At 73.2% G+C, this 456,891-nt stretch carries 381 protein-coding genes, 1 tRNA gene, 9 pseudogenes and 1 riboswitch (2 of these 392 only partly in view); of the genes and pseudogenes, 175 read left to right on the top strand and 216 right to left on the bottom strand.

Going from position 1 to position 456,891, the window contains the following annotated elements; translation table 11 throughout:
- From FGW37_RS28750 to FGW37_RS28635, 24 genes are all read right to left on the bottom strand, one after another.
- Positions 1-530: the 5' end (the start) of a TolB family protein gene (locus FGW37_RS28750; RefSeq protein ID WP_179083735.1), read on the bottom strand. 787 nt of this gene lie to the left of the window's left edge; only the first 530 of its 1,317 coding nucleotides appear in the window; the start codon lies at positions 528-530; the stop codon falls past the left edge of the window.
- A 118-nt stretch (positions 531-648) separates the two neighbouring features.
- Positions 649-2,097, bottom strand: a complete 1,449-nt coding sequence (locus tag FGW37_RS28745) for a DUF6519 domain-containing protein (protein WP_179083734.1) — start codon at positions 2,095-2,097, stop codon at positions 649-651.
- Between the two features lie 50 nt (positions 2,098-2,147).
- On the bottom strand, positions 2,148-4,373 hold the full coding sequence (locus FGW37_RS28740; protein WP_179083733.1) for a hypothetical protein: 2,226 nt from the start codon (positions 4,371-4,373) through the stop codon (positions 2,148-2,150).
- A complete protein-coding gene (locus tag FGW37_RS28735; RefSeq protein ID WP_179083732.1) occupies positions 4,370-7,699 on the bottom strand; it encodes a putative baseplate assembly protein in 3,330 nt (1,109 codons plus the stop codon). The genes FGW37_RS28740 and FGW37_RS28735 overlap by 4 nt, the downstream gene beginning before the upstream one ends.
- Entirely contained in the window at positions 7,696-10,644 is a 2,949-nt protein-coding gene (locus FGW37_RS28730; RefSeq protein ID WP_179083731.1) for a putative baseplate assembly protein, read from the bottom strand. The genes FGW37_RS28735 and FGW37_RS28730 overlap by 4 nt, the downstream gene beginning before the upstream one ends.
- On the bottom strand, positions 10,641-11,003 hold the full coding sequence (locus tag FGW37_RS28725) for a GPW/gp25 family protein (protein WP_179083730.1): 363 nt from the start codon (positions 11,001-11,003) through the stop codon (positions 10,641-10,643). Before FGW37_RS28725 ends, FGW37_RS28730 begins: the two co-directional genes overlap by 4 nt.
- 7 nt (positions 11,004-11,010) lie before the next feature.
- Entirely contained in the window at positions 11,011-11,352 is a 342-nt protein-coding gene (locus FGW37_RS28720; RefSeq protein WP_179083729.1) for a hypothetical protein, read from the bottom strand.
- Positions 11,353-11,361: 9 nt separating this feature from the next.
- Entirely contained in the window at positions 11,362-11,895 is a 534-nt protein-coding gene (locus FGW37_RS28715) for a phage baseplate assembly protein V (protein ID WP_179083728.1), read from the bottom strand.
- Positions 11,892-13,013, bottom strand: coding sequence for a hypothetical protein (locus tag FGW37_RS28710; protein WP_179083727.1), 1,122 nt, complete (start codon positions 13,011-13,013; stop codon positions 11,892-11,894). Before FGW37_RS28710 ends, FGW37_RS28715 begins: the two co-directional genes overlap by 4 nt.
- Positions 13,010-13,336, bottom strand: coding sequence for a LysM domain-containing protein (locus FGW37_RS28705; RefSeq protein ID WP_179083726.1), 327 nt, complete (start codon positions 13,334-13,336; stop codon positions 13,010-13,012). The genes FGW37_RS28710 and FGW37_RS28705 overlap by 4 nt, the downstream gene beginning before the upstream one ends.
- A gap of 24 nt (positions 13,337-13,360) precedes the next feature.
- Positions 13,361-14,002 carry a hypothetical protein gene (locus FGW37_RS28700; protein WP_179083725.1) on the bottom strand — a complete coding sequence of 214 codons (642 nt, stop codon included), beginning with the start codon at positions 14,000-14,002 and terminating at the stop codon, positions 13,361-13,363.
- Positions 13,999-14,355, bottom strand: a complete 357-nt coding sequence (locus FGW37_RS28695; protein ID WP_179083724.1) for a hypothetical protein — start codon at positions 14,353-14,355, stop codon at positions 13,999-14,001. The genes FGW37_RS28700 and FGW37_RS28695 overlap by 4 nt, the downstream gene beginning before the upstream one ends.
- Positions 14,352-16,415, bottom strand: a complete 2,064-nt coding sequence (locus tag FGW37_RS33525; RefSeq protein WP_179083723.1) for an ATP-binding protein — start codon at positions 16,413-16,415, stop codon at positions 14,352-14,354. The genes FGW37_RS28695 and FGW37_RS33525 overlap by 4 nt, the downstream gene beginning before the upstream one ends.
- Positions 16,412-17,611: a Pvc16 family protein gene (locus tag FGW37_RS28685; RefSeq protein ID WP_179083722.1), complete on the bottom strand. Its 1,200-nt coding sequence runs from the start codon at positions 17,609-17,611 to the stop codon at positions 16,412-16,414. Before FGW37_RS28685 ends, FGW37_RS33525 begins: the two co-directional genes overlap by 4 nt.
- Complete coding sequence (locus FGW37_RS28680) at positions 17,608-18,594, bottom strand: hypothetical protein (protein ID WP_179083721.1); 987 nt, start codon at positions 18,592-18,594, stop codon at positions 17,608-17,610. Before FGW37_RS28680 ends, FGW37_RS28685 begins: the two co-directional genes overlap by 4 nt.
- On the bottom strand, positions 18,591-19,313 hold the full coding sequence (locus FGW37_RS28675) for a hypothetical protein (RefSeq protein ID WP_179083720.1): 723 nt from the start codon (positions 19,311-19,313) through the stop codon (positions 18,591-18,593). Before FGW37_RS28675 ends, FGW37_RS28680 begins: the two co-directional genes overlap by 4 nt.
- 7 nt (positions 19,314-19,320) lie before the next feature.
- Positions 19,321-19,845, bottom strand: coding sequence for a phage tail protein (locus tag FGW37_RS28670; RefSeq protein ID WP_179083719.1), 525 nt, complete (start codon positions 19,843-19,845; stop codon positions 19,321-19,323).
- Positions 19,846-19,898: 53 nt separating this feature from the next.
- Positions 19,899-21,584: a phage tail sheath family protein gene (locus FGW37_RS28665; protein WP_179083718.1), complete on the bottom strand. Its 1,686-nt coding sequence runs from the start codon at positions 21,582-21,584 to the stop codon at positions 19,899-19,901.
- A gap of 174 nt (positions 21,585-21,758) precedes the next feature.
- The gene (locus tag FGW37_RS28660; RefSeq protein WP_179083717.1) at positions 21,759-22,472 is read right to left on the bottom strand and encodes a hypothetical protein; all 714 of its coding nucleotides are present in this window, start codon (positions 22,470-22,472) and stop codon (positions 21,759-21,761) included.
- Positions 22,469-23,005 (bottom strand): RNA polymerase sigma factor, encoded by a 537-nt coding sequence (locus FGW37_RS28655; RefSeq protein WP_179083716.1) that lies wholly within the window; start codon positions 23,003-23,005, stop codon positions 22,469-22,471. The genes FGW37_RS28660 and FGW37_RS28655 overlap by 4 nt, the downstream gene beginning before the upstream one ends.
- Positions 23,006-23,046: 41 nt before the next feature.
- Positions 23,047-23,235: a hypothetical protein gene (locus FGW37_RS28650; protein WP_058043006.1), complete on the bottom strand. Its 189-nt coding sequence runs from the start codon at positions 23,233-23,235 to the stop codon at positions 23,047-23,049.
- Between the two features lie 236 nt (positions 23,236-23,471).
- A complete protein-coding gene (locus FGW37_RS28645) occupies positions 23,472-24,998 on the bottom strand; it encodes an alpha/beta hydrolase (protein WP_179083715.1) in 1,527 nt (508 codons plus the stop codon).
- A 105-nt stretch (positions 24,999-25,103) separates the two neighbouring features.
- On the bottom strand, positions 25,104-25,502 hold the full coding sequence (locus FGW37_RS28640) for a VOC family protein (protein WP_179083714.1): 399 nt from the start codon (positions 25,500-25,502) through the stop codon (positions 25,104-25,106).
- 75 nt (positions 25,503-25,577) lie between these two features.
- Entirely contained in the window at positions 25,578-26,033 is a 456-nt protein-coding gene (locus FGW37_RS28635) for an Lrp/AsnC family transcriptional regulator (RefSeq protein ID WP_179083713.1), read from the bottom strand.
- A 139-nt stretch (positions 26,034-26,172) separates the two neighbouring features.
- Here FGW37_RS28635 and FGW37_RS28630 point away from each other — a divergent pair, with 139 nt between their 5' ends.
- From FGW37_RS28630 to FGW37_RS28620, 3 genes are all read left to right on the top strand, one after another.
- The gene (locus FGW37_RS28630) at positions 26,173-27,192 is read left to right on the top strand and encodes an asparaginase (RefSeq protein ID WP_179083712.1); all 1,020 of its coding nucleotides are present in this window, start codon (positions 26,173-26,175) and stop codon (positions 27,190-27,192) included.
- Between the two features lie 85 nt (positions 27,193-27,277).
- Positions 27,278-28,714, top strand: coding sequence for an aspartate ammonia-lyase (aspA, locus tag FGW37_RS28625; protein ID WP_179083711.1), 1,437 nt, complete (start codon positions 27,278-27,280; stop codon positions 28,712-28,714).
- A 79-nt stretch (positions 28,715-28,793) separates the two neighbouring features.
- The gene (locus FGW37_RS28620; protein WP_179083710.1) at positions 28,794-30,209 is read left to right on the top strand and encodes an NAD-dependent malic enzyme; all 1,416 of its coding nucleotides are present in this window, start codon (positions 28,794-28,796) and stop codon (positions 30,207-30,209) included.
- A gap of 74 nt (positions 30,210-30,283) precedes the next feature.
- Here FGW37_RS28620 and FGW37_RS28615 read toward each other — a convergent pair whose 3' ends face one another.
- The 3 genes from FGW37_RS28615 to FGW37_RS28605 all read right to left on the bottom strand — a co-directional run bounded on the left by FGW37_RS28615 (position 30,284) and on the right by FGW37_RS28605 (position 35,214).
- On the bottom strand, positions 30,284-32,161 hold the full coding sequence (locus FGW37_RS28615; RefSeq protein ID WP_179083709.1) for an ABC transporter ATP-binding protein: 1,878 nt from the start codon (positions 32,159-32,161) through the stop codon (positions 30,284-30,286).
- A gap of 101 nt (positions 32,162-32,262) precedes the next feature.
- Positions 32,263-33,672, bottom strand: a complete 1,410-nt coding sequence (locus FGW37_RS28610) for an NADP-dependent succinic semialdehyde dehydrogenase (protein ID WP_179083708.1) — start codon at positions 33,670-33,672, stop codon at positions 32,263-32,265.
- Between the two features lie 189 nt (positions 33,673-33,861).
- On the bottom strand, positions 33,862-35,214 hold the full coding sequence (locus FGW37_RS28605; protein ID WP_179083707.1) for an MFS transporter: 1,353 nt from the start codon (positions 35,212-35,214) through the stop codon (positions 33,862-33,864).
- Between the two features lie 615 nt (positions 35,215-35,829).
- Here FGW37_RS28605 and FGW37_RS28600 point away from each other — a divergent pair.
- The gene (locus FGW37_RS28600; RefSeq protein ID WP_179083706.1) at positions 35,830-36,198 is read left to right on the top strand and encodes a hypothetical protein; all 369 of its coding nucleotides are present in this window, start codon (positions 35,830-35,832) and stop codon (positions 36,196-36,198) included.
- A 78-nt stretch (positions 36,199-36,276) separates the two neighbouring features.
- Positions 36,277-37,005 (top strand): DedA family protein, encoded by a 729-nt coding sequence (locus FGW37_RS28595; RefSeq protein ID WP_179083705.1) that lies wholly within the window; start codon positions 36,277-36,279, stop codon positions 37,003-37,005.
- Here the strand turns inward: FGW37_RS28595 and cynR are convergent.
- The 4 genes from cynR to FGW37_RS28575 form a co-directional block, all read right to left on the bottom strand.
- Positions 36,953-37,852: a transcriptional regulator CynR gene (cynR, locus tag FGW37_RS28590; protein WP_179083704.1), complete on the bottom strand. Its 900-nt coding sequence runs from the start codon at positions 37,850-37,852 to the stop codon at positions 36,953-36,955. The genes FGW37_RS28595 and cynR overlap by 53 nt on opposite strands.
- A gap of 111 nt (positions 37,853-37,963) precedes the next feature.
- The gene (locus FGW37_RS28585; protein ID WP_179083703.1) at positions 37,964-38,443 is read right to left on the bottom strand and encodes an NUDIX hydrolase; all 480 of its coding nucleotides are present in this window, start codon (positions 38,441-38,443) and stop codon (positions 37,964-37,966) included.
- A 73-nt stretch (positions 38,444-38,516) separates the two neighbouring features.
- Complete coding sequence (locus FGW37_RS28580) at positions 38,517-39,122, bottom strand: hypothetical protein (protein ID WP_179083702.1); 606 nt, start codon at positions 39,120-39,122, stop codon at positions 38,517-38,519.
- 69 nt (positions 39,123-39,191) lie between these two features.
- Entirely contained in the window at positions 39,192-39,989 is a 798-nt protein-coding gene (locus tag FGW37_RS28575; RefSeq protein ID WP_179083701.1) for a glutamate racemase, read from the bottom strand.
- Positions 39,990-40,123: 134 nt separating this feature from the next.
- Between FGW37_RS28575 and FGW37_RS28570 the strand changes: the two genes are divergently transcribed.
- On the top strand, positions 40,124-41,293 hold the full coding sequence (locus tag FGW37_RS28570; RefSeq protein WP_179083700.1) for a glycosyltransferase: 1,170 nt from the start codon (positions 40,124-40,126) through the stop codon (positions 41,291-41,293).
- A 12-nt stretch (positions 41,294-41,305) separates the two neighbouring features.
- Here FGW37_RS28570 and FGW37_RS28565 read toward each other — a convergent pair whose 3' ends face one another.
- From FGW37_RS28565 to FGW37_RS28550, 4 genes are all read right to left on the bottom strand, one after another.
- Positions 41,306-42,625 (bottom strand): TerD family protein, encoded by a 1,320-nt coding sequence (locus FGW37_RS28565; protein ID WP_179083699.1) that lies wholly within the window; start codon positions 42,623-42,625, stop codon positions 41,306-41,308.
- Positions 42,626-42,705: 80 nt separating this feature from the next.
- Positions 42,706-44,295, bottom strand: coding sequence for a DUF6777 domain-containing protein (locus FGW37_RS28560; protein ID WP_179083698.1), 1,590 nt, complete (start codon positions 44,293-44,295; stop codon positions 42,706-42,708).
- Between the two features lie 116 nt (positions 44,296-44,411).
- On the bottom strand, positions 44,412-45,992 hold the full coding sequence (locus tag FGW37_RS28555) for a serine/threonine-protein kinase (RefSeq protein WP_281394907.1): 1,581 nt from the start codon (positions 45,990-45,992) through the stop codon (positions 44,412-44,414).
- 114 nt (positions 45,993-46,106) lie between these two features.
- Entirely contained in the window at positions 46,107-46,871 is a 765-nt protein-coding gene (locus FGW37_RS28550; RefSeq protein WP_179083697.1) for a DUF72 domain-containing protein, read from the bottom strand.
- A 110-nt stretch (positions 46,872-46,981) separates the two neighbouring features.
- Here FGW37_RS28550 and FGW37_RS28545 point away from each other — a divergent pair, with 110 nt between their 5' ends.
- From FGW37_RS28545 to FGW37_RS28535, 3 genes and pseudogenes are all read left to right on the top strand, one after another.
- The gene (locus FGW37_RS28545; RefSeq protein WP_179083696.1) at positions 46,982-47,407 is read left to right on the top strand and encodes an HIT family protein; all 426 of its coding nucleotides are present in this window, start codon (positions 46,982-46,984) and stop codon (positions 47,405-47,407) included.
- A 95-nt stretch (positions 47,408-47,502) separates the two neighbouring features.
- A pseudogene (locus FGW37_RS28540) lies at positions 47,503-48,141 on the top strand (phosphoribosyltransferase); the annotation flags it as partial.
- 20 nt (positions 48,142-48,161) lie between these two features.
- The gene (locus tag FGW37_RS28535; RefSeq protein ID WP_179083694.1) at positions 48,162-48,437 is read left to right on the top strand and encodes a DUF1876 domain-containing protein; all 276 of its coding nucleotides are present in this window, start codon (positions 48,162-48,164) and stop codon (positions 48,435-48,437) included.
- Positions 48,438-48,459: 22 nt separating this feature from the next.
- Here the strand turns inward: FGW37_RS28535 and FGW37_RS28530 are convergent, their stop codons facing one another.
- From FGW37_RS28530 to FGW37_RS28520, 3 genes are all read right to left on the bottom strand, one after another.
- Positions 48,460-48,930: a cytidine/deoxycytidylate deaminase family protein gene (locus FGW37_RS28530; RefSeq protein WP_179083693.1), complete on the bottom strand. Its 471-nt coding sequence runs from the start codon at positions 48,928-48,930 to the stop codon at positions 48,460-48,462.
- A 48-nt stretch (positions 48,931-48,978) separates the two neighbouring features.
- Positions 48,979-50,307 carry an erythromycin esterase family protein gene (locus tag FGW37_RS28525; RefSeq protein ID WP_179083692.1) on the bottom strand — a complete coding sequence of 443 codons (1,329 nt, stop codon included), beginning with the start codon at positions 50,305-50,307 and terminating at the stop codon, positions 48,979-48,981.
- A 121-nt stretch (positions 50,308-50,428) separates the two neighbouring features.
- Positions 50,429-51,796 carry a radical SAM protein gene (locus tag FGW37_RS28520; protein ID WP_179083691.1) on the bottom strand — a complete coding sequence of 456 codons (1,368 nt, stop codon included), beginning with the start codon at positions 51,794-51,796 and terminating at the stop codon, positions 50,429-50,431.
- 368 nt (positions 51,797-52,164) lie between these two features.
- On the opposite strand from FGW37_RS28520, the gene FGW37_RS28515 reads away from it, so the two are divergent.
- Complete coding sequence (locus FGW37_RS28515) at positions 52,165-53,589, top strand: amino acid permease (RefSeq protein WP_179083690.1); 1,425 nt, start codon at positions 52,165-52,167, stop codon at positions 53,587-53,589.
- A gap of 771 nt (positions 53,590-54,360) precedes the next feature.
- Here FGW37_RS28515 and FGW37_RS28510 read toward each other — a convergent pair.
- Positions 54,361-56,019: an APC family permease gene (locus tag FGW37_RS28510; RefSeq protein ID WP_179083689.1), complete on the bottom strand. Its 1,659-nt coding sequence runs from the start codon at positions 56,017-56,019 to the stop codon at positions 54,361-54,363.
- A gap of 985 nt (positions 56,020-57,004) precedes the next feature.
- Here FGW37_RS28510 and FGW37_RS28505 point away from each other — a divergent pair.
- Together FGW37_RS28505 and FGW37_RS28500 are read left to right on the top strand one after the other, a co-directional pair.
- Positions 57,005-57,412, top strand: a complete 408-nt coding sequence (locus FGW37_RS28505; RefSeq protein ID WP_179083688.1) for a P-loop NTPase family protein — start codon at positions 57,005-57,007, stop codon at positions 57,410-57,412.
- The gene (locus tag FGW37_RS28500) at positions 57,400-58,017 is read left to right on the top strand and encodes a hypothetical protein (RefSeq protein ID WP_179083687.1); all 618 of its coding nucleotides are present in this window, start codon (positions 57,400-57,402) and stop codon (positions 58,015-58,017) included. Before FGW37_RS28505 ends, FGW37_RS28500 begins: the two co-directional genes overlap by 13 nt.
- Before the next feature lie 325 nt (positions 58,018-58,342).
- Here FGW37_RS28500 and FGW37_RS28495 read toward each other — a convergent pair whose 3' ends face one another.
- The 3 genes and pseudogenes from FGW37_RS28495 to FGW37_RS34235 all read right to left on the bottom strand — a co-directional run.
- A complete protein-coding gene (locus FGW37_RS28495) occupies positions 58,343-58,546 on the bottom strand; it encodes a hypothetical protein (protein ID WP_179083686.1) in 204 nt (67 codons plus the stop codon).
- Between the two features lie 12 nt (positions 58,547-58,558).
- On the bottom strand, positions 58,559-59,497 hold the full coding sequence (locus FGW37_RS28490; RefSeq protein WP_179083685.1) for a CAP domain-containing protein: 939 nt from the start codon (positions 59,495-59,497) through the stop codon (positions 58,559-58,561).
- A 391-nt stretch (positions 59,498-59,888) separates the two neighbouring features.
- Positions 59,889-60,151 (bottom strand): annotated as a pseudogene (locus FGW37_RS34235) (ISAzo13 family transposase); the annotation flags it as partial.
- Between the two features lie 107 nt (positions 60,152-60,258).
- On the opposite strand from FGW37_RS34235, the gene FGW37_RS28480 reads away from it, so the two are divergent.
- From FGW37_RS28480 to FGW37_RS28460, 5 genes are all read left to right on the top strand, one after another.
- Positions 60,259-60,534 carry a peptidoglycan-binding domain-containing protein gene (locus FGW37_RS28480; RefSeq protein ID WP_179083684.1) on the top strand — a complete coding sequence of 92 codons (276 nt, stop codon included), beginning with the start codon at positions 60,259-60,261 and terminating at the stop codon, positions 60,532-60,534.
- A gap of 776 nt (positions 60,535-61,310) precedes the next feature.
- Positions 61,311-61,655, top strand: a complete 345-nt coding sequence (locus FGW37_RS28475; protein WP_179083683.1) for a hypothetical protein — start codon at positions 61,311-61,313, stop codon at positions 61,653-61,655.
- 209 nt (positions 61,656-61,864) lie between these two features.
- A complete protein-coding gene (locus tag FGW37_RS28470; RefSeq protein WP_179083682.1) occupies positions 61,865-62,398 on the top strand; it encodes a S8 family serine peptidase in 534 nt (177 codons plus the stop codon).
- A gap of 263 nt (positions 62,399-62,661) precedes the next feature.
- Complete coding sequence (locus FGW37_RS28465; RefSeq protein WP_179083681.1) at positions 62,662-63,018, top strand: hypothetical protein; 357 nt, start codon at positions 62,662-62,664, stop codon at positions 63,016-63,018.
- A 195-nt stretch (positions 63,019-63,213) separates the two neighbouring features.
- Entirely contained in the window at positions 63,214-63,825 is a 612-nt protein-coding gene (locus FGW37_RS28460) for a hypothetical protein (protein WP_179083680.1), read from the top strand.
- A 330-nt stretch (positions 63,826-64,155) separates the two neighbouring features.
- On the opposite strand, the pseudogene FGW37_RS34230 reads toward FGW37_RS28460, so the two are convergent.
- Together FGW37_RS34230 and FGW37_RS28450 are read right to left on the bottom strand one after the other, a co-directional pair.
- Positions 64,156-64,452, bottom strand: a pseudogene (locus tag FGW37_RS34230) (transposase); the annotation flags it as partial.
- A 298-nt stretch (positions 64,453-64,750) separates the two neighbouring features.
- Positions 64,751-65,218: an anthrone oxygenase family protein gene (locus tag FGW37_RS28450; RefSeq protein ID WP_246430610.1), complete on the bottom strand. Its 468-nt coding sequence runs from the start codon at positions 65,216-65,218 to the stop codon at positions 64,751-64,753.
- 331 nt (positions 65,219-65,549) lie between these two features.
- Here FGW37_RS28450 and FGW37_RS28445 point away from each other — a divergent pair, with 331 nt between their 5' ends.
- Positions 65,550-65,771, top strand: a complete 222-nt coding sequence (locus FGW37_RS28445) for a hypothetical protein (protein ID WP_179083678.1) — start codon at positions 65,550-65,552, stop codon at positions 65,769-65,771.
- A 315-nt stretch (positions 65,772-66,086) separates the two neighbouring features.
- Here the strand turns inward: FGW37_RS28445 and FGW37_RS28440 are convergent, their stop codons facing one another.
- From FGW37_RS28440 to FGW37_RS28430, 3 genes are all read right to left on the bottom strand, one after another.
- On the bottom strand, positions 66,087-66,407 hold the full coding sequence (locus tag FGW37_RS28440; protein ID WP_179083677.1) for a hypothetical protein: 321 nt from the start codon (positions 66,405-66,407) through the stop codon (positions 66,087-66,089).
- A gap of 230 nt (positions 66,408-66,637) precedes the next feature.
- Positions 66,638-67,438, bottom strand: a complete 801-nt coding sequence (locus FGW37_RS28435; protein ID WP_179083676.1) for a GNAT family N-acetyltransferase — start codon at positions 67,436-67,438, stop codon at positions 66,638-66,640.
- A 110-nt stretch (positions 67,439-67,548) separates the two neighbouring features.
- Positions 67,549-69,078 (bottom strand): amino acid permease, encoded by a 1,530-nt coding sequence (locus FGW37_RS28430; protein WP_179083675.1) that lies wholly within the window; start codon positions 69,076-69,078, stop codon positions 67,549-67,551.
- A 645-nt stretch (positions 69,079-69,723) separates the two neighbouring features.
- On the opposite strand from FGW37_RS28430, the gene gndA reads away from it, so the two are divergent.
- The 5 genes from gndA (at position 69,724) to FGW37_RS28405 (ending at position 76,195) form a co-directional block, all read left to right on the top strand.
- Complete coding sequence (gene gndA, locus FGW37_RS28425; protein WP_179083674.1) at positions 69,724-71,184, top strand: NADP-dependent phosphogluconate dehydrogenase; 1,461 nt, start codon at positions 69,724-69,726, stop codon at positions 71,182-71,184.
- Between the two features lie 245 nt (positions 71,185-71,429).
- On the top strand, positions 71,430-71,927 hold the full coding sequence (locus tag FGW37_RS28420; protein ID WP_179083673.1) for a DUF6643 family protein: 498 nt from the start codon (positions 71,430-71,432) through the stop codon (positions 71,925-71,927).
- Positions 71,928-72,065: 138 nt separating this feature from the next.
- A complete protein-coding gene (locus tag FGW37_RS28415; protein ID WP_179083672.1) occupies positions 72,066-72,899 on the top strand; it encodes an MOSC domain-containing protein in 834 nt (277 codons plus the stop codon).
- Positions 72,900-73,011: 112 nt separating this feature from the next.
- The gene (locus FGW37_RS28410) at positions 73,012-73,659 is read left to right on the top strand and encodes an Rv1733c family protein (RefSeq protein WP_425506604.1); all 648 of its coding nucleotides are present in this window, start codon (positions 73,012-73,014) and stop codon (positions 73,657-73,659) included.
- A gap of 106 nt (positions 73,660-73,765) precedes the next feature.
- On the top strand, positions 73,766-76,195 hold the full coding sequence (locus FGW37_RS28405) for a right-handed parallel beta-helix repeat-containing protein (protein ID WP_179083670.1): 2,430 nt from the start codon (positions 73,766-73,768) through the stop codon (positions 76,193-76,195).
- Here the strand turns inward: FGW37_RS28405 and FGW37_RS28400 are convergent.
- Positions 76,165-78,411 carry a hypothetical protein gene (locus FGW37_RS28400; RefSeq protein ID WP_246430869.1) on the bottom strand — a complete coding sequence of 749 codons (2,247 nt, stop codon included), beginning with the start codon at positions 78,409-78,411 and terminating at the stop codon, positions 76,165-76,167. The genes FGW37_RS28405 and FGW37_RS28400 overlap by 31 nt on opposite strands.
- A gap of 340 nt (positions 78,412-78,751) precedes the next feature.
- Between FGW37_RS28400 and FGW37_RS28395 the strand changes: the two genes are divergently transcribed.
- Both FGW37_RS28395 and FGW37_RS28390 read left to right on the top strand, forming a co-directional pair.
- The gene (locus FGW37_RS28395) at positions 78,752-79,612 is read left to right on the top strand and encodes a DeoR/GlpR family DNA-binding transcription regulator (protein ID WP_179083668.1); all 861 of its coding nucleotides are present in this window, start codon (positions 78,752-78,754) and stop codon (positions 79,610-79,612) included.
- A gap of 45 nt (positions 79,613-79,657) precedes the next feature.
- Positions 79,658-80,152, top strand: coding sequence for an SRPBCC family protein (locus FGW37_RS28390; protein ID WP_179083667.1), 495 nt, complete (start codon positions 79,658-79,660; stop codon positions 80,150-80,152).
- A 53-nt stretch (positions 80,153-80,205) separates the two neighbouring features.
- Here the strand turns inward: FGW37_RS28390 and cds1 are convergent, their stop codons facing one another.
- Positions 80,206-81,369 (bottom strand): L-cysteine desulfhydrase Cds1, encoded by a 1,164-nt coding sequence (gene cds1 / locus FGW37_RS28385; protein ID WP_179084955.1) that lies wholly within the window; start codon positions 81,367-81,369, stop codon positions 80,206-80,208.
- 144 nt (positions 81,370-81,513) lie between these two features.
- Here cds1 and FGW37_RS28380 point away from each other — a divergent pair, with 144 nt between their 5' ends.
- Together FGW37_RS28380 and FGW37_RS28375 are read left to right on the top strand one after the other, a co-directional pair.
- Positions 81,514-81,846, top strand: a complete 333-nt coding sequence (locus tag FGW37_RS28380) for a hypothetical protein (protein WP_179083666.1) — start codon at positions 81,514-81,516, stop codon at positions 81,844-81,846.
- A gap of 197 nt (positions 81,847-82,043) precedes the next feature.
- On the top strand, positions 82,044-82,622 hold the full coding sequence (locus tag FGW37_RS28375; RefSeq protein WP_179083665.1) for an ATP-binding protein: 579 nt from the start codon (positions 82,044-82,046) through the stop codon (positions 82,620-82,622).
- Between the two features lie 38 nt (positions 82,623-82,660).
- On the opposite strand, the gene FGW37_RS28370 is transcribed toward FGW37_RS28375, so the two are convergent.
- Positions 82,661-82,855 carry a hypothetical protein gene (locus tag FGW37_RS28370; RefSeq protein WP_179083664.1) on the bottom strand — a complete coding sequence of 65 codons (195 nt, stop codon included), beginning with the start codon at positions 82,853-82,855 and terminating at the stop codon, positions 82,661-82,663.
- A 327-nt stretch (positions 82,856-83,182) separates the two neighbouring features.
- A complete protein-coding gene (locus tag FGW37_RS28365) occupies positions 83,183-84,403 on the bottom strand; it encodes an ROK family protein (protein ID WP_179083663.1) in 1,221 nt (406 codons plus the stop codon).
- Positions 84,404-84,420: 17 nt separating this feature from the next.
- Between FGW37_RS28365 and FGW37_RS28360 the strand changes: the two genes are divergently transcribed.
- Positions 84,421-85,641 (top strand): MFS transporter, encoded by a 1,221-nt coding sequence (locus tag FGW37_RS28360; RefSeq protein WP_179083662.1) that lies wholly within the window; start codon positions 84,421-84,423, stop codon positions 85,639-85,641.
- A 77-nt stretch (positions 85,642-85,718) separates the two neighbouring features.
- Positions 85,719-86,618: a DUF2797 domain-containing protein gene (locus FGW37_RS28355; RefSeq protein WP_179083661.1), complete on the top strand. Its 900-nt coding sequence runs from the start codon at positions 85,719-85,721 to the stop codon at positions 86,616-86,618.
- Positions 86,619-86,716: 98 nt separating this feature from the next.
- On the opposite strand, the pseudogene FGW37_RS28350 reads toward FGW37_RS28355, so the two are convergent.
- Positions 86,717-86,965 (bottom strand): annotated as a pseudogene (locus FGW37_RS28350) (response regulator); the annotation flags it as partial.
- 70 nt (positions 86,966-87,035) lie between these two features.
- Positions 87,036-88,265 carry a geranylgeranyl reductase family protein gene (locus FGW37_RS28345; RefSeq protein ID WP_343067201.1) on the bottom strand — a complete coding sequence of 410 codons (1,230 nt, stop codon included), beginning with the start codon at positions 88,263-88,265 and terminating at the stop codon, positions 87,036-87,038.
- A gap of 176 nt (positions 88,266-88,441) precedes the next feature.
- On the opposite strand from FGW37_RS28345, the gene FGW37_RS28340 reads away from it, so the two are divergent.
- Positions 88,442-89,839, top strand: coding sequence for a dipeptidase (locus tag FGW37_RS28340; protein ID WP_179083659.1), 1,398 nt, complete (start codon positions 88,442-88,444; stop codon positions 89,837-89,839).
- A 222-nt stretch (positions 89,840-90,061) separates the two neighbouring features.
- Here the strand turns inward: FGW37_RS28340 and FGW37_RS28335 are convergent, their stop codons facing one another.
- The gene (locus tag FGW37_RS28335) at positions 90,062-91,099 is read right to left on the bottom strand and encodes an NUDIX hydrolase (protein WP_179083658.1); all 1,038 of its coding nucleotides are present in this window, start codon (positions 91,097-91,099) and stop codon (positions 90,062-90,064) included.
- Positions 91,100-91,306: 207 nt separating this feature from the next.
- The gene (locus FGW37_RS28330; protein ID WP_179083657.1) at positions 91,307-92,278 is read right to left on the bottom strand and encodes an ROK family protein; all 972 of its coding nucleotides are present in this window, start codon (positions 92,276-92,278) and stop codon (positions 91,307-91,309) included.
- Between the two features lie 188 nt (positions 92,279-92,466).
- Here FGW37_RS28330 and FGW37_RS28325 point away from each other — a divergent pair, with 188 nt between their 5' ends.
- Positions 92,467-93,456: a LacI family DNA-binding transcriptional regulator gene (locus tag FGW37_RS28325; protein WP_179084954.1), complete on the top strand. Its 990-nt coding sequence runs from the start codon at positions 92,467-92,469 to the stop codon at positions 93,454-93,456.
- A gap of 15 nt (positions 93,457-93,471) precedes the next feature.
- On the opposite strand, the gene FGW37_RS28320 is transcribed toward FGW37_RS28325, so the two are convergent.
- The 5 genes from FGW37_RS28320 to FGW37_RS28300 all read right to left on the bottom strand — a co-directional run bounded on the left by FGW37_RS28320 (position 93,472) and on the right by FGW37_RS28300 (position 98,038).
- On the bottom strand, positions 93,472-94,746 hold the full coding sequence (locus FGW37_RS28320; protein ID WP_179083656.1) for a DUF6986 family protein: 1,275 nt from the start codon (positions 94,744-94,746) through the stop codon (positions 93,472-93,474).
- A gap of 201 nt (positions 94,747-94,947) precedes the next feature.
- Entirely contained in the window at positions 94,948-95,910 is a 963-nt protein-coding gene (locus FGW37_RS28315; RefSeq protein WP_179083655.1) for an electron transfer flavoprotein subunit alpha/FixB family protein, read from the bottom strand.
- A 57-nt stretch (positions 95,911-95,967) separates the two neighbouring features.
- Positions 95,968-96,756, bottom strand: a complete 789-nt coding sequence (locus FGW37_RS28310; protein WP_058042856.1) for an electron transfer flavoprotein subunit beta/FixA family protein — start codon at positions 96,754-96,756, stop codon at positions 95,968-95,970.
- Between the two features lie 188 nt (positions 96,757-96,944).
- Positions 96,945-97,448, bottom strand: coding sequence for a flavin reductase family protein (locus FGW37_RS28305; RefSeq protein WP_179084953.1), 504 nt, complete (start codon positions 97,446-97,448; stop codon positions 96,945-96,947).
- Between the two features lie 215 nt (positions 97,449-97,663).
- Positions 97,664-98,038 (bottom strand): TlpA family protein disulfide reductase, encoded by a 375-nt coding sequence (locus FGW37_RS28300; protein WP_179083654.1) that lies wholly within the window; start codon positions 98,036-98,038, stop codon positions 97,664-97,666.
- A 304-nt stretch (positions 98,039-98,342) separates the two neighbouring features.
- Here FGW37_RS28300 and FGW37_RS28295 point away from each other — a divergent pair, with 304 nt between their 5' ends.
- Positions 98,343-99,074, top strand: a complete 732-nt coding sequence (locus FGW37_RS28295) for a lysophospholipid acyltransferase family protein (protein ID WP_179083653.1) — start codon at positions 98,343-98,345, stop codon at positions 99,072-99,074.
- Positions 99,075-99,168: 94 nt separating this feature from the next.
- Here the strand turns inward: FGW37_RS28295 and FGW37_RS28290 are convergent, their stop codons facing one another.
- Genes FGW37_RS28290 through FGW37_RS28280 form a run of 3 tightly spaced genes read right to left on the bottom strand, consistent with a single transcriptional unit; the run spans position 99,169 to position 102,430 of the window.
- Complete coding sequence (locus FGW37_RS28290) at positions 99,169-100,269, bottom strand: threonine aldolase family protein (RefSeq protein ID WP_179083652.1); 1,101 nt, start codon at positions 100,267-100,269, stop codon at positions 99,169-99,171.
- Positions 100,248-101,009 (bottom strand): SDR family NAD(P)-dependent oxidoreductase, encoded by a 762-nt coding sequence (locus tag FGW37_RS28285; protein ID WP_179083651.1) that lies wholly within the window; start codon positions 101,007-101,009, stop codon positions 100,248-100,250. The genes FGW37_RS28290 and FGW37_RS28285 overlap by 22 nt, the downstream gene beginning before the upstream one ends.
- Before the next feature lie 23 nt (positions 101,010-101,032).
- Positions 101,033-102,430 carry a DUF6421 family protein gene (locus FGW37_RS28280; protein ID WP_179083650.1) on the bottom strand — a complete coding sequence of 466 codons (1,398 nt, stop codon included), beginning with the start codon at positions 102,428-102,430 and terminating at the stop codon, positions 101,033-101,035.
- A gap of 377 nt (positions 102,431-102,807) precedes the next feature.
- On the opposite strand from FGW37_RS28280, the gene FGW37_RS28275 reads away from it, so the two are divergent.
- Genes FGW37_RS28275 through FGW37_RS28265 form a run of 3 tightly spaced genes read left to right on the top strand, consistent with a single transcriptional unit; the run spans position 102,808 to position 105,439 of the window.
- The gene (locus FGW37_RS28275) at positions 102,808-103,758 is read left to right on the top strand and encodes an ABC transporter substrate-binding protein (RefSeq protein ID WP_179083649.1); all 951 of its coding nucleotides are present in this window, start codon (positions 102,808-102,810) and stop codon (positions 103,756-103,758) included.
- A gap of 44 nt (positions 103,759-103,802) precedes the next feature.
- Positions 103,803-104,672: an amino acid ABC transporter permease gene (locus tag FGW37_RS28270; RefSeq protein WP_246430868.1), complete on the top strand. Its 870-nt coding sequence runs from the start codon at positions 103,803-103,805 to the stop codon at positions 104,670-104,672.
- Positions 104,669-105,439: an amino acid ABC transporter ATP-binding protein gene (locus FGW37_RS28265; RefSeq protein ID WP_179083647.1), complete on the top strand. Its 771-nt coding sequence runs from the start codon at positions 104,669-104,671 to the stop codon at positions 105,437-105,439. Before FGW37_RS28270 ends, FGW37_RS28265 begins: the two co-directional genes overlap by 4 nt.
- Positions 105,440-105,497: 58 nt before the next feature.
- Here the strand turns inward: FGW37_RS28265 and FGW37_RS28260 are convergent, their stop codons facing one another.
- The gene (locus FGW37_RS28260; protein WP_179083646.1) at positions 105,498-106,040 is read right to left on the bottom strand and encodes a GNAT family N-acetyltransferase; all 543 of its coding nucleotides are present in this window, start codon (positions 106,038-106,040) and stop codon (positions 105,498-105,500) included.
- Positions 106,041-106,264: 224 nt separating this feature from the next.
- Between FGW37_RS28260 and FGW37_RS28255 the strand changes: the two genes are divergently transcribed.
- The 3 genes from FGW37_RS28255 (at position 106,265) to FGW37_RS28245 (ending at position 108,633) form a co-directional block, all read left to right on the top strand.
- The gene (locus FGW37_RS28255; protein WP_179083645.1) at positions 106,265-106,855 is read left to right on the top strand and encodes a DUF5134 domain-containing protein; all 591 of its coding nucleotides are present in this window, start codon (positions 106,265-106,267) and stop codon (positions 106,853-106,855) included.
- Positions 106,856-106,933: 78 nt separating this feature from the next.
- The gene (locus FGW37_RS28250; protein WP_179083644.1) at positions 106,934-107,884 is read left to right on the top strand and encodes a M56 family metallopeptidase; all 951 of its coding nucleotides are present in this window, start codon (positions 106,934-106,936) and stop codon (positions 107,882-107,884) included.
- A gap of 47 nt (positions 107,885-107,931) precedes the next feature.
- Complete coding sequence (locus FGW37_RS28245) at positions 107,932-108,633, top strand: phosphatase PAP2 family protein (RefSeq protein WP_179083643.1); 702 nt, start codon at positions 107,932-107,934, stop codon at positions 108,631-108,633.
- A gap of 43 nt (positions 108,634-108,676) precedes the next feature.
- Here FGW37_RS28245 and FGW37_RS28240 read toward each other — a convergent pair whose 3' ends face one another.
- On the bottom strand, positions 108,677-109,213 hold the full coding sequence (locus tag FGW37_RS28240) for a hypothetical protein (RefSeq protein WP_179083642.1): 537 nt from the start codon (positions 109,211-109,213) through the stop codon (positions 108,677-108,679).
- A 401-nt stretch (positions 109,214-109,614) separates the two neighbouring features.
- On the opposite strand from FGW37_RS28240, the gene FGW37_RS28235 reads away from it, so the two are divergent.
- The 3 genes from FGW37_RS28235 (at position 109,615) to FGW37_RS28225 (ending at position 112,558) form a co-directional block, all read left to right on the top strand.
- Complete coding sequence (locus FGW37_RS28235; protein ID WP_179083641.1) at positions 109,615-110,310, top strand: HAD family hydrolase; 696 nt, start codon at positions 109,615-109,617, stop codon at positions 110,308-110,310.
- Between the two features lie 149 nt (positions 110,311-110,459).
- Positions 110,460-111,077, top strand: coding sequence for a TetR/AcrR family transcriptional regulator (locus FGW37_RS28230; protein WP_179083640.1), 618 nt, complete (start codon positions 110,460-110,462; stop codon positions 111,075-111,077).
- A 119-nt stretch (positions 111,078-111,196) separates the two neighbouring features.
- A complete protein-coding gene (locus tag FGW37_RS28225; protein ID WP_179083639.1) occupies positions 111,197-112,558 on the top strand; it encodes an FAD-dependent oxidoreductase in 1,362 nt (453 codons plus the stop codon).
- 25 nt (positions 112,559-112,583) lie between these two features.
- On the opposite strand, the gene FGW37_RS28220 is transcribed toward FGW37_RS28225, so the two are convergent.
- A complete protein-coding gene (locus FGW37_RS28220; protein WP_246430608.1) occupies positions 112,584-112,949 on the bottom strand; it encodes an ArsR/SmtB family transcription factor in 366 nt (121 codons plus the stop codon).
- Positions 112,950-113,134: 185 nt separating this feature from the next.
- On the opposite strand from FGW37_RS28220, the gene FGW37_RS28215 reads away from it, so the two are divergent.
- The 4 genes from FGW37_RS28215 (at position 113,135) to FGW37_RS28200 (ending at position 117,330) form a co-directional block, all read left to right on the top strand.
- Positions 113,135-114,229 (top strand): NADH:flavin oxidoreductase/NADH oxidase, encoded by a 1,095-nt coding sequence (locus FGW37_RS28215; protein WP_179083638.1) that lies wholly within the window; start codon positions 113,135-113,137, stop codon positions 114,227-114,229.
- 213 nt (positions 114,230-114,442) lie between these two features.
- Positions 114,443-115,120, top strand: coding sequence for a uracil-DNA glycosylase (locus FGW37_RS28210; protein WP_179083637.1), 678 nt, complete (start codon positions 114,443-114,445; stop codon positions 115,118-115,120).
- 79 nt (positions 115,121-115,199) lie between these two features.
- Positions 115,200-116,282, top strand: coding sequence for an N-acetylglucosamine kinase (locus tag FGW37_RS28205; protein ID WP_179083636.1), 1,083 nt, complete (start codon positions 115,200-115,202; stop codon positions 116,280-116,282).
- A gap of 106 nt (positions 116,283-116,388) precedes the next feature.
- Positions 116,389-117,330, top strand: coding sequence for a sirohydrochlorin chelatase family protein (locus FGW37_RS28200; protein ID WP_179083635.1), 942 nt, complete (start codon positions 116,389-116,391; stop codon positions 117,328-117,330).
- Between the two features lie 183 nt (positions 117,331-117,513).
- Here the strand turns inward: FGW37_RS28200 and FGW37_RS28195 are convergent, their stop codons facing one another.
- The 3 genes from FGW37_RS28195 to FGW37_RS28185 all read right to left on the bottom strand — a co-directional run bounded on the left by FGW37_RS28195 (position 117,514) and on the right by FGW37_RS28185 (position 120,027).
- Complete coding sequence (locus FGW37_RS28195) at positions 117,514-118,650, bottom strand: lactonase family protein (RefSeq protein WP_179083634.1); 1,137 nt, start codon at positions 118,648-118,650, stop codon at positions 117,514-117,516.
- A 64-nt stretch (positions 118,651-118,714) separates the two neighbouring features.
- On the bottom strand, positions 118,715-119,023 hold the full coding sequence (locus FGW37_RS28190) for a DUF2180 family protein (protein ID WP_179083633.1): 309 nt from the start codon (positions 119,021-119,023) through the stop codon (positions 118,715-118,717).
- A gap of 56 nt (positions 119,024-119,079) precedes the next feature.
- Positions 119,080-120,027: a LysR family transcriptional regulator gene (locus FGW37_RS28185; protein ID WP_179083632.1), complete on the bottom strand. Its 948-nt coding sequence runs from the start codon at positions 120,025-120,027 to the stop codon at positions 119,080-119,082.
- A 362-nt stretch (positions 120,028-120,389) separates the two neighbouring features.
- On the opposite strand from FGW37_RS28185, the gene FGW37_RS28180 reads away from it, so the two are divergent.
- The 10 genes from FGW37_RS28180 to FGW37_RS28135 all read left to right on the top strand — a co-directional run bounded on the left by FGW37_RS28180 (position 120,390) and on the right by FGW37_RS28135 (position 129,627).
- A complete protein-coding gene (locus FGW37_RS28180) occupies positions 120,390-121,310 on the top strand; it encodes a diiron oxygenase (RefSeq protein ID WP_179083631.1) in 921 nt (306 codons plus the stop codon).
- On the top strand, positions 121,307-122,140 hold the full coding sequence (locus FGW37_RS28175; protein WP_179083630.1) for an aminoacyl--tRNA ligase-related protein: 834 nt from the start codon (positions 121,307-121,309) through the stop codon (positions 122,138-122,140). Before FGW37_RS28180 ends, FGW37_RS28175 begins: the two co-directional genes overlap by 4 nt.
- 56 nt (positions 122,141-122,196) lie before the next feature.
- Complete coding sequence (locus FGW37_RS28170) at positions 122,197-122,577, top strand: holo-ACP synthase (protein WP_179083629.1); 381 nt, start codon at positions 122,197-122,199, stop codon at positions 122,575-122,577.
- Positions 122,549-122,788, top strand: a complete 240-nt coding sequence (locus FGW37_RS28165; protein WP_179083628.1) for a phosphopantetheine-binding protein — start codon at positions 122,549-122,551, stop codon at positions 122,786-122,788. Before FGW37_RS28170 ends, FGW37_RS28165 begins: the two co-directional genes overlap by 29 nt.
- Entirely contained in the window at positions 122,788-123,258 is a 471-nt protein-coding gene (locus FGW37_RS28160; protein ID WP_179083627.1) for a MaoC family dehydratase, read from the top strand. Before FGW37_RS28165 ends, FGW37_RS28160 begins: the two co-directional genes overlap by 1 nt.
- A 29-nt stretch (positions 123,259-123,287) precedes the next feature.
- On the top strand, positions 123,288-124,106 hold the full coding sequence (locus FGW37_RS28155) for an SAM-dependent methyltransferase (protein ID WP_179083626.1): 819 nt from the start codon (positions 123,288-123,290) through the stop codon (positions 124,104-124,106).
- Positions 124,107-124,212: 106 nt separating this feature from the next.
- Positions 124,213-125,670 carry a catalase gene (locus FGW37_RS28150; protein WP_179083625.1) on the top strand — a complete coding sequence of 486 codons (1,458 nt, stop codon included), beginning with the start codon at positions 124,213-124,215 and terminating at the stop codon, positions 125,668-125,670.
- A gap of 28 nt (positions 125,671-125,698) precedes the next feature.
- Complete coding sequence (locus FGW37_RS28145; RefSeq protein ID WP_179083624.1) at positions 125,699-126,481, top strand: MBL fold metallo-hydrolase; 783 nt, start codon at positions 125,699-125,701, stop codon at positions 126,479-126,481.
- Between the two features lie 103 nt (positions 126,482-126,584).
- Positions 126,585-127,868, top strand: a complete 1,284-nt coding sequence (locus FGW37_RS28140; RefSeq protein ID WP_179083623.1) for a CynX/NimT family MFS transporter — start codon at positions 126,585-126,587, stop codon at positions 127,866-127,868.
- 268 nt (positions 127,869-128,136) lie between these two features.
- A complete protein-coding gene (locus FGW37_RS28135) occupies positions 128,137-129,627 on the top strand; it encodes an FUSC family protein (RefSeq protein ID WP_246430607.1) in 1,491 nt (496 codons plus the stop codon).
- Here FGW37_RS28135 and FGW37_RS28130 read toward each other — a convergent pair.
- From FGW37_RS28130 to FGW37_RS28110, 5 genes are all read right to left on the bottom strand, one after another.
- Positions 129,607-131,067, bottom strand: coding sequence for an MATE family efflux transporter (locus FGW37_RS28130; protein WP_179083622.1), 1,461 nt, complete (start codon positions 131,065-131,067; stop codon positions 129,607-129,609). The genes FGW37_RS28135 and FGW37_RS28130 overlap by 21 nt on opposite strands.
- 8 nt (positions 131,068-131,075) lie before the next feature.
- On the bottom strand, positions 131,076-132,101 hold the full coding sequence (locus tag FGW37_RS28125; RefSeq protein WP_179083621.1) for a cysteine synthase family protein: 1,026 nt from the start codon (positions 132,099-132,101) through the stop codon (positions 131,076-131,078).
- Between the two features lie 32 nt (positions 132,102-132,133).
- On the bottom strand, positions 132,134-133,522 hold the full coding sequence (locus tag FGW37_RS28120; RefSeq protein ID WP_179083620.1) for an alanine racemase: 1,389 nt from the start codon (positions 133,520-133,522) through the stop codon (positions 132,134-132,136).
- Positions 133,513-134,538 carry an ornithine cyclodeaminase family protein gene (locus FGW37_RS28115; RefSeq protein ID WP_179083619.1) on the bottom strand — a complete coding sequence of 342 codons (1,026 nt, stop codon included), beginning with the start codon at positions 134,536-134,538 and terminating at the stop codon, positions 133,513-133,515. The genes FGW37_RS28120 and FGW37_RS28115 overlap by 10 nt, the downstream gene beginning before the upstream one ends.
- An 80-nt stretch (positions 134,539-134,618) precedes the next feature.
- Positions 134,619-135,611 (bottom strand): TauD/TfdA family dioxygenase, encoded by a 993-nt coding sequence (locus tag FGW37_RS28110; RefSeq protein WP_179083618.1) that lies wholly within the window; start codon positions 135,609-135,611, stop codon positions 134,619-134,621.
- Positions 135,612-135,965: 354 nt separating this feature from the next.
- Here FGW37_RS28110 and FGW37_RS28105 point away from each other — a divergent pair, with 354 nt between their 5' ends.
- The 6 genes from FGW37_RS28105 (at position 135,966) to FGW37_RS28080 (ending at position 142,798) form a co-directional block, all read left to right on the top strand.
- Positions 135,966-137,519, top strand: a complete 1,554-nt coding sequence (locus FGW37_RS28105; protein WP_179083617.1) for an ABC transporter substrate-binding protein — start codon at positions 135,966-135,968, stop codon at positions 137,517-137,519.
- Positions 137,504-138,523 (top strand): ABC transporter permease, encoded by a 1,020-nt coding sequence (locus FGW37_RS28100; RefSeq protein WP_425506667.1) that lies wholly within the window; start codon positions 137,504-137,506, stop codon positions 138,521-138,523. The genes FGW37_RS28105 and FGW37_RS28100 overlap by 16 nt, the downstream gene beginning before the upstream one ends.
- Positions 138,520-139,365 (top strand): ABC transporter permease, encoded by an 846-nt coding sequence (locus tag FGW37_RS28095; protein WP_179083616.1) that lies wholly within the window; start codon positions 138,520-138,522, stop codon positions 139,363-139,365. Before FGW37_RS28100 ends, FGW37_RS28095 begins: the two co-directional genes overlap by 4 nt.
- A 209-nt stretch (positions 139,366-139,574) precedes the next feature.
- Entirely contained in the window at positions 139,575-141,179 is a 1,605-nt protein-coding gene (locus FGW37_RS28090; RefSeq protein WP_179083615.1) for an ABC transporter ATP-binding protein, read from the top strand.
- 77 nt (positions 141,180-141,256) lie between these two features.
- A complete protein-coding gene (locus tag FGW37_RS28085; RefSeq protein ID WP_058042820.1) occupies positions 141,257-141,739 on the top strand; it encodes an Lrp/AsnC family transcriptional regulator in 483 nt (160 codons plus the stop codon).
- A gap of 138 nt (positions 141,740-141,877) precedes the next feature.
- Positions 141,878-142,798, top strand: coding sequence for a D-alanyl-D-alanine carboxypeptidase family protein (locus FGW37_RS28080; protein ID WP_179083614.1), 921 nt, complete (start codon positions 141,878-141,880; stop codon positions 142,796-142,798).
- A gap of 81 nt (positions 142,799-142,879) precedes the next feature.
- Here the strand turns inward: FGW37_RS28080 and FGW37_RS28075 are convergent, their stop codons facing one another.
- Positions 142,880-143,311, bottom strand: coding sequence for a secondary thiamine-phosphate synthase enzyme YjbQ (locus FGW37_RS28075; protein ID WP_179083613.1), 432 nt, complete (start codon positions 143,309-143,311; stop codon positions 142,880-142,882).
- 93 nt (positions 143,312-143,404) lie between these two features.
- Between FGW37_RS28075 and FGW37_RS28070 the strand changes: the two genes are divergently transcribed.
- The 5 genes from FGW37_RS28070 (at position 143,405) to FGW37_RS28050 (ending at position 148,776) form a co-directional block, all read left to right on the top strand.
- A complete protein-coding gene (locus FGW37_RS28070; protein ID WP_179083612.1) occupies positions 143,405-144,499 on the top strand; it encodes an NAD(P)-binding domain-containing protein in 1,095 nt (364 codons plus the stop codon).
- 33 nt (positions 144,500-144,532) lie between these two features.
- Positions 144,533-145,330, top strand: a complete 798-nt coding sequence (locus tag FGW37_RS28065; protein WP_179083611.1) for a (Fe-S)-binding protein — start codon at positions 144,533-144,535, stop codon at positions 145,328-145,330.
- Entirely contained in the window at positions 145,327-146,814 is a 1,488-nt protein-coding gene (locus FGW37_RS28060) for a lactate utilization protein B (RefSeq protein ID WP_179083610.1), read from the top strand. The genes FGW37_RS28065 and FGW37_RS28060 overlap by 4 nt, the downstream gene beginning before the upstream one ends.
- A complete protein-coding gene (locus tag FGW37_RS28055; RefSeq protein WP_179083609.1) occupies positions 146,811-147,479 on the top strand; it encodes a LutC/YkgG family protein in 669 nt (222 codons plus the stop codon). The genes FGW37_RS28060 and FGW37_RS28055 overlap by 4 nt, the downstream gene beginning before the upstream one ends.
- A 100-nt stretch (positions 147,480-147,579) precedes the next feature.
- The gene (locus FGW37_RS28050) at positions 147,580-148,776 is read left to right on the top strand and encodes a CaiB/BaiF CoA transferase family protein (protein ID WP_246430606.1); all 1,197 of its coding nucleotides are present in this window, start codon (positions 147,580-147,582) and stop codon (positions 148,774-148,776) included.
- Here the strand turns inward: FGW37_RS28050 and FGW37_RS28045 are convergent.
- A complete protein-coding gene (locus tag FGW37_RS28045; RefSeq protein WP_179083607.1) occupies positions 148,758-150,119 on the bottom strand; it encodes an MFS transporter in 1,362 nt (453 codons plus the stop codon). The genes FGW37_RS28050 and FGW37_RS28045 overlap by 19 nt on opposite strands.
- A 65-nt stretch (positions 150,120-150,184) precedes the next feature.
- Positions 150,185-152,011 carry an ABC transporter ATP-binding protein gene (locus FGW37_RS28040; protein WP_179083606.1) on the bottom strand — a complete coding sequence of 609 codons (1,827 nt, stop codon included), beginning with the start codon at positions 152,009-152,011 and terminating at the stop codon, positions 150,185-150,187.
- Between the two features lie 126 nt (positions 152,012-152,137).
- Here FGW37_RS28040 and FGW37_RS28035 point away from each other — a divergent pair, with 126 nt between their 5' ends.
- Positions 152,138-152,578: a MarR family winged helix-turn-helix transcriptional regulator gene (locus tag FGW37_RS28035; protein WP_179083605.1), complete on the top strand. Its 441-nt coding sequence runs from the start codon at positions 152,138-152,140 to the stop codon at positions 152,576-152,578.
- 32 nt (positions 152,579-152,610) lie between these two features.
- Here FGW37_RS28035 and FGW37_RS28030 read toward each other — a convergent pair whose 3' ends face one another.
- A complete protein-coding gene (locus tag FGW37_RS28030; RefSeq protein WP_179083604.1) occupies positions 152,611-154,227 on the bottom strand; it encodes a peptide-N4-asparagine amidase in 1,617 nt (538 codons plus the stop codon).
- Between the two features lie 149 nt (positions 154,228-154,376).
- On the opposite strand from FGW37_RS28030, the gene FGW37_RS28025 reads away from it, so the two are divergent.
- Both FGW37_RS28025 and FGW37_RS28020 read left to right on the top strand, forming a co-directional pair.
- Positions 154,377-156,200 (top strand): ABC transporter transmembrane domain-containing protein, encoded by a 1,824-nt coding sequence (locus FGW37_RS28025; RefSeq protein ID WP_179083603.1) that lies wholly within the window; start codon positions 154,377-154,379, stop codon positions 156,198-156,200.
- Positions 156,197-157,978: an ABC transporter ATP-binding protein gene (locus FGW37_RS28020; RefSeq protein WP_179083602.1), complete on the top strand. Its 1,782-nt coding sequence runs from the start codon at positions 156,197-156,199 to the stop codon at positions 157,976-157,978. Before FGW37_RS28025 ends, FGW37_RS28020 begins: the two co-directional genes overlap by 4 nt.
- A 38-nt stretch (positions 157,979-158,016) precedes the next feature.
- Here the strand turns inward: FGW37_RS28020 and FGW37_RS28015 are convergent, their stop codons facing one another.
- Complete coding sequence (locus tag FGW37_RS28015; protein ID WP_179083601.1) at positions 158,017-158,808, bottom strand: metal-dependent hydrolase; 792 nt, start codon at positions 158,806-158,808, stop codon at positions 158,017-158,019.
- 134 nt (positions 158,809-158,942) lie between these two features.
- On the opposite strand from FGW37_RS28015, the gene FGW37_RS28010 reads away from it, so the two are divergent.
- Together FGW37_RS28010 and FGW37_RS28005 are read left to right on the top strand one after the other, a co-directional pair.
- Complete coding sequence (locus tag FGW37_RS28010; protein ID WP_179083600.1) at positions 158,943-161,456, top strand: DEAD/DEAH box helicase; 2,514 nt, start codon at positions 158,943-158,945, stop codon at positions 161,454-161,456.
- A gap of 49 nt (positions 161,457-161,505) precedes the next feature.
- Positions 161,506-162,369 carry an acyl-CoA thioesterase gene (locus tag FGW37_RS28005; RefSeq protein WP_179083599.1) on the top strand — a complete coding sequence of 288 codons (864 nt, stop codon included), beginning with the start codon at positions 161,506-161,508 and terminating at the stop codon, positions 162,367-162,369.
- A gap of 27 nt (positions 162,370-162,396) precedes the next feature.
- Here the strand turns inward: FGW37_RS28005 and FGW37_RS28000 are convergent, their stop codons facing one another.
- Positions 162,397-163,380: a DUF6397 family protein gene (locus FGW37_RS28000; protein ID WP_246430605.1), complete on the bottom strand. Its 984-nt coding sequence runs from the start codon at positions 163,378-163,380 to the stop codon at positions 162,397-162,399.
- A gap of 137 nt (positions 163,381-163,517) precedes the next feature.
- Entirely contained in the window at positions 163,518-163,904 is a 387-nt protein-coding gene (locus FGW37_RS27995) for a roadblock/LC7 domain-containing protein (protein WP_179083598.1), read from the bottom strand.
- Positions 163,905-164,029: 125 nt separating this feature from the next.
- Here FGW37_RS27995 and FGW37_RS27990 point away from each other — a divergent pair, with 125 nt between their 5' ends.
- Positions 164,030-164,683, top strand: a complete 654-nt coding sequence (locus FGW37_RS27990) for a class I SAM-dependent methyltransferase (protein WP_179083597.1) — start codon at positions 164,030-164,032, stop codon at positions 164,681-164,683.
- Between the two features lie 98 nt (positions 164,684-164,781).
- Here the strand turns inward: FGW37_RS27990 and FGW37_RS27985 are convergent, their stop codons facing one another.
- Complete coding sequence (locus tag FGW37_RS27985; RefSeq protein ID WP_179083596.1) at positions 164,782-165,552, bottom strand: alpha/beta fold hydrolase; 771 nt, start codon at positions 165,550-165,552, stop codon at positions 164,782-164,784.
- Between the two features lie 101 nt (positions 165,553-165,653).
- Between FGW37_RS27985 and FGW37_RS27980 the strand changes: the two genes are divergently transcribed.
- Positions 165,654-166,181 carry a PadR family transcriptional regulator gene (locus tag FGW37_RS27980; protein ID WP_179083595.1) on the top strand — a complete coding sequence of 176 codons (528 nt, stop codon included), beginning with the start codon at positions 165,654-165,656 and terminating at the stop codon, positions 166,179-166,181.
- On the opposite strand, the gene FGW37_RS27975 is transcribed toward FGW37_RS27980, so the two are convergent.
- Complete coding sequence (locus tag FGW37_RS27975) at positions 166,164-167,078, bottom strand: oxygenase MpaB family protein (RefSeq protein ID WP_179083594.1); 915 nt, start codon at positions 167,076-167,078, stop codon at positions 166,164-166,166. The genes FGW37_RS27980 and FGW37_RS27975 overlap by 18 nt on opposite strands.
- A gap of 125 nt (positions 167,079-167,203) precedes the next feature.
- On the opposite strand from FGW37_RS27975, the gene FGW37_RS27970 reads away from it, so the two are divergent.
- From FGW37_RS27970 to FGW37_RS27955, 4 genes are all read left to right on the top strand, one after another.
- Entirely contained in the window at positions 167,204-167,467 is a 264-nt protein-coding gene (locus FGW37_RS27970; RefSeq protein WP_246430867.1) for a hypothetical protein, read from the top strand.
- Positions 167,468-167,672: 205 nt separating this feature from the next.
- Positions 167,673-168,569 carry an alkaline phosphatase family protein gene (locus FGW37_RS27965; RefSeq protein ID WP_484600428.1) on the top strand — a complete coding sequence of 299 codons (897 nt, stop codon included), beginning with the start codon at positions 167,673-167,675 and terminating at the stop codon, positions 168,567-168,569.
- 2 nt (positions 168,570-168,571) lie between these two features.
- Positions 168,572-169,858 carry an MFS transporter gene (locus tag FGW37_RS27960; protein ID WP_179083592.1) on the top strand — a complete coding sequence of 429 codons (1,287 nt, stop codon included), beginning with the start codon at positions 168,572-168,574 and terminating at the stop codon, positions 169,856-169,858.
- An 18-nt stretch (positions 169,859-169,876) separates the two neighbouring features.
- The gene (locus FGW37_RS27955) at positions 169,877-170,893 is read left to right on the top strand and encodes a TolB family protein (protein ID WP_179083591.1); all 1,017 of its coding nucleotides are present in this window, start codon (positions 169,877-169,879) and stop codon (positions 170,891-170,893) included.
- Positions 170,894-170,910: 17 nt separating this feature from the next.
- Here FGW37_RS27955 and FGW37_RS27950 read toward each other — a convergent pair whose 3' ends face one another.
- Together FGW37_RS27950 and FGW37_RS27945 are read right to left on the bottom strand one after the other, a co-directional pair.
- Positions 170,911-171,093 carry a hypothetical protein gene (locus tag FGW37_RS27950; RefSeq protein ID WP_168097070.1) on the bottom strand — a complete coding sequence of 61 codons (183 nt, stop codon included), beginning with the start codon at positions 171,091-171,093 and terminating at the stop codon, positions 170,911-170,913.
- Between the two features lie 67 nt (positions 171,094-171,160).
- Positions 171,161-172,195: a fatty acid desaturase family protein gene (locus FGW37_RS27945; protein ID WP_179083590.1), complete on the bottom strand. Its 1,035-nt coding sequence runs from the start codon at positions 172,193-172,195 to the stop codon at positions 171,161-171,163.
- A 251-nt stretch (positions 172,196-172,446) separates the two neighbouring features.
- On the opposite strand from FGW37_RS27945, the gene FGW37_RS27940 reads away from it, so the two are divergent.
- From FGW37_RS27940 to FGW37_RS27930, 3 genes are all read left to right on the top strand, one after another.
- Entirely contained in the window at positions 172,447-175,317 is a 2,871-nt protein-coding gene (locus FGW37_RS27940) for a DEAD/DEAH box helicase (protein ID WP_246430604.1), read from the top strand.
- Positions 175,314-176,594 (top strand): SWIM zinc finger family protein, encoded by a 1,281-nt coding sequence (locus FGW37_RS27935; RefSeq protein ID WP_179083588.1) that lies wholly within the window; start codon positions 175,314-175,316, stop codon positions 176,592-176,594. The genes FGW37_RS27940 and FGW37_RS27935 overlap by 4 nt, the downstream gene beginning before the upstream one ends.
- 123 nt (positions 176,595-176,717) lie before the next feature.
- The gene (locus FGW37_RS27930) at positions 176,718-177,605 is read left to right on the top strand and encodes a YceI family protein (protein ID WP_179083587.1); all 888 of its coding nucleotides are present in this window, start codon (positions 176,718-176,720) and stop codon (positions 177,603-177,605) included.
- 34 nt (positions 177,606-177,639) lie between these two features.
- Here the strand turns inward: FGW37_RS27930 and FGW37_RS27925 are convergent, their stop codons facing one another.
- On the bottom strand, positions 177,640-178,065 hold the full coding sequence (locus FGW37_RS27925; protein ID WP_179083586.1) for a hypothetical protein: 426 nt from the start codon (positions 178,063-178,065) through the stop codon (positions 177,640-177,642).
- Between the two features lie 92 nt (positions 178,066-178,157).
- On the bottom strand, positions 178,158-179,042 hold the full coding sequence (locus FGW37_RS27920; protein WP_179083585.1) for a phosphatidylinositol-specific phospholipase C/glycerophosphodiester phosphodiesterase family protein: 885 nt from the start codon (positions 179,040-179,042) through the stop codon (positions 178,158-178,160).
- Positions 179,043-179,304: 262 nt separating this feature from the next.
- Between FGW37_RS27920 and FGW37_RS27915 the strand changes: the two genes are divergently transcribed.
- The 3 genes from FGW37_RS27915 (at position 179,305) to FGW37_RS27905 (ending at position 183,583) form a co-directional block, all read left to right on the top strand.
- Positions 179,305-180,525 (top strand): phosphodiester glycosidase family protein, encoded by a 1,221-nt coding sequence (locus tag FGW37_RS27915; RefSeq protein ID WP_179083584.1) that lies wholly within the window; start codon positions 179,305-179,307, stop codon positions 180,523-180,525.
- Positions 180,526-180,659: 134 nt separating this feature from the next.
- Entirely contained in the window at positions 180,660-182,072 is a 1,413-nt protein-coding gene (locus FGW37_RS27910) for a family 2B encapsulin nanocompartment shell protein (RefSeq protein WP_179083583.1), read from the top strand.
- Between the two features lie 104 nt (positions 182,073-182,176).
- Positions 182,177-183,583, top strand: a complete 1,407-nt coding sequence (locus FGW37_RS27905) for a family 2B encapsulin nanocompartment shell protein (RefSeq protein ID WP_179083582.1) — start codon at positions 182,177-182,179, stop codon at positions 183,581-183,583.
- A 94-nt stretch (positions 183,584-183,677) separates the two neighbouring features.
- Here FGW37_RS27905 and FGW37_RS27900 read toward each other — a convergent pair whose 3' ends face one another.
- On the bottom strand, positions 183,678-183,872 hold the full coding sequence (locus FGW37_RS27900; RefSeq protein ID WP_179083581.1) for a hypothetical protein: 195 nt from the start codon (positions 183,870-183,872) through the stop codon (positions 183,678-183,680).
- Positions 183,873-184,026: 154 nt separating this feature from the next.
- On the opposite strand from FGW37_RS27900, the gene lysX reads away from it, so the two are divergent.
- Together lysX and FGW37_RS27890 are read left to right on the top strand one after the other, a co-directional pair.
- Complete coding sequence (lysX, locus tag FGW37_RS27895; protein ID WP_179083580.1) at positions 184,027-187,386, top strand: bifunctional lysylphosphatidylglycerol synthetase/lysine--tRNA ligase LysX; 3,360 nt, start codon at positions 184,027-184,029, stop codon at positions 187,384-187,386.
- A gap of 87 nt (positions 187,387-187,473) precedes the next feature.
- Positions 187,474-188,415 (top strand): DMT family transporter, encoded by a 942-nt coding sequence (locus FGW37_RS27890; protein WP_179083579.1) that lies wholly within the window; start codon positions 187,474-187,476, stop codon positions 188,413-188,415.
- A 32-nt stretch (positions 188,416-188,447) separates the two neighbouring features.
- Here FGW37_RS27890 and FGW37_RS27885 read toward each other — a convergent pair whose 3' ends face one another.
- From FGW37_RS27885 to FGW37_RS27860, 6 genes are all read right to left on the bottom strand, one after another.
- Positions 188,448-189,119, bottom strand: coding sequence for an ABC transporter ATP-binding protein (locus tag FGW37_RS27885; RefSeq protein WP_179083578.1), 672 nt, complete (start codon positions 189,117-189,119; stop codon positions 188,448-188,450).
- The gene (locus tag FGW37_RS27880; protein WP_179083577.1) at positions 189,107-190,102 is read right to left on the bottom strand and encodes an ABC transporter ATP-binding protein; all 996 of its coding nucleotides are present in this window, start codon (positions 190,100-190,102) and stop codon (positions 189,107-189,109) included. The genes FGW37_RS27885 and FGW37_RS27880 overlap by 13 nt, the downstream gene beginning before the upstream one ends.
- On the bottom strand, positions 190,054-190,881 hold the full coding sequence (locus FGW37_RS27875) for an ABC transporter permease (protein WP_179083576.1): 828 nt from the start codon (positions 190,879-190,881) through the stop codon (positions 190,054-190,056). Before FGW37_RS27875 ends, FGW37_RS27880 begins: the two co-directional genes overlap by 49 nt.
- Positions 190,874-191,839, bottom strand: a complete 966-nt coding sequence (locus FGW37_RS27870) for an ABC transporter permease (RefSeq protein ID WP_179083575.1) — start codon at positions 191,837-191,839, stop codon at positions 190,874-190,876. The genes FGW37_RS27875 and FGW37_RS27870 overlap by 8 nt, the downstream gene beginning before the upstream one ends.
- A 32-nt stretch (positions 191,840-191,871) precedes the next feature.
- A complete protein-coding gene (locus FGW37_RS27865) occupies positions 191,872-193,467 on the bottom strand; it encodes an ABC transporter substrate-binding protein (RefSeq protein ID WP_179083574.1) in 1,596 nt (531 codons plus the stop codon).
- Positions 193,468-193,534: 67 nt separating this feature from the next.
- A complete protein-coding gene (locus FGW37_RS27860) occupies positions 193,535-194,587 on the bottom strand; it encodes a LacI family DNA-binding transcriptional regulator (RefSeq protein ID WP_179083573.1) in 1,053 nt (350 codons plus the stop codon).
- A gap of 152 nt (positions 194,588-194,739) precedes the next feature.
- Here FGW37_RS27860 and FGW37_RS27855 point away from each other — a divergent pair, with 152 nt between their 5' ends.
- The 6 genes from FGW37_RS27855 (at position 194,740) to FGW37_RS27830 (ending at position 204,426) form a co-directional block, all read left to right on the top strand.
- A complete protein-coding gene (locus tag FGW37_RS27855) occupies positions 194,740-196,047 on the top strand; it encodes an ABC transporter substrate-binding protein (RefSeq protein WP_179083572.1) in 1,308 nt (435 codons plus the stop codon).
- Positions 196,044-196,979 carry a carbohydrate ABC transporter permease gene (locus FGW37_RS27850; RefSeq protein WP_246430865.1) on the top strand — a complete coding sequence of 312 codons (936 nt, stop codon included), beginning with the start codon at positions 196,044-196,046 and terminating at the stop codon, positions 196,977-196,979. Before FGW37_RS27855 ends, FGW37_RS27850 begins: the two co-directional genes overlap by 4 nt.
- Entirely contained in the window at positions 196,976-197,806 is an 831-nt protein-coding gene (locus FGW37_RS27845) for a carbohydrate ABC transporter permease (protein ID WP_179083571.1), read from the top strand. The genes FGW37_RS27850 and FGW37_RS27845 overlap by 4 nt, the downstream gene beginning before the upstream one ends.
- Before the next feature lie 70 nt (positions 197,807-197,876).
- Positions 197,877-199,175 (top strand): glycoside hydrolase 5 family protein, encoded by a 1,299-nt coding sequence (locus FGW37_RS27840; protein ID WP_179083570.1) that lies wholly within the window; start codon positions 197,877-197,879, stop codon positions 199,173-199,175.
- A gap of 120 nt (positions 199,176-199,295) precedes the next feature.
- Positions 199,296-201,389: an endo-beta-N-acetylglucosaminidase gene (locus tag FGW37_RS27835; protein ID WP_246430603.1), complete on the top strand. Its 2,094-nt coding sequence runs from the start codon at positions 199,296-199,298 to the stop codon at positions 201,387-201,389.
- Positions 201,390-201,402: 13 nt separating this feature from the next.
- Complete coding sequence (locus FGW37_RS27830; protein ID WP_179083568.1) at positions 201,403-204,426, top strand: alpha-mannosidase; 3,024 nt, start codon at positions 201,403-201,405, stop codon at positions 204,424-204,426.
- Here FGW37_RS27830 and FGW37_RS27825 read toward each other — a convergent pair.
- Complete coding sequence (locus FGW37_RS27825; RefSeq protein ID WP_179083567.1) at positions 204,403-205,518, bottom strand: alpha/beta hydrolase; 1,116 nt, start codon at positions 205,516-205,518, stop codon at positions 204,403-204,405. The genes FGW37_RS27830 and FGW37_RS27825 overlap by 24 nt on opposite strands.
- A 49-nt stretch (positions 205,519-205,567) precedes the next feature.
- On the opposite strand from FGW37_RS27825, the gene FGW37_RS27820 reads away from it, so the two are divergent.
- The 3 genes from FGW37_RS27820 to FGW37_RS27810 all read left to right on the top strand — a co-directional run bounded on the left by FGW37_RS27820 (position 205,568) and on the right by FGW37_RS27810 (position 209,817).
- Positions 205,568-206,128: a DUF1697 domain-containing protein gene (locus FGW37_RS27820; protein WP_179083566.1), complete on the top strand. Its 561-nt coding sequence runs from the start codon at positions 205,568-205,570 to the stop codon at positions 206,126-206,128.
- Between the two features lie 84 nt (positions 206,129-206,212).
- On the top strand, positions 206,213-208,948 hold the full coding sequence (locus FGW37_RS27815; protein ID WP_179083565.1) for an alpha/beta fold hydrolase: 2,736 nt from the start codon (positions 206,213-206,215) through the stop codon (positions 208,946-208,948).
- A 5-nt stretch (positions 208,949-208,953) separates the two neighbouring features.
- Positions 208,954-209,817, top strand: a complete 864-nt coding sequence (locus FGW37_RS27810) for an ABC transporter permease (protein ID WP_425506666.1) — start codon at positions 208,954-208,956, stop codon at positions 209,815-209,817.
- A 294-nt stretch (positions 209,818-210,111) separates the two neighbouring features.
- Here the strand turns inward: FGW37_RS27810 and FGW37_RS27805 are convergent, their stop codons facing one another.
- Positions 210,112-211,011 (bottom strand): SDR family oxidoreductase, encoded by a 900-nt coding sequence (locus tag FGW37_RS27805; RefSeq protein ID WP_179083564.1) that lies wholly within the window; start codon positions 211,009-211,011, stop codon positions 210,112-210,114.
- Positions 211,008-211,820: an SDR family oxidoreductase gene (locus FGW37_RS27800; RefSeq protein ID WP_179083563.1), complete on the bottom strand. Its 813-nt coding sequence runs from the start codon at positions 211,818-211,820 to the stop codon at positions 211,008-211,010. The genes FGW37_RS27805 and FGW37_RS27800 overlap by 4 nt, the downstream gene beginning before the upstream one ends.
- 88 nt (positions 211,821-211,908) lie before the next feature.
- Here FGW37_RS27800 and FGW37_RS27795 point away from each other — a divergent pair, with 88 nt between their 5' ends.
- The 4 genes from FGW37_RS27795 to FGW37_RS27780 are packed head-to-tail and all read left to right on the top strand — an operon-like array spanning position 211,909 to position 215,382.
- Positions 211,909-212,694 carry an enoyl-CoA hydratase family protein gene (locus tag FGW37_RS27795; protein ID WP_179083562.1) on the top strand — a complete coding sequence of 262 codons (786 nt, stop codon included), beginning with the start codon at positions 211,909-211,911 and terminating at the stop codon, positions 212,692-212,694.
- 14 nt (positions 212,695-212,708) lie between these two features.
- On the top strand, positions 212,709-213,557 hold the full coding sequence (locus tag FGW37_RS27790) for a CoA transferase subunit A (protein ID WP_179084946.1): 849 nt from the start codon (positions 212,709-212,711) through the stop codon (positions 213,555-213,557).
- On the top strand, positions 213,554-214,327 hold the full coding sequence (locus FGW37_RS27785; RefSeq protein WP_179083561.1) for a CoA-transferase subunit beta: 774 nt from the start codon (positions 213,554-213,556) through the stop codon (positions 214,325-214,327). Before FGW37_RS27790 ends, FGW37_RS27785 begins: the two co-directional genes overlap by 4 nt.
- Positions 214,324-215,382 carry an NAD(P)H-dependent flavin oxidoreductase gene (locus tag FGW37_RS27780; RefSeq protein WP_179083560.1) on the top strand — a complete coding sequence of 353 codons (1,059 nt, stop codon included), beginning with the start codon at positions 214,324-214,326 and terminating at the stop codon, positions 215,380-215,382. Before FGW37_RS27785 ends, FGW37_RS27780 begins: the two co-directional genes overlap by 4 nt.
- A 3-nt stretch (positions 215,383-215,385) precedes the next feature.
- On the opposite strand, the gene FGW37_RS27775 is transcribed toward FGW37_RS27780, so the two are convergent.
- The 3 genes from FGW37_RS27775 to FGW37_RS27765 are packed head-to-tail and all read right to left on the bottom strand — an operon-like array spanning position 215,386 to position 218,006.
- Positions 215,386-216,543 (bottom strand): acetyl-CoA C-acetyltransferase, encoded by a 1,158-nt coding sequence (locus tag FGW37_RS27775; RefSeq protein ID WP_179083559.1) that lies wholly within the window; start codon positions 216,541-216,543, stop codon positions 215,386-215,388.
- 18 nt (positions 216,544-216,561) lie between these two features.
- A complete protein-coding gene (locus FGW37_RS27770; RefSeq protein ID WP_179083558.1) occupies positions 216,562-217,176 on the bottom strand; it encodes a TetR/AcrR family transcriptional regulator in 615 nt (204 codons plus the stop codon).
- 14 nt (positions 217,177-217,190) lie between these two features.
- Positions 217,191-218,006, bottom strand: a complete 816-nt coding sequence (locus FGW37_RS27765) for an SDR family oxidoreductase (RefSeq protein WP_179083557.1) — start codon at positions 218,004-218,006, stop codon at positions 217,191-217,193.
- Between the two features lie 45 nt (positions 218,007-218,051).
- Here FGW37_RS27765 and FGW37_RS27760 point away from each other — a divergent pair, with 45 nt between their 5' ends.
- From FGW37_RS27760 to FGW37_RS27730, 7 genes are all read left to right on the top strand, one after another.
- Entirely contained in the window at positions 218,052-218,945 is an 894-nt protein-coding gene (locus FGW37_RS27760) for an enoyl-CoA hydratase (RefSeq protein WP_179083556.1), read from the top strand.
- Positions 218,945-220,105, top strand: a complete 1,161-nt coding sequence (locus FGW37_RS27755; RefSeq protein ID WP_179083555.1) for an acyl-CoA dehydrogenase family protein — start codon at positions 218,945-218,947, stop codon at positions 220,103-220,105. Before FGW37_RS27760 ends, FGW37_RS27755 begins: the two co-directional genes overlap by 1 nt.
- 64 nt (positions 220,106-220,169) lie before the next feature.
- Positions 220,170-221,192: an acyl-CoA dehydrogenase family protein gene (locus FGW37_RS27750; RefSeq protein ID WP_179083554.1), complete on the top strand. Its 1,023-nt coding sequence runs from the start codon at positions 220,170-220,172 to the stop codon at positions 221,190-221,192.
- A gap of 21 nt (positions 221,193-221,213) precedes the next feature.
- Positions 221,214-222,827 carry an FUSC family protein gene (locus tag FGW37_RS27745; protein ID WP_179083553.1) on the top strand — a complete coding sequence of 538 codons (1,614 nt, stop codon included), beginning with the start codon at positions 221,214-221,216 and terminating at the stop codon, positions 222,825-222,827.
- Between the two features lie 71 nt (positions 222,828-222,898).
- Positions 222,899-223,405: a MarR family winged helix-turn-helix transcriptional regulator gene (locus FGW37_RS27740; protein ID WP_058042761.1), complete on the top strand. Its 507-nt coding sequence runs from the start codon at positions 222,899-222,901 to the stop codon at positions 223,403-223,405.
- Positions 223,406-223,560: 155 nt separating this feature from the next.
- On the top strand, positions 223,561-225,828 hold the full coding sequence (locus FGW37_RS27735; protein ID WP_179083552.1) for a heavy metal translocating P-type ATPase: 2,268 nt from the start codon (positions 223,561-223,563) through the stop codon (positions 225,826-225,828).
- A gap of 131 nt (positions 225,829-225,959) precedes the next feature.
- Positions 225,960-226,709 (top strand): polysaccharide deacetylase family protein, encoded by a 750-nt coding sequence (locus tag FGW37_RS27730; RefSeq protein ID WP_179083551.1) that lies wholly within the window; start codon positions 225,960-225,962, stop codon positions 226,707-226,709.
- Positions 226,710-226,779: 70 nt separating this feature from the next.
- Here the strand turns inward: FGW37_RS27730 and FGW37_RS27725 are convergent, their stop codons facing one another.
- From FGW37_RS27725 to FGW37_RS27700, 6 genes are all read right to left on the bottom strand, one after another.
- The gene (locus FGW37_RS27725) at positions 226,780-227,334 is read right to left on the bottom strand and encodes a hypothetical protein (RefSeq protein WP_179083550.1); all 555 of its coding nucleotides are present in this window, start codon (positions 227,332-227,334) and stop codon (positions 226,780-226,782) included.
- Positions 227,331-228,824, bottom strand: a complete 1,494-nt coding sequence (locus FGW37_RS27720; RefSeq protein ID WP_425506600.1) for an ATP-binding protein — start codon at positions 228,822-228,824, stop codon at positions 227,331-227,333. Before FGW37_RS27720 ends, FGW37_RS27725 begins: the two co-directional genes overlap by 4 nt.
- A gap of 17 nt (positions 228,825-228,841) precedes the next feature.
- Positions 228,842-229,540, bottom strand: coding sequence for a response regulator transcription factor (locus FGW37_RS27715; RefSeq protein WP_058042757.1), 699 nt, complete (start codon positions 229,538-229,540; stop codon positions 228,842-228,844).
- Positions 229,541-229,745: 205 nt separating this feature from the next.
- On the bottom strand, positions 229,746-229,961 hold the full coding sequence (locus FGW37_RS27710) for a dodecin (protein ID WP_179083549.1): 216 nt from the start codon (positions 229,959-229,961) through the stop codon (positions 229,746-229,748).
- A 90-nt stretch (positions 229,962-230,051) separates the two neighbouring features.
- Positions 230,052-230,294, bottom strand: a complete 243-nt coding sequence (locus FGW37_RS27705) for a hypothetical protein (RefSeq protein ID WP_179083548.1) — start codon at positions 230,292-230,294, stop codon at positions 230,052-230,054.
- 141 nt (positions 230,295-230,435) lie between these two features.
- The gene (locus tag FGW37_RS27700; protein ID WP_179083547.1) at positions 230,436-231,224 is read right to left on the bottom strand and encodes a PaaX family transcriptional regulator C-terminal domain-containing protein; all 789 of its coding nucleotides are present in this window, start codon (positions 231,222-231,224) and stop codon (positions 230,436-230,438) included.
- A 110-nt stretch (positions 231,225-231,334) separates the two neighbouring features.
- Between FGW37_RS27700 and FGW37_RS27695 the strand changes: the two genes are divergently transcribed.
- The 4 genes from FGW37_RS27695 (at position 231,335) to FGW37_RS27680 (ending at position 235,584) form a co-directional block, all read left to right on the top strand.
- Positions 231,335-232,981: an acyl-CoA dehydrogenase family protein gene (locus FGW37_RS27695; protein WP_179083546.1), complete on the top strand. Its 1,647-nt coding sequence runs from the start codon at positions 231,335-231,337 to the stop codon at positions 232,979-232,981.
- A complete protein-coding gene (locus FGW37_RS27690; RefSeq protein ID WP_246430601.1) occupies positions 232,978-233,784 on the top strand; it encodes a crotonase/enoyl-CoA hydratase family protein in 807 nt (268 codons plus the stop codon). The genes FGW37_RS27695 and FGW37_RS27690 overlap by 4 nt, the downstream gene beginning before the upstream one ends.
- Positions 233,785-233,936: 152 nt before the next feature.
- Positions 233,937-234,743, top strand: coding sequence for a hypothetical protein (locus FGW37_RS27685; protein ID WP_179083545.1), 807 nt, complete (start codon positions 233,937-233,939; stop codon positions 234,741-234,743).
- Positions 234,744-234,828: 85 nt separating this feature from the next.
- Complete coding sequence (locus FGW37_RS27680; RefSeq protein ID WP_179083544.1) at positions 234,829-235,584, top strand: bestrophin-like domain; 756 nt, start codon at positions 234,829-234,831, stop codon at positions 235,582-235,584.
- Here the strand turns inward: FGW37_RS27680 and FGW37_RS27675 are convergent.
- Positions 235,562-236,863 carry a cytochrome P450 gene (locus FGW37_RS27675; protein WP_246430600.1) on the bottom strand — a complete coding sequence of 434 codons (1,302 nt, stop codon included), beginning with the start codon at positions 236,861-236,863 and terminating at the stop codon, positions 235,562-235,564. The two genes, FGW37_RS27680 and FGW37_RS27675, sit on opposite strands and share 23 nt — an antisense overlap.
- A gap of 95 nt (positions 236,864-236,958) precedes the next feature.
- Between FGW37_RS27675 and egtA the strand changes: the two genes are divergently transcribed.
- From egtA to FGW37_RS27650, 5 genes and pseudogenes are all read left to right on the top strand, one after another.
- Positions 236,959-238,296: an ergothioneine biosynthesis glutamate--cysteine ligase EgtA gene (egtA, locus tag FGW37_RS27670; RefSeq protein ID WP_179083543.1), complete on the top strand. Its 1,338-nt coding sequence runs from the start codon at positions 236,959-236,961 to the stop codon at positions 238,294-238,296.
- On the top strand, positions 238,293-239,618 hold the full coding sequence (gene egtB / locus FGW37_RS27665; protein WP_179083542.1) for an ergothioneine biosynthesis protein EgtB: 1,326 nt from the start codon (positions 238,293-238,295) through the stop codon (positions 239,616-239,618). The genes egtA and egtB overlap by 4 nt, the downstream gene beginning before the upstream one ends.
- Positions 239,618-240,373: an ergothioneine biosynthesis protein EgtC gene (egtC, locus tag FGW37_RS27660; protein ID WP_179083541.1), complete on the top strand. Its 756-nt coding sequence runs from the start codon at positions 239,618-239,620 to the stop codon at positions 240,371-240,373. Before egtB ends, egtC begins: the two co-directional genes overlap by 1 nt.
- Positions 240,370-241,338: an L-histidine N(alpha)-methyltransferase gene (gene egtD / locus FGW37_RS27655; protein WP_179083540.1), complete on the top strand. Its 969-nt coding sequence runs from the start codon at positions 240,370-240,372 to the stop codon at positions 241,336-241,338. The genes egtC and egtD overlap by 4 nt, the downstream gene beginning before the upstream one ends.
- 35 nt (positions 241,339-241,373) lie before the next feature.
- Positions 241,374-241,547, top strand: a pseudogene (locus tag FGW37_RS27650) (universal stress protein); the annotation flags it as partial.
- A gap of 24 nt (positions 241,548-241,571) precedes the next feature.
- Here FGW37_RS27650 and FGW37_RS27645 read toward each other — a convergent pair.
- Positions 241,572-242,894, bottom strand: a complete 1,323-nt coding sequence (locus FGW37_RS27645; RefSeq protein ID WP_179083539.1) for an NAD(P)/FAD-dependent oxidoreductase — start codon at positions 242,892-242,894, stop codon at positions 241,572-241,574.
- 300 nt (positions 242,895-243,194) lie between these two features.
- Between FGW37_RS27645 and FGW37_RS27640 the strand changes: the two genes are divergently transcribed.
- Positions 243,195-243,893, top strand: coding sequence for a PAS domain-containing protein (locus FGW37_RS27640; protein WP_179083538.1), 699 nt, complete (start codon positions 243,195-243,197; stop codon positions 243,891-243,893).
- On the opposite strand, the gene FGW37_RS27635 is transcribed toward FGW37_RS27640, so the two are convergent.
- Positions 243,824-244,546, bottom strand: coding sequence for a (2Fe-2S)-binding protein (locus tag FGW37_RS27635; protein WP_179083537.1), 723 nt, complete (start codon positions 244,544-244,546; stop codon positions 243,824-243,826). The genes FGW37_RS27640 and FGW37_RS27635 overlap by 70 nt on opposite strands.
- A gap of 207 nt (positions 244,547-244,753) precedes the next feature.
- Here FGW37_RS27635 and FGW37_RS27630 point away from each other — a divergent pair, with 207 nt between their 5' ends.
- Together FGW37_RS27630 and FGW37_RS27625 are read left to right on the top strand one after the other, a co-directional pair.
- Positions 244,754-247,081 carry a GH92 family glycosyl hydrolase gene (locus FGW37_RS27630; RefSeq protein ID WP_179083536.1) on the top strand — a complete coding sequence of 776 codons (2,328 nt, stop codon included), beginning with the start codon at positions 244,754-244,756 and terminating at the stop codon, positions 247,079-247,081.
- Positions 247,082-247,180: 99 nt separating this feature from the next.
- The gene (locus FGW37_RS27625) at positions 247,181-248,623 is read left to right on the top strand and encodes an amino acid permease (protein WP_179083535.1); all 1,443 of its coding nucleotides are present in this window, start codon (positions 247,181-247,183) and stop codon (positions 248,621-248,623) included.
- Positions 248,624-248,633: 10 nt separating this feature from the next.
- Here FGW37_RS27625 and FGW37_RS27620 read toward each other — a convergent pair whose 3' ends face one another.
- From FGW37_RS27620 to FGW37_RS27605, 4 genes are all read right to left on the bottom strand, one after another.
- Positions 248,634-249,497: an Fpg/Nei family DNA glycosylase gene (locus FGW37_RS27620; protein ID WP_179083534.1), complete on the bottom strand. Its 864-nt coding sequence runs from the start codon at positions 249,495-249,497 to the stop codon at positions 248,634-248,636.
- A gap of 418 nt (positions 249,498-249,915) precedes the next feature.
- The gene (locus FGW37_RS27615) at positions 249,916-251,073 is read right to left on the bottom strand and encodes an FAD-dependent monooxygenase (protein ID WP_179083533.1); all 1,158 of its coding nucleotides are present in this window, start codon (positions 251,071-251,073) and stop codon (positions 249,916-249,918) included.
- Positions 251,074-251,275: 202 nt separating this feature from the next.
- A complete protein-coding gene (locus FGW37_RS27610) occupies positions 251,276-251,983 on the bottom strand; it encodes a response regulator transcription factor (protein ID WP_179083532.1) in 708 nt (235 codons plus the stop codon).
- Positions 251,980-253,218: a sensor histidine kinase gene (locus FGW37_RS27605; protein WP_179083531.1), complete on the bottom strand. Its 1,239-nt coding sequence runs from the start codon at positions 253,216-253,218 to the stop codon at positions 251,980-251,982. The genes FGW37_RS27610 and FGW37_RS27605 overlap by 4 nt, the downstream gene beginning before the upstream one ends.
- A gap of 159 nt (positions 253,219-253,377) precedes the next feature.
- On the opposite strand from FGW37_RS27605, the gene FGW37_RS27600 reads away from it, so the two are divergent.
- Entirely contained in the window at positions 253,378-253,716 is a 339-nt protein-coding gene (locus tag FGW37_RS27600; RefSeq protein WP_179083530.1) for a DUF4190 domain-containing protein, read from the top strand.
- Positions 253,650-254,207, top strand: a pseudogene (locus tag FGW37_RS34225) (alpha/beta hydrolase); the annotation flags it as partial. The gene FGW37_RS27600 and the pseudogene FGW37_RS34225, both read left to right, overlap by 67 nt.
- 123 nt (positions 254,208-254,330) lie before the next feature.
- Here the strand turns inward: FGW37_RS34225 and uvrA are convergent.
- The gene (gene uvrA / locus FGW37_RS27590; protein WP_179083529.1) at positions 254,331-256,739 is read right to left on the bottom strand and encodes an excinuclease ABC subunit UvrA; all 2,409 of its coding nucleotides are present in this window, start codon (positions 256,737-256,739) and stop codon (positions 254,331-254,333) included.
- A 227-nt stretch (positions 256,740-256,966) separates the two neighbouring features.
- Here uvrA and FGW37_RS27585 point away from each other — a divergent pair, with 227 nt between their 5' ends.
- Positions 256,967-257,521: a TetR/AcrR family transcriptional regulator C-terminal domain-containing protein gene (locus FGW37_RS27585; RefSeq protein WP_246430599.1), complete on the top strand. Its 555-nt coding sequence runs from the start codon at positions 256,967-256,969 to the stop codon at positions 257,519-257,521.
- Positions 257,522-258,645: 1,124 nt separating this feature from the next.
- Here the strand turns inward: FGW37_RS27585 and FGW37_RS27580 are convergent.
- Positions 258,646-258,912 carry a hypothetical protein gene (locus FGW37_RS27580; RefSeq protein WP_179083528.1) on the bottom strand — a complete coding sequence of 89 codons (267 nt, stop codon included), beginning with the start codon at positions 258,910-258,912 and terminating at the stop codon, positions 258,646-258,648.
- Between the two features lie 381 nt (positions 258,913-259,293).
- Here FGW37_RS27580 and FGW37_RS27575 point away from each other — a divergent pair, with 381 nt between their 5' ends.
- On the top strand, positions 259,294-259,482 hold the full coding sequence (locus FGW37_RS27575; protein WP_179083527.1) for a hypothetical protein: 189 nt from the start codon (positions 259,294-259,296) through the stop codon (positions 259,480-259,482).
- Positions 259,483-259,494: 12 nt separating this feature from the next.
- Here FGW37_RS27575 and FGW37_RS27570 read toward each other — a convergent pair whose 3' ends face one another.
- The 10 genes and pseudogenes from FGW37_RS27570 to FGW37_RS27525 all read right to left on the bottom strand — a co-directional run bounded on the left by FGW37_RS27570 (position 259,495) and on the right by FGW37_RS27525 (position 272,233).
- Positions 259,495-261,009 carry an ABC transporter ATP-binding protein gene (locus FGW37_RS27570; protein WP_246430598.1) on the bottom strand — a complete coding sequence of 505 codons (1,515 nt, stop codon included), beginning with the start codon at positions 261,007-261,009 and terminating at the stop codon, positions 259,495-259,497.
- Between the two features lie 62 nt (positions 261,010-261,071).
- Positions 261,072-261,920, bottom strand: a complete 849-nt coding sequence (locus tag FGW37_RS27565; RefSeq protein ID WP_179083525.1) for an ABC transporter permease subunit — start codon at positions 261,918-261,920, stop codon at positions 261,072-261,074.
- Positions 261,917-262,861 carry an ABC transporter permease gene (locus FGW37_RS27560; protein ID WP_425506599.1) on the bottom strand — a complete coding sequence of 315 codons (945 nt, stop codon included), beginning with the start codon at positions 262,859-262,861 and terminating at the stop codon, positions 261,917-261,919. The genes FGW37_RS27565 and FGW37_RS27560 overlap by 4 nt, the downstream gene beginning before the upstream one ends.
- On the bottom strand, positions 262,858-264,435 hold the full coding sequence (locus FGW37_RS27555) for an ABC transporter substrate-binding protein (protein WP_179083523.1): 1,578 nt from the start codon (positions 264,433-264,435) through the stop codon (positions 262,858-262,860). The genes FGW37_RS27560 and FGW37_RS27555 overlap by 4 nt, the downstream gene beginning before the upstream one ends.
- Positions 264,436-264,925: 490 nt before the next feature.
- Positions 264,926-265,705 (bottom strand): class I SAM-dependent DNA methyltransferase, encoded by a 780-nt coding sequence (locus FGW37_RS27550; RefSeq protein ID WP_179083522.1) that lies wholly within the window; start codon positions 265,703-265,705, stop codon positions 264,926-264,928.
- A gap of 10 nt (positions 265,706-265,715) precedes the next feature.
- On the bottom strand, positions 265,716-266,963 hold the full coding sequence (locus FGW37_RS27545) for an MFS transporter (RefSeq protein WP_179083521.1): 1,248 nt from the start codon (positions 266,961-266,963) through the stop codon (positions 265,716-265,718).
- A complete protein-coding gene (locus FGW37_RS27540) occupies positions 266,960-268,096 on the bottom strand; it encodes a dipeptide epimerase (protein ID WP_179083520.1) in 1,137 nt (378 codons plus the stop codon). The genes FGW37_RS27545 and FGW37_RS27540 overlap by 4 nt, the downstream gene beginning before the upstream one ends.
- 518 nt (positions 268,097-268,614) lie before the next feature.
- A pseudogene (locus FGW37_RS27535) lies at positions 268,615-269,673 on the bottom strand (PLP-dependent cysteine synthase family protein); the annotation flags it as partial.
- A 482-nt stretch (positions 269,674-270,155) separates the two neighbouring features.
- Positions 270,156-270,980: pseudogene (locus FGW37_RS27530) on the bottom strand (Rossmann-like domain-containing protein); the annotation flags it as partial.
- On the bottom strand, positions 270,977-272,233 hold the full coding sequence (locus tag FGW37_RS27525) for an ATP-grasp domain-containing protein (protein ID WP_179083519.1): 1,257 nt from the start codon (positions 272,231-272,233) through the stop codon (positions 270,977-270,979). The pseudogene FGW37_RS27530 and the gene FGW37_RS27525, both read right to left, overlap by 4 nt.
- A 225-nt stretch (positions 272,234-272,458) precedes the next feature.
- Here FGW37_RS27525 and FGW37_RS27520 point away from each other — a divergent pair, with 225 nt between their 5' ends.
- From FGW37_RS27520 to FGW37_RS27505, 4 genes are all read left to right on the top strand, one after another.
- Entirely contained in the window at positions 272,459-273,970 is a 1,512-nt protein-coding gene (locus tag FGW37_RS27520) for an alpha/beta hydrolase (RefSeq protein WP_179083518.1), read from the top strand.
- Between the two features lie 111 nt (positions 273,971-274,081).
- Positions 274,082-275,287, top strand: a complete 1,206-nt coding sequence (locus FGW37_RS27515) for an MFS transporter (RefSeq protein ID WP_179083517.1) — start codon at positions 274,082-274,084, stop codon at positions 275,285-275,287.
- Between the two features lie 266 nt (positions 275,288-275,553).
- On the top strand, positions 275,554-277,128 hold the full coding sequence (locus FGW37_RS27510; RefSeq protein WP_179083516.1) for an APC family permease: 1,575 nt from the start codon (positions 275,554-275,556) through the stop codon (positions 277,126-277,128).
- Between the two features lie 11 nt (positions 277,129-277,139).
- Positions 277,140-277,742, top strand: a complete 603-nt coding sequence (locus FGW37_RS27505; protein ID WP_179083515.1) for a YIP1 family protein — start codon at positions 277,140-277,142, stop codon at positions 277,740-277,742.
- 201 nt (positions 277,743-277,943) lie between these two features.
- Here the strand turns inward: FGW37_RS27505 and FGW37_RS27500 are convergent, their stop codons facing one another.
- The 4 genes from FGW37_RS27500 to FGW37_RS27485 all read right to left on the bottom strand — a co-directional run bounded on the left by FGW37_RS27500 (position 277,944) and on the right by FGW37_RS27485 (position 281,691).
- Positions 277,944-279,164 (bottom strand): cytochrome P450 family protein, encoded by a 1,221-nt coding sequence (locus FGW37_RS27500; protein WP_179083514.1) that lies wholly within the window; start codon positions 279,162-279,164, stop codon positions 277,944-277,946.
- A 166-nt stretch (positions 279,165-279,330) separates the two neighbouring features.
- Positions 279,331-280,542 carry an MAB_1171c family putative transporter gene (locus FGW37_RS27495; RefSeq protein ID WP_179083513.1) on the bottom strand — a complete coding sequence of 404 codons (1,212 nt, stop codon included), beginning with the start codon at positions 280,540-280,542 and terminating at the stop codon, positions 279,331-279,333.
- Complete coding sequence (locus tag FGW37_RS27490) at positions 280,535-281,212, bottom strand: hypothetical protein (RefSeq protein WP_179083512.1); 678 nt, start codon at positions 281,210-281,212, stop codon at positions 280,535-280,537. The genes FGW37_RS27495 and FGW37_RS27490 overlap by 8 nt, the downstream gene beginning before the upstream one ends.
- Positions 281,209-281,691, bottom strand: a complete 483-nt coding sequence (locus FGW37_RS27485; RefSeq protein ID WP_058042726.1) for a helix-turn-helix domain-containing protein — start codon at positions 281,689-281,691, stop codon at positions 281,209-281,211. The genes FGW37_RS27490 and FGW37_RS27485 overlap by 4 nt, the downstream gene beginning before the upstream one ends.
- A 376-nt stretch (positions 281,692-282,067) precedes the next feature.
- Between FGW37_RS27485 and FGW37_RS27480 the strand changes: the two genes are divergently transcribed.
- Positions 282,068-283,318 carry a hypothetical protein gene (locus tag FGW37_RS27480; protein WP_179083511.1) on the top strand — a complete coding sequence of 417 codons (1,251 nt, stop codon included), beginning with the start codon at positions 282,068-282,070 and terminating at the stop codon, positions 283,316-283,318.
- Positions 283,315-283,839 (top strand): hypothetical protein, encoded by a 525-nt coding sequence (locus FGW37_RS27475; protein WP_179083510.1) that lies wholly within the window; start codon positions 283,315-283,317, stop codon positions 283,837-283,839. The genes FGW37_RS27480 and FGW37_RS27475 overlap by 4 nt, the downstream gene beginning before the upstream one ends.
- A 23-nt stretch (positions 283,840-283,862) precedes the next feature.
- On the opposite strand, the gene FGW37_RS27470 is transcribed toward FGW37_RS27475, so the two are convergent.
- On the bottom strand, positions 283,863-286,265 hold the full coding sequence (locus FGW37_RS27470; RefSeq protein WP_246430597.1) for a tetratricopeptide repeat protein: 2,403 nt from the start codon (positions 286,263-286,265) through the stop codon (positions 283,863-283,865).
- Positions 286,266-286,437: 172 nt separating this feature from the next.
- On the opposite strand from FGW37_RS27470, the gene FGW37_RS27465 reads away from it, so the two are divergent.
- Both FGW37_RS27465 and FGW37_RS27460 read left to right on the top strand, forming a co-directional pair.
- The gene (locus tag FGW37_RS27465; RefSeq protein ID WP_179083509.1) at positions 286,438-289,692 is read left to right on the top strand and encodes an AfsR/SARP family transcriptional regulator; all 3,255 of its coding nucleotides are present in this window, start codon (positions 286,438-286,440) and stop codon (positions 289,690-289,692) included.
- A 445-nt stretch (positions 289,693-290,137) separates the two neighbouring features.
- A complete protein-coding gene (locus FGW37_RS27460) occupies positions 290,138-291,130 on the top strand; it encodes a trypsin-like serine peptidase (RefSeq protein WP_179083508.1) in 993 nt (330 codons plus the stop codon).
- Positions 291,131-291,188: 58 nt separating this feature from the next.
- Here FGW37_RS27460 and FGW37_RS27455 read toward each other — a convergent pair whose 3' ends face one another.
- The 3 genes from FGW37_RS27455 to legP all read right to left on the bottom strand — a co-directional run bounded on the left by FGW37_RS27455 (position 291,189) and on the right by legP (position 294,121).
- Positions 291,189-291,959 carry a hypothetical protein gene (locus FGW37_RS27455; protein ID WP_179083507.1) on the bottom strand — a complete coding sequence of 257 codons (771 nt, stop codon included), beginning with the start codon at positions 291,957-291,959 and terminating at the stop codon, positions 291,189-291,191.
- Positions 291,959-293,239 carry a VWA domain-containing protein gene (locus tag FGW37_RS27450; protein WP_179083506.1) on the bottom strand — a complete coding sequence of 427 codons (1,281 nt, stop codon included), beginning with the start codon at positions 293,237-293,239 and terminating at the stop codon, positions 291,959-291,961. The genes FGW37_RS27455 and FGW37_RS27450 overlap by 1 nt, the downstream gene beginning before the upstream one ends.
- 63 nt (positions 293,240-293,302) lie before the next feature.
- The gene (legP, locus tag FGW37_RS27445) at positions 293,303-294,121 is read right to left on the bottom strand and encodes a Dot/Icm T4SS effector Zinc-dependent metalloprotease LegP (protein WP_179083505.1); all 819 of its coding nucleotides are present in this window, start codon (positions 294,119-294,121) and stop codon (positions 293,303-293,305) included.
- An 85-nt stretch (positions 294,122-294,206) separates the two neighbouring features.
- Here legP and FGW37_RS27440 point away from each other — a divergent pair, with 85 nt between their 5' ends.
- Entirely contained in the window at positions 294,207-294,557 is a 351-nt protein-coding gene (locus FGW37_RS27440) for a YbaY family lipoprotein (RefSeq protein ID WP_179083504.1), read from the top strand.
- On the opposite strand, the gene FGW37_RS27435 is transcribed toward FGW37_RS27440, so the two are convergent.
- The 7 genes from FGW37_RS27435 to cobN form a co-directional block, all read right to left on the bottom strand.
- Entirely contained in the window at positions 294,543-295,214 is a 672-nt protein-coding gene (locus FGW37_RS27435; RefSeq protein ID WP_246430596.1) for a restriction endonuclease, read from the bottom strand. The genes FGW37_RS27440 and FGW37_RS27435 overlap by 15 nt on opposite strands.
- Positions 295,211-295,411, bottom strand: coding sequence for a hypothetical protein (locus FGW37_RS33505; protein ID WP_246430595.1), 201 nt, complete (start codon positions 295,409-295,411; stop codon positions 295,211-295,213). The genes FGW37_RS27435 and FGW37_RS33505 overlap by 4 nt, the downstream gene beginning before the upstream one ends.
- Positions 295,411-296,256, bottom strand: a complete 846-nt coding sequence (locus FGW37_RS27430) for a hypothetical protein (RefSeq protein ID WP_179083502.1) — start codon at positions 296,254-296,256, stop codon at positions 295,411-295,413. The genes FGW37_RS33505 and FGW37_RS27430 overlap by 1 nt, the downstream gene beginning before the upstream one ends.
- The gene (locus tag FGW37_RS27425) at positions 296,253-298,349 is read right to left on the bottom strand and encodes a hypothetical protein (protein WP_179083501.1); all 2,097 of its coding nucleotides are present in this window, start codon (positions 298,347-298,349) and stop codon (positions 296,253-296,255) included. Before FGW37_RS27425 ends, FGW37_RS27430 begins: the two co-directional genes overlap by 4 nt.
- Positions 298,349-299,200: a hypothetical protein gene (locus tag FGW37_RS27420; RefSeq protein ID WP_179083500.1), complete on the bottom strand. Its 852-nt coding sequence runs from the start codon at positions 299,198-299,200 to the stop codon at positions 298,349-298,351. The genes FGW37_RS27425 and FGW37_RS27420 overlap by 1 nt, the downstream gene beginning before the upstream one ends.
- Before the next feature lie 132 nt (positions 299,201-299,332).
- Positions 299,333-300,037 carry a Crp/Fnr family transcriptional regulator gene (locus FGW37_RS27415; protein ID WP_179083499.1) on the bottom strand — a complete coding sequence of 235 codons (705 nt, stop codon included), beginning with the start codon at positions 300,035-300,037 and terminating at the stop codon, positions 299,333-299,335.
- Positions 300,038-300,094: 57 nt separating this feature from the next.
- Positions 300,095-303,715: a cobaltochelatase subunit CobN gene (gene cobN, locus FGW37_RS27410; RefSeq protein WP_179083498.1), complete on the bottom strand. Its 3,621-nt coding sequence runs from the start codon at positions 303,713-303,715 to the stop codon at positions 300,095-300,097.
- Between the two features lie 112 nt (positions 303,716-303,827).
- A riboswitch (cobalamin riboswitch) is annotated at positions 303,828-303,901 on the bottom strand.
- Between the two features lie 185 nt (positions 303,902-304,086).
- Between cobN and FGW37_RS27405 the strand changes: the two genes are divergently transcribed.
- The 3 genes from FGW37_RS27405 to FGW37_RS27395 all read left to right on the top strand — a co-directional run bounded on the left by FGW37_RS27405 (position 304,087) and on the right by FGW37_RS27395 (position 307,735).
- Entirely contained in the window at positions 304,087-305,514 is a 1,428-nt protein-coding gene (locus tag FGW37_RS27405; RefSeq protein ID WP_246430594.1) for a cobalamin biosynthesis protein CobG, read from the top strand.
- Between the two features lie 71 nt (positions 305,515-305,585).
- Positions 305,586-306,212 carry a precorrin-8X methylmutase gene (locus FGW37_RS27400; RefSeq protein ID WP_179083496.1) on the top strand — a complete coding sequence of 209 codons (627 nt, stop codon included), beginning with the start codon at positions 305,586-305,588 and terminating at the stop codon, positions 306,210-306,212.
- Positions 306,209-307,735: a precorrin-2 C(20)-methyltransferase gene (locus FGW37_RS27395; RefSeq protein WP_179083495.1), complete on the top strand. Its 1,527-nt coding sequence runs from the start codon at positions 306,209-306,211 to the stop codon at positions 307,733-307,735. Before FGW37_RS27400 ends, FGW37_RS27395 begins: the two co-directional genes overlap by 4 nt.
- 371 nt (positions 307,736-308,106) lie before the next feature.
- Here the strand turns inward: FGW37_RS27395 and FGW37_RS27390 are convergent, their stop codons facing one another.
- Positions 308,107-308,868: a cobalt-precorrin-6A reductase gene (locus FGW37_RS27390; protein ID WP_246430593.1), complete on the bottom strand. Its 762-nt coding sequence runs from the start codon at positions 308,866-308,868 to the stop codon at positions 308,107-308,109.
- Positions 308,869-308,985: 117 nt separating this feature from the next.
- Between FGW37_RS27390 and FGW37_RS27385 the strand changes: the two genes are divergently transcribed.
- The gene (locus tag FGW37_RS27385) at positions 308,986-310,197 is read left to right on the top strand and encodes a cobalt-precorrin-5B (C(1))-methyltransferase (RefSeq protein WP_179083493.1); all 1,212 of its coding nucleotides are present in this window, start codon (positions 308,986-308,988) and stop codon (positions 310,195-310,197) included.
- On the opposite strand, the gene FGW37_RS27380 is transcribed toward FGW37_RS27385, so the two are convergent.
- The 5 genes from FGW37_RS27380 to FGW37_RS27360 all read right to left on the bottom strand — a co-directional run bounded on the left by FGW37_RS27380 (position 310,194) and on the right by FGW37_RS27360 (position 316,200).
- Positions 310,194-311,420, bottom strand: a complete 1,227-nt coding sequence (locus FGW37_RS27380) for a serine hydrolase domain-containing protein (RefSeq protein ID WP_179083492.1) — start codon at positions 311,418-311,420, stop codon at positions 310,194-310,196. The two genes, FGW37_RS27385 and FGW37_RS27380, sit on opposite strands and share 4 nt — an antisense overlap.
- Before the next feature lie 75 nt (positions 311,421-311,495).
- Positions 311,496-312,263, bottom strand: a complete 768-nt coding sequence (gene cobM / locus FGW37_RS27375; RefSeq protein WP_179083491.1) for a precorrin-4 C(11)-methyltransferase — start codon at positions 312,261-312,263, stop codon at positions 311,496-311,498.
- Positions 312,264-312,395: 132 nt separating this feature from the next.
- Positions 312,396-313,703, bottom strand: coding sequence for a precorrin-6y C5,15-methyltransferase (decarboxylating) subunit CbiE (gene cbiE, locus FGW37_RS27370; protein WP_179083490.1), 1,308 nt, complete (start codon positions 313,701-313,703; stop codon positions 312,396-312,398).
- Between the two features lie 304 nt (positions 313,704-314,007).
- On the bottom strand, positions 314,008-314,700 hold the full coding sequence (locus tag FGW37_RS27365; RefSeq protein ID WP_179083489.1) for a PhzF family phenazine biosynthesis protein: 693 nt from the start codon (positions 314,698-314,700) through the stop codon (positions 314,008-314,010).
- A gap of 6 nt (positions 314,701-314,706) precedes the next feature.
- Positions 314,707-316,200, bottom strand: coding sequence for an SDR family NAD(P)-dependent oxidoreductase (locus FGW37_RS27360; protein WP_179083488.1), 1,494 nt, complete (start codon positions 316,198-316,200; stop codon positions 314,707-314,709).
- 255 nt (positions 316,201-316,455) lie between these two features.
- Between FGW37_RS27360 and FGW37_RS27355 the strand changes: the two genes are divergently transcribed.
- Both FGW37_RS27355 and FGW37_RS27350 read left to right on the top strand, forming a co-directional pair.
- Positions 316,456-316,698, top strand: a complete 243-nt coding sequence (locus tag FGW37_RS27355; RefSeq protein WP_179083487.1) for a chaplin — start codon at positions 316,456-316,458, stop codon at positions 316,696-316,698.
- Between the two features lie 94 nt (positions 316,699-316,792).
- Positions 316,793-316,960, top strand: coding sequence for a hypothetical protein (locus FGW37_RS27350; RefSeq protein WP_179083486.1), 168 nt, complete (start codon positions 316,793-316,795; stop codon positions 316,958-316,960).
- Positions 316,961-317,024: 64 nt separating this feature from the next.
- On the opposite strand, the gene FGW37_RS27345 is transcribed toward FGW37_RS27350, so the two are convergent.
- A complete protein-coding gene (locus tag FGW37_RS27345; protein WP_179083485.1) occupies positions 317,025-317,831 on the bottom strand; it encodes a SigB/SigF/SigG family RNA polymerase sigma factor in 807 nt (268 codons plus the stop codon).
- 384 nt (positions 317,832-318,215) lie between these two features.
- Between FGW37_RS27345 and FGW37_RS27340 the strand changes: the two genes are divergently transcribed.
- From FGW37_RS27340 to FGW37_RS27305, 7 genes and pseudogenes are all read left to right on the top strand, one after another.
- Positions 318,216-320,612: a phosphoketolase family protein gene (locus FGW37_RS27340; RefSeq protein WP_179083484.1), complete on the top strand. Its 2,397-nt coding sequence runs from the start codon at positions 318,216-318,218 to the stop codon at positions 320,610-320,612.
- A gap of 129 nt (positions 320,613-320,741) precedes the next feature.
- Positions 320,742-321,743: a LacI family DNA-binding transcriptional regulator gene (locus FGW37_RS27335; RefSeq protein WP_179083483.1), complete on the top strand. Its 1,002-nt coding sequence runs from the start codon at positions 320,742-320,744 to the stop codon at positions 321,741-321,743.
- Between the two features lie 28 nt (positions 321,744-321,771).
- Positions 321,772-323,340, top strand: coding sequence for a sugar ABC transporter ATP-binding protein (locus FGW37_RS27330; RefSeq protein WP_179083482.1), 1,569 nt, complete (start codon positions 321,772-321,774; stop codon positions 323,338-323,340).
- A pseudogene (locus FGW37_RS33500) lies at positions 323,330-325,224 on the top strand (ABC transporter permease/substrate-binding protein). The gene FGW37_RS27330 and the pseudogene FGW37_RS33500 overlap by 11 nt, the downstream one beginning before the upstream one ends.
- 64 nt (positions 325,225-325,288) lie before the next feature.
- A complete protein-coding gene (locus tag FGW37_RS27315; RefSeq protein WP_179084940.1) occupies positions 325,289-326,209 on the top strand; it encodes a ribokinase in 921 nt (306 codons plus the stop codon).
- Positions 326,210-326,378: 169 nt separating this feature from the next.
- Positions 326,379-326,843, top strand: a complete 465-nt coding sequence (locus tag FGW37_RS27310) for a hypothetical protein (protein ID WP_179083479.1) — start codon at positions 326,379-326,381, stop codon at positions 326,841-326,843.
- Between the two features lie 55 nt (positions 326,844-326,898).
- Positions 326,899-328,176, top strand: a complete 1,278-nt coding sequence (locus tag FGW37_RS27305) for a cytochrome P450 family protein (protein ID WP_179083478.1) — start codon at positions 326,899-326,901, stop codon at positions 328,174-328,176.
- On the opposite strand, the gene FGW37_RS27300 is transcribed toward FGW37_RS27305, so the two are convergent.
- The 7 genes from FGW37_RS27300 to FGW37_RS27270 all read right to left on the bottom strand — a co-directional run bounded on the left by FGW37_RS27300 (position 328,130) and on the right by FGW37_RS27270 (position 337,456).
- Positions 328,130-330,238 (bottom strand): SpoIIE family protein phosphatase, encoded by a 2,109-nt coding sequence (locus FGW37_RS27300; RefSeq protein ID WP_179083477.1) that lies wholly within the window; start codon positions 330,236-330,238, stop codon positions 328,130-328,132. The genes FGW37_RS27305 and FGW37_RS27300 overlap by 47 nt on opposite strands.
- Before the next feature lie 221 nt (positions 330,239-330,459).
- A complete protein-coding gene (locus FGW37_RS27295; RefSeq protein WP_179083476.1) occupies positions 330,460-331,035 on the bottom strand; it encodes an ATP-binding protein in 576 nt (191 codons plus the stop codon).
- 320 nt (positions 331,036-331,355) lie between these two features.
- The gene (locus FGW37_RS27290; protein ID WP_179083475.1) at positions 331,356-332,006 is read right to left on the bottom strand and encodes a DUF4360 domain-containing protein; all 651 of its coding nucleotides are present in this window, start codon (positions 332,004-332,006) and stop codon (positions 331,356-331,358) included.
- Positions 332,007-332,665: 659 nt separating this feature from the next.
- The gene (locus FGW37_RS27285; RefSeq protein WP_179083474.1) at positions 332,666-334,747 is read right to left on the bottom strand and encodes an ABC transporter ATP-binding protein; all 2,082 of its coding nucleotides are present in this window, start codon (positions 334,745-334,747) and stop codon (positions 332,666-332,668) included.
- Positions 334,748-335,264: 517 nt separating this feature from the next.
- A complete protein-coding gene (locus FGW37_RS27280; protein WP_179083473.1) occupies positions 335,265-336,206 on the bottom strand; it encodes a D-alanyl-D-alanine carboxypeptidase family protein in 942 nt (313 codons plus the stop codon).
- Positions 336,207-336,442: 236 nt separating this feature from the next.
- On the bottom strand, positions 336,443-337,210 hold the full coding sequence (locus FGW37_RS27275) for a CbtA family protein (protein WP_179083472.1): 768 nt from the start codon (positions 337,208-337,210) through the stop codon (positions 336,443-336,445).
- Between the two features lie 21 nt (positions 337,211-337,231).
- Positions 337,232-337,456 (bottom strand): CbtB domain-containing protein, encoded by a 225-nt coding sequence (locus FGW37_RS27270; RefSeq protein ID WP_179083471.1) that lies wholly within the window; start codon positions 337,454-337,456, stop codon positions 337,232-337,234.
- A gap of 284 nt (positions 337,457-337,740) precedes the next feature.
- Here FGW37_RS27270 and FGW37_RS27265 point away from each other — a divergent pair, with 284 nt between their 5' ends.
- The 3 genes from FGW37_RS27265 to fes all read left to right on the top strand — a co-directional run bounded on the left by FGW37_RS27265 (position 337,741) and on the right by fes (position 341,947).
- The gene (locus FGW37_RS27265) at positions 337,741-338,349 is read left to right on the top strand and encodes a histidine phosphatase family protein (protein WP_179083470.1); all 609 of its coding nucleotides are present in this window, start codon (positions 337,741-337,743) and stop codon (positions 338,347-338,349) included.
- Positions 338,350-338,363: 14 nt separating this feature from the next.
- On the top strand, positions 338,364-340,559 hold the full coding sequence (gene fhuB / locus FGW37_RS27260) for a Fe(3+)-hydroxamate ABC transporter permease FhuB (protein ID WP_425506598.1): 2,196 nt from the start codon (positions 338,364-338,366) through the stop codon (positions 340,557-340,559).
- Positions 340,560-340,714: 155 nt separating this feature from the next.
- Positions 340,715-341,947 (top strand): enterochelin esterase, encoded by a 1,233-nt coding sequence (fes, locus tag FGW37_RS27255; protein ID WP_179083469.1) that lies wholly within the window; start codon positions 340,715-340,717, stop codon positions 341,945-341,947.
- 118 nt (positions 341,948-342,065) lie between these two features.
- On the opposite strand, the gene FGW37_RS27250 is transcribed toward fes, so the two are convergent.
- From FGW37_RS27250 to FGW37_RS27240, 3 genes are read right to left on the bottom strand one after another with little or no spacing between them, the layout of a single operon-like run.
- Positions 342,066-343,496, bottom strand: a complete 1,431-nt coding sequence (locus tag FGW37_RS27250; RefSeq protein WP_179083468.1) for a DHA2 family efflux MFS transporter permease subunit — start codon at positions 343,494-343,496, stop codon at positions 342,066-342,068.
- 5 nt (positions 343,497-343,501) lie between these two features.
- The gene (locus FGW37_RS27245; protein WP_179083467.1) at positions 343,502-343,705 is read right to left on the bottom strand and encodes an MbtH family protein; all 204 of its coding nucleotides are present in this window, start codon (positions 343,703-343,705) and stop codon (positions 343,502-343,504) included.
- Positions 343,706-343,709: 4 nt separating this feature from the next.
- Positions 343,710-350,957, bottom strand: coding sequence for an amino acid adenylation domain-containing protein (locus tag FGW37_RS27240; protein WP_179083466.1), 7,248 nt, complete (start codon positions 350,955-350,957; stop codon positions 343,710-343,712).
- A gap of 142 nt (positions 350,958-351,099) precedes the next feature.
- Between FGW37_RS27240 and FGW37_RS27235 the strand changes: the two genes are divergently transcribed.
- Positions 351,100-352,233, top strand: coding sequence for a M20 family metallopeptidase (locus tag FGW37_RS27235; protein WP_179083465.1), 1,134 nt, complete (start codon positions 351,100-351,102; stop codon positions 352,231-352,233).
- A gap of 86 nt (positions 352,234-352,319) precedes the next feature.
- On the opposite strand, the gene FGW37_RS27230 is transcribed toward FGW37_RS27235, so the two are convergent.
- On the bottom strand, positions 352,320-353,321 hold the full coding sequence (locus FGW37_RS27230; RefSeq protein WP_179083464.1) for an ABC transporter substrate-binding protein: 1,002 nt from the start codon (positions 353,319-353,321) through the stop codon (positions 352,320-352,322).
- A 174-nt stretch (positions 353,322-353,495) separates the two neighbouring features.
- On the opposite strand from FGW37_RS27230, the gene FGW37_RS27225 reads away from it, so the two are divergent.
- A complete protein-coding gene (locus tag FGW37_RS27225; protein WP_179083463.1) occupies positions 353,496-354,323 on the top strand; it encodes an ABC transporter ATP-binding protein in 828 nt (275 codons plus the stop codon).
- Positions 354,324-354,334: 11 nt separating this feature from the next.
- Here FGW37_RS27225 and FGW37_RS27220 read toward each other — a convergent pair whose 3' ends face one another.
- The 9 genes from FGW37_RS27220 to FGW37_RS27180 all read right to left on the bottom strand — a co-directional run bounded on the left by FGW37_RS27220 (position 354,335) and on the right by FGW37_RS27180 (position 361,971).
- Positions 354,335-355,486 carry a serine hydrolase domain-containing protein gene (locus FGW37_RS27220; protein WP_179083462.1) on the bottom strand — a complete coding sequence of 384 codons (1,152 nt, stop codon included), beginning with the start codon at positions 355,484-355,486 and terminating at the stop codon, positions 354,335-354,337.
- Positions 355,483-356,031 carry a cupin domain-containing protein gene (locus FGW37_RS27215; protein ID WP_179083461.1) on the bottom strand — a complete coding sequence of 183 codons (549 nt, stop codon included), beginning with the start codon at positions 356,029-356,031 and terminating at the stop codon, positions 355,483-355,485. The genes FGW37_RS27220 and FGW37_RS27215 overlap by 4 nt, the downstream gene beginning before the upstream one ends.
- Before the next feature lie 132 nt (positions 356,032-356,163).
- Positions 356,164-356,802, bottom strand: a complete 639-nt coding sequence (locus FGW37_RS27210; protein ID WP_179083460.1) for a hypothetical protein — start codon at positions 356,800-356,802, stop codon at positions 356,164-356,166.
- Positions 356,802-357,497, bottom strand: coding sequence for an RNA polymerase sigma factor (locus tag FGW37_RS27205; protein WP_179083459.1), 696 nt, complete (start codon positions 357,495-357,497; stop codon positions 356,802-356,804). Before FGW37_RS27205 ends, FGW37_RS27210 begins: the two co-directional genes overlap by 1 nt.
- A 148-nt stretch (positions 357,498-357,645) precedes the next feature.
- Positions 357,646-358,845 (bottom strand): hypothetical protein, encoded by a 1,200-nt coding sequence (locus tag FGW37_RS27200; protein WP_179083458.1) that lies wholly within the window; start codon positions 358,843-358,845, stop codon positions 357,646-357,648.
- Between the two features lie 74 nt (positions 358,846-358,919).
- A complete protein-coding gene (locus FGW37_RS27195) occupies positions 358,920-359,306 on the bottom strand; it encodes a GntR family transcriptional regulator (protein WP_179083457.1) in 387 nt (128 codons plus the stop codon).
- 48 nt (positions 359,307-359,354) lie between these two features.
- A complete protein-coding gene (locus FGW37_RS27190) occupies positions 359,355-360,353 on the bottom strand; it encodes an ABC transporter permease subunit (protein ID WP_179083456.1) in 999 nt (332 codons plus the stop codon).
- Positions 360,350-361,324, bottom strand: coding sequence for an ABC transporter ATP-binding protein (locus FGW37_RS27185; protein WP_179083455.1), 975 nt, complete (start codon positions 361,322-361,324; stop codon positions 360,350-360,352). The genes FGW37_RS27190 and FGW37_RS27185 overlap by 4 nt, the downstream gene beginning before the upstream one ends.
- A 116-nt stretch (positions 361,325-361,440) precedes the next feature.
- A complete protein-coding gene (locus FGW37_RS27180; protein WP_179083454.1) occupies positions 361,441-361,971 on the bottom strand; it encodes a CGNR zinc finger domain-containing protein in 531 nt (176 codons plus the stop codon).
- Positions 361,972-362,092: 121 nt separating this feature from the next.
- Between FGW37_RS27180 and FGW37_RS27175 the strand changes: the two genes are divergently transcribed.
- The 3 genes from FGW37_RS27175 (at position 362,093) to FGW37_RS27165 (ending at position 363,935) form a co-directional block, all read left to right on the top strand.
- Positions 362,093-362,815 carry an AzlC family ABC transporter permease gene (locus FGW37_RS27175; RefSeq protein ID WP_179083453.1) on the top strand — a complete coding sequence of 241 codons (723 nt, stop codon included), beginning with the start codon at positions 362,093-362,095 and terminating at the stop codon, positions 362,813-362,815.
- Complete coding sequence (locus FGW37_RS27170) at positions 362,812-363,123, top strand: AzlD domain-containing protein (RefSeq protein WP_168094501.1); 312 nt, start codon at positions 362,812-362,814, stop codon at positions 363,121-363,123. The genes FGW37_RS27175 and FGW37_RS27170 overlap by 4 nt, the downstream gene beginning before the upstream one ends.
- Before the next feature lie 89 nt (positions 363,124-363,212).
- On the top strand, positions 363,213-363,935 hold the full coding sequence (locus FGW37_RS27165; protein WP_179083452.1) for an RraA family protein: 723 nt from the start codon (positions 363,213-363,215) through the stop codon (positions 363,933-363,935).
- 285 nt (positions 363,936-364,220) lie between these two features.
- Here the strand turns inward: FGW37_RS27165 and FGW37_RS27160 are convergent, their stop codons facing one another.
- The 14 genes from FGW37_RS27160 to FGW37_RS27095 form a co-directional block, all read right to left on the bottom strand.
- The gene (locus FGW37_RS27160) at positions 364,221-366,020 is read right to left on the bottom strand and encodes a S9 family peptidase (RefSeq protein WP_179083451.1); all 1,800 of its coding nucleotides are present in this window, start codon (positions 366,018-366,020) and stop codon (positions 364,221-364,223) included.
- Positions 366,021-366,152: 132 nt separating this feature from the next.
- Positions 366,153-367,223, bottom strand: coding sequence for a hypothetical protein (locus tag FGW37_RS27155; RefSeq protein ID WP_179083450.1), 1,071 nt, complete (start codon positions 367,221-367,223; stop codon positions 366,153-366,155).
- Positions 367,224-367,672: 449 nt separating this feature from the next.
- Positions 367,673-368,743 carry a hypothetical protein gene (locus FGW37_RS27150; protein WP_246430592.1) on the bottom strand — a complete coding sequence of 357 codons (1,071 nt, stop codon included), beginning with the start codon at positions 368,741-368,743 and terminating at the stop codon, positions 367,673-367,675.
- 533 nt (positions 368,744-369,276) lie between these two features.
- Positions 369,277-370,680: an MFS transporter gene (locus FGW37_RS27145; RefSeq protein WP_179083449.1), complete on the bottom strand. Its 1,404-nt coding sequence runs from the start codon at positions 370,678-370,680 to the stop codon at positions 369,277-369,279.
- A 189-nt stretch (positions 370,681-370,869) separates the two neighbouring features.
- Positions 370,870-371,493, bottom strand: coding sequence for a hypothetical protein (locus tag FGW37_RS27140; protein ID WP_179083448.1), 624 nt, complete (start codon positions 371,491-371,493; stop codon positions 370,870-370,872).
- A gap of 240 nt (positions 371,494-371,733) precedes the next feature.
- Entirely contained in the window at positions 371,734-372,960 is a 1,227-nt protein-coding gene (locus FGW37_RS27135) for a cytochrome P450 (protein WP_179083447.1), read from the bottom strand.
- A gap of 27 nt (positions 372,961-372,987) precedes the next feature.
- Positions 372,988-373,170 (bottom strand): rubredoxin, encoded by a 183-nt coding sequence (locus FGW37_RS27130; protein ID WP_372504645.1) that lies wholly within the window; start codon positions 373,168-373,170, stop codon positions 372,988-372,990.
- A complete protein-coding gene (locus FGW37_RS27125) occupies positions 373,167-374,030 on the bottom strand; it encodes an alpha/beta fold hydrolase (RefSeq protein ID WP_179083446.1) in 864 nt (287 codons plus the stop codon). The genes FGW37_RS27130 and FGW37_RS27125 overlap by 4 nt, the downstream gene beginning before the upstream one ends.
- Positions 374,027-375,130: a fatty acid desaturase gene (locus tag FGW37_RS27120; protein WP_179083445.1), complete on the bottom strand. Its 1,104-nt coding sequence runs from the start codon at positions 375,128-375,130 to the stop codon at positions 374,027-374,029. The genes FGW37_RS27125 and FGW37_RS27120 overlap by 4 nt, the downstream gene beginning before the upstream one ends.
- A gap of 14 nt (positions 375,131-375,144) precedes the next feature.
- Positions 375,145-375,444, bottom strand: a complete 300-nt coding sequence (locus tag FGW37_RS27115) for an acyl carrier protein (protein ID WP_179083444.1) — start codon at positions 375,442-375,444, stop codon at positions 375,145-375,147.
- A 67-nt stretch (positions 375,445-375,511) separates the two neighbouring features.
- Positions 375,512-376,459 (bottom strand): acyl-CoA desaturase, encoded by a 948-nt coding sequence (locus FGW37_RS27110; protein WP_246430591.1) that lies wholly within the window; start codon positions 376,457-376,459, stop codon positions 375,512-375,514.
- 11 nt (positions 376,460-376,470) lie between these two features.
- Complete coding sequence (locus FGW37_RS27105; protein ID WP_179083443.1) at positions 376,471-377,436, bottom strand: acyl-CoA desaturase; 966 nt, start codon at positions 377,434-377,436, stop codon at positions 376,471-376,473.
- A 13-nt stretch (positions 377,437-377,449) separates the two neighbouring features.
- Positions 377,450-379,249, bottom strand: a complete 1,800-nt coding sequence (locus FGW37_RS27100; RefSeq protein WP_246430590.1) for a fatty acyl-AMP ligase — start codon at positions 379,247-379,249, stop codon at positions 377,450-377,452.
- 104 nt (positions 379,250-379,353) lie between these two features.
- Positions 379,354-380,163 (bottom strand): thioesterase family protein, encoded by an 810-nt coding sequence (locus tag FGW37_RS27095; RefSeq protein WP_246430589.1) that lies wholly within the window; start codon positions 380,161-380,163, stop codon positions 379,354-379,356.
- A gap of 318 nt (positions 380,164-380,481) precedes the next feature.
- Between FGW37_RS27095 and FGW37_RS27090 the strand changes: the two genes are divergently transcribed.
- The 5 genes from FGW37_RS27090 (at position 380,482) to mtnB (ending at position 384,460) form a co-directional block, all read left to right on the top strand.
- The gene (locus FGW37_RS27090; protein ID WP_246430588.1) at positions 380,482-381,468 is read left to right on the top strand and encodes a beta-ketoacyl-ACP synthase 3; all 987 of its coding nucleotides are present in this window, start codon (positions 380,482-380,484) and stop codon (positions 381,466-381,468) included.
- A gap of 167 nt (positions 381,469-381,635) precedes the next feature.
- Entirely contained in the window at positions 381,636-382,424 is a 789-nt protein-coding gene (locus FGW37_RS27085; protein WP_179083441.1) for a 2OG-Fe dioxygenase family protein, read from the top strand.
- A 94-nt stretch (positions 382,425-382,518) separates the two neighbouring features.
- Positions 382,519-383,100, top strand: a complete 582-nt coding sequence (locus tag FGW37_RS27080) for a 1,2-dihydroxy-3-keto-5-methylthiopentene dioxygenase (protein ID WP_179083440.1) — start codon at positions 382,519-382,521, stop codon at positions 383,098-383,100.
- Positions 383,097-383,822 (top strand): acireductone synthase, encoded by a 726-nt coding sequence (mtnC, locus tag FGW37_RS27075; protein ID WP_179083439.1) that lies wholly within the window; start codon positions 383,097-383,099, stop codon positions 383,820-383,822. Before FGW37_RS27080 ends, mtnC begins: the two co-directional genes overlap by 4 nt.
- Positions 383,819-384,460: a methylthioribulose 1-phosphate dehydratase gene (gene mtnB, locus FGW37_RS27070; RefSeq protein WP_179083438.1), complete on the top strand. Its 642-nt coding sequence runs from the start codon at positions 383,819-383,821 to the stop codon at positions 384,458-384,460. The genes mtnC and mtnB overlap by 4 nt, the downstream gene beginning before the upstream one ends.
- Before the next feature lie 43 nt (positions 384,461-384,503).
- Here the strand turns inward: mtnB and FGW37_RS27065 are convergent, their stop codons facing one another.
- From FGW37_RS27065 to panD, 4 genes are all read right to left on the bottom strand, one after another.
- Complete coding sequence (locus tag FGW37_RS27065) at positions 384,504-385,118, bottom strand: trimeric intracellular cation channel family protein (protein WP_179083437.1); 615 nt, start codon at positions 385,116-385,118, stop codon at positions 384,504-384,506.
- A gap of 97 nt (positions 385,119-385,215) precedes the next feature.
- Entirely contained in the window at positions 385,216-386,238 is a 1,023-nt protein-coding gene (locus FGW37_RS27060; RefSeq protein WP_179083436.1) for a terpene synthase family protein, read from the bottom strand.
- Between the two features lie 341 nt (positions 386,239-386,579).
- The gene (locus FGW37_RS27055) at positions 386,580-387,731 is read right to left on the bottom strand and encodes a L,D-transpeptidase family protein (protein ID WP_246430587.1); all 1,152 of its coding nucleotides are present in this window, start codon (positions 387,729-387,731) and stop codon (positions 386,580-386,582) included.
- A 335-nt stretch (positions 387,732-388,066) separates the two neighbouring features.
- On the bottom strand, positions 388,067-388,438 hold the full coding sequence (panD, locus tag FGW37_RS27050) for an aspartate 1-decarboxylase (RefSeq protein ID WP_179083434.1): 372 nt from the start codon (positions 388,436-388,438) through the stop codon (positions 388,067-388,069).
- A gap of 263 nt (positions 388,439-388,701) precedes the next feature.
- Between panD and FGW37_RS27045 the strand changes: the two genes are divergently transcribed.
- The 4 genes from FGW37_RS27045 to FGW37_RS27030 are packed head-to-tail and all read left to right on the top strand — an operon-like array spanning position 388,702 to position 399,401.
- A complete protein-coding gene (locus FGW37_RS27045) occupies positions 388,702-396,711 on the top strand; it encodes a type I polyketide synthase (protein WP_179083433.1) in 8,010 nt (2,669 codons plus the stop codon).
- The gene (locus FGW37_RS27040) at positions 396,708-397,841 is read left to right on the top strand and encodes an SDR family oxidoreductase (RefSeq protein ID WP_179083432.1); all 1,134 of its coding nucleotides are present in this window, start codon (positions 396,708-396,710) and stop codon (positions 397,839-397,841) included. Before FGW37_RS27045 ends, FGW37_RS27040 begins: the two co-directional genes overlap by 4 nt.
- A 13-nt stretch (positions 397,842-397,854) precedes the next feature.
- Positions 397,855-398,454, top strand: coding sequence for a DUF6230 family protein (locus FGW37_RS27035; protein WP_246430586.1), 600 nt, complete (start codon positions 397,855-397,857; stop codon positions 398,452-398,454).
- Complete coding sequence (locus FGW37_RS27030; RefSeq protein WP_343067196.1) at positions 398,445-399,401, top strand: DUF6114 domain-containing protein; 957 nt, start codon at positions 398,445-398,447, stop codon at positions 399,399-399,401. The genes FGW37_RS27035 and FGW37_RS27030 overlap by 10 nt, the downstream gene beginning before the upstream one ends.
- Here FGW37_RS27030 and FGW37_RS27025 read toward each other — a convergent pair.
- Positions 399,370-399,912, bottom strand: coding sequence for a PadR family transcriptional regulator (locus tag FGW37_RS27025; protein ID WP_179083431.1), 543 nt, complete (start codon positions 399,910-399,912; stop codon positions 399,370-399,372). The two genes, FGW37_RS27030 and FGW37_RS27025, sit on opposite strands and share 32 nt — an antisense overlap.
- A gap of 53 nt (positions 399,913-399,965) precedes the next feature.
- Entirely contained in the window at positions 399,966-402,014 is a 2,049-nt protein-coding gene (locus FGW37_RS27020; RefSeq protein WP_179083430.1) for an NADPH-dependent 2,4-dienoyl-CoA reductase, read from the bottom strand.
- Between the two features lie 238 nt (positions 402,015-402,252).
- On the opposite strand from FGW37_RS27020, the gene FGW37_RS27015 reads away from it, so the two are divergent.
- The gene (locus FGW37_RS27015; RefSeq protein WP_246430585.1) at positions 402,253-402,924 is read left to right on the top strand and encodes a hypothetical protein; all 672 of its coding nucleotides are present in this window, start codon (positions 402,253-402,255) and stop codon (positions 402,922-402,924) included.
- A gap of 67 nt (positions 402,925-402,991) precedes the next feature.
- Here the strand turns inward: FGW37_RS27015 and ssuE are convergent, their stop codons facing one another.
- From ssuE to sbnA, 12 genes are all read right to left on the bottom strand, one after another.
- On the bottom strand, positions 402,992-403,525 hold the full coding sequence (gene ssuE / locus FGW37_RS27010; RefSeq protein WP_179083429.1) for an NADPH-dependent FMN reductase: 534 nt from the start codon (positions 403,523-403,525) through the stop codon (positions 402,992-402,994).
- Positions 403,526-403,622: 97 nt separating this feature from the next.
- Positions 403,623-405,182, bottom strand: coding sequence for an FAD-dependent oxidoreductase (locus FGW37_RS27005; RefSeq protein ID WP_179083428.1), 1,560 nt, complete (start codon positions 405,180-405,182; stop codon positions 403,623-403,625).
- The gene (locus FGW37_RS27000) at positions 405,179-407,320 is read right to left on the bottom strand and encodes a molybdopterin oxidoreductase family protein (RefSeq protein ID WP_179083427.1); all 2,142 of its coding nucleotides are present in this window, start codon (positions 407,318-407,320) and stop codon (positions 405,179-405,181) included. Before FGW37_RS27000 ends, FGW37_RS27005 begins: the two co-directional genes overlap by 4 nt.
- A gap of 10 nt (positions 407,321-407,330) precedes the next feature.
- On the bottom strand, positions 407,331-408,680 hold the full coding sequence (locus tag FGW37_RS26995; protein ID WP_179083426.1) for a nitrate/nitrite transporter: 1,350 nt from the start codon (positions 408,678-408,680) through the stop codon (positions 407,331-407,333).
- A 112-nt stretch (positions 408,681-408,792) separates the two neighbouring features.
- Positions 408,793-409,656, bottom strand: coding sequence for a PAS domain-containing protein (locus FGW37_RS26990; RefSeq protein ID WP_179083425.1), 864 nt, complete (start codon positions 409,654-409,656; stop codon positions 408,793-408,795).
- The gene (locus FGW37_RS26985) at positions 409,646-410,458 is read right to left on the bottom strand and encodes a thioesterase II family protein (protein WP_179083424.1); all 813 of its coding nucleotides are present in this window, start codon (positions 410,456-410,458) and stop codon (positions 409,646-409,648) included. The genes FGW37_RS26990 and FGW37_RS26985 overlap by 11 nt, the downstream gene beginning before the upstream one ends.
- Positions 410,394-410,627, bottom strand: coding sequence for an acyl carrier protein (locus FGW37_RS26980; protein ID WP_179083423.1), 234 nt, complete (start codon positions 410,625-410,627; stop codon positions 410,394-410,396). The genes FGW37_RS26985 and FGW37_RS26980 overlap by 65 nt, the downstream gene beginning before the upstream one ends.
- A 45-nt stretch (positions 410,628-410,672) precedes the next feature.
- Positions 410,673-411,245: a hypothetical protein gene (locus FGW37_RS26975; RefSeq protein WP_179083422.1), complete on the bottom strand. Its 573-nt coding sequence runs from the start codon at positions 411,243-411,245 to the stop codon at positions 410,673-410,675.
- Positions 411,246-411,534: 289 nt separating this feature from the next.
- Positions 411,535-412,749 (bottom strand): acyl-CoA dehydrogenase family protein, encoded by a 1,215-nt coding sequence (locus FGW37_RS26970; protein ID WP_179083421.1) that lies wholly within the window; start codon positions 412,747-412,749, stop codon positions 411,535-411,537.
- Positions 412,746-414,497, bottom strand: coding sequence for an amino acid adenylation domain-containing protein (locus tag FGW37_RS26965; protein ID WP_179083420.1), 1,752 nt, complete (start codon positions 414,495-414,497; stop codon positions 412,746-412,748). Before FGW37_RS26965 ends, FGW37_RS26970 begins: the two co-directional genes overlap by 4 nt.
- Positions 414,494-415,552 carry a 2,3-diaminopropionate biosynthesis protein SbnB gene (gene sbnB / locus FGW37_RS26960; protein ID WP_179083419.1) on the bottom strand — a complete coding sequence of 353 codons (1,059 nt, stop codon included), beginning with the start codon at positions 415,550-415,552 and terminating at the stop codon, positions 414,494-414,496. The genes FGW37_RS26965 and sbnB overlap by 4 nt, the downstream gene beginning before the upstream one ends.
- Positions 415,549-416,535 carry a 2,3-diaminopropionate biosynthesis protein SbnA gene (gene sbnA / locus FGW37_RS26955; RefSeq protein ID WP_179083418.1) on the bottom strand — a complete coding sequence of 329 codons (987 nt, stop codon included), beginning with the start codon at positions 416,533-416,535 and terminating at the stop codon, positions 415,549-415,551. The genes sbnB and sbnA overlap by 4 nt, the downstream gene beginning before the upstream one ends.
- A 354-nt stretch (positions 416,536-416,889) precedes the next feature.
- On the opposite strand from sbnA, the gene FGW37_RS26950 reads away from it, so the two are divergent.
- Entirely contained in the window at positions 416,890-417,681 is a 792-nt protein-coding gene (locus FGW37_RS26950) for a helix-turn-helix transcriptional regulator (protein WP_179083417.1), read from the top strand.
- Positions 417,682-417,779: 98 nt separating this feature from the next.
- Here the strand turns inward: FGW37_RS26950 and FGW37_RS26945 are convergent, their stop codons facing one another.
- Positions 417,780-419,039, bottom strand: a complete 1,260-nt coding sequence (locus FGW37_RS26945; protein ID WP_179083416.1) for an MFS transporter — start codon at positions 419,037-419,039, stop codon at positions 417,780-417,782.
- A gap of 54 nt (positions 419,040-419,093) precedes the next feature.
- Here FGW37_RS26945 and FGW37_RS26940 point away from each other — a divergent pair, with 54 nt between their 5' ends.
- From FGW37_RS26940 to FGW37_RS26910, 8 genes are all read left to right on the top strand, one after another.
- Complete coding sequence (locus tag FGW37_RS26940) at positions 419,094-419,837, top strand: AraC family transcriptional regulator (protein ID WP_179083415.1); 744 nt, start codon at positions 419,094-419,096, stop codon at positions 419,835-419,837.
- 166 nt (positions 419,838-420,003) lie between these two features.
- Positions 420,004-420,750 carry a class I SAM-dependent methyltransferase gene (locus FGW37_RS26935; protein ID WP_179083414.1) on the top strand — a complete coding sequence of 249 codons (747 nt, stop codon included), beginning with the start codon at positions 420,004-420,006 and terminating at the stop codon, positions 420,748-420,750.
- Positions 420,751-420,764: 14 nt separating this feature from the next.
- A complete protein-coding gene (locus FGW37_RS26930) occupies positions 420,765-421,649 on the top strand; it encodes a 1,4-dihydroxy-2-naphthoate polyprenyltransferase (protein ID WP_246430863.1) in 885 nt (294 codons plus the stop codon).
- A gap of 23 nt (positions 421,650-421,672) precedes the next feature.
- Positions 421,673-423,184, top strand: coding sequence for a flavin-containing monooxygenase (locus FGW37_RS26925; protein ID WP_179083412.1), 1,512 nt, complete (start codon positions 421,673-421,675; stop codon positions 423,182-423,184).
- Positions 423,171-423,599 carry a DUF2834 domain-containing protein gene (locus tag FGW37_RS26920; RefSeq protein WP_179083411.1) on the top strand — a complete coding sequence of 143 codons (429 nt, stop codon included), beginning with the start codon at positions 423,171-423,173 and terminating at the stop codon, positions 423,597-423,599. Before FGW37_RS26925 ends, FGW37_RS26920 begins: the two co-directional genes overlap by 14 nt.
- A gap of 421 nt (positions 423,600-424,020) precedes the next feature.
- A complete protein-coding gene (locus FGW37_RS33495; protein WP_246430584.1) occupies positions 424,021-424,833 on the top strand; it encodes an FAD-dependent oxidoreductase in 813 nt (270 codons plus the stop codon).
- Positions 424,812-425,342 carry an FAD-dependent monooxygenase gene (locus FGW37_RS33490; protein WP_246430862.1) on the top strand — a complete coding sequence of 177 codons (531 nt, stop codon included), beginning with the start codon at positions 424,812-424,814 and terminating at the stop codon, positions 425,340-425,342. Before FGW37_RS33495 ends, FGW37_RS33490 begins: the two co-directional genes overlap by 22 nt.
- Positions 425,270-426,367 (top strand): PP2C family protein-serine/threonine phosphatase, encoded by a 1,098-nt coding sequence (locus tag FGW37_RS26910; RefSeq protein WP_179083410.1) that lies wholly within the window; start codon positions 425,270-425,272, stop codon positions 426,365-426,367. The genes FGW37_RS33490 and FGW37_RS26910 overlap by 73 nt, the downstream gene beginning before the upstream one ends.
- A gap of 22 nt (positions 426,368-426,389) precedes the next feature.
- On the opposite strand, the gene FGW37_RS26905 is transcribed toward FGW37_RS26910, so the two are convergent.
- Positions 426,390-427,532, bottom strand: a complete 1,143-nt coding sequence (locus FGW37_RS26905; protein ID WP_179083409.1) for an SDR family oxidoreductase — start codon at positions 427,530-427,532, stop codon at positions 426,390-426,392.
- A 216-nt stretch (positions 427,533-427,748) separates the two neighbouring features.
- Here FGW37_RS26905 and FGW37_RS26900 point away from each other — a divergent pair, with 216 nt between their 5' ends.
- Positions 427,749-435,305 carry a type I polyketide synthase gene (locus FGW37_RS26900; RefSeq protein ID WP_179083408.1) on the top strand — a complete coding sequence of 2,519 codons (7,557 nt, stop codon included), beginning with the start codon at positions 427,749-427,751 and terminating at the stop codon, positions 435,303-435,305.
- Between the two features lie 77 nt (positions 435,306-435,382).
- Here the strand turns inward: FGW37_RS26900 and FGW37_RS26895 are convergent.
- Positions 435,383-435,456 (bottom strand) — tRNA-Pro (locus FGW37_RS26895).
- Between the two features lie 245 nt (positions 435,457-435,701).
- Here FGW37_RS26895 and FGW37_RS26890 point away from each other — a divergent pair.
- Positions 435,702-438,953, top strand: coding sequence for an amidohydrolase family protein (locus FGW37_RS26890; RefSeq protein WP_425506597.1), 3,252 nt, complete (start codon positions 435,702-435,704; stop codon positions 438,951-438,953).
- A gap of 189 nt (positions 438,954-439,142) precedes the next feature.
- Here the strand turns inward: FGW37_RS26890 and FGW37_RS26885 are convergent, their stop codons facing one another.
- Positions 439,143-440,318, bottom strand: coding sequence for an MBL fold metallo-hydrolase (locus tag FGW37_RS26885; RefSeq protein WP_246430583.1), 1,176 nt, complete (start codon positions 440,316-440,318; stop codon positions 439,143-439,145).
- Between the two features lie 300 nt (positions 440,319-440,618).
- Complete coding sequence (locus tag FGW37_RS26880) at positions 440,619-441,266, bottom strand: alpha-ketoglutarate-dependent dioxygenase AlkB family protein (RefSeq protein ID WP_179083405.1); 648 nt, start codon at positions 441,264-441,266, stop codon at positions 440,619-440,621.
- Between the two features lie 162 nt (positions 441,267-441,428).
- Here FGW37_RS26880 and FGW37_RS26875 point away from each other — a divergent pair, with 162 nt between their 5' ends.
- Positions 441,429-442,010 (top strand): carboxymuconolactone decarboxylase family protein, encoded by a 582-nt coding sequence (locus tag FGW37_RS26875; protein ID WP_179083404.1) that lies wholly within the window; start codon positions 441,429-441,431, stop codon positions 442,008-442,010.
- A 30-nt stretch (positions 442,011-442,040) separates the two neighbouring features.
- Here the strand turns inward: FGW37_RS26875 and FGW37_RS26870 are convergent, their stop codons facing one another.
- From FGW37_RS26870 to FGW37_RS26860, 3 genes are all read right to left on the bottom strand, one after another.
- Positions 442,041-442,874, bottom strand: coding sequence for an SAM-dependent methyltransferase (locus FGW37_RS26870; RefSeq protein WP_179083403.1), 834 nt, complete (start codon positions 442,872-442,874; stop codon positions 442,041-442,043).
- Between the two features lie 97 nt (positions 442,875-442,971).
- A complete protein-coding gene (locus FGW37_RS26865; protein ID WP_058042627.1) occupies positions 442,972-443,229 on the bottom strand; it encodes a DUF397 domain-containing protein in 258 nt (85 codons plus the stop codon).
- Between the two features lie 3 nt (positions 443,230-443,232).
- A complete protein-coding gene (locus FGW37_RS26860) occupies positions 443,233-444,099 on the bottom strand; it encodes a helix-turn-helix domain-containing protein (RefSeq protein ID WP_179083402.1) in 867 nt (288 codons plus the stop codon).
- A gap of 115 nt (positions 444,100-444,214) precedes the next feature.
- Here FGW37_RS26860 and FGW37_RS26855 point away from each other — a divergent pair, with 115 nt between their 5' ends.
- Complete coding sequence (locus FGW37_RS26855; RefSeq protein WP_079110191.1) at positions 444,215-444,700, top strand: ATP-binding protein; 486 nt, start codon at positions 444,215-444,217, stop codon at positions 444,698-444,700.
- 26 nt (positions 444,701-444,726) lie between these two features.
- On the opposite strand, the gene FGW37_RS26850 is transcribed toward FGW37_RS26855, so the two are convergent.
- A complete protein-coding gene (locus FGW37_RS26850) occupies positions 444,727-445,518 on the bottom strand; it encodes an SGNH/GDSL hydrolase family protein (protein ID WP_058042624.1) in 792 nt (263 codons plus the stop codon).
- A gap of 210 nt (positions 445,519-445,728) precedes the next feature.
- Between FGW37_RS26850 and FGW37_RS26845 the strand changes: the two genes are divergently transcribed.
- Entirely contained in the window at positions 445,729-446,535 is an 807-nt protein-coding gene (locus FGW37_RS26845; RefSeq protein WP_179083401.1) for a tyrosine-protein phosphatase, read from the top strand.
- Here FGW37_RS26845 and FGW37_RS26840 read toward each other — a convergent pair.
- From FGW37_RS26840 to hpnE, 8 genes are all read right to left on the bottom strand, one after another.
- Complete coding sequence (locus FGW37_RS26840) at positions 446,532-447,947, bottom strand: aspartate aminotransferase family protein (RefSeq protein WP_179083400.1); 1,416 nt, start codon at positions 447,945-447,947, stop codon at positions 446,532-446,534. The genes FGW37_RS26845 and FGW37_RS26840 overlap by 4 nt on opposite strands.
- On the bottom strand, positions 447,944-449,872 hold the full coding sequence (gene dxs / locus FGW37_RS26835) for a 1-deoxy-D-xylulose-5-phosphate synthase (protein ID WP_179083399.1): 1,929 nt from the start codon (positions 449,870-449,872) through the stop codon (positions 447,944-447,946). The genes FGW37_RS26840 and dxs overlap by 4 nt, the downstream gene beginning before the upstream one ends.
- A gap of 77 nt (positions 449,873-449,949) precedes the next feature.
- Positions 449,950-451,098: a flavodoxin-dependent (E)-4-hydroxy-3-methylbut-2-enyl-diphosphate synthase gene (gene ispG, locus FGW37_RS26830; RefSeq protein ID WP_179083398.1), complete on the bottom strand. Its 1,149-nt coding sequence runs from the start codon at positions 451,096-451,098 to the stop codon at positions 449,950-449,952.
- 23 nt (positions 451,099-451,121) lie between these two features.
- The gene (gene hpnH, locus FGW37_RS26825) at positions 451,122-452,144 is read right to left on the bottom strand and encodes an adenosyl-hopene transferase HpnH (protein ID WP_168093759.1); all 1,023 of its coding nucleotides are present in this window, start codon (positions 452,142-452,144) and stop codon (positions 451,122-451,124) included.
- Positions 452,145-452,149: 5 nt separating this feature from the next.
- Positions 452,150-452,800, bottom strand: a complete 651-nt coding sequence (locus tag FGW37_RS26820) for a phosphorylase family protein (protein ID WP_179083397.1) — start codon at positions 452,798-452,800, stop codon at positions 452,150-452,152.
- A complete protein-coding gene (gene shc, locus FGW37_RS26815; protein WP_179083396.1) occupies positions 452,800-454,833 on the bottom strand; it encodes a squalene--hopene cyclase in 2,034 nt (677 codons plus the stop codon). The genes FGW37_RS26820 and shc overlap by 1 nt, the downstream gene beginning before the upstream one ends.
- Positions 454,834-454,950: 117 nt before the next feature.
- Positions 454,951-455,970 (bottom strand): polyprenyl synthetase family protein, encoded by a 1,020-nt coding sequence (locus FGW37_RS26810; RefSeq protein WP_179084932.1) that lies wholly within the window; start codon positions 455,968-455,970, stop codon positions 454,951-454,953.
- Positions 455,971-456,086: 116 nt separating this feature from the next.
- A protein-coding gene (gene hpnE / locus FGW37_RS26805; RefSeq protein WP_179083395.1) for a hydroxysqualene dehydroxylase HpnE crosses the window boundary here: on the bottom strand, positions 456,087-456,891 show its 3' portion. Its footprint extends 647 nt past the window's final position; only the last 805 of its 1,452 coding nucleotides appear in the window; its start codon lies beyond the right edge, outside the window — the gene reads right to left on this strand; its stop codon occupies positions 456,087-456,089.

The raw sequence follows: 456,891 nt of genomic DNA, 5'->3' as shown, positions 1-456,891 counted from the left end.
CTGAGGGCGGCGGGGCGGGCGTGCAGCAGGGGTGCGCCGTCCCCACCGACGCTGACCGCTTCGGTGCGCCCGGTGCGCAGGTCGCGCACGTAGACATGGGTACCCGTGGAGGGCCGCTCGCCCGGCGCGAGAGCGGCGTCGCGGGAGGAGAAGGCGACGTGACGGCCGCCCGCGCTCAGCGTCGCCCGCCGGCTCCCGCCCTGAGCCTGGCGTCCGTCGTCACCCAGACCGGCGCGGAGCACGACGCCGGTGCGCAGATCGCGTACGAAGACGTCACCGGCGTCATTGGTGTCGCCGGGCACGAGGCTGGACGCCTCCGAATCGAAGGCGACGTAACGGCCGTCGGCGCTGACGGAGGGCGAGTGTGACGGGGCGTCGCCCTCGGTGCCGTCGGCCGCCGTGCTGACCCGCTCCGTACGCGGAGGGTGCGTGCGGGCCGTGGCCGGTGGTGCGGAGGTGAGGAGAGCGGTGGTCGTGGTGAGTGCGGTGACGGCTAACAGGGTGCGTCTGATGCGTGCGTTGACGGCCATGCTCGTACTCCCATCGGATGCGGGGTGAGTCGGTGCCGGTGGAGGCAGCATGCCGTGCCTCCACCTCCGGCTGCCATCCGGATGTGAGCCGAAACGGGCCGGGGCCCGCCCGCGCGGCCTACTGGTCGGGCTGATCGGGCTGATCGGGTCGGCCGGGGCCCGTGGGGTGCGGGGGCGGCTGCCGCAGGGGCGTGCGGGCATCGCTCACCTTGTGCTTGTCCGCGCCGTCAGCCTTGATCACCAGCGCCAGCGGGGCGTAGTGGTAGCCGACACCGTGCGGCTCCTCCTGGCTCCATTCCCCTTGGCCGTCCTTCGGCCACTCCACTTCACCGGTGACCACTCGCGCCGGGATCAGCCAGTAGTCACCGGTCCGGTACTTCTGCGGCTTCTTCTCGTCCTCGTCCGCACCGAAGCGGATCTGGACGCCGTCCTCGAGGTCGATCCAGCGGTCCTGTTCGACCGGGAGCGTGTGCCGGTTCGCCTGCCGCTGGTCATCGGTCCCCTCCTGCGCCTTCTCCGGCTTCGCCGGCTCCGGGCGGTGGTCCCAGCGGCGCAGTACGGGGTGCAGGGCGGGGTCGGCTCCGAGGCCCGGCTGGTGGCGGTCCTGGGAGGGGTCCGCGTGCAGGACGACCTGCCGGGCGGTGTGGTCGGCCTCCAGCACGCGGTACAAGCTGGTGGACGTCTTGAGGATCTCGTCCGCGGCGGCGCGGCGGACCGTGGCGTCGTCGACGACCTCGACGATGTCCCCGGCCTCCACGCCGAGCCGTCCGTCCCGGCCGAGGGACTCCAGCTCCAGCGTGGCGCCGGCGGCCGATCGGACCGGGAGGACCACAGAGGCGTTCTCCCTGGACCATTTGAACGTCGCGGTGCCCTCCGTGCCGCCCTGGTGGATCTCCACCCGGTAGAGCTGGTTCTCCGGGCCGCGGTAACCGGACTCCGGCGGCAGGTCGCACGGGGCGGTTCCTTCTTCGGGACGGGCGACCTTGGCGGCGAGCGTCCCGCGGGGCTTGAACCGCTCCTCGAGTCTGCCTGCGAGGAAGGGGCCCGGCTTGAGGGGGAAGATGCTCCCGTCGGCCGGCATCCAGTCGAGCTGCCAGACGACGCGGGTCCGCGCGCTCGTGTCGGGGCCGTGCAGACCCAGGGCGACCTCCCGCAGGGACGGCTCCTGGGCCGCGGTGACCAGCCGTTCCCAGACCCTCAGGTAGACCAGGAACGACGAGGGGAAATCCGGCTTCCGGTCCGGGTCGAGGGGGCTGTCGGGCTGGCTCTGGTAGTCGGTTCCCCTCTCGCATTCGCACAGGATGCCGTCGACGTACATACGGCCCCTCGTCACGGAGAAGGTGCCGTTCTCGAACGCGACCTTGAAGCCCCCGGCGAGGTTCCCCTCGGGACCGGCGGGGTAGACGGCCGGGCCGAACAGGTCGGTGACGAGAGTGCGCATGTAGTGCATCAGGATGGCGGTCTGCTCGTTGAGGTCGGCATCGAGCTGGACGCGTCCCTGCTGGGCCAGGACGGCCGAGAACCGCCGGTCCTTGTCGAACGTGACGCGGGAGAAGTCGCCTTGCATGGGTGTTCGGGCTCCCTGGGTGAACCGCGAGGGGTCAGGTCGGGTAGGGGTCAGGTGACGAAGACGAGGGCCGGGTCGCAGCCGGCGGGGGCGTACTCGGCGAGGCGCGTGCGCAAATTGTCCTCTCGCTGCGGCTGGAAGAGGTCGTGCAACGCGCCGGGTTCGGACCCGTCGTCCGCACCGCGGCGGATCGCGTCCGGGCTGCCGTCGGCGAGCTGGAGGTATCCGGGAGTCCCGTAGCGGGTGCTGGTGAAGCGCAGCGGTGCCGCCACGGCCGTGCCGGAGTGCTCGGGTTCGCAGTGGAAGCGGCGCGGGGTGCGGGAGCCGGGCGGCAGCCAGCAGAACCGGACGCAGCCGGCCGCCCCGTGCACCACGTGGACGTCCCCGTCGAACAGGCAGTTCTCCACCAGGTCGACGGAGTGGACGTGCACGGTGCCGATGACGGTGGTGCGGTGGGCGGTCAGAACGGCGAGGGCCTGGCGGTCCTCGGGGCCGGTCAGGGCGGCGGAGGTCCGTGCCGTGGCGTCGAGTGCACTGTCGGAGAGGTGGATCCGCTGGAGCTCGTCGGACGGCTCGTTCCGGCGGACGACGACCGTTCCGAGCACGCTGTGCTCGACGCGGACGTCGGCGGGGGTGTCGACCAGCTCCAGGCTCGGCTCCTCGGGCTCGCGCGGGCGGCACCGCTCGTCGAGGTCCCAGCCCGGCACGAGGGTGCAGTGCCGGATGAGGAGGCCGCCCACGTCGCCGTGGATCCGGATGCAGCGCCCGGTGACCATCAGGCCGTCGAGAGTGAGGGTGGGCGGGGGCCCCTCCCCCGTGCCGGTGCCGGTGATGCGGAGGGCGTCCGGGCGGCTGCCGGACCAGTCGAGGAGGCGGAGGACGGGGCGCGCGCCGTCGGCGGCCCGCAGGACGAGCCGGTCGCCCCGGTGGAGGGAGATGTCGAGGACGTCCTGGTGGACGTCGTTGCCGCTGATCTCGATGACGTCGGAGGGCCGCGGCCCGGGATCCCGCGGCGGCGGGGCGGTCCGCTGCACGATCCGGAAGCGGCCTTGGTGCGGTCCATCGCCCTGATGGGGTGCCGACCCGGCGCGCCACCGGTCGTGGTCGGCACGCCACTGCTCGACGGCGTCCGTGATCCGGGCGAACGTCTCGCCGGGGCCGACGCGGTAGGGCGAGCTTTCGCCCTCGGGCACCACCGCGTAGGGGCGCGGGTATTCGCCGCCTCCTATGTCGCTCGCGGCGCCGTGGTGGTAGGTGACCCGGACGCCTTGCTCGGGGGCCTGCCGGGCGGGGAAGGCGATGCGGCCGAGGACGGGGTCGACGGCGACCTTTCCCTCCGGTGTCCGGTAGTCCCAGCCGGACAGGTCGGCGGAGACGATCCGCTCCAGGGCCACCGGCGGCCCGTCCCCGTCGCCCTCCCACACGCACATGCTCTTGCCGGGCCCGTAGTAGTCGTGGAGGCGCTCGGTGAGGGAGCGCCGGCCGATGGGTGCTGGGACGTTGAGTTCGCCCGCGATGTGGCAGGGCGACGGCTCGGGCACCGGAAGGGTGAACAGCCGGGTGTCGTTGCCCAGCACGCTGAAGGTGAAGCGGTACGCGGCCCGGTCCAGGCAGAAGGCGGGGGCGCGGGTCTGGGAGTGGGCCTGCAACCGCCAGATGTGGAGCCCGAGTCCGGGGATGTTGTACCGGCCGGCCCGCCGGGTCCCGCAAGCGCGCGGCATCTCGGCCGTGTGCGCGAGCTCGTCGAAGGGGCCGTCGGTCCTGTTGAGCGGCTCGGTCCGGCGGAGGTCGGCCAGCCCGCCGCGGCGCAGCCGGCGTGCGGTGCCGTGATCGTCCGCGGTGAAGCGGCGTACCGGCTGGGTGAGGGCGAGCAGCCGCCGGTGTTCGACGGCGCGCGCGGGCCAGCCGGCGACGTCGGCGGCGAGGTCCTCCAGGAGGGCCAGTGTGCCCTTGCGCCGGCGGTTGGCGACGGTGTCGGCGACTTCACGGCGCGGCACGGCGGAGGCGAGGAGCCGGTCGCCGCCCTCCGTGCCCCCGGCGAGGGCGGCGGCCGCGCCGGGCGGGAGGGCGTAGCCGATGAGGGCTCCGAGGTAGGGGACGACCCATTCGTCGCACGTCTCGATGAACCAGTCGTCGTACATGCGCTCGATGTCGGCCTCGACGACCCCGGCCTGTTCGGCGATGACGGACAGCAGCGCGCGCAACTGCCCGCCGTTCCGCTCGTCCATCCTGCGGTGGACGGCGGGCAGGAGGGCGTAGAGCCGGTCCGGGTTCACGGGATCCTCCGCAGGACGAGGGTTTCGGGCACGGCGGGGTCGAGGACCACGAGCTGGGCGGCGCGCAGTCCGCGGCCGATGACGAGCTCGGGCGCGGACTCCCCCAGGGCGTCGGGCCGGGCAGCGGGGTTGAGGGTGACGAGGCGGCCGAGGCTCAGCCCGTACCGCAGGGCGACGGAGGTGAGGGTGTCTCCCGCGGCGACCGTGTGCAGCATCTCCCGGTACCCGGCGGGGCGGGCCGGGACGCAGGGCGCCGCCCGGGTGAGCTGTTCGGCGAGGCCTGTCAGCCCGACGGTGTCGATGTCGTCCGGGATGCCCCCGAAGACGTCCACGTCGACGTGGTCGACGCCGGGGACGGCCTGGGCCGCGGCGACGGCGGTGCTGAGGTGGACGGGTTGCGCGAGTCCGGCGCGCGCGAAACCGAGGGCGTCGTACAGGGCCTGGCGCACGGCGGGTTCGACGTCGTCCCACCTGTGGTCGGGCAGGACGCGGACGTTTGCGGAGACGACGAGGAGGACCCGCTCGCGCAGGGCCACCACCACCGGCAGCGCCGGGTCCCCGTAGCGGTTCAGTGCGGCTTCGAGGGAGGTGAGGAGAGGCGAGGCGGGCCCGACGGGGGTGTCGCCGACGGTCGCGACCGTGACCTGGACGACGCGGCGCCCGATGTCCTGGCAGTACTGGGCGGAGGCCTTGCCGATGCCCGCGTAGGCGCGGGCGAAGTCCTCGTGGTCGCGCAGCGACACGATCCGGTCCAGGGCGCGCAGCCGCAGGGGCACCCGGCTGCGGGTGTCGTCCGGCCCGTCCGCGTCCGTGCCCCCGGTCGCCGGGAGCGGGTTGGTGACGGCGCTGACGCCCAGCGGCCTGCTGACGACCTGGTTGACCTGGCCGGTGGGCAGGTTGCCGCCGCTGCCCCCGCCGACGCGGTACGCGGCGGTGACGTTCTCCGTCCCGGTGTGCAGCCGCGCGCCGTGGACGCCGTCGCCGAAGGTGACCGCGGCCTCGCCGTCCGGGCCCGTACGCAGCCGGTATCCGCGGTCGGTGGGGCCGAGCCCGGTGAGGTCGTCCGTCTCGTGCCAGGTGACGCCGCCGACCCGGACGGTCAGCGTGCCGCCGGCACCGGTGGGCGTCGCCGCGGGCAGCCAGGTCAGGGGCGTGCGGCGCAAGGGGAAGGTCTGCCCGGACTGTGCGGCGTCACCGCTGCCGATCACCTCCCCCACGCTCTCGCCCGCCGTGGCCGGGACGACGTTGCCCTGGATGACGACGGTCTCCCGCCGGTAGCGGTAGGCGAGTTCGTTGGTCAGGACGAGCGTGGTCCGCAGCCGGTCGCCCGGGCGCTCGAGGTCGGTCTGCTGGCGCACCCCGCCGAGCATGACGAGCTCCGTGCCGCGCACGCCGGTGGTGTAGGGGACGTCGGTTCGCTCTCCGGAGACGACGAGGCGGCGCCCCGGGGCGAGGCCCTCGCGGGTGTCGTCGAGGGTGATCTCGCTGCCCATGACGTCGGAGGTGACGGGGACTTCGGCGGGGGTGAGGGGCTCTCCGGCGGCCCACACGGTGGCGTCCTGACGATTCGTGCCCATGTAGTCCGCGGTCAGGTCCGACGCAAGCGTCAGGCGGGTCACCTGGAAGACCAGATCCCCGCTTCGTGCTCGCACAGCGCACTGGGTCACCCCCTGTACCGTGCGCACGAGCGAAGGAACGCCCTTTCTTTCCAAGACGATCGACGTACCGGGCAGGATCGCGTCGTAGACGGCGTCGAGGGTCAGCTGCCGCAAGTTCTCGCCGTCCACCTCGATGGCGCCGGCGTCCTGATTCTTGCTGACGGTAGCGCCGTAGGGGGCGGCCTTGACCCGGAGCCACCGGATTTCCCGGAGCTCTTCGACCGGGGTGACGGACGCCGCCCCCATGGCCTGGTAGAGCTGTCCGGCGAGTTGGGGGCGGGTGGCGGCCAGGAGTCTGAGCAGGGCGTCCGAGCCCGGGCCGTAGAGGTCGGCGATGGAAGTGGTCAGGTCGCGCCGTCCGGCCGGAGGACGGGAGGGGGGACGCGCGAGGGCTGCGAGGACGGGTGTGAGGCCGCGCAGCACCCGGCCGTCCTCGTCCTTGTCACCCGCCTCGCCGCCGTCCGGCTTGCCCTCGCCCCGCTCGCCCCGCTCGTCCGGCTTGCCCTCGCCCGGACCGACGAGCCCATGCGCGCCGGGGCCGTTGCCGGTCTCGCCGCCGTTGCCCCCCGCCGGCGGTTCGCCGAGGTGGAGGAGGGCCTGGAGTTCCGGGGAGCTCGTCGCCCGGGCCGCCGCGACCCGGAGCGCCCGGGCCGCAACCGCGACCGGACGCAGCAGCAGCACGCTCTCGTGATCGCCCTTTCTCCTTGCGACGGCCAGGTGCTCGTCGAGCCTGTTGAGCGGTTCGAAAAGCTGATCGAAGAAGCGCGACTCCCGTTGGGAGCCGACTGCCTGGATCGGGCCGAGCACTGTGTCCCGCAGCGTCTCGACCGCCTCGGCCATCGCCTTCTTGACGGCCTGTTCCAGGGCCGCCGCGGCGTCGGCGTACTCGTCCTCGGGCGTGGACGTCGCGAAGTAGACGGTGGTGCGCCGGTGCTCGGGGTCGGCCTTGCTGTCGTAGACGGTGCGGACGACGAAGCCCACGGGCTCTTCGGGCTGCGGCTCTACGGACTCTTCGGGCTCCTCCGGGGTGGGGAAGGAGAAGAGCATCCGGTCGCCGGGCCGCAGGCCCGCGTGAATGCCGGAGAGCTCCAAAGAGCGCACCGTCCTCATGCGCTCGGCCCTGAGGTCGGGCGGCTCCGTCCGGCGGACGGGCAGCTGGTTCCATTCGGCGCGGGCGTGGAGGTCCTCCGAGGTCTCGAAGGTCTGCGGGAGACCGCCCGGCAGGGGCGTGCTCTTGACCTGCGACCCGGCCGGGATCGTGGTGCGGCCGCCGGGGTCGAGGGTGTAGGCGAGGAAGGTGCCGGCGCCCAGGGCGGGGCGCGGGCAGTGGCCCACGAGCCTGCCGAGCCGGGTCAGGGACTCCTGCTCGGTGGCCGTGCCGAGGTAGCCCTCGTTGGTGATGCGCTCCTGGTAGAAGGTCAGGATGTCGCCGATGACGGCCCAGGCGTCCAGCAGGGCGACGGAGGGGTCGTCGGTCTCCCGGTGGGTGAGGCGGGCGAGTTGCCGGTGGCCCTCGCCCGGCAGCCGGGAGAGCATGGCGTCCAGGAACTGTCCGTGGGTGCCGGCGCGGCAGGACAGCCCGGGCAGTCCGGGCCGGTTCCGGATGCGCGCCGGACCGGCTCGGCCGGTGGCGGTGCGGCAGCCGCAGCGGCAGGTCGGGCTGCTCATCGTCCTCCTTCGAGGGTGAGGTCCAGCAGGCCGTTCTCCGGCCGGGCGCTGTCGTCGTCGAGCCGGGCGATCTCCAGCGGCCGCATCCGCAGCACCCCGTCGTCCGGGACGGCGGGGCCGGTGCCGTGCAGCCGGCGCAGGCGGGTCACTTCGGCGTGCCGCACGCCGGGGACGGCCACCACCGCCGCGATCAGCCGGCTGGCGGGCACCGGGGTGCCGAACGACAGGGCGTCGGGGTCGAAGAAGCCCCGTCCGCCGCCGGGCAGGGGGCCGGGGCGCAGCGCGCTCAGCAGGGCCTGCTTGACGTGCCCGGCGATGTGGTGGGGGTCCACCCGCACCGTCAGGGCGACGTCGAGGGGCGCCTGGACGGCCTGGCCGGTGACGACGTCGTGGCCGATGCGGCGGTAGCGGTGCAGGGCCTGCCGGACGCCGTCGAGCAGGTCCCGGGGTACGTCCGCGGTGCCTTGGGCGTCCAGGGCGACGTCGGCCTCGTACCAGCTGCCGTTCCAGCGCAGGGCCGCGGCCGCGCGCTGGATGCCCGGCTGCTGCTGGGCCAGCGCGGCGTAGTCGTCGGCGGTGATGGCGCGCAGGAGCCTGCGGAAGGGTTCGCGGGGCGCGGCGCGGCGTACGTCGGCCACGGGTTCGGGGTCGGTGCCGCCGGTGGCGGGCAGGGGGTTGCGGACGCGGGTGATGCCGCCGGGCCGGAGAGTGCGGAAGGCGACCCGGTTGATCGCCCCGGGGCCGACGTTCCCCATGCGGCCGTTACCGACGCTGTACTCGGCCCGCAGCTTCGTGCCGGGGGCGGGCAGGCAGCCCGCCCGCCCGTCGCCGAACCGCAGGGTGACGATGCCCTGGTCGTCGGTCTCGGCCACGACGTGCCGGGTGCGGGGGCCGCAGCTCATCAGGTCGCGGCAGGGTGTCCAGGGGGCGGAGCCTGCGGCCTGCCCGCGGACGGCCTGCTGCGTACGGCCCTCCGCGGGCCTCTGCTTCTTGCCCTGCCCGGGGCCGTCCCCTCCTGCGGGAGCCACCGGCTGGAGGAGCAGGCGGGGCAGCGCGGCCCGCGGATCGGTCCGCAAGGCGCGCGCGGCAGGCCCGTGGAGGAGCGGGGAGTCGGGAAGGACGTTCTCGGCGTCCGGTCCCCAGCTCCGGGCGAGCTCCCCTTCGACGTCCTCCTTGGGCAGGATGTATCCGGAACGGGCCTGCTGGATCAGCGTGTCCAGGCGCCGGAGTTCGGCGTCGAGGAGGTATTCGAAGCGGGAGAGGAGGGTGGCGAGGGCACGCCTGCGGTCCTCGTGGAAGCCGACCGCCCGCAGGGTCCGCTCCCCGAAGAGGATCCTCAGTGCGCACTCGTCGTCGCCGACGGCGGCGGTGTCCTCGGCCGCGGTGGCGTCCCCGTCATAGCTCCCGGAGCTGCCGTCCCCGGCCACCTTCCCGGCGCCGCTGCCGGCGACGCTCTCCGCGTCCAGCAGATTGCGGATCCTGTCGCGCGCGCGTTCCGGCAAGAGCGTGAGCTGCCGCGCCTGCGCGGCGGCGATGTCCGCCGGATCGGGGAAGGGGGCGGACCAGGTGATGCCGGTGTCGGGCAGGGCCGGGGCGAAGGGTTTTCCGCCGGCCCGGTACCCGGGCGCGGTGAACACCGGTGCCGCGGGGCCCGCCGCGCCCGTTCCCCAGGTGTTGTCCAGGCCGTGTTCGACGAGGACGGCGTTGCCGCGGGCGACGGCCAGGGGTGCGGTTCTGCCGCGGACGGTCAAGTGCAGGGGGAACGTCAGGGCGTCCTCGGGGTCCCAGGCGACGTCGACGACGGGGACCTGTTCGACGGCGTCGATGCGCGGCGTGACGCGGGTGAGGCGGACGGCCTGCCGGTGGGCGGGGTCGGCGTCGGCCCGAGCGCCGGTGGCGGGGCTGCGCTCCTCCTCCAGGATCAGAACCTCGCCGAGGGTGAGATCCAGAACCCTGTGGACGCGCCCTTCCGTCAACTCACCGTCCCGCAGGGTGGCTTCGGTGGCTCCCACGGGCAGGTGGCACTGCTCGTTTCCCCAGGCCCACAGCTCGATACGGCTGTGGGCCGCGCGGAGCCGGATCCTGCGGTCCTCCAGGGGCCGGAAGCAGACCTGCCCCTGGGCCCGCAGGACATCACCGGCGATCACCGGCCCCGCGTCCGGGAGCCGCCCGGGAGGCACGACGGCGAAGGCGAATTCCCCGGCGTCGGTGTCCAGGTCCGTGTCGGTCTCCACGCAGACGATGGTCCGGGCGGCGCAGCCCTCGTGCATGGGGTAGTCGACCAGGCGGGCGTGCCGGCGGACGGAGGTCCGCAGCCGGGCGGTGTCCAGGTACGCCTCGGCGGCGACGGCGTCCTGCTGGTAGCTGAGCCGGTCTCCGACGTGGGCGAGGATCTCGACCAGGGTGATGCCGAGGTCCGGCACGTGCCGCTCGTGCCAGTCCGGCATGGTCAGGGCGAGCCGGTCCAGGAGCAGGCGCCGGAAGCCCGCGTAGTCCTTGGTCAGGTAGTCGATGGCCGGCGCCGGGCGGTCCGGGGGCGGGGGCGGGGCGTCGGAAGGCCGGCAGTCCAGGCCGGTGGGGCAGTGCTGCCGGAAGCCGAACTCGTACGTGGCGTAACGGGTGTCGAAGGCGTGGCCGAGGGCGAGCAGGCGGTAGGTGGAGGTGTCGCCGCGCCGGTCGAGGGCAAGATGCACCTCGGTGGCGGGATCGCCGTCGTCGCAGCCGTGGACCGTGGCGCCGACGACCCGGATACCGGTGACCCGCCGGCCGCCTTCGATGCGGAAGCTGTGCCGGTCGATGCCGGGGGGCACGGTGCCGAACAGCGTGACGGTGAGGCCGCGCTGGTCGGCGTCGACGGTCACCGAGTCGATGCCGGCCAGCCCGGCCCGGCGCACGGAGGCGCGGCGCCGCTCGTCGTCGCAGACCGGCAGGCCCGGGGGGTTCATGCCGCGGTCCCCCCGTCGACGACGACGCTGTGGCGCTGCCCCGTCGAGGCGAGCCGGTAGCTCAGCGAGACCGTGAGGGTCGATTCCTCGGCGGTGACGGCGAGGGACTCGACGGAGAGGAGGTCGCCGAGCCAGCGCTGCAGTGCGGCCTGGGCGGTCAGCTCCACGGTGGCCGCGAGCTCGGGGCCGTTGGGGGCGAAGACCAGGTCGAGCAGCCCGCAGCCGAAGTCGGGGCGGTTGACGCGCTCCCCGGGGGTGGTGAAGAGCACGATCTCGACCATGTCGCGGACGTGGTCGGCGTGGCCGGTCTCCGCGGTGCGGCCGCGCTCGTCGATGCGGTAGGGGAAGTCGATGTCCACGGTCCGCTCAGCTCGCTCTCACCTTGATCTGCATGGCCTGGACCATCGGCGGCCCGGGGGCGGGCACCCCGGTGCCCGGCCCGGGACCGGGGGGCGGTGTCGGTTGCACGAGGACGGGCCGGCCGCCTGCCAGCACGCGGGCGGAGAACTGGAACCAGCGCACGGTCGTGCAGAAAGGGCCCCCACTGGTGGTCAGCGCGCAGCCCCCGACCACCAGGACGTCCGAGACGGTGGCGACCGGCTGGAGGCCGACCAGCACCTTCAGCTGGGTGGGCGCGGGCAGGGTCACGACGCCCGGCGGGTGAGCGCACATCATGACGGCTCCGGCGTGCAGGACCAGTCCGGGCATGACCCGCCCTCACCCCACGACCTGCAGCGAGGTGCCGTTGATGCTCACGACCGGCCCCTCCAGCTTGATGCTGGCGAGCCCCGGCCCGCAGGAGAGCTCGATGCCCAGCGCGGTGATCTTGATGGAGGGCCCGGCCTCGCCCAGGAACTGCAGTGTGACGCCGCCCACCGGCGGCGGCGCGTCGCTGATCACCAGGGCCTTCTGCCCGGGGGTCGCCAGCACGATCTGCGGGGTCCCGGGCGGGGTGGTGCGGGCCGCCGGGGGCACGTCCCCCGCGCCGCCGCGCCAGAACCCCACCCACACCGCCCGGTGGGGATCGCCCTCCAGGAACTGCACCCACACGCCCGAGTTGACCAGCGGCACGACGTACATGCCGCTGGCGACGCCCGCCACGGGCGAGAGCGGCGAGGCCCAGATGCCGGGCTCGTTGCCGAGCACCTCGGGGACCCGCACCAGCAGCCGGCCTTCCTGGAGCGGATCCACGTTGGAGACGACCACGCCCTGGTGCAGGCCGTGGAACCGCTTCGTGGTCGAGGCTGTCATGGGATCACCACCGGTGTGTTCGAGACGAGGCCCTCGCGGGCGAGGCTGAAGCTCTGCTTGTACTCGCCGCGCTTGATCTCGTGCGTGACGCTGCGCACGTACCACAGGCCGTCGTAGGTCAGGCCCGCGCCGCGAACGCCCACCAGGCGCCGGGCGCTCAGGACGTGCCCGTAGCGCAGGACGTCCAGCCGGCCCTGGGCGGTGACGACGTCGCTGGACCGGGCGGTCTTGCCGAGCCCCATCAGCAGGATCTCCGGGAGGGAGCGGCCGGTCAGGTCGGGCAGCGGCTCCTCCTTGAACGCCGGCGCGGCGCGTACCGCGAGAGGCGGCCGCAAGGGGCTGACGTCGGGGACGGGCACCGAGAACGTGACCTTGGTGTTGGGCTCGGTGATGCCGATCGCGTAGGTGGTGCGGCCGAGGCCGTCGTAGCCGAAGCTCAGCGATTCGACGTTGGTCGCGGCGTCCGAGTCCACGGTGAGCGCGGGCTGCGGCACGCCCGCGCGCACTTCCGGTCCCCAGTAGGCGACGTTGGCCCCCGGGACCGGACCGGAATCGATGTAGAAGACGTAGCCGACGCGCTCCGCCAGGTCCTTAAGGTACGCCAGGTCGGTGCCGTACTGGATGGGCTGCGTGTTGACCAGAGGCGGGAGCACGTCGATCAGGGGAGGAACGGCCGCCGGCACGATCCCGTACCGCGCATAGCCGAGACACAGCTTCATGACCGTCAGGTGGGGCGAGGAACCGGGGTGGGACCTCTTGTGCACCTTCTGGTCCATGACGATCGAGATGTCCTGCCCCGTCACCGTGAGCGTGGAGCTCCCCGGCGACGACCCGCACGCCTGGTCCTGACGCGTGATCAGCCCGTCCATCAGGACGTGCGGCATGCCGCCGACGACGGCCATCACGATGATGCGGGTCTGCGGGTCCAGCATCCCCAGGGGAAGCATCTCCCGCGTGACGGCCGACCGCTTGCCGAGCGCGAACGTCAGCTGGAAGCCGCTCGCCCCCTCGGTCGCGGCCGTGATCTGCACGGAGCGCAGGGCGTCGATGAGGGAAGGGGGCGCCGGCGTGGGCACGTACTTCCCCGTGAGCAGCATCAGTTGCAGGCTGTGGGTCATCCCGGGGCTTCCCCCACCGCGTACGTGCCCGGCACTCCCGTGGGCAGGGTGATCCGCAGCCGCCGCCCCGGCACCGCGGTGAGGTCGTCGGGGCGCAGCACCCGGTGGGCGTCGGCGATCCGCCAGTCCTGCTCGGGGTCGCCCAGGTGCCGCGCGGCGAACGCGTCGAGCCTCTCGCCGGCCCCCACCGCCTCCTCGCGGACGGTCACCAGGTCCTCGGGGTGCGGTGGGAAGCGGCGCCGGACGTAGGTGACGGTCCGCCCGTCCGGGCCGGTCCAGGTGGCGGTGGGGAGCCCGCGGTAGCGGCTGGTGGACTCGAACATCGGCGTCTCCTCGGTTCCCCGCGCTCAGATCCCGGTCAGGCCGACGGCGTCGGAGCCGTACGCGCCGAGGGCCGCGAAGCTCTCCTTGCCCTGGTGGTAGCGCAGGTAGAGCGCTCCGGCCCGGTGGTCGAAGCCGACGTCGTCGGTGGTCAGGGTGCGCACGGACAGGGTCACTTTGGCCCGCACGGGCTGCAGGACGCTGTCGTACGCCTCCTCCGCGACGGACATCTCCGTGATCCGCACCGGTACGACCCTGCGCCGGCCGAGCACGAGGACGGTCAGCGGCGCCTCCACCGGGGCGATCTCGATCATCCCCATGGACGACAGCCGGTCGCTCTCGCGCAGTTGTGCCCCGGTGGGGTGGATGGCGCTCTCCAGTGCGGAGAGCACGGCGAAGAGCCCGGTGCCGGCCGCCGGGTCGGGCCGGCCGCCCTTGTCCGCCCGGTCGGCCGCGTCGAACTCCGCGTCGAACCGGAACGTCTCCTGCGGCGGTCCGCTGAGCCGCAGCGCCTCCAGCCGGTCCCCGCCCCCCGCTCCGGCGCCGCGCGGCTGCAGGCTGCGGGTGAGGGTGTCGGGGTTGTACTGGAACGGTGTGACCCGCAGGACGCGGCCCTGCTCGGGGTCCAGGAACACGAATCCGCCGCGCAGGGCGAGAGGGGGCGTCATCGGGCCGCCTCCCGGTGGGCGGCCGTGGCCGCCGGAGCGGCCCGGCGCGCGCCCGCGGAGCCGTCGGGGCCGGGACCGCCGAGGGACGGCCGTGCCGTAGCCAGGGCTCCGTGGACGGCGCGGGCGATGCGGCGGCCGAGGGCGGCGGGGTCGGCGGTGGCACGTACCGGTGCCGTCGCGGCGCGGCGCAGGTGGAGGTCATCGAGGTCATCGAGGTCTCCCTGCCCGCCGGGCGGCGCCGCGGCGAGCAGGGCGCCGAGTTCCGCCTCCAGCGCCCGGCTCAGGGCGGCGGCCCGGTGGCCGGGGACAACGCCCTCCAGCACCAGCCGCCCGATGGACAGTTCGACCTTCACGGGGTCACCTCCGGCTGCCCGTCCCAGGAGAAGTCCGCTGCGGGCAGCGGCATGTCGGCCTTGCGCAGTTCGGCGCGGGCCGCGGCCAGGACGGCGGGCATGCCGATGGGAGTGCCGGCCGAGGCGGCGCTGAAGGCCGCGTTGAGCGCGATGTTGCGGATCATCCCGCCGCTGAGCGGGAGCTCCGCCAGCCGGTCCGCGTCGAGGATGTCGACCGGCGCAGCGTCGGGGAAGGCGCGTTCCCACATCCGGCGGCGTTCGGCGGGACCGGGGAAGTCGAAGGGAACGATGAAGCGCAGCCGCCGCAGGAACGCCGTGTCCAGGGCGCGCCGCTGGTTGGTGGCCAGGATCGCGAGGCCCCGGTAGGACTCCATGCGCTGCAGCAGGTAGCCGACCTCGATGTTGGCGTACCGGTCGTGGGAGTCCTTGACCTCGCTGCGCTTGCCGAAGAGCGCGTCGGCCTCGTCGAAGAAGAGGATGGTGCCGCCCGGCTCGGCGGCGTCGAAGAGCCGGCGCAGGTTCTTCTCCGTCTCCCCGATGTACTTGCTGACCGCCGCGGAGAGGTCCACCCGGAACAGATCGAGGCCCAGGTGCCGCGCGAGCACCTCGGCCGCCATCGTCTTGCCCGTGCCGCTGGGCCCGGTGAACAGCGCGCTGATCCCCAGCCCGCGGCCGGTCCGCTGCGCGAAGCCCCAGTTCCGGTACACCGTGTCGCGCTGGGCCACCTGGGCCGCGATCTGCCGCAGCAGCTCCGCCTCCTGCGCGGGCAGCACGATGTCGTCCCAGCCGGCTCCGGGCTCCAGGCGCCTGGCCAGCCCGCCCAGGCGGGGGCGGGTGCGCACCAGGCAGTCCCGCCAGGCCGCGTCCGGGTCGCCGCCCGCGGCGGCCGCGATCTCGTGGATCGAGGGCAGGTCCAGGGCGAACTGCCCGGCCAGCCGGTCCGCATCCGCCGGGGGCAGCAGCGTGCGCCACGCGGCGGCCCGCTCCGCAGCCGGGGGCGGGACGACCTCCACCACCGCGGTGGGGGCCGGCACGTCGGGCCGGGTCTCCCTGGTCGCCACCAGGCACGGTCCGCCGATGCGGTCGAGGAAGCGGCCGAGCCGGCCGGTCGCCTCCCCTCCGGCGTGCACGTCGCCGTCGGCACGCTCCTCGTCGTCGGCGTCGAGCCACAGGGCCAGGGGCAGCAGGCGGGACTCCCGCTGCCAGAGCCGGGCCACCGTGTCGAGGTCCGCCGCAGCGCCCGGCAGCAGGCCGGCCGGCATCCCGTACAGCAGCAGGCCCGCCGCGGCGGCGGCCTCGACCGCCACGGCGCGCTTCGTCTGCCGGTCGGGGCCCAGAAGCTGGACGACCGGCATGCGGCCGCCGGACCACGCGGATACGTGCTGCCAGTGGCCGACGATCTCCTCGGCCGCGGGGTGACCGGAGCCGGAGCCCGGCGGGCCGGAGCGCGCCGCACCGGGCGCGGGTCGCAGCAGGGTCACCAGCGCTTCGAGACGCTCGTCGAGGTAGTCCAGCCCCTTGAGGTGGTTGACGATCCGCTCGTCGGCGCGCAGAGGGCTGGTCACCAGCGTCCGGCCCGCCGCCCGGTCGACGTCGACGAGCCGCCAGTAGCGCAGCCCCCGGTACGGGGAGAGCACGTCCCACGCGGGCTCCGGCAGGACCGACAGCGCCAGCGCGAAGGTGGCGCAGGGCAGGCCCGGATCGCCCTGAGCGGCCGCACACAGCTCCGCGAATGCGGGATCCAGCTCCGGGGCGGCACACAGCAGGAGGGCGTGCCGCTCGAACGCGGACAGCCCCAGCAGCCCGCCGAGGGAGACGAGGGCGGGCGGCGGGTCGGCGGCCGCGGCACGCTCCATGGCCGCGGCGGCCGAGGCGAGTTGCTCATCAGTGCCCGGAGGCTGCGCCCCTGCGCCGGGCACGTTGGGCCCGGGCGCCGGACGGCTCCCGACCGCCTGCGCCTGGGCGCGCAGCAGGAGCCGCAGCCAAGCGAGGCCGGCCTCCAGATAGCGCTCGTTGACGTCGTCCGGCTGGGAGGTACGGTCCGACTGGACGGAGGTCATGTCACCACCACCGCCAGGTCGTCGTTGAGACGCGGCGGGGTGGCATCGTCGTCCACGACGGAGCTGTCCACCCCGTCGACGCGCAGCCGCAGCACGTGGCGGCCGGGCCCGGAGGCCGGGAAGGAGAAGGTCAGCTTCTTCTCGCGCGGCCCCCGGAAGGCTGTGACGGGCACGGGCCGGTCCCCGACCAGCAGCTGGACCCGCTGGCCGGCCGCGACCGGTGGTTCGCACTCCACCTTGAGCTTGACCGTGCCGTCCGTGCCGCGCCGCGCCCTCAGCGGCAGGGGGGACGTGGCGATGCGCGGGGCGACCGCCAGCGGGAGCGTCCGCGTGAACTGCCGCGTGCCGTCGTCACCGGTGAGGACGACCGTCACCGACCACGGTCCGGGCACCAGGTCGCCCCCGCCGACCTTGACCCGCACCTCGTGCTCGCTCACCGCGCTCGGGGTCAGGGCGACGGCTGCGAACAGCGGGTGGGTGAGGTGGACGACCGGTGTTCCGGCGTCCAGCCTGCTGCCTGTCAGAACGAGTTCGTCACCGAACTTCGCGACCTCCGGGGTCACACCGGTCAGTGCGGGACACGGATCGGCCGGGTCCGCGGCGGCCTCGGGCCCCCGCCCCTCGGCCCCGCGCCGCACCACCGGCAGCGGCGCACGGGTGGGCCGGGCGCTGTCGAGCAGCACGACGCGCGCCTCGTACGCGACCGAGACCCGGTACTGGCTCTGGAAGGCGCTCCACAGCTTGGACATGTCGTCGACGGACAGGTCCGCCGGAGTGATCCGTACTGGCTCGGGCTGCAGGTGGGCGTCGCCCAGGCCCGCCGACTTGTCGTAGTCCTCCGGCCCCAGGACGCAGTGGTCGTGCAGAGCCGCCATCGCCGCGCCGAGGATCCGGAAGGCGGCCCGGCTGTTCGGGTCGTCGTTCGTGTACGGGGTGAGGAGGTAGTGCAGGACGACGGGCAGGGCGGGCCGCCCGGTCTCCCCCGGACGGATCCCGGGAGGGTCGGCGTTGCGCCAGGCCCCGTCGATCGTCGTCCGGTACAGAAACACGTTCAGGGCCGACTGGTCCTGGCCGGACGCGGCCTCGTCCGGCGTCTTCGAGGTGATCTGAAGCCCCCGGACCGTGTCGGCGAGCGCCCTTCTCAGGACCAGTTGCAGGGCATTGGTGACGGCGGCGACGGCGTCGGAGTCGCTCATGTCCGGCCCCGCAGGTATGCGTCGAGGCCGGGGCCGGCCTTGCGGGCGTGCCCGGCGTCCTCCTGCGGGCGCACGGCCGGGGACGCCGGAGCCGCCGCCCGGACCTCCAGCCGCTCGATGCTGATACGGACGACGGTCTCGGCGTCCCGAGCCCCGGGGGCGGGCTGCCGCAGCCCGGTCCGGCCGGGTTCCGCGCGGGGCCTCCCGGCGGGAACGGGCTCCGGCGGGCCGGTGCGGACGGACGTGGGGACGGGGGACGGGCCGGGCCGGACGAGGTGAGCGGCGGGAGGAACCGGCGGGGCGCCGGGGGCGGGGGAAGGCGTTGCTGGGGGCTCCCCCGGGTGCCGCGGCATGGGCGATGTGGTGCCGACGCCGGTCGCCGGGTGGGCGGCGACTGACCGGGGTGCGGCGGGAGATGGGGCCGGTGGGGCGGCAGGAGCGGCAGGAGGTGTCGTCGGCGGGCGGGGCGGTTCGCTGCCGGGGACGGCGGGGCCGTGGGGGCGGGCGGAGACGGGTGCAGCGGGCTCGTGGGAGCCCCGCTTCCCGTCCGTGAGCCGACCGTCCAGGGAGGCGCCCGAAGCGGCCTTCGCCCCGGGACTTCCTGTGCCGGACGGTCGCCGGTCCGACGGCTGCGTCCCCGGTAGTGCCGTTGCGCGGGCAGCGGGACGGGTACGGGCGATGCCGGCGTCGTAGGTGCCCTCGGTGGGCGGCAGGCCGGGCGCCGGCGGCGTGGCGTACGAACGGCCGGGTCCGCTGCCGGGCCGCCGCCCGGCGCTTCCGCCGTCCGTGCCGCTCCCGCTGTGACCGCCGGGCCCGTCGGACCCGCCGGGCTCATCCCGGCCGCCGGGCCCTCCGCCCGCCGCCGCGGGCCCCGCCGCCTCCGGCTCGCGCAGCCGGGGAGGCTCCGGGTCGAACAACGACGGCAGCCGTGGCCGGAGGCGCGGGGCCGGCGCGCCCAGCAGACGGTCCACGAAGTCGCTCACCCGGCCGCCTCCAGATAGAAGCGGCGGCGCACGGGGCTGACGGCGAGGACGTCCTGCTCCGTCCAGCCGTAGGCGCGGGCGAGCGCGTGCACCTCGTACAGCAGGCGGCGCGCATACCCCTCGATCTCGGCCCACAGGTGCCCGGCGACGTCCAGCTCCGCCGGCCAGGCGTGCCCGCACCCGGGACACTCCAGGTCCACCGTCGTCTCCGCTCCCGGATCGACGCCGGGGAGCCGCCGGGCCACCTCTTCCAGGACGTGGCCCGGCAGAGGGCCCGCCTCGGGGGTGGTGCCGACGACACAGCGCTGCAGCAGGGCCCGGCGGGAGTCGCACCCGCCACGAGCGACGGCCAGCAGGTCGCGCAGGGTCAGGGCACGGTACGTGACGTCGCGGCCCGCCGCGCGGAAGCTCCCCGTGGGCGGCGCCGTCCGCGCCCCGGGAACGGCCGCCGGCTCCGGCCGCCGCAGCTCGCCCGTCTCGACGGCGACTTCGAGCGGTTCCCCGCAGGCCGGGCAGTCGGCGGCACACGGGAGGGAGCTGCCGAACGCCCGCTCCCGGAAAGCGAGCAGCAGGGCGTGGAGGGCGGCCAGGGTGAGGTCGGCGACGGGCTCCGCGTCCCCCGCGGCGGTCCTGGCCAGCAGCAGGGCCCGCTCCTGCGGGCCCTGCCCGCTCCCGGACTCCCACACCGACAGGAGCTGCGCCTCGGTCAGCTCGGCCACCACGCCGTCACCCCGATGCGGTGTCGGTGAACTGCGGGAGCTGCGGCGGCGTGGTGGGCTCCCGCACCCATCCGTGGTGCTCCAGCTTGATGTGCTCGAAGGCGACGGCGTTCGCGTTCGCGTCGAGGTCGGGGAGGGCCTGGTACTCCGACACCCAGCAGTCGTGGACGGAGTACGACAGCACCTGCTGCCCGGCCTCGTCGAACACGTCGATGATGAGGTCCCGGCGGAAGTCCTTCAGCGAGGTCTCCAGCCCTCCGGCCGACTTGCGCAGGCTCCACACCTTGTTCGCCCACTCCTCGAAGGCGGTGTCGGCCGTGCAGCCGCGCTCCAGGGTGATGGCCTCGTACTCGGTCCGCCCGGGCAGCTTGCGGCTGGTCCCCGGATCACCGCCGTCCCGGTGCTTGACCACCTCGGTGGTCCGCTTCAGACCGCTGATCTTGCTGATCCCGGCGATGTACGTGGTACCACCGCCGAACTTCACCCGGAACCGGAAGTTCTTGTACGGGTCCCGGCGCGTGATCTCCGGCATCGTCCTCGCTCCTCCTGCCTCCTGCGACCTGGAACCGGGGCCTTGGCCTGTGCCTAGACCTGGACCTGGCCGGCGAGCTGCTGAATGTGGATGATCACGAACTCCGCGGGCTTGAGCGGTGCGAACCCGACCTGGATGTTGACGATCCCGCGGTCGATGTCGTTCTGCGGGTTGTTCTCCCGGTCGCACTTCACGAGGTACGCCTCGGCCGGCGTCCGGCCCTGGAACGCCCCCTCGCGGAAGAGGGAGTTCATGAAGGCGCCGATGTTCAGCCGGATCGAGGCCCACAGCGGCTCGTCGTTCGGCTCGAACACCACCCACTGGGTGCCCCGGAACAGACTCTCCTCCACGAAGAGGGCGAGCCGGCGCACGGGAAGGTACTTCCACTCGTCGGTGAGCTGGTCGTTCCCGCGCATGGTGCGGGCACCCCAGGCGACCGGGCCCACGGCCGGGAGCTCGCGCAGGCAGTTGACACCGAGCGGGTTGAGCCGGCCGTTCTCCAGATCGGTCAGCGGCATCTCCAGCCCCTGCACGCCGTTGAGCGACGCGTCCGTACCGGCCGGCGCCTTCCACACACCGCGCTGCGCATCGGTACGGGCCATCACACCGGCCATGACCCCACAGGGCGGGAAGTCCCGCACGAGGCCGTCGCGACGGGAGTCGGAGGCGAGGATGCGGGGGAAGTAGAGGGCGGCGTTGCGGGCGTCGTCGCCGCGGAGCGGCAGCCTTCTGGCCAAGTCCGCGACGTCGCCCGCCGTAGCCGCTGCGGTCCACTCGGTGGGCGGGTCGACAAGGAGAACGGCTCGTCGCTTGACGCAGAGATCCGCTGCATCGGACAGCAGCTTCTCGCGTTCGCCGGAGCTCAAATTGTCATTCACCGTGACTTCGGGAAGGCACAGGATGTTGAAGATGTCGGTCTTGAGCAGCTGGTAGAGACCCGACTTCCCGGCTTCTCCGCCGACCGGCTTGTAGGCCGCGAAGTCGGGAAGGTCGTCCAGATCCCCGGGAACGTCACCGATCACCGTGAAGCGGACCTTGTTGCCACCCACACGCACCGGCGGCCTCGACGGCCGCTCTTCCCCCTCGCCCTCGCCGGATTCCTCGGCGGACCCTTCGTCGGATTCATCGGGAGTGTCCTCGTCACCCATCTGGTCGTCGAGCCCCTCCACCGTGTCGTTCGGGGTCGGTGGCTCTCCGTCGCTCTCCCAGGTGACGAGCTGTGATCCGGCCAGGGCCAGCTGCAGGCTGCGTGGGCTGTCCGGGTCCTCGCTGACGTTGAGGTACGTCTCCTCCACGCCTGTGCTGTGGTCACGAATCCTGAGGTTGTAGACGTGCTTCACCGGCTTCCCGTCATCCCCCAGCACGCTCTCCACGCGTGCCCGGAGATTCTTCACCCAGCCGCCGGGGCCGATCGGCCTTACCTTCGGGCCGTTGCTCTTCTTCCCGAGGGTCAGCTTGAGCTGCTGGGAGGGTTTCGACACCACCCGGACGATCTCCGCCTCGGCCCCGCCATTGCGGTAGAACTGCTCGACGGCGTAACTCATGGCACTGTCCCTGTGCAGGCCTCCGAACTCCTTCTCGTAGTCGGCCCACGAGGTGATGTGCACCGGCCGGTCGGTGCGCCCGCGCGGCGCCCAGCCGACGAAGGCGGCGATCGACGTCGGAACACCGGTGATGGTCCGTACGGAGCTCTTGACCTCGTCGATGTAGACGCCGGGGTAGCTGACCTTCACCGGCATGACGCCTCTTCTCTCCGACGGTACGGGGGCTACGGAGCGGGAACTGGCTCCACCGTAGGAACCGGCGCCGGAGGGGGGACGGCGAGCGAGGCGTGTCTCCTCCGGTCAGGGGACCCGTCAGAGCCGTTCAGAGCAAGCCGCGCCCCCGCCCGGGAGACGCCGCACCGTTGAAGATCACGACGCGATGGACGTCAGTTCTTCGATGCGTTCGGCGAAGTCGGGGTCGGGCAGGGGGAGGTCGAGGGCGTCGTTGTCGTCGAGGGCGTGGGGGACGTAGGCGATGACGGCGTTGGTGGCGGCGGAGAAGACGCTGGTGCCGCGGAGGTGGGCGAGCAGGCTCAGGACCGCGTTGAGGTCCGTGCGGTCGATGGTTTCGGGCGTCTTGGGGATGAGGTGTTCGAGCCCGGCCTGCTCGTGCCACAGTTCGGCTTCCCTGCGCTCGCCGAGGGCCATGTGGTGCAGGTAGAGGCAGCAGGCCGCGCCGCGGTTGCCCGCTCCGGCGGCGAACTGCCACCAGAACTGGGCGGAGTCCCCGCGTTCGGCCAGGTGCAGCACGCAGCCCAGGACGAGGGCGCCCGCGGGTTCGAGGATGCGGCAGGTGAGGAATCCGCCGAGCTCGTGGAGGTTGCGGGTGACGACGGTGCGGCACAGTGCCTGCAGCTGGCGCCGGAAGGCCCGGTGGGGCAGGTCGCTCCGCTCGGCCGTGCGGGCCGCCGCGGTGCGGGCGGGGGCCATCTGGTCGTCGAAGGACAGGGCGCCGTGCAGCATCCGGGCGGTGATGCGGGCCGCGAGGCGGGCCTCGGCCGCCTGCGTGTCGGCCACGGTGTAGGGCGGCCGGACAAGTCGTACCCGGGCCAGCGCCAGCTCCAGCGAGGTGTGGCCGGTCACCTGTCCGTCCCCCCTTCGTCGCCGGAGGGGCCCTGGTCGAGGCCGAGGGCGTGCTGGAGGCGGTGGCGGGCGAAGCGTGCGGCGGAGCGCACGCCGGCGGGGGTGATGCCCATGATGCTGGCGACCTCGCTGGTGGAGTGGCCCAGGACGTGGAGCAGGACGATGACGTCGTGCTGGCGTTCGGGCAGGGCGTGGATGGCGTCGTAGACGGCCAGGCTGTGTTCGAGCTCGCCGATGGGGTCGAGCGCGTGGTGGAGCGCGGTGGTCTCGAAGGCGGCGGTGTCGATGACGGCGGGCCGCCGGCCCCGGGCCCGCGCCGTGTCGACGGTGCGGTGGCGGACCACCGCCCAGGCGTAGGCGTTGGGGGATTCCTGGGAGAGCACGTCGGACCAGGCCAGGTAGAGCTCTTCGAAGGCCTGGTCGACGGCTTCTTCGGCATCGTGGCGGTGGCGCAGGTAGAGCTCGGCCCAGTGGATGTAGATGCCGCGGTAGAGCTCGTGGAAGGCGCGGTAGTCGGCGGGGAGTCCGGTCACGGGAATGACGCCTGTGCGGGGAGAGGGTGAGGGGCCGGGGTTCATCGCATCCCTCCCACCCGCCGGCGCCGGGGTGCGCCCTCGGGGCGGCGCGGCGGCGCGGGCTGCTGGTTCAGGCCGATGCGTACCGTGGCGGCTGCGGCGCGCCGCAGCAGGTGCCAGGCGTCACCGGCGAATACGCGTGCGACCATCGCTGCGGTGAGCAGGTCGCCGGCGAGTTGAGATTTCACGGAAGCAGGGATCCCTCCGGTCGGCGGACAAGCGGCTCGGGCGCATCGGCGGCGCACGCTCCCCCGGGCGCCGCCTGCTGCCCCTGTCGGAGGAACCCTTCTTCGTCCTCCGCCCATAAAGGCGACCGCCGCGGCCGGAACGTGCAACGGCAGAACGTAAAGAGTTACGGAAGACGATCGTCCAGTAATCCGGTGCCGACGCCCCGAGGACGGATCCGAGAACGGATCCGACAGGCTCAGCCCATCAAGTGCCCCAGCACCGCCCGCACCGCCCGCTCCACCGCGCCCCGCGCCTCCTCGGTGTGGTCGATCGTCTCGAACCCGTGGTGACCGAGCGGCACGTCGACCACTTCGACGTCGGCCTTACAGTCCTCCGCGGTGCTCAGGAACTCCCCGACCGTCGCCGCGATCGCCGCGTTCTCCAGCCCCACCCGGGTGAGCACGACCGGCAGCCGACCGGCCCGGCTCACCGCCTGCACGGGGCGGAACCGGGCGTCCACCATCCCCCAGCCCGGCAGCGGCGCCAGCACGGGATAGGTCATCGCCACGCACCGCAACCACGGCGGGGGCTCCGCGAGCGGGTCCGCCGACAGCAGCCCGCCGCCGGAGAAGTACCACAGCGCCACGCGATCCCCGTCGACGCGCGGATCGGCCCGTACGCGCTCGACCGCTGCGGCGACGTCCTCGGCGGCACGCGCGTAGTCGGCGAGGCCGTGCAGCCGGTGGTCCAGCATCACCCCGATCGCCCCCAGGCTCGCCACGTACCGGCAATAGCCGACGTAGCCGGGCCAGTCCCGCGGTGTGGGCCGCTCGTCGGGGGCGACCGGGCCGCCGTGGACGAACACCACCGCGGGACGAGGCCGCTCGGCGTCCGGTGCGCCCGGCGGATCCGGCAAGTAGAGATCCACCTCGCCCACCCGCTCGCGCGGCCGCTCCTCCACGTCCAGGAGGAAGGTCCGCAGATGTGCGGGCTGCTCGCCCGGCGCCGTGGTCACCCGGTGCCCTTCGCCCGCGGCGGCGCGCAGCAGTACGCCGGCCAGTTCGTCGGGGGAGGAGAGCATCGGCCAGTGGCCGGTGGCGAGTTCGAAGAAGGTCACCCGGGGGTCGGCGAGCCACCGGAACTGCGGCGGACCCGACGTCACCAGGAATTCGACCATCTCGATGCTCGACCCGTTGGCGGTGCACAGGACGCCGGTCGTCGGAAGCCCGGAGCCGGCGCCGGACAGCCGGAGCGGCTGGGTGAACGTGCCTGCCGGCTGCGGCACGGCGAGGCGGTCCATGCGCGCCAGCGCCTCCGCGGGGATGCCGTCGGTGCTGCCCCAGCGCTGCCACTCGTCGTGTTGCGGCGCGGGGATTCGCCAGTCGCTCTCGCTCTGCCCGCCCTGGTGCGACAGCCCCTCCCGGATCGTCTGATCGGGCACCAGCGCGACGGCCGCGTCACCGTCCTGGGGCATGCCCGCATCCAGGTAGACGATGCGGGCGATCCGCTCCGGTCGCCGGTCGGCGGCGCCCAGGACCGGGTGGATGCCGTAGTCATGACCGACGATCACCACCTCCGGGGCGTCTATCTCGTCGATCAGCCGGACCAGGTCCTCGATGTGCGTCTCCAGGTCCGTGCCGGGCCCCGCCGGACGGCGAGGGTCCCCCATGCCCGTGAGCGTCGCCGGGTACACCTCGGCTCCCGACTCCCCGAGCCGGGCGGCCACCTCCTGCCACAGCCAGCCCCCGGTGAAAGGGCCCGACACCAGCACGAACGCCGTCATGATCGCCTCCTCGCATACCGCACTCCGCGGAACCGGCCGCATGGGCCGTCCGCGCTCGCCGGTACGGTAAGAACTCCCCCAGAGGGAGATTCAAGGGCGACTGGACTACCCGGCCCGGCCGTTCAGCTGAATCAGGTCCCAGCGGTTGCCGTACAGATCCCGGAAGACGGCCACCGTGCCGTACGGCTCGCTCCGCGGCGCTTCCTCGAAGACGACCCCGGCCGCCCGCATGCGCGCGTAGTCGCGGTCGAACGCATCGGTGTTCAGGAACCAGCCGACCCGGCCGCCCGTCTGGTCCCCGACCCGGTCGGCCTGTTCGCCGGTCACGGCCCTGGCCAGGAGGATCGCCGACTCCCGCGCCCCCTGCGGAGCCACGACCACCCACCGCTTCCCGTCGTCGATCCGGGTGTCCTCCAGCAGCTCGAAGCCGACGGCGTCGCAGTAGAAGGCGATGGCTTCGTCGTAGTCGCGCACGACAAGGGTCACCAGTCCGAGAGAAGGCATCCGGTGATCATGCCCGAACTCCGGGCGCGTCACGAGGCCCGGCGCCCCGGACCGGATAAGTCACCCGCCCCGGCCTCAGAGCCCCACGGGCAGACCCCGGGGCTCCTTGATCCGCTTCATGATGATCTGCGAGTTGACCTCGGTGATGCCGGAGAGTGCGGTGAGGCGCTCGATCCACAGGCGCTCGTAGGCGGCGAGGTCGGCGACCGCGATGCGGAGCAGGCAGCCGGGGCTGCCGAAGAGGCGGTAGGCCTCGATCACGTCCGGGATGTCCTGGAGCGCCGCCTCGAAGGCCTCGACGGCCTCCCGGTCGCGCTTGACCTCGATCGAGACGAGGACCTCGAAGCTCCGCCCCACGGCCTCGGGATTGATGACCGCCCGGTAGCCCTGGATGACCCCGTCCTGTTCGAGCTGGCGGACGCGGCGCATGCACGGGGAGGGGGTCAGACCGACGCGATGGGCGAGCTCCTGGATGGTCAGGCGGCCGTCGTTCTGGAGCTCGCGCAAGATATTTCTGTCGATTCCGTCCATCACGCAATTATCCACCACACTCGGCGGACCTACGCGCTCAAATCAGCGATCCAATTGCGTCCGATTCGTCCTATCGTTTGCCTTCCGGCCGCCGCTCTCCACGGACGGCCGCAGTGATCTTCAGAAAGGGCGGGCAGACGTGGGACAGGTCGTCGTCATCAGCACGGGCGGAACGATCGCCAGCCGCTGGCAGGGCTCCGGGTTCGCCGCCGACGCGCGGGGCGGGGACGTCCTGGCCACGGCAGCGGTGCCCGCAGGCATATCCGTGCGGGTCGTCGACCTGATGAGCGTGAACAGCGCCCGTCTGACCACCCGCGACCAGCTCGCCCTCCTGCACACCGTGCACGAGGTCCTCGCCGACCCCGGCGTCGACGGCATCGTGGTCACGCACGGCACCGACACGCTGGAGGAGTCGGCCTTCTTCCTCGACCTCCACCACCACGACCCCCGCCCGGTCGTCTTCACCGGCGCCCAGCTCCCGCTCGAAGCGGCGGACGGCGACGGACCGCGCAATCTCCACGACGCCCTGCTGACGGCCGGCACGGCGGCCATGCGCGACCTGGGCGTCCTGGTCGCCTTCGACGGACAGGTGCACGCCGCACGGGGCACGATCAAGGTGCAGACCCTGGCCGCCGACGCCTTCGCCGACCCGTCCGGCAGCCCCGTCGCCGACGTCAAGGACGGCCGCGTCCTCCTCCGCCGGCAGCCCGAGCGTCCTGCGCCGCTCCCCCTGCCGCAGGCCGACGCGCCCCTCCCGCGGATCGACGTCGTCATGCACCACTGCGACGCCGACCCGCTGCTGTTCAACGCCGCCGTCGAGGCCGGCGCCCAGGGCATGGTCCTCGTCGCCACCGGCGCGGGCAACGCGACCCCCGAGGTCGCCGCCGCCGTCGAGGCAGCGGTCTCCCGCGGCGTGCTCGTCGCGCTGACCACCCGGGTGCCGTCGGGCCCCGTCGCCGAGATCTACACCCAGGGCGGCGCCGTGGACCTCGCGGCCGCCGGAGCCGCACTGACCGGCACCCTCCGCGCCGGCCAGGCCCGGATCGCCGTGCTCAGCGCGGCGCTGGCCTCCCCCGACACGGACGAGCGGACGCGCGTGCTGCGGCAGCTCATCGCCGCCCCTGCAGCCGAACCCGCGTCCACGTCCGCATCCGCATAAACGTTCCCCCCTCCGCGGCTCCCCCCACCTTCACCCGCGGTCCGTTTCCCCTCCTCTCCCCCACCGCACCCCGATCGGATCCCCCATGTCGGCCTCCGCTCCCGGCTCCTCCCGCACCGAACACGACCTCCTCGGCGAACGCGACGTCCCCACCGCCGCGTACTACGGCATCCACACCCTGCGCGCCGTGGAGAACTTCCCCATCACGGGCACCCCGATCGCCGCCTACCCCGATCTCGTCACCGCCCTCGCCTCCGTCAAGCAGGCCGCCGCCCTCGCCAACCGCGACCTGGACCTGCTCGACGACCGCAAGGTGGACGCGATCGTCCGGGCCTGCGAGGAGATCCGCGCCGGGCAGTGGCACGACCACTTCGTCGTCGACGTCATCCAGGGCGGCGCCGGCACGTCCACCAACATGAACTCCAACGAGGTCATCGCCAACCGCGCGCTCGAACTCCTCGGCCACGACAAGGGCGACTACAAGCACCTGCACCCGCTGGAGGACGTCAACGCCGGGCAGAGCACCAACGACGTCTACCCGACCGCCGTCAAGGTCGCGCTGCAGCTCGCCGCCGAGCGGCTGCTGCAGGCCATGGACGTGCTGCGCGAGGCCTTCGCCGGCAAGGCGGAGGAGTTCGCGGACATCCTGAAGATGGGCCGCACCCAGCTGCAGGATGCCGTCCCCATGACGCTGGGTCAGGAGTTCGCCGCCTACGCCGTCATGCTGGAGGAGGACCGCGCCCGCCTGGCCGAGGCCTGCGCGCTCATCCGCGAGATCAACCTCGGCGGCACGGCCATCGGCACCGGCCTCAACGCCCACCCCGACTACCCGGGGCTGGCCTGCAGCCACCTGAGCATCATCACCGGCATCCCCCTCGCGGTCGCCGGCGACCTCGTCGAGGCCACCCAGGACATGGGCGCGTTCGTCCAGCTCTCCGGCGTGCTCAAGCGGATCGCCGTCAAGCTCTCCAAGACCTGCAACGACCTGCGCCTGCTCTCCTGCGGCCCGCGCGCGGGCCTCGCCGAGATCAACCTGCCGCCGGTCCAGGCGGGTTCGAGCATCATGCCCGGCAAGGTGAACCCGGTGATCCCGGAGGTCGTCAACCAGATCGCCTTCGAGGTCATCGGCAACGACGTGACGGTCACCTTCGCCGCCGAGGGCGGCCAGCTCCAGCTCAACGCCTTCGAGCCGGTCATCGCCCACAGCCTCCTCAAGAGCCTCACCCACCTGCGGGCGGGCTGCCTGACCCTGGCCGAGCGCTGCGTCACCGGCATCACCGCCAACCGCGAGCACCTGGCCCGTCTCGTCGGCCAGTCCATCGGCCTGGCCACCGCGCTCAACCCTCACATCGGCTACGAGCAGGCCACCGCCGTCGCCCAGGAGGCCCTGACCACGGGTGCCTCGGTGCACGAGCTCGTCCTGGCCAAGGGCCTGCTCACCCAGGAGCGGCTCCGGGCGATCCTCCACCCGGACAACCTCGCCCGCCCCCACACCCGGGCCGCGGCGGCCGTCGAGGCCTGACCGCGCCGGAACCACCGGCCGCAGGCCCCGGACCTTTCACACACAGCAACCACCAGCACCAGAAAGAAGAAGCACCCCCATGGCAACGGCGCCCAGCGTCTCGTACTCGATGACGGTCCGGCTGGAGGTTCCCGCCGGCGGGACCGCGGTCAGCCAGCTCACCACGGCCGTGGAATCCTCCGGCGGCTCGGTGACCGGCCTGGACGTGACCGCTTCCGGTCACGAGAAGCTGCGGATCGACGTCACGATGGCGACGACCTCGACCGAGCACGCCGACGAAATCGTCGAGAAACTGCGCGGCATCGAGGGCGTCGTCCTGGGCAAGGTCTCCGACCGCACCTTCCTGATGCACCTCGGCGGCAAGATCGAAATGGCCTCCAAGCACCCCATCCGCAACCGCGACGACCTCTCCATGATCTACACCCCCGGCGTCGCCCGCGTGTGCATGGCCATCGCCGAGAACCCCGAGGACGCCCGCCGCCTGACCATCAAACGCAACAGCGTCGCCGTGGTCACCGACGGCTCCGCCGTCCTGGGCCTGGGCAACATCGGCCCCATGGCCGCCCTGCCCGTCATGGAAGGCAAAGCCGCCCTCTTCAAGCGCTTCGCCGGCATCGACGCCTGGCCGATCTGCCTGGACACCCAGGACTCCGACGCCATCGTCGAGATCGTCAAAGCCATCGCCCCCGGCTTCGCCGGCATCAACCTCGAAGACATCTCCGCCCCCCGCTGCTTCGAAATCGAAGCCCGCCTGCGCGAAGCCCTGGACATCCCCGTCTTCCACGACGACCAGCACGGCACCGCCATCGTCGTCCTGGCCGCCCTGACCAACGCCTTGCGCGTGGTCGGCAAGCACATCGGCGACGTACGCGTCGTCATGTCCGGCGCCGGCGCCGCCGGAACGGCCATCCTCAAACTCCTGATCGCCGCCGGCGTCAAACACGCCGTCGTCGCCGACATCCACGGCGTCGTCCACGCCGCACGCCCCGACCTCATCGACGCCGGCCCCGAAACCGCCCTGCGCTGGATCGCCGACAACACCAACCCCGAAGGCATCACCGGCACCCTCAAGGAAGCCGTGCACGGCGCCGACGTCTTCATCGGCGTCTCCGCCCCCAACGTCCTCAGCGGCGACGACGTCGCCGCCATGGCCGACAACGCCATCGTCTTCGCCCTCGCCAACCCCGACCCCGAAGTCGAACCCGGCATCGCCCGCCAGACCGCCGCCGTCGTCGCCACCGGCCGCTCCGACTTCCCCAACCAGATCAACAACGTCCTGGTCTTCCCCGGCGTCTTCCGCGGCCTCCTCGACGCACAGTCCCGCACGGTCAACACCGACATGATGCTCGCCGCCGCCACCGCCCTCGCCGACGTCGTCACCGAAGACGAACTCAACGCGAACTACATCATCCCCAGCGTCTTCAATCCGAAGGCCACGGAGTCCGTTGCCGCCGCGGTGAAGCGGGCTGCGCTGGCGTTGCGTCAGGCGGACTGACCTACGTCGTCGGCTGCGGGCCGTGTGCGGCTGGGCACGCAGTTCCGCGCGCCCCGTACGGGGCGCGCGGCCCCTCAGCCGACGGGATCCCCCTGCGCCTCGAACTGCGTGCGGTGCAGCTCCTCGTAGCGTCCGCCCGCGGCCAGCAGCTCGGTGTGGGTGCCGCGTTCGACGACCCGGCCGTCCTCGACGACGAGGATGAGGTCGGCCGCCCGCACGGTGGACAGCCGGTGGGCGATCACCACGGCGGTACGGCCCTCCAGGGCCTCGGCCAGCGCCTCCTGGACGGCGGCCTCGGAGGTGGAGTCGAGGTGGGCGGTCGCCTCGTCGAGGATGACGACGCGCTGGCGGGCCAGCAGCAGGCGGGCGATGGTCAGCCGCTGCCGCTCGCCGCCGGAGAGGCGGTAGCCGCGCTCGCCGACGACCGTGTCCAGACCGTCGGCCAGGGAGGCCACGAGCCCGTCGAGCCGGGCCCGCCGCAGTGCGTCCCAGACCTCCTCCTCGGTGGCCTCCGGCCGGGCGAGGAGCAGGTTGGCGCGGACGGTGTCGTGGAAGAGGTGGCCGTCCTGGGTGACCATGCCGAGCGTCTCGCGGACCGACTCGGCGCTCAGGTCGCGGACGTCGACGCCGCCGAGGCGTACGGACCCGCCATCGGCGTCGTACAGCCGGGGCAGCAGCTGGGCGATGGTCGACTTCCCCGCGCCGGAGGAGCCGACCAGGGCCACCATCCGGCCCGGTTCGGCGCGGAAGGAGATGCCGTGCAGGACCTCGGTGCCGCCGCGGGTGTCCAGGCCGGCGACGTCCTCCAGGGAGGCGAGGGAGACCTTGTCGGCGGCCGGGTAGCCGAAGCGGACGTCGTCGAACTCGACCGAGACCGGCCCGTCCGGCACCCGCCGGGCGTCCGGCTTCTCGGTGATCAGCGGCTTGAGGTCGAGGATCTCGAAGACGCGCTCGAAGCTGACGAGGGCGCTCATCACCTCGACGCGGGCGCCGGCGAGGGCGGTCAGCGGGGCGTAGAGGCGGGTGAGGAGCAGGGCGAGTGCGACGACGGCCCCCGCCTCCAGCCGGCCGTGCAGCGCGTAGAAGCCGCCGAGCCCGTAGACCAGGGCCAGAGCCAGGGCGGAGACGAGTGTGAGGGCGGTGATGAACGCCGACTGGGCCATGGCGGTGCGTACGCCGATGTCACGCACCGCGCGGGCACGGGAGGCGAACTCGGCCGACTCCTCCGCGGGCCGCCCGAACAGCTTGACGAGGGTGGCGCCGGGTGCGGAGAACCGCTCGGTCATCTGGTTGCTCATGGCGGCGTTGTGGCGGGATGCCTCGCGCTGCAGCCCGGCCATGCGCGAGCCCATCCGCCGGGCGGGCAGGACGAACACCGGCAGCAGGACGAGGGCGAGCAGGGTGATCTGCCAGGAGATGCTGAGCATCACGCCGAGCGTCAGGAGCAGGGTGACGGTGTTGGACACGACGCCGGAGAGGGTGTTGCTGAAGGCGCGCTGGGCGCCGATGACGTCGTTGTTGAGCCGGCTGACGAGGGCGCCGGTGCGGGTACGGGTGAAGAAGGCGACCGGCATCCGCTGGACGTGGTCGAAGACGGCGGTCCGCAGGTCGAGGATGAGCCCCTCGCCGAGGGTGGCGGAGAGCCAGCGCGTGAGCAGCCCCAGGCCCGCCTCGGCGACGGCGATCGCGGCGATGAGGAGCGCGAGCCGGGTGACCGTGCCGGCGTCGTCGCCCCGCACGATGGCGCCGACCACCCGCCCGGCCAGGATCGGGGTGGCCACGGCGAGCAGCGCCGTGGCCACGCTCAGGAGCAGGAACTGCCCGATTCTCCTGCGGTGCGGCCGCGCGAAGCCGCCGATGCGGCGCAGCGTGGCCCGGGAGAAGGGCCCTCGGCCCTCCTTGGCGTTCATCGCGCTGTGCAGCGAGTTCCACGCGGTGACTTCCATGTCCATGGGGGGCTCCTCCGGTGTCGGCGTATACCTGACACGCTAGAACCTCAACCAAACTTGAGATCAAGCGCTGCGCGACACCCCTCGCCCCCCTTACACGCCCCTTACGCCCCTCCTGCCGGCTCCTTCCCGTGCCACACCGTGGTCACGTTGCAGAACTCCTTGATGCCGTGGCCCGACAGCTCGCGGCCGTAGCCCGAGCGCTTGACGCCGCCGAAGGGCAGTGCGGGGTGGGAGGCCGTCATGCCGTTGAAGAAGACGCCGCCCGCCTCGATGTCACGGGCGAAGCGCTCCTGCTCCGCCTCGTCCCTTGTCCAGACGTTCGAACTCAGGCCGAAGGGGGTGTCGTTGGCCAGGTCGACGGCCTCGTCGACGTCCGCCACGCGGTAGACGGTCGCCACCGGGCCGAAGGCCTCCTCGCGGTGGATGCGCATGTCGGGGGTGATGCCGGTGAGGACCGTCGGCTCGTAGAACCAGCCCTTCGGGTGTTCCTTCGGCCGCCCGCCCCCGCACAGCGCCGTCGCGCCGCGCCGTACGGCGTCGTCCACGAGCTCCTCCAGGTCGGCGCGGCCCTGCTCGCTGGCCAGGGGGCCGACGTCGGTGGCCTCCTCCATGGGGTCGCCGACGGTCAGCGCGGCCATCCGGGCGGCGAAGCGCTCGAGGAAGGCGTCGTGCACGTCGGCGTGGACGATGAAGCGCTTGGCGGCGATGCACGACTGGCCGTTGTTCTGGACGCGGGCCGTGACCGCGGTCTGCACGGCGCGGTCGAGGTCGGCCGACGGCATCACGACGTACGGGTCGCTGCCGCCCAGTTCGAGGACGGTCTTCTTCACCTCGTCACCGGCGATCGCCGCGACCGAGCGCCCGGCCGGCTCACTGCCGGTGAGCGTCGCCGCGGCGACCCTGGGGTCGCGCAGGATGCCCTCGACGGCGCGGGAGCCCACGAGCAGGGTCTGGAAGCAGCCCTCGGGAAAGCCCGCGCGGCGGAAGAGGTCGCCGAGGTAGAGCGCGGTCTGCGGCACGTTCGAGGCGTGCTTGAGCAGGCCCACGTTGCCGGCCATGAGGGCGGGGGCGGCGAAGCGGATCACCTGCCACAGGGGGAAGTTCCACGGCATGACGGCGAGGACCACGCCCAGCGGACGGTAGCGGACGCGGGCGAGCGAGGCCCCGGAGTCGTCGACCTCGGGCTGCGGCGGACGCTCGTCCGCCAGCAGGTCCGCCGCGTTCCCGGCGTACCAGCGCATGGCCTTCACGCACTTCGCCGCCTCCGCGCGGGCGGCGGCCAGCGGCTTGCCCATTTCGGTGGTCATGGTGCGGGCGACGGCGTCCCGGTCCTGCTCCAGGAGGTCCGCGGCCCGGTTCAGCAGGCGGGCCCGCTCGGCCGGGTCCGAGGTGCGGTAGCCGCGGAACGCCGAGGCGGCCGTGGCCAGGCACTGCTCGATCTCCTCGGCTCCCATCTCCTCGAACGTCCTGAGCGTCTCGCCGTTCGCGGGGTTCACCGTTGCGATGGGCATAAGGTGCCCTCCTCAAGCTCGATGCCTCGACCACTGTGCGCCTCGGCGGGGACGTGCCCGGGGGCTCACCCGGGGGCGTACGTACCCGGGGGCGTGCCCCCTCCGTCCTGTACCACGCCGGGCGCGGGTCAATCCGGCGGCGGGAACCGTTTGACCCATCCGGTGAGGGCCCGCTCAGCGGTACGGGCCTCACGACGTCCTGCGCTCCCCCGCATCGTCCGCGACCCGCTGCTGACCGGGCAGCATCCGCATGGCCTCCTGGGCCCCGGCACCCGCCCCGCTCTGCGCCCGCGCGCCCCCGGCCGCCGGATACGGGCACGGCAGCACACGGCAGCGGTACATCCAGGCCACGGCACAGCCGGAGGCCAGCCCGAACGCCAGGCACGACACCCACGGCAGCCAGGTACGCCCGGTCCGCTCGCCGACGTCCATCACCCAGCCGATCACGGCGTTCCCCCCGGCCGCCGTCGCCCCGGAGAGCACGTAGAACAGGCCGAAGTACGTCCCCGTCAGCCGCTCGCGGCCGAAGCGCGGGATCAGCCCCAGCACCGGCGGATAGGCGACCATCCCCCCGAAGTACAGCAGCAGCGAGGCCGAGACCATGACCAGGAGCCGCGGCACCACGTCGCCCGCGCCCTGCGGCGGCGCCGCGTCGCACACCAGCAGCGGCGGAACGAAGCCCAGCCCTATGACGGCGATCCCGGCCCCCACCCAGCGCATGCCGCCGCCGCGCTGCTCCAGGTTCCGGGTGATGCGGAACTGGAACAGCAGGTTGGCGACCGCCCCGGCGCTCAGCAGCAACGCCTCGGCCCCGCCCCAGCCCGACGCCTGCTGCGCCCCGTCCGGCAGCAGCATGTAGAGCTGGTTCTCCATGATGAACATTCCGGTGGTGGCGAAGGCGAAGCACAGGAACCGGCGGTTCCCGAGCACCTCGCGCAGCTCCCGCAGGATGGGATCGTGCTCCGCGTCGACCTCGCGCGCCGGGAGCGCGAACGCCTGAGCGACCGTCAGCGCCGCGAACAGCCCGGCCGCCGTGAGGGCGCAGATCCGGAAGTCGGTCAGGTAAAGCACGCTGCCCGCGAGCAGCCCGACGAGCGAGCCGATGGTCGCGAAGACGTTGAGCAGGGCGAATGCCTCGGCCTTCCGCTCGCCCGACTCGTGCGAGACGTAGGAGCGCACGGCCGGGTAGAAGAGCGCGGCGGCGAGACCGCTGATGCCGGAGGCGGCGAGCAGCAGGGGCAGGGAGTTGCCGAAGGAGAAGAGCGTGAAGCCCACGGTCCGCAGGGCGCACCCGGCGATGATGACCACGCGCGGCCCGAGCCGGTCGGCCGCGGTGCCGCCGATGATGTACATGCCCTGCTGGCTGAGGTTGCGCACTCCGAGGACCAGTCCGACGACGGCCGCCGACATTCCGAGATCATGCCCGATATAGGTCGCCAGAAAGGGAATCAGCAGATAGAAACCGGCGTCGATGCCGCACTGGTTGATGAATAGCAATCGCAATGCGAGAGGGCACTCGCGGACCGCCCGAAGAGTTCTCATGTGCGTCCCTGCAGTCAGCCCGAGCGGGGGGACATCATGGGTTCCGGCCCCGGTCGGGGGCCGGTACGCCCCAGTGAATGGCTCGTCAGCCCGGGTTCCCACGCACGGGAGCAGACGCACTCGGTGACTTGGCGGAGCGGCCGATCATATGCTTGGGTCGACTTGTGCCCGGCAGCTCCCCGGCCGCGCTCGGAAGGGTACTCAGCGGATACGTTAGCAAAGCCGACCTGTTATCAACAGGGTGAGATTCCGGGCGATGGATGCGCCCGGAGCACACCGGCACAAGGAAATTGCGCCCGGCTCTTCCTTCGAGAGCTGGAACTCTCGTGCCCCGTTATTCCGTTCATGGGACGGACGACCTCGGCGGGGCATGTGACGGCATACCGGCCGAACCCGTGCCACCGCGCCGGGACCCCCTCCGCCGACTCCCCGGATCCCCGGTCCCGGCCCGCCACTCCCCCGGGGCAACCGGCCTTCCCCCGCACGGGTGAAAACCGCGACTGAATTCCCGTAAACAGAACACGGATTCTCCGCCGAATCCATTCTTCAGACCACAGCCCGCCCGAAGATGCCGAAAGGCCCACGTGCCGCGGGCAACTTCGCGACGATGTCCGTATGAACGACCGGAACTTCTTGGAGCGCACCAAGCAGTTCGCGCTCTACTTGGCCGAGCTCCAGACGAGCCTCGACCCGGAGTCCTACGCACTGCTGCTGCGGATTCTGAAGGGCTTCAACGAGGCGATCGTGCACCGGGAGCGCGGGGTCGATATTCCCTTCTCCCCACGCGAAAAAGAGTTGTTCACACCTGAGTTCGGCCGGGCCCTCACCAGACTCGCCGGATTTCTGGGGCCGCACGGCATGCACGTCGTCGTCGGCACCCACGGCACACCCGCGGATTCCGGACCGCCGGCCGGCACGGAATCCGGCGACCACGACCGGCGCGAGGTCGACGCCATCGCCCGGGCGAGTGGCATGCGCCCGTAACCGCCCGGCGCATCGTCTACAGTCTCGTCCGCCGTCCGCAGGGCCGCGGGCGGCGGGGCCACCGCCCCGACCCCGATCATGGGAGGCCACGCCCTCGTGCCCGCTTCGCCCGCCGCCGACCTGACCACCGGTCTGGCGGTCAACCTCCTCGACGCCTCCTCCCTGCTGACCGCCTTCGGCGCCCTCGGCATCGCCGTGGTGATGTTCGCCGAGACCGGCCTGTTGATCGGCTTCTTCCTGCCCGGGGACTCCCTGCTCTTCACCGCCGGGCTGCTCGCCCGCAGCGGGGCCCACTCCGGACCGCACCTGGACCTCGCCCAGGTGCTGGCCGCATCCGTGGTCGGCGCCCTCGCCGGCGCCCAGGTCGGCTACGTCCTCGGACGGCGCGGCGGCCGGGCGCTGCTGACCCGCTCCCGCAGCCGCAAGCTGCACGAGGGCGCCGAGCGGGCCGAGGAACTGCTCGCCCGCTACGGGCACGCGCGCGCCATCGTCCTCGCCCGCTTCGTCCCCGTCGTGCGCACCGTCCTCAACCCCCTCGCCGGGGCCCTCGGCGTCGCGCCCCGCACCTTCGCCCTCTGGCAGGTGACCGGCGGCCTGGTGTGGACCGTGGGTCTCGTCCTCGCCGGCTACGGGCTGGGCTCGGTCGTGCCCGACATCGACCGCTACCTGCTGCCCGTCGTCGGCGCCGTCGTCGCGCTGTCGCTGCTGCCCGTCGCCCTCGAACTGCTGCGCAGCCGCGGGCGGCGCCGGGCCGTCACGCCGGAGACCAACCCTGCTCCCGCACCCAGCGCCCGGCAAGAGCCGTGAACGCCCGCGCCGCGGCGCTCCGGTAGCCCGCCTCCCGGCACAGCAGCGTGACGGTGCGCGCCGGAAGCGGCGGCGCGACCGGCACGGGGTGCAGCCGCCACGGCCCGCGGGTGATGGCCTCGGGCAGCACGGTCGCCAGCGCGCTCCTGCCGACGATCTCGGCCAGCGCGTTGATCGAGTTCGCCTCGACGGCGATGCGCGGCGTGACGCCCTGCTCGGCGAGGAAGGCGTCGATGTGCCCCCGGGTCGCGAAGTCGCGACTGAGCAGGGCCAGCGGGTGGTCACCGAGCCCGGCCGCCGGCAGCGGCTCGCTGCGGCCCGCGCAGGGGTGATCCGGTCCGACGACGAGGCCGAGCGTCTCGGTGAACAGATCGGTGCCGGCGACCCCCGGCAGGTGCGCACCGCTGAAGGCGATGCCCAGGTCCAGCTCGTCGGCCAGGAGAGCCGCTTCGATCCGGTCCTGCGCCATTTCGCGGAGGTCCAGCGCGATCCCCGCGTGCCGGGCGTGGAACTCCGCCACGAGCGGCCCGATCAGATACGCGGTGAACGTCGGCGTCACGGCCAGTCGCAGGCTGCCTCGCGAGAGATCCTGCACGTCCAGCACCGCGCGCTCGCCCGCCGCCAGGTCCTGCAGGGCGTGGCGGGCGTACCGGGTGTACGCCTCGCCCGCGTCGGTGAGGCGCACGGTGCGCCCGGACCGGTCGAGCAGCTGGACCCGCAGGGAGCGCTCCAGCTGCTTGATCTGCTGCGACAGCGTCGGCTGGGAGACATGCAGGGCTTCCGCGGCGCGGGTGAAGTTCGCGTGCTCGGCGACGGCCAGCAGGTACCGGAGGTGGCGCAGTTCCATGCGCGCAACTATAGACAGCACGGATGGTGACTACGGATCACACCGGGGGCTGCCTATGGGTGCTGCCTTTGGGTGCTGTCCGGCCGCCCGGCGTCCAGGGCACGCGCCCCGTCAGCCCTCCCCGATCCCCGCGAACCAGGTGGCCCCGGCCTCCGTCGCGTGCTTGATGCGCCGCACCGCGAACTCCTGCATCGGCGGCAGGGCGTCCGGCTCGAACCAGCCCACCTCCAGGGACTCGTCGTCGTTGACGCACGCCTCGCCGTCCACCGCCCGGCACAGGAAACAGGTGTCCATGAACTGACAGACATCGCCGTTGGGGTAGGTGACGGGATCGAGCGCCTCCACGACCAGGACGCGCTCCGCCACGCAGTGCACGGCCGTCTCCTCGTACACCTCGCGCACGATGGCCGCCGCGGGCTGCTCGCCGGGGTCGGGAATGCCGCCGATGATCGCCCACTGCCCGTTGTCCGAGCGGCGGCCGAGCAGCACACGGCCCTCGGCGTCGAGGACCACGGCGCTCACACCGGGGATCCAAAGGAGCTGACGGCCCGCGCTCGCGCGCAGGTCTCGGATGAAATCGGGGGTGGGCATACGCAGGAGCCTAATGCGCCGCGCGGGACCGCCGTTCACCCAGGTGGCCGTATGGGCGGCGGAAAACCGCAGGTCAGGCCGGAGCCTTGCGCCCAGGGGAGAGCCGCAGAGCCTGACGGATCACCCGTACGGCGGACTCCGCGTCGTCGACCGTGACCGTGAACGTCCGTCCGTCACCCAGGCGCAGCACGAACCCCTCGCCGCGCCGTACCACGACGGCCGTGCCCTTCTCCGGACGCCAGCGATAGCCCCAGCCGCCCCACTGCCGCGGCGTGACACGGGGGGCGAAGTCGGCATCGACCACATGGGCGAGCGGGATGCGGGTGCGCGGCACGCCGATGTGCCCGCAGCGCACCTCCAGCGCCTCCTTGTCGACCCGTACGGCCACATGGACGAACGCCAGCGTGCCGTAGAGCATCAGCAGGCCCGCCGCGACGCAGCCGACGACCGCCATGACGAGAGGGGCCAGACCCGAGGTCCATGCGCTGTCGACGGCCAGCTCGACGCCGAGCGCCAGGCAGGCTGCGCCGGCCGCGGCGAGCAGCCACTGGACGCGGTTCGTCGCACGACCGGTCCAGACGGCGAGATCCTCGGTGTCGCCGGCCGGGGAAGGGGGTCCGGCCGCGCCCGTCTTCTCGTCGCCCTCGTGGCCCTGCGGGCCCGTGGAATGGTCCCTCATACCACGCAGCCTACTCACCTTCCGCCACCACGGCAGGGGTGATGCACGGACCCGCACCGGATCGGGTGGTCAGGGACGCACGGCGGCGGCCTCGAGGAGGGAGCGCCCCTCGGGGTAGGTCAGGGAGGCCGCTTCCATGGCCCCCTCACGGCCGCCGAGCAGCACCGTCAGGCGCCCCGACGGCTCGGCGTCGGGGGCGGGAGCGGCCCCGATCCGGCGCAGCGCCTGGGCCACGACGGCCTCCGCCGAGCCGTACAGGGTCAGGTGCGGCACCGCCGGCGACAGCCGGGACTCGACGGCCGCGCGGATACGCTCCGCGACGAGCTCGTAATGGGTGCAGCCCAGGACGACGCCCCTTACATTGCGGGGCGTGAGCGCAGCCGCCGCGGCGATCGCCGCGTCCGCGGCCGCCATGTCGGCGTGCTGGACGGCGTCCGCCAGCCCCGGGCAGGGCACCTCCGTGACCTCGACACCGGCCGCGAAGTCCCGGATCAGGCCGCGCTGGTACGGACTGCCGGTGGTGACCGGAGTGGCCCAGATCGCCACGGGACCGCCGGCCGCCGCAGCGGGCTTGATCGCAGGCACCGTGCCGATGACCGGCAGCTCCGGCTCCAGCTCCGCCCTTATCGCCGCCAGCGCGTACACCGACGCGGTGTTGCAGGCGACGATCAGCGCGTCGGGGCCCTGGTCGGCCGCGGCCCGGGCGCAGCCCAGGGCGCGCGCGATGACGTCCTCGGGCGTACGGGGGCCCCACGGCATGCTGCCGGGGTCGGAGGAGAGGACCAGATCGGCATCGGGCCGCAGCCGGTGCACAGTGGCGGCCGCCGCCAGCAGCCCGTTGCCGGAATCCATGAGCGCGATCTTCACCCGGTCACTTTAATCGATGGCCGGAGGCGGACAGGCCGCCGGGCGCCACACCCGGCCACGAACGGCCGGTCCGCCCGGGCCGGGTTCGCTCCGTTTCCTGCAACGAAAGCCTCGCGTGCGGCAGACTTCGGCGGATGAGCGCGCTGACTTGGATCACTGTGGGTTCCCTGGCCGCGTGGGTGTGGCTGCTGCTGGGCCAGGGCTTCTTCTGGCGGACGGACGTCAGGCTGCCGGGGCGCACACCGCCCGCGGAATGGCCGTCGGTCGCGATCGTGGTGCCCGCCCGGGACGAGGCCGAAGTCCTCCCCTCCAGCCTCCCCTCCCTCCTCGCCCAGGACTACCCCGGCCGGGCCGAGATCTTCCTGGTGGACGACGGCAGCTCCGACGGCACCGGCGAGCTGGCCCGGGCCCTGGCGGCGGAGCACGGCGGACTGCCGCTGACCGTGGACTCCCCGGGGGAGCCCGAGCCGGGCTGGACGGGGAAGCTGTGGGCGGTGCGGCACGGCATGGCTCTCGCCCGCGCCCGCACCGACGCCGAGTACCTGCTGCTCACCGACGCCGACATCGCCCACGCACCGGACAGCTTGCGCGAGCTCGTCTCGGCGGCCCGGTCGGGCGGCCTGGACCTCGTCTCGCAGATGGCCAGGCTGCGCGTCGCGACCGTCTGGGAGCGGCTGATCGTGCCGGCCTTCGTCTACTTCTTCGCACAGCTGTATCCGTTCCGGTGGATCAACCGGCCGGGCGCGCGGACGACCGCGGCCGCCGGCGGCTGCGTCCTCCTGCGCCGCGAGGCGGCCGAGCGGGCCGGTGTCCCCGGCAGCATCCGCCAGGCCGTGATCGACGACGTGACGCTCTCGCGGGCCGTACGGCGCACGGGCGGCCGGATCTGGCTGGGCCTCGCGGACCGCGTGGACAGCGTGCGCCCGTACCCGCGCCTCGGGCAGCTGTGGCGGATGGTCTCCCGCAGCGCGTACGCACAGCTGCGTCACAACCTCCTGCTGCTGGCCGGGACGGTCGCCGGGCTGGCCGTGGTCTACCTGGCGCCGCCGGTGGCCGTCGTGGCGGGCGCCCTGACCGGTGAGACCCTCCTGCTGGTGGCAGGAGCCGCGGCCTGGGCGGTGATGACCGGCACGTACGTGCCGATGCTCCGCTACTACCGGCAGCCCCTCCTGCTGGCGCCCCTGCTGCCGTTCACCGCCCTGCTCTACCTGCTGATGACCGTGGACTCCGCGGTCCAGCACTACCGGGGCCGGGGCGCGGCCTGGAAGGGGCGGACGTACGCCCGCCCCGAGGCCACGCCCTGAGCGCCCCACCGGTCACTTGCGGCCCGGCGTCCAGTTCATGCCCCAGCCGTATGCGCGGTCGAGCGTGCGCTGCGGGCTGACGCCGCGGTCCGGCACCAGGTAGCGGGCCTCGCGCTGGACGACGAGGTCGCCGCCGTTGTTAGTGATGAGGGCCAGCGCGCAGGTGTTGGAGAGCACGGTGCACTCGTCGAGCGAGAAGTCGACGGGGGCGCCGTGCTGCGGCTGCAGCGTGACCGTGGCGTGGAGCCCGGCGAAGCTCCGGGCGCCCTCGTAGATCGTCACGAAGATGAGGATGCGCCGGAAGTCGGCGATGTGGTCGAGGTTGACGGTGAGGTTCTCACCGGCCTCGACCGCGCCCGTGCGGTCGTCGCCGTCGAGGTGGATGAACGGCGGGCGGTGCAGCGACCCGAAGGAGTTGCCCAGCGCCTGCACCACACCCTTGGAGCCGTCGCGCAGCTCGAAGAGGCACCCGAGGTCCAGGTCCAGGTCCGCGTGCATGGCCATTGCCTTGCCGAACTTGTGGGCCCACCCCTTGAACTGCTTCTGCACGCCCCAGTTGAGGTTGACGCGCAGAGAACCGGACGTGCCGCCCTGCTTGGTCAGCGAGACCGTCGGCGATTCCTTGGTGAGCGTGACCTTCGTCAGGCGCACCGGCTGGGGCGCGGGCGGCGCCACGGGCGGGGGCGGCGGGGCGACCGGCTGCGCGGGCGCCGTGGGGGGCGCCTGGGCGGGCGGTGCCGGTATGGCGGCCGCGACGGGCTGCGGAGCGGGGGCAGGCGCCGGGGCCGGTGTGGCGGCCGCCCGGGGCTCGTCGACGGTGATGCCGAAGTCGGTCGCCAGGCCCTCCAGGCCGCTGCTGTAGCCCTGGCCGACCGCCCGGAACTTCCACTCGCCCTGGCGCCGGTAGAGCTCGCCCAGGACGAAGGCCGTCTCGACCGTGGCGTCGGTGCTGTCGAACCGCGCGAGCTCCGTACCGGCGGAGGCGTCCACGACCCGGACGTACAAGCCGGGCACCTGCCCGAAGGAGCCGCCGTCGGCCGAGGCGGCGAGCACCACGGTCTCGACGGCGGGCTCGACCGCGGCGAGGTTCACCGTGAGGCTGTCGGTCGTCACACCGGCGCCCGCCGGCTGCTTGCCCTCGTGACGGACCGCGCCCGAGGGGTGCACCGCCTGGTTGTAGAAGACGAGGTCCGCGTCCGAGCGGACCCTGCCGCCCACGAGCAGCAGGGCGGAGGCGTCGACGTCCGGCGCCCCGGGGGCCGCGTGCCACCCCAGCTCGACCCGCACCGCCGACGCCGGAATCCGGACGTTGGCACCCTTCATCATCCCCATGCTCCACCCCAAAATCTGGACGGCCTCTTGCTTGCAGGGACAACGTACCGTGGCGGCCGTTTGTCCCTGCTTGGCGTGGATTAGGAGGGGTCAGGAGGGTTGGGGGCCGGTGCGTGGGTGGCCGGTGGGGGTTTCGGCCTGGTGGCCGGCGGCTGATGCGTGGGCGCGTCGGGCTTGGCGGCGGTCGGCGCCACGGGCCTGGCGGCGGTCGGCGCCACGGGCCTGGCCGCCGTGGGTGCTACGGGCCTGGCCGCGGTCGGGGTCACCGGCTTGGCGGCGGTCGGGGTCACCGGCTTCACCGCGGTCGGGGTCACTGGCTTGACCGCAGTCGGCGTCGCGGGACGCGCGGCCGTGGGCGTCACGGGGCGAACCCCCGTGGGCGTCACCGGCTTCACGGCCGTCGGTGTCACCGGGCGGGCAGCCGTGGGCGTCACCGGCTTGGCCCCCGTCGGTGTCACGGGTTTGGGCGAGGCCGGTACGACCGGCCTGGTGGCGGTCGGCGTCACCGGCTTGGGCTTCGTGGGCGGGGCGACCGGCCTCGACGCCGTGGGCGTGGGGACCGCAGGCTTCGTCCGCGAGGGCGTGGGCCGCCCGGCGCCGGGCACCGCACTGCCCGGCTTGCGTGACTGCGACGGATCGCCCCTGCCCGTCCCGGCACTTGCCCCCGTGGGCGACTCGCTGCCCGGAACTCCCTTGGCCGATGAACCGCCCGACGGATCCTCGGACCCGGCGCCGGACGAACCGGAGGCGGACGAGCCCGCGCCGGGCGAACCGGCCGGCGGGGGCGAGGACTTGCCCTGCCCGCCGGACGGCCCCGAGGTCCCGCCCGTGCCCGAAGTGGGGCGCGTCTTCGGCGGATCCCACCGGAAGGGCTTGCTGTCCTTGCTCCCGTCGCTGCCGACGCTGCGGTCGAAGGCCTTGTCGCCCTGGAAGGGGTCGACCAGCGGAACCTGCTTCACCGGGCCCTGTTCCCTGGTGCGGGCCTTGATGACGGTGACCTCCGTGCTGGAGAACGTCTTCCAGCGGGTGCCCGAGTACGACGCGGCCTTCACGTCCACCCCGCGGTCCGGCTCCGCCAGCGGATTGCCGCAGTTGCACTTGACGGCGGGCGCGGTGTAGTCGTCCACGAGGACGAGCACGCCCTTCTGCAGCACCGACAGGTACTCGGCCGCCTGACCGTCCCGGAAGTCGTGGTTCTTGACGAGCGTGTCGAACTCCAGGTAGGTCTCGGTGAGTTTGTTGATGTACTCACCGATGCCGCCCTCGTCGATCTTCTTCACCGCGGCCCAGGCGCGGGCCTTGTCGGGGTCCGCGGTGATCTGCTTGATGAGCGAGGCCTTGTCGCAGCGCGTGGTGCCCTGGACCCCGCCGAACGCGCCCCGCGCGTCGCCCTGCCACTCGCCCCCGCCGGGGGATGCGGAGACGACGTTCCGCAGGTCGGTGTCCGGGTGTTCGGTGAACGGGAAGGCACCGGCCTCCCCCACCGCTTCCAGGACCAGTTTGACCGCTTTCTTCTTCCCCGATGAACTGCACCCGGCGAGACTGGCGCCGCCTATCAGCACGGGCACGGTGAAGAGGGCGACGGCCTGGATCCGGCGGCGCCGTGACGGCGCACGCCGGGTACGGGGCCGGGCGGATTCCCGCCGCCTCTCCCGGAACGGATTGGACACCAGCCGCATGTGAGTACCCCCCGATAGCCGGTCGTTCCTTGTCGTTTCGTTCGTTCTGTTCTTCTCGGCGGTTCTGTTCTTCTCGGCGGTTCTGTTCTTCTCGGCGGTTTTTCTCGTCAGCGCGTCGCGCACTTCGTGACCCAGCCCCCGTTGCACGTACCGGGCGGGTTCTTCGTGGGTTCGGTGGTGGTGGGATAGGTCGTCGGATAGTCCGTCGCGTGGCCCGACGGGCTCGGGTGGGGCGAGGGAGTCCCGGGATCTCCGGACTCACCGGTCCCGCCCGAGCCGTCGGCCGTGGGGGAGTTGTCCGCGGGGCTCGCGGTCCCCGTGGTCCCGCCGCCCGGCTGATGCCCGTTGTCCGGGTCTCCGGGCCCGCCGGCGGCAAGGACCCCGGCCACGGTGCCGCCCGCGATGAGGAGCAGCGCCAGCAGCGGGCCCAGGTAGACGGACCAGCCGCGGCGCGGGGCCCCGGGGGCGGGGCCGGGGGCCGGGGCCGGACGGGGTGCCGGGGCGGGCGCCGGAGTCGAGGCCGGTGTCGGCGTCGGCGTCGGCGTCGGGAAAGGGGCTGGTGCCGGCCCCGGGGCGGGCGCCGGATATCCGTAGGCCGGGCCCCTGGCTGCACCACCGGGCGCGCCGGACGGTGTCCCCGCGCTTGCGCCCGACGGCTCCGGCCCCCCGTACGAGCGGGCGCCGGAGCCGTACCCGTAGCCCGGTCCGTAGCCCGATCCGTACGTGGTCCTGGGGTCGGCGGGCGGAGGAGGCGACGGCGGGGTGGGCGTGGCGCGCGCAGTGGGCACGTATCCGGCGGGCTCCGCGCTCCCCAGGTCGGGCTGCGTGAGCATCCGGCCTGAGGCGACGGCGTCCAGCAGGCGCTGTGCCTCGGTCGATCCCATGCGGGTCTGCGGGTCCTTGCGGAGGAGCCCTTCGAGGAGCGGGGTGAGGGGCCCGGCGCGCCGTGGGGTGGGCAGTTCGTCCTGGACGACGGCGTGCAGGGTGCTGAGCGGCGACGTACGGCGGAAGGGCGAGACGCCCTCCACGGCCGCGTACAGCGTGGCACCCAGCGACCACAGGTCCGACGGGGTGCCGGGCCGCCGGCCCAGGGCACGCTCGGGCGCCAGGTAGTCGGGCGAGCCGACGAGGTCGCCGGTGCGGGTGAGGGTGCCGGAGCCCTCCACGAGGGCGATGCCGAAGTCGGTCAGCACGACCCGGCCGCTGGGCTCCAGCAGGACGTTGGCCGGTTTGACGTCGCGGTGCAGGACGCCGGAGGAGTGCGCGCTGCGCAGGGCCTGCAGGACCATCGAGCCGACCTTGGCGGCCTCTTTGGGGGTGAGCACGCCTTCGTGCTGCAGGATCTCGGCGAGCGACCGGCCCCGGACGAACTCCATGACGATCCAGGGGCGGCCCTCCTGCTCGACCACGTCGTGGACGGTGATCACGTTGGGGTGGCTGACGCGGGCTGCGGCGCGGGCCTCCTGCTTCAGGCGTGCGTAAAGGACGCGGACGTCGTGCTCGCGCAGGTGCTCCGGGGCCCGGACCTCTTTGGCGGCGACCTCCCGGTCGAGGAGCTCGTCGACGGCGCGCCAGACCACGCCCATGCCGCCGCTGCCCAGTTGGTCGATGAGCCGGTACCGCCCGGCCAGTAAGGGATGTCGCTGCTGCTCGCCGTCCACGCCGTGCGCCCCCCTCCCCGTACGCACGGCACCCCGAGCCGTGCGCGTTTCGGGCCACACCGGCTGGGACGGGGCAGCCCCGTCCGGCGTTCCCGGTTCCGCGGCCGCCGGAAGCGGGGTGCACGGCGCATCGGTGCGGGCTCAGGCGTGCGCATCCGGAGTGCGGCTCACCGTGCGCCCCAGCCGGGCGGCGGTTCGGGCGAAGGCGACCGCGTCGTGGACGGCCGCTCCCCCGGGGTCGTTGTTGAAGTAGGCGTAGACGTGGGCCCGGTCGGGCCAGGTGCCGGCGATGCGCCCGGCCCAGCTCGCGAGCGCCGCCCGGCCGTAGCGCGGCCAGGGCCGGGCCCGCCCGCTGTGGAAGCGCACGTATCCCCAGGGGGCCGTCCGCCACAGCGGGGTGACCGGCCGGGAGCCGTGGTCGGCCCAGCACAGCGCGGCGCCGTGGCCGCGCAGCACGGCGCGGACCTCGTCGGTCCACCAGGAGTCGTGGCGGGGCTCGACGGCCACGCGGACGCCGTCGGGGAAGCAGCTCAGCGCGGTGTCCAGGAGGCCGGGGTCGGCGCGCAGGGTGGGCGGCAGCTGGAGCAGGACGGGGCCCAGCCGGTCGCCCAGCGCGGCGGCGTGCCGCATCAGCCGCTCGACCGGCTCCTGGGGGTCGCGGAGGCGTTTGATGTGGGTCAGGTAGCGGCTGGCCTTGACCGCCATGACGAAGCCCGCGGGGGTGCGGTCGTGCCAGTCGCCGAAGGTTCCGGGCGGCGGCAGCCGGTAGAAGGCGTTGTTGTTCTCGACGGTGGCGAACCCTCTCGCGTACTCCTCCAGCCATAGCCGCTGCGGGCAGCCGTCCGGGTAGAGGACGCCGCGCCAGTCCTTGTACTGCCAGCCCGAGGTGCCGACGTGGAGGGGCATGGGGTGATTCCTGCCCCGGGCACCCGGACGCGTCACGGGCGGCCCGCGAGGAACGCCGGATCGGCGGTGCGCCGGCCGGCCGGGGCCGGTGGCCGGGGTTGACTGGGGACATGGACGAGTCTGCCTGCATCTTCTGTGCGATCGCCGGGGGCGGCACGGCCGCCCACCGGGTCTTCGAGGACGGGACGGCGGTCGCCTTCCTGGACGCGAGGCCGCTCTTCCCCGGCCACGTGCTGGTGGTGCCCCGGCGCCACGCCGAGACGCTCACGGACCTCTCCGCGGACGAGGTGGGGCCGTTCTTCGCCCGGGTGCAGCGGATCGCGGGGGCCGTGGAGCGCGGGACGGGTGCCGCCGGGTCGTTCGTGGCCGCGAACAACCGGGTGAGCCAGTCGGTGCCCCACTTCCACGTGCACGTCGTGCCGCGCAACCGCAAGGACGGCCTGCGCGGCTTCTTCTGGCCCCGGGGGCGCTACGCGTCGGACGAGGAGGCGGCGGAGGTGGCGGCGCGCGTGCGGGCGGCGCTGGAGGCCGGCTGAGCCGCCCGCCCCGGCGTGGACTATCGGCGGGAATCTGACCATATTGGATGTATGGCTTCCCTCGTCCTCCGGAGCCCCGGGAGAAGAGGTGGATCATGAGATTCCGCGATCGCGTGGACGCCGGCCGCCGCCTGGCCGAGCAGCTGGGCCACCTGCGCGCCGAGAACCCCGTCGTCCTGGGCCTGCCGCGCGGCGGCGTGCCCGTGGCCTACGAGGTCGCGCAGGCGCTCGGAGCCCCGATGGACGTGGTGCTCGTGCGCAAGCTCGGGGTGCCCTTCCACGAGGAGCTGGGCTTCGGCGCCATCGGCGAGGGCGGCGTACGGGTCGTCCACAGCGACATCGTCCGGATGACCCGCGTGGAGGAGGACGACCTGGCCGAGATACAGCAGCGCGAGGAGGCGAACCTGGTCCGCCAGGCCGAACGGTTCCGCGGCGGCCGCCCGCGCATCCCCTTGCAGGGCCGCACGGCGATCGTGGTCGACGACGGCATCGCCACCGGCGCCACGGCGGCGGCCGCCTGCCGGGTGGTCCGGGCCCAGGACGCCGCCCGCGTGGTGCTCGCCGAGCCGGTGGCGGCGCCGGACGCGGCGGAGGCGCTCCGCGCGGAGGTGGACGAGCTGGTCTGCCTCAGCACTCCGGCCGTCTTCTTCGCGGTCGGCGAGTGGTACCAGGACTTCTCCCAGACCCCGGACGAGGAAGTGATCGACCTGCTGGAGCGCAACAGGGCGGCAGTGACGGACCCGGGAGGTGTGTGATGACCACGGAGAAGATCGTCGAAAGCCCCATCGACATGGAGTTCCGCGAGGCCGGCGCGCTGACGCAGGCGGCGGTGCGGCTGCACATGCACGACGGCACGGACTTCACAGCGGTCGGGAGGAGCAACCGCAACCCCGCCGACCCCTCCCAGCAGCGCGTCGGCGAGGAGGTCGCGGCGGCGCGCGCGCTGCGCGACCTGTCCGAGCAACTGCTCGACAAGGCGGGGGTGGACATCGAGGAGACCACGCACACCCCGACGCGTCTGAACCACTGACCGGCGCCGCCGTTACGAGCCGTTACGGGTTGCGGTCGGCGAAACCGTAGGCGTGCGGCAGCAGGTCCCGCACCGGCACCGCGCGCAAGGCGTTGGCGTTGGCGCCGTCGCCTGTTCCCGTTCCCGTTCCCGTTCCCGTCCCCGTTCCCGTCCCCGTCCCCGTCCCCGTTCCCGTACTGATGATGACCTCGATCCCCGGGAAGTAGTCGAAGAGGACTTGGCGGCAGCGGCCGCACGGCGGCATGACACCTCGGTTGTCGCTGCCGACGGCCACGACGGTGACGAGGTCGTAGGCGCCCGCGGCGGCGGCCGCCCCCACGGCCACTAGCTCGGCGCACGGCCCACCGGTGAAGTGGTAGACGTTGAGGCCCGTGGCGATGCGGCCGTCCCGGTTGCGGACGGCCGCCGCCATGGTGTGCTCATCGCCCTTGGCGCGGGTGGCGGCGAGCTCCGCCGCCACCGCGATCAGCTCGTGATCAAGATCAGGTGTCACAGGGCGAGAGGCTACCGCCGGCCGGCGGGCCGGACGCCGACACCGCGGTCAGATGTCGATGCCGTCGGCCACCCGGGAGGACGGGACACAGAGCATCCCGTCGAAGGCGTCGGCCACCGGCGTGTGCACGTACGCGCTCTGGATCCGGGTCCGGTCGGGCATGCCGTCGCCCCGGGGTGCGGAGCGCAGCCCGGCGAGGCCGATGGCGCGGGCCGGAACGGCTTCGGCGAAGGCGGCTTCGATGCTTCCCTGCTCGGGAGCCTCCAGCACCGTGTCGTCGACGGTGAAGCCGAACCGGGCGCTCTCCTCCAGCCGCATCTCCGCCGTACGGCCGCCGACGCACGACACCCCCAGGGCGAAGTAGTCGTCGCCGAGGGCGCGGTGGAGGAACTGGCCCATGGGCAGGGCCGTCGGGTACCCGTCGAAGACGGCGGGCTCCTTCTGGAGGTGGGCGTTGTGGGCCATCAGCACGACGCGGGCGTCCGGCTCGGCGCGGTCCAGGTGCCACAGGACCGATCCGGCCATGTAGGTCTCCCGGGACGAGGCGTCGGTCGTGAGCCCGGTGCCGGCGAAGAGGGCGGCCATGGCCCGGACGGTGTAGTCCGCCTGGGACGCGGCCTCCAGGCGCCGGAGGGCGACCTCATAGGCGTACCGCCCGGTGCGGGCGACCTGCAGGGGCTCGGTGGCCCGGAAGCGGATGAGGAGCCGGGCGAGGGCGGCCGTGAGTGCGTCCTGCTCGGTGGCGTCCAGGCGCGCCCACGCGGGTGCGGCGGCGGCCGCCGACTCGCCGGCGAACCGCCCGGCGATCCCGATGGCGGTCTCGGCCAGCGGCAGCGCCTCGGGGTCGGCCTCGCGGAGGTGGTCGGCGACCGGGTGCAGCGCGGGGAGCAGCGAGCCGCCCGCGGCCGGGATGTCGACGCCGGCGAACCGTACGGGCCGGGCCGCCGTGCGGTTGTGCAGGCGCAGCGAACGCAGGGGTTCCTGCACGCCTATGGGGAGCGCCGCTCCGCTGATCCGTTCGAGGTCGTCGTCCCGGCCGGCGCCCCGGACCCAGGTGTCGAGGGCGAAGGCTTCGCTGAATCCGTACTCGAAGGCGAGGACGGTGAAGCCGCAGCGTTCGACGAGGAAGCGCAGGAGGCGCCGGCGCACGAGCGCGAATTCGTGGATGAAGTGCGAGTTCTCGCCGACGCCGACGACGCGGGCGTCACCGATGAGGTCCCGCAGCGGCTCCAGGTCGTCGAGCGGGGCGTCGGGGTCGAGGGTGGTCAGGGTGGTGGCGTGGTCGCGCAGCCAGCGGGTGAACGGGGCGCGGCCGGCGGACGGCTGACGGCCGGAAAGCTGAGAAGACTGAGAGGGCTGAAAAGGCTGAGAAGGCATGCTGAAGGCTCGTCTCGCGGTGGAGTGGTGTGCAGATACAGATCACCGATGCGGGAGCACGCCGTGGGGCGGCTCCCGGAGAGCGTCAGCGGAAGAGTGTGCCCGGAACCATGATCCGACCCTAACCGTCGCGGCGGACGGCGGACAAAGGGTTTTCGCCCGTGGCCGGCGAGTCGTCCGTCGCCGGGAGGCTGTCCATGAAGGAGCTCACCGAGAAGACGGCCCTCCCCGGTCCGGGCGGCCCGTATCCGGGCGGGGAGGCCAGGCCGTACTCCTCCAGCGTCGCCCGGTACACCTCCAGCAGCCGTACGTGGTACTCCAGCGGTGCGCCCTCCGGGTTCAGCTTGCCCAGGGGCGTGGTCGGTTCGGGGCACCAGGTGGTGAACCGCGGGACGATGCCGTGGGACATGAAGAACCGCAGCCCCTCCGCGGTCGACGCGATCGCCTCGTCGACGGTGGCGAATCCGTCCGGGGTCGCCATCTCCACGCCCGCCACGAAGTTGGGGATGACGTTGCGGGCGCCGAAGACGTCGGCGGAGTCGAGGATCCGCCGGTGCCACTCGGCGCGGCCCACGTAGCGCTCCTTGCCCGGGCAGTAGAGCTGGAACAGCCGCTCGTCCCACACCTCGAAGTTGGGGTGGTAGATGCGGATGCCGTAGTCGTGGAAGCGCTGTACGTCCGCCTTGGGCAGGGCCTGCGCGACGACCTTGCCGATCCAGCGGCCCGGGAAGCGCTCCTCGATGGCCTGGGCGTAGCGGCCGTAGAAGTCGGCCTCGGTCCGCCCGGCGACCTTGGAGGTGATGGCCCCGCCGGTCAGGGTGTACGCCTGGGAGGCCCGGGCGGTGTCGTACCGGTCGATGATCTCCAGCGCCTCCAGCACCTCCTCGACCGGCTTGACGCCGGTGTAGGGGCGGCCGGCGGCCTTGTGCTGGCGCCAGTTGTGGTTGATGTCGCAGTACTGGCACTCCTCCTTGGCGCCGAAGTACTGGCACACGCGGAAGACGGTCAGGTAGACGAGGTAGCCCCACTGGATGGTCGGGGCGACCTCCATCACGGACTTCCCGTTGGGGAGGGTCTCGCGGTAGTAGTCGGGCATGGGCGGCAGGCCCACGTCCGAGATCCGCCGCCCGTCGAGGTAGAGGCCGAGCGTGCCGTCCGGCCCGGCCTGTACACGGTAGGGCGAGGCGGGGTTGACGCGCACGGAGACGACCGTGCGGCGCAGCTCGTAGGGGCCGCCGGTCAGCACGATCTCCTCGGGCGGGCGGCGCAGGGCCGCGGCACCGAGCTCGGGGAGGGTGCGGTGGTCGAAGGAGAAGATGAAGTACGACTTGGGCTTGACCCGGCCGGCAGCCTCGTTGGTGGTGTCGCTGAGGGCGGAGTCGTCGAAGGCCATGCCTCCGCGCAGCAGGTCCTCTTTGATCACGGCTTCCCGCGGGATGTGCGGGAAGCGCTCCATCAGGCTCTCGATCAGGTGGGTACGGCCGGTCATCTCGGTGCTCCCCCTTCTGCGTTCTTCTGCGTTCCACTCTTCGCGCGTCCGCTTTCCGTGCGTCCGCTATTCGCGCGTCCACTGGTCGTGCGTCCGCTCTTCGTGCATCCAACTGGTCTTGCGTCCGCTATGGGCGTGCTGCGATCTCTGCGGCAGACTTCGCCCGTGATCACTGACGCTAGTCCTGCCCGTCGCAGGAGAATCAACCGGGTCCGCAGTTGCGGCGTTTCGCCCCCGTACGTACGGGGCTGCTGCGAAACGATCACGCTCCGTGAAGGGACTGTCCGGATAACGGACGGGTTAACCGGATCTTCGGCCCGCTGCTCATACTCGACATTCCCGATCTCGCATATTGGACAGGCACGACCATGAGCCGGACAACCACCACACCTCCCACACAGACGGAGCGCGCCCCGCAGGGCTCGCCCCTGTCGAACGGACTCAAGCAGCGGCACCTGTCGATGATCGCCCTCGGCGGCGTCATCGGCGCGGGCCTCTTCGTGGGCTCCGGTGCCGGCATCGCCGCCGCGGGCCCCTCGATCGTGCTCGCGTACGCCGCGTCCGGCCTGCTCGTGATGTTCGTGATGCGGATGCTCGGCGAGATGTCCGCCGCCAACCCCGCCTCCGGCTCCTTCTCCGTCCACGCCGACCGTGCGATCGGCCCGTGGGCCGGCTTCACCGCGGGCTGGATGTTCTGGACGCTGCTGGTCGTGGGCGTGGCGATCGAGGCGATCGGCGCGGCCCACATCGTCCAGGGCTGGCTCCCGGGCACCCCGTCCTGGCTGTGGGTCCTGGTCTTCATGGCGATCTTCTGCGGCAGCAACCTGGCCGCGGTCTCGAACTTCGGCGAGTTCGAGTTCTGGTTCGCCGCCCTGAAGATCGGCGCCATCGCCCTGTTCCTGATCCTGGGCACGCTCGCGATCCTGGGCGTCCTGCCCGGCAACGACGCCCCCGGCGCCGCGCACCTCCTGCACGACGGCGGTTTCCTGCCCAACGGTATGAACGGCCTGCTCATCGGGCTCCTGGCCTCCCTCGCCGCCTACGGCGGCCTGGAGACGGTGACCATCGCGGCCGCCGAGTCCGAGAACCCGGTCAGCGGCGTGGCCAAGGCCGTGAAGACGACCATGTGGCGGATCGGCATCGTCTACGTCGGCTCGATGATGGTGATCGTCACGCTGCTCCCGTGGAACGACGGGTCCGTCACGGAGCACGGCCCGTACGCCGCCGTGCTCGACCGGCTCGGCGTCCCCGGCGGCGGCCAGATCATGAACGTCGTCGTCCTGATCGCCCTGCTGTCCGCGATGAACGCCAACATCTACGGCTCCTCGCGCATGGCCTACTCGCTGGTCTCGCGCGGCCAGGGCCCCAAGGCACTCGGCAAGGTCTCCGGCGGCGTGCCGCGCCGCGCGGTGCTCGCCTCGTCCGCGTTCGGCTTCTTCGCCGTCCTGCTGTCGTACTGGTACCCGACCACCGTCTTCGCCTGGCTGCTGAACATGGTCGGCGGGGTCGTGCTCATCGTGTGGGGCTTCATCGCCGCCTCCCAGCTGATCCTGCGCCGCCGGCTGGAGCGCGAGGCGCCCGAGCGGCTCGTGGTGCGGATGTGGGCCTTCCCGGTCCTGACCTGGGTGACGCTGGCCGGTGTGGCGGGCGCCCTGGTCCTGATGGGCCTGGAGACCGACACGCGCGTCCAGCTGTACTCCACGGGCGGCCTGGCCATCGCACTGGCCGTGGTCGGCTACGTGCAGCAGCGTGCGGCGGCCCGCAGGGGCGCGGAGGGCCCTGCGGGCGGCTGAGCCCGGCTCCGCGGCACCGCGCACCCGATACGGCGAAGGCCGGTCCCCGTCAGGACGGACGGGGGCCGGCCTTCGCCGTAGGTGTCCGGGCCGGCGGGGCGGGCGGGCGCGGGCCCGGGGGGCCAAGGGACCTGGCGGTCGGCGAGTCGCGGCACGGCGGGGGCGGTGGCGGTGGCGGGACCAGTGGTCACGGGCCCCGGGGCGAGGCCGGGGGCGCGGGCCGGGTTCGACGATCTTGACGATCTTCCAGTCACCGCCGCCCCGGCCCGACGGCCGCGGGGCCATGGGGGCCGCGGGGCCAGGGGCCGCGGGTCCGGGGGCGCGGGTCCGGGGGCGCGGGTCCGGGGGCGCGTGTCAGGGGGCGCGGGTCAGGGGGGCCGCAGGCCCGGGAGCGCAGGCCCGGGGGCGCGAGTCCGACGGTACTGGGCCCAGGCGGCACGGCCGGTGGTCACGGGCCGAGCTGCGGGCCGGCGGTCGCGGCCCTCAGCGGTCACGACTCCCCCGGGCGCGGGCTTGGCGGTCACGAGGCCGGCGGGCATGGGCTCAAGGAGCACGGTCGGCCAGTGGTCAGGGCCCCGGCTGTGGGCCGACGACCCCGGCAGGCACGGGGGCCGGGCCCCTGCCTGGGCATCGCCGGTCCGGTCGTCAACCGCTCCGGTCATCAACCGCTCTGGCGGCTACCAGCCGCGCCCCCGCCCGACACGCGACCCGACACGCGACAGGCCGGCCCGGACGTTCCGGGGCCGGCCTGTCGCCGAGTGCGGGCGCCGCTCAGGAGGCCGCGGCCTCTGCCGGCTCCGCCGGCTCCTCGCGGCGCGTCTGCGCCGGCACCGTACCGGCGCCGTGGAGGACGGGGTCGGGCCCCGGCAGGCCCGCGCGGTGGGCCTGGACACCCGCGCGCACCGCCCAGAAGTAGAAGCCCAGGGCCGACACCCCGACCAGAGCGGTGTCGAGGCCGCCCGGGATCACCCCGTGGCCGCCGAACTCCGGGCTGCCGAGCGCGGACAGCAGGGACAGCCACAGCAGGAAGCCGACCATCCACCAGGCCGGCGCGAACTGGCGGCGCAGGTTCTCGCCCCGGCGGCGCAGCACGACCGCGGCGATGGGGACCGAGACCAGCGTGAGCAGGGTGACCTTGCCGGTGTTGGGCCACTTCGACCAGTACAGGGCGCAGGCCGCGAAGGCGAAGATGAGCGGGCAGAGGACCTTGGCGGCGGGGAGCCGGAAGGGGCGGGGCAGCTCCGGCTTGGTCTGCCGGAAGACGCCCACCGCGATCGGGCCCATCAGGTAGGAGACGACCATCGCGGCGGAGACGACGCTGGCCAGGGCCTCCCAGCTGTGGCCGATGGTCAGCAGCAGGAGGACGGAGAAGCCCAGGTTGAGCCACATCGCGGGGCGGGCGACGCCGTAGCGGGGGTGCACCTCGGCGATCTTCTTGGGGAAGAAGCCGGTGTCGGCCAGGTTCTGCGCCAGGTAGGCGGAGGAGGCGACGTTGCCGATGTTGGCACCGTTGGGCGAGATGAAGGCGCCGAACTGGAGCATCGTGACGACCCAGTGCAGCATCAGCAGCTTGGCGAGGTCGGCGAAGGGGGAGGCGAAGTTGATGCCGCTCCACCCGCCGGCCTCGGCGAGCTTCTCCGGCGGGACCGCGCCGAGGAAGGCGACCTGGAGGGCCAGGTAGATCACCAGGCCGAGGGAGAGCGCGCCGACGAGGGCGAGCGGGATGGCCCGGCCGGGGTTCTTGGCGTTGCCGCCGAGGTTGACCACGGCCTGGAAGCCGTTGAAGGCGAAGACGACGCCGGAGGCGGTGACGGCGGTGAGGACGGCGGACCAGCCGTTCGGGGCGAAGCCGCCGTGCGCGGTGAAGTTGTCCGTGTGGAAACCCGAGGCGATGAGCGCGCCGACCGCGAGGACCGGGATGGCGAACTTCACCAGCGTCAGCAGGTTGTTGGCCCGCGCCAGCAGCTCGACCGACCAGTAGCAGGCGAGCCACAGGGCGACGGTCAGGAACAGGGCCATCGCGATGCCGGTGCCGGTGAGGCTGCCGTCGGCGACCAGCCCGCGGGCCCAGCCGAAGCTCCACGAGGACATGTACTGGGTGCCCGCGATGGCCTCGATCGGGATCAGCGAGGCGGTCGCGATCCACACGGCCCAGCCCGTGATGAAGCCGAGCACCGGTCCGTGCGAGATGGAGCCGAACCGGGCCATGGCGCCGGGCAGCGGATAGGCGGCGCCGACCTCGGCGTAGGACATGGCGATCATGCCGATGAAGATCGCGCCGATCACCCAGGCGACCAGGGCGGCCGGGCCCGCGACCTGAGCCGCCTGACCGGCTCCGAAGAGCCAGCCGGAGCCGAAGATGGACCCCAGCCCGATCATGATCAGGGCGAAGAGGCTGAGGCCTTTTCGATTGGCCGCGCTCACATCCACGACGTGCATTCCGTTCTGCCGGAGACAAAGTCCGACGGCAGCCCGTGCACCTCTCGGGCCCTGCGGCTGCCGCCCTTTTTCGTCGGCTCGCGCCGCAGGACGACATCGTCTTCCGGGCCGAACCTTCCGAACCGGTCGGAATTCAGCCGCGCGCAGCGAGAAGCGGCCCGGCGGCTCTGCCGAAATCATCCCCGGGAGCGGACACCGGGCTGGCTGCGCACGACGAACCTTGAGGAATTCGATCAGCGGTGGTCCGGGCTCACTGGCGACGAGATCACCGAGGACGCAATAGCGACGCCCGCCATCGTACGACAATCGGCGGAACGTCTCCAATCGCGGCCGGTCCGCCCATTGTTTTCGGCGCGGGCACGCCATTTCCTAATTCCCGAGTGACTGAGCACGTGCTGTCCGTGACTTTACCGAGGAATCAGCGGAAATATTTTTCCGGAATAACATCGCATCGCAGGCGCCCACGGCACCGACCTCACCGCCATGCGGGTCTCCCGCAGCCGATCGCTCCCTGGAACCGGCCCCGCCCCACCACGCCATCCACACGGCCAACGAAGCGGCCATCGCACCAACGGAGAGGTAGACAGGTCGGCCATGCCCGAAAGCATCCTGATGCGCGAGGTCACCAATGCTGAAAGCAGGGCGGTACTACCCCGCGGGTACGCGGACGACTGGCCTCCGGAGGAGCGGCAGGAGGGTGTGTCCGGACTACCCCCGCGGGTACGGGGACGACTCTTGCTGACCTGGGCTGATGTCACGTGATCATGCCTTGTGCGCGCTCCGGGAGAGCTGATGGGCGCGGGGTGGCCGGGGGCCAAACCCTCTGGGGCCGGTGGGGAAGCTGAAGGTTCCCCGACAGCGGCCGACAAGGCCGGTCGTCAGGGCGCTTGACTCCTGGTCCGCGAAGAGGGGTGACTGATGCCATTGCCCGGCGAGATGATGGTCGATATGGGGGATGCGCGGTCCAGGGCACGGCGTGGAGATCGCCGAGCAGTTAGCGCAGGCTGTTCACCGCCAGTGGGAGGCCGAGGTCCGTGTGCGTCAGCTCAACGACCCCTATCCGCTTGCGGTGTCCTGGAGGGTGGCTTCGGAGGACCTGGTCGAGACGTGGTCGCTGTTGCGGGCGATCGCCGTCGACCGGCCGGGCGGGCCGGCCAGTGATCCTGTGGGCTGGGCCGGAACGCCTGAGGAACTAGCCGGGGCAGGGGTTCAGATCACCGAGCTGTTCACCCGCAATGTGCCGACCCAGCGGCTGCTGGTGCTCGGTCGGCCGGGTGCGGGCAAGACCGTATTGCTCCTGCGGCTGGGCCTACTCGCCCAACGCGCCTCCGACCACTCCGGCAGCGGGGCCCAAGCGGTCCGGGGGTGCCGGTGCATCACCTGATCCTGCCGATCCTGGACGGCTTCGACGAGATCCCCCTTACTGTCCGCGGCACCGCCCTCAGCGCAATCAACCAGGCCCTGCCGCTGGGGCAGGCCGTGGTGCTGTCCAGCCGCGTCGCCGAGTACCGCGACGCCTTGCGCCCGGCCTCGGGGGTACCGGTGAAGCTGGCCGGGGCGGCCGGGATCGAACTGTGCCCCCTCTCCGCCACGGACGCCACCGCCTACCTGAACCGCGACGCAGGCGGCACGGGGGACGCCGCCGACCGCTGGGCCACCCTCACCACGCGGCTAGGAACCGCCACACCTGTGGGCGAGGCGCTGCGCACACCGCTGATGCTCTTCCTCGCCCGAACCATCTACAACCCCCGCCCCGGTGAGCACGCAGCAGATCTGCCACACCCCGGAGAACTCTGCGACACCTCACGTTTCCCCACCCGCGCTGCCGTCGAGACCCAGTTGTTCTCCGCGTTCATCCCAGCCGCCTACCGGCCTCACCCCGTGGCCCTGACGTTCTCGCCCGACATCTGCAGCACACCCTGCACGGCACACCCGACCTCGCCTGGTGGCAACTTCACCGAGCGGTGCCGGCAAGTATTCCCGGATTGATCACCTGGCCCATCGGGCTACTGGGGGGTGGCGGGCTCGCGATCACATCTGCGATCCACACCGAAGGCGGGCTCGGCATCAAAGTCGGTACCGCACTGTTCTTGTTCGTGGCAGGGTTCGGGGTCGCCTCCGCCCTCACTGTCCCGTTCCGGCTCACTTTCGAGGCGGAAGGTCGGCAACCGGCGGCCAGGATCCGATGGGCTGGAACTGGCCCTGGCTTGGAGTCGGTCTCAGACTCTCCGCTCTGATTGCCATGATGGGGGCCTCCGCCCCGGCGGTTGTAATGGTCGGCTTGGGAGTCGGCATAGCCTCCGGGTTCCGCAAGTCACCCTCGCGACTGGGGCCGCGGTCGGACTGGGCCCAGGAGTAGCCCTTGCACGTCGACCAGGTCCGCGGCCGCCACCGTCCGGCCGGAGCGCAGCAGCAGGACGGCGAGCGTCGCCTGCTGCTGCCTGCTGCCCAGTGTCAGCGCGGTGTCCCCGTACCGGCCCAGCATCGGGCCGAGCACCGAGAAACGGAGGCCCCGCATAATGGACAGCCGTCAGCCGACGAAGTCCTGCGCCCACCAGTAGGTGCCGTTCGCGTCGATCGTCACGCCGACACCGGTGTACTTGTGCTGGTCGCCCAGGATGTTCTGCTCGTGCAGCGGCTCCTTGATCCAGGCATCGACCACCGACCGGGCGTCCTTCCAGAATCCGCGGGCGCCCGCGGCGTTCTCGGCGACCTCGCTGAACGGGCGCGAGTAGCCGTACTTGCGGAGCGAGCCCATCAGGTCGAGGTAGTGGCCCTGCTGCTGCCGGCGGGCCTGCTCCTCGGCCTCGTCCTGGGCGGCGCGCTCGACGACGGGGTCGTACTCCAGGCGCGCCTTGCCGTGCTGCGCACGGTAGTCGTTGACGAGGTCGAAGACCTGGCGCTGGAGCGACTTGGCGTCCGGGTTCGGATTCGGGTTCGGGTTCTGGCCGCCGTCGGAGAACTTCCAGACCTGGGACGCGGTGTAGTTGCAGCTGTAGATCTGGACCGGGGTGCCGTCGTTGGTGTTGCCGCCGCGCACGTCCAGGCACTTGTCGGACTGCGGGTTGACCAGGACGTCACCCTGGTAGCGCACCCACTTCTGGGCACCCGAGCCGTTGCAGTCCCACAGCTGGACGGGCGTCCCGTCGGCGGTGCCGCTGGACGCGACGTCCAGGCACTTGCCGAACGCCGTCATCGTGGCACCGAACTCACCGGGCTGCTCCACGTACATCCACTGCTGGGACTCCGTGCCGTTGCACCCGTAGAGCTGCACCGGGGTGCCGCTGTCCCGGACACCACCGCGGACGTCCAAGCACTTGCCGGCGAGCCCGACGAGCGGACCCGCCTGCGCGGCCGCCTGCGCCGAAGCCGGCAGGGCGGTGACACCGACCGCGGCCAGGGCCAGGGCGCCCCATATGGACGACTTCTTGAGTGACGTGGTGGACGACTTCTTGAGCGACGCCTGCATGAGGCCCGTTCCTCTTTCTCGAGCGGCCCCGGAGACGCGGTGCGCCCGGGGTGATTTCCTCAAGGAGGCTAGGAACGGGTGTTCAACAATCGGTCAACGCCCGATTGACGATCCGTTGACCCGATCAGGCCTGATCAGGGCGGAATGTTCCAGCTGGTCATCCCGGCTGTCCGTGCTCGGTGCCGAGGCTGGACAGCGTGCCGGTCTCCAGCCGGTAGGGGGAGCCGTCCGCCGGCCGGCGCCCCCGAGGCAGCGGGCGGTCAGGGCGCGGAGGACGTGGCCATGGGCGAAGAGCGGGATGTCACCGCCGGTGCCGTGGAGGGACAGGCCCCGGGGCCGCCGGTGGGGACGCCGTCGCACCACAGGTCCCAGCCGGGGCGCAGCTGCTGGATTCGGCCGCTTTCTTCCGGCCTCCGCCTGGCCGACGGATCCGGCCCAGCGGAGCCTCGCCCGCCTTGAGCTCGTCGACGCCCTTGGGGACGTGGTCTCGCTGGCCTGGGCAGCCCGAGCGACAGCCCGAATCCGGCTGTGCCCCAGGACTCGGGCCTCAGCCCCCATCACCAACCGACGCTGCCGCTCATCCAGGTGCGGGAACAACAGGCTGAACTTCAGGCCCAGTTGGTCGCGCGCCGACTCCAATACGCCCGTACCCATCAACGAGCAACCGGAGCAGGAAACAACACGTCGATTCTCTGCGATCCCTTGCGTCCACCAGCAGCCGGCGTCGACGTGCGACAGTCCCCGTTCGAGATGCCGTGCGTATGATCGCAGCCGACACTGGAGTGAGGACGAGCGTCGAACGCTGGGTTTCGGCATCGGTCTCTGGAGGGCTGATGCAGAGCATCAGGTTCAACGGGATCACTGAGCTGGAGGAGTGCCTCGCTGGCACCCGCGTGCTCAAGTTCCAGGTGCCTAGTCAGGCCGACTTCTTCGTCAGCTCGGTCCAGCAGGCGCTGGTCGACCTGGGTGCGGTCGTTTGGGTCGATGGGTTCTGCGGCTCCAACACCGAAGCCGCGGTGAAGCAATTCCAGGCGTAGGCTCCTGGACTGGACGTGGATGAGCAGATCGGCCCCCACACGATGGGAGCCCTGGACAACGCGTTCGCCACGGAGCCTGGAGAGATCACCGGCTGCGTCACGCCGGAGGGGCCGGTGATGTCCTTCAACGGCGTCAGCAGCGACGAGGTGAACCTCCTGCTCTCCGCGATCGGACTGGGCGCACGTCATCGCCTACGTCCCCAACGTCATCGGCTACATCGACGAACATCGAGCTCCCCCTATCTGCCCCCGACTTCGCCACAAAGATCGAAGAACTCGCCGCCACCACCACCCCTATGGTGTGGCTGGAAATAGTGCCATGCTCCAGCAACGGTGATCCCCGCCCCTCCTTCGACAGGATCCCCACAGGCCCCGCCCGGAGGCTGCCACGGGGCAGGGCCGCGCCGTCCCTCCCGGCCTCCCCGACGGGAGGGCCGACGCATGCCTGCCCAGGCCACTGGCCTCTCCCTGGAATGCTGAACCCGTCCGTCGACAGCCTCCGTGACCTGGGCAGCATCGTGTGCTGTCAGCGTCGTTCAGCCTCTACAGAGCTGGCGCATCATGGCGGCGAAGACCAGCAAGTCAGCGAAGGGCTGTTGCGTAGCGGCTTCCCGTCCGCCGCGCCCACCAGCATGCCCCCGGAGCCTAGGCCCCTCACGCGAGTGAGTCTGGGCGTGATTGTCGTCCGGGCTGGGCAGCAATGAGGGGCCGAGGCGACGCGCGAACAAACATCCGCTCGGATGTGGCGTCGGACGTCCGGAGATTGAGGGGGTGCCATGCATCAGCTGGCCGACCGGAATAAGTACATCGGATTCCTCTTCATGCGGATTGACCCGGCCTACTTCGAGCTGGGTCGCGAGGGCATCCATGATGTCTCCGCCGCGCATGCCCGCGACCTTGCCAAGTGGTCGAAGCAACTGACGCACGTCGTAACCTCCGGACTGAACGGGAGGTACGACCAGATCACCATGATTGAAGCGGACACTCTTGAGGAGATCCACGCGGCGGCGACTGACTTCCGAATGGGCGCCAAGGGAAAGTATATCGAAATCGTCGACATCGCCGTGGGAGTCAAGGCGCCTCCTCGCGGGCTCGCAAAACGCGACTCGAAGCCCGAGTAGCCTCATCCTTGCTTGGTTCGGGCTTGCTTGGTTCGGGATCTTGAGGGTGTGCGACGGCCAACCCAAGTCCGTCACACCCAACGTCTGGCACACGACGGGTTTTGTCCTCGGTGGAACCTTGGGTGTTGGCGGGAGTGGTCACAAGTGGTGTTTGTTTCGGCGTTGGCCGCAGCGGCAACGCAGTGTGACCAACGCCGATGATCGTCCCATTGGACTACCAACCCGTAGACCCGCTCTTCCCTCAGCAATGGGACATGGTCACCATCCGGGCCGGCGGGCCCGGGACCACCGGATGGGACCTCGTTTCGGGCCCCCATCGGGCAGACATCGCCATCCTGGACTCCGGCTGCGACCTCACCCATCCCGACCTCTACTACGCCGGGCAGGGCTACAACCCCGGTCAGATCGCCGGTGACGGTTCCCCCAACCCGACGCTCGGCAGTTACACGTACTTCCCCGTCGGCCATGGCACTTGCTGCGCAGGGATCGCCGCGGGCAGGAGGGACAATCTCAAGGGTGTGTGCGGAGTCGCCGGTATCGGCAGAGCCGGCTTCATCCTCCCGCTCGCGTTCACGATGTTCACCGAGGGAGTTCGTCATGGGCCTCTCCCTGGCAGTGAGCCGAGGCGCCCGAGTGGTGAACATGAGCTTCAGCACCCCCAACTGGAACGCGCAGATCCTTGGCCCCTCGATTGCGCACGCCCACACGAACAACGTGGTGATGTGCGCATCGACCGGGAATAGCACCCAGGACAAGGTCGGCTATCCAGCCACCCATCCGCGCATCATCGCGTGTGGGAGCAGCGATGCCACAGACCAACGGGTGTGGGATTCTAACTGGGGATCACAGATTTCGGTGGTCGTTCCAGGCGGCGCGTGCCGACGACGGACATGCAAGGGGCAGCTGGCTTCAATTCCGCCCCGCAAGCATTCATCGTCAACGACTGGACCGGGCACTGCATGAACACGAACGCGCCCTGGAGCGAATATCACGCGAGAAGCGCCGGTTGGAGACCGAGGAGGAGATCCACCGGTTCCTCTTGACACTGGGACGAGACCCTGGGGTTCTGGACGGCCTGTACGCGATGCACGAAGAGCCCGGAATCATCGATGAACTGGAAAGAACCCGGACTCCGGACTCCGTACTCCGAGATCGAGGGATTAGCCTGCCCACCGGCGCCACGATAGGGGTGCCGGGACCCCATCGGGCAGTCCGGGTGGACGCCACTGTCAATGACATCGCCTTCTACGCACAGTGGGACCTCGAACTCGGGCTGAGCACTGGCGTCGTGTCCGGCCCAGTACCCGACGGCGGGGACACCGCGATGACCGCCCCGGCAGCAGCCGACGAGGACCGCCACTGAGGCGGTGTTCCCTGCTCCGAGGACATGTGCCCAAAGTAGGCGACGTCGCCCGACAGCTGCCGGTTACTTCAGGGAAGATTTCACCCTTCCGTGTTTATCTAGTGCCGTTTCGGCGTGTCGAGCTTGCGGAATCCTTCGATCAGAACCTGGCTCACTCTGAGTCCAGGCGCCCTTCCGGAGAGAGGCTCTCTAGTTATGGGCAAGAAGACGACGGGTTCCGATCGGATCGCGCGCTGGAGAATCGTGGCAGTGGCAACATCTCTGGCACTTCCTGCCGCCATGTCGGCGACACCGGGGTATGCAATGGCCATGTTCTCACCCAATGGACTTGCGGTGACCGTGGACTGTCGGCTCAACGGTGTCCCGGTGACCGGACCGACCATCGAGGGAACCAACGACGACGACGTGTTCACCTGCGACGTCTTTGGACCCGGAGCATACTTCCTCGGAGGCGCAGGAAATGACCGTATCGAAATGAACCACAACAGATACGGCATCATCAGCGGTAATGAGGGCGCCGACATCGTCAAGGTAAAGATCAATAGTGGTCTCATCCAGAGCGGTGGCGGCGCGGACACTATCGAGGTCGACACCATGGCGGTCAACCAGGGTGACGTCAGCATCCGCGGGGGTGACGGAAACGATCAAATCACTGTCCGCGACAACAGCGGCCAGATCCAGGGGAACGCAGGAGACGACACCATCACCGTCCCGTTCAACAATGGAACTGTCGATGGGAACGAAGGCTCGGACACCTGCCGGGTTGCCGGCGAAACCGGCACCACATTCAACTGCGAGGCACAGTGACTGCCAACGCAGCCTCTCTCGTAGCTATGAACTTGAATCCGTGATATCGGTCAGCTGTCCGTGATCAGGCCCCCAGGTCTCACGTCGTCGGCATCCTCGTCCTCGGGGACATCGGCCAGTGGAAAGCCGGCCTTTGCCAGGTTCCAGACGAGGTCGTCGGCGCCATAGCCGCAGCCGTCGGTGACGTCGCTTTACCGGGTGGCGACGATGCGCAGCACCTTGCCGAGGTCAGCGGACTTGTCGCCGGCGGCGCGCGGTACGGCGGCCGGCGCATTCTTCGCTTCGTCCTGCGGCGGTTCGCTGTCTCCTACTGATTCCCAATGTTGGTTGTCAACCCTGGTTGGTGGCTCGCTGCGAGCAGTTCAGCCCGGGGCGGGGTGGGGCGGTGGCGGAGTGGTTTCGAAGGTGCGGCCGTCGCGTATGAGGGCCGGCGACCTGGGCAGCCATGCAGAAGACCCGCATCAGGCGGCGGCAGTAGCGCCGGGGCCTGCGCATGTTGCCGCTGATGCGCCCGGAGTCCTTGGGGACCGGTGCCAGGCCGGCATCACCAGCCGGGCGGTCGGGGCTACCGAAGATGCTCATGTCGCCGCCGGTGTGGGCGATGAACTCGGCGCCCAGGACCGGACCGAGGTTTCGCCCCGCCCGCAGGTGCCGGCTCCTAGGGCCGCGATGGACGGGGCTCTTCCCACGCCTCAGCCACCGGCACGGGTGGGCATCCGGACGGCGAACAGGTGTCGTCTCCAGGACACGCCCCATCCTGAACACCACTGTCCGGGACCGGGGCTTCGGATGTCCCCGCCGACCTGGCGGGGTCGCCGGGCGCGCAGCGCCCCGCTCCACGGCTCACTTTCATACGCCATAGTCTCAGCGCCCGGGTGTGACGCGTAGGTCTGCCCAGCCTCGACCGGCACGTCCCGCCACAGGTTCAGTGTGCGAGGGCCGCGGCCACGAGGACGAAGGCGGCGACGGCGAACAGGGTCCGCACGCCGTGCAGGGCGTTCCACCGCCCCTCGAACGCTGTCCGGGCGGCCCGCTCGTCACCCTGGCCGCGCGAGGATTCCAGCGCATTGTTGAGGGGGACGTTGCCACCCGAGGTGATCAGGTGCCCGACCAGCGCGCAGAGAGCGGCGGCCCCCACGAGGACCGACCCGCTCCCATCACGCGCCTGGGGCGCCACGAAGAACGAGGCGGCCGGAAAGGCCAGCGAGCCGAGGAAGAGCAGCAAGAAGAGCGGGCCCGGCACATTTCGGTTCATCGCCCGCATGACGAGGGTGAACGAGGCAGCGTCGTCCACCTCCTTCATGGCGGGCATGACACCCGACAGAAAGGCGAGCATGTATCCGGCGTACAGCCCGGTGCAGATGAGGGAGAGGATCTCGAGAGTGTCCGACATGCCGGTCATCATCGCCGCCCCTCCCCTGTCTTCGCAGAAGTGTTCCGCGATTGCCGGGAACGGGTCCTCGGCGCTCTCGGAGAGTGGCCCCCGCCGGCGCCGGTCGCCGGTCAGTTCCGCAGGTGGTGTTGGCGGGCGATGACCAGGGCTCGGCAGCGGGCACGGACGGTGTGTTCGCCGTCGAGCCACTGGATGGCGGGGCCGGCGGGCTGGAGCAGGTCGCCCATGGCGGCTGCGACGTGGGCACAGTAGGCGAAGTCGTCGCCCGCGGTCGCCTCCTGCAGGCGGCCGATGTGGCCGTCAGGTCGTCCTATGCGCCGCGTACGGTGTGATGGAAGGCGAGGGCGGTCTCCAGCGGGGTGAACCAGGCGAGTCCGGTGACGGTGATCCCGGTGCGCAGGACGGTGGCGCGGTCGGTGACGTCGCGGTTGGTGCCGGCGTATCGGACGAGGGCGGCGACGTCGGCGTAGAGGGTGGTGGTGCGCTGGTCGAGTGGTTCGAGGAGCTGGTGGGCGAGCGCGAATTCTTCGTCGGCATGGACGGGGTCGGCTAAGGCGCAGGCCAGGGACAGGAGGGTCCGGGCGATGGCCCGCTCGCCCGGGGCGTCGTGATGCTCGGCCTCGGTGCGTGCCTTCGCGCATGCGGCGGGACGGCGCGGTCGATGTCGCCGTGAGGCAGGTGGATGTGACCCAGGACTTGATGGTGGCAGCCTTGCCGACCCAGGGTGGGGATGGCGGCAGGGGCGGTGGCGAAGTCGCTGCGGATGCGGGCGAGGCCGGCCAAGCCGCGGCGGGCGCGCGGGGCGAGCCGGGCTCCGGCGTCGGCGACCTGGTGCATGCCGTGTACGGCGTCGTCGGTGCGGCCGAGGTCATTGTGCGCTTTCGCCCGGTAGCACAGCGAGTTCGGTGAGTTCACCCGGCGGCAGGCCGGTGGTCAGGACGGCGGTGAGGCGCTCGGCGGTCCACTCGCGGTACTCGTGCTGGCGGCGGGCGATGGCGGCGAGGAGTTCCCCAGAGCATCGGCAGGCGTATCCGGGCCCGGCTGCGGGCCGGCGCCGGAGCCGGGATGGCGTGGGCGGGGCGAGGGGCTCCCAGACGGAGTCCTCGGTGTAGCCGAAGGCGGAGGCGGTGAGCCAGGCGAGGTCGCCGAGGTCGTGGTCGCGGGCCGGCGCAGGCCCTGATGCAGACACGCGATCAGGAGGCACGGCCGGGGATACGTGCGTGGGTCTCCTGCCACTGCCGACCGAGGGCGGCGAGGGCGCGTTCGGCTGCCCGGTGCCAGTCGGCGGGGGCCCAGCGGTTCTCGGTGTGGTCGTCGGCGGCGCGCGGCGCGCTGCGGATGGCGCCGTGGAAGCTAGGGGACCACCAGCACGCCTGAAATCAATAGGCGACACTGTCGCAAAAGAGCTGCCTCGCCGGATCAGCCTTTCAGATTGTAGAAGTGGATTGGTGTGTTTGGCCTGAACCCGATGCGCGGGTACACGGGGGCTCCGGCGGCGGTGGCGTGGAGCGTGGCGCGGGTCAGCCCGGTGGCCCGCGCACCTTCGTAGAGCGCCTTGCGGGTGACCGCTTCGCCGTAGCCGTTGCGCTGCCACTGCGGGTCCGTGGCGACGAATGCGACGAACAGGCGGCCTTGCGCTTCGACCGTGGCGGCGCAGGCCACTGGTTCGTCGCCTCGCATGGCCAGGTAGGCGTACACCTCGTTCTTCCAGAGCTCGGATCCGGCCAGGCCGTCGCGGCCCTCCTCCAAGGGGAACCCGTACGCGCGTGATTGGAGGTCGGCGTAGGCCCGCAGCTGCTCGTCGGTGCGCACGCGGGTGAACGTCAGGTCGGGGTGGGCCGGCTCGGGGATGGAGAGCAGGTCGCCGGCCATGCCCGTGCCGGGGAAGGCGTACTGGAGGCCGGCCTGCTCGGCTGTCGTTTCCAGCGCGGAGCGGGCCTCGTGGTCGAGGAGGTCTTCGAAGAGCCACAAGAAGCCCGGGTGCTTCTTCGTCCGCATGATGCCCGCGGCCTGATTCAGACGGTGCCTGACGAGCTCTGCTCCCGCTTCCGCCTCGGTCAAGGTGATGCAGTTGAAGAACCCGAACCGGCTGTCGGCCCAGCGGACAGCGATGCCCGGAAGGTCACGCACGTCCGCGTTCGGGTCGCGGTCGAGCACCATGGTCCGCCAGACCGTGGTGAGCTGCTGTACTGATTCGATGGATTCCGCGGAAACGGTCACGGTGCCTCCATGACGTGTTGTGTGTGGAGAGGTCCCTGAGCAGGTGGTGGATGTCTCTGGTGCCTCTGTGGCAGTAGGCACTCTGCTTGCGGCGTGCGGATGTGAGGTCATCAGCTGATGTTTTCGGCTTCTTCGGTCTGGCCGTGGGCGTTCGCCGTGCTGGAGCGGGGCACTCCGTAGGAGCGGCGTCCGAAGCGCCACCACAGGGCGGCCATGGCGAGGGCGACCAGCAAGGCGACGGGGGTGTAGTTGAAGCTCGTGGCGGTGACGGGGCTGGACTGCGGCAGGAGGAACAGCACTGTCACCCCGGCTGCCCAGAGCACTGCCACCCAGCCGATCGGCCGGCTCCAGCGGCCCAGGTGCCAGGGCCCGGGGGTGAACCGGTCCCGGTGGCGCAGTCGCAGCAGCACCGGGATGGCGTAAGCCGGGGTGAAACCCACGACGGAGATCGCGGTCACCGCTGAGAACGCCGTGGCGGAGTACAGGGACGGCAGGGCCAGTACGAAGGCGACACCGACGGCGAGCCGGACGGCGTTGGCCGGAATGGCCGTACGGCGGGTGACCTTCTGCCAGCGCGTCGAGCCGGGCAGGGCGCCGTCCCGGGCGAAGGCGTAGATCATGCGGCTGGCGGAGGCGGTGACGGTGTAGCCGCACAGGAACTGCGCGACGATGATCACCAGCAGCAACGCCTTCGCCGTCGCCACACCGAGAGCGTCCAGAAGGATCTGCGCCACCGGCACCCCGGTCTCGCTGGCCAGGGTCCCGCCATAGTCCTGGATGGCGAACAGCAAGGCGGCCAGCAGGATGCCGCCGGCGATCCAGGACACCGCCACCGAGCGGACGATGCCGCGCGCCGCGGCCACGGAAGCCCCACTGGTCTCCTCGCTCAGGTGGGCCGAGGTGTCGTAGCCGGCCAGGGCGAAGCACGGCAGCAGCGTGCCCAGCAGGATCACGTACACGGGGCTCGACCAGCCGGTGTTGTTGGTGAACTCGGAGAACACGAAGCCGGCCGGCTGGTGGTGAGAAGGGACGAGAGCCAGGGCACCGATGATGACGACGGCCCCGGCCAGGTGCCACCACGCGCTCAGGGAGGTCAGGACGTTCATCAGCCGGGTGCCGAAGAGATTCATGACCGCGTGCAGCGCGAGGATGACCGCGAAAAGGACAAGCAGGGACCCCGGCGTCGGCACGAAGCCGAACTGCAGGTTCGCCCAGGCGGCGGTGAAGGTCGCGATGCCGTAGTCCTGGGCCGCGATCCCACCGAGCAGCCCCAGAAGGTTGAGCCAGCCGGTGTACCAGCTCCACCGCTCACCGCCGAGCTGGCGGGCCATGTAGTACAGGCCACCGCTGGTGGGATAGCGGGAGGTGATCTCGGCCAGCGCCGCGGCCAGGCACAGCACCAGCGGCCCCACAGCGAGCCACCCCCACACCACCACCGCGGGCCCACCGCTGTTCAGGCCGTAGCCGAAAAGCAGCAGCGCCCCGGACATGATGGAGATGACCGACAGGGAAGCGGAGAAGTTGCCGAAGGCGCCCATGCGCCGGTGCAGTTGCTGGGTATAGCCGAGCTCCTTGAGTATGCGCTCGTCATCGTCCGGCGGCTCGGGCCGCTGCCATCGTGCATGTGCTGACCTACGCATCGAGGATCTCCGCACAGAGACAGGAAGGGGATAGGCGGCAGGGTGCGCTGGGCCGTCAGCGCGGCACGGCGGAGACCGCCCGCGGAGCCAACAGGTATTCACGGCCGTCCTCCCGCTTTCGGCGACGGTTGGAGCCACCGCCGGCAGGCCCTGCGGATCGCCTCGGACTCCTCCCACCACAGGTCAGAGTGGTGCGCGATGTACTGCGACGGAGCCAGGGTGGCGTAGTCGCCGACGTCCTGGAAGACGGCAGCCACTTCCTTCGGCCGCTGTGACCCGGTGGCCGGTGCAGGAGAAGGAGCGGCGAGCCGAGCGGCGCCCTGGAGACCGACCAGCGGGTGCAAGCCATTGCGACCGCCCGCCGGCTGAGATACACCGCCCCGATCGGTGACCGCACGCCTGGAGCCCTCGCTTGTCCGAGTCACACAATCGGACCACGGGCGCGGATGCCTCCGTCAGACAAGAAAGGTGACAAGTCCGAGGTCACCTCAGCGCATTCCCGGCCGCCTCCCCATGGCCGTGCCACGATGACCAGGTGATGCCCGGCGGCCTGGCGGGAAGGTCTTGATGTCCTCCGGCGTTGCCGCCTCGCACAAGCCTTACGCACAGCCTCACTGACGCACGTGACAGGAGTGGATCCCCGCAATGCCCAGCACCCCCTCCCCCGAGGCCACCGCACAGATCGGCGTCACCGGGCTCGCCGTCATGGGCAGCAACCTCGCCCGCAACTTCGCCCGGCACGGGCACACCGTCGCCCTCCACAACCGCACCTATGCCAAGACGAAGGCGCTCGTCGACGCGCACGGCCACGAGGGGGACTTCGTCCCGGCCGAGTCCGCCGAGGAGTTCGTCGCCGCCCTGCAGAAGCCGCGCCGGATCGTCGTCATGGTCAAGGCGGGCGACCCGACGGACGCCGTCATCGACGAGTTCGCCGCGCTCCTGGAGCCCGGTGACGTCATCATCGACGGCGGCAACGCCCACTTCGCCGACACCCGCCGCCGCGAAAAGGCCCTGCGCGAGAAGGGCATCCACTTCGTCGGCGCCGGCATCTCCGGCGGCGAGGAAGGCGCGCTCAACGGGCCCTCCATCATGCCCGGCGGATCGGAGGAGTCCTACAAGTCCCTCGGGCCACTGCTCGAAAGCATTGCAGCCAAGGCGAAGGACGGCACGCCCTGCTGCACCCACATCGGGCCCGACGGCGCCGGACACTTCGTCAAGATGGTGCACAACGGCATCGAGTACGCCGACATGCAGCTCATCGCCGAGGCGTACGACCTGCTGCGTGACGTCGCGGGCTACGACCCGGCCCGGATCGCGGAGACCTTCCGGACCTGGAACACCGGCCGCCTGGACTCGTATCTGATCGAGATCACCGCCGAGGTGCTGTCCCACACGGACGCCGCCACCGGCCGCCCGTTCGTGGACGTGGTGGCCGACGAGGCCGAGCAGAAGGGCACCGGCCGCTGGACGGTGCAGACCGCGCTGGACCTCGGGATCCCCGTCTCGGGCATCGCCGAAGCCGTCTTCGCCCGTTCCCTGTCCGGGCACGGCGACCTGCGCCGGGCCGCGCGCGAACTGCCCGGACCCGGGCGGGAGTCCCTCTCCCCGGAGGCCGCGGAGGAGTTCGCCGCCCGGGTCGAGGAGGCGCTGTACGCGTCGAAGGTCGTCTCGTACGCCCAGGGCTGGAACATGATCGCCGCGGCGGGCGCCGAGTACGGCTGGGACATCGACCTCGGTGCGGTGGCCGCCATCTGGCGCGGCGGCTGCATCATCCGGGCCGCGTTCCTCGACCGCATCCGCGCCGCGTTCGCCGCCGACCCGCAACTGCCCACCCTGCTGGCCGACAAGGGGTTCGCCGACGAGGTCGGGCGGGCGCAGGACGCCTGGCGCACGGTCGTCGCCACCGCGGTCGGCCGCGGCGTGCCCACCCCGGGCTTCTCGGCGGCGCTCGCGTACTACGACGCCCTGCGGGCGGAGCGGCTGCCCGCGGCCCTCACCCAGGGGCAGCGCGACTTCTTCGGTGCCCACACCTACCGGCGCACGGACCGCGAGGGGTCGTTCCACACGCTGTGGGGCGGCGACCGCCGCGAGGAGCAGACCGACTGAAGGGTGTGGAGCCGACCGGCCGGAGGGGCGGAGGTGACCAGCCGGAGGGGGCGGAGGCGGCCGCCCGAAAGGGGAGGAACGGGCCAACTGGGCGGAGAGCGCGCCGCGATACCCCGGATGGCCGTACGTAGGGATGTGTCCCGCCTTGTCGGTTCTGTCCTGACCTGCGTCTTTGCAGGTCAGGGAATTGTTAGTGCCGACCTTGGCGTAGACCGCGCGAGGGACGTGGGCTTAACTTATGCGCTATGACCTCCCCCCGCAGCACCTACGGCGGCGGCTACTACGCCTCGTCGTCGTTCCCGGACACCCCGATTTACGACAGCCTCGTCGCCGAGCGGGGGACCCCGCAGATCGCCCCGATCCGCGTGTCGTCCCCGTACGACGGCGGCGGCAGCAACCTGCCCGCGCTCCCGGCGCTGCCTTCCGGCCCGTCCGGGGCGCAGTCCCATCAGGCCCCGCAGCCGTCCTACGGCGGTCAGGGCGGCGCGCCGTACGGCTATCCCGCGCCCGGCCCGCAGCAGCCCTCGGGGCTGCAGCAGGCGGCCGCGCCGTACATCCCGCAGCAGCAGCCTCCGCGGGCCTACCCGGCCCCGCAGCCGCAGCAGTACCAGCAGCAGCGGCCGGGAGGGGCGCCGGCCGGTCCGGCCGGATATGACGCGATGCGCCCGGTCGCGCCCCGCCCGGCGACCGCGCAGTACGAGGATCCGTACAACCGTCAGTATCCCAATCAGGGGGGTTACTGACCGTTCGAACCGATGTGACTGCTCTGCCGGGTTCCGCGGGGCGGCCCGGCGACGAGGTCCGGCGGCAGGTGCGGGGGTCCCGCCGCGGTGCGCGGAGGTATTCGTTCAACCGCCCGATCAGGGTGGCAAGATGACCGTATGTCCACGCCTGTGCTGACCGCGGTCCACTTCTACCCCGTCAAGTCGCTGGCGGGGTGCGCCGTGCGCGAGGCGGCCGTGGAGCCATGGGGTCTGTCCGGGGACCGCCGGTGGATGCTGGCCGGCCCCGACGGCATGATGATCACCCAGCGGCAGCAGCCGAGGCTCGCGCTGGCCTCGGCGCAACCGCTCCCCGGCGGCGGCGTCCGGCTCGCCGCGCCCGGGGCGGATCCGCTGGACGTCGCCGTGCCCGGCCCCGTGGAAGCGGGCGGCACGGTCACGGTGCAGGTGTTCCGGGACAAGATCGAGGCGGTTCCCGCCGGGGCCGCCGCCGATGCGTGGGCCAGTGCGTTCCTGGGGTTCGAGGCCCGGCTCTTCCACATGGACGAGCCGGCGGCCCGCCGCGGCATCGACCCCGCATTCTCCCGTCCCGGCGAGACCGTGAGCTTCGCCGACGGCTTTCCCCTGCTGGTGACCACCCTCGCCTCGCTCGACGCCCTCAACGCGCTCATCGCCGGCGGCGACCTGCCCGGCGAAGGCCCGCTGCCCATGGACCGCTTCCGGCCGAACGTGGTGATCGGCGGCACCGAGGCGTGGGCGGAGGACGACTGGCGGCGCGTGCGGATCGGCGAAGTGACGTTCCGGGCGGTCAAGCCCTGCGGCCGGTGCGTCGTCACCACGACCGACCAGCACACGGCCGAGCGCGGCAAGGAGCCCCTGCGCACGCTCGCCCGGCACCACCGGATCGGCGGCAAGGCCGTGTTCGGCAAGAACCTCATCCCCGAGCACACCGGGACCCTGCGCGTGGGCGACGACGTCGAGATCCTCGACTGAGCCCCCGCACTCCCCCGCCCCCTCCCTGCCGCCCGCCACCCGTCAACGCACGGCCCCGAACGGCATCCGGAGGGGGTGATTTTGCTCTCTCCGCCGTCTTCCTCCGCATGCGATGCCCTGTGTGAGGTATTTACGGACCCGGAAGGGGGTGAGCATGGTGCGCGCTACGGCACTCGCATGGCGATGGCGGCGCAATCCCCTGCGTCGCCGGACCGATGTCCTGGAATCCTGGGTGGGATTGGCCGCCGTGGTGCTCATGCTGCTCGCGGGCCCGGTCACCGGCTGGGTGACGGGGTCGCTCGCCCACGACGCCCTGCGGCACACGGTCCGCGAACAGCACCGGCACCGGCACCTGGTGACGGCGACGACGGTGCGGGCCCTGCGCGGCAGGCCCGCCGAGACCGACCGCGAGGCCACCGCGAGCCGCGACGGACACCATCGGGTGGTCGCCCGGTGGTCCGGCCCGGACGGCAAGGAGCGCTCCGGCGTCGTCTCGGTGCGCCATCCCACGCGCCCCGGGCAGCCGTTCCCGCTGTGGACGGACGACCACGGACGGCTCTCGGGCCGCCCGTTGGACTACGACACGGCCGCCATCCACGCCGGACTGGCGGGCGCCGGAGCGGCCACCGTCGCCTGCGGGCTGGTGGAGGCGGTGCGCCGGCTGGTCGTATGGCGGCTCATGCAGCGGCGGTACGCCCGCTGGGACCGCGCGTGGGAACGCGCCGGGCAGACCTGGGGACGGGCGGACGCAGGCAGCTGACCGGTCAACTCCCGGGGCCCGCGCGCGCTACGGTGGCTACGGTGACCGGCGCGCTACCGGCCGGCCCCGGGTGAACGCACGCACGAGGTGGGGGCACAGCAGCACCATGGCAGAGGGCTCCGTCCAGGTGACGCATACCGGCACGTCGCGTTGGCGGCGGCGCACGGGCGAGTACGACTCCCTCGCCTCGGCTCTGGCAGCGGCGGTGGACGGGGACGTGCTGTCCGTCGCCCCCGGCACCTACCGGGAGAACCTGGTCGTCACCCGCGCGGTGACCCTGCGCGGCGTGGAGGGCTCGCGCGGCAGCGTGCGCATCGCGCCCGCCGACGGAGTGGCCCTGACCGTACGGGCGTCCGCGGGGCTGCAGGACCTGCACATCGAGGGAAACGACGCCGCGGCCCCCGCGCTCGTCGTCGAGGACGGGGCGCCGGAGCTGGCCGGCCTGCGGATCGTGGCGCGCTCGGCGGTGGGCATCGAGGTGCGCGGCGGCTCCCGGCCCACCGTGCGCCACTGCACCGTCGACAACGCCGGCGGCGTCGGCATCAGCGTGGTGGACGGCTCGGGCGGCGTCTTCGAGGACTGCGAGGTGGTGGCCGCCGGGCAGTCGGGGTTCGCGGTGCACGGCGGGGCGCATCCGCGCCTGGAGCGCTGCCGGGTGCACCACGCCTCGGGCGAGGGCCTCTCGCTCACGGGCGAGGGCAGTTCGCTGGAGGCGGTCGGCTGCGAGGTGTACGAGGTGCGGGGGGCCGGGGTGCAGGTGGCCTCCCGGGCGGCCGGCCGGCTGACCGACTGCCGCGTGCACCGCACGTCCGGCGACGGGGTGCGGCTGGACACGGACGCCGTGCTCTCGCTGGTCGACTGCGACATCCACGACGTGCCGGAGAACGGGGTGGACCTCAGGTCCCGTTCGGTGCTGTCGATGACGCGCTCGGCGGTGCGCCGGTTCGGGCGCAACGGCCTGTCCGTGTGGGACCCGGGCACGCGCGTGGACGCCGATCTGTGCGAGATCCACGACAGCAAGGGCGACTATCCGGCGGTGTGGATCAGCGACGGGGCGACGGTCTCCCTCGGCTCCTGCCGGGTGCACGACGTGCCGGACGCTCTGTTCGTCCTGGACCGCGGCTCGCATGTGGACGTGGTCGACAGCGACCTCGCCCAGGTCCGCCACACGGCCGTCTCGGTGAGCGACGGGGCGACGGCCCGGCTCGCGGGCTGCCGGATCCGCGAAGTGGGTACGGGCGCGTGGTTCCGTGACCACGGCAGCGGCGGCTCCATGGCCGGCTGCACCATCGACGCCGCGGCGACCGGCGTCATCGTCACCAAGGGGGCCGACCCCACCGTCGAGCAGTGCACGGTGAGTTCGCCCGTGGAGGCGGGCTTCTACGTCTCGGCCGGGGGCCGGGGCACGTTCCACGAGTGCCGGGTGACGGGCAGCGGCGGCTACGGCTTCCACGTCATCGACGGCTGCAGGTCGACCCTCACCCGCTGCCGCACGGAGCGCTGCGAGCGCGGGGGTTACGAGTTCGCGGAGGCCGGCCCGGTCAGCGAGGGCTGTACGAGCGACGAGGCGGTGACGTCCGCGGCGGTCGCGGCGGTGCCCTCCGGGGCGGCGGGCGGCGGGAGATCGGTCGTGACGGCCGTCCCGCGGGCGGCGGTGCTGCCGGTGGCCGTGCCGGTGCAGCGCTCGGCCGAAGAGGTGCGGCCCGCGGCCGTCCCGGAGGGCGCGCGGGCCTCGGCGACGGTGCTGCGCGAACTGGACGCCCTGGTGGGTCTGGAGAGCGTCAAGAAGGAGGTCCGTGCCCTCACGGACATGATCGAGGTCGGTCGGCGCCGGCAGCTGGCCGGGCTGAAGGCCGCCTCGGTGCGCCGGCACCTGGTCTTCACGGGCTCTCCCGGCACGGGCAAGACGACGGTGGCCCGCCTCTACGGCGAGATCCTCGCCTCGCTCGGGGTGCTGGAGCGCGGCCATCTGGTGGAGGTCTCCCGCGTGGACCTGGTGGGTGAGCACATCGGCTCGACGGCCATCCGCACCCAGGAGGCGTTCGACCGGGCCCGCGGGGGCGTGCTGTTCATCGACGAGGCGTACGCGCTCGCCCCCGAGGACTCGGGGCGGGACTTCGGCCGGGAGGCCATCGACACGCTGGTGAAGCTGATGGAGGACCACCGGGACGAGGTCGTGGTGATCGTCGCCGGCTACACCGACGAGATGGACCGCTTCCTGACGGTCAATCCCGGGGTGGCCTCGCGCTTCTCACGCACCATCACCTTCGACGACTACGCGCCGGAGGAGCTGCTGCGCATCGTGCAGCAGCAGGCGGACGAGCACGAGTACCGGATCGGGGCCGGGGCGTCCGAGGCGCTGCTGCAGTACTTCACGGACATCCCCAGGGGGCCGGCGTTCGGCAACGGCCGTACGGCCCGGCAGACGTTCGAGGCGATGGTCGAGCGGCACGCGGGCCGGGTGGCGCAGCTGACCGACCCGAGCACCGACGACCTCACCCTGCTCTACGCCGAGGACCTGCCCGCGCTGCCCTGACGGGGCACCGGTATCCAGGCGGCGAGGCGGGCCAGCAGGGCCGCGCGGGTCCGGGCGAACTCGGGGTCGGACTGGTAGTGGGAGTGGCCGAGGATGGCCGCGGGCAGCGGGTGCTCGGCCGTACGGCCGTAGGCGAGGGGGTCCTTGAGGGGGCCGCGGTCCACGGCGGTGGTGGCGGGGACCTCGCCGGGCAGGCGGACGGGGCCTCCGATGGGGTCCGTGAGCCGCCACAGATTGCACCAGCAGTGGATGTCGTCGTGCAGCGCGGCGAGCTTCACGGGACCGAAGTAGGCGGGGAACCAGCGTCCGTAAAGGCGCTCCAGGGGCGATCCGTAGGTGAGCAGCGCGACCCGGCCGCGGGTGACGGCGGGCAGCTGCCAGACGGCGGCCGCGGCGAGGACGCTGCCCTGGGAGTGGCCGGAGATGACGAGCCGGCCGCCGGTGCGCTCGGTCCAGGTCCGCATCCGCCAGGTGAGGTCCGGGACGGCGCGCTCCGCGTAGCAGGGCGGGGCGAAGGGGTGGGCGGCGCGCGGCCAGAAGGTGCCGACGTCCCAGAGGATGCCCACGGTGCGGCGGGCGGCGGGGTCGCGGTAGGCGCGGCGGCCCCAGGCGATCAGCAGGACGAAGCCGAGGCCGACGCACCAGGATCCGAGCGCCTGGGCGGTCTGCGCGACGTCCTCGACGATGCGGGTGGTGCCGGCGGCGGCCCGTCCCGGCACGTCGTGCGTGCTCCAGGCTCCGGCGACCGCACCGCCGCCGAGGAGGAGCGTGAGGCCGGCGACCGTGCCGAGGACCCAGGGGGCGGCGTCGGTGAGGCCGGCGCGGGCGACGGTGCCGGCGATGGCACGGGTGCGCGCCCGGTCGTGGCCTTCGCCGGGATAGCCGTCGGGGACGGTGCGGCACAGGCGCTCGCGCAGGCGCAGGGTGCGCACCACGAGGACGAGGAGCAGCAGGAACAGGACCGCGAGGAGCGGCGGGATGACGGACGCCTGCCAGGTGAGCAGGGGCGGTGGTCCGCCGATCGGGCCGTCGCCCATGCCGGGGGTGGCCGGGCCGTCGAGCCAGTCGGCGACGCGCTGGGCCACGCCTGCGGTCATGACGCCGCCGAGGGCGCAGGCAAGGGTGGCGACGGCGGGGCCCGCGAGCCCTCCCAGGGGTGTCCGCTCGGCGGGGGCGGCGCGGTGCAGGCGGCGGGCGGCGAAGGCGAGGAGGAGGACGAGGGCGCCCTGGCCGAGGGCGATCAGGCCGAAGACGCGGTCGCCGGGGAGCATGCCGCGGGACTGCCAGCCGGGCCGGTCCCAGGCGGCGTAGGCGGCGGCGAGCAGGAGCAGGCCGAGCGCGGTGAAGGGCAGGGCGGCGACGGTGAACCGGTCGAGGGTGTCGTCGGGGGCGCCTTCGCTGCGGCCCCGGCGGCAGACGGCGTGGACGACGTACACGGAGGCAGCGGCCAGGACGGCGACGAGGGCCCACCCCAGGGCGTCGAGCGCGGCGCTGCCGCCGGGTGCGCGGTCGTGGCGGGAGGCGGCCTGGGCGAGGAAGGCGGCGACGGTGAGCAGGGCGGCGGCCGTGTGGGCGGCGCGCAGGCGGGCGACGATGCGCCGCCCGTACCAGAAGCCGGGCAGGCACAGGGCGGGGCGGCCGCCGGCCGTGCGGGTGTCCTCGTCGGAGCCGGCACGGGCGGGGGCCTGGGCTTCGTAGGCGCTCCAGGTGCGGCGGGAGAGGAGCCAGAGCAGGCCGGTCAGGGCCGTGGGCGCGGCGGCGGCGAGGGCGAGCCTGCGGCCGGGCGGGCTCCACCAGCCGTGCCGGTCGGCCGACATGAAGCCGAGCCAGGCCTTGCCCGAGGAGCACGCGTGTGTGCCCGCGCACTGCCATGCCGTCAGGTCGAGGGCCACCTCGCAGGCTGCGGCGGTGAGCAGCACGGTGAGGGTGAGGGCGACGAGCCGCACCAGCAGGCCGTAGGCCCGGACGGTGCAGGGGCGGCCCTCGGAGGTGGGGCGCATCCAGTGCGCGAGGTTGATGACCATGAAGGGCAGCAGCATCAGCCACAGGGCGCGGGAGCCGTCGCCGGAGGTGAGGTTGGACCAGACGTAGGCCTCCCGGACCGGTTCGCTCCGGTGGTCGCCGGGGCGGGTCTCCGCGTCGAGGTCGGCAACGCGGCGGTGGATGCCGGCGGTGCCGTCCCCCGTGACGCGCTCGGTGCGCGGATCGCCCAGCATGGCCTGCGGCGTGGCGCCGCCGACTCCGTGCACGAGCAACTCCAGGGCGAGCTCCGGGGCGTTCGCCGGCGGGGCTTTCGCCGCTAAGGCTTCCTCCTGCCCCTGACCGGGCGCTTCCGCCGCTTGCCTGTGCGGTCGTTCCTCCGGTGCCACCGCGTCCCCCCGATGCCGGTGTGGTTCTCCCTCCACCAGCATGGTGCCGGTGGGCACTGACAATCGGCCGCAGCCGGTGGGCGAAGCCCAATCGTGATCCGGCCGAACGGAGACGATCGCCGGCGCGGCTCGCGTGGGAGGATGAGCGCGCACGACTGCCGGTGGCTGACCGGAAAGGACGGGCCGGGTGAGCGACAACCAGAATCTCCTGGCGGAGCAGCGGCGTGCGCTGATCCTCGACGAGGTCAGGAGGCGCGGTGGGGTGCGGGTCAACGAACTGACGCGGAGGCTCAATGTCTCGGACATGACGGTCCGTCGCGACCTCGACGCCCTGGCCCGGCTGGGCGTGGTGGAGAAGGTGCACGGCGGTGCGGTGCCGGTCGCGGAGGCGACGACACACGAGCCCGGGTTCGAGGCGAAGTCGGCGCTGGAGCTGGCCGCCAAGGAGGACATCGCGCGGGCGGCGGCGCGGATGGCTCCACCGGGCAGTGCGATAGCCCTGGCCGGCGGGACAACGGTGTTCGCGCTGGCCCAACGGCTGGTGGACGTACCGGATCTGACGGTGGTGACGAATTCGGTGCGGGCGGCCGACGTCTTCCACAGTGCGCAGCGGCCGGTGACGGCCGCGGGTCCGTCGGCCCGGCCGGGGGCGGCGACGGTGGTGCTGACGGGCGGGGTGCGTACGCCTTCGGACACGCTGGTGGGGCCCGTCGCGGACGCGGCGATCCGCTCCTTGCACTTCGACGTGCTGTTCATCGGGGTGCACGGCATCTCCGCAGAGGCGGGCCTGTCGACTCCGAACCTGGCGGAGGCGGAGACCAACCGGCACTTCGTGCGGTCGGCGCGGCGCGTGGTGGTCCTCGCTGACCACACCAAGTGGGGCACGGTGGGGCTCAGTTCGTTCGCCCTGCTGGACGAGGTGGACGCGCTCGTCACGGATGCGGGGCTGCCGGAGACGGTGCGGCGGGAGATCGCCGAGAGGTTACCGGAGCTCGTGGTGGCGGATGCTTCCGGTGACTCCACCACATGCGACGGCGTGCGGGGCTAAGGTATCGGCACCCGGCAGGCCGCCGACCCTTTGGGGGTTCTCTCGATGGTGTACCGACTGCGCCCGGTGGGGCTGGACTTCGTCGCGAACGCACCGCTGCGGGTGGTTCTTGCCTCCCGTACGGCGGCCGCGCCGGAGGAGGTCTTCCGGGCGCTGGCACTGGACGTTCCGGGCTGGACGCGCTGGTTCCGTGCGGTGACGCTGGCGCGGCCCGTGCAGCGGTCCGGGTGCGAGGGCCGGGAGGTGCATCTGCTGGGCGGGGTGCGCTTCATGGAGACGGTGATGGCGGCCGAGCCCTCGCACCGGTACGCGTACCGCATCGACGTGACGAACGTGCCCGGGGTGCGGGCGATGCTGGAGGAGTGGCAGCTGCTGCCCTCGGGGACGGGCACGGTGGTCCGGTGGACGGTGGCGCTGGACGCTCCCGCTGCGGTGCGGCTGCTGGTGACGCTGGGGCGGCCGGGGCTCAGGCATGCCTTCCGTGACGCGCTGCTGACGCTCGACCGGCGCCTGGCGGCGATGCGGGGCGGCACGCGCTGACGGCGGCCGCCCGGCACGGGCGGCGGGTGGTGTGTGGCGAGTGGCGGGCAGTGTCAGTCCGGCCAGTGCCCCGTGGCCAGGAACGTGGTGATGGCGGCGGCGTACGGTCCGATGTCCATGCCCTGTTCGGCGAGCCAGGCGTCGGAGTAGTACGTGTCGAGGTAGCGCTCCCCCGGGTCGCAGAGGAGGGTGACGATGCTGCCCTTGGAGCCGTTGCCGGCCATCTCGGCGACGATCTTGAGGGCGCTCCACAGCCCCGTGCCGGTGGAGCCGCCCGCCCTGCGGCCGATGGCCTGCTCCAGGGCGCGGACGGCGGCGATGCTCGCGGCGTCCGGCACCTTCATCATCCGGTCGATCACGCCCGGCATGAAGCTCGGTTCCATACGCGGCCGGCCGATGCCCTCGATCCGCGAGCCGCGCTCGCCGGTCACCGCGGGGTCGTGGTTCTTCCAGCCCTCGAAGAAGCAGGAGTACTCGGGGTCGGCGACGCAGATGCGGGTGTCGTACTGCATGTAGCGCACGTAGCGGGCGATGGTCGCGGAGGTGCCGCCGGTGCCCGCGGTGGCGACGATCCAGGCGGGCACGGGGTGGCGTTCGCGGCGCAGCTGGCTGTAGACCGATTCCGCGATGTTGTTGTTGCCGCGCCAGTCGGTGGCCCGTTCGGCGTAGGTGAACTGGTCCATGTAGTGGCCGCCGGAGCGCTCGGCGAGCAGGGCGGCTTCCGCGTACATCTTGCGGGGGTCGTCCACGAAGTGGCACCGGCCGCCGTGGAACTCGATGAGCCGGGCCTTCTCCCGGCTGGTGGTGCGGGGCATGACGGCCACGAACGGCACGCCGATCAGGCTGGCGAAATAGGCTTCGGAGACCGCCGAAGAGCCGCTGGACGCCTCGACGACGGGGGCTTCGGGGCGGATCCAGCCGTTGCAGAGCCCGTGCAGGAAGAGCGAGCGGGCGAGGCGGTGCTTGAGGCTTCCGGTGGGGTGGGTGGACTCGTCCTTGAGGTAGAGGTCGATGCCCCACTCCTCGGGCAGGGGGAAACGCAGCAGGTGGGTGTCGGCCGAACGGTTCGCGTCGGCCTGGACCTTGCGGACCGCTTCGGCGAGCCAGGCGCGGTAGGCGGGGTCGCTGCGGTCGACGTCGAGGGTGGGGGCGGGGCCTGCCGGGGAGGCGGCCGGGTCCGGGCCGAGGGCCGCCCCGCCCGCGTCCCCCGGGTCCACGGTGCCGTTCACGCCGCTCCTCCCGTTCCATCCGGGCCCATGCGGAGCACTCGGACCTTTCGATCATAAATGGGCACTGGTGCGTGAGCCGCCTCACAGGCAGACTGCGCACGAGCACACGAATCGGCCGGGGAGGCGGTTGGCGTGGCGGAGCCGGAGTTCACCGCGACCGGGGTGCGGATCGAGCGATCCCTTCGCTCGCTCACCCGGGCGGGCCAGGTCAAGATCAGGGACGGCAGGCTGGAGCTGCTCACCAGCTACGGCCGGGAGATCGACAGCGCCCCCCTGGGGTCGGTCCAGGCGAGCAAGCCGTGGTTCTCCGGCCGGGACCGCGCCCGGGCGACCGTGAACGGCACGCGCTACCTGCTCACCCTGGGCCGGCTGGAGGACGCACCGGAGGAGGCGTCGGGGGAGGCCGCCGTCCGGCGGTTTCTGGAGGCCGTCCGCTCCGGACGCCATGGTGACGCCAGGGGCTGAGGGTGCAGAAGTTGCGCTTCCGGCTGCGGGAGCCGACCCTTGATTCGTACCAGCATCACTGAGGGTTCACCGGTGGCTACGCTCTGGACATCAGCCGCCGCCCGGCTCGGCAGCCACCTCCGCCGGCCCGGCCCCAGCGCGTGCCAGAACGCCCTTCTGCATCAGGCTAGCCCTACTTCTTCCAGGGAGTCGCAGCCGTGATCAGCCGACCGAACAAGCACTGCACCGTAGAGCTCCAGGCTCTTCCGCCGCGGATCGGCCAGGTCCGCAGAATCGTATCTGCGCAACTGCGGTACTGGAATCTCGATCCGCTCATCGACCCCGCGGCGCTCTGTGTCACCGAACTCCTGACCAACGTGCACCAGCATGCCGAGCCGGACAAACGCTGCACGGTCGAGATCGACCTCGTACTGGACCGGCTCACCGTCTCGGTCCGCGATCACGACCCGCGGCTGCCCCGTCTCGCGGACCCGGACGCCGGCAGCACCCACGGCCGCGGTCTCGCCCTGATCGCGGCCGTCAGCGACAGCTGGGGCGTCCAGGAGCGCCACGACGGCGGCAAGGTCGTCTGGTTCTCGCTGCCCGTACCCGAGCCGGCCGCCGGTGTCCGGCAGACCCGGGACGACCGGACGACGGTCACGTTCGAACAGCCCGTCCCGGCCCTCCCGCCGCTGGAGGAGCCCGCGTTCGACGAACCCGCCGCCGCCCGCAGGCCGGCCGCGGTGCTCGACCGCTCCCCCGTCCGCTCCCCTGTCCGCTCCGCCGTTCCCGGCTGACCGGACGGGGGTCCCCACCCCGGGCGGGTGCGCGGTGCTCACTCCGCCGCGACGGCGCGCAGGACGTCCAGGCGCGCCGCCCGCCGGGCGGACCGCGGCCCCGGCACGGAGAAGGCGGCGGTGCCCGTGGCCCGGACGAGGGCCCGGACGAGGGCCCGGCCGAGGAAGCCGGCGAGCACCGGACCGCCGGCCGTTCCGAACGCGGTGGCCGGCACCGGCTCCCAGCGGGTCATCGCGCGCAGTCGCCCGCGGGCCCGTCCCACCCGCCCGCAGCAGGCCCGGCTCGCGGGTGCGTTCACGACGGCGGCCGGGCGAGGGGGAAGCAGGGGTTCCAGGGCCCGGGCCGCCGTCGGCCAGGCCGGCGGGTCGCCTTACGGCCCACTGTCGTACGGCCGGCTGCCGTACGGCTGCCGCGCGGTGAGTACGCAGGGGTGGTGCGCGTACTCCGCGGCGTGGTGCGTGGTTCTCTCGTTCTTTCAGCGACCTGTGTCAGCGATCCGTGTAAGCAGCCGGTGAGCGGTCACGCGTGCGCGCGCACGCGTGACCGCTCACGACGTCCGTCAGCCCAGGGCCGCCAGCGGGTCGTCGAGGACGGGCTGCCAGGCGGCTTCGGCCGCGCCGATGAGGCTGTTGTAGTCGAGGGTGCAGGGCAGGATCGGCACGCTGCCGCTGCGGCCCCACAGGCTGCGGTCGGCGACGACGGCGCGCAACCGCTCGGGATCGGCGTCCAGCAGGGCGCGGTGGAGCCCGCCGAGGATGATGCGGTCGGGGTTGAGGATGTTGACCAGACCAGCGAGGCCGAGGCCGAGCCGGTCGACGATCAGCTCGGCGGCGGTGCGCACGGCCGGGTCGGAGTACTCCGTGCGGAGCAGGTCGCGGGACTGCTGCAGGAGGGAGACCTCGGGCCCGGGGGTGCGGCCGGCCGCGGTGAGGAAGGCGAGCGGGTCCGTCTCGACGTCGAGGCAGCCGCGGCTGCCGCAGTGGCAGGGCAGACCGGCGGGGTTGACGGTGAGGTGGCCGACCTCCAGGGCGAGGCCGGAGCTGCCGCTGTGCAGGCGGCCGTCGAGGACGAGTGCTCCGCCGACGCCGCGGTGGCCCGTGGCCACGCACAGCAGGTGCCGGGAGCCGCGGCCGGCGCCGTGCCGGTGTTCGGCGAGCGCGGCGAGGTTGACGTCGTTGCCGGTGGAGCCGGTGGCGGTGGCGCCCCCGGGCCCGGGGATCCCGGCCTTGGCAAGGGCCTGGGTGAACAGCTCGCGGACCGGCGCGCCGGCGGGCCAGGACAGGTGGAGCGGATTGAGGGCGGTGCCCTCCGGCTCGGCGACGGCCGAGGGGACGGCGAGGCCCGCGCCCAGGCAGCGGCGGCCGGTCTCGCGCAGCAGGCCGGCCCCGGCCTCGACCACGGCGTCGATGATGTGCGACGGGTCGGCGGGGACGGTCATGCAGCCGGGTGCGGTGGCGACCATCCGGCCGCCGAGGCCCACGAGCGCGGCGCGGAAGCCGTCGGCGTGGACCTGGGCGGCGAGTACCACCGGTCCGCCGGGCGCGACGGACAGCCGGTGCGAGGGGCGGCCCTGGGAGCCGGCCGCCGCGGGGCGGGCGTCGACGGTGATCAGTCCGAGGGCCTCCAGCTCGGCGGCGACGGCACCGGCGGTCGCGCGCGTCACCCCGAGTTCGGCGGTGAGCACCGCGCGCGTGGGGGCGCGGCCGGTGTGTACGAGCTCCAGGGCCGGGCCGAGGGCGCCGCGGCCCCGCTCCAAACGTGTTGTCCGAGTCTGGGTCACACCCCTATTCTGACTTTGTGCCGACGCTAAACAAAATACGGACGGCCCTTCTGGGCGAACAGCGCCCGGCTCCGGCCGCACCCGCCCTCCGCCGCCTCCGCATCGCCATCACCCTGTTCTTCGCCCTCGACGGCTTCCTCTTCGCCGGCTGGGTGGTCCGCATCCCCGCGATCAAGGAGCAGACCGGGGCGTCCACGGGCGCCCTCGGCCTGGCCCTCCTCGGAGTGTCGGCGGGCGCGGTGGCCACCATGATGCTGACCGGGCGGCTCTGCCGCCGGTTCGGGAGCCACCCGGTGACCGTCGCCGCCGCCGTAGTGATGTCCGCGGGGATCGCACTGCCGCCCCTGACGCATTCGGCCCCGGCCCTCGGCCTGGTCCTGCTCGTCTTCGGCGCCGCCTACGGCGGCATCAACGTCGCCATGAACAGCGCGGCCGTCGACCTCGTCGCCGCGCTCCGCAGGCCCGTGATGCCGGGCTTCCACGCCGCGTTCAGCCTCGGCGGGATGCTGGGCGCAGGGCTGGGCGGCCTCGTCGCCGGACAGCTCTCCCCCACCCGCCACCTGCTGTTCCTGACCCTGATCGGGCTCGCCGTCACCGCGGTCGCGGGACGCACCCTCCTGACGCACCCGGCGCCGCGGACCGAGCGGGCCCGGCCCGCCGCGGCGGCGGACGGCACCCCTGCCGGCCGGGGGAGGCGGACGGTCGCCCTCTTCGGCGTGATCGCCCTGTGCACGGCCTACGGCGAAGGGGCGCTCGCGGACTGGGGCGCGCTGCACCTGCAGCAGGACCTCGGAGCCCGCGCGGGCGTCGCGGCCGCCGGCTACTCCGCCTTCGCGCTCGCCATGACCCTGGGCCGGCTGGGCGGCACCGTGCTGCTCGAACGCCTCGGCCAGACGGCGACGCTCGTCGCAGGCGGGGCCGCGGCCGCCGCAGGCATGCTGCTCGGAGCGCTGGCACCCACGGTCTGGGCCGCTCTCGTGGGATTCGCGGTCACGGGCCTGGGGCTGGCCAACATCTTCCCCGTCGCGGTCGGACGGGCCGGGGAGCTGGGCGGTCCGGCCGGCGTGGCCGCGGCCTCCACCTTCGGCTACGGCGGAATGCTGCTCGGGCCTCCGGTCATCGGCCTCCTCGCCGACGGGTCGTCCCTGCCCACGGCGCTGACCACCGTCGCGGCCCTCGCAGCCGTGGCGGCGGCCGTCGCCTACGCCACGCGCCGCACGGTCGCCGGGGCTCGCTGAGGCGCATCCGCCCGCGGGCGGCGGCGTTGTCAGTGGGGGCTGACACAATCCGAAGGCGTGGACGGAAGGGGTGGGCCATGAGCGCCGAGCAGGGGGACTGGCGGTGCGGCGGCGTGCGCTGGGAGGCCGCGGGGCCGTCCCTGGCCTGGCTGCACCCCGTGCACGGCGAGCGCAGCACCCCGCTGCCCGCAGGGCGTCCGATCGCCTTCACGACGGGCGGCGCACGGCGGTGCGTGGGGGTCCGCAGGGCCGGCCGGCGCACGCCGTGCCCGGTGGGCGCGGAGGTGGCGGCGCCCGCGGTCTCGGCGCAGTGCGCGGAGTGCGCACGGCTGGACCGCTCGCACTCGGTCGCCGCCGACACCGCCCTCGACGACCCCCGCCCGTACGACGTGTACCTGGCGTGGTCGGTGCCCGGAGCGGTCAAGGTCGGCATCACCGCGGCCGAGCGCGAAGGGGTGCGCCTGCTCGAACAGGGCGCGCTGTCCTACGCACTGCTGGGGCGCGGGCCGCTGATGGCGGCTCGCCGCGCGGAGGCCGTGCTCGGCGCGGCGCTCTCGGTGCCCGACCGCATCCCCTATGCCGCCAAGCGGGCCGCCCGGTGCCCCGCGCCCGCCCAGGAGTCGCGGACGGCCGAGCTGGCCGCCCTGCACGCGCAGGCGTGCGGGCTCGGCACGCTGCCGGAATCGCTGACCGTGCTGCCCTTCGCCGCCGTGCACCACGACGCGGTCTTCCACCTCGACCGGCTGCGGCCGGGCTGCGGGACGGTCGTGCTCGCGCCCGGGTGCACGATATCGGGCAGCGTCGCCGCGGTGGCGGGGCCCGACCTGTACCTGGACGCGGCGGACGGCCGGCAACTGCTGGTGGACGCACGGCAGCTGGCCGGGTGGGCGCTCACGGCGGCGGCGCCGGGGTCGGAGACGACGGCGGAGGTGCACGTACGCCCGCCCGAGGCCACCGGTCCGGAGGCCCTCTTCTGACAGGGCCGCCGCGCCACGGAGGAGCGGGTGCAGGAGCGGGGTCAGCCCGGTTTGACCCGCCGATGCCGGTCGGCGTCGTATCTCGCGCCGGCGGACCCGGCGATGAGGCCGCGGGGCACGCCCGGCGCGAGCAGGGCGTCCCCGTGCACCACGGCCCGCACCGCACGCAGCGGTTCCTCCGGCTCGGTGTCCTAGGCCGGGAAGCCCGAGACGCCGGAGCGGATGGCCTCGAAGACGCACTCGTCCAGTTCGAAGGTGGTGATCACGAGACCCTCAAGGACCGGCATGCGAATGTCCATGAAGACGATGCCCGGCCGCAGTTCACGCACGAGGGCGAGGGCCTGCTCCGGGGCGCCCGGAGACCGGCCGACGGCCGGGGAGCGCCGGGCGCCCCGGGACCGGCGGCCGCGCCGGGAGCTACGGGCGGTCCGCCGCGGAGAGCACGCGCCGGGCCATCGGGTGCGTCCGGACGATCTCCGCGAGCGTGGTCGTGCCCCGGGTGATCCTGGTGAAGGCGTGCCACGCGGGGCGGAAGCCGGTGAGCGCGGCGTGCATCAGACCCGGGCGGCGCTCGTAGAAGGCGAGCATGCGGCGGCCGACGCCCATCTCCACGCCCAGCCCGGCCTTGATGGCGAAGGCGTAGTTGAGGGCCTGACGGCGGGCGTCGACCGCGTCCTGCGCCTCGCCGATGCGGACCGCCCACTCCCCCGCCAGCCGGCCCGAGCGCAGGGCGAAGGAGATGCCCTCGCGGGTCCACGGCTCCAGCAGGCCCGCGGCGTCGCCGCAGACGATGACGCGGCCGCGGGAGAGCGGGGAGTCGTCCGAGCGGCAGCGGGTGAGGTGGCCGGAGGTGATGCTCGGCTCGAAGCCCGCGAGGCCGAGGCGGGCGATGAAGTCCTCCAGGTACCGCTTGGTGGCCGAGCCGTCGCCGCGGGCCGAGATCACACCGACGGTGAGGGTGTCGCCCTTGGGGAAGACCCAGCCGTAACTGCCGGGGATCGGGCCCCAGTCGATGAGCACGCGCCCGGCCCAGTCCTCGGCGACCGTCGGGGGCACGGGGATCTCGGCCTCCAGGCCGAGGTCGACCTGGGCGAGCTTCACTCCCACGTGTGCCCCTATGCGCCCGGCGCTGCCGTCGGCCCCGACGACCGCACGGGCGAGGACGGTCTCGCCGCTCGAGAGGACCACGGCGACCGCGCGCCGGTCGGGCACGGCCGGGCCGTGCTGCTCGACGCGCGAGACGGTCACGCCCGTGCGCAGCTCGGCGCCGGCGTCCTTGGCGGCCTCGACCAGGGCGGCGTCGAACTCGGGCCGGTTGATGAGACCGAACAGCATCCGCTTGGAGCGGCGCGTGCGCGTCAGCTTCCCGTTGAGGGAGAAGGTGACGGCGTGGACGCGGTCGCGCAGGGGCAGTTCGAAGCCGGGCGGCAGGGCGTCCCGCGAGGGGCCGATGATGCCGCCGCCGCACGTCTTGTAGCGCGGCAGCTCGGCCTTCTCCAGGAGCAGTACCCGGCGGCCCGTGGAGGCGGCGGCGTGGGCCGCGGAAGCCCCGCCGGGCCCGGCGCCCACCACCACGACGTCCCACACCGGCTCCGGGCCCCCGCCCGCGTCCCGCTCCGCGCCCTCGGCTGTGTTGTCGCTGCTCACCTGTGCTTCTACTCCCGCTCGATCACCGGCTACGGCTACCGCCCGCATCCTACGGCCAGCCTCTCGCGGCGCCACCACGGGAAGGCCGTGGGCGCAGCAGGAGGCGGGCGTGGGAGGATCGACGGCACAATCGCCCATACGTACGGATACAACGCCGCGTCCACAAGGAGCGTTCCATGGAAGCGTCCTCGAACCATCACCACCGGCCGGTCCCGGCCGAGCTCGCGGCGACGGTCGCCTCGCTGCAGTCCCGCGCCAGGACCGAGCTGGCCGAGCTGGTGGCCTTCCGATCGGTGGCGGACGAGGCGCAGTTCCCGAAGAGCGAGTGCGAGGCGGCCGCGGGCTGGGTGGCCGACGCCCTGCGGGCCGAGGGGTTCGAGGACGTCGCCCTCCTCGACACCCCCGACGGCACTCAGTCCGTCTACGGCTTCCTCCCCGGCCCGGCGGGCGCCCCCACCGTGCTGCTCTACGCGCACTACGACGTGCAGCCGCCGCTGGACGAGTCCGCCTGGCTCACGCCCCCCTTCGAGCTGACCGAGCGCGACGGGCGCTGGTACGGGCGCGGCGCGGCCGACTGCAAGGGCGGGGTGATCCTGCACCTGACCGCCCTGCGCGCGCTCAAGGAGCACGGCGGTGTGCCGGTCAGCGTGAAGATGATCGTCGAAGGCTCGGAGGAGCAGGGCACCGGTGGCCTGGAGCGCTACGCCACGGCGCACCCGGAGCTGCTGGCCGCCGACAGCATCGTCATCGGCGACGCCGGCAACTTCCGCGTGGGCCTGCCCACGGCCACCGCGACGCTGCGCGGCATGACGCTCGTCCGCGTCCGGGTGGACACCCTGGAGGGCAATCTGCACTCGGGCCAGTTCGGCGGCGCGGCGCCCGACGCCCTGGCGGCGCTGATCCGCATGCTCGACTCGCTGCGCGCAGAGGACGGTTCGACGACCGTCACCGGCCTGGAGGCCGAGGCGGCGGCGAGCTGGGAGGGCATGCAGTACCCGGAGGAGGACTTCCGCAAGGACGCCAGGGTTCTCGACGGCGTGGGGCTGATCGGCTCGGGCACCGTCGCCGACCGGCTGTGGGCGCGTCCCGCCGTCACCGTCCTCGGCATCGACTGCCCGCCCGTCATCGGTGCCACCCCCTCGGTCCACGCGGGTGCCCGGGCGCTGATCAGCCTGCGCGTGCCGCCGGGCACGGACGCGGTCGCGGCGACGAAGCTGCTGGGCGAGCACCTGAAGGCGGCGGCCCCGTGGGGCGCGCGCGTCGCGGTGGAGCAGATCGGGCAGGGGCAGGCGTTCCGCGCGGACACCGGCAGCCCGGCCTACACGGCGATGGCCGACGCCATGCGCATCGCGTACCCGGGCCAGGAGATGCAGATCTCCGGCATGGGCGGCTCGATCCCGCTGTGCAACACCCTCACCGCGCTGTACCCGGAGGCGGAGATCCTGCTGATCGGGCTGAGCGAGCCCGAGGCGCAGATCCACGCGGTCAACGAGAGCGTCTCGCCGGAGGAGCTGGAGCGGCTCTCCCTGGCGGAGGCCCTGTTCCTGGGCAACTACGCGGAGAGCAAGCGGTAGCCGTTCCGGCGGATCGCAAAGAGCGGATCGCGAAGAGCGGGCCGGTTCCGGTAGCCGGGCATTGCGCCGGACGCTCACCACGGTGGCCTGTCGCCGTTGCGGCGGCCGGTTCTTCCGAAGGAGGCATTCTTCCGAAGGACGCGCCGGTTCCGGTGGGCGGGTATGCGGGCATTCCGCCGTTCGGGAACCGGGCTCCGGGGCACGCGCCCCGGAGCCGGGGGGTCACCCCACGGGAACCCCCGCTTCGAGGTTGAGCGGGCGCCCCTGCTCGCGGGCGCGCAGCGCCCAGCGCAGCCTGCTCAGCCGCACGGGCGGCAGCAGGGAGGCCGCCTCGCTCTCGGTGACGAACCGCCAGCCGCGCAGCTCGGAACCGGGCAGCAGGAGCCGGCGGGCGTCGGCCCCGGCCAGCCGCCCGCCGTCGAAGAGGAACCGCAGGCCGCCGTAGCCGGGCGGCTTGGGCGGCTCCCAGTCGACGACCAGCAGGCGGGGCACCTCGGCGAGCTGGATGCCGATCTCCTCGGCCACCTCGCGCATCCCGGCGCGGGCGGGCGCCTCGCCGGGCTCGACCACGCCGCCGGGGAACTCCCAGCCCGGCTTGTACGTGGGGTCGACCAGCAGGAAGCGGTCCTCCTCGTCGAAGAGGAGCACCCCGGCGGCCAGCGTCTCGGCCGTCGGCTCGGGGGTCTGCACGATGGCGCACGCCCCCGCGGCGCCGCTGCGCACGGCGTCCGCGACCCGCTCGGCCGCCTCACGCGGCGTCAGCCGGCCGGTCTCGACGGCGTAGGCGTCGGTACGGAGCCAGGGGAGCGCCTCGCGGTAGGGGGCGATGTGGTCCAGCGCCCACTGCCGGACGGACTCGCTGCGGTCGGGGTCGTCCGCGAACTCCTCGCGGCCTGCTATCCGGGCGCGCAGGATCGTTTCGTCGACATCCAGCAGCACATGTCGCACCGGAATGCGGCGTGCGGCGAGCCCTCCGAAGATCTCGTCCCGGTACTCCTGGCGCAGCAGGGTCATGGGGACGACGAGCACCCCGCCGACCTCGGCGAGCAGGGCGGCCGCCGCGTCGACGACCAGCCGCCGCCAGACCGGCAGGTCCTGGAAGTCGCCGACCTCGCCCATTCTCTTGGGCGGCAGCAGGTACTGCAGCGCCCCGCCGATCACCTCGGGGTCGTAGAGGGTGCTGTCCGGGATCAGCTCGGTCAGTTCCCTGGCCGTGCTGGTCTTCCCCGCACTGAACGCGCCGTTCAGCCAGACGATCACGGTTCCCCCTTCTCCGTAGACCCCTGTGAAGTGCCCGGAACACCTTGCCACGGAAACGCGTGTGAGGGGCACGGTGCCGGGGGTCCCCGGCCGCCGGAAGGGGCGGGCCCCGGCCGGGGCTTCCGGCTGCGTCCAACACGGCAGCGGCCCCTACCGCCACTGTCCGGCGCGTTCTACGACAGAACCGGGGTCTCCCCTCGCCGGGCGCTACGCCGGGCCGGGCTCCCGGGCGGTCCACAGCCCGAGGTGCTGCGCGGCGGCCGCGGCGGCCCCCACGAGGCCCGCGTCGGAGCCCAGTTCGGCGGGCAGCACCTCGATGCCCGCCGCGAACGACAGCGTCGCGTAGTCGCGCAGGCGCGCGCGCAGCGGGGCGAAGAGGACGTCCCCCGCACCCGCCACGCCGCCGCCTATGACGGCGACCTCGACCTCGACCAGCGTCGCGGTCGCGGCGATGCCCGCGGCCAGGGCCTGGGCGGCCCGCTCGAAGGAGGCGCGGGCCACGGCGTCCCCCGCTCGCGCGGCAGCGGCGACGGCAGCCGCGCTCCGGTCGCCGTCCGGGCCCGGGAGCCATCCGGCATCCAGCGCGCGGCGCGCGATGTTGGGCCCGCTGGCGATGCGTTCGACGCAGCCGCGGGCGCCGCAGGGACAGGGGTCGCCGTCGAGGTCGACGCTGATGTGCCCGATGTGGCCCGCGTTGCCGGTGGGACCGGGGTGCAGGCGGCCGCCGAGGACCAGGCCGCCGCCGACGCCGGTGGACACCACCATGCACAGGGCGTTCGCGCGCCCCCGGGCGGCGCCCTGCCAGTGCTCGGCCGCGGTCATCGCGACACCGTCGCCGACGAGCACCACCGGCAGGCCGTCCGCCCGCCGCGCCACCTCGGCGACCAGGGGGTAGTCCCGCCAGCCGGGGACGTTGACGGGGCTGACGGTCCCCCGGGACGCGTCCACCGGCCCCGCGCTGCCGATGCCGACGGCCCGTACGCGCGACCACTGCGCCGCGCGCCCGAGCTCCTCCAGCACCGCCGCCACCGCGCCCATCACCGTGGCACCGTCCTCGCGCGCGGGGGTCGGCCGCTGCGCGCGGGCCAGCAGCCGGCCACGGTCGTCCACCAGCGCGCCCGCGATCTTGGTGCCGCCGATGTCGAGGGCGGCGACAAGGCCGGCGAAGTCGGTGCGCATGGGGACGATCTCTCCTGGTGGGGCAGGGTGCGGGCGCTGCGGAGGCCAGTCTGTCCGGATCTGACAACGTTGTCTAGGCTCTATGCTCGACGTCACCCCGCACCGGCCCCTGGTAAGGACGAGCACCCGTGTCGAGCAGCGCCCAGCCCGCCCGCAGCCCCTCCCCCCGATACGGCGCCCGCCCGACGATGAAGGACGTGGCGGCCCGCGCCGGCGTCGGCCTGAAGACCGTCTCGCGGGTGGTGAACGGAGAGCCGGGCGTCACCCCCGACACCGAGCGGCGGGTGCAGGACGCGATCACGGCCCTGGGCTTCCGGCGCAACGACAGCGCCCGCATCCTGCGCAAGGGCCGCACCGCCTCCATCGGGCTCGTCCTCGAAGACCTCGCCGACCCCTTCTACGCGCCCCTCAACCGGGCCGTCGAGGAGGTCGCCCGCGCCCACGGCGCCCTGCTCATCAACGGCTCCAGCGCGGAGGACCCGGAGCGCGAGCGGGAGCTCGCGCTGGCCTTCTGCGCCCGCCGGGTCGACGGTCTGATCATCATTCCGGCCGGCGACGACCACCGCTACCTCGAACCGGAGATCGCGGCGGGCATCGCCACGGTCTTCGTCGACCGCCCGGCCGGCCGGACCGACGCCGACGTCGTGCTCTCCGACAGCTTCGGCGGCGCCCGCGAGGGCGTCGCCCACCTCGTCGCACACGGCCACCGCCGCATCGGCTTCATCGGCGACCGCCCGCGCATCCACACCGCCACCGAGCGGCTGCGCGGCTACCGCGCCGCCATGGCCGCCGCCGGCCTGCCCGTGGACGAGTCCTGGGTGTCCCTGGGGCCCACGGCCCCCGAGCGCGTGCGCGCCGAGGCGGAGCGGATGCTCGCCGGGCCGCAGCCGGTGACCGCGCTGTTCACCGGCAACAACCGGGTGACGGCCACGGTCGTGCGCGTTCTGGCCCGCTCGCCCCGCCCGGTCGCCCTCGTGGGCTTCGACGACCTCGAACTGGCCGACCTGCTCTCCCCCGGCGTCACCGTCGTCGCCCAGGACGCGGCCCGGCTGGGCCGCACCGCCGCCGAACGGCTCTTCCGCCAGCTGGACGGGGTGGCGGAGCCGCCGCAGCGGGTGGAGCTGCCGACCCGCCTGATCGTCCGCGGCTCGGGCGAGCTGCCCCCCGCGGAGGGCTGAGGAGGCTGCGGACGTTCAGCCCGCCCGCCCCGCGAGCCCCTCCAGGCCGTCGCGGCTCAGGCCCGTCAGGGCCGTCACCTCCGCCGCGTCCACGGCGCCGCAGTCCAGGCCGCGCAGCAGGTGGCCGCTGAGCGCCCGCGCGGTGGCGGGCTCGTCGAGGATGTCGCCGCCGGAGCGGTTGACGTAGGCGTCCAGGCGGGCGGCGGCGCTCTCCAGGCCCTCGCGGTAGAAGGCGTACACCGCGGCGTAGCGGGTGGGCAGATGGCCCGGGTGCATGTCCCAGCCCTGGTAGTAGGCGCGTGTCAACGACCGGCGCACGAGGCCGTAGTGGAGCCGCCAGGCGGCGTGCACCTGGGATGCCGGCCCGACGGGCAGGACGTTGGTCGAGCCGTCGGAGACGCGGACGCCGGTGCCCGCCGCGGCCACCTGCATGACGGCCTTCGCGTGGTCGGCGACGGGGTGGTCGGGCGACTGGTGCGCGGCGCCCACGCCGCAGGAGGCGCTGTAGTCGAACGTGCCGTAGTGCAGCGAAGTCGCGCGCCCGCCCGCCGCGTCGATCATCCGGGCGACGGTGGTGCGCCCGTCGGCCCCGAGGATCGCCTGCGTGGTCTCGATCTGTATCTCGAAGCGGATCCGGCCGGGCTCCAGCCCCCGCGCCTTCTCGAACTCCCCGGCGAGCTCGGCCATGGCGGCCACCTGCTCGGCGTAGGTGACCTTGGGCAGGGTGAGGAGCAGCCCTTCGGGCAGCCCGCCCGCCTCCATCAGGCCGGTGAGGAAGATGTCGAGGGTGCGGATGCCGCGGTCCCGGACGGCTGCCTCCATGCACTTCATGCGGATGCCCATGAACGGCGCCGCGGTGCCGTCCTCGTACATCCCGGCCACCAGCCGTGCCGCACGGGCGGCCGCCGCGTCCTCCTCGTCGTCGGGGCGCGGCCCGTAGCCGTCCTCGAAGTCGATGCGGAGGTCCTCGACGGGCTCCCGCTCCAGTTTGGCGCGCATGCGGTCGTGGACGGGACCGGCGAGGGCCTCGGGGAGGCCGAGGACGGCGGCGAAGGAGGCGGCGTCGGGCGCGTGTTCGTCGAGGGCGGCGAGCGCCCGGCCGCCCCAGAAGCGGAGGGTGTCGGCGGCGAAGACGTCGGCGGGGACGTAGACGGTGTGGACGGGCTGGCGGGTGCCGGGGTCGCCGGGGTAGCGGCGCGCGAGCTCGGCGTCGACGCCCGCGAGGGAGGCGCCTATGCGCTCCCCCACCGCGCTCGCGAAGGTCGTCGCGACCGTCCGGTGCTGTCCCATGGCACACCCTTCCGCACAGCCTCCCCGGCCGGCGCCGGAAGGTACTCCCACAGACGGAACCGATCGTCCGTGCGGGCGAAGCTATCGACGGCCCGGCGGCGGGTCAACAGGCCGTCACGCGCGCGTACCGGGCCGCCCGCATACGACAGAGCCCCCGCACGCCGTCGCGTACGGGGGCCCCGGCACGGTGGTGCCGCGGGGTCAGCCCTTGCGGGTCTTGACCTCGTCGGTCAGCTGCGGGACGACCTCGAAGAGGTCGCCGACCACGCCGTAGTCGACCAGGTCGAAGATCGGGGCCTCGGCGTCCTTGTTGACGGCCACGATGGTCTTCGAGGTCTGCATGCCGGCCCGGTGCTGGATGGCGCCGGAGATGCCCGCCGCGATGTACAGCTGCGGCGAAACGGACTTGCCGGTCTGGCCGACCTGGTTGGTGTGCGGGTACCAGCCGGCGTCCACGGCGGCGCGGGAGGCGCCGACGGCCGCGCCGAGCGAGTCGGCGAGGGCCTCGATGATCGAGAAGTTCTCGGCGCCGTTGACGCCGCGGCCGCCGGAGACCACGATCGCGGCCTCGGTCAGCTCGGGACGGCCGGTCGACTCGCGCGGGGTGCGGGAGACGACCTTGGTGCCGGTGGACTTCTCGCCGAAGGCGACGGCGAGCTGCTCGACCGTACCGGCGGCCTGGGCGGCCTCCGGGGCGGCGGAGTTGGGCTTGACGGTGATGACCGGGGTGCCCTTGGTGACGCGGGACTTGGTGGAGTACGAGGCCGCGAAGACGGACTGCGTGGCCACCGGGCCCTCGGCACCGGCCTCCAGGTCGACGGCGTCGGTGATGATGCCGGAGCCGATGCGGACCGCGAGGCGGGCCGCGATCTCCTTGCCCTCGGCGGAGGACGGCAGCAGCACGGCGGCCGGCGAGACGGCGTTGTACGCGGCCTCCAGCGCGTCGACCTTCGGCGCGACGAGGTAGTCGGTGAACTCGGGCGCGTCGGCCGCGAGGACCTTCACCGCGCCGTACTCGCCGAGCACGGCGGCCGCGGCGTCGGCACCGGCGCCCAGGTGCACGGCGACGGGCTCGCCGATGCGGCGGGCGAGGGTGAGCAGTTCGAGGGTGGGCTTGCGGACGGCGCCGTCCACGTGGTCGACGTAGACGAGGACTTCAGCCATGGCGTTGCTCCTGCGGAAAAAGTGGGGCGGGTGACGGTTCGTTCGGGATCAGAGAGCTCAGATGAACTTCTGGCCCGCGAGGAACTCGGCGAGCTGCTTGCCGCCCTCGCCCTCGTCCTTGACGACGGTGCCGGCCGTGCGGGCCGGGCGCTCCGTGGCCTCGTCGACCTTGGTCCAGGCACCCTCCAGGCCGACCTCCTCGGCCTCGAGGCCGAGGTCGGAGAGGTCCAGGGACTCCACCGGCTTCTTCTTGGCCGCCATGATGCCCTTGAAGGACGGGTAGCGGGCCTCGCCGGACTGGTCGGTCACGGAGACGACGGCCGGGAGGGAGGCCTCCAGCTGCTCGCTGGCGGCGTCGCCGTCGCGGCGGCCGGTCACCTTGCCGTCCTCGACCTTGACCTCGGAGAGCAGGGTGACCTGCGGGACGCCCAGGCGCTCGGCGAGCATCGCCGGGACGACGCCCATGCCGCCGTCGGTGGAGGCCATGCCGGAGACGACCAGGTCGTAGCCGACGTGCTCCAGGGCCTTGGCCAGCACCAGCGAGGTGCCGAGGGCGTCGGTGCCGTGGAGGTCGTCGTCCTCGACGTGGACGGCCTTGTCCGCACCCATGGAAAGCGCCTTGCGCAGCGCGTCCTTGGCGTCCTCGGGGCCGACGGTCAGGACGGTGATCTCCGCGTCGTCGTCGGCCGCCTCCTTGATCTGCAGCGCCTGCTCGACCGCGTACTCGTCGAGCTCCGAGAGCAGGCCGTCCACGTCGTCGCGGTCGACGGTCAGGTCTTCGGCGAAGTGCCGGTCGCCGGTGGCGTCGGGCACGTACTTCACAGTGACAACGATCCTCAAGCTCACGCCGGCTCTCCTACTGCATCGTCTCTTCGTAGCTGCCTTGGCAGGCAGCATAGGCGCCTTGTGGGGCGGATTCCGCCCGTGGCGGGCCGCGCCTCGAACGGAATGTTACTCGTCAGTACAGCGACCTGTTCACCCGGGCGCAAGGCCGGTCGGCTGTGATCTGTCCAACGCGGGAAACGCGGGACGTCTCAGTCCCGCAGACCGTTGAAGCGCCCCTGGTGATAGACGAGCGGACGGCCCGCCCCGGCGGAGTCGCCCGCGACGACCTCGGCGAGCACGACCCGGTGGTCCCCGGCGGGCACCCGGGCCACCACGCGGCACACCAGCCACGCGAGAACGCCGTCCAGCAGCGGCACGCCCTCCGGCCCGGGACGCCAGCTCGTGGGCGCGGCGAAGCGGTCGGCACCGCTGCGCGCGAAGGTCGCGGCCAGCTCCCGCTGGTGCTCGCCGAGTATGTGCACGCCGACGTGGTCCGCCTCGGCGAGCACAGGCCAGCTGGAGGAGCCGGTGCCCGCCCCGAAGGAGACCAGGGGAGGCTCCGCGGCGACGGACGTCAGCGAGGTGGCCGTGAAGCCGACCGGGCGCGCGCCCTGCGCGGTGATCACGGCGACGCCGGCGGCGTGCCGGCGGAAGACGGAGCGCAGCAGTTCGGGGGTGGCGAGGGAGGTGCCGAGCCCGGGCATGGCCGTCATGGAACTGTCCTTCTGCTGGAGGGTCGAGCCGATCCGAACGGTCGTCGCGGTGCTCACGCGCCCGGACAGCACGCGCTCGCCGTCCGCAGCAGGCCGCCGGCGTGCGCACGTCCGTGGGGAAACGGTCCTGGCCACACGACGTCACACTGACGATTCGCGGTGCGGAGCGTCAAGGGCGGCCCGGGAGATGGGAGAGGGATCACGATCACGGCGGCTCACACCGCCGCACCGAGCGCCGCGATGACGTCGGCCTTGCGCGGCTGCCCGGTCGCGCGGCGCACGATGCGGCCGGCGGCGTCGAGGACGAGGACGGTGGGCGTCGCGGTGATCGCCAGGGCCCGCACGAGGGCGAGGTGCGCCTCCGCGTCGACCTCGACGTGGGCGACCCCGCCGACCATGGCCGCGACCTGCTCCAGGGTGCGCCTGGTCGCCCGGCAGGGCTGGCAGAAGGCGCTGGAGAACTGCACGAGCGTGGCGCGCTCCCCCAGCTCCCCGCCGATGTCGGCGGCCTTCAGCCGCAGCCCGTCGTCGCCCTCGCGCAGCACGCTTCGCCCCCGCTTTCCCGTTTCGTCCAGGCCTTCACCGGCCATGCGTCCCCAAGTGCAGCGCCGTGGACACCGGGGAAAATTCCGCCGCGCCCGCCGGTGATTTCCGGCTGGATTCCGGCCTACGTGATGAGGATCTCCCGGCCGCCGGGCCGTCCTCGCTGGCCCCGGGCCGGGCATTCAGGCACGATCTGGCAGAAGCCACACCCTACGGCCGCGTAACTTTGCCGGTGACGCCGGTGTACGGCGGGCACTACAGCAGTACACGGGCACCACAGCAGTACATCAGCAACAGAAGCAGCACTTCAGCCGGGAGTCCCCTCCCCAGGCCCGGAAGGAACCTCCCCCGATGGCAGAGCTCGTCTACCCCCCGGTGATCGGTGTCGCCCGCACCATGTTCAAGGCGCTCGACCTGCGCTTCGACATCCAGGGAGCCGAGCACGTCCCGGCGCGGGGCGGGGCCGTCCTGGTGAGCAACCACATCGGCTACCTCGACTTCGTCTTCTGCGGCCTGGCCGCCCGCCCCGCCAAGCGGCTGGTGCGGTTCATGGCGAAGGAGTCCGTCTTCCGGCACAAGGTGTCGGGGCCGCTGATGCGCGCGATGAAGCACATCCCAGTGGACCGCGCGGCCGGCATGGACGCCTACAAGCACGCGCTCTCCGCACTGCGCTCGGGCGAGATCATCGGCGTCTTCCCGGAGGCGACGATCTCCCAGTCGTTCACGCTCAAGAACTTCAAGTCCGGCGCGGCGCGGCTCGCCCAGGAGGCCGGGGTGCCGCTGCTGCCGATGGCGCTGTGGGGCACCCAGCGGCTGTGGACCAAGGGCCACAAGCGCGACCTGAGCCGCAACCACGTGCCGATCGCGATACGGGTCGGCGAGCCGATGACCGCCGACCCCGCCGAGCACGCGGACACCGTCAGTGACCGGGTGCGCTCCCGGGTGCAGGAGCTCCTGGAGGCGGCCCAGCGCGCCTATCCCGTGCGCCCCAAGGACGCGAACGACACCTGGTGGATCCCGGCCCACCTCGGCGGCACGGCGCCCGCGCCGCACGAGGCGGCCGCCTCGGACCGGCGCGGCTAGGGCCCGTACGGAACCGAGAAGCCCCCGGCCGCGAGCGCGGCCGGGGGCTTCTTGCTGTGCTTTTCCGCCGTTTCCGGACGGACGGGGCGGGCCGCTACTGCCGGCCCATCTCCTCGGCGAGCGCCGCCGCGAAGGCGTCGACGTCGGCCTCGGTGGTGTCGAAGGAGCACATCCAGCGGACGTCGCCGGCGTCCTCGTCCCAGAAGTAGAAGCGGTAGCGCTTCTGCAGGCGCTCGCTCACGTCGTGCGGAAGCCGGGCGAAGACGGCGTTGGACTGCACCGGGTACAGGACCTCCACGCCCTCGACGGCCCGCACGCGCTCGGCCAGGCGCGCGGCCATGGCATTGGCGTGGGAGGCGCTGCGCAGCCACAGGTCGCCGCTGAGCAGGGCCTCGAACTGGGCCGAGACGAACCGCATCTTGGAGGCGAGCTGCATGGACATCTTGCGCAGGTGCTTCATCGCCCGCACCGCGTCCGGGTTCAGGACGACGACGCACTCGCCGAAGACCATGCCGTTCTTCGTGCCGCCGAAGGAGAGCACGTCCACGCCGGCGTCGGTGGTGAAGGCCCGCAGCGGCACGCCGAGCGTGGCCGCGGCGTTGGCGATGCGCGCGCCGTCGAGGTGGACCTTCATGCCCCGCTCGTGGGCGTGGTCGCAGATCTCCCGGATCTCCTCGGGCGTGTAGCACGTGCCCAGCTCGGTGGTCTGGGCGATCGACACGACCTGGGGCTGCGCCCGGTGCTCGTCGTCCCAGCCGAAGGCCTCGCGGTCGATCAGCTCCGGGGTGAGCTTGCCGTGCTCGGCGGGCACGGTCAGCAGCTTCAGGCCGCCGACGCGCTCGGGCGCACCGCACTCGTCGACGTGGATGTGCGCGCTGCCGGCGCAGATCACCGCGCCCCAGCGCTCGGTCAGGGCCTGGAGGGCGACGACGTTGGCGCCCGTCCCGTTGAAGACCGGGAACGCCTCGGCGGTGGGGCCGAAGTGTCCGCGCATCACGTCCTGGAGGTGGGCGGTGTAGTCGTCCTCGCCGTAGGCGACCTGGTGGCCGCCGTTGGCGACGGCGAGCGCCGCGAGGATCTCGGGGTGCGCGCCCGCGTAGTTGTCGCTGGCGAAGCCACGCACCTCGGGGTCGTGCCGGCGTATCGCGCCGGTCGCGGCCGGCGGGTTCGTGCTCACGCTTGCGGAGTCAGCCACAGACGGGTTCCGTTCACTTCCTGGGCGGGCTTGTCCCACACGCCGACGATGGCCTCGGCGAGGTCCTTGACGTCGGTGAAGCCCGCGAACTTCGCGTTCGGGCGCTCGGCGCGCATGGCGTCGTGCACCAGTGCCTTGACGATCAAAATGGCGGCGGCGGCCGACGGGGCGTCCTCGCCCGCCGCCTTGCGGAAGGAGTCGGCGAGGGCGAGCGTCCACGCCTCGGCGGCGGCCTTGGAAGCGGCGTAGGCGGCGTTGCCCGCGGTGGGCTTGCTGGCGCCCGCCGCGCTGACGAGCAGGAACCGGCCGTTGCCGCTGCGCTGCAGGGCGGGCTCGAAGGCCAGCGAGGTGTGCTGCACGGTGCGGATGAGCAGCTTCTCGAGCAGCTCCCAGTCGGCGAGGTCGGTCTCGGCGAAGGTGGCCGAGCCGCGCCAGCCGCCCACGAGGTGGACCAGGCCGTCGATGCGGCCGAACTCCTTCTCGGTGCGGTCCACCCAGCGGCGCGTGGCCTCCAGGTCCAGCAGGTCCACGGTGTCGCCCGTGACGGTGGCACCGCCGTGGGCGTACCGGGCGGCGTCCACGGCCTCGGCGAGGCGGGCCGCGTCCGCGTCGGAGGCGACGACCGTGGCACCGGCCTCGGCCAGTCGCAGCAGCGTGGCACGGCCCGCGGGGCCCGCGGCCCCCGCCACAGCCACGACGGCGCCGTCCAGCCGGCCGTTGCCGTTGGTGGGAGTGCTCATGGTCGTCTCCTTCGTCTGCTCACTCACGCAGCCACCCGCTCGGCCTTCGCCGCGGTGATCCCCTTGGTCGAGGCGATCACGTGACGCAGCTTCTTGGCAAGCGCCTCGTAGAACATGCTGAGCGGGAACTCGTCCGGCAGCACGTCGTCCACGAGCTTGCGGGGCGGCTGGGTGAGGTCGAGGGCCTCGGGGCCCTTGGCCCAGACGGAGCCGGGGTGCGGGGCGAGGTAGGTGGAAACCAGCTCGTAGGCGGCGAGCCAGTGGACCAGCTTGGGCCGGTCGATGCCGTCGCGGTAGAGCTTCTCGATCTCGCCGCAGAGCTGGTTGGTGACCTGCGGGGCGCGGTCCCAGTCGATGTGCAGAGTGTTGTCCGTCCAGCGTACGACGTCGTGCCGGTGGAGGTACGCGAAGAGCAGCTGGCCGCCGAGCCCGTCGTAGTTGCGGACGCGGTCGCCGGTGACCGGGAAGCGGAACATCCGGTCGAAGAGGACGGCGTACTGCACGTCGCGGCCGTGGGCGTTGCCCTCGGCCTCCAGCTTCACGGCCTCCTTGAAGGCGGTGAGGTCGCAGCGCAGCTCCTCCAGGCCGTACATCCAGAACGGCTGCCGCTGCTTGATCATGAAGGGGTCGAAGGGCAGATCGCCGTGGCTGTGTGTGCGGTCGTGGACCATGTCCCACAGGACGAAGGCCTGCTCGCAGCGGTGCTGGTCGCCGATCATCTCCTGGATGTCGGCGGGGAGCTCGAGGCCGAGGGCGGAGACGGCCGCCTCGGTGACGCGGCGGAAGCGGGCCGCCTCGCGGTCGCAGAAGATACCGCCCCAGGTGAAGCGCTCGGGGGCCTCGCGCACGGCGATGGTCTCCGGGAAGAGCACGGCGGAGTTGGTGTCGTAGCCCGAGGTGAAGTCCTCGAAGGTGATGCCGAGGAAGAGCGGGTTGTCGTAGCGGGTGCGCTCCAGCTCGGCGAGCCACTCGGGCCAGACCACGCGCAGCGCGACCGCCTCGAGGTTCCGGTCGGGGTTGCCGTTCTGCGTGTACATCGGGAAGACGACGAGGTGCTGCAGGCCGTCGGCGCGCTGGGCGGCGGGCTGGAAGGCGAGCAGCGAGTCGAGGAAGTCCGGCACGGCGAAGCCCGTGTCGGCCCAGCGGCGCAGGTCCGCGACCAGGGCCGTGTGGTAGGCCGAGTCGTGCGGGACGAGCGGCGAGAGCTGCTCCACGGCCTCCACGACGCGCTCCACCTGGGCCCGGACGGCCTCGCCCGGTGGGGCGCCCTCCGCGGTGAGGTCGATGGAGCCGTCCTGGGACTGCCAAGGCCGGATCGTTTCCACGGCGTCCTTGAGAACCCCCCACGCGGGGTGATCGATCACCGGGTCGGCGGCCGATTTGTCGGTCGCTATCGCCGACGACGCAAGGATTTCCGTCATGGCTGCCCCTCCTCGGGAGAACTTGGTGTTAAGACACCGTATCCGTGCGCGCTTCTCCCGCTCAAGAGGTCAGGCCATAAATTATCCTGCCGAACCCCCGGGCGGGCCGCCGTTTTTCCTGCACACCTCCGCCATATGGGTACCCATGGGCATGTTTCTGTCACACCAGTCCCACAGGCCCCGTGAGCTGTCCTAGCCGAGATCCGGCCATTCCCTGCCGCCCCGGCCGTGCGCCGCCTTCGGACGCCCCTGTCCCCGTCCCCCGGGCCTACCCCCGCGCCGCCGGTGAATTCATGAAAGCGCAACAGTCTTCCGCTATGCGGACGGTCGGCGGCCCGACCTGGACAGGGCCGTGATCATGCTGCCAGTCTCCCGCCATGCCCGTCGTCAACCGGCCCACGCGCCGCACCGCCACCCCGGCCGCGCCCGCCACCCACCGCCGCACGGCCCGCCTCGCCGCCTGCCTCGCCGTCCTGCTCACGGCCGCCGTGGGCTGTGCTCCCCAGGACGACACCGATTCCGCCTCCGGCTCCGGCTCCGGCTCCGCGAAGTCCTCGGCCGCGCCGTCCGCGGCGACGTGCACGAAGGAGAAGCTGGCCACGCAGACCCCCGGCAAACTGACCGTCGGCACCGACAAGCCCGCCTACGCGCCCTGGTTCCAGGACGACGACCCCTCGAACGGCAAGGGCTTCGAGTCGGCCGTCGCCTACGCCCTGGCCGAGCGGCTCGGGTACGGCCGGGGCGACGTGGTCTGGCAGACCGTTCCGTTCAACACGGCCGTCGCTCCGGGCGCCAAGAAGTTCGACCTCGACATCAACCAGATCTCCGTCAGCGACGAGCGCCGGCGGGCCGTCGACTTCTCCTCCGGCTACTACGACGTCCGCCAGGCCGTCGTCGCCCTCAAGGACTCCCCCGCCGCCAAGGCCCGGAGCGCCGCCGACCTCAAGCACGTCAAGCTCGGCGCCCAGGTCGGCAGCACCAGCCTCGACATCGTGAACGACGTGATCGGGCCCGACCGGCCGCCCGCCGTCTTCCAGAAGAACGACTACGCCAAGACCGCGCTCAAGAACGGCCAGGTCGAGGCGATCGTGGTCGACCTGCCCACCGCCTTCTACATCACCTCCGCCGAGGTCCGGGACGCCCGCATCGTCGGCCGGTTCGGCAGTACGGGGGACAAGCCCGAGCAGTTCGGCTTCGTCCTCGACAAGGGCAGCCGCCTCACCTCGTGCGTCTCCGGGGCCGTCGACTCCCTCCGCAAGGACGGCACGCTCGCCCGGCTGGAGAAGAAGTGGCTCTCCGAGGCCGCCGACGCCCCGGTGCTCAAGTGAGCCCCGGGGAGGCTGCCGCCGACACCGAGGGCACCGCACCGTCCCTGACGAAGGAAGCCGCCGAGGACAACTACACCCCCTCGGCGCGCCGCCTGGAGCGGGAGCGCTTCAAACGCGCCCGGGCGCGCCGCGCCACGGCCGTCGCCGCGTCCAGCACGCTGGTCACGGGCGCCGTACTGTTCCTCGCCGTCGTCAACTCCCCCGGCTGGCAGCGCACCCGTGAAACGTTTCTCAGCGGGCACTACGCGCGCGAGGCGCTGCCCAAGGTCCTCGACGGGCTGTGGCTGAACCTCCGCCTGCTGGTCGTCTGCGGGGCGGCCGTGCTCGTCCTGGGGCTGCTGATAGCGATCGCCCGTACGCTGCGCGGCCCGGTCTTCTTCCCCCTGCGTGCGCTCGCCACCGCCTACACCGACTTCTTCCGCGGGCTGCCGCTCGTGATCTGCCTGCTGATGGTCGTCTTCGGCGTCCCGGCCCTGCGGCTGCAGGGCGTGACGACCGACCCGGTGCTGCTGGGCGGGACCGCGCTCGTCCTGACGTACTCGGCCTACGTCGCCGAGGTCTTCCGTGCGGGCATCGAGTCCGTGCACCCCAGCCAGCGCGCCGCCGCCCGCTCGCTGGGCCTCAGCGCCCGGCAGACCCTGCGCCACGTCATCCTGCCGCAGGCCGTGCGCCGGGTCGTGCCGCCGCTCCTCAACGACCTGGTGTCCCTGCAGAAGGACACCGGCCTCGTCTCGATCGCCGGCGCGGTGGACGCCGTCTACGCGGCGCAGATCCTCTCCAGCAAGAGCTTCAACTACACGCCGTACGTCGTCGCCGGGCTCATCTTCGTCGCCCTCACCATCCCCATGACCCGGTTCACCGACTGGGTCACGGCACGGACGGACCGCCGGCGGGCACAGGGAGGGATCGTATGAGCACTGTGACGGACACCGCTGCGGAGCCCGTGCTGCGGATGGAGGCCGTGCGCAAGACCTTCGGCGGCACGGTCGTGCTGCGCGACGTGGACCTGGAGGTCGCCCCGCACACGGTGACCGCGCTCATCGGCGCCTCCGGATCGGGCAAGTCGACGCTGCTGCGCTGCGCCAACCTGCTGGAGGAGATCGACGACGGGGCGATCCTCCTCGACGGCGAGGACATCACCGACCCGCGCGTGGACCCCGACGCCGTCCGCCGCCGCATCGGCGTCGTCTTCCAGGCCTACAACCTCTTCCCGCACATGACCGTGCTCGACAACATCACGCTGGCGCCGCGGCGGGTGCACGGCGTCGCCCGCGCGGAGGCCGAGGAGCGGGCGCGGGAGCTGCTGGAGCGGCTCGGGCTGGGCGGCAAGGCGGGCGAGTACCCGGACCGGCTCAGCGGCGGCCAGCAGCAGCGGGTGGCGATCGTACGGGCGCTCGCCGGCCGGCCCCGGCTGCTGCTCCTGGACGAGATCACCGCGGCGCTCGACCCCGAGCTCGTCGGGGAGGTGCTGGGCGTCGTGCGCGACCTCAAGGAGGACGGCATGACGATGGTCCTGGCCACCCACGAGATGGGCTTCGCCCGGGACGTCGCCGACCAGGTGTGCTTCCTGGACGGCGGGGTCGTGCTGGAGCGCGGCACCCCCGCCGAGGTCTTCGGCGCACCGCGGCAGGAGCGCACCCGGAAGTTCCTGCGGCGGATCGTGGAGGCGGGCCGGCTGTGAGGTGACGAACGGTGAGGTAAGGGGCTCTGCCTACGGGCAGAGCCCCTTACCTCGGCCGTCAGACCAGTTCCTTGATCAGCAGTTCGAACTCGAGGTCGTCGCGCTGCGGGACGCCGAAGCGCTCGTCGCCGTACGGGAACGGGCTCATCCGCCCGGTGCGCCCGTAACCGCGCCGCTCGTACCAGGCGATCAGCTCGTCCCGCTGCTTGATCACGGTCATGTGCATCTCGGTCGCGCCCCAGTCGGTGCGCACGAGCCGTTCGGCCTCCGCGATGACGACCTTGCCGAGCCCGCCGCCCTGCATCTCCGGGCTGACGGCGAACATCCCGAAGTAGGCGTGGGTCCCCCGGCGTTCGAGCTGGCAGCAGGCCACTATCCGGTCGCCCCGCTCGACCACGAGCAGACGGCTGTCCGGGTCCGTCACCACGGCCTCGACGCCGTCGGGGTCGGTGCGCTGGCCCTCCAGCAGGTCCGCCTCGGTCGTCCAGCCTGCGCGACTCGCGTCACCGCGGTAGGCCGACTCGATGAGGGCGACGAGAACGGGCACATCGTCGACGGTCGCGTCCCGGAAGGTCGTCTCCGTGCTGCTGGTGGTTTCCATCGTGTTCCTGGGGTCCTCTCCGTACGTTTCCGGCTCCACGTGCACACTAACCCGGGCTCCGGGGCACGCTGCCGGGACCCTGCGCGCCCCTGACGTGCCACCGCGCGTGCGCGGGCGCATTTTCACGACTCCAACGCTCCTCCAGTGCGCCTGTGCGCTCCCATGTGCTCTCGCCCCCGGGGGAATCAACCGGAGGTGGATCTGCACGTCCGGGGAGGTGCGCCGTGCACGGACCGCCGCTGATCGGCTGGCTGCTGGTGGCGGTGTGCGCCGCGACCGGCGCGTACTGCCTGGTGCGCCTCCGCACGGGTGCGGGAGGAGAGCGCCGGGCCGTCGGGAGCGACGCCCTGATGGGGCTCGGCATGGCGGCCATGGCCGTGCCGCCCGCCGTTGTGGACACCCGGCCCTGGGGCGCGCTGCTGTTCGCCGTCGTCTTCGGCGCGGCCGGGGTCCACGCACTGGTGGGCGTGGCGCGCGGCCGCGCGGACAGTCACCACCTCCACCACGCCGTGGGCGCGTTCGCGATGGTCTACATGGCGCTCGCGATGGCGGGCACCCCGATGGGCGGCCGCGCGGAGCACACGGGAGCGGCGGCGGCCACGCACGCCGCGACCGCGCATGTCCCGGCCGGCACGCCCCTGCTGACGGGGCTGCTGCTGGTGTACTTCGCCGTGTACGTGGTGCGCACGGTGGCCGTGCTCGTGCCCGTCACCGTGGCCGCCGGGCAGGTCTCCTGGCCGGGCCGGCCGGATCTCACCCACGCCTGCAGACTGTCCATGGGCATCGGCATGCTGGCGATGCTGCTGACGCTGTGAGCCCTCGCCCCGTGGAATGCATCACTTCGCGCACCGGACCGTACCCGTGGGCGCGGCCCCGCTCATAGGCTGACGGCCATGATGGTCCCGCTCGCGCTGCTGGTCCTCGGCGCACTGGTCGCGGCGATGGCTCCGCGCGTGCTGACCCGTTGCGACTGGCCCGACCGCGAACCGGTCGTGGCCCTGTGGGTGTGGCAGTGCGCGGTGGCGGCCGTACTGCTGTGCTGTCTGCTCGCCATGGCGCTGAGCGCCGCAGCGGCCTGGGAGGCCGTGCGCGGGCACGTCTTCGCGATCGCTCCGCACGGCGTGGTCGAGGCCTACGCCCTCACCGCCTACGGTGCGTGGGCCGCGCCGCTGGCGCTGGCGCTGGCGAGCGGCGCCGTATGGACCGCCGCGATGCTGACCCGCGAGATCAGCTGGTCGCGCGCCCGCCGCCGGCAGCGCCGCACGGAGCTGCTCGTCCGCTCCCCCCGGCTGCCCGGCGAGGAGCCGGGCGGGGACCGGCTCGTGGTGCTGGAGGGTGACCGCCCCGACGCGTGGTGGCTGCCCGGCGGCGCCGCGCCGCAGCTGGTGATCACGACCGGTGCGCTCCGCCGCCTCAAGGGGCCGCAGCTCGATGCGGTGCTGGCCCACGAGCAGGGGCACGCCCGGGCCCGTCACCACTGGCTGCTGCACGTCTCCTCGGCGCTGGCCAACGGCTTCCCGCAGGTCCCGGTGTTCGCCGCGTTCCGCGACCAGGTGCACCATCTGGTGGAGCTCGCGGCGGACGACTCGGCGTCGCGGCGCTTCGGCCGCCTGACCACGGCGCTCGCTCTGGTGGAACTGAACGAGGACCGCGGGGTGTTCGGGCCGTGCCCGACGCGGCTCTCCCAGGTGCCGACGCGGGTGCACCGCCTGCTGGCCCCCGCCCCGAGGCTGACGGCCGCGCGGCGACTGCGGCTGACGGCGTTCGCGGCGCTGGTTCCCGCGGTGCCGCTGCTGGTGACGTTCGTACCGGGCCTCAGCGTCCTGACCCGGTCCGGGTCGTAACACCGGAGTGGTGGCCCCTCCGGCCCCCCATGCGCGAGGATCTGCTGATGCACGCCCCTCCGCGCCCTTCGTCTGCACTCCCCCGCCCCCTGTCCCTCGTCCGCCGCGCGCCGATCCCGGCCGGGCTCGTCCTCGCGGCCGTCTTCGGCGTCCTGCTCGCCCTGGTCGCGGGCGCGTGGGAGCCGCTCGCCTCGCTGGACCGGAACGTCGCCAACGGATTGCATCCGGTGGCCGTGGAGCACCGGGGCTGGACCCGGTTCGTCCGCGTGCTCTCCGACTGGCTGTGGGACCCGTGGACGATGCGCGCCGCCCTGGCCCTGGCGGTCCTGTGGCTCCTGCGCAGGCGCGACCTGCTGCTCGCCGCCTGGATAGCCGGGACGTCGGCCCTGGGCACCGCTCTGCAGCAGGGCATCAAGGCGGCGGTGGGCAAGGACCGTCCGAGCTGGCCGGACCCGGTGGCGACCGCGCACTACGCGGCGTTCCCCTCGGGGCACGCCCTGTCGGCGACGGTGGCGTGCGGGCTGCTGGTGTGGCTGCTGTGGAGGTACGGCGCACGGGCGCGGGGCCTGCGCGCCGCTGCGGCGGCGGGCGCGGTGTCGGTGCTCGGAGTGGGCTTCACCCGGCTGTACCTGGGCGTCCACTGGGTGTCGGACGTCCTGGGCGGCTGGCTGCTGGGCGGGGCGCTCGTGGCAGCCTCGGTGGGACTGTTCGGCACGGTGACGCGGCGGCGGGGCCGCAGTGGAACGTGAGCCGGCCTCCCGCCGCCTGCCCGCGCGGTGACGGGTTCGACCGCTACGGCTGTTCGGGGGCGAACCCGGATGGCACTGCGTCCGGTCCCGCTGCCCCGGCTGTCGCACCGGTCAGCTTGTCGATCGTCACATAGCGAGCGGAGTGCTCGACCCCTTCGGGGACGTGGTACTCGAGCGCGGTGCGATCCTCGGACATGCGCCCGTAGGTGCTCACCTGGATGCGCACCCCGTACCAGTGCGGGGCGCTCTGGCTGCTCTGCGCATGGCGCGCGCAGCTGAGCAGCATCTTCTTGACGGGCTCTTCGAAGGCCCGGTTGAACCGGCTGTTCGTCGTGTTCGTCATGGGCGTCATATTCCGGGAGATGCCGGGCCCGCCCAGGTTGTCGTTCCACAGATGACCCTTCACCCAGCCCCCGCCGTCCCGCCGGTTGAGCTCCTCCACGATGACGCACTCGCCTGCCTGCGGCGGCCCGCCGAGATAGGTGTTCCCGGGAGCCACGACGCTGGGGCCGACGACGACCGCGACCGACGTCCCGCCCGTACGCCCGTCATACGCGCCGTAGTCCGGGCCGGCCCACACGTGCCGTTGTCTGTCCCACGCCGGATACGGCAGGTTCCCGGTCCGGCCACGCGTCGCAGCACGCCGGACCGGTTCCGTCCCCCGCTCCCGCATCCGGGCGACCGCAGCGTTGCCGGCCGTGCGGTGCAACCCCAGCACTGCGGCGGCCCCGCCTGCGGTGGGCCCGGCCCGCTGCACCGCCGGGCCGGGCCTCGCGGTGCCGGCACTCTCCTCCGGGTGTGGACCTCTCACGCGCACCGGGCGGACCCTCCTCGGACACTGGGGACGGCTGTCTCTCCAACTCATACGCGAACTCATACGTGAAAGGCCGGGAAGATGACGGAACTTCATGGGGCACACCGGCGAGAAGTCGCCACGGCACGGCAGGCGACGCCGACGGCAGCGACGGCGGGGGCGGGATCATGACGGTCAAGGGGGTGCTCTTCGACTTCTCCGGCACTCTCTTCCGCATCGAGCCGACCACGTCGTGGCTGACCACGGCCCTGGAGCGCACCGGCGTGCACATGAGCGAGGCCGAGGCGGCCCGGACCGCTGAGCGGCTGGAGGAGGCGGGCGCCCTTCCGGGGGGCAGGACCCCGCTCTCCGTACCGCCGCACCTGGCCGGGCTGTGGGCCGAGCGGGACCGCAGCGCGGAGCAGCACCGCGCCGCGTACACGGGGCTGGCGCGCGAGGTGCCGCTGCCCCGGCCGGAGCTCTACGACGTGCTGTACGAGCGGCACATGGAGCCGGCGGCCTGGCGCCCGTACGCGGATGCGCCCGGTGTCCTCGGGGAGCTGCGGCGGCGCGGGATTCGGACGGCCGTGGTGAGCAACATCGGCTGGGACCTGCGGCCGGTGTTCCGTACGCACGGCCTGGACGCGTGCGTGGACGCCTACGCGCTGTCCTTCGAGCACGGGGTGCAAAAACCCGATCCCCGGCTCTTCCTGGTGGCCTGTCAGGCGCTGGGGGTGGCACCCGAAGAGGTGCTGATGGTGGGTGACGACCGCCGGGCCGACGGGGGCGCCGCGGCGCTCGGCTGCGCGGTGCACCTGGTGGACCACCTGCCGGTCGGGGAGCGGCCCGCCGCTCTGCGCCCGGTGCTCGGCCTGCTCGGCTGACAGGCCCGGTTGTCACGCTGGTCTGGGCGGTCCCCCGCGCCGCCCAGGCCAGCCGACACGCCGGTGCCGCACCACGCCGGGGGCGGGCAGGGCGCCGGATACCCCCCTGAGTATATTGGCCCGGAGCCAGTCAACGCAGGAGTTGTGGAATGTCCCCGCGCAGCGCGTCGGCCAACGAGGAGATGCGCCGCCGTTCCCGTGAGCGGCTGCTCCAGGCGGCGGTCGAGCTCGTCGGCGAACGCGGGTACGAGGCGACGACGCTCGCCGACATCGCCGACCGGGCCGGCACGGCGCGCGGCCTGGTCTCGTACTACTTCCCCGGCAAAAGGCAGTTGCTGCAGTCGGCGGTGCACCGGGTGATGCACCTGGAGCTCGCGGCGGGCCTGGAGCGCGCCCCGCGCGCCCGGGACGGCCGCGAGCGCCTCGCACGGGCGATCGACGCGATCCTGGGGCTCGCACGGGACCGCCCCCTGCTGATGCGCACCCACATGGCCGGGATCCTCCAGGCGGAGGCCTTCATCCAGTGCCCCGAGCAGCAGCGCCTCGCGCACCTGCTGCACGACACCGTGGCGGCCTACGGCTCCCCCGACCCCGACGCGGACTACCCGCTGCTGCGCGCCCTGCTGATGGGTGCCGTCGTCGCGGTCCTGCTGCCGGGCGCGCCCATGCCGTTCGAGAGGCTGCGGGCGGAGCTCTTCCAGCGCTACGGCCTCGACTGGGAGCTCGGCGTCCCGCCCGGCCCCGGGCCCCCGCCCGCGGGGGCCTGACCCGTCCGGCCCGACGGAACCGGCCACGAGCACGCGCCGCCCTCCCGTACCGCGGCTCCCGGTGCGATCCTGGAGGGACCTGCGGGACATCTGCGGACGTCTGCGGAAAGGGGCCCACCGTGCTTCGTATCGCCGTGGTCGGGTCGGGGCCGAGCGGGGTCTACACCGCTCAGGCCCTGGTGCAGCAGCAGGACGTCCCCGGCCTGACGGTGGACGTCCTGGACCGGCTGCCCTGCCCGTACGGGCTGGTGCGCTACGGCGTCGCCCCGGACCACGAGAAGATCAAGTCCCTGCAGGGCAACCTGCGGGCCGCCATGGAGCACCCGGCCATCACGTTCTTCGGCAACGTCCCGGTGGGGGACGAGCCGCACGGCCTCCCGCCGCGGCGGCTGCTGGAGCTCTACCACGCGGTCGTCTACTGCGTGGGGGCCGCGGCCGACCGGCGGCTCGGCGTCCCCGGCGAGGACCTGGCAGGCAGCTTCTCGGCCACCGAGTTCGTCTCCTGGTACAGCGCCCACCCGGACGCGGCGCCGGACGGGTTCGTGCTGGGCGCGCGCTCCGCGGTCGTCATCGGCGTGGGCAACGTGGCCGTCGACGTGGCCCGGGTGCTGGCGCGCGGCGCGAGCGAACTGCACGGAACCGACGTGCCGCACGCCGCGCTGTCCGCCCTCGCGGCCAGCCGGGTGACGGACATCCACATGGTCGGCCGGCGCGGCCCCTCGCAGGCGAAGTTCACCACGAAGGAGCTGCGTGAGCTGGGCGCACTGCCCGGCGCCGAGACGCTCGTACGGGCGCAGGAGGCGGCGCTCGACCCCGCGTGGGACGATCCCGCGGGGCTGCCCGCGGTGGGGCGGCGCAACGTCGAGGTCCTGCGGGGCTGGGCCGAACGGCCGCCCGGCGGCCGCCCGCGCCGCATCCACCTGCGGTTCTTCCTCCGGCCCGCCGCGCTGCTCGGTGGCGGTGACGGGGCGGTGCGCGCCGTGCGCTTCGAGCGGACGGCGCCGGACGGGCGCGGCGGCGTCGTCGGCACGGGCGAGTTCGAGGACGTCGAGGCCCAGCTGGTGCTGCGCTCGGTGGGCTACCGCGGGGTGCCGATCGCGGGGCTGCCGTTCGACGCGGAGCTGGGCATCGTGCCGCATGCGGCGGGGCGCGTGCTGCGCGACGGCGTCCCGTCGCCGGGCGAGTACGTGGCGGGGTGGATCAAGCGCGGCCCGACGGGCGTGATCGGCACGAACCGCTCGTGCGCGAAGGAGACGGTGACGTCCCTGCTGGCCGACGCCGGGGCGCTCGCGGCACGCCGGCCCGCGCCGGTGGCGGACGCGCACGCCGTCCTGCGGGCGGCGGGGCGGGAGCCGGTGGAGTGGCCGGGCTGGCTGGCGATCGAGGCCGCGGAGGCCGCTCTCGGCGAGGGGCTGGGCCGCGGCCCGGTGAAGATCCCGGACTGGGAGGGTCTGCTGTCGGCGGCCCGCGCCCGCAGCTGATCCCCGGGGCCCCGCCCCGAGCCGGTCAGGACGGGACGCCGAGGCGGGACGCCTGGTGCCCGGCCGCCGTGAGGACGGCGCCGAGCAGGCCCGGGAAGAGCGCTTCGAGATCGTCGCGGCGCAGGGCGTTCAGCTTCGCCGTGCCCCGGTAGATCTGCCGGACCACGCCGCTCTCGCGCAGCACCCGGAAGTGGTGCGTCGTCGTCGACTTGCTCACGGGGAGGTCGAAGACCGAGCAGTTCAACTCGCCCTCGACCGCGGCGAGGTCGCACACGATCTGCAGGCGCATGGGGTCGGAGAGCGCGTGCAGCACGCCTTCCAGGCGGATCTCCGCGCGGTCGGGGTGCTCCAGGGAGCGGCCGCTCGACGACGGCCGGTTCTGTGCTGGCACGGCTGCTCCTCCAGGTGCGTCAGGTTGCTCCACGAAGCCCCCATTGTACGAGAGGCATCGTAGTTTGACATCCCTCGTACTACGAGGGCTATCGTACGAACTGTTGCCCGCCGCGGAACCCGCCGCACCGGGAAGGCGTCGCCGTGAGTCCCCGCGAGTCGCCGTGAAGCGCATAGGAGCCTGCCGTGACCGCCCTGTTCACCCCGTACACCCTGCGTTCGCTCACCATCCCCAACCGCGTCTGGATGGCCCCGATGGACCAGTACAGCGCCGAGGTCTCCGGACCGGATGCGGGTGTCGCGAACGACTGGCACTTCGCGCACTACACCGCCCGCGCGACCGGCGGAGCGGGGCTGATCCTCGTGGAGGCGACCGCGGTCAGCCCGGAGGGCCGGATCAGCCCGGCCGACCTGGGGCTCTGGAACGACACCCAGACCGCGGCCCTCCGCCGCATCACCTCCTTCTTCAGAGAGCGCGGCACCGTGGCCGGCATCCAGCTCGGTCACGCGGGCCGCAAGGCCGCCACCGACCGGCCGTGGCGCGGCGGCGGGCCGGTGGGCCCGGAGGAGGCCTGGCAGACGGTCGCCCCGAGCGCAGTGCCGTACGCGGAGGGCCACCCCGCCCCCACGGAGCTGACCGCGGAGCAGATCCAGGAGATCGTGGGGCAGTTCGCGGACGCCGCACGGCGCGCCCTGGCCGCCGGCTTCCAGGTCGTCGAGCTGCACGGCGCCCACGGCTACCTCATCCACCAGTTCCTCTCCCCGCTCAGCAACCGCCGCACCGACCGGTACGGCGGATCGCTTGAGAACCGGATGCGGTTCGCGCTGGAGGTCGTGGAAGCGGTGCGCGGGGTGTGGCCGCAGGAACTGCCGGTGTTCTTCCGGGCCTCGGCCACGGACTGGGTGACGGAGAACCCCGAGGACGGGCGCGACGGCTGGACCACGGGCGACACCGTGCGTCTCGCGCACGAGCTGCGGGCGCGCGGCGTGGACCTGATGGACGTCTCCACGGGCGGCATCACCTCCGGCATCCGCATCCCCACCGGCCCGGGGTACCAGGTGCCGTTCGCCCGGCGGATCCGCCGGGAGGCCGGCCTGCCGACCGCCGCGGTCGGCCTCATCACCGACCCCCGGCAGGCCGAGCAGATCGTCGCCGAGGGCGACGCCGACGCCGTCCTGCTCGGCCGCGAGCTCCTGCGCGACCCGCACTGGCCCCACCGCGCGGCGGCCGGACTCGGCGCGGCGAAGCGCTTCCCCGACCAGTACGCCTGGGCCGTCTGACGCGCGAGGCCGTACGCTCCGCCCGCGGCACCCGTACGGCTGAATCTGCCGGGCGCGGATACGTACGGGTACGTACGGATCCGCGCCCTGTTCCGCGCGGCCGTCCGCACGCTCCGGATCCGGGGCCCGGACTGCGGGTGCGGCCCCTCCTTCGCGTACGATCCTGGACTTGCGCAACTGCCAGCAGTTTGTTTACAGGGAGGGGCGGCAGCTGTGGCTGCACGACCTTTGCACGAGATCGTCGAACCGGGCTGGGCGAAGGCCCTGGAGCCGGTGGCGGGCCGCATCGCCGCGATGGGGGACTTCCTGCGCTCCGAGATCGCCGCGGGCCGTACGTACCTGCCGTCGGGGGCAAACGTCCTGCGCGCCTTCCAGCAGCCGTTCGACGACGTCCGGGTGCTGATCGTGGGTCAGGACCCGTACCCGACGCCGGGTCACGCCGTGGGGCTGAGCTTCTCGGTCGCACCGGAGGTACGGCCGCTGCCCGGCAGCCTGGAGAACATATACCGCGAGCTCCACACCGACCTGGGGCTTCCCCGCCCGTCCAACGGGGACCTGACGCCGTGGACCCGGCAGGGCGTGCTCCTGCTCAACAGAGCGCTGACCACCGCCCCGCGCAAGCCGGCCGCGCACCGGGGCAAGGGCTGGGAAGAGGTCACCGAGCAGGCGATCCGGGCGCTGGTCGAGCGGGGGCGCCCGATGGTGGCGATCCTGTGGGGCCGCGACGCCCGCAACCTGCGGCCGCTGCTGGGGCAGGTGCCGTCCGTGGAGTCGGCACACCCCTCCCCCATGTCGGCCGACCGCGGCTTCTTCGGCTCGCGGCCGTTCAGCCGGGCCAACGACCTGCTGGCGCGGCAGGGCGCCGCTCCGGTGGACTGGCAGCTGCCGTGAGGTCCGCGGCCGCCGCCGTGACACCGCGCCGCGGAGGGCCCGGCCGCTCCTCGGAGCGCCTGCGGCTGCGGCCGGCCCGGTGAGCCCCGCGGGCGGCTGCGTTCTCGGCGTCGACTCCGGCGGCTCGGGGATCCGCGTCGCCCTGCGCCGCGTCCCCGGCGACGGCCCCGCCCTGACCTGGTCCTCCGCGGTCCCGGCCACGGTGGGCGAGAAGGGGATCGACGCGCGCAGCCTGCTCGCCCAGGTGGTGCCGGCGGCCGAGGAGCTGCTGGCCGGGGCGGGGGCGCGGCACTGCGAGACCGCTTGCGTCGGCGCCGCCGGCATGGCCGCCCTCGGCGGCGATCTGCACGCCGTCCTCCCTTCCGCACTCCGGGAGGCCCTGGCCGTGCGCGTGCTCGCCCTGGCCACGGACGCGGTCACCGCCTACGCCGGCGCCCTGGGCCAGCGGCCGGGGGCCGTCGTCGCCGCGGGCACCGGGCTGGTCGCGGTGGGCACGGACCTGACCGCGGAGGGCGGCTGGCGGCGCGCCGACGGCTGGGGTCACCTGCTCGGCGACTGCGGCAGCGGGGCGTGGATCGGCCGCGCCGGGCTGGAGGCGGCGATGCGCGCCCACGACGGGCGGGCCGGCGGTTCGCACGCCCTGCTCGAGCGCCTGCACGCGCTCTTCGGCCCGGCGCCGGAGCTGCCGGCCCTCCTCTACCCCCGCGCCGACCGGCCCGCCGTCCTGGCTTCCTTCGCCCCCGAGGTGGGCCGGTGCGCGGCAGCCGACCCGGTCGCGGCCGGCATTCTCCGCCGGGCGGCCCGGCACATCGCCGAGGCGGCCGCGGCGGTGTGCCCGCCCTCCCGGCCCGGCCGGGAAGGACCTCCCGCGGGATCGCCACCACGGACGGCCGGGGCAGCCGGTTCGGCCGAGGCAGCCGGGGCAGCCGGTTCGGCCCGGGCCGGTGGGACGTACGAGGTGGCGCTGACCGGTGGCCTCCTCCGCATGGGCGCCCCCCTGCTCACACCCCTGTTCGAGGAGTTGCAGATGCAACTTCCTCATACGCGACAGGTCACGGCGGCGGGCGAGCCGCTGGACGGGGCGTTGTGCGTGGCGGAGGCCCTGCTGACGGGCGGCCTGCTGCTGCCGGCCGATCCTCCGATGCTCCGGATCGTTTGCTGAACACTTCTGCGATGAGCGTATTTATGGGCGAATAAATCCGGACAGACGTCACGGGAGCGCCCCCACCCGAACGGCCCAGCGCCTTGAACGACTAACATGCGGCGCCATGAGCTCCCCCACAGGGCCCGCGCCTGGCCTGCCTGTACGAATGCCGCGACCCCGTCAGCCCGGACGGCACCGGCGGCCGGAGCCGGCGGCCGCCCCCGCCGGCGCGCCGCCGCTGGTTCTCGCCGTTCCGGGGCTCCCCGACACGGAGACGCGCTCCCTCGCCGAGGAGATCCTCAGCATCGCGCGCTCCGAGCTCCCGGGCCTCGACGCACGCATCGGCTACGTGGACGCCGACGGGGCCGCCGAGGGCTACCCCTCGCTGGAATCCGTCCTCGCCTACGCCGCCGCCCAGCGCGCCGCTCGCGCGAGCGAAGCCCGCGAAGCCGGTACCGAGGACGGCGCCGCCGACGCCTGGGACCAGTGGCCCCCGGCCATCGTGGTGCCGCTCCTGGCCGGTCCGGACAACTCTCTCCTGCGCCGGGTCCGCCAGTCCGTGATGAGCAGCGGCAGCGCCGCGGAGCTCACCGACGCGCTCGGCCCGCACCCGCTCCTCGCCGAGGCCCTGCACGTGCGCCTGTCGGAGGCCGGCCTGGCCCGCGCCGACCGCGCTCGACTGTTCACAGTTGCAACGGCTGCGGACGGGATCATCCTGGCCACGGTCGGCGGCGAGGAGGCCGTGCAGGCCGCCGGGATCAGCGGCATGCTGCTCTCCGCCCGCCTCGCCGTGCCGGTCCTCGCGGCCGCGCTGGACATCGAGGGCGACATCGCCCGGGCCGCCGACCAGCTGCGCGGCTCCGGCTCGCGGAACCTGGCGCTCGCCCCGGGCCTGATCGGCCCGGAGATCGCCGAGGGCCTCGCGGACGCCGCGGCCAAGGAGGCCGACTGCGCCGCCGCCGCGCCGCTCGGCGCCTACCCGGCGATCGGCAAGCTCGTCCTGGCCAAGTACGCCGAGGTCCTGGGCATATCCGTGCAGCCGCCCCAGGGCGTTCCGGCGCGCTGACGCGTACGACCGGCGGGGCCGGGCGATCAGACCGTACCGTGACCGTCTGACCGCCCGGCCCGCCCGTTCCGCCTTTGTTCTCTGTTTTCCCGGAATTCCCGGAAGAGGGGCTCCCGCGCTGCGGGGCCCCTCTTCGGCCGTTCCGGGCGAGGATCCGGTCGCCGCCTCAGGCAAATCGCCGCCTCAGGCGAAGATCACGCAGGATGCCGCCGGCACGGGGACCGAGCCCGCGAGCTGCGGCGTCCCGGTCTCCGCGTCCACGGCGAACCAGGTGACGTCGCCGGACCGCTCGTTGGCGGCGTACAGGTGACGGCCCGACGGGTGCAGCGTCAGGTCCCGCGGCCAGACGCCTCCGCAGCCGACGGTCTCGGGGAGTCCGAGGACGTCCCCGGACGCGTCGAGGGCCAGGACCGAGATGCTGTCGTGGCCGCGGTTGGCCGTCCACAGGAACCGCCCGTCGGCGGAGACCACCGGTGCGGAGGGGTACGTCCGCACGCCCTCGCCCGGAGGCAGGACCCGGGTCTCGCCGAGCGGTTCGAGCACCCCTTCCGCAGCGCTCCAGCGGCAGACCGTCACGCTCGGGACCAGCTCGTTCAGCACGTAGACGCGGTCGTTCACCGGGGAGAAGACGAGGTGCCGGGGCCCCGTGCCGGGCCGCAGGGGCGTCTCCGCGTGCGGGCGGGGCAGACCGGTCACCGGGTCGAGGGCATACGTCCACACCGAGTCCGTGCCGAGGTCGACGGCCAGGAGCCTGCCGCCCGCGGGGTCGGGGACGACGGCGTGGGCGTGCGGGCCCTTCTGCCGGTCGCTGTCCGGGCCGCCGCCCCGGTGGGCCATGACCGCGGCCGGGGCGCCCGGTCCGCCGCCCGTACGCACCGGGAGGGCGCTGACGCTGCCCGAGCCGTAGTTGGCGGTGAACAGGTGGCTGCCGGTGACGGCCAGGTGCGTGGGGCCGTCACCGCGTACGGGCACCGGCGGGCCGAGCGGCTCGGGCCGTACGGGATCGGCCAGGGAGAACGCCGCGGCGGCGCCTTCGTCGGTCTCGCTCACCGCGTACAGCACATCCGCCCCCGGCGAGAGGGCGAGGAAGGAGGGGTTCGGCACGGCGTCCGTGGAGCCCAGGAGTGTCAGCGCGCCCGTGCCGGGGTCGGTCCGCGCGACCGTGATCCCCCGGCCGCCGGCCTCCGTGAACGAACCGATGTACGCGAGGAGCCCTCGCTGCCCGAGCCGCCCGGCGTGCCCGGCCTCCCCGGCGTGCCCGGCCTCCCCGGCGTGCCCGCGCCCTGCGGCCCGCCCGAGCTGTCCGCCGCCGTCCGCCATGCCGTCCTCCCCGCCCCGAACCCTGTGATCCCGACGCTACACGGCGGTACCGGACCGCCCCGGGTCAGGCCTCTGCGGGACACTCCGCGGTCCCGCGGGCACCCGCGGGACCCGGCCCCGGTACGGCCGGCACGGGAGGATCGCACCGCGCTGCCGACGGGGCGGACAGGCCGGCCCGGGCGGCGTGGCAGGTGACGCACAGGATCTGCCGGGCCGGGGTGGAGCCGTGGGAGACGCCCATGCCGTTCGGGCGGTGCAGCACCGGGCGGGTCATGCGGAGGTGGTCGGGGCAGAGGCCGGAGTTACAGCCGTGGCAGACGGCGACCGCAGGGGTGTGGGCGCCCTCGGCGGCGTGGCAGTCGTAGCAGTTCACAGAGGTTCTCCTTCAGGTTCGGACGGCTCCGCCCCGCGGAGGAAGGCGACGGTTCCTCAGCGCACCAGGCAGCCGCGGTCCGCGCCGCTGTCGGCGTACCCGATCCGGCAGCACGCGGCGACGAACCGCGAGGCCAGCTCCTGGTCCTGGTCGTTGCGCCAGACCACGGCGATGTCCGTGCGCGGCTCGGGCAGCCCCAGCGGACGCACGCGCAGCTCGGCGCTGAGGCTCATCCATTCGGCGATGCCCCGGTCCATGTACGACACGCCGGCGCCCGAGGCCACGGCCGCGGCCACGTTGATGTAGTCGGGCTCTTCCCAGGCGACCTGCGGGGACCGCTCATGGCTGACGAAGTCCAGGACCTTGTCGTAGAGCCCGGGGGCGAGCGACCGGGGCCACATGATGAGCGGAAGCTCCCCGGTGGGCTGCTCCTGCGCGGCGCGGTCCGCGGCGCCGCCTCCCGGGAGGAGCTTGACCAGTTCCACGTCACCCACCACGGACATCCGCAGGTCGTCCGCCTCGATGGGCGGCCTGACGAACGCGAAATCGGCCTGTCCGGCGCGCACCAGATTGATGTTCCGCTCCGACCAGCCGGATTCGACGGAGACCGGGACGGCGTTGCGCTCGCGGAACTCCGCGACCATCTCCCGCTGGCGCAGGGCGTGTCCCGAGCGGCTGAAGACGACCCGTATCGGGCGTCTGCTCTCCGCGGCGGCCTGCTGGATACGCGCCTTGATCGAGTACGTGCACTGCAGGAGCCGCGGCGCCTCCTCCTGAAGTGCCTTGCCCGACGCGGTCAGCGCTATCCGGCGGCTGCCGCGGCTGAGCAGTTCGGCGCCCAGCTCCTTCTCCAGCACCTTCATCTGGTGCGAGAGGGTGGGCTGGCTCACCCCGCAGCGCCGGGCCGCCCTCCCCAGGTGAAGCTCGTCGGCCACCGCAACGAAGTACTCCAGGCGGCGCAGCAGACCGGAGAGGTTCAGTAAAGGCTCCTCGTCACCCCGCACGCACACGACCTCCCGCCTGAACTGGGCATTGCCATACGAAAGTTGTTTTCCGGGTGCTTCACGAGTGTAGCAACCGTGATCCAAGCCGGGTCAACAACGCTGCAGCGGATACAGGCCTTTGACGGCGAGGCCGGCTCGGGGCCGGCGCGGCTCAACTATCGGCCCATACCAGGCATTTCCCCTCTCTCGATCCACCCCCACCTTGTGACCCACGCCACTCGAAGGGCCCCGGAAAGGCCTCCTGCCTGCCCTGTTAGTGATCATCTATTTGATCTATAGAGCGGTTTTATTGGACCGTTCGCGGAGCGCGTGGAACTGTCGCCCTACATTGATCAACCGCCCCCCGGACAGCAGGAGGTAGGATGATCAGCGAGCTGATCAGTAAGGACGACCGATTCCAGGAGATCCTGGAACGTCTGAACCGCAAATCGGTCGAGGACTACTACAACCCCTACCGGATGTTCGACTGGCCGGATTCCCTGCCGGAGAACCGGTGGTGGATGAGTCCCGAACTCACGACCACCTACGGCACCGACGTCGCCTCCGAACTCGACCAGGAACAGCTTTACCGCCTGTCGCGGTACGAGAGCATCAATTTCTACAGTCTCAATGTGGACGGAATCCGCGAGCTCATCGTCGAGGTGACCAGGCGCATCCACACCCGGGGCTTCGAGATTCCGTCGGAGTTCTTTCACCACTTCATCGGCGAAGAGAACGAGCACATGTGGTTCTTCGCCGAGTTCTGTCTGCGCTACGGCAAGAAGATCTACCGGCAGCTGGAACCGGCCGGTCAGGGGAGCACGTGGTCCGACGAGGCCGCCAGCTTCCTGGTGTTCGTCCGCATCCTCCTCTTCGAGGAACTGGTCGACCACTTCAACAGCACGATGGCGGCCGACGAACGGCTGCACGACACCATCCGCGCGGTCAACCGCATTCACCACCAGGATGAGTCGCGGCACATCGCCTTCGGCCGCGAACTGGTCTCCCTGCTCTTCAGGGACCTGAAGGCGAAGGCCTCGGAAGAGGAACTCCGCCAGGTGCGGGAGTACCTCAAGCGCTACCTGAACTACAGCTTCGAGTCGCTGTTCAACCCGCAGGTCTACCGGGACGCCGGAATTCCCGAGCCGTTCGCCGTCCGACGGCGCCTGCTGGCCTCCCCGCGCAGTGCGGAGTTCCAGCAGCAGGTATTCCGCAAGCCTCTGAACTACCTGGTCAAGACCGGGATTCTGCAGGACCGGGACCTGAGCGTCTCCCGGGCGTCCGTGGGACAGGGGGAGGCGTGACCGCGACGATCTCGACGGCCCAGGGCGGTGCCCTCACCATCCTCGGCCCCGACCAGACCGACCTGCTGCGCGATCTGGACCGCACCATCACCCGCTGGGCCGACGAGGCCGGCGCGCGGGAGATCATGCCGCCGCCCGTCTATCCGCTCAGTGACCTGGAGAAGTTCGACGTCTACGAGAACTTCCCGCACCTGCAGTTCGTCGGCGGTCCGCTGGACGTGACCGGCGCCCCGCCGGCGCCGGTGGAGGGCTCCTTCGCCAGCGGCGACGTCGGCCCCTCGTTCCTGGGCCTGCCGCACTCCAGCTGCTACGGCGCCTACCTCTACTTCGAGAACCGGTCGGTGGCCCCCGAGACCACCATCACCCTGATCAACCGGTGCTTCCGCAACGAGGAGAAGTACGAAGGGCTCAGGCGGCTGCTCAGCTTCCAGATGCGGGAGATCGTGGCCATCGGTTCCTTCGAGCACACCCAGCAGGTCATCGCCCGCTTCACCGACCGGATCGAGGAGTTCGCGAAGAACCTCGGCCTGGAGCTGACCAAGGAGGCGGCCACGGACCCGTTCTTCGAGCGCGACAGCGGCCGTGCCCTCCTGCAGCGGCTCAGCCCGGTCAAGCACGAGTTCCAGGCCGACGGCCTGGCCATCGCCTCGGTCAACACCCACCGCAACTTCTTCGGCGAGCGGTGCCGCATCACGGTCGACGGCACGGGCGAGAACGCCTTCACGGGCTGCGTCGCCTTCGGCCTCGAACGGTGGCTCGCGGTGCTGAGCGACCGGTTCGACGGCGATCTGCAGCGCGCCCGCGCGGTCGTCAACGCCGCGGCCTCGTGAGCGCAGCCGCGATCCGGGTCGGGGTGGACCTCGTCCCCCTGTCCCGCGTACGGACCATGGCCGATGCCGACGACGGCCGGCTGCTGCACCTGATGCTCACCCCCGCGGAAGCGGAGCTGAGCCGGTTCACCACCGGATGGGACATCCACGGAGTGGCCGGCCGGCTCGCGGCCAAGGAAGCGGTCTTCAAGCTCTTCCGCGTCCCCGGCCAACCGCTTCCCTGGCAGTCCATCGAAGTTCTGAAAAGCCCCGGCGAATGGCCCTGCGTCACTCTCACCGGGCCGGCGAGCCGATGGGCCGCCGATGCCGGCATCGAGGCGATCGACGTCAGCATCTCCCACGAAGAACAGTTCGCCGTCGCCGTCGCGGCCGGCGCGACGGGACGCCCCCCACTCGAGGAGGAATTCCATGCCCAGCAAGACCTCGTCCAACGTTGACGCCGTGCGCACCTGGCTGCTGGCCAAGCACCCCGAGCGCACCTCCATAGCCCCGGACGAGGACCTCATCGGCTCCCGCCTCGTCGACTCCCTCTCCTTCGTCGAGTTCGTCCTGACGGTCGAGGAGGCCAGCGGGGTGGAGATCGACCACGAGGCCATCGACCTCGCCGACTTCCGCACGCTGGAGGCCATCGAGCGGAAGTACTTCTGATGGGCCGTTTCCTCCACGCCGAGGACTACGAGACCGGGACGCGCCACGACCTCGGGACGCACAAGGTGACGGCCGAGGAGATCACCGCCTTCGGCCGCACCTACGACCCGCAGCCGTACCACGTCGACGAGGAGGCGGGGCGCACCTCCGCCTTCGGCGGCCTGATCGCCAGCGGGTGGAACACCGCGGCGATCTGGATGCGCCTGTACGTGACGACGCTGCTGCCCGAGGCCGCGGCCGCGGGCACGGTCGAGGGCTCGCCCGGAGTGGACGAAGTGCGCTTCCTGCACCCGGTCCGGCCGGGTGACGTGCTCAGCGGCACGTGCGAGATCCTCGGCTCCCTTCCCTCCCTCTCCGCGCCCGACTTCCGCATCGTCCGCAACCGCGGACGCCTGGTGAACGCGGACGGAACCGAAGTCCTGACCCTGATCCTGAACGCCCGGTTCCGGTGCCGGCCCAAGAACTCCTGAACCAGACCATCCCGAGAACGGAGCCTGTCATGGAGACCGTGTCCTACACGTCGCAGTGGACTGCGGCCGCCCGCGCCCTGGAGAGCGAGCGGAGCGACGCGCTGTTCAACGACCCGCTGGCCCGGGCGCTCGCCGCGCCGCGCGGATTCGAGCTGCTCGACCACTACGGCGGCGGCGGACTCGTCGAGTTCGTGGCCGTCCGCACCCGCTACCTCGACGACGCCATCAACGATCTCGTGGGGAGCGGCATCCGGCAGGTCGTGCTGATCGCGGCCGGCATGGACACGCGTGCGTACCGGCTGAGCCTCCCGGACGACGTCACCGTGTTCGAGGTCGACCACCAGGCGCTGATCGACGAGAAGGAGAAGCGCCTCGCCCAGCTCGGCTCCCCGGCGCCGACCGTCAAGCTCCAGCGCGTCGGGGCGGACCTGGCGGGCGACTGGTCCGCGTCGCTGCGCGCCGCCGGCTTCGACCCCTCCCTGCCCACGCTGTGGATCCCCGAGGCCCTGCTGTTCTTCCTGACCGAGGAGCAGTCCGCCACGCTGATGCGCACCTTCGCGGCCAACTCCGCCCCGGGCAGCTGGGTGGCGGTGGACATCCTGAGCAGGACGCTGCTGCGCAGCCCCGCCACTCAGATCTTCCTGTCCTCCCTTAACGAGGACGGCATCCCCTGGCTCTTCGGGACCGACGAGCCCGAGGAGTTCATGGCCGGCACCGGCTGGACCGTACGGGAGCTCAAGGAGCCGGGCGAGCCCGGTGCGGGCGAGGGCCGCTGGCCCTACGCCGTGCAGCCCCGCGAGGTCAAGGGAGTGCCGCGCAACTGGCTGCTCCGGGCGGAACTCGCCTAGTCACCGCCCCGGCGCCGAGCGGCACAGCCCCCACGGGCTGTGCCGCTCAGGGGCGTTGTGCCGACGCCCGCCGCACAGACCAACCGCCAACCGAAGGGAATGTGCCATGACCGAGAGTCGTCCCGTGACGACCACGGACAGCGGTATCCCGGTACCGAGCGACGAGTTCTCCCAGTCCGTGGGGGCCGACGGCCCGCTGCTGCTGCAGGACCACTACCTGATCCAGAAGCTCGCGCACTTCGACCGCGAGCGCGTGCCCGAGCGGGTCGTGCACGCCAAGGGCGGCGGCGCGTACGGAGTCCTGGAGATCACCGAGGACGTCAGCCAGTACACCAAGGCCGACGTCTTCCGCCGCGGCAAGCGCACGGACCTGTTCCTGCGCTTCTCGACGGTGGCCGGTGAGCTCGGCTTCGCGGACACGGCCCGCGACCCGCGCGGCTTCGCGGTGAAGCTGTACACCGAAGAAGGCAATTACGACATTGTCGGGAACAACACGCCGATCTTCTTCATCCGCGACCCGCAGAAGTTCCCGGACTTCATCCACTCGCAGAAGCGGCGTGCCGACAACCACCTGCACGACAACAACATGCAGTGGGACTTCTGGACGCTGTCGCCGGAGTCGGCGCACCAGGTCACGATCCTGATGTCCGACCGCGGCACCCCGTTCTCCTGGCGGCACATGAACGGCTACGGCAGCCACACGTTCCTGTGGTACAACGACGCCCGGGAGAAGTTCTGGGTGAAGTACCACTTCAAGACGGACCAGGGCATCAGGAACTTCACGGGCGACGAGGCGGCGGCCGCGGGCGCCGACGACCCGGACTTCCACATCCGGGACCTCTACCAGGCGGTCAGGAAGGGCGACCACCCGACCTGGACCCTCCAGGTGCAGGTCATGCCCTTCGAGGACGCGGCGGACTACCGGTTCAACCCGTTCGACCTGACCAAGATCTGGCCGCACGAGGACTACCCGCCGATCGACATCGGCACCCTGACGCTCAACCGCAACCCGGAGAACTACTTCGCCGAGGTCGAGCAGGCCGCCTTCGAGCCGTCGAACCTGGTTCCGGGCGTGGCGCCCTCCCCGGACAAGATGCTGCAGGGGCGGCTGTTCAGCTACCCCGACACCCACCGCTACCGGATCGGCGCCAACTACCTGCAGTTGCCGGTCAACCGGCCGAAGAACGCGGTGCACTCCTACAACCGCGACGGGTCCATGCGGTACGGCAACCCGGGCGACCCCGTGTACGCGCCCAACAGCTTCGGCGGCCCGGTCGCCGACCCTATGCTGCTCGTCGGCGAGCACTACGAGGTCACCGGCGAGATCGTCCGCAGCGCCCACCGGCTCCACGTCGAGGACGACGACTTCGTCCAGGCTCGGGCCCTGTGGGAGAAGGTCATGACCGACACGGACCGCGCGCACCTGGTGACCAACATCGTCGCGCACGCCTCGGCGCCCGAGGTGACGGCGGAGACGAAGGAGCGCGTCGTCGACTACTGGCGCAGCGTCCACAAGGACCTGGGCCTGCAGGTCGCCAGGGGCCTGGGTGTCCAGGGGAAGTAACCACAAGCAGCGTCGCGAGGAGCAGACCATGAGTTCGGCCGAGACCGTCACCCTCCGGCGTCTCGCCTGGGCCGGCGTCGAAGTGGCGGCCGGGGACGTACGGGTCGTCATCGATGCCATCCGGAACACCGAGGACCTGGCGGGCTTCCAGGGCCAGCCACGGCGCCCCCTGCCCGGCATCGACGCCGCGCCGGGGGTGCGGACCCACGCCTTCGTCACCCACCTCCACCCCGACCACTGCGACCGCAAGCTGCTCGCCGAGATCGCCGCGAGCGACGGCGGCACCGTGGGCTGCCACACGCCGATCGTGGACGTCCTGGGCGGGATGGGGGTGAGCGCGGTGCCGCAGGAGATGGGCGAGCGGCGGAAGATCGGGCCGTTCACCACCATTCCCGTGGCGTCGCACGACTGGCGCGGCGACGACCAGGTCGCCTGGATCGTCGAGGGGCCGGGCCTGCGCATCATCCACTTCGGCGACACCATCTGGCACGGCATGTGGTGGTCGATCGCGCGCGACTACGGCCCGTTCGACGTCGCGTTCCTTCCCATCGCCGGGGTGATGGCGCGCCGCGAGGGCCTCACCCCGACCAACCAGCCCGCCACGCTCACCCCGGAGCAGGCCGTCGAGGCGGCGGTGGTCCTCCAGGCGTCGACCGCCTGCGCGATCCACTACGACCTCTTCAACAACCCGCCGTACTACACCGAGCAGCACGACGTGCGCGGGCGCTTCCTGCGGGCCGCCCGGGCCAGGGGGATCCACGCCATCGCCCCCGGCGACGGCAAACCCGTGCCCCTCGCCACCGCCGCCTGACCCAGCAGCCGCGCATGCCCACCGGGCCCTCGTCCCGGCGCCCTTCCCCCTGGCGCCGGCCGGAGGCGGCGGCCCGGTGTGCGTACCCCCGGAAGGATCGTTCGTGACCCCACCCCCTGAATCGGAAGCCGGGGTTTCCTCGCCCCCCGGAACGGCGGGCGCGCCCGCTGCGGCCGTCGGCGCGGCGGCCGGGCCCGGTTCCGTTCCCGCCCACGGCACTCCGCGCAGCCGTCGCGTGCTCTGGTACGCGCTGGCGGTGCTGCTGGTCGGGATCAACATGCGGCCCGCCATCGTGGCGGTCTCCCCGCTGCTGGACGAGATCCGGCACGTCACCGGCCTGTCCAACGGCGGCGCCGGTGCGCTGTCGACGCTGCCGCTGATCTGCTTCGGCATCTTCGCTCCGCTCGCGCCCCGGCTGACCCGCCGCTGGGGCATGGAGCGCACCCTGGTCGCGGTGCTGGCGGTGCTGCTGTGCGGCACCGCGATACGCCTCGTCCCGTCGCTGTTCCCCCTGTTCGCCGGGACGTTCCTGGTCGGCACGGCGGTGGCCGTCGCGAACGTGGTCATCACGGCGCTGATCAAGCGGGACTTCCCGCAGCAGGTCGGGCTGATGTCCGGCCTGCACACCACCATGCTGGTCGGCGGCGGCGCGGTCACGGCCGCCGCGACCGTTCCGCTGCGCGACGCGCTGTCGCTGTCGTGGGCCGGCGGCCTGTCCGTCTGGGGCGTGCTGGCGCTCGCGGCGCTGGTGGTGTGGGCGCCGCGGCTGCGCCGGGGACGGGAGCAGCCGCCGGTCCCGGCGCAGGCGGGCGGTTCGATCTGGCGCAGCAGGCTGGCCTGGGCGGTCGCCCTGTTCTACGCGTTCCAGTCCCTGCTCTACTACACCGCGACCACGTGGCTGCCGTCGTTCTACATCGACCACGGCTACACCGAGGGCGGCGCCGGGGTGCTGCTCGCGGTGTGCATGGGCTCGGCCATGGTCACCTCGCTCCTGGTGCCGGTGTGGGCGCAGCGGTCCCGGCGGCAGAGCTATCTGGCGGTGGGCGGCACCGTGCTGTGCATGGCGGCCTTCGCCGGCCTGATCGCCGCGCCGGTCGGGGCGGCGGTGCTGTGGGCCGTCCTGCTGGGGCTCGGTCTGGGGGCCGTGCTCTCCCTGGGCATCGCCTACATGTCGATGTGCGTCCGCAGCACGCACGACGCGGGCCTGCTGTCGGCGATGTCGCAGTGCGTGGGCTACCTGCTGGCGGCCGTGGGCCCGACCGCCTTCGGCGCCGCCCGCGACCTGACCGGGGCGTGGACCGCCGGGCTGATCGCGCTGGTGGTCCTGGCCGTGCCGATGGGGATCACCGGTGCACTCGCCGGCCGCGGGGGCCACATCGAACGGTAGGAGAACGGTAGGAGAACAGAACGGCAGGAGGGAGGGCCGTGCGTGCCATTGGCCCTCCCTCGCAGCGGCCCGAGCGGCCGCCACTGGGCCAATGGCTCAGAGAAATCGACCTCTGTTGAGCCAGCAGTCGATGTAATGGTCTGATGTGGGTGTCGATGGCGCTGCGGATCTCCGCGGCGCCTTTTTCATGTCGCATTCGCACCGGCTTTCCTGCCGGCTGCTGGGCCAGCACGTCGAAGGGGCGGGAGCATTGCTGAAGAGGGCGTTCATGGCACCGGATCCGGGCCTGGGCAGGCTGCGGGTCGCCTCCCGCGCCGTCCTGGGCGTGACCTTCGCGGTCGTCGTCGTCCAGCTGTCCGGCCTGCCGCTGACCGCCTCCATCACCGGTGGCCTCACGGCGCTGCTCGCGCTGTTCACGGTGGCCGACCCGACCGTGCGGCGCCAGGTGAACACGACAGCCTTGCTGCCGGTCGTGGGCTTCCCCGTGCTCGCGCTGGCGGCCGGGCTGCACGGGCTGCCGCTGGTGCGCGACGCGGCCTTCCTCGCCGTCGTCTTCTGCGGGGTCTACGCCCGCCGCTGGGGCCCGCGGGGCAACGCGCTCGGGATCTTCGGCTTCATGATGTTCTTCGCGACGCAGTTCCTGCACGCCGTCCCCGCTCAGCTGCCGCACCTGTACACGGCCATGATCATGTCCCTGGCGGCCGCAGGCTCCGTCCGCTTCGGGTTCTGGTGCATCGAGCGGCGCACCCCGCCGCCCGCGGGCCCGGCGCCCCTCGCCGGGCACGGGCTGGCGCGCGTCACGACCCGGCAGGCCTTCCAGACCGCCTTCGCCTGCGGCCTGGCGCTCGCCGTGGGCCAGATGGTCTCCGACGAGCGCTGGTACTGGGCCGTCGGCACCGCCTGGTGGATCTTCGTGAACACCGCGTCGCGCGGCGAGACGCTCGTGCGGGGCTTCCGGCGGGTCCTGGGCACGGTGATGGGCATCGCCACCGGCATGGTCGTCGCCATCCCCCTGCACGGGGCGCCCGCGCCCACCGCGGCCCTCGTCGCGGTGTGCGTGTTCGCCATCTTCTACACCGCCGCCGTCTCCTACACGTGGATGATGTTCGCCGTGACGGTGATGGCCGGGCTGCTCTACGGGCTCCTCGGAGTCCTGGACGCGGACCTGCTCACGCTCCGGCTGGCCCAGACCGGCGTCGGAGCGGCCGGTGCGGCGCTCGCCGTGCTCCTCGTGCTGCCCGTCACCACGCACGCCACCACCGACGCCTGGATCCAGCGCGCCCTGCGCTGCGTGCACGCGTGCGCCGCCGAGGCCGCCGCGCGCCTGGCCGGCTCGGAGACCGCCGACCCCGCCCCGCGGGTGACCGAACTGGAGCTGCTGCTCGGCCGGGTCCGGCTCTCCCTCGCTCCGCTCGTCCACCCGCTGAACCCCTTCCCCGCCCGCAAGGACAAGGCCCGCCGCGTGCTCGCGCTCCTCGACGACTGCGCCCGCGAAGTGCGGGGACTGGCGTCCGTCGCCGCCGACCCGGAGGCCTCCCACGACGACCGGCTCGCCGCCGCCTGCCGGCGCGTGGAGGGCGCGGTAGAGGCGCTCACCACGCCGGGGAAGGCGCGCGGCACCGCGGTCGCCTCGGCCGCGGCACCCGAGCACCTGCCGGCCGAGCCGGCCCTCGCCCACCTGCACGACCTGGAGCGGGCCCTGGCCGAACTGGCCGCGCCGCTGCGCAGCACCCGGCCCTCACCCCTGGTCGGCGCCTGACGGCCTCCGCAGCGGGTGCCCGGCCGGCGGCGCCGGGTACGCGGTGGCAACCGCCTCCTGCTCCCGTGCGCGGGCGCGGAGGGCGCTGCCGTAGCGGCGCAGGAGGAGGATCGCTGTGGTGGCGAGGCCGGCGAGGAGGCCGAGCCAGATGCCGAGGGTGCCGAGGCCGGCCGCGTAGCCGAAGAGCCAGGCGGCGGGGAGGCCCACCGCCCAGTAGCCGACGAGGGTGATCCGGAAGCCGCTCCTGGTGTCGTCGAGGCCGCGCAGGAGACCGACCCCGATGTTCTGCGCGCAGTCGAAGAACTGGAGCACGGCGACGACGAGCAGCAGCCGCGTCGCGATCGTCACGGCCCTGTCGTCGCCCGCGGCCCCGCCGTCCAGGAACGGGCGCAGCACCAGGCCGGGCAGGGTGACGTAGATGGCGGCGACGGCTGCCATGACGGCGGCGGCACAGGCCAGCGCGGTGTTCTTGATGCGCAGTGCGGCCTGGACGCGGCCGAGGGCGAGTTCGCGGCTGACGTTGATGGAGGCCGCGTGGGAGAGCCCCACGGCGACCTGGAAGACGATGTAGACGAGCTGATTGACGGCGGTGTGGGCGGCCAGGGCGGCGCTGCCGAAGGAGCCGGCCATGAGGGCGGTGACCGAGAAGAACCCGGCCTCGGATCCGTAGGTGGCGGCGATGGGGACGCCCAGGCGCACGAGCTCGCGCACGGTGGTGCGGTCGGCCGCGAAGACGTTGAGGCTGAGCAGCGGGGCGAGGGCCGGGTCCCTCCTCGCGGAGGCGTACAGGGCGAGGAAGGAGAGCAGGTAGACGGCGGAGGTGGCGACGCCGATGCCGCTCAGGCCCAGCTTCGGCAGGCCCCAGGTGCCGTGGATCAGCGCCCAGTCGAGGCCGGCGTTGACGGCGACGGAGGCGAGGGTGATCTGCAGCAGGGCCTGGGGGCGGCGCATGCCGACGGTGAACTGACGGACGGCCTGGAACCACAGGCACGGCAGCAGGCCGGGGGCGAGGGCGGGCAGCATCGTCCGTACGCGGTCGGCGACGGCGGCCTCCTGGCCGAGCAGGGTGAGGGCCTGCCCGGCCAGGAGCATGAGAACGGCTCCCGCCAGTCCGGCGAGGGTGGCCACCGCCATGCTCGCGCGGACGATCCTGCGGACCTCCGCGTCGCTCCGCGCGGCGTCGCCGTCCGCGGTCTCGGCGCGGGCGGCGGCGGCCGCGATGCGGTTGCCCACGGAGGTGACCAGGCCGACGCCCATGGTGCGGAGCTGGTTGAAGATGACGAGGGCCAGGCCGCCGGCCGCCAGGTCGCGGGTGCTCAGCAGGCCCATCATCACCGTGTCGGTGGTGGTCAGGGCCACCTGGGCGAGCTGGGTGAGGACGAGGGGGACGGCGAGGCCGGCCAGCGCCCGGCTGTCGCGGAGGAGGGTGGTCGGGTCCATGAGGGGCATCAGCCCTTGCGGAGTTTGGTGAGGGCCTCGTCGATCTCGCGCTCCAGAGCGGGATCGGTGAGGTTCCTGGCGTTCATCCACGCGTCGTCGAACACGGTGTCCATGTACTTCTCCCCGCCGTCGTTGACGAGGGCGACGATAGTGGTGCCCGGGGGCAGGGACGGCAGTCGCGTCAGCGCCTCGTGGACCACGCCGCCCGCGGACCCGCCGATGAGGAGGCCGGTGCGGGCGACGGCGCGGGCCGTCGCGAAGGCCTCGACGTCGCCGACCTTGACGCCCTCGTCGATCAGGTCGAAGTCGACCAGCGCGCCGATCTCGGCGCCTTCGGGGGTGCCGGTGCCGGACTGGTAGTAGTCGTGGGCGGGGCCGCCGAAGGCGATCGACCCCTTGGGCTCGACGCCGACGGTGCGCACGCCGGGTACGAGCTTGCGCAGCTCGCGCGTGGTGCCGCACAGGGAGCCGCCGGTGCCGACGGCGCCGATGAGGACGTCGATGCGGCCGCCGAGGGCCTGGTGGAGCTCGTGGGCGACGGGGTGGTACCCGACGCCGTTGCTGGGGTTGTTGTGCTGTTCGGTGAAGACGGTGTTGTCCCGGCCGCGGGCCATCTCCTCGGCGAGTTCCTCGCGCGCGGCCGTGGCCAGCTCCTCGGTGCCGTCGTCGACCACGTAGACGAGTTCGGTGCCGAGCGCCTTCATGGCGCGCAGCTTGTCGGAACAGGCGTGGTGGTCGACGACGGCGGTGAAGGCGTAGCCGCGCTCGGCGGCGACGACGGCGAGGCCGAGCCCGGTGTTGCCGGAGGTGGACTCGATGATGCGGCCGCCGGGGCGCAGCTCGCCGCGGGCCTCGGCGTCGAGGACCATCTGACGGGCCATACGGATCTTGGCGGTGCCGGTGGGGTTGTACATCTCCAGCTTGAGGAGCAGCCGGCTGCCGTCGTCGGTGCGGCACAGCTCGAACAGCGGGGTGCGTCCGATGAGGTCGGAGATGCGGGAGACCACGGCGGGGCGCATCAGTGCCTCGTTCATGGAAGGGACTCCTGTGACAGGCGGGGAGGGGATCAGCAGGCGGGCCGGCGGTCCAGGCGCCAGCGGGGCCGGCCGCCGGTGGTGGTGGCGGTGTCGACCACGACCTTGAGGGGCAGCGGCAGGTCGTGGAAGGGGGACTCGTTCGAATCCATCTGGTAGCCCGCCGTGTTGGGGTAGACCAGCAGGTCGCCGACCGACGGGCGGACGGGGAAGGGGATCTTGCGCCAGGTGAGCAGGTCCGACTCCAGGCAGGTGGCACCGCCCGCGCACGCGGGGTGGACCCCGCTCCCCCGGGCCCGGCCGGTGGGGGTGACCAGCACGGGCTCGGGGAGGAATTCGCTGTTGAACCACTGCTCGGACAGGCTCAGGCTCGTGCCGTCGACGGTGAGGATCGCGTAGCCCTCGCGGTCCTTGACGCCCTGAATGCGGAAGACGGAGCAGCCTGCCCGGTCCAGCAGTGCGCGACCCGGCTCCATCAGCAGGAGGGTGCGGGTCTCCCGGAGTCTGCGGCCGAGGCTGTCCCGGCCGCCCGCGGGGACGGCGGCCAGCACGGCGCGGAGGGCTTCGGCTCCGGCGACCGGCGAGTGGTACGGGTAGAAGTCGGCGGGCGTGAACCTCCTGTGCGCGTGGTAGTGCCCGGGCTGCTGCGCCGCGAGGAAGGAGTGCCAGTCGCCGGCTGCCGCGTAGTCGACGGCGAAGCCGCCGCCGATGCTGATCCGGTCGGCCTGCAGCCCCATGACGCGGGCCTTGAGGCAGAGGTCGACGAGGTGGCCGGCGAGGTCGGCGCGCGGCTGGACGGCGTAGCCGGAGAGGTGGAAGCCGAAGCCTTCCATCCGGACGGCGTCACCGGCCCGTGCGCAGTGCGCGAGGGCCTCTTCGAGCTCCGCCGCGTCCAGGCCGAAGCGGCTGCCGGGCTGTGCCGGGGGCAGGACGCGGAGCAGCAGCCGGGGCGGAGGGGCCCCGCCCGCCCGGGGCGCGGCGGTGAGGCGGTCGAGTTCGTCGAGGGAGTCGACCGCGGTCAGGGCGCCCTGGAGGGCGGCCACGCGCAGCAGTTCCTCGCTCTTGGCCGGGCCCGTCACCACGATGTTCTCGCCGCGGACGCCGTGCCCCAGGGCCTCGCGGAGCTCGCCGGGGCTCGCGACGTCCACTCCGGCGCCCGCGGCGGCGCAGCGTTCGATCCATACGGCGGCCTTGTTGGCCTTCTTCGCGTAGTACACGCGCCCGTCCACCCCGGCGTCGGCCGGCGCCGCGCGGAATGCGGCGAGGTTGGCGTCGAAGCGGTGCGGGAGCAGGAAGTGGAAGGGGCCTCCGAAGGCGTGGGCCAGCTCGTGGAGGAGGCCGCTGCCGAGGACCGCGTCCGTCGCGGGGTCGGGGTGCGCGGGCAGGCTGGGAGGGGGCAGGGGTATGCCGTTCACCGCCACAGCGGCACCTGCGTTCCCAGGCCCTGTGCGAGGGCGAGCTGGGCGAAGCGGTGGCCGAGGGCGATGTCGGTGACGACCAGGCCGCTGTTGTAGGCGAAGATCCGCTCGCCCGCTGCGGTGCGGCCCGCCGCCGCGCCGGCGAGGACCGGGGGGAACTCGGTGTCGACGGCGGGGAGTTTGCCGTCGGCGTCCGCCATGTCGGTGCCGGTGACGTTCATCTGGGCCTCGCTGGTGGCCACGACGCGGTCGGCGTGGTGCAGCGTGGAGGGGGCCAGGCCGTGGCCCACCAGGATCGACAGCGTCCCCGGCCCGAGATCGCCGGCCTCGACGGCCGCCGGAGTGTGCCCGCCGGCCGTGGCCAGGATGACGTCGGCCTCGGCCGCCGCGGCCCGGGCGTCGGCGACGACCTCGACGTCGCGGTCGGGGAAGTGGGCGTGCAGCTGTGCCCGTACCGCCTCGATTCCCTCGGGGTGGGTGCCGAAGAGCATCAGCCGGTCCAGGCCGGGCAGCGTGGTCAGCAGGAACGGCAGGGCCAGGCGGCCTTGGGTTCCGGTGCCGATGACCAGGGCGCTGCGCGCCCCGGGGGCGGCGCACTCGCGGGCCAGCAGGGCGGAGACGGCCGGGGTGCGCAGGGAGCCGATGCGGCTGCAGTCCATCATCGCGACGGGCAGGCCGGTGACGTCGTCGTAGAGGGTGAGGGTGGTGTAGTAGTGCTGCTCCTGGCGCCCCTTGTCCAGGCCGTGCTTGTACGAGGTCTTGACGGCGACGACGTCGCGGGAGCCGTCGCGGCCGAGCATGGCGTACGCGACCGAGTGCCCGTCGGCGGGCTTGACGGTGAGCTTGCGCGGGTTGTCCGAGAGGCCCGCGGCCAGGGTGCGGTAGGCGCCCTCGACCGTGCCGACGACGTCGGCGAGGGTGATGTCGATGCCCGCGAGGTCGCTGGTGGACAGCAGGCGCAGGGTCGTGTCGTCGGCGGGTGCGCCGGGTATGCAGGGGTCGGCGGCGGTACGGGTCATGTCTCGCTCCTCGTCTGCTGGTTGTGCCGGTCGCCGATCAGACGGCGATCAGGCAGGGTCAGGCAGGGTTCAGGCAGTGATCAGGCGGCGTACGCCTTGGTGACGGCCTGGCCGTACCCGTGCTCGCCGGCCTCGGCCGGGGGCCGGGTGCCGCGCCCGGGGACGCATACCGACGCGCGCTTGAGCCAGCGGTCGGTGCCGTCGTAGCGGGCCTTGAAGGGCACGCGGCCGTGCACGACGACGTCGTTGTCGACGACGAGGACCTCGCCTGGGCTCAGGCTCACCGCGACCGAGACGCGGGCGAGTTCGGCCTCCAGCCGCTCGTACGCGGCCCGGTAGGCGGGGGTGGCCTTCTCCAGCGGGGTGTAGGCGGGGTCGAAGCGGAGGGTGAGGCCGTCCTCGGAGCGCCACAGGGTGGGCACGTCCGGCGGCTCCCCCACGAAGCCCTGCGCTTCGAAGTAGGCGTCGTCGGGGAGGATGGGCAGTTCGGGGCGGGAGAGCGTGGCGATGTCGGCCTCCTCCAGCCGTACCTTGCGGATGCTCGCCGCCGTGGTGGCGATGTGGTCGTGGTTGCGCATGCAACCGAGCATCAGCAGGTGGGCTCGGCCGGGGTGGAAGGCGTCCTCGGTGTGCGGGCTGAGGAGGACGTCGCTGCTGGCGCCGGTCTGGGCCTGCTCGTGGCCGACGGCGGGGACGATGTTGTGCACGAACCGCCCGCCCTGCTGGCCCTCCCAGGCGATGGGGTTGCCCATGGCGGCGGCGAGCAGCAGCATCACGATGTCGTGGCCGGCTGCGCTGTCCCCGGCCTCGGCCCAGCTCGCGGGCGTGGGGCCGATGCGGGTGTCGTCGACGGTCAGGCCGCGCAGCACGAACAGGCCGTCGTCGGTGTCGACGGGACGCAGGTGCTCGCGGATCGTCCCGTCGAGGTCCGCCGCCGACTCGGCGATCCTTTCGAGGAGTTCGGGGGACGTGGCGGACGTGCCGAAGGCGGCGAGGATCTCTCCGGCGGTGCGGTGGAGTTCGGCGGCCGAGGTGGCGTCGATCCGGCGTACGGGTGGGGCTCCCGTGCTCATGGCAAGGTCATCCGTTCCGTGTGCAGGGGCGGAGGAGAGGTTTCCGGGCATGCCCGGGAAGCGGCCGCGGGGCATGGCGGTGCGCGGACGGCTGCCTGTGGGGGGCGGCAACGTGTGGCGGAAATAGGGCTGTTGGCGTCAGCGGACGCCGAGAAACGTACCACCGAAATTAGGTTAGGCAAACCTTATTTAGAGGTAGCCCCACTTCTCCTGGTTTCGCCCAACTCACCCTGCTCAAAGCGGAGGTTGACGATGCCTCACCTTTCGCTTCACCGTCCACACAACATTGCGATCATGGCGCATATCAGGGTAGGCAAACCTAAGTAACAGCAACTGCAGCGGAACGGGGACGACGTGAACTGGACAAGGCGCCAGGCGCTGTGGGCCGGCGGGAGCATCGGCGCGGCCGCGCTGCTCACCGCCTGCGGGGGCGGCGAGAACGACGCGGCCTCCTCGCCGGCGGACTCCGCCGGCACCCCCCGGAAGGGCGGCACGCTCCGCATCGGCGCGCTCGGCCGCGCCTCCGCCACCACCCGCGACCCGCACGGAACCCAGGGCAACGAAAGCGACTACCTGATCATCGCCCTCGTCTACGACACCCTCACCGCACCGGGCCTGAAGGACAACACGGTCGGCCGCCTCGCCTCCGGCTGGACGCCGTCGGGCGACCTGAAGACCTGGCGGTTCACCATCGCGAAGGGCGCCGCCTTCCACGACGGCTCCCCCGTCACCGCCGACGACGTCGTGTGGTCGCTGCGCAGACTGCGCAACACCCCCGCCGGAGCGGCCCGGCTGCCGGGCATCAAGGCGGAGAACATCACCGCCGGGGACAAGGGCACCGTCGTCCTCGTCTCCGACCAGCCCAACGCCGAACTCCCGCTGCTCACCCGCCTGTCGACGTTCGTCCTGAAGAAGGACACCCCCGACAAGGAGATCGCCGGGGCCCCGGGCACGGGCCCGTTCAAGCTCGACTGGTTCCGCAACGGCAACGCCCGCCTGCTGCGCAACGACAAGTGGCACGGCGGACCGGTCCACCTCGACGCCATCGAGGTGACCATGTTCGAAAGCCCGCAGGCCATGGCCAACGCCCTGCTGGGCGGTCAGATCGACGTCGCGTCCAACGTCGGCGCGGTCGCGGCCCGCAGCGCCGCCTCGCGCAAGGACATCCAGCTCGTGCGCCGCCCCGACGACATGGCGATGCCCGTCGTCATGCGCGCCGCCGACGGGCCCTTCGCCGACGTCAGGGTCCGCGAGGCCATGAAGCTCGTCGTCGACCGCGAGGCCATGGTCAAGCAGGTCCTCTCGGGCTACGGGACCGTCGCCAACGACATCCTGGGCACCGGCGACCCGGCCTACGCCAAGGACATCCCCCAGCGCAGGCGCGACCTCGCCAAGGCCAGGAAGCTGCTTGCAGAAGCGAAGTTCGACCTCTCCAAGACCTACGAGCTCATCACCACCGAGGACATCCCCGGGCTCGCCGAGTCCGCGACGCTGTTCGCCGGCCAGGCCCGCGAGGCCGGCATCAAGATCAAGGTCGTCAAGCAGGAGTCGGCCGCCTTCTACGAGAAGACCTGGCTCAAGGGGCAGCTCTACACCAACTACTGGGGCACCAACGACTCCGTGGTGTTCTTCGCCTCCAAGACCATGGTCACCGGGGCCGGGCAGAGCGAGGCCGGCTGGTCGGACCCGCAGTTCGACGCCGCGTACCGCAAGGTCATCGGCACCGCCGACAAGAAGGCCCGCGCCACCGCCCTGCGCGAGCTCCAGCAGATCGAGCACGACAAGTCCGGCTACCTGCTCTGGGGCATGGCCGACGGCATCGACCTGGCCGGGCCCAAGGTGCGCAACCTGCCCAAGCTCCCCGGCTACGGGCGGGTGCAGCTCGAGAGCGTCTGGCTGGATCGTTGAGCCAGGCAACGGCAGAGCGGGCCGGGGCCGCCGCACCGCCGGCGGCCCCGGCCCTGCGCCGTGCCGCGACGGCGGCCGCCCGCATCGCCGTGGTGCTCGCCAAACGGGCCCTGATGCTGGGCGTGCTGCTCGCCGTCGTGTTCGCCGCGATCGAGCTGCTGCCCGGCGACGCCGCCTCGGCCACGTCCGAGCGCGGCGAGAGCGCCGCCGACACCGCGGCCCGCCGGCACCTGCTGGGCCTGGACCGGCCGGTGTGGGAGCGGTTCGGGGACTGGATGACCGCACTGCCCACCGGCGACCTGGGCACCTCCGCACGGGGCGAACGCGTCACCGGTCTGCTCGCCGCCCCCTTCCCCAACACGCTCCTGCTCGGCGCCACCGCCTTCGCCCTCACCTTCGCCGCAGCGCTCGCCCTGGGCTGCTGGGCGGCGTTGCGCCCCGGCGGCACGGTCGACCGGATCACCGGCTTCACCTCGGGCATCGCCCTGGCCCTGCCCGAATTCGTCGTCTCCGTCGGCCTGTTGCTCGTCCTGTCCCTGTGGACCGGCTGGCTGCCCGCCGTCACGCTCACCGCCCCCGACGGCTCGCCCGCCTCCTGGACCATGCTCGTCATGCCGGTCCTGGCCCTCACCGTCCCCCAGGCCGGCTGGAACGCCCGGATCGTCCGTGGTGCGCTGGCCGACCAGGCGGGCGCACCGCACGTGGCCGCCGCCCGGCTGGACGGCCTCTCCCCGCGCCGCGTGCTGCTCCGTCACGCACTGCCCGGCGCCTGGCCCGCCATCGCCACCGGCGCCGCCACCTCCACGGGCATGCTGCTGGGCGGAGCGGTCGTCGTCGAGACCCTCTTCAACTACCCCGGCCTCGGCACCGTCCTGTCCGGCGCCGTCGCCGACCGCGACACCCCGGTCATCGCCGGGGTCGTGGCCTGCACCGGAGCCGTCATCAGCCTCGTTCTGCTCTGCGCCGACCTCGTCCGAGCCCGCACCCTGGGAGCCCGCCCATGAGCTCCGCCGCCCTCGCCCCGTACCGCTCCCGGCGCCCCCCGGTCCGCGTCCTGCTCGCCGTGGCACCCGGGCTCCTGCTCACGCTTCTCGCCCTGACCGGGCCCCTGTACGCCCCGCGGACTGAGGCCTCCCCCGTCACCGCGCCCTACGCCCCGCCCGGCCGGGACGCGCTCCTGGGCGGCGACCAGCTCGGCCGGGACGTGCTGAGCCGCATGCTGCACGGCGGCAGCGCCCTCATCGGCAGCGCGCTCGCCGTCGCCCTGCTCGTCACCGCCCTGGCCGCCGTGCTGGGCTGCTTCGCCGTCCTCACTCCGGCGCTGGGGCGGCTCGTCGAGCGCAGCGCCGACGTCGCCATCCTGCTCCCGCCCGTGCTGGGCATGATGCTGATCGCCCTGGCCTGGCCCGGCGGCGGGCGCCTCGCCGTCATGGCCGCCGCCACCGTGCTCGGCGTGCCGTACGCGGTGCGCGTCGTGGCGAGCGCGGCCGCGCCCGTCGCCGCGGCAGGGTTCATCGAGGCGGCCACCGCGGGCGGCGAACGGCTGTGGCACCTCGCCCTGCGCGAGATCCTGCCCAACCTGCGGTCCACCGTCCTCGCCCTGTTCGGCCTGCGCTTCGTCGCCGCCGTCTACGTCATCTCCATGGCCGGCTTCCTCCAGCTCGGGCCCCAGCCACCGGCCGCCGACTGGGCGCTGATGATCCGTGAGAACGCCCCCGGCGCCCTCCTCAACCCCTGGGCCGTCGTCGCCCCCAGCATCGCCATCGGCCTCCTGGCCGTGAGCGTCAACCTCGCCGCCGACGCGCTCACGCCCGCGGCGCGGCGGGCGGGGACGGGCGTGCGGTGACAGGGGCGGCGTCCGCGCCCCGGCCTGCTCCGGGCTCGGCCGGTCCGCCGACGGCGGACTCGCCTGCGCCGGGCCGGTGCACCCCGGCCCCCGCGCCCGGCCCGGGCCCCGGCTCCGGCCCGGCCTCCTACCCCGGCTCCCCCACCACCCCCGCCCGTCCCGCCCGTCCCGCCCGTCCCGCCCGTCCCGCAGAGGAAGGCTCCCCGGCCATGACCGACGGCCCGACCGCGGTGAGCGTCACCGACCTGGAGATAGGCATACCCGGCGGCCCCGTCCTGCTGGCCAAGACCAGTCTCGGCCTCCGGCGCGGCCGCATCACCGCCCTCACCGGCCCCTCCGGCTCAGGAAAGTCCACCCTGCTGCGCGCCGTCATCGGCGACCTGCCCGACGGCGCCCGCGTCTCGTCGGGAACGGTCGAGGTCCTCGGCCACGACGTCCTCGCCCTCCCCGCGGAGCGGCTCAGGCACCTGCGGCGCCACCGCGTCGCCTACGTCGGCCAGGACCCCGGCTCCGCCCTCGACCCCCGCATGCGGGTCCGCCGGCTGGTGGCCGAGACCGCCGCGGACCCCTCCCCCCGGGCCGTGCGGGACCTGCTCGCCGAGTGCCGCCTGCCGGTCGGCGACGGGCTGCCCGACCGCCGCCCGGGAGCCCTCTCCGGCGGACAGCAGCGCAGGGTGGCCCTGGCCCGCGCCCTCGCCCGCCGCCCCGACCTCCTCCTGCTGGACGAGCCCACCGCAGGGCTCGACACCGCCTTGCGCGACGAGATCTCCGACCTCCTGCGCCGGCTCGCCGCCACCCGGCACATCGCGGTCGTCCTCGCCTGCCACGACCCCGGCCTCGTTGACCGCTGCGCCGACGACGTCGTCGACCTCGGGACGGCGGCGGCACGGCGGGCGGCGCGACCGGGCGGGTCGGGGAGGGGAGCGGCCGCGGATGGGACTCTTGGGAGGTCAGACGCATCAGCGAGCGTGCCTGGGAAGGCGTTCGCAGAGTCGTTTACGGGGTCGTCGGCGGAGGCTCCCGCGGAGGCGGCGACCGCTCCCCTCAACGCGTCGCCTCCCCGGCGCGACGCACCCGGCGCCCTGCTGGCCGCCCGGGACGTCACAGTGACCTTCACCCAGCACGGACGGACACACCGGGCCCTGGACGGAGCCGGCTTCTCGGCGGCTCCCGGCAGCTCCACCGGCATCATCGGCCCCTCCGGTTCCGGCAAGACCACCTTGCTGCGCGTGCTGGCCGGGCTGCAGCAACCGGACACCGGTGCCCTCTCCTTCGACGGGCGGCCCTTGCCGGCCGGGGCGCGCCGGCGCAGCCGCGCGCAGCAGCGCCGCATCCAGCTGATCCCCCAGAACCCGCTCGGGGCCCTCAACCCGGCCCGCACCGTGGGCGCCACGCTCGCCCGCCCCCTCCGCCTCCACCGGGCCGCACCGAAGCCGGAGATCGCCGACCGGGTGGCCGGGCTCCTCCACGACGTCGGCCTGCCGGCCGACTTCGCCGGCCGCTACCCCCACGAGCTCTCCGGCGGGCAGCGCCAGCGCGTCTCCATCGCCCGCGCTCTGGCCCCCGGCCCGGATGTGCTGCTGTGCGACGAGGTCACCTCCGCCCTCGACCCGGGCACGGCGGCCGCCGTCATGGACCTCCTCACGCGGCTCAGGACCGAGCGCAGGCTGACGCTCGTCGTGGTCAGTCACGAGCTCCACCTCGTCGCAGCCTGCACCGAGACCGTCCACGTCCTCGAAGCGGGCCGGATCACCGGGACCGGGCCGAGCCGGCATCTGCTCCGGGCGGGCGGCGCGCCTCCATCGGCTCAATGACAGCTCCCTCTACAGGGCCATTGGTACAGTGACCGGCCGCAGACGCCGACCACGAGGCACGAGGAGGGCGCCGGCCCATGGCCGTCGACGCACTGGACGCGAAGATCCTCCGGCTGCTCCTGGAGCAACCCCGCACGAGCGTGCGCGAGTACGCGCGCGTGCTGGGCGTCGCCCGCGGCACGCTGCAGGCCCGGCTGGACCGGCTGGAGCGCGAGGGCGTGATCACGGGCACGGGTCCGCGCCTGTCCGCCGCGGCGCTGGGCCACCCCGTGCTGGCTTTCGTGCACATCGAGGTCACCCAGGGACACCTCGACACGGTCGCGGAGGCGCTCGCGGACGTCCCGGAGATCATCGAGGCGTTCTCGATCACCGGCGGCGGCGACCTGATGGCCCGGGTGGTCGCCCGGGACGCGGGGCACCTGGAGGACGTGATCCAGGTGCTGGTGCAGACGCCGGGGGTCGTGCGCACGCGCACGGAGATGGTGTTGCGCGAGCGGGTGCCGTACCGGGTCCTGCCTCTGGTGGACGCGGTGGGGCGCGCCGCCCAGCGGGGTGCGTGAACCGGACCGCCCCTCGCGGCAGGACGACTGACACGCCCCCAGGTTCTCCCGGTCGAGAAACCGGTGCGATTATCGGCTCGCTCAGCAGTACAAGCGAGACGACTCGCTCATCTCGACACGCGAGAAACAGAGGCATACATGGAGCGATCCGGAAGACCGGTCCGCCGCTGGGGCGCGGCCGCGATCGCATCGGCCGCGGCGGTCGCCGTCGTCCTCCCGGCGACGGGCGCGGAGGCCGCGAGCGGCCCGTCGGTCAGCGCGAAGGGCGCGTTCCTGCTCGACGGCAACCGCAACCGCCAGCTGTGGGGCAAGGACGCCGACACCAAGCGGCAGATGGCCAGCACCACCAAGGTCATGACCGCGGTGACCGTCCTGGACACCAAGGGCGTGGACCTCGACAAGAAGGTCACCATCAAGCAGTCGTACCGCGACTACGTCGCACGGCAGGGCGCCAGCACCGCCGATCTGCGCACGGGCGACAAGATGACCGTACGTCAGCTGCTGTACGGCCTCATGCTGCCGTCGGGGTGTGACGCCGCCTACGCGCTCGCCGACACCTTCGGCAGCGGCGGTACCGAGGCCGCGCGGACGAAGTCGTTCATCACCAAGATGAACAAGAGGGCCGCCGACCTCGGCATGAAGAACACCAAGTACGACTCGTTCGACGGCATATCGAGGGCCGGGGCCAACTACACGACTCCGCGCGACTCGGCGCAGCTGGCCCGGCACGCGCTGGGCAACAGCACGTTCAAGACGGTCGTCAGGACGACGGCGACCCGCCAGAAGGCGGCGAACGTCAACCGCACGTACTACTGGGACAACACCAACAAGCTGCTCGGCTCGTACAAGGGCGCGATCGGCATCAAGACCGGCACCGGCACGGTGGCCGGCGCCTGCCTGGTCTTCGCGGCAGAGCGCGACGGCCGCACGGTGGTGGGCGTGATCCTCAACGACGGCGCCAACCGCTACCCGGACGCCGTGAAGATGCTGGACTGGGCCTACCGGACCAAGACCAGCGTGAAGCTCCGGCAGCTGCCCGAGTCGGCACAGCAGGACTGACGGCGGCAGGACCGACGGCTCGGCGGAGCCGGTGTCCCTGTCTGTCCCGGCAGGCCTCGCTGGCCGGGCGGCGCCGGATGCTCAGCCGAGGAACGTCAGCCGCACCTGGCGGTCGGGGTTGTCCCTGTTGGTGTCGACGAGGCACACCGACTGCCAGGTGCCCAGCTCCAGCCGCCCGCCGATGACCGGGAGGGTCGCGTGCGGGGGCACGAGGGCGGGCAGCACGTGGTCGCGCCCGTGGCCTCGGCTGCCGTGCCGGTGGCGCCAGCGGTCGTCGGCCGGCAGCAGGTCGTGGAGGGCGGACAGCAGGTCCTCGTCGCTGCCGGAACCGGTCTCCAGTACGGCCACGCCGGCCGTCGCGTGCGGGACGAAGACGTTGAGCAGTCCGTCGCGGCCGGCGGCCGCCTCGCGCAGGAAGGCCTCGCACTCGTGGGTGAGGTCGTACACGGTCTCCGAGGAGCCGGTGGCGATGTCGAGGACGTGCGTGCGGAAGGTGCCATAGGTGTCTGCCATGGCTCCATTTTCGTACGGGCCCCGGGGAAGACCGGGAGGAGCCGGGAGGAGAAGGCCGGGAAGATACGACCCACCCCTCACGTTAGTAGAATCATGAACAATCTTGTGGTGCGTGAGACCGAGGTCGTGGTGATCGGCGCCGGGCAGGCGGGCCTGTCCAGCGCCTACCACCTGCGTCGCGCGGGGTACGAGCCGGACCGGGACTTCGTCGTCCTGGACCACTCCCCGCGCCCGGGCGGGGCCTGGCAGTTCCGCTGGCCGTCGCTCACCTACGGCAAGGTGCACGGGATGCACGCCCTGCCCGGCATGGAGCTGACGGAGGCCGACGGCGCACAGCCCTCGTCCGCGGTGATCGGCGGCTACTTCGCCGACTACGAGCGCGCCTTCGACCTGCGCGTACACCGCCCGGTCGACGTCCGCGCGGTACGGGAGGGGCAGGACGGACGGCTGACGGTGGAGAGCTCCGAGGGCCTGTGGTCGGCCCGGGCCCTGATCAACGCCACCGGCACCTGGGACCGTCCCTTCCGGCCCCGCTACCCCGGCCAGGAGACCTTCCGCGGCCGCCAGCTGCACACGGCGCACTACCCCGGACCGCAGGAGTTCGCCGGGCAGCGCGTCGTGGTGGTCGGCGGCGGCACCTCCGCGGTGCAGCACCTGCTGGAGATCTCCGAGGTGGCGGCCGGGACGACCTGGGTGACGCGCCGGCCCCCGGTCTTCCGCGAGGGCCCGTTCGACCAGGAGTGGGGGCGCGCCGCGGTGGCCCGCGTCGAGGAACGGGTCCGGCAGGGCCTGCCGCCGCAGAGCGTCGTCTCCGTGACCGGGCTTCCCATGACGGAGGCCATGGAGCGGGCACGAGCCGCCGGCGTCCTGGCCCCGCGGCCCATGTTCGACCGCGTCACCCCCACCGGCGTGCAGTGGGCCGACGGCAGCGCCGTCGACGCCGACGTCATCCTCTGGGCCACCGGCTTCCGGGCCGCCGTCGACCACCTCGCCCCTCTGAAGCTGCGCGAACCCGGCGGCGGCATCCGCATGGAGGGCACACGCACGGCGCGCGACCCCCGGGTGCACCTCGTCGGCTACGGGCCCTCCGCCAGCACCATCGGTGCGAACCGGGCGGGCCGCGCGGCCGTACGGGAGATCCGCACCCTGCTCGGTTCTTCACAGCCGCGGGTCCCTGCGGCAGTATGAGGCACTCCGGTGATCACGACGCGAGGAGGGGCCATGCGCGTGGGGCTGTTCGTGACCTGCGTCAACGACACGCTCTACCCGCGGACCGGCCGGGCGGTCGTCTCCCTCCTCGAACGGCTCGGCGTCCAGGTCGACTTCCCCGCCGAACAGAGCTGCTGCGGCCAGCCCCTCTTCAACACCGGTTACCGGCACCGCACCGAACCGCTGCTGCGCCGCTACGCGGCCGCCTTCCGTGACCACGACTACATCGTCACCCCCTCCGCCTCCTGCGCGGCCATGGCCCGCGACAACTACCCCCGGATCGCCGCGAAGGCGGCCGCCGAGGGGCGCCCCGGGTCGGTCCCGGGAGCCGTGACGGAGGCGGCAGCCAGGACATACGAACTGACGGAGTTCCTGGTCGACGTCCTCGGAGTGACGGACGTCGGCGCCTACTACCCGCACACCGTCACCTACCACCCCACCTGTCACGGGCTGCGGATCCTCGGACTCGGCGACCGGCCGCGGCGCCTCCTGGAGCGCGTGGAGGGCCTGGACCTGCGCGAGCTGCCGGGCGCGGAGGAGTGCTGCGGCTTCGGCGGCACCTTCGCCGTCAAGAACCCCGCCGTCTCCGCGGCGATGGGCACCGACAAGGCGCGCGCCGTCACCTCGACCGGAGCCCGAGCCCTGTGCGCGGTCGACAACTCCTGCCTCATGCACATCGGTGGGATCCTCGCCCGCGAGGGTTCACCGGTCACCCCCGTGCACATCGCCGAGATCCTGGCCGGCAGCAAGGAGGACGGTGCCGACGGGGCCCCTGCGGGCGACGGGGCCGGCCGGGGAGCCGCCCGGTGACCGGCACCTACCTGGGGATGCCCTCCTTCCCGCGCGCCGCCGACGCCTCGACCCGTGACCACCGCCTGCGCGCCAACCTCCGGCGCGCCACCCACACCATCCGCGCCAGACGCGAGCGGGCCGTCGCGGAGCTGGACGACTGGGCGCGGCTGCGGGCGGCCGGTGCCGCGGTCAAAGACCGGACACTGCGCCACCTCGACCACTACCTCGTCCAGCTGGAGGAGTCGGTGACCCGGGCCGGCGGCACGGTCCACTGGGCGGCCGACGCCGCCGAGGCCAATCGCATCGTCACCGGCCTGGTCCTGGCCACCGGCGAACGCGAGGTGGTCAAGGTCAAGTCGATGGCCACGCAGGAGATCGGCCTCAACGGAGCCCTCGCGGTGGCCGGTATCCGGGCGTACGAGACCGACCTCGCCGAACTGATCGTGCAGCTCGGCGACGACCTTCCCTCGCACATCCTGGTGCCCGCCATCCACCGCAACCGCGCCGAGATCCGCGACATCTTCCGCCGGCGGATGGCCGAATGGGGGCTCCCGGCTCCCGAGGGGCTGACCGACCGGCCCGCCGATCTTGCCGAGGCCGCGCGGTTGCACCTGCGGGAGAAGTTCCTGCGGGCCAAGGTGGCCGTCTCCGGGGCCAACTTCGCAGTGGCGGAGACCGGGACGCTGGTCGTGGTCGAGTCCGAGGGCAATGGCCGGATGTGCCTCACCCTCCCCGAGACCCTGATCTCGGTGGTCGGGATCGAGAAGGTCGTGCCCACCTGGCGCGACCTGGAGATCTTCCTCCAGCTGCTGCCGCGCTCGTCGACGGCGGAGCGGATGAACCCGTACACCTCGATGTGGACGGGCACCACCGACGGCGACGGCCCCCGCGCCTTCCACCTGGTGCTGCTCGACAACGGCCGCACCGACACCCTCGCGGACGCGACCGGCCGCCAGGCCCTGCGCTGCATCCGCTGCTCGGCCTGCCTGAACGTCTGCCCCGTGTACGAGCGGGCCGGGGGCCATGCGTACGGATCGGCGTATCCGGGGCCCATCGGGGCCGTCCTCACCCCCCAGCTGCGCGGCCTCGCCTCGCCCCTGGAGGAGTCGCTCCCGTACGCGTCTTCGCTGTGCGGAGCCTGTTTCGACGCGTGCCCGGTGGCCATCGACATCCCCGAAGTCCTCGTCCATCTGCGGGAGAGGGTCGTGGAAGGGGGCACGGTGACGCTCCGCGGCACCCGCACCGTCATCAAGCCGGCGAAGCGGCACGCCACCGAGCGCACCGTGATGCGTGCCGCAGGCTGGGCCTTCGACCACCCCCGCGTGCTGCGCCGGGGCCAGCGGCTGCTGGCCCGGACCCGCGGTCTGCATCCCGCGCGGCTGCCGGGGCCGGGCCGCGCCTGGTCGGACACGCGCGACCTGCCGCAGGTGCCGCCCGAGTCCTTCCGCGACTGGTGGGCCCGCACCCGTGGCGGCCCCGTCCGGGGAGGAGAGCCGTCGTGAGCAGCGGGTCGAGCAGGGAACGGATCCTCGGCCGGGTGCGGCGGGCGCTCGCCGACGTGCCCCCGTCGGAGCAGCCGGGGGAACACCCGGTCGCGCGTGACTACGCCACGCAGCACGGCGAGCGCACGCAGTCCGCGACCATCGGCCTTCTGGCGGAGAATCTGGAGGACTACCGCGCACGCGTCCACCGCACGGAAGCACCCGGTCTGCCCGCGCTCCTCGCGCGCCTGCTCAGCGAACGCGGTACGCGCCGGGTGGTCGTGCCGCCCGGCCTTCCGGGCGGCTGGCTTGCCGAGGCGCCGGTCGAACTCGTCCGCGACTGCCCGGCCATGACAGCCAGTCAACTGGATTCCATCGACAGCGTGGTGACCGGCTGTGCGCTGGCGATCGCCGAGACCGGGACCGTCGTGCTCGATGCGGGCCCGGATCAGGGGAGCCGGCGCATCACGCTCGTGCCGGACCATCACCTCTGTGTGGTGCGGACCGACGACCAAGTGGTCTCCTCCGTGCCGCAGGCCCTCCGGCGGCTGGCCCCGGCACGGCCCCTCACCTGGATCTCGGGACCGTCGGCGACGAGCGACATCGAGCTGGAGCGGGTCGAGGGCGTCCACGGGCCGCGCACCCTGGAGGTGATCCTGGTGGCGGGCGATCCACGCAAGCTGTGAGCTGCTGTTCATGGCCGCGACACTACGCCGGGGCCGGCGCCCGGTGCGCCGGACTGTCCACAACCCCGGTCATATGAACCGCCCGGCGAAGGGAGCCGAGTTGAAGCCGCCTCTGCACGACGTCACGGTCGTCGCCCTCGAACAGGCCGTGGCCGCGCCCTTCGCCACCCGGCAGCTCGCCGACCTCGGCGCACGCGTCATCAAGATCGAGCGGCCGGGGCGCGGGGACTTCGCCCGCGACTACGACCGCAGGACGAAAGGGCTCTCCGCCTATTTCGTGTGGGTCAACCGCGGAAAGGAGAGCGTCGTCCTCGACCTGCGGACCGAGGCCGACCGCGCGCTGCTCGACCGCCTCCTCGCCCGCGCCGACGTCTTCATCCAGAACCTGGGCCCCGGCGCGGCCGGGCGGCTGGGCCTCGGCTGCGAGCCGCTGCGCGCCCGGCATCCCCGTCTGATCACCTGCGACGTCTCCGGGTACGGAACGGAGGGCCCGTACCGCGACAAGAAGGCGTACGACCTGCTCGTGCAGTGCGAAGCCGGGCTGGTCTCGCTCACCGGCCACCCCGGCTCCCCCGCCCGCCCCGGCATCTCCGTCGCCGACATAGCAGGCGGCATGTACGCCTACACGGGCATCCTCACCGCTCTCTACGAGCGCGAACGCACCGGCGAGGGCACGGCGCTGTCCGTCTCTCTCTTCGACGCACTCGCGGAGTGGATGGGGCAGCCGTACTTCGCGGAGGCCTACGGCGGCGCCCCGCTGACCCGCAGCGGCGCGCGCCACCCGTCCATCTCCCCCTACGGGCACTACCGCTGCGGCGACGGCGGGCAGGTGTTCCTGAGCGTGCAGAACGACCGGGAGTGGGTGGCCCTGTGTGAACGCGTGCTGCGGCAGCCCGCGCTGGTCCGCGATCCCCGCTTCGCCGACAATCCCCTGCGCCGGGCTCACGACGAGGAGCTCACCGCCGTCATCGAGGAGCACTTCGCCGCCCACACCGCGGACGGTGTGGGGGCCCTGCTCGACGGAGCGGGCATCGCGAACGCACGGCTGCGGACGGTCGCCGAGTTCACGGACCATCCGCAGCTCGCGGCACGCGACAGGTGGCGCGAATTCGGCTCCCCCGCCGGTCCGCTGCGCGGCCTGCTCCCGCCGGTGGAGGTGAGCGGGCGGGAGGCGGCCATGCGAGCGGTACCGGCGCTGGGCGAGCACACGGACGCCGTCCGTGCGGAGTTCGCCGAGCAGGCGTGCGCTGCTGCGGACGCCTCCGGACCAGGGGCGGATCAGCGGCCGGCAGGCTGAACGGAGCGGTCGAGCGGGCGCTTCGCGGTCTCCGGCAGGATCACGTAGACGCACGCGGACACCAGGCAGAGCCCCGCCACGTACCAGGGGAACGCGCCCGGGTGACCCGAATCCTTGAACCAGGTGCCGAGGTAGGGGGCCGTGCCGCCGAAGAGCGCCACGGTCAGCGAGTAGGGGAAGCCGATCCCCGCAGCCCTGACGCGTGCGGGGAACACCTCGGCGTTCACGGCGGCCGCGATCGAGGTGTATCCGGTGAGCAGCACCATGCCGGCGCACTGCACGAGCAGCAGGGAGACGAAGGAGCTGCCGACCGCGTGCAGCAGGGGGACGGCCAGGACGGCGAACCCCACCGCGAAGCCGATCAGCAGCGGTCGGCGGCCGACGCGGTCGGACAGCAGCCCGCCGAGGGGCTGGAGCGCCGCGAAGAAGGCCAGCGAGATCGTGCCTACGGCGAGCGCGTCACCCTTGTCGAATCCGGCGTTCATCTGGGCATAGGTCGGCAGGTAGGTGGTCCAGGTGTAGTAGGCGAGGGTGCCGCCCGCGGTGATGCCGCAGATCAGCAGGGACTCGCGAGGGTGCCGTCGCACCGCTTCGAAGAGCGCCGGCCGGGCGGCCTCCTTCCCCGGTACGTCGTGGGTCTCCTCGGCGCCCTGCCGGATCCAGAATCCGGCCAGGCTGATGACCGCGCCGATGAGGAACGGCACGCGCCACCCCCAGTCGCCCATCTGCCCCTCGGTGAGGAGGTGGGCGAGGAGCGCTGCGATGCCCGAGGCGAGGAGCTGGCCGATAGTCGTGGACACGTACTGGAAGCTGGAGAACAACCCCCTGCGGCCCGGGCCCGCGGACTCCACGAGGAACGTCGTGGATGCGGCGAACTCCCCTCCGACCGAAAGCCCCTGGATCAGCCGGGCGATCACGAGGACCACGGGGGCGAGGACGCCGGTGGCGGCGTAGGTCGGGGTGAGCGCGAGCAGCAGACTGCCCGCGCCCATGAGCAGGATGGTGACCGTGAGGGCGGCCCGCCGTCCGCGCCGGTCGGCGACCGCGCCCATGAGCAGGCCGCCGACCGGGCGCATGAAGAAGCCGACCGCGAAGACGGCGAAGGTCGAGAGCAGTGGCACGAGGGAGTTGCCGGAGCCCTTGGGGAAGATCTGGTCGGCGAAGTAGACCGCCAGGAACGAATAGGCGTACCAGTCGTACCACTCCGCCGCGTTGCCCACGGACGCCGCGGCGAGCTGGCGCAGCGAGGAACGGGGCGGCGGCGCGGGGTCGTTCGCGGCTACGCGGTCATCGGTGTCGGTGCCGGTATCGCCGTCGGCGGACAGGGGCTCGGATCGCTTCATGATCCCTTGGATCCCCCGGGCGACACTCCCGCACACCTGTGCGAGGACCCTCGGTCCGGCGCGGCCTACCCGGCCACGGCATCGGCCGTCGCACGGCCCGCGTCCTTGCGCACGAGCGCGGCGTAGTGCCCGTCCTCTGCGAGGAGTTCCTCGTGGGTGCCCTGCTCGGTGACGCGTCCGCGGTCGAGGACGACGATCCGGTCGGCGTTGCGGACGGTGGAGAGGCGGTGGGCGATGGTGATGGTCGTCCGCCCGGCGGAGAGCGCGTCGATGGCCTCCTGGACGGCGTGCTCGGTGCGGGTGTCCAGGGCACTGGTCGCCTCGTCGAGGATCAGCACCGGCGGGTCCCGCAGGATCGTGCGGGCGATGGCCAGGCGCTGCTTCTCACCGCCGGAGAAGCGGTAGCCCCGCTCGCCGACGAGGGTGTCGTACCCGTCGGGGAGGGCGGCGATGTGGTCGTGGATCTGTGCGGCGCGGGCCGCCGATCTGATCTCCTCGTCCGTCGCGTCGGGCTTGGCGAACCGGAGGTTGTCCGCGACGGAGGCGTGGAACAGATAGGTCTCCTGGGAGACCACGCCGACCGCCCGGGCCAGGGTGTCGAAGTCGAGGTCGCGGACGTCGACCCCGTCGAGCAGGACGCGGCCGCCGGTGACGTCGTAGAGGCGGGGCACGAGGTAGCTGAGCGTGCTCTTGCCGGAGCCGGTCGGTCCGACGACGGCGAGGCTGCCGCCCGCCGGCACGGTCAGGTCGATCCCGCTGAGCGTGGGGGCCGAGGGCTCGCGCGAGCCCGGGGCGTCGTAGGAGAAGGCGACCTCCTCGAAGCGCACTTCGCCCCGCACCTTCTCCAGCCGCACCGGCTTCTCCGGCTCGGCGATGTCCACCGGGAGGTCGAGGTATTCGAAGATCCGCTGAAAGAGCGCGAGGGAAGTCTGCATCTGCACGCCCGTGGACAGCAGGCTGACGGCCGGCCGGAACATGCCCTGCTGCAGGGAGACGAAGGCCACCAGGGTGCCGATGGAGATGCCCGGACCGCCCGTCTGCAGGGCGATGCCCGCGGCCCAGTAGATGACGGCGGGCATCGCCGCCATGACGACGCCGATGGTGGACATCCGCCAGCGCCCGGCCATGCTCGCCCGCACTTCGAGGCCGACGAGCCGCTCGGACTCCTTGGCGAAGGCCCGGGTCAGGGAGTCGCCCCGGCCCATCGTGCGGCCGAGCAGGATGCCGCTGACGGAGAGCGACTCGGTGACCATGGCGGCCATGACCGCCATCTGCTTCTGCCGCTGCGAGGTGATCTTCTTGCGCTCGCGGCCGACGCGCCGGCTGATCGCCACGAACACGGGCAGCAGGAGCAGCGAGACGACGGTCAGCCGCCAGTCGAGGGCGAGCATCGCGACCACGGTGGCGACGACGCTGGTGAGGTTGGAGACGAGCGACGTGGCCGTGGAGGTGACGGTGGCCTGCATGCCGCCGATGTCGTTGGCGATGCGGGACTGCACCTCGCCGGTGCGGGTGCGGGTGAAGAAGGCGAGCGGCATCCGCTGGAGCCGGTCGTAGACGGCGGCGCGCAGGTCGTGCATGACGCGCTGGCCCACCGTCGTGGAGAGCAGGGTCTGCACGACGCCGAAGACGCTGTTCACGACTGCGGCGGCGATCATCCCGAGCGCGAGGAGGCTCAGCAGCCCCGTGCGCCCTTGGGGGATCGCGGTGTCGAGGATCTCGCGCAGCATGAAGGGCGATGCGACGGAGACGAGCGAGGAGGCGGCGACGAGCAGGCCGACGAGCGCGAGCGTGCCTCGGTAGGGGCGGAACAGCCGGAGGATGCGCCGCACCTGGGCGGGCTGCTCCGGATCGGCGGGCGGTGGGGTCCAGTTCTCTTCGTCGTGACGCATGGGCTCCTGGTTTTCAGAGGTGGCTGTCTTCAGAGGTGGCCGTTTCAGAGGCGCAATGACCGATCACCGAGCTTAGCTCACTGTTACCTAAGCTCACAATGAATTTCGTCCTGGTAACCTCTGATCATGACCGCCCCCGACACGTCCGGACAGCTCGCCGAGCAGCTGCTGCGGCTCACCCGCAGGCTCCACCGGGCCCAGAAGCGCTATCTGGACCCGGTCGGGATCACCCCTGCCCAGTCACGGCTGCTGCGCACCGTCGCGCACTACGACCACCCCCCGCGGATGGCGGACCTCGCGCAGCGCCTGGAGGTCGTGCCGCGGGCCGTGACCACCCTCGTCGACGCCCTGGAGGCGGGCGGCTCGGTGCGCCGGGTGCCGGATCCGTCCAACCGGCGGGTCATCCGTATCGAGCTGACCGATGAGGGGCTCGGGATCCTGAGGAAGCTCAGGGAAGCCCGGCGGGCGGCCGTGGAGGACGTCCTCGCGCCCCTCTCGGCGGAGCAGCGCGGCCAGCTCGGCAGTCTGCTGGACGAACTGATGGCGGGCCCGGGCCCCGCCTGCTGAAGGCGCGGCCCGGCACGCTCCCGCCAGGAGGTTCAGCAGGAGCGCCTGTCCTCCGTCAGCTCCCCCTGGGCCGTGGCCAGGGTCCGGTCGTAGCAGGCCCCCGGACCGAGGAGGCGGTAGCGCTCACACGAGACGCCGGTGGCGTGCCGCTGGTCCCTCGGGACGTTCTGGTTGTACGCCGCGTCGCCGGTGTAGGTGTCGTCCATCAGCGACCACCCGAGCCGCTTGCCGGCGCGCAGGGTGACGCTGTCGGAGCGGTCGCCCATCCTCATCACGGTCCGCAGCCGGTCGCCCGCGCCGATGCTGATCTCGCCGTCCATGCTGTAGACCCGGTGGGTACGGGTCGTCGTGGCGGGTCCGTGGCCGGCCACCTTTACGTTCTCGTCGTCGGTCCAGCGGGCCCGGAGGGCGTCCTTCGACTCGCCGTCGGTCCAGCTGTGGCTGGACGCGGCGGCGACCTTGCGGGCGACGGTGGTGGTTACCCTTCCGTGCGAGGTGTCGACGTAGCCGGAGACCGTCAGGGAGTGCCCGCCGCCGGCCTTCAGCCGGTGCTCCTTGCCAGGTTCGTAGGCGACCGTGTTCGCGGGTGCACCCGCCTCGTGCGCGGTGAGGGCCCCGGTGACCTGAGTCGCCTCGGCGTCCTGCCAGACCAGGATGTTGGTCGGGGTGCTCCAGCCGCTCTGTCCCTCCGGCACACCGGCGACCGAGATCGTGATCCGGTGCGCTCTGCCGTCGTTGAGCTGCCCCGCGAAGGGCGTCAGGTCGTACTCCACCGGCCGGACGTCGAAGGCCCGCGGGCCGGGAATGACGTACCACAGGAAGGGGTTGGACCAGCCGCCCGTCCATACGGTGGGGAAGGGCGCGGCGATCCCGGCGAGTTTGCCGTCCACGGAGACCTGGACCTCGCGGTAGGGGCCGTCCTTGGCCTTGCACGAGTACGGCGCCGCGTCCGGCACGGTCAGGTACCAGAACTCCTCGCAGCCGCCGCCCGAGCCGGTCGCGTACACCTCGGCCACGATCCGCTCGCTGTTGCGTGGAGTGGTCAACAGCCCCTCATAGGACGTACCTGTGGTGTGCGCGCCGTCCAGAGTGAGCACCTTGTCCGGCGTATGTGCCGCCCCGGCCCGCCCCTCGGCGGCGTAGAAGGTCAGTGTCGCCTTGACCTTGATGACGCCCGTGTAGGTCTCGTTCACCAGGTTGCCGATGAGCATCTCGACCGGCTGCTTGTCCCGGAAGGTGGCCGCGTAGCGGGTGACGTCCTTCTCGACGTGCCAGGTGATGCCTTCGGGCGAGGGCTCCGGGGTGGAGGTGCGCAGGATCTCCACCCCGCCGACCTGCAGATAGCCCAGTCGGTCGTACTGCCGTCCGGCGACGGCCCCGTCGAGCCGCAGGACGACCTTGTTCCAGCGGTCGCCGCAGCCCTTGGGCGGCAGGTAGGTGCTCTTGTAGGGCGTGTAGTCGCGGAACTCGGTGTCGGCGACCGTGACCGTGCAGGCCTTGGTGCCGGGCGTGGCCACCGGCGGGCCGGCGGTGATCGGGTCGTGCCAGTCGGTGCCGAACTCGGTCGGCGGGCCCGCGGCCACGGCGGGGCCCATGCCCAGCACCAGACCAGTGGTCGCGGCGCACAGCGCGAGCAACAGTCGTCTCATGGGGCAGGAGTGAAGCGGCTCGTACTCCAGTGCGCCAGAGCCCCTTTGGCCTGATCCGTCGCCGGAGTGCGAAAACCAGTTGAATGCTGCACTCCAGTGGCGCGAACCTTTCACAGCTCCTGCCGACTCGCCCGCACCCCTGGGATGACATGCAGATCCGCGACCTTCCGTATACCGATCCCGGCCGACCCGATACCAGGTCGGGACCGCGGTTACTGCTCTGGCTCGGGCGGCATCAGCTGGCCGGCCAGGCGAAGGCCATGGCGTGGGGCGTGGTGCACATGGCCGCCGTGGCCGCGCTGCCGGTGGCCCTCGGCATCGCCGTCCAGGCCGTGATCGACCGCTCCGGCGCCCGGCTCGCCCTGGCGGGCGGGCTGATGGTGCTGCTGGGCGGCCTCGTGGCGCTGGGCGACACGATGCTGCACCGCACGGCCATCACCAACTGGATCACGGCCGCGGCGCGCGTGCAGCAGCTCCTGGCCCGCAAGACGGCCGAGTTGGGTGCCACGCTGACGCGTCAGGTCGCGGCCGGCGAGGTCGTCGCGGTGTCGACGGGGGACGTCGAGAAAATCGGCTGGTTCGTGGAGGCGCTGTCCCGCTTCGGCTCCGCGCTGTTCACGACGCTGTCCGTGTGCGTGGCCCTGGTCGTCTACCAGCCGGCCCTGGGCACGGTCGTCGCGCTGGCGGTGCCCGCCCTGGTCCTGGCCGTGCTGCCCCTGCTGCCGCCCGCGACGAGACGGGCCGACGAGCAGCGCGACAAGGCGGGGTACGCCACGGAGCTGGCCTCGGACACCGTGGCCGGGCTGCGCGTGCTGCGCGGCATCGGCGGTGAGGAGCTGTTCCTGGACCGCTACCGGCGCGCCTCCCAGGAGGTGCGCCGTGCTGCCGTGCGCAGTGCCCGGATGTGGGCGCTGATCGCCGCGGTCCAGGTGCTGCTGCCGGGACTGCTGCTGATCGCGGTGGTCGGCTACGGGGTCGGGCTGGTCGAGGACGGCCGGGTGGGCGTCGGCGAACTGGTCACCGTCTACGGCCTGGTCACCTTCCTCCTCTTCCCGCTCAGGGTGTTCGAAGAGATCGCCATGGCCTATTCCTTCTCCCGGCCGTCCGCGGAACGCGCGGCCCGCGTGCTGTCGCTGGGGCGTACCGCACGGGCCGGGGAGGGCGAGGGTCCCGCGGAGGTACCAGCAGGTGACCTGTACGACCCGCAGAGCGGGCTGTCGGCACCGGCAGGCCGGCTGACCGCGGTGGTGTGCGGCGACCCGGACGCGGCCGGCCGGCTGGCCGACCGGCTGGGGGGGCACGCCGCGGCGGGAGCCGAAGGGATGCCCTCGGCGCTGCTCGGCGGCGTCGCGCTGGACGGGCTGCCGCTGGAGGCGGCCCGCACCGCGGTGCTCGTCCAGGACAAGGACCCGGTGCTGCTGTCGGGGACGCTCGCCGAGCTGCTGGACGTGCCCGCCTCCGGAGCCGTCCCGGCCGAGGCCGCGCTGGCGGCGGCACAGTGCGGTGACGTACTGACCGCTCTCGCACAGGCCTCCCCGGACGCTTCCAAAGACCCCATGCGGACTCGCATCACCGAGCGGGGACGCTCGCTGTCGGGAGGACAGCGGCAGCGGCTGGCGCTGGCCCGGTCGCTGGTCACCGACCCGCAGGTGCTGGTGCTCGACGAGCCGACGTCGGCGGTCGACTCGCACACCGAGGCCCGTATCGCCGACGGCCTGCGGGCACTGCGGCAGGGCCGTACGACGGTGGTGTTCTCCTCCAGCCCACTGCTGCTCGACCGGGCGGACCGCGTGGTGTTCGTCCAGGAGGGCCGCGCGGTGGCGGTGGGAACGCACCACGGACTCCTGCGGGACGACCCCGCGTACCGCGCAGTGGTCACGCGGGAGACGGACCCCGTCGCGCCGGCCGCGGGGGAGCTGGACGCGGAGCTCACCGAGCTCGGCGAGAGCGAACAGATCGAGGAGTCGGCATGATCGGCGTGGCACCACCGGCGCACGACCCCGCGGCACCGGAGTCGGCGACCACTCTCCCGGTCGCCGCGCCCGCGACCGTCCGGGCCTACGTGGGCACGCTGCTCCGCAGGCACCGCAGGGCGTTCGCCGTGCTGGTGGCGGTGAACGCCGTCGCCGTGACGGCCTCCATGGTGGGTCCCTACCTGCTGGGCGGCATGGTCGAGGAACTGGCGGCGGGTGCGCGGGAGGTTCATCTGGGGCGCACGCTCTCGCTGTTCGCCGTCGCGCTCGCCGTGCAGACCGTGTTCGTGCACATGGTGCGGCTGCGCGGGTCGGTGCTCGGTGAGGAGATCCTGGCGGATCTGCGCGAGGACTTCCTCGTACGGTCGGTGGGGCTGCCGCCGGGCGTCCTGGAGCGGGCCGGCACCGGCGACCTGCTGTCGCGGATCACCACCGACATCGACCGGCTGGCCAATGCCATGCGCGAGGCCGTGCCCCAGCTGGCGATCGGTTTCGTGTGGGCGGCGCTGCTGCTGGGAGCGCTGACGGTGACCGCGCCGCCGCTCGCGCTGTGCGTGCTGGTCGCGGTGCCGGTGCTCGTCGTCGGCTGCCGCTGGTACTTCCGCCGGGCGCCGGGCGCCTACCGTTCGGAGGCCGCGGGCTACGCCGCGGTCGCGGCGTCGCTCACGGAGACCGTCGACGCGGGGCGGACCGTCGAGGCGCACCGGCTGGGCGAGCGCCGCGTGGCGCTCTCCGACCGCCGGATCGCCTCCTGGACCCAGTGGGAGCGGTACACCCTGTGGCTGCGCTCGGTCCTCTTCCCCGTGATCAACGTGACCCACTCGCTGGTCTTCGGCTCCGTACTGATCATCGGTGGTGTCTTCGTGCTCCGGGGCTGGGTCTCCGTCGGGCAGCTGACGACCGGCGCGCTGTTCGCGCAGATGCTCGTCGAACCGGTCGGCCTGATCCTGCGCTGGTACGACGAGCTCCAGATCGCGCAGGTGTCACTTGCCCGGCTGGTGGGGGTCCGCGAGATCGGCGCGGACGCCGCGGATGACGGCGCGGAGCCCGAGGGCCGGGAGGTACGGGCGGACGAGGTGCGGTTCGGCTACCTGGAGGGCAACGACGTCCTGCACGGCGTCTCCCTGGCGGTCCGGCCGGGGAGCCGGGTGGCGCTGGTCGGTCCGTCCGGCGCGGGAAAGTCGACGCTGGGCCGGCTGCTGGCCGGGATCTACGCACCGCGCTCGGGCGCGGTGACGCTCGGTGGCGCGGAGCTCGCGCGGATGCCGGCGGAGCGGGTGCGCCGCCATGTGGCCCTGGTCAACCAGGAGCACCACGTCTTCGTCGGGTCCCTGCGCGACAACCTGCTGCTGGCGCGGACGGCGGCCGAGGACGGCGAGCTCTGGTCGGCCCTGGCGGCGGTGGACGCCGACGGCTGGGCACGTGCGCTCGAGGCCGGGCTGGATACGGAGGTGGGTTCGGGCGGGCTCGCGCTCACCCCGGCCCAGGCCCAGCAGATCGCGCTGGCCCGGCTCGTCCTGGCGGATCCGCACACGCTGGTGCTGGACGAGGCTACCTCCTTGCTGGACCCGCGCGCGGCCCGGCACCTGGAGCGCTCGCTGGCGACGGTGCTGGAGGGGCGCACCGTGGTGGCCATCGCGCACCGGCTGCACACCGCCCACGACGCGGATGTGATCGCGGTGGCGGAGGACGGCCGGATCTCGGAGCTGGGCAGCCACGACGAGCTGGTCGCGGCGGGAGGCACGTACGCGGCGCTGTGGCGCTCCTGGCACCGCTAGCCGAAGCGGGCGGGGTCGCGCTGCCGGGCGCCGCGGGGTCAGATGAACTCCAGGGCGCCCAGCCCGCCCAGGCCGCCGAGGACCAGGAACGCGGGCATGAGGACCTTGAGCTCCACCCAGCTGCCCGCCCGGAAGCGCATGGCCTTCGGCGGCCCGAGGGGATACCAGCGCTTGCGGCCGACGGGTATGGGCCACAGGATCGGGCAGCCGGAGACGGTGAGCGCGTCGCCGATGTCGTGCACCAGGGCGCCGAGGACGATCGGCAGGCCCAGCCACAGGTACTCCTGGCCCGGGTCGGAGAAGAGCCAGTCGGCACCGTTGCCCGGCTCGTTCAGGACGCCGGCCAGTATCCAGGCGCTGGTGGCGCCGAGGAGCCAGACGAGGACGTCGCTGGAGGTGCGGGCCGCGCGCCACAGGAGTCCTTCGACGGCGAGCACCAGGTGGACGAAGAGGATGCCGAGCACGGCCCAGCGGCCGCCGGTCATGGCCAGCGCCGAGGCCCCGCCGCCGATCAGGACGGCCCAGAGCCAGGTGTGTGTCAGGGTGCGGTGGCCGCCGTTGCGGCGCGGGTCGCCGTGCCCGCGGGTGGCCTTGTAGACCGAGTGCGAGAGCTTGTCGATGATGCCGCACAGCGCGCGCGATATCGGGCCGAAGGCGCGCGATATCGTCGCCGACTTGTGGTCGAGGTCGGGGGCGAGGGCCGCTCCGGCACAGATCAGGGCGCCGACGACGAGCACCGGCCAGGGCATCGGGTGGCCGGCTGCGGCCACCGCCGCCCCCACTCCCAGCCAGGCGGCCGCTCCCGAGAGCGAGTGCGCCGGTCCCATCATGGTCGATTCCCCTCCTCGTGCCGGCCGGCCCCGGCTTTCCTGACGCCGGGTCGGCGACTCAGCGTAGCGTCCGGATGATCACCATTCGACCGGCCGGTTCCCTGATCGGGTCCGGGGGCAGGCAGTATGGAGGGGTGACCCTTATCGATCAGATGCCGAGCCATGCCGACCCCGATGCCCTTTTCGAAGCCTTCTCGACCTGGGCCGAGGAGCGGGGCATCTCGCTGTACCCCGCGCAGGAGGAGGCGCTGATCGAGGTGGTCTCCGGGGCGAACGTGATCCTTTCCACGCCCACGGGTTCCGGCAAGAGCCTGGTCGCGGCCGGAGCGCACTTCACCGCGCTCGCCAACGACCAGGTGACCTTCTACACCGCGCCCATCAAGGCGCTGGTGTCGGAGAAGTTCTTCGACCTGTGCAAGATCTTCGGCACGGAGAACGTCGGCATGCTCACGGGCGACGCCTCGGTCAACGCCGACGCGCCCGTCATCTGCTGCACCGCCGAGGTGCTCGCCTCCATCGCGCTGCGGGACGGCAAGGACGCCGACATCGGCCAGGTCGTGATGGACGAGTTCCACTTCTATGCGGAGCCGGACCGGGGCTGGGCGTGGCAGATCCCGCTGCTGGAGCTGCCCCAGGCCCAGTTCATCCTGATGTCGGCGACTCTGGGCGATGTATCCCGGTTCGAGGAGGATCTGACCCGGCGCACGGGACGTCCCACGGCCGTCGTCCGCTCGGCGACCCGGCCCGTACCGCTGTCCTACGAGTACCGCGCGACGCCGCTCACCGAGACCCTCACCGAGCTGCTGCAGACGCAGCAGTCCCCGGTCTACATCGTGCACTTCACCCAGGCCGCGGCCGTGGAGCGGGCACAGGCGCTGATGAGCATCAACATGTGCTCGCGCGAGGAGAAGGACGAGATCGCCAAGCTCATCGGCAACTTCCGCTTCACCACCAAGTTCGGCCGGAACCTCTCGCGCTACGTCCGGCACGGCATCGGCGTGCACCACGCGGGCATGCTGCCCAAGTACCGCCGGCTGGTGGAGCGGCTCGCGCAGGCGGGGCTGCTGAAGGTCATCTGCGGCACGGACACCCTCGGCGTCGGCGTCAACGTGCCGATCCGCACGGTGCTGTTCACCGCCCTGACCAAGTACGACGGCCAGCGGGTGCGAACGCTGCGGGCCCGGGAGTTCCACCAGATCGCGGGCCGGGCCGGGCGGGCCGGATTCGACACGGCAGGGTTCGTCGTCGCCCAGGCCCCCGACCACGTCGTCGAGAACGAGAAGGCCCTGGCCAAGGCCGGTGACGACCCGAAGAAGCGGCGCAAGGTCGTCCGCAAGAAGGCGCCCGAGGGCTTCGTCAACTGGAACGAGAACACCTTCGAGAAGCTCATCGCCTCCGAGCCGGAGCAGCTCACCTCCCGCTTCCGGGTCACCCACGCGATGCTGCTGGCGGTCATCGCCCGCCCGGGCAACGCCTTCGAGGCGATGCGCCGCCTGCTGGAGGACAACCACGAGCCGCGCAGGAACCAGCTGCGGCACATCCGCCGCGCCATCGCGATCTACCGCTCCCTGCTGGACGGCGGCGTGGTCGAGCGGCTCGACGAGCCCGACGCCGAGGGCCGGATCGTGCGCCTGACCGTGGACCTGCAGTCGGACTTCGCGCTCAACCAGCCGCTGTCGACGTTCGCGCTCGCCTCCTTCGAGCTCCTGGACCCGGAGTCGCCGTCCTACGCCCTGGACATGGTCTCGGTCGTGGAGTCGACGCTGGACGACCCGCGGCAGATCCTCGCGGCGCAGCAGAACAAGGCGCGCGGCGAGGCGGTCGCCGTGATGAAGGCGGACGGCGTCGAGTACGAGGACCGCATGGAGCGGCTCATGGACGTCACCTACCCCAAGCCGCTGGAAGAGCTGCTGACCCACGCCTACAACCTCTACCGCAAGAGCCACCCCTGGGTCGGCGACCACCCCCTGTCCCCGAAGTCGGTCATCCGCGACATGTACGAGCGGGCCATGACCTTCACGGAGTTCACCTCCCACTACGACCTGGCGCGGACCGAGGGCATCGTCCTGCGTTACCTCGCCGGTGCGTACAAGGCGCTGGACCACACCGTTCCCGACGACCTGAAGTCCGAGGACTTCGAGGACCTGATCGCCTGGCTGGGCGAGATGGTGCGCCAGGTCGACTCCAGCCTGCTGGACGAGTGGGAGCAGCTCGCCAACCCCGAGGAGGAGTCGGCCGAGGAGGCGCAGGACCGCGCCGACCAGGTCAAGCCCGTCACGGCGAACGCCCGCGCCTTCCGGGTGCTGGTGCGCAACGCACTCTTCCGGAGGGTCGAGCTGGCCGCACTCGACAAGGTGGGCGAGCTCGGCGAGATGGACGCCGAGTCCGGCTGGGACGAGGACCGCTGGGCCGAGGCCATGGACGCGTACTGGGACGAGTACGACGACCTGGGGACCGGGCCGGACGCGCGCGGTCCGAAGCTGCTGCGGATCGAGGAGAAGCCGGAGGACGGCCTGTGGCGGGTGCGCCAGACCTTCGCGGACCCGGGCGGTGACCACGACTGGGGCATCACCGCCGAGGTGGATCTCACCGCCTCCGACGAGGAGGGCCGCGCGGTGGTCCGCGTCGTGGAGGTCGGTCAGCTGTAGCCTCCGAGGCACGGCCCACGCGTCGGGCCCCGGCGGCGAAGGAGGCCCGATGACCACACCGACCGACCGTCTGGTGGGTCTGCTCGACCTGGAGCAGATCGACCTGAACATCTTCCGGGGCCGCAGTCCCGACGAGTCGCTGCAGCGCGTGTTCGGCGGCCAGGTCGCCGGGCAGGCGCTGGTCGCCGCCGGGCGGACCACCGAAGGTGACCGCCCGGTCCATTCGCTGCACGCGTACTTTCTGCGCCCCGGGCGGCCGGGGGTGCCGATCGTGTACCTGGTGGAGCGGGTGCGCGACGGCCGCTCCTTCACCACGCGGCGCGTGGTGGCCGTCCAGCAGGGCCGCACGATCTTCAATCTCACCGCCTCCTTCCACGAACCCGAACCGGGCTTCGAGCACCAGGTGCCCGTGCCGGACGTGCCGGCGCCCGAGGACCTGCCACGGCTCGCCGACGAGATCCGCGAGCGTCTCGGCGAGCTGCCCAGCGCGCTGCGCCACATGGAGCGCCGGCTGGCCTTCGACATCCGCTACGTGGACCGGCTCCGCTGGACCCCGCAGGAGCTGGCGGACACGGAGCCGCGCAGCGCGGTGTGGATGCGCGCGCTGGGGCCGCTGGGCGACGACCCGCTCGTGCACACCTGCGCCCTCACGTACGCGAGCGACATGACGCTGCTCGACGCCGTACGCATCCCGGTGGAACCGCTGTGGGGGCCGCGCGGCTTCGACATGGCCTCGCTGGACCACGCGATGTGGTTCCACCGGCCCTTCCATGCGGACGAGTGGTTCCTCTACCAGCAGGAGTCACCCATCGCGACGGGCGCCCGGGGCCTGGCCCGCGGTCAGATCTTCGACCGCGAGGGCCGGCTGCTCGTCTCGGTGATGCAGGAGGGTCTGTTCCGCAAGGTGGGCTGAGCGCCCGGGGCCCGGTCCGACCAGGCGTCATGCGACGCGCCGCAGCCGACGCAACCACGCCCGCAAACCGGCCGGCGCCTCCTCCAGGTCCCGCCCGGCCTCCCGGTCCCCCGCCACCCCCTCCGGCTCCCTCTCCCTCTCCGGCTCCGGCTCCGGCTCCGCCGCAAGGTCCGACCGGCTGTCCTCCTGCGCGCCCCCGACCGGCTCTCTCGCGGGAGCTGCGGGCTCATGCCCGTCGGGCCTCGGAGCCGGCCGGGCCGCCCGGGCTGCGGCCAGGGCCAGGGCGAGCCGATCCCGGTGGCGACCGATCTCGTCGGCGTCGACGGCGAGCGTCACCCTCTCGATGACCTCCCGCGCCGCCGCCGAGTCCGATCGGATCCCGGCGAGGTCCGGCCGCAGCGCGCTGGCGTACGCCCGCTCGTACGGGTCGGGCACGGCATCTGCCAGCTGGTCGGGGGCGAGCACGGCCGCGACGGCCGCCGCCTGCTCCCAGGGATCCGCCGTCCGCCCGGTCAGCTGATCGAGCCGCCGGGCGCGCCAGCTCCGGGCCCGCTGGTCGTCACGCCCCTCCAGCTCCAGACGGAGCCCGGGAGGCATGCGCCCCGTGAGGAGCTCGGGGTTGGCGTCGGCGAACTCCACGAGGTCGGCGGCCAGATAGTGCCAGACCACTGCCCGGTAACGATTGACGTAGAACCTCACCGGGGCGAAGCAGCCCGCTTTGGCAAGGCGTGCGAAGCGGGCGGGGCTCACCCCCATCAGCTGGGCGGCCTCGGCCGTGCCCACCGCCCACAGGCGGTTGCGCAGCGACTCGGGGAAGCCCTCGCCGGAGCGGTGCCGTGCGATCTCCTCCCGCGTGACCCGTGGCCTCCCGCCGAGAGCGGACACGGTCCGCACATGGCCCAGCTGCACGGCCAGTTCGAATTCGCGGGGCCTCAGGCCCAGCTCCCGCGCCGCCCTCCCACAGGCCACCGTGGCCGTCGCGCTCCGCTCCCGGCATTCCTGCACCGCCATGGAACTCCCCCGTCATCGCTCGATCACTGTCCGATCACTGACAGTGACGACGATAGCGGCGGAGTGCGACAGACCGTCCGCCCTGTGGATAACCCTCGTCGACGCGCCTCGCCTGCCGTCTCGCTTTCCCGTCCCGCCTACTGCCTGGCCTCGACGCCCAGGTGCTCGCCGACGCGGTTGACCAGCAGCGTCATCTCGTAGCCGATCTGGCCGATGTCGGCCTCCGCTCCCCCGAGGACGCACAGACAGCTGCCGTCGCCCGCGGCCGTCACGAACAGCACGCCTTCGTCGAACTCGACCATCGTCTGCCGCACCCGGCCCGCCCGGAACTGACGGCCCGTGCCCTTCGCGAGGCTGTGCAGCCCCGACGCGACCGCGGCCAGGTGCTCGGCGTCCTCCTGCTGCAGGCTCGCACTGGCCCCCGTCACCAGCCCGTCGTTGGAGAGCACCAGTGCGTGCCGTATGTGCTCGATGCGCTCGGTCAGGTCGTCCAGCATCCAGTCGAGCCCCTTGCCGACTGCCATGTCCCGCCTCCCCGTTCCGCTGTTCCCCGTAACTGCCGTGCCAGCCTTGCTCACCCGCGTGCCGTCGGCAACCCGTCCCGGCCCGTCGGCACGTGTCCGTGCGCAAGTTGGCACATGATGGGGACATGGCACAGCAAACGACCAAGGAACAGTGGCGGGATCCCGCCCACGTGCAGGAGTTCTTCACCGAGCGGGCGGGCGACTGGGACGCCCGCTTCCCCGATGACGGACCCGCCTACGACGCCGCCGTCGCCGAACTCGGGCTGCGCGGCGGCGATGCGGTCCTGGACGCGGGCTGCGGTACCGGACGGGCCCTTCCGGCCCTGCGCGCCGCGGTCGGCCCGCGGGGCGTCGTGCTCGGCGCGGACCTCACGCCCGCGATGCTGGACGCCGCCGTACGGGCGGGCCGGCACCACGACGGGCAGCTGCTCCTGGCCGACGTCACCACGCTGCCATTGCGCGACGGTTCGGTCGACGCCGTCTTCGCGGCGGGTCTCATCTCGCACCTGGCGGACCTGGTGGCAGGCCTGCAAGAGCTGGCTCGCGTCGTACGGCCCGGCGGACGGCTCGCGCTCTTCCACCCCGTCGGGCGTGCCGCGCTCGCCGCCCGCCACGGCCGTCAGGTGACGCCCGACGACGAGCGCGCCGAGCCCAACCTGCGCCCCCTGCTGGCGCGCGGCGGCTGGCACCTCGACTCCTACACGGACGAGGACACCCGTTTCCTGGTGCTGGCGAGCCGGACGGACCGGCCGGAGCCGCACGCGGCGGCCCGCGGCTGAGGAGTCACCACGACAGCAGGGGCAGGGCAGCAGGGGGCAGCAAGGCCTGGAGGGACACGGAGGGACACGGAGGGAGGAGGGGGAAGGGGGAGAGAGGGTCAGGAGGGCAGGAGGGACCGTGCCGCGACCGCTTCGACGAAGGCGGCGGGGTTGTCGAACATCATGTTGTGCCCGGCGCCGGGCACGGTCGCCACGACCACCCCCGAGGCCTCCAGCTCCTCGCGCCCCGGCAGCTCGCCACTGAGCTCCCCCATCAGGTACGTCCGCGGAATGGTCATCTCCTGCAGCAGGCGACGCATCGTCGGCCTGGTCCCGCGCACCAGGCCGATCGCGCTGCGGTGCAGGGCGGTGGGGTCGGCGAGCCGCATCGTCGCGCGCCACAGCGGACCGACCCGCTGCAGGGTGTCCGTGAACCCGCCACCGTGGACGAAACCTTCCTCCGTGTAGGAGGCGATGCCGCTGCTGCCGGCCGTCCGGGGCGGGTCGGGGTCGAGGTTGGCCTCGGCGAGGACCAGCCGCGAGACCAGCTCGGGCCGCCGCGCGGCGAGCACGATGGCGACGCTTCCGCCCATGCTGTGCCCCACGACCTCGGCCCCCTTGACCCCGGCCGAGTGCAGGGCCGCCGCCACCGCGTCGGCGTGCTCCTCGAGCGTGTAGCCGAAGTCCAGAGGGCGGTCACTGATGCCGTGTCCCGGCAGGTCGACAAAGAGCGAGCGCCGGTCGGACAGCGCTGCGGCGGCGGCGATGTGCGCGTGGTAGACGGCCGAGGCCGATCCCAGCCCGTGGAGGTAGACCCGCGCGGGGCCGCCTCCGGAGGCCTCGGTCCATCGCACACAGGCCCCCGTGGATCCGAACTCCGCCTGTCGCATGCCGTTCTCCCCTCCAGCGATTCCGTACTGGATCATCACCATACATCGATCTCGATGTACCGCCATAGCGATGTACACCGGCCGTCGGGTTGAATACCGCCATGCTTGAACTCGCCATCCTCGGATTCCTCTACGACGCCTCGCTGCACGGCTACGAGCTGCGCAAGCGCATCGCCGCGCTCACCGGGCACGTCAAGCCCGTGGCAGAGGGCTCGCTGTATCCGGCGATCAAGCGGCTGGAGTCGGCGGGGCTGCTCGCCCGGGAGACCCGGCCGGGCTCCGGAGCCGCGCCGCGGCACGTCCTCTCCCTGACAGCGCACGGCCGCGCGGAGCTGCGGCACCGGCTCGCCGAGCCGGCCGACAACGACATCACGGACGAGAACCGCTGGTTCACGGTGCTCGCGTTCCTGCGCCACCTGGGCGAACCGGCGGGGCAGGCCGCCGTCCTGGAACGGCGGCTGGCGTTCCTCCAGAAGCCCACGAGCTTCTTCTACGCCGGCGAGCGGCCGCTGCACGCCGAGGAGATCGAGGATCCCTTCCGGCGGGGCGTGCTCACCATCGCCCGCGCCACCAGCCGTGCGGAGCTGACCTGGCTGCGCGAGACGATCGGCTCACTCCGCCGCGTCTGAGGCGGCCCGTCCGTGCGGCACCGGGCAGGAGCCGGACCGCGCACCTCGCCGGGCGGCCGGGAAGGTGCCCAGCTCCGCAACGGCGTATCCGTTGGGATAGCCCTTGATCTCGGGGTTCTGGCGCACGAAGTGAGGGGCGCGGCGCGGTGGGAGGAGGCGTACGGCCTTGGCGCGGGCCCGCAGGGCGCCCTGGACCAAGGCGCGGGTGGCGGGATGCGGCTGCTCGTAACGGAAGGCCCGCAGCAGGGAGTCGTCGAGCAGGGCCCGGCTCGCGCCGCGCACGAGCGGGGCGAGCGGACGCGGGTACCAGGAGGCCATCAGGTCGAGCGTGGCGTCGGACACGCGCCGGCCGCCCTCGTCCCAGCCGAAGTGCTCGGCCTCGTACTCGTCCAGGTGGCGCTCGAACTCCGCATAGGACCCCGGGATGTCCTGGATGCCCATGTGCTTGCCGAGAGTGCGGTAGTACGCCGCTATGGCATGACGCTCGTGCCCGGAGAACCGGCGCCAGCCGTACGCGTCGACCCACCGTCCCGGGATGACGACGAAGGTGCACAGGACGTAGCGCATGTCGTCGTTGCTGATGTCATAGCTGCGGTGCATCCGGTTGATCCGGCGGATCGCCGTCCGGCCGCTCTCGCTGTCGAATCCGTGCTCCACGACGGCGTCGAGCAGGAGGGCCGTGTCGTCGTACCGCTTCTGTGTACGGTCCGGGAACTCCCCCGTCTCGGCCAGGAGGCGGCCGATACTGGGCACTGCGTAGGTCCTGTAGAGGGCGAGTTCCAGCGCGCGGGTGATGTCCCAGGGGAACTCCAGGGTCGCCATCATCCGGTAGATCTTGAAGAAGTCCCGCTCGGGATCCATTCTCCGGATCTCCTCGAGCCGGTCGTAGCGCTTCACTCGGCAGTCGCCCCTTCGTTCGTCGTAGGTTCAACTCTACGGGTGGCGGGCACACTTGAACGACCACGGCCCGGACCGCTCGCGGAGGCAGGTGACGATCGGTGTTCGACAAGCTCCGCAAGCGCATCGAGGAGGCTTGGCAGTTGCCGGAGCCCCCGCCGCCCGCCGCGCGGCAGCGCAATCTCTTCGAGGCGGCCGCCACGTACGTGGCGGCGTGCGCCGAGGACGACCACGACAGAAGCGCCGAGGCGGCCCGCTGGGTCTCCCCCGAAGCGCTCTGCTTCGGGGTGAACGAACTCGCATGCCGGGCGGTCATCGCACTCGCCCGTGAACACGACGAGACGCCGCAGCACACGGCGCGCAAACTGCTGGGCCTGCCCGCCGCCTGAGGCGCGGCCGCGCATCGCCCCATAACGCGTCCCCACGCATGCCGGGCTGTCGCATTCCGCTGGGCGTTTGTTCCCGAAGCCGTCACCCTGAAGGCGTGTACATGTCACGCGTGCCGCCCTACATTTCCCTCACGCCCCCGGCCACCGCCCGCCCAGCGCCTTCCCCGCCGGCGCCCGCCTGCCGCCCGCCCGTACGGAGGACACCGTGCCCGCCGCACCCACTCACGCCCCCGGACTGCGCCGCACCCGCCGCCGCCATCTCGGCGCCCTGGCCACGGCCTTCGGCCTCGCCGCCGTCTCCCTCGGCTTGTGGGACGCGGACTCCTCCGCCGCGGCGGCCGTGCCCACCCCGGACCACGTCGTGGTCGTCGTCTTCGAGAACCACTCCTACAGCCAGGTCATGGGCAGCTCCAGCGCTCCCTACATCAACTCCCTCGCCGCGGGAGGGGCCGACCTGACCGCGTCGTACGCCGAGACGCACCCCAGCCAGCCCAACTACTACGCGCTGTTCTCCGGGGACACCCAGGGCGTCACCGACGACAGCTGTGTCACCCCGGGCTTCAGCGACGAGCCCAACCTCGCCTCCGAACTGGTCGCCGCGGGCAGGACCTGGGCCAGCTACAACGAATCCCTGCCCGCCGAAGGGTCGACCACCTGCAAGAGCGGCAAGTACGCGCAGAAGCACAACCCGTGGTTCGGTTTCAGCAACGTGCCCACCAGCACCGCGCACACCATGAGCGCCTTCCCCGGCGACTACAGCAAGCTGCCGACCGTCTCCTTCGTCGTGCCGAACCTCTGCAGTGACATGCACGACTGCTCCGTGGGCACCGGCGACACCTGGCTGAAGAACAACCTCAAGGGCTATGCGGACTGGGCCAGGACCCACAACAGCCTGCTCCTCATCACCTTCGACGAGGACAACAGGCTCAGCGGCAACCGCATCCCGACCGTCTTCTACGGACAGCCCGTCAAGGCGGGTTCCACCTCCGGCACCATCTACAACCACTACGACGTCCTGCGCACGATCGAGGACATGTACGGCACGGCGCACGCCGGGCACGCAGCGGCCGCCAAGGACATCACCGGCATCTGGAACAGCTGACCGTGTACCTCGCGGACAGCCGCACCGCCCCGGGCGTCCCCGACACCGCCGGCCGGGCCCCCTCCCCCGGCCGGCGGGCCGCGGTCCCCGCGACCGTGCTCGCCCTGGGCACCGTCAGCCTCGTCACGGACGTCTCCTCGGAGATGGTCACCGCCGTCCTGCCGCTCTACCTGGTGGCCGAACTCGGGCTGTCGCCCCTCGGCTTCGGCCTCCTGGACGGCATCCACAACGGCGTCAGCGCGCTCGTGCGACTGGTCGGCGGCAGGTTCGCCGACCGCGGCCCGGGCGGGCACAAGGCCGTGGCCGCCGCGGGCTACGGCCTCTCCGCCCTGTGCAAGCCGCTGCTGCTCGTCGTGCACAGCGTGCCCCTGATCGGCGCGGTGCTCGCCGCCGACCGTACGGGCAAGGGCCTGCGCACCGCACCCCGCGACGCCATGATCTCGCTGGCCTGCGCACCGGACGACCGGGGCCGGGCCTTCGGCGTGCACCGTGCGATGGACACCGCGGGCGCGCTGCTCGGTCCCCTGGTCGCCTTCCTCATCCTGCGGGCGGCGGCCGGCGGATACGACGCCGTGTTCACCGTGAGCGGCTGCGTGGCCGTCCTCGGCCTACTCGTCCTGCTGCTCTTCGTACCCGGCCGCGCCGCCTCCCGCGGGCACCGCCCACCGGCGGGCAAGGCGCCCCTGCGGGCCGTCTCGCGCCGCCCGGAGGTCCGCCGGCTGACCGTCTGCGCGGCGCTGCTGGGGCTGACCACCGTCAGCGACTCGTTCCTGTACCTCACGCTGCAGCGCCGGCTGGAGCTGTCCGAGGCCTGGTTCCCGCTCCTGCCGCTGGGGACGGCCACCGCCTTCCTCCTGCTGGCCGTCCCCCTCGGGGCCGTTGCCGACCGCTTCGGGCGCCGGCGGCTGTTCCTCTGCGGCCACCTCGCGCTCCTGGGGGCGTACGCCGTGCTCCTCGTCCCGCTCGGCGACTCGCCTGTCCTGCTGTGGCCCGCGCTCGCCCTGCACGGCGGCTTCTACGCGGCCACGGACGGCGTACTGGCCGCCGCCACGGCCGACGCCGTTCCCGAGGCCGTCCGCGGCAGCGGGCTCGCCGTCGTCCAGACCGGGCAGGCGGCCGCCCGCTTCGTCTGCTCGCTCGCCTTCGGCGCGGCCTGGACGGCGTGGGGCGACCGCACGGCGCTGCAGGCGGCAGCAGCCGGTCTCGCCGTCTCCGCCGCCGTCAGCGCACTGCTGCTGCGCCCGGTGGAACCCCTGCCCGCGGACGGCCCTCCGGCGCCCGTCCGCTGAACCACGAGGACCGCCCTGATGACCCTCAAGAACCGTCTCCTGATCCTCGTCGCGGCCGTGCTGGTCCTGGGCGGTGTCGCCCTGGCCGCCACGCTGCACGCCGCCGGGCGGGCCGCCGAGAAGGACCGGGCGCGGCCCGGCGGCCCGCGGGTCAGCCGCGGCGAGGTCGTCCTGGACGCGCCGGGCCGGAGCGTCTTCCGGAACATGGCCTGGGGGCCGCACCGCGACGAGATCGCCTCGGTGCCCGCCGCCGACCCGGCGGGGCCCCGTACCTCGTCCGGGGTGCGCTGCCTGCGCTTCCACTCGGCGGGTGGGACGGGGATCTGTCTGCAGGCGGTGCACGGCGGGCTCCGGGACGGCTACCGGGCCGTCGTCCTGGACGCCCGGCTGCGCGAGCTGCGCCGCTACGACCTGGCCGGCGTGCCGACCCGGGCCCGGGTCTCCCCCAGCGGCCGCTCCGTCGCCTGGACCGTCTTCGTCAGCGGGGACTCGTACGCGGGGACGAACTTCTCCACCCGCACCTCCGTACTGGACCTGGGCAGCCGGACGCTGGACCGCAACCTTGAGGACTACCGGTTCTTCCTGGACGGCCGGCTCCACAAGGCTGCGGACATCAATGTCTGGGGCGTCACCTTCGCCGACGACACGCACTTCTACGCGACCGTCGCCACGGGCGGGCGCACGCACCTGGTGCGCGGTGACCGCACCGACCGGACGCTGCGCTCGCTGCACTCCAACGTCGAGTGCCCGTCCCTCTCGCCGGACGGGACGCGGATCGCCTACAAGAAGCGCGTCGAGGGCGCGCCCGACGACGCGCCCTGGCGGCTGTACGTCCTGGATCTGGGCACCCTGCGCGAGACCGCGACCGCCGAGCGGCGCAACATCGACGATCAGGTGGTGTGGCGGGACGGGCACACCCTCGTCTACGCGCTGCCCGGCGACTACGGATCGGATCTGTGGTCCGTCCCGGCGGACGGATCCGGCAGCCCGCGGGTCACGATGCCCGCGGCGCTGGCGCCGGCCTTCACCGGCTGACCCCTACCGGGGGACCGTCAGCGTCCCAGCTCCTTGCGTGAGACCCGGCGCAGCCTCTTGCGCTGCGAGGAGTCCAGCAGGAGATACGCGCCGACCGGCACCCCGACCATCACCAGCAGTGCGGCCCAGAAGGGCAGCAGCCACAGCAGGATGACTCCGACCGCCACGCCTCCGACGGCGACCTTGGCCCTGTTGCTCATGTCCCTGCCTCCTTCGCGACGGCTGCCGCTCTGCCTGTGAGAACGCCCGGCGGCGGCGCCTGGTTCCTCACCCGGTCCGCAGCGGTGCGCCCACCGCGTGCATGTGGTGCAGCGCCTGGCGGTACGAGTCGACGATTCCAGTCTCGGTGTACGGCAGCCCCGACGCGCGGCAGTGCGCGCGGACCAGCGGCCGGGCGAGGCGCAGGTGGGGGCGCGGCATGCTGGGGAAGAGGTGGTGCTCGATCTGGTAGTTCAGCCCGCCCATGAGCCAGTCGGTGACGGGGCCGCCGCGCACGTTGCGCGAGGTGAGGACCTGGCGGCGGAGGTGGCCCCGGCGTGCGCCGTCGTCCGGGTCCGGCATCTCCATGCCCTTGTGGTTGGGGGCGAAGACCATGCCGAGGTGGAGGCCGAAGAGCGCGTGGTGGACGAGGGCGAAGGCGAGGGCCTTGCCCGGGGACATCGCGGACAGCAGCAGGGTGGCGTAGCCGGCCGCGTGGAGGGCCAGGAGTGCGGCCTCCGTCCGCCGCTCGGCCGGGCTCTGCCGTTTGAGGTCGCGCACGCTCGAGACCTTCAGGTTGATGCCTTCGAGCAGGAGCATCGGGAAGAAGAGGCGGGCCTGGTTGCGGGTGAGCCACCGCGTGAAGCCCTGGCGCTGTGCGGCCTGCCGCTGGGTCCAGACGAGTGCTCCGACGCCGACGTCGGGGTCCTTGTCGACATGGTTGGGGTTGGCGTGGTGGCGGTTGTGCTTGTCGTTCCACCACGCGTAGCTCATGCCCAGCAGCAGGTCCGCGTGGACGAGGCCGATCAGCCGCCCGGTGCGCCGGGTGCCGGTGATCTGGGCATGTCCGCTGTCGTGCCCGACGAAGGCGGTGCGGGCCCAGAACAGGGCGGCGGGCACGGCCAGCAGGAGGGTCCACCAGGAGTCGCCGCAGAGCACGATCCCGGCGGCCGTCACGGAGAGCGCGAGGAGGTTCACGGCGATGCTGCGCGCGTACCAGCCTCTCCGGCGTTCGAGGAGGCCCTGTCCCCGGACCTGGCGGAGGAGCGGGGCGAAGTCACTGCCTGCAGCGGGTTCCGCGAGCAGCGTGGTGGCCTGGGGCATGGGGTCTCCGGACGTCGGCAGGCTGGGCTGGGCTGACCTCACCGAACGTACGGACCGGGGCGTACCGGGGCCATGGAGTCACCACCCGGCTCCTGCGGGGGCAAGCCCCCGCAGCGCACAGGGGGGCTGAGTGCACCTCACCTCCGGTGTGTGGCACGGCTCACCCGGCGGAGGCCTTCGCCCGGGGTATGCGTCCTGTACCCTCGGGCGCCCGGACCCCGACTAGTCAAATTTGAGGAATGCGCAGCGCTGTGACACCGCCCTCTGCCGCAACACCCTCCGAGATCTCCCGGCTCGCCCGGTGCTCGGCGGTCTTCCTCCCCGGAGACCCCGCACGCACCGGCCGGGTGGCCTTCTGGCTCCCCGACGACGAACCGCCCGCCTCCCCCGGCGGCGTCGAGGACCTGACCATCGCCGTCCCGGACGGCACCGACGTCACCACCACGACCGTACGGGCCGCCGTGCTGCCCGTACGTGACGCCCTGCCCGTCCTCACCCGCGCCCGGGCAGCGCGCGCCGACGAGGCGGCCGCCTTCTGGGGCGCCGCCGCCGTGCTCGCCCTGCAGATGGCCGCGCGCGGGCGCCTGCTGCCCGGCCTGTCGGAGACCGATCACGACGCGTGGCGGGTCGGCCCGCTCACCGCCGACGACCTGCGCCGGGTGCGCGAGCTGGCCGCCGCGATGCCGCCGGCGGCGCACGCCGTGCCGCTTCCGGGCCCGGGCCCCCTGCTGCTGCCCGAGCCCGAACTGCTCGTGCGGTCCTTCCTGGACGCCGTCGCCGACGGGCTGCCCCGCTCCCCCGCCGCGGCCCTCGCAGCCGACGGCCCCGCCTTCGCCGCGCCCGAGCGGCGCCGCCTGCCCGAGCAGCGCACGTGGGCCGCCGGCGTCGCCGCGGGCCACGATGCGGGTGTACGGCTCTCGCTGCGCGTCGAGGTGCTGGGAGCCCTCGCCGGAGAGGACGCGGCCCCCCGCTTCCGGGCCGTGCTCCAGCTGCACAGCCTCTCCGACCCCACGCTCGTCGCGGACGCCGCCGAGGTGTGGTCCGGAGGGTCGCCCACGGCCGCCGCGCTCGGCCGGGACGCCCGGATGAAGGCGCTCCTCGCGCTGCGCAGGGCCGCCCGCGCCTGGCCGCCGCTCACCCCGCTGCTCTCCGCCGCGGTCCCCGACGCCGTCGACCTCGCCGACGAGGAGGTCGGCGAGCTGCTGGGAGGGGCTTCCGCGGCACTGGACGCCACCGGGGTCGAGGTGCACTGGCCCAAGGACCTCGTCCGCAGCTTCACCGCGCGGGCCTTCGTGGGCCCCCCGGAGGACGACGGCACGGGGCCGGACCACGAGCGGTCCGGCATGCCGTCACTGCTCTCGGCCGACGCGCTGCTGACCTTCGGCTGGCGCTTCGCCGTCGGCGGGCTGGAGCTGACGCAGGCCGAGCTGGACCGGCTCGCGGAAGCGGGCCGACCCGCCGTACGGCTGCGCGACCAGTGGGTGCTCGTCGACCCCGAGGCGGTGCGCCGCGCCCGCGAGCGGCAGGACCGCAAGCTCACGCCGGTCGAAGCGCTGGGCGCGGCCCTGACCGGCCGTGCGCCCGTGGAGGAGGGCGACGAGGACGGCCCGCAGACCGAGGTCCGGGCCACCGGCTGGCTCGCCGCGCTCCGCGACCGCATCGCCGACCCCGAACGGTCCCGGGAGCCCGTCCCCCAGCCCGCCGGGCTCGCCGCCACGCTGCGCGACTACCAGCTGCGCGGCCTGGACTGGCTGCACCGGATGACCTCCCTCGGGCTCGGCGGCTGCCTGGCCGACGACATGGGCCTGGGCAAGACCATCACCCTCATCTCGCTCCACCTGCACCGGCAGACGCTGCCCGAGGCGGCCGGTCCCACGCTGGTGGTCTGCCCGGCGTCCCTGATGGGCAACTGGCAGCGGGAGGTCGAACGGTTCGCGCCCGGCACCCCCGTACGCCGCTTCCACGGCCCGGCACGGTCCCTGGAGGGGCTGGCCGACGGGGAGTTCGTGCTGACGACGTACGGCACCATGCGGCTCGACGCCCGGCGGCTGGCCGGCACCTCCTGGGGCCTGGTCGTCGCCGACGAGGCCCAGCACGTCAAGAACCCGTACTCCGACACCGCGAAGCAGCTGCGCACCATCGGCGCGAAGGCGCGCGTGGCACTGTCCGGCACGCCGGTGGAGAACAACCTCTCCGAGCTGTGGGCCATCCTCGACTGGACGACGCCCGGGCTGCTCGGCCCGCTGAGCCGGTTCCGCACGCGCTACGCCCAGGCCGTCGAGGGCGGCGCGGACCCCGCAGCGGCCGAGCGCCTCGCGGCCCTGGTCCGCCCGTTCCTGCTGCGCCGCCGCAAGTCCGACCCCGGCATCGCGCCGGAGCTGCCGCCGAAGACCGAGACGGACCGCGCGGTCACGCTCACCATGGAACAGGCGGGCCTGTACGAGGCCGTGGTGCGGGAGATCCTCGCCGAGATCGAGGGCGCGGACGGCTTCGAACGGCGCGGCCTGATCGTCAAGCTCCTGACCGGCCTGAAGCAGATCTGCAACCACCCGGCGCAGTTCCTCAAGGAGAAGTCCCCGAGGATCGCCGGCCGCTCGGGCAAGGTCGAGCTCCTGGACGAGCTGCTGGACACGATCCTCGCCGAGGGCGCGGGCGTGCTGGTGTTCACGCAGTACGTGGCGACCGCCCGCATCCTGGAGCAGCACCTGGGCGCACGGGGCGTCCCCACGCAGCTCCTGCACGGCGGCACGCCCGTCCCGCGCCGCGAGGAGATGGTGCGCCGCTTCCAGGACGGCGAGGTTCCCGTCTTCCTGCTGTCGCTCAAGGCGGCCGGTACGGGCCTGAACCTCACCCGGGCCGGGCACGTCGTGCACTTCGACCGGTGGTGGAACCCGGCCGTCGAGGCGCAGGCGACCGACCGCGCGTACCGGATCGGCCAGACGCAGCCGGTGCAGGTGCACCGGTTCGTCACCGAGGGCACGGTCGAGGACCGCATCGCCGAGATGCTCACCCGCAAGCAGGCCCTGGCGGACGCCGTCCTCGGCACCGCCGAGGCGGCCGTGACCGAACTGACCGACGCCGAGCTGGCGGATCTCGTCGCACTGAGGGGGAACGGACGTTGAGCGGACAGGATGCCACCGAGAGGGCGGAACGCACCTTCGAGGCGCTGCCGCCCGAGCAGAGGCGGAGCTCCGCACGGACCTGGTGGGGCCGGGCGTGGCTCAAGGCGCTGGAGGACACGGCGCTGGACGGCCAGCAGGTGAAGGCCGGGCGCAGGCACGCGCGCGCGGGCGCGGTGGGCGCGGTCTCGGTGCGGCCCGGGCGCATCACGGCCGTCGTACGGGACCGCGACGGCACCGCGTACCGCGCCGACGTGGTGGTGCAGGAGTTCGGCACGGCCGACTGGGAGCGCCTCCTGGAGCTGGTGGCGGGTCAGGCGGGACACATCGCCGCACTGCTCGACCGCGACATACCGCCGCACCTGGCCGAGGACGCGCTCGCGGCGGGGGTGGAACTGCTGCCGGGCATCGGGGACCTGGAGCCGGAGTGCACCTGCGGGGCCTGGGACCACTGCGCGCACACGGCGGCGCTGTGCCACCAGATGGCGCTGCTGCTCGACCAGGACCCGTTCGTCCTGCTGCTGATGCGCGGCCGCGGGGAAGGGGAGCTGCTGGAGGAGCTGCAGGCACGCAACGCTGCGCGCGGATCCGGCGGCGGACCGGGGCAGGGCGCCGAAGCGCCCTCCGGGGTGCCTGCGGCAGAGGCGTTCGCCACGGCGTCCTTCGTGCCCCCGCTGCCGGATCCGCCGCCCGTCGTGGAGAGCCCGGGCCGCCCTCCGGTGCTCAGCGGCGACGTGGCGCCCGCGCCCGGGCTGGATCCCGCGGCGCTGGAGTTCCTGGTCGCGGACGCCGCGGCCCGGGCCCGGCAGCTGCTGGCCGAGGCGCTGACCACCGGTCATGAGGGCACTCCCGTCGCCGGGGAGCTCACGCTGTGGGAGGACGCCGTGCGCTTGGCGGCGGCCGGCCCGGACGAGCGCATCACCGCCCGCCTCGCGGCGGGCTGCGGACGGGAGCGGGCCGAGCTCGCACGGGCGGTACGCGCCTGGGAGTACGGCGGGCCGGCCTCCCTCGCCGTCCTGGAGGAGGAGTGGACTCCGGAGGGCGAGGGCCTGGCACGCGCCCGCGCCCGGCTGGCCGGCGCCTGGGAAGAGGAGCAGGCTCCGCGGTTGCGGGCCGTGCGCAACCGGTGGACCGCGGTCGGCACCTCCGCGCAGCTGCGCTACGGAAGGGACGGCCGCTGGTGGCCCTACCGCAAGGAGGGCGGCCGCTGGCTGCCCGCGGGGCCCTGTGACCACGATCCGGCGGCAGCGCTCGCCGCACTCCTCACCGACGACCGGTGATTCAAAGGCAAGGAAGGGTAAAAAGGGAGCTTTCATAGGCAACCCCAAGGATTTTGCCTATCAGCGACAGAATATGGTGATCTACAGTTCAATCACCTTCTGGTCACGGAAAGGCCCTTTGGGATGGCTTTCGCCCTGCTCCGCCGGTTCACGCGCCCCTCCCGCCCGGAGGCCGCGCCGATTCCGCTCGGGGCGGGGGCTCTCGACTGCATCGTCGTGGAGCCGATGCAGTCGCCCTTGCACAGAGCCGAGGTCTCCGTGCGGGACGCGGGCGGCCGGGAAGTGGTGCACGGGCAGACCGACCCGCACGGCCGCTTCGCGACGACCGTCGCTCCCGGCGAGTACAGCGTCTCCGTGACGGCCGAAGGCTTCCGGCCCGTCCTGCGCACCGTCACCTGCGCCGAGGAGACCCGCACGTCGCTCGGCACCCTCGCGATGGAACTCGCCCCGGCACCGCCCATGCCCGCACCCGGCGCCTGGCGCATCGACCCGGACCACACGGCGGTGCGCTTCATCGCCCGGCACATCGGCCTCGCCGAGGTGCACGGCCGCTTCAACCGCTTCGAGGGCACCCTCTGGATCGCGGAGGACGTCCGGCACTCCCGCATCGACGTCGTGATCGACACGGCCAGCATCGACACCGGGGTCGCACAGCGCGACGAGCACCTGCGCTCGCCGGAGTTCCTGGACGTCGTCAACTACCCGTACATGCAGTTCACCAGCGAGCGCTTCGTGCACCGCGGGGGCTCGCACTGGACCGTGCAGGGCGTGCTCAACCTGCACGGCGTCAGCCGGAACATCGCCCTCGACACCCGCTACCTGGGGATCGGCACCGGCATCATGGGCGAGACCCGCACGGCCTGCTCGGCCTCCACCGAGCTGCACCGCGAGGACTTCACCCTGGACTGGCGCTCCATGCTCCGGCGCGGCATCGCCATGATCGGCGCGACGATCAGGATCGAACTGGACATCCAGGCCGTTCCGGAGCAGCCGCAGGCGCCGACCACCTGACGCCCCGTATGCAACGTGGCCGTGAGGCCGGCCTTCAGCCCCGGCCGCCGTCGCCGGCGAACGGGAGCAGCCCCGAAGGGAGGCCGCTCGGCAGGCTCGTGGGCAAGGACGTGGGCAGACCGCTGGGCAGACCGGACGGCAGGGCGGTCGGCCATTGCGACGGGAACCCGCTCGGGAGGGTGAGCGAAGGCGACGACGTGGCCGCACCCGGGCCGCCGGGCTCACTCCCGTCACCCGGCCTGCCCGGCTCCCCGCCCTTGCCGCCGACGACCAGGACGGCCCCCAGGGCGATCCCGGCCGTCGCCACCAGCGCGACGACGAGCAGGGCGGCACGGCGCCCGCCACCGCCCCGGCGAGGAGGCGGAGGCGGCGGTGCGCCCCACGGCGGCTGGGCGGGCCCGAAGCCGCCCGGGGGCGGACCTGCGGGCGGCCCGTACGGCGGTCCAGGTGGAGTGGCCATGCGGCCAGCGTCCCGCCGGACGTGCGCACACCGGCGGGCGGTGACGGAACCGCTACACGTTCCACCCCGGACCCGGACATTCCGTGCAGCGTTCAGCCCGCCGCGCGCAAGAACGCCTCCAGGCCGGCCAGATCGTCGGTGTTGAGCACGTCCACACCGGCGGAGAGCAACTCCCGCCACACGGCCTCGCGCGCCGGGCCGGGCCGGTCGGGCGTCGCCCAGAACCTCACGCGCCGGCCCTCGGCGTGCGCGGCGGACACCATCTGCCGGAGCCGGGCCCTCTCCGCAGCCGGCATCGGGCCGACGCCCTGCCAGCCGAAGGCGGTGCTCCAGTTGTCGCTCACCAAAGGGATGAACGACGCGGGCGAACCCCCGCCGAGGTCGGCGAGCCGGCCGTCGTAGAAGGCGTGCCGCAGCCGCTCCTCCGCCATCGGCCCCCGCGCGCCGCGGTCACCCGAGACGACCGCCGTGACGGCGCCGCGACGGATCCGGCCGTCGGCGCAGGAGGTGAACAGCGTGCCGTAGCGACGCAGGCGCCGCGAGAGCTCCCGATAGGTCGCCGCGCCGTCGCTCTTGATGTCGACGAGCAGCCGCAACGAGAGGTTGTAGCCCTGGTAGACGCGGCCGTGGCCAGCTCTGACCCGGCGCTCCAGCGGGTCGAGGTAGAGGGCTTCGAGGGTGCGGGCCGGGTCGAGGCCCGAGGCGTCGTGGGCGACGAGCAGCCGCCCGTCGACGAGCCAGATGTCCGCCTCGACGCTGCCGAACCCGTGGGAGAGCGCATCGGTGAGGGGGTGGGCGTGCTCGTAGTCGTTGTGCGCGTGCGCCCGGCGCAGGGGCGGCCTGCCCGGCGCGCCGGACGCCTCGCGCCCCGCGGCCGCAGGCCGGGCGAAGACAGGGGTGGCGAAGGACCCCGTGAGCGCGGCGCCGAGGGCGGCTCCGAGGCTGACGACGGCTGCGCGGCGCGTGCGAAGGCTCATGGCAGCTCTCCCAGTTCTCCAGGAACTCCCAGGCCGGTGGGTGTGCCGGTGGGTGTGCCGGTGTGCAGCCGCGGTCCGTCCGCACCGGCCGGCACCTGTGAGTATCCGGGCCGGACGGGCCCCTGGGCAGGGATGTGCCGAGAGTTGCCCGCGTCGACGTCGGCGCGTTCCCTGTCGTTCTTTCGGGGCATGGTGAACTGTTCTGCGCCGTGCCAGAGTTGACGGGACCTCTGGGGTGACTGTGAAGAGACGCAGAAGACGCATGCGCTCGGTACTGACGGTTCTGGTGGCATGGGCCTCGCTGATCGGCGGCGGAGGCACCTCTTTGGCGGATGCGGGCGACCGGCCCGTACTGCAGTACCGGTCCCTGGCCCCGGTCGCGCCGGGCGTGGAGTACCGGGAGTTCTCCATTCCGGCCTCCCACGGCCCGGCGTACGGGCACGTCCTGAGGGTCGATCTGAGCCGGCCGGGCGTCTCGCTCGACCTGCTCCACCCCGGCTCCGTCGCCGCGAGGTCGACGGTCTCCCGGATGGCGGCCGCCCGGGACGCGGTGGCCGGGGTCAACGGCGACTTCTTCAATATCACGGAAACCCAGCACCCGGGGGTCGAGGCGACGGGTGCACCGGTCGGGCCGTCCATCGCGAACGGCCGCCGCCTCGGCGCGGCCGTGCCGAACGGGCAGCGCTTCGGACCGGCGATGCCCCCCGGTGTGAACACCCGGGACGTCATCGGCCTCGGCACCGACTACAGGGGCCGGCTGGACCGGCTCACCCTGGAGGGCACCGTGACGGCCAAGGGCAGGACGCTGCCGCTGCGCGGCCTCAACCAGTACGCCCTGCCGGTCGGCGGCATCGGCGTGTACACCCCCTCCTGGGGGACGGCATCACGGCTCCGCGCCACCTGCGGCACGGACGCCAGCAGAGGCGCACCCTGCACCGACGACACCCACGAACTGACCGTCCGGCACGGCAAGGTGACGGCCGCGGCGCACAGACCCGGCCGCGGCGCGATCGCCTCCGGCACGCTCGTGCTCGTCGGGCGGGACGCGGGGGCCCGGGAGCTGCGCAGCCTCAAGGTCGGTGACGCCGTGCGCGTCCAGGACCGGCTGAAGGGGGTGCACCGGGGCGCGCTGCGCTTCGCCATCGGCGGCTTCCCCGTACTGCGCGACGGCCGGCTGCTCTCCGGGCTCGACGGTGCGACCTCCGCCGTGCGGACCGCCGCGGGCCTGGGCGACGAGGGGCGGCTGTTCTACCTGCTGGCGCTGGACGGCGCCGCCGACTACCGGACGGGGCTCACCGTCGCCGAGCTCGCCGACCTGATGCGCGATCTGGGCGCGGACGACGCCGTCAACCTGGACGGCGGCGGCTCGAGCACGCTGGTCACCCGCGATCCGGAGAGCGACCGGACGGTGGTCCGCAATCATCCGTCGGGCGGGGCCGAGCGGCCGGTGGCAAACGGCATCGGCGTTTTCGTCCGAACGTAACATCATCGATCAATCCACCCTTTTGAGTGACTGCGCCCGCTGATATCCCACTGCTAGCTTCGAGGGCGGCCAGGGGAATTCTTCAGCAGGTCCGCAGCGGCCTGTTTCCATAACGGATGGGTGGGCATTCGCATATGACGACGTCAGTGGAGACCGGCACCGACGGCAATAACGATCCCGGCCGGCTGAGCCTGGGCACCGAGGCCGCACGGAATCTGGCGACCACGACAAAGTCCGTTCCGCAGATGCAGGGAATCACCTCGCGGTGGCTCCTGCGGATGCTGTCCTGGGTGCACGTCCCGGGCGGTACGTACCGGGTGAACCGGCGCCTGACGCACACCCTCGGCGACGGCCGGGTGGAGTTCGTCTCCACCGGCGCCGACGTCCGGGTCATCCCGGCGGAGCTGGGCGAACTCCCACTGCTGCGCGGCTTCGACGACCCGGAGGTGCTCGAAGCGCTCGCAGGCCGCTTCACCCAGCGGGAGTTCCGGCCGGGCGAGGTCGTCGTGGAGGCCGGGCAGCCGGCGGACCAGGTGGTCCTGATCGCCCACGGCAAGCTCACCAAGGTCCGTGAGGGCGAGTACGGCGATCCGGCCCTCCTAGGCGTCCTGGCCGACGGCGGCTACTTCGGCGACCGGGCCCTGGCCGAGACGTCGGAGAGCAACTGGGACTTCACCGTCAAGGCCGTCACCGCCTGCACCGTGCTGACCATGCCGCGTCAGGCGTTCCACGAGGTCATGGAAGGGTCGGCCGGGCTGCAGTCCCATGTGGAAGCGTTCCGTACCACCACCGCCCGCCCGCAGAACGAGCACGGCGAATCCGCGATCGACGTGGCCTCCGGCCACTCGGGCGAGCCGGCGCTGCCCGGCGTCTTCGCCGACTACGAGCTCTCCCCCCGGGAGTACGAGCTGAGCGTCGCGCAGACCGTGCTGCGCGTCCACACCCGCGTCGCCGACCTCTACAACGAGCCCATGAACCAGGTCGAGCAGCAGCTGCGGCTGACCATCGAGGCCCTGCGCGAGCGCCAGGAGCACGAGATGATCAACAACCGCCGGTTCGGCCTGCTGCACAACGCGGACCTCAAGCAGCGCATCCACACCCGCAGTGGCCCGCCCACCCCCGACGACCTCGACGAGCTGCTCGCCACGGTCTGGAAGGACCCGAGCTTCCTGCTGGCCCACCCGCGTACGATCGCGGCCATCGCCCGGGAGTTCAACCGCCGGGGGGTCTATCCGGACCCCGCCGCCGTCGGCGGCCACTCCGTGCCCGCCTGGCGCGGAATTCCCATCTTCCCGTGCAACAAGATCCCGATTTCCGAGAACGGCACCAGTTCCGTGCTCCTCATGCGCACCGGAGAGGAATCCCGGGGCGTCGTCGGACTGCACCGGACGGGAATTCCGGATGAATACAAGCCGAGCCTTTCGGTGCGTTTCATGGGTATCAGCGAACAGGCCATCATCTCCTACCTGGTGAGCGCCTACTACTCCACCGCCGTGCTGGTGCCGGACGCCCTCGGAATTCTGGAGAACGTCGAAATCGGCCACTGACCCCGGCCCTCGGTCCCCGGCTGCAGCCGCCGGGGACCACCCGCACCACGCACCGCACCGCGAATCCGCGCCCCGTACCGCATACAGATGGGTGATCACCAGCTATGACCACGTCAGTGGAGTCCGGCCAGGTCGCATCGGCCACGGAGGCACAGCTCAGCCTCGGCACCACAGCGGCCCGCCAGCTCGCCACGACGACCAAGTCCGTACCGCAGATGCAGGGGATCTCCTCCCGCTGGCTCCTGCGCGTGCTGCCCTGGGTGCAGGTGTCCGCCGGCACCTACCGGGTGAACAGGCGGCTCACGTACACCGTGGGGGACGGCCGGGTCGAGTTCGTCTCCACCGGTTCCGAGGTCCGGGTCATCCCGCCGGAGCTCGGAGAGCTCCCGCTGCTGCGGGACTTCGGCGACAACGACACGCTGGAGGCCCTGGCGGACGGCTTCGTCCAGCGCGAGTACGCGGCGGGTGACACCCTCGTCGAAGCCGGCGCCCCGGCCGACCACATCTTCCTCATCGCCCACGGCAAGCTCAACAAGACGGGCACCGGCAAGTACGGCGACGAGACCGTGCTCGGCGTGCTGGCCGACGGGGACTACTTCGGCGAGCAGGTCCCCCTGGAGCCGGACGGCACCTGGGGGTTCACCGTCCGGGCCGTCACCCGCTGCACGGTCCTGGCCCTTCCCCTGCAGGCCTTCCAGGAGCTGGCCGAGCGGTCGGAGGCGCTGCGCGAGCACGTCGCGGCGTACGCCTCCCGCCCGGCGCGGCCGCAGAACAAGCGCGGTGAGGCCGACATCGCCGTCACCTCGGGCCACATCGGCGAGCCCGCCATCACCGGCACCTTCGTCGACTACGAGCTCTCCCCCCGGGAGTACGAGCTGAGCGTCGCCCAGACCGTGCTCCGGGTCCACACCCGCGTCGCCGACCTCTACAACGACCCGATGAGCCAGCTCGAGCAGCAGTTGCGGCTGACGGTCGAGGCGCTGCGCGAGCGCCAGGAGCACGAGATCGTCAACAACCGCGAGTTCGGTCTGCTGCACAACGCGGACATCAGCCAGCGCATCCACACCCGCAGCGGCCCGCCCACCCCCGACGACCTCGACGAGCTGCTGGCGCGCCGCCGTAAGACCCAGTTCCTCCTCGCCCACCCGCGCACCATCGCCGCGTTCGGCCGCGAGTGCACCAGCCGGGGTCTGTACCCGCAGTCCATCGACGTCCTGGGCTCCTCGGTGCGCTCGTGGCGCGGAGTGCCGCTGCTGCCCTGCAACAAGATCCCGGTGAGCGAGTCGGGGACGAGCTCGATCCTCGCCATGCGGACCGGCGAGGACAACCAGGGCGTGGTGGGCCTGCACCAGACCGGCATCCCGGACGAGTTCCAGCCGAGCCTCAACGTCCGGTTCATGGGCATCAACGAGCAGGCGATCTCCTCGTACCTGGTGAGTGCCTACTTCTCGGCGGCGATCCTGGTGCCGGACGCCCTGGGCGTCCTGGAGGACGTCGAGATCGGGCGCTAGGAGCGAGAGGCGCCGGGAGCACCGGGCGCCAGGAGCACAGCACGGCTGCATCCCGGGCCGGGTCCCCTGACAGCGGGGCCCGGCCCGGGTGTCGTCATGGCCGTACGCCGCTCACGAGGCGTGCCGTGCTGGACAGGCCGTCGGAGATCGTCGGCGCGACGCTCGTACTCGCGAGGAGAAAGCCGAGCAGGACGCAGACCAGGGCGTTCGACATGCGCAGCGACCCGCTGCGCATGAACACGACCACCAGGACGAGCAACAACAGGACCACGGAGATCGAAATGGCCATGGCGAACCTCCTCGGCGGAGCGGTTGTCCGTCAGTCTGGCCCACACAGCGCCCCGGCCCGGGGCAGCAGGTGTACTCCATTCAGGTACGAGCGTCGCCGTCCGGGTCGGTGCTCTCGGCAGGCAGGCCGTCCGCCGGGTGCCTAGGCTGGCGGAATGAGCCGCACAGCCGCCGACAGCAGGCCTTCCGCGGAGCGGCCCGCACCGGTTCCGCAGGGCCGGGAGAGCGGGGAGCGCGAGTCCGCGTGGCGGCGGCTGCTGCACCGGGTGCCGAACGGATTTGCGATCTTCTTCGGCGCCCTCGGCCTGTTCTGTGCGATCACTTCCCTGATCATGCCGCTGCGGCGGGCGGCGCTGCCGCTGACGGAGGCGCTGGACACGCTGACCGTCCCCACCGCCCCGAACCTGGCCTACGCCGTCTTCCTGTTGCTGCTCGCGACGGCGATGGCGGCCCGCAAGCGGGTCACCCTCTGGTTCGTCCTCGCCTACCTGACCCTGCTGCTGTTCGCGGACGTCCTGCTGCTGGTGGTGGGTTACTGGGACACGATCCCTTCGCTGGTGCTGTGCGTGGCGGCGATGGCGCTGCTGATCCTGGCCCGCCGGGAGTTCTACGCGGCGTCACGCCGAGGCGCGTTCCTGCGAGCCTCGCTCGTGCTGGCTGCGGGGCTCGCAGTGGCCACCCTGGTGGGCTGGGGCCTGGTGTCGCTGTTCCCCGGGTCGCTGGAGCCCGGGAGCGGCAACCGGCTGCTGTTCGTCGCCAACAAGGTGTGCGGCGGGCTGGTGAGCGGCCGGCACTTCACCGGCCATCCGCCGCACTGGCTGTACTTCCTGCTCGGGTTGCTCGGCGCGCTGGCGCTGCTCAACGCCGCCATGTCGCTCTTCCGCTCACAGCGCCTGGAGGCGGCGCTCCACGACGACGAGGAGCCCCGGATCCGCGCCTTGCTGGCCCGCTACGGCGGCCGGGATTCGCTGGGTTACTTCGCGACCCGCCGGGACAAGGCCGTGGTCTTCTCCCCCAGCGGCAAGGCGGCGGTGACCTACCGGGTGGAGGCGGGCGTCTGCCTGGCCTCCGGCGACCCGCTGGGCGATCCGGAGGCGTGGACGCCGGCGATCGACGCGTGGCTGGAGGTCGCGGGCCGCTACGGCTGGCAGCCGGCCGTGATGGGAGCCAGCGAGGCGGGTGCGAAGGCGTACGCGCGCTCGGGGCTGGGCGCGCTGCAGCTCGGTGACGAAGCGATCCTGCAGGTCGCCTCGTTCGACCTGGACGGGCGCGAGATGCGGGTGACGCGGCAGGCCGTCCACCGCGTGGAGCGCACCGGTGCCACGGTCCGTATCCGGCGGCACTCGGCGCTCACCGACGAGGAGATGCACGAGGTCATCCACCGGGCGGACGCCTGGCGGGACACCGAGACCGAGCGCGGCTTCTCGATGGCGCTGGGGCGGCTCGGCGATCCTGCCGACGGCGACTGCCTGCTGGTGGAGGCGTTCGACAGCGAGGGCACGATGATCGCCCTGCTGTCGTTCGTGCCGTGGGGGCGGGACGGGGTCTCGCTGGATGTGATGCGCCGTGACCGGGCCGCGCCCAACGGCGTCATGGAGTTCATGGTCACCCAGCTGTGCGCGCAGGCCGGGCGGTTCGCCGTCAAGCGCATCTCGCTGAACTTCGCGGTGTTCCGCTCCGCATTCGAGGAGGGTGCGCGGATCGGTGCGGGGCCGGTGCTGCGGCTGTGGCGCAAGCTGCTGCTGTTCTTCTCCAAGTGGTGGCAGCTGGAGGCCTTGTACCGCTCGAACGTGAAGTACAACCCGGAGTGGCACCCGCGGTTCCTGTGCTACGCGGACGCAGGCGCCCTGGCGCGGATCGGGCTCGCCGCCGGCATCGCCGAGGGGTTCGTCGCGGTGCCCAGCCTGGGCCAGCTGTGGAACCGCGGGCGGGCCAGGGGCATCACCAGCCCGGCGTCCACCGCGGGGCTGCCGCCGCTCTCCGAGCTCGGCCTGGAGGCGGGGGCCGAGGAAGCGGGGCGGGACGGGCTCGCGGGACTGCCGGAGCAGGTGCGGGTGCGGCGGCGGAAGCTGGAGCTGCTGCGGGCGGCGGGCGTGGAGCCGTATCCGGTCGAGGCGCACCGTACGCACACCCTTGCCGCGATCCGCGCCGCCCACGCGGGGCTCAAGCCGTCCTCCCGCACGGGCGAGCGGGCGACGGTGACCGGCCGTGTGCTGCTGGTCCGCAACCACGGCGGCGTCGCGTTCGCCGTCCTCCGCGACTGGTCCGGCGACCTGCAGCTGACCTTCACCCGGGAGGACTGCGGCCGCGAGGGGCTGCGGCGCTTCGCCACGCACGTCGACCTCGGCGACCACATCGAGGCGGAGGGCGAGATCGGCACCACCGACCGCGGTGAGCTCACCGTCTTCGTCAGCAGCGCCCGGATGACCGCGAAGTGCCTGCGCCCCCTGCCCGACAAGCGGCACGGTCTGAGCGACCCCGAGGCGCGGGTGCGCATGCGCTACGTGGACCTGGCCGTCTCGACGGAGGCGCGGCGGACGGTGCGGGCGCGCAGCGCGGCGGTGCAGGCGCTGCGCCAGGGGCTGCTCGACCGGGGCTTCCTGGAGGTGGAGACGCCCATGCTCCAGCAGATCCACGGCGGCGCCAACGCCCGGCCGTTCACCACGCACATCAACGCCTACGACCTCGACCTGTACCTGCGGATCGCGCCGGAGCTCTATCTCAAGCGGCTGTGCGTGGGCGGCATGGAGAAGGTCTTCGAAATGGGCCGCACGTTCCGCAACGAGGGCGTCTCGTACAAGCACAATCCCGAATTCACGATGCTGGAGGCGTACCAGGCGTTCGCCGACTACGACGTGATGCTCGACCTGACGCGCGAGCTGATCCAGGCCGCGGCCGTCGCCGCCCACGGGTCGGCGGTGGCGCTGCGGGCGGACGCCGGGGGCAGGCCGGTCGAGCATGACATCTCGGGGCCGTGGCCGGTGAAGACCGTCTACGGCGCGGTCTCCGAGGCGCTCGGCGAGGAGATCGGCGCGGACACCCCGGTGGGCGCGCTGCGGCGGCACTGCGACGCGGCCGGGGTGCCGCACCGGCCGGAGGACGGGCGCGGGGACATCGTGCTGGAGATGTACGAGCGGCTGGTCGAGGAGCGCACGGAGCTGCCCGTCTTCTACAAGGACTTCCCCACCGACGTCTCGCCGCTCACGCGTCCGCACCGCGACGATCCGCGGGTCGCCGAGCGCTGGGACCTGGTGGCCTTCGGCACGGAGCTGGGCACGGCGTACTCGGAGCTGATCGACCCCATCGAGCAGCGGCGCCGGCTGACCGCGCAGTCGCTGCTGGCGGCGGGCGGCGACCCGGAGGCGATGGAGCTGGACGAGGACTTCCTGCGGGCCCTGGAGTACGCGATGCCGCCGACGGGAGGGCTCGGGGTCGGGGTGGACCGGCTGGTGATGTTCCTGACGGGACTGTCGATCCGGGAGACGCTGCCGTTCCCGTTGGTGCGGAGGCGGTGACAGCGGGGCACCTCTCAAAGGATTCCTTTGAAGAGTATATAGAATCCTTTATTTGCCTTATAGATCCGCCGTTGTTAGCTTGCGAATATGACCTCGGCACAGCGCACCCGAATCCCGTGGACACCGATGGCGGCGACCGCGCTGCTGTGGGGCTCCGCGTTCACCGCCATCCAGGTGGCGCTGCCGGACTACTCCCCGGCCTCCGTCGCGCTCCTGCGCATGGCCATCACCATCGCCGTCCTCCTGCCGTGCCTGTTCCTCGGGCGCATCGGCCGGCTGCACCGCGGCGACGTACTGCGCATGGCGGCCTTCGGCCTGACCGGAATGACGGCCTACCAGGTGCTGCTGTGCGCCGGCGAGCAGAGCGTGGACGCGGGCACCGCGGCCATGCTGATCGCCGCGTCCCCGGTCTTCACCACCGTGCTCGGTATGGCCTTCCTGGGCGACCGGCCCGGCGGGCGGGGCCTGGCCGGTCTCGCGGTGGCGCTCACCGGCGCGCTCACCGTCGCCGTCACCTCGGGCGGCGGGAGCGGTTCGCTCATGGGCGCACTCATGGTGCTCGCCGCGGCCGCGACCCAGGCGACGTCCTTCGCCCTGCAGAAGCCACTGCTCAAGCGGTACTCGGGCGCTGAATGCGTCTTTTACGGCAGCCTGTTCGGCATGGTGCCGCTGCTGCCGCTCGCCCCCGAAGCGGTGGGGCAGATCGCGGCGGCCGACGGCCACCGCACGCTGGCGGTGCTCTGGCTGGGCCTGGGCTGCACCGCGATGGCCTTCTGGACCTGGTCGCGGACGCTGCGGGCCACGACGGCGTCGACGGCTTCGCTGGTGCTGTACGCGGTGCCGGTCGCTGCGCTCGGCCTTGACGCGGCGTTCCTGGGGAACCTGCCGGCGCTCAACGCCGTCGGCGGCGGGCTGCTCGTGCTGGCCGGTGTCGCCGTTGCCACGGTGCGGAGGGCGCCGAAGGAGCCGGAGCCGGTGCGGGCGGAGTCCGCTGCGGCCGAGCGTGAGCTTGTCGGCAGCGAGCGCTAGCTCTTCGGGGCTCTGCCCCGGGCCCCGGCCCTCTATCGCCGGACGGGCTTATGGTCCAGTTCGTCCCACCGCACCGTCTCGTCGCACCAGCGGTTCAGCAGCACGCTGTCGTGTCCCACCGCCAGCAGGCCCGCCCCGCTCTCGGCGCGGTAGGTCTCGACCGCCGCCACGAGTGCCGCCGCCGTCGACGCGTCCAGCATCGCCGTCATCTCGTCGCAGATCAGCCAGCGCGGGCGCAGGACCAGCGCCCGGGCCAGGCAGGCCCGCTGCAACTGGCCGTCGCTGACCTCGTGCGGGCGCCGGCCGAGCAGTTCCCGGGAGAGCCCGACCCGTTCGGCCAGGCCGGCGGTCGCCGACGCGGCCTCGTCCCGGCGGCCCGTCGCCCGCAGCGGCTCCGCGATCAGGTCGGCGAGCCGCATGCGCGGGTCCGCGGCGAGGCGCGGCTGCTGGAAGACCACGCCGAAGGCCGTGCGCTGCTCGCGCGGGGCGCGGTGGCGCCAGCCGCGGACGGGAGCGCCGTCGATGACGACGGTCCCGGAGTCCGGCCGGTGCAGCAGGGCGGCCACCCGGGCCAGGGTGGACTTGCCGCAGCCGCTGGGGCCGAGCAGGCCGACGGACCGCCCGGCCCCGACCGTCAGCGAGACCTCGCGGACGACGGGCGCGCACCGGTCGTAGCCGGCGGTGATACGGCTCAGTTCGAGCACGTGGTGGCCTCCTCCGGGTGGTGGCAGGCCACGCCGCCGACCGGCGCCGGGAGCGTCCCGCACCGTGCGGTCGCCCGTACGCAGCGGGGGGCGAAGGCGCAGCCGCCGGGCAGGTCGCCGAGTTCGGGGGGCATGCCCGGGATGGGGGTGAAGGCCCGCTCGGGCAGGGCGTCGAGCAGGGCGCGGGCGTAGGGGTGGCGGGGGCCGGGTGCGCCGAAGAAGGCGGGGGCGTCGGCGATCTCCACGATGCGGCCCGCGTACATGACGGCGACGCGGTCGGCGATGCGCCGGGCCGCCGCGAGGTCGTGGGTGATCATCAGCAGGGCGCGGCCGGTGTCGGCATGCCGCCGCAGTTCGTCCACCGTGCGGTCGACGAGGTCGCGGTCGAGGCCGGTCGTCGGCTCGTCGGCGAGCAGGAGCGGGGCGTCGCCGACGAGGGCGAGCGCGGTGGCGGCGCGCTGGGCGAGGCCGCCGGAGAGCTGGTGCGGGTGCCGGTCCAGGTGCGTGGCGGGGAAGGCCGCCCGTTCGGCCGCGGCTTCGGCCGCTTCCCTCAGCCCTCCCTTGCGAAGGCCCGTCAGCTCCCGGACGGTCTCCTCCAGCTGGGAGCGCACCGTGCGGACGGGGGTGAGGTGTGCGGAAGGGCTCTGCGGGACGAGGCCGATGCGGCGGCCGCGTACGGTGCGGGCGAGGGTGCGCTCGTCGGCGGCCAGGAGGTCGAGGTCGCCCAGGAGGGCCCGGCCGGTGGCCTCGGCGTTGCGGGGCAGCAGGCCGAGCAGCGCGGAGGCCAGGACGGATTTGCCGCAGCCGCTCTCGCCGATGAGGGCGAGGCATTCGCCGGGGGCCAGCTCGAACGAGGCGCCGGTGACGGCGGCGATCTCGCGGCCGCCGCGCATCCGGAACCGTACGGAGAGGTCGTCCACGAACAGCACGGGAGTCACAGGCTCAGCTCCGATCGGCGGCGCGGGTTGAGCCGTTCCCGCCATGCGGCCGCCAGGCCCGCCACGGCCAGGGTGGGGACGATGATGAACAGCCCGGGGAAGAGCGTCGGCCACCAGTCGCCCGCGAGGAGGGAGCCGCGCGCGCTCTGGACCATGTTGCCGAGGCTCGCCTGGTGCGTGGGCAGGCCCAGGCCGAGGAACGACAGCGCGGACTCGTGCCAGATGGCGTGCGGGATCATCAGCACCGCCGCGAGCCCCGCCTGGGGCAGCACGGCCGGCAGCAGGTGGCGGACGGTTACCCGCCACCGCGACGCGCCGCCGGACACCGCCGCTTCGATGTACGGGCGCGAGCGCAGGGACAGCACCTCGGCGCGGACGATCCGCGCCGTCGACAGCCAGTGCGTGACGACGACGGAGGCGACCACCGGCCAGACGCCGGGGCGGAACATCGTGACGACGAAGATGCCGAGCAGCAGGTGCGGCACGGACGAGAAGAGGTCGACGAGCCGCATCAGCAGGCGGTCCGTCCAGCCGCCGAGGGCGCCCGCGACCGCGCCGACCGCCGTGCCGATGACGGTCGCGGCGAGGGCTGCGGCGACGCCGACCAGGAGCGAGACGCGGAGCCCGTAGACGCTGCGCAGCAGCAGGTCGCGGCCCACCTCGTCGGTGCCGAAGGGGTGGGCCCACGTGGGCGGCTGCAGCTTGGCGGCGAGGTCGACGGCCTGCTGGTCCAGGGGTACGGCGAGCGGCACGACCAGCACGGTGAGGACTACGGCGGCCGTTACGGCGGCGGAGACGCGCGTGCGCGTGCGGGGGTCAGCCATCGAAGCCCACCCTCGGGTCGGCCAGTCCGTAGAGCAGGTCGGAGAGCAGGTTGCCGAGCAGGACGGCGGCGGTGGCGAGGACGGTCAGGGCGGCGAGCAGCGGGAAGTCGACCTTGGTGGCGGCCTCCACGGTCGCGGAGGCGATGCCGGGCCAGCTGAAGACGGTCTCCACCAGCAGGGCGCCCGTGATGAGCTCGGGGACGCGGGAGCCGACGAGGGTGAGGACGGGCAGCAGCCCGGAGCGCAGGGCGTGGCCGAGGAGGACGGTCCGTTCGCGCAGGCCGCGGGCGCGGGCGCCGCGCACGGGGTCCTCGTCCAGCGCGTCGCCGACGCCCTGGCGCACGTAGAGCACGAACCAGGGCAGCTGGGAGACGGCGAGCACCGCCGCGGGCAGGACGACGTGGGAGGCGACCTGTCCGGGCGTGGCGACGTCGCTGCCGGTGTCGGTGAGTCCGCCGGCGGGCAGGGCGCCGAGCTTGAGGGAGAAGAGCCAGACGGCGAGGAGGCCGAGCCAGAAGGGCGGGGCGGCTTCGAGCGCGTACGCAAGGGAGGTCACGGCCCGGTCGAACAGGCCGCCCCGGCGGCGTGCCGCGAGGACGCCGAGCACGGTGCCGGCGGTTACGGCCAGCGCGAAGGCGATGCCGCACAGCAGCACGGACCAGCCGATGCGTTCGCCGATGACCTGGGCGACGGGCTGGCGCAGGGCCGTGGAGGTGCCGAGGTCGCCGGTGAGCGCGGAGGTCAGCCAGTCCCACCAGCGGGCGGTGAAGGGCCGGTCGGCGCCGAGGTTGTCGCGCAGCTGGTCGAGGACGTCCTGGCGGGCGCCGAGCCCGGCGCTGCCGGCGTAGGCCTTGGCGGGGTCGAAGGGCGAGGCCGCGGCGATCGCGAAGACCCCGAAGGTGACGGCGGCGAGCACGGGGACGGCGGCCAGCAGCCGCCGTCCGGCCAGGCGCGCCATGGGCCCCCACGGGAGCCCGGCGGCAGCGCGGGTCACTTCTTCGGCTGCCAGTCCTCGACGTTCCACCAGGGCCCGGCGCCGAGGCCGTGGTCGTGCGGCTCGACCTGGGTGGAGAGGTCCTTCCAGCGGTCGGTCATCACGTAGAGGTGGTCGACGTGGGTGAGGAAGGTGTAGCCGGGGTTGTCGGCGAGGCCGCGCTGGACCTTGTCGTAGGCGGCCTTGCGGGCGGCCTTGTCGCCGCTGCGCCGGCCTTCCTCGAGCGCCTTGTCGACGTCGGGGTTGCTGTAGGCGGCCATGTTGTTGAAGCCGTCGAGGGCGAGGGAGGAGTGCAGCAGGTTGTAGAGGTCGAAGTCGGGGTCGGCGGGGTTGCCGCCGCCGGCGAGGACCGCGTCCTGCTTCATTCGCGGCTCGATGACCTCCCAGGTGCCGCTCTGCACCTTGGCCTCGATGCCGGCCTTCTTGGCGTCGGAGGCGAAGGCGAGGGCGTGCTCCTCGCGGAGCTTGTCACCGGCGGGGAACCAGAGGGTGAAGGAGGCGCGCTGTCCGTCCTTCTCGCGGATGCCGTCGCCGCCCGGCTTCCAGCCGGCGTCGTCCAGGAGCTGCTTGGCCTTGCCGGGGTCGTGCGGGCGCTCGGTGCCCTGGGCGAACCAGTCGCTGTCGGTGGGGACGGGGCCGTAGCCCGCCCGGCCGGCGCCTTCGAGGAGCTTGTCGACCATGGCCTTGCGGTCGACGGCGAGGTCGAGGGCGCGGCGCACGGCGAGGTCACCGGTGACCGTGTTGGCGGTGGGAAGGGTGACGCCGCGGAAGTCGGTGGTCTTCGCGGTGATGGTCACCTTGCCCTGGTCGCCCTTGAAGCCCCTGGCCAGGTTGGGCGGCAGGATGGCGCCGTCGAGGTCGCCGGAGCGCAGCCGCGTGGCGCGCACGTCGTCGTCCTTGATGATCGCCATGGTGAGCTTCTTGACCTCGGGCTCGCCGCCCCAGTAGCCGGGGTTGGCCTTGAAGGTCAGCTTCTCGCCCTTGCTCCAGCCGGTGAGGACGTAGGGGCCGGTGCCGACGGGGGCGGTGTTGAAGGAGCCGGTGTTGACGTCCTGGCCCTGGGCCGCGTGCTCGGGGACGATGGGCAGGACGGTGCGCTCGGCGAAGGGCGCGTAGGGGTACTTGAGCGCGAAGACGACGGTGTCGTCGGACTCGGCGGTGACCTTGTCGACGGCGTCGAGCTCGCCCTTGGCGGCGTTGTTGGTCTTCTCGTCGAGGATGGTCCGGTAGGTGAAGACCACGTCCTGGGCCGAGAAGGGCTTGCCGTCACTGAACTTCACGCCGTGGCGGAGCTTGAAGGTGTACGTGCGCCCGTCGTCGCTGACCTTCGGGAGGGCGTCGGCGAGGGCGGGGCGGAGCTTCATCTGCGCGTCGCGGCGGAGCAGGCCGTCGAAGATCTTGGAGTTGCCGTCCTTGCCGTAGCCGAGGAGGGGGCTGAGGGTCTCGGGCTCGTTGGCGATGCCGACGACCAGTGAGTCCTTCGGCCCGTCGGCGCCGCCGCTGCCGCCCGGTGCCGAGCAGGCCGCCGCGCCTGTTGCGAGAACGCCTGCCATGGCCGTGGCGGCCACTCCCCGTACGGACCGGGCCGTCATGCCCCACACCCCTGCCAAGATCTGTCGACATATTGCTATTGCGAATCAGTCGCAATTAAACAACAGCTCAAGGTGCACCTCTGCAGGCGGGTCCGGTGCTCGCGCGCGGGGACAGCCTGGGAACGGCGTCCTGGACGCTGACCGCCGGGCCACCGTCGAGGAGGACGAGGAGCTGCTGGGCGGCGCGGCGGCCGAAGGCGGCGGTGTCGCGGACCAGGGCCGTGAGCGCGGGGTGGGTGCTGCGGCAGAGCACCGAGTCGTCCCAGGCCACGATCGAGAGGGCGGCGGGTACGGGCACGCCGCGCTCGGCCGCCACCGCAAGGCCCGCCACGGCCATCACGTCGTTGTCGTAGACGATCGCGGTGGGAGGGCGGCCACCGGCAAGCTCCCTGCGGGTGGCCTCGGCACCCTGGGCGTCGGAGTAGTCGGTGGTCACCGACCGCACGTCCGGCAGGCCGCGGCGGGCGGCCTCCGCACGCAGGCAGGCCATGCGGCGCCGGGTGTGGGCGAGCTCGGGGAGGCCTGCGATGTGGGTGATGCGGCGGTGGCCCAGGCCGTACAGGTGGCCGACGATCGAGGCCATGGCGCCGGTGTCGTCGGCCCACAGCGTGGAGATCGCGCCGTGCGGCACGCCCCGGCCGTCCGGCGCGCCGACGACCACGGCGGGCAGGCCGAGGCGGTCGAGCAGGGCCGGGCGGGGGTCGTCGGCCCGCGGGTCGACGACGAGCAGGCCGTCCACGCGGCGCTCGGCCCACCAGCGGCGGTAGACCGCGCACTCGGCGTCGAGGTCCTCCACGACCTGGAAGAGCAGCCCGAGGCCCCGCCCGGCGAGCACTTCCTGTACGCCGGAGACCAGCTGCAGGAAGAAGGACTCGACGCCGAGCGTGCGGGCGGGCCTGGCCAGGACGAGACCCACGGTGGCCGCGCCTTCCCCCGAGAGGGCGCGGGCGGCGGTGCTCGGCTGCCAGCCCAGCTGCTCGGCGACCCGGCGGATGCGCGCGCGGGTGACCTCCGAGACCCCCGGGCGGCCGTTGAGCGCGAAGGAGACCGCGCTCTCGGAGACGCCCGCCCGGCGCGCGATGTCCTTGATCGTCGGGCGGCGGGCCGGTGTGCGGCGCACGGCGCACCCTCCCCTCGGCCGGCATCCGGAGCGTCTGAGCGCCTGAGCGGTAACACACTAAAGCGCATTAGTCGTTGACGACAGTATTGACTAACTCCCGTTCCGGGTGCACCTTTTGGACCGCTGCCACCGACCGAAGGAGTTCGCCGGCCATGCCGATACGCCGTGGAGCCCTCGCCGCGACCGTTCCGCTGCTCGTGTCCGCCCTCACGCTGACCGCCTGCGGCTCGGGCGGGTCCGGCTCCGGATCCGGGGAGGGCGGCGGTGCGGACGGGAAGCCCGAAGGCGACATCACCTTTCAGACCTGGAATCTGCGCAGCAATTTCAAGGACTACTTCACCGGCCTGGTGGCGGAATTCGAGAAGGCGCACCCGGGCGTCCGGGTCAAATGGCTGGACCAGCCTGCCGACAACTACGCGGACAAGCTCGGTGCGGACGCCGCCGCCGGGACCCTGCCGGACGTCGTCAACGTCTCCCCCGATCTGTCGTACCCGCTGGCCAAGGCCGGCCTGCTGATGAACCTCGACAAGGAGCCGGCCGCCGCGAAGTTCAAGGGCGAGTACACCCCGGAGGCGTGGCAGGGCAATGTGCTGCCGGGGCTGGACGGCTCGTACTCCTTCCCCTGGTACCTCAACACCGGCCCGCTGTTCTACAACAAGGACCTCTTCCGGCGGTCCGGCCTCGACCCCGAAAAGCCCCCGAAGACCTACGACGAGCTGTTCGCGGCGGCGCGGACCATCGCCGAGCGCTCCGGAGGGAAGACCGCGACGCTCGGGGGCACCCCTGCCGTCGAGGACTTCGGCCGCTACGGCGTGAAGCTCATGAACGACGACGCCACCCGGTTCACCTACAACGAGCCCAAGGGCGTGGAACTGCTCACCGCGTACAAGAACCTCTACGAGCGCGGCGGCCTCGACCCGCAGGCGCTGACCAACACCCCCGACAAGACGGGGCAGAAGTTCCTGGAGCAGAAGGTCGCCATGAATCCGGGCAGCGCCCATGACCTCGAGAACTTCAAGAAGAGCGCGCCCGGCCTCTACCGGAACCTCGGCATCACCGACGCGCCCAACAACACCGGAAAGCCCAACATGTACGTGATGGGCCTCGGGGTCAGCAGCCGCAGCAAGCACAAGGCCGCGGCCGTCGCCTTCGCGCATTTCGTGACCGACAGGAAGAACCAGGAGGCCTTCGCCCACAAGGTCGCCGTCTTCCCCAGCACCAAGGGATCGCTGGACGATCCGTACTGGACGAAGGACGACGGCACCGACGAGGGCAGGGTGCGGGTCGCCTCCGCGAAGATGCTGAAGGGCGCGGTCAATTACACGCCGGTCGTGCTCAGCGAAGAGATGAAGACCGTCCTCAAGAACGAGGTCGCCAAGGCGCTCCAGGGGAAGAAATCGCCCCGGCAGGCCCTGGACGACGCCGTCGCGCAGAGCAACAAGCTGCTCAAGCAGGGCTGACGGGCGTGAAGCGGGTGCGTACGCACCGGGCGGCCAGCCCCTGGCTCTTCCTGCTGCCCGGCCTCGGGACCGTCGCCGCCTTCAACCTCTATCCCTTCCTCACCACGCTCCACAAGGCGTTCACGGACGCCCGCACGCTGACCCCCGGCAGCTGGGTGGGGCTGCGCAACTTCCGGGAGCTGCTGGAGGACGAGCAGTTCTGGGTGGCCCTGCGCAACAGCGGCCTCTACGTCGTCCTCGTCGTGCCCTTCACGGTGCTGCTGCCGCTGCTGCTCGCACTCCTGGTGCAGAAGCGGATCCCGGGCGTCGCCTTCTTCCGGTCCGCCTTCTACACGCCGGTCGTGGCCTCCGTCGTCGTGGTGGCCCTGATCTGGGAGTGGATGCTGGACGACCGCGGCCTGGTCAACGCCGTCCTGCGCGTCCTCGGGGCCGGCCCGGTCTCCTTCCTCGGCGACGAGTGGCTGCTGCTGTTCAGCGCGATGGCGCTGACGGTCTGGAAGGGACTCGGCTACTACATGATCATCTATCTGGCGGCGCTGGCGAATGTGCCGCGCGAGCTGCACGAGGCGGCGGCCGTCGACGGCGCCGGACCCCTGCGCCGCTTCACCGCCGTCACCGTGCCCGCCGTGCGCTCCACGATGGTGCTGGTCGGCGCCCTGTCGTCGGTCGCCGCCTTCAAGGTCTTCTCCGAGGTGTACCTGCTGGCAGGGCCCACCGGCGGTCCGGCCGGCCAGGACACCACCCTCGTCATGCTCCTCCAGCGGACCGGCACGGGGCTCAACGGGCGCGTCGGCTACTCCTCCGCGATCTCCCTGATCGTCTTCGCCGTCGCCCTGGTGCTGATGCTGCTCGTCCTGCGCGCCGACCGGAGGGACAGAGAGGACTCGCAGGACCGGCAAGGCGGGCGGGACCCGAAGGGCGGGCGGGCATGAACCGCGCGACGCCCTGGGAGAAGGCCGTGCGCTACGTGCTGCTCTTCGCCGTCCTGGCCCTCACCGTCGGCCCGTTCCTCTGGCAGCTCTCGACTTCCCTCAAGGGCACCACCGAGGACATCTACACCTCTCCTCCGCGCTTCCTGCCGGCGCATCCGACCGGCCACAACTACGCCGAGGTCGCGGACATCGTCCCCGTGTGGGACTACGCCCTGAACTCCCTCAAGGTCGCCGCCGCGAACGTGCTCACCAACCTCGCCGGAGCCTCCATGGCCGGCTACGCCCTGGCCCGGCTGCGGTTTCGCGGCCGCCGGGCGGCGGGGCTGGCCTTCGTCGCGGCCGTGCTGGTGCCCCTGGAGTCCGTCGTCGTCGCGCAGTTCACGATGATGCGCGACCTGGAGCTCAACAACACGCTCGTCGCCGTCGTCCTGCCCGGGGCGGTCGGCGCGCTCAACGTGCTGCTGATGCGCAACGCCTTCGCCGCCCTGCCCTACGAGACCGAGGAGGCGGCCGTCATCGACGGGGCGAACGTCTGGCAGCGCTTCGTGCGCGTCGCGCTGCCCTCGGTGAAGGGGACGCTCGCCGTCGTCGCGATCTTCTCGTTCATGGGGGCGTGGGACGACTTCCTGTGGCCGCTGATCGTCCTGTCCGATCCCGACCGCTTCACCCTGACCGTCGGCCTGAACTACCTGCACGGCACCTTCCAGCAGGACCCGCGGCTCGTCGCCGCCGGCACCGTCATCGCCGTCGCCCCGCTCGTCGTGATGTTCGTCTGCCTCCAGCGGTACTTCTTCCGCGGTGTCGGGGAGGGCGCCGTCAAGGGCTGACCGCCCGCCCCGCCGCCCCTGCTGCCGCCACCGCCCGAAGGGTCACCCACAGAAGGGACACCCGCGCCCCATGCGCTTCGGCGTCAACTACACCCCGGCCCGCGGCTGGTTCCACCACTGGCTCGACTTCGACCTGGACGACGTCCGCGCCGACCTGGACTCCGTGGCCGCGCTCGGTCTCGACCACATCCGCGTCTTCCCCCTCTGGCCCCTCTTCCAGCCCAACCGCACCCTGATCCGCCCGCGCGCCGTCGAGCAGCTCGTCCAGCTGGTGGACGCGGCCGGGGAACGCGGGCTCGACGTCAACGTCGACGGGCTGCAGGGACACCTGTCCAGCTTCGACTTCGTCCCGTCCTGGACCACGACCTGGCACCGCCGCAACCTCTTCACCGACCCCGACGTCGTCGACGCCCAGGCCCGGCTCCTCACGGAACTGGCCGCCGCCCTCGCCGACCGGCCCCACTTCCTCGGCATGACGGTCGGCAACGAGGTCAACCAGTTCTCCGGGCCGCCCCACCCCGACCCCGACCGGATCCGGCCCGGCGACGCCGGCGGCTGGCTGCGGCGCATGCTCGCCGCGTGCGAGGAGGGGGCCCCGGGCAGGACGCATCTGCACGCCTCGTACGACGCCGCCTTCCACGACGGAGCGCACCCCTTCACCCCGGCGCACTCGGCACGGCTCGGCGCCATGACCGCCGTGCACTCCTGGGTGTTCAACGGCACCGCGCAGCGGCACGGGCCCGGTGACGTCGCCGAGCGCCACGCCGCCTACCTCGTCGAGCTCTCGAAGGCGTGGGCGGACGACACGGCGCGCCCCGTCTGGCTGCAGGAGGTGGGGGCACCCGCCCCGCACGTTCCGCCCGGCCGCGCCGCCGCCTTCACCGAGGCGACCGTCCGCCACGTCCTGGACTGCCCCGGCGTGTGGGGGGTCACCTGGTGGTGCTCCCACGACGTCGACCGGGCGCTGGCCGACTTCCCCGAGCTGGAGTACGGGCTGGGGCTGCTCACCAACGACCGCGAGGTCAAGCCCGCCGGGGAGGCGTTCGCACGCCTCGCCCGGGAGCACCGGAGCGGCGGGCCGTCCGGGCAGCTGTCCGGTCAGTCCTCCGGGCAGCCGTCCGGGCAGCCGTCCGGACCGTCCGGGTCGCCCGCGCCGCGGCGGACCGCTCTGGTCCTGGACGCGGGAGACGTCGAGGAGGCACCGGGGCGGGCGGTGTGCGCGCCCGGCGGGGCGTTCTTCGAGGCGTGGATGCGGGTCGCCTCCGGCGGAGGGCGGCCGGCGGTGGTGCTGACCCAGCGGGCCGGTGATGCCGCGCACCTGGCTGCGCGGGGCATCACCGAGGTCGTCGGCGTCGACGAGGCGGTCTAGGCGATGCCGCCGCCGTTCCCGACGCGCAACCGGGGCTCCGCTCCGGACCCCGGCCCTCAGTCTCCCCCGGCTACCGCGGGGAGGCGCCCCCGGACCGGCTTGAACAGTGGAGGAGCCACCGTGAATGACCGCCCCGCGCGCCCCACCGGCGTAACGCGCCGGAGAGCCCTCGCCGCCGGCGCCGGCGGCCTCGCAGCCGCCGCCCTGTCCGGCGGGCGAGTGACGGCGGCCCCTGCCCCTCCTCCCGCCCTCCAGCCGTACGCCTCCTACTGGTTCCCCGACAGCCTGCCGGCTGGTTCGCCCGAGCCGGGGGTGGTCTGGCGGAGCCTCGCCTCCTGGGAGCCGGAGGAGGATCCCGACCTGCCGTTCAACCGGGCGGCCGTGCCGCTCGCCGCCCGGTTCGCTCCCCCGCCGCCCAACGGCACCGCCCGCGCCGGCGAGGCCCGCGTCTGCGCGCTCGCCGCCTTCGCCACCACCTCGGGGAACCCCTCGCAGGGTGCGCCGACCGCCGACTGCTACGCGCCGACCAACTGGGCCTACCTCGACGAACTGGTCTTCTGGGGCGGCTCCTCGGGCGAGGGACTGATCCTGGCGCCCAACGCGCCGGTCGTGGACGCCGCCCACCGCAACGGCGTGCCCGTCCTCGGCACGGTGTTCCTGCCGCCCGCGGCCTACGGAGGACAGCTCCGCTGGACGCGGGACCTGGTGCGGCGCGGACCGGACGGCGGCTTCCCGCTGGCCGACCGGCTGATCCGGGTGGCCCGGGCGTACGGCTTCGACGGCTGGTTCGTCAACGCCGAGACCGGCGGGGGCGATGCGCGGCTCGGCGCGGACATGCGCGACTTCATCGCGTACCTGCAGGGGCACGGCGAGGGCTTGCGGGTCACCTGGTACGACGCGATGGCCGTCTCCGGCGGCATCGACTGGCAGAACCGGCTCAACGAGCACAACGCCCCCTTCTTCCAGGCGGCCGGCTCGATGTTCCTGAATTTCAACTGGGACCGCTCCGGGCTCCTCTCCTCCGCCGCGCTCGCGCGCCGGCTGGAGCGCAGCCCGTACGACCTGTGGGCGGGGATCGACGTGGAGGCCCGCGGCTGGGACACCCCGGTGGACTGGGACGCGGTCGTCCCGGCGGCGGGCCCGCACGTCACCTCGTACGGTTTCTACCGCCCCGAGTGGACGTGGAAGAGCCTGCCCGCCGGAGGGCGCGGCCCGGCCGCCTTCCACGCGCGCGACGACCGCTTCTGGTCCGGGCAGGCCCTCGACCCGTCCGCCCCGGAGGCCGGGCCGTGGCGGCCGCCGGCCGCGTCGGTCGCGGACCGGTCCACGCTCACCGCGCTCCCGTTCGCCACGACCTTCAACACCGGTCACGGCCTGGGCTGGTACGAGAAGGGCCGGCGGACGGGCGACTCCGCGTGGAACCACCTGGGGCTGCAGGACCGGCTGCCCGGCCGGCGCTGGACGGTCCGCACGGAGGGCCCGCGGCCCACGGTCGGTTTCGACTTCGCCGACGCCTGGCGGGGCGGCAGCAGCCTGCTCGTCGACGGCAGGCTCACCGGCCCGGCGGCGGTCGAACTGTACGCGGCTCGGCTGCCGTTCGCGCACTCCACGGTGGTCGAGCTGGCCCAGCGCACGGACCCCGGCTCGGGGGCGGTCCGCGTCGAGCTGGCGGTCGCCGTGGACGAGGAGCCGTACGCCTTCCTGCCGGCCGGCACGCTCCGGGCGGGCGGCCGCGGCTGGACCACGGTCACGGTGCGGGCCGGGGCGAAGCTGCGGGGCCGCAAGGGGCGGACGATCCGCTCGCTCGGCATCCGGCTCACCGCCGCGGACGGCGGTGCGGTGCGCTGGCGCCTGGGCGGGCTGGCGGTGCGCGCAGCCGACCCCGCGGCACCCGCCCGGCCGGCACACCCTGCGATCACCGCGGCGCGAGTGGGCGCCGACGGCACGGCCGAGCTGCGCCTGGCGTGGGGAGCCCCCGCCGGAAGCGGAAACGGAAGCGGAAGCGGCCACCGCACCGGCCCCGTACGCCAGTACGAGGTGCGCCAGGCCCTGCCCGGCGGGCGCTTCCGCTTCCTCGGCGGCACCTGCGGGCATGCCTACTACGTCCCGGCGCTGCGTCGTACGGACGGCGAGGCGGCCACCCGCATCGAGGTGCGCGCCGTGGACGAGCTGTACACCGTCTCCGCCCCCGCTCCCGTCACCTTTCGCTGGTAAGGAATCCGACCTGATGCACAACGACCGCACCATCACCGAAGCCCGGCTGAAGCGCGTGCTGAACGAGCGCATCCGGCCGGCCGTGTACCCCGAGTCGGTGCCGCTGTCCGTCACCGTCTGGAACGCACCCGGCGAGCCCGTCCCGGTGGCCGAGGGGATCGCCGCCGGGGGCGCGCCGATCGAGGCCGGTGCGGCGTGGGGGCCGCCGTGGGGCACGAGCTGGTTCACCGTCGCGGGCAGCGTGCCGCAGCACTGGGCGGGCCGTACGGTCGAGGCGCTGCTCGACCTGGGGTTCGACGAGAACATGCCGGGCTTCCAGTGCGAGGGGCTCGTCTACCGGCCGGACGGCTCGCCCGTGAAGGGCCTGAACCCGCGCAACCAGTGGGTCAGGGTCGCCGACCGCGCGGTGGGCGGCGAGGAGGTGCTGTTGCACGTCGAGGCGTCCTCCAACCCGGTCGTCCTCGACTACCACCCCTTCGTGCCGACCGAACTGGGCGACCGGGAGACAGCCGACGGCGAGCCGCGCTACCGGCTGGCGCGCATGGACCTCGCGGTCTTCGACCGGACGGTGTGGGAGCTGGTCCAGGACCTGGAGGTGCTGGAGGGGCTGATGACCGAGCTGCCGGTGGAGTCGCCGCGCCGCTGGGAGATCCTGCGGGCGGTCGAGCGCGCGCTGGACGCGGTTGACCTGCAGGACGTCGGCGGTACGGCGGCCGGGGCGCGCGAGCGGCTCGCGGCCGTCCTGTCCGCGCCCGCGCACGCCTCCGCACACCGGATCAGCGCGGTGGGCCACGCGCACATCGACTCGGCGTGGCTGTGGCCGCTCCGCGAGACGGTGCGCAAGGTCGCCCGCACGACTTCGAACATGACCGCGCTGCTGGAGGACGAGCCGGAGTTCGTCTACGCCATGTCGCAGGCCCAGCAGTTCGCGTGGATCAAGGAGCACCGGCCGGAGGTGTACGCGCGGGTGAAGAAGGCCGTCGCGGACGGCCGGTTCGTGCCGGTGGGCGGCATGTGGGTGGAGTCGGACACGAACATGCCGGGGTCGGAGGCGCTGGCCCGGCAGTTCGTGCACGGCAAGCGCTTCTTCCTGGAGGAGTTCGGGATCGAGACGGAGGAGGTGTGGCTGCCGGACTCCTTCGGCTACTCCGCCGCGCTGCCGCAGCTGGTGAGGCTGGCGGGGGCCAAGTGGTTCCTGACGCAGAAGATCTCGTGGAGCCAGGCCAACAAGTTCCCGCACCACACGTTCTGGTGGGAGGGCCTGGACGGCACCCGCGTCTTCACTCACTTCCCGCCGATCGACACCTACAACGCCCAGCTCTCGGGCGGGGAGCTCGCGCACGCCGTCCGCAACTTCCAGGAGAAGGGCGGGGCCACCCGCTCGCTCGCGCCGACGGGGTGGGGCGACGGGGGCGGCGGGACGACGCGGGAGATGCTGGCGCGGGCGAAGCGGGTGGCGGATCTGGAGGGCTCGGCGCGGGTGGTCTTCGAGAAGCCCTCGGCGTTCTTCGAGAAGGCGCACGCGGAGTACGGCGACGCGCCGGTGTGGGTGGGCGAGCTGTACCTGGAGCTGCACCGGGCGACCCTGACCAGCCAGGCCCGCACCAAGCAGGGCAACCGGCGCAGCGAGCACCTGCTGTACGAGGCGGAGCTGTGGGCGGCGACGGCGGCCGTGCGGACGGGCTTCCCGTATCCGTACGAGGCGCTGGACCGGATCTGGAAGACGGTGCTGCTGCACCAGTTCCACGACATCCTGCCGGGCACGTCGATCGCGTGGGTGCACCGGGAGGCGGCGCAGACGTACGCGGCGGTGGCCGCCGAGCTGGAGCAGATCATCGGGGAGGCGCTGGCGGCGCTCGCGGGTGACGCCTCGGCAGGCGGCACAGTGGTCTTTAACGCGGCGCCGCACGGCCGCGGCGGGGCGGGGGCGAACGCGGCGGTGCTCGCGGGCCGGTTCACCCCCGAGCCGGCCACTGCCGAGCTGCGCGAAGCGGGCGGCTTCGTCCTGCGCAACGGCACGCTGCGCGCCGAGGTCGACGCCCGGGGCCTGGTGGTCTCGGTGTACGACCTGGAGGCGGACCGGGAGACCCTCGCCCCGGGGGCGGCCGCCAACCTGCTGCAGCTGCACCAGGACTTCCCGAACATGTGGGACGCGTGGGACGTGGACCACTTCTACCGCAACACGGTGACCGATCTGACGGACGTCGAGACGCTGGAGCTGACGGACGACGGGGCGGCGGTGCGCGTGGTGCGCACCTTCGGCTCGTCGCGCGTCGAGCAGCGGATCTCCCTCCCCGCGGGCATGCGGCGGCTGGACTTCGCCACGGAGGTGGACTGGCACGAGACGGAGAAGTTCCTCAAGGCCGCCTTCCCGCTCGACGTGCACGCCGACCGTACGGCGGCCGAGACGCAGTTCGGCCACCTGTACCGGCCCACGCACACCAACACCAGCTGGGACGCGGCGAAGTTCGAGGCGTGCGCGCACCGGTTCGTGCATGTCGAGGAGCCGGGCTGGGGCGTGGCGGTCGTCAACGACTCGACGTACGGCTACGACGTGACGCGGACGGTCCGTCCGGGGGACACGGGCACGACCACCACCGTCCGGTTGTCCCTGCTGCGCGCGCCGCGCTTCCCGGACCCGCGCACCGACCAGGGGGTGCACCGCTTCCGGTACGCGCTGGTGCCGAACGCGTCCATCGGCGACGCGGTCCGCGAGGGCTACCGCATCAACCTGCCGGAGCGGCGGGTGCCGGGCAGCACGGGCGTACTGCCGCTGGCCCACGCCGACAACGAGGCCGTCGTCATCACGGCGCTGAAGCTCGCGGACGACGGCAGCGGCGATGTCGTCGTCCGGCTGTACGAGTCGCTCGGCGGCCGGGCCCGCACCCGCCTGAAGGCGCGGTTCCCGCTGGCCTCGGCCACCTTGTGCGACCTGCTGGAGCGGCCGCTGGCCGCGGCGGCGACGGACGGGGACGCCGTACCGCTGGCGCTGCGGCCGTTCCAGGTCGTCACGCTACGGCTGGCGCGGCGGGGCTAGCGCCCGGGCGCCGACGGCGTCCATCAGCATCGGGAAGGAGGCGACGAGCTCCCGCTCCCAGTACGGCCACGTGTGCGTGCCTTCGGAGGCGCACACCGTGGCCGGGATGCGGAGTTCGGTGAGGCGGGCCCGCAGCTGCCGGTTCATGCCGAAGATCGCGCGTTCGACGGCCTCGGTGCCGTGTGCCCCCGGGTCGGTGCAGCGGCCCGGGGAGGGCGGCGGGCCGCCCCACTGCCAGCCCGTCCCGCTGTCGGTACCGTTTCCGTAGGAAACGTACAGGGGCGTCCCGGCGAGGGAGGCGGCCTGGTGGAGGGGGCTGTGGCGCTCCCAGATGCTCCGCTGGCGCACGTCTGCGGGGTCGTCGGTCTCGAAGGGATAGCCGGGCTCCCCCCACACGCGCTTCCAGTCGGCGAGGCAGGAGACGGCGCCGAGCTTGACCGCATCGGGCCCGCTGAAGCCGCCGTCGGGCGACTTGTACAGCATGTTGACGCCGCCGCTGTAGGAGGCGGCCGCCTTGAACATGCCCGGGTGCGCGGCGGCGAACTTCAGCGCGCCCTGACCACCCATGGACAGGCCCGCGACGGCCGCCCGGTCCGTACCGGCGCGGTAGGTACGCTCCAGGAGCGGCCTGAGCTCGCCGAGCAGATAGGTCTCCCAGGCGGGGGCGCCGCCCTTGCCGTAGTTCCACCAGTCGCTGTAGCCGCTGCAGCCGCTGGTCTCCGGCATGACGACGATGACGTCCCGCCCGGCGGCGAGCTCCTCCACGTGCGTGTTGCCGGTCCAGTCCTTGTGGTTTCCGCCGCCGCCGTGCAGCAGCCACAGGGTGGGCCACGTGCGCTGCGCGCTCCGGTCCCAGCCGGCGGGGAGCAGCAGCCGTACCCATCTGGTGTGTGTCAGTCCGTCGATCTCGGGCGACCGGACGGCCACGTCGAGCATCCGGTCGTTGATCCGTACTTCCTGGACGACTTCGGCCAGATCGTCCACGGCGCGGGCCTCACCCGCGCCGCCGGGGCCGGGGACCTGCATCCCCAGCAGAGCCAGGATCAGCACGAGCACCGTCAATGCCCCTCGCGTGCGGGCCTTGCGCACCATGTGACGCCCCCTCACCCTCGGTGATGTCCGTCCACACTACGGTGAGGGTGTGACAACGTATGTGGCGCTGCTGCGCGGTATCAATGTGGGCGGCAAGAAGCGTGTTCCCATGCAGACCCTGCGGGAGCTGCTGTCCGGCATGGGCTGCGGCTCCGTCCGTACGCATCTCAACAGCGGCAACGCCGTGTTCACCCACCCGAGCGCGGGCGCGCAGGACCTGGCCCGCGGGCTCGAGCAGGAGATCGAGCGCGAGCTGGGCTTCCCGGTGGCGTGCATGGTGCGGGATGCGGGTGAGATGCGCCGCATCGTTGACGCCGATCCGTTCGCCGGACGGGATGTCGACCCCGCGCGGTACGTGGTGACGTTCCTGGCCGCCCCCGCCGGCCCGGCGGCCGTCGCGGACCTGGATCCGGCGGCGTACGCGCCGGAGGAGTTCGTCCTGGCCGGGCGCGAGCTGTACGTGCACTACGCGCAGGGGATCCGGGACGCGAAGCTCGCGAAGGTGCTGACGGAGCGGCGCCTGGGCACGGCGGGCACCGGGCGCAATTGGAACACGGTCACCAAGCTGGCCGCCATGGCGCAGGAGACGGAGGCGGCAGCCGGGGAGTGACTCCGGCGCGACCATGACCCGGCCGCCGAGCAGTGAATCCGGCCCGCGGACCAGCCGGACGAGGTCTCCGCTTAGCATGCGGGCATGAAGCTGCGTTTTCCCCGCCTGCGCGGGCGACGGCTCGTCGCCACCGCCGCCGCGGCCGTCGTGCTCGCCGGCGGCGGCACCTGGGCCGTGGCCTCCGGGGCCGGGGACGATCCGCCCGTGCACCGCGAGGACCGCTTCATGTCGGTGCCGGAGACGCCGGGCGCGAGCGGTTCGGTGCGGATCGACACGTCGTTCTTCACCGCGGGCGGGGAGGGCCGCAGGCCGGCCGTCCTGCTCGCGCACGGCTTCGGCGGCAGCAAGGACGACCTGCGCGGCCAGGCCCAGGAGCTGGCGCGCTCCGGGTACGCGGTGCTCACGTGGTCCGCGCGCGGCTTCGGGCGCTCGACCGGGCGGATCGGGCTCAACGACCCGGACCGCGAGGTCGCCGACGTGAGCCGGCTGATCGACTGGCTCGCCGCGCGCCCCGAAGTCGAGCTGGACGGGGACAAGGACCCCAGGGTGGGCATAGCGGGCGGGTCGTACGGCGGCGCGGTCGCGCTGCTGGCGGCCGGTCACGACAAGCGCGTCGACGCGATCGCCCCGCAGGTCACGTACTGGAACCTCGCCGACGCTCTCTTCCCCGAGGGGGTGTTCAAGAAACTCTGGGCCGGGATCTTCTTCACCTCCGGCTCGTCGGCGGCGCCGGGGACCGCGCCGGGGCGCGCGGCGGGCAAAGCCGGTGCGGCCCCGCGCAGCGCAGCCGAGGCCCCCTCCGCAGCCCTCGGCTGCGGGCGGTTCGCGAAGCAGCTGTGCGAGATGTACGAGCGGGTGGCCGTGGCGGGCAAGCCCGACGCGCAGGCCCGGGAGCTGCTGGAGCGCCGCAGCCCCGCCGCGGTCGCCGGCCGTATCAAGGTGCCTGCGCTGCTCGTCCAGGGCCAGACCGACTCGCTCTTCCCGCTGGACCAGTCCGACGCGGCGGCGCAGGCGATCGGCCGCAACGGCGCGCCCGTCGCGGTCGACTGGGCCGCAGGGGGCCACGACTCCGGCTTCGGTGAGGCCGACCGGACGGCGCTGCGCACGCGCGCGTGGTTCGACCGTTACCTCAAGGACGACGACAGCGCGTCCACCGGACCCGCCTTCCGGGTCAGCAGGACGGGCGGCATCGACACCACCGACGGCAAGGCGCAGCTGCGCGGTGCGAGCGGCAGCAGCTATCCGGGTCTGCACAACGACCCGCGGACGGTCGAGCTGTCCGGGCGGAGGCAGTCCTTCGCCAACCCGCCGGGGGCGGCGCCTCCGGCGATCTCCGCCGTGCCCGGGGTCGGGGGTGCGGTCTCGCAGCTGTCCGGGATCGGGCTGGGGGTCTCGCTCGACTTCCCCGGACAGCACGCCCGGTTCGAGTCGGCGCGCCTCACCGAGGGCGTCCGGGTGACGGGCTCCCCGGCGGTGAAAGTGAAGGTCGCCTCCGATACGGGCGAAGCGGTGCTGTTCGCCAAGGTGTACGACGTCGGCCCGAACGGGCAGCAGGTGCTGCCCGCCCAGCTCGTCGCGCCGGTACGGGTCGAGGACGCCAAGGGCGGGCGGACGGTGGAGCTGAAGCTCCCGGCGATCGACCACACCTTCGAGTCCGGCCACCGGATGCGGCTCGTGATCGCCTCGACCGACCTCGGCTACGCCTCGCCGGCCGCGCCCGCCACGTACACCGTCTCCCTGGAGGGCGGACTGAGCGTGCCGACGGCGCCCGAGGTGCGGACGGCTTCGGCCGCGCTGCCCTGGTGGACGTGGGGCCTGCCGCTGGGCGGTGTGCTCGTCGCGGCCGCCGTCCTGCTGACCGGGCGGCAGCGGGTGACCGCGCCGGCGCCGGACCCGGCCCTCTCCGGAGTGCCCCTGCAGATCACCGGTCTGAGCAAGCGGTACGCCAAGTCCGCCGACCGGTACGCCGTGCGGGAGCTGTCCTTCCGGGTCGAACGCGGCCAGGTGCTCGGCCTGCTGGGGCCGAACGGCGCGGGCAAGACCACGACGCTGCGGATGCTCATGGGGCTCATCCGCCCCGACGCGGGCGAGGTGCGGGTCTTCGGGCACGCGGTGCGGCCGGGTGCGCCCGTGCTGTCGCGGGTCGGGGCGTTCGTGGAGGGCGCGGGCTTCCTGCCGCACCTGTCCGGCCGCGCCAACCTCGACCTGTACTGGCAGGCGACGGGCCGGCCGGCCGCCGACGCGCACATCGAGGAGGCCCTGGAGATCGCGGGGCTGGGCCCGGCGCTGGAGCGCGCCGTGCGCACGTACTCGCAGGGCATGCGGCAGCGGCTGGCCATCGCCCAGGCCATGCTGGGGCTGCCGGACCTGCTGATCCTGGACGAGCCGACCAACGGGCTGGACCCGCCGCAGATCCGGGAGATGCGCGAGGTGATGATCCGTTACGCGGCCGGCGGCCGTACCGTCATCGTCTCCAGCCACCTCCTCTCCGAGGTCGAACAGAGCTGCACACACCTGGTGGTCATGGACCGGGGCAGGCTGGTGACCGCCGGACCGGTCGGGGACATCGTCGGCGCGGGCGACACGCTGCTGGTCGGCGTCGAGGGCGAGGTGTCGGAGGTGACGGCGGAGAAGGTGGCCGCGCTGCCGGGGGTGGCCTCGGCGGTACGGGCCGAGGAGGGCCTGCTGGTCCGGCTGGGCGGCGCGAGCGCGCCGCAGCTGCTGGCCGAGCTGGTCCGGCTGGAGATCCCGGTGGCGAGCGTGGGTCCGCACCGCCGCCTGGAGGACGCGTTCCTGACCCTGATCGGAGGCCCGTCGTGAGCGCAGTGGGGCACGTGGAAAGGGCCGGCGAGTCCGCTCCCGGCTACCGGGCGCGGCACACCCTGCCGCTGCGCGTCGAGGCGATGCGGCAGCTGCGGCGGCGCCGGACGCTGGTGGTCGGAGCGGTGCTCGCGGTCCTGCCGTTCGTGCTGATCGCGGCGTTCGCGATCGGAGGGCAGCCGAGCGGGCGGAACGGGCGGGTGACGCTCATCGACACCGCCACGGCGTCCGGGGTGAACTTCACCGCGACGTGCCTGTTCGTCTCGGCGGGCTTCCTGCTCGTGGTGCCGGTCGCGCTGTTCTGCGGCGACACGGTGGCGTCCGAGGCCGGCTGGTCCTCGCTGCGCTACCTGCTCGCGGCGCCGGTGCCGCGGACCCGGCTGCTGGTCAGCAAGCTGACGGTGGCGCTGGCGTTCAGCGCGGCGGCGATGGTGCTGCTGCCGGTGGTGGCACTGGCGGCGGGCACGGCCGCGTACGGCTGGGGGCCGCTGCAGATCCCGACGGGCGGCTCGCTGCCGGGCACCACCGCCGTGGGGCGGCTCGCGATCGTCGTGGCCTTCGTCTTCGTGGGCCAGCTGGTGACGGCGGGGCTGGCGTTCTGGCTGTCGACGGTCACGGACGCGCCGCTGGGCGCGGTGGGCGGTGCGGTGGGCCTGACGATCGTCGGCAACGTCCTGGACGCCGTGACGGCGCTGGGCCACTGGCGGGACTTCCTGCCGGCCCACTGGCAGTTCGCGTGGGCGGACGCGTTGCAGCCGCGGCTGGAGTGGGGCGGGATGATCAAGGGCACGGCGGTGTCGGTGGCGTACGCGCTGGTGCTGTTCGCCCTGGCGTTCCGCCACTTCCGGGGGAAGGACGTGGTGTCCTGACGGACGGTGGGACGGTCCGGGGCGGGTGGATTCGGCCGGTCCGGCGCCGCCGGATTCCCGTGGGGTGCGCTGCCACGGCCGGAGGCCGGCTGGGCACCGCCGGATTCCCTGGTGGGGGCCGCGCGCCGTCGCGGCGGGGGATGAGGCCCCGGACCCGCCCTTTCACCGTTTCCCCGGGGGCAGGCCCCCGGCCCCCGGAGGGGCCCGGGAGGCCGGGGAGCCGGGGCCCGGGGCTCTCTCCCGCCGCGACGGTGCGCAACCACCGTCTGCGCATCCGGCGGTGCCGAGCCGGCCTCAGCCCGGGCTCCCCGCCCCGTACACCGCCCCCGGCGCCCGCGCCCCCGCCAGCAGTCCCCGGACCGCCTCCCCCGCTTCCTTCGGGGTCCAGCGGTCGCCCTTGTCGGTGACGGGGCCCGGGTGCCAGCCCTCCATGACGGTGATGCGGCCCGCCTCCGCGGCGAAGACCTGGCCGGTGACGCCGGCCGAGTGTGCCGAGCCGAGCCAGACCACGAGCGGGGAGACGTTGGCGGGGGCCATGGCGTCGAAGCCGTGTTCCGGCGCGGCCATCGTCGCCGCGAAGGTCCGCTCGGTCATCCTGGTGCGGGCGGCGGGGGCGACGGCGTTGGCCTGGACGCCGTAGCGGGCCAGCTCGGCGGCGGCGACGAGGGTCAGGGCGACGATGCCGGCCTTCGCGGCGGCGTAGTTGGCCTGACCGACGCTCCCCAGCAGCCCCGCCCCCGACGTCGTGTTGACCACCCGCGCACACGGCTCGCGCCCGGCCTTGGCCTGCGCCCGCCAGTGCGCGGCGGCGTGCCGCAGCGGCAGGAAGTGGCCCTTGAGGTGGACGGCGACGACGGCGTCCCAGTCGTCCTCGCCGAGGTTGACGAGCATCCGGTCGCGCAGGACGCCCGCGTTGTTGACGAGCGTGTCGAGCCGGCCGTAGGCGTCGAGTGCGGTGGCGACGAGGGCGGCCGCACCTTCGTCCGTGGAGACGTCGCCGCTGTGCACGACGGCTTCGCCGCCCCGCTCGCGGATCTCACCGGCGACGCGGCGCGCCTCGGCGGCCGAGGTCCCCGGCAGTTCGTTCACGACGACCCGTGCGCCTTCGGCCGCGAGGGCGAGTGCGTGGGCCCGGCCCAGGCCGCGGCCGGCGCCGGTGACGGCGGCGACGCGTCCGGCGCAGATTCCGCTCATGTCGGGGGCTCCTCGTGGTTGACGGTGGCGGCGGAGAGGAACGCGGGCCGCTCGCCGCCGCCGTGGACGAGCAGGTCGGCGCCGGTGATGTGGGCGGCGTCGGCGGAGGCGAGGAAGACGGCGGCGGCACCGACCTCGTCGGGCTCGGCGAGCCGCCCCGCGGGTACGGTGCGGGCGACGGCGGCGAGGCCGTCGGCGTCCCCGTAGTGGAGATGGGCGGATTCGGTGCGCACCATGCCGGGGACGAGGGTGTTGACGCGGACGGCGGGGGCCCATTCGATGGCCATGGTGCGGGCGAGGCTGTGCAGTCCGGCCTTGGCGGCGCCGTAGGCGGCGGTGCCCGGCGAGGGGCGGGTGCCGCTCACGCTGCCGACCATCAGGATGCAACCGCCGTCCGGCCGTGCGCGCAGCAGGGGGTACGCGGCGAGCGACGCGGTCAGCGGTGCGACGAGGTTGAGGCCGATGACGCGTGCGTGGCGTTCCGCACCGGCCGCGCCGAGCAGCCGGAAGGGCGTGCCGCCCGCGTTGTTCACGAGGACGTCCAGGCGCCCGTACTCGTCCGCCATCCGCTCGAAGAGGGCGGTGACGGCGGCCGGGTCGCGCAGGTCCGCGGGGAGGTGGCGGGCGGTGCGCCCGGCCGCCGTGACGGGCCGGTCCGGCGGGCGGCGGGCGCAGACGACGACGTGTGCGCCGGTGCGCAGGAAGGCGCGGGCGATCCCCGCCCCCACACCGCGCGTGCCGCCGGTGACGACGACGGTGCGCGGCTCCGCACCGTCCGGTCCCGCCTCCGCCTCCGTACCGCCCGGCATCGTGCCACCTCCCGCGGCGGGTCGTCCGCTGCTACCGTGAACGGGCGCCGCCTAACAAACGTTTGGTGGAAAGGTAGCGGATCCTCCGATGAGTGTCTCCACCTCGCGCCCCGAACCGGCCGTCGCCGTCGTCACCGTGGACTTCCCGCCCGTCAACGCCCTGCCCGTGCAGGGCTGGTACGACCTGGCGGGAGCGGTCGGCGCGGCCGGCGCCGACCCCGCGGTCCGCTGTGTCGTGCTGACCGCCGCCGGGCGCGGCTTCAACGCCGGCGTGGACCTCAAGGAGATCCGGGACTCGCCCGGCCACGAGGCCCTGATCGGCGCCAACCACGCCTGCGCGGCGGCCTTCTCCGCGGTCTACGACTGCCAGGTGCCGGTGATCGCCGCCGTGCACGGCTTCTGCCTGGGCGGGGGCGTCGGCCTGGCCGGCAACGCCGACGCCGTCGTCGCCTCCGAGGACGCCGCGTTCGGCCTGCCGGAGCTGGACCGGGGCGCGCTCGGCGCCGCCACGCACCTGGCCAGGCTCGTCCCGCAGCACCTGATGCGCACGCTCTACTTCACCTCGCGCACGGTCACCGCGCAGGAGCTGTACCGGCACGGGTCCGTCTGGCGCGTCGTGCCGCGCGACAGGCTCCGCGCGGCGGCCCTGGAGCTGGCCGGGGAGATCGCCGCCAAGGACGGGTCGCTGCTGCGCCTGGCGAAGTCCGCGCTCAACGGCATCGACCCGGTGGACGTGCACCGCAGCTACCGCTACGAGCAGGGCTTCACCTTCGAGGCGGGCCTGTGCGGCGTCGGCGACCGCCTCCGCGAGGCGTTCGGCTCCGGCGGCGACCGGAAGGGACCGGAGGGGCGGAAGGGGCGGGAGGAACCGTGAACGGCGACAAGACGATGACCGCCGACGAGGCGGTGGCGCACCTGGAGAGCGGGATGACCGTCGGCATCGGCGGCTGGGGCTCCCGGCGCAAGCCGATGGCCCTGGTCAGGGCCATGCTGCGCGCGGACGTCCGCGACCTGACCGTCGTCTCCTACGGCGGCCCGGACGTCGGCCTGCTGGTGGCCGCCGGCCGGGTCCGCAAGCTCGTCGCGGCCTTCGCGACGCTCGACTCGATCCCGCTCGAACCGCACTTCCGCGCCGCCCGGCAGCGCGGGGACGTCGAACTCGTCGAGCTGGACGAGGCGATGTTCATGTGGGGGCTGACGGCCGCGGCGCACCGGCTGCCGTTCATGCCGGTACGCGCGGGCCTCGGCTCGGACGTCATGACCGTCAACCCCTCCCTGCGCACGGTGACGTCGCCCTACGAAGACGGGGAGGAGCTCGTCGCCGTCCCGGCGCTCACGCTGGACGCGGCGCTCGTGCACCTCAACCGGGCGGACGCGCGCGGCAACGCCCAGTACCTGGGCCCGGACCCGTACTTCGACGACCTGTTCTGCGAGGCGGCGCGCGAGGCGTACGTCTCCTGCGAACGGCTGGTCGACAGCGCCGGGTTCGCCGAGGGCGGCGGCCCGCAGACGCTGCTCGTGCAGCGGAGCTGCGTCAACGGCGTCATCGAGGCGCCGGGCGGAGCGCACTTCACCTCCTGCGTGCCGGACTACGACCGGGACGAGGCGTTCCAGGCCGCGTACGCCGCGGCGGCGGCCGGACCGGGGACCTGGCGGCAGTTCGCCGACCGCTTCCTGTCGGGGGACGAGGACGCCTACCGCGCCGCCGTCCAAGGCTTCGCCGAGGGCGCGGCGTGAGCGCCGGGCGGGCCGAGGCGAGCGCCGGGCGGGCCGAGGTGTGCGTCGTGGCGTGTGCGGAGGCGTGGCGCGGCGACGGGGAGATCCTGGCGAGCCCGATGGGGGTGGTCCCGACCGTCGGGGCGCGGCTCGCGCGGCTCACCTTCGCCCCGGACCTGCTGCTCACGGACGGGGAGGCGCTGCTGATGGCCGACGTGCCCGCGCTGGGTGCGAAGCCGCGGGCGGTCGAGGGGTGGCTGCCGTTCCGGCGGCACCTGGCCGTGGTCGCGGGCGGGCGGCGGCACGTGATGATGGGGGCGGCCCAGCTCGACCGGCACGGCAACCAGAACATCTCCTGCGTCGGCGACTGGCAGCGGCCCGGCCGGCAGCTGCTCGGCGTGCGCGGGGCACCTGCCAACACCCTGAACGGTCCGACGAGTTACTGGATCCCGCGGCACTCCCCGCGCGTCCTGGTCGAGAAGGTCGACATGGTCAGCGGCGTCGGCTACGACCGGGCGGCGGCTGCGGGGCCGTCGGCGACGCGCTTCCACCGTATCCCTTGCGTGGTCACCGACCTGGCCGTCCTCGACTTCGAGACGCCGGACCGCACGATGCGGGTCCGCTCCCTGCACCCGGGCGTGACGGCCGCCGAGCTGCGGGCGGCCACCGGGTTCCCCCTGGAGGTCCCCCGGGACGTGCCGCGCACCCGCCCGCCCTCCGCCGAGGAGCTGCGGCTGATCCGTGAGGTCATCGACCCGGACGGGCTGCGCGCGCGGGAGGTACGGGGGTGAGGACGGCCCTGACCGACCTGGTGGGCGTGCGGCACCCGCTCGTCCAGACCGGTATGGGCTGGGTGGCGGGCCCGCGCCTGGTGTCGGCCGTGGCGGAGGCGGGCGCGCTCGGCGTCCTGGGCTCGGCCACGATGACGCCCGACGGGCTCAGGGCCGCCATCAGGAAGGTGCGCTCCCGCACCCGGCAGCCGTTCGGGGTCAACCTGCGGGCGGACGCGGGCGACGCCCGCGAGCGCGTGGACATCCTGATCGAGGAGGGCGTGCGGGTCGCGTCGTTCGCGCTCGCCCCGTCCCGGGAGCTGATCGCCCGCCTGAAGGACGCCGGGGTAGTGGTCGTCCCGTCGGTGGGGGCGCGGCGGCACGCCGAGAAGGTGGCCGCCTGGGGCGCGGATGCGGTCGTGGTGCAGGGCGCGGAGGGCGGTGGCCACACGGGGGAGGTCGCGACGTCGGTCCTGCTGCCGCAGGTGGTGGACGCGGTGGGCATCCCGGTCGTCGCGGCGGGCGGCTTCCGCGACGGGCGCGGGCTGGTGGCGGCCCTGGCGTTCGGCGCGGCGGGGGTCGCCATGGGCACGCGCTTCCTGCTGACCGCGGACAGCACGGTGCCCGGCGCGGTGAAGGCGGCGTACCTCGCGGCGACGGTGCGGGACGTCACGGTCACGACGAAGGTCGACGGACTCCCCCACCGGATGCTGCGCACGCCCTTCGTCGCGGGACTGGAGCGCTCGGGGCGGCTCGGCGGGCTCGTCCGGTCGCTGCGGCACGCGGCGGCCTTCCGGGCGCTGTCGGGGACCGGCTGGGCGGCGATGGTGCGCGACGGCCTGGCGATGTGCCACGGACGCGAGCTGACGTGGAGTCAGGTGCTGATGGCGGCGAACACGCCGGTGCTGCTGCGGGCCGCGATGGTGGACGGCCGCACGGATGTGGGGGTGATGGCCTCGGGGCAGGTCGCCGGTGTCATCGACGACCTGCCGACGTGCGCCGAGCTGGTCGGGCGCGTGATGGCGGAGGCGGAGGAGGTGCTGGCGGCGCTCGGGGGGCACGGAGGCGCCCCGTAGCCCTCACAGCCTTTCGATGACCGTCACGTTGGCCTGCCCGCCGCCCTCGCACATCGTCTGCAGGCCGTAGCGGCCTCCCGTGCGCTCGAGTTCGTGCAGGAGCGTGGTCATCAGCTTCGCGCCGGTCGCGCCCAGGGGGTGGCCCAGGGCGATGGCGCCGCCGTTGACGTTGACCTTCTCCGGGTCGGCGCCGGTCTCCTGCAGCCAGGCCAGGACGACGGAGGCGAAGGCCTCGTTGATCTCGACGAGGTCGATGTCCGCCATCGTCAGACCGGCCTTCTTCAGCGCGTGGGCGGTCGCCGGGATGGGCGCCGTCAGCATGCGGACCGGGTCCTCGCCGCGTACGGACAGGTGGTGGACGCGGGCGCGCGGGGTCAGCCCGTGGTCGCGCACGGCGCGCTCGCTCGCGAGCAGCAGGGCCGCCGCCCCGTCGGATATCTGGGAGGAGAGGGCGGCCGTCAGCCTGCCGCCGTCCACCACCGGCTTCAGCGCGGCCATCTTCTCCAAAGAGGTGTCCGGGCGGGGCCCTTCGTCGGCCGTCAGCCCGCCGCAGGGGGCGAGTTCGCGGTCGAAGCGGCCCTCGTCGGCGGCGCGCACGGCCCTTCGGTGCGAGCGCAGCGCGTACTCCTCCATGGCGGTGCGCGTGATGCCCCACTGCCGGGCGATGAGCTCGGCTCCGTGGAACTGGCTGACGGGCCGGTCGCCGTAGCGCGCCCGCCAGCCCTCCGAGCCGGCGAAGGGGCCCTCGGTGAGGCCGAGCGGGACGGCCGCGCGGTGGACGGCGTAGGCGATCGGGATCTGCGACATGTTCTGGACGCCGCCCGCGACGACGAGGTCCTGGGTGCCGGAGAGGACGGCCTGGGCGGCGAAGTGGACGGCCTGCTGGCCGGAGCCGCACTGCCGGTCGACGGTGACGCCGGGGACCTCCTCGGGCAGCCCGGCGGCCAGCCAGCTCGTCCGGGCGATGTCCCCGGCCTGCGGGCCGACGGCGTCGAGGCAGCCGAGGACGACGTCCTCGACGGCGGCCGGGTCGACGCCCGTGCGCGCCATCAGGGCGCGCAGGACGTGCGCGCCGAGGTCGGCGGGGTGGACGGCGGAGAGCCCGCCTCCGCGCCGGCCGACAGGGGTGCGGACCGCTCCGACGATATAGGCCTCGGCCATGGCTGCTCCTCCAACCGGTCACTCCCGCACGGCGATGCCGTCCAGGACCATCGACAGATACTGACGGGCGATCTCCTCCGCCGGGAGCCGTCCTCCCGGCCGGTACCAGGACGCGGCGACCCAGACGGTGTCGCGCAGGAACCGGTAGGCGAGGCGGGCGTCCAGGTCGGCGCGGAAGGCGCCCTCGGCGGCGCCGCGCTCGATCGTGCCGAGCCACACCTCCTCGAACCTGCGCTGCGACTCGGCGAGGTAGCCGAAGCGCGGCTGACCTGCGAGGTGCCGGGACTCCTTCTGGTAGATGGCGACGGCGGGGCGGTGCCGGTCGATCTCCCGGAAGGACTCGGCCACCAGGGCCTCCAGGGTCGCGCGGGGCCCGAGCCCGGCGGCGAGCACGGCGTCGTAGCCGGCCCACAGCTCGTCGAGGAAGGCGGAGAGGATCTCGTCCAGCATCGACTCCTTGGAGTCGAAGTGGTAGTAGAGGCTGCCCGCCAGCAGCCCCGCCTCCTCGGCGATCCGGCGCACGGTGGTGGCGTTGTAGCCCTGCGCGGCGAACACCTCGGCGGCGGTCGCGAGGAGCTCTCCGCGCCGCTCGGGCGCGGGCCGCTCGGTGGTGGTCTTCTTGCTGTTCGGCACGGGTCCATTCTCGGTCACGCGCGCTGGCTGCTGACGGAGACCGTCTCGCCGGTCATGTACGAGGAGTAGCCGCTGGCGAGGAAGACGATGACGTTGGCGACCTCCCAGGGCTCGGCGGCCCGGCCGAACGCCTCGCGCCGGGCCAGCTCCTCCAGCAGCCCGGGCGTGGTGACCTTCGCCAGGTGGGGGTGCAGGGCGAGGCTCGGCGCGACGGCGTTGACGCGCACGCCGTAGGCGGCGGCCTCCACCGCCGCGCAGCGGGTGAGCGCCATGACGCCGGCCTTGGCCGCGGCGTAGTGGGCCTGGCCCTGCTGGGCGCGCCAGCCCACGACGGAGGCGTTGTTGACGACGACGCCGCCGGTGCCCCGGGCGCGCATCCGGCGCAGGGCGGCGCGGGTGCAGCGGAAGGTGCCGCCGAGGGTGGTGCCGACGACGGCGTCCCACTGCTCGTCGGTCATGTCGGCGAGATCGGCGGTGCCTCCGAGACCGGCGTTGTTGACGACGACGTCGAGGCCGCCGTGCCGCTCCTCGGCCAGCTCGAACAAGGCCGCGACCTGCGCTTCGTCGGTGACGTCGCAGAGCCGTCCGGCGACCTGGCGGGCGCCGAACTCCTCGCTCAGCTCGGCGACGGCGACGCGCAGCCGGCGCGCGTGCCGGTCTCCGAGCACCACGCGGGCGCCCTCCTCGAGGAACCGGCGGGCGGTGGCGGAGCCGATCCCCGCGCCGGCCGCGGCGGTGATGACGGCCGTGCGGCCGGACAGCAGCGCGTGGGCGGGGAGATAGGGCGGCGGGCCGGGCCGGACAGCGGTGGACTCCTCGACGCTGCTCATGGCCGTACGTTAACCTACCAAACACTTGTTAGGGAAGGATGGTTGATGGCCACTGACCCTGTGACGACCGACGGCCGGCAGGTCCCCGCCGGCCCCGTGGTGCGCTACGAGCGCAGCGGCCCCGTCGCGACCGTCACCATGAACCGGCCCGCGTACCGCAACGCCCAGAACTCCGCGATGACGTACGCCCTGGACGGAGCCTTCTACGAGGCGTCGGGCGACGACGAGGTCAAGGTGATCGTCCTCGCGGGCGCGGGCGATCACTTCTCGTCCGGGCACGACATCGGCACACCCGGCCGCGACGCCCACCTGCCGCACCCCCGCCGGGCGGGCCTGTGGTGGGACCACTCGGACAAGGCCGGTGCGGAGAGCCGCTTCGCGCGCGAGTCCGAGGTGTACCTGGGCATGTGCCGCCGCTGGCGCGAGATCCCCAAGCCGCTCATCGCCTCCGTGCAGGGCGCCTGCGTGGCGGGCGGCCTGATGCTGGCCTGGGTCTGCGATCTGATCGTCGCGAGCGAGGACGCCTTCTTCGCCGACCCGGTGGTCCGGATGGGCATCCCCGGCGTGGAGTTCTTCGCGCACCCCTGGGTGCTGCCGCCGCGCGTCGCGAAGGAACTCCTCTACACGGGCGACCGGATGGGCGCGCACCGCGCCCGCGAGCTCGGCATGGTCAACCGCGTGGTGCCGCGCGAGCAGCTCGCCGCCCGCACCCGCGAACTCGCCGGGCGCGTGGCCGCGATGCCCCGCATGGGCCTCGCCCTCGCCAAGCGCGCGGTCAACCAGGCCGAGGACCTCCAGGGCCTGCACGGCGGTCTCGACGCGGCGTTCGCCCTGCACCACCTCGCGCACGCGCACAACGCCGAGACCTCCGCCGGCCCGCTCGCCGGGATGGACGTGCGCACGATGAAGGCGAGGGCGGCCGGGACGGACGGCGCCTGATGGACCTGGACCTCACGCCCGGGCAGGAGGACTTCCGCGCGGAGGCCCGCGCCTGGCTCGCCGGCCACGTCCCCCGGACGCCGCTCGCCTCGCTGGAGACCGAGGAGGGCTTCGCCGAACACCGCGCGTGGGAACGGACGCTGCACGCGGGCCGCTGGTCGGCCGTCTCCTGGCCGGCCGCGTACGGGGGCCGGGGCCGTTCGTTCCTGGAGTGGCTGGTCTTCGAAGAGGAGTACTGGGCGGCGGGCGCACCCGCCCGCGTCTCCCAGAACGGCATCGGCCTGCTCGCCCCGACCCTCCTCGAACACGGCACGCAGGAGCAGCGGGCCCGGATCCTGCCGGCGATGGCGAGCGGGGAGACGGTGTGGGCGCAGGCGTGGTCCGAGCCCGAGGCCGGGTCGGACCTCGCGTCCCTGCGGTCGATCGCGGTGCGCACGGCCGGCGGCTGGCTGCTCAGCGGGCAGAAGACCTGGTCGTCGCGGGCCGCGTTCGCCGACCGCGCCTTCGGGCTGTTCCGCAGCCACGCGAGCGCCGGCCGGCCCCACGAGGGCCTGACCTACGCGATGTTCGGGCTGGACGCGCAGGGGGTGCGGGTGCGCCCGGTCGGCCGCCTCGACGGCCGGCCCGCGTTCGCGGAGATCTTCCTGGACGAGGTGTTCGTGCCCGACCGGGACGTCGTCGGCACGCCCGGCGACGGCTGGCGCGTCGCCATGAGCACCGCGGGCAGCGAGCGCGGCCTCACCCTGCGCAGCCCGGGCCGCTACGTGGCGGCCGCGCGCCGGCTGGTCGCCCTGTGGCGGGTGGCCGCCGACCCCGGGGACACGGCGCTGCGCGACCGGGTGGCCGACGCGGTGGTGCGGGCCCGCGCCTACCAGCTGTACGGGTACGCGTGCGCGGCGGGCGGGCCGCGGGGCGCGGAGCCGAGCCTCACCAAGCTGTTCTGGTCGGAGCTGGACCTGGCACTGCACGAGACGGCGCTCGACCTGCTCGGCCCGTACGGCGAACTGGCCGGCCCGGCGGGCGACGCCCCGGCGCACGGCGGCTGGGCGGAGGGCTTCGTCTTCGCCCTGGCGGGGCCGGTGTACGCGGGCACGAACGAGATCCAGCGGGACATCGTCGCGGAGCGGCTGCTGGGGCTTCCGAAGGGGCGGCGGGCATGAGGGGTGTACGGGACGTTCCGCCGGCCGTACGGGCGTGGGCGCGTGCCGTACGGGGGCGGTCGGCATGAGGTTCGCACTCGACGACGAGCAGCGGGAGTTCGGGCGGACGCTCGGGCGGATGCTGAGCGCGGCGGACACCCCGGCGGCCGTACGGGCCTGGGCGCGGGGCGACCACGGGCCGGGGCTCGCGGTGTGGGAGCGGCTGGCGCGGGCCGGGGTCTTCGGGCTGGCCGTACCCGAGGCGTTCGGCGGCGCGGGGCCGCTGCCGGTGGAGGCGGCGGTGGCCTTCACGGAGCTGGGCCGGCACGCGGTGCCCGGTCCGGTCGTGGAGACGGCCGCCGTGTCGGTGCTGCTGGCGCGGCTGGCCGAGGCGGGCCGGCCGGTCCTCGCGGAGGCCTGGCTGCCGCGCGTGTGCGACGGCGGGGCCCGGGTGACGGCGGCCCTGCCGGGCGCACCGGGCGGCAGCCCGTACGCGCTGGACGCGGACGTGTGCGACGGGGTGTTCGTCGCGCCGGGCGGCCCGGACGACCTCTTCCTGGCCACCGGCCACGGCCCCGTCCAGCCCTCGCTGGACCCCGCGCGGCGGCTCGCCCTGCCGCGGTGCGGTGCGGAGCCGGTGGCCGCGGGGCGGGCGGTGCGCGAGGCGGCGCGGCTCGCCGCCGACTGGGCGGCGTTCGCGACGGCCGCGCAGGTGCTGGGCGTGGGGCTGGCCCTGCTGGAGCGGACGGTGGGGTACGTGCGGCAGCGCAAGCAGTTCGGCGTACCGGTCGGCGCCTTCCAGGCGGTCAAGCACCGGCTGGCGGACGTGCGCGTGGGCCTGGAGTTCGCCGGGCCGCTCGTGTACGGCGCGGCCGTGGCCCTGGCGGCGGGGAGGCCGGGAGCCGGGGCGGAGGTCGCCGCGGCGAAGGCGGCGGCGTCGGACGCCGCCTATGCCGGGGCCCGGGCCGCCCTGCAGCTGCACGGCGCGATCGGCTACACCGCGGAGTACGACCTGTCGCTGTGGCTGGGCAAGGCGCGGGCGCTGCGCTCGGCCTGGGGGACGCCGGCGGGCTGCCGGGCCCGCACCCTCGATTTATTTTTCTTGTAAAACACTTGCTAATCTTCTGCCATGCTCAGACGCTCCCCGCTGCCCGGGCCCCTGCACGCCGCCCTCCGGATCGGCCGGCCTGCGGACATCTGGTACAAGTCGGCCCTCAGCGGCGTCGTGGCGATGGCGGTCCCGTACGCCGCCCTGCTCGCCGCCGGCCGGCTGGATCTCGCGCTCTACACCTCCGCCGGAGCCCTGTGCGCGCTCTTCGGCCACGACCGCCCGTACGCGGCGCGCGCCCGCACCCTCGCCCTGGTGGTGCTCGGCATGACCGCGGGCGTCGGCGCGGCCCTGGCCGCCGCGGTCCTGACGCCCTCCCCCGCCGTCCTGGTGGCGGTCGCCGCCGTGCTCGCCGCCGCGCAGAAGACGGCCTGCGACGCCTTCCGCACCGGGCCGCCGGGCCACGTCGTCCTCACGTTCGTCACGGCGTCGGCGTGCTTCGCGCCGCAGCGCGCCGCGGACCTCCCGCTCCACGTCGGCCTGACGCTCGCCTGCGGCCTGTGGGCCTGGCTGGTCTGCATGGCGCCCGCCCTCGTCCGCCCGCACGGCCCCGAGCGCATCGCCGCCGCCCGCGCCCTGGAGGCCGCGGCACGGCTGGCCCGCGCGAACACGGCGGAGGCGGCGAACCCGGCGGACACGGCCCGCGCGCGCCACGCCGCCTGGCAGGCACTGCTGCGCGCCCCTGCGACGGTGCGCGCCCACGTGCACGACGAGCTCGTCCGCAGGGAGGCGGCCGGGCACGGCCGCGGCGGTACGGACGCGGACCCGCGCCCCGCGGCGGGCACCGCCCCGGACAGCGGGCCCTGGCAGGCCTGGGCCCGGGCCCTGCGCAAGGGCCGCGCCCTGCCCTGGGACGCGCCTGCCGCCCCCGGCCCGGGTGCGATGCCACCCGGACCCCTCCCGCTGTCCCTGCTGCTGCCCACGGGCGCCCGCGTGCTCGCCGGTTCCGCCCTGGCCGGCTGGGCCTCGCTCGCCTGCGGAGTCGGCCACCCGTACTGGGCCGTGGTCAGCGCCGCCTCGGTCGTACAGGCAGGCGGCGCGCCGTCCTGGCAGCGCGCGCTGCAGCGGGTGCTGGGCAACCTCCTCGGCGTCGCGCTCTTCGCCGCGCTGGTGCCCCTCATGCGCACCGGCCAGGCGGCCATGGTCCTGGCCGTTCTCGTCCTGCTCGCCGGCGCCGAGGCACTCATCTCCCGCAACTACTGGCTCGGCACGGTCTGCGTCACCCCGATGGCCCTGCTGCTGACCGAATTCGGCGGCAGCAGCCCCGCCGGGGAGCTCGTCGGCGACCGCTGGACCGATACGCTCGTCGGCGCGGCGGCGGGCCTGCTCGCCTGTGCGCTGGTGACCAACCGGCGGGCGGCGGACCGGGTCGACGCCGCCGTGGTCCGGGTGTCCGAGGCGCACGCCGCGGCCCTCGCCGTGGCGGCGGGTGCCGGCGCCCGCGAGGCGGACCGGGCCCGCGACCGGCTCGCGGCCGCCCTGGTCGACCTGCGGGAGGCGGCCGACGCCGCGGCCGGCGAGTGGCGGCGGACCGCTCCCGGGGAGCGGGTGGCCCGCGCCGAGAACGACGGCCACCGGGCGCTGGCCGCACTCGCCCGAGGGCGCGCGCCAGGCAGTGGCGCGACGCTGATGTGAGGGCTCCCTCCGGACGGTCAGCGGCGGGACGGCAGAATCTACCCGGAGCACCGACTGGAAAGGATCACAACGTGACCGAGGACATCGTCGCGCGCGTGCTGCGGCAGTGGCAGCAGGTCCACCCCGGACTCGACACCGCGCCGATGGCCGTGATCGGCCGGCTCAACCGCTGCGCGGCGCTGCTCCAGCAGGCCACGGACGCCCCGCTGGTGCGCGAGGGCCTGACGCGGGCCGAGTTCGACATCCTCGGCACCCTGCGGCGCACGGGCCGGGAGCTGACCCCGGGCCAGATCGCACGGGAGACCTTCGCCTCCGGGGCGGCCGTCACCAAGCGGCTGCGGGTGCTCGAAGCACGCTGCCTGGTCGCCCGCCGCGCAGACGAGCGCGACCGCCGGGTGGCCCACCTGTCCCTGACGGACGAGGGCCGGGAGCTCATCGACCGGCTGATCCCGCACCAGCTGGGCTACGAGAGCGCGCTCCTCGAAGGGCTCGGCGAGGACCGCCGGGCCGACCTCGCCGCGACGCTCGCCGAGCTGCTCGTCCTGCTGGAGGGGCGGCTCGGCGGCCTCCAGCCCTGACCTCCGGCACCTTCTGCACCGCCTGTTTCGGGCCGTACCCCTGGGGGGTACGGCCCGAAGTCGTTCCTCCCCCTTGCGATCGATACACCCCAGGGGTATACATGGAGAGAGGAGATACCCCCTAGGGGTATGAGGGGAACGGACGAGGAGCGCGGATGAGCACCACGACGAGCAGTACCACCGGCACAGCCGAGGTCGAACTCGCCATCGGCGGCATGACCTGCGCCTCCTGCGCCGCCCGGATCGAGAAGAAGCTCAACCGCATGGAGGGCGTCGAGGCCACCGTCAACTACGCCACCGAGAAGGCCCGGGTCTTCCACGCCGAGGGCGTCTCGGTGGACGACCTGATCGCCACGGTGGTCGCCACGGGCTACACCGCCGAGCCGCCCGCACCCGCCGAGGCGGCGCCCGCCGGTGCGCAGGAGGGGCGGCCCGCCGGGGAGGGCGACGAGCTGCGCACGCTGCGGCAGCGGCTGATCACGGCCGTGGCGCTGGCCGTCCCCGTCGTCCTGCTGGCCATGGTGCCCGCCCTGCAGTTCGAGTACTGGCAGTGGCTGTCGCTGACCCTGACGGCGCCCGTCGTCACGTACGCCGCCTGGCCCTTCCACCGCGCCGCGTTCACCAACGCCCGGCACGGCGCGGCCACCATGGACACCCTGATCTCGGTCGGCACCTCGGCGGCCTTCCTGTGGTCGGTGTGGGCGCTGTTCCTCGGCGACGCCGGCATGCCGGGCATGACGCACTCCTTCGACCTGACGGTCACCCGCGGCGACGGCGCGGAGAACATCTACCTGGAGGCGGCCGCGGGCGTCACCGCCTTCATCCTGGCGGGCCGCTACTTCGAGGCCCGCTCCAAGCGCAAGGCCGGGGCCGCACTGCGGGCCCTGATGGAGCTGGGCGCCAAGGAGGTCACCGTTCTGCGGGGCGGGCGGGAGGAGCGCATCCCGGTCTCCGGCCTGGCAGTGGGCGACCGCTTCCTCGTCCGGCCCGGCGAGAAGATCGCCACCGACGGCACCGTCGTCGAGGGCAGCTCCGCCGTGGACGCTTCGATGCTCACCGGCGAGTCCGTCCCCGTCGAGGTCGGCGTGGGCGACGCGGTCACCGGCGCCACGCTCAACGCGGGCGGCCGCCTCGTCGTCGAGGCCACGCGCGTCGGCGCGGACACCCAGCTGGCCCGGATGGCGAAGCTCGTGGAGGACGCGCAGAACGGCAAGGCCGCGGCCCAGCGCCTCGCCGACCGCATCTCCGCCGTCTTCGTACCCGTCGTCATCGTCCTCGCGCTCGCGACCCTCGGGTTCTGGCTGGCCACCGGGGCGGGAGCGACCGCCGCGTTCACCGCGGCCGTGGCCGTGCTGATCATCGCCTGCCCGTGCGCCCTGGGGCTCGCCACGCCCACCGCCTTGATGGTCGGCACCGGCCGCGGCGCCCAGCTCGGCATCCTCATCAAGGGCCCCGAGGTCCTGGAGACCACCCGCAAGGCCGACACCGTCCTCCTCGACAAGACCGGCACCGTGACCACCGGCCGCATGACCCTGCTCGCCGTCCGCACCGCCGACGGCGTGAGCGAGACCGACACCCTGCGGCTGGCGGGCGCGCTGGAGCACGCCTCGGAGCACCCCATCGCCCGGGCTGTCGCCGCGGGCGCCGCCGAGCGCGTCGGCACGCTGCCCGTACCGGAGGACTTCGCCGACCTCCCGGGCCTCGGCGTCCAGGGCGTCGTCGAGGGCCGCGCCGTCCTCGTCGGCCGGGAGAAGCTGCTCGCGGAGTGGGCCATGGGCCTGCCGGCCGGGCTGCGCGAGGCGAAGGACGCCGCCGAGGCCGCGGGCCGCACGGCCGTCGTCGTCGCCTGGGACGGCGAGGCCCGCGCGGTGCTGGAGGTGGCCGACGCGGTCAAGTCCACCAGCGCCGAGGCCGTCCGGCGGCTGCGCGCGCTCGGCCTCACGCCGGTCCTGCTCACCGGTGACAACAAGGCCGTCGCCGAAGCGGTCGCCGCCGAGACCGGCATCGACGAGGTGATCGCCGAGGTCCTGCCGCAGGACAAGGTCGACGTCGTCAAGCGGCTGCAGGCCGAGGGCCGTTCGGTCGCCATGGTCGGCGACGGCGTCAACGACGCCGCCGCCCTCGCCCAGGCCGACCTGGGCCTGGCCATGGGCACCGGCACCGACGCCGCCATCGAGGCCGGCGACCTGACCCTCGTCCGCGGCGACCTGCGTACCGCCGCCGACGCCATCCGCCTCGCCCGGCGGACGCTCGGCACCATCAAGGCCAACCTCTTCTGGGCCTTCGCCTATAACGTGGCGGCCCTGCCGCTGGCGGCCGCGGGGCTGCTCAACCCGATGATCGCCGGAGCCGCGATGGCCTTCTCCTCGGTCTTCGTCGTCGGCAACAGCCTGCGGCTGCGGGGCTTCCGCCCCACGGGCTGACGGCGCCCGGTCTCACGCATAAGCCCCCGATGCCGGGTACGTGAGCAATTCGTAACAAGCGCAACGCTCGTCCCCGCCCCCGCCCTCTCACTCGGTGTAAGGGACACCGAGAGGGAGGGCGGGGCGACGCCATGGCGCTGCCGAAGAAGCACAGGAACCGGATCGCGGCCACGGCGGCGGTCTTCGCGATAGCCGCCGGGACGCTCGCCGTGGCCGTCAACGACCGCGAGAGCGGCGGTACTTCCCAGGCGGCGGACAGGCCCGCGCCCGGCAGGACGGTCAGTCAGGAGATCGAGCACCTGCCGGAGGACTCCGGCAAGGCGGTCAACCTCACGATCGACGACGGCCCGGACCCGACGTGGACGCCCAAGGTCCTGAACGTGCTGAAGGAGTACGGCGCCAAGGCCACGTTCTGCATGACCGGGCCCAACGCGCAGAAGCACCCGGACCTCGTCGGGAAGGTCGTCGCGGCGGGCCACCGGCTGTGCGACCACTCCATGTCGCACGACACCAGGATGGACAAGAAGCCGGTGGCGTACCAGGAGAAGGAGATCCTGGACGCCCGACGGCTCATCGAGGAGGCCTCGGGCGGCGAGCCCGTGCGCTACTACCGGGCCCCCGGCGGGGCGTTCACCCCGGACAGCCGGCGCATCGCCGCCGAGCACGGGATGCGCCCGCTCGGCTGGAACGTGGACACCAAGGACTTCGAGCGCCCGGGCGTCGAGAAGATCCTCGACACCGTCGAGCGCCAGCTGGGCAAGGGCCCGACGATCCTGATGCACGACGCCGGCGGCCCGCGTGCCCAGACCGTGGAGGCCCTCGGACGGCTGCTGCCCAAGCTCAAGCAGGAGGGTTACGCCTTCAGCTTCCCGCGGACCTGACCCGGACCTGGCCCGGACCTGGCCCGGACCTCCGCCCGGGCCGGTCCCGCCGAGCCGGCCCCGTCCCGGCTCAGCGGGACTGTGCCGGAGTGGGCAGCTTCGCCGCGGGGAAGGCCTGGTTGCTGTCGCAGACCAGGTCGGTGATGACGTAACTGCCGCCGCTGAGCTCGACCTTCACGTCGTGGATCTGCCGCCCCCGGGGCACCTCGTTGGCCGCCGCCGTGCAGACGAACTGGCTCCGGGCCACCGGCGAGAGCCGCAGGACGTTGAACGGCATCTGGATGCTCACCCGGAGGGTCCCGGTCGTGACGTGCACCTCGCCCTTCATCTTGGGCACGTCGGTGTACAACCCCCGGATCCGCTGGTCCTCGTCCGGCCCGTCCAGCAGCAGGGCGACGGCGTCCTCGGCACCGAGCTTGGCCTTGGCCTGGCGGGTCACCTGCGTCACCCCGGTGGGCGACATGAAGTAGAGCTTGGCCTCGGCCGAGTTGACCTCCCCCTGCCGCTTGGCCCCCGTGGCGGGCTGCCCCACGTCGATGACGTCGGTGGTGGTGACGCCGCAGCCCGTGAGCGCCGCGGCCAGCAGGGCGGCCGGGGCGGCGCGGCGTACTCGTCGCGCCTTCACGCCGCCTCTCCCCCGCCCTGCCGCAGCGGCAGATCCACAGTGAACACCGCGCCTCCTCCGGGTCGGTTGGCGGCCCGCACGGTGCCCTCGTGCAGGCGTACGTTCTCCAGGGTGATCGCGAGTCCGAGGCCGCTGCCCTCGGAGCGGGCGCGGGCGGAGTCCGCCTTGAAGAACCGCTCGAAGACGTGCGGCAGCACCTCGGGGTCGATTCCCTCGCCGCGGTCCGCGATCTCGATCAGCAGCCTCCGCCCGGTGCCCTCCCCGGCCACCCGGACCGCGACGTCCACCGGTTCGCCGCCGTGCTTGAGGGCGTTGCCGACGAGGTTGGCGACCACGACGTCGATGCGGCGCGGGTCCAGCCGGGCGCGCACGCCCTCGGGCAGGTCGGCGGCCGCCTTGTCCTGCCAGCCGCGGGCCTGGAGGGTCTTGCGGACGGTCTCGGAGACGTCGACCTCGTCGAGGTGGAGGGCCGCGGCGCCCGCGTCGAAGCGGGAGATCTCCATCAGGTCCTCGACCATCCGGGCGAGCTTGCCGGTCTCCTCGCTGATGAGGCGGACGGCGTAGGCGGTGTCGGGGTCGAGGGAGTCCGCGTCGTCGTCGAGGACGTCGACGACGGCGGTCATGGCGGCCAGCGGCGTGCGCAGCTCGTGCGAGACGTCGGCGGCGAAGCGCCGCGAGTTCGCCTCCATGCGGCGCAGCTCGGCGACGTTCTCCTCCAGGGCCTCGGCCATGTCGTTGAAGGTGCGCGAGAGGTCGGCGAGCTCGTCGCGGCCGGTGACCTTGAGCCGGGTGTCCAGCTCGCCGGCGGCGAGCTTGCGGGAGGCGCGGCGCAGTTCGCGCACGGGCCGCAGCACGCCGCGCGCGGCGATGAGGGCCGGTACGGCGGCCAGGGCGACCGCGGGCAGGGCGCCGCTCTGCGCGGCCTTGACCAGGGCCTGGACGTTCGCCTCGTCCTCGCGGAGCGGCATCTGGGCGTACACCTCCAGGCCGGAGGCCTCGCTGCTGCCGCGGTAGGTGACCGGCAGCCCGATGGCCAGCCAGGGGTCGCCGCCGCTGTCCAGGCGCTGGAAGGCGGGGATGCCCGCGCGGACCTTCTCCTGGACGCCGCGCGGGATGATCCGGCCGTGGTCGCCGCCGGGCACGAGCCCGCTGCCGCGGTAGCGCACGTGGACGGTCCAGCGCTGGGCGCTGCCGGCGGCGTTGAGCCGGTGCTGGAGGTCCTGGAGGGACTGCTGGGAGAGCGGGAAGGCGTAGTCCGGCACCTGCGAGTTCACCTGGGAGCGCAGGGCCTCGATGGCCGTGTCCTGGGTGCGCTTGAGGATGGCCGTACGGGCCTCGCGGAAGGTCAGCGCCGCCGTGGTGAGCGCGCTGAGCGCGGCGACCAGCAGGAACGCCAGGACGAGGCGGGCGCGCAGGCCGGCCGCGACGGCGCGCAGGGACGGCCGGCGCAGGACCGGCATGCGGAAGACGGGCATACGCAGGGCCGGCATGCGCAGGGCGGGCCGCCTCACAGGGGTCCGAAGCGGTAGCCGAAGCCGCGGACGGTCTGGATGTACTTGGGCGACCGGGTGGAGTCCTCGACCTTGGTGCGCAGGCGCATCACGCAGGCGTCCACCAGGCGGGCGTCCCCGTGGTAGCTGTGCTCCCACACGTGCTCCAGGAGCTGCTGGCGGCTGAAGACGCGGCCCGGGGTGGCGGACAGGTACAGCAGCAGCTTCAGCTCGGAGGGGGCGAGCGGCAGGTCCTGGCCGTGCTTGGCGACGAGCAGGCCCTTGCGGTCGACGGTCAGGTCGCCGTGGATCTCCACGGGCTGGAGGGAGGCCGGGTCCGGGCCGCCGTCACCGGGGGCGGCGCGGCGCAGCACGGCGCGGATGCGGGCTTCCAGGACCTCGCCGCGGGCGGGCTTGACGATGTAGTCGTCGGCGCCGGCTTCGAGGCCGAGGACGACGTCTATGTCGTCGCCGCGCGCGGTGAGCATGATGATCGGGATCTGCTGGGTGGCGCGGATGCGGCGGCACACCTCGAAGCCGCTCATGTCGGGCAGCATGAGGTCGAGCAGGACGAGGTCGGGCCGGAACGTGTCCATGGCGGCGAGCCCGGCCCCACCGGTCGCCGCGCCCTCCACCTCGTGGCCGCGGCGGCGCAGGGTGAGGGTGACGGCGTCCCGTACCGCGCGGTCGTCCTCGATCAGCAGTACCCGTGACATGCGGACAGTATCGTTCCCCTCTGCACACTCGTGCGCCGCACGGGCCTCCGAACGGCAGAACTGTCACGGATTGCTCATATTCACCGGTGCCCCGCGGGTCGCTGCACTCGCGCCGCGCTGCGCTTCACCCGTGCCGCGCGTTGCTCCGTCCGGGGCTCTCCGGGCCGGGACGGGCCGGGCCGGGACGGGCCGGGCCGCAGCGGCCTCAGTCGCCCTCCTCCAGGCGGAAGCCGACCTTCAGGCCCACCTGGTAGTGGCCGATCGCGCCGTCCACGAGGTGTCCCCTGATCTGGGTGACCTCGAACCAGTCGAGGTTGCGGAGGGTCTGGGAGGCGCGGTCGAGGCCGTTGCGGACGGCCTTGTCGACGCCGTCCGGGGACGAGCCGACGATCTCGGTCACGCGGTAGGTGTGGTGCGTCATGGGCGCTGCTCCAGGAAGTGTGGGCTGGTGCGGTCCCCACCACCGTGGCTCACCGCGCGCCCGCGCGCGAGGCGAGCGCCCGCGCCCGGCTCACGTCAGGTCGACCACCGTGCGCTCGGCCAGGACGTCCGGCGCGGCCTCGGCTGAGGGCGGGGTGGGCGGGCCCGCGGTGTAGACCGCGAGGAGCTTGCCCGACTCGTCCAGGACGGGGATGTTCTTGGGGATGACCTCCCCGCCCGACAGGGTCAGGGACAGGATGCCGTCGCGGTCGGCGAGCTCCAGCGTCCCGGACGGCTCGGGGGCCTCCGTCGCTTCCGCTTCCTGGTCGGACATGGCAGGGCCTCCTTGTCGCCGGGCAGCCGCAGCCTACCCGCGCCGTGCCGCGGGAACACCCCGCCGACCGGCGCCCGGCTCGGGTGCCGACCCGGCCGGATGCCGGTCCGCTCAGGTGCCGACCCGCGTTACCGGTCCGGCTCAGATGCCGATGTGGTGCCGCAGCAGGGCCCGGAAGTCGCGGTCGAACGCCTCGTAGCGGCGCCGCAGTTCCGCCCCGGGCCAGTCCGCCGGCAGCAGCTCCCGCGGCAGGACCGGGTCCGACAGCAGGTGCCGCAGGACCGCGGCCGAGACCGTGAAGCGTTCCGCGAGGGCCGCCGTGCGGTCCTCGCGGAGGGCGGACTCCAGGAAGCGGGCGCGCGAGGCCCAGCCGTCCAGGTCCCACAAGGCCGCCGCGAGCCGCGCCGGGTCGCCCTCCGGCGCGCCCGTCAGCAGCGTGCACTGGGCGGTGACGACCGGCGGCCGGTCGCGCAGGAGGTTGGCGGGGCGCATCCAGCAGCCTTCGCGGAGTTCGCCGAGGCGGAGCGCTGCCATGGCCTGGCGCAGGGCGGCGCGGTCGGCCGCGCTGCGGCGCTCGGGGGTGACGACGGCGATCTCCCAGCCGCCGTCCCACGGCCGGGTGCGGGGCGCGCGGCTGTCGTCCTGCCGGGCCTGACGGGCGAGGAGCCGGTCGGTCAGCCGGTAGGTGCCCTCGTGCTGCTCCAGGTCGCCCGCGGCGACCATCCGGGTCAGGGCCGTCCGCACCGTCCCCTCCGCGGTCCCGAACAGTTCCCCCACGCGGACGAGGGCGCGCGCCGGGAGCGCGGGCGGGTGGTGCCCGAGGAGGGTGGAGAGCACGACCGAGCGCGCGGTCAGGGGCCGCAGGGCCGGAGCGGCGGGAGCGGCCGGAGCAGCGGTAGCGGCGGGGGAAACGGCAACGGTGTCGTCCATGGCTGGGCCAACCCTATCCATTACAGTCCTTCATCACGCATCATGAAACTGTAATACCGCCCGACGTCCCACGCCCCATGCCCTGCCGAACAGCCCGCCCGGAGGTCGCCATGAGCGCCACGCACGACGTGTTCAACCAGGCCCCGCCCCTGACCGGCTTCACCACCGCCGACGACCCCGCCCTGCTGGAGGCCCTGCGCCGCGACGGCGGCGCGTGGGGCGAGGCCGGGGTCCGCGAGCTCGGCGCCCGGGCCGGCACGGAGGAGGTGCAGGAGTGGGCCCGCACGGCCGAAGCACACCCCCCGGTGCTGCGCACGCACGACCGCTACGGCCACCGCATCGACGAGGTCGAGTTCCACCCCGCCTGGCACCGGCTGATGGCCGCAGCCGTCGAGAGCGGCCAGCACGCCGCCCCCTGGGCCGAGGCCCGCCCCGGCGCCCACCTGGTGCGCGCGGCGAAGTTCTACGTGTGGGCCCAGGCCGAGCCCGGCCACGGCTGCCCCGTCTCGATGACGTACGCCGCCGTCCCCGCACTCCGCGCCCAGCCGGAACTGGCCGCCGCCTACGAGCCACTGCTCGCCTCCCGCACCTACGACTACGGGCTGCGCCCGCCGCTCGGCAAGCAGGGCCTGATCGCAGGCATGTCGATGACGGAGAAGCAGGGCGGCTCGGACGTCCGCGCCAACACCACCACGGCCGTGCCCGCGGGCGACGGCTCGTACATCATCACCGGCCACAAGTGGTTCACCTCCGCGCCGATGAGCGACGTCTTCCTGGTCCTCGCCCAGGCTCCGGAAGGCCTGACCTGCTTCCTCATGCCGCGCGTGCTGCCCGACGGCACCCGTAACGCCATGCACCTGCAGCGGCTCAAGGACAAGCTCGGCAACCGCTCCAACGCCTCGGCCGAGATCGAGTACGAGCAGGCCGTGGCCTGGCCGGTCGGCGAGCCCGGGCGCGGCGTGCGCACGATCGTCGAGATGGTGAACATGACGCGGCTCGACTGCGTCATCGGCTCCGCGGCCGGCATGCGGGCCGGGCTGCGGCAGGCCCTGCACCACGCCGCGCACCGCAAGGCGTTCGGCGCCGAGCTGATCGACCAGCCCCTGATGCGCAACGTCCTGGCCGACCTCGCCGTGGAGTCGGAGGCCGCGACCGTGCTGGCGATGCGTCTCGCGGCGGCCCTGGACCGCTCCGAGGCCGGGGACGCCGCCGAGTCGGCGCTGCGCCGCCTGGGCCTCGCCGCCGGCAAGTACTGGGTGTGCAAGCGCGGCGCCACGCACGCCGCGGAGGCCCTCGAATGCCTGGGCGGCAACGGCTACGTGGAGGAGTCCGGCATGCCGCGGCTCTACCGGGAGGCCCCGCTGCTGTCCATCTGGGAGGGCTCGGGCAACGTCGCCGCCCTGGACGTCCTGCGGGCTCTGACGAAGGAACCGGCCGCCCTGGACGCCTACTTCGCGGAGGTCGGCGAAGCGGCGGGCGCGGACCCCCGGCTCGACGCGGCCGCCGCGCGCCTGCGGGACCTGCTCGGGGAGCTCACCGACCCCGGCCGCGCCCAGCTCCTGGCCCGGCGCCTGGCCGAGCAGCTGACGCTCGTCCTGCAGGGCAGCCTGCTCGTGCGGCACAGCACGCCCGCCGTCGCGGACGCCTTCTGCGCCTCCCGGCTGGGCGCGGACTGGGGCAACGCCTTCGGCACGCTGCCGCCGGGCACGGACCTCGGGCCGATCCTGGACCGCGCGCTGCTGAAGGAGGCGCTGTGACCCCGGCCGCGAAACCCCCGGCCGCCACGACCCCGGACGCGACCGTGCGCACGGAGCGCCGCGGACCGGTCACCACCGTCGTCCTCTCCCGCCCGGAGGCCCGTAACGCCGTGGACGGGCGGACCGCCGCCGCACTGGCCGACGCCTTCCGGGCGTTCGAGGCGGACGAGAGCGCCCTCGTCGCCGTGCTGTGGGGCGAGGGCGGCACCTTCTGCGCCGGGGCCGACCTGAAGGCGTTCGGCGGCGAGCGCGGCAACCGCGTCGAGGCCGGCGGGGACGGCCCGATGGGCCCCACGCGGCTGCGGCTGTCGAAGCCCGTCGTCGCGGCGGTCAGCGGGCACGCGGTCGCGGGCGGCCTGGAACTGGCGCTCTGGTGCGACCTGCGCGTGGCCGAGGAGGACGCCGTCTTCGGCGTCTTCTGCCGCCGCTGGGGCGTACCGCTGATCGACGGCGGCACGGTCCGCCTGCCCCGCCTGATCGGCACGAGCCGCGCCATGGACATGGTGCTGACGGGCCGCCCGGTTCCGGCGGCCGAGGCGTACGCGACGGGGCTCGCCAACCGCGTGGTCCCCACGGGCACGGCCCGCGCCGCCGCGGAGCAACTGGCCGCGGACATCGCCCGGTTCCCCCAGGGCTGCCTGCGTGGCGACCGCGCCTCCGTGCTCGACCAGGAGGGCCTCACCGAAGAGCAGGCGATGGCGGCCGAGTTCACGTACGGCCGGGCGTCGCTGGCCGGGGCCGTCGAGGGCGCCGCGCGCTTCGCCGCGGGCGCGGGCCGGCACGGGGACTTCACGGACCTGTGAGACGGCGGGCACGAACGGCCGGCACGGACGGCTGACAGGACGGCCCACCCGGGGTGAACCCCCGCACATAAACCACACAGTTCTTCACCCCTTCGATGGGATTGGCCCCCTCGTAGGGCAGTTGAGGGCTGGACGACCGCGAGGATCTCCCCGTGAGCGGATGGGTGCGCGCCGGGCGCGCGGGGATCGTGGCCTTCGCGGCCGTAATGGCGACGACCGGGGCCGGCCCCGCTCCGGGGGCCGACGACCCCGGTCCCGGCGGGCCCGTCCGGGCCGGCGGGGAGCGCCCGGCGCCCGGGCCGGCGGCCGAGACCCTGCGCGGCGTCTCCCGCCTCCGCCCGGGCTCCGGCACTGTCACGTACGACCTCGACCCCGGACCCGACGGCGCTCCGGGGCACGGCGGCGCTCGCGGGCGGCTCGGCTTTCCCGTCCCGGGCGGTGTCCCCGGTCACGGCCGCATCCGTGCCGGGACCGGCGGCCCCGGCGGCGACGCCGCCGCCGCGGGGATCGACCACCGGCCCGGCTGCCTGAGGGTCGGAGCCCGTGCCGGCGCCGCCTCCGCCACGATCGTCATCGGATGCGGCCGGGCTCCGCGCCCGGTCACCCCGGCCGCCCCGCGACCGCCCGTGCCCGCCCCCACGCCGCCCGAGTACGTACCGCCGCCCCCGCCCCGCCCGGCACCGGCGCAACTGCGCGCTCCGGCGCCCCGGCCCGCGCCTCCGCCGCCCCCGGCACCGCGGCAGCTCGCCGCCCCGCGCAGTGAACCACCACCCGCGCCCGAAGTCCCGCCCGCGCCCCCGCACATCGTTCCGCGCGCCTACCACGCGTCCGCCGCGCATCCGCCCGAGGGCGGGGCGTCCCTGGTCACCCTCACCCTGCTGCTGACCGCACCGGCCGTGCTCGCCGCGGCGATGCTGCGGCCGCGCGGCGGCGGTGGCGGCGGCGGTCGCCGCTCCTGACGTCCGTACGCCCCTGAGGCGCGGTACGTCCGCACCGCCGCCGTCCCGTTCCCGCTTCCCCGCTCTCGTCTTCCGGAGGTTTCCCTTGTCCGAGTGGCTGGTCCTGGTCCTCGCCATGGCCGCGGCGTGCGCGGTCGTGCTGACCATCACCGTGCTCCGGGAGCGCAGGCGCGGCGAGGACGACGACCCGAGCGAGACGCCCGACGTCATCGAGTACATGACGATGATGATGGGCGTCGTCTACGCCATCGTGCTGGGCCTGGCCATCGCCGGCGTCTGGGAGGCCCGTAACAGCGCCCAGGACCAGGTCCGCGCCGAGGCCCAGGCACTGCACGAGGTCACCGAGCGGGTGCAGGCGTACGCGCCGACGGCCCGGGACCGCACGCGCGAGGACGTCAACACCTACGTGAGCTACGTGGTGCACAAGGAGTGGCCGGTGATGCTCAAGCGCGGCGAGCTGACCGACCGCGGCGCCCTGCTGCTGGACAAGGTGCGCGAGGACCTGACCTCGTACGAGCCGCGCAACGATCACGAGGGCCAGTCCTACCAGCCGCTGCTGGACCAGATCGGCGCTGCGGACGCCGCGCGCAACGCCCGGGGGCAGAACGCGGGCGACACCATGCCGGGCGTGGTGTGGTTCGGCCTGGTCGCGGGCGCGCTGATCGCGGTGGGGATGATCTTCACGCTGCAGATCCGGCGCTCGCCGCGCGAGCTGCTGCTGGCCGGCCTCTACAGCGCCCTGATCGCCTTCCTGCTCTTCCTGATCTGGGACTTCAACTCGCCCTTCGGCCACACCGTCGCCGAATCCACCGGGCCGTTCACCGATCTGTTCGCCGTCTGACGGGCAGGTGCTTGAGGCCGTTCTGGAAGTTCGACGTCAGGCGCACCGGCTCGCCCGCCCGCTCCAGGCCGGGCAGCCGGTCCAGGACGGCCCGCAGCACGGCGCGCATCTGGGCGCGGGCGAGGTGGGCGCCGGGGCAGAAGTGTGTCCCGTAGCCGAAGCTGACGTGGTCGTTGGGGGTGCGGGTGACGTCGAAGCGGTCCGGGTCGGGGAAGACGCGCTCGTCGCGGTTGGCGGAGGGGTGGAAGACGGCGACCTTCTCGCCGCGCCGGATGAGCCGCCCGCCGAGCTCGGTGTCGCGGGCGGCGGTGCGCCGGAAGTGCACGACCGGCGGCCAGTAGCGCAGCATCTCCTCCACGGCCGAGGGGATCAGCTCCGGTCGGCTGCGTAAGAGCGCGAACTGGTGCGGGTGGTCGAGGAGCGCCAGCAGGCCGCCGGGCAAGGCATTGCGCGGGGCCTCGCTGCCCGCGACCGCGAAGAGGAAGAACATCATCTCGAACTCGTCCCGGGTGAGGCCGCCTTCGCGCATCAGCGCCATCACGCTGCCGGGCGCGGGCCGCTCGGCCAGGGCGTGGGCGTAGTGGAACATGTCGGCCAGGGCCTCGCGCGAACGGGGGTTGACCGGACGGCCGTCGGGACGGGTCCGCGGGGCGGGGCGGAGGGCGAGGGCCGCACGCCCCATGGGGGTGAGCCCCTCCCGGACGGCCGTGTCCGACAGCGCGTAGTCCGCATCCTGGTAGCCGACGATCCGGTTCGCCCAGTCGTGGATCAGCGCCCCGTCCTGCTGCGGCACGCCCAGGACGTGCGCCAGGGTGTGCACGGGAAGCTCCGCGGAGAGCTCCGCGAAGTCCGCCTCGCCGCGTTCCGCGATGCGCTCGACCAGCGCCCGGGCCCGCGCATCGATCACCGCCTCCAGCTCGCGGACGGCGCGCGGGGTGAGGGCCGAGGCGACGATCCGGCGCAGCCGGCCGTGGCCGGGCGGGTCCTGGTTGAGCATCGTGGTCCGGACGAACCGCAGGTCCGCCTCGGTGTCCGGGTCGCGCAGCTGGGTGGCGCCCAGGTGCGAGGAGAACGTCTCGGGGCTGCGCAGGACGTGCTTGACGTCGGCGTGCCGGAAGACCGCCCAGAAGCCGGGGCCCGGCGGCCAGGGGCCGACGGCCGGTTCGCCGATCCGGCACACGGGGCTCTTCTCCCGCAGCTCCCGGAAGCGGGCGTACGGCACGCCGCGGGCGTAGGTGCCGGGCAGGAAGACGTCGGCGGTCACCTGTTCTACGGTCACGCGGGGACCGTAGACCCTCCTCTGGCGGGCGGGTCAAGGGCTCGCCACAATATGGGGGTGACCATCGGCCGGTACGGCGGACGGAGGTACGGACAGTGACGGAAACCAGGCCCTGCAGGGCGGGCCCGCCCCGCGTCGTCGACGAGGCCGAGGCGGACGCCCTGGTCCGCGGGATCTGTTTCAAGACGGGCCCGCCGCGGTTCCTCGGCGTCGAGCTGGAATGGCTCGTCCACGACCTGCAGGATCCCTCCCGGCCCGTCTCCCCCCGCCTCCTGGCAGCCGCCGCCGACCGGCTGCGGACACTGCCCCTGAAGTCCCTGATCACCATCGAGCCCGGCGGCCAGCTGGAGTTCAGCTCCCGGCCCGCGGAGTCCCTCACCGCCTGTGCGGAGGAAGTCTCCGCCGATCTGGCCACTGCCCGCCCCGTGCTCCGCTCCCTCGGCCTCTCCCTCGCCGGCTACGGCAAGGACCCCTGGCACCCCCCGCGCCGCGTCCTCACCACACCCCGCTACCGGGCCATGGAGGACTTCCACGACCACTGGGGCGGCGCCGGTCGCACCGTGATGACGAAGACCGCCTCCGTGCAGGTCTGCGTGGACGCCGGGCACGAGGAGCCCGGGCCGCTCGGCTTCGGCCGGCGCTGGCGGCTGGCGCACCTGCTGGGCGCCGTCCTCGTCGCCGCGTTCGCCAACTCCCCCCTCGACGGGGGCCGCCCCACCGGCTGGCGTTCCACCCGCCAGGCCTGCTACGAGCGCATGGACCCCGGCCGCACCCTGGCCCCGGCCGAGGACTTCGACCCGCGGGCGGCGTGGGCCGCGTACGCCCTGGACGCCCGGATCATGTGCGTGCGGTCCGGCGACGAGGGCCCGTGGGAGCCGCCCTGGGGCCTGGACCTGCGCGGCTGGACCCGTACGGGACACCCCCGGCCCGCCACCGACGACGACGTCGCCTACCACCTGACCACGCTGTTCCCCCCGGTGCGGCCCCGGGGCCACCTGGAGCTGCGCATGATCGACGCGCAGCCCGGCGAGGACGGCTGGCTGGTGCCGCTGGCCGTCACGGCCGCCCTCTTCGACGACCCCGTGGCCGCCGAGACCTCCTACCGGGCCGTGAAGGCCCTCGCGGACACGGCGGGCCCGGAGCCCGCGCCGCGCAACGCGCTCTGGCGCAACGCCGCCCGCCACGGCCTGGCCGACCCCGAGCTGCAGGCCGCCGCCGTCACCTGCTTCGCCGCCGCCCGCGAGGCCCTGCCCCGGCTCGGCGCGGGCCCCCGCATCCTGGACGCCGTCGACGCCTTCACCGGGCGGTACGTCGACCGCGGCCGCTGCCCCGCCGACGACCTCCTCGACCGGTTCACCGGCGGGTACCGGGCCGGCGGCAAGGCCCCGCGCGCCGGCGAGGACCACGCCACCGGCAAGGAGAGCCCCGCATGACCGCACCCGGCCCGGACCCCGACGTCCTCCGCCGGCGCGCCACGGGCGCCCTGCTCCGCGCCCGTGCGCGCACCGGGCTCCTCACCGGCTGCGTCGACGACCGCGACCTGACCGCCCAGCACTCGCCCCTGATGTCCCCGCTGGTGTGGGACCTGGCGCACATCGGCAACCAGGAGGAGCAGTGGCTGCTGCGCGCCGTGGGCGGGCACGAGGCGCTGCGCCCGGAACTGGACCCGCTCTACGACGCGTTCGAGCACCCGAGAGCCGCGCGGCCCGCGCTGCCGCTGCTGCCGCCCGCCGAGGCGCGCAGCTACGTCGCGAACGTCCGCGGCCGGGTCCTGGACGTCCTGGAGGCGACCCCGTTCAACGGCCGCCCGCTGACGGCTTCGGGGTTCGCGTTCGGCATGATCGCCCAGCACGAGCAGCAGCACGACGAGACCATGCTGATCACTCACCAGCTGCGCCGGGGCCCGGCCGCGCTCGGTGCGCCCGAGCCGCCGCCCGCCCCGCCGGACGCCGCGCTGCTGCCGTCCGAGGTGCTGGTCGAGGGAGGCCCGTTCACGATGGGGACCTCGGCCGAGCCGTGGGCCCTGGACAACGAACGGCCCGCCCACCACCGCTTCGTGCCGTCGTTCTTCATCGACACGCTGCCCGTGAGCAACGCCGCCTATCTGCGCTTCATCGAGGACGGCGGCTACGGGGACGCGCGCTGGTGGCATCCCGAGGGGTGGCGGCACGTCCGCACCCACGAGCTGACGGCCCCGCTGTTCTGGCGGCGCTCGGGCTCCGGCTGGCTGCGGCGGCGCTTCGGCACCGTAGAGCCCGTACCGCCCGACGAGCCGGTCCTGCACGTGAGCTGGTACGAGGCCGCGGCCTACGCCGCGTGGGCCGGGCGGCGGCTGCCCACCGAGGCCGAGTGGGAGAAGGCCGCCCGCCACGACCCCGGCTCGGGCCGCTCCCTGCGCTATCCGTGGGGCGACGCGGACCCCACTCCGGACCACGCCAACCTCGGCCAGCGCCACTTGCGCCCGGCGCCCGTCGGCGCCTACCCCGGGGGCGCCTCGCCGCTGGGCGTCCGGCAGCTGATCGGCGACGTGTGGGAGTGGACGTCCAGCGACTTCCTGCCCTACCCGGGCTTCAGGGCCTTCCCCTACCGGGAGTACTCGGAAGTGTTCTTCGGCAGCGCCCACAAGGTGCTGCGCGGCGGGTCCTTCGCCGTCGACCCGGTCGCCTGCCGGGGCACCTTCCGCAACTGGGACCTGCCGGTCCGCCGGCAGATCTTCGCCGGCCTGCGCACCGCACGCGACGCCGAGCCCGCCTGATGTGCCGTCACATCGCCGTCCTGGGCCCGCAGGAGCCCCTCGGCGCGAGCCTCGCCGATCCGCCGCACTCCCTGGTGCGCCAGTCCTGGGCACCGCGGCGGCAGCGCCACGGCACGGTGAACGCGGACGGCTTCGGCGTCGGCTGGTACGCCGAAGGCGACCCCGTGCCCGCCCGCTACCGGCGCGCCGGACCCGTCTGGGCGGACCTGTCCTTCGCCGACCTCGCCCGGGTCGTCCGCACCGGCGCGCTGCTCGCCGCCGTCCGGGACGCCACCGCGGCGGACGCGGACGGCGAGGCCGCCGCCGCGCCCTTCACCGCCGGACCCTGGCTCTTCAGCCACAACGGCGCGGTGGCCGGCTGGCCGGACACCGCCGCGCCGCTCGCCGCCCTGCTGCCCCCCGAGGCGCTCCTGCGGCTCGCGGCCCGCTGCGACGCGGCCCTCGTGTGGGCCCTCGTCGAGCACCGGCTGCGCGGCGGGGACGCCCCCGGCGGCGCCCTGGCCGACACCGTCGCGGAGCTCGCCGAGGCCGCCCCCGGATCCCGGCTCAACCTGCTGCTCACGGACGGCACCTCCATCGCCGCCACCGCCTGGGGGGACACCCTCTGGTACCTGGCGGACCCCGGCGGCCGCACGGCCGTCGCCTCCGAGCCCTACGACGACGACCCGCGCTGGACCGAGGTCCCCGACCGCACCCTGCTCACCGCGACCCGCACCGACGTCACCCTGTCACCGCTCAAGGAGCCCTGCCCGTGAGCCCGTTCGCCCTGACCCGCACCCTCCCCGCCGACGCGACCGCCGCCGCCCTGCGCGCCGACGTCGCCACGGGCCTGACCCGCACGCCCAAGGAGCTCCCGCCGAAGTGGTTCTACGACGCGCGCGGCAGCGAGCTGTTCGACGAGATCACCCGCCTGACCGAGTACTACCCCACGCGCGCCGAACGGGAGATCATCATCGCCCGCGCGGACGAGATCGCCGCGGCCACCCGCGCCCGCACCCTCGTGGAGCTCGGCTCCGGCTCCTCCGACAAGACCCGCCACCTCATCCGCGCCCTGGCCTCCCTCGACCACTACGTGCCCGTCGACGTCAGCGAGAGCGCCCTGACCGGCGCGGCCGAGGGCCTGCTCGCCGGCCACCCGGAGCTGACGGTGCACGCCCTCGTCGCCGACTTCCAGTACGGCCTGCACCTGCCCGCCACCCCCGCGCCGCGCCTGCTCGCCTTCCTCGGCGGCACGATCGGCAACCTGCGCCCGCAGGAACGATCCGCCTTCTTCGCCGCCGTCCGCGCCGAACTCGCCCCCGGCGACGCGCTGCTGCTCGGCACGGACCTGGTCAAGGACGAGCGCACGCTTCTGCGGGCCTACGACGACGCGGCGGGCGTGACCGCCGCCTTCAACAAGAACGTCCTCACCGTCATCAACCGCGAGCTGGAGGCCGACTTCGACCCGGACGACTTCGACCACGTCGCCCTGTGGGACCCCCGGCAGGAGTGGATCGAGATGCGGCTGCGGGCCCGCGCCGCCCTCGTCGCCAAGATCCCCGCGCTCGACCTCGCCGTCCACTTCGCCGCCGGCGAGGAGCTGCGCACGGAGATCTCCGCCAAGTTCCGCGAGTCCGGGGTGCGCGCCGAGCTGGCGGCGGCCGGCCTGGAGACCACCCACTGGTGGACGGACGAGGAAGGGCGGTTCGCCCTGTCGCTGTCGGCGCCCGCCGCCGGTTAGCCTCCCGGTGTGAACGGTGATGCGAACGGCGGGCGGGCCTGGCCCGCCGCCGGCACGCGCTGCTCGCGATCGTCTACGTCCAGCCGCTCCTGGCGGGCGGCGCGGCGCCGGGCGCACACCAGGGCCTCGTCCAGGCGGCCGACGACCTCAAGGCCGACGCGGTACGGCTGGTGAAGGCGGGACGCCGGCCCGTCACCGTGGTGCCGTAGCCGCCCGGAGGAGTCACGGCCGAGTCACGGCCCGTCGTACGGCGTGCGGGCCACCTCCGGCGTCTCCGTGTCGAGCGGGACGGACCCGGAGCGGACGAGGCCGAGCTGGACGCCCTGGCGGGGCAGGAGCGCGTCGAGGAGCCAGTCGGCGGCGACGCGGATGCGGTTGCCGGGCATGGCCGCCAGGTGGTAGCCGCGGGTGACGGCACTGGCCAGGGGCCCGGAGAGCGGGATGTGCAGCGGGTCGGCCGCGGCCTGCACGCCGCCGAGGTCGACGGTGAAGCCCAGGTCGCGGTGGCGGTAGGAGCGGCGCTCGCCGCGCCCGTAGGACGCGGCGATGTTACGGCCGGCGGTCCGGCCCTGCCGCTGGGCGTGCTGGGCGGTCATCGGGGTGTACTCGCCGGGCCGGGTGAGGTCGGGCACGGCCGCGGCGTCGCCGCAGGCGAAGACCTCCGGGTACCCGGGGACGTTCAGGTACTCGTCCACGCACAGCCGCCCCCGCTCGGTGGGCAGGCCGAGGCCGGCGACCAGCGGGTCGGGGCGCACCCCCACGCACCAGACGAGGGAGCGCGTCGGGACGAACTCCCCGTCGTCCAGGTGCACGCCCTCCCGGGTGGCCTCCTTGACGGACGTGCCCGTACGGACCTCGACGCCGCGGCGGCGCAGCACCCGGTCCGCGGTGCGCGAGAGGCGCTCGTCCAGCTCGGGCAGGACCCGCGGGGCGAGGTCCAGGAGCACCCAGCGGGGGCGGGCGCCCGCCTCGCGCAGGGCGCTGTTGCGGCGCACCAGCGAGTCGGTGAACAGCACGCCGTGGGCGGCCACTTCGGTGCCGGTGTACCCCGCTCCGACGACCACGAAGGTCAGCCGTGCGGTGCGCTCCTCCGCATCGGCCGCGGCACCGGCCAGCTCGGTCTGGCGCACGACGTGGTCGCGCAGGTAGAGGGCCTCGGGCAGGCCGCGGAAGCCGTGGGCGCGCTCGGCGACGCCGGGCACGGGCAGCAGTTTGTTGACGCTGCCCACGGTCAGCAGCAGCCGGTCGTAGGCCAGGGTGCCGCGGTTGCCCTCGGGGTCGGCGTACCCGATGCGCCGGCCGTCGAGGTCGACCGTGTCGACCTGGCCGAGGACGAGCCGGACCCTCGGCAGGGTCCCGGTCAGCGACACCGAGACCCTGCGCGGCTCGAGGATGCCGGCCGCAACCTCGGGGAGGAGGGGCAGGTAGAGGAAGTAGTCGTGGGGATTGACGAGCACGATCTCGGCGGCGCCGCGCGCCGTGCGGGACAGCTCGCGGGCGGCCTGGTAGCCGGCGAATCCGGCTCCGACGACGACGATCCGGGCTCGGCTGCTCACTGACGGCTCCTGTGGTCCTGTGGTCCTGTGATCCGGTGTGCCGGGAAAGACGGGCGAGGGGGCAGAGGTACGGGTGCGGGTGCGGGAAGCGGCACTCCTCCGCGTAACCGGCCCGGCGGAGGCCCAAACGGGGGCCGGGGCCGGGAACCGGACACATCTGCAAGTCGCCTATTCCGGTCGTATACAGAACTGCACGATTGTGCAGTGGTTCGTGGCGTGACGCTCCCGGGCGCGGCCCGCCGGGCAAGCACTGGACAGGCCCTTGGACGGGCACGGGACGAGCGAGGGGCCGGGCATACCGTGGTGGGCGACGAATACATCAGTTGGCGCAATCATTTCCTGCTGCTCCTCGACCGCATCCCGACGCCGATCGCGGTCTGCCGGCCGGACGGCGAGGTCACGGTCGCGAATCCGGCCATGGCCGCCGAGTGGGGCACTTCGCCGGTCCGCCTGCGCGGCCGGAACCTGCACGAGATGTTCCGGCCGCGCCTTCCGGGCCGGCTCGACCGGCACATCGAGGCCCTGCGGCTCGGCCGCCGGCCCCGTCACCCGATCGAGGTGCGCTGGCTGGCGGGCGCGGGGGGCGTCGAACGGGAGGGGGAGCTGCTCGTGGACCCGGTCGGGGACGGCTTCCCGCCGAGCCCGATGCTGCTGGCGGTGCTCCGGGTGCGGGCGGGCGAAACCGTAGCGCGCCCGGCGGAACCGGCCGCCGAGGTGAGTGTGGTCGAGGGGCACATCCTGGCGCTGGCCGCCGCGGGGGCGACGACCGCCGCCATCGGCAAGGCGGTCGGGCTGACCGTGGACGGCGTCAACTACCACCTGACCCGGCTCACCCGCCGCTGGCGCGTGCCCAACCGTACGGCGCTGGTGGCCAAGGCGTACGTCCTCGGCGTGCTCTCGACGCGGGAGTGGCCTCCCGCGCCCTCCCCTCAGCGCACCCGCGGCGGCGCGTGCCGCAGCACGCAGTCGCCGCACATCCCGCCGGGCAGCACCCGGTAGTAGAGACAGCAGGTGCTGCGCACGAAGGACGGCGCGGAGCGCGGCGCGGGGCCCGGGACGAGGGTGCCGGACCCGTGCAGGAGCGGGTCGGCGAGCACGGCGCGGGCGAGGTCCACGGCGCGGGCCGCGTCCTGCGGGCGGCCCCGGTCGCGGCACCAGGTGTGCAGCACGCGCAGGGAGCCCGCGAGCGATGACGCCGCGTTGCCCCACAGCAGGCGCCCGGAGACCGGGACGACCGTGCGGGTGAGGGCGTGCAGGTCCGCCAGCGGGCCGCGCAGGACGTGCTCGCGGAGGGATCCGGCCGGGTCTCCGGCGGCGCCCGGCAGGGCCGTGGGGCCGGGCAGCCACAGGTCGTCCGGCGCGGTGCGGGCCGGGTGCCAGCGCAGCCGGCCGAGGTCGGGGATCTCGCCGGCGAGCACGGCCGAGCCCAGGGCGACGGACAGCAGCCGCCCGGCGATGCCCTGGTAGGCGACGGACGCGGCCACGCGCCGGTCCTCCGTCCCCAGGCGCACGGCGACGGTCTCCACGCGTGCGCGCACGGCCTCCTCGCCGAGCGGCAGGTACTCCCCGGAGGCCCCTCCGAGCGCCTCGGGCGCCTCTTCGGCCCTCAGGGCGAAGAACGGTCCTACGGAGGCGAGTCCGGTCAGGCGCATGGGTGAGGCGGTTCCGTTCGGTCGGCTGAAGCGCCGCCCACCGTACACGGGGCATGACAAGGGGGCCACGGTGCCGGGGCGCCGCCGGAGGTGGGGGTCGCCACGTCTGGCGCGCGGGGCATCATGACAGCACGTCACGCACTCGATACCCTCAGCGCCGACAACGATGTCGGCATCCTACGTGGCGTCACCAGAGGGGCGTGGACGATGAGATGGACCGGACACCTGCGCTCGCGCACCTGCGCGGCCGCAGTCGCTCTCGCAGCGGTACTGGGCGGGGGCTCGCTAGCGGCCCCGCGGCCGGCCGCCGCGGCCGACGGCCTGACCGGCCTGGTCAACCCCTTCATCGGCACCCAGAACGAGGGCAACACCTTCCCCGGAGCCGCCGTGCCGTTCGGCATGGTGCAGCTCTCCCCCGACACCGGCCACAGCACGGGCTACGACTACAAGCACGACCACATCCGCGGCTTCAGCACCGTGCACCTGTCCGGGGTGGGCTGCCGCCTCGGCGGCGACCTGCCCGTGCTGCCCACCACGGGTGACGTCACGCGCACCGACAACGCCCGCTACGCCGCCGCCTTCAGCCACCGCGACGAGAGCGCCCGCCCCGGCTACTACCGGGTCGGGCTGTCCTCCTACGGCGGCATCACCGCCGAGCTGACCGCGGGCCGCCGCACCGGCCACCAGCGCTACACCTTCCCGGCCACCGGCAAGGCCAACGTGCTGCTCAACACCGGGCAGTCGCTGCATCGCACGGTCTCCACCACCGTCGAGGTCCTCGACTCCCGCACCGTCCGCTCCGCCGTCACCGGCCGCGGCTTCTGCCAGGACACGCGCCCGTACACGGTGTACACGATCACCCGCTTCGACCGGCCCTTCACCACCTTCGGCACCTGGAACGGCGACAAGGTCTCCGAAGGCACCCGCAGCTCCACCTCCGCCGGCCGCAACGGCGCCTGGGTGCGCTTCGACACCACCCGCGACCGCACGGTGGAGGCCACCACCGCCATCAGCTACGTCGACGCCGCCGGCGCCGCCGGCAACCTGCGCGCGGAGGACGACGGCTTCGACCGCACGGCCCGGGCCGCGCGCGAGGCGTGGGAGCGGCGCCTGGACGACGTCCGCGTGCAGGGCGGCGCGGCGGCGCTGCGCCGCACCTTCTACTCCTCGCTGTACCGCGCCTTCCTCGCCCCCACCGTCGGCAGCGACGCCGACGGCCGCTACACCGGCTGGGACGGCAGGATCCACCGCGCCCGCGGCTTCACCTACTACCAGAACTGGTCCCTGTGGGACACCTACCGCACCCAGGCGCAGCTGCTCGCGCTGCTGGCGCCGGACGAGTCGCGGGACATGGCGCTGTCGGTGCTGCAGGTCGAGAAGGACGGCGGCTGGCTGCCCAAATGGGGCTACGGCACGGTCGAGACGAACATCATGACCGGTGACCCGGTCACCCCCTTCCTCACCAACGCCTATCAGCACGGTCTGCTCAAGGGCCACGAGGAGGAGGCCTACCGGGCCCTGAAGAGGAACGCCGACGGGGTGCCGCCCAAGGACTCCCCGTACGTGGGCCGGGACGGCAACGACCGCTACATCCGCGACGGTTACGTGCCCTGCGTGCCCGGCAGGCCCAAGGAGAAGCCGGGCGACTCCGACCTCCACCAGGGCGGCTCGGCGACCCTGGAGTACGCGCTGGCCGACGGGATGCTCGCGAAGATGGCCCGCTCCCTGGGCCACCGCGCCGACGCCGAGCGCTACGCGGCCCGCTCCCGGAACTACCGCAACGTCTACGACCCCGCCACGGGCTTCTTCCGGGCCCGGGGCGCCGACGGCGCGTTCATGGGCCCCGCCGACCCGGCGAAGAGCGTCTGCTTCCACGAGGGCACCGCGTGGCAGTACCAGTGGCTGGTGCCGCAGGACCTGCCGGGGATGATCGGCCTGATCGGCGGCAAGGCGGCGGCGAACACCCGGCTCGACTCCTTCTTCGCCTACGACCGGCTGCTGAAGGACCCGGCGCGCACCGCCCGCGAGGTGTGGGTCCACGGCCCGTACGACTACTACAACGCCGACAAGTACAACCCGCAGAACGAGCCCGACCTCATCGCCCCGTACACGTACCTGTCGACCGGACAGCCCTGGAAGACGACGGACGTGGTGCACGCCGCGCTCACCCTCTTCACGGACGCGCCGACCGGGATGACCGGCAACGACGACCTGGGCACGATGTCGGCATGGATGGTGCTCTCGGCCATCGGCGTCTTCCCCGTCCAGCCGGGCGCGGACGTGTGGGGGATCAGCACCCCGGTGTTCGGCCGGGTGGACCTGGATCTCGGCGGCGAGCGGTTCACCGTGACCGCCCCGGGGACCTCCGACCGGCAGCGCTACGTGCAGTCGGTGCGCCTCGACGGCAAGGGGTACGGGCGCACGTACCTGACGTCACGGCAGATCACCGGGGGCGGGAAGCTGGACTTCACGGTCGGCGCGTCCCCCTCGGGCTGGGGCACCGAAGCCCGGGCGGTGGCGCCCGCCATCGGCTGAACCCTGCCCGCCGGCGCGGGGCGGCGCCTTCCGTCGCCGCCCGCGCCGGGCCATGATGTCGGCGATGATCCGCCGTCAGCGCCGACGAGAGGACATGACATGGCCGGGCTCCGGACGGGACATGGCGTGCTGCGCCGCAAACCGATCGAGACGATCGAAGAGGCGGAGGAGACCGAGGCGCACGGCGAACACCTGACCAGGACCCTGGGCCTGTGGCAGCTCACGGCGATCGGCGTCGGCGGCATCATCGGCGCGGGCATCTTCAGCCTCGCGGGCACCATCGCCAACGGCGTCGCCGGCCCGGCCGTGCTGATCTCCTTCCTTATCGCGGGCGTGGCGAGCGCGGCCGCGGCCTTCTCGTACGCGGAGTTCGCGGGCCTGATCCCGCGGGCCGGATCCGCCTACACCTACGGCTACGCGGTGCTCGGCGAGATCGGAGGCTGGTTCATCGGCTGGGACCTGCTGCTGGAGTACACGGCGATCGTCGCGGTCGTCGCCATCGGCATCTCCGGGTACATCAACTTCCTGCTCGGGGAGCTGAACGCCGAGCTGCCCGCCTGGATGCTGGGTGCGCCCGGAACGGGCGAGGGGCACCGGGTGGACCTGTTCGCCGCGGCGCTGTGCCTGCTGATCGCCTGGCTGCTGACCATGGGCATGAAGAACGCGGCCCGGTTCGAGACCGTGGTCGTCATCCTGAAGGTCCTGGTCGTGCTGCTGGTGGTCGTCGTGGGCTTCTTCCACGTCAAGAGCAGCAACTACACGCCCTTCTTCCCGTTCGGGGTCAGCGGGGCCTTCACCGGCGCCGCCACGGTCTTCTTCGCCGTCTTCGGCTACGACGCGATGTCCACGGCGGCCGAGGAGTCCAAGGACGCCCAGCGCCACATGCCGAAGGCGATCCTGTACTCGCTGGCGATCTCGATGGTGCTGTACGTGCTGGCCTGCCTGGTCCTCACCGGCATGCAGAACTACAAGGACATCGACAAGGCCAGCGGCTTCTCCACCGCCTTCAAGTCCGTCGGGCTCGGCGGCATCGCGGACGTCATCGCGGTCGGCGCGATCATCGGCATCCTCACCGTCATGTTCACCTTCATGCTCGGCGTGACCCGGGTGTGGTTCGCGATGAGCCGCGACGGGCTGCTGCCGAAGTGGTTCTCCAAGACGCACCCGACCCGGCACGTGCCGACGCGCGTGACCTGGATCGTGGGCGTGGCGTCGGCGGCCATCGCGGGCCTGGTGCCCATCGGCGAGGCCGCGGAGCTGACGAACATCGGCATCCTGCTGGCCTTCGCGGTCGTGTGCGCGGCCGTGATCGTGCTGCGCTACAAGCGGCCGGAGCTGCCGCGCTCGTTCCGCTGCCCCTGGGTGCCCGTGGTGCCCGGGATCGGGGTCGCCGCGTCGATCTGGCTGATCACCTATCTCGCCGTGGAGACATGGCTGCGGTTCGCGGTGTGGTTCGCGGTGGGGCTGGTGGTGTACTTCGCCTACTCCTACAAGCACTCCGAGCTCGCCCACGCGGACGCCCGCGGGATCCCGCGGGACTGAGCGTTTCCGCTCATTTCAGCAGGCGGGACAGCCTGCGGTCGGCCAGGGGCTTGCCGCCCGTCTGGCAGGTGGGGCAGTACTGCAGCGAGGAGTCGCTGAAGGACACCTCGCGGACGGTGTCGCCGCACACGGGGCACGGCTGCCCGGTGCGGCCGTGCACCCGCAGGCCGCTCTTCTTCTCCGCCTTCAGCTCGTCCGCGGCGTGGCCGCGCGCCCGCTCGACGGCCTCGTGCAGCACGGTGCGCAAGGCCCCGTACAGGGCGGCGGTCTCGTCCTCCGTCAGGCTCGCCGCGAGCTTGAACGGGGACATGCGGGCCGCGTGCAGGATCTCGTCCGAGTAAGCGTTGCCGATGCCCGCGATGACGCTCTGGTCGCGCAGGACGCCCTTGAGCTGCCGCCGCTCGTCGCGCAGCACGTCGGCGAAGGTGCCGAGGGTGAAGTCCGGGGCGAGGGGGTCGGGGCCGAGCCGGGCGACGCCGGGCACCTCGGAGACGTCCTGTACGACGTAGGCGGCGAGCCGCTTCTGGGTGCCCGCCTCGGTGACGTCGAAACCGCCGCCGCCCGTCAGCCGTACGCGCAGCGCCAGCGGGCCCTTGCCGGGGCGGGGCGGCGTCTCGGGCAGGCTCTCCTGCCAGCGCAGCCAGCCGGCGCGGGCCAGATGGAGGACGAGGTGCGGGCCGTCGCCGGTGGCGAGGTCGAGGAACTTGCCGTACCGGCGCACACCGCTGACCTCCCGCCCCTCCAGGGCGGTGAGCGGCGGATCGTAGGTCTTCAGCACACTCACGGCCACGGGCAGCACGCGCTCGACCGTACGCCCCACGAGACGCCCGGCAAGAAACCCGGCAAGAGCCTCGACCTCCGGCAGCTCCGGCATGGCTCCAGTCTGCCGCAGCGGAGAAACCCGGCAAGCGGGGCACGCACGACGGCTGCGCGGCGGGCGCGGCACGCCCGGCGTGCCGGGGCCGGCCGCTATCGCGCCGACAGACGGGGCGCGCCTTGCCCTGATAGCCCGGACGCACCCTGCCGCCGCCCGGCGGACAGCAGTCACGCGCTCCTCTCCCGCCGCAACGGCGATCAGCCACGACGGCGCGCTCCGGCGGTGCCCATGACACCACAGCCGCCATCCAGCGGAAGCGCAGGGAACGCCGCCACCCGAGCCCCCGCCCGCCGCGCGGCGAACAGCAACAAACAACAGTCACCGCACCCCTCCCCCGCCGCAACGGCGACCAGCCACGTCGGCGCGCCCCGGCGGTGCCGGATCTGTCTCGGTCGTTCTTCGGCGGACCACGGCGTCAGCTGACGGGCGTGTCCCAGTCGACGCGGTAGGACGTCAGCCAGTCGTCGGTGCCGTCGGAGTTCGCGGGCGTCCGCGGCTGCTCGGGTGGGGTGGCGATGCGGCTCGCCATGGCGGCGCTGAGGGCCACCACGCGCTCCACGCGTTCGCGCCGCAGCCGTTCGTACGCGGCGAAGGCCTGCCGCGGGCCGGGCAGGTCGCGCAGGCAGCGGGCGAGGGTGACGCTGTCCTCGATGGCCATCGAGGCGCCCTGGGCGGCGTTGGGCGCGGTGGCGTGGACGGCGTCACCGACGAGGACCGCGCGGTCGCCGTGCCAGACGGGGAGGGTGGGGATGTCGTAGGCGTTCACGCCGACGACGGCGTCGCCGGTGGCGGCGACGAGGCCGGTCACGGGGGTGCGGTCGCCGGCGAACGCGTCCAGGACGCGCTGCCGCCACCCGGCGGGGGTGATCGCGGCCAGCACCGGCCGCGCCTGCTCGGGCGCGGGGATGTTGGCGAACCAGTACGTGGTGCCGTCCGGTGCGCCGGTGCAGCCGAAGAAGGCGCGCTGCCCGTAGACCATCCGGTAAGTGCGCTCGGGGACGGCGTGCCCGGCATCCCGCGTGCGGCCGCAGATCGTGAGCTGGCCGGTGTGGCGGGGCGGGGGCGCCGCGGGGTCGAGGAGGGTGCGGGTGCGGGAGTGGATGCCGTCGGCGCCGACGAGGACGTCGCCTTCGGCGCGGGTGCCGTCCGCGAAGTACGCGACGACGCCGTCGGGGCCGGTGGTGGCGTCCACGAGGCGCTTGCCGTACACGACGCGCACGCCCCGGCGGACGGCTTCGTCGCGCAGCGCCCGGTAGAGCGCGGCGCGCTGCAGGGTGCGGGGGCTCAGGCCGTCGTCCCCGGCACCGGTGAGGGGCCGGGCGCCCAGCCGGTCCCCCGAGGGGCCGAGGAACTCGACGGTGTCGGCGGGGAAGGAGCAGTCGAGCACGGGCCCGTCGGCGCCGACGGCGCGCAGCGCCGCGAGGCCGTTGGCGAAGAGGACGAGGAACGCCCCGAGATGGTCCGCGCCGGTCGGATGGGCTTCGTGGACGGTCGCCTCGATGCCGGCGCGCCGCAGCGCCATCGCGGTGACGGGCCCGGCGATGCCGCCGCCGATGACCAGGGCGTGGGTCATGCTCCGAGCGTAGCCGGAGAGGGGGGCGGTGCGTCCAGAGTGCGTCGGCGCCTGCCCGGCGGGGCCGGTGCCCCAGGCGTCGGCGGCTCTCGGGGCATCCGCGAGGCGCGGAAGAGAACCCCGGCCGTGGCTGGGGTCCTTTGGTGTTCCGGGGGCGTCGGGCTACGCGGCGGCAGTACCGGCTTCCGCGCCGTGTTGCGCGTCAGCCGGTGAACCCCGGCACCACCAGGCCGGACTCGTACGCGATCACCACCGCATGGGTCCGGTTCTGCGCACCGAGCTTGGTCAGCACGTTCCCGACGTGCGTCTTCACCGTCTCCAGGCTCACCGTGAGCGACTTGGCGATCTCCGGGTTGGACAGACCCGTGGCCATCGACCGCAGCACCTCCTCCTCCCGCTCCGTCAGCGCCGCCTTCGGCAACGCCTCGGCACCGTCCAGCGGGCGGGCGGCGACCATCCGGCGCAGGGCCGCCGGGAAGAGGATCGCCTCCCCCGCCGCCACCACCCGTACCGCCTCGGCGATCTGCGGGACCGGAAGCCGCTTGAGCACGAACCCGCTGGCCCCGGCGCTGAGCGCGGCGGTCACGTAGCCGTCGTTCTCGAAGGTGGTGATCACCACGACCTTCGGCGGTCGGGCCGACTCGGCGAGCAGCCGCCGGGTGGCCTTGATGCCGTCGCACCGCGGCATCCGTACATCCATCAGGACCACGTCCGGCCGCAGCCGCCGCACCTGCTCGACGGCCTCGACGCCGTCGGAGGCCTCCCCGACCACCGCGATCCCCGGCTGCGCCGAGAGCAATGTGCGCAGACCGCTGCGGGTCACCGCGTCGTCGTCCGCGATCAAGAGTGTGACGGGGGTACTGGCAGGGCTGGTGGTAGCGGGGCCTGAGCCGGAGCCGGAGCCGGTCATGCCGACACCCGTACCGGCAGCCGGACCGCCAACCGCCAGTGCCGCGGCCCGTCCGGGCCGACCTCGATCTCACCGTGCAGCAGCCGCACGCGCTCGGCCAGCCCGGGCAGGCCGTGCCCGGACGTCCGGAAGTCACCCGCATCCGCACCCGCACCCGCACGCATGCCCGCACTCGCCCCATTGACCACACCGAGCTCCAGCCGGTCCGGCGCGACCGCCACCCGGACCCCGATCGGACCGCCCGTCCCGTGCCGCAACGCGTTCGTCAGCCCTTCCTGCAGAATCCGGTACGCGGCCCGGGAGAGCGTCCCCTGCACCTGCGCCGGCTCGCCCGACAGCTCCACCTCCAGCACCGCGCCCGCGTGCCGCAACCGGTCGAGCAGCTCGGGCAGGTCGGCCAGGGTCCGGGGCGGTGCCGTCTCCGCCTTCTCCTCGCGCAGTACGCCCAGTACGTAATCCAGGTCTTCCAGCGCGGCCCTGGCCGACTCCTCGATGCTGCGCAGCACGGCCCGCGCCGCCCCCGGGTCGGCGGAGAGCACCTCGCCCGCCACCGCCGCCTGGATCGTGGTCGCGGTCAGCGTGTGCCCGATCGAGTCGTGCAGCTCGTGGGCCAGCTTGTTGCGTTCGGCCAGCCGCTGCTCCCGCTCGGCCATCAGCGCGAGCTGCTCGGCCGACGAAGGACCCAAGAGCCTCGGCGCCAGCCACCGCAGCACGCTCGTCACCACCACGCACACGACCGCCGCCGACAGCAGGCAGCCGAGCGCCACCACCCAGCTCTGCCATCCGCCCTCGGACCGCAGCGACCTGCCGAACAGACTCAGCCCGGCTTCGGCTCCGAGCCATCCCCCGGGGAGGGCGATCCCCATGAGGATCAGCACACCGCTCGTCAGCGCCCCCGTCCACCCCAGCGCTACGTGCAGCAGCAGCCAGAGGGGAGTCCGCCAGTGGTCGGCGCCGGATGGCACGGCAGGGGACGGCAACGGCACCCTCAGAAGCTGGCGGGCGAACGCGATCAGCGCCCGCCGCGTGGTGCGGGCCAGCCCGACCGAGCCGATCAGTGCTGCCCAGACCAGGAGGACCAGGACGGCCTGCACACCATAGGGAGCGGATGGCCACGCCAGTGTCGGCAGCAGTGCGAAAGGCACCAGTGAAAGGCTCGCCAACGCGCCGCAATAGGCGAACAGCATGCCCGAATACGTGGAGCCGCGCAGCAGCGGCCGAAGTCCCCTGATCATGATCGCCCCAGTATGACCGGGCAGCTCACCGACGGCCTCCCCCGATCGAGGGAGCACTTTCTCCCGCCTTCCCGCGATGCGCATCCGCGACCCCGGAAGCCAGGATCGTGCCCTGAACAGTTGACCGGAGGACGTCTGATGAACACGCAAGGACTAGAGATGTCGCCGAATCACACGGCATCGACTCGGAACGGCCTGGCCGGGGCCGCCATGGTGCTGGGCGTCACCGGCTTGAGCACGTCGGTCGTCTTCATCGGCGGCCTGTTCGGCGGCATCGGCCTGATCTTGGGCATCGTCGCCCTGACGACGGCCAAGCGGACCGGTATCGGCCGGGGCAAGGCCCTCACCGGCGTGGTGACGTCGGCCATCGCGATCGTGGTGTCCGTCCTGGTAGCCGTCGTCTTCGTCTGGTACGCCAACAAGACGCAGGAGTGCTACCGGCCCGACAGTTTCCAGCAGTACACGCAGTGCGTCCACCAGCAGCTCACCGGGAATTGAACGGGAATCGACCGGGAATCGACCGGCGACGGGCGACTTCAAGTCCTCGATGGCCTCGCCGACGTCCCGCGCCCAAAAGGGCGGAAGGGCCCTTTCGGCAGTTACACCTGCAACGTCCACTGCTGTATCCGAGGCCTCCGCGGCCAAGGATCCTCTGCAGCAGTACACGCAACAGACGCCACGGTGGCAGCGCTGCGACGGGGAGCGTCGCGGTGCCGTCATGGGCCGCCCGGCGGCACGCGACGTACCACCTGGGCCGCACCCCGGCCGAGGTCCGCAAGACCTTCAAGCCGTGCGCCTTCTGGACGCCGGGCAGCGAGCCCGCCACCACGGTGGACAACAGCAGCAGAGTGCTGATCGTGCAGAACGAGTGGGACTCCCAGACGCCTCTGGCCACCGCCCGGGCCATGCACCGGGCCCTGCGCGGCTCCCGGATGGTCACCGTCGCCGGAGGAGGGGGGCACATCGTCCACGGCACCAACTCCTGTGCAGACAGGAGCGCCACGGTCTACCTGACCACGGGCAGGCTCCCGGCCAAGGACCTGACCTGTCCGCACGGACGGCCCCGTCCTCCAGCGACTGGTGGACCAACCTTGAGGTCGCCGAACGGGAGATCAGCCCCGCCCCCCGGCCAACGCCCCCGCGAGGTATCGCGCCGTCACGCTTGCGGCCGCCCCGGCCACGTCCCGTGGCGTCCCGGCCGCCACCACGCGCCCGCCCGCGGCGCCGCCGCCGGGCCCGAGGTCGACGACGTGGTCCGCGCCCGCGGCGACCGTCATGTCGTGTTCCACCACGACGACCGTGTTGCCGGCGTCGACGAGGCCGTGCAGCTGGCGCATGAGGAGTTCGGTGTCGGCGGGGTGCAGGCCGGTGGTGGGCTCGTCCAGGACGTAGAGGGTGTGGCCGCGGTGGGTGCGCTGGAGTTCGGTGGCGAGCTTGATGCGCTGGGCCTCGCCGCCGGAGAGCTCGGTGGCGGGCTGTCCGAGGCGCAGGTAGCCCAGGCCTACGTCCTGGAGCGTGCGCAGGCCGCGCCGGGCGGCGGGCACGTCGGCGAGGAAGTCCGCGGCGGCGTCGACGGTCATGCCGAGGACCTCGGCGATGTTCGCGCCCCGGTAGGTGATCTCCAGCGTCTCGGGGTTGTAGCGCGCTCCCCCGCACGCGGTGCACGGGGCGTACGAGCCGGGCAGGAAGAGGAGTTCGACGGCGACGAATCCCTCGCCCTGGCAGGTCTCGCAGCGGCCGGCGGGGACGTTGAAGGAGAACCGGCCCGCGGTGTAGCCGCGTTCGCGGGCGGCGTCCGTCGCGGCGAAGACCTTGCGCACGGCGTCGAAGAGGCCCGTGTACGTGGCGAGGTTGGAGCGCGGGGTGCGGCCGATGGGCTTCTGGTCGACGCGCACGAGGCGGTCGACGGCCGCCAGGCCTTCGGCCGTGAACGCGCTGCCGTGGCCTTCGGGGGGACGGCCTTCCAGCCGGGCCGCGACGGTGTCGGCGAGCACCTGCCCGACCAGCGTGGACTTGCCGGAGCCGGAGACGCCCGTCACGGCGGTGAAGACGCCGAGCGGGAACTCGGCGTCGAGCCCGCTCAGGTTGTGCCGGGTGACGCCGCGCAGGCGCAGCGTGCCGGAGGGCTCGCGGGGCGTGCGGGGCGCGGGGGCCTCCTCGGAGAAGACGAAGCGGCGGGTCGCGGATTCCGTCACGCCGGCGAGGCCGGCCACCGGGCCGCTGTAGAGGATCTCCCCGCCGTGCTCCCCCGCTCCCGGGCCGACCTCGACGATCCAGTCGGCGCGGCGCACCACGTCCATGTGGTGCTCGACCACGAACAGCGAGTTGCCCGCGGCCTTGAGCCGGTCGAGGACGGTCAGCAGGGCGGCGCTGTCGGCGGGGTGCAGGCCCGCGGAGGGCTCGTCGAGCACGTACACCACGCCGAAGAGGCCCGAGCGCAGCTGGGTGGCGAGCCGCAGCCGCTGCAGCTCGCCGGCGGACAGGGTGGGAGTGGGCCGGTCCATGGCGAGGTAGCCGAGGCCGAGTTCGGTGAGGACCTCGATGCGGGCGACGAGGTCCTGCGCGAGGGTCGCGGCGACGCCCTCGCCCGCGCGGGCGGGGCGGAGCGTCGCGGCGAGGTCGGACAGGGGCAGCGCGGCGAGCGCGGCGATGTCCTGCCCCGCGAAGGTGACGGCCAGCGCCTCCGGGCGCAGCCGCCTGCCCTTGCAGACCGGGCACGCGCCGCTGACCAGGTACCGCTCGGCGCGGGCGCGCAGCGCGGCGCTCTTGGAGTCCGCGGCGGTGTGCAGGACGTAGCGGCGGGCGCTCATGTAGGTGCCCTGATAGGGGCGCTGGATGCGCTCGGCGTCCCGGACGGGGTGGACGGTGACGACCGGCTGCTCGTCGGTGAACAGGATCCAGTCACGGTCCTTCTGCGGGAGCTCGCTCCAGGGCCGGTCGACGTCGTACCCGAGCGCGTCGAGGATGTCCCGGAGGTTCTTGCCCTGCCACGCGCCCGGCCAGGCGGCGATCGCACCCTCCCGGATCGACAGGGAGGGGTCGGGAACGAGCGACTCCTCGGTGACCCGGTGCACCCGCCCGAGGCCGTGGCACTCCGGGCAGGCGCCCGCGGCGGTGTTGGGCGAGAAGGCGTCGGAGTCGAGGCGTTCGGCCCCTTCGGGGTGGTCGCCGGCGCGGGAGAACAGCATGCGCAGGGAGTTCGACAGCGTGGTGACCGTGCCGACGGACGAGCGCGAGGTGGGGGCGGAGCGGCGCTGCTCCAGCGCGACGGCCGGCGGCAGCCCGGTGATCTCCTCGACCTTGGGCGCGCCGACCTGGTGGATCAGCCTGCGGGCGTACGGGGCGACGGACTCGAAGTAGCGGCGCTGGGCCTCGGCGTAGACGGTGCCGAAGGCGAGGGAGGACTTCCCGGATCCGGAGACGCCTGCGAAGACGACGAGGGCGTCGCGCGGGACGTCCACGTCGACGGCTTTGAGGTTGTGCTCGCGGGCACCGCGGACGCGGACGTAGGGGTCGTGCATGTGCGCGATTGTATTTGTCCGGCCCGTCCCGGCCCGGTGCCGCGCTGTCCCGCGGCCCGTCTCAGTTGATCCGGCCCGGTTCCGCCGGTTCCGATGGTTCCGATGGTTCCGATGGTTCCGATGGATACCAGCCTGGGTGGGCGGTCGGCCAGGGCCGGCCGAGCTGGAGGAACATGCCGAGGCGGTCACTGACGGCGCGAATCTCCGAGATCTTGCCGCCAATAACGGTGAACCACCAGATCGGCGTCGGGGCGCATCACGACTGCACCGAAGGCGTCGAGCTGCTGACGGAAGCCGTCGAAGGCCGCGCCGGGCTCGTCCGCCTCACCAACAATGTTCTTGTTGTGGTCGATCACGCCGAGCGCCATGTACTGCGACAGACAGGCAAGGGCGGCCGGAGGAGCCACCATGGGAAAGCGGACGCGCGGCGAACGGGCGGGCCTGTCCCGGACGCGCGGCTGTTCGCCCTGGCGCTGCCATTCCCTGGCGAGAGCGCGGATGCGGACGCAGGCGCGGGGGGCACCGACTGGCGCGCATTGCTGCGGACGTACGCCGTCTCGCTGCGCCAAGCGCTGCTGCGCCACCCGGGCGTGCTCCCCCTCGCGGCGAGCCGCCCCGCGGTGACCCCGGCAACGCTCGACGCGGTGGAACGCGGTCTGACGACTCTGACGGCGTCCGGGTTTCCGCTGGGGGCAGCGGTGCATGCCCTCACGGTCTACTCCCGTGAGTGGCATCACGATTTCCCCTCACAGACCCCGTCCTACCCCTTGATCACGGAGTGACGCAGACAACGATAGGAGTCATTGTCTGCGCAGTGCGGGTGCTATTGGTGGCTCCGACAGTCCAACCGTTTCCGACAGGGTACGACTCTCCGAAGTCGGCACCGGTACTGCGATACCCCCCTCCGGTCGGCACCTTGCCCACCGGACAGAGCACACTGGCGGACTTGCTCTCGTTCGGTTGCAAGCTCACAGTGACACCCGGATGCTGCGTATAGTCCCCCGCAGCACAAACAACGGAAGCCTGCATGTCCTGGACCGCGCTACCGCGATTGGTACCCACGATGCGCAAACTCCCCCAGTCGGGAGCGATCTGACTGATCGCCACCCCGGTGCCGCTGGAGGTGACGCCTCCACCAGTGGCCAGCTGCCCTGCTGGGCAATCCACGGACGCCACCCCGGTGGCCCCTGGTTGCAGGGTTACAGGGGGGCCGATAACACGCTGGTGGGGAAGCGTCGTGCAAATGGCAACCGCTACCAGCTGCTTCGGGGATGTCGCGTAGTTGTGCACGGTAGCGACCCAACTGCGATCCACCCGCTGTGAGCTGCTGATGAAAGCATTCGAGAAGGGGAACGCTTGGCCCCCTCCACCGCTGGGCTCCTCACCGGCGGGACAATCAACCGATGCGGCGCTTTCCTCACCCGGCTGCAGGACCAGAGGCGCGCCCCTCTGAATGTGGTGATTTGCCATCACCCGCGATGCAGCCGTCTCGACAGCCGGTCTGCTGTCGCTCTGAGCGGCGGCCATCATGCCGAAGGTGAGTGAGGCGACTGCTGCCACGATGACCGTCCGGAAGCGTTTCATCTTGACCTCCGATGAGCGCGATGGTCTGGGCCCTGGTGGCGCGACGCGAGTCGGCTATCGCCACTCAGCTCAGAGCCCAGGTCGCCCTGCGGGCAGAACAGGCGCTCGCACAGGCAGGGTTACCGGGCCAAGTGCGCTGCGGCGACTCGCAGAATTTCATCGGGGCTGGAGGATTCGCGTGCCTCGGGGACGTCCACTTCATGGAGTGTCTCCCCTGGTCCCGGAACGATGACTGCGCCTTCGGCGCGCTTACGGGTCTCCGATGCAAACCCCTGTTGCACCGCCACGACTTCACCGTTCGCCGATGTAATCACAGTGAGCTTCATACTCCCCCTCCGCCCTGGAGGTTGTGGGTAGCCGCACCGGGCCCCTGGTTGACGATAATCACGGTGTAGGTGGTGCGTCCACTGTCTTCGCGACGTTTACCCTGATCGCGAGCAACGTGCCACGCGCCCTGATTGGGGGACTTGATGTCGGCGCAGGCTGTCTGCAGACCGAAGTCCGATCGAGCTGCGTTAAGCCAGTATTCCCACCTGGTCTGCGTGTTGGCCGGCAGTGTTGTGGGAGGACCGAGGTTCGAGAATGCCATGATGCACGCTCCTTTGATCAGCGGAGGTCACAGATGCCGAACTCCGCCAGTTCAGCTGAGCCGGTTACTCTTCCGTGCGGCACACCTCAAGCGTCAGGGCAGACACAAGCCATGCCTATCACCTGAATGGGTGATAGTGGAGAAAAACACCGCCTACACGGTGGTGAAGCGATTCCGTTTTTGCCGTTCCTCAGCCGTCGGGCGCCCGATGAACAAGCTGAAGACCTGGCGCAGCATCGCCACACCCCGCGGAGACGATCGGCGAACAAGGGGGCGGGGGATCGATTCACCCGGCCACGTGCGGGTGACACGGCACATGGCGCGGCGCACGGCGGGGCAGGGTGTGGCCACCGTCAACACCCGCCCACTGAAAGGCCTTTCATGCGCCGCATCGCCGCCGTCGTCCTCGGAGCCGCCTGCCTCCTCGGGGTGAGCACAACCACTGCCACAGCCGTGCCCGACCCCGTGGCCGTGATCACCTGCGCCGCCGGCGACCTCACGGCCCTCGTCGACCCGGCCGCCCTTGGAGCCCCGCCCGAGATCCCGGGCACGGGCTGCCTCGCCCCCTGACCCGTACCGCCCTCAAGAGCCCGGACACCGGGCGGCCCGCTCGCGCACACGCCCCGCCTCCACCACGACGGTCCGCCCCGCAACGGCGGCCGTCGCGGTGTCGTGGGTGATGAGCACCAGGCCCGGCCCGCCGGGTTCGCGCACCAGCGCGGTCAGCAGGGCGAGGATCCCCCGCCGGGTGACCGCGTCCAGCCCGGACGTGACCTCGTCGCAGATCAGGACCCGGGGCCGGGCCAGCAGGGCCCGGGCCAGGGCCGCCCGCTGGAGCTCGCCGCCGGAGAGTTCGCCGGGGCGCCGACCCGCGTGGTCCGCGCCGAGCCCCATGCGCGCGAGCAGCGCCCGGGCCTCCTCCTCGGCCGCGGCCCGGCCGAGGCCGCGCAGCCGCACCGCGGTACGGGCCACCTGGCCGAGCACGGCCCGGTGCTCGTCGAAAGCCGCACGCGCGTCCTGGAAGACGTACTGCACGGCTGCCAGCTCGGCCCTGCCGCGCCGCCTCAGACTGCGCGGCAGCGGAGCCCCGTCGAGGGTGACGACGCCGTCGTAGGCGGGGTGCAGTCCGGCGAGGCAGCGGCCGAGAGTGGTCTTGCCGCTGCCGGACGGGCCGACGACCGCGACGCACTCGCCGGGGTGCACCGAGAAGGGGACGTCGCGCAGGACGCCGGGGGCGCCGGGGTGACGGGCGGTCAGGGAACGGACTTCGAGGACGGGAGACCCGTCCGGCGCTCCGGCACCGTCGTCTTGGCCGCTCTCTTCCCTCTCCTCACCCTCTTCCCTCTCCTCACCCTCCTCTTCCTCCTCTCCTTCCTCGCCCTCCCGCAGGAGCTCCCGCGTCCACGCGTGCCGCCGCGACCCCGCCCGTATCTCCTCCGGCGTGCCCCGGTCCACCACCGTTCCGTCGCGCATCACCAGGACCTCGTCCGCCAGGGCGCGGACCACGTCCAGGTCGTGGCTGAGGAGGACCACGGCGATGCCACGGCGGGCCACCGCCGCAAGCTGTGCGGCCACCCGTTCCTTCGTACGGGGGTCCAGGCCGGTCGTCGGCTCGTCGGCCACCACGACGCGCGCGCCGAGCAGCAGTGCCTGGGCGAGGACGACGCGCTGCTGCTGCCCGCCCGACAGCTGGTGCGGGTAGCGGGCGAGCACCTCGTCCGGGCCGGGCAGCTGCGCGTCCCGCAGGGCGTCCCGGACCCGCGCGCGTGCCGCCTCGCGCCGTGCCCCGCGCGGCAGTTCGCGGACCTGGCGGCGGGCGATGTCGTAGAGGAGGGCGCTCACCCGCCGGGCGGGGTTGAGGACGGACGCGGGGTGCTGCGGTACGTACCCGGCGAGCCCCTGCGCCACGCGCACCTCGCCCGTGACGCGCGCGCCCGGCGGGTACTCGCCCAGCAGCGCGAGGCCCGTCGTCGTCTTCCCGCTGCCGGACGCGCCGACGAGGGCGGTGACGCGCCCGGGCCGGGCCGTCAGGCTCACGCCGTCGACGATCGCCCGCCCGCCGGGCACCACCACGCGCAGCCCGCGGACCTCGGCCACCGCGTTCTCCGTATCCTCCGGGCTTTCCGGTCTCTCCGGGCTCTCAGGACTCTCCGGACCGTTCACGGGCGCCTTCCTTCCTTGCGCGCGGGTGCCCTGCGCACCGCGTCGAACAGCAGGTTCGTGCCGACGGACAGGGCCACGACCAGCACGGCGGGCACGACGACGGCCCACGGCTGGACGAACAGCCCGGTGCGGTTGCGGTCCACCATCACGGCCCAGTCGGGCGCGTCGGGCCCGGCGCCCACGCCGAGGAAGGCCGCCGTGGCCACGAGGTAGAGCACACCGGTCAGCCGGACGCCCGCGTCGGCGGCCAGGGTCCCGGCCATCGAGCGCCCCACGTACCCGACCGCGATCCGCCACCACGACTCGCCCTGCATGCGCAGGGCCTCCACCGAGGGCCGGGACGCCACCTCGGCGGCCCGCGCCCGGACGATCCGGGCCGCATCGGGAATGTTGACGAGGGCCGCCAGCAGCGCGAGCCCGGCGGGGCCCGGCGGGCGGACCGAGGCCACCAGCAGGACGAGGAGGAGGGAGGGCACGGCCAGCAGGACGTCCAAGGGCCGCAGCAGCACGTCCTCCAGCCACGCCCGGCGGGTGAGCGCGGCGGCCAGGCCGAGGGGCACGGCCACGGCGTAGGCGAGGGCGGTGGCGGCGAGGGTCACCAGGACCGCCGAGCGGCCGCCGAGGAGGACCTGGCGCCACACGTCCCGGCCGGCGAAGTCCGTACCGAGCCAGTGCCCTTCGCCCAGCGTGAACGACGTGCCGCGCGGGCCCGCCTCCCCCGCGCACCACGGGCCGAGCAGGGCGAGGAGCAGCGGCAGCCCGGCGACGACCGCGCCGAGCGCGAAGCGCCCGGCCCTCGTACGCCCGCCGCCCGTACGCCCGCCGCCTACGGATCCGGCGCTCATGCCGCCGCTCCCGCGCGCGGCGCGAAGCGGTGGGCGACCAGGTCCGCGGCCAGGTTGAGGACGACGGCGACCAGCCCGAAGACCACGGCCAGGCCCTGCACCACGGGGACGTCCCGGGCGGCCACCGCGTCCATCAGGACGGTGCCGAGGCCGGGGATCACGAACAGGGCCTCGACGACGATCACCCCGCACAGCAGCCAGTCGACGGTGCGGGCGAGCTGCTGGGCGGCGGGGGCGACCGCGTTGGGCAGAGCGTGCGCGTAGCGGACGCGGGCGCCCGACAGGCCGTAGCGACGGGCCTGCGCCGCGTACGGGGAGGCCAGCGCCTCGACCATGCCGGCCCGCACCAGCCGGCTGATCGAACACACCGGACGGGACAGCAGCACCAGGACGGGCAGGACGAGCGCCTCCGGGTGGGCGAGCAGGTCGGTGCCGTAGCCGACCGCCGTCGGGGGCAGCCAGCCCAGGCGCAGGGCCAGGACGGTCACCAGCAGCACCCCGAAGGCGAACTCGGGCACCGCGTACACCGCGAGCGTCACCGAGGAGACCACCCGGTCGACCGGGCCGCCCTCGCGGCGGGCCGCCAGCACGCCGAGGCCGACGCCCGCCGGAATCAGGAGGGCGAGGGTGAGCGCGGCCAGCAGCAGCGTCGGCCCGAACCCCTCGGCCAGCGCCGCCGCCACCGGGCGGCCCGAGGCGAGCGACATCCCCAGGTCGCCGTGGAGCAGGGCCGCGGCCCACTCCCCCAGCCGCTCGTGCGCGGGCCGGTCCAGGTGCAGGGCCTCGCGGATCGCGGCGATGCGGGCCGGGTCGGGATCGTCGCCCGCGAGGGCCACGGCCGCGTCGCCCGGCAGGGCCTCCGTGAGGGCGAACACGAGCAGGACGACCGCGGCGGTCTGGGCGGCGCCGAGGAGGATCCGGCGGACGATCCAGCGGCTCACGCCAGCCACACCTTGTCGAAGCGGGCCCAGTCCAGGGTGTTGGCCGGGGCGTCGCGGGCCACGCCGCGCACGCGGCGGGACGTGCCGACGATCCAGTCGGCGAAGCCCCACACCAGGAAGCCGCCCTCGCTGTGCAGGACGCGCTGCATCCGCTCGTAGAGCCCCGCCCGCTCGCGGGCGTCCTTGGTCGACTGCAGGCGCCGGTAGAGCTCGTCGAAGTCCTTGCGGCGCCAGTGGGTGGCGTTGGTGGTGGAGTCGCTCAGCAGCCGCTGGGAGATGTGCGACTCGATGGGCATGGCGCCGGAGCGGTAGCTGGCGAACGTGCCGTGGTCGAGGATGTCCTTCCAGTAGCTGTCCTTGTTGCCCACGCGCACCTCGACGGTGACGCCCGCCTTCGCGGCCTGGTCGCGGAAGATGCCGGCGGCCTCCGTGAAGCCCGCGGCGACCGGGGAGGTGTCCAGAGTGACCTTCAGGTCCTCCGCCCCGGCCTCCTTCAGCAGGCGCCGGGCCCGGTCGAGGTCCTGGCGGCGCTGCGGCAGGCCCGCCGCGTAGTGGGCGCAGCCCTTGCCGAAGAGGTCGTTGCCGGTCTCGCCCGCGCCGGACAGGGCGCCCTTGACGAGCTCGTCGCGGTCGGCGATGAGGAAGAACGCCTCCCGTACGCGCGGGTCGTCGAACGGCGGCCGGTCCGTCTTCATCACGAAGCCCTGCATCGCGCTGTTGCGCAGCCGCACGATCTCGATGCGGCCCCTGCCCTCGTGGGCGCGGGCCGTGGTGGGAGCGAGCTCGTGCGCGTAGTCGACCTGGCCGCCGAGCAGGGCGTTGACGCGCGCCGACTCCTCGTTCGCGACGACGAACTCGAGCTCGTCCAGGTGCGGGGCGCCGTCCCAGTAGGCGTCGTTGCGGCGGAACCGGGCGGACCGCCCGGGCGCGAACGACACGTGGCGGAACGGGCCCGACCCCACGGGCTCGTCGAACTGCTCGGTGCCCTTCGGCACGATGTACGCGCCGAACGCGGCGAGCACGTTGGGGAATTCGGCCGTCGGCCGCTTCAGCCGGAACTCGACGGTACGGGGCCCCGTGGCGCGGCTGGCTTCCAGGTCGATCGGTTCCAGGGACGCCCTGGCCCGGAAGGCCTTCTTCGGATCGACGATCCGGCGGTAGCTGAAGAGGACGTCCTCGGCGGTGACGGGCCTGCCGTCGTGGAACACGGCCTCCCGCAGCGTGACCGACCACCGGTCGAGCCCGGCACTCGCCTCCCACCGCTCGGCCAGGCGGGGCCTGGCGGTCAGATCGGGCCCGTAGTCGGCGAGCTTGTCGAACAGAGCCTTGGCCCGGGCCGCGTCGGCGAAGAGGTTCCCCAGATGCGGATCAAGCGTCTCGGCGGCCCCGCCCCCGGCGAAGGCTGCCCGCAACCGGCCGCCTTTGCGGGGGGTGCCGGAACGGGTGTCGGTACTGGTACCGGTGCCGGTGCCGGGGGAGCACCCGGCGATGCCCAGGCCGGCGAGGCCGATGCCGCCGGCGGCTGTGACAGCAAGAAATCCGCGCCGCCGGAGGCCGGGGGGAGGGGTGTGCATGGAGGTTCTCCTGGTGAGGGGTTGGAGTGGGATGGGACGACGGCGTGCCCCCGGGGGCTGCCCGGCACCGCCGGACTACGACGTCGTGGTTGCTCACCGCGGCGGCGGACGGGAGGTGCGCAGCACCTCGAAACGCCCACCGGGCCAAGCCCGTTTCGGCACCGCCGCGCCACACCGTCGTGGTTGCCCGCCACCGCGGCGGACAAGAGGTGCGCAGCACCTCCATGCCTCGCGGCACGCGCCACCGGCCCAGCGTGTCAAGCCGGCTCGCCACGCTGGGCCCACGACGTCGTAGCCACTCGCCGCGGCAGCTGACGCGAGGTGCGCAGGACCCCGAAACGCCCGGCGAGCCAAGCCTGTTCGGCGTCGCTGCACGGGATCCTGGTATTCGCCGTGGCAGCGGAACCCGCGCCTTTGTGACCGCCGCCGCGGCGAGTAACCACCCACGGCGTGGACCGGCGGTGCCGATGCGGCCGTAACCGGCCACGCGCTACAGCCGGCGCGCTATCACGTGCAGGCGGTCGCCGTCGGCCGTGGTCGACGGTGGGGCGCCCTCCCGCCAGGGAGGCTCCGTGCGGGGGCCCGGGCCGTCGTGGAGGGAGACGGTGTCGAAGCCGTGCGCGGCCAGTGCGTAGTGGAGTTCCTGGGGGAACAGCAGGCGCCACGCCGAGCGCTGTTCGAACGGCGGGGAGCCGTCCGTCGTCCAGACGCGGCGTCGCCGCAACAGCTGCGCCGCGCGGTCGACGCCGAGCGTCGTCACGTGCGCGTACGTGCGCCCCCGCCAGGTGAACTCCCCGGACGCCGGCGCGTCCAGCAGCTCCGTGCGGCCCAGAAAGAACGCCCCGTTGCGCATCTCGGCGACGAGCAGTCCTCCCGGCCGCAGCGCCCGCCGGCAGGAGCCCAGGAGGCCGTCGAGCTCCTCGTTGGTGTGGCAATAAAGCAGCGCGCTGTCCAGGCTCACGACCGCGTCGAAGGCGCCTTCGCCGAGGTCGAATCCGCGCAGATCGGCGCGGAGGTACGCGGGGCCGGGGTGCCGGGCCCGGGCGTGGGCAAGCATGGCGTCGGATAGGTCGGCGCCGGTGACCTCGCGACCGGCCCCGTGGAGCCACGCCGCATCCCGCCCCGTACCGCAGCCGAGGTCGAGGACGCGCGGCCCGGCGCCGTGGGCGGCGAGGGTGGCCTCCGCCCAGCGGGCGGCAAGGCGTTCGGGGTCGGGGAAGCGGGCTTCGTAGAGTTCGGGGTGGTCGGTCAGCAGGTTTCGGGTGTTCATCCTCGTCCCTTCAGGCCGTTGCCGGAGCCGACGTAGCCGTCGGAGCCGCCGCCGGAAGCACCCGCAGCCGGTGCAGCCACGCCACTCCGCCCGCGGAGGCGAGCCCGAGCGCCAGGCAGCACGCCCAGGGCAGCCACTGGGTTCCGTCGCGCCCGCCGGTGTCCATGGCCCAGCCGATCAGCGCGTTGCCGAGGGCGGCGGCGATGCCGGAGACGGCGTAGAAGATGCCGAAGTACGTGCCCGTCAGCCCGGGCCGCCCGAAGCCGGGGACCATCTCCATGACGAACGGCTGGGCGATCATGACGCCGAGATAGAGCAGCAGCGCCCCGCCGAGGACGGGCAGCAGCCCGAGCACGTTCCCTTCGGTGCCCGCCACCGCCATCGGGGGCAGGAAGGCGAGGCCCATCAGGGCGAGTCCGGCCGCGACCCACGTACCCCGGCTGCCGCGGCCCTTCAGGGCCCGTGTGATGCGCAGTTGCAGGCCCAGGTTGGCGAGGGTCCCGGCGAGGAAGACGAGCCCCGCGGCGCCGTCCCAGCCGGTGGCGCGGCGGGCTCCGTCGGGCAGGAGGAGGTAGAGCTGGTTCTCCATGGTGAACATGCCGACCATGGCGAGGGAGAACGCCAGGAAGGCCCGGTTGGCGAGGACTTCGCGCCAGTCGGCGAGCACCCCGCCGCCGCTGGGCGCGGCCGGCCGGGCGGGCAGGACGAGCGCCTGGGCGACGGTGAGCAGGGCGAAGATCCCGGCGGCGGTGAGCGCGGAAGCCCGGAAGCCGACGAGGAGGAGCGCGCTGCCGAGCAGCGGTCCGATGAGCGCGCCGGTGGTCGCGAAGACGTTGAACAGGGCGAACGCCTCCGCCTTCCGCTCCCCCGCCTCCTGGGCGAGGTACGCCCGCACGGCGGGGTTGAAGAGCGCGCCCGCGAGGCCGCTGAGGACGGATGCGGCGAGCAGCACGGCGAGGCCGTCGCCGAGGGCGAACAGGGCGAAGCCCGCGGTCCGCAGCGCGCACCCGGCGATGATCACGCCGCGTGCCCCGAGCCGGTCGGCGGCCGAGCCGCCGATGAGGAAGAGGCCCTGCTGGCTGAGGTTGCGGACGCCGAGGACGATGCCGATGACGGCGGCGGACATGCCGAGGTCCTGGCCGAGGTGGGTGGCGAGGTAGGGGATGAGCAGGTAGAAGCCGGTGTTGACGCCGAGCTGGTTGACGAGGAGGAGGCGGATCGCGAGCGGGAAGCCGCGTATTTCGTGCCAGGTCTTCACGGTGCGGGGTCTCCTTGCCCTCGTTGGCCTCGTTGGCCTCGTTGCGCTCGTTGCACTTGTTGCGCCCGTTGCCCTCGTTGCGTTCGTTGTGTGGTGGCGCGGACGCCCAGGCCGGGGGCGCCCGGGGCCCGTACGGTGCCGTTCTCGCCGCCGATGCCGGTCCACGGGTCGTGGGCGAGCAGCAGGTGGCCGTCGAGGTCGGTCCAGCGGGCCCGGTCGGCGAGGTGGACGGCGGGGGCGATGCCGAGCGAACTGGCGGTCAGGCAGCCCAGCATGAGCTCCGTGCCGCTGCCGGCCAGGGCGTCGGCGATCCGCAGGGCGGCGTGGACGCCACCGCACTTGGCGAGCTTGACGTTGACGCCGTGGACGCGGCCCGCGAGGCGGCGGGCGTCGTCGAGGCTCGCCGCGTCCTCGTCGGCGATGAGGGGCAGCGGGGACGTCTCGGCGAGCCGGGCGAGGCCCTCGGGATCGCCGGGGAGGGTGGGCTGTTCGACGGCTTCGACGCCGAGCGCGGCGAAGCGCGGCAGCAGCTTCCGGGCCCGGGCGACGGTCCAGGCCCCGTTGGGGTCGAGGAGCAGCCGGGCGTGCGGGGCGGCCTGCCGTACGGCTCGTACGCGCTCGATGTCGTCGGCGGGGTCGGGCGACCCACCCTTGATCTTGAGGACGGTGAACCCGGCGTCGGCGAGGCAGCGGGCCGTCAGGGCGGCCCGTACGGGCGAGGTGATGCCGATGGTGCGGGCGGTGTCGGCGGCGGGCGCGGCCGTGCCGTTGCTCCCCAGGAGCCGGTGCACGGGCAGGCCGGCGCGCTTGCCCGCGAGGTCGAGCAGCGCGGCTTCGACGGCGGCGGTCACGGCGGGCGGGGTGTCGCGAGGCAGAAGCGTCTCTTCTGCTACGGCTTCCAGCGCGCTCTCCGGCGTCGCGAACTTGCCGAGCCCGACCGCGGCGTGGCACATCAGCCGCCGGATGGCACCGGCGTCCAGCCCGTAGTAGGCGCTGGCCACGGCCTCGCCGAAGCCGCGGACTCCGCCGTGCTCGACGGTCAGCCAGACGGCGTCGCGGGCGTCCATGACGCCCCGGGAGATCCGCAGGGGTTCGGCGAGACGGAGCCGGGCGGTGCGCAGGGTGGTCTTCACGGGGCACCTCCGGTGGTACGGCAGTGAGGTCGACCGTCCGCCCGGTCCCGTGCCGAACGGCCACCGGGGACGTCATGGCGGGCCCCGGCGCCGCCTGGAACGGCGCCCGGGGCGACGGGGGCTCCCTCGGCGTCGGCGGACACTCCGTCGCAGCCGGGCCGAGCGCCCGGCTGTCCGCCCCCACCGCCCCCGCCGCCTCGGACGCCGGTCGCTCCGGCACCGCCCGCGCGGCGGGCAGCCACGCCGACGACAGCCGCACCGACGGCGGGCACACCGGCAACGGCAGAGCCCGCCGAGGCCACTGCCGCGGCGCCTCCGGCCGCGGCCTTCCCGGGGCCGGCCGCATCAGCACCGGCCACACCGATCACACCGGTCACACCGGCCGCAGGCGTGACGCCGTCGGCCGGGCCCGCGACGGGCGCGCCGACGCGAGCCGCCCCGGTGGCACCCGGCCACCCGTAGGACGCCGGCCCTGCTCCGCCCCCGCCCCGCACCGGATCCACCGGATCGACGGGATCCAGCGGATCCACCACCGTCGTGCACCGCGCCCAGCCCGTCGCCTCCGCGGCTCGCGGGTGGGGGATCTCCAGCGGGCGGCGGGCGGCCGCATCGAGGTCCAGGCCGTGTGCTGCGGTGAAGTCGTCGTCGTAGAGCGTGCCGAGGTAGCGGTGGGGGCCGTCCGGGAAGACCGTGGCGACGACCGCGCCGGGGTGGACGCGGGCGGCCCAGGCCGCCACGAGGGCGGCCGCGCCCGTGGACCAGCCGCCGCTGACGAACGCCTCGCGGGCCAGCCTCCGGCAGGCGTCCGCGGCCTCGGCGGGGCCGACCCAGTGGACCTCGTCGAAGGCGTCGTAGGCGACGTTGCGCGGGTGGATGCTGCTGCCGAGGCCGCGCATCAGGCGGGGCCGGGACGGCTGGCCGAAGATCGTCGAGCCGGTCGCGTCGACACCGACGACGCGCAGTCCGGGGAAGTGCCGGCGCAGGGGCCCGGCGATTCCGGCGCTGTGCCCGCCGGTGCCGACGCTGCACACGAGGATGTCCAGGTGGTCCAGGCCGGACGCCAGTTCGGCGGCGAGGGAGGCGTAACCGGCGACGTTGTCGGGGTTGTTGTACTGGTCGGGCCAGTACGCGCCCGGGTGCGCGGCGAGGAGCTGCCGCAGCCTGGCGAGGCGCGCGGCCTGCCAGCCGCCCTCGGCGGCCGGGCGGTCGACGATGTCGAGCCGGGCGCCGTGGGCGCGCAGGAGCCGCCGCATGGACGGTTCCAGTTCGGCGTCGCCGACGAGGACGACGGGGTGGCCGAGGGCCTGGCCCGCGAAGGCGAGGCCGATGCCGAGGGTGCCGGAGGTGGATTCGACGACGGGCGCGCCGGGCAGGAGCTCACCGCGTTCCTCGGCGCCCATGAGCATGGAGACGGCGGCGCGGGCCTTCATGCCGCCGGCGCCGAGCCCTTCGAGCTTGGCCCAGAACCCGGGGTGCGGGCCGGGCAGTCCGGCGTCGATGCGGGCGAGCGGGGTGCGGCCGAGGAGGGAGAGGAGCCCGCGGTTGGCGCGGGGCGCGGCCTGCAGGACGGGGCTCATCGCCGACCTCCGGAGGGGCGGAGGGAGCCAGTGCCTCCGGAGGGGCGGAGGGAACCTGTGCCTCCGGAGGGGCGGAGGGAGCCAGTGCCGCCGGAGGCGTCGAGGCCACCGGGCCCACCGGAGGCGTCGAGGCCGCCGGAAGCACGGAGCACACCCGGGCCCCCGGAAGCGTCGAGGCCACCGGGCCCGCTGGAGGTGTCGAGGCCACCGGGGCCACCGGAGGCGTCGAGGCCCCCGGAAGCACGGAGCACACCCGGGCCCCCGGAAGCGTCGAGGCCACCGGGCCCGCTGGAGGTGTCGAGGCCACCGGAAGCACGGAGCACGCCCAGGCCCCGGGAAGCGTCGAGGCCACCGGGCCCGCCGGGGGTATCGAGGCCCCCGGAAGCACGGAGCACGCCCGGGCCCCCGGAGGCGTCGAGGGAGCCCGGGCCCCCGGAGGCGTGGAGGGCACTCGGGCCCCCGGAAGCACGGAGCACGCCCGGCCCGCCGTAGCGGTGGACGACGCCGGGGCCGCCGTCGAGCCAGAAGAACGGGTACGGCTCCGCGCACACCGCGCTCACTCCGGCGCCGATCAGCCGCGGCAGGATCGCACTGCCGGTCTGGGCGAAGGCCACGAGCTGCTTGCCGTGGCGCCGGGCGTGCTCGCGCAGGGGCTCGAAGGTGCCGTTGCCGAGGGTCATCCCGGAGACGAGCAGGGCGTCGCAGTCTCCGAATTCCGCGTGCGCGTCGGTGCGCACGGGTTCGCCCCACTCGGTGACGCCGCCCTTGAGGTCGCAGGGCACGTAGGCCAGGCCGCGCTCGCGCAACGCCTCCAGCAGGGAGTTGACGACGCCGACGACGAGGACGCGCTGCCCGGGGCGGGCGTCCAGCAGGCTGACGACGGCGCGTGCCCGGGCACGGGACTTGCGCAGCGAGTCGCCCGCGGGCAGGGCCCAGGGCCGGGCGCCGTTGGCGGGGGTGTGCGGGGTGGTGTGCATCAGGTAGGCGTCGAGGGCGGCCACCCGTACGGCACGCAGGGGGTGGTCGAGGAGCGTGGCGACGTCGGTGCCGGCGCACTCCTCGACGGCGCCGGCGGGAAGGGCGCCGGGTTCGACGGCGCAGGAACCGACGGCGGCGCCGACGCGCAGGCTGAGCACCTCGTTGCGGTAGCCGCCGCTGCGGCCTTCGTGGCGTACGGCCTGGGCGGTGGTGAAGGCGACGCTGGTGCGCAGGGTGCGGGGGTCGGGCCCGTACGCGCCTGCCAGGACGCGCTGTTCGAGGTCGGGACAGGAGAGGGCAGGCGCGGGGGCGGGGGCGAGGAGGCTCACGGGGCCACCACCTTCGGGGTGAGCCCGGCGAGGAGGTCCTCGGCGCGGCGGCGCGCTCCATGGCCGCCGGGGTCGGCGGCCATGACGTGCCCGAGGTAGTCGTTGTTGCTGCCGCTCGCCTTGACGGCGGTGCCGGGCTCGGCGAAGGAGGCTTCGAGCACGCCGGGGGCTCCGGCGACGCCGTCCGCCCCGTCGATGTGCTGCAGCGTGCCGGCGGTCTCCGGGACGAGGAAGGAGATGGCCGCGCTGCGTATGCCCGTCGTACGGGTGGTCAGGTCGGGTTCGCGCCCGAGGGCGACGTCCACGCAGGCGGCGGCGAGGTCGACGCCGGTGACGTGGCGGACGAGTTCGGTGATGCGGTTGCCCGCGGGGCGGGGGTTGACCTCGATGACGCGGGGCCCGTCGGGGGTGAGCTTGATCTCGGTGTGGGCGACGACGTCGTCGAGGCCGAGGGCGTCGAGGGCGCGCAGGGCGGTGGCGGCGGCCTCCTCGGCCTGCGCCCGGTCCAGGGCGGCGGGGAACATGTGGCCCGTCTCGACGAAGGCCGGGGCGCCGCCGACGCTCTTGTCGGTGACGCCGACGACGTGCGCTGTTCCGCCGGAGGAGACGGTCTCGACGCTGACTTCGGGCCCGTCGAGCAGCTCTTCGAGGAGGACGACGGGGGCGCGGAGCTGTCCGCGCGCGTTGACGGGGAAGTCCGCGAGGGCGCGGTGGGCGGCGGCCAGCCCGGCCTCGTCGTCGACCCTGCGCACGTACATGCCGGCGCACAGGTCGACGGGCTTGAGGACGAGGGGGTAGCCGAGGTCGCGGGCCGCTTCGGCGGTGGCGGTCCAGTCGGGGCAGACGGCGAAGCGCGGCCCGGGGAGGCCGGCGCGCTCGAGGGCACGGCGGGTGGCGTCCTTACGGCAGGCGTCGGTGACGGCGCGCACGGACGGGCCGGGCAGGCCGAGGCGGCCGGCGATGCGGGCGGCGGTGGGGAGGTAGTAGTCGCAGGACGTCAGGACGCCGTCGAAGCGCAGGGCGGCGTGCAGCTGCTCGATGTGCGGGAGCAGCGTGGCGAGGTCGTTGGTGTCGGCCTGGACGACGTTGCGGGCGGAGAGCAGGGGGTGGGCGGTGCCCTCGGGCGCGGAGCGCAGGTAGTGGTGGAAGTCGCGGGTGAGGAAGGTGAATTCGTGGCCGGCTTCGCGGATCGCCCGTGGCAGCAGTCTGCTCATCGATCCGACCCAGCTCTCGACCATCAGCAGGTGTCCCACAACTCTCCCTCTTGGTAGTGCAGTCGGCGGTCCCGGCGGGGGTTCCGGGGGCGTGCCCGGGCATGCCGGGGGAGCCCTCGGGGCGGCGCGGCCCGTCTTGACCCCGCACACATTATCGATAATGGTTGTCATTGTCATCTGCCGAGCCGTCAGCCGCCTCGGCCCCGCCACCCCCCTCACCCCCTTCACCCCCCCACCCACCACACCCCGCTGAATGCGAGATCCATGCGCCGCTCCATCCGCCCGGCCGCCGTCCTGTGCGCCGTCGCCGCCACGGCGACAGCCCTGTCCCCCTCCTCCGCCTACTCCGCCCCCTCCGCCACGGCCGCCGCGCCGCCCGCCGCCGCGATCGCCTTCGGTCCGTGCCCCGCCTCCGTGCCGGCGCCCGCCCCGCCCGCCCGGGTCGAGTGCGGCACGCTGAGCGTGCCCCTCGACCACGCCCGGCCGCGCGGCCCGCACCTGTCCATAGCCGTCTCGCGCGTCCGCGCCACCGGCACCCCCGCCGAGCGGCGCGGCGTGCTGCTCGTCAACCCCGGCGGGCCGGGCGGCTCCGGGCTGCCGTACGCCGTCACCAAGCGCGCCAAGCTGCCCGAACGGGTCCGGCGCGCGTACGACGTCGTCGGCTTCGACCCGCGCGGCACCGGCCGCAGCGCCCCCGCGGACTGCGGCGCGATGGGCGGCCTCTTCGCGGCGCCCGCGGCCGACCCCGTCCCGCGCGACCGCTCCGCCGAGCGGGAGCACCTCGCCTCCCTGCGCCGCCTCGCCGGCGACTGCGCGGCGGGCGTGGGGCCCGCCCTTGCGCACCTGTCGACGGAGGAGACCGCCCGCGACATGGACGCCGTCCGCGCGGCCCTCGGCGAGCGGCGCACCGGCTTCCTCGGCGTCTCCTACGGCAGCTACCTCGGCGCGGCCTACGCGGCCCTGTTCCCGCAGCGCGTGGGCCCGATGGTGCTGGACAGCGTCGTCGGCCCGGAGGACTGGTACGCCTTCGACCTCCGCCAGGCCGAGTCCCTGCTGCGGCAGCGCGCGACCCTGCTGGAGTGGCTGGCCGCCCACCACGAGCGGTTCGGGCTCGGCAGCACGGCGGGAGCGGTCCGCGAGGCGTACGAGCGAGTGCGGGCCGGGCTCGCGGCCCGGCCCGTGGACGACTTCGGGCCCGCCGAGTTCGACCGCGCGGTCTACCGGGCGCTCGGCCGCACCGAGCGCTGGGCGCCCCTCGGCGACGGGCTGCGCACCTACCTGCGCGAGGGCACGGTCGGCGGCCTGCGCCCCGCGGCCCCCTTCGACGGCCCGGACTCCCGTACGTACGAGGCCGCCAACCGCACCGTGAAGTGCGCCGACGGCCCCGGCCCCGCACCCGGGCGCGTGCTGGCCGACCTCCGGCGCCTGCGCCGCCTCGACCCGCTGCCCGTCCTGACCGGCATCGAGGCATCGGCCTGCGCGTACTGGCACCACCGCCCGGAGAGCCGCACGCGGCTCGGCAGCCCCGCCGCTCCCCCGGTCCTGCTCGTCGCCTCGCAGCACGACCCGGTCTCCCCGGTCGAGGGCGCCCGGGCCATGCAGCGCGTGCTGCCCGGGTCCCGGCTGGTCACGCTGGAGAACGACTACTCGCACGGCGTCTTCGCCAGCCGGGGCAACGCGTGCGTGGACGACGCCGTCGCCGCCTACCTGGTGGACGGCACCGTGCCCGGCGGGGATCTGCGCTGCCAGGGTCCGGGCCTGCCGGAAACCCCTTGACGACCGACGTGTTACGTATAACCATTCCCTCGTGATCTCACCCACGCGAGCGTCAGCGCCGGACATGGCCACCCAGTGGCCGAAGGAGTCGACGAGCGGCGAGGACTCCCCATGAGCTACGCGGATCTGCTGCGCGGCCCCCACGTGACCAGGCTGCTCCTGGGGACCCTCGTCGGCCGACTGCCGAGCGCGATGGCCTCGGTCGCCGTACCGCTGGCCCTCCGTCAGGCGGGGGCGTCGTACGGGTTCGTGGGCGTGGCCGTGGGGGTGTTCGCCATCGCCTCCGCGATCGGCGGCCCGCTGCTGGGCCGTCTCGTGGACCGGGCGGGCCAGCCGCTCGTCCTGCTGCCCACCGCCCTCGTGGCGGCCGTGGGCTTCGCGGTCGTGGCGATCGCGCCCGGCAGCCGCACGGCCGTCCTCGCCGGAGTCGCGCTCGCCGGAGCGGCCACGCCGCCGCTGGAGCCCTGCCTGCGGGCCCTGTGGCCGGACATCGTCGCGCCCGGGAAGCTGGAGGCGGCCTACGCCCTGGACTCCGCCTCGCAGGAGCTGGTCTTCGTCGGCGGGCCCCTGGTGGTGGCCGGCGGCGTGGCCGTCGCCTCGCCCGCGGCGGCGCTGTGGGCCGGTGCGCTCCTCGGCATCGCCGGAGTGCTCGTCGTCGCCACCGCCCCGCCCGCCCGGGTCTGGAAGGCGCCCGCCCGCTCCGGCGACCGGCTCGGCCCCCTGCGCAGCCGCGGTCTCGTCGTGCTGCTCACGGGCCTCACGGGCGCGGGCGTCGCCATCGGCACGCTCAACGTCCTCGTCGTCCACTACGCGGAGGACCACCGGCTGCCCGGGGGCGCACCCACACTCCTCGCGCTCAACGCCCTCGGCGCGCTGATCGGCGGGCTGGCCTACGGGGCCGTGCGCCACTGGCGGGTGGCGCCGCCGCGCCGGACGCTGCTGCTGATGCTGGGGCTCACGGCCGGGTACGGGCTGCTGTGCCTGCTGCCCGCGCCGCCGCTCATGGCCGGCCTGATGATCCTCACCGGGCTGTTCCTCGCACCCGTGCTCACCGTCGTCTTCGTGCTGGTGGGCGAGCTCGCCCCGGCGGGCACCGTCACCGAGGCGTTCGCCTGGCTGGTGACCCTGATGACGGCGGGCGTGGCGCTGGGGTCGGCCGTCGTCGGTACGGTGCTGGAGACGGCCGGGCCCACGTGGGCCGCCTCGTGCGGGGTCGCCGGGCTCGCCGTGGGCGCCCTGGTGATCCTCGCCGGGCAGGCGCACCTCGTCCCGGCGGTGCAGGAGGAGGCCGAGGAGGCGCCCGCCCGCGCCGCCTGAGCCGGTCCGGACCCGGGCGGCGGGCCCTTCCCCCGGATGGCCCAGCCCCTACGCCCGTATCTCCCACATCCCCCGCATCCCCCGCTTCCCCCGTTTCTCCGACCCCTTCCGTCACCGCCGTTGCAAACGGAATCTCCGCGGTCAGCCACTCGGCGGCATGGGCGTGTCGGAACGGTGGACGGTGGCGACACGCCGGTGCTACCAGTGCATTGGACGGATAATCAGGTCAGCCGGACCCCGTCCGTCGCGAGAAAGGGCCGGTCGCCATGGCAGAGACGGATCCATCGCCGGACGAGCGGGTCGGCTTCGTACGCCGCATCGGGCTGTTCCAGGCCACCGCCATCAACATGAGCCAGATGTGCGGCATCGGCCCCTTCGTCACCATCCCCCTCATGGTCGCGGCCTTCGGCGGCCCGCAGGCCGTCATCGGCTTCGTCGCGGGCGCGGTCCTGGCCCTGGCCGACGGGCTGATCTGGGCCGAGCTCGGCGCCTCGCTGCCCGGCGCGGGCGGCAGCTACGTCTATCTGCGCCAGGCCTTCCAGTACCGCACCGGGAAGCTGATGCCGTTCCTGTTCGTCTGGACGGCGATGCTCTTCATCCCGCTGGGCATGTCCACCGGTGTCATCGGCTTCGTGCAGTACCTGGGCTATCTGTGGCCGGACATGGGCCGGACACAGGGCGACCTGACCGGACTGGCCGTCATCGCGCTGATCGTGCTGGTGCTGTGGCGGCGCGTCGAGAACATCGCGCGGATCACGGTCGTGCTGTGGTGCGTGATGATCGCCTCCGTCGTGCTGGTGATCCTCGCCGCCTTCACCCACTTCAGCCCCGGCCGGGCCTTCACCTACCCCCCGGGCGCCTTCGAGCTGACGTCGAACCACTTCTGGATCGGCTTCGCGGCGGGCCTGACCATCGGCATCTACGACTACCTCGGCTACAACACGGCCGCGTACATGGGCGCCGAGATCAAGAACCCCGGGCGCACCCTGCCGCGCGCCATCGTCTTCTCCATCCTCGGCATCATGGCCATCTACCTGCTCCTGCAGATCGGCACGCTCGGCGTCATCGACTGGAAGCAGATGCTCGACCCAGCCTCGACCGCGTCCTCGTCCGTCGCCTCGGCGGTCCTGGAGGAGGCCTGGGGCAAGGGGCCCGCCCGGGTCGTCACCGTGCTCATCCTCGTCACGGCTGTCGCCTCGGTCCTCGCCGGGCTGCTCGGCGGCTCCCGGGTGCCCTACGACGCCGCCCGGGAGAAGGTCTTCTTCCGCCCCTTCGGGCGGCTGCACCCCAGACACCGCTTCCCGGCCCTGGGCCTGGCCGCCATGGGAGTCATCACGGGCACCGGGTTCCTGATCGGCCGTCATACGAACCTGGCCACGCTGATCCAGCTGCTCACCTCCGTGATGGTGATCGTGCAGGCCCTCGCCCAGGTCCTGGCCGTGACCGTGCTGCGCCGCCGCCAGCCGGACCTGCCGCGCCCGTACCGGATGTGGCTCTACCCGCTGCCGAGCCTGGTGGCGCTGGTGGGCTGGCTCGTCATCTACGGCTACGCGAACCGGAATTCCCCCGGCCGGCACCCCATCGAATGGTCCCTGGCCTGGGTCGGGGCCGGTTGCGTGGCCTTCGTGCTCTGGTCGCGCTACGAGAAGGTGTGGCCGTTCGGGCCGCGGGAGATCAGCGAGGAGTACCTGCACGGCGCCGACCCGGACACCGATCCCGGGACAACCCCCGGAACCGCCCCCGGAACCGCCCCTGACCTCACCTCGGGTGCGGTCCCTGACGCCAGGCCGGGCGAGGCTCCGGACGCCGACCCGGACACCGGGGTGCCCGCCGAGCGGTGATACTTGCATCCATGCCTGTTTCTGCCTCCCCTCACTCACCTCCCGCCCCGCACGCCTCCGCCGCCCCCCGCCGCAGGCTGTACTGGCACCGCCTCTTCTTCGGGCTGTGGTACCGCCCGGTCGAGATCCTGGACGAGGCGCGGGACCGGAGCGTGTGGGGGGCGGCGGCGTTCCTGTGCCTGCTCTGCGGAGCGCTGGGGACGGTGGGCAAGGACTCGTTCCGGGAGGGCTGGCGGGTGGGCCCCGCCCTGGCCCTGGAGGCCATGGCGATAGCCGACGTCGTGCTCCTCCTGGCCAGTCTGCTGCTGGGCATCGCCACCCAGGCCATCGCCCGCAGGCTCGGCGGCAACGGCAAGTTCGGCCCCACGGTCACGCTGTTCGTGGTGGTGTTCTGGGCGACGGACCTGCCGCGGCTGGCCCTGGACGCGTGCCTGCCCGGGGACTCCTTCCCCGTACGGGCGGCCGCCTGGATCACCTCGGCCTTCGGCTACGCCTTCGCCACCTTGCTGATCCGCGGTCAGCACCACCTGCCGACGCACAAGGCCGTGGCGGCGGTGAGCATACAGATGCTCGCGGCGGTCGCCCTGCTGAAGTTCCCTGCCGCCACGGTCTGATCCACGGCGAGTCGGTCCGGCTGCTGTCGCTGCCACGGTCACTGCGGCTACTGCGGCCACTGCGGCCGGGCGCCGGAAGAACCGGCCCGAGGGTTCGAAGGCCCGCCCGGTGCGACGGGGGATGCACACCGGGCGGGCTCGAGGACAGTTCTACCTCATCAAGGATGGGTTATGCACCAAAAACCTGTTCGGCTTTGCTGACTACCAACGAACAGGGAGCGAAATCAGGCCATGTGCGCGTATCGAGGGCCGCCGGGCGACGTCCTCCCGCGCCCCGTCGAGCGCGAGCCCGGGAAACCGCTCCAGCAGCGCTGCCAGCGCGGTTTCCGTCTCCATCCTGGCCAGCGGGGCGCCGAGGCAGTGGTGGATCCCATGACCCAGCGCGAGATGACCGGAACGATCACGGTTCAGATCCAGCCGATCCGGCTCGGAAAAGTGATGAGGGTCACGATTGGCCGACGCCAGGGACAGCAGGACGGTCTCCCCGGCCGGCACGGTCACGCCGCCGATCTCCACGTTCTCCAGCGGAAACCTGCGGATCGCGAGGGCCACGGGCCCGTCCCACCGCATGAACTCCTCGACGGCCGCTGCGAGTCCGGCCGGATTCGCTCGCAAAGAGTCCGTCAAGGCCGGGTGGTCCAGCAGCGCCAGGACGGAGTTGGCGATCAGGTGGACGGTGTTCTCGTAGCCCGCGAAGAGGATCAGAAAGGCGAGCGAGGTCAGCTCGTCCTCGGACAGCCGGTCGGCCCCGTCCGCCCCGTCCGCCCCATCGGCTCCGTCCCCCTCATCGCCGTCGCGGACCGCGATGAGGTCGGAGAGCAGGTCGTCGCCGGGGGTGGCGCGCTTGCTCGCGATGAGGCCGGTGAGGAAGCGCATCATGTTGCCGATGGCTTCCTTCATCAGGTGCGGCTGCGCCGGGTCCGGGGTGATCAGCGCGTCCGTCCAGGACCGGAAGTCCGGTCGCTGCTCCTGCGGTACGCCCAGCAGGTCGCAGATGACCGTGATGGGCAGCGGGCCCGCGTAGGAGGCCAGCAGGTCCGTACGGCCGTCGGCCTCGACGGCGTCGAGGAGTTCGTCGGCGATCCTGCGCACCGGTGCGCGGAGCTTGTCCACGCGGCCGGGGGTGAAGGCCTTGGCCACGAGGCGGCGTATGCGGGTGTGGTCCGGGGGATCCATGTTGAGCAGATTGGCGTCGAGCGCCGGAGGCAGGCTGAATCCTGCGTAGTTGCCCGGCGTGGCATTGCGCTTGTCCAGGGACAGCCGCGGGTCGGCGAGCGCCCGGCGGACGTCGTCGTAGCGGGTCACCAGCCAGGCGGGCCGTCCGTCGGGGCCGGTGATGCGGTGGACCGGGCCGGCCTCGCGCAGCCGGGCGTAGGTGCCGTACGGGTCGGTGGTGAGCGCGGAGGCGGTGGAGTTCTGCATGGCGCCCGACTCTAGAAGATCAAGCCGTCCTGCGCTTGAGGACCCCGCCGGAGGTGACGCGCACGGGCGGCGCCGGATCCGTCGTGGTGACGGACCCGGCGCCGGCCTGTGGCGCAGGCGGCCTTGACCCCCGTCCAGGGCCGCCTCGTCCATGGGCCGCGCGCCGTCAGGGACGGCGTGCCGCGCTCATCTCCCGTAGTTCCTCGAGGACGGCGTCGACCATCGGGTCGTGGTAGACGTCGGCGACGAGGGCCAGGTGTTCGTGTTCCTCCGCCGGATCGGCGCTGACGGTCACGACGACGCTGTCGGCGTGCGGGGCGGGGACGTGCCCGGTGATCTGGTTCTGCAGGCCGCGGCGCAGGGCCGCGGCCTCCACGACCGCGGCGAGGCGCCGCTCGTCGAGCGCGGCGCCGGTCGCCTTGCGCCGGGCGATGTCCAGGGCGGCGGGCTCGACGTGGCGGCGGACGCCGCGCTGGATGTCGCGGATCTCCGCCATCTGCCGGTTCGCCCGCCACTCCAGGTCCGCGAAGGGCCAGCGGCCCGTCAGGCGGTGCCCGGTGAGGGTGACCTCGGGGGCGTGGGCGGTGACGGCCTGCCAGAGCGGCTGCAGCCGGTGCAGCCGGCGCCAGGCGGAGACGCGGGGGCCGGCGGCGGGCAGCGAGAAGCCGAGGAGGACCAGCAGCGCGGCCACCGAGGCGCTCATCGGGGCGACGCCGTTCGACAGCCAGTAGACGTCGTGGCCCGCCCAGGTCAGCACGAAGCCGACGAGCTTGCACAGGCAGTAGAGCAGGCCGAGCCAGCAGCCCGCGGCGAGCGTGCGCAGCCCCTTGGCGAGCCAGCAGGGGCCGAGCTGGGCGGCGTAGCGCGGGCAGAGCGCGCCGAGCCCGGCGAGGCTCGTGCCGAAGATGGCCAGGTACAGCACCAGGAAGGCGACGACGCCGGGCGCGTGGGCGTAGGCGGTGCTGAAGTCGCGCGGGTGCTCCACGGAGTCGGGCCGGCCGACGGCGAAGCACACGATGGCGGTGGCCCAGGCGACGGCCACGACGGCGACGGCGATCCTGGAGCGCACGGCCGCGCGGGCGCGGGCCCGGGCGTCGCCGCGGCTGGTCCAGCGCAGGAGCAGCACCGTGGCGCCCGTGGCGAACAGGACCACGGCCGAGTACAGCAGGACCATGGCCAGGTTGGCCACGCCGGTCAGCCGGTCGAAGGCGCGGTAGACGCTGGGCGCGGAGAACAGGAAGACGACGGGGACGCCGGAGGTCATCAGGGCGGTCAGGCCCAGGTCGACGTTGCCGCGGTCGCGGAACCAGGCGCGGGCCTTGTAGCCGACGATGGCCCAGGCGACGGCGCTGAAGGTCAGGTAGAGGACGTCAAACACGGCCGCCTCCACCGTCTCCGCCGGCCCCGGCGTCTGCACCGTCTCCGGCGCTCTCCCGGATCTGCCGGCGGACGTGCTGCAGGGCGGGCCCGAGGGACGCGGCCAGCTCGGCGGCCGCGCCCTCCAGGCGGGCGTCCTGACCGGGCGGCGGGGGCACGACCTTCTCCATGAGCAGCGTGCCGAGGATCTCCGTCTCGCGCTCGGTGAGGTTGTCGTAGCAGTGGTGGCGGGCGAGGCCCATGGTCAGGCCCATGCGGCGCATGGCCGTGGCCACGTCGACCGAGGGGGTCCACACCTTGAGGGCGTCCTCGGTGACGGCCGGGTCCTGGTCGTGGCCGAGGAGGAGATGGCCGATCTCGTGCAGGACGATGTGGACCTGGTGCCAGGGGGAGGTCTTCTGCTCGTAGATGACCCAGTAGGCGTCGTCGGTGGTCGCGGTCATGCCGGAGACGACGCCGTCGAGGCTCATCGGGACCAGGCGGATGGGCAGGCCGACGCGGCGCGCGACGATGTCGCACAGGCCCTGCAGGTCGGTGGACGCGGGCAGCGCGAGCTCCTGGATGAGCTGCTTGCACCGGCGCCGTATGCGCCCCACTCGCATGCCTGCACCGTCCTCGTCCTCGCTACGCCGCCAGTAAGTGAAGAGCCGGTCATCCGCCGTAACGGTCACGGGCGCTCCTCACCACCCGCGTCGGGCGGGTCGGACGGAAGGTTCATCTGCTGCCGGAACTGGCAGATGATCGTCGTAAGGCTGTCCTGCACCTCCGGGGGCAGCCCCACCGAGCGCAGGGCGATGGCCCGCACCCGCTGGTCCCGCATGGCGACGAGGAAGCGGACCTCCTCCTCCACGCGCTCGGCCTGCGAGGCCGAGAGATCGCCCATCAGATAGCCGACGGGCACGGCGAAGAACTTCGCCAGCGCACGCAGCACGTCCGGGCTGGGGTTGGCGCGGCGGCCGTTGCGCAGCATCGACAAATACTGCTCGGTGAGGCCGACCTCGCCGTACTCCTCGCCGTTGGTGATCTCGTCGGCGACGTGACCGTTGGTGTACGGGGCGCCGGGCGGGTGCATGTTCGCGAACAGGTAGTTGAGCCGCGCCGCGAGCGGGCTGCCCGCGTCACCTGCCGACCTGTCGCCCCCGACTGCCATCCGCTCCGTCCTCACCGACCGACGTTCCGCCCCCACGGCTCCTCACGGCCAGTTAAGCCGAAGGCGCCTGCGAGAAGCATCCTGTCACGGCTCGAACCCCCAGCACTAGTCCGCCCGGTGTTTCGACTGGGTGACGGACTTAACCACGAGTTGATACCGGGCTTAACCATGTGCGGAGGACCGTACGCGCCCCCGGCGGCGCCGGCGCGGGCCGGTCCGCGCCCCCGGCAAGGAAGCGTCGAGGTCGCTGCAAGCATTCCGCCAGACCCCCCGGGCAGACCCGGCCCGAAGGAACACCGGAAGAACACCGGAAGACGACAGGCGCGGGCCCGCCGGGGAGGGCGGGGCCGCGCCGGGATTCATGGGGGAAGCTCTCATGTCTGACACTCACGGGCGGCCGGGTCCGCTGCCGGCGCCCGAGGACCGGTGGCTGACGCTGCCGGGCCGCAAGCGCGTCCTGGTCGTGGTGCACACGGTCACCTACGGGCAGCGGCTGCGCGACGTGTTCTCGCTCCTGGAAGGGGACCTGCGGATCCAGCTGGTCTTCACCGCCGCGCCGCACGCGCTCGGGGAGGGGACCGGCGGCTTCCTGCACGAGCTGGGGGCGGCCGCGCTGCCCTGGCAGGAGACGGTGCGCACCCGCTTCGACCTGGCCCTGGCGGCGGGATCGCGCGGCATCGAGAAGGTGCGCGGCCCGCTCGTCCGGCTCTCGCACGGAGCCGGACACATCAAACTGCTGCGCGGCGGGCGCCCCGCGCCGGCGGACGGACGGCCGGCGGGGATGCTCAGCCGGCAGTACCTGACCCGCGGCGGCCGGGTCGTGCCCGCCGCCATCGCGCTGGCCCACGAACGCGACCTGGCGGAACTCGGGCGCTGGTGCCCCGAGGCCGTACCGGCGGCCGCCGTGGTCGGGGACCCGTGCTACGACCGGATCGTCTCCAGCCTGCCGCTGCGGGACGCTTACCGCCGGGCGCTGGGGGTGGGCCGGCGGCAGCAGCTGGTGGTCGTCACCACCACGTGGGGGCCGTCCTCCTCCTTCGGCCGGTTCGACGCGCTGCTGCCGCGGCTCATCGGCGAGCTGCCGCCCGACCGCTACCGCGTGGCCGCGCTCGTGCACCCCAACGTGTGGGCGGGGCACGGCGGCCGGCAGATCCGCACGTGGCTTGCGGGCGTCCGGGCGCGGGGGCTCGCGCTCGTGCCGCCGGAGACGGACTGGCGGGCCCTGCTGGTCGCGGCGGACTCGGTCATCGGCGACCACGGTTCGCTGACCTCGTACGCCACGGTGGCTCCCCGCGTCCCGGTGCTCGTGGCCCGCTTCCCGGAGGACGAGGTCCATCCGTCGTCCCCGGCGGCCGCGCTCGCCCGGACCGCGCCCGCACTCTCGCCGCTGCACCCGCTGGAGAGCCAGCTGGAGTACGCGGCGGCGGAGTACCGGCAGCGGGAGTACGAGCGGGTGGCCGCCCTGATCTCCTCCGAGCCGGGCCGCTTCAACCGGCGCATGCGGACGCTGATGTACCGGCTGCTCGGTCTGGGCCAGCCCGCGTACGCGCCGGTCACCGAGCCTGCGGCGGTCCCACCGCCACTCGACGGCGGGACGGCCCGGCGGACCGCGGGGCCGCGCACATGATGCCGGGTCACGTACGCGCCGTCGTCCGGCCGGGAAGGCGCCACCGCGGCGCGACGGTCCTGCTGGACGGCGTCCGCTGGACGGTGCGTCCCGGTCCCGGCGGCCAGCCGGCCAGGGACGTCCACTGGAGCGTGGACCCCGACGGGCGGGCGGCTTCCCGCTGGGCCGGGAGCGCCGACGTGCTGCGGTGCGGGCGGCCCTCGCCCGGGCCCGGCGCGGCGTCGTTCCGGGCGATGAGGCTGCTCGCCCGCCACACGGGCTGCCTGCTCACGGCCGTGCCGGTGGCCGGCGGCGGCCTGGTGATCGGGGTGCGCGGCGGACGGCTGCTTACGGTGGAGTACGGTCCGGTGCCTTGCGGTCCGTACACGGGCGCCGGGGAGGACGAAGTCGCCGTCCTCGCCTCGTACGTGCACGGCCGGCTCGTGGCGGGCCTCCCGCTGGAGCGGCTCGCCGGGCTGGCCGTCGAGCGTGCGGGCCGGGTACTGGGGCTGCGGGAGGTGCACCCCGCCGGAGGGCTGTGACGGGGCTCGTCTCCTGGGACCGGCTAGGAGGGCCCCGCGCCGGGGAGTTCCCCGAGCCGGGCCCTCAGCCGGGCGGCGTCGGAGGGGCTGACGGGTGTGTACAGGGCCAGGGAGCGCGTGAACCAGCGGCGGGCTTCCGCCGTGTCGCCGCGCTCCCCGGCCACCAGGCCGAGCATCTCCATGGTGCGTGCCTGCCAGTGGATGGATCCGGATGCCTCGAAGTCCTCCAGGGCCCGGTGCAGTTGCCGGACTCCGGCGTCCGGATCTCCGGCGAGGGCGGTGGCGCGTCCCAGGTGGGCGAGGGCGCGGGAGGCCTCGTAGCTCTCGCCCTCGGCCACGAGGTCGTCGTAGGCCCGGGACAGGTGGTCCACCGCCTGCCGGGGGCGGCCCCGGGCCGTGGCCGTCTCCCCCAGGCACACCCGCGAGAGGGCTGCTCCGCGCCCGTAGCCGATGGCCTCGCGCAGGGCGAGGGCGCGGGCGAAGAAGCCTTCGGCGCGGCCCGGGTCGTCCTTCAGCTGATGCGCCTGGCCGAGGCCGTGCAGTGCCTGGGCCTGCTGGCGTTCGTCGCCGTCCTCCACGGCCCGGCCGAGGGCGTCCGTGAACCACTGCACGGCCTCGTCGGGGCGGCCTGCGTTGCACAAGCCGCCGCCTCCGGACGTCAGCATCCTGGCCGTGCCGGCGCGGTGGCCGTCCCGCAGCGCCGCCGCGAGTCCCGTCTCGTGGGCCTCCACCCACAGGTCGTAGGGGCGTAATCGCAGGAACAGGGGCCACATGGCGTCCGCGAGCTGCCAGGTGCTCGCGTCCCAGCCCCTGCCGGCCGCGAGCCGCATCGCGGCCATGAGGTCGTAGCGGTGCCCGTCCAGCCAGGCGAGGCCTCCGTCGGCGCTGCCGAAAGGTGCCGGGCCGGCGGGCGGGTGGGCGTAGGAGCGCGGCAGCGTGCGGTGACTGGGGGTGAGGAGCTCCTCGGCGGACGTGGCGGTGGCGAGGCAGCCGTCCACGAACCGACGCAGCGTCATCTCGCGTTGCTCTGCCGTCTCTTCGCTCTCGGCGCGGCGGGCGGCGTGGAGGCGGACGAGGTCGTGGAAGCGGTAGCTGTCGACTTCGTTCTCCTCCAGCAGGTTCACGTCCGCCAGCAGATCGAGCAGGTCCTCGGCTTCCTCGGGCGTCACCGCGCAGGCGGCGGCGACCAGGTGCGCGTCGTACTGCCGGACCGGCAGCAGGGCCATGGCCCGGTAGGCCCGTGCGGCCCGCGCGGGCAAGGCGTCGTAGGACTCGTCAAGGGCCGTTCGCACCGCGGCCTCTCCTTCCACGCTGAGTCCGTCGAGGGGGCCGCGCCCACGGGTCAGCGCAGAGGCCAGCGCCGCGACCGGGCGCCGCGGCCGGGAGGCCAGCTGGGCGGCGGCGAGACACAGGGCGAGCGGCAATCGGCCGCACAGGGCGACCACTTGGCGTGCGGCCTCGCTGTCCCGCTCGACGCGGTCGCCGCCGACGGCACGGGCGAGCAGCTCCAGCGCGGCCGCCGGTTCGAGCATGCCGACGCGGTGGAAGCCCGCGCCGTCGACGACGAGTCCGGTGAGCCGGTATCTGCTGGTGACGACCACCAGGGTGCCCGGGGTGGCGGGCAGCAGGGCACGCACCTGGGCGGCGGAGAAGGCGTTGTCGAGCATCACGGTCAGCCGCAGGCCGGCCGTCAGCGATCGCCACAGCGCCGTCCGCTCCTGCGCGGCGGCCGGCACGGAGCCCGCGCCGAGGGCGCGCAGGAAGCCCGCAAGCGCCTCGGCCGCATGGGCCGGCCCGGCGGAGGCGTGGCCGCGGAGGTCCGCGTAGAGCTGCCCGTCCGGGAATTCGGGCGCGGCGGCTTGCAGCCAGCGGGAGACGAGAGCGGTCTTGCCGACGCCTGCGGGGCCGCTCACGACGACGATCTGCGGCGCGCGGCCGGGCTGGGCGGTACGCAGCGCGTCGAGCGTCCGGAGGTCCTCGGCCCGGTCGGTGAAGTGAGCGGGGACGGGGAGAAGTTGGCGTGGTGTAGGGGGTCGCCGGGGCGGCGGGGCGTGGTGCAGGTGGATCCCGCCGTGGACGTCCCGCGCCTGGAGGCTCGGTCCCTCGACCCGGGTGTCGCCCTGAAGGACGTTCGTGTGCCGGGCTCCGGCTGCGGTGCCCCGCCCGGCGTGCGCGTGGAACCACTGCCGCAGGGCCTCGCCCAGGCGGGCGTCCCCGGTGTGCCCCACCAGCGCGGCGGCGAGCGCGTGCAGGCTCTCGGGCGAGCCGGTGAGCCCTGCCGCGCTCCAGGCCGCGGCGAGGGCGGCGTCCTGCTCCCGGGCGGCGGCGGTCAGGCGCTCCAGGGCCCGCCAGGCGGCGCCGCCGGGCGGCAGGCCTACCGCCGGTCCGGCCCCCATGAACACGTCGACGAGGTCTCGTTCTCTCACCGGATCCGTCGCTCCCCTCTGCGCCGGGCGGATATGACGCATGCACATGGCCTATCCATCTGGCAATGCCTGACCGAAGAACTACCCATCCCGTGCGTTTTCGATCGTCCCCCTGGGAACCGCAATCGATTCACAGCCACTCGTGCGCAATCTGGCACCAGAGTTTGACGCTGTGTCATGCTCATCCTCCGAGTTGGACGTCCCGGCGGAAGGGGCGCAGGTGGAATTCCGGCTATTGGGCACCGTCGAATTGCGGGCCGGTGAACGGCGCAATGGGCTCGGCTCCGCAAAGGCCCGCTGCACGCTCGCGGCCCTCGCCTACGACGTGGGCCGCCCGGTGAGCCTGGACACGCTCGTCCACCGCGTCTGGGACGACGATCCTCCGCAGCGGGCCCGGGACAACCTCTACACCTACGCGTCCCGCATCCGCTCCGCCCTGCAGAAGGTGGGCGGGGACGACGCCCCGGCCCTCACCTCGTACGCCCACACCTACATCCTGGAAGCCGACCCGGAGACCGTCGACCTGCGCCGCTACCTCGGCATCACCGCCCGCGCCCGCGCCCTCGCCGAGAGCGGCGACCCCGACCGGGCGATCCGGCTCCTGGACGAGGCGGCCCGGCTCTGGCGGGGGGAGCCGCTGGCCGGGCTGTCCGGCTCGTGGGCCGAGCACGTGCGCTCCACCGCCGAGGCCGCGAGCGTCTCGGCCACGCGCACCCGCGCCGTCCTCACCATGCGCCTGGGCAACTTCGCGGACGCCGTCGCCGGGCTCTCCGGACTGGCGCGCCGCTGCCCGACGGACGAGTCGCTGGCGGGCCTCCTCGCCCTGGCCCTGCACGGCAGCGGGCGCACCGCCGAGGCCGGCCGCCTCCTGCGCCGGGTCACCCACGCCTTGGTCACCGAGCACGGCACGGACCCGGGCGAGGAGCTCCAGCGCGTCCAGCAGGGGGTGCTGAACGGCGTCCCCGCCATCCAGCTGCTGCCCCGCACCGGCGGCCCCGGCCCCGGCCAGGAGCGGGCGGCCGTACCCGACAACCTGCCCCACGACGTGCCCTGGGTCGGCCGCGCGGAGGAGCTCCACCGGCTCTCCACCGCCCTCGCCCCCGGCCCGGACGGACCGCGGGCCGTCGTCCTCCTGGAGGCCATCGACGGCATGGGCGGCGTCGGCAAGACCGCCCTCGCCGTGCACGTCGCCCACGAGTTGCGCGAACGCTTCCCCGACGGCCGCATCTACCTCAACCTGCGGGCCCACGCCACCTTCCAGGAGCCCATGGGGCCGCAGGACGCGCTCGGCCAGCTCCTGCGGCTCCTGGGCGTTCCGGCCGGCGGACTGCCCCGCACCCTCGACGAACTGACCGCCCTGTGGCGCACGATGCTCGCCGACCGGCGCGCCATCGTCATCCTGGACGACGCCGCCGGACCGGAACAGATACGGCCGCTCCTGCCGGGCGCCACGCCCTCCCAGATCATCATCACCAGCCGGCGCCGGCTGGCGGGCCTGCCCGGCGTCCGCCCCATATCCTTGGACATCCTGCGCCGGTCGGAGGCGGTCGCCCTCTTCCGTGACCGGGTCGGGCCGCGCGAGCCGCAGGACGAGGAGGGGGTGGCGGACGAGGCTGACGGGGCTGACGAGGCGAACACCTCCGAGATCGTGCGCCTGTGCGGCCACCTGCCGCTCGCCATCGAGATCGTCGCCAGCCGCTTCCTGTCGCACGGCTCCTGGACCACGCACGACTTGATGACCCGGCTCGCCCGCAGCGACCGGCTCCCGGAGATCCGCGACGGCCACCGCGACCTGGCCCGCACCTTCGACTTCTCCTACCACTCCCTGACCGCCCTCCAGCAGACCGTCTTCCGCAGGCTCAGCCTGCACATCGGCGCCGAGTTCGGGGCGTACGCGGCCGCGGCGCTCACAGGCCTGCCGCTCGACGACACCGAGCGGGTGTTGGAAGACCTGCACAACTACCACCTGCTGCAGGAGCCCACGCCGCACCGCTACCGGCTCCACGACCTCCTGCGCGAGTACGCGCGGGGCCTCGCGGCCGCCGAGCCGGCCGCCCGCGCGGAGGACGAGCAGGCCGTGCACCGGCTGCTCGCCTTCTACCTCCACTGCGCGGACCGGGCGGACCGCGTGCTGTACCCGCACCGCATCCGGATCGACGTGACGTCGGTGCTCGCGCCCGCCGAGTCCCCGACGTGGATCGACCCGGCGGGCCCGCAGGAGTGGTTCGCGACGGAGCGGAACAACCTGCTCGCGGTCCTCGGCCACGCCCGCGGGAAGGACACGCCTCGCGAGGCGGCTCTGCTGGCCAACGCACTCGGCGGCTTCCTCGAGGAGGACGGCATGTGGGCCGTCGCGCAGGCGGCGCACCGGGACGCCGTCGCGCACTGGCGCGAGACGGGAGACCGTCAGGCACACGCCCGGGCCCTCAACGACCTCAGCGTGGTCAGCACGCACACCGCCGACTACGACGAGGCCGTACGACACGCGAACGAAGCACTCGCCGTCGCCCGTGCCTGCGGCGACGCGGAGAGCGAACCGGAGGCCCTGCAGCGGCTGGCCCTGCCGTACGCCTACACCGCACGCACCCACGAGGCCCTCGCCTGCCAGCAGGAGGCGCTGACCCTGCTCATGCGCACCGGCAACCGGCTGCAGCAGGGACGCTGCCTCAACAATCTGGGCATCATGCTGCTCGACTCAGGTCGCTACAACGACGCCGCCGAGTGCTTCCTGGACGCGCTCTCGCGCTTCCGCGAGGTCGACGACCGGCGGGGGCAGTGCAAGATCCTCAACAACCTCGGCGAGATCCACGGCATCCTCGGCCACCGGGAGCGGGCTGTCCGCTCGTACACGCAGGCACTCGCCCTGGCCAAGGCGACGGGGAACCGCGGGTATCAGGCGACGATCGGGATGAACCTGGCACGGGAGCTCCTGGACTCCCAGGACGTGGAACACCCGCTGGCCCTGTGCCGGCAGGCCCTGGCCACGTTCCGCAGCATGGGCGAACGACGCCACGAGTCCATCGCACTCAACACCTTGGGCCAAGCGCTGCGCCGCGCGGGCCGCGAGGACGAGGCGCTGGCGCACCAGTCCGCCGCCCTCACCCTGGCCCGCAGGATCGGCGCCACCCACGAGGAGGCGTACGCACTGCGCGAACTCGCCCTCACCGAGCTCTGGACGGGGCGGCTCCGCCATGCCGCCGAGCACCTGGCGGCCGCGCTGACCATCCACCGGGCCGCGGGTGCGCACCTGGAGGAGGCGACGACGCTGGAGGCGCTGGCGGAGCTGCAGGCGCAGAGCGGTGACCCTGCGGGAGCCCGGAGGGCTCGACGGGAAGCGGAAGGAATCCGGGAGAAATTGAGCGAGCCGCTTCCTGATCCTTCGCGGCCAACTCCGATCACATTCGATCAGTTGGATCAAGGGGCTTAACCGGCACTGACCGGAGTTGTAGCTTCTGCGTCAGCCGCATCACTCTTATTGCGGCCGCATGCATGGGCATGCCTCGAAGCCACTCAGGATCAAGAGGAACAGAAACGTGAAGAAAGCACGCCGGTTCACCCTTGCGGCCACTCTCCTTCTCGCTGTTGCCGCCCCGATAGCCGCAGCCGCACCGGCCTCCGCCCTCTCCAGGGTGTGCATAGCCTCCTGACCCACCCGTAGTTCACTCCGCCGGGGCCGCCCCACCGGGGGCCCCGGCGGGCCCGTCGCCGGGCCGAGTCGGTGAGATGGCCGTTCGATTCTCCGTCCGGCTCGGAGGCTACGGTGGCGCCCGCGGCGTGTCCCACGTCCTCGTGAATCCTGTCGCGTCCTGCCCTGTCCCCCCGGCTCCCGCCCGTAGGACGATGACAGGCTCGCCTCGAGGAGGAGACCGCCCATGCCCAGACGCTGCCTCTCCCACGGATGCCGCTCCCCCCGAAGACCCCGAAGACCCCGCAGACCTCACAGATCCCGCACCCCGCGCGGTCTGGCCGCCGCCCTGCTGTCCGGGCTGCTGACCATCGTCGCGACCGGCCCCGGCGCGGTCGCCGCGGGCGGGCCGCCGGGGCGCGCCGCTGCCGAGGCCGAGGCCTACTGGACGCCGGAGCGTATGACGACCGCCCTACCGGCCGGCCGGGCCGCGGGAGGAGCGGTGAGCCGGGCGCATGGCGGGCCCGTGCCGCCCAGTCGTCCCTTCGACGGGCTGCCGCAGGTGGGGACGTTCTTCTGGACCGACGGGGACGACACCGGCCGGTTCTGCGGCGGTACGGTCGTGCGCAGCCCGCACCGGGACCTGGCAGTGAGCGCGGCGCACTGCCTGCGCTCGCCGGATCCCAAGAAGCGGCTGACGTTCGTTCCGCAGTACCACGACGGGCAGAAGCCCCACGGGGTCTTCCCCGTCGAGGCCGTCTACATCGACCAGCGCTACTACGACCTGGGGACGGATCGCGGCGCCCGCTGGGACTACACGGTGCTCCGGCTCGGCGAGCGCGAGGACGGCGTGAACGTGCAGAGCGCCGTCGGCGGCTTCGAGCTCGCGATCCGGCCGGGGTACGCCCACCGCAGCGTGCGGCTCATCGGCTATCCGGGCAGCAGCGACGCCAAGTACCCCAAGCCGCTGGACTGCTCCTCCTCCACGCACCGCTACACCAGCACCGATCCCAACGCGCCGGGCGACTTCCTGGAGATCGCCTGTGCGGGGTACGTCGGCGGTACGTCGGGCGGGCCGTTCCTGGTGCGCGGGGCGGGCGGGTACGCGCTGATCGGCGTGATCGGCGGCTACCACACAGGGGGCGACACCCCGGACATCTCGTACAGCTCGTACTTCACGGAGGACCTGCTGGAGCTGTATGCGGCCGCCGTGGAGGGCGACCCTCCGGCGAGCCGGTGAGGCGGGGACCGGCCGGTCCCCGCCTCACCGCCCGCGCGGGAGCGCTCCTGCGAGGGCGCTACTGCTGTGCGGGGCGCCGCGGGTGGCGCGTCAGCACGTAGCCGCCGATGGCCGCGAGCGCACCGAGCACGGCGCCGCCGACGGTCCAGGCCCAGCGGTCCGACCACCAGCTGCCGTTCCAGCCGTCCTCCGGCTCCTTGACGGCCGCGGCGTGCAGCGGGGTCACCTCGCCGCCCTCGGCGCGGGCCCCGCCCGCCTCCTTCGCCGTCGCCTCGACCTCCGCCTTCACCGGCAGGCCGTGGTCCCGGTCGGGGGCGTCGGTGAGGGTGAGGCGGATGTAGTACGCGCCGGGCAGCGGGTCGTTCGCCCACCGCTCGGACCACGGGCGGACGGTCCGCAGCGTGCAGGTCAGGGTCACCGTCGCGTCCTGCTGGGAGGCGCGCTTCGTCGGCTCGCCCGAGGCGCAGGCCTGGCGGCGGCGCAGGCCGTCGTAGACGTCGAGCTGCCAGACGGCCGAGCCGTGCCGCGTGGACGCCTCCGGCAGGTTCACGGTGGCCTTCACCTGCGGCTCCTGGCCGGCTCCGGCCGGGAACTGCCAGTAGAGGTAGTCACCGGTGGAGGCGTCGGCGGTCGCCTTCTGGCCCTGCTTGAGGACGGTGGCGGTGCGGAAGCCCGTCCCGGCCTCCGTGGGCGCGCCGTCCACTCCGTCCTCGCCGGCCGAGGCGCTCGGGCTCGGGGAGGCGGCAGCGGCGGCGCCGGCCGAGGTGAACAGTGCGGCGGCGGCGAGCAGGGCGGCCGAGGCCGCCCGGGCCGTACGGGTGAGCCTCATCAGTTCGCCCTCCACACCGTGACGCGCCAGCGGGAGACCCAGCCCCACACCAGCCCTGCGATCAGCCCGGTCAGGGCCAGGACGGCCAGCAGCACCCAGCCCCGGCCGAGGCCGAAGGCGGCCACGTCGGAGGGGTTGTCCGGGGCGTCCACGAGGTCGACGGCCAGCTCGACGGGCAGGCCCGGGTCGCGCTTGACGCCGGCGGGGGCGGAGAAGGAGCTGGAGACCTCCAGGCAGACGGTCCGCGGCTCCTTGCCGTCCTCCTTGGCCTTGTCCTTGTCCCCGGCCTGGCCGTAGGGGTAACGGAGGCCGGACGAGATGACGTCCGTGCGCCCGCTCCCGGACTCCGCACCGCGGACGAGCTCCTGGCCGCCTTCGCTCACGGCGCGCACGAGCACGCCGTAGTCGCGGTCGACGGCCCGGTCCGCGCCGATGCTCACCGAGGTGCGCAGCTCCTGACCGGGCTTCACGTTGACGCGGTACCAGCGGTGCTCGGAGAACGTCTCGCGGTCGGTCCACAGGCCCGCGCCGATCTCGGGGGCCTTGGCGCACGCCTCGGCGCCCCGGACGGGCTTCGGGGTCTCGACGGGCGTCTCGGCCCGGCGCACGAGCTGCTTGATCCGGCCGGACAGCTCCTTGGTGTGGCGGACGGTGCTGTACGTGCCGCCGGTGGCCTCGGCGATGCAGCTGAGCTGCTCGCGGGTCTTGTCGTCCTGGGCCAGGCCGAGGGTGTCGATCGTCAGGTGCGTGCCCTTGGCCGCCAGTTCGCGGGCCACGTCGCACGGGTCCGGCTGGCCGCAGGAGTCCTCGCCGTCGGTGATGAGGACGATGCGGCGGGTGCCGCCGTCGGTGCCGAGGTCCTGGTCGGCGCCGCGCAGGGCGTAGCCGATGGGGGTCCAGCCGGTGGGCTGCAGCGTCGCGACGGCGGTCTTCGCCTCGGTGCGGTCGACGGGGCCGACGCGGTAGAGCTGCTTGCTGTCGCGGCAGCCGAGCTCCTTGTCGTCGCCGGCGTAGTCGGCGCCGAGGGTCCGGATGCCGAGCCGGACGTCCGCCGGCACCGCGTCGATGACCTCGTTGAACGCCTGCTTCGCGGCCGCCATGCGGGTGCGGCTGCCGCCGTCGACGTCCTGGGCGCGCATCGAGCCGCTGACGTCCAGCACCAGCTCGACCTTCGGGGAATCCTTCGGGGGGCCGTCGGCGGCGTTCGCCGGCGCGATGCCCCCGGCCAGGGCGGCGAGGAGGGCGCAGGCGCCCGCTGCCAGCCGTTTTCTGATGATCATTGGAATGATCCTAGTGATCACCGGCCGGGGGCCCAACTCGAAGTACCCGGGGTTACCGGGCCCTTACGCGGGTGCCGGATCGAAAATCGCGCGGATCGCGTCGATGTCCCGCGGACTGAGCCCGATCCTCTGGCCGATGACGGCATTGGGGTCGGTGGGGGTGATGGTGTCCCGTCCGTTCCGGGAGAACGCGTCCCTCGGGTAATGCATGATCGACCCGTAGTCGTACGGACCGACGTCGTCGCCGTCCGCGATGTGCTGGTCGAAGTTGTGCTCGAACCCGGGGATGATGTTCTCGAAGTGGATCGTCACGAACCGGTCCCGGTCCTCGCGGCTCTGCTCGTGCCACAGCCCCACGGCGTGGCCGATCTCGTGAATGGCGTTGCCGGTGCTGCAGTTGCCGCCGAGGGTGATGTCCTGGCGGCCGCCCCGGCGGCCCACGAACGACGAACAGCCGTTGCCCGGTACGAACCGCACGTAGTCCGGCTGCCCGGCCCGCCGCGGGAAGCGCATCTGCGTGCGCGACTCCCAGTGCGCGACGGCGTCGGTGACCCGCTGCTGGTTCGGCAGCGCGGGATCGATCTCGAAGGGCACCACGTGGTTCGGCCAGCGGACGCCCGGCCCTACGACGACCACCGCCGACTGCGGAAGCCCCCTTTCGGGATGGAATTGCGCCGCCTCCGTGCGCCGTTCGACCTCGGCCGCCGTACCGAGGACGATATCCCCCTCGAATACGGCCAGTCCGTCGATCTCCACGTACTGGACGGCCCGGATTTCGAAGGTCGCGCCGGCGATCAGCGCGGTCTTCACCGTCTTCCCCGCGGGCGCGGAACGGAATTCACCGCGGCCCGCACCGGCATCATTGGTCTCAGCAGGGGACATGGTTCCACCCCGACTTCCGTCAACCTTATAGGTCTCAATTCCGGAAAATACTGAGAGATATGCTGTCTGACAAGAGGTGAGGCGTATGTCCGTTGCGAACCCCGCGGAAATCGAAGTGGAAGTGACCTTGGCACCGGGCGCCGCCGCGCCCCGGAGGCCACTGACCCTCCACGTCACCGTGGAGGACACGAGCACGGCCGACGCCCCGTCCCGCACCGTGGCCCACACCCGCCTCCCCCGCATCCGCCTGGACCACCCCCCGTACCCCCGCGTACGCCTGACCTTCCCCCCACCGCCCCCGGGCTCCCGCTACACGATCCGCGCCCACGCGGACCACGACGACTCGGGCACGATCACCCCGGGCGACTGGATCACCAGAAAAAGCCACCCGGCAACACCCCCGAGGGTGACCGTGGAACTGTCACCGGTGCCCTGACCCGGCGTCGCGCACTCCCAGCAGCGCCGCCAGGGTGCGGCGGCCTTCGGCCCATTCGCGCAACCGGTCCCTGTCCACACAGTGGATGCCGTGACGCTCGCCCCAGGCCCGCGCATCGCGGGTGAAGCCGCCGTTCGTCACCACCACGGCCACGTCGGCTCCGTGTACGGGTCCGGCGGTCCCCTTCACCTCGTACATCACGCGGGAACCCACCCTCCCGCCGATCGCGGTGTGCTTGCACTGGGCGACGAACACCCGCCCGTTCCGGTCCCTGCCGATGACGTCGGCCGCCTGGTCGCCCCGGCTGCCGACATGCCGCGCTGCGATGCCGTCCCGCTCCATCAGGTCCCGTATCGCCAGCTCGAACTGACCGGGCGAAAGTGCGTCCACGTGCTGCAGGGACAGTCTGAGCACCCCGGGGACCCGCCCGGCTCGGCGCCGTACCCGGCCCGGGGCGGCGACGAGCCACCAGCAGGCTGCGGCCGGCGGGACGCCCAGGACGAGGAGCCAGGCGTACGCGCCGAGCCCGGCGAGCAGCCCGAGCAGGCGGTGCACGATCAGTGAGAGGAAGAGGAGCGCGACGAGCGCGGCCGTCGTCTCGGCCCGGGTACGGGGCGGCCGGAGCCGTCTCCCGCCCAGAGCCCGCCGGGGTATCACCGGGACTCCGCCGAGCCCGCCGAGGGCACGGGCCGGGGGCCGTGAGGCGTGTACGGCTCCTCCGCGGTGCACCCGTTCAGCAGGCCCCAGCACAGGAACGCGGCGAGCGCGAGGCCGAACCATACGCCGCTCGTACGGCGCCTGGGTGCGGGCGTCCGCACCCAGTGCCCGCGCCGGTAGTACCTGCCCCCGGCCATCAGGCCTCTCCTTCCGGTGCCGTCATGACGCGGATGCGCTCGGCCGTGGCCATGGCCAGTTGTTCCCGCTCCTCCACGGAGAGCCGGTTGAGGACCTCATGGATCACGTCGCGCTCGGGGGACGGCGCTTCGGCGGCCCTCGGATGATCGGTGACCCACTCCAGGACGTGCCGGACCTCGTTCGGATGGTGCAGCAGCCACAGGGCGGCGAGCGCATCGGGTCCCGTACGCACCGCCTGGAGGTAGAACTCGTACTCCTCGCGCCGCTGCGGCGACCACAGCTGAGGCGGGGCGCTGTCGCCCCCGCCGACGGCCCCCGGCAGCTCGAACGCCGGCGCCGTGGTCTCCGCACAGCAGGCCAGACCCGTGCCCTCCAGGGGCTGCGGCCGCGACAAGTACTGAGCGACGTGGTGCGGGGTGAGGTCCTGTCCCGTGGCCCGGGCGCGCGCGGCCATCGTCTGCAGCAGTCGGTCCAGGTGCCCGCTGACGGTGGCCCAGGGATCGGCGGGGCCGGGTCCGCTCAGGACCACCCGCGCCGGGTCGGCGACCCACCAGGTGATCTCCAGCATGGCCGGTTCGGCGCCGACGGGCAGCTGCCACACCCCGGTGCGCGGGCCGGTGTCGACGAGGTACGCCTCGTCGTACCCACCCGCCAGGGCCTTCAGCAGGGACAGCCGCTCCGAGGGCTCGGAACCGGCCCGCCCGCCGGTCTCGACCAGCACCAGCGCCATGTGGTCGAGGTGCGAGAGACGGAAGCGGACGAGCTCCCGGAGGGGGCTGCGCCGGCCTCGGGTCCACAGCGGTGCGGCCGGGGCGGCGACAGGATGGTAGACGGTCGTGGTCATGCGTGGCCTCTCTGTGGTGTGCCTGTCCCGCGCCACTGCGCGAGGGCCAGGCTGGCGCGTTCGGCGCCGGGGGCGGGCACGGCGCGCTCGAAGTCGGTGAACAGCCGGAGGACACCACCGCGCAGGTGCGGGGCCAGCGCCTCCATCAGCCGCTCCACGGCCGGTCCCCTGCGGGGGTCGGTGGCCGCGCGCCGCTGCCACTCCAGGAGAGCGGCGCGGGCGTTGTCGAAGCTCGTCGGTTCCATGAGCGCGGAGCGGATCAGTTCCGTCCCCGGGGGCGCGTCCCCGGAGAGCAGGTGAGCGCTCCACCACTCCCCCGCCTCCCTCACGGTGGCCGCCGTCTTCAGCAACTGGGCGACGGCCGCGCATGCCGTACGCCTGGCTGCTCCGGCCGGGCGCGACCACTGGACGAGGGCGTCGACCACCCGTGGCCGGAGGGCGGGTTCGGCGAACAGCGAGAGCAACGCCCGCCGGACCGCCGATTCGACGGCGTCGGATCCGTCGTCCCGCGCGGTCACCGTGGTGTGCAGCAGGGCAAGCGCCACCTCCGGACGGGCCAGGCCGAACTCCGTGGCGCACGTCAGCGCCGCGGTGCAGCGCAGGGACTCGGAAGCCGCCCGGGACCAGCCGCGCAGCCGGTTCTTGACGGCGGTGGCCAGGACGGGGTCGGCCGAGGCGGAGCCGAAGGCCCGGGCGGCCATCCGCCAGTCACCGGGCCTGCTCGAGGAGGCCAGCTGCTCGATGGGGGCGAGCGCCCCGTCGCCCGAGCTCCACTGGGCGAGCCGGCCGAGGATGAACCCGGCGCGATCGGCGCGGGGCCGGTGGGCCGACGACGTTTGCTGCAGCCATTGCACGAGCAGTGCACCGGCGTCGCGGTGCTCGCGCCAGACGAGGTCGAGTACGGCCCGGCCTTGGAGGTGCCGGGTGAAGGCCACGGGTTCGACGGCATAGCTGTGGGTGGAGGCGGCTCGTACCTCCCGGGGACCGCGGTCCGCCTCGATGGCGGCCAGGCGCTCTCTCCTGGAGCGCAGGAAGACAAAGCCGGGGTTCTCCACCGGGGTGGCGGGGGCCGCCTCCGGCGGGGCGGCGTCGAGGCGCCCGGCGGCGACCTCCAGCAGCCGCCGGGCCTCTTCCTCGACGACGGTGTGGTCGAAGTGTTCGAAGACGCAGGTGGCGAGGAGCAGGGCGAGGTCGTCCGGGCTGTCACGGACCGAGCGCAGCAGCTGGGGAGCACGGTCGGCGGCATGGAGGCTCAGATGCCGGCCGATGGCCGCCGCCTCGGTCGTTCCGTCCGCGATCCGGACGATCTCGGAGACGAGCTCCACGACCTGGGACGGTCCCGGCTCACGCTGCAGGGTCTCGTCGAGGAAGCCCGCGGGAAGAGCGGCGAGGACCGGCTCCCGTCGTTCCGGGGCGGGTAAGGCGGTGATCAGTTTGGCGTCCAGGACCGCTCGCGCAGGTGGTGGTGTCGCTCGGACGGGATCGACGTGCAGGACGCCCTTCAGATGGGCGAGAACCTGCGGTGTCTGCCGGATGACGATGACCAGGCAGGCCTCCGCGCGGTCGAGTTGCCTCCTCAGGTTGTCCAGCGCGATGCTCGTGAGGGCGAGGGTTCGTGGTTCCAGGAGACCGTCGATCAGGTAGCCACGGGCTCCGGTTTCTCCGACGGTCCACGTGGCCAGTTCGACGTCGGAGTCGATGGCGCGCAGCGCGAAGCTTCCGGTATGCCGTTGCAGCAGGTTCAGCGCGGCGGTGCGGCGCCCGCTGCCCGGCGCGCCGACGAGGAAGACCACGCGGCTGCGGGCCTTTTCGAGGGCTTCGCCGAACCAGTCCGGTTCGGCGAAGCCGCTCATGGCCGCCGCGGTCTGCTCGGCGGAGATGTCGCCCTCGCGTCGCTCGACGGCGTCGGCGGGAAGCGGGGCGCCGGGGCCGCCGTCCACGTCGGAGTGCAGGTGCTGGCCGCCGCGGACCATGCCCGCCAGGCTCACGAAGCCCTGGTTATCCCAGATGTTGATGTTGTGGAAGTGCTGGGTGAAGGCCGTGCTCGCCTCGTCCGTCGGGGGCGGTGGCGCGGCGGGTGCCGACGGGTTCATCACTCGGTCTCGTCACCGTAGTTGTTGGTCTGGTGCTGACCGCCGTGCACGTCCCCGTGCGAGACGAAGCCTCGGTTCTGGTGATACGTAACGGTGCTGCCGGTGCCGGGTCGGGCCGCTGGAGTCCGGGGTGCTTCGGCGGGCGCGGACGGCGTGCCGGCTGCCTGCTGTTCGCCCAGGATCCGCCGGTCGTAGAGACCCCCCGAGGGAGCGGGAACATGGAGCCAGGCACTCTGCTGAAAGTTCTTGTCCTCGACCGTGGCCGCCACCTCGATGAAACGGTCGGGGTGCAGTCGCGTGTAGCCGGAGAGGACGGCGTCCTCGAAGACGCGCTGGGAGAGGATCGCCGCGACGTGGGTGGTGTTCTCGCTGGAGCCGGCCAGCATGGCTCTGACCGGCCGCGAGTCGAGGAGCCTGTGGGTGTCGTTGCGGGGCGTGCCGTTGCCGTCGCCCGGTGCTCCGGAATCGGGCAGCGGCCCGACGTGGAGGCTGACGCGCAGGCGGAGGCCGCCGGTGGCTGTGGCGTGGATGTTGTAGTCGGTGAGCAGTTCCTGCAGTTCGATCAGGAACGGATGGATCACTCGCGGAAGGGCCGTGGGGTCGAAGCCGAAGACGAATCCGTCGCCGGTGTTGTTGGCGAACCGCTGGTCCTGCCACAGCTGTCCCAGGCCGGCGCGTTCGAGGGCCTGTTGCAGGAGCTGCGGGATGAGGGGCGTGATCCTGACGTGCTCGACCGCAGGCCTGCCGGTGAAGTCCTTGGCGTCCACGGCCAGGATCCCGCGGTAGGGCGGCAGGTCCCGGCTGATGCTCCACGGGGCCGGGCCGCCGGGGGGAAGGCCGGTGCTGGGCATGGGTGACTCCTCTGTCCGAGGCCTTGCCCGGCGCGCGGAATGCGCCGGGCGGGTGCCTCAGATGCTCGTGGAGCCGCTGGCAGCGTTGTGCACCGCGAGTGCACAACGCTTGTGGCCTGCGTCACTCGGCCGTTACTCGTCCGTATCGGCGGCCACCGCCCGCAGGCCGTCGATGTCATGGATGACGATGCTCTTGCGCTTTCCGGCGACGATGCTCTCGCCGATCTCGCCCAGCCTGCTGCTCACGGTGTTGCGTGAAACGCCGAGGTACTGGGCGAGTTCGGCCCGGGTGACGGCCAGTTCCAGACCGTCGGGGGACACCGTCTCGCCGGCGGCCGCGACGAGCGCCAGCAGCGCCCCGGCCAGTCGCCGGCAGGACCCGCCGTAGCCGGACCGGGCGCTGTCGGACTCCGCCAGCCGGATCTGGGCGTGCTCGTGCAGGGCGGGCCACAGGCCGTTCCCGTCGACGAACTTCGTGAACCTGTCCTTCTCCACGACGGCGACCGTGCACGCGGAGACCGACTCGACCGTGGCCAGCCGGGCCACCCCGCTGTGTGCGGCCGCCGCCTCGCCCACCACGTCACCCGTGCCGCGGAAGGCCAGCACGCGCACCCGCCCGTCCCGCTCCACACGGGTCACCTTGACGGTGCCACGGATCAGCGCGAGCGCATGTGTGCCGGGGTCGCCCTGACGTAACAGCACTTCCCCGGCGCGGTGCGATCGCACGTGCCCTTCTTCGAGCAGCCCGGCCCAGGGTGACGGCCCGATCAGCTCGGCGAAGGTCACTCCCAGGGCACGTGCCGGCCGCTTCCGCCCCTCGTGCGGTTGCCCACCCATGGGGCAGCACAGTAGGTGAAGCGACCGGCACGCGCCGTGTGATTGTCGGACTACTCGCTACTCGTCGTCCGTGCCGCCCTCCAGGCTGCCCTCCGTCTCCAGGAAGGCTTCGCGGAGGGCTGCCAGGGTGGCGGCGTCCGGCTTGGCCCACATGCCGCGGCTCTCCGCCTCCAGGAGGCGCTCGGAGATGCCGTGCAGGGCCCAGGGGTTGGCCTCCTGGAGGAAGGCGCGGTTCTCCGGGTCCAGGACGTAGGTCTGGGCGAGCTTGTCGTACATCCAGTCGGGGACGACGCCGGTGGTGGCGTCGTAGCCGAACAGGTAGTCCACGGTCGCCGCGAGCTCGAAGGCGCCCTTGTAGCCGTGGCGGCGCATCGCCTCGATCCAGCGGGGGTTGACCACGCGGGCGCGGAAGACGCGGGAGGTCTCCTCGACCAGGGTGCGGGTGCGGATCGTCTCGGGGCGGGTGGAGTCGCCGATGTACGCCTCCGGGGCCTTGCCGCGCAGGGCCTTGACCGTGGCGACCATGCCGCCGTGGTACTGGAAGTAGTCGTCGGAGTCGGCGATGTCGTGCTCGCGGGTGTCCGTGTTCTTGGCCGCGACCGCGATGCGCTTGTACGCCGTCTCCATCTCCTCGCGGGCCGGGCGGCCTTCGAGGCCGCGGCCGTAGGCGTATCCGCCCCAGACGGTGTAGACCTCGGCGAGGTCGGCGTCGGTGCGCCAGTCGCGGCTGTCGATGAGCTGGAGCAGGCCCGCGCCGTAGGTGCCCGGGCGGGATCCGAAGATGCGGGTGGTGGCGCGGCGCTCGTCGCCGTGGGCGGCGAGGTCGGCCTGGGCGTGGGCGCGGACGTAGTTCTGCTCGTCCGGCTCGTCCAGGGAGGCCGCGAGCCGTACCGCGTCGTCCAGCAGGCCGATGACGTGCGGGAACGCGTCGCGGAAGAAGCCGCTGATGCGGAGCGTGACGTCGATGCGGGGGCGGCCGAGCTCCTCGAGGGCGACGGGCTCGAGGCCCGTCACGCGCCGCGACGCCTCGTCCCACACCGGGCGGACGCCCAGCAAGGCCAGGGCTTCCGCGACGTCGTCGCCCGCCGTGCGCATCGCGCTCGTGCCCCACAGCGACAGGCCCACCGACTGCGGCCAGTCGCCGTTGTCGGTGCGGTAGCGCTCCAGGAGCGAGTCCGCGAGCGCCTGGCCGGTCTCCCACGCGAGGCGGCTGGGGACGGCCTTGGGGTCGACGGAGTAGAAGTTGCGGCCGGTCGGCAGGACGTTGACCAGGCCGCGGAGGGGGGATCCGGAGGGGCCGGCGGGGACGAAGCCGCCCGCCAGGGCGTGGACGGCGTGGTCGAGTTCGGCGGTCGTGCCGGCGAGCCGGGGGACGACCTCTCGCGCGGCGAAGTCCAGGATCTCGGCGACCTGTTCGCCGTGGCCGGCGGCCACGGCGGGAACGGCGGCGCGGTCCCAGCCTGCTTCCTCCATGGCCTCCACCAGGGCGCGGGCCTCGGCCTCCGCCTCGTCCGCGCTCGTGCGCGTCGCCGCCGACTCGTCGAGGCCGAGGGCCTCGCGCAGGCCCGGCAGCGCGGACTTGCCGCCCCAGATCTGGCGGGCGCGGAGGATGGACAGGACGAGGTTGACGCGCGCCTCGCCGGTGGGCGCGCCGCCCAGGACGTGCAGGCCGTCGCGGATCTGGGCGTCCTTGACCTCGCACAGCCAGCCGTCGACGTGCAGCAGGAAGTCGTCGAAGCCGTCGTCGTCCGGGCGCTCCTCCAGGCCCAGGTCGTGGTCGAGCTTCGCGGCCTGGATGAGGGTCCAGATCTGGGCGCGGATCGCGGGGAGCTTGGAGGGGTCCATCGCGGAGATCTGGGCGTACTCGTCGAGGTGCTGCTCCAGGCGCGTGATGTCGCCGTAGGACTCGGCGCGGGCCATGGGCGGCACGAGGTGGTCGACGAGCGTGGCGTGGGCGCGGCGCTTGGCCTGGGTGCCCTCGCCGGGGTCGTTGACGAGGAAGGGGTAGACCAGCGGCAGGTCGCCGAGGGCGGCGTCGGGGCCGCAGGCTGCGGACAGGCCGGCGTTCTTGCCGGGCAGCCACTCCAGGTTGCCGTGCTTGCCGAGGTGGACCATCGCGTCGGCGCCAAAGCCCCCGTCCTCGCGAGAGGCCGCGATCCAGCGGTAGGCGGCGAGGTAGTGGTGCGAGGGCGGCAGGTCGGGGTCGTGGTAGATGGCGATGGGGTTCTCGCCGAAGCCGCGCGGCGGCTGGATGAGGATCAGCAGGTTGCCGCGGCGCAGGGCGGCCAGGACGATGTCGCCCTCGGGGTTGCGGCTGCGGTCGAGGAACATCTCGCCCGGCGGCGGGCCCCAGTGCTCCTCGACGGACTCGCGCAGTTCCTGCGGCAGCTTCCCGTACCAGCGCTTGTAGTCGGCGGCGGGGATGCGGACGGGGTTGCGGGCGAGCTGCTCCTCGGTGAGCCAGTCCTGGTCGTGGCCGCCGGCCTCGATGAGGGCGTAGATGAGCTCGTCGCCGTCGCCGGACTCCAGGCCGGGCACGGCCTCGTCGCCGAAGTCGTAGCCCTCTTCGCGCAGGCGGCGCAGCAGGGCGACGGCGCTGGCGGGGGTGTCGAGGCCGACGGCGTTGCCGATGCGGGAGTGCTTGGTGGGGTACGCGGAGAGGACGAGCGCGATCCGCTTCTCGGCGGCGGGGATGTGGCGCAGCCGGGCGTGGCGCACGGCGATGCCGGCGACGCGGGCGGCGCGCTCGGGGTCGGCGACGTACGCCGGGAGGCCGTCCTCGTCGACCTCCTTGAAGGAGAACGGGACGGTGATGATGCGGCCGTCGAACTCGGGCACGGCGACCTGGGTCGCGGCGTCGAGCGGCGAGAGGCCCTCGTCGTTCTCCTCCCACGCGCTGCGCGGGCCGGTCAGGCACAGGGCCTGCAGGATCGGCACGTCGAGCGCGGCGAGGGCGCCGGCGTCCCACGACTCGTCGTCGCCGCCGGCCGAGGCCTCGGCCGGCTTGGTGCCGCCGGCGGCGAGGACGGTGGTGACGACGGCGTCGGCGCCGCTCAGGGCCTCGATCAGCTCGGGCTCGGGAGAGCGCAGCGAGGCGACGTACAGCGGCAGCGCGCGGCCGCCGGCGTCCTCGACGGCGCCGCAGAGGGCGTCGACGAAGGCGGTGTTGCCGCTCATGTGGTGGGCGCGGTAGTAGAGCACGGCGACGAGCGGGCCGCCGGCGCCGTCCGCCCGCGGGGTGCGCTCCAGCTCGCCCCAGGTGGGGGCGGCGGCGGGGGGCTCGAAGCCGTGGCCCGTGAGGAGCACCGTGTCGGAGAGGAACCGGGCGAGCTGTTCGAGGTTGGCCGGTCCGCCGTGCGCGAGGTAGGCGTGGGCCTCCGCGGCGATGCCGATGGGGACGGTGGAGGCCTCCATCAGCTGGGCGTCGGGGGCCTGTTCGCCGGTGAGGACGACGACGGGGCGGTCCTGGGCGAGCAGCAGGTCCAGGCCCTCCTGCCAGGCGCGGACGCCGCCCAGGAGGCGGACGACGACGAGGTCGGTGCCCTCCAGGAGGCCCGGGAGGTCGTCGAGGGCGAGCCGGGCGGGGTTGGCGAGCCGGTACGGGACCGGGCCGCCGTGAACAGCAGCCGCGCGGGCGCTGAGCAGGTCGGTGTCGGACGTCGACAGGAGAAGGATCACGCGGCGCTCCCCAGGGCTTCGAGGGTCGCCCGGGGTGCCCGGCACCGGAATGTGCGCATGCGGCGGCAAGCCTTCCTCGGGGTCCGCGCCCCGGGCGGTTGGAGGACGGCGGGAGTTCCTGACTCGCCCGGCAGGGGTGCCGGGCTCACAGTGGCGGGACCGTGCCGGAGTCTCACCGGCTTCCTCCCCTGTCGCCGTCGCTGGCGTTTGGCGGAGCGGCGCCCGCGCGAGCGAGCACTGTTCCACCGCTGAGCATAGTAAAGCCCTGGCAGGAGGCGGTACGGGAGAGTGGAGTGCGTCCGGTACGGCAGACTGCAGGGCGTGCGGTACGCAGCCGTGCGCCGGATACGGGCGTCGGTATGCTCGCCGCCATGTCCACCACCCCCGCACCTCCCCCGGGCCGGGCCGGCTCCGGTGCCGGAACACCCGCCGCGGGGCCCGTCCGCGAGCGCGGCGACGCCTGCCCCGGCGCGCTGCGCCTGCACTCCGCGGACGACGGTGCGCTGGCCCGTGTCCGGCTGCCCGGCGGGTTGTTGACGGTCCGTCAGGCAGAGGTGCTGGCGGGAGTGGCGGACGAGCTGGGGGACGGGCACCTCGACCTCACCTCGCGCGGCAACGTCCAGCTGCGCGGCCTCGCCGCCGGCTGCGGCGGCACCGTCGCCGGGCGGCTGCGGCCGCACGGCCTGCTGCCGTCGGACCGGCACGACCGGATCCGTAACGTGGCGGCCTCTCCGCTGTGCGGGCTGGACGGTCGGCACCAGGATTCCGGTTCCGGCCCGGGGACGGCTCCGCCGCAGGCCGGCGCGGCCCCGGCCGGCGTCCAGGCGTGGGCCCGTGAGCTGGACGGACTGCTCTGCGCCGACGACGTCCCCGGAGTCTCCGCCGATCTGACCGGCCTCTCCGGCAGATTCCTCTTCGGGCTGGACGACGGGCGGGGCGACATCGTGGCGCTCCGGCCCGATGTGACATTGATCGCAAGCGGCGCCGGGCAGGCCGGCCTGTGCTTCGGCACGGCCGGTCCCGGCCTGCGGATCTCCACCGCGGACGCCCCGCGCGCGGCCGTCCTGGCGGCGGCAGAGTTCCTGGCGGCGCTGGAGGCGTACGGGAGTGCGGCCTGGCGCGTACGGGAACTTCCGCCGGAACAGCGGCCGACCGCAGCCGGGCTGGCGGAGCGGCTCACCGCGGCGGGCATCGCCTGCACCCCGCTGCCCCTCCCCCGGCTCCCTCTCGGCGACCCGCCCGCACCAGGCCTGGTGACGGGCCACGGCGGCCGCCGCGCGCTGTCGGTGACGGCACCGCTGGGGCGGCTGACCAGCGCTCAGTGGCGGCTCGCCGCCCGCGTGGCCGCCGAGGAGGGGAACCAGGAGCTCCGGGTGACCCCCTGGCGCGGCCTCGTCGTCCCCGGACTCCCTGCGCACAAGGCCCCGCAGCTGCTGGCGGCCCTCGCCGACGCCGGGTTCGTCACCTCCGCGGAGTCCCCCTGGCACCGCGCGGGCGCGTGCGCCGGGCGCCCCGGATGCGCCAAGTCCCTCGCGGACGTGCGGGCGGACGCGGCGGAGTGCCTCGCCGGCGGGCAGCCTGCCGGTGCGGCGGCGGCGCTGCCGGTGTACTGGTCCGGCTGCGAGCGGCGCTGCGGCCGGCCGGGCGGCGGCCGCTGGGTCGACGTCCTCGCGACGGGCGACGGCTACGAGGTCTCCCTGCGGGGAAGCGGCGAGCCGGACGGCCCGGTACGGAGGGTGGCGACCGCCGGGCTGCCGGGCGCGGTGGCGGCGGCACGGGTGGCCACGACGGCGACATAGCGGTGCACAGCAGTACACAGCGGCACGAACAAACGAAGCATCAACGAAGCACCACCAGCGAGCGAGGCAGAGTGTTCGAGTACGACAAGGACGGCGCGTCCATCTACCGCCAGTCCTTCGCCACCATCCGCGCCGAGGCGGACCTCGGCGGACTGCCGCCGGACGTCAGCCGGGTCGCGGTGCGCATGATCCACGCCTGTGGGATGACCGACCTCGTACGGGACCTCGCGTACTCCCCGCAGGTCGTGGCCCGGGCCCGCGAGGCCCTGCACGCCGGGGCGCCGATCCTGTGCGACGCGAACATGGTCGCCAGCGGCGTCACCCGCAAGCGCCTGCCCGCGGACAACGAGGTGCTGTGCACCCTCACCGACCCGTCCGTGCCCGACCTGGCCCGGCGCATGGGCACCACACGCAGCGCCGCCGCGCTGGAGTTGTGGCGCGAGAAGCTGGACGGCGCGGTGGTGGCCGTCGGCAACGCGCCCACCGCCCTGTTCCGGCTCCTGGAGATGGTGGCCGAGGGCGCGCCGCGCCCGGCCGCCGTCCTCGGCATACCGGTCGGCTTCATCGGCGCCGCCGAATCCAAGGACGCCCTGGCCGGCAGCCCGCTGGGCCTGGAATACCTGGTGGTGCGGGGGCGGCGCGGCGGCAGCGCCATGGCCGCGGCCGCGATCAACGCGATAGCGAGCGAGGAAGAGTGAGCGAGCAGCAGCATCCGCAGACGACGGGCCGGCCGGGCCGGCTGTACGGGGTGGGGCTCGGCCCCGGCGACCCGTCGCTGATGACCGTACGGGCGGTCGAGGTCATCACGGCGGCCGACGTCGTCGCGTACCACAGCGCCCGGCACGGCCGCTCCATCGCGCGGTCCATCGCCGAACGCCACCTGCGCCCCGGCCACATCGAGGAGCGCCTGGTCTACCCCGTCACGACGGAGACCACGGACCACCCCGGCGGCTACCGGGGCGCCATGGAGGAGTTCTACGAGGAGGCCGCGGCGCGGCTGGCCGCGCACCTCGACGCCGGGCGCACGGTGGCCGTGCTCGCGGAGGGCGACCCGCTCTTCTACAGCTCCTACATGCACATGCACAAGCGCCTCGCGGACCGCTACCCCACCGAGGTCGTCCCCGGCGTCACCTCCGTGAGCGCCGCGGCGGCGCGGCTCGGCGAGCCGCTCGTCGAGGGCGAGGAGGTGCTCACGATCCTGCCCGGCACCCTGCCCGAGGAGGAGCTCGCGGCGCGGCTCGCCTCCACCGACTCGGCCGTCGTCATGAAGCTCGGCCGCACCTTCCCCGCCGTGCGCGGTGCGCTGGAGCGGGCGGGCCGGCTCGACGAGGCGCGCTACGTCGAGCGCGCCACGATGAGCGGCGAGCGCACGGGGCGGCTCGCCGACGTGGACCCGGAGTCGGTCCCGTACTTCTCGGTGGCCGTGCTGCCGAGCCGCGTGGACGCCGAGCCCGGTGCGGAACGGGGCGAGGTCGTGGTCGTCGGGCTCGGCCCGGCCGGCCCGCTCTGGCTCACGCCCGAGGCGCGCGGGGAGCTGGCGGCCGCGCAGGACGTCGTCGGCTACAGCACGTACGTGGACCGGGTGCCCGCGCGGCCGGGCCAGCGGCGGCACGCGTCCGACAACAAGGTGGAGTCCGAGCGCGCCGAGTTCGCGCTGGACCTGGCGCGGCAGGGGCGGCGCGTCGCGGTCGTCTCCTCGGGCGACCCGGGGGTCTTCGCGATGGCCACGGCCGTCCTGGAGGTGGCCTCCGAGGGCCCGTACCGCGATATCCCGGTGCGGGTCGTGCCGGGCATGACCGCCGCCCACGCGGCCGCCGCGCGGGCCGGTGCGCCGCTCGGCCACGACTACGCGGTGATCTCGCTCTCCGACCGGCTCAAGCCGTGGGAGGTCATCGCGGAGCGGCTGCGGTCCGCGGCCTCCGCGGACCTGGTCCTCGCCCTGTACAACCCCGGCTCGCGCAGCCGCGTCTGGCAGGTCGGCAAGGCACGCGAACTGCTCCTGGAATTCCGCTCCCCGGACACCCCGGTGGTCCTGGGCCGCGACGTGGGCGGCCCCGAGGAGAGCGTACGCATCGTCCGCCTCGGCGAACTCGACCCGGCCGAGGTCGACATGCGCACGATCCTGCTGGTGGGCTCGACCCAGACCCGGGCGGTCCGCCGCACGGCGGAAGGCTCCCCCGAGGAGATCGTCTGGACGCCGCGACGGTATCCGGAGGGGTGACGCACGGGTAACGGTGGGCCCGGCGTTGTGGCTGCGCGCCGCAGCGGCGGATCCAAGGGGCCGGGGGCGCCCCTTGACCCGGCCGGCGAAGGGTGGGCGGGCCCGCACCCTACCCTTCCGCCGCAACGGCGGTCGGCCACGATGCACGTGCCCGGCGGTGCCGAAGCTCAGCTGAGGGTTGTACGCCACCGCTGAGGTTGTGCGGCACCGCCGGTCTTCACCATCGTGGTCACTCGCCACGGCGGCGGACTCAAGGGACCGGCCCGGTCCCTTCCACCCGGCTGGTGAGGGGGCGGATCCGCACCTCCCGCCCACCGCGACGGTGAACAGCACGACGTACGAGGCCGCCGGTGCCGAAGCCCGGGTAGTCGTCAGGCGCCCGGCAGGGGGAGGTGGCGGAGCCACTGGATCGCGTCCGCCGGGCCGGAGGCCGTGGGCACGCCCGGCGGCGCCGGAGGTCGCCGCACCACCACCACCGGGATGCCCGCTTCGCGGGCCGCCGTGAGTTTGGCCGATGTTGCCGCCGCCCCGCTGTCCTTCGTCACGAGGACGTCGATGCGGTGCCGCCGGATCAGTTCGCGTTCGGCCTCGACCGTGAAGGGGCCCCGGTCCAGGAGGATCTCCATGCGGGCCGGTGCCGGGGGCTCGGGGGCGTCGACGGAGCGGACGAGGAACCACAGCCGGTCGAGGTGGGCGAAGGCGGCGAGGCCCATGCGGCCGGTGGTGAGGAAGATGCGCTCGCCCAGCGCGGGCAGTGCCGCCGCGGCCTCCTCCAGCGAGCCGGTCTCGTGCCAGTCGTCGCCCGGACCTGCGACCCAGCCGGGGCGTCGGACGGCGAGCAGGGGAACATGGACCTCTGCGGCGGCCTGCGCCGCGTTGAAACTGATCGTGCCGGCGAAAGGATGGGTGGCGTCGATGAGCGCGTCCACCTGCTGCTCGCGCAGCCACCGGGCGAGGCCGCTCGGGCCTCCGAACCCCCCGATGCGGACCTGCCCTGCGGGCAGCCTCGGCTCGGCCACGCGCCCGGCGAGCGAGCTGGTGACCCGCAGCGCGGGATCGGCTGCCAGCCCGGCGGCGAGCTGCCGCGCCTCGGTCGTGCCGCCCAGGATCAAGATGTGGCGCTCGGCGCTCACGACGTGCCCTTCTCTTCGCGTTTCTCTTCGCGTTCGGGTCGCGGCCGATTCCGCCCCGCCGGTCTCCCCCATTGTGATTGTTCGCCGTCGCGGCGGGAAATTCCCCCGGAGCGCTCGATGACCGACGTCACCGAAGCGGCCGGCGCCACGGCCGGCGAGGTCACCGGCAAGGTCACCGGCGGGCGCACCGCGCAGCTGCAGCACACCGGCCTGCGCCACGGCTGGACCACGGGCGCCTGTGCGACCGCCGCGACCACCGCCGCGTACACCGCCCTGCTCACGGGCGAGTTCCCCGACCCCGTGACGATCACCCTGCCCAAGGGGCAGACGCCCGCGTTCGCGCTCGCCGCGGAGGAGCTCCGCGAAGGCGCGGACGCATGCGACGGCGGCCGTTCCGCCATGGCCGGCATCGTCAAGGACGCCGGTGACGATCCGGACGTCACGCACGGCGCGCTGATCCGTTCGACGGTGCGGATCCTCCCGCCGGGTTCCGGCGTCGTGTTCCGGGCCGGGCCGGGCGTCGGCACCGTGACCCGTCCCGGGCTGCCCCTGGACGTGGGCGAGCCCGCGATCAATCCCGTGCCGCGGCAGATGATCCGCGACCACGTCGCCGGGGTCGCGGCCCGGTACGGCGGTACGGGGGACGTCGAGGTGGAGGTGTCGGTCGATCACGGCGCGGAGATCGCGCGCTCCACCTGGAACCCGCGCCTGGGCATCCTGGGCGGCATCTCGATCCTGGGCACGACGGGCATCGTCGTGCCGTACTCGTGCTCGGCGTGGATCGACAGCATCCGGCGCGGCGTGGACGTGGCCCGGGCGGCGGGCCGCCGCCACGTCGCGGGCTGTACGGGTTCGACGTCGGAGAAGGTGGCCGTGGCCGTGCACGGCCTGCCGGAGGACGCCCTGCTGGACATGGGCGACTTCGCGGGGGCGGTGCTCAAGTACGTCCGCCGGCACCCGGTGGACCGGCTCACCGTCGCGGGCGGTTTCGCCAAGCTCTCGAAGCTGGCGGCGGGCCACCTCGACCTGCACTCGGGCCGCTCGCAGGTGGACAAGGGCTTCCTCGCGGAGCTGGCCCGGCACGGCGGCGCAGGCGAGGAGCTGGCGGCCTCGGTCACCTCCGCCAACACGGGCCTGGAGGCCCTGCGGCTGTGCGAGGCCGCGGGCGTCCCGCTCGGCGACCTGGTCGCGGCCGCGGCCCGCGAGGAGGCCCTGGCGGTGCTGCGCGGCGCGCCCGTCGCGGTCGACGTGATCTGCATCGACCGCGCGGGCACGATCGTGGGCCGCGCGGAGCCCGCAGGCCCGCGCGGCGCTCACGGGCGGGGTTAGCGCAGCGTGTTGAGCGCCGTGGCGGCGGCCGCGGGCTTGTCCTTCACCGGCTTCGGGAGCGCACCGCAGAACTCGCCCTCGAACATGTTCTCGAAGGGCGGGCTCTCGTTGAGCCAGTCACCATTGATGTTGAAGGTGAGCATGTGCTTGCCGTCGCGGGTGCCCGCGGACCCGCTGAGGGAGCCCCAGACGACGCCGTCGTGCCCGTACACCTGCACGCCGCAGGACAGCTTGCGGGAGATGATGCCGAGCCCGTAGGTGTAGTGCTCGCCCGTCTCGACGGTCGTGAGCATCGCGTCGAGCTGCTTCTTGGGCAGCAGCTTGCCCTGCAGCAGCGCGCTGTAGTAGCGGTTGAGGTCGCCGCTGGTGCTCACGACCTCGCCCGTGGCGCCGGACCAGGACGGCCGGTACTCGGTGGCGTCGTAGATCTCCGGACCCGGGTTCGGCACGTAGAGCTTGGAGTAGCCGACGGGGTGCGGCGCGGGCAGCTTCGGGTCGGTGCCGGGGAAGGTGGTCTCCTTCAGCCCCAGCGGCTTGACGATGCGCCGCTCGACCTCGCGGGCGTAGGGGTTCCCGGTCACCTTCTCGATGATCATGCCGCCGAGCACGAAGTTGGTGTTGGAGTACCGCCAGCCCTTGCCGGGCTCGAAGTCCGGGCCGTACTTGATGCCCATGGCGACGATCTGCTCGGGCGTCTTGATGTCGTAGCGGTGCTCGAAGAAGCCGGGGCCGTTCATCTCCTTGTCCCACTCCGGGGTGTACACCATGTCGTGCACGCCGCTGGTGTGGTTGAGGAGCTGACGAATCGTGATCTTGCCGGCGTCGTAGCCGTTGCCCTTGACGACGCCGGGCAGGCGGCGCTCCAGGGAATCGTCGAGGCTGAGCTTGCCCTCGGCCTCCAGCTGCAGCAGGACCGTGGCGACGAAGGACTTCGTGATGCTGCCCGCGCGGAAGTGGTCGGCGGCGGTGCGCTTGCGCTTCGTGGCGGTGTCCGCGTAGCCCGCGGAGCCGGACCAGGTGCCCTTGGGCGTACGGGCCTCGGCGGCCACGCCCGGCATGCCGGCGGCGACCAGGCCGTTCAGGGCCTCCTGCGTGGCGGCGTGGGCCTGGTCCGCGCCCGGCGCCGTCGCGGCGGCGGCCGGGACGACCGCCGTGCCGACGACCGCGGTCGCCGTGAGGGCGACGAGCGTGGCCCTCAGGACCTTGGATACATGCTGCGACATGCGCTTCCCCCCTGGGAAATGGTGCGGCAGGACGACCAGCCACATGATCATTTGGGGGTAAGCATAGGCCGCCCCTCAGCCGGCGCAGCGCCCCTGGTCCCCGGCCCGCTCCCGGTCCGCCGAGTAGAGGTAGCTGTCGGGAAACTGCTCCGCGGCCAGCGTGCGGCCCACGACGATGACCGCGGTACGGACCACGCCGGCCTCCTTCATCTTCCCGGCGATGTCGGCGAGCGTGCCGCGCAGGACCAGTTCGCCGGGGCGGCTGGCCATGGCGACGACGGCGGCGGGGCAGTCGGGGCCGTAGTGCGGGAGGACCTCGGAGACGATCCGCTCGGGGTAGCGCGCGGCCAGGTGCAGGACGAGCAGGGCGCCGCTGCGGCCGAGGGTCGCGAGGTCCTCGCCGGGGGGCATGGGCGTGGCCTGCTGCGAGATGCGCGTGAGGATCACGGTCTGGCCCACCGTCGGCACGGTCAGCTCGCGGCCCAGCGCCGCCGCGGCCGCGGCGAAGGCGGGGACGCCCGGCACGATCTCGTACGGGATGCCCGCCGCGTCGAGGCGGCGCATCTGCTCGGCGACGGCGCTGAACACCGAGGGGTCGCCCGAGTGCAGGCGCGCCACGTCGTGACCCGCCTCGTGGGCGCGGACGAACTCCTCGGTGATCTGGTCCAGGTTCAGCCCGGCCGTGTCCACGAGGCGGGCGTCCGGCGGGCACTCGGCGAGGAGTTCGCGCGGGACGAGGCTGCCCGCGTACAGGCAGACGCCGCAGCGCGCGAGCGTGCGGGCGCCGCGCACGGTGATGAGGTCGGCGGCGCCGGGGCCTGCACCGATGAAGTACACGGTCATGGCTGGGGTTTCTCCTTCGTGTGCGGGTGTGCGGTGGGCCGGGGGCGGGGTGGGGCCGGCCCTTCCGGGGCTGCATGATTTACGGCAACCGCCGACGCCCACGGCAGCCCGGACCACGCCGCAAATCACGCTTCACGCCCCTCCCAGGGCCGGCCCCACCCCGCCCCCTCCCGTCCGCCCTCCGGCTGCTGCGAGCGGGCCGCCGCGTCCTTTGGCCACCGACCACTGCGTGACCGGCATGGCCTGGCGCCAGCCCGTGAAGCCGCCCACCGGGACGGCGTGTGCGACGGCGAGGCGGGTCAGTTCGCCGCCGTGGCGGCGGTACCACTCGGTGAGCAGCGCCTCGGATTCGAGGGTGACCGTGTTGGCCACCAGGCGGCCGCCCGGGGCCAGCGCTTCCCAGCAGGCGGCCAGCAGGCCCGGCGCCGTCAGGCCCCCGCCGATGAAGACCGCGTCCGGGGCGGGCAGTTCCGCGAGGGCGGCGGGCGCGGCGCCGGTGACCACGCGGAGGGCCGGGACGCCGAGCGCTTCGGCGTTGCGGGTGATGCGGGACGCCCTCACGGGGTCGCGCTCCACGCTGACGGCCCTGCAGGTGCGGTGCGCCCGCATCCATTCGATCGCGATCGAGCCGGAGCCGCCGCCCACGTCCCACAGGAGCTCGCCGGGGGCCGGGGCCAGGGCGGCGAGTGTGGCCGCCCGTATGTGACGCTTCGTCAGCTGTCCGTCGTGCTCGAAGGCGTCGTCGGGCAGGCCGGGCGTGAGCGGGAGCCGGAGGGCGCCGGGGGTGCGGCGGCAGGCGACGGCGATGACGTTCAGGGCGTCGCCCGGCGGGTGCGGCCAGTCCTCGGCGGTGCCCTCGACGCGGCGCTCGGCCGGGGCGCCGAGCTGCTCCAGGACCGTCATCCGGCTCGGGCCGAAGCCGCGCGAGCGCAGGTGCGCGGCGACCTCGGCCGGGGTGTCGGCGCCCGCGCTGAGGACGAGCAGCCGGCGGCCGTGGTGCAGGGACGCGGTGAGCGCGGCGAGCGGGCGGCCGACGAGGCTGACGACCTCCGCCTCTTCCAGCGGCAGCCCGAGCCGGGCGCACGCGTACGAGACTGAGGAAGGGTGCGGGAGCACGCGGAGGGCGGCCGGGCCGGCGACGTCGGCGAGGGTGCGGCCGATGCCGAAGAACATGGGGTCGCCGCTGGCGAGCACGCACACGCGGCGCCCGGCGTACGCGGCCAGCAGGCCCGGGACGGCGGGGCGCAGCGGGGAGGGCCAGGCGACGCGCTCGGCCGGGCACTCGCCGGGCAGCAGGTCCAGCTGGCGCGGGCCGCCGATGATCACCTCGGCACCGCGCAGGGCCTCCTGCGAGACCGGGGCGAGGCCGGGCCAGCCGTCGGCGCCGATGCCTACGACGGTGACGGCGGGGTCGGGGCTCACGGGCTGATACCTCGGCATTCGCTGCGGGCGGGGGCACGGGAACTCTACTGACCAGCGACGAACAACAACCAGCCGGGCCCCGGCCCCCACACCGGGCACGGGGCCGCCGCCCTCGTCGCGTACGGTTCCGCGGCCCCCTTCGCGTAAGGTCCGCGGCCCGGCGACGCCCCGGCGGTCCCCGCCGACCCGGCACCGCCGGACCACCACATGAGGGCTGACCACCGCCGCGGCGGAAGAACAAGGGGGGAGGCCCCACGACGTGGGGGCCGGCCACCGCCGCGGCGGAAGAAACGGGCGCGGCCCGGCGGTGACCGTCGAGCCGTCAGGTGTTGAGCGTGCGGGTCCCGGCGGAGTCGACGCGGCCGCCCAGGGAGACCATGCCCGCCCCCTCGTCGCGGGTGCGGATCACCGACGCCCGGCCCTGGCTGATCGTCAGGTCGCGTTCGAGCGTGGCCGTCAGGGACAGGGCCGCCGCACCCGTCGCCTCGTCCTCCGTGATGCCGTCGCCCCGGCGTGGGAAGCCGCGGGCGCGGACGTGGCCCGTCGTTTCGTTCTGCCAGGCCCAGGCGTAGAGCCAGCCCTCGCCGGGCAGCGGTGACGGCAGGGCGTCGACGTCGGCCGGCGTCGCGTACTGCTGGAGGCGGCGGCCCGTGGCCCAGGACGCGCGGGCGCGGATCCACGTGGCGCCGTCCGCCGTCCAGGACGGCACGTCACCGGCCGGCGGCCGCAGCACGTCCGCCGCGTACCCGTGCTGCCGCAGCAGCCACGCCACGCCCACCAGCGGATGCCCGGCGAAGGCCAGGCGCCCGCTCGGGGTGCGGATGTCGACGACGCCGCGCGCGGCGTCGTCGACGAACACCGTTTCGCTGAAGCCCAGTTCCGCGGCCAGCCGCTGCCGTTCCGCCGTGTCCGGAACGGCCGGCCCGTCGGTGACGACTCCGAGGGGGTTGCCCCCGGCCACCCCGGCGACCCCGCCCGGGCGGCCGGTGAACACCCGCAGGACGTGAACGTCCACGCCCGGCTACCAGCCGGCCGGGCTGTAGTCCTTGAGGAAGCAGCCGTAGAGGTCCTCGCCCTGCTCGCCCCGGACGATCGGGTCGTACACGCGCGCGGCGCCGTCGACCAGGTCGAGGGGGGCGTGGAAGCCGGCCTCGGCGAGCCGGACCTTGTCCGGGTGGGGCCGCTCATCCGTGATCCAGCCCGTGTCGACGCTGGTCATGAGGATGTTGTCGGTCTGGAACATCTCCTCGGCGCTGGTGCGCGTGAGCATGTTCAGCGCGGCCTTGGCCATGTTGGTGTGCGGGTGGCCCGCACCCTTGTAGCCGCGGCTGAAGACGCCTTCCATGGCGGAGACGTTCACCACGTACTTGCGGCGCGCCGGCGACGCGGCCATCGTCGGCCGCAGCCGGTTGACCAGGACGAACGGTGCGGTGACGTTGCACAGCTGCACTTCGAGCAGCTCGACGGGGTCGACCTCGCCGACGGCCTGGATCCAGGTGTTGGTGGCGTCCAGGTCGGGGACGAGGCCCCCGGCGTCGATGGCCGTGCCGGCCTCGACGCGGGCGAGGGACGCGGAGCCGCTGGTGAGCGCGAGCTCGGTGAGGGCCTGCGGGGTGAGCTCGTCGTGCTTGCTGCCGGCGGGGGCGGGCAGCGCCGGCTGGGCGCCGCTGCCGAAGGCGCCGAAGACCTCCGAGGCGGGCAGCTCGCCGGCGGGCAGCGGTGCGGCCTCGGCGCTGATGAGCTCGCGGTAGGCGGCCGGGGTGCGGCGGACGGTCTGGGCCGCGTTGTTGATCAGGATGTCGAGCGGTCCCTCGGCGCCGACGGAGTCGGCGAGGGCGACGACCTGCGCCGGGTCGCGCAGGTCGATGCCGACGACCTTGAGCCGGTGCAGCCAGTCCGCGCTGTCCTCCATCGCCTTGAAGCGGCGGATGGCGTCGTTGGGGAAGCGCGTGGTGATCGTGGTGTGCGCGCCGTCGCGGAGCAGCCGCAGCGCGATGTACATGCCGATCTTGGCGCGGCCGCCGGTGAGCAGGGCCCGCCGGCCGGTCAGGTCGGTGCGGGCGTCGCGGCGGGCGCGGTTCTCCGCCGCGCAGGGCTGGCAGAGCTGGTGGTAGAACGCGTCGACCTCGGTGTAGCGGCCCTTGCAGGTGTAGCAGGACCGGGGGCGCTCGAGGATGCCGACGATCTGGGTGGTGGCGGTGGCGGCGAGCGGGATGCCGCGGGTCTCGTCGTCGATCCGGTCGGCGGCGCCGGTGGCCGTGGCCTCGGTGACCGACTTGTCGTGGGCGGTCTTGGCGGCCCGGCGCTCCTGGCGGCGGCGCTGCTTGACCGTGCGGTAGATGCCGGACGTGGCCCGGCGGACGGCAATGGCGTCGGGGTGGTCGACGGGCAGCTCGTCGAGCTCCTTGAGCACGCTCAGGCAGACCGCCATGCGCTCGGGGTCGATGCCGGGCCCGTACTCGCCCTCTGTGTCTGCGCCTGCGCGGCTGCCTTCAGTGACCTCGGTGACCGTCATCGCCGCTGCTGTGTCCCAGTTCGTCTGTTCGAATGAAGCTTCCAGGGAACTGTACGTAGACAGCGGTGGTGGCACCAAACCCGCAGGCGCGAGCGTTGCGGCACAGGATACGCACCCGTCCCCCGCGCCGCATGCATCACATACCACTTATTGGGTCTTCCGGGTTAATTATGCCTTTCAGCGCCTATATCGGACCAATCTCCACAGTTACACCGGACACAATTGCCGCTCACCACCCATGAGAAAGGTTTAGCCATGTCGCGTATCGCCAAGGCCGCCGCCCTGACCGTCGCCGCCGGCGTCGCCGTGACGGGCGCTGCCGGAGTCGCCTCCGCAGGTTCCGGAGCGAACGGCGCGGCCGTCGGCTCGCCCGGCGTCATCTCCGGCAACGTCATTCAGGTCCCGATTCAGGTGCCGATCAACCTCTGTGGCAACACGATCGACATCGTCGCTCTCCTGAACCCGACCTTCGGCAACACCTGCGTCAACGCCGACTAGCGACCCCCGCGCTCGGGTGGGACCACCGGACCCACCCGCGCGGCCGGCGCGGGAAGGGTCACAGTCAGCCGCCGGAATCCTGACCTGCGCTTTCGTGGCGCCCATCACGTTCTTCGTGGTGGGCGCCACGGTCGTGTGCGGCGCCCTCGCGACCGTCCCCGCCGTCGTCCGCCGCGGAGCGGCCGCCCGGCCGCTGGGCGCCGGGGAGATCGGGTATCTCCACGACGGGCGGAAGGTCGGGGGTCAAGTGCGTATGCCCTGAGGTCATCGCTGGTGCCTGCCTTGTCGGAGGTCCTGGGGAAAGAGCCGGAGGTCCCGGACCGGGGTCAGCCGGGGGCCGGGGTGCGCTGCGCGGTCCCGGCGGGACCGAGCTCGTCGCGCAGCCGCGCGCAGGTCCGGCTGAGGATGCGGGATATCTGCATCTGGGAGACGCCGAGGCGCGCGCCGATCTGCTTCTGGGTGAGGTTGCCGAAGAAGCGCCAGTACAGGACGTACTTCTCCCGCTCGGGAAGCGCCCTCAGCAGCGGTTTGAGGGACTGGCGGTCGACGACGAGGTCCAGCGCCCGGTCCACGCCGCCGAGGGTGTCGGCCAGCGGGAGGTCGTCGGCGCCCAGGACCGGGTGGTCCAGCGACAGCGTGTTGTGCACGCCCTCGGCGGCCAGGCCCCGGCGCACCTCGTCCTCGGACAGGCCGCACTCCGCGGCCAGCTCGGCCGGGCTCGGCCGGGTCCGGGCGCCGCGCTGGCCGAGGGCCGCCTGGGCGGAGCGCACGGCCGTGCGCAGCTCCTGGTCGCGGCGCGGGATGTGCAGCGACCAGGCGTGGTCGCGGATGTGCCGCTTGAGCTCGCCGACGATGGTGGGCACGGCGAAGGTCTCGAAGGCGTGGCCGAGCCGCGGGTCGTACCGGTCCACGGCGTTGACCAGCCCCAGCGCCGCGACCTGCCGCAGGTCCGCGGGGCTCTCGCCGCTGCTGCGGAAGCGCAGGCTGATGCGCTCCGCCATGGGCAGCCAGGCGGCGATGACGTCCTGCCGCAGCCGTTCGCGCTCGGCACCGGCCGGCAGTTCCGCCATGCGGGCGAAGGAATCGGCGGTGTCGGGGGCGTCCCGGTTGCGCCGGCGCATCGTCTGGGCCATGGTCACGGTCCTCCTCGCTCCCGAGCAAAAGGAGTGCCTGCCGGCCGGAAGCACCTTCCGGTAGTTGCGGCTGCCCCCGCGGGGCACCTGCAAACAGGTCGGCGGGTCGCCCCGGCCGTGCCGCGGGGCGGTGGCCGGGGGGCCGGCCACGTCCTCCAAGGATCACCCGGCGGGCCCGTTCCCGCGACCCGGAGCGCCGGGGGTGGCACACACGGTGACGGTGCGCCCGGGTGGTGGCGGGACGGCGGGGGCCGGAGGGGCCGCACAGCCGGCCGGAGGGACCGAAAACCCGGCCGGACAGCCCCTACGCGGGGAGGCCGAGTGCTGGAAGCGTTTCCCGTGCCCGGTGGCGGGTACCCGGCACGCGTCCCGAGGAGGCCGTACATGCCCGAGCACGCCGACCGCACCGCCGGACCGCGACCGGACGGCCCCGCCGACGAGGAACTGGCGGCGCTCGACGCGCACTGGCGCGCCGCGAACTACCTGGCCGCGGGCCAGATCTACCTGCTGAGCAACCCCCTGCTGACCGTGCCCCTGGAGCCCGAGCACATCAAGCCCCGCCTGCTCGGGCACTGGGGCACCTCCCCCGGCCTCAACCTCATCCACACCCACCTCAACCGCGTCGTCAGGGCGCGGGGGCTGGACGCCGTCTGCATCTGGGGGCCGGGGCACGGCGGGCCGGCCGTCCTCGCGAACTCCTGGCTGGACGGCAGCTACAGCGAGGTCTACCCGGACGTGGGGCGCGACGCCGACGGCATGGAGCGGCTGTTCCGCCAGTTCTCCTTCCCCGGCGGAGTGCCCAGCCACGTCGCCCCCGAGACGCCCGGCTCCCTCCACGAGGGCGGCGAGCTGGGCTACTCGCTCGCCCACGCCTACGGCGCCGCCCTCGACAACCCGGGCCTGCTCGTGGCGTGCGTCATCGGCGACGGCGAGGCGGAGACGGGGCCGCTGGCCGCGTCCTGGCACGCGAACAAGTTCCTCGATCCGGTGCACGACGGAGCGGTCCTGCCCGTCCTCCACCTCAACGGCTACAAGATCGACAACCCGGCGGTGCTGGCCCGGCTGCCCGAGGGCGAGCTGGACCGGCTGCTGCGCGGCTACGGCCACGAGCCGATCCACGTCGCCGGGGACGATCCTTCCGAGGTGCACCGCGCGCTCGCCCACGCGATGGACCGGGCCCTGGACCACATCGCCCTCGCCCAGCGCGCGGCCCGCGAGGAGGGCGTGGCCGACCGGCCGCACTGGCCGGTGATCGTGCTGCGCACCCCCAAGGGCTGGACCGGCCCGGACGAGGTCGACGGCCTGCCCGTCGAGGGGACCTGGCGCTCCCACCAGGTGCCGCTGGCCGGGGTGCGCGACAACCCCGACCACCTGCGGCAGCTGGAGCGCTGGCTGCGCTCGTACCGGCCGGAGGAGCTCTTCGACGAGGACGGGCGGCCGCGCCCGCAGGTCCTCGCCCACGTACCGGAGGGCGAGCGGCGGCTCGGTGCCAACCCGCACGCCAACGGCGGCCTGCTCACCCGCTCCCTGCCGCTGCCCCCGCTGGAGCACTACGCAGTGCCCGTCGACAAGCCCGGCGCGGCGCTGCACGAGCCGACCCGGGTGCTCGGCGGCCTGCTGGCCCAGATCATGGCCGACACGGCGGGCAGCCGGAACTTCCGCGTCGTCGGGCCGGACGAGACGACCTCCAACCGGCTCGACGCCCTCTACGCGGCCACCGGCAAGGCGTGGCAGGCCGCAGTGCTGCCCGTCGACGAACACCTCGCCCACGACGGCCGCGTCATGGAAGTGCTCTCCGAACACCTCTGCCAGGGCTGGCTGGAGGGCTACACCCTCACCGGCCGGCACGGCCTGTTCTCCTGCTACGAGGCGTTCATCCACATCGTGGACTCGATGGTCAACCAGCACATCAAGTGGCTCAGGACCGCGCGCACGCTGCCCTGGCGCCGCCCCGTCCCCTCCCTCAACTACCTGCTGACCTCGCACGTATGGCGCCAGGACCACAACGGCTTCTCCCACCAGGACCCCGGCTTCGTCGACCACGTCCTCAACAAGAGCCCCGAGGTGGTGCGGGTCTACCTCCCGCCGGACGCCAACACCCTGCTGTCGGTGGCCGATCACGTGCTGCGCAGCCGTGACTACGTGAACGTCGTCGTGGCGGGCAAGCAGCCCTGCTTCGACTGGCTCGGCCTCGACGAGGCCCGCGCGCACTGCGCCCGCGGCGCGGGGATCTGGGAGTGGGCGGGCACGGAGAACGGCGACCGGCCGCCGGACGTCGTCCTGGCCTGCGCGGGCGACGTCCCCACCCAGGAGGTGCTGGCGGCGGCCGACCTGCTCCGTCACGAGCTGCCCCAGCTCGCCGTGCGGGTCGTCAACGTGGTCGACATGACGCGGCTGCTGCCGCGGGAGGAGCATCCGCACGGGATGACCGACGCGGAGTACGACGCGCTGTTCACCACCGACCGGCCCGTCGTCTTCGCCTACCACGGCTACCCGTGGCTGATCCACCGCCTCGCCTACCGCCGCACGGGCCACGCCCACTTGCACGTGCGCGGCTACAAGGAGGCGGGCACCACGACCACTCCGTTCGACATGGTCGTCCGCAACGACCTCGACCGCTACCGGCTCGTGATGGACGTCGTCGACCGCGTCCCCGGCCTCGGCGTCCGCGCGGCGTCCGTACGCCAGGCCATGGCCGACGCACGCACCCGTCACCACGCGTGGATCCGGGAACACGGGGTGGACATGCCGGAGGTGGCGGACTGGAGCTGGCCGGGGTGACACGAACGCCCCGCGTGATGTGCGTCACCCCGGCGAAGCCTTGACGCTCCGGGCGTGTAATCGATTACCTGACCGGCACGGCAGCGGCACGAAATCGATTACACATCCGGGACCGGGAGGCGCGGCGCCATGGCGAACATCAAGGACGTCGCCGAGCGGGCCGGCGTCTCCGTCGCCACCGTCTCCCGCGTCCTCAACGGCCGCTCGCCCGTGGCCGGGACCCGCGAGCGGGTGCTGGCCGCCGTGGCCGAGCTGGGCTACCGGCCCAACGTCGTCGCCCGCGCCCTGCGCACCGCCCGGACCCGTACGCTCGGGCTGGTCATCAGCGACCTGCGCAACCCCTTCTTCACCGAACTGGCCGACGCCGTCGAGCAGGAGGCCCGGCAGCTGGGGTACAGCCTGATCATCGGGAACGCCGGCGAGAGCCCGGAGCAGCAGGACGACCACATCCGCACCCTCCTCGACCGGCGCATCGACGGACTGCTGGTCAGCTCGGCCGGCACCGGCTCGGCCATGCTCGGCGAGGCCGTCGCCACCGGCACCCCGCTCGTGCTCCTCGACCGCGAGGTGCCGGGCGTCGCCGCCCCGTGCGTACGGGCGGAGGGGCGGTCCGCGCTGACGGAGCTGGCCGCGCACCTGGCGGCGCTGGGGCGGCGCCGGCCGGCCGTCATCGTCGCACCGGCCGGCACGCCCGTCGGGGACGAGCGCCTGGAGTCGTTCCGCACGGCCCTCGCCGCGCACGGCGTCCCCCTGCCGCCCGAGCGCATCGGCTCCTCGCCCGACCTGCGCCCGGAGGGCGGCAGGCAGGTGATGCGGCGGCTGCTGGACCTCGCGGAGCCGCCGGACGCCGTGCTGGCCACCGACAACCTGATGGCGCTCGGCGCCCTGGACGAGGTGCGGGCGCGGGGGCTGCGCGTCCCCTCCGACGTGGCGCTCGTCGCCTTCGACGACGTGGCGTGGTTCGCCCACCTCGACCCGCCGCTGACCGCCGTCGCCCAGCCGACGCGCGAGCTGGGCCGGGCCGCCGTGCACACACTGCTGGAGCGGATCGAGGGGCGCGAGGCACCGTCGGTGCTGCTCCCCGCGCATCTCGTGCGGCGCCGCTCGTGCGGCGAACCGCCGACCGACTGACATCAGGACAGGAGAAGGGGGGCAGCGCATGACCGGCGTCGACGACGACGTACCGGGCGGCCGCGAACTGCTGCGGGTCGAAGGCGTCACCAAGTCCTTCCCGGGCGTCCGCGCCCTGGACGGGGTCGACTTGAGCCTCCGCGCGGGAGAGGTGCACGTCCTCCTCGGCGAGAACGGCGCCGGCAAGAGCACGCTCATCAAGATGCTCTCCGGCGTCCACCGGCCCGACGGGGGCCGCATCCTGATGGACGGCCGCGAGGTCGCGGTCCGCTCCGCGCAGGACGCGGAACGGCTCGGAATCGCCACCATCCACCAGGAGTTCACCCTCGTCCCCGGCCTGACCGTCGCCGAGAACATCTTCCTGGGCCGCCAGCCGCGCACCGCGCTGGGGCTGATCGACAAGCGCACCATGCGGGCCCGGGCGGCCGGGCTGCTGCGCCGCGTCCGGCTGGACGTCTCCCCCGCCGAGCCGGTCGCCGGGCTCGGCATCGCCCGGCTCCAGATGGTCGAGATCGCCAAGGCCCTGAGCCTGGACGCCCGCGTCCTGATCATGGACGAGCCGACGGCGGTGCTCACCTCCGAGGAGGTGGGCACGCTCTTCGCCATCGTGCGCGAGCTGCGCGACAGCGGCGTGGGCGTCGTCTTCATCACCCACCACCTGGACGAGATCGCCGCGCTCGGGGACCGGGTGACGGTGCTGCGCGACGGCCGTTCGGTGGCCGAAGTGCCCGCCACGACGGACGAGAACGAGCTGATCCGGCTGATGGTCGGCCGCGACATCGCCGAGCAGTACCCGCGCGAGCGGCCCGCGGAACCAGGGGCGCCGCTCCTGCGCGTACGCGGGCTGACCCGCGCGCCCGCCTTCCGCGACGTCGGCTTCGACGTCCGGGCCGGGGAGGTCGTGGGCCTCGCGGGCCTGGTCGGCGCGGGCCGTACGGAGGTGGCGCGGGCGCTGTTCGGCGTCGACCGCTACGACGCCGGGACCGTCGAGGTCGGCGGCCGGGCACTGGCGCGCGGCGACGTGCGGGCGGCGATGCGGGCCGGGGTCGGGCTCGTCCCCGAGGACCGCAAGGGCCAGGGCCTGCTACTGGACGCCTCGCTGGGCGACAACCTCACCCTGGCCCGGCTGGAGCAGGACACCCGGGGCGGGTTCGTCGACCGGCGCGGGCAGCGCCGGCGGGCGGCCGAGGTCGCCGGGCGGCTGAAGGTGCGCATGAGCGGGCTGGAGCAGACCGCGCGCACCCTCTCCGGCGGCAACCAGCAGAAGGTCGTCATCGGCAAGTGGCTGCTGGCGGGCGTACGGCTGCTGATCCTCGACGAGCCGACGCGCGGCGTCGACGTCGGCGCGAAGGTCGAGATCTACCGGCTCGTCAACGAGCTGACGGCGGCGGGCTGCGCGGTGCTGATGATCTCCAGTGACCTGCCCGAGGTGCTCGGCATGAGCGACCGGGTGCTGGTCATGGCCCAGGGCCGGATCGCCGGCGAGCTGTCGGGCGAACGGGCCACGCAGGACGCGGTGATGGAACTGGCCGTCCGGCCGGCGCACACCGCGAACACGTACGAAGCGAGCGCGATGGAGGGCTCCGATGTCGGCTGAGGTGCTGCGGGCGCCCGGGAGCGATCCGGGGCAGTGGTTCACAAGAGCGGTGCTCCGCAACGGCCCGCTGGGCGGCCTGGTCGCCCTGGTCGTGGTGATGGCGGTGCTGTCCCGGGACTTCCTCAATGGGCAGAACCTCCTCAACGTGGGCGTGCAGGCGTCGGTGACGGCGATCCTCGCGTTCGGCGTGACGTTCGTGATCGTGTCGGCGGGCATCGACCTGTCGGTCGGCTCGGTGGCCGCGCTCTCCGCGACCGTCGTCGGCTGGGCGGCGACGAAGGAGGGCCTGCCCGTCTGGGTCGCCCTGCTGCTCGGCCTCGCGGTGGGGGCGGGTGCCGGCCTGCTCTCCGGCGCCCTCGTCGCATACGGGAGGCTGCCCGCCTTCATCGCCACCCTGGCGATGCTCTCGGTCGGCCGCGGCCTGGCCCTCGTGATCTCCGGCGGCTCCCCCATCGCCTTCCCCTCGTCCGTCGGCCGGCTCGGCGACACCCTCGGCGGGTGGCTGCCCGTACCGGTCCTCGTGACGGTCGCCATGGGGGCGCTCGCTGCGCTGGTCCTGGCCCGTACGTACACCGGCCGCGCGATGTTCGCGATCGGCGGCAACGAGGAGGCGGCCCGGCTGTCGGGCATCGACGTCAAGCGCCGCAAGCTCGTCGTCTACGCGCTCTCCGGGCTGTTCGCCGCCGTGGCCGGCATCGTCCTGGCCGCCCGGCTGACCTCCGCGCAGCCGCAGGCGGCCGTCGGCTACGAGCTGGACGCCATCGCCGCCGTCGTGATCGGCGGGGCGAGCCTGTCCGGCGGCTCCGGCAAGGCCTCCGGCACCCTCATCGGCGCGCTGATCCTCGCGGTGCTGCGCAACGGCCTCAACCTGCTGAGCGTGTCGGCGTTCTGGCAGCAGGTCGCCACCGGTCTCGTCATCGCCCTGGCCGTGCTGCTCGACACGCTGCGCCGCCGGAGCGCGCGATGAGGGGGCGGAGGAGCGCGGTGACGGCGGCCGCGGCACTCACGGCGGCCCTGGCCCTGTCCGGCTGCGACCGCGGCGGCGGCACCGACCTCGGGCTCGCCCTGTCCACGATGAACAACCCGTTCTTCGTCGGCATCAAGGAGGGCGCCCGGGCGGAGGCGAAGGCCCGCGGACTGAAGATCAACATCACGGACGCGCAGAACGACCCCACCCAGCAGATCAGCCAAATGGAGACGTTCACCAGCCAGAACGTCAAGGCGGCCGTCATCAACCCCGTGGACTCCGACGCGGCCGTCCCGGCGGTGGGCGTGGCCAATCGCGCGAAGGTGCCGGTGATCTCCATCGACCGCGGCGTGAACGGCGGCCGGGTCGGCTCGACGATCGCCTCCGACAACGTCGCGGGCGGGCGGCTGGCGGCGCGGACGCTCGCCGAATCCCTCGGCGGCAAGGGGAAGGTGGCCTTCTTGGAGGGGCAGCCGGGGACATCGGCGGCGCGCGAGCGCGGCAAGGGGTTCGAGGAGGGCATCAGGGCCTACCCGGGCATCGAGGTCGTGGCCCGCCAGCCCGCCGACTTCGACCGCACCAAGGGCATGGACGTCATGGCGAACATGCTCCAGGCGCACCGGGACGTCGCCGGGGTCTTCGCCGCGAACGACGAGATGGCGCTCGGCGCCGCAAAGGCGCTGGGCTCCGCGGCGGGCGAGGGCGTCAAGGTCGTCGCGTTCGACGGCACCCCGGACGGGATCGCCGCCGTGCGCGCGGGCAGGCTGACGGCGACCGTCGCCCAGCAGCCGAAGCTGCTGGGGCGGCTGGCCGTGGACTGGGCGGTGAAGGCCTCGAAGGGTGAGAAGCTGCCGGAACGGGTCAAGGTGCCGGTGGTGCTGGTCGACAGGAAGAACGCGGCGGAATTCGATGGGTGACACGGCCATGGGTGGCACACGGAGCGAACGGATCGAGCGGATGGACGACCGGATGAACGACCGGATGTACGACGTACTGGTCGTGGGGTCGGCCAACGCGGACCTGACGGTGCGGGTGGACCGCCGGCCCGGGGCGGGCGAGACGGTCCTGGGCACGGATCTGGTCGAATCGGCGGGCGGCAAGGGCGCCAACCAGGCCGCGGCCGCGGCCCGCCTCGGCGCCCGGACGGCCCTCCTGGCCAAGGTCGGTGACGACGCGTTCGGCGAGCTGCTGCTGGAAGGACAGCGCGAGGCCGGCACGGAGCTGCGCCACGTGCTGGTCGAGGCGGGTGCCCGGACGGGCACGGCGATGATCGTCGTCGGGCCGGACGGCGACAACAGCATCGTGGTCTCGCCGGGTGCGAACGCCCGCCTCCTCCCCGAGGACGTCGAGGCCGCCCGGGAGGTGATCGCCGCGTCGGCGGTCGTCTCGCTCCAGCTGGAGATCCCCCCGGCGACCGTACGGGCGGCCGCCGAGACCGCGCGCGAGGCCGGCACGCGGGTCGTGGTCAACCCCTCGCCCGCCCCCGACCGCCTGGACCCCGAACTCCTCGTGGCGGCCGACCCGCTGGTCGTCAACGAGCACGAGGCCCGGCACCTGACGCAGCTCGTGGACGGCACGCCGCAGGCGTGGGCCCGCTCCCTGCGCGACCAGGGCGCCCGCTCGGTCGTGGTCACCCTCGGCTCCGCGGGGGCGCTGGCCTTGGAGGCGGGGGCCGCGGAAGCGGTGGCGGTGCCCGGCGTCAAGGCCGAGGCCGTGGACACCACGGGTGCCGGTGACGCCTTCACCGGTGCGCTCGCGGCCCGGCTGGCCGTCGGCGCGTCGCTGCCGGACGCGGCCCGCTTCGCGGTGCGCGTCGGTGCGGCGGCCGTGACCCGGCCGGGCGCCCAGCCCTCGTACCCGACGCTGGACGAACTGCCGCCGGAGCCGGGACAGTTCACCTGATTCCGGATGCCCGGCCTTCACCCGCCGGGATGAACGCCCGTCCCCGGCGGGTGAAGTCTTCGTGACGGGAATTGTGCGGGCGCCATACGCGGGGTGGGGTGAACGCACCAGGAGCGGGTACGTGGGTGCCCGACCCGTCCGTACGAGCCGGAGGTGCCCGATGCGTCTGATGCGCCGCCAAGCCGCCGCCGTGGCCGCCGTTGCCGCCGTGGCGGCCACTGCCGCCGCCGTCGCCCTGCCGTCCCCTCAACCCGCCGCGGCCGCCGGGGAGAAGGCCCTCGCGTGGACGGCCGTCCACCGCACCGGCAGCCCGCCCGAGCACCCCAAGGAGGGCGACACCTGGTCCGTCTACGCCGACCTGCAGGGCCCGTCCGGCGAGCCCGCCGGCGACGGCAGCGCCGTCTGCACGGTGGTGCTCCTGCGCTACGAGGGCGTGGTCGCCCAGTGCCGCTACGTGCTGCGGGGCAACGACGGCACCCTGGTCCTGGAGTCCATGGAGAACCGCTTCGGGCGCGGACCGTACCGCGCCGATGCGGCCGTCGTCGGCGGCACAGGGGCGTACGCAGGCGCCAAGGGCGAGGTCCAACTCACCATCGAGAACCGCCGTACGCTCTACCGCGTACAGCTGCGCTGACCCCGGCAGCCGACCTCGGCAAGGGCCCGCCCTGCGCCCGCCCTACGCTCGGACGATGGACACCGCCGACACCGCCGACCCCACCAACACCGCTGACACCACCGGCACCGCCGCTCTCCCGCGCCCGTTCGACGCCGCGTTCTTCGCCGACCCCTACCCGGTCTACGCACGCCTGCGGGCGGCGGGCCCCGTGCACCGGATCGCCCTTCCCGACGGCTCGCCCGTCTGGCTCGTCACCCGCGAGGCCGACGTGCGGGCCGCCCTCACCGACCCGCGGCTGTCGGTGAACAAGGCGCACTCCGGCAGCGGTTTCAAGGGTTTCGCCCTGCCGCCCGCCCTGGACGCCAACCTGCTCAACATCGACACGGCCGACCACCTGCGGCTGCGCCGCCTGGCCTCCCAGGGCTTCACCCCGCGGCGCGTGGCGGAGCTGAGCGGGCGGGTCCGGGCCGCGGCGGACCGGCTCGCCGGTGCGCTCGCCGCGCGCATCGCCGCGGAGGGAAGCGCCGACCTGGTCGCGGAGTTCGCCGGACCGCTGCCGCTGACCGTCATCGGCGACCTCCTCGGCGTGCCGGAGGCCGGCAGGAAGCCGTTCGCCGCGGACGTGGCCACCATGCTCGCGCCCGAGCACCCGGCCCGGGTCGGGGAGGCGGTGGACCGCATCCACCGCTTCCTGCTGGACCTGGTCGCGGCGCGCAGGGCCGCGCCCGGGGACGACCTGCTGTCCGCTCTGATCGCCGCGCGCGACGAGGGCGACCGGCTCGGCGAGGACGAACTGGTCTCCCTCGCCTTCCTCATCCTCATGGCGGGCGGCGAGAACACCCAGCACCTGATCAGCGGCGGTCTGCTGACCCTGCTCGGCCACCCCCGCCTGCTGGACGAGGTGCGCGCGGACCCGGCACTGTGGCCGGCCGCCGTCGAGGAGCTGCTGCGCCACGGCCACCCCAATCAGATGGCCGTCCGGCGCTTCCCGGTCGAACCGGTCGCGATCGGGGGCGCCCTGATACCGCAGGGCGACACCGTGCTGCTCTGTCTCGCCTCGGCCCACCGGGATCCGGCCCGCTACCCGGATCCGGACCGCTTCGACATCCACCGCGAGGACAAGGCCCACCTGGCGCTCGGCCAGGGCATGCACTACTGCCTGGGCGCGGCGCTCGCCCGGATGGAGATCCGCATCGCCCTGGCCGCGCTGCTGCGCCGCCTGCCGGGCATCGCGCTCGCCGTGCCCGCCGGTGCGCTGCGGTGGCGGCCTTCCTTCCGGTCGCACGCGCTGACGGAGCTGCCGGTCACGGTTGCGGGGCGGCAGGGTCCGCCGGGACGGCGCGGGCGATGAGGAGGGCCACGTCGTCCTGGTCGTTGCCGGAGCGCAGGGACGTCAGGAGGAGGTCGCAGGTTTCCTCCAGGCCTTCGGGGGCGTCGGCCAGGACGGTCAGGAGGGCTTCGAGGCGGGTGTCGATGGACTCGTCGCGGGTCTCCACCAGGCCGTCGGTGTAGAGCACGAGGCGGTCGCCGGGCTTGAGGTCGACGGCCGTGTTCTCGAAGGGGATGCCGCCGACGCCCAGCGGGGCGCCGGCGGGGAGGTCGACGAGGGCCGGGGGGAGTCCGGGGCGCAGGACGACGGGCGGGAGGTGGCCTGCGTTGGCCACACAGCAGGTGCCGCCCTGCGGGTCGTACACGGTGTACAGGCACGTGGCGATCATCTGGTCCAGACCACTGGCGGTGTGGTCGAGGTGGCGCAGCACCCGGGCGGGGTCGAGGCCGAGCTGGGCGAGGGTGCGGGCGGCGGTGCGCAGCTGTCCCATGGCGGCCGCGGCGTTGATGCCGCTGCCCATGACGTCGCCGACGACCAGGGCGCTCTTGTCCCCGTCCTGCGGGACGACGTCGAACCAGTCGCCGCCGACCCTGCTGGCGGTGCCCGCGGGCTGGTAGCGGTAGGCGATCTCCAGTCCCGTGGGGTCCTGGGGCCGCTGGGGCAGCAGGGAGCGCTGCAGCGTCAGGGCGGTGGCGCGCTCGCGCTGGTACCAGCGGGCGTTGTCGATGGAGACGGCGGCGCGGGCGGCGAGCTCGGCGGCGAGGGCGGCGTCGGCCTCGTCGAAGGGGCGCGGGTCGGTCAGGCGCTTGAGGTCGAGGGCGCCGAGCACCTCGCCGCGGGCGATGAGCGGCACCGCCATGTAGGAGTGCAGGCCGGCGCGGGCGAGCAGACGGGCCGCCTCGGCGTCGCGGGCGATGCCCGGCAGATCCTCGGCGCGCACGTGCGCCACCCTGACCGGGCGGCCGGTGCGCACACAGAGCGCGACCAGCCGGTCGGGGTCGTACTTGGCGATCTGCCCGGGCGGGTCGGCCGCCCGCACGGCGTCCGCGGCGGACGAGGACTCCGCCCCGCCCGCCGCGGCGACGGCCAGCGCCCGGAAGACGGCGGGCTGCCCGTCCGGGGCGGCGGTGCGGTCGCCGTCGACGACGGTGTCGAGGATGTCGACGGCCGCGACGTCGGCCAGCCCGGGCACCACGACCTCGGCGAGCTCGCGCGCGGTCTGCTCCAGTTCGAGCGTGGTGCCGATCAGCACGGAGGCGTCGGCGATCAGGGCGGTACGGCGGCGGTCCTCCTTGTTGGCCCGGTGGCGGTCGGTGACGTCCACGGCCGACGTGGCGACGCCGAGGACGCTGCCGCCCGGATCCTCCAGCCGGTAGTAGGAGACGAGCTGGGCCTCGTCGTCGGTGGCGGACCCGCCGGCCCGGCCGACCCTCAGCTCGTCCAGCAGCGGGGTGCCGGTCGCCAGGACCCGGCGCATGGCGCCCTCGATCGCGCCGGCGTCCGCGTGGGGCAGGGCCTCGTGGACGGTGCGGCCCAGGCACGCCGCTGCGGGCAGGCCGTGGATGCGCTCCAGGGCGGGGTTGACCAGGACGTACCGCAGCTCGGTGTCGAAGACGGCGAGGCCGATCGGGGACTGCTCGACGAGCCGCAGCGACAGGGCGAGGTCCCGCTCCACCCCGCGCAGGACCTCCCGGTCCGTGGCGATGCCGAGGGCGTAGAAGTCGCCGTGCCGGTCTTCCAGGCGCACGTTGCGGAACTCGACCAGGCGGGTGCCGCCGTCCTTGTGCCGCGCGGGGAAGACCACGGCGAACGTCTCTCCTTCGCGCATGACCTCCGCGAACAGCTCCAGCACCGCGCCGACGTCGTCCTCGGCGACCAGCAGCCGGGCCGCGTACTGCCCGAGGGCCTCGGCCGCGCTCCAGCCGAAGAGCTGCTCGGCCTGCGGGCTCCACAGCACGATCCGGCCCTCGCGGTCCAGCACTCCGGCGGCCACGCCCAGGACGTCCAGCAGGCCGCCGGGGACGAGGTAGGGGCGGTCGGCGGGCTGGACGGGCCGGGCCCGGAATGCATCGGTCGCGCCCATCGAGGACCTCCTTCCGCCCGCCGGGGTGGTGCGGCGGCCCCGTACCGGCCGGACCGGCTCACCCGTCCTCGCACCGCCGTGTTGCCGCAGCGACTTCCATGGTCTCTCCGAAACCGGTGGGTGCGCAGCCCGCGGGGCGGGGCGCGCCGGCTGCGGGGTTCACAGGTCCGGACCAGTGGCGGTGCGGGACGGTACGGGAGGTGCCTCCCGTACCGGGGGCGCTAGGGGAGACGGAGGGTGAACCAGACGGTCTTGCCGTTGCCGGAGGCGTGGTGGCCCCACTGGGCGGCGATCTGCTCGACGAGCCATATCCCGCGCCCGTTCTCGCTGTCGGGGCCGGCCTCGCTGCAGCGCGGCAGGTGCCCGCCCGCGTCGGTGACCTGGGCGACGAGGTGGCGCCGGCCCCGGCTCAGCACGAGCCGGATGCCCTCGGGCGTCTCCGGGACGTGCAGGACGGCGTTGGTGACGAGCTCCGAGAGCAGGAGGGCGGTGTCGCCGGCCAGCTCGTCCAGGCCCCATTCGGACAGCAGCCGCCGGGAGAACCGGCGCGCGGCCGCGGCGGAGCGTTCCGTCGCCGGGAGGGAGACGGCGTGCGTGGCGTGGGCGGACGCGAGGGCATGGGGCTGCCGCCGGGCGAGCCGGCCGTGCATGCACAGGGGGATCTGGTGGATCTGGTGGCCCCAGGGGCCGGGGAGCTTCCGCGGGGAGGAGGCCCGGAGGGCGACCGGGTCGGTGGCGCTGATGACGGCGTCAGCCGAATGCAAGGGGCTCGCGGTGTCGCGACTGGTGGCAAACATGTGGCTCAAGTGCAATCGGGTGAGCGCGAAGGGCGCTGGACGAGAGCTCGTCCGCGGCGCCGTGACGGTCCTGGGAAGCTGTGCGGGCCGTGGGACTTCGCTGTGTGGTTCCCCCCACAGTCGCCTGCTTTTCACCAGAGGTCTATACCCTGTTGGTCACGGATTCCCTGCGGAGCGCGATCACCGCAGGTGAGGGCCGGTGAGTGCGGCATAAATTCCCACTGCGGCCCGGTGGACCGGCAAGAGGTGGAGACCGGCCGGCGGGCCCGCGTCGCTCCGCGGCCCCGCCGGCCCCTGCGCCCTCGTGAGGGACGGGCCCGCTACCTTCTCGGGCACTCCTTCCAGGCCAGGTGGTAGATGGTGTTGATGTCACCGTCGGTGGAGTCCATGGTCATGAAGCTGTTGGTCTTGGAGGGGTCGGAGCTGCCCGCGTTGACCCGCAGCTCGGTGTTGATGTTGAAGTTGCGCTTCTCGCCGCAGGGGGCCCAGACCAGTGCGGCCACGTCGACGCGGTCGGTGGCCTGCCAGTTGTCCGCGTAGGAGCCGCGGAAGACATGGGAGCTCGGCGTGGTCGTGGAGGACCCCTGGAAGTAGTACGAGGCCTTCTGGGTGCCGGTCGCCCCGGCCTCCAGCTTCGCGTAGCCGCGGTAGTCCGCGCTGGCGATGGCGTAGGTGAAGCCCTGCGGTACGTGCACGATCAGGTTGAGCTGGCAGTTCTTACGGAAGTCGGTCGGCTTGGACCCCAGGCCGACCTGAGCGAGGTAGTCGCTGTAGGTGACCGTGAAGGCCGTGTTGTCGGGCGAGACGGCCACCGCGGCCGTCCCCGCGGGGCAGCCGGAGCCGTTGACCGTGGCGATCTCGATCACGATCTTGTCCGGTGGCGGGTTGACGATGACCGAGGCGTCGTACGTGGATATCGGTGAGGCGAACAGTGCCGCGAGCGCGGCTCCTGCGATAAGGGCGCCGGGCATGGCTCTCCAATCGGTTGTCCTCGGAATGAGCGGCTGCATTTCGGGCCGGGAACCCGGAGGACGCCGGACCGGAATGAGTGAGAGCGCGGATCACTAGGGCATGGACATGCCATGCCCCGCGTCCGAACGACCCCTGGGGACGGGGAGCGTTCGAATGGTAGGAGGCGCCACCCGAGTCCGCCAGACTCCGCGTCGGACAACCGTTCCCCGGTTTTCCCGTCCGAACGGAGGCCCAGGTGACCGGGGTGGGTGGGAAGCCACAACCCCCGGACACCTGTAGACACTTGCTCAATACAGTGAAATGGGAAGCGCCCGGCGCTTACCCGGAACCGTGAATTCACCCCGTTTTTCCCGGCAGCCGCCTCCCGCTAAACACAGGAGGCAGCGTGATCCACACAGAAATCGGCAGCCCCGCAAGCCGTCCTGGAATTCGATACGGCTCCGGCCCGTAACCCCGGGGACGGTTACGGCGTTCCTCAACTCACTTGGCGGCCAGCCCCGGAAAGGCCTGGCCGAGATGGACGCACAGGACGGAGATGAGAACCGCGGCCGTGATCACACCCAGGCACCCCAGCACATCGCGCAAGGTGCTCGCCAGCGGACCCAACGGGTCCGGCGGAGGCCCGGGCGGAGCAGGCGGAGCGGACACCGCCCTGTCCTCAGGTCTGGGCGGGCTGTGCATGCGGCGAACTCCCCCGCAGGGCGGGGTCGGAGGCATGGGCGGAGGCATGAGCGGAAGCGGAAGCGGCGGTCTGGGCGGGAGCCGGAGCCTGGCCGGGAGCCGGAGCCTGGCCGGGAGCGGCGGCCTGGGGTGTGCCGAATCCGTACTGGGCGGCCTGCAGCTCGTACATCGACCGGTACAGGCCGCCGTCGACCGCCATCAGCTCCTCGTGCGTCCCCTCCCCCACCACCCGGCCGTGGTCGAGGACGTAGATCAGGTCGGCGGTCGCGGTCGCGGCGAGCCGGTGGGTGATCAGCAGAACGGTCGTACCGCCGTCGGTCAGCGACCGCAGCGACTGGAACGCCTCCGCCTCCGCCTTGGGGTCGAGGGCCGAGGTCGGCTCGTCGACGATCAGCAGGGGCGCGCGGCGGTAGCGCGCGCGGGCGCTGCCCAGGCGCTGCCACTGGCCGCCGGAGATCTGGGTGCCGCGCTCGAAGCCCTTGACCACGAGGCTGTCCCACTGGTGCGGCAGCGAGTCGATGACGCCGGTGGCGCCGGAGTCGGCGGCCGCCCACTCGATCCGGTCCTGGTCCGGCGGCGTCCCCGGGCGGCCGATGTGGATGTTGGCGCGGGCGGTCATGGGCCAGCGGGGGAAGTCCTGGGACAACACGGCGACCTGGTCGAAGAGCAGGTCGCGGTCGGCGTCGCGGATCTCGACCCCGTTCCAGTACAACTGCCCGGAGGTCGGCAGGTACAGCCCGGCGACGAGCTTGGACAAGGTGGTCTTGCCGGAGCCGTTCGCACCGACCAGCGCGACGACCTTGCCCGGCGGGACGGTCAGGCTGACCTCGCTGAGCGCGGGCGCCGGGGCTCCGGGATAGGCGAAGGTGACCTTCTCCAGCCGGATCTCCTTCACCCCGGGCACCATCGGCGTACCGCCCTCGGGGATGGCGTGCCGCTCCGCCTCCACGCAGGCGCGCTCCAGGTCGCTGAGGTACATGGCCTCCTCGTAGAGCCGGTTGACCTGGGTCACCAGCGCGGTGAGGCTCGCGCCGGCGGCCCGTACGGCGATCACCGCGGTGCCGGCGACGGCGAGCGGCATGCCGCCCGAGGCGAGCAGCAGCCACAGCGCTCCGTAGACGACGAGCGCGGCGGTCCCCGAGAGCGCGGACGCGGCGGTGCGCGTGACCGCCTCGGCGCGGGCCAGGCGCTGCTGCTCCTTCTCCACGGTGGCGGCCATGTCGTCGTAGGCGCCGACGAGCATGCGGCCCGCGCCGTGCACCCGGATCTCGGCGGCGGTGTCGAGGCCGGTGAGCGTGGAGGTGATGACGGAGATGGCACGCCGGTGCTCGATCCAGGCGTGCCGGGAGGCGTACTGCCGCCGGGCGGTGACGACCGCGCCCCAGCCCTTGGGGGCGGCCACGAGCAGCAGCATGGGCACCAGGGACGGGTGCAGCAGGGCGAGCACCCCGGCGGAGGCGGCCAGGCCCACGACGGCGTTGACGACGGTGACCGACGAGCCGATCATCAGCCGGACCGAGTCGGTGCCGAACCGGCCGGCGTCGAGCAGGCGGTGGAAGTCCTTGTCCTCCAGGACCGCGAGCTCCACGCGGACCGCGCCGCGGTAGAAGCGCGCGGTGCACACCCGCTCCACCTTCGGCTCCAGCTGCCCCGCGGCCGCCACGGAGACCGCCGAGAGCAGCGCGGTGGCGGCGGCGACCGAGGTGACCGCCAGCAAGGACGGCAGGGCCTCCCGCAGCCGCTCGGTGGTGGGTCCGGCGGTGAAGAGGGCGGTCAGCGCGCGGTTGGCGGCGACCAGCCCGAAGGCGCGCGTCAGCCCCTGGCCCAGCTCGGCGCCGACGAGCGCGAGCAGCGCCGGGCGGTCCTCACACCAGGCGGCCCGGGTGACGGTGTGGACCATGGCCGGAAGCTGACGGGCCATCGACCAGAACGACAGCCGCAGCAGCGGCCGTTCGTGGTTGACGAAGGCTTTGTCGTGCCGCAAGGCGCCGCCGAACAGCAGGACTTCGCTCTCCGATACGGGGATCGGGCGCGGCGGGCGCCGCGCGAAGGGCGTCACCGTCCCTCCGGCACGCGGTAGGCTCGCGGGCCGGTCACGGACGTGGGGGGAGACGCCGCGGGGGACGCGGGGCGGGACATGAAGCCTCCTGAGGACGGTGGGGCGGGCCGGCGGGTGCGGGCAGGAGGGCGCTGGTGCTTGGCGGCGAGACGCGTCGGTGAACCGATCCGTGCCAAGGGCATGGCCGAGGAGCACGCCGTGGCTGCGGTACGCGGCGACGTGCCGGGGAGTCGGGCTGGGGGGTGGTGGACGGGACCCCGGCGGACGGTGAGCCGTCCGACGCCGTCGGGGTTTCCGCGGCCTTCCGGTGCCCGTTTCCGGACAGGAGGACTCTAGCCGCCCCGGCCCGCGGGAAAGTTCGCCAACCCGCAGTTCTCTGCAGACTGTTCACTCGTTCAGGTATAAGTGACCGCCGGTTCCCGGGAGTTGGTACAACGCGAGCCCGGACCCCTCGGCGGGGTCCGGGCTCGGCGGTGCGGCGGCGGTCCGCAGGGCGTGCGGAGCGGGCGGCGGGCGGTCAGTCCTCGTGCGCCGCGGAGGGAAGCCGGCGCAGCTTCAGGGGCGTGCGCTTCTTGAAGGCGTAGTCGAGCATTTCGGCGGCATCCGGGTAGCGGCTCGCGGGGTCGTCGAGGATGACGCCGACGACGCTCCGCCCGCCCTGCCGCGCGGCGAACACCAGGCAGGGCCCGGATGCCGTGGTGGTCCCGGTCTTGATCCCCGTCACGCCCCGGTACGAGCCCAGCAGCTTGTTGGTGTTGTACCAGGTGTACAGCCGGTTGACGTTCTTCGCCTTCTGCTGGGTGTTCAGCGCGGAGACGACGGTGCGGAAGGTGGCGCTGCGCAGGGCGTGCCGGGAGAGCTCGGCCAGGTCCCGGGGGGTGGAGTAGTTCCTGCCCGCGGAGGAGATGCCGTCGAAGGAGTCGTAGTTGGTGCCGCGCAGCTTCAGCTGCCGGGCCTTGGCGTTCATCTTGGAGACGAACGACTTCGTGCGGGCCGCCTCGTCGGGTCCCTTGCCGAAGGCGTCGGCGAGGGCGTAGGCGGCGTCGCAGCCGGAGGGGAGCATCAGCGCGTACAGGAGCTGACGCGCCGTGAGCTTGTCGCCGGTGCGCAGGTCCGCCGTGCTCGCGCCGGTCCGCTGGACGTAGTCGCGATAGGACTGCTTGATCTCGATCTGCCGCTCCAGGTTCACCCCCGGGGTGTCCAGCACCACGACCGCGGTCATGATCTTCGTGGTGCTGGCCATGGGCCGCTTGACGGTCGCGCCCTTGGCCCACAGCGGGCGCGCTGAGCCGGCGTCCATCAGGTAGGCGCCCTTCGCCCCGACCGACGGGCCGTGCGCGGCGTGCGCGGCCGGTGCCGGGAGGGCGGCGGCGGCCGCGGCCGTCGCCGTCACCGCCGCCGCCAGTGGCGCTCCCCACGCTCCCCGGCGGCGGTCCTGCTCTCCCCCACGTCGCTGCATCAAGGCTCCATTCCCAGGCTGTCGGTGGTCGGGCGAGCGGCATCGTCGCACCAGCCCGCACGCGGAAAGAAATCCGAACCACTAACGAGTGAGCGGGACTTAAGAGACTGACGGGGCGTACGGGGCGGCACGGGGAGGGCCCGCGGGAGCGGCGGTGGAGGGAGCATGGGAAGAGCCCGCCCGGTGGCCCGGGCGGGCTCTTCTCGCGAGAGTGCGGCGGGGGCGCCGGCGGGGGCTCAGCCCGCCTGTGCCGCCGTCCGCGCCTTGCCGTCCGGCGCCCCGGCCCGCGGGGCCAGGAGCCGTTCGGCCAAGTGGCCGAAGACGAGGCCGAAGCCGGTCCACAGCAGGGCCTGCACCGCCAGGGCCGACAGGCGGAACTTCCACAGCAGGCCCGCCGGGAAGTCGTCGGGCAGTTCGTTGACCGAGGGCAGGAAGGCGTAGGCCAGGCCGACGGCGATCACGAAGGCCGCCCCCGCCGCAACCGTCGCGTTCCAGTTGCCCAGCCGGGGCGCGAGGCGCTTGCCGAGGATGACCGCGCCGACCGCCAGCAGGATGCTGAGCGCGATCATCAGGAAGAAGAGCGCGGTGCGCTTGTCGAGGGAGTCGGGGTCGCCGACGGAGGGCGGGTTGGCCGGGTACTTCAGGAACGGCACCACGTAGACGGCCAGGAGCGCGCCGAGCGAGACCAGCGCGGCCGTGGCCCGCGGGCCGAAGCGGCCGATGCGGCCCAGGGCGACGCAGAAGACCAGCGAGGCGATGCCGCCCAGCGCGACGCCGTAGACGAGGATGCCGGTGGCCAGCCCGGCCGTGGACTGCATGGTGCGGCTGACCGGGTCCTCACCGCCCTCACCGTGGTCGTGGGGGCTGTGCGCCTCCTCGAAGGCGATGGCGGAGTCCACGTGGGGCTCGCCGAGGAAGTAGGCGACGGCGAGGGCCAGGACGCCGGCGGCGAGGCCCGCGAGCATGCCGCGGACGAGCAGGGCTCTGACGGAGATCGAGTTCACGGTGGTTCCCCTGGTGGGTCGTCAGTGGCAGGGGAAGCCGAGCAGGTGGCGCCCGTCGTGGACCCACTCGTGCACGTTCTCGCCGGCGATCAGGGAGGTGGCGCCCTGCTCGGCGCCGACGAAGTAGAGCAGGACCAGCATGAGGATGCCGACGAAGAGCGCCCACGGGGCGATCTGCTTGAGCGAGATGGGGGCGACCGCGGGTATCGCGGACGAACCGGTGGCGGGGGCGGCGGACTGGGCCATGGCAGAACCTCCTGGGGAACACGCGTCCCGATCGTTGGGGCCTAGGACGACGGTGCGGGGTCTGACTTCCCTGCGGGGCTCCGCCGGGTACACAGTGGCGCGACCGTGCCGGGATCTCACCGGGCTTCCGTCACACCGTCGTCATTGCCACGCGACCGTACCGCGCGCGGGTGACCTGCGCTACGGCGTACGGGTGCTCACCCCGGCGCGTGGCTCCGGCGGCGCCCGTGATCTGCTGATTCGCGGCAGACGCCACCCGTTGACAGAGGGGGACGAGGACCACCGTGACCGTCCGTGTGATGCTGATCTCACCCGCCGCCGACACCCCTGCGCACGAGGCCCGGTTCGGCGACGACGGGCCGCTCGGCGCGGCGGGGCTGCGCCGTACGAGGGCGGCGGCCGGTTCGCTGCCGGCCGCCGGGCGGGTGCTGACCGCGCCGTCGGCCCGCTGCACCGAGACCGCCTCGGCCCTCGGCCTGGCCGCGGCCCGTCCCGAGCCGGCGCTGCGCGACCTCGACCCGGGCCGCTGGCGCGGCCGCCCGCTCGCCGAGGTCGGCACGGACGAACCCCGGGCCCTGGCCGCCTGGCTGACGGACCCGGGTGCGGCGCCGCACGGCGGCGAGTCGGTGCGGGAGGTCGTCGCCCGGGCCGGGACGTGGCTCGACGGCCTGGAGGACGGCAGGGTGCTGGCCGTCACCACTGCGGCGGTGGTCCGCGCCGCGCTGGTCCACGCCCTGGCCCTGCCGCCGCAGACGTTCTGGCGCCTCGACGTGCCGCCCCTGTCGGTGACGCAACTGTCGGGGCGCGAGGGCCGGTGGAACCTGCGCTGCGGCGTTCCGCTGGCGCAGGGGACGACGGACGCCGCCTCGCCTGCGGAAACACAAACTCCTTAGGCTAGCCTTACCTTATGACTGTGTCGCAAGTGGGCCCCCCGGAGGTGCAGCCCGCCGGCCAACAGGCCCCGGTGGGGCGTATGCACGGCAACCGGGCCGTCCTGACCGCCTCGGCCCTCCTCGTGGTGGGGGTCCTCGTGCTGTCCGCCCTCTCCCTGTCCGTCGGGGCGGGCGAGGTCGGGGCCGGGGACGTGCTGGACTACGTCCTCGGGCGGAACGGGGCCCGCGACAGCTCCCGGCTCTCGCTGGTCGTCGGCGACCTGCGCCTGCCCCGGACGCTCACCGCACTGGCCGTCGGCGCCGCGCTCGGCACCGCGGGCTGCCTGCTGCAGGCCGTCACCCGCAACCCCCTGGCCGAGACCGGCCTGCTCGGTGTGAACGCCGGTGCCTCGCTCGGTGTCGTCGTCGGCATCGCCTTCCTCGGCGTGAGCAGCGGCTACGGCTACCTCCTGTGGGCCTTCGGCGGCGCCGTCCTGGCCAGTGCGCTGGTGCTGCTCATCGCGAGCCGCCGCGGCGGCGGTTCCCCGATGCGGCTGGTGCTCGCCGGCTCCGCGCTCGGAGCCACCTTCGGCGGCATCACCAGCGTGCTCATCGTCAACTCCGCCGAGACCTACGACCGCTTCCGCTTCTGGGTCCTGGGCTCGCTCGCGGGCGTCGAGGGCTTCACGAAGCTCGGCAGCCTGGTGCCCGTCCTCGCCGCCGGATTCGTCGTTGCGCTGCTGATCGCCCGCCCGCTGTCCGCGCTCGCGCTCGGCGACGACCTCGCCAAGGGGCTGGGCCACCGGCCCGGCGTCATCCGCGTCGTCGTGGCCGTGGCCGTCACCCTGCTCACCGCGGCGTCCGTGGCGCTCGTCGGGCCCGTCTCCTTCCTCGGCCTGCTCGCCGGGTTCCTCGCACGGGCCGTCACCGGGCCGCGCCTCACCGCCCAGATCGTGCTCGCCGGCCTCATCGGCGCGGGCGTGCTCACCGGCTCCGACGTCCTCGCCCGCGTGGTCTCCCGGCCGTTCGAGGCGCCCGTCTCCGTGATCATCGCCCTCTTCGGCGCCCCCGTTCTCATCGCCATCGTCCGCTCCCGGCGGATGGCCTCGATGGGCATGACCGACCCCGCCGCGGAGGAGAGCCCGAAGGGCGGGCGCGGTGTCGCAGCCAGGCTGCCTCGTCCCCGCAAGGGAGAGGACGGCGGTGCCGACACCCTCGTCGTCCGCAGCGGCTCCCTGTCCCTGCTCGTGCCGCGCCGGGCCGCCGTCGCGGCCTTCGCCCTCGCCGCCCTGCTCGTCGGCGCGGTCGTCCTCTCCGCGTACGCCGGGCAGAGCGAGATGAGCCTGAGCCGTACGTTCAACGCCGTCTTCGGGTCGGGCGACCGGTTCGACGTCCTGCTCGTGCAGAAGTTCCGGCTCGGCCGGATCGTGGCCGGGCTGGCCGCGGGCGCGGCCCTCGGCCTCGCCGGCTGCCTCACGCAGACCCTCGCCCGCAACCGGCTCGCCACGCCCGAGCTGCTGGGCGTCAACGACGGCGCCACCGCCGCCGTCCTGCTCTCCGCCACCCTCAGCGGCACGTTCGGCGCGTGGTGGGCGGGCCCGCTCGGCGCGCTCGCCGCCGTGCTCGTCGTCACCGCCGTCTCCGGCGGCCTGGGCCAGCGCGGCTACCGCGTCCTCGTCGTGGGCCTCGCCATGTCGGCGCTCGCCTCGGCGATCACCCAGGTCGTCCTCTCCCGCCGCTCCCTGAACTCGGCCAGCTCGCTGTACGTGTGGACGTCCGGCAGCCTCAACGGCCGCAGCTACTCCGTGGCCGTGCCCGTCCTCATCGGCCTGGCCGTCCTGGTGCCGCTCGCCCTGGTCGTCGCCCGCCACCTCAACGTGCTGCGGTTCGACGACTCCACCGCGGCCTCACTCGGTGTCGCACCGGGCCGGGTGCGGCTGGTGTGCATGCTGCTCGCGGTCGGGCTCGCCGGCCTCGCGGTCGGCATCTGCGGGCCGGTCGGCTTCGTGGCGCTCGCCTCGCCCGTCATCGCGGGGCGGCTGGCGGGGCCGCTGCGGGTGCCTGTGCTGGGGTCGATGCTCGTGGGTGCGGCGCTTGTCGTCCTTGCGGACACAGTGGGGCGGGTGGCGCTGGACGGGGCGGAGATTCCGGTGGGGATCGTGACGACGGTGCTGGGTGGGCCGTTCCTGCTGTGGGTGCTGCTCGGGCGGTCTGCGGCGACTCGGGTGTAGGCCCTGCCGGGTTTTCCCCCACCCGCCCCTTCCCGAACCGGGGGCAAGCCCCCGGGCCCCCGATCCGCGCTGACGCGCGTCGTCCTCAATCGCCGGACAGGCTCACATATATGTCCGGCCTCCGCCTTGGATCTCCTGCCTAGACAAGGAAGCCCATGGAACAGCAGAGTCCTGCCCTCCGCGAGCTCGCCAACGCCGTGCGGCACCGCATACCCGACGCCCTCGCCACCTTCTGGCGGCACGCCGCGACCACCGGAACGCCACTCGTCGAGCCCGACCCCGAAGGCGACCCCGCCTGGCGGCTCGTCACCTTCCTCTGGCGTGACGAGCCCGCCCGGCCCGCCTCCGACGTGCTCGCCCTCCTGCACACCGTCACCGACAAGGACCGGCACGCGGGGGACCTCGCGCCGCACCTCATGGAGAAGGTGGAGGGCACGGACGTGTGGGCGATCAGCCACCGGCTGCGGGGCGACCACCGGGCCTCGTACCAGTTCTTCGTGGCCGACGGCCCGCGCGAGGAGACGCTGCGCGCGGACCGCAAGGCGTGGCTGCGCGTCCTGGACACGGCCGTGCCCGACCCGCACAGCGCGCTCCCGCCGCTGCCCTCGCGCGACGGGCGCAACCCCTCGTCCGTGATGGAGCTGCCGGACGCGCCCGGCCAGGAGTGGGCCGCCCCGCGCCCCGGGACGGCGCGCGGCGAGCGGGCCGACGCCGTGGTCGACGGGCGGCGCGTCCACGTCCACCTGCCCGCCGGGCACCGGGCGGACGGCGGCCCGTACCCCGTCGTCGTGCTGCTGGACGGCGAGATGTGGGGGCCGGTCCTGGACTTCGGCACGACCCTGGACAACCTGTACGCGGACGGGAGCCTCCCGCCGGCGGTCACGCTGATGGTGGACACCATGGGCCGCGCCCGCCGCATGGAGGACCTCAGCTGCAGCGAGGCCTTCGTGGACTGGCTGGCGGACGTCCTGCTGCCGTGGGCCGGGCAGGCCCACGGGGCCACGGACGACCCGGCGCGCACGGTCGTGGCGGGGCAGAGCGCGGGCGGGCTGACGGCCGCGTTCGCGGCGTTCCGGCGGCCGGAGCGGTTCGGCAACGCCCTCTCCCAGTCCGGCTCCTTCTGGTGGCCGGACGGGACGGAGTTCGACGGCGGCAGCGAGTGGCTGACCCGGCAGTTCGCGGTGAGCGAGAAGCTGCCCGTCCGCTTCCGCGTGGAGGTGGGCCTGCAGGAGTGGATGCTCCTCCCGCAGAACCGCCACCTGCGCAACGTACTGGAGGCCCGGGGCTACGACGTCGCCTACGGCGAGTTCAACGGGGGGCACGACTACGCCTGCTGGCGGGGCGGGCTCGCCCGAGGGCTGGCCTCCCTGCTGGGCGACCGGGGCTGACGACCGCCCGGCCGGGGCCGCCGACCGCAGGGCCTCGGCACGCCGCGGGCCGGGACCGACGTACTTGCCGTACGTCGGTCCCGGCCCGCGGCCTTGTCCGTGGCTCCGTGGCGCTCCGTCAGGCCGCCACGGCCTGTTCCTGCGGCTCGTCGTCGAACGGCGGCGGGGCGGGGGCGTGCCGGGGCATCCGCAGCGCGAACAGCATCCCGAGCGCGACCAGTCCGGCCGTGACGAGGATCGCCGTCCGGTACGGACCGGGGTCCGCGGCCTGCTCGTGTCCGCCGCCCGCGGCGGTCATCACGGCCGCGGTCGCGGCGATGCCCAGCGCGCCGCCGAGGGTGCGCACGATGGTGAACAGGCCCATCGCCTGGCCCATGGCCGGGGGCGGGACGTCCGCGAACCCGGCGATCTGGACCGTCAGCACGGCCGTGCCGAGCACGAGGCCGACGCAGAACATCAGCGCCCGCACCGCCCAGGCGTTCTCCGCGACGCCCGGCACGGCCAGCGCGGCGAACACCGCCGTGGCCAGGACCAGGGCGGGCACGGCGAGCAGCCGCGGGCCCAGCTTCGGCATCAGCCGGTCGGCGACCTGCGAGGCCAGCATCAGGCCGAGCGCCTCGGGGAAGACGCTCAGGCCCGCGTCCAGGGCCGAGGCCCCGAGCGCCGCCTGGTAGAGCAGCGGGAACGCGAAGAGGACGCCCATCAGCCCGGCCGAGGTGACCAGGGCGAGCACCGTGGCCGAGGCGAACACCTTGTCGGCGAGCAGCCGCAGCTCCAGCAGCGGGTTCTTCGCCCGGAGCAGGTGGACACACCCGGCCACGAGCAGGACGAGCCCGAGCGGGCCGGCCACGGCGACGGACGGCGAGGTCCAGCCGTGCGAAGGGCCGAAGCCCAGCGCGTACGTGAGCAGGCCGAGCGCGGGGGTGGCCAGCAGGAAACCGGGGACGTCGAACGGGGCGGCACCGCCCTCCGCGTCCGCCGCCTCCTCCTTCTCCTTCTCCTCGCGCAGCCCCACCACGCCCAGCAGCACCGCCGCCGCGCCGATCGGCACGTTGACGAAGAACAGCCAGTGCCAGGAGAAGTGCTCGGTCAGGAAGCCGCCCAGCGGCGGCCCGAGGGCCGGCATCAGGGCGGTCGGCACGATGAGGACCTTCGACAGCTTCATCCGCTCGTGCGGCGGGAAGGCGCGGAAGAGCAGCGTCATGCCGACCGGGGTGAGCAGACCGCCCGCGATGCCCTGCACGACGCGGGCGAGGACCAGGGTCGGCAGGTCCTGGGCCAGGCCGCAGACCGCCGAGGCCGCCGTGAAGACGGCCAGCGAGCCGAGGAAGACCTTCTTGGTGCCGAAGCGGTCGCCGAGCCAGCCGGCGACCGGCAGGGCGACGGCGAGCGCCACCAGGAAGGCGACCTCGACGGTGTTGGCGGCGGAGACCGGTTCGCCGAAGTCCCGGGCGATGGTGAGCAGCGCCGGGTTGACGATGGTGGAGTCGAGGCCGTTCATGCACATCGCCGCCGTGTACACGATCACGACGGCGATGCGCGGGTTCATGCCCTTCACCCCTGGGCCGCCGGGGCCAGGTCGGTCCAGTTCTCGGTGATCCAGTCCACGGCCTGCTGCCGCTCGCAGGGGCCGTGGACGGTCGTCCAGCCGTCCGGCACGGCGGCGAAACCCGGCCAGAGGCTGTGCCGGCCCTCGGCGTTCACGAGGACGAGGAACGGGCCTTCGCCGTCGAAGGGGTTGGCGGGTGCGTCGCTCATGGGGTCAGTTCTCCAGGTTCTGCAGACGGTCGGCGATCACGCCAGCGATGTGCGCGATCGGTTCGGGCAGGGTCATGTCCTTGTGCGAGCAGGCGACGTCCGTGTTGTCGATGCGCCCGGTCACGTACGGGGTCCAGGTCTCGGGGGTGAGCTCGTCGTCGATGGTGTCGACGGTGGCCCGGAAGAAGAGCACGTCGCCCTCGTACACCCGGTGGTCGAAGGCACGCACCAGGTGGTTGGTGTTGAGGTAGGTGCGGTTGAGGGCCTCGATGGTGGCGTCGTCGAGGCTGGCCAGCGGGGAGCCCTCGCGGCGCAGCACGTCGGTGACGTGGGCGAGTTCGAAGGGCTTGCCCTCCAGGCTGTCCGGGCCGTAGCCGCCCATGGCGAGGAGCGCTTCGAGCGCCTCGGCCTGGTCGGGCACGGGCAGCTCGCGGAAGCCCTCGGCGGGGTAGGCGTCGAGGATGGCCAGCAGCTCGACCTCCTGGCCCAGGTCCTGCAGGCGGGTGGCCAAGGCCTGGGCGATGATGCCGCCGGTGGACCAGCCGAGCAGCCGGTAGGGGCCCTTCGGCTGGACCTCGCGGAGCCGGTCGACGTAGTGCGCTGCGAGCTCCTCCAAGGTCTGCGGCAGCGGCTGCGCCGCGGTGGCCGGGCCGACGCCCTGGGCCTGCATGCCGTAGATCGGCACGTCGGCGGGCAGGTGGCGGATCAGGCCCGCGTAGCACCAGCTGAGGCCGCCGGCGGGGTGGACGCAGTACAGCGGGGCCTTGTCGCCGGGCGAGGCCGGGCGCAGCGGCAGCAGGACGTCCAGCGCGTCGGTCCGCTCCGAGGCGTCGAGTGCGGCGTCCAGGGCGGCGACGGTCGGCGCCTGGAAGATGGTGCCGATGCCGACGTCGGTGCCGAGGGCGTCCTTGACGCGTCCGGCGAGGCGCACGGCGAGCAGCGAGTGGCCGCCGAGGTCGAAGAAGTTGTCGTCGACGCCGACCCGGGGCAGGCCCAGGACGTCGGCGAAGATCGCGCACAGCTGTTCCTCGCGGGGCCCGCGGGGGGCGCGGCCCTCGGTGACGGCGGAGGCGAGGTCGGGGGCCGGGAGGGCCTTGCGGTCGAGCTTGCCGTTGGCGGTCAGCGGCAGCCGGTCGAGGAGGACGACGGCCGAGGGCACCATGTGGACGGGCAGTTCGCCGCCGGCGTGCTCGCGCAGCGCGGCCGGGGTGACCTCGCGGGCCGGGACGGCGTAGGCGACGAGGCGCTTGTCGCCGGGGGTGTCCTCGCGGACGACGACGGCCGCGTCGGCGACGTCGGGGTGATCGGCGAGGACGCCCTCGATCTCGCCGAGCTCGATGCGGAAGCCGCGGATCTTGACCTGGTGGTCGGCGCGGCCGAAGTAGTCGAGGTTGCCGTCGGGGCGGCGGCGGGCGAGGTCGCCGGAGCGGTACATGCGGGTGCCGCTCTCGCCGAAGAGGGCGGCGTAGGGGTCGGCGACGAAACGTTCCGCCGTGAGGGCGTGCCGGCCGAGGTAGCCGCGGGCCAGGCCTTCGCCGGCGACGTACATCTCGCCGGTGACACCGGGCGGCACGGGCTGCAGGTACGGGTCGAGGACGTAGACGCGCAGGTCGGGGATGTTGACGCCGATGGTGCTGGAGGCGCCGGCCGCGGCCTTCTCCCGGTCGAGGGCGATGTACGACACGTGCACGGTCGTCTCGGTGATGCCGTACATGTTGACGAGCGTGGGCGCGTCCTCGGCGTGCCTGTCGTACCAGTCGGCCAGGCGGGCGAGTTCGAGCGCTTCGCCGCCGAAGACGACGTAGCGCAGGGCCAGATCGCTGCCGGGGTTCTCCTTGTCGGCGGCCATCAGCTGGTAGAAGGCCGAGGGCGTCTGGTTGAGGACGGTGACGGACTCGGCGGCGAGCAGGCGCAGGAAGGCGGCCGGGTCGCGGCTGACGAGGTGGGGCACGACGACGAGGCGGCCGCCGTGCAGCAGGGCACCCCACATCTCCCACACGGAGAAGTCGAAGGCGTAGGAGTGGAAGAGCGTCCAGACGTCGGTGTGGTCGAAGCTGAACCACTGGTCGGTGGCCGTGAAGAGCCGGACGACGTTGTGGTGGGTGACGGGGACGCCCTTGGGGCGGCCGGTGGAGCCTGAGGTGTAGATGACGTAGGCGACGTCGTCCGGGCGCACGGGCCGGACGCGCTCCTCCGGGGCGAGGTCCGCGGCCTCGTACGCCTCGGCCTCGGCGCCGTCGACGAGGACGACGGGCAGGTCGTGCGCGGGGATGCGGGCCGCCGTGGCGGTGTCGGTGACGACGGCGGCGGGCGCGGCGTCCTGGAGCATGTACGCCAGGCGGTCGGCCGGGTAGTCGGGGTCCATCGGGAGGTAGGCGGCGCCGGCCTTGGCGACGGCCAGCAGGCCGGTGACCAGCTCCAGGGAGCGCGGCAGGGCGAGCGCGACGATGGAGCCGGGGCCGATGCCGCGCGCGGCGAGCAGCCGGGCGAGGCGGTTGGCGCGGGCCGACAGCTCGGCGTAGTCGAGCGACGCGCCGTCGCACGTGACGGCGGTGCGGCCGGGGTGGCGGCGGGCGGCGTCCTCGTAGAGCTCCACGAGGGTCTGCTTCGAGGGCGCGGGCGCCGGGGTGCCGGTGTTCCACTCGACGAGCAGGCGGTGGCGCTCGTCGTCGCCGAGCATCGGCAGCCGGCCGACGGGGGTGTCTGGGTCGGCGGCGGCAGCGGCCAGCAGGCGGGTCAGATGGGCCGAGAGGCGCTCGGCGGTGGCGCGGTCGAAGAGGTCGGTGCGGAACTCCAGGAAGCCGGCGATGCCGCCGCCGGGCTGCTCCCCCGCGTTCAGGGTGAGGTCGAACTTGGCGGTGCCGGACGGCGTGGCGGTCATCGCGGCGGTCAGGCCCGGGCCCATGGCGAACGTCGCGTCGGGCAGGGACTGCCAGGCGAGCATCACCTGGAACAGGGGGTGCCGGGCCAGCGAGCGCGGCGGGTTGAGCTCCTCGACGAGCCGGTCGAAGGGCAGGTCGCCGTGCTCGTACGCGCCGAGCGTGGCGGTGCGGACGCGCTCGAGCAGCGTGCGGAAGGCGGGGTCGCCGGAGGTGTCCGCGCGCAGGACGAGGGTGTTGACGAAGAAGCCGACGAGGCCTGCGGTCGCGTCGTCGTCGCGGCCCGCCACGGGCGTGCCGAGGGGGATGTCGGTGCCGCAGCCGTAGCGGGTCAGCAGGGCCGCGAGGGCGGCCTGGACGACCATGAAGACGCTGGTGCCGGTGGTGCGGGCGAGCGTCTCGACGGCGGCGTGCGCGTCCGCGCCGAGGTGGAAGGGCACGGTGTCGCCGGCGTAGGAGGCGACGGCCGGGCGCGGCCGGTCGGTGGGGAGTTCGAGCTGGTCGGGCAGGCCGGCGAGGGCCTGCTTCCAGTGCTCCATCTGGCGGGCGGCGAGCGCGGTGGGGGCGTCGGCCGTGCCGAGGAGCTGCTGCTGCCAGGCGCTGTGGTCGGCGTACTGGACGGGCAGGGGCGCGAGTGCGGGGGCGCGGCCCGCGGCGCGTGCGGTGTAGGCGGCGGCGAGGTCGCGGGCGAGGGGCGTGGTGGAGGCGCCGTCGCCGGCGATGTGGTGCAGGAGGAGGAGCAGGGTGTGCTCCGTCCCGCCGGCGTCGGTGCTGTGCTCACCCGGGGGACGACCCCCGGAGCCCCCGGTGAAGAGGGTGACGCGCAGCGGGGGTTCGGCGGCGAGGTCGAAGCAGTGCCGGACGGCTTCGGTGAGGTCGGCCGCCGCGGGGGCGAGGTGCAGCTCGGGGCGGGCCTGGTCCGGCGTCAGGATCCGCTGGTAGGGCTCGTTGTCAGTGGCCGGGTATACGGTCCGGAGTGTTTCGTGACGCTCGGTGAGGTCCCGGAGGGCGAGGCGGAGTGCGTCCTGGTCGACGGGGCCGGTGAGGGTGAGGAGCAGGGGGATGTTGTACGTGGGGCTGGGGCCTTCGAGCCGGTGCATGAACCACAGCCGCTTCTGGGCCGGGGAGAGCGGCATCCGCTCCGTGCGCGGCACGGCCACGAGGGCGGGCCGCTCGTCGGCCGGGCCGCCGGGGGCGCTGCCCAGGAGGGCGGCGAGGGCGGCGGGGGTGGGGTTGCGGAAGACGTCGGCGAGGCCGAAGCCCTCGCCCGCGCTCTCGCGGATGCGGGCGGCGATACGGCCGGCGAGCAGGGAGTGACCGCCCAGGGCGAAGAAGTCGGCGTCGGGTGACGGCGGGGCGTCCAGGCCGAGGACGTCCTGGAAGAGGCTGCAGAGCGCGGCCTCCTGCGGGGTGCGGGGTTCGCGGGCGGCCGGGCCGGCGGTGGGCTCGGGGTCGGGCAGGGCGCGGTGGTCGAGCTTGTCGTTGGCGGTGCGGGGCAGGGCGTCCAGGGCGAGGATCGCGGCGGGCACCATATGGGCGGGCAGCTGTCCGGCGAGGTGGGCGCGCAGGGCTTCGGTGTCGAGGGCGGCCGGGCCGGTGCCCTCGGCGGGGACGGCGTAGCCGAGGAGGCGCTTGCCGTGGGCGGTGTCGCGGGCGATCACCGCGGCCTGGGAGACCGCGGGGTGGGCGGCCAGCGCGGCCTGGATCTCGCCGAGTTCGATGCGGAAGCCGCGGATCTTGACCTGGTCGTCGGCGCGGCCGAGGAATTCGAGGGTGCCGCCGGGGCGGCGGCGCACCAGGTCGCCGGTGCGGTACATGGCGGCGCCGGGCTCGCCGTGCAGGGCGCCGAAGGGGTCGGCGGTGAAGCGCTCGGCGGTGAGGTCGGGGCGGCCGAGGTAGCCGCGGGCCAGGCAGGCCCCGGCGATGTACAGCTCGCCGGTGACGCCGTCGGGCGCGGGGCGCAGGGAGGAGTCGAGGACGTAGGCGCGGGAGCCGCGCACGGGTCTGCCCTGGGGGATGCCGTCCTCGCCGGCCAGCCAGTAGTAGGCGTCGACGGTCGTCTCGGTGGGCCCGTAGAGGTTGACGGGGCCCAGGCCCTCGGTGCCGGCCAGGCGCCGCCACAGCGGCTCGGGCACGGTCTCGCCGCCCACGACGACGACGGCCGGGTGGTGCCGGCCCTCGTCCAGCAGCCCTTCGGCGAGGAGGGCTTCGGCGTAGGAGGGGGTGACGTCGAGGTAGTCGAGGCGCTCGTCGTGGACGTAGCCGGCGAGGGCGGCGGGGTCGCGGTAGCCGGCGTCGTCCAGCAGGTGCAGCTCGTGGCCGTGGACCAGCCAGATCAGCGGGTCCCAGGAGGCGTCGAAGGCGAAGGAGGCGCTGTGGCCGATGCGCAGGCGGTCGCGGCCGGTGCGGGCCACGGCGGGGGCGATGTGGTCGCTGCCGTGCCCGGCGTGCAGGTTGGCCAGCGAGGCGTGGGTGACGACGACGCCCTTGGGGCGGCCGGTGGAGCCGGAGGTGTGGATGATGTACGCGGCCTGACGGAGCGTGGGCGCGGCGGGTGCGGTCGCCGGGCGGGCGTCGATGCGGGCGCGGGTCTCCGGGTCGTCCAGGAGGAGGGTGGGGATGCCGTGCGGGGGCAGTGCGCGCACGGCGTCGGCGGTGCCGACGAGGCAGCCGGGCCGGGCGTCGTCGAGGACGGCGGTGATGCGCTGGGCCGGGTGCCCGAGGTCGAGGGGCTGGCAGACGCCGCCCGCCTTGAGGACGGCGAGCAGAGCGACGACGGTCGAGGCGCTGCGGGGCAGGGCCAGGGCGACGGGGGTCTCCGCCGTGACGCCCGCGGCGGTCAGCTCGTGGGCCAGGCGGTTGGCGGCGGCATCCAGCTCGGCGAAGGTGAGGGTCTCGCCGCCGCTGCGGACGGCCGTGGCGCCGGGGGTGCGGGCGGCCTGCGCGCTGAAGAGCTCGGGCAGGGTGTGCTCGGCGGGCGGCTCGGTGCGGCCGGCGGTGGCCCGGTGGATCTCGTCGGCGTCGAGCAGGTCCAGGGTGCCCACGGGCCGGTCCGGGTCCTCCAGGAGGAGCCCGGTCAGCGCGTCGAGATAGTGCAGGAAGGCCCGCTCGTGGGCGGCGAGCTCCTCGGCGGTGTAGCGGCCGGGGTTGGCGTCGAGGCCGAGGACGAGGGAGCCGCCGGGGCCGGGGGTGACGGTGACGGCGAGGTCGTCGACGGGTCCGGCGGCGAGGTTGCGGACGGTGCCGGGCAGGCCCGCGAAGTCCAGGCCGCCGTCCTCGAACGGCTTGATGTTGACCATGGGGCCGAAGAGCGGCCGGTCGCTGCCGGTGAGCCCGAGGTCGCGGCGCAGGTCCTCCAGGCGGTAGCGCTGGTGCCGGCCGGCGGCGCGCACGGCGAGGACGACGCGGCGCACCAGTTCGGCGCCGGTGTCCCGGGGCCGGACGGCGAGGCGCAGCGGCATGACGTTGACGGTCATGGCGGGGGTGCGCAGGGCGGCGCGGCTGCGCCGGTTCTTCAGCGGCAGGCCCAGGAGGACGTCCTGGGCGCCGGATATGCGGTGCACGTAGCCGGCGGTGGCGGCCATGACGAGCTCGGCCCAGGTGCTCCCCTTGGCGGCGGCCGCCGCCTTCTCCAGGCGGATGCGGGTGCCTGCGGGAAGGACGGCGGTGCGGCGCAGGACCGTCGTCGCGGGAGCGAAGGGGCGGGCGGAGAGGGTGGCGGGCTCGGGCCGGTCGCCGAGGTGGGCGCACCAGTGGTCGCGGTCGGTGGCGTGCTGGGCGCTCGCGCGGTAGGCGGCTTCCTCGTCGGTGAGTTCACGCAGGGGGGCGAAGTCCGCGACGGGGGGCTCCTCGCCGGCGGCGAGGGCGGTGTAGACCTCGGCGACGCGGCGGCCGATGAGGGTCAGGGCGTAGGCGTCGACGGCGAAGTGGTGGACGCGCTGGTACCACCAGTGCAGTTCGTCGTCGATGCGGAAGAGCGCCTGGGTGACCAGGGGGCCGCGGGTGAGGTCGACCGGGCGGTCGAGGTCGGCGCGCATCCAGGACTCGGCCTCGGCCCAGGGGTCGCCTGCGGTGCGCAGGTCGATGCGGTGGAGCGCCGGCTCCTGCCCGGTGACGAGGCGCTGGGCGGGGACGGCGTCGGCGTCGGCGGGGTCGGCCGGCACGGCGAGCAGGGAGAGGGTCTCCGCCTCGCCGGCGGCGCGGTGCAGGGCCCGGGCGAAGAGCTCCTCGTCCAGGGGGCCCCGGATCTCCACGCAGTCACCCGTGTTGTAGACGGGGTTGTCAGGGGCGAGTTCCTGCGCGTACAGGATTCCGGCCTGGGCCGCGAGCAGCGGCAGCGCGACAGGAGAAGTCTCGGCCTCGTGGTGACGCATGGTGTGGGGACTCCCGTTGTATGACAGCGATCTGGCCACACCGGTACCCCCCGGTATGTCAGCTTAGGTAAGCCTAAGCTATTTTTTGCCTCACCGTGAGAGTCTCCCACCACAGGGTGGGGAACGAACAGGAGCACCGATCATGACCGCGGCCGACGGCCTCAAAACAGCCCTGCGCGAGCGCGTACTCGCCCACCGCGACGACCTCCTGTCGCTCAGCCGGCGCATCCACGCGCACCCCGAGACGGCCTTCGCCGAGCACCGCGCCGCCGGCTGGTGCGCCGACTTCCTGCGCGGGCACGGCTTCGAGGTGACGGCGCCCGCGTACGGCCTCGACACCGCCTTCTCCGCGACGACGGGTTCGGGGCCGGTCACCGTCGCCCTCGTCTGCGAGTACGACGCCCTGCCCGGCCTCGGGCACGCCTGCGGCCACAACCTGATAGCCGCGGCCGGCCTCGGCGCGGCCCTCGCGCTCGCGGCCCACGCCGGTGAACTGGGGCTGACGGTACGGGTGCTGGGCACGCCCGCGGAGGAGCGCGGTGCGGGCAAGGCGCTCATGCTGGACGCGGGCGCCTTCGACGGCGTCGACGCCGCGATGATGGTGCACCCGTGCCCGTTCGAGGTCGCCGAGTTCCGCTCGTTCGCGCTCGGCACGCTCTCCGTCGCGTACACCGGCAAGGCCGCCCACCCGAGCCTCAATCCGCACGAGGGCCGCAACGCCGCCGACGCGCTCACCGTCGCCCAGGTCGCCCTCGGGCTGCTGCGCCAGCAACTGCCGCCGCACTGGAAGGTGCACGGGGTGACCACGGACGCCGGCACGGCGCCCAACCTCATCCCCGACCGCGCCACGGCCGAGTACGAGATCCGGGCCTCCGCGGCCGAGGACCTGCGGGAGCTGCGCGAGCGCGTCGAGGCGTGCTTCCGGGCGGGCGCCCTGGCCACCGGCTGCGAGGTGGAACTGACCCGCCCCGAGCCCGACTACCTGGACTTCCGCACCGACGCGCAGCTCGTCGCCCTCTGGCAGGACAACGCCCGCGCGCTGGGCCGGCCCGAGCCGCTGCAGCGGGACGCCTTCGCCTGCACGGACATGGGGAACGTCTCGCACGTCGTGCCGTCGATCCACCCGGTGCTCGACATCAGCGGCGGGGCCTGCGGCCCGCACGAGGCGGAGTTCGCCGAGGCTGCGGTCTCGCCTCGCGGCGAGCAGGCACTGCTCGACGGGGCGGTCGGGATGGCCTGGACGGCGGCCGACTTCGCGGCGGCGCGCCGCGCCTGACCGCTTCGGGGCTCCGCCCCGGACCCCGGTCCTCAATCGCCGGACGGCTCTTTTACTGCCGTGACCGGCGATTGAGGGCGAGGTGGTTACTTCGCCGACAGCGCCTTCACGATGTCGTCCACGACGACCGTGCTGGCGATCGGGCCGCCGCGCGTCGACCAGACCGAACCGTTCACCGTCACGGCGTGGTTCTTCTTGACGGCGCCGAGGTCCTTGTACGCCGGCTTCTCCTGGACGTCCTTCAGCGCCTTCTCACCGTCGGAGGTGAGGGTGGACAGGAACAGCCAGTCGCCGTCGATCTCGTTGATCTTCTCCAGGCTGAGCGCCGGGGTGTGGGCGTTGCCGTCCTTGTCCTGCGCCTTGGGGCGCTTGAGGCCCATGTCCAGGGCGACGCCGCTGGCGAACTGCTTCTTCTCCATCCAGCTGGGGCCGTCCGGGTTCCAGCGGACGATGCTGACCTCGGCGCCCTTGTTGTCGCCCAGGCCCTCGCCGGCCTTCTTGGCCTTGGCCTCGTAGTCGCCGATGACCTTGTTGGTCTCGTTCATCTTGTTCAGGGCGTTGCCGATGCCCCGGAAGGAGAGCTTCCAGTCATCGGTCGGGGCCATGGTGACCAAGGTGGCGGGGGTGATCTCGCGCAGCTGCTTGAGCATCTGCTCGTCCTGCATGTCACCGGCCAGGATGAGGTCGGGCTTCGCGGCGACGACCTTGTCCATCACCGGCTGCAGCAGGTTGCCGACGACGTTGATGTCCTTCACCTTGTCGGCGAGGTAGGCCGGCGGCTTGCTCAGGCCCTGGCCGTTGGTGATGCCGACCGGCTTGACGCCCAGCGCCAGCACCGCGTCCAGGTCCTCCTGGGTGAGCGTCACGATGCGCTTGGGGTTGGCCGGGACCTTCACCGCGGTGCCGGTCGCGTCCTTGACGGTACGGGTGCCGCCGCCCGACTCGGCCGCGCTGTCGGACTTCTTGTCCGAGCCCTTGTCGGAGTCGGAGCCACAGCCGGTGACCAGCAGCGCGGCCGTCCCCACAGCGGCGAGCACCTGCACCGCGCGGCGCGGGGCGAAGGGGAGGAGGCGGTTGGGTGTGGTCATCAGAAGGCTCCGGGCGTGGGTGAAGACGGGGACGGAAAGGAATGGCAAAAGGACAGCAGGCAGCATGAGGAACCCCTCGCACCGGCCCGCAATGGACATTAGGTTAGCCTTACCTTAAAGCTCTCCCCATGGGAGGGTCCATATCAGCCGGCGATCTTCTGGAAAGGCCCGCCTGTGGAGCTCCGCGTCGAACAGCTCATCGCCGGATACCCCGGCCACCGCGCCGTGGCGGGAGTCGACCTGACCATCCCCTCCGGCCGGGTCGTCGCGATCGTCGGTCCCAACGGCTGCGGCAAGTCCACCCTGCTGCGCTCCGTCGCCCGGCTCCACCAGCCCGAGTCCGGCCGGGTGTACGCGGGCGACGCCGACATCTGGCAGCTGAAGCAGCGTCAGGCCGCGCACCGCATCGCCCTGCTCCCCCAGTCACCGCTGGCCCCCGAGGCCGTCACCGTGGCCGGGCTCGTGCGCTACGGGCGCCACCCGCACCAGGGCCTGTTCCGCCAGTGGTCGCGCGACGACGAGCGGGCCGTCGAGGAGGCGCTGCGGGCCACGGGCGTCGCCGCGCTCGCCGGCCGCCGGCTCGACCAGCTCTCCGGCGGCCAGCGCCAGCGCTGCTGGCTCGCGATGGTCCTCGCCCAGGAGACGCCGATCGTCCTCCTCGACGAGCCCACCAGCGCCCTGGACATCGGCCACGCCGTCGAGGTGCTCGACCTCGTCCGCGAGGTGGCCCTCGCCGGCCGCACGGTCGTCATGGTCCTGCACGACCTCGCGAGCGCCGCCCGCTACGCCGACACCGTCGTCGCCATGAAGGACGGGCGCGTCGTCGCCCACGGCGCACCGCGCGACGTCGTCGACACCGCCCTGGTGCGCGAGCTGTACGGCATCGAGGCCGACATCCTGCAGGCCCCCGCCGACGGCTCGCCCGTGGTCGTCCCGGCCCGGCGCGCGCCGGTGGCCGCGGCCGCGGCCGTGGCCGCAGTCGCAACCGCAGCCGCCTCGTAGCGAAAGCCGGATCAGAAGCCGGCCGCGTACCGCCAGAAGTCCCGCATCAGCTGCGGCGGAGTCGGCCCGGTCATCTGCACCTGTGTGAGCAGGACGGTGACCAGGCCGGTCGAGGGGATCAGGTGCGCGGCCGTCCCGGTGCCACCGACCCAGCCGTACCGGCCCGGCACGTTCCACGGGTCGGCGGGCGCGACGTCGACCGAGCCGCCGAAACCCCACCCCTGGCCCTCCAGGAACAGCGCGGCGCCCTCGCGCTGGGCCCGCGTCAGGTGGTCGGTGGTCATCTGCCGCACCGACGCGGGCGACAGCAGCGGCCGCCCGCCGTCCGTCGTGCCCCCGGCGAGGAGCATGCGGGCGAAGGCGTGCAGGTCGTCGGCGGTCGAGACGAGACCGCCGCCCGCGGCCGGGAACGCCGGCGTCCTGCTCCACTGCCCGTCGGGGGGATCGGCCAGCTCCAGGCCGCCGTCCGGAACGGGCCGGTACAGGCTGGTGAACCGGCCGAGCGCGGCGGCCGGGACCGCGAAGCCGGTGTCGGCCATGCCGAGCGGCTCGAACAGCCGCTCGGCGAGGAAGTCGGGCAGAGGACGATCCGCGACCCTGGCGATCAGCACGCCCAGGACGTCCGAGCAGGTCTGGTAGAGCCAGGCCTCGCCGGGCTGGTGCAGCATCGGGATCCGGGCCAGGGCCGCCAGCCACTCGTCCGGCGGAAGGTTGTCCTGCGGGGCGAGGATGTGCCCCTGCACCTCCTCGAACAGCGCCGCGACCGCCGGCAGCGAGAAGTCGGCCGGAAAGCCGTAGCCGGCGCGCAAGGTGAGCAGATCCGTCACGGTGATCGGCCTGGCGGCCGGGACCACGTCGCTTACGGCCGACTCCGGCGTGCGGACCACCGCCGGGGACGCGAGCTCCGGCAGCCACCGCCCCACCGGGTCGTCCAGACCCATCCGGCCGTCCTCGGCCAGCATCATGGCGGCCGCGGCGGTGACGGGCTTGGTGAGCGAGGCGATGCGGAAGACGGAGTCCCCGGCCATCGGGGCGGTGCCGTCGGCGTCGAGCGAGCCGAGGGCCTCCACCTCCGCCCGGCCCCCGCGGGCCACCAGGGCCACCGCCCCCGGCACCGCACCGCTGCGGACGTACGGTTCGAGGACGTCGTGAAGGTCCGTCACGAGCCCGCCGCGGGGCCCGCGGTGCGCAGCGGCGTGAGCTGCTCGATGTCGTAGCGCACGCGCAGGGCGGCGATCGCCTCCTGGTCGACCGGCGGCCCCGCCTCGAGGATCTCGAAGAGCTCCTCGAAATAACGCTCGTGGTCGGGCGGCGGCGAGGCCTGGAAGAACATCCGCACCGGCTCCGACGTGGGGTTGGCGAAGGCGTGCGGGCAGCCCGGCGGCACCAGGATCACCGTGCCCGGCGTGGCGCGGGCGTACCGCTGCCCGGCGGCCGAGCGCCACTCCCGCCAGTGGTCCCGCGTGCGCACGAGCGGCTCGAACGCGAGGACGTCCAGCTCGCCCTCCAGCACGTAGAAGAGCTCCTCGCTGCGGGTGTGCAGGTGCGCGCCGACGTCGAAGCCGGGCGGGACGACGACCTCGAAGCTGGAGGCCGCGCGCGAGTGCTCCCCCGTGACCTTGAAGGTGACCTGCTGGGCGGGGGTGACGAGGGTGCGCCCCCCGCCGGGCGGCACGACCAGACCGTCCTGGGCGGAGATGAGGGTCATCGCGGCGGTCCTTCCCGGCGGCGTTCGACGTCGTGGCGGAACCACGTCGCCCGGCACTCCGGAGATTTCCCGTTCGAACCGGACGGCATCCGTGCTCTCACTCGTACGGGTCAGGGGCGGAGGGGCGGAGGCTCAGAGCTCGCGGGAGAACTCGCCGAAGTCGTCGGGGTCGCCGCCGTCGTCCGTGAGGCGGTTGACGACGCTCTCCAGCGCGGCGGGCAGATGGGGGGTCAGGCCGCTGTGCCACTGGATGAGCAGTTCGTGGCGGGCCGCGCCGGTCAGGAGCTTGCGGCGGCTGTCCACCCGGGACGCGGGCCGCGGGGGCTCCTGCGGGTCGTGGGCGGCCTGGGCGCGCCAGAACGCGGCGTCGCGGAACTCGCCGTCGCGGCGGTGCGAGAGGTGGAGGCAGTACGCGGCGGTGCGGCTGCCGCCGCCGGCGGCGAACTGCCACCAGAAACCGGCCGCGCGGGTGTGTCCCGCCACGTGCAGCAGGCACGCGAAGACGAGGGCGCCGTCGGGGTCGATGCCCCGGTCGTCCACGAACCGCTCCAGGCTGTCGGCCGCCTCGACGGCGTTGATCACCAGGACGCAGGCCAGGTCGAGCTCGTGGGCGGCCCCTTCGCGGGCGCCGGGGCCGGCCGGTGCGGGCTCCGCGGGCGGCCGGCGCCGTCGCGGGCGGCGCCGGCTCTCGAACGCCACCGCGATCGCGCGGGCGTCCGAGGTCAGCATGGCTTCGATGACGTCACCCTCGGTGTCGTGGCTGCGCGGCATTACTTCCCCCTGCCGGAATGCTGGGCCTCTGAAGGGACTTCCAACGCGGATAACACGGATAACGGGGATGACGGGGATGCCGCGGACGGCACAGGCGTCGCGGGCGTCTCGGGTACCGGCGACGGCGCGGGCGCCGCAGGTGCCGCGGACATCGCCGCGACGACCATGCGCTTGGCGTGGCCGATGAGCGAGCGCGCGGCCGCCCGCTCGACGCCCAGCAGGTCCGCGACCTGGGCCACGGTGTAGCCGATGACCAGGTTCAGGACGAGCGCGTCGCACTGCCGCTCGGGCAGCCGGGCGATCGCCGCGTACAGCGCCATCCGGCTCTCCAGGAGCCGGAACCCCCGGCCGCGCCCGGGCTCGGGGAGGTGCGCCGCGCAGTGCAGGGCGGCCGTCGGCAGCGCAGTGCCGCGCCGGTGCCGGGCCAGCCAGCCGGCCACGTGCTCCTTGAGCAGCGACCAGGCGTAGGAGTCGGCGGAGGGCTGGCGCAGCGCGTGCGGCCACTGCGCACACAGCCGGTCGAAGGCGGCCTCCGTGATGTGCACGGCGGCCTCGGCGTCCCCGGTGTGCACGTAGGCGTACGCGCCCCACCTGTGCTCGTGCAGTTCGCGGAAGGCCGTGAAGGCGATCTCCATCCGGCGCTCGGACGGGCGGGTGGTCCCGGCGGGCGCGGGCGTCCGACCGCTGTCTCTCATGGGCGCCTCTCGTCGCGTCTTCTCCTGCTTCTTCTGCGTTGTTCCAATGAACCGGAAAAGCAGGCCCCGCCGTGCCACAACCCCGCAAAAAACCTGGCTCTCCGCAGTGGCGCGGTCACCCGCCGGTGGCGCGGGACAGGCACCCGCCTCATATCGCGTACTTCCACACGGTGAGCATGAAGGCGCCGTACCAGCAGCCGAAGAGCGTGGCCGCGCACAGCACGGTCACCGCCGTACGGGTGCGGGCGGCGGCCAGCGCGCGGGCCGCGGGGACGAGGAAGAGGACCGCGGGTATGAGCAGCCGCAGCTTGGAGTGCGAGTAGTTGCTCTGGGCCAGGGTGAGGACCACGATGCCCGTGCCGTAGACGAGCAGCGGCGGCCAGGTGCCGCGGTGCCAGGTGAGCGCGGTGGCGCAGCCGAGGGCGAGCAGGAGCACGGCGGTGCTCACCGAGACCCAGCCCTCGCCCCGGCGCAGCGTCTCGCCGAGGAAGTCGACGAAGGCCGCGCCGTTGTCCCAGTGGGTGCCCCAGCCGGCCTCCTGGATGCGGAACCAGGCGTCGAGTTCACCGATGCGCCGTGCCACCCACCACAGGTAGAGCGGCGTGCCGAGGCAGCCGAGGGCGACGGCGGCCAGGGGCCGGGGGGTGATACGGCGTTCGCGCAGCAGGTGCAGGGCGGCGGCGACGGCGAGTGCGGCGGCGACGGCCGCGGCGGCCGGCCGGGTCAGGCCGGTGAGCAGCGCCAGCGTTCCGGCCGTGAGCCAGGCTTTGTGGTGCGCAGCCAGGAGCGTGCCGGCGGCCAGGGCGAGGAAGAGCGACTCGCTGTAGGACATGAGGAAGGACAGCGCCATCGGCTGCGCCCCGGCCAGCAGCACGATCGCGAAGAGGGCGGTGCGCCCTCCGTGGAGCCGGGTCAGCAGGCGGTGCACGACGATCAGTGCGGCGAGCAGCGCGAGGTGGGCCGCGACGATGCCGGAGGTGCCCCAGCCGAGGCCGGTGACGGCGTGGACGGCGCGGATCAGCATCGGGAACAGCGGGAAGAACGCGAGGTTGTTGCCCGTGAGGCTGCCGTCGTCGGTGTAGGAGTACGCGGGGGCGTAGCCGTGCTGGGCGATGCCCACGTAGAGGTTGCCGTCCCAGGCCAGCAGGCGCTTGCGCAGGCCGGGGCCGTCCGCGTCGCTCATGGCGGACAGGATCAGCAGGTGGAGCACGGTGGTGCCCGCATAGACGGCGCACGCGGGCAGCAGGAACCGGAAGATACGTTTCGCTCGCTGCCGCGCCGACGGCTCCGGCGGGGCCGGTATCGCGCCGGGACCGGTGGTGGAGGAGTCGGGTACGAGAGCCGTCATGGGCGGTCATGCCATTTCGTCGGGGGCGCACGGGCGTAGGCACGCGGTGGGACCGGTGCAGGGGGCCGGGGCTGTCACACGGCCGGGTAGTGCTCCGCTCGGGCGGCCGTGATGAGCGCGGAGACGTCCGTCCAGTCGAGGCCCTCCCGGCGGGCCCTGCTCATCCAGTCCACGAGCTCCCCGCGCAGCGGGGAGTCGGCGAGGGAGCGGGGCCGCTCCGGGGAGGCGCTCACGAAGGTGCCCACCCCCGGCCGGGCCTCCACGAGTCCGAGGTGCTCGAGCTCGCGGTAGGCCTTGAGGGTCGTGTTCGGGTTCAGCTTGGTGACGGCGGCGACACGGGCCGCGGTGGGCAGCTGGTCCCCCACGGTGAGGATGCCGAGGCGCAGCGCCTCCTGGACCTGCTGGACGATCTGCAGGTAGGCCGCCATCCCGCCCTGCCGGTCGATTCTGAACTCGACCATGGTGCGCCCCCCTTCATCCCGTCCCGGCGTGCTGCGACCCTGCGCGGCTCACAGCGGGCGCCGCCGGCCCCACCACAGGGTGAGGGCGAGCAGGGCGACGGCCGCGGCCAGCACGAACGCCGCGTAGGTCCACTGGATGCCGGGCATCTGGTCGTACCCGAAGTATTCCAGGCGCTCGGCGACGATGCCCTTGGCCCTGCAGTCCGCGGGGGTGCGCTCGTTGAAGCACGTACCGAAGCCGTGCAGCCCGCCGTGCGCGTCGACGGTCCAGTTGTCGTGGCTCACGGCGCCTTCGGGCAGCTTGGGTTGTCCCTGTTCGACCGGGTTGACGAGCACGCGCGGACTCGGGAAGGCCAGCTTGGCGTAGCCGGAGAGGGCGACGTCCCAGACGAGGGCGAAGCCGAGGGTGAGCCCCATGGCGAGCAGGGTGCGGCGGACGAACAGGCCGAGCGCGGCGCCCACGGCGAGGTGGAGCAGGGCCAGCGCCACGGGCACGGGGCCGGTGTTGAAGAAGACGTTGTCCGCGTCCCACACGCCGCCGTTGACGAGGTCGTGCGCAGGTTCCCACCAAGAGGTGAAGGCCGCCGAGAGCGCCGCGGAGCACACCACGGTGATCAGCACCGCCATGCCGAGCTTGACGGCGAGCCAGCGGCCCCGGGTGACCGACTGGGTGGTCACCAGCTGCACGGTGCCGCGTTCGCGGTCCCCGGCGATCAGCGGGGCGCCGAGGAAGACACCCGCGACCACGGGCACCATCGACATCAGCGCCATGGCGTTCTCGAAGGAATCGGGGTACTTCAGCTCGAAGACGCCGCGCAGCTCCACACCGGAGGTCGCGCGGGCGTGGTCGAGGAAGCCGACCATCGAACCGCGCTGCCACAGCATGTGCACGCAGCCGGCCGCGGTCAGCGCCAGGCAGACCGCGAAGGCCACGCGGTGCTGGCGCCAGACCAGCCACGGCAGGCCCCGCAGGATGCGCGGCGGCTTCTTGCCCTCCTCGCCGTCGCCGCCCTTCGCGGCGACGGGCGTCTGTGCGGCCGTGCTCATGCCGCCACCCCCTCGTCTTCCTCGTTCTCTGCGCTCTTTGCGTTCTCTGCGTTCTCCGCGCTCCCGATACGGGCTTCGGCCGTGAGCAAGGGGGGTGCGGCGGGCGAGCGCATGTAGCCCAGCAGCACCTCCTCCAGGCCGGGTTCGACGGTCTTCCAGTCCCCCTCGACCCGGCCGCGGGGCCGGATGAGGGCCGTGAACTGACGGCCCACGGCGCGCGATTCGACGACGGTGTGCCGGGCGATCTCCGCGGGCACGCCGTCGGTGAGGTGCACGCCGGTCACCAGCAGGTGCGCGGCCAGCAGCTCGTCGGTGCCGCCCGCGAGGCGCACCCGGCCGTCGTCGACGGCCACGAGGTGGTCGCACATGGTCGCCACGTCGGCCATGCGGTGCGAGGACATCACGACCGTCGTGCCCTGCTCGGCCGCCTCGGCCAGCAGCAGGCCGCCGATCTCGTGGGCGGCGAGCGGGTCCAGGGCCGCCATGGGCTCGTCGAGGAGCAGGAGGCGGGGGCGCTTGCCGAAGGCCAGCGCGAGGGCCACGCGGGAGCGCTGGCCGACGGAGAGGCCGCCGACGCGCGCGGCCAGGGGCAGCTTCCCGGACCGTACGATCCGCTCGGCCACTGCCTGGTCCCAGCACGGGTTGAGCTCGCGGCCCAGGCGCAGGGTCTCCTCGACCGTGAACCGGGGGAACAGGGGCTTGTCCTGGGTGAGGAACGCCGTGTCGGCGAGGCCCGACGTGCCGGACACCGGAGCCCCGAAGACGTGCAGGCTCCCGGCCGTCGGGCGGACGAGCCGCCCGGCCATGCCCAGCAGCGTGCTCTTGCCGGCGCCGTTGGGGCCCACGAGCCCGCAGACCGCACCGGCCGGGATCCGCAGGGAGAAGTCCCGCACGACCCAGCGGTGCCGGTAGCGCTTGCCCAGCCCCCGTGCCTCGACGGCCCAGCGGCTCGCGCCGTCGGCTGACGTCATCCCACCCCACCTGCCCCGCCTGCTAATTAACTAGTCAGCTAGTGGAATGAGCATATAGAACACCTCTGCGCTGTCAATATCCGGTACAGAACGGGGCAAAAGGTGCAGATTCCGGCTTAGACGGCCGCGCCCGTGGCCTTCCGGCGGGCCCGGTGGGCGGCCGCGGTCGCACGGTTACCGCAGATCTGCGGGGAGCAGAAGCGCCGCGACAGGTTGCGGGAGGTGTCCACGAAGACCTCGGCGCAACGGTTGCCGACGCACACGTGGAGCCGCTCCATGCCGCTCGTGGTGACCACCGTGAGCAGCCCCATGGCGGCGTTGACCGCGTACTGGTCGGCGACGGGGGCGTCGGGCGCGGCGACGTGCAGGTGCCACGACCCGTCGTGGTCGGTGTAGTGCGGCACGGCGCGGTGGCCGGCGAGCACGGCGTTGAGCAGGGCGACGGCCGTGGCCGCGTCCGGGGCGCCGAAGACCTCGCGCAGCACGGGCCGGAGCCCGCGCACGGCGGCGAGGTCCGCTTCGGTCAGGGCTGCGGGCGGCCGGATGCCGTGGGCGTCGAGCAGGGCGGACAACGCCGCAACATCGGGCATCTTCTCCACATTGCGCACGATGTTGTAGGTATTGACCAGGTCCTCAGCCAGGGTCACCGAACCGTCTGAGTAACTAGTAAACCTCACCATGACTCCGTACTATTGCTGCTCGTAGTCGCCACCGCATCACCTGCGGCGGCACTGTTTCCTGTTGCCCGCATGTCCGCGGAGGATGTCGATGGACTCGCAAGAGGCATTACCCGCCGAGGAGTCGGCGCCACCGCAGGAAACACCCGCCCCCGCCGCCGGATTCCGGGAGGAGGCACTTTACGGTCTGCGGGCCGCCGTGCCCCTGGCCGTGGCCGTCTTCGGATTCGCGGTCTCCTTCGGCGTCGTGGCCCGCGCGGCGGGCATGGGCGTCCTGGCCCCGGTGGTGATGTCGCTGACCACCTTCGCGGGGTCCGCGCAGTTCGCCGCGGCCTCGGTGCTCGGCACCAGCGGCGGGGTCGCCGCCGCGATCGTCGCGGCCGTCCTGCTCAACTCCCGCTATCTGCCGATCGGGATCAGCGTGGCCCCGGCCATGACCGGCGGCGTCCTCAAGCGCTTCCTGTCCGCCCAGCTGGTGGTGGACGAGTCCTGGGCCGTGGGCCACGTGGGCAACGGCCGCTATTCGCGCGGCCGGCTGCTCGGCGCGGGCGTGCTGGTCTACGCCGCCTGGGTCGGCGGCACCGCGGTCGGCCTGCTGGGCGCCCACTACCTCGGCGATCCCGAGCGCTTCGGGCTGGACGTCGTCTCGCCCGTGCTGTTCATCGCCCTCCTCAAGGGCCAGATCACCAGCCGCAAGGCGCTCGCGGCCTCGGCCCTCGGGGTCGCCATCGCCCTGGCCCTGGTGCCCTTCGCCTCACCGGGCGTGCCCCTCATCGCCGCCACCGCCGCCTGCCTGTTGGGACTGAGGAAATGACCGGACTGTGGCTCGCCGTGCTCCTGGTCGGCGCCGTCTCCATGGCGCTCAAGGCGACCGGGCCCGTACTGCTCGGCGGCGAGGAGCTGCCCGCGGCCATGCAGCGCGTGGTCACGCTCATGGCCCCCACCCTGCTGGCGGCGCTGATCGCCACCCAGATGTTCGGCCAGGGCAAGTCGCTCGTCATCGACGCCCGCGCCGTCGGGCTCGTCGTCGGGGCCTTCGGCGTCTGGCGCAAGTGGCCCACCCTGCTCGTCGTGGTGCTCGGAGCCGCGGCCACGGCCCTGACCCGGCTGGTGACCGGCTGACCGGGCCCGCGGGCGGCGCCCGCACCCGGCACGGCGGCTCCCCCGGCCGCCCGCCCCGACCCCAGCTCCCCGACCGGAAGGAGGGACCCATGGAGAACACGGACGCCCCGCCCCTCGCGGCAGCCCCGGCAGCCCCGGCCCAGCTGATCGGCACGCCGCCCACCACCGCCCTGTGGGACGCGGGCATCCGCCTGGGTGCCGCCGTCACACTGCCGCCCCTGCCGCTGGCACCGGTGGCGGCGGGCATGCGCTGCACCGGCCCCCTGCGCCGCGTGCAGCACACCGAGGGCGTGGTCTCGATCTTCACCGGGATCGACGCGGCCGCCCCGGGCGACATCCTGCTCGTCGACAACTCCGGCCGCACGGACGAGGCCTGCGTGGGCGACCTCGTCGCGATCGAGGCCCGGCAGGCCGGCCTCGCGGGCATCGTCGTGTGGGGCTGCCACCGCGACAGCGACGAACTCGCCGCCATCGGCCTGCCGGTGTTCAGCCTCGGCCCCTGCCCCGCCTCGCCCCGGCTCGGCCCCGGCCGCACCCCGCCGCCCGTCCTCCCCCCGCTCACGGGCCGGGACGGCGACAGCGTGACGGCCGACTCCGACGGCGTGCTGATCGTCCCGGCGGCGGCCCACGCCGAGGTGGCCGCCGTCGCCGAGCGGATCGTCCGGGCCGAGCGCGCCCAGGCCGAGCGGGCCCTGGAGGGCGTCAGCCTGCGCGAGCAGCTCGGCTGGGACCGCTTCCTGGAGCGCCGGCGCACCGACCCCGGCTATGCGTTCCGCTCCCATCTGGCCCAGGTCGACGGAGCGCTGGAGTAGGAGGAGCAGGGGACGTACGAGGGAAGGCCCCGCCGCAGCAGCAGGTGCCGGCGGGACCAGGGGTGGGGCTCCGGAATCCCGTCCCGCAGGCAGAGCGAGAACGTGAGTACGGCCAGTCCGTTCGCAGATCGGTTCACAGGAGGTCCCCTTCTCCTCATGGCGTCGACGTCGGTACAGGCACAGTGGGCTCCGGCCCGGTTCCCGGTGGACCCCCGCCGCCGGGGACCGGACCCGGGCCCGCTGCGCCGCGCCCCCGGCCCGGCCGGGGGCGGCCCGCAGGACCGTTCAGGAGGCGGCCTGCGGAAGATGGGCCCGCGCGAACTCCAGCTGCCGCCGGAACATCGCCACGCGCTCGTCCACGTCCGTCACGCTGTGGCCCCCGTCGTGGACGTGCAGGCCGTGGACGACGCCGCGCCGCGCGAGCCGCTCGGCGTAGTCGCGGACCTGCGCCACGGGGCAGCGGGCGTCGTTGGCACCGGCCAGGATGAGCACCGGCGCGCGGACGGCGTCGACGTAGGTCAGCGGCGAGGACTCCCGGTAGCGCTCGGGCACCTCGTCGGGCGAGCCGCCGAAGAGGCTGCGGTCGAGCGCCTTGATCTCCTCCATCGCGCCGTGGTGTGCCGCGGCGCAGTCGGCGACCGGCGCGCCGGCCAGACCCAGCGCCCACTCCCCCGGCCGGGTGCCGAGCGCGAGCAGCGTGAGGTAGCCGCCCCACGACCAGCCCGCCACGACGAGCCGGGCCGGGTCGGCGACGCCGTGGTCGACCGTCCACTGCCGGACCGCGGCCACGTCCTCCAGCTCGGTGAGGCCCACGCGGCGCCGCAGCGCCTCCGTCCATTCGCGCCCGTAGCCGGTCGAGCCGCGGTAGTTGACGCGCACGACGGCGAACCCGTGGTCGGTCCAGGCCGCGACGGCGGGGTCGAAGGCGTCCTCGTCCTGCTCGTCGGGGCCGCCGTGCAGCAGGAAGACCGCGGGGTACGGGCCGGGCCCCGCGGGCGTGTTCAGCAGGGCGTGGACCCGGCCGCCGGGGCCGTCCACCCACAGGTCCCGGGCCTCGGCCGCCGGGGGCGGCGGGGCGTCCGGGAGGGGCAGCCGCGGTTCCTCCAGCAGGCCGCGGAACTCCGGGGGCCGCGCGGAGCTCGACCACAGCAGCCAGGCGTCGCCGCCGGGCCGGGTCCGGGCGTGGGCGATCACCCCGGGCGGGGTGCCGATGCACTCCAGGCGCCCGCTGTCCAGGTCGTAGCGGTGGAGCGTGGAGCGGGCCTCGTGGTCGTGGACGACCAGCAGCGAGCGGGCGTCCTGGAACCACTGCACCGACACGTCGCCGGGCAGGCCGAGGCGCAGCTCGGTGCGCTCGCCGGTGCGCGGGTCGAAGAGGACCGGTTCCCAGCGGTCGTCGCGCTGGTGCTGCAGCAGCAGGCGCGCATCGCCCCGCACGGGCGAGAAGCCCACGGCCTCCAGGCCGCCGCCCTCCTCGTCGGCGAGGTCCGCCACGGTCGTGCCGTCGTCCGTGGCGAGGACGCGCACGCCCAGGTCCCACAGGTCGCCGCGCTCGCTGTGGGCGATGACGGCCAGGTCCAGCGAGCGGGAGAGGTCGACGGCGTAGGCCGGCTCGTCGTGCCGGTAGAGCCGGCGGGCGTCGCCGCCGGGCAGGACGAGGTGGACCTCCGCGCCGTCCTCGGTGGAGCAGCCGAGCAGGGCGTGCCCGTCGAGGCCGACGGCCAGGCCCGAGGGCCAGTACAGCCCGGCGGACGGGACGGCCGGGGTGTCGGGGCCGCCGGCGAAGGGCTGGCGCATCCACCGGCCGTACTCGTCGCCGGCGCCGTCGTCGAACCACCACACGGCTTCCCCGGACGCCTCGACGGCGCACTGCTGGGTGCCGGACGGGCGGTCGGTGACGCGGCGGAGGGTGCCGGCCGCGCGGTCCCAGGCGTAGACCTGGGCGATGCCCGAGAGGTCGCTGACGAACACGCAGCGGTCGGGCGCGCTCTTGGCCCAGGCCGGCAGGGTGTGGCGGGGGGCGCGGAAGCGCCGTTCCCACACGGGCCCGTCGGCGAGGTGCCGGCGGGGGGCGGTCGTGGTCATCGAGGGGGTTCCTCCCGTGGCTCCCTGAGGTGTGCGCCCCCGTCACGACCGGCTGCGCCGACCGCCGCCGGCGGTGGGCCGGGGCGGCCGGCGGGCGGCGCAGGTGGCAGGGCGCCTGGCGGGACGTGTGGGTCAGTGGCAGCCGCAGCTCGCCGAGGAGACCCGGTTCATCCGGCGCCTCGGCCGCGCTTCGCCGCTCTCCGTGCCGGCTCCTGCGAGCGCTTCGGCACCGCCGAGGGCCGTGACCGTGCTCGTGGAGCAGGCCAGCGTCAGCTGGTACGGGGTCTGCGGCAGGGCGCCCAGGACGATGTGGGCGGAGACCGTGGCCTTGCCGGTGGCCGCGGAGTTGCCCTCGGTGTTGAAGGGCAGCGGCTGCGTCCCGGTGCTCAGGCCGAACTCGATCCCGGAGACCAGCGCGTGGTCGGGGTGCTCGGCGAAGAGGCGCTCGAGCTCGCCCGCGGCCGTGCCGGAGCCCGTGGCGGCGGCCTTGAGGTCGGTGACCGCGCCGTTCTCCACGGTCAGCACCAGCGGGTAGTGCGAGAGGCCGGTCAGCTGCTCGTAGATCTCGTGGCGGCGGTCGGCGCTCGCGCTGCGGGCCCTGACGACGGGCCAGCCCTTGACGGTGATCTGGCCGGAGAGCGCGGTGCCGGTGAGGTCGGCCGCGAGACGCAGCCGGCCGGTGGGGGCGGTGCGGACGGCGCCCGGCTGGAAGAGGCCGCCGTCGGTCCGCGACCAGGTCGGCCGGTCGTAGGTGAGCCGGGCGACGGAGCCGGTCAGCGCTTCCTCGATCTGCAGGCCGCCGGAGGCGTCGAGGGCCGCGGTGAGCTTGTCGGCGCGGGCCCGGACCTCGTCGGGGTCGGCCTTCTCCAGGGCCGTGAGCACGGTGCCGGCCTGGTCGAGGGCGAGCGGGCCCTGCCCGGCGCGGACGACGGCGACCGTGCGGCCGGGGCCGATGTCGGCGGACGGAGCGGTCAGCAGGGCATCGGCGGTGGCGATCACGAGGACGTCGCTGTTGTCCGGCACCTCGGTGCGCAGGATGTCGCCCAGGGTGCGGCCGGGGCCGGCGGTCACGGTGGCGCACTGCTCGTAACGGCTGCCGCCCTCAAGGCGGAAGAAGTCGGCGAGCGCCTTTTCCAGGACCAGTACGAAGTGTGTACGGCCGACCGGATACTGGCGGTAGGCCTCGGGGCGGACAATAATCATCGCGACACCACTCCCAGATATGCGTGTTGCGTGTCGGCGAGGCGGGTCGAGTCAGCACCTCGACCCGCCTCGCGCCCAGGGCTGTTCAATTCAGCCCGTCACCCGGGTTCAGCCCAGCAGGGTCCCGAGGTAGTTGCTGTTCTTGCGAACCTTGATGGTCTTCTTCATGGGAACTCACCTCCCGCCAATGGCCATTGCTTTCGGATGGGCTGCGGGGCGATTAGCCCAGCAGGGTCCCCAGGTAGTTGCTGTTCTTACGGACCTTGATGGTCTTCTTCACGGGAACTCACCACCCTCCATTGGCTCGGATCCGGCCGGGTCACCGGGCGCTCAGCCCAGCAGGGTCCCGAGGTAGTTGCTGTTCTTGCGCACCTTGATGGTCTTCTTCATGGGGAATCACCTCCCGTCCGCGTGGATTTCGCGCTCCCGCCGCGTCCGCCGCCGGCCGCTCAGGCGGCCGGTGCGATGCGGACGCTCGGGGCGCCGCCTTTGTTGCCGAGCACCACTTCACCGCTCTCGGTGTAGACGGTGGTGTCGGGCGAGATGATGTCGAGGTGGTACTGGGTGAAGGGGGTGAGCCCCAGTCCCCAGTGCAGGCAGCCCCGGTCGCCGCCGTAGACCTCGTTCATCGCGTGGTTGCCCCGGACGATGTCCAGGCTGGTGTTGAGGGCGTGACCGATCTCCCAGACCAGGGTGTAGCGGGAGTCGATCTCGAACATCGCCTCGAAGACCTCGGCGACCGGGGCGCCGGCGGGCCGGAACGGCCGGAGCGAGGTGATCGCTCCCTTGTGCACGTCGGCCACGACCGCCTCGTGCTCCAGCCCGGCCAGCTTGCCCTGCAGACGGGCCTGGTCCTTGCGGAGGAACGAGGGCGTTCCGTTGTGCAGGATGGGGAAGCCGCGGAACGCGATGCTGCCTTCGAGCGGGAGGTGCAGCGATTCGTCGAACTCGACGATCTGCATCGGCAGGACGCTGATCTCACCCGAGGGTACGATCTGCTGCTCGCCCCATTCAAGGGGGCCTGCCTGCTGATTCCAGACCAGGTCGTCGGCGAGGTGGTCCAGGACGGCGCGGGTGCCGTGCCGCTCGTCGACGTACACCAAGTGGTCGGTGGATTCGGCGAGTTCGAAGAAGCGGTCGCTGAACTCCGCCTGCTCCTGGGCCGAGGTGCGCTCGATGACCCCCAGGAAGTGCCGGATGATGCCCAGGTCCGTGGGCGTCGAGTTGCACGCCATGCCCATCAGCTTGCGGCGCGGGCCGAGCGCCTCCTCGGACGGGGACTCGAAGAACCGGTAGGGCGAGATGACCAGCGAATGGGAATTCTGCGGAACCGTTTCATCAGCGAGCATCTTCTCGAAGTCGTCGCCCGGCTTCAGAATGATCGTCCGGTACTCCGCGTAGGGGGCATCCGTGACGATTTCGAATTCCTGCACCATCTCCTGATTGGTGATCAGGCAGAAGATACTTCCCTCGGCCGGGCCGAACTGACTGAATCGAGCCGGGTTGATCTTGATGGCCATAATCGGCGATACCCCCAGGTGGCTGATTATCTGGACGCAAGAAAACAGCACCCGGCGAACCCCGCGCAATATGCCGGGGGGCAATGGCCGGAACATATGCCGGTTTGAGCTCACGGTCTGCCCGTTTTGGGTGGCTGGCCGTGCTTGCCCGACTCTATGGGCGTCTCTCGGCAGATAAATCTATGAAGGCCGGGGCCGGCTGTGCCCTCACCACAGGGAAACAGACCGTATGCCCGCTTCACCCCTCACCTCAACACCCCCGCACCCACCCCGATCCGGAGTGCGGCTCCGGCCCGGGAGGCAAACCGGAATCCCGTCGCCGCACAGTTCCGGCCATGATCCATGAGACCCGAGCCGCAGAACCGGCGGTCACAGGGCGGAACTTCTCGCTCCACCCCACTGTGATGTGAATCACTCCTGACACAGAATCAGGGATTCCGGGAAGAAAAACGCCGGGCGGTCACGCGCAGTCGGGGGTGTCTGCGCGGGACCGCCCGGCTCGTGTGCCGCGCTGTCCTGTGAGCGTCAGGGCATTACGCGGCTGGCTTGGGGCGGGGGATGAACAGGCACGCGAGGGCCGCGGCGGCCGTCGCCACGAGGATGAAGGCCCATCCGTGGTCGAAGGCCGTGACGGCGTCGTCCGCGCCCGAAGGCGCGCCGATGAAGGCCACCAGCAGGGCCACGCCCAGCACGGAGCCGACCTGGCGGGCCATGGTGACGACGGCCGAACCCGTGGAGAAGCTCTGCGGCGGCAGCGCGGAGACGGCGGCGCCCACGAGGGTCGGGACGACCATGCCCACGCCGACGCCCGTGAGCAGCATGCCCGGGAGCAGGCCCGCGGCGTACTCGTGCGCGGTGTCCAGCCGGTAGATCCACCAGCCGATGCCGGCGCCGAAGAGCACACAGCCGAGCGCGGAGACCGCCGCGGAGCCGAACTTCTTGATGACGGGGCCCACGCCCATCGCGAAGGCCGGGACGAGGACCGGTCCGGGTGCGATGGCGAGGCCGGTCTTCAGTGGCGACCAGTGCCACACCTGCTGGCACCACAGCACCGCCGAGAGGAGCATCGCGCCGAACGACACGGCGAACAGGAGGTTCGCGAAGGTGGAGGGCCCGACCGCGGGGATCCTCAGCAGGCCCAGCGGGAGGATGGGCGAGGCGTGGCGCGAGGAGCTGTAGACGAAGGCGGCGAGCAGGGCGACGGCGACGAGGAGGGAGCCGAGCACCTTGCCCGAAGTCCAGCCCCAGTCCTCGCTCTTGACCAGGCCCAGCGCCAGGACCGCGATGCCCAGGGTGAGCAGGGCCGCGCCGAGCAGATCCAGCCGGGCGGCGGCCGGGCGGGCCGCGATGCGCGGCAGGACCTTGGCCCCGAGGAGGAGGGCGAAGACGCCGATCGGCAGGTTGACGAGGAAGACCCAGCGCCAGTCGAGCTGGGTGAGCAGGCCGCCGATCACGGGGCCGAGGGCGGCGGCCAGGCCGCTGATGGCCGTCCAGGCGCGGACCGCGGGGATCCTCTTCTCCGGCGGCGCGGCGGCCAGCAACAGGCCCAGTGAGGAGGGGATGAGCATGGCCGCGCCGACGGCCTGGACCACGCGGGCCGCGACCAGCAGCCAGACGCCCGGTGCGACGGCGCACAGCGCGGAGGCGACGGTGAAGACCGCGATGCCGAGCAGGTAGGCGTTGCGGGGGCTGGTGCGGTCGGCGAGGCTGCCGGCCGGGACGAGCAGCGCCGCGAAGATCACCGCGTAGGCGTTGAGGATCCACGACAGCGATGCCAGCGAGGACCCGGAGAACTGGGCGCCGATGTCGGGCAGGGCGACGTTGACGATGAACATGTCGAGGTTGGACATCGCAACCCCGGCTACAACGACGGCGAACACCGGGCCGAAGGCGGGCTTCGTCACGCTGCCCGCCTGTCCGGCGGCAGTCTGAGTCATCGCTCTCCTCGTAGTGAGTTGGCTTTTCCAACTCACGTGAGCATACAGCGTTCCCCGGGGTGTGTCGGTGTGATGTAGGCGTCAGGGCGCCCATACGGCAGTACGGCCGCACCGGCCGAAAAGAGCCTGGCGCAGCCGTACTGACGGGGTGTCGGATCCGATCCGGGGCCGCGGCGGGCCCGGGGTGCCTCAGCCGGTGACGACGTGGGCGACCATCGCCACCACGATCACGAGCACGAAGGCGATGAGCGGCCCCCCGCAGCCGCCGCCCAGCAGCCACAGCGGCAGCCGCCAGGGCGGGCGTCCTGCAGCGGCGCGGTGGTCGGCGACCAGCGTCAGGATGCCGGCCGGGGTGACGACGGCCGTCGCCCCCAGCCACCACCACAGGCATGTCACCGGCTGCCCGGCGAGGGCGCCGGCGTGACCCGACACCAGTGCCGCGGCCAGGACCGCGGGCGCGGTGACGGACGCCGCGGCGGCGGGCACCCACCAGCGGGCGCCGACGCGGCCCGTCCGGCTCCCCGCCCAGCGGGCGAGCCCGGCGGCGGGGACGACCAGCGCGGCGGCGAGGAAGGCCGCCACGAGGGTCCAGGCGGCCAGGAAGAACGGGAGGGCGAGGAAGCCGAGGGCGCCGCTGTCGTCCTCGGACGGATCGCCGGCTCCGGGGCCGGTGCCCGTGCCGGCGCCCGGATACACCAGCGTCCAGAGGACGAACACGCCCACCGCGAGGGTCGCCTCGGCTACGAGGGCGCCGGTCGCCGCGGCGAAGGTGGGCGGCGACCAGAGGCTGTAGCGTGCGGTTTCTTGCTTCACCCGGCCATCATCCGCCGAGGCCGGCGGCACGCCGACGGCGGGGCCTCGCACCCGGTTCCACCACGTCAGGGGATGTGCGGGTCCGTACCGAGCACTGGGCGCCCGAGCAGCGTGCGGAGCCCGCACCACTCTCTCCGCCGCCGCGGCGCTCAGCCACCTGCCGACGCGACCGGCGGTGCCGGACCCACCTGAGATGGGCACGGCACCGCCGGAAACCACCGGGCCGGAGGCCCGCCGCGCTCAGCTCAGGTTTACCGGGAGCGTGGCGAAGCCGCGCTGGACCAGTTGGTCGCGGAACGTCGGTTCGCCCCCGAGGGTGATGCCCGGGAAGCGGCGCAGGACCGCCGGGAGGGCGATCTCGGCCTGCATGCGGGCCAGGCCCGCGCCGAGGCAGAAGTGCGCGCCGCCGCTGAGGGTCAGGGCGTGGTTGCCCTTGCGGTACGGGTTGAACGTGCCGGGGTCGGCGTACTGCCGCGGATCGCGGTTGCCCGCGGCGATCAGGAGCGTGACCTTCGTGCCCGCGCTCAGCGGGACCCCGAAGAAGTCCATGTCCTTGACGGCCATGCGGTTGAGGGCCTGCGCCGCCGGGTCGAAGCGCAGCACCTCCTCCACGTAGCCCGGTGCGAGGGAGTCGTCCTTGCGGAGGGCGTCGGCGTGCTCGGGGTGCTCGACCGCGAGCCGCAGCGCGTTGCCGATGAGGTCCATCGGCGCTTCGGTGCCGGCGACCAGCAGCAGCATGAAGTTGGCGACGAGCTCCTCCTCGCTGATGCCGCCCGTCGTGTCGAGCTGGCGGACCATCTCGCTGACGAGGTCGTCGCCGGGCTGCGCCCGCCGCCGGGCGACCAGGTCGCCGAAGTAGACGGCCAGTTCCTCCATGGCGGCGTCGCCGGGCCGGAGCTGGGCGAGGTCCTGGATGGGCTCCAGCGCGGTGGTGATGGCGCCGATGTGGCCCCGGAACCCCGCCTGCTCCTCCTCGGGTATACCCAGCAGCTCACCCATGATCGCCATCGGCACGCGGAAGGCGAACTCGGCCATGAAGTCGACCGGCGCACCCCCTTCGCCGAGCGTGCCCAGGCGGTCCACCAGTGCGCCGATCAGCCGCTCCACCGCCGGCTGCAGCGCGGCGATGCGGCGCGGCGTGAAGCCGACGCTGAAGAACCGCCGGTAGCGGTCGTGGTCGGGGTTGTTGCTGAAGAGCATGTTCTTGGTGAGCCACACCCAGGAGGAGTGCTCCCGCCAGCCGGGCATCATGGTGTCCTGCACGGCCCCGTCGGTCGACAGGAGCCCGGGCTCGCGCAGCGCCCGGGCGCACTCGGGGTGCCCGGTGACCACCAGCTGGCCGGGGCCGAGCGGCAGCAGCGGCCCGTAGGAGCGCAGCGCCTCGTAGAGCGGGTACGGGTCCCGCTTCCCGGCCGGGCTCAGCAGCGTCATCATCGCCTGACCCGGGTCCATCACCGGTGTGCTCATGTCACTTCTCCTAGATCTACAGCGGTTCTACAGCGGTGCCATGACGAAATCGGCCTTGGTGGTCCCGCAGTCCGGGCACTCCCAGTCGTCCGGGATCTCCTCCCACGGCGTGCCGGGCGCGATCCCCTCCTCGGGCAGTCCCAGGGATTCGTAGTAGACCCAGCCGCAGACGAGGCACATCCATGCCCTCTTGCCGACGTCTTCGCTCACGGGATGGTCTCTCCAGTTCTCGTTCCGTGTTCGGCGACGAACACGGAGATGGCGCTTTTCGCTTCGGGGGACATCAGGATCCCCATGTGGCCACGGCCCGGGGCCTGCTGGAGCCGTACGTCGCGCAGGCCCGCGGCGATGGCCTCGGCCTCGCAGTACGGCACGACGGGGTCCCCGGGGTCGTGCAGGGCCAGCACCGGGACGTCGAGCTCGCGGCCGAGGCCGACGACGTCCCAGTGGCTGACGGGCACCCCGTTACGGCGGTGCAGTTCGCGGTAGATGCGGTCGACGACGGCGCGCGAGAGCATCAGCTCGCTCCTGGACCACCGCTCCAGCACCGCGGTCAGCGTGCAGGTCGGGGCGACCAGGGCGATGCAGTCGACGTCCGGCCGCTCCTCCAGGGCCACCGCGCCGACGGCGGCGATGGAGCCCAGGGAGTGCGCGACGATGACCTTCGCCCCGCCGAGCGAGTCCAGGGCGGCGCGTACGGCCGCCGTGTACTGCGTCATGGTGGCCTGCGTGCCGCGGTTGACGCCGTGGGCCGGCGCGTCGAACGCGGCCACCCGGTAGCCGAGTTCCCGCAGCGGGCCGATCAGCGAGTACATGCTGCTGCTGTCGGCCCCCCAGCCGTGCACGAGGAGCGCGGTGGGCCGGTCGTCGTCGCCCCACAGGTATCCGCCGTGCACGTCGGGGTTGCCGAGGATGTCGAATCCGCGGGCGCCGAGCGGCAGGACGTTGTCGGGCCGGGTGCCGATGGCCCGGGTCCGGCTGAAGACGTCGGTGGCCCAGCGGCCGCCGGGTCCGGGCGCGAGGGCGCCGGCGGCCGCGTGGGCGAGTCTTCTCAGGACGAGGGGTGTCATGACGGCGACTTCACCGTCACCGGCTTGGCGTCCGCCGGGGCGATCCGGGTCCGGTTGAAGTCGGTGTAGAAACCCGACTCGGTGTCGTAGAAGTGCAGCCGCCGGATGATGGTGCTCAGCTGACGGACCTTCACGCGCTCCTCGCGGACCATGCCCGGGTAGGCGTCCTTCAGGGCCCGCTGCGCCTTCTGCAGGTTGTAGAAGGGGACGACCGGGGCGACGTGGTGGGCCGTGTGGATGGAGATGTTGTGCGTGAGGAACAGCAGCCACTTCGGGTACACGAAGTCGGTGGTGACCAGCAGGCGGCTGGCGTTGCGCGTCCAGTGCTCGTTGGTCAGGTACGGGATGTCGCTGGAGCTGTGGTGCATCAGCGTCGTCGCGCTGAACCAGGCGTGGGTCGCGAGCCACGGGGCGACGAAGTAGATCAGGAAGCCCGTGAAGCCGGTGAACCAGATCAGCGGGACGAAATAGGCGACCATGACGGCCAGGACGAAGAACATCGACCGGCGGACGTCGCGGCGCGCCTCCCGCTTGGGGAAGTAGCTCGGCCGGAAGCCGGACTCGCGCCAGTAGTTGATGGTGCCGCCCCAGAACGCCCAGGTGCGCGTCCCGTGGTAGATGATCTTCTCGTGCAGCGGCATCCGGTCGTAGAGCGCCGCCGGGACCGGGCGCCAGTCGGTGTCCAGCTCCAGGTTGTTGGTGTGGCTGTGGTGCAGGTTGTGCACGTGGCGCCAGGCGTGGAACGGGTAGATCAGCGGCAGCAGCGAGACGTGCCCGATCGCGAAGTTGAACTTGCGCGAGCGGGAGAAGGAGCCGTGCCCGCAGTCGTGCGCGATGCAGTGCAGGCCCCAGCCGCCCAGGCCGGCGACGATCCACAGCGGGATCCAGAGCAGCCAGTGGGGTGAGAAGGCGATGCCGACGAGCGCACCGATGTACAGCACCCAGCTGACGGTGAAGCCGAGCAGGCCGCGGCCCACCCGTGGTTCGAAGTACTCCCTCGGGATGGCCCCCGCGAGCCGTTCGCCCTCGATCTGCTCCGACTTGCGCTTGAAGTCCTCGAACGCCTTGTCCGGAGCGGACGGAAAGTTGTATGCCCCCATCGTCGTGGTTCCCTTCAGCCGGTCCGGCGGGACAGCCTGAGTTCCTGGGCCAGATAGCTGCTCAGGTCGTCGATGGTCTGGTGCTCGTAGAGCAGGCCGGGCGAGAGCCGGCGCTCGACGACCTTCTCCAGGGCGCCGGAGACCTGGACGGCGACCCGCGAGTCGAGTCCGTAGGCCTCGAAGGACTTCTGGGTGTCGATGTCGGAGGGCGCCGCCTCGATGCGCTTGGCCAGGTGCTCGATGAGCCACTGGCGCAGGGACTCCTCCGTGAGCGGGCCCTGGATCTGCTGGGCGTCCTTCTTGCGTCCGAACATGTGGTTACGCTCCTGCTGGTGTACGAGGGTGAGAGCATTTCTGGGGTCGCTGTGGGGGCGCGGTCGGCTACGCGGCCTGTTTCATGGCCCGTTTCCGCTCGATGGTGGCCTTGTCCGGCTCCCGCAGGTCCCAGACGACGCCGGCCTTGCCGAGGCCGAAGAGGATCCAGCCGCTCAGGTCCGGCTCCCACCAGGTCACGCCGTGGCGGTAGGACCCGGGGAAGGCGTGGTGGTTGTTCTGCAGTCCCTCGCCGAAGGTGAAGGCGGCGACGGGCCAGTTGTTGGCGCTGCGGTCCTTGTTGTCGAAGGGGCGGCTGCCGATGGCGTGGCAGATCGAGCCCACGCACCAGGCGGCCTGATTGGCCACGAAGATGCGCGCGAATCCGCCGAAGACCAGACCGGTCAGCAGCGACATCGGGGTCTGCTCGACGGCGAAGCCGGCGACGGCCGGGATCAGCAGGCCGGTGAGGACCCAGGCCGGGTAGGTGCGGTGGTACCACATCAGCCGGCGGTCGCGCAGGACGTCGGGGGCGAAGACGCTCCACTTGGAGGTCTCGTCGCTGAGCATCCACGGCATGTGCGCGTACCACAGCCCGCGCAGCCGCGCCTTGAGGCTCCAGCCGTGCAGGTTGGGCGAGTGGGGGTCGCCCTCGCGGTCGCTGAAGCGGTGGTGGCGGCGGTGCGTGGTGACCCAGAACATCAGCGGGCCCTGGGCGCCCATGGACCCGGTGATCATCATGACGGCCTCGAACGCCGGCGAGGTCTTGAACGCCTTGTGCGAGAGGTAGCGGTGGAAGCCGATGGTGATGCCGCCCATGTGCACGAAGTACATGACGACGAACAGGACCAGGTCGGTGGTGGTGAAGTTGCCGGTCCACAGGAACCAGGCGGCGACGGCGGTGCCGATCAGCGGCAGCGTCATCGTGGTGAGGGCGGAGAAGCGCTTGATGCGGCGGCTTGCGGGGTCGAGCTTGACGATCGCCGACGCGAGCGGGTCGGCTGTTGCGGAAGACACGGGGCCGCTCCTTATCTCTGTGACCGTGCGCGTTTGGGGTAGCGGACGTTGGTGACCAGGCCCAGGACGTCCAGCAGCCGGATGAATCCGCCGGCGATGTCGATCTGCCAGAAGGTGTGCCGGTTGTGGGCCAGGGCGGGCTGGGCGTGGTGGTTGTTGTGCCAGGAGCCACCGACCGAGAAGGGCGCGAGCGTCGCGACGTTGCGGCTGTTGTCCCGGGTGCGGTGGGGGCGGCTGCCCAGCGTGTGCCCGATGGAGTTGACGCTCCAGGTCACGTGGTCGAGGAGAAAGATGCGGGCGAGACCGCCCCAGAGCAGCCCGCCGACCGCACCGCGGAGGCTGCCGCCGGTCAGCGCCCAGCCCAGCAGCGCGGGCAGGGCGAGTCCGGCCAGGACCCAGACGAAGTAGTACTCGTTGATCTTCATCACGAGCCGGTTCTTCATCAGGTCGGGGACGTACTTGCTCCAGTTCTGCCGGCGGACGGTGAACAGCCAGCCGACGTGACCGTGCCACAGGCCGCGCAGCCGGGGGAACTTGCGCCCGTCGTGCAGGGGCCGGGGCGAGTGCGGGTCGCCGTCGCGGTCGGTGAACGCGTGGTGCTGGCGGTGGGTCGCCACCCAGAAGACGACCGGACCCTGCGCGGCCATGCTGCCGGCGATGCCCCAGAAGGCGGTCACCCCCGGCTTGGCCGCGAACGACAGGTGCGAGAAGAAGCGGTGGAAGCCGCCCTCCACGCCCAGGGAGGTCAGCAGGTACATCCCGATGAGCAGGCCGAGGTCGACCCCGGTGAATCCGTAGTGCCAGGCGAAGACCACCGCACCGGCGAAGCCCAGGGTGGGCACGCCGACGGTGAGGTAGGCCAGCCGGCGGGCCGAGGCGTCGGTGTCACCGCCCGCGGCCTGCGCGGCCGCGGGCGGGCGGGAGGTACGCGGGGCACCGGCTGCGGCGGCCCCGGGTGACTCGGGCGAGATCGTCATTGGTGGGCTCCCGTCACCGCACGGCCTGCGGCATGTCGTCGGCGGCCAGGGCGAGCTTCTTCAGCGTCCCCTGGACGTAGGCCTTCCGTGTCGCGTCCCGGCGGACCTTGCCGCTGGTGGTCATGGGGATCGCGCCGACCGGTCCGAAGTGGACGGCGGCGGGCCGGACTCCGTGCTCGGCCGTCACCGCCGCGATCACCGCGTCCAGCACGGCCGCCCCCTCCGCGGCCAGCTGGCGTGCGGTGCCGCGGTACTCGGCGGCGACCACCAGTTCCTCGCCCTGCTCGCCGGGCACGGAGAAGGCCGCGCAGCCGCGCACCTTCTCGTGCGCCTGGCGGACGCTGAGCTCGATGTCCTGCGGGTAGAGGTTGCGGCCGGCGATGACGACGAGGTCCTTGAGGCGTCCGGTGATGAACAGCTCCCCGTCGAGCAGGAATCCGAGGTCGCCCGTGCGCAGGTGGGTCTCCTCGCCGCCGCCTGCCGTGCGCGCCGTGAAGGTCGCGGCGGTGAGCTCGGGCCGGCCGAGGTAACCGTGGGCCACGTTGGGTCCGTTCACCCAGATCTCCCCCACCCGGCCGGCCGGGACCGGCAGCAGGGTGTCGGGGTCCACCACGGTCACCTCGTGCCCGTCGGCGACGGTGCCGCAGCTGACGACGTGCGCGACCCGGCCGGGCTCCGTGTCCTTCCCGTCCTTCCCGCCCTTCCCGTCCCCCTCGGACCGGCGCACGACGCCGTTCTCGAGGGCTTCCTTGTCGAGCCGTTCGGTCCGCAAGGGGGTTCCGGTGGGCTTTCCCGACACGTAGAGCGTCGCCTCGGCCAGGCCATAGCAGGGAATGAGGGACGTCTCGTCGTAGCCCCGGGGGCCGAAACGCTCGCGGAACTTGTCGAGGGTTACCCTGGATACGGGCTCGGATCCGCAGAAGACCTGGCGCAGTGTGCCGAGATCGAGGGTTTCCAGCTCGTCATCGGTGATACTCGAAGTACACATGTCGAAAGCGAAGTTGGGCCCGACGGAAATGGTGACCTTGTGGTCGGTGATCGCCTTGAGCCAGCGGTACGGCTGCTGGACGAAGTGCGCCGGCGACATGAGCACCAAGGGCCAGCCGCCGTGCACCGCGAGCATGATCGTGCCCATCAGGCCCATGTCGTGGTAGGGCGGCAGCCAGGTGCAGCCGACGCGGTCGGCTTCGTACCCCATGTTGGCTTCCAGGGCACGGCAGTTGCTGACCAGGTTCTCGTGGGTGAGCACGATTCCCTTGGGGTCCCCGGTGGAGCCCGAGGTGTACTGCAGCAGCGCCGGATCGGAAACGGCGTCGGGAACGGCGGTCACCGGCGCCGGGCCGCCGAAGTAGGCGTCGTCGACGAACAGCCATTCCGGCGGGCGCACCGCATCGGGGAGTTCCGCGGCGAATTGCGCCACGCGGCCCTCGAGCCGGCGGTCGGCGATGATCACATCGGGTGTGCTGTCCACGACGATCGAGGCGAAGCGGGCCACTGCGCGTTTCCCGGTGGGCGGGAAGGACGGCACCGCGGTGGCGCCGGCCCGGAATATCCCGAAGAGCGCGGCGATGTAGTGCAGACCGGGATCCAGTGCCAGCACCACGCGGCGCCCGGTGAGTTCGCGCTCCAGCAGGTCCGCGGCGATGCGGCCGGCGTGCTCGTACACGTCGTGGTAGGTCCAGTCGACGGCCTCGTCGGCGGTGCCGTCGGCGAGAAAGCGAAAGGCCGTGCGCCGGGGCCCGGCGGCCCGCTGCTGGAGGATGCCGGGCAGCCCGGGCAATGAGGTACGGGCCCGCCCCGCTATGTGGTCCACAACGCCCCCGTGAAGTTTCAGTTCTGTGAGCGGGGCCGCACCCGTGTCACCGGTGCGCGGCCCGCGAAAAATGGTGTGCGCCGTACCGTCGGCTGTCGCCCTCGTCAGCCGGTACGGACGATGCGGAGCTGTTGTGCGGAACCCAGGTGGGCCCCGTCCCTGCCCCAGGCGTCGATTTCCTCGTCGACCCAGCCCTCGGCGGTCGCGGAGCGGGTGCGTGCACGCAGCAGGATCCACGGCGACGACGCCTGCGCGAGCTGCGCGCCGGGCCGGACCGTGAGTTCGACCGTGGGCACCAACGCTAGCGTCGAGAGCACCGCCGCGTACGACGGAGCCAGTGAATCCATCAGGAACACGAAACGCAGCGCGTCCGGCGGACGCTCGTCCTCCAGGATCCTGATCCACGCGATGAGTTCGGGCTCGGCACCCCCCGCATAGGGACGGTTGGGCCCGACCGGGCGGATCTCCAGGTAGGTGGAAATGGCGACGAACTCGGGCGGTATGACGAAGACGTCGCACTCTTCCGGAGGCGGCGCATCCGGAACTGCCGGAGCGAACGACTGCCACTCGGCCGGCTGCGGATTTCCGAAGACGGCCGATCCTTCTACGTGAACACCCTTTCCGGTGACCGCGCGGCCACCGAGCGTGGTGAGCGTGCGCCCGGCGCGCAGCAACGAGGTCTCCAGCCGGAAGTCGTCGCCGATCGGCCGCAGGAAACGCGCCGTTGCGCTCTGCAGCCTGAGGCCGGGTGCCACCTCCCCTGCGGCGTCCTGCATCGCCGAAGCCAGCAGCGCGAGCGTCAGGCCGCCGTGAAAGCCGCCGAAACCGTGCAGATGACTTCCGGCGGCGATCCCTTCGCCGGAGGACCGGTCGAGGAGCGCCACCGGGGAAAGCGGTGAAGCGGTACTGGTCATGGCCCCTCCGCTCCGGCCGCCGGCCGGGCGGCGGCAACACGGGAGAGGGGCGGAATTCTGTGGTGGTGCTCGGTCCTTGGCAACAAGCCATTCGCTGTTCCGAGTTGGATCACACGAGTGACCGTAGAAGGGCGGTGCGTCACCAAGCAAGCAATAAATTTTGTGACCCGCATCACGACGGAAGTGAATCCTCGGCCCGGCGTGACGTTCAACACGCACACTCTGCGCTGCAGTGGGTTGCGTCCTCCAACCCACCCGGGGATAGTCTCGCCGCCGACACATCAGAGGTGGCTTGGGGGGGCCGGTATGCGCGTATTGATGCAGCGAACTGCGGTGAACGGCGTAGGAATTCTGGGCATCGGCGCGTACCGCCCGCACCGGGTGGTGGGCAATGCGGAAGTCGCGGCCCGCACCGGCCGGAGCGCCGAGTGGATAGAGCGCCGCACCGGCATCGTCGAGCGCCGATATGCCGGCCCGGGCGAATCGGTGACCGATATGGCGGTGGAAGCCGCACGGAAGGCCGCGGCCGACGCGGGAATCGCGCCCGGAAAGCTGGGGGCCGTCATCCTGGCCTCCATGTCGTATCTGCGGCAGAGCCCGGGCGGTTCCGCGGAGATCGCCGACCGGCTCGGAATCCGCGCCGCCGCTTTTGATCTCAACGCCGCCTGCGCGGGATTCTGTTACGCCCTGGCGCTCGCCTCGGCCATGGTCCGCGACGGGTCGGCGCAGTACGTGGCGGTCATCGGCTCCGACCGGATGACGGACATCGTCGGACCCGAGGACCCGTCGGCGGCGATCCTCTTCGCGGACGGGGCGGGGGCGGTGGTGGTCGGACCGCAGGACGGGGAGGGGATCGGCCCGGTCGTCTGGGGCTCGGACGGCAGCCGTGCGGGGCTCATCGCGCACGACGCCGCCTGGGACGAGTTCCGGAACGACCCGGGAAGGCAGTGGCCCACCATGAAGATGGCGGGCCCCGAGGTCTTCCGCTGGGCGATCGAGGAGATGCCGCCGGTCGCCCGGGCGGCCCTCGACGCGGCCGGGATCAGCGCCGGCGAGCTCGACGCCTTCGTGCCGCACCAGGCGAATCTGCGCATGATCGAGACGGTCACCCAGCGGCTGTCCCTGCCCGGGCACGTCACCGTGGCCCGCGACGTGGTGCACAGCGGCAACACCTCCGCCGCCTCGATCCCGCTCGCGCTGGCGCGCCTGAAGGAGCTGGGGTCCGTGGGCAGCGGCGGCCTCGCGCTGCTCCTCGGCTTCGGCGCGGGTCTCACGTGGGGCGCCCAGGTGGTCCGCCTGCCCTGAGCACCGGACCGGCCGACTCCGGACGGGCCGGTACCGGCGACACCAACACCTGCCTACGGGAACACACTTCCGGTCGCGCGGCCGAACGATGCATTCCGGCCAGCGGAACCGGCAATCGGCCTACTGTCGAGACGAAGCGCTTCCCCGTACGAAGGCAGGACACCGCCATGACCCCCAGCCCGCCGGGCGCACCGGCCCCCCGCCTGCCCCGCACGCCAGCCGGCGCTCCGGCGGCACCCGCAGACCCGCCCTTCGTGCACTTCGGCCCGGAAGTGCTCGGGGCCGCCCTCGGCGGGGCCGGGGCGGGCGCCGTCGAGGAGTTCACCGGATCGTGGGACGACCTGCCGGCCGACACCCACCTCGGCACCGACACCCCGTACCGCTTCCGCCGCTACGGGCTCTTCCGGATCCGGCCCGGCCGGCTGGAACGGCTGCCGCACACCGCGTTCTTCCAGGACAAGTCCGTCAACAAGGTCCACGGCGGGGTCCAGCGCCTGTTCGCCCCGCTCTCCGCCGCCGTCGCCGGCGGCGAGGTGCTGCGGACCGTCGTCCACACCCTGCGCCGCCATCTGCCCGGCCCGCGCTCCGGCATGGACACCTGCGGGGTCCACCAGATACGCGTCACGGCCACGACCCGCACCGAGGGCCATCCCGCCCCGGAGGGCGTCCACCAGGACGGGCACTGCTACGTGGCCCAGGTGCTGATCCGGCGCGAGGGCGTGAGCGGCGCGGAGTCCGCCCTGTACGACCTGCGCAGCCGGCCCGTTCACCGGGCCCTGCTCACCACCCCGCTGGAGACGATCGTGCTCGACGACCGGCGGTTGCTGCACGGCGTCTCGCCCGTCCGGCCCGCGCCGGGCGCGTCCTGCGGAGTGCGGGACATGCTGCTGGTGGACTTCTTCCCCGGAGGCGGTGACGGCGTCCGCGGAGAGGGGCACGTCGCATCGCCCGGGTGAGCCCCTGCGGCCCGTGCCACCTTGGGCACCCCGCGGCGGCGGACTACGATCCGGACGGGCAGTTCCTCCCGGCCGTGCGGACCCTGGAGTTGCGATGACGCTGCTGACCACCTGGCCGGACTCCGGCCCGGACACCCTTCTCCTGCGCACGGGCGAGGCCGCCGGGATCGCAGCGGCGCTCACCCCGGCGGGCGTGCGCTTCGAGCGGTGGCCCGTGCGCGGCGGCCTGCCGGCCGGCGCGTCCGCCGAGGCCGTGCTCACCGCGTACGCCCCCGAGGTCGCCCGGCTCACGGCCGAGGAAGGCTTCGCCGCGGTCGACGTCGCCGCGCTCCACCCCGACGGCTCCCCCGGCGAGGAGGCGAAGGCCGCGGCCGCGCGGAAGAAGTTCCTCGCCGAGCACACGCACGATGACGACGAGGTCCGCTTCTTCGTCGCCGGGGCCGGGGTGTTCTACCTGCACGTGGACGGCCTGGTGCACGCGGTGCACTGCGAGCGGGGCGACCTGCTGGGGGTGCCGCGGGGCACCAGGCACTGGTTCGACATGGGGACGGTGCCGTCCTTCACCGCGATCCGCTTCTTCCACGCGCCGGACGGCTGGGCCGCCACCTTCACCGGCAGCGACATCGCCTCCCGCTTCCCCTCCTTCGACGACCTGCGCGCCGGGCGGCCGGCATGAGCCTGCGGTTCGCGGCGGACTGCGTGGTCCTGGACGTCGAGGGCACGACGAGCGCCACGGGCTTCGTCGTGAACGTGCTCTACCCGTACTCGCGCAGCCGGTTCGGCTCCCTGCTCACCGAGCGGGCCGCCGAGCCCGCCGTGCGGCGCGCCGCCGAGCAGGTCCGCGTGCTCCTGGGGGAGCCGGCCGCGGACGCCCCGCGCATCGTGCAGGTCCTCAACTCCTGGCTGGACGAGGACCGCAAGGCCACGCCGCTGAAGACCCTGCAGGGCATCGTGTGGTCGGAGGGGTTCGCCCGCGGCGAGCTGGTCTCGCACTTCTACGAGGACGTGGTGCCCGCGCTGCGGCGGTGGCACGCGGGCGGGGTGCGGCTGCACGTGTACTCGTCCGGGTCGGTGGCGGCGCAGCGCGCGTGGTTCGGGCACAGCGCGCAGGGCGATCTGCTGCCGCTGGTGGAGGGGTTGTACGACACGGAGAACGCCGGGCCGAAGCAGTCGCCGGGCTCGTACCGGGCCATCTCCGAGGCCATCGGGGCGCCGCCGGGCCGGACCCTGTTCCTCTCCGACCGGCCCGCGGAGCTGGACGCGGCGCGGACGGCGGGCTGGCTCACGGCGGGCGTGCGGCGCCCGGGCGAGCCGTACTACGCGCAGGGCACGGGCGGGCACCCGGAGGCGGGTTCGTTCGCCGGCATCGACGTCGCGCGGGCGGGGAGCGGGCCGTGACCGGCGCCGGCGCGGACCTTCCGGACCTTCCGGACCTGGCGGAGGCGGGTGCGGTGCTGGCCGCGGAGGCGGCCCGCTTCGCGTCGTTCGGCTGGATGCGCGGCACCTCGGGGAACCTGTCGGTGGTCACCGGCCGGGAGCCGCTGCGCCTGGCGGTCACGGCGAGCGCTCTCGACAAGGGCGAGCTGACGGCCGCCGACGTGGTGCTCGTCGACGGCGAGGGCGCGGCCGTGGCGGGCGGCAGGCCCTCGGCGGAGGCGGCGCTGCACGCGCGGGTGGTCCGGCTGACGGGCGCGGGTGCCGTGGTGCACGTCCATACGGTCGCGTCGGTGGCGATGGCCCGCCGCCGTCCGGGGGGCGTCGTGCTGAAGGACCTGGAGATGCTGAAGGGGCTCGGGCTCCCGGCCGACGGCCCGGAGGTCGTCCTGCCGGTGATCGGCAACAGCCAGGACATGCGGGTCCTGGGCGACCGGCTGGCGGCCGCCCGGGAGCCGCGGATGCCCGCGGTGGTCGTGGCCGGGCACGGGCTGTACGTGTGGGGTGCCGATCCGCGCGAGGCCCGGCACCGGACCGAGGTCGTCGAATGGCTGCTGGAGCTGGAGCTGCTGGAGGGGCCGGGCCCGGCCGGCGCCCGCTGAGCCCTGCAAGCCCTACAAGGCCTGCGCGGCCTGCCTGTGTGTCCTACGCCCGCGGGCGGTCCGCGGGGCGGGGCAGGTGGAGCCCGAAGTGCAGCGCCCCCATGCGCACCGCGAACACGATCGACGCGGCCACGACGGCGGCGGCCGTCGGTCCGGTGCCGAGCCGGTCCAGGACCAGGTAGCAGACGGCGCCGAGCAGCGCCGCGGTGGCGTAGACCTCCTCGCGGAGCAGCAGCGGCGGGAACTCCCCGCACAGGACGTCGCGGACGACCTCTCCGGTCACCCCGGTGACGACGGCCAGGATGACCGCGGCGAACGGGGTGACGCCTGCGTCGAGCGCGGCCCGCGCGCCGATCACGGTGACGACGGCGAGGCCGACGGCGTCGACGGTCATCAGGGAGCGGCGCGGCAGTTCGCGGTGGTGCAGGAAGAGCATGGTCGCCACGGCCGTGACCGCGATGACGGTGAGCAGGACCCAGTCGTGGGTCCAGTACAGCGGGTGCCGGTCGAGGATGAGGTCGCGCAGGGTGCCGCCGGAGATGGCGGCGGCGAAGGCGAGGACGAGCCCGCCGAAGGGGTCGAGGCGGGCACGGTGCGCGGCGAGGACGCCGCTGGCCGCGAAGGCGGCGATCCCGGCCAGGTAGAGCAGGTGCAGCATCCCCCCAGCCAAGCATCCGCGGCTCCCCCGCCGCCTCGGCCGATCGGCCGGAGCCGCCTCGGCCGAAGGGACGAGTTCCCCGGCCGGGGAGCGGCGCTCACTCCGCGGTCCGGGCGACCACGTCCTCTATCCGGGGGGAGCGGTTGACGTGCAGGACTCCGATCTCGCTGTAGCGGCCGCTCTCGTTGCTCCAGTCGAGGTTGCCGCGCATGCAGGCGCGGTTGGCGTCGAGGAAGAGCCGGGTGTTCTCGCGCTGTTCGGGGGAGAAGCCGAAGACCTCGCAGAGCCGGTCGGCCTCGGCCTCCAGCTGCAGGAACCGGGTGGTGCGGCGGCGGATCATGCGCTGGACGTGGACGATGGCCTCCGCGCGGCTGCACCCGTGCTCCAGGCCGAGCAGCAGGACGGCGTTGTTGAGCTCGCCGTTGGCCAGGTCCTTCTCCAGGGAGTGGAGGTCGTTGGTGAGGGTGACGACCTCGGCGGTGATGGCCCGGGCCTCCAGGACGCACATGCTCTGGTGGATCTCGGGTGGCGCCTCGAAGTGCCCGCAGCGCTCGGAGACGTCCACGACGACCTCGCTGCCGATGCCGAGGCGGCGCAGCTTCATGTACGGGTCCATGCCGAGGACCGTGCCGCTGCGGCGGTTGACGGCCTCGGAGACGTAGGTGAGGAAGTACTCCTCCCAGTGCCGTACGGCCCGGGCCCGCCAGGCGGCCGACATGCCCAGCTGGGCCTGGAGCCACAGCTCGGTCCAGACGCGGGCGAGCGGGAAGGAGGGGGTGATGCCGGCGGAGCCGGGTTCCTGGCGGGCGAGGGCCGCCATTTCGTGGCAGATCTCGTAGGTGGCGGCGGGGTCCTCCCCGAGCCCGCTGTCGAAGAGGTCGTCGAAAAAGAAGAAGAAGCTCTGTACGGCGAGGCCGAAGGTCAGGTCGTTGACGCCGACTCCGGGCAGGAAGCCGGCGGCCAGTCGCTCGATGCGCCAGGTGCGGTACCTCTCGAGGTTGTGCGGGCTGCTGAGCAGACCGGCGGAGACCAGCCAGTGCTCGTTACGTGCCCGTGCCACCTCCACGTAGGGATTCAGCCGCTTGGGGAAAGGAATGTCCAGGGCGATGTCCTGTGGCATCGAGGCCAGCCTCCTTCAGGGCCGTGCTGAGCCGATCTCGATCCTTCCGCGGTTCGGGCCCGGCCTGCACGGAGCATCCGCTCCGCCCCTCTGCGTTCCCGGGCGGGCCTGGCAGAGTGCTGCCCTCTTGGCCCAGCCATTAAAACGACAACCATATGTTCCATGGGGGTGCATTGGGGCCGTCGGGCGCACGGACCGCCCACTGCATAGGACACCGGCCTTAGTCCACGCGCCACGCGCCCCGTTGCGCAGGTCATGGCATGGCGGGGCGCAGTCGCCACGGACGCGCCCCGCCCCTCACGGGCGGCCGGAAAGCAGCGCCGCCCACCGTACCCCCGGCGTCACTTCAGGGCACTGCGCTTCTGCCACTGCTCCCAGCTCTCCTGCCAGACCGACAGGCCGTTGCCCGGGTCGGTGACCTTGGTGCTGGTGGTGTTCTTGACCTCGACGGTGGAGCCGATGGGGAGGAAGTCGTAGACCTTCTTCGCGTCGGAGGTCGTCATGCCGAAGCAGCCGTGGCTGTTGTTCTCCACGCCGATGGACTGGTTCCAGGGCGCGGAGTGCAGGAAGGTGCCGGAGGCGGTCAGGTGGGTGACCCACTTGGAGTCGAGCATCCACTCGTTGCCGTGGCCGATGGTGGAGGAGTCCATGGTCTCGTCGGCGTTCTTGCTGCGGACGGTGTGGATGCCGCCGCGGGTGGGGTCCACGGGGGAGCCTGCGGAGCCCTTGACGGTGCCGACGGGCTTGCCGTTCTCGAGCATCGTGAGGGTGTGCGAGGGGACGTCGATGACGGCCTTGTGGTCGGCGCCTATGGAGAAGTCCCAGGCGTAGTTCTTCGCGAACCAGCCGCCCTCGCCCGAATCGACGCCCGCCAGCAGGCCCTTCACGTTGACCTTGGTCCCGGAGGGCCAGTAGGTCTTGGGCCGCCAGTCGATGCGGTCCAGGCCGGACCAGTCCCTGACCCAGCCCCAGGCACCCTCGACCTTGGGCGTCGAGGTGACGGTCAGGGACTTCTCGATCTCGGCGCGCTTGCTCTTGTCCACCGGGTGGTCGAAGAGGATCGAGACGGGCATGCCGGTGCCGACGGTCTGGCCGTTGCCCGGGGTGTTGGTGAGCTTGTTGACGCTGGGCGCGGCCTGTGTGGTGAAGGTGGCGGTCGAGGATGCCTCCTTGCCCTTGCCGTCCTTGCCGCCCTTCGCCTTGGAGCGCACGGTGTAGGTGTTCTTCGGACCGACCTTGCCGTCGGCGGTCCAGGTGGCGCCGTCGTCGGCCAGCCGTCCGGTGACCTTCTCGCCCTTGGCGTCCTTGACCTCGACTTCGGTGAGCTTCCCGCCCTCGGCCTTGACCGATATCTGCGAGCCGAGCTTGACGTCCTTGCCCTCGCCGGGGCTGACGGTGATCTTCGGCTCGGGCCCCGCATCACTACCGCCTCCGCCCGAGCCGCCCGAGCAGGCGGTGAGCACCAGAGAGCCGGCGAGAGCGGCGGATGCCAACAGGGCGGAGCGACGACCCGGTCCGACGTGCACGGTGTGACGACCTTTCTGGCTTTCTGGATATGTCCTTCTCTTCTACAGATGATCCATACGCTTGTACGGTTGCAGGAAGAAAAGAAACATTTGTGCATCAGAAGGCCTGATCGACTGGTTCGCTCCCGCGGTGACGCCGCCCCGTTCCGCCTCCCCCGAAGCCCGCATACGAGGATTGGTCAGCCGCCCCTCTTCTGCAGGGATTTGACGGCAGGTGGACCGGGGGCGGCAGCGGCTACGTGGAACGGAGCGGCCTCGTCCGCCCGATGGCGAAGGCCGGACGGCTCGGACGGCTCGGACGGTCAGACCGACGGGTCGTCGCCGACGCTGATCGCCTTGTTGTCGCCGTCGACGAAGACCACGCGCGGCTTGAGCTCACGGGCCTCGGCGTCCTCGACGGAGGCGTAGGCGATGATGATCACGATGTCGCCCGGGGCGACGAGCCGGGCTGCGGCGCCGTTGATGCACACGACGCCCGAGCCGCGCTCGCCCTCGATCACGTAGGTCTCGAGCCGCGAGCCGTTGTTCACGTCGACGATGTGCACCTGCTCGCCGGGCAGCAGGTCGGCCTGCTCCATCAGCACGGGGTCGAGCGTCAGGGAACCTATGTAGTTCAGGTCGGCCCCGGTGACCGTCGCGCGGTGGATCTTGGATTTGAGCATGGTACGCATCATGGAAAACTCCCGGAATGTCTGCTCCCTGCCTGCTTTGTGCAGGTCAAGGGCGGTCATCGCACCCTACAACGATTCACGTGGGCCCGGGCTGCCCGGCGCCCGGGCGGACGCGGGCCCCCGGCGGTGCTCCACTGCCCCGGCTTGAAGCGCCCCGCTCCGTATCAAACGAGTGAAACCGGCGGGTAGTTCACTATCGGCGGCGATGCCGGAAAGGCCTCTGGTTCCGGCTCTGTCCGGTCCCTCTCCCCGCGCAGGAGTGATCCATGGAGCACACCGCCTCCCGGTCCGTCGCATCCCCCGATCCCTCCGTCCCCCTGGCCGTCGTGGGCGCCGCCTGCCGCCTGCCCGGCGGCATCACGGACCTCGGCGGGCTGTGGACCGCCCTCGCCGAGGGCAGAGACCTGATCAGCCCGGCGCCGCCGGCCGACCGCATCGACGCCGCCCGCTTCTGCGACCCGGACGCCGAGCGGCCCGGCAAGGCGTACACGATGGCGGGCGGCTACCTCGGGGACGTCTCCGGCTTCGACCCGGAGTACTTCGGGATCTCGCCGCGCGAGGCGAAGCACATGGACCCGCAGCAGCGGATGCTGCTGGAGATGACGGCCGAGGCCCTCGACGACGCGGCCGTCGACGCGGCGAGCCTGGCCGGGTCGGACACGGCGGTGTTCGTCGGGATCAGCGACATGTCGTACGGAGCCATGCAGATGGCACGGGCGGAGGAGATCTCGGCCTATTCCATGAGCGGCTCGGCGCTGTCGATCGCCGCGAACCGGCTGTCGTACGTCTTCGACCTGCGGGGCCCCAGCATCGCGGTGGACACCGCCTGCTCCTCGTCGCTCACCGCCGTGCACCAAGCGTGCGAGACCCTGCGCTCGGGGCGCAGCCGGGTGGCCCTCGCGGGCGGGGCGAACGTACTCCTCAGTCCGTACCACTTCATCGGCTTCTCCCGCGCGACGATGCTCTCGCCGCGCGGGCGCTGCGCGACGTTCTCGGCGGGGGCCGACGGCTACGTGCGGGCCGAGGGCGGCGGGATGGTGGTCCTCAAGCGGCTGCCCGACGCGCTCGCGGACGGCGACAGGGTGCACGCGGTGATCGTGGGCAGCGGGGCCAACTGCGACGGCAGCACCTCGGCGATGACCGTACCGAGCACGGAGATGCAGCAGCGGCTGCTGCGGGAGGTGTACGAGCGGGCCGGGTCCGGCCCCGACCAGGTGCTGTACTTCGAGGCGCACGGCACGGGCACCCCGGTGGGCGACCCCCTGGAGTGCCGTGCGGTGGGCGCCGCGCTGGGCGTCCCGCGGACGAACGGGCCGCTGCCGATCGGGTCGGTGAAGACCAACATGGGGCACGCGGAGCCCGCCTCGGGGATGGCCGGCCTGTTCAAGGGGATGCTGGTGCTCCGGCACGGCCGGATCCCGGCCTCGCTGCACGGCGAACCCCTCAACCCGCAGATCGACTTCGCCGGGCTGAACCTCTGCCCGGTCGGCAGCATGCGCCCCGTCGCGGCCCTCGGCGACGGTGGTGTGGTGGGCGTGAACAGCTTCGGCTTCGGCGGTGCGAACGCGCACGTGGTGCTGGGCGCCGCACCGCAGCGGCAGCGGGCGGCGGCTCCCGTGCGGCAGGGGCCGCTGCCGCTCGTGGTGTCGGGGCGCACCCGCCGGGCCCTGGCCGAGGCCGCCCGGGCGGTCGCCGCCCACGTGCGGGACGTGCCGGAGGAGGACTTCTACGACCTGTGCTGGACCGCCTCGCGGCGGCGGACCCGGCACCCGCACCGCGCGGCCGTCATGGCCGACGGCCCGGAGGACGCGGCCGTCCAGCTGGAGGCCCTGGCCGGTGAGGAGACGGCGCAGGCCGCCGCCTCCGTGCACACCGAACGGCCGCCCTCGGGGGGCACGGTCTTCGTCTTCTGCGGCAACGGCACGCAGTGGCCGGGCATGGGCGCCGAGCTGATGGCGCGGGAGCCCGTGTTCCGCACGGCGGTCGAGGAGGCGAACCGGCACCTGGAACCGCTGCTGGGCTGGTCGGTGGCGAAGCTGCTGACGGAGGGGCCGCGGGAGAAGACGGCGGGGACGGCCGGGACGGCCGGGTCGGGCGCGGAGAGCGAGTCGGACGCGGCCCCAGCAGCCGAGAACCGGTCCGACGCGACGGAGGCCGCGGAGAGCGGGACCGGCACGGCGGCGGACGCGGGGAGCGCCGAGCACGGGCCCGGCGTGGCGGCGGACGCGAAAAGCGGGTCCGGCGCGGCAGCAGAAACCGAGAACAGGCCGGGCACGGCGGCAGACGCCGAGAACCCGTCCGACGCAGCAGCGGACGCGGAGGGCGAGTCCCGCGCGGCGGCAGACGCAGAGAGCGGGCCGGGCGAAGCAGCAGACACCGAGAACCGGTCCGACGCGGCGACGGACGCGAAAAGCAGGACCGGCGCAGCAGCAGACGCCGAGAACGGGCCGGGCACGGCAGCAGACGCCGAGAACCCGTCCGACGCGGCAGCGGGCGCGGCGGGCGGCGCCGAGGAGCCGTCCGGTGTAGGGCGCGGTGGGCGGATGGCGGACACCGCCTTCGGTCAGCCCGCGCTGTTCGCCTTCCAGATCGGGCTGGTGGCCCTGCTGGCCGAGTACGGGACGGTCCCGGCCGCCGTGCTGGGGCACAGCGTCGGCGAGGTGGCGGCGGCGTACGTCAGCGGGGCGCTGGACCTGCCGGGCGCGGCGCGCGTGATCGCCGAGCGCAGCCGGGCACAGGCCGCGACGGCCGGGACGGGCCGCATGGCCGCGATCGGGCTGGGCGAGGAGAAGGCCCGGGAGGCGATCGCCGCGTACGAGGGGCTGTTGGAGATCGCGGCGGTCAACAGCGCCCGGGACGTGACCGTCTCCGGGCAGCCCGCGGCGCTGCGGTCGCTGGCCCGGGAACTGGCCGCACGGGAGGTGCCGTTCCGCGAGCTCGGCGTCGACCACGGCTTCCACAGCGCGGCGATGGATCCGATCGAGGAGCCGCTCCGCGCGGGGTTGGCCGGTCTCGTCGCGCACCGGCCGCGGCTGCCGATGTACTCCACGGTGACGGGCGGGCCCGTCACGGACGGGCAGCTGGACGCCGCGTACTGGTGGCACAACGCCCGCCGGCCGGTGCGTTTCGCGGAAGCGGTGGCGCAGGCGGCGGGGGCCGGGATCGCGGCCGTGGTGGAGATCGCCCCGCAGCCGGGGCTGGCCGGCGTGCTGAACCGTATCGCCTCCGAGACCCCGGGCGGCCCGTTCCCCGTCGTCTCCCCCGTGACCCGCGAGCGGTGCGACGGGGCGGCCGTGCGCCGGGCCGCCGCCCGGCTGCTGGCCGCCGGGGACGCCGGCGCGGCGGAGCCCTGGTTCCCCGGGCCCGGCTCGGTCGCGGACCTGCCGCCCTATCCGTGGCAGCGCGAGCCGTACTGGCACGGCACACCGGAACACTGGGTGCGCACCAGCGGCGACGGGGTCCTGGTGCACCCGCTGCTCGGCGAGCGCGTCCCCGTGCTGGAGCCCACGTGGCACACGCCCGTCGAGCGCGCCCGCACCCCGTGGCTGGCCGACCACCGCGTCGCCGGGTCCGTGGTGATGCCCGCCACGGGGTTCGTGGAGCTGGCGCTGGCCGCCGGGCGGGAGGTGTTCGGCGGCCCGGCCGAGATCGACGACCTGGAGATCACCCGTGCGCTGCCGCTGACCTGGGACGCGGAGATGGACGTACGGCTGCAGACGTCACTGTCCGACGAGGACGGCGTCGTGCGCATCGCCAGCCGCACCGGGGACACGGGCGGCTGGCGGCTGCACGCGCGTGGCCGGGTCCGGCGCCTGGCCGCCGCGCGGCCGGAGCCGGTGGACGCGGCGCGGACGCGGGAGCGGCTGTGCGGGCGCGTCACCGGCGACGAGCACTACGCCGCGGTGGCCGCGGCAGGGCTGGAGTACGGGCCGGCGTTCCGGGTACTGCGCGAACTGCGCACCGGCGACGGCGAGGTCCTCGCCGTCTACCACTGCGACCCGCCGGATGACGGCTACGGCGGCTACGTCGTCCACCCCGCGCTGCTCGACGGGGCCCTGCAGGCCGGGGCGCCGCTGCTGGCGGACGCGGAGACCGGCTATCTGCCGTCGGCGGTCGACGGGCTGCGCCAGTGGGCACGGCCGGCCCCCGTCGGGCTGGTGCACGTGCGGCAGCGTTCGCGCACCTCCCGTGAAGCCGTGTGGGACATTACGGTCACCGGTGAGGACGGCGAGGTGGCGCTGGAGCTGACCGGCTGCCGGCTGCAGCGGCTGCCCCTGCGCGCCACGGACGGTGGCAAGGAATACGTATCGGTGCTGCGCGCCGCGCCGCTGCCCGGGCAGCCGGCGCCGGCGTGGGCGCCGCCGTCGCCGGGGGACGTGGCCGCGGCGGCGGAGGAGGAACTGGAGCGGCTGCGGGCGTGGCCGTCGATCGAGCGCTACGGCGAGGGCCACGCTTATCTGCAGTACGTCACGGGGACCGCTGCGGCCAGGGCCTTCGCGGAGCTGCTCCCGGGACAGGACGCCTTCACCGTCGGCGACCTCCTCACAGCCGGAGTGCTGCCGCAGTACGAGAAGCTGGTACGGCTGCTGGCACGGATGGCGGTGCAGGAGGGGTTGCTGACGCCCGACGGGGAGGGCTGGCGGCGGCTGCGGGCCGCTCGGATGCCCGACCTGCAAGAGGTGTCCCGGTTCGCCGATTATCTCCCTCTCAGTTCCCTCAACCTGCGCTTCGGCACCCATCTGCCGGACGTCCTGCGCGGGCGGCGGGACCCGCTGGAGCTGCTGTTCCAGGACAGCGGCCCGGAGCTGGTCCAGCAGTTCTACGATGTCAACCCACCGGTGAGGTTCCACAACCGCGTGACAGCCGGGCTGCTGGCCGCGCTGATCCGCGCCTGGCCCGCCGACCGGCCGCTGCGCATCCTGGAAGTGGGCGCCGGCACGGGCGGGCTGACGGTGCACCTCCTGCCGCTGCTGGACGCTCGCGTCCAGTACGTCTTCAGCGACGTCTCCGCGGCGTTCCTCTCCGCGGCCCAGGCCCGGCTCGCCGCCCGCCACCCCGTGGAGTACCGCGTCCTCGACTTGGACACCGATCCGGAGGAACAGGGCTTCACCGCGGGCTCCTTCGACGTCGTCGTCGCCGGATTCGCCCTGCACACCGCCACCGATCTGCGGGCCGCGCTGCGGCGCGTGGCGCGGCTCATCGCCCCGGGCGGACACCTGCTGGCGCTCGAACTGCACGACCCGGGGGTCATCGCACTGCTGTTCACCACGCTGGAGGGTTTCTGGCGAGCCGGGGATCCCGGGCTCCGGCCCGACAGCATCCTGCTGCCCCGCGAGCAGTGGCCGGACGTGCTGACGCAGTGCGGGTTCCTGGACGTGACCCAGGTGGGCGCCGCGAGCCCGCCCCTGAGCGAGCAGTTCTCGGTCCTGCTCGCCCGTACCCCGGTGACCGCCGGCGCGGCAGCGGCCCTCCCCGCCGGGCCGCCCGCCCGTGACTCCTGGATCCTCGTCACCGAGGAAGACACCGAAAGTGCCATGGCGGCACACGTCGCCGCGGAGCTCACCGCCGCGGGCTGCGCGACGGCGCACGTGGTGCCGCTGCCGGCCGGCGCGGAGGCGTGGCGGGACGTCCTCGGAAAGGCGCGGTCCGCCGCGGTCGCCCTGCTGCTGAGCTCCGCCCCCGACCGGGCGGCCGGCCCCGGCCCCGCCGCCTGCACGGAGCTGGCCGTACGCCGGGCCGCGGCACTGCGGTCGCTGGCCATGGCTCTCCAGGGCGAGGGGCCACGGCACTTCGTCCTGGTCACCCACCCCAGCGGCGCCCTGCCCTCCCCCGAGCGGCCGGCCCACCCCGGCCAGGCCGTCGCGTGGGGCGTGACGCGCACGCTGGCCAACGAGTCGGCGACGGCCGTGCGGCGCATCTCGCTCGACCGCGGCCCCGACCTCGCCGAGGACGCGGCGCGGCTGGCCCGCGAGCTCCTCGCCACCGCGCCCCGGGACGGGCAGGACGAGGACGAGGTGGCCCTCACCCGCGGCGGCCGGTTCGTCCACCGCTTCGAGCGGGCGGTGCCGCTCACGGAGCCGGCCGTGCCCGGCGGCGGCGTCCGCTACCGGCTGCACCTCCAGGACCCGGGCCTGGCCTTCGGCCTGCGGTGGACCGAGACGTCCGTCGCGGACCCGGGGCCCGGTGAGGTGGTGGTCGCGGTGCGCGCCGCGGCGCTGAACTACCGCGACGTGATGGTCGCGACGGGGCTGCTGCCGCCGGTCGCCGAGGACGGCATCCCCTCGGAGGACCACCTGGGCCTGGAGGGGGCCGGAGTGGTCACCGCTGTGGGAGAGGGGGTCGAAGACCTTGCCGTGGGCGATCGGGTGTTCGGCCCGTTCCCCGGCGCCTTCGCGTCCCACGTACGGATCCCGGCCGCCGCCCTACGCCCGGTCCCCGGCGACCTGACCTTCGCGGAGGCCGCAACCCTGCCGGCGGTGTTCTTCACCGTCCACCACAGTCTCGAGCACCTCGCCCGCCTGCGGCCCGGCGAGACGCTCCTCGTGCACGGCGCCGCCGGAGGCGTCGGCATGGCCGCGTCCCAGTACGCCCGCCGTATCGGCGCCCGGATCATCGCGACGGCGGGCAGCCCCGCCAAACGGGACCTGGCCCTTGCCTCCGGAGCCGAACTCGCGCTGGACTCGCGCACCCACGCCTTCGCCGACCTGGTCCGCGCGCACACGGGTGGCCGGGGCGTCGACGTCGTGCTCAACTCGCTCAGCGGCGAGGCCGCGGCCCGCTCACGCGAACTGCTCGCGCCCTGCGGCCGGTTCATCGAGCTGGGTAAGCGTGACGTCCTCGGCAACCAGCGCCTGCTGCAAAAGGCGCTGGCGGACAACACCACGCACTGTGTGGTGGACGTCGCCAATCTGACCTGGCAGGCACCCGCCCACGCCGGGGCCGTGTTCGACGAGGTCCTCGCCCGCGTACGGGCCGGCGACTATCTGCCGCTGCCCCATGTGGCGTACCCCGCCCACCGCATCGAGGAGGCGTTCCGGCTCCTCCAGCACTCCAAGCACTTGGGCAAGATCGTGATCACCTTCGACGAGCCGGTGCCCGTCCACCGCTCGCCCCGCCCCCTGCGGCTGGACTCCGGCGGCACCTACCTCGTCACCGGAGGGCTGAGCGGCTTCGGCGCGGAGACCGCACGGTGGCTCGCCGCGCACGGCGCCCGCCGGCTGGATCTCGTCAGCCGCCGGGGGGCGGCGGCCGACGGGGCCGAGGAGCTGCTGGCCGGGCTGCTCGCACAGGGCGTGGCAGCGCGGGCGCACGCGGTCGACGTCAGCGACGCGGACGCGGTGCGCCGGCTGCTCGCGGACATCGAGGCGAGCGGGCATCCCGTCCAGGGCGTCGTCCACGCCGCCATGCACCTCGACGACGCCGTGCTGACGGAGCTCACCGAGGACCGGATCCGCTCCGTCCTCGCCCCCAAATGGACCGGAGCGCTCCTGCTGGACGAGCTGTGCCCGCAGGCGGACTTCACCGTCTACTCGTCGGCCGGCGCGGCGCTCGGGGTCCCCGGTCAGGCCTCCTACGTGGCGGCCAACCTCGCGATGGAGGCCCTCGTCCGGGCACGCCGGGCGGCGGGCCGCCCCGGCCTCGCCGTGGCCTGGGGCGCCATCGGCCGCGTCGGATACGTCGCTCGCAACAACCTGATCCCCGCCCTGAGCGCCGGCGGAGGCTCTCCCGTCGAGCCGCGCGAGGGCCTGGCGGCACTGGAACGCCTGCTCGCCGGGCAGGCGGAGTGGGCTGCGGTCGCCCACCTCGACTGGGGCCGGATCCCGGCGCTGTGTCCCGGCGTGAACAGCCCCCGCTTCGCCTCCGTCCTGCCCGCTGCGCAGGACACGGCCTGGCAACTGGAAGAACTGCTCGGACAGCTCGCAGGGGCCACCCCCGCCGAGGCCTTCCTCATCGTCGAGGACCTCATCACGTCGATGGTCGCCGACACACTGCGCATGCCACTGGAGGAGGTGGACCGGCACCGCCCGCTGCAGCAGTACGGCATGGACTCGCTCATGGGGATGGAGATGTTCGCCGAACTCCGCAAACGCCTCAACCAGGAGGTGCCGGTGATGGAGCTCCTGCACTCCGACGGATCCATCCACGGCATCAGCGAAACCGTCCTGCCTCACCTCCTCAGGCAGGCCCGGGCGGGCACGCCGCCCGGCGCGCTCCCGGGAGCCCTGCCGGGCGCACCCCGGGCTGTGCCCGCCGACGGGCAGGCGGGTGAGGAGTGACCGTCGTCATCACCGGCGCCACGGGCTTCGTCGGCTCCCGGTTGCTGCGGGGCCTGCTGGCCGGCGACCGGCGCGTGACGGCTCTCGGCCGCGACGGCGCCGGCCGGCCCCTGGCCGACCGCTTGCAGAGCGCGCTGCGCGCCTGCGGCGCCGGCGACGGCGAACTGGCCCGCGCACGCGAGCGGCTGACCGCCGTACCCGTCGACCTGACCCGGCCCGGCCTCGGGCTGAAACCGGCGGACCACGCCCGGCTCGCAGAGGAGGCCGAAGCGGTCTGGCACTGTGCCGCCGCCCTGTCGCTGATCGACACCGCGGAGGGCCTCTTCGCCGTCAACGTCACCGGCACCCGGCACATCGCCGAGCTCACCGACCACTCCCCCGCCCACGTCCCCCTGCTGCATGTCAGCACCGCCTACGTGGCCGCCGGTGCCGACCCGGAACCGGACCTCCCCGGCGGGCAGGCCCTGCCGTCCGCTCCCGGAGCCGTCACCGGCTACGAGCGCACGAAGCAGCAGGCCGAAGAGGTGGTGCGGGCCTGGGCGGAGAGCCGGCGGCGCCCGGCCCTGGTGCTGCGTCCCAGCCTCCTGGCCACCGACCGGCCGCTGCCCCCGGACGCCGCCCGGCAGCCCCTGTCCTCGCTCAGCACCTACCTGGCCACGCTGATCGAACAGCTCCCGCCGCCGCTGCGCAGCAGCATCCTGCACCGGCGGGCCCTGCTGCCCCGGATACGGCTGCGGCTCCTGGGCGACCCCGCCGCCCACGTGAACATCGTCCCCGTCGAGTACGCCGTCGACGCCGCGCTGCGCCTCGCGGCGCTGCCGCACCGGGCCGGTGTCACCACGTACCACCTGGTCCACCCCGTGGAGACGCCCGCGGCGCTGCTGGTCGCGGCCGTCAACGAACTCGTCCCCGGCGTCGAGATCGTCCTGCAGCCCGCGGTCGACCGCCCCAACCTCATCGAGCAGCAGATCGCTCCGGGACTGGCGGCCTTCCTCAGGCAGCACCAGCCCGGCCCGGACGGTGGACTCGCCCCGCTGCACGTCGCCGTGCCCGGCCTGGCCGATCCGGCTCCCCTCGGCATCGCCTACCTGCGGGCGGCCATGACCTTCCTTGTACCCGGTACCGGCTGAGAGGAGTACCCCTGTGCGACCTTCCGAAGGCAGGACGGCGTGGCGGAAGGCCGCGGTCATCGCCGTTCCGGCGCTGGCGGCCGTCGCAGTGATGGCGGTCGGGATGGCGGAGGGCGTCCTGGCGTCGTCGTTCGCCGTGTCCGGCTCGGCCTTCCAGGTGTCGTCGGGCCGGCTGTCGAGCAACGGCCTCGCGTCCTTCGTCGAGGTCGACCGCTCCGCGGACGGCGAGGGCCATCCGGTGGCGCTGCTGGGCATCGGTGACGCCACGCTCTCCGACATCTGCCAGTCCGCGCAGGTCCCGACGCCGCTGGGACCGGTGGTGTTCAAGCTGACGGCCGGCGGCAGGGCCGGTGCCGTCAGGGTGAGCCAACTGGTCCTCGACAGCGAGGACCTGACCGGCGACGCCTCCTTCGGCCGGGCGCAGATCGGCCGCGACGCCTCCACGCTGGACACCGTGCCCGGAGTGCAGGGCAGGCCGGGGCAGTTCGGGCTGCAGGCCTCGGAGGTCTCGGTGTCCGGGGTGCGGTCCCACTCCCGCTCCGCGACCGGTGGCGACTTCAAGCTCAAGGGGCTCGCGCTGAACGTGAGCCTGGACGGAAAGGCGTGCTTCTGACCCCGCGACGGGCCCTCCGGGGCTTCCTCCGGCCACGGGCGTCCGGGCCGCCGTCCGCCTGGCGGCACTGGCGGCGGACCCGGCCGTTCTGGGCCGGAGCCCTGCTCGTCGTCGCCGGCACCGAGATCGCCGCGATGCCGCTGGCGCCCCTGTCGGTGCTCCTCAGCCTGGGGCTCGGGGGCATCGCCGCGCTCGGCATCGGCGTCGCGCTCGTCGCAGCGGGCCTCTTCCTGTGGTTCCTGCCGCACACCCACCACTACGTCGGCGTGCACGCGGTGATCCTGTCGGTGCTGTCCTTCGCCGTGACGAACCTGGGCGGGTTCCTCGCCGGCATGCTGCTGGGGATCGCGGGCGGGGCGATGGGCTTCGCGTGGACACCGCAGCGGCCGGAGCAGCCGGAGCAGGTATGCGCGCAACAGCCGCCGAAGACGCTGGCGGTCGCCCTCCCCCTGGTGCTCCTCGCGGCGATGGGCGCCCCCGCACCCGGCCCCCGCCCGCCGGCTCCCGGCGCCGTGACCGCCGCGCGCACCCCGCCGACCGTGACCACCACCCGCTTCGCCCCGGCCGGCTTCACGCTCGCCCGCGTCGCCGACGTCCCGACGGCCGGCGGCCCGCGCCGGGCCATGGTGCTGAGCATGCGGGCCGCGTCCCTGGCCGACTACCGGCTGCGGACGCGGGACGGAGGCGGCGCCGAACTGTCCCTGACCGCCGACGAGCTGAGGCTCGGCGGGCAGGTGACGCTGTACCTCACCCGCCTGACCGGCTGTGTCCAGGGCGTCCTGTGCCTCACCTTCACCCCGGACCGGCTGCCCGTGCCGCCGGTGGCGCCGCCGTTCGTCTTCATGACGGACGTCACCGCCGAGCAGGCGCTGGTCACCAGCGGCACCATCGCCGCCGACGGCCTGGGGCTGGGGCCTAGCCGTCCTTCCGCTCCCCGAGTGCCGTGAGGGCCTCGGCGAGCCACTCGGTCCAGAAGGTCTCCAGGCCGATGCCGCCGCGCAGCACCGCGTGGCGCAGCCGGTCCTCCTCGCCGTCGCGCTCCGGAGGGAAGTCGCGCTCCTCGATCGCCCGGTACTCCGCGAGCTGGCGCCGGTGCAGGTCCAGATGGCGCCGCAGCTCCTCCTCAAGGCCGCCCGTGCCCACGACGGCCGCCGCGCGCATGCGCAGCAGGAGCGGGTCGCGCACGGGCCGGGGGTCGTCGGTCCCCGAGACCCAGGCCGCGAGCGCGTCGCGGCCCGCCGGCAGGACCTCGTACTCCTTCTTCTGCCCGCGGGCGGGCGCGCCGGCGGGCAGGGCCCGGATCAGCCCGGCCTCTTCGAGCTTTCCCAGCTCCCGGTAGATCTGCTGGTGTGTGGCGGACCAGAAGTAGCCGATCGACCGGTCGAATCGGCGGGCGAGCTCCAGCCCCGAGGAGGGCTTCTCGAGGAGCGCGGTGAGGATCGCGTGCGGGAGGGACATGCCCGCATCCTAGGGACCGCGCCCCTCGCGCGGTCCCCCGGTGCGTCCGCTCGTCAGATCTCCGCCGCGAGTTCGGTGCCCTGGCGGACGGCCCGCTTGGCGTCGAGCTCGGCGGCCACGTCGGCGCCGCCGATGAGGTGGACGGACTGCCCGGCCGCGCGCAGCTCCTCGTACAGCTCGCGCCGCGGCTCCTGCCCGGTGCAGAGCACGACCGTGTCGACCGGCAGGACGGTGGACGCGCCGTCGACGGTGATGTGCAGCCCGTCGTCGTCGATGCGGTCGTACGTGACGCCGGCGACCATGGTTACGCCGCGCTGCTTGAGCTCGGTGCGGTGGATCCAGCCGGTGGTCCTGCCCAGGCCCGCGCCGACCTTGCTCGTCTTGCGCTGGAGCAGGTGCACGGTGCGCGGCGGCTTCGGCCGGCGGGCCTCGCCGAGCCCGCCGGGCGTGCCGTAGCCGGTGTCGACGCCCCAGTGGCGGAAGTACGTGGCGGCGTCGAGGCTCGCGTCCTCGCCGCTGTCGGTGAGGTGGGCGGCGACGTCGAAGCCGATGCCGCCGGCGCCGACGACGGCCACGCGCTCGCCGGCCTCGGCCCCGTCGCGCAGGACGTCGAGGTAGCCGAGGACGCCGGGGCGGTCCGCGCCGGGGATGTCGGGGGTGCGGGGGGTGACGCCGGTGGCGAGGACGACGTCGTCGTAGGCGCGGGCCGTGAGGTCCGCGGCGGTGACGGTGGTGTTCAGGCGGACGTCCACGCCGTGCAGAGCGAGCTGGGTGCGGAAGTAGCGCAGGGTCTCGCCGAACTCCTCCTTGCCCGGGACCCGCTTGGCGACGTTGAGCTGTCCGCCGATCTCCGCGGCCGCGTCGTAGAGCGTCACGGCGTGGCCGCGCTCGGCCGCCGAGACCGCGAAGGCGAGCCCGGCGGGGCCCGCGCCGACGACGCCGATGCGCTTGCGGCGCCGGGTGGGCGCGAGGACGAGCTCGGTCTCGTGGCAGGCGCGCGGGTTGACCAGGCAGGAGGTGATCTTCCCGCTGAAGGTGTGGTCGAGGCAGGCCTGGTTGCAGCCGATGCAGGTGTTGATGGCGTCCGCCCGGTTCGCGCGGGCCTTGGCGACGAAGTCCGGGTCGGCGAGGAAGGGGCGGGCCAGCGAGACGAGGTCGGCGTGGCCCTCGGCGAGCAGCCGCTCGGCGACCTCGGGGGTGTTGATGCGGTTGGTGGTGACCAGGGGAACGGAGACGGACCCCATGACCTTCTTCGTCACCCAGGCGTACGCGCCGCGCGGCACGGACGTGGCGATGGTCGGGATGCGGGCCTCGTGCCAGCCGATGCCGGTGTTGATGATCGTGGCACCGGCGGCCTCGATCTCCTTGGCGAGGGTGATCACCTCGTCCAGGGAGGAGCCGCCGGGCACGAGGTCGAGCATCGAGAGCCGGTAGATCAGGATGAAGGCGGGCCCGATGCGCTCGCGGGTGCGCCGGACGATCTCCAGGGGGAAGCGGATGCGGTTCTCGTACGAGCCGCCCCAGCGGTCGGTGCGCCGGTTGGTCGCGGCCGCGATGAACTCGTTGATCAGATAGCCCTCGGAGCCCATGATCTCGACGCCGTCGTAGCCCGCGTCCCGGGCGAGCTCCGCGGTGCGCACGAAGTCCTCGACGGTCGCCTCGACCTCGTCGTCGGTGAGGGCGTGCGGAACGTACGGGCTGATGGGCGCCTGCACGGCGCTGGGCGCGACCAGGCCGGGGTGGTGGGCGTACCGGCCGAAGTGGAGGATCTGCAGGGCGATCCGGCCGCCCTCGCGGTGCACGGCGCCGGTCACGACCCGGTGTTCCTCGGCCTCGGCCGGCGTGGCCAGCCTGGCGCCGCCCGCCCACGGCCGGCCCCGGTCGTTGGGGGCGATGCCTCCGGTGACGATCAGACCGGCCCCGCCCCGGGCCCGGGCGGCGTAGAAGGCCGCCATCCGCTCGAAGCCCCGCTCGGCCTCCTCGAGCCCGACGTGCATGGATCCCATGATCACGCGGTTGGGCAGCGTGGTGAACCCGAGGTCGAGGGGGCGCAGGAGGTGCGGGTACGGGGTGGCCTGGCCGGCCGGGCTGGAGGGGCTCATCGGGGACCTTCCTCGCGGTGTCGTCTCCTCCAGTTCTAGAACACCGGCCCCGCTTTTGCAACAAGTTGCATAAGGGCCTTCATAGGTTACCAGGAGAAAGGTGTATCAAGCGGAACATTTTATGGTCAACTACAACTTTACCAACCTTTGGTGTAGTTGACCCGATCCATGCACCAGTCTCTGGATCAACACCGGAACCCCTGGTTCCATCAAGCAAGTTGAGAGGCACGGGATCACGTTGAACTCACGCGTCATGCGCAACGGCGGCAGACTGGCGGCCCTTTCGGCGGCCGCGCTGGGAATGGTGGCGGCCATGGCCCTGCCGGCGGCGGCCGCCGACGAGCCCACCCGCAAGGAGCTCATAGCCGACTGCGCGTCGGGCGAAGGGAAGTGCAGCTTCAACGACCCGGTGCTCGGCAAGGCCTTCCTCGGCGAGTTCCGCCAGGTGTCCAACTCGCTCTACAACTGCAGCACCTCGGCCGCCACGCAGTCGATGGGCTGGTCCGACTCGGTCGGCTCGACCGACTCGGTGGGCGTCTCCGTCACGGCCGGCGGCAAGATCGCGGGCATCGTGGACGTCAGCGTCACCGCGAACTACGGCCACACCTGGTCGAGTTCCCACGAGGAGAACAGCTCCCTGAACATGACGGTCCAGCCCGGCGAGGTCGGCTGGATCTCCCGCGCCCAGGTGATGCAGACCGTCTCGGGCACCTGGCAGACCCACTACGACAGCCCCAAGTGGGGCCACTACTACTGGTACGTCCCCGACACCATCACCGGCCCCGCCAAGAACGGCACGGACGGGCAGAGCAACGCGGTGGTCGTCAAGACCCGCAAGATGACGTCGGCGGAGAAGGCCTCCTGCTCCTCCGGCAGCAAGGCCGGCAAGGCGTTCACCGTCCAGCGCTGATCCTCCTCCCACCCGGCCCCGCCCGGCGGCACCCCCGTCCGCCGGGCGGTACCGGCATCCCCCCGGGTCACGGCGCTGCGATCAGCGCCTTGCGGAACTGCTCGATCACACCGTCGAGCATCTCCGTGCTCTCCGGCAGGACGCTCAGCCTCCCGTTGCTGCAGTCCAGGTGCTTGTCCAGCAGGAAGAAGCTCTGGACGACGTGCCGGGCGCCGAGCGACTGCACCACCGGCCGCAGCGCGTAGTCCAGGACGAGGACGTGTGCCGTGCTGCCGCCGGTGGCCAGCGGCAGCACGACCTTGCGGGTGAAGCCGAACTGCGGCAGCAGGTCCAGGAAGACCTTGAGCAGCCCGGAGTAGCTCGCCTTGTAGGTGGGTGTGGCCAGGACGATCCCGTCGGCCCGGGCGACCTGTCCGACCGCCTCGGCGATCGCCGGGTCCGAGCAGTCGGCGTTGAGCAGCGGCACGGCGGGCAGCGTACGGACCCTCAGATGGGCGGCGTTCCACTCGTACTCGGCCAGCCGCTCCGCCACCAGGTCGCCGACCATCTCGGTCTTGGAGGTCGGCGACGGACTGCCGGAAATTACCAGGACTTTGGACACGGCCGCTCCTTGGAAGTGTCGCGACGAAGGTCGCGGTGAAGGTTTCTCGGACGGGTTCGGGGTGGCGGGTGGGTGGCGACCTGGGCGCGTCCGCCGGTCAGCGGGCGAGGAGCTCGTGCAGCGGCTGCCGCTCCTGCCGGGGAGGAGCCCCCGCCGGGACGAACGCGTCCCCGGCGCCGGCGGGGGACGCCTCACGGGCCTCGCCGGCGGGCACGGCGCCGGCACCGCCGCAGAGCGCGTCACCGGCGTCGTCCGGCACCTCGCGCGTGGCGTTCAGCCACGTGCAGATGCCGTCCACCGCACCCGCGCAGCTGCCGCAGCCGGTGGAGGCGCGCGTGGCCCGGGCCAGGGCCTCCGGCGTACGGGCCCCGCCGCGCCAACCGGTCACGAGTGAGCGCTTGGTGACGTTGTTGCAGCGGCAGACGACGGCCTCGTCGGGGAGGTCCCCCGGAGCGTCCGCCCGTCCGGCGACGGCCCGTCCGGCCAGCAGGGCGAGCCGGTCGACGGGGGTGGGCGCGCCGGCGTCGTAGAGCTGGCTGACGGCGGCCACGGAGGAGGGGAAGCCGAGCAGGATGGCGCCGACGACGCGCTCGTCCTGCAAGGCCAGGCGGGCGTACTGGCCGCGGGCCGGGTCGGCGAGAGTGACGACCTCGGCACCGGGGAGTGCGTGATTGCCGTCGCCGATGACGGCGAGGTCGACGCCGCGGGCCTTGAGGCGGGTGACGGTACGGGTGGCGGTGTAGGGACGGTCTCCCCCGGTGAGGGCTTCGGCGAGGGTCTCGGCCTGCTCCCAGGCGGGGGCGATGAGGCCGGGGACCAGCCCGGCGTGCTCCGCGCAGTCGCCCAGTGCGTGGATGCGCGGGTCGCTGGTGCGCATGTGGTCGTCCACGACGATGCCGCGGCCGACGCGGAGCCCGGCGGCACGGGCCAGCTCGGTGTTGGGCTGGACTCCCGCGGAGACGACGACCAGGTCGGCGGGCAGGCCTGCCCCGTCGTCGAGGACGAGCCGGCTCCCGGTCCAGGAGGCGGCCGCACGGCCGGTGTGGATGCGGATGCCGAGGCGTTCGAGCACGCCGGCCAGGGTCTTCCCCGCGGGCGCATCGAGCTGACGCTCCATCACGTGCGGGCCCATGTGCACCACGTCGACGCCGTGGCCGCGGTCGCTGAGGGCGCGGGCGACCTCCAGGCCGAGCACGCCGCCGCCCAGGACGACGATGCCGCCCGCACGCGGCAGGAGGGCCTCCAGGCGCCGGCAGTCGGCCAGGGTGCGCAGGGCCACCACGCCGTCGGCCGGGTCGCCCCCCTCGTCGGTCAGGCCGGGCAGAGGTGGCAGGAAGCAGCGCGCACCGGTGGCCAGCACGAGATCGTCGTAGGGGTGCAGCAGCCCGTCGCCCGTCCGCACCGTGCGCCGTTCCCGGTCGATCCCGGTCACGGCGGCTCCCCTGCGCACGGTCACGGTGCCGCTGTCGTGACCCGCGAGGTACGTCTGCTCGGGAGAGAGTTTCCCCGAGATCACCGAGGGCAGCAGCACCCGGTTGTAGGCGGGTTCGGCCTCCGCCCCCAGGACCGTGACGGCGGCCCGGGGGGCACGCGTGCGCAGCAGTTCGGCGAGCCGGTGCCCGGCCGGGCCGTTGCCGACGATGACGATGCGGCTCACAGCGCACCACTGCCGGTCGCGGCGCCGGAGCCCAGCGGCTCCAGCCGTACGGAACACACCTTGAACTCCGGCATCCGCGACACCGGGTCCAGCGCGGGGTTGGTGATCAGGTTGGCCCTTCCGGCGCCGGGGAAGTGGAACGGCAGGAACACGGTGTCGGTACGCAGCGACGCCACCGTGCGGACCCGTGCGACGGTCGCACCGCGCCGGGAGACGACGCGGGCCAGCCCGCCCGCGGTCAGCCCGCTGCGGCGGGCGGTGTCGGGGTGGACCTCCACGAACGCCTCCGCGTCGGCCTCCACGGACTCGGGGACGCGGCGGGTCTGGGCCCCGCTCTGGTAGTGCGCGAGCACCCGGCCCGTGGTGGCGTGCAGCGGGTAGACGCCGTCGGGCAGCTCCGCGGCGTCGCGGTGGCCGACCGCCCGGAAGCGGGCGCGGCCGTCCTCGTGGGCGAAGCGCTCCAGGAACATCCGCGGCGTCGACGAGCCGCCCGCGGGGAACGGCCAGTACACCGGCTCCGCCGGGCGGCCCACCGCGTCCACCGTGGCCTCCGTATCCACCGCGTCCACCGCGTCCACCACGTCTTCCAGGTATTCCGGTTCGATGCCCGAGTAGTCCGCGGCCCCGCCCTGCGAGGCGCGCCGCAGCTCGGCGAAGACCTCGCCGGGGTCGTCGGGGAAGCGGTGGGCGGGCTGGCCGAGCCGGCCGGCCAGTTCGCGCAGCACCCACAGGTCGGTGCGCACGCCCGGCGGCGGGTCGATCGCGCGCCGGCGCCGCAGCACCCGACCCTCAAGGTTGGTCATGGTTCCGTCCTCCTCGGCCCACTGCGTCACCGGCAGCACCACGCCGGCCATCCGCGCGGTCTCCGACGGCACGAAGTCGGCCACCACGAGCAGCTCCAGCGAAGCGAGCCGGGCCGTGATCTCCCCGGCCGCGGGCGCCGACACCACCGGGTTCGAGCCGAACACCAGCAGCGCCCGCGGCCCGCCCGGCCGGCCCAGGGAGTCCAGGAGCTCGTAGCCGCTGGGGCCCGCCCCCGGCAGGTCGCCGGGGTCGACGCCCCACACCCCGGCCACGTGTTCACGGGCCGCCGGATCGGTGATCCTTCGGTAGCCGGGCAGCTGGTCGGCCTTCTGGCCGTGCTCGCGGCCGCCCTGCCCGTTTCCCTGGCCGGTCAGGCACCCGTAGCCCGAGCCCTCCCGTCCCGGCATGCCCAGCGCCAGCGCCAGGTTGATGTAGGACGAGACGGTGTCGGTGCCCTTGGAGTGCTGCTCCGCGCCACGGCCGGTGAGGACGTACCGGCGCTTCGCCGCCGCGAGCATGCGCACCGCGGCGTACTGGTCGGCCACCGGCACTCCGGTCACCCGCTCGGTGCGCTCCGGCCACCACTCGGCGGCCCGCCGCCACGCCTCGTCGAACCCGGTCGTGCGCCGCGCGAGGTAGCCGTGGTCCACGTGACCGTCCACGACCGCGACGTGCAGCAGGCCCAGGGCGAGCGCCAGGTCCGTGCCCGGGGCGGGGCTCAGGTGCAGCGCCGCGCGCTCGGCCGTCGCCGACCGCCGGGGGTCCACCACGATCAGGTCGGCGCCGGCCAGGTGCTGCATCAGCGGCGGCATCGTCTCCGCGACGTTCGCCCCGGCCAGCAGGACCACCTCGGCCGAGGCCAGGTCGGTCACCGGGAAGGGCAGGCCCCGGTCCAGTCCGAACGCCGCGGACCCGGCCGCCGCGGCCGAGGACATGCAGAACCGGCCGTTGTAGTCGATCTGCGAGGTGCCCAGCGCCACCCTCGCGAACTTGCCCAGCGTGTAGGCCTTCTCGTTGGTCAGCCCGCCGCCCCCGAACACCGCCACGGCGTCCGGGCCGTGTGCGGAGACGATCCTGCGGAGCTCCGCGCCGACGTGGTCCAGCGCGGTCTCCCACGACACCGGCCGCTGCTCCGCCCCCGGCTGCGGCCGCATCAGCGGCGAGGTCAGCCGGTCCGGTGCGGACAGCACCCGGGGAGCCGTCCACCCCTTCATGCACAGACGGCCTGCGTTGACGGGGAAGTCCTCGTCCGGGGAGACCGTCAGGCCCTGGGGCGAGACCTCCAGTCTGGTCCCGCACTGCAGCGCGCAGTACGGGCAGTGGGTTCGTGTCATCCTCGGCTCCTCACGCCGGTTCCGGGCGGGTCCGGTCGGCTGCGGCGGCGGGCCGGTCCTTGCGCAGGTAGACCGCGCGCACCACGAGCACGCAGACCGCGTAGAAGACGAGGAACCCCGCGATGGCCGGGGCGGCCGAGCCGGCCGCGGCGAAGGAGAACCTGAACGCGAGGTTGATGAGCACTCCGCCCAGCGCGCCCACCGCGCCGGCTATCGCGATCACCGCGCCGGAGGCCTGGGAGGACGAGCCGGTCGTGGCTCCCGTCGCGCCGTCCGCCCGCCCGGCGAACACCTCGGGGATCATGCGGTACGTCGAGCCGTTGCCGATGCCGGCGAACGTGATGAGCACGGTGGACGCGATGATGAACGCCAGGGACGAGGACGCCTCCGTGGCCAGGTACAGGAACGCGGTTCCGGCCGTCATCGCCAGCAGCATCCACAGCGTGACCCGTGCGCCGCCCCACCGGTCGGCCCAGCGCCCGCCGACGGGGCGCGCGAGGGAGCCCAGCAGCGGGCCGAGGAACGTCACCGACGCGGCCTGCAGCGCGGTGAAGCCGAACTGCTCCTTGAGCACCAGCCCGAACGCGAACCCGAAGCCGATGAACGAACCGAACGTCGTCACGTACAGCAGGGACAGCATCCACGTGTGCTTGTTGCGCAGCGCCGCCCGCTGCGCCGACCCCTGGTGCTGCAGCGTCGGCAGGTTGTCCATCCACAGGGCTGCGGCGACGGCGGCGAGGACGATCAGCGGCATGTAGAGCGAGACCAGGTAGACCGGGTGCGTGTCGCCGGCCGTCGCGAGCACGGCGAGGCCGGCCAGCTGGGCGGTCACCACGCCGAGGTTCCCGCCGCCGGCGTTCAGGCCCAGCGCCCAGCCCTGCCGGTGCCTCGGGTAGAAGGCGTGGATGTTGCACATCGACGAGGCGAAGTTCCCGCCGCCGATGCCGGCGGTGGCCGCCACCAGCACGAACACCCACAGCGGCGTGCCGGGCAGCCGGACGAACACCGCCGCCAGCACGGTCGGAACGAGCAGGACCAGCCCGGCGAACACCGTCCAGTCGCGCCCGCCGAACCGGGTCACCAGATATCCGTAGGGCAGCCGCATCAGGGCTCCGACCGCCGTCGGGGTGCTGATGAGCAGGAACTTGTCCGAGGCGCTGAAGGAGAATCCGGTGTCCGGCCCGAGGAAGAGCACGAGCACCGACCACATGGTGAAGACCGAGAAGCCGATGTGCTCATTGACTATGGACACCACGAGATTGCGGCGGGCGACCCGGCTGCCCGTCTCCCGCCAGAAGCGCTCGTCCTCCGGGTCCCAATTCGCCAGTAACGATGGTGACCTGTCCTGCACCTGGGTCATCGGATATTCCTTCCCCCGTCGAGCGGGACGCGTGATAAGCGAATCGAGGCATGCGGTAAAAGGACGGGCGGGCGGGGCGCGGTGGGATTCCGCGCCCCGCCCGCCCCGGTGATCAGGCCGGCCAGCCGAACGCGCTGATGGTGTCGCGGGCGCGGCCCGGCTCGGGGTCGTTGAAGACGAAGCAGCGGGTGTTGCTGACGCTGCCGCCCTCGGCCTGCGCCGTCGAGAAGATCAGCACCGGCCGCGGCTCCCCGTCCTTGGTGACGAAGTTCGCGCGGAAGTTGATGATCGGCGAGTCCTCGTCCCAGCGGGAGAGGAAGTCGTCGAGCAGGCCCTGGTCTTCGTAGATCTTGCGGATGTGACCGCCGACGTACTCGGTCGGCGTCGCGGTGTAGTCGACCAGGGCGACGTCCGCGGGGTTGGCGTGCATGACGTTGCCGTTGACCCCGATCAGGTGGATCGCCACCGGCGCCACCTGGTAGAACTCGCGCATCACCGCTTCCTTGTCCTTGGCCGGGGCCAGGGACGGGTGGGCGCACCCGTCGACGGCGCGGATCCAGGCCGTGGCGTCGGACAGGGCCGCGTCCTCGGTGCTGGTGCTGGAGACCGGCAGCCGCTCGCCGAGCTCCGGGCGGCTCACCCAGTGGATGCGGGTGCCGGCGCCCTCGCCCGTCAGCACCGCGTTGACGCGGGCCGGGCGGTCCTTCCCGTCGGTGCTGCGGAAGGTGACCGCGGCGTGCTCGATCCGGCCGTCCTTCTTCAGCCGCTCCAGCAGCCCGGCCAGGTCCTCGCCCGCACCGCCGGACAGGATCCGCTCGCCGAGGTGGGCGGTCTCGCCGCCCATGAGGACGGAGAGCGCCTTGTTGTGCAGGACGACGGCGCCGGAGCCGTCGGTGACCGCGATGCCCACCGAGCTGTTCCCGATGACGTCGATCAGCTGGTCGGTGGAGGGGATGGTGACGTTTTCAGCCGTCATTTCTGACTCCCAGGTCTTCTGAATTCGAATTCGGATGACGATTCACGATTCCGCTAATTGCCGCGGCTATTTCCTGTCGGCCGGACAGATAGTAATCATGTCCGCCGCCGAATGTAAACATTCCCAGAAAAGGGCCGCCGGTAAAGCGTTTCCATTCGAGCATTTCTGCGGGCCGGGCGAATGCGTCGGTGTGTCCGCAGAACAGTGCGAGGGGCGCGCGGAGCCGCCGCCCGGCGGTCCGGTGTTCCCGGCGCATCCGGAGGTCCTCCAGCAGGAGGGCGCCCTCGGCGTCGCCCTCCCGGTCCGCGGCCCGCTGTTCTTGGCGCAGGGCCGCGAACGCGTGGACCACCAGGGAACGGGGCGCGCTGCCCGGCTCACGGGAGCCGGAGACGAGCAGTGTGGCGACCTCGGCCCCGCCATCGGGCCGGGCTTCGAACAGGGCCGTGAGCTCGTACGCGAACAGCGCTCCCAGGCTGTGGCCGAACACATGGAGCCGCCGTCCGGGAAGCAGCGCGGCGAGTTCGCCGGCCCAGCGGCCCACGGCGCTGTGCACCGAGGCGGGCGCCTCGTCGTGCACCAGGCGGCCGCGGCCGGGTATTTCGCAGTGCACCGCCGGCAGCGTGGCCGGCAGCCGGGACCCTATCGGGAGGTACGGCGACGTGACGCTGCCTGCCGGCGGCAGGAAGACCACGACGTCGGCGGCCTCTTCGAGGCTCCCCTGCACGACATAGGCCCGTTCAGACATGGAGGAAGTTCTTCTCGATGCCCTTGAGGGTGCGGAAGGCATCGAGATCGACTTCATTCGACCGGAGCATCGTGCCGCGCAGTTCCTCGACATAGAGGACGAGCTCCACGAACTGCAGGGAATTGATGATCCGCGTCTCGATGATGTCGGTTTCCTGGTCCAGGTCCGTCAGGTCGGGATTGCGTTCGAGGATCCAGGAGCGCACATCTGTCCAGCTCGCCGGCATAACCGCTCCTTATTCTTTTCGACTGTCTGACACCCGCGTACGGGATTACCGGCCCGCCCCGGCCGCCGCGTGTGTGGCGAAGGCGTTGAACGCCGCGATCCGGTCGGCCACTTCGGAGACGAGGGCGAGGTCGCCCGGGCTGAGCGGGCCCCGGCGGTGCGCCTCGCCCCGCACGAGGACGAGGTGGCCCCCGGGGACGCCCCGGTAGTCCAGCGACAGGGCCACCGCCGAGTCGGCCCGCCACTCGCGCAGCAGGTCGAGGTGGGCCGGGTCCGTCTGCTTGAGCAGCCCCTCGTGCCCGCTGATCACGAGTTGGGGGGCGGAGCCCTTCAGGGCCAGGGCGCGTACGCCGTCCAGCGCCGCCGAGAACTCGGCCGGGGACTGGACGACGGGCCCGGAGTGCGTCGCCGGTGCGTCCAGCGAGACCGCCGAGGCCATGAAGGGGACGCACGCCTTGGCCGCCGCCGGTACGACGTCCGCCGCGCCGGCGGTGTTGCGCACGGTGGCGCCGATGTGGGCGAGAAATCCCAGGGATTCCTCGGCGGCCTTTCGTCCTGCGATGTAGCGCAGGGCGGTCGTCCAATTCTCGGTCGAGTTTTCCGTACTGTTTCCGGGCATAGTGGGGTCCCTTGAAGAATTCGGGTTCGGGTGGGGTTCGTGATTCGACGTTAACGGGTTCTCCCCGGCCGGCACAAGGATTTCATCCGGGCCTTTTATCGAATCGGCGATTTCATTTACTGCGAGAACGGAGGCATTACGGCGTTCCTTTCCGGCGCAGTGGAGGGCACGGAAAGGGTGCGGCAAAGGAACCGGTCGTGGCGTACGGCCGGGGAGAGGCGCAGGCGAGTGCCGTGCGCACAGGGGCGGGCGGGCGCGGAGACGTCCGGGCGGGCTGCCCGCAGGCGGATCAGGCGAAGTTCACGTCGGGGTCGAGCAGGCACAGCTGCCCGTCCGCCAGGTGCAGGCGGTCGTTGCTGTAGTTCAGCGCCGCCGAGCGCAGGTCGCGCAGGGACTTCTCCAGCCGGGTCGGCGAGTCCTGGAGGTAGCCGTGGCGCAGGCCGACGGCGTCGACGAGGTCGTTCACGGCCGCGTGACACTCCTCGGCCGCGGTGATCTTGAGGTTGTTCAGCAGCAGCTGGATGCCCGGGGCGGACAGGTCCGTCTCCCCCGCGACCAGCTCCTGCGTGCGGCGCAGCAGCGCGTGGACGCCGTCGAGCCGCTGCCGGGACCGGGACAGCCGGGTCAGGAACAGCTCCGAGCCGAGGTCGAACCGCTTGCGGACCTTGGGGTCGCGCAGCAGGTGCAGGACCCGGGACAGGGCCCCGCAGGCCGTCCCCAGCCAGGCCGCCGACCAGCCGAGGTGGGCCAGCGGGCCGAACACGCCCTGGGCGATCCGGTGGAAGGCGCCGTGCTCGCCGAGCACCTGGTGGGCGGGGACGGTGCCGGTGAGGGTCAGCGGGAGGCTGTGGCTGGCGCGCATGCCCATCGGGCACCACTGCCCGGCGCTCTCCACGCGCAGCTGCCGGCGGTGGGCGTACACCAGGGAGACGTGGTGGTCCGCGGTGGCCTCCGGGCTGCGCATCGTGATGAGGAAGCCGTCCGCCATGGTGCCGCCGGTCACGATCGGCGCGGTCCGGTCGATCTCCAGGGTCCCGCCGGCCTCGCGCAGCGGGGCGTACGACCTGAACAGGTGCCCGCCCTTGCCGGGTTCGGTGGTGACCGAGGCCAGATAGAGGTCCCCGGACGCCAGCAGGGGCAGCAGTTCCTCGCGCAGGGGCGAGCTCGCGTAGCGCACGATCGCCTCCGACTGCTGACAGTGCATCGCGAAGATCATCGCCACCGACATGTCGGTGCGCCCCAGGATCATGCTGACGTCGACGAGGTCGGCGACCGTGCCGCCGAGGCCCCCGTCCGCGGCGGGCACCAGGAGGCCGAGCAGCCCGGTGCGGCGCATCTCCGCGAGCGCCTGCTCGGGGAAGACCGCGTCGCGTTCGGTGCGGGCGAGGTCCTGTTCGGCGACGCGGGCCACGGAGGCGGCCCGTTCCGCGAGGCTCGGTGTGCCGCCCGCCGGTCCGCCGCCGTCCGCGGGGGCCTTCGTCTTCTGCACGGCTGCTGTGGTCATCGCGCCTCTTTCCGGGGAGTGGCGGCGGCCGCCTGCAGCGACCGGTGGTCGATCTTTCCGTTGTGCGTGAGGGGCAGCGCTTCCCACTCCCGCCAGCGCCGCGGCACCATCGGCAGGGGCAGGGCCGCGCCCAGGGTCTCCTCCAGCGCCTCCGGCTCCGCCGGGCTGCGCAGGCAGTAGTGGGCGACCAGCTCGGCGAGGTCGCCCTCGCCGGACACCGTGACGGCGCACTTCTCAACGGCGGGGTGCCGGCTCAGGACGGCTTCGATCTCGTCGAGTTCCATGCGCACGCCGGCGACCTTCACCTGCCGGTCGCTGCGGCCCAGGTAGTGCACGAGCCCCTCGTCGAAGCGCGCGAGGTCGCCGGTGCGGTAGAGCCGCCCGGTCGCCGAGGCCGGGTCGAAGGGGTCGCGGAAGAACGCGCGGTCGGTGGTGGCGGGGTCGTTGAGGTAGCCGAGCCCCACGCCGGTCCCGCCGACGAACAGCTCGCCGCTCTCCCCCGGTCCGGCCGCCCGCCACGTGCCGTCCGCGCCGTGCACCAGCAGGTAGAGCGCGGTGTTGACGACGGGTGAGCCGACCGGCAGCCGGGGGCGGGCGAGGTCGGCGGACGTCACCAGGTGGTGGGTGACGTCGTCGGAGCACTCGGTGGGCCCGTAGGCGTTGACCACGGCCACGTGCGGGAGGCCGTCGAGGACCCGTGCCGCCACGGCCGGGTGGAGCTCTTCGCCGGTGGACAGCAGCCACCGCAGCTGCTGCAGCAGTCCGCCGCCCAGGCGCCGGGCCTCGTCGACGAGCCAGCCGACGACGGTGGGGACGAGTTCGACGACCGTCACGCCCGCGGTGTCGAGGGTGCCGACGAGCCATCGCGGGAAGCGCATGGCGCCGTCGTCGACGACCACGAGCCGGCCGCCCGCCAGCAGCGGGCAGAGCATCTGCCAGATCGAGATGTCGAACACCAGCGGGGCCGTGAAGGCCACCACGTCGCCGGGGCCCAGGGACAGGTCGGCGACCTTGGCCCAGAGGTGATTGAGCATGCCCTGGTGCTCGACCGTGGCGCCCTTGGGGCGGCCGGTGGTTCCCGAGGTGAAGATGGTGTAGCGGGTTTCGCGGGAGCGGTCGGCCGTGTTCCGGGGCAGGGGCGCGGCGGGCCCCGGTGCTCCCTCGGCCGGCGGTCGCAGCGTCGGGGTGCCCTCGGCCGCGGCGGCCGCGGTCGCGGCGCGGGCGGTGCTGCTCGCATCGCCGGCCTCGCCTGCATTGCCGGTGCCGGTGGCGGTGCCGGTGCCGGTGCCGGAGTAGTCCAGCAGCAGCGCGGCCCGGCTGCGGTTGAGCACGTCCCGGACCCGGACCTCGGGCCAGCCCAGGTCGATGGGCAGGTAGGAGGCGCCCAGGCTCTCCAGCGCGAGGAAGACGACGGGCGTGCCGGTGCTGCGGGGGCCCACGGCGGCGACCACGTCGCCCGCGCGCACGCCGCGGGAGTGCAGTGCGTCCCGCATCACGGCGACCCGCTCCAGCAACTCCCGGTAGGTCAGTGTGCGTTCGCCCTCGGTGACGGCGATACGGTCAGGGGCCTGCTCGGCGTGCAGGATGACGTACTCCAGCACGCTGGTCCGCGTGTCGGCGTCCTGGGTCCTGCGCAGGGCCAGGGCGTTCGCCCGGTCCACCGTGCCGGGGGCCAGGGGGAGTTCGGCGCGTACGGGCACCGCGCGCCCGGTGTCCTGCTGCACGTCCGCGTCCTGCCACGCCGTCATCGGGTCACCGCCCCGGCACCCGGGCCGCCGTGGCGCTCCAGGTCGTGGAAGAACCCGTCGACCGCGGAGAGTTCGCCCAGCTCCCGGGCCCGGCTGAAGACGTGTTCGCCGACCGCGAGGTCGAGCACGCCCAGGCCGAAGGGCGAGAAGACCACGGTGCGGTCGTCGGGGACGGCCGTCCTGCCGGTGAGGACGTCGTACAGCGTGCCGTCCAGGAAGTCCCGGCCACCGGTCAGCTGCTCGGCGAGGTGGACCGAGGTGTTCGCTTTGAGGACGTGCTCGACGTCGTCGACGATGTTGACGCTGTCGAGGATGACGTCGGTGCCGAGATCCCGCAGGGACACGTGCAGCACCAGCGGGTGGTGGGCGAACCAGGACGGGTCGAGAAGGTGCGGCGCGGCCGCCGTGGTGGCACAGACGACCACGTCGGAGGACCGGACGAGTTCCTCGGCGGAATCGTGGACGCGTACGGTGGCGGCGCCGGTGGCGGTGCCCAGATAATCCGCGAAACTGCGGGCGTAATCCGCCGACAGGTCATGGACGCCGAATTCTTCGGGGGCCGGGTCGAGTGCGGACAGATAGGTGTGCAGATAGCGGGCGATGAGCCCGGTGCCGAGATATCCCACGCGGTGTGCGGGGCGTCCTCCGATAAGGGACCGCGCCGCGACTGCGGCGGATGCGGCGGTACGTACGGCGCTGATGATGGAGCTCTCCAGGCACGCGTACGGATACCCCGTGACCGGGTCGTTGAGAACGAGGACGGCGGAGGCCCGGGGAATGCCGCGGTCCAGGTTTTCGGGAAAGCTGGAGATCCATTTGATGCCGTCGACCGGACGGTCGCCGCCGAGCGAGGCGGGCAGGGCGATGATGCGGGCGGTGGGCCGGTCGGGAAAACGAAGGAAGTACGAGGGAGGATTGACGGTGCGGGCCTCGCCGTGCAGGAGGTAGGCCTTTTCGACGAGTTCGGTGATTTCCCGCTGCCGGCCGTCGAGCACCCGGTGCACCGTACGGCCCGGGACGACGGAGAATTCCGGGATTTCTGCCTGGTCGCTCAATGGTTCTCCAGGAGTGAGTGGACCACGTCGTCGTGGCCGTAGTGATGAGTGACCCACGTGTCGTCGTAGATGGTGTCGACGTAGCGCTCCCCCAGGTCGGGGGCGATGGCGACGGCGGTGCGGGCGGGGGTGCGGTGCCGGGCGAGCCACCGGGAGGCGGCGCTGACGACCGTTCCGGAGGAGCCGCCCAGGAGCATCCCGCGCGCGGCGAGCCGGCGGCAGGTGCGGATGGTGTCGATCTCGTGGACGCGGATGACCTCGTCGACGAGGTCGCCGGTGAGTTCCGGGTCGATCAGCGGCATCGGGGTGCCGGCGCCGAGTCCGGGGATGTGCCGTGGCCCCGGGGTTCCCGCGAAGCTGACCGAGCCGACGCTGTCGACGGCGATGATGCGAACCTGAGGCCGGTGTTCGCGGAAGTAGCGGGCACAGCCCATGAGGGTGCCTCCGGTGCCCGTGCCGATGAACAGGGTGTCGAGGTCGGGGAACTGCTTGGCGATGAAGGGGGCGGTGTTCTCGTAGTGCGCCGCCCAGTTGGCCGGGTTCTCGTACTGGTTGAGCCAGACGTAGGCAGGGTCCTCCCGGCAGCGCTTTCGCACATAGGCCTTGCGGGCGGCCAGGTAACCGCCGGTCGCATCGGGTTCGCCGACGATGACGACCTCGGCGCCCAGGGCCCGCATGAGGTTGACCGTGGCGGGGTTGCAGTTGGGGTCGGTGACGCAGACGAAGCGCAGCCCTTTCGACGCGGCGGTCACGGCCAGGGCCACGCCGAGATTGCCGGAAGAGGACTCGATCAGGATGGAGTCGGGGCCGATGACGCCCTCGCGTTCCGCGGTGGCGACCATCCATGTGGCCGGGACGATTTTTATGGATCCGGCGAAGTTGAAACCTTCGCATTTGAGGTGGAGCGGTATGCCGAGAGTGGGCCGCAAATCGATGTAGACATCACTCTCGAGCAGCTCGTGGGCAGCGGTGATGAAGGTCATGCGTTGCGTTCACTTCCATTCCTCTGCAGGGATCGCTGAAACAATCCACGGCAAAGCGAGTCGTGGTCCGCAGGGCATGCTGGATCAGCCCGGACCACATCATGTGTCGCATGTGCGGAAAGGGCGAAGAAGGGACGCGCTGAAGCTCTCGGAAGAGAAAGGCAAGGGCTCGGCCGGCGCGGCACCGCCGGTCACCCCGGGCGTTTATCCGGCTGGTCGGGTCCGGAAAACGTTACGGACGCGGAGATCGCGCCCCGAGGAAAGTCTTGGAATCCGTTCGAATGTCTTTCTGCACCCCCCTGCCCTGGAGCTTCTCAAAACCGTCTGTTCGGTCGGTAGTGAATAATCGGCCAGGTGATACTTCATAACGGCCATGATCAAGATGTCGTCCGGCGCTTCGTCCTGCGCCCGGACGAGACCGTCCCCCCGCACCGGCACGAGCAGACGCAGGTCGTCGTCCCGCACACCGGCGTCCTGGCCGTGATCACGGCACTGGGAACCTGGGTCGTCGCCGCCCCGGACCGCGCCGTCGTCATCCCGCCGGGACTCGAGCACTCCCACCGCGCCCACACCCGGAGCCTGGTGTCGACGATCATGCTGGCCTACCCGCCGATGCGGGCCCGGGCCGGTGACCGCCCCACGGTGGTGAACCTGACCCCGCTGGCCCGGCACGTGCTGACGGCCCTGTCCGAACCGGACCGGCCGGCCCGGATGCGGTCCGCGCTGGAGAACGTGCTGCGCTACGAACTCCGCAGCGAGAAGCACCAGTCCAACGCGCTGTCGCTGCCCACCCCCCGTGACCCGCGGCTGCTGGCGCTGAGCAGTTCGCTGATCCACGGCCCCGCCGACGGCCGCAGTCTCGACGACCACGCGCGGGACCTGGGGACCAGCCAGCGCACCCTGCGCCGGCTGATCAAGGCCGAGCTGGGGATGTCCTTCCCGCAGTGGCGGACCCTCGTCCGCCTGGTCGCCTCACTGGCCCACCTCGCCAACGGCGAGTCGGTCACCAATACGGCCCACCTGTGCGGGTTCACCTCGCCGAGCGTGTTCATCGCCCGCTTCAAGGAGTTCGTCCACGTCACGCCGGGCGCCTACCGGGACCGGATGCTGGCGTCCGCAGCGGAGACGGGTCACACCCCGCCGTGAGCCGGACCCTGCCGCCGTGAGCCGGACCCCGGGAACGGCCGGGTGCCGGCCGGACCGCTGAGGGTCCGGGAGCTTCCGCGGCCGGCGGGCGGGGGCCGTCAACGGGCGTCCCGCCGGGCGGGAGAGAGCCCGGCCTCGGGGGCGCCCGCGGCCCGTTGCACCGGTTCCGGCGCCGGGGCCGGTCCGGTCGCCGGTGCCGGTTCCGGTGCCGCCGGCTTCGGTACGACCGGCTCGGGCAGGGTCCGGAAGAGCAGCCAGGCCAGGGCGGGCATGGCGATCAGCGGGGCCAGGGCCGTCTGCAGGGAGGTGGCGTCGGCGACGCTGCCGATGACCGGGCTGACGAGACCGCCGATGCTCACGGTCAGGCCGAGGGTGATCCCGCTGGCGGTGCCGACGCGCGAGGGGAGGTAGTCCTGGCCGAGGGTGACCTGCAGGGAGAAGGGGATGTAGAGCCCGGCCGAGGTGAGGGCCACGAACAGGTAGATCACCGGGCCGGGGGCGAAGACGATGCCCGCGACGGCGGCGACGGTCATCAGGTACGACCCGCGCACGACGGTGACCCGGTCCCACCGGTTGGCCAGGTTGCCGCCCAGCACCGTGCCGACCGCACCGCCCAGGTAGAGCACGCACAGCGCCGCGGTGCCCGCCGCCGTACCGCCTCCCGTGCGCTGCCGGGTGTAGAACGAGATGAACGTGCTCAGGCCGATGAACACGATGGACCGGCAGACCACCGCCAGCGCCAGCTTCACGAACGAAGCCCTGTCGTCGGCGGCCGCCGCCGGAACGGCCTTGCGGGAGCCGGTCCCTGACGTCCTGTCCAGCATGCGCACGACGAGGAGGCACAGCACGCTGCCGACGAGGGCGGGCACCACGAACAGCGGTGTGAGCCGCAGGCCTCCGGCGGTCATGACCCCTGCGACCATCAGGGGGGCGACGGCGAAGCCGAGGTTGCCGCCGAGGGAGAACCAGCCCATCGCGGTGTGACTGCCCTTGCTGGCGACGCGCGCGACGCGGGCGGACTCGGGGTGGTACGCGGCGACGCCGACCCCGGAGACGGCCACGAACACCAGCGTCAGCGCGTAGGACCCGCCGAGACCGCTCAGGGCGATCCCCAGCCCGCCGAGGAACGTGCTCAGGGGCAGCAGCCAGGGCATCGCCCACCGGTCGGTGAGCACGCCGAACAGCGGTTGCGCCACGGAGGACAGCAGCGACGCGGCGAGCACGATGCCCGATGCCGCGGCATACGTGTAGTCGCGCTCGGCGACGAAGAACGGCACGAGCGCGGCCACCGCACCCTGGTAGACGTCCACACAGGCATGCCCGACCGACAGGAGGAGGATCGCTTTGTTCCTTGGCACCTCATCATGTTCACCGCTCGGCACCGTGTCGCACTTCCGATAATCTGCCAATCGATGAAGAACATCCGCCATGAGCCGGTCGCGCCGACCCGTATGCAGTGGCTGGCGCCCGGAGCCGCCATCGACGCCCACCGCCACGACGACCACCAGATCGTCTACGCGGCCCGCGGCGTGCTGGCCCTGACCACCGACGCGGGCTCCTGGATCGCCCCGGCCACCCGCGCCATCTGGGTGCCCGCCGGGACCGTCCACGCCCACCAGGCGCACGGGGGGCTCGACCTGCACCTGGTCGGCCTGCCCGCGACCGACAACCCGCTCGGCCTGGACGAGCCGACCGTGCTCACCGTCGGCCCGCTCCTGCGCGAGCTGATCCTCGCCTACACCCGCTCGCCGGACGACGACAGCCCCGAACGCGGGCGCCTGCGGGCCGTCCTGCTCGATCAGTTGCGGGCCTCGCAGCAGGAGCCCGTACACCTGCCGGCGCCCACCGCCCCGCGGCTCAAGGCGCTGTGCGCGATCCTGCAGGCCGACCCGACCGACGACCGCACCCTCGCCGCCCTGGGCAAGGAGGTCGGCGCGAGCGACCGCACCCTGTCCCGGCTCTTCAAGTCCGACCTCGGCATGACGTTTCCGCAGTGGCGCACCCAACTGCGGCTCTACCACGCCCTGATCCTGCTGGCGGAGAACACCCCGGTGACCACCGTGGCCCACATGTGCGGCTGGTCGTCCGCCAGCGCCTTCATCGACGTCTTCCGCCGCGCCTTCGGCCACACCCCGGGCTCCCACCAGCCCCGTTAGCGAAGCGACGGGCGCACCGGCACACCACCCGACCTGCTGTGACCTGCATCACACATGACGGGTTAGCCCGGCAACGGGGCCCACTTCCTGGTGGCCCCGCGGCGGTCTCCCTAGCCTTTTCAAGCCAGAAGATTCCGGCTCGGATCCCACTCCCCGGACGGTGGTTGTGGCTGGGTACAGACGAAACTTCATCACCGACTACGACGGTCTCGCCGGCCAGTGGTGGGATCCGCGCGGGGCGCTCGCGCCGCTGGGCTGGATCGCGCGGGCCCGCGCCGCCTTCGTCCCCGTCGCCGTCCCCGGCCCCGGCCCCGGCCCGGCGACGGGAGACGGGAACGAGCAGCCCCGGCTGCTGGACGTCGCCTGCGGCGGCGGCCTGTTCGGCCCGCACCTGGCGGGCAAGGGATACCGCGTGTTCGGCGTGGACCTGTCCGCCATGGCGCTCCGGGAGGCGCGGCAGCACGGCTACGACGCGGTGCTCCGGGCCGACATCACCCGGCTCCCCTTCACCGACGCGTCGTTCGACGTCGTCACGGCCGGGCAGTGCCTCGAACACGTTCCGGAGCCCTTCGTCGTGGTGTCGGAGCTGTGCCGGGTCCTGCGCCCCGGCGGCACGCTGATCGTCGACACCATCCCCGACACCGGCACGGCCCGGCTGGTCGCCATCACCCTCGCCGAGAACCTCCCCCTCCCGGGCAGGCCCCCGCGCGGCACCCACGACCACCGCCTCTTCGTCAACCGGGAGCGGCTGGTCAGGGTCGCGCGGGCGCACGGCGTGGAGCTCCGCCTGCTGGGACTGCGCCCGCACCTGCGCGACCTGGCCCGTTACCTCGTCAGACGACGCGAGGAGGTTCGTATGATCCCCACCAAGTCCACCGACGTCCTCTACCTGGGCGTGGGGACGAAACGATGACCGCCCGGGTGAGCATGCATCAGCGGCCGGCCCCGAGCACGGTGCGGACCTGGGTGGCCGGCGCCCGGCTGAAGACGCTCCCCGTGACCCTGGCGCCGATCGCGGTGGGAACGGGAATAGCCCACTCGCTCGGCCAGGTCCTCTGGTGGCGCACGGTCCTGACCCTGCTGTTCATGCTGGGCTTCGTCATCGGCACGAACTACTTCAACGACTACAGCGACGGCATCCGGGGAACCGACGACGAACGGCTGGGGCCCTCCCGGCTGGTCGGCTCCGGGCGGGCGTCGCCCCGGCAGGTCCTGCGCGCCGGAATGCTGCTGTACGCCGTTGCGATCGTGACCGGCGTGGTCATGGCCGTGACGGTCTCCTGGTGGATGATCCCGCTCACCGCGTACTGCGGGCTCGCCGGCTGGTTCTACACCGGCGGCCCCCGGCCCTACGGCTACCGGGCGCTGGGCGACCTCAGCATCTTCCTCTTCCACGGCGTCGTCATCGTGTGCACCACGGCCGGCGTCCAGCTGGGCCACGTGCCCCCGCTCGCCCTCGGAGCGGCCGTCCCCATGGGCCTGCTCTCCTGTGCGCTGCTGACGACGAACAACCTGCGCGACATCCGGACCGACGCCGCCGCGGGGAAGGTCACCGTCGCCGTGCTGCTGGGCGAGAGGCGGACCCGCGTGTACTACGTGCTGTGCGTCGCCGCCGCCTTCGCATCCGCGCTCCTCCTGGCCACCGCCCGCCCCTGGGCCGCGCTCGTGATCGCCGCCGTCCCCTCCGCGGCCTTCCCGCTGCGCCGGGTGCTGAGCGGGGCGCGCGGCAGCGACCTGATACCGGCGCTGGAGCACACGTGCCTGATGCTGCTCGCGTTCGGGTCCGTACTGGCGATCGGCCTGTCCCTGTGACCGGCGGCCGGAAGGGCACCCCCGTGACCCCTGACCACGAAGTGCTGGTGATCGGCGCCGGGTTCTCCGGCATCGGCGCGGCGATCGGCCTGCGCCGGGCCGGCATCGAGGACTTCGCCGTCATCGACGAGCAGGACGACGCCGGCGGTTCCTGGCACGCCAACACCTATCCCGGCATCGCCGTGGACATCACCGCCTTCTCCTACTCCTTCGCCTTCGAGCCCTTCCCGTCGTGGTCCCGGGCCTTCCCTCCCGGAGCGGAACTGAAGGCCTACGCGGACCACTGCGTCGACAAGTACGGCCTCCGGCCCCGTCTGCGCTTCAACGCAAGGGTGGTGCGGGCCGTTTACGACGACGCGGAGCACCTGTGGCAGGTGTTCCTGGAGGACGGCACTGCGGTCACGGCGCGGTTCGTCATCTGCGCCACGGGCTGGCTCACCAAGCCGAAGGCGCCCGCGATCGAGGGGCTGGACCGGTTCAAGGGCGACGTCGTCCACACGGCGGCGTGGGACCACTCCCTGGAACTGACCGACCGGAGCGTGGGGCTGATCGGCACCGGCGCCTCGGCGGTCCAGCTGATCCCGGAGATCGCGCCCCGGGTGGAGCACCTGCACGTCTACCAGCGCACCCCCGTCTGGGTCTTCCCCAAGCCGGACTTCGCGCTGCCCGCGGCGGTCCGCCGGCTGTTCCGGGCGGCTCCGTGGACGCAGCGGGCGATCCGGCTGGTCACCGACACCGCGACGGAGACCGGCTTCGTCATCGCCATGATCCACTACCGCCGGTTCCCCTTCCTGGTGCAGGCCGGTGAGGCGGTGTCCCGGCTCTACCTGCGCAGCCAGGTCAAAGGCGACCGCGAGCTGATGAGCAAGCTCGTTCCGGCGTACCGGCTCGGCTGCAAGCGGCCGTCGTTCGGCAAGGGCTACTGGCGCGCCTTCACCCGCGACAACGTCCGGCTCGTCACCGAGCCCATCGAGCAGATCACCGAGACCGGCATCCGCACGGCGGACGGCGAAGAACAGCGGTTCGACGTCCTGGTGCTGGCCACCGGGTTCCGGACCCTGGAGAACCTGCCGCCCTTCCCCACGCACGGCACGGGCGGCCGCGAACTCGGGGAGTTCTGGCGCACCGAGCGCTTCCAGTCCTACGAGGGCACGTCGGTCAAGGGGTTCCCGAACCTGTGGTTCATCGTCGGACCGTACTCCTTCACCGGCGGATCGTGGTTCGGGATGATCGACTACCAGGTCACCCACGCGCTGCGGGTGATCGGGGAGGCCCGGCGGCGGCGCGCCACGCAGGCGGTCGTCCGCCCGGAGAAGCACGACGGGTCCTTCCGCAGGACGCTGCGCCGGCAGCCGGACACGGTCTTCCTGCACGAGAGTTGCCGGCGTTCGAACAGCTACTACTTCGACGAACGCGGGGACGCGCCGGCGGTCCGTCCCGCCAGCACCTACGAGGCCGCCTGGCGGGCCGGGCACTTCGACCTCGACGACTACCGCTACGACCGACTTGGAGGGCAGCGTGATGCGACTCGGTGAAGTGCGGGGCAGGGACCGTGCGCTGTGCGTCTTCTACGCACTGTTCGCCTTCGGCGGCCTCGTCACCATGGGAGCGCTGGCCGTCGCCTTCGTGCGGCGGAACGCGAACGCCGGCCCGGCCGACGTCATCCGGAACTTCCTCCACGACGCGACGACCAATCTGGCGTCCCAGTTCATCTACGCGGACCTGGTGCTGATCTGGCTGGGCCTGGCGGCCTTCATGATCGTCGAGTCGCGGCGGCTGGGGATCCGGTACGTGTGGGCATACATCGTCGGCGCCCCGGCACTGGCACTGTGCGCGAGCTTCGCGGTCTTCATGTACGTCCGCCAGCTGAAGATCGCGGCACTCGACGAGGAACGCCGACCGGCCGCCGGGGCGGCGCCCCGCGAGGCGCTGAGCGGGGCGGGGCACTGACGACCGCGGAGCCGGCAGGGCGCGGCGGCGCGACCGGGTAGGACCGGAGGGCGCGGCCGGGGCGGGAGGCCACCCCGAAGCCCAGTGGGCACTGGCCGCACGACCTGCCCCGCCGCCCGCCGCCCACCGCCGGGGGGAGCGGAAGCCGACCCCAAAGCTCCGTCAGCAGGGCCGCGTGACCGGTCGGACCGGAAGACCCCTGCCCGGGAGCAGAAGGCCGACCCCAAAGCCCCACGGGCAGCCACCGCACGATCCGCCGGACCGGTGCCCACCGCCGAGGGGACCGGAAGGCTGACCGGAAAGGGAGCCGTTCCCCGGCGCGCGGGGGCTCCGGCCCCCCTGCCGGCTCGCCGCCCGTGCGCCGTCGGGCGACCATGGGAAGTACGGGACGGGTCCGCAGACCGGTCCCGGGGAGGCACCCGTGCCGTACACGCGAACGACCGACGTACTGATCGCGGGCGCCGGCCCCGTCGGGCTGAGCGCGGCCGCCGGACTCCGCAGCCGCGGAGTGGGCTGCCGGCCCGCCCCCGTACGCCAAGACGGTCGGCATCCAGCCGCGCACCCCGGAGGTATGGGATGGGACCGGATGGGCCTGGCCCGTACCGTCCTGGAGGCCGCCGCCCCGCTGCGCGGGCAGCTGACCTTCGTCAACGGCCGGAAGCAGGCGCGCAGCGACCTCGTGCTCCCGCCCGAGGTGCCGTACGGATTCGCCGCGCTGCCGCAGTACGAGACCGAGCGGATCCTGGAGAAGTACGTCGCGGGCCTGGGGACGGCGATCGAACGCGGCACCGAGCTGCTGTCGTTCACCCAGGACGCGGACGGGGTCACCGCCCGGCTGCGCACCGCCTCCGGCGCCGACGAGGAGGTCCGCGCCCGCTATCTGGTCGGCTGCGACGGCGCCCACAGCACCGTCCGCAAGGGGCTGGGCCGCGCCTTCGAAGGCGCGGCCTTCCCCGAGGAGTACATGCCGGCCGACGTGGAGACCGACTGGGACCTGCCGCACGGATACGGCCTGCGCTCCACCCACCGCGCCGGCGACGGTGCGACCGACGGCGCACTGGTCTGCATCCCGCTGCCCGGCGGCACGGGCCGCTACCGCATGTCGATGCTGGTCCCGCCCGCGCTCTTCGCGCGGGAGCCGGGCACGGGGCGCGCGCAGGGCAGCGACGGCGTCGCCCACGGCCTGGAGGGCGGCCGCGCCCCGGAGCCGGCATCCAGGACGCCTGCAACCTGACCTGGAAACTCGCCCTCGTCCTCCGCGGCGAGGCGGGCCCCGGACTGCTCGCGGGCTACGACGCCGAGCGCCGCCCGGTCGGCGAAGAGGTCGTCGGCCGGACCGTCCGCCACGCCGCCCACGGCATCGAGAAGGACCCGGACGACCCGCGGACCGTGATCCTCCGCGAGGCCCAGCCGCTCGTCGGCTACCGCGGCGGCCCGCTCGCCTGCGGCCCGCACGGCCCGGCCGACGCGCCCCAGCCCGGCGACCGGGCCCCGGACTGCCCCGGCCCCCGGCACCCTGGCCGTCCCGGGATACCGCGACGCCGCGGGAGAATTCGCCCGCCTCCGGCTGTCCGCGCCGACCTGAGGCAGGCGGAGCGGATACCCCAGGTGGGGGTAGATTCATCCCGTAAGGCCCCGTATATCCATATTGGCTGGATATGCTATGCATCATGGTCAAGCCTGGACAGCTGCGACTCCGTAGTCCCCACGGCCCGGGGCCCCTCGTCCTGCTGTCCCCGGTGATCCTGACCGTGGTCATCGCCGGCCTGGCGTACTCCACGCCCCCGGACATGGCCTTCAGCCGCATCCTGCCCGCGGCCCCGGCCCTCGCGGCCGCCATGTGGCCCGTGCTGCCCACCGTGCTGCTGGGGACGGTCTGCTTCCTGCTCATGATCGGCCTCAGCCTCGTGTTCCCCGGCCTGGGCGCGTGGTACACGGTGGCGGGCATCGTCGCGGTCACCGTGGCCGCCGCCTACGGCAGCCACGTCCGGCTCCAGCGGGAGCAGGCCCTCTTCCAGGTCCGGCTCGTCGCCGACGCGGCGCAGAAGGTGGTCCTGAGCCCGATGCCGCGCCGCTTCGGGGGCGTCGAGATCGAGGCGCTCTACCTCGCCGCCGCCGCGGAGGCCCGCATCGGCGGCGACTTCTACGAGGCGGTCACCACGCAGTACGGGGTCCGGCTGCTCATCGGCGACGTACGGGGCAAGGGGCTGGCAGCGGTGGGAACGGCCGCGGCGGTGGTCAACTCCTTCCGGGAGGCCGCCCACGACGAGCCCGACCTGGGCGGCGTCGCACGCCGCCTGGAAGCCAGCAGCACCCGCTACAACGCCTCGTTTCCCCCCGACGACCTGATGGAGCGCTTCACCACCGCCGTCCTCGTCGAGATCCCGTACGGAGAGGGCCGCGTCAGGATCCTCAACTGCGGCCATCCCCCACCGCTGCTCCTGAGCCGCGAGGACGTGCGCATCCTGAACCCCTCCGCGCCCTCACCGCTCCTCAACCTCGCGGACCTGATCGGTGATTGCTACAGCATCGACACCTTCGACTTCACCGCGGAGGACCAGCTGCTCCTCTACACCGACGGCGTCACCGAGGCCCGCGACCGCAACGGCAGGTTCTTCCCACTGGCGGACTGGATGCGCCGCCAGCCCTCGGCCCGGCCCCGCGAACTCCTGGACGGCCTCCACCGCGACCTCCTCCGCTTCAGCAACGGAGGCCTCGACGACGACATCGCCGCCCTCGCCGTACGCTTGCACACCGGCCGGCCCTGATCCGGTGCAACAGCCCGCTGAGCTATGCGGGGAGCGACTCCCCGGCGTAGCCGAGGGCGCGCAAGAGGTAGGCCTGGTCGATGGGTTCGGGGTCCGGCAGATCACCGACGGCCCGGAGCAGGTGTGTGCGGTCGTACGTGCGGCGGTGCATGGCGTACTTGAGCATCCAGGGGCCGTACTGGTGGATGCTCGCCTCGTAGCGCGTAGGGTCGGGCACCGACATCTCCAGGGACAGGGCCAGGCCTGGGTACCGAGATTCGAAGGCCGCGAAGGCCACGCCGAGTTCCGTGTTGACGGGGTGGGTCACGTGCATGGTGCGCAGGCCGGGTTCGCCGGCTCGGGAGCGGACCGCCCGGACCATGGCGCGGACGGCGTAGTCCGCCTGGAGCAGGTTCAGGGAGGCCTCGGGGTCACCGGTGAGGCGCAGACGCATCTCGTCGCCGCGACGGTGGGCCCGGGCGAGGAGCCGGTCGACGGCCTTGACGTGTCCCGCCGCATTGCGGAGGAGGCCGTCCAAGGTCCGGGACAGGATGTCGAGCGGCTGACCGGGAAGCCCTTCGGGCACGCGCCGGTCGGTGACCAGCAGGCTCGGCCGCAGAACGGTTGTCGTGCGCCGGGGGGCCGACAGGGCCCAGGCACGCACGAGGCGTTCGGCGGTGTGCTTGGTCTCCTCGTAGACGGTCTCGAACCCGTCGCTCTCCGACAGGTCCTCTTCCCCGATGCAGCCCTGGCGGCGTCGGCCGGCCACGAAAGCGGTGCTGATGTGGACCATGTGAGCCCCGGGCGCCTCTTCGGCGAGCCGAAGGACATGGCCGGTGCCGACAACGTTGGCCTTGTAGAGCGGAGCAGGGTCGCCTTCGAGGGCCAGCCGGGCCGCGCCGTGCCACACGGTGGTCAGGCCGTCGACGATCCGTGCGCGGTCCTCGGGGGACAGGCCGAGACCCGGGTCGGTGATGTCGGCGCCGAGATAGCGCACCCGCTCCAGTGCACCGGGCGCCAGTGGGGGGCTGTCGAGCCATGTCACCGCGGATTCGGTGCGCTCGCGGAGCTGTTGCGCCGTGCCGCGGCCCAGCACGGTGAACGTCTCCTCCGGCCAGTCGGCCAGGAGCTCGCGCAGGAGGCGGCAGCCGAGGAATCCGGTCGCGCCGGTCAGCAGTACGGACACGTGGCAGGCCTCCTTGGAACGGCGGCGTCGGCGGCGTCGGCAGTGCGAGGAAGCGGCGGCCAACTCTAGTGCAAAAACAGGAGTTTGAGGGAGAAGCTCCACCAATTCGGGTGAACCATGCCATCGGAAACATGCTCTGCTCGGATATAGGGCAAATGTGAACACGACCTGGTGAATGCCGTGTTGTCATCCGCTCTGACCAGGAAGGCCGTGCCCATGCCCAAGCCTCGCGCCGATGCTCCACGGCCCATCGCCATCGTGGGGGCTTCATGCCGTCTGCCCGGCGGCGTCAACGGTCTCGATGACCTGTGGACGGCGCTGCGGCAGGGACGCAACCTGGTCGGCAAGGTTCCGGAAGACCGTTTCGACGTGGACCTGTTCGTGGACCCGGCCATGCCACGGCCTGGCAAGAGCTATACCGCGGCCGGAGGCTTCCTCGACAACATCACGGACTTCGACGCGGGCTACTTCGGCATCTCGCCCAAGGAAGCCGCGCACATGGACCCGCAGCACCGCCTCCTGCTGGAGCTGACGGCGGAGACGTTGGACGATGCCTCGATTCCGCCGGCTTCCCTGGCCGGCAGTGACACCGCGGTCTACATCGGCATCTCGGACGCCTCCTACGGAGCCCTGCAGATGCAGGAACCACGGATGATCGGCCCCTACACGATCTCCGGGGTGGCCTCCTCGATCGCCGCCAACCGGCTCTCTCACACGTTCGACCTGCACGGCCCGAGCATGGCGGTGGACACCGCGTGCTCCTCCTCGCTGGTCGCCCTGGACCGGGCCTGCCGCACCCTGTGGGACGGCACCAGCCGTACCGCCCTGTGCGGCGGGGCGAATATCCTGATCAGTCCGTACATCTACGTCGGCTTCTCGCAAGCCGCGATGCTGTCGCGGCACGGGGCATGCGCGTCGTTCTCCGCCGATGCCGACGGATTCGTCCGGGCCGAGGGCGGCGGCATGGTGCTGCTCAAACCGCTCGACGACGCCTTGGCCGACGCGGACCGGGTGCTCGGCGTGATTCTGGGCAGCGGCAGCAACTGCGACGGCAGGACGATGGGACTCTCCCTGCCCGACGCCGAGGCCCAGGAGGCCCTGCTGCGGCGGGTGTACACGGACTTCGGAGTACACCCGGACGAGCTGGTCTACGTCGAGGCGCACGGCACGGGCACGCCCGTGGGCGACCCGGCGGAGGCCCGGTCGATCGGGCGTGCACTGGGCGTTCGCCGGATCAGCGGGGAACTGCTGATCGGCTCGGTCAAGACCACCGTGGGCCACCTCGAGCCCGCCTCCGGCATGGCCGGGCTGTGCAAGGCACTGCTGGTGCTCAAGCACGGCATGGTGCCGGCCTCCCTGTACGCCGGCAATCCCCACCCGGGCATCGACTTCACCGGTCTCGGTCTCCGTCTGGCCGATGAGAACCGCCCACTGCCCGCCACTGACCGTCCGGTCGTCGGCATCAACTCCTTCGGCTTCGGCGGTGCCAACGCCCACGTCATCGTGGCGGCCGCCCCGCCCGCCCCCGAGCACCCCGCGAGCCCGGTGCCTCCCGAGGGCCTGCCCGTCGTGGTCTCCGCCCGTACCCCGCGGGCGCTGGGGGAAGCCGTCTCCCGGATGGCCGACCACCTGGCCACGACCGCCCTGGAGGACTTCTACGACCTGGCGTACACCTCCTGCCGCCGCCGCGCCCTGCACGAGTACCGCGCCGCCGTCTTCGCCCACACCCCCGCGCAAGCGGCGCGGCAACTGGCCGACCTCGCCCGAGACGACTCCCGGCGACCGGGCACGGCGGTCGGCGCCGGCCGGATCGCCTTCGTCTTCGCCGGAAACGGATCCCAGTGGGCGGGCATGGCGGCAGATCTACTGGAAGCCGACCAGGTCTTCCGCGAGACGATCGCGGAAGTCGACGCCGAACTGGCCCCGCGGCTGGGGTGGTCCGTCGCCGAGCAGCTGGCGGCTCCGGCCGAGCAGTGGCCTCTGGAGGCGACAGAGGTGGCCCAGCCCCTGCTGTTCGCCGTACAGCTCGGCATCATGGCTGTGCTGCGCGCCCAAGGGGTGCGCCCCGCCATGGTGGTGGGTCACAGCGCGGGCGAGGTGGCCGCGGCCTACGCGTCCGGGGCCCTCTCCCTCGGCCAGGCCGCCCGCCTGGCCGCCGTGCGCGGTCGGACGCAGGCGAGGGCCGCCGGCAGCGGGCGGATGGCCGCGGTCGGCCTTGATGCCGAGCGAGCGGCCGAGGACCTGCGGTCCTTCGGCCGGGGGCTGGAGATCGCCGGGGTCAACGGCCCCAGGGACGTCACCGTCGTCGGCACCGCCGCCGCGCTGACCGACTTCGGCGCCGCCCTGCGGGAGCGCGAAGTCTTCTTCCGCGATCTGGGCATCGAGTACGCCTTCCACAGCCGGGCCATGGACGCGTTGCAAGAGTCCTTGAAGGACGGCCTCGTGGGGTTCGAGCCCGCCGCGGCGACCGTTCCCTTCTACTCCACGGTGACCGGCGCCCAGACCAACGGACAGGACCTGGACGCGGACTACTGGTGGAGCAACGTGCGCCGACCGGTGCGCTTCAAGGACGCCGTGGAGCAGATGCTCGAAGACGGAGCCGACGTCTTCCTGGAGATCGGCCCGCACCCGGTGCTGCGCGCCTATCTGCGCCGCATCGCCGAGACGCGCCCCCGGACCACCGTGGCGGTGGTGCCGACACTGCACCGCCGGTCCGACGGGCCGCTCGCCCTCGCCACGGCCCGCGCCGCCCTGATCGCGGCAGGCGCGCATACCGACTGGGACCGGTACTTCCCGCGGCCCGGCCGGGCGGTCGCCCTGCCCGCCTACCCCTGGCAGCGCGAGCGCCACTGGGGCGGCGGCAAGGAGCAGTGGACGCGAGGCAGCAAGCGGGAGCATCCGCTCCTCGGAGCACGGGTGGAAGCACCCCTCCCGACCTGGGCCGGTGCCGTCGAACCGGCCGTCGTGCCCTGGCTGACCGGCCACCGCGTGGCCGGCACGGTCCTGGTGCCGGCCACCGCGTTCGTGGAAATGTGCCTGTCGGCCGGAAAGCTGGTGCTGGGCACCGACGTCGAGGTCGAATACCTCGACATCGCCCGGGGGCTGGTCGTGCCATGGGAGGACGCCTCCGGCACTCGTCTCCAGACCGTGCTCAACCCCGATGACGGCACGGTCCTCGTCTCCAGCGGTGAACCGCACGCGGCCGGCACGCACATCCGTGCCCGGGTCCGCACCCTGCTGTCCCGGCGCCCGGCGGCCACGGACCCGGACGCCTGGCGCGCCCGGTGCACCGAGCGGATCGAGCCGGATCACTTCTACGCCTCGTGTGCGGGCGTGGGCCTGTGCTACGGACCCGGCTTCCAGGTCCTCGACGAACTGCACACAGGGCAGGCAGTGGCCTTCGCGCGCTATGCGCATGACGCTCCCGGAAACCCCTACACCGTCCATCCGGCCCTCCTGGACGGGGCGTTGCAGACCGGCGTCGCGCTGCTCCTCGGCCGGCTCGACGCGGGCCTGACGTACCTGCCCTGCAGCATCCGAGCCGTCCGCGTGTGGGCCACCCCGTCGACGACGGGCTGTTTCACGGTCCGGGAACGGTCCCGCACACACGAAGAGGTGTGCTGGGACATCCTCGTCACCGAACCGGACGGCACCGTCACGGTACAGCTCGAAGGCTGCCGTCTGCGCCGCGTCACCACCGACCGCAGCCGGTCGCCGCAGGTCACGCACACCGTCCTGCGTGCCGCACCGCACCCGGAGGAGCCGGCCGTCCCTTCCCCGCTGCCCGCGCCGCACGAGCTCGTCGCCGCCTGTGCCGGGGGCATCGAACGGTTGCGTGCCGACGGGCGCGAGCTGCGCTGGGACCGGTTCCTTCCGCTCGCCGTCGAGCACTTCCTGCGCGCCTTCGTCTCCACGGTCGGCCGTGCGCTGCCCGACCCGGCGGCCCCGTTCACCGCGGAGGACCTCGCCGCGGCGGGTTTCGACGCGGAAAAGTACCGCCGTCTGGAACGATGGGTGGCGCCGGAACTGGTGAAGTCCGGGCTCGCCGAGCGGCGTCCGGACGGCCGGCTGTGTCTGACCGGTGCCCACACCACGCCCGGGGCCGGTGGGTGGGAGATCGTCGACAGCGGCCCGGGGCACAGTGTGGAGCTGGCGCTGTTCGCTCACCAGGCCCAGCGCCTCGAGGGCATCCTGCGTGGCGCCGGGGATCCGCTGGATCTGCTGGTCGAGGACTCCACCAGCAAGGTTCTGGAGCTGTTCTACGACATCGCGCCGTTCTGCCGCTTCCACAACCGCATCGCCCAGACGCTGGTCCGGGAGATCGTGCGGCGCTGGCCCACGGACCGCCCCCTGCGGATTCTGGAGGTCGGCGCGGGCACCGGGGGCACGGCGGCCGCCCTGTTGCCCTTGCTTCCGGCAGACCGTACCCGCTACCGCTTCACCGACATCTCCACGTACTTCCTGCCCCGGGCCCAAGCTCGCTTCGCCGCGTACGACTTCGTCGAGTACCGCACCTTCGACCTGGACGCGGATGCCGCGGAGCAGGGCTACGGTGCGCACTCCTTCGACCTGGTGGTGGCCGCCCATGCGCTGCACGCCGCGAAGCACCTGCCGGACGCCCTGCACAGGCTCTCCGCCCTGCTGGCGCCCGGTGGCCATCTCCTCGCCATCGAGCCGCACACCGAAGACCTGCCTCTGCCGATCTTCGGCACGCTGGACAGCTATCACACACGCGTCGACACCGATGTGAGGCCGGAGTCACCGCTGTTGTCCCGGGATCAGTGGCCCGGGCTTCTCGCGGACTGCGGATTCGCAGAGGTCGCCCAGACCGGCGACGACCGGGCCCCGGCACGCGACGGCAGCTCCGTCATCCTCGCCGCCACCCCGGCCGGACAGCTGTGCACCGCACCTACGGCAGCCCTGCCCGCTCCCCGGGCCGACACCCACCACCTGGTCGCTGCCGCGGCCGACGCGGTCACACCACTCGCAGGCGCCGTGGTCGAGGCCCTCGCCCGGGCGGGGGGCACGGCCGTCGGTCCGGTGGTGGCGGGTTCCACCGAACAGGACTGGGCCCGCCTGCTCGGCAGTGCCGCCCCGCAAGCAGGCACGCTCGCCGTCAGTCTCCTCCTCGGCCCGGCGGACGAGCGCGCACCGGACGGCATCGCGCGGCACACGGCTCATCAGCTGGAAACCCTGCGTGCCCTGGCCGCCGCCTGCCAGGAACTGCCCGACGCCGTCCGCCCGGAGATCTGGCTCGTGTGCAGCCACAATCCCGCTCCGGCCACGGGCGCGGAGCCGGACGAGGTCCCGCCGGTCGCCGCGGCCTGGTGGGGCGCGGCCCGCTGCCTGGCGAACGAGCATCCGGAGCTGCACAGCCGGAGAATCTCCCTGACCGCCGCCGACGATCCGGACGCCGACGCCCACAGGCTCGTCCGCGAGCTCTTCGACCCCGGTGCGGAGGACGAGATCGTCCTGACGCGCCACGGGCGGTTCGTTCCCCGCGAGCAGGTCCGCCCCGTGGCCGCGCCCCTGGCCGTGCCAGCCGGGCAGGATCGCACCTTCACTTTGAAGGTCACCAACCCCGGCCTGTCCTACCGGCTCTCCTGGCAGGAGACCGACCTTCCCCGGCCCGGCCCCGGGCAGGTGCTGATCCAGGTCAAGGCCGCCGCTTTGAACTACCGCGACATGATGCAAGTGGTCGGGCTGCTGCCGGAGGAGGTGTTCGAAGGCACGAGCTTTACGCAGGGCTATGGGGTGGAAGGAGCCGGCGTCGTGGTCTCCTGCGGCGCGGGAGTCACCGACTTCAAGCCCGGCGACCGGGTCGCCGGGTTCGCGCCCGCCTTCCTCTCCTCTCACACCCTGGCCGACGCCCGGCCCATCTGGCGTATCCCGGACGGCTTCCCCATGACCTACCAGGAGGCGGCGACCCTGCCCGTGGCCTGCGCCACGGTGCAGTACGCGCTCGGCACCCTGGCCCGACTGCAGCCGGGGGAGACGGTGCTCGTGCATGGTGGAGCGGGGGGCGTGGGCCTGGCAGCGGCCCGGTACGCGGCGGCGCACGGCGCACACGTCATCGCCACCGCGGGCAGCAGCGTCAAACGCAGTCTGCTGCGCAGCCTCGGCGTGGAACACGTTCTGGACTCACGCAGCCTCGACTTCACCGAAAAGGTGAAGGAGATCACCGGCGGCAAAGGCGTCGACGTCGTCCTCAATTCCCTTGCCGGTGAGGGCATGGTCCGCAGCCTCGAACTAGTCCGCCCGGGCGGCCGCTTCATCGAATTGGGCAAGCGTGACCTCTTCGAGAACAAGCCACTGCTGCTGCGCCCGTTCCTGAACAACATCGCCTTCTTCGGCATGGACTTGTCCAAAGTGCTCGCCGATCCGCCCAGCGCCACCGTACTCCTCGCAGAGGTCGCCGAGGCGGCTCTGCGAGGAGGCTTCCGTCCGCTGCCGCACAGCGTCTTTCCCGCGGCACGCGTTGCCGACGCCTTCCAGCTGCTCCGGCATTCCCGCCACGTGGGAAAGATCGTGATCGCCTTCGACACCTTGGACGAACCGCCCCTGGTGGAGCCCCTGCGTCGCGCCCCGCGCCTGGACCCGGAGGGCACGTATCTCGTCACCGGCGGTACCGGCGGCTTCGGGGCGGCGACCGCCGCATGGCTGGCCGACCTCGGTGCCAGGCATCTGGCCCTGGTCAGCCGCCGTGGACCCGAGGCTCCGGAGGCGGACGCGGTCCTCGCCGGGCTCCGGCAGCGCGGTGTGACGGCCACCGCCCACGCGGCCGACGCCGCGGATCCGGCGGGGATGACGGAACTCGTCGCCCGCATCGACGCCGGCGGGCACCCCCTCCGGGGGGTCGTGCACTGCGCCATGCACCTGGACGATGAGGACTTCCTCAAGCTCGGCACCGAGCGGATGAGCGCCGTGCTGCTGCCGAAGATCGCCGGAGCCACGGTGCTGGACGTCCTGACCCGCGACCGCGAGTGCGATCTGTTCCTGCTGTATTCCTCGTTCGTCACCACGCTCGGCAATGTCAAACAAGCCCCTTACGTGGCCGGCAATCTCTACCTCGAAGCCCTCGCCCGGCAGCGGCGCCGCGCCGGTAAACCGGCTCTGGCCATTGCCTGGGGCCCGATCGCCGATGTGGGGTTCGTGGCCCGGAATCAGCTGGCCACGGTCATGGCGGGGATGGGCTTCGAAGCAGTGCCTCCGGCCGAGGCCTTCGCCGCCGCCGAGGCGCTCCTGGGCACGGGTGCGGTGGTCGCCTCGGTGACCAGCGCCGACTGGAACCGAGCACGCACGCTCTTCCCGACGGCAGGCAGCCCGCGCTTCTCCGACCTGGTGCCGGAGGCCGCCCACGACGACGGATTCAGCAAAGAAGAGCTGGTGCGTACCCTCGGCCAAAGGTCCAGGAAGGACGCCCTGGCCTACTTGACCGGCCATCTCGCGGGGCTCCTGGCCGACGTCCTGCAGATGGACGTCAACGACATCGACCCGCACGCACGCGTCGACAGCTACGGCCTCGACTCCCTCATGGGCGCCGAGTTGCTGGTCAAGGTGCACAACCGCTACGGCATCGAGATTCCGCCCATGGAACTGCTGCGCAACGCCAACAGCACCCTCGCCGACGTCGCTCGACTCGTCTACGTCCGATTCGGCCTGAACCCGGACGAGAACGCCCCCGAGCCCATGTCCCGGGCCGGGACCGGTCAGCCGTCCTCACACTTGCCGCACCAATCCCAGGACCGGACTCGGGACGCCATCGGCCAGTGAACCGCCGCCGTCGCAGCGAACATGCAAAGCACCCTCTGACCTGGGATTTCTCCCAGGTCAGAGGGTGCTTCCACGTGTCGGGACGGCGGGATTTGAACCCACGACCCCTTGACCCCCAGTCAAGTGCGCTACCAAACTGCGCCACGTCCCGGTGCTTGCCCGGCCCGGGCTTTCGCCCTTGCCGACCGCGCACGAGAACAATACCGCACTTCACGGGGTGATCGCGCACGGCTTCCATGGGGCGATCGGCACGGAATGTTCTTTTTGTGCGGCTTGGCGGTGGCTGTCGCCCCGGCCGCCCCGCGCGGTGTTGACCGCCCTCCCGCCCCCCGTGGGACCATCGGGCTCCCGACGCCGCTCGCGCTGCGCTGCAACTCCCCCGGCCCAGGAGGACAGTTGGCCACCTCGGACGTTCCGGCCCCTCGTTCGCCCCTCTCCTCCCCCTCCCCCTCCTCATCCCCGTCCCCCTCCGCCCTCTCCCGGCGCAGGTTCCTGCAGGCCGCGGCCGGGACCGCGGCGGTGGCCGGGGTTGCGGGGGCGCTGCCGGCGGCGGGGGCCGCGGCGGCGCCTGCCGGGGGCGGGGGCGGGGTGCTGTCCTTCATGGCCGCCACCAACGGGGCGGCGAGCCTGTCCCCCGCCGGGGACCGGCTGGTCGCCGAGGTGCAGAACGTGCTGTGGTCCCTGCCCCGCAAGGGCGGGGAGGCCGTCGCCATCACCCCGGCCGATCTGGAGCCGACCCGGCCCGTGCACTCGCCCGACGGCCGGCGGCTGGCCGTCTGCGCCTACCGCGGCGGCGGCTTCCACATCTGGACGCTGCGGCCCGACGGCAGCGGGCTGCGGCAGGTCACGGACGGGCCGTGGGACGACCGCGGGCCCGCCTGGTCGCCCGACGGCACGCGGATCGCCTTCGCCTCCGAGCGGGGCGGCGACCCGGTGACGGGCAGCCCGTACCGGGTGTGGGTGGTGGACGTACGCAGCGGTGCGCTCGCCCAGGTCACCGGGGTGGGCGGGCAGGAGGGGCCGCTGCAGGACGGCGCGTGGGAGGACTTCGACCCCGTGTGGTCGCCGGACGGCTCGCGGCTGCTGTTCGTCCGCGCCCGCGTCGCCGGGACCGCGCTGGAGGCCCGCACGATCGCGTCCGTCCCCGCCGACGGGCACGGGCCGGTGCGGGCCGAGCACACCGAGACCGAGGCCGCGCAGGTCATGACCCCGGCCGTCGCGCCGGACGGGCGCCTGGCCTACCTGCGGACGACCGCCGCGCCCAAGGCCGGCTGCACCCTGGTCGTCGGCGGTGCGCCCGTCCCGGTCGACGGGGACGTCGAGCCCGTCCCGCCCCGCTGGGTCTCGGCCGGCGAGCTGCTCCTGACCGTCGGCGGCACGTTCCGGGTCGTCCGCCCGGAGGCGCCGCAGGACGCCCGCGTCATCCCTTTCCTCGGCCGTCTGCCCGTCGCCCGGCCGCGCTACCGCACCAAGCGGTACGACCTCGACGGCGGCGGCGTGCACGGCGTCCGCTCCCTGCACCTCCCGGCCCTCTCGCCCGACGCCCGCCGGGTCGCCTTCGCCGCGCTCAATGCGCTCTGGGTCGCCGACGTCGCGGGCGGGCGGCCGCCGCGCCGGGTCGTGAAGTCCGATCCCTCGCGTTACGTCTTCGGGCCCGTCTGGAGCCCCGACGGCCGGTCCCTGGTCTATGCCGACGACCGCGGCGGCCTGCTCGCCGCGCGCCGTCACGATCTCGCCTCCGGCGAGGAGACCGAGCTGGCCGGGGGCGGCCGCGCCTACCCCGTCCTGTCCCCCGACGGCCGGCGGCTAGCCGCCCTGGACCTGACCGGCGGGCTCGTGGTGCGCGACCTCGCCGCCGGCACGGACCGGGTGCTCGCCTCCCCCCTGGGCGGCGGCGGGCTGCCGGGCAGACCGAGCTGGTCCCCGGACGGGCGGTACGTCGCCCTGTGCGACCGCAACCGGCTGAACCAGCGGTTCCGTGAGGGGTACAACCTCATCCGGGTCGTCGACACGGCCGACGGCAGCGCCCGCCTGCACGCGCTCGCCCCGCACACCTCGATCGCCGACCGCTACGACTGCGGGCCCGTCTGGTCGCCCGACGGCCGCCACATGGCGGTGATCTCCGAGTCCGCCCTGTGGCTGCTGCCGGTGCGGCCCGACGGCACCCCCGACGGCGAGCCGCGCCGGCTCACGGACGGCGCGGCCGATCACCCCTCCTGGTCGGGGGACTCCCGGAAGATCCTCTACCTGGCCGCCGACGGCCGGCTGCGCCTCCTCGACGTCCACGACGCGTCCACCCGTACGCTCCGCATCCCCCTCGACTACCGGCGCCCGGTCCCCGCCGACACGGTCGTGCACGCCGGCAGGTTCTGGGACGGCACCGGGGAGGCCGTCCGCGAGGACGTCGACCTGGTCGTCCGCGGCGGGCGGATCGACGCCGTCGAGCCCCACCGGGCGCGGCGCGCGGCCGTCCGCACCGTCGACGCCTCCTCCGGCACGGTGATCCCCGGCCTGTGGGACGCCCACACCCACCCGTACCAGAACACGTACGGCGGCCGGCAGACGGCGCTGCAGCTGGCCTACGGGATCACCACCGCGGTCTCGTTCGGCGGCGGCGCCTACGAGCAGGCGCGCATCCGCGAGGCCGTGGCGGCGGGCGAGCTGGCCGGACCGCGGATGCTGACCACCGGGGAGCTGCTCGACGGCTCGCGCGTCGCGTACAGCATGGGCCGGGCGCACCGCACCCGCGAAGGGCTGCACCGGTCGCTGTCCCGCGCCGCGGCCCTCGACTGGGACTTCGTCAAGACCTACGTCCGCGCGCCCGGCTGGGTGATGGAGGAAGCGGCCCGTTTCGCGCACGAGCGGCTCGGGGTCCGCGCCGGCAGCCACCTCCTCTCGCCGGGCGTCCAGCTCGGCCAGGACCTGACGACGCATCTGCAGGCCACGCAGCGGCTGGAGTTCGGGCACGCGACGACCGCGTCGGGGCGCGCCTACCAGGACGTCGAGGAGATCTACACGCGCAGGGACTTCCACCTCGTCGCCACGATGTTCACCTCGGTGCCGCTGCTGGGCGAGGCGCCGGCCCTGGCGCAGGACCCGCGGGTGACGAAGCTGATGCCCCCGTGGGACGTGGAGGTCGTCCGCCGGACCGCGGCCGCCCGGCCGACCGCCGACCAGCTGGCCACCCTCGAGCGCGAGATCGGCGTCTACCGCCGGGTGCTGGCGGGCGGCGGCACCGTGGCCCTGGGGACGGACGCGCCGCTGGTGCCCGTGGGTCTCGCCCTGCACCTGGGGCTGCGGGCCCTCCACCGCTACGGGCTGTCCGCGGCGCAGGCGCTGCGGACCGCGACCGTGCTGCCCGCGCGGGTCTTCGGCGCGGACCGGGACCTGGGCACGCTGGAGCCCGGCAAGCTCGCGGACGTGACGGTGGTGGACGGCGATCCGTTCACGGACTTCGACGCGCTGGTGCGGACGGCTTCGGTGCTGCGCGGCGGGGTGCCGTTCGAGCAGGCGCGGCTGGTCGCGGCGTACGGAGCGGCCGGCGCTCCGGCGGCACCGCCCGGGGTGCGGGCCGCCGCCGACGCGTGGCTCGCCGTGTCGCGGCAGCTCCGGCGGGACTCCTGCTGCGACGTGGAGCTCAACCTGTGACGGTGCGCTGATCCGGACCCCCGGGCCCGGTACGGCACCGCCGGTCACGTCGTGGGGGTTACGCACCGCTGCGGCGGGACGAAGAGCTGCGGACGGACGCCGCGCCGCCCGTTCCCGTTCTCCGCCGCAGCGGCGCGTGACCACCCGATACGCGTGCGGCGGTGCCGGACCGGCCCGGGCGCCCGCCGCTCACGCCCGCAGGGAGACCTCCCCCACCGCGGCAGTCGCCGCGCCCCGCACGAGCGGGTCCGCCGCCGGGCGGACCGCCACCGCGCGCCACCACGGGTCGGCCGGCAGGCCGTCCGCCGGTTCGAACGGCTGCCCGGGTCGCGGGATCGCGATCCGGGCCCCGTGGCGCGCGGCCGCGGCGAGGGAGCCCTCGGCGGGCTCCTCCCAGGGGTGCGGGGCGAGGTTGAAGGTGCCCCAGTGGATGGGCAGCATCACTCCGCGGGAGGCGTCGCCCTGCAGGTCGGCGTGGGCCTGCAGGCCTTCGTCCGGCGTCATGTGGATGTCCGGCCAGAACTCGGAGTAGGCGCCGATCTGGATCATGGTGGCGTCGAACGGGCCGTACTGCGCGCCGATGTCCGCGAAGCCGGGGAAGTATCCGGTGTCGCCGCTGTGGAAGATCCGGTGCTCGGAGCCGGCCACGACCCAGGAGGCCCAGAGGGTGTGCTGGGTGTTGCGCAGCGCCCTGCCGCAGAAGTGCCGGGCGGGGGTGGCGGTGAAGGACAGGCCGGCGGCGCGGGCCGTCTCGTGCCAGTCGAGCTCGGTGATCCGCCCGGCCGACACTCCCCAGTGTTCGAGGTGGGCGCCGACACCCAGCGGTACGACGAAGTGCGCGCCGGTGCCGCGGGACAGGGCCCGTACGGTCGCCATGTCCAGGTGGTCGTAGTGGTCGTGGGAGATGACCACGGCGTCCACGGGCCCGGTCTCTCTCAGCGGCACCGGCACCGGGTGCAGGCGCTTGGGGCCCGCGAAGGCGAAGGGGGAGCAACGCTCCGACCAGACGGGGTCGAAGAGCACGCGGGCGCCGTCGATCTCGGCCAGCACGCTGGAGTGGCCCATCCAGGTCAGCCGCAGCCCGGAGGTGGCGGGGACGGCGAGGTCGGCCACGGTGGTCGGGTGGACCGGTACGGTGCCGCCCGGTGCCCGGCGGGCCCGCTGCTCCGCGCGGAAGTACGTGGGCAGGAACTTCAGCAGGGCGGCCGAGGGGGTGCGCTCGGCGCCGACGGGGTTGGTGAACACGCCGTCGGCGAAGTTCGGTGACCGCCGGATGCGCGCCATCCGCTCCCCGGACGGGTCCGCGCCGAATGCGGCCGGGCGCAGGGCGTCGAGCGGTGAGCTTGTCGGGCGGGAGCCGGTCACGGCACCTCCAGGGCGAATGCGGCCAGGTCGTGCCATTATCCGCCCCGCCCGGCGGGCTCGCGGCGGCCCCCGGGCGACGGCCGGGCTGCCTCTTCTTGAGGTGTCGGTGAACTTCCGGCTGCCCGCGCCTCCGGGCTCACCCCCGTGATATGAGCCCGGACGCGCGGCCGGCGCAGTGCCGGGGATCCACTGTGCAGGGTCGCGCGCGCAGATGCACGTGAATTTTCCCGTGCAGCATTGCCACCGGCCTTCTGTGCAGGGCTTCTTCCGAACAGCACACGAAATCCCCGCATGGTCTTTTCAGAGCCCACTCACACGGAGGGTGAGGTTCAGCCGGCCGGTGAGGCCGAGCGCGGCGGGGCCGGTGCCGGGACGGGTGCGCGGCACCCCGTGGAAGGCGAGGCGCGAGGGGCCTCCGAAGACGAAGAGGTCGCCGCTGCGCAGCTCGACGTCGGTCCAGGGGCGGCCGCGGCCGGCGGGGGTGCCGAAGCGGAAGACGCAGCTGTCGCCGAGGCTCAGGGAGACGACCGGGGCCGTGGACTCCTCGTCCGCGTCCTGGTGCATGCCCATCTTCGCGTGGGCGTCGTAGAAGTTGACCAGGGCGATGTCGTACGCGGCGGGCTCCGGCTGCGTGCCGTACGCGTCGGCGACGGCCTGCACGGCCATCCGCCCCAGCCACCCGGGGAACGGCTTGACGGGTGCGCCGTCCCCGTCCACGACGGTGCGGGCGTAACCGTAGGGGTACCAGTGCAGGCCCAGGCAGACGGTGCGCACGGACATCCGCCCGCCGCTCGGCATGCGGACGGTCCGCAGGCCGGCCGGGGGCCGCGCCCACGTGCGGCAGGCGTCGAGCAGGCGCTGCTGGGCCGCGAGGTCCAGCCAGCCGGGGACGTGGACCGCTCCCGGGGCGACCTCGGTCCGGGGCCGGGGGAAGAGCTCGTCGTCCATGCCGTCCAGCCTAGGACGGCTCCGGCGCCCCTCCGCCGGCCCTCCGCCGGACGGTGTGACGACCGTCTCACCGGGGCGGCGGCGCGGGATGTCACGGATCGGCGGGTCCGGTCCGTCGTACGGGCACAGGCAAGCACACCCCGTCCCGATGGAGGACCCGCCATGGCCAGGATCTCGCTCACCCCGCACCGCACCCCGCTGATCCGGCTCGTGCAGTGGTACAGCAGGCGCACCTACGGCAAGGTGCTGGAGCCGCTCATGGCCGCCGCCCACAACCGGCGCGTGCTGCTCACGACGTCCCGCTTCGAGATGTCGCTGGCCCGCTGGAACAAGCTCGACCCGCAGCTGAAGGCGCTGGCCGAGATGGCGTCGGCGGCGGCGATCGGCTGCTCGTGGTGCATGGACTTCGGCTACTGGGTCAACCGCGGGCACGGGATGACGCACGAGAAGCTGCGCGACATCCCGGTGTGGCGGGACAGCGGCCTGTACACCCCGCTGGAGCGCGACGTGCTGGAGTACGCCGAGGCGATGACCGCCACCCCGCCGGCCGTCGAGGACGACCTGGCGGAGCGGCTGCGGCTGCGCCTGGGCGACGCCGCGTTCGTCGAGCTGACCGCGATGATCGCGGTGGAGAACCTCCGCTCGCGCACGAACGCGGCGCTCGGCCTGCACAGCCAGGGCTTCAAGGACAGCTGCGAGATCCCGGCCCGCCCGCAGGCGGACACGGCCCCGGCGGCGGGCTAGCCCTCACCGCCGACTAGCCCTCACCGCCGGCTAGCCCTTGCGGCCCACTCCCCCGTAGAAGATCGTGTCGTTGAGCTCCGCCGGGCCCGGGACCGGCCCGTCCGGCCGCCACAGCGGCACCCGGACCAGCCCCGGGTCCAGGAGCTCGAAGTCCCCGAAGAGCGGCTCGACGGCGGCGCGGTCGCGCAGGTTGAGGCCGGCGGTGGCGTTCCGGTACGTGCCGACGACCCGGTCGCGGGCCTTGACGTCGGTGTAGCCGTCCGCGTACCCCTCGTACGGCTCGGCCGTGGCGTGGGAGAGCACGAGGTGGCTGCCGGCGGGGAGCGCGTCGGCGAAGGCCGCGACGATGCCGGCGGGGTCCTCCTCGTCGGTGACGAAGTGGAGGACGGCCACGAGCAGCAGGGCCACCGGCTCGCCGAAGTCGATCAGCTCGCGCACCTCGGGGCGGGCCAGGATCGCCGCCGGGTCGCGCACGTCGCCGAGGACGAAGCCGGCCTGCCCGGTGCCGGTGAGCTTGGCGCCCGCGTGGGTGGCGACGATCGGGTCGTTGTCGACGTAGGCCACCCGGACGTCCGGTGCGACCTCCCGGGCCACCTCGTGGGTGTTGGGCGAGGTGGGGATGCCCGTGCCGATGTCGATGATCTGCCGGACGCCGCCGCGGACGACCTCCCGCACGGCGCGCTGCAGGAACGCCCGGTTGGCCCGGGCGGAGAGCCGGACCTGCGGGTGCGCCTGGATGACGTGCTCGGCGGCCTGCCGGTCGACCTCGTAGTTGTCCCAGCCGCCGAGGTAGTAGTCGTACATCCGCGCCGGGTGCGGCCGGCTGGTGTCGATGTCCTCGGCCGCGAAGCCCTGCTGGCTCATGCGGTGCTCCGTTCGGTTGGTTGCGCGGTAGGGGGTGACGCCGCGGCGCACCGGCGGCCCGGGCCGCCCGGCGGTGCCGTGCACGTGCCCTGCGGGGTCATTCGCAGGCGGCGCCGGAGCCGGCGAGCAGGAAGTCCGCCGCGCCCGCCTTGGCGCCGTTGATGAAGCTCTCCATCTCGTGACGCGTGTAGATCAGCGCGGGGCCCCCGGGGTCGGTGGACTGGCGCAGGGCGATCCGGCCGTCGCCCAGCCGCAGGGCCTCGACGCACGAGCCCCCGTTGCCGCCGCTCCACGGCTTGCTCCACCCCTCGGTGCCGAGGTCGGTGGCGGGCATGCCGTTGTAGATGCGATCCATGGTTCAGATCTCCTTACGAATCCCACCCAGGATTGCCTCGGTGGTGTGTGCCGGCGCGGCCTGCGCGCACATGCGGTCCAGCGCCTCCAGGAAGGCCGAGACGTCGTCGCGCTGGTCGAAGTACGAGGCGCCGACGAGGTTTTCGGCGTAGGCGATGTCCGGCAGCTCCGGGAGCGGGAACCGGAAGATGTGGAACGGTCCGTACATCGCCGGGTGCGGCCCGGCGGCGAACGGCATGATCTGCAGCCGTACGTTGGGCATGGCGGTGGCCTCGGCGAGGCGGGCGACCTGCTCGCGCATGATGTCCGGCCCGCCGATGGGCCGGCGGAGCACCGTCTCGTCGATCACCGCCCACAGCAGCGGCGCGCCCTCGCGGGTCAGCAGCGACTGGCGCTCCCGGCGGACGGCGACCGCCCGCTCGACGTCCGCCTCCGGGGCGTGCGGCATGCCGGCGCGGAGCACGGCGCGTGCGTAGCGCTCGGTCTGCAGCAGGCCCGGGACGTAGTGCGGTTCGTAGGCCCGGATGAGGTTGGCCTCGCCCTCCAGGCTGACGAACGCGCTGAACCACTCGGGCAGGACGTCCCGGAAGCGGTGCCACCAGCCGGGGCGGTTGGCCTCGCGGGCGAGGGCGAGGAAGCCCTCCACCTCCTCGGCGTCGCTCACGCCGTAGACCCGCAGGAGCTTCTCCACGTAGGGGAGCTTCAGGCCGACTTCGGCCTTCTCCATCCTGCGGACGGTGGCGTGGGTGACGTCGAGGGCGCGGCCCGCCTGCTCGTAGGAGAGACCGGCCTTCTCCCTCAGGTCGTGCAGCCGTTTGCCGAGCACGACCCGCAGGACGGTCGGTGCGCCCGCCGGACGCGCTTCCGCCACTGTTCTCCCCCTCCATGCCCGCCGGTTGTCATATGCCCGCAGTCTGTCACGCACCCCCCGGAGCCGACAGACTGACCTGACGATTCTGCAATTTGCAGATTGAACCTTGCCACACATGAGCCGTATCGCACATAGTTACGGCGTGGTCCCCTCCCATGACGCACCTTCGCTCGGGCGCTTCGGCTGTTCCATGGCCGTACGTCTGCAGGACGCCTTCCACTTCCCGGCTCGTGGCGCCTCGGTGGCAGCCGCGCGAAAACGGGTCCTCGCACAACTGCGGGAGTGGGGCATCGACGAAGTGGCGTGCGACGACGCCCAATTGGTGGTGTCCGAGCTCTTCACCAACGCGGTCCGGCACACGGACAGCGCGAACGTCAGCTGTCAGCTGAGGGTGCTCGGTGCGCATCTGCGCATAGAGGTGGGCGACCAGGGCCGCACCCCGACGGAGCCGCGGGCCCGGTGCAGCGGGACGGACGAGGAGAGCGGCCGGGGCCTGCTGCTCGTCGGCGCGCTGTCGCAGGCATGGGGGGTCCGGCCCGACGACAGCGGCCGGGGCCGTGTCGTCTGGGCCGACCTCGCCGCCGGGCGGCTCTCCCCCTGAAAGGCATCCCGGCGGCCCGAAAGGCGCTACAGCGGCAGGAGATCCGGCCGCTTGGGCTCCACGTGGTCCCCCGAGGACTCGCCGCGCAGCCGGCGGCCGATCCACGGCACCAGGTGCTCGCGCGCCCAGTGGATGTTGTCGCGCCGCACCTCGGCGGGCGAGCGGTGGTCCTCGTCCGGCCAGGCCTGGTCCGGGTCGGCCGGCACCTCCAGGCCGAGCACCTGGGCGGCCCGCAGGGCGACCCGCGTGTGCCCGTCGGGCGAGAGGTGGAGCCGGTCGTCGCTCCACGCCCTGCGGTCCTGCACCGAGCGCAGCGACCACAGGTCCAGGACCGGGCAGCCGTGCCGGTCCGCGATGGCCCGGACGTGGGCCGTGTACGTCGCGATCTTGCCGCGCAGGTGCCGCAGCACGGGCATCCCGCGGGTGTCGAAGCCGGTGCACAACAGGACGGTGCCCACCGAGGAGGCCAGCTCGGCGACGGCCTTCTCGTAGCGCTCGGCCACGGCGTCCGGGTCGCTGCCCGGGCGCAGGATGTCATTGCCGCCCGCGCAGAATGTCACGAGGTCCGGGCCTAGCTCCTTCGCCCGGGGCACCTGCTCCGCGACGATCTGGTCCAGGAGACGGCCGCGCACGGCGAGGTTGGCGTAGCGGAAGTCGTGCTCGGCGCGCTGGTCGGAGAGGAGTACGGCCAGTCGGTCGGCCCAGCCGATGAAGGTGTCGTCCGGACCCGGGTCGCCGACGCCTTCGGTGAAGCTGTCCCCGACGGCTGCGTACGACCCGATCGCGCTCTTGCTGAATGAATTCGAATCGTCTGCCACGTCGGTACATCTTTCCTCGCGGGGAGTGACCTACGCCACCGTAACCAGGGGTTGACGAGCCGTGATGTATCCCACCCCGAGAAGTCCGTGTGCGCGGAATACGTCGGCGCGGCTACCGCAGCGGGGCGGTTGGCCGTACAACCGGTGTCGTAAGGTCGTTGAACCGCTTCGCCGGCGAGCAGGGCCGGCGGCCTAGCCCTGGGAGCGCCCGTGACGCAGACGCCGCATGTGCCGTCCACCGAGCCCGAGCTGGCGGGGGTGCGCAACTTCCGCGACCTCGGCGGTCTGCCGGCCGCCGGCGGACGGCGGGTACGGCACGGCGTCCTCTTCCGCAGCGGGCACCTCGCCCACGCCACCGAGGACGACGCGCGCTTCCTCGGCTCGCTCGGCCTGCACACGGTCTTCGACTTCCGCAACGACGCCGACATCGCGCTCGACGGGCCCGACGTCGAGCTCACCGGCGTCCGCAACGTCAACCTCCCCCTCAACGACCCGGCCCACGGCGCCGAGTTCTGGAACATGGTGCGCGCCCGCGACCTCGGGCACCTGCGGAGCGTGCTGGACGGCGGCAGAGCCGCGGAGCGGATGGCCGAGACGTACCGGGAGGTCGTCACGGGCCGCACGGCCGAGCTCGGCCACGTCCTGCACGCCCTCGCCGACGACAGCGTGCCGGCGCTGATGCACTGTGCGGCCGGGAAGGACCGCGCCGGGCTGTGCGTCGCGGTCACCCTGCTCGCCCTCGGCGTCGGCCGCGAGGCGATCGAGACCGACTACCTGGAGTCGAACGCGCCGCACCGGCGCTACCGGATGCGGCGCGCACCGGAGTCGACGGGGCCCGAGGACCGGGAGATCGCGGAGCTGCTGTCGCCGATGTTCGAGGCGCGCGCCGCGTACCTCCACGCGGCGTTCGACGAGATGGACGCCACGTGGGGCTCGCCCGACCGGTACCTGGCCGACGGTCTGGGGCTCGCCCCGGCGGCCCGTGAGCGGTTGCAGGAGCGGCTCCTCACCGACTAACGGTTCGCCACCGCCTGCTTCACCAGCGTGCGCCCGAAGTCCCACAGCAGGCCGCCCCCTCCGTGGGCGTCGTCCATGACGGCCGTGAAGGCGTCCACGAAGCGGTCCACCTCGCGCTCCCCGATGATCAGCGGCGGGATCAGCTTGATCACCTCCAGGTGGTCGCCGGAGACCTGGGTGAGGATGCGGTGCTTCTGCAGCAGCGGCACCACGACCATCTGCGCGAAGAGGCCCTTGCGGGCCGCCTGGAGCATGGCCCAGCGGCTGCGCAGCCCCAGCGAGGACGGCTTGCCGAACTCGATGCCGATCATCAGGCCCCGGCCGCGGACGTCGTGCAGCAGCTCGTACTTGCCGACGAGCGCGGCGAGCCGGCCGCGCAGCAGGTCGCCCGTGCGCCGGGCGCCCGCGACGATCTGCTCGTCCTCCATCACGGAGAGCACCGCGAGCCCGGCGGCCATCGCCTGTGCGTTGGAGCCGAAGCTCGCGGAGTGCACCAGGACCCGGTCCATGGAGGAGTAGACCTTCTTGAAGATCCAGTCCTTGCCGAGGGTGGCGCCGACGGGCACGTAGCCGCCCGAGAGCGCCTTGGCCACGCAGACCAGGTCCGGCTCGACGCCCGCCTCGTGCTGGTAGGCGAAGAAGTCGCCGGTGCGGCCGATTCCGGTCTGCACCTCGTCGGCGATGAGCAGCGCCTTGTGCCGGTGGAGCAGCTCCTGCGCGGCGCGCAGGAAGCCGGCGGGCGGCTCGTGGACGCCCTTGCCCTGGATCGGTTCGACGACGAAGGCGGCCACGTCGCCGCGGGCGAGCTCCCGCTCCAGGGCGGCGAGGTCGCCGAGCGGGATCGCCGTGTCGGGCAGCAGGGGCGCGAAGCCGTCCCGGAAGCCGTCCTCGCCGTTGACGGAGAGCGAGCCGGTGGTCAGGCCGTGGAAGGCGTGGGAGCAGTAGAGGACCCGCGGCCTGCCCGTCGCGTACCGCGCGAACTTCAGGGCCGTCTCCACCGCCTCGGTGCCGCTGTTGCCGAAGAACACCCGGTCCAGGTGCGGCGCGTACGACAGCAGCTTCTCGGCGAGGAGGCCGGGCAGCGGCTGGCAGTCGAAGCGGGTGAGGTCGGCGAGCGAGGCGTCGAGGACGTCGTGCAGCGCCTTGCGGACGACGGGATGGTGCCGGCCGACGCCCATCACCCCGAAGCCGGCGAGCATGTCGAGGTAGTCCTGCCCGTCGGCGTCCCAGAAGTAGGCGCCCTCGGCCCGCTCGTAGACCTTGTCGAAGCCGATGGTGTGCAGCATGCGCGGCAGCTGGTGGTTGAGGTGCCGGGCGTGCAGGTCGTACCGCTCGCCGCCGCGCTCCGCGAGGATCCGGGTGAGGTCGAAGCCCTTGCCGCCGGCGGCGGCACCGGCTGTGTCGGCTGTCATGCGTCGTTCTCCTTCACGGCCGCGGGGGTCTTCGCGGCTTCTTCCTTGCGGGCCAGAGCGGCGCTGATCCGGCCGGCGATCTCGGCGGGGGTGAGCCCGAGGTCCGCCAGGACCTCACCGCGCTTGGCGTGCGGCAGGAACTGCTCGGGGATGCCGAAGGTGCGCAGCGGCACGTCGACGCCGGCGTCGCGCAGCGCCTGCCCGATCGCCGAACCGACGCCGCCGGTACGGCTGTTGTCCTCGACGACCGCGACGACCCGGTGGCGCGCGGCGAGCGGGGGCAGGGCGGCGTCGACGGGCTTGACCCAGCGCGGGTCGACGACGGTGCAGGGGGTGCCGCGGGCGGCCAGGAGGTCGGCGGCCTCCAGGCACACGCCGGCCATGGCGCCGACCGCGACGATCAGGACCTGTGCCTCCTCGCCGCCGGGCGCGGGGCGGGCGATGACATCCATGCCGCCTTCGCGGGCCAGGGCCGGGACGGGCTCGCCGACGCTCTCCTTCGGGAAGCGGATCACGGTGGGTGCGTCCTCGACCTCGACGGCCTCGCGCAGCTGGGCGCGCAGCTGCTCGGCGTCGCGCGGGGCGGCGATCCGCAGGCCGGGGACGACCTGCAGGATCGACATGTCCCACATGCCGTTGTGGCTGGGCCCGTCGGTGCCGGTGACGCCCGCCCGGTCCAGGACGAAGGTCACGCCGCACTTGTGCAGGGCGACGTCCATCAGCACCTGGTCGAAGGCGCGGTTGAGGAACGTGGCGTAGACGGCGAAGACCGGGTGCAGACCGCCGGTGGCCAGGCCGGCCGCGGAGGTGGCCGCGTGCTGCTCGGCGATGCCGACGTCCCAGACGCGGTCGGGGAAGGCCTCGGCGAACTTCGTCAGCCCTACGGGGTGGAGCATCGCGGCGGTGATGGCGACCACGTCGGGCCGCTCGGCCCCGATGGCGAGCATCTCGTCGCCGAATACCGAGGTCCAGGAGCGGCCGGCGGGCGGGGCCAGCGGCCGGGAGGTGAGCGGGTCGATCACGCCGACGGTGTGGAAGCGGTCGGCGTCGTCCTCCAGGGCGGGCTGGTAGCCGCGGCCCTTCTCCGTACGGCAGTGGACGAGGACGGGGCCGTGGAAGCGCTTGGCCCGGCGCAGCGCGGACTCGACGGCGGCGACGTCGTGCCCGTCTATCGGGCCGAGGTACTTAAGACCCAGGTCCTCGAACATGCCCTGCGGGGCGAAGGCGTCCTTGAAGCCCTTCTTCGCGCCGTGCAGGGACTCGTAGAGGGGCTTGCCGATGGCGGGCAGGCCCTGGATCGCGTCCTTGCCCCAGGACAGGAAGCGTTCGTAGCCGTCGGTCGTGCGGAGCGTGGCGAGGTGGTCCGCGAGGCCGCCGATGGTGGGGGCGTAGCTGCGTTCGTTGTCGTTGACGACGATGATCAGCGGCCGGTCCTCGGCGGCGGCTATGTTGTTGAGCGCCTCCCAGGCCATGCCGCCGGTCAGGGCCCCGTCGCCGATGACGGCGACGACGTGGCGGTTCCACCGGCCGAGGACCTGGTTGGCCTTGGCGAGGCCGTCGGCCCAGCCGAGGACGGTGGAGGCGTGGCTGTTCTCGATGACGTCGTGCTCGGACTCCTCGCGCGAGGGGTAGCCGGACAGGCCGCCCTTGCCGCGCAGCTTGGAGAAGTCCTGGCGGCCGGTGAGCAGTTTGTGGACGTACGACTGGTGGCCGGTGTCCCACAGGATGCGGTCGGCCGGTGAGTCGAAAGAGCGGTGCAGGGCGATGGTGAGCTCCACCACGCCCAGGTTGGGGCCGAGGTGGCCGCCGGTCCTGGCGACGGCGTGGATGAGGAAGTGGCGGATCTCCTCCGCCAGTTCGGTCAGCTCCTCGGCGTCCAGGGTCTTCAGGTCGCGCGGACTGCGGATGTTCTCCAGCAACGACACGCGGGCCCCCTCCTCGTCTTGCGGCCTGGGCCGGGCGGCCGCACGGTCGCTGTTCCTACGGTGGCGGGTCGCCGGTCTCAGGCCACGGTGACGTGCGGCGCCCCGGGGAGGGCTCCGTCCGCCGTCATGGCATCGGCGATCTTCATTGCTTCCTCGATGAGGGTCTCCACGATCTTCGACTCCGGCACGGTCTTGATGACCTCGCCCTTCACGAAGATCTGCCCCTTGCCATTACCCGAGGCGACACCCAGGTCGGCCTCACGGGCCTCACCCGGACCATTGACGACGCAGCCCATCACCGCGACGCGCAACGGCACCTCCATACCCTCCAGACCAGCACTGACCTGATCCGCAAGCTTGTACACATCCACCTGCGCACGACCACAGGACGGACACGAAACGATCTCCAGACGACGCTGACGCAGCCCCAGAGACTCCAGGATCTGCATACCCACCTTGATCTCCTCCGCCGGCGGAGCCGACAGCGACACACGGATGGTGTCACCGATGCCCTCCGACAACAGCGCACCAAACGCCACCGCGGACTTGATCGTCCCCTGGAACGCCGGACCCGCCTCGGTCACACCCAGGTGCAGCGGATAGTCACACTGCGCCGCCAGCAGACGGTACGCATTGACCATCACCACCGGGTCGTTGTGCTTCACCGAGATCTTGATGTCCCGGAACCCGTGCTCCTCGAACAGCGAGGCCTCCCACAGCGCCGACTCCACCAGCGCCTCCGGCGTCGCCTTCCCGTACTTCTGCAGCAGCCGCCGGTCCAGCGACCCCGCATTCACACCGATACGGATCGGCGTGCCCGCCTCGGAGGCCGCCTTCGCGATCTCCTTGACCTTGTCGTCGAACTGCTTGATGTTGCCCGGGTTCACACGCACCGCCGCACACCCGGCATCGATCGCCGCGAAGACGTACTTCGGCTGGAAGTGAATGTCCGCGATCACCGGGATCTGCGACTTCTTCGCAATCACCGGCAGCGCGTCCGCGTCATCCTGCGTGGGACAGGCCACCCGCACGATCTGGCAGCCCGACGCCGTCAGCTCCGCGATCTGCTGGAGCGTGGCACCGATGTCCGACGTCCTCGTCGTGGTCATCGACTGCACCGAAACGGGTGCGTCGCCGCCCACGGCGACCGACCCGACCTGGATGCGCCGCGAGGGGCGGCGCACCGCGAGCGGCCGGGCCGGCACGCCGGGGAGCCCGAGGGACACGGGTCCCGCGGAGGCCACGGCCGTCAGCTCCGGTTCCCGGCGACGCTCTCGCGGGCCGCGCGGATCGACTCCTTCAGCGAGCCCATGGTGGCGAGGACGGCGGTCGGCTCGTATCCGCAGTGGGCCATGCAGTTGTCGCAGCGCGGGTCCTTGCCGCGGCCGTACTTGTCCCAGTCGGTCTCCTCGATCAGCTCCCGGTACGTCGGGACGTAGCCGTCGCTCATCAGATAGCAGGGGCGCTGCCATCCGAAGAGGGAGTAGTTGGGGATCGCCCAGGCGGTGCAGGAGAAGTCGACCTTGCCCTCCAGGAAGTCCAGGAACAGGGGGCTGTGATTGAGTCGCCAGCGCGCCCGGTTCCCCCCGGAGAATGCCTTCTTGAAAAGCTCCCGGGTCTGCTCGACCCCCAGGAAGTGGTCCTGGTCGGGAGCCTTCTCATAGGCGTAGGCGGGCGAGATCATCATCTCGTCGACCTTGAGGTCGTCATTGAGGAAGTTGAGCACCTCGACGATGGTCTGCGGGGTGTCGGTGTTGAAGAAGGTCGAGTTGGTGGTGACCCGGAAGCCGCGCCGCTTGGCCTCCTTGATGGCCTCCACCGCCTCGTCGAAGACACCCTCCTTCGCGACGGACTCGTCGTGCCGCTCGCGCAGCCCGTCGATGTGCACCGCGAACGCGAAGTAGGGGGACGGGGTGAACTTGTCCATCTTCTTGCGCAGGAGCATGGCGTTGGTGCAAAGGAAGACATACTTCCGCTTCGCCACCAGCTGGCGCACGATCTCATGAATCTGCGGGTGCATCAGGGGCTCGCCGCCCGCGATGGAGACCATCGGCGCCCCGGACTCCAGCACGGCGCCGACGGCCTGTGCGACCGGCATGCGCTGTTTGAGCACCCCGGCGGGGTGCTGGATCTTCCCGCACCCCTCGCACTTGAGATTGCAGGCGAAAAGCGGTTCCAGCTCGACGATCAGCGGAAACTTCTCGCGCTTCCTGAGCTTCTGTTCAAAAAGGTACGTTCCTACCCGGATGGACTGGCGGAGTGGCATGGCCATCTGGCTCACCTCCTGGGGAGCAGTAAAGAACGGTGCCATTCGATAAAAGCCGGGAGGACGGTGCGCAGAACCCGGAAAGCCGATATTCCACCGCGCAACGTCCCGATCCGGACGAGTTCATGCTCTGGAGCGTCCACGACCACCCGGACGGCCGCAACCGGGCGCGGACCCGCACGCACGGCGCTTCGGAGTGTGGCCGCGGACTCCATGTCCACGGCGACCGCGCCGGCGGCGTGCAGGGCGGCCCGCTCCGCACCGCGCACGACGTGGTCCGAGCCGACGAGGGGCCCGGTGTGGATGACACGCCGGGGCACGGCACGGGCGAGCTCCTTGGCGAGCAGCTCGACGCCCGTGCACTCGGTGCTGCCCGCGCGGTCCCGGGTCTCGTCGGCGACGACCAGGTCGCCGGGGTGCATTCCCGGGGCCAGGCCGGCGCAGAAACCCGTGGCGACGACCGCGGCCTCGCGCATCGCCGGGTCGCACAGGGCACGGGTGACGGCATGGTCCGCGGCCTGCGGTCCCATGCCGGTCCGCAAAACGGTCACGGGCCCGGCCGCCCCGCCCGGGCCGCCCCCGCGCAGGGCGAGGCGCTCGATGCCGAGCGCGCAGGCGACCAGCAGCGGTGCGGGGCCGGGACTGCCCGTGCCGTTCGTCATCACGCCTCCAGGCGGTCGGGGGTGAACAGCTCCCCGTGCACGTAGCGGCCGAGGGCCGTGACGGGGAAGACCTGCCGGTAGAGGTGGTAGTTGATGGAGAAGTCCCAGGGGAACCCGGTGCCGGTGAAGTGCGGCTCGTCCCAGGACCCGTCCGCGCGCTGGGTCTCCACCAGCCAGGCCACGCCCCGCTCCACGGCCTTGCCCTCCCGCTCGCCGGCGGCGAGCAGGGCCATCAGGGCCCAGGCCGTCTGGGAGGCGGTGGAGGTGCCGCGCCCGATCCACTCGGGGTCGCGGTAGGAGCGCAGGTCCTCGCCCCAGCCGCCGTCGTCGTTCTGCACACCCTCCAGCCAGCGCACGGCCCGGCGGATCGCCGCGTGCGAGGCGGGGATGCCGACCGCGACGAGGGCGGGCACCACCGACCCGGTGCCGTAGACGTAGTTGACGCCCCAGCGGCCGAACCAGGCGCCGCTCTCCTCCTGTTCGGCCAGCAGCCACTCGACGCCGCGCCGGGTGCGCGGGTCGTGCCGCTCGCCGAGGAAGGCGAGCATCTCGACGACGTGCGCGGTGACGTCGGCGGACGGCGGGTCGACGACCTCGCCGAAGTCGCAGAAGGGCAGCCGGTTGGGCAGCGTGCTGGTGTTGTCCGCGTCGAAGGCGCCCCAGGCGCCGTTCTTCGACTGCATGCCCAGGTTCCAGCGGGCGGCCCGCCGGAGGGCCGTCTCCACGCGCGCGGGCTCGGGGTGCCGGACCCGCTTGAGGGCCAGCACGACCTCGGCCGTGTCGTCGATGTCGGGGTAGGTGTCGTTGTGGAACTCGAAGGCCCAGCCGCCCGGGGTCAGCCCGGGGCGGCGCACCGCCCAGTCGCCGGTGCGGTGGATCTGCTCGTCCAGCATCCAGTCGGCGGCCTTGACCAGCGCCGGGTGGTCGGGCGCCACTCCGGCGTCCGCGAGGGCGATGGTGGCCAGGCAGGTGTCCCACACCGGGGACTGGCAGGCCTCGATCATGCGGCTGCCGTCCTCGCGCCAGACGGCGAAACGGTCCAGCGACTTGAGCCCCTCGCGCAGCACGGGGTGGTCCAGGTCGTAGCCGAGGAGGTGCAGGGCGATGATCGAGTAGACGGCGGGGGGCTGGATTCCGCCCCAGCAGCCGTCGTTCTCCTGGCGCTCGATGATCCAGCGGGCGGCCGAGTCGAGCGCGAGGCGGCGCAGGCGGCCCAGCGGGAACCGGCGGTAGTGGTGCAGGGCCTTGTCGAGCCGCTGGAAGACGCCGTCCCAGCTGGCCGCCGGGGCGAGCGGGCGCGGCGGGTTCGGCCGGGCCGGGTCGGTGTGCAGCTCGTCGAGCGCGAAGGGCGCGGGGCGCACGGGGCGCTTCGCGGAGACGACGGTCAGGGGCACGATGGTCTGCCGGGCCCACTGGCCGAAGTCGTAGAGGTTCAAGGGGAACCACTTCGGCAGAAACATGATCTCGGGCGGCAGTTCGGGGAGGTCCTCCCACTTCCACCAGCCGAAGAGGGCGAGCCAGATGCGGGTGAAGACCCGGGAGGCGGCGATGCCGCCCTGCCCGCGGATCCATGCGGAGGCGGCGGCCATGTGCGGGGCGTCGGGGGCGTCCCCCGCGAGCCGCAGGGCGACGTAGGCCTCGATGGTGGTGGAGAGCTCGCCGGGCCCGCCGAGAAAGGTGGCCCAGGTGCCGTCCGGGCGCTGCTCGGAGCGGATGTGGAGCGCGGCGGCGCGGGTGGTCTTCTCGTCCTGGACGCCCAGGAACTGACGGAGCAGCAGGTCTTCGGCGTCCATGGTGACGTTGGTCTCCAGGTCGCCCTTCCACCACCCCTGCTCGTCCTGGCGGGAGAGGAGGTGATCGACCGCGCGGGCCGTGGCCCGCTCGGCGGCGGCGAGCGGGCCGGGCGCCTCACCCTCCTGGAGCGGGGGCCGTTCCGTGCCGTGTGCGGTGTGCTGTTGCGCTGTGGTGCTGTCGGTGGCCGCGGCAGCGCGGGGCGGCAGGGCCCCGGTGCTTCCGTCGGTCGTCGCTGTCATGGTTTCCCCTTTTTTGCAGTGAGCTTCCTTCTCTGCCTTCCTGGGGGCTCCGTCGGCCGGCGCCGCAACACTGGCGCCGGCCGGCGACCGCGATCTGCTAGATCGGGTGAATAGGAATCATCTCTTTCGTACGACGACGAAGTCGGCGAGCGCCACCAGTTGGGCTCGGACTTCTGCGGGCATGTCAACTCGGTCGAGGGCGGCGATCGCGGTCGTGTGCTGGCGGCGGGCCTCCTGGGAGGTCCACTCCCGGCCGCCCGCCTCTTCGATCAACATCGCGCGGCTGGCGAATTCTTCCTCGTCGAAGTCGGCGAGCTGGGCGTCACTGAGCTTGGCGTCGGCCGCGAGGATCTCCGCGAGCCGCTCGGAGGCGGAGCCGCCGGCCGCGAGGGCCGCGACCACCGGCAGCGACTTCTTGCGCTGGCGCAGGTCGCTCCAGGTCTGCTTGCCGGTGGCCTCCGGGTCGCCCCAGATGCCGAGCAGGTCGTCCACCGCCTGGAAGGCGAGGCCGAGGTGGTAGCCGTAGGCCTCCAGGGTGTCGGCCGTGTGGTCGTCGGCGCCGCCCAGGACGGCACCGATGGAGACCGCGCAGGCGAGGAGGGCGCCGGTCTTGTTGCCCTCCATCTCCAGGCACTCCTCGACGGTGACCCGCTCGCGGTGCTCGTAGGAGATGTCCTGCGCCTGGCCGTCGATCAGCTTGCGGGTGGCGGTGGTCAGCCGCCGGGTGGCGCGGCCGGCCTCGACGGTGCCGAGCTCCAGCAGGATCTCGTTGGCGAGCGCGAAGAGGGCGTCGCCGACGAGGATGGCCTGCTCGGGCCCGTACACCTTCCAGACGGTGTCGCGGTGGCGGCGCTGTTCGTCGCCGTCCATCAGGTCGTCGTGCAGCAGGGAGAAGTTGTGCACGAGCTCCACGGCGACCGCGCCGGGGATGCCCACCTCCGGGGCGCGTCCGGCGGCCTCGGCCGAGAGCAGGGCGAGCGCGGGCCGGACGGCCTTGCCGCTGTCGCCGTGCGCCGGCCGTCCCTCGGCGTCGATCCAGCCGAAGTGGTAGGCGGCGACGGTGTCCATGGGCGGCGCGAGCCGGTCCACGGCGGCACGCAGCACCGGCGTGGCAAGCGTCCGTCCCCGCTCCAGCATGGCGTTGACGCCTGCAGTGTCGACAGCTGGGATCGCCGAAGTCACGGTCTCTCCTCTGGTGGTCGTGCTCGTGCGCGGCCCGGTCCGGGCACGCGACGCTTCATGGCTCGCCTCGGTCATACCGCCTCCCGCAAGGGGCTCTCGTGCGGTCGGCCGAGCTCGGAGAGTGCCGCACCCGCGGCGTGGACACCGCTGCGCACCGCGCCCTCCATGGTCGCGGGCCAGCCTGTGGCGGTCCACGCGCCGGCCAGGTACAGGCCGGGCGTGTTCGTGCGGGCGGACGGCCGCAGCCGGCCGACGCCCGGGGTGGGGGCGAACGTCGCTGTACGCTCCCGGGTCACGAAGAAGTCCCGGACGCCGGCGCCGCGTGCCGCGGGCAACAGCCGCTCCAGCTCGGGAAGATAGCGGGCCCGCAGCTCGGCCACGGGCCGGTCGATGTCGTCCTGCGCCGCCGACTGGGAGACGGCCAGGTACTGCCCGCCCTCGCCTTGGGCCGCCAGGCCGGAGGAGTCCGTACGGTCGAAGACCCACTGCACGGGCGAGCCCAGGGCGGCGAAGAACGGCTGCCGCAGGACCTTGCGGTCGTAGACGACGTGGAGGTTGAGGATGGGGGCGGTGCCGATCTCCAGCAGCCGGCCCGGCTCGTCGAGGGCGCCGTCGGGCAGCAGGGCGTGGGTCTCGCGCTGCGGCAGGGCGAGCACCACCGTGTCGGCCGTGAGCCGCTCGGCCTTACCGGGGCCCGTCTCGGCGTCGACCTGCCAGAGGCCGTCCGCGGCACGACCGACCGCGGTGGCGCGGGTGCGCAGCAGGGTGCGCACGCCGGCCTTGTCGAGGGCGGCGCGGGCGCGGGTGTCGTGCAGCTCGCCGAGGGGGACGTGCGCCCAGCCGATGTCGGCGGCGCCGGGCTCGGTGAGCAGCGCG

It is taken from the genome of Streptomyces rectiverticillatus (assembly GCF_013394065.1).
Lineage (GTDB): Bacteria > Actinomycetota > Actinomycetes > Streptomycetales > Streptomycetaceae > Streptomyces > Streptomyces rectiverticillatus.
The sequence above is the reverse complement of the archived record's forward strand: the minus strand, read 5'-3'. Positions and strand labels throughout refer to the sequence as shown.

Excerpts from the sequence above, each read along its gene's own strand:
- FGW37_RS28745 (WP_179083734.1), bottom strand. The coding sequence starts at position 2,097 with ATGCAAGGCGACTTCTCCCGCGTCACGTTCGACAAGGACCGGCGGTTC.
- FGW37_RS28735 (WP_179083732.1), bottom strand. The coding sequence starts at position 7,699 with ATGAGCAGCCCGACCTGCCGCTGCGGCTGCCGCACCGCCACCGGCCGA.
- FGW37_RS28730 (WP_179083731.1), bottom strand. The coding sequence starts at position 10,644 with ATGAACCCCCCGGGCCTGCCGGTCTGCGACGACGAGCGGCGCCGCGCC.
- FGW37_RS28720 (WP_179083729.1), bottom strand. The coding sequence starts at position 11,352 with ATGCCCGGACTGGTCCTGCACGCCGGAGCCGTCATGATGTGCGCTCAC.
- FGW37_RS28715 (WP_179083728.1), bottom strand. The coding sequence starts at position 11,895 with ATGACAGCCTCGACCACGAAGCGGTTCCACGGCCTGCACCAGGGCGTG.
- FGW37_RS28710 (WP_179083727.1), bottom strand. The coding sequence starts at position 13,013 with ATGACCCACAGCCTGCAACTGATGCTGCTCACGGGGAAGTACGTGCCC.
- FGW37_RS28705 (WP_179083726.1), bottom strand. The coding sequence starts at position 13,336 with ATGTTCGAGTCCACCAGCCGCTACCGCGGGCTCCCCACCGCCACCTGG.
- FGW37_RS28700 (WP_179083725.1), bottom strand. The coding sequence starts at position 14,002 with ATGACGCCCCCTCTCGCCCTGCGCGGCGGATTCGTGTTCCTGGACCCC.
- FGW37_RS33525 (WP_179083723.1), bottom strand. The coding sequence starts at position 16,415 with ATGACCTCCGTCCAGTCGGACCGTACCTCCCAGCCGGACGACGTCAAC.
- FGW37_RS28685 (WP_179083722.1), bottom strand. The coding sequence starts at position 17,611 with ATGAGCGACTCCGACGCCGTCGCCGCCGTCACCAATGCCCTGCAACTG.
- FGW37_RS28670 (WP_179083719.1), bottom strand. The coding sequence starts at position 19,845 with ATGCCGGAGATCACGCGCCGGGACCCGTACAAGAACTTCCGGTTCCGG.
- FGW37_RS28665 (WP_179083718.1), bottom strand. The coding sequence starts at position 21,584 with ATGCCGGTGAAGGTCAGCTACCCCGGCGTCTACATCGACGAGGTCAAG.
- FGW37_RS28645 (WP_179083715.1), bottom strand. The coding sequence starts at position 24,998 with ATGACGGCGTTCGTGCTGGTGTCGGGCCCTTTCACCGGGGGCTGGCTG.
- FGW37_RS28640 (WP_179083714.1), bottom strand. The coding sequence starts at position 25,502 with ATGCCTTCTCTCGGACTGGTGACCCTTGTCGTGCGCGACTACGACGAA.
- FGW37_RS28635 (WP_179083713.1), bottom strand. The coding sequence starts at position 26,033 with ATGGACGGAATCGACAGAAATATCTTGCGCGAGCTCCAGAACGACGGC.
- aspA (WP_179083711.1), top strand. The coding sequence starts at position 27,278 with ATGTCGGCCTCCGCTCCCGGCTCCTCCCGCACCGAACACGACCTCCTC.
- FGW37_RS28620 (WP_179083710.1), top strand. The coding sequence starts at position 28,794 with ATGGCAACGGCGCCCAGCGTCTCGTACTCGATGACGGTCCGGCTGGAG.
- FGW37_RS28615 (WP_179083709.1), bottom strand. The coding sequence starts at position 32,161 with ATGGACATGGAAGTCACCGCGTGGAACTCGCTGCACAGCGCGATGAAC.
- FGW37_RS28610 (WP_179083708.1), bottom strand. The coding sequence starts at position 33,672 with ATGCCCATCGCAACGGTGAACCCCGCGAACGGCGAGACGCTCAGGACG.
- FGW37_RS28605 (WP_179083707.1), bottom strand. The coding sequence starts at position 35,214 with ATGAGAACTCTTCGGGCGGTCCGCGAGTGCCCTCTCGCATTGCGATTG.
- FGW37_RS28600 (WP_179083706.1), top strand. The coding sequence starts at position 35,830 with ATGAACGACCGGAACTTCTTGGAGCGCACCAAGCAGTTCGCGCTCTAC.
- FGW37_RS28595 (WP_179083705.1), top strand. The coding sequence starts at position 36,277 with ATGGGAGGCCACGCCCTCGTGCCCGCTTCGCCCGCCGCCGACCTGACC.
- cynR (WP_179083704.1), bottom strand. The coding sequence starts at position 37,852 with ATGGAACTGCGCCACCTCCGGTACCTGCTGGCCGTCGCCGAGCACGCG.
- FGW37_RS28585 (WP_179083703.1), bottom strand. The coding sequence starts at position 38,443 with ATGCCCACCCCCGATTTCATCCGAGACCTGCGCGCGAGCGCGGGCCGT.
- FGW37_RS28580 (WP_179083702.1), bottom strand. The coding sequence starts at position 39,122 with ATGAGGGACCATTCCACGGGCCCGCAGGGCCACGAGGGCGACGAGAAG.
- FGW37_RS28570 (WP_179083700.1), top strand. The coding sequence starts at position 40,124 with ATGAGCGCGCTGACTTGGATCACTGTGGGTTCCCTGGCCGCGTGGGTG.
- FGW37_RS28565 (WP_179083699.1), bottom strand. The coding sequence starts at position 42,625 with ATGGGGATGATGAAGGGTGCCAACGTCCGGATTCCGGCGTCGGCGGTG.
- FGW37_RS28550 (WP_179083697.1), bottom strand. The coding sequence starts at position 46,871 with ATGCCCCTCCACGTCGGCACCTCGGGCTGGCAGTACAAGGACTGGCGC.
- FGW37_RS28545 (WP_179083696.1), top strand. The coding sequence starts at position 46,982 with ATGGACGAGTCTGCCTGCATCTTCTGTGCGATCGCCGGGGGCGGCACG.
- FGW37_RS28535 (WP_179083694.1), top strand. The coding sequence starts at position 48,162 with ATGACCACGGAGAAGATCGTCGAAAGCCCCATCGACATGGAGTTCCGC.
- FGW37_RS28525 (WP_179083692.1), bottom strand. The coding sequence starts at position 50,307 with ATGCCTTCTCAGCCTTTTCAGCCCTCTCAGTCTTCTCAGCTTTCCGGC.
- FGW37_RS28520 (WP_179083691.1), bottom strand. The coding sequence starts at position 51,796 with ATGACCGGCCGTACCCACCTGATCGAGAGCCTGATGGAGCGCTTCCCG.
- FGW37_RS28515 (WP_179083690.1), top strand. The coding sequence starts at position 52,165 with ATGAGCCGGACAACCACCACACCTCCCACACAGACGGAGCGCGCCCCG.
- FGW37_RS28495 (WP_179083686.1), bottom strand. The coding sequence starts at position 58,546 with ATGCGGGGCCTCCGTTTCTCGGTGCTCGGCCCGATGCTGGGCCGGTAC.
- FGW37_RS28490 (WP_179083685.1), bottom strand. The coding sequence starts at position 59,497 with ATGCAGGCGTCGCTCAAGAAGTCGTCCACCACGTCACTCAAGAAGTCG.
- FGW37_RS28480 (WP_179083684.1), top strand. The coding sequence starts at position 60,259 with ATGATCGCAGCCGACACTGGAGTGAGGACGAGCGTCGAACGCTGGGTT.
- FGW37_RS28475 (WP_179083683.1), top strand. The coding sequence starts at position 61,311 with ATGCATCAGCTGGCCGACCGGAATAAGTACATCGGATTCCTCTTCATG.
- FGW37_RS28460 (WP_179083680.1), top strand. The coding sequence starts at position 63,214 with ATGGGCAAGAAGACGACGGGTTCCGATCGGATCGCGCGCTGGAGAATC.
- FGW37_RS28450 (WP_246430610.1), bottom strand. The coding sequence starts at position 65,218 with ATGTCGGACACTCTCGAGATCCTCTCCCTCATCTGCACCGGGCTGTAC.
- FGW37_RS28445 (WP_179083678.1), top strand. The coding sequence starts at position 65,550 with ATGGAAGGCGAGGGCGGTCTCCAGCGGGGTGAACCAGGCGAGTCCGGT.
- FGW37_RS28430 (WP_179083675.1), bottom strand. The coding sequence starts at position 69,078 with ATGCGTAGGTCAGCACATGCACGATGGCAGCGGCCCGAGCCGCCGGAC.
- gndA (WP_179083674.1), top strand. The coding sequence starts at position 69,724 with ATGCCCAGCACCCCCTCCCCCGAGGCCACCGCACAGATCGGCGTCACC.
- FGW37_RS28420 (WP_179083673.1), top strand. The coding sequence starts at position 71,430 with ATGACCTCCCCCCGCAGCACCTACGGCGGCGGCTACTACGCCTCGTCG.
- FGW37_RS28415 (WP_179083672.1), top strand. The coding sequence starts at position 72,066 with ATGTCCACGCCTGTGCTGACCGCGGTCCACTTCTACCCCGTCAAGTCG.
- FGW37_RS28410 (WP_425506604.1), top strand. The coding sequence starts at position 73,012 with ATGCCCTGTGTGAGGTATTTACGGACCCGGAAGGGGGTGAGCATGGTG.
- FGW37_RS28405 (WP_179083670.1), top strand. The coding sequence starts at position 73,766 with ATGGCAGAGGGCTCCGTCCAGGTGACGCATACCGGCACGTCGCGTTGG.
- FGW37_RS28400 (WP_246430869.1), bottom strand. The coding sequence starts at position 78,411 with ATGCTGGGCGATCCGCGCACCGAGCGCGTCACGGGGGACGGCACCGCC.
- FGW37_RS28390 (WP_179083667.1), top strand. The coding sequence starts at position 79,658 with ATGGTGTACCGACTGCGCCCGGTGGGGCTGGACTTCGTCGCGAACGCA.
- FGW37_RS28370 (WP_179083664.1), bottom strand. The coding sequence starts at position 82,855 with ATGACCCGCTGGGAGCCGGTGCCGGCCACCGCGTTCGGAACGGCCGGC.
- FGW37_RS28355 (WP_179083661.1), top strand. The coding sequence starts at position 85,719 with ATGAGCGCCGAGCAGGGGGACTGGCGGTGCGGCGGCGTGCGCTGGGAG.
- FGW37_RS28340 (WP_179083659.1), top strand. The coding sequence starts at position 88,442 with ATGGAAGCGTCCTCGAACCATCACCACCGGCCGGTCCCGGCCGAGCTC.
- FGW37_RS28330 (WP_179083657.1), bottom strand. The coding sequence starts at position 92,278 with ATGCGCACCGACTTCGCCGGCCTTGTCGCCGCCCTCGACATCGGCGGC.
- FGW37_RS28325 (WP_179084954.1), top strand. The coding sequence starts at position 92,467 with ATGAAGGACGTGGCGGCCCGCGCCGGCGTCGGCCTGAAGACCGTCTCG.
- FGW37_RS28320 (WP_179083656.1), bottom strand. The coding sequence starts at position 94,746 with ATGGGACAGCACCGGACGGTCGCGACGACCTTCGCGAGCGCGGTGGGG.
- FGW37_RS28315 (WP_179083655.1), bottom strand. The coding sequence starts at position 95,910 with ATGGCTGAAGTCCTCGTCTACGTCGACCACGTGGACGGCGCCGTCCGC.
- FGW37_RS28305 (WP_179084953.1), bottom strand. The coding sequence starts at position 97,448 with ATGACGGCCATGCCCGGGCTCGGCACCTCCCTCGCCACCCCCGAACTG.
- FGW37_RS28300 (WP_179083654.1), bottom strand. The coding sequence starts at position 98,038 with ATGGCCGGTGAAGGCCTGGACGAAACGGGAAAGCGGGGGCGAAGCGTG.
- FGW37_RS28295 (WP_179083653.1), top strand. The coding sequence starts at position 98,343 with ATGGCAGAGCTCGTCTACCCCCCGGTGATCGGTGTCGCCCGCACCATG.
- FGW37_RS28285 (WP_179083651.1), bottom strand. The coding sequence starts at position 101,009 with ATGAGCACTCCCACCAACGGCAACGGCCGGCTGGACGGCGCCGTCGTG.
- FGW37_RS28280 (WP_179083650.1), bottom strand. The coding sequence starts at position 102,430 with ATGACGGAAATCCTTGCGTCGTCGGCGATAGCGACCGACAAATCGGCC.
- FGW37_RS28275 (WP_179083649.1), top strand. The coding sequence starts at position 102,808 with ATGCCCGTCGTCAACCGGCCCACGCGCCGCACCGCCACCCCGGCCGCG.
- FGW37_RS28265 (WP_179083647.1), top strand. The coding sequence starts at position 104,669 with ATGAGCACTGTGACGGACACCGCTGCGGAGCCCGTGCTGCGGATGGAG.
- FGW37_RS28260 (WP_179083646.1), bottom strand. The coding sequence starts at position 106,040 with ATGGAAACCACCAGCAGCACGGAGACGACCTTCCGGGACGCGACCGTC.
- FGW37_RS28250 (WP_179083644.1), top strand. The coding sequence starts at position 106,934 with ATGATGGTCCCGCTCGCGCTGCTGGTCCTCGGCGCACTGGTCGCGGCG.
- FGW37_RS28245 (WP_179083643.1), top strand. The coding sequence starts at position 107,932 with ATGCACGCCCCTCCGCGCCCTTCGTCTGCACTCCCCCGCCCCCTGTCC.
- FGW37_RS28235 (WP_179083641.1), top strand. The coding sequence starts at position 109,615 with ATGACGGTCAAGGGGGTGCTCTTCGACTTCTCCGGCACTCTCTTCCGC.
- FGW37_RS28230 (WP_179083640.1), top strand. The coding sequence starts at position 110,460 with ATGTCCCCGCGCAGCGCGTCGGCCAACGAGGAGATGCGCCGCCGTTCC.
- FGW37_RS28200 (WP_179083635.1), top strand. The coding sequence starts at position 116,389 with ATGAGCTCCCCCACAGGGCCCGCGCCTGGCCTGCCTGTACGAATGCCG.
- FGW37_RS28195 (WP_179083634.1), bottom strand. The coding sequence starts at position 118,650 with ATGGCGGACGGCGGCGGACAGCTCGGGCGGGCCGCAGGGCGCGGGCAC.
- FGW37_RS28180 (WP_179083631.1), top strand. The coding sequence starts at position 120,390 with ATGATCAGCGAGCTGATCAGTAAGGACGACCGATTCCAGGAGATCCTG.
- FGW37_RS28170 (WP_179083629.1), top strand. The coding sequence starts at position 122,197 with ATGGCCGATGCCGACGACGGCCGGCTGCTGCACCTGATGCTCACCCCC.
- FGW37_RS28165 (WP_179083628.1), top strand. The coding sequence starts at position 122,549 with ATGCCCAGCAAGACCTCGTCCAACGTTGACGCCGTGCGCACCTGGCTG.
- FGW37_RS28160 (WP_179083627.1), top strand. The coding sequence starts at position 122,788 with ATGGGCCGTTTCCTCCACGCCGAGGACTACGAGACCGGGACGCGCCAC.
- FGW37_RS28155 (WP_179083626.1), top strand. The coding sequence starts at position 123,288 with ATGGAGACCGTGTCCTACACGTCGCAGTGGACTGCGGCCGCCCGCGCC.
- FGW37_RS28150 (WP_179083625.1), top strand. The coding sequence starts at position 124,213 with ATGACCGAGAGTCGTCCCGTGACGACCACGGACAGCGGTATCCCGGTA.
- FGW37_RS28145 (WP_179083624.1), top strand. The coding sequence starts at position 125,699 with ATGAGTTCGGCCGAGACCGTCACCCTCCGGCGTCTCGCCTGGGCCGGC.
- FGW37_RS28135 (WP_246430607.1), top strand. The coding sequence starts at position 128,137 with ATGGCACCGGATCCGGGCCTGGGCAGGCTGCGGGTCGCCTCCCGCGCC.
- FGW37_RS28130 (WP_179083622.1), bottom strand. The coding sequence starts at position 131,067 with ATGGACCCGACCACCCTCCTCCGCGACAGCCGGGCGCTGGCCGGCCTC.
- FGW37_RS28125 (WP_179083621.1), bottom strand. The coding sequence starts at position 132,101 with ATGAACGAGGCACTGATGCGCCCCGCCGTGGTCTCCCGCATCTCCGAC.
- FGW37_RS28115 (WP_179083619.1), bottom strand. The coding sequence starts at position 134,538 with ATGACCCGTACCGCCGCCGACCCCTGCATACCCGGCGCACCCGCCGAC.
- FGW37_RS28110 (WP_179083618.1), bottom strand. The coding sequence starts at position 135,611 with ATGAGCACGGGAGCCCCACCCGTACGCCGGATCGACGCCACCTCGGCC.
- FGW37_RS28095 (WP_179083616.1), top strand. The coding sequence starts at position 138,520 with ATGAGCTCCGCCGCCCTCGCCCCGTACCGCTCCCGGCGCCCCCCGGTC.
- FGW37_RS28090 (WP_179083615.1), top strand. The coding sequence starts at position 139,575 with ATGACCGACGGCCCGACCGCGGTGAGCGTCACCGACCTGGAGATAGGC.
- FGW37_RS28085 (WP_058042820.1), top strand. The coding sequence starts at position 141,257 with ATGGCCGTCGACGCACTGGACGCGAAGATCCTCCGGCTGCTCCTGGAG.
- FGW37_RS28080 (WP_179083614.1), top strand. The coding sequence starts at position 141,878 with ATGGAGCGATCCGGAAGACCGGTCCGCCGCTGGGGCGCGGCCGCGATC.
- FGW37_RS28075 (WP_179083613.1), bottom strand. The coding sequence starts at position 143,311 with ATGGCAGACACCTATGGCACCTTCCGCACGCACGTCCTCGACATCGCC.
- FGW37_RS28070 (WP_179083612.1), top strand. The coding sequence starts at position 143,405 with ATGAACAATCTTGTGGTGCGTGAGACCGAGGTCGTGGTGATCGGCGCC.
- FGW37_RS28065 (WP_179083611.1), top strand. The coding sequence starts at position 144,533 with ATGCGCGTGGGGCTGTTCGTGACCTGCGTCAACGACACGCTCTACCCG.
- FGW37_RS28045 (WP_179083607.1), bottom strand. The coding sequence starts at position 150,119 with ATGAAGCGATCCGAGCCCCTGTCCGCCGACGGCGATACCGGCACCGAC.
- FGW37_RS28040 (WP_179083606.1), bottom strand. The coding sequence starts at position 152,011 with ATGCGTCACGACGAAGAGAACTGGACCCCACCGCCCGCCGATCCGGAG.
- FGW37_RS28035 (WP_179083605.1), top strand. The coding sequence starts at position 152,138 with ATGACCGCCCCCGACACGTCCGGACAGCTCGCCGAGCAGCTGCTGCGG.
- FGW37_RS28030 (WP_179083604.1), bottom strand. The coding sequence starts at position 154,227 with ATGAGACGACTGTTGCTCGCGCTGTGCGCCGCGACCACTGGTCTGGTG.
- FGW37_RS28025 (WP_179083603.1), top strand. The coding sequence starts at position 154,377 with ATGCAGATCCGCGACCTTCCGTATACCGATCCCGGCCGACCCGATACC.
- FGW37_RS28020 (WP_179083602.1), top strand. The coding sequence starts at position 156,197 with ATGATCGGCGTGGCACCACCGGCGCACGACCCCGCGGCACCGGAGTCG.
- FGW37_RS28015 (WP_179083601.1), bottom strand. The coding sequence starts at position 158,808 with ATGATGGGACCGGCGCACTCGCTCTCGGGAGCGGCCGCCTGGCTGGGA.
- FGW37_RS28005 (WP_179083599.1), top strand. The coding sequence starts at position 161,506 with ATGACCACACCGACCGACCGTCTGGTGGGTCTGCTCGACCTGGAGCAG.
- FGW37_RS28000 (WP_246430605.1), bottom strand. The coding sequence starts at position 163,380 with ATGGCGGTGCAGGAATGCCGGGAGCGGAGCGCGACGGCCACGGTGGCC.
- FGW37_RS27995 (WP_179083598.1), bottom strand. The coding sequence starts at position 163,904 with ATGGCAGTCGGCAAGGGGCTCGACTGGATGCTGGACGACCTGACCGAG.
- FGW37_RS27990 (WP_179083597.1), top strand. The coding sequence starts at position 164,030 with ATGGCACAGCAAACGACCAAGGAACAGTGGCGGGATCCCGCCCACGTG.
- FGW37_RS27985 (WP_179083596.1), bottom strand. The coding sequence starts at position 165,552 with ATGCGACAGGCGGAGTTCGGATCCACGGGGGCCTGTGTGCGATGGACC.
- FGW37_RS27980 (WP_179083595.1), top strand. The coding sequence starts at position 165,654 with ATGCTTGAACTCGCCATCCTCGGATTCCTCTACGACGCCTCGCTGCAC.
- FGW37_RS27955 (WP_179083591.1), top strand. The coding sequence starts at position 169,877 with ATGACCCTCAAGAACCGTCTCCTGATCCTCGTCGCGGCCGTGCTGGTC.
- FGW37_RS27950 (WP_168097070.1), bottom strand. The coding sequence starts at position 171,093 with ATGAGCAACAGGGCCAAGGTCGCCGTCGGAGGCGTGGCGGTCGGAGTC.
- FGW37_RS27945 (WP_179083590.1), bottom strand. The coding sequence starts at position 172,195 with ATGCCCCAGGCCACCACGCTGCTCGCGGAACCCGCTGCAGGCAGTGAC.
- FGW37_RS27930 (WP_179083587.1), top strand. The coding sequence starts at position 176,718 with ATGGCTTTCGCCCTGCTCCGCCGGTTCACGCGCCCCTCCCGCCCGGAG.
- FGW37_RS27925 (WP_179083586.1), bottom strand. The coding sequence starts at position 178,065 with ATGGCCACTCCACCTGGACCGCCGTACGGGCCGCCCGCAGGTCCGCCC.
- FGW37_RS27920 (WP_179083585.1), bottom strand. The coding sequence starts at position 179,042 with ATGAGCCTTCGCACGCGCCGCGCAGCCGTCGTCAGCCTCGGAGCCGCC.
- FGW37_RS27915 (WP_179083584.1), top strand. The coding sequence starts at position 179,305 with ATGCGCTCGGTACTGACGGTTCTGGTGGCATGGGCCTCGCTGATCGGC.
- FGW37_RS27910 (WP_179083583.1), top strand. The coding sequence starts at position 180,660 with ATGACGACGTCAGTGGAGACCGGCACCGACGGCAATAACGATCCCGGC.
- FGW37_RS27905 (WP_179083582.1), top strand. The coding sequence starts at position 182,177 with ATGACCACGTCAGTGGAGTCCGGCCAGGTCGCATCGGCCACGGAGGCA.
- FGW37_RS27900 (WP_179083581.1), bottom strand. The coding sequence starts at position 183,872 with ATGGCCATTTCGATCTCCGTGGTCCTGTTGTTGCTCGTCCTGGTGGTC.
- lysX (WP_179083580.1), top strand. The coding sequence starts at position 184,027 with ATGAGCCGCACAGCCGCCGACAGCAGGCCTTCCGCGGAGCGGCCCGCA.
- FGW37_RS27890 (WP_179083579.1), top strand. The coding sequence starts at position 187,474 with ATGACCTCGGCACAGCGCACCCGAATCCCGTGGACACCGATGGCGGCG.
- FGW37_RS27880 (WP_179083577.1), bottom strand. The coding sequence starts at position 190,102 with ATGGCGGGAACGGCTCAACCCGCGCCGCCGATCGGAGCTGAGCCTGTG.
- FGW37_RS27875 (WP_179083576.1), bottom strand. The coding sequence starts at position 190,881 with ATGGCTGACCCCCGCACGCGCACGCGCGTCTCCGCCGCCGTAACGGCC.
- FGW37_RS27870 (WP_179083575.1), bottom strand. The coding sequence starts at position 191,839 with ATGGCGCGCCTGGCCGGACGGCGGCTGCTGGCCGCCGTCCCCGTGCTC.
- FGW37_RS27865 (WP_179083574.1), bottom strand. The coding sequence starts at position 193,467 with ATGACGGCCCGGTCCGTACGGGGAGTGGCCGCCACGGCCATGGCAGGC.
- FGW37_RS27855 (WP_179083572.1), top strand. The coding sequence starts at position 194,740 with ATGCCGATACGCCGTGGAGCCCTCGCCGCGACCGTTCCGCTGCTCGTG.
- FGW37_RS27845 (WP_179083571.1), top strand. The coding sequence starts at position 196,976 with ATGAACCGCGCGACGCCCTGGGAGAAGGCCGTGCGCTACGTGCTGCTC.
- FGW37_RS27840 (WP_179083570.1), top strand. The coding sequence starts at position 197,877 with ATGCGCTTCGGCGTCAACTACACCCCGGCCCGCGGCTGGTTCCACCAC.
- FGW37_RS27830 (WP_179083568.1), top strand. The coding sequence starts at position 201,403 with ATGCACAACGACCGCACCATCACCGAAGCCCGGCTGAAGCGCGTGCTG.
- FGW37_RS27825 (WP_179083567.1), bottom strand. The coding sequence starts at position 205,518 with ATGGTGCGCAAGGCCCGCACGCGAGGGGCATTGACGGTGCTCGTGCTG.
- FGW37_RS27815 (WP_179083565.1), top strand. The coding sequence starts at position 206,213 with ATGAAGCTGCGTTTTCCCCGCCTGCGCGGGCGACGGCTCGTCGCCACC.
- FGW37_RS27805 (WP_179083564.1), bottom strand. The coding sequence starts at position 211,011 with ATGAGCGGAATCTGCGCCGGACGCGTCGCCGCCGTCACCGGCGCCGGC.
- FGW37_RS27800 (WP_179083563.1), bottom strand. The coding sequence starts at position 211,820 with ATGCCGGGCGGTACGGAGGCGGAGGCGGGACCGGACGGTGCGGAGCCG.
- FGW37_RS27795 (WP_179083562.1), top strand. The coding sequence starts at position 211,909 with ATGAGTGTCTCCACCTCGCGCCCCGAACCGGCCGTCGCCGTCGTCACC.
- FGW37_RS27790 (WP_179084946.1), top strand. The coding sequence starts at position 212,709 with ATGACCGCCGACGAGGCGGTGGCGCACCTGGAGAGCGGGATGACCGTC.
- FGW37_RS27775 (WP_179083559.1), bottom strand. The coding sequence starts at position 216,543 with ATGGCCGAGGCCTATATCGTCGGAGCGGTCCGCACCCCTGTCGGCCGG.
- FGW37_RS27765 (WP_179083557.1), bottom strand. The coding sequence starts at position 218,006 with ATGAGCAGCGTCGAGGAGTCCACCGCTGTCCGGCCCGGCCCGCCGCCC.
- FGW37_RS27760 (WP_179083556.1), top strand. The coding sequence starts at position 218,052 with ATGGCCACTGACCCTGTGACGACCGACGGCCGGCAGGTCCCCGCCGGC.
- FGW37_RS27755 (WP_179083555.1), top strand. The coding sequence starts at position 218,945 with ATGGACCTGGACCTCACGCCCGGGCAGGAGGACTTCCGCGCGGAGGCC.
- FGW37_RS27750 (WP_179083554.1), top strand. The coding sequence starts at position 220,170 with ATGAGGTTCGCACTCGACGACGAGCAGCGGGAGTTCGGGCGGACGCTC.
- FGW37_RS27745 (WP_179083553.1), top strand. The coding sequence starts at position 221,214 with ATGCTCAGACGCTCCCCGCTGCCCGGGCCCCTGCACGCCGCCCTCCGG.
- FGW37_RS27735 (WP_179083552.1), top strand. The coding sequence starts at position 223,561 with ATGAGCACCACGACGAGCAGTACCACCGGCACAGCCGAGGTCGAACTC.
- FGW37_RS27730 (WP_179083551.1), top strand. The coding sequence starts at position 225,960 with ATGGCGCTGCCGAAGAAGCACAGGAACCGGATCGCGGCCACGGCGGCG.
- FGW37_RS27720 (WP_425506600.1), bottom strand. The coding sequence starts at position 228,824 with ATGCCGGCCCTGCGTATGCCCGTCTTCCGCATGCCGGTCCTGCGCCGG.
- FGW37_RS27715 (WP_058042757.1), bottom strand. The coding sequence starts at position 229,540 with ATGTCACGGGTACTGCTGATCGAGGACGACCGCGCGGTACGGGACGCC.
- FGW37_RS27710 (WP_179083549.1), bottom strand. The coding sequence starts at position 229,961 with ATGACGCACCACACCTACCGCGTGACCGAGATCGTCGGCTCGTCCCCG.
- FGW37_RS27705 (WP_179083548.1), bottom strand. The coding sequence starts at position 230,294 with ATGTCCGACCAGGAAGCGGAAGCGACGGAGGCCCCCGAGCCGTCCGGG.
- FGW37_RS27700 (WP_179083547.1), bottom strand. The coding sequence starts at position 231,224 with ATGGACGACACCGTTGCCGTTTCCCCCGCCGCTACCGCTGCTCCGGCC.
- FGW37_RS27695 (WP_179083546.1), top strand. The coding sequence starts at position 231,335 with ATGAGCGCCACGCACGACGTGTTCAACCAGGCCCCGCCCCTGACCGGC.
- egtB (WP_179083542.1), top strand. The coding sequence starts at position 238,293 with ATGACCGCACCCGGCCCGGACCCCGACGTCCTCCGCCGGCGCGCCACG.
- egtC (WP_179083541.1), top strand. The coding sequence starts at position 239,618 with ATGTGCCGTCACATCGCCGTCCTGGGCCCGCAGGAGCCCCTCGGCGCG.
- FGW37_RS27635 (WP_179083537.1), bottom strand. The coding sequence starts at position 244,546 with ATGCGCCTGACCGGACTCGCCTCCGTAGGACCGTTCTTCGCCCTGAGG.
- FGW37_RS27630 (WP_179083536.1), top strand. The coding sequence starts at position 244,754 with ATGAGATGGACCGGACACCTGCGCTCGCGCACCTGCGCGGCCGCAGTC.
- FGW37_RS27625 (WP_179083535.1), top strand. The coding sequence starts at position 247,181 with ATGGCCGGGCTCCGGACGGGACATGGCGTGCTGCGCCGCAAACCGATC.
- FGW37_RS27620 (WP_179083534.1), bottom strand. The coding sequence starts at position 249,497 with ATGCCGGAGCTGCCGGAGGTCGAGGCTCTTGCCGGGTTTCTTGCCGGG.
- FGW37_RS27615 (WP_179083533.1), bottom strand. The coding sequence starts at position 251,073 with ATGACCCACGCCCTGGTCATCGGCGGCGGCATCGCCGGGCCCGTCACC.
- FGW37_RS27610 (WP_179083532.1), bottom strand. The coding sequence starts at position 251,983 with ATGACCGGCTCCGGCTCCGGCTCAGGCCCCGCTACCACCAGCCCTGCC.
- FGW37_RS27605 (WP_179083531.1), bottom strand. The coding sequence starts at position 253,218 with ATGATCAGGGGACTTCGGCCGCTGCTGCGCGGCTCCACGTATTCGGGC.
- FGW37_RS27600 (WP_179083530.1), top strand. The coding sequence starts at position 253,378 with ATGTCGCCGAATCACACGGCATCGACTCGGAACGGCCTGGCCGGGGCC.
- uvrA (WP_179083529.1), bottom strand. The coding sequence starts at position 256,739 with ATGCACGACCCCTACGTCCGCGTCCGCGGTGCCCGCGAGCACAACCTC.
- FGW37_RS27580 (WP_179083528.1), bottom strand. The coding sequence starts at position 258,912 with ATGGCATTCTCGAACCTCGGTCCTCCCACAACACTGCCGGCCAACACG.
- FGW37_RS27575 (WP_179083527.1), top strand. The coding sequence starts at position 259,294 with ATGCGCCGCATCGCCGCCGTCGTCCTCGGAGCCGCCTGCCTCCTCGGG.
- FGW37_RS27565 (WP_179083525.1), bottom strand. The coding sequence starts at position 261,920 with ATGAGCGCCGGATCCGTAGGCGGCGGGCGTACGGGCGGCGGGCGTACG.
- FGW37_RS27555 (WP_179083523.1), bottom strand. The coding sequence starts at position 264,435 with ATGCACACCCCTCCCCCCGGCCTCCGGCGGCGCGGATTTCTTGCTGTC.
- FGW37_RS27550 (WP_179083522.1), bottom strand. The coding sequence starts at position 265,705 with ATGAACACCCGAAACCTGCTGACCGACCACCCCGAACTCTACGAAGCC.
- FGW37_RS27520 (WP_179083518.1), top strand. The coding sequence starts at position 272,459 with ATGCGCCGCTCCATCCGCCCGGCCGCCGTCCTGTGCGCCGTCGCCGCC.
- FGW37_RS27515 (WP_179083517.1), top strand. The coding sequence starts at position 274,082 with ATGAGCTACGCGGATCTGCTGCGCGGCCCCCACGTGACCAGGCTGCTC.
- FGW37_RS27510 (WP_179083516.1), top strand. The coding sequence starts at position 275,554 with ATGGCAGAGACGGATCCATCGCCGGACGAGCGGGTCGGCTTCGTACGC.
- FGW37_RS27505 (WP_179083515.1), top strand. The coding sequence starts at position 277,140 with ATGCCTGTTTCTGCCTCCCCTCACTCACCTCCCGCCCCGCACGCCTCC.
- FGW37_RS27500 (WP_179083514.1), bottom strand. The coding sequence starts at position 279,164 with ATGCAGAACTCCACCGCCTCCGCGCTCACCACCGACCCGTACGGCACC.
- FGW37_RS27485 (WP_058042726.1), bottom strand. The coding sequence starts at position 281,691 with ATGGCAGTCGGGGGCGACAGGTCGGCAGGTGACGCGGGCAGCCCGCTC.
- FGW37_RS27480 (WP_179083511.1), top strand. The coding sequence starts at position 282,068 with ATGTCTGACACTCACGGGCGGCCGGGTCCGCTGCCGGCGCCCGAGGAC.
- FGW37_RS27475 (WP_179083510.1), top strand. The coding sequence starts at position 283,315 with ATGATGCCGGGTCACGTACGCGCCGTCGTCCGGCCGGGAAGGCGCCAC.
- FGW37_RS27460 (WP_179083508.1), top strand. The coding sequence starts at position 290,138 with ATGCCCAGACGCTGCCTCTCCCACGGATGCCGCTCCCCCCGAAGACCC.
- FGW37_RS27455 (WP_179083507.1), bottom strand. The coding sequence starts at position 291,959 with ATGAGGCTCACCCGTACGGCCCGGGCGGCCTCGGCCGCCCTGCTCGCC.
- FGW37_RS27450 (WP_179083506.1), bottom strand. The coding sequence starts at position 293,239 with ATGATCATCAGAAAACGGCTGGCAGCGGGCGCCTGCGCCCTCCTCGCC.
- legP (WP_179083505.1), bottom strand. The coding sequence starts at position 294,121 with ATGTCCCCTGCTGAGACCAATGATGCCGGTGCGGGCCGCGGTGAATTC.
- FGW37_RS27440 (WP_179083504.1), top strand. The coding sequence starts at position 294,207 with ATGTCCGTTGCGAACCCCGCGGAAATCGAAGTGGAAGTGACCTTGGCA.
- FGW37_RS33505 (WP_246430595.1), bottom strand. The coding sequence starts at position 295,411 with ATGGCCGGGGGCAGGTACTACCGGCGCGGGCACTGGGTGCGGACGCCC.
- FGW37_RS27430 (WP_179083502.1), bottom strand. The coding sequence starts at position 296,256 with ATGACCACGACCGTCTACCATCCTGTCGCCGCCCCGGCCGCACCGCTG.
- FGW37_RS27425 (WP_179083501.1), bottom strand. The coding sequence starts at position 298,349 with ATGAACCCGTCGGCACCCGCCGCGCCACCGCCCCCGACGGACGAGGCG.
- FGW37_RS27420 (WP_179083500.1), bottom strand. The coding sequence starts at position 299,200 with ATGCCCAGCACCGGCCTTCCCCCCGGCGGCCCGGCCCCGTGGAGCATC.
- FGW37_RS27415 (WP_179083499.1), bottom strand. The coding sequence starts at position 300,037 with ATGGGTGGGCAACCGCACGAGGGGCGGAAGCGGCCGGCACGTGCCCTG.
- FGW37_RS27405 (WP_246430594.1), top strand. The coding sequence starts at position 304,087 with ATGTCCACCACCCCCGCACCTCCCCCGGGCCGGGCCGGCTCCGGTGCC.
- FGW37_RS27385 (WP_179083493.1), top strand. The coding sequence starts at position 308,986 with ATGACCGACGTCACCGAAGCGGCCGGCGCCACGGCCGGCGAGGTCACC.
- FGW37_RS27380 (WP_179083492.1), bottom strand. The coding sequence starts at position 311,420 with ATGTCGCAGCATGTATCCAAGGTCCTGAGGGCCACGCTCGTCGCCCTC.
- cobM (WP_179083491.1), bottom strand. The coding sequence starts at position 312,263 with ATGACCGTGTACTTCATCGGTGCAGGCCCCGGCGCCGCCGACCTCATC.
- cbiE (WP_179083490.1), bottom strand. The coding sequence starts at position 313,703 with ATGCCGAGGTATCAGCCCGTGAGCCCCGACCCCGCCGTCACCGTCGTA.
- FGW37_RS27360 (WP_179083488.1), bottom strand. The coding sequence starts at position 316,200 with ATGACGGTCACCGAGGTCACTGAAGGCAGCCGCGCAGGCGCAGACACA.
- FGW37_RS27355 (WP_179083487.1), top strand. The coding sequence starts at position 316,456 with ATGTCGCGTATCGCCAAGGCCGCCGCCCTGACCGTCGCCGCCGGCGTC.
- FGW37_RS27345 (WP_179083485.1), bottom strand. The coding sequence starts at position 317,831 with ATGGCCCAGACGATGCGCCGGCGCAACCGGGACGCCCCCGACACCGCC.
- FGW37_RS27340 (WP_179083484.1), top strand. The coding sequence starts at position 318,216 with ATGCCCGAGCACGCCGACCGCACCGCCGGACCGCGACCGGACGGCCCC.
- FGW37_RS27335 (WP_179083483.1), top strand. The coding sequence starts at position 320,742 with ATGGCGAACATCAAGGACGTCGCCGAGCGGGCCGGCGTCTCCGTCGCC.
- FGW37_RS27330 (WP_179083482.1), top strand. The coding sequence starts at position 321,772 with ATGACCGGCGTCGACGACGACGTACCGGGCGGCCGCGAACTGCTGCGG.
- FGW37_RS27315 (WP_179084940.1), top strand. The coding sequence starts at position 325,289 with ATGTACGACGTACTGGTCGTGGGGTCGGCCAACGCGGACCTGACGGTG.
- FGW37_RS27310 (WP_179083479.1), top strand. The coding sequence starts at position 326,379 with ATGCGCCGCCAAGCCGCCGCCGTGGCCGCCGTTGCCGCCGTGGCGGCC.
- FGW37_RS27305 (WP_179083478.1), top strand. The coding sequence starts at position 326,899 with ATGGACACCGCCGACACCGCCGACCCCACCAACACCGCTGACACCACC.
- FGW37_RS27300 (WP_179083477.1), bottom strand. The coding sequence starts at position 330,238 with ATGGGCGCGACCGATGCATTCCGGGCCCGGCCCGTCCAGCCCGCCGAC.
- FGW37_RS27295 (WP_179083476.1), bottom strand. The coding sequence starts at position 331,035 with ATGTTTGCCACCAGTCGCGACACCGCGAGCCCCTTGCATTCGGCTGAC.
- FGW37_RS27290 (WP_179083475.1), bottom strand. The coding sequence starts at position 332,006 with ATGCCCGGCGCCCTTATCGCAGGAGCCGCGCTCGCGGCACTGTTCGCC.
- FGW37_RS27280 (WP_179083473.1), bottom strand. The coding sequence starts at position 336,206 with ATGCAGCGACGTGGGGGAGAGCAGGACCGCCGCCGGGGAGCGTGGGGA.
- FGW37_RS27270 (WP_179083471.1), bottom strand. The coding sequence starts at position 337,456 with ATGGCCCAGTCCGCCGCCCCCGCCACCGGTTCGTCCGCGATACCCGCG.
- fhuB (WP_425506598.1), top strand. The coding sequence starts at position 338,364 with ATGACTGTGTCGCAAGTGGGCCCCCCGGAGGTGCAGCCCGCCGGCCAA.
- fes (WP_179083469.1), top strand. The coding sequence starts at position 340,715 with ATGGAACAGCAGAGTCCTGCCCTCCGCGAGCTCGCCAACGCCGTGCGG.
- FGW37_RS27250 (WP_179083468.1), bottom strand. The coding sequence starts at position 343,496 with ATGAACCCGCGCATCGCCGTCGTGATCGTGTACACGGCGGCGATGTGC.
- FGW37_RS27245 (WP_179083467.1), bottom strand. The coding sequence starts at position 343,705 with ATGAGCGACGCACCCGCCAACCCCTTCGACGGCGAAGGCCCGTTCCTC.
- FGW37_RS27240 (WP_179083466.1), bottom strand. The coding sequence starts at position 350,957 with ATGCGTCACCACGAGGCCGAGACTTCTCCTGTCGCGCTGCCGCTGCTC.
- FGW37_RS27235 (WP_179083465.1), top strand. The coding sequence starts at position 351,100 with ATGACCGCGGCCGACGGCCTCAAAACAGCCCTGCGCGAGCGCGTACTC.
- FGW37_RS27230 (WP_179083464.1), bottom strand. The coding sequence starts at position 353,321 with ATGACCACACCCAACCGCCTCCTCCCCTTCGCCCCGCGCCGCGCGGTG.
- FGW37_RS27215 (WP_179083461.1), bottom strand. The coding sequence starts at position 356,031 with ATGACCCTCATCTCCGCCCAGGACGGTCTGGTCGTGCCGCCCGGCGGG.
- FGW37_RS27210 (WP_179083460.1), bottom strand. The coding sequence starts at position 356,802 with ATGCCGCGCAGCCACGACACCGAGGGTGACGTCATCGAAGCCATGCTG.
- FGW37_RS27205 (WP_179083459.1), bottom strand. The coding sequence starts at position 357,497 with ATGAGAGACAGCGGTCGGACGCCCGCGCCCGCCGGGACCACCCGCCCG.
- FGW37_RS27200 (WP_179083458.1), bottom strand. The coding sequence starts at position 358,845 with ATGACGGCTCTCGTACCCGACTCCTCCACCACCGGTCCCGGCGCGATA.
- FGW37_RS27195 (WP_179083457.1), bottom strand. The coding sequence starts at position 359,306 with ATGGTCGAGTTCAGAATCGACCGGCAGGGCGGGATGGCGGCCTACCTG.
- FGW37_RS27190 (WP_179083456.1), bottom strand. The coding sequence starts at position 360,353 with ATGAGCACGGCCGCACAGACGCCCGTCGCCGCGAAGGGCGGCGACGGC.
- FGW37_RS27185 (WP_179083455.1), bottom strand. The coding sequence starts at position 361,324 with ATGACGTCAGCCGACGGCGCGAGCCGCTGGGCCGTCGAGGCACGGGGG.
- FGW37_RS27175 (WP_179083453.1), top strand. The coding sequence starts at position 362,093 with ATGGACTCGCAAGAGGCATTACCCGCCGAGGAGTCGGCGCCACCGCAG.
- FGW37_RS27170 (WP_168094501.1), top strand. The coding sequence starts at position 362,812 with ATGACCGGACTGTGGCTCGCCGTGCTCCTGGTCGGCGCCGTCTCCATG.
- FGW37_RS27165 (WP_179083452.1), top strand. The coding sequence starts at position 363,213 with ATGGAGAACACGGACGCCCCGCCCCTCGCGGCAGCCCCGGCAGCCCCG.
- FGW37_RS27160 (WP_179083451.1), bottom strand. The coding sequence starts at position 366,020 with ATGACCACGACCGCCCCCCGCCGGCACCTCGCCGACGGGCCCGTGTGG.
- FGW37_RS27155 (WP_179083450.1), bottom strand. The coding sequence starts at position 367,223 with ATGATTATTGTCCGCCCCGAGGCCTACCGCCAGTATCCGGTCGGCCGT.
- FGW37_RS27150 (WP_246430592.1), bottom strand. The coding sequence starts at position 368,743 with ATGGCCATCAAGATCAACCCGGCTCGATTCAGTCAGTTCGGCCCGGCC.
- FGW37_RS27145 (WP_179083449.1), bottom strand. The coding sequence starts at position 370,680 with ATGACTCAGACTGCCGCCGGACAGGCGGGCAGCGTGACGAAGCCCGCC.
- FGW37_RS27135 (WP_179083447.1), bottom strand. The coding sequence starts at position 372,960 with ATGAGCACACCGGTGATGGACCCGGGTCAGGCGATGATGACGCTGCTG.
- FGW37_RS27125 (WP_179083446.1), bottom strand. The coding sequence starts at position 374,030 with ATGACACCCCTCGTCCTGAGAAGACTCGCCCACGCGGCCGCCGGCGCC.
- FGW37_RS27120 (WP_179083445.1), bottom strand. The coding sequence starts at position 375,130 with ATGGGGGCATACAACTTTCCGTCCGCTCCGGACAAGGCGTTCGAGGAC.
- FGW37_RS27115 (WP_179083444.1), bottom strand. The coding sequence starts at position 375,444 with ATGTTCGGACGCAAGAAGGACGCCCAGCAGATCCAGGGCCCGCTCACG.
- FGW37_RS27105 (WP_179083443.1), bottom strand. The coding sequence starts at position 377,436 with ATGACGATCTCGCCCGAGTCACCCGGGGCCGCCGCAGCCGGTGCCCCG.
- FGW37_RS27095 (WP_246430589.1), bottom strand. The coding sequence starts at position 380,163 with ATGACCAGTACCGCTTCACCGCTTTCCCCGGTGGCGCTCCTCGACCGG.
- FGW37_RS27090 (WP_246430588.1), top strand. The coding sequence starts at position 380,482 with ATGCAGCGAACTGCGGTGAACGGCGTAGGAATTCTGGGCATCGGCGCG.
- FGW37_RS27085 (WP_179083441.1), top strand. The coding sequence starts at position 381,636 with ATGACCCCCAGCCCGCCGGGCGCACCGGCCCCCCGCCTGCCCCGCACG.
- FGW37_RS27080 (WP_179083440.1), top strand. The coding sequence starts at position 382,519 with ATGACGCTGCTGACCACCTGGCCGGACTCCGGCCCGGACACCCTTCTC.
- mtnC (WP_179083439.1), top strand. The coding sequence starts at position 383,097 with ATGAGCCTGCGGTTCGCGGCGGACTGCGTGGTCCTGGACGTCGAGGGC.
- FGW37_RS27065 (WP_179083437.1), bottom strand. The coding sequence starts at position 385,118 with ATGCTGCACCTGCTCTACCTGGCCGGGATCGCCGCCTTCGCGGCCAGC.
- FGW37_RS27060 (WP_179083436.1), bottom strand. The coding sequence starts at position 386,238 with ATGCCACAGGACATCGCCCTGGACATTCCTTTCCCCAAGCGGCTGAAT.
- panD (WP_179083434.1), bottom strand. The coding sequence starts at position 388,438 with ATGATGCGTACCATGCTCAAATCCAAGATCCACCGCGCGACGGTCACC.
- FGW37_RS27045 (WP_179083433.1), top strand. The coding sequence starts at position 388,702 with ATGGAGCACACCGCCTCCCGGTCCGTCGCATCCCCCGATCCCTCCGTC.
- FGW37_RS27025 (WP_179083431.1), bottom strand. The coding sequence starts at position 399,912 with ATGTCCCTCCCGCACGCGATCCTCACCGCGCTCCTCGAGAAGCCCTCC.
- FGW37_RS27020 (WP_179083430.1), bottom strand. The coding sequence starts at position 402,014 with ATGAGCCCCTCCAGCCCGGCCGGCCAGGCCACCCCGTACCCGCACCTC.
- FGW37_RS27000 (WP_179083427.1), bottom strand. The coding sequence starts at position 407,320 with ATGACACGAACCCACTGCCCGTACTGCGCGCTGCAGTGCGGGACCAGA.
- FGW37_RS26995 (WP_179083426.1), bottom strand. The coding sequence starts at position 408,680 with ATGACCCAGGTGCAGGACAGGTCACCATCGTTACTGGCGAATTGGGAC.
- FGW37_RS26990 (WP_179083425.1), bottom strand. The coding sequence starts at position 409,656 with ATGACGGCTGAAAACGTCACCATCCCCTCCACCGACCAGCTGATCGAC.
- FGW37_RS26985 (WP_179083424.1), bottom strand. The coding sequence starts at position 410,458 with ATGAAGTCGATCTCGATGCCTTCCGCACCCTCAAGGGCATCGAGAAGA.
- FGW37_RS26980 (WP_179083423.1), bottom strand. The coding sequence starts at position 410,627 with ATGCCGGCGAGCTGGACAGATGTGCGCTCCTGGATCCTCGAACGCAAT.
- FGW37_RS26975 (WP_179083422.1), bottom strand. The coding sequence starts at position 411,245 with ATGCCCGGAAACAGTACGGAAAACTCGACCGAGAATTGGACGACCGCC.
- FGW37_RS26970 (WP_179083421.1), bottom strand. The coding sequence starts at position 412,749 with ATGACCACAGCAGCCGTGCAGAAGACGAAGGCCCCCGCGGACGGCGGC.
- FGW37_RS26965 (WP_179083420.1), bottom strand. The coding sequence starts at position 414,497 with ATGACGGCGTGGCAGGACGCGGACGTGCAGCAGGACACCGGGCGCGCG.
- sbnA (WP_179083418.1), bottom strand. The coding sequence starts at position 416,535 with ATGACCTTCATCACCGCTGCCCACGAGCTGCTCGAGAGTGATGTCTAC.
- FGW37_RS26940 (WP_179083415.1), top strand. The coding sequence starts at position 419,094 with ATGAAGAACATCCGCCATGAGCCGGTCGCGCCGACCCGTATGCAGTGG.
- FGW37_RS26930 (WP_246430863.1), top strand. The coding sequence starts at position 420,765 with ATGCATCAGCGGCCGGCCCCGAGCACGGTGCGGACCTGGGTGGCCGGC.
- FGW37_RS26920 (WP_179083411.1), top strand. The coding sequence starts at position 423,171 with ATGCGACTCGGTGAAGTGCGGGGCAGGGACCGTGCGCTGTGCGTCTTC.
- FGW37_RS26910 (WP_179083410.1), top strand. The coding sequence starts at position 425,270 with ATGGTCAAGCCTGGACAGCTGCGACTCCGTAGTCCCCACGGCCCGGGG.
- FGW37_RS26900 (WP_179083408.1), top strand. The coding sequence starts at position 427,749 with ATGCCCAAGCCTCGCGCCGATGCTCCACGGCCCATCGCCATCGTGGGG.
- FGW37_RS26880 (WP_179083405.1), bottom strand. The coding sequence starts at position 441,266 with ATGGACGACGAGCTCTTCCCCCGGCCCCGGACCGAGGTCGCCCCGGGA.
- FGW37_RS26875 (WP_179083404.1), top strand. The coding sequence starts at position 441,429 with ATGGCCAGGATCTCGCTCACCCCGCACCGCACCCCGCTGATCCGGCTC.
- FGW37_RS26870 (WP_179083403.1), bottom strand. The coding sequence starts at position 442,874 with ATGAGCCAGCAGGGCTTCGCGGCCGAGGACATCGACACCAGCCGGCCG.
- FGW37_RS26865 (WP_058042627.1), bottom strand. The coding sequence starts at position 443,229 with ATGGATCGCATCTACAACGGCATGCCCGCCACCGACCTCGGCACCGAG.
- FGW37_RS26855 (WP_079110191.1), top strand. The coding sequence starts at position 444,215 with ATGAGCCGTATCGCACATAGTTACGGCGTGGTCCCCTCCCATGACGCA.
- FGW37_RS26840 (WP_179083400.1), bottom strand. The coding sequence starts at position 447,947 with ATGACAGCCGACACAGCCGGTGCCGCCGCCGGCGGCAAGGGCTTCGAC.
- hpnH (WP_168093759.1), bottom strand. The coding sequence starts at position 452,144 with ATGGCCATGCCACTCCGCCAGTCCATCCGGGTAGGAACGTACCTTTTT.
- FGW37_RS26820 (WP_179083397.1), bottom strand. The coding sequence starts at position 452,800 with ATGACGAACGGCACGGGCAGTCCCGGCCCCGCACCGCTGCTGGTCGCC.
- shc (WP_179083396.1), bottom strand. The coding sequence starts at position 454,833 with ATGACAGCGACGACCGACGGAAGCACCGGGGCCCTGCCGCCCCGCGCT.
- FGW37_RS26810 (WP_179084932.1), bottom strand. The coding sequence starts at position 455,970 with ATGCTGGAGCGGGGACGGACGCTTGCCACGCCGGTGCTGCGTGCCGCC.